The organism is Azospirillum sp. OGB3, from assembly GCF_014192915.1.
In the GTDB taxonomy this organism is placed as follows: Bacteria; Pseudomonadota; Alphaproteobacteria; order Azospirillales; family Azospirillaceae; genus Azospirillum.
Genome location: NZ_JACHYN010000004.1, coordinates 114,433 through 480,248, shown reverse-complemented (window position 1 = coordinate 480,248; position 365,816 = coordinate 114,433). Strand labels below are relative to the sequence as shown.

Annotated in this window: 306 protein-coding genes, 1 tRNA gene, 1 pseudogene and 1 riboswitch (1 of these 309 running past the window's edge); of the genes and pseudogenes, 153 read left to right on the top strand and 155 right to left on the bottom strand. The window is 69.0% G+C overall.

Going from position 1 to position 365,816, the window contains the following annotated elements; all coding sequences use genetic code 11:
• Both FHW79_RS12345 and FHW79_RS12340 read left to right on the top strand, forming a co-directional pair.
• Positions 1–218, top strand: a 218-nt coding sequence (locus tag FHW79_RS12345; protein WP_183179179.1) for a 4Fe-4S dicluster domain-containing protein, incomplete at its 5' end; no start/stop codon positions are given.
• Between the two features lie 62 nt (positions 219–280).
• Positions 281–1,042 carry an SDR family NAD(P)-dependent oxidoreductase gene (locus FHW79_RS12340; RefSeq protein ID WP_183179178.1) on the top strand — a complete coding sequence of 254 codons (762 nt, stop codon included), beginning with the start codon at positions 281–283 and terminating at the stop codon, positions 1,040–1,042.
• Positions 1,043–1,119: 77 nt separating this feature from the next.
• Here FHW79_RS12340 and FHW79_RS12335 read toward each other — a convergent pair whose 3' ends face one another.
• Complete coding sequence (locus tag FHW79_RS12335; protein WP_183179177.1) at positions 1,120–1,515, bottom strand: PRC-barrel domain-containing protein; 396 nt, start codon at positions 1,513–1,515, stop codon at positions 1,120–1,122.
• Between the two features lie 101 nt (positions 1,516–1,616).
• Between FHW79_RS12335 and FHW79_RS12330 the strand changes: the two genes are divergently transcribed.
• The 3 genes from FHW79_RS12330 to FHW79_RS12320 all read left to right on the top strand — a co-directional run bounded on the left by FHW79_RS12330 (position 1,617) and on the right by FHW79_RS12320 (position 4,793).
• A complete protein-coding gene (locus tag FHW79_RS12330) occupies positions 1,617–2,525 on the top strand; it encodes an alpha/beta hydrolase-fold protein (protein WP_183179176.1) in 909 nt (302 codons plus the stop codon).
• A gap of 123 nt (positions 2,526–2,648) precedes the next feature.
• Positions 2,649–3,305 carry a class I SAM-dependent methyltransferase gene (locus tag FHW79_RS12325; protein ID WP_348984129.1) on the top strand — a complete coding sequence of 219 codons (657 nt, stop codon included), beginning with the start codon at positions 2,649–2,651 and terminating at the stop codon, positions 3,303–3,305.
• A 372-nt stretch (positions 3,306–3,677) separates the two neighbouring features.
• Positions 3,678–4,793: a polysaccharide deacetylase family protein gene (locus tag FHW79_RS12320; protein WP_247884319.1), complete on the top strand. Its 1,116-nt coding sequence runs from the start codon at positions 3,678–3,680 to the stop codon at positions 4,791–4,793.
• Positions 4,794–4,874: 81 nt separating this feature from the next.
• Here the strand turns inward: FHW79_RS12320 and FHW79_RS12315 are convergent, their stop codons facing one another.
• Together FHW79_RS12315 and FHW79_RS12310 are read right to left on the bottom strand one after the other, a co-directional pair.
• The gene (locus FHW79_RS12315) at positions 4,875–5,342 is read right to left on the bottom strand and encodes a MucR family transcriptional regulator (RefSeq protein WP_183179173.1); all 468 of its coding nucleotides are present in this window, start codon (positions 5,340–5,342) and stop codon (positions 4,875–4,877) included.
• A 178-nt stretch (positions 5,343–5,520) separates the two neighbouring features.
• Positions 5,521–6,846 carry a GH1 family beta-glucosidase gene (locus FHW79_RS12310; protein WP_183179172.1) on the bottom strand — a complete coding sequence of 442 codons (1,326 nt, stop codon included), beginning with the start codon at positions 6,844–6,846 and terminating at the stop codon, positions 5,521–5,523.
• Positions 6,847–6,980: 134 nt separating this feature from the next.
• Between FHW79_RS12310 and FHW79_RS12305 the strand changes: the two genes are divergently transcribed.
• Both FHW79_RS12305 and FHW79_RS12300 read left to right on the top strand, forming a co-directional pair.
• Positions 6,981–8,327, top strand: coding sequence for a GH1 family beta-glucosidase (locus FHW79_RS12305; RefSeq protein WP_183179171.1), 1,347 nt, complete (start codon positions 6,981–6,983; stop codon positions 8,325–8,327).
• Positions 8,328–8,334: 7 nt separating this feature from the next.
• Positions 8,335–10,407, top strand: a complete 2,073-nt coding sequence (locus tag FHW79_RS12300; RefSeq protein WP_183179170.1) for a tetratricopeptide repeat protein — start codon at positions 8,335–8,337, stop codon at positions 10,405–10,407.
• Between the two features lie 21 nt (positions 10,408–10,428).
• On the opposite strand, the gene FHW79_RS12295 is transcribed toward FHW79_RS12300, so the two are convergent.
• The 5 genes from FHW79_RS12295 to FHW79_RS12275 all read right to left on the bottom strand — a co-directional run bounded on the left by FHW79_RS12295 (position 10,429) and on the right by FHW79_RS12275 (position 17,928).
• On the bottom strand, positions 10,429–12,117 hold the full coding sequence (locus FHW79_RS12295) for an ABC transporter ATP-binding protein/permease (RefSeq protein WP_348984128.1): 1,689 nt from the start codon (positions 12,115–12,117) through the stop codon (positions 10,429–10,431).
• A gap of 231 nt (positions 12,118–12,348) precedes the next feature.
• Complete coding sequence (locus FHW79_RS12290; RefSeq protein ID WP_183179168.1) at positions 12,349–13,887, bottom strand: DUF6212 domain-containing protein; 1,539 nt, start codon at positions 13,885–13,887, stop codon at positions 12,349–12,351.
• 16 nt (positions 13,888–13,903) lie between these two features.
• Positions 13,904–15,961 (bottom strand): glycosyltransferase, encoded by a 2,058-nt coding sequence (locus tag FHW79_RS12285; RefSeq protein ID WP_183179167.1) that lies wholly within the window; start codon positions 15,959–15,961, stop codon positions 13,904–13,906.
• A 227-nt stretch (positions 15,962–16,188) separates the two neighbouring features.
• On the bottom strand, positions 16,189–16,539 hold the full coding sequence (locus FHW79_RS12280) for a hypothetical protein (protein ID WP_183179166.1): 351 nt from the start codon (positions 16,537–16,539) through the stop codon (positions 16,189–16,191).
• A gap of 54 nt (positions 16,540–16,593) precedes the next feature.
• Complete coding sequence (locus FHW79_RS12275; protein WP_183179165.1) at positions 16,594–17,928, bottom strand: GH1 family beta-glucosidase; 1,335 nt, start codon at positions 17,926–17,928, stop codon at positions 16,594–16,596.
• Between the two features lie 197 nt (positions 17,929–18,125).
• Here FHW79_RS12275 and FHW79_RS12270 point away from each other — a divergent pair, with 197 nt between their 5' ends.
• The gene (locus FHW79_RS12270) at positions 18,126–19,421 is read left to right on the top strand and encodes an alpha-glucosidase/alpha-galactosidase (protein WP_183179164.1); all 1,296 of its coding nucleotides are present in this window, start codon (positions 18,126–18,128) and stop codon (positions 19,419–19,421) included.
• 22 nt (positions 19,422–19,443) lie between these two features.
• On the opposite strand, the gene FHW79_RS12265 is transcribed toward FHW79_RS12270, so the two are convergent.
• The gene (locus FHW79_RS12265) at positions 19,444–19,956 is read right to left on the bottom strand and encodes a DUF2934 domain-containing protein (protein ID WP_183179163.1); all 513 of its coding nucleotides are present in this window, start codon (positions 19,954–19,956) and stop codon (positions 19,444–19,446) included.
• A 379-nt stretch (positions 19,957–20,335) separates the two neighbouring features.
• Here FHW79_RS12265 and FHW79_RS12260 point away from each other — a divergent pair, with 379 nt between their 5' ends.
• The 5 genes from FHW79_RS12260 (at position 20,336) to FHW79_RS12240 (ending at position 25,193) form a co-directional block, all read left to right on the top strand.
• Positions 20,336–20,683, top strand: coding sequence for a hypothetical protein (locus tag FHW79_RS12260; RefSeq protein WP_183179162.1), 348 nt, complete (start codon positions 20,336–20,338; stop codon positions 20,681–20,683).
• A 247-nt stretch (positions 20,684–20,930) separates the two neighbouring features.
• Complete coding sequence (gene argE, locus FHW79_RS12255; protein WP_348984125.1) at positions 20,931–22,082, top strand: acetylornithine deacetylase; 1,152 nt, start codon at positions 20,931–20,933, stop codon at positions 22,080–22,082.
• A 240-nt stretch (positions 22,083–22,322) separates the two neighbouring features.
• Entirely contained in the window at positions 22,323–22,964 is a 642-nt protein-coding gene (locus FHW79_RS12250) for a chemotaxis protein CheC (protein WP_014242550.1), read from the top strand.
• Between the two features lie 4 nt (positions 22,965–22,968).
• Complete coding sequence (locus FHW79_RS12245; protein ID WP_247884317.1) at positions 22,969–24,798, top strand: PAS domain S-box protein; 1,830 nt, start codon at positions 22,969–22,971, stop codon at positions 24,796–24,798.
• Positions 24,795–25,193, top strand: coding sequence for a response regulator (locus tag FHW79_RS12240; RefSeq protein WP_183179160.1), 399 nt, complete (start codon positions 24,795–24,797; stop codon positions 25,191–25,193). Before FHW79_RS12245 ends, FHW79_RS12240 begins: the two co-directional genes overlap by 4 nt.
• A gap of 33 nt (positions 25,194–25,226) precedes the next feature.
• On the opposite strand, the gene FHW79_RS12235 is transcribed toward FHW79_RS12240, so the two are convergent.
• The 10 genes from FHW79_RS12235 to FHW79_RS12190 form a co-directional block, all read right to left on the bottom strand.
• Complete coding sequence (locus tag FHW79_RS12235) at positions 25,227–25,466, bottom strand: hypothetical protein (RefSeq protein WP_183179159.1); 240 nt, start codon at positions 25,464–25,466, stop codon at positions 25,227–25,229.
• Positions 25,466–27,664, bottom strand: coding sequence for a chemotaxis protein CheA (locus tag FHW79_RS12230; protein ID WP_183179158.1), 2,199 nt, complete (start codon positions 27,662–27,664; stop codon positions 25,466–25,468). The genes FHW79_RS12235 and FHW79_RS12230 overlap by 1 nt, the downstream gene beginning before the upstream one ends.
• Complete coding sequence (locus FHW79_RS12225; protein ID WP_183179157.1) at positions 27,661–28,059, bottom strand: response regulator; 399 nt, start codon at positions 28,057–28,059, stop codon at positions 27,661–27,663. Before FHW79_RS12225 ends, FHW79_RS12230 begins: the two co-directional genes overlap by 4 nt.
• A 12-nt stretch (positions 28,060–28,071) precedes the next feature.
• A complete protein-coding gene (locus tag FHW79_RS12220) occupies positions 28,072–28,932 on the bottom strand; it encodes a protein-glutamate O-methyltransferase CheR (RefSeq protein WP_183179156.1) in 861 nt (286 codons plus the stop codon).
• Positions 28,933–29,550 (bottom strand): HEAT repeat domain-containing protein, encoded by a 618-nt coding sequence (locus tag FHW79_RS12215; RefSeq protein ID WP_183179155.1) that lies wholly within the window; start codon positions 29,548–29,550, stop codon positions 28,933–28,935.
• Between the two features lie 25 nt (positions 29,551–29,575).
• Positions 29,576–30,661 carry a chemotaxis-specific protein-glutamate methyltransferase CheB gene (gene cheB, locus FHW79_RS12210; RefSeq protein ID WP_183179154.1) on the bottom strand — a complete coding sequence of 362 codons (1,086 nt, stop codon included), beginning with the start codon at positions 30,659–30,661 and terminating at the stop codon, positions 29,576–29,578.
• A gap of 19 nt (positions 30,662–30,680) precedes the next feature.
• Positions 30,681–32,246, bottom strand: a complete 1,566-nt coding sequence (locus tag FHW79_RS12205; protein ID WP_183179153.1) for a chemotaxis protein CheW — start codon at positions 32,244–32,246, stop codon at positions 30,681–30,683.
• 22 nt (positions 32,247–32,268) lie between these two features.
• Positions 32,269–34,242: a methyl-accepting chemotaxis protein gene (locus FHW79_RS12200; protein WP_183179152.1), complete on the bottom strand. Its 1,974-nt coding sequence runs from the start codon at positions 34,240–34,242 to the stop codon at positions 32,269–32,271.
• A gap of 90 nt (positions 34,243–34,332) precedes the next feature.
• Positions 34,333–34,986, bottom strand: coding sequence for a chemotaxis protein CheC (locus FHW79_RS12195; RefSeq protein WP_183179151.1), 654 nt, complete (start codon positions 34,984–34,986; stop codon positions 34,333–34,335).
• 27 nt (positions 34,987–35,013) lie between these two features.
• Entirely contained in the window at positions 35,014–35,421 is a 408-nt protein-coding gene (locus FHW79_RS12190) for a response regulator transcription factor (protein ID WP_183179150.1), read from the bottom strand.
• 195 nt (positions 35,422–35,616) lie between these two features.
• Between FHW79_RS12190 and FHW79_RS12185 the strand changes: the two genes are divergently transcribed.
• Positions 35,617–36,243 (top strand): MarC family protein, encoded by a 627-nt coding sequence (locus FHW79_RS12185; RefSeq protein WP_348984124.1) that lies wholly within the window; start codon positions 35,617–35,619, stop codon positions 36,241–36,243.
• A 22-nt stretch (positions 36,244–36,265) separates the two neighbouring features.
• Positions 36,266–37,129, top strand: a complete 864-nt coding sequence (locus FHW79_RS12180) for an aldose 1-epimerase family protein (RefSeq protein WP_183179148.1) — start codon at positions 36,266–36,268, stop codon at positions 37,127–37,129.
• Positions 37,130–37,144: 15 nt separating this feature from the next.
• Here FHW79_RS12180 and gltA read toward each other — a convergent pair whose 3' ends face one another.
• Positions 37,145–38,485 (bottom strand): citrate synthase, encoded by a 1,341-nt coding sequence (gltA, locus tag FHW79_RS12175; RefSeq protein ID WP_183179147.1) that lies wholly within the window; start codon positions 38,483–38,485, stop codon positions 37,145–37,147.
• Positions 38,486–38,608: 123 nt separating this feature from the next.
• Positions 38,609–39,076 carry a flavodoxin family protein gene (locus FHW79_RS12170; protein ID WP_183179146.1) on the bottom strand — a complete coding sequence of 156 codons (468 nt, stop codon included), beginning with the start codon at positions 39,074–39,076 and terminating at the stop codon, positions 38,609–38,611.
• A 49-nt stretch (positions 39,077–39,125) separates the two neighbouring features.
• On the opposite strand from FHW79_RS12170, the gene FHW79_RS12165 reads away from it, so the two are divergent.
• Positions 39,126–39,692, top strand: coding sequence for an AAA family ATPase (locus tag FHW79_RS12165; protein WP_247884316.1), 567 nt, complete (start codon positions 39,126–39,128; stop codon positions 39,690–39,692).
• Here the strand turns inward: FHW79_RS12165 and FHW79_RS12160 are convergent.
• The 9 genes from FHW79_RS12160 to glpD all read right to left on the bottom strand — a co-directional run bounded on the left by FHW79_RS12160 (position 39,682) and on the right by glpD (position 49,806).
• Complete coding sequence (locus FHW79_RS12160; RefSeq protein ID WP_183179144.1) at positions 39,682–40,455, bottom strand: glucose 1-dehydrogenase; 774 nt, start codon at positions 40,453–40,455, stop codon at positions 39,682–39,684. The genes FHW79_RS12165 and FHW79_RS12160 overlap by 11 nt on opposite strands.
• A 12-nt stretch (positions 40,456–40,467) precedes the next feature.
• The gene (gene glpK, locus FHW79_RS12155; RefSeq protein WP_183179143.1) at positions 40,468–41,973 is read right to left on the bottom strand and encodes a glycerol kinase GlpK; all 1,506 of its coding nucleotides are present in this window, start codon (positions 41,971–41,973) and stop codon (positions 40,468–40,470) included.
• Between the two features lie 179 nt (positions 41,974–42,152).
• Positions 42,153–43,907: an ABC transporter substrate-binding protein gene (locus tag FHW79_RS12150; protein WP_183179142.1), complete on the bottom strand. Its 1,755-nt coding sequence runs from the start codon at positions 43,905–43,907 to the stop codon at positions 42,153–42,155.
• A 58-nt stretch (positions 43,908–43,965) separates the two neighbouring features.
• Positions 43,966–44,259 carry a DUF2160 domain-containing protein gene (locus tag FHW79_RS12145; protein ID WP_014242528.1) on the bottom strand — a complete coding sequence of 98 codons (294 nt, stop codon included), beginning with the start codon at positions 44,257–44,259 and terminating at the stop codon, positions 43,966–43,968.
• Between the two features lie 19 nt (positions 44,260–44,278).
• A complete protein-coding gene (locus FHW79_RS12140) occupies positions 44,279–45,076 on the bottom strand; it encodes a carbohydrate ABC transporter permease (RefSeq protein WP_014242527.1) in 798 nt (265 codons plus the stop codon).
• 15 nt (positions 45,077–45,091) lie between these two features.
• Positions 45,092–45,976 carry a sugar ABC transporter permease gene (locus tag FHW79_RS12135; protein WP_183179141.1) on the bottom strand — a complete coding sequence of 295 codons (885 nt, stop codon included), beginning with the start codon at positions 45,974–45,976 and terminating at the stop codon, positions 45,092–45,094.
• Positions 45,976–47,064, bottom strand: a complete 1,089-nt coding sequence (locus FHW79_RS12130) for an ABC transporter ATP-binding protein (RefSeq protein ID WP_183179140.1) — start codon at positions 47,062–47,064, stop codon at positions 45,976–45,978. Before FHW79_RS12130 ends, FHW79_RS12135 begins: the two co-directional genes overlap by 1 nt.
• 16 nt (positions 47,065–47,080) lie before the next feature.
• Complete coding sequence (locus FHW79_RS12125) at positions 47,081–48,184, bottom strand: ABC transporter ATP-binding protein (protein ID WP_040136345.1); 1,104 nt, start codon at positions 48,182–48,184, stop codon at positions 47,081–47,083.
• Positions 48,185–48,264: 80 nt separating this feature from the next.
• Positions 48,265–49,806: a glycerol-3-phosphate dehydrogenase gene (glpD, locus tag FHW79_RS12120; RefSeq protein ID WP_183179139.1), complete on the bottom strand. Its 1,542-nt coding sequence runs from the start codon at positions 49,804–49,806 to the stop codon at positions 48,265–48,267.
• A gap of 210 nt (positions 49,807–50,016) precedes the next feature.
• On the opposite strand from glpD, the gene FHW79_RS12115 reads away from it, so the two are divergent.
• Positions 50,017–50,622, top strand: coding sequence for a DedA family protein (locus tag FHW79_RS12115; RefSeq protein ID WP_183179138.1), 606 nt, complete (start codon positions 50,017–50,019; stop codon positions 50,620–50,622).
• 31 nt (positions 50,623–50,653) lie between these two features.
• Here the strand turns inward: FHW79_RS12115 and FHW79_RS12110 are convergent, their stop codons facing one another.
• Complete coding sequence (locus FHW79_RS12110) at positions 50,654–50,857, bottom strand: DUF3008 family protein (protein WP_183179137.1); 204 nt, start codon at positions 50,855–50,857, stop codon at positions 50,654–50,656.
• 366 nt (positions 50,858–51,223) lie between these two features.
• On the opposite strand from FHW79_RS12110, the gene FHW79_RS12105 reads away from it, so the two are divergent.
• The 8 genes from FHW79_RS12105 to FHW79_RS12070 all read left to right on the top strand — a co-directional run bounded on the left by FHW79_RS12105 (position 51,224) and on the right by FHW79_RS12070 (position 71,146).
• Positions 51,224–63,823, top strand: coding sequence for a non-ribosomal peptide synthetase (locus FHW79_RS12105; protein ID WP_183179136.1), 12,600 nt, complete (start codon positions 51,224–51,226; stop codon positions 63,821–63,823).
• Positions 63,820–64,836, top strand: a complete 1,017-nt coding sequence (locus tag FHW79_RS12100; RefSeq protein ID WP_183179135.1) for a TauD/TfdA family dioxygenase — start codon at positions 63,820–63,822, stop codon at positions 64,834–64,836. The genes FHW79_RS12105 and FHW79_RS12100 overlap by 4 nt, the downstream gene beginning before the upstream one ends.
• Complete coding sequence (locus FHW79_RS12095; protein WP_183179134.1) at positions 64,833–66,482, top strand: ATP-binding cassette domain-containing protein; 1,650 nt, start codon at positions 64,833–64,835, stop codon at positions 66,480–66,482. Before FHW79_RS12100 ends, FHW79_RS12095 begins: the two co-directional genes overlap by 4 nt.
• Positions 66,479–68,131 carry a cyclic peptide export ABC transporter gene (locus tag FHW79_RS12090; protein WP_183179133.1) on the top strand — a complete coding sequence of 551 codons (1,653 nt, stop codon included), beginning with the start codon at positions 66,479–66,481 and terminating at the stop codon, positions 68,129–68,131. Before FHW79_RS12095 ends, FHW79_RS12090 begins: the two co-directional genes overlap by 4 nt.
• Positions 68,131–68,883 (top strand): alpha/beta fold hydrolase, encoded by a 753-nt coding sequence (locus tag FHW79_RS12085; RefSeq protein ID WP_211108228.1) that lies wholly within the window; start codon positions 68,131–68,133, stop codon positions 68,881–68,883. The genes FHW79_RS12090 and FHW79_RS12085 overlap by 1 nt, the downstream gene beginning before the upstream one ends.
• Positions 68,884–69,084: 201 nt before the next feature.
• Positions 69,085–69,732 (top strand): DUF697 domain-containing protein, encoded by a 648-nt coding sequence (locus tag FHW79_RS12080; protein WP_183179131.1) that lies wholly within the window; start codon positions 69,085–69,087, stop codon positions 69,730–69,732.
• 119 nt (positions 69,733–69,851) lie between these two features.
• The gene (locus tag FHW79_RS12075) at positions 69,852–70,049 is read left to right on the top strand and encodes a hypothetical protein (protein ID WP_040136327.1); all 198 of its coding nucleotides are present in this window, start codon (positions 69,852–69,854) and stop codon (positions 70,047–70,049) included.
• Positions 70,046–71,146 (top strand): prohibitin family protein, encoded by a 1,101-nt coding sequence (locus FHW79_RS12070; RefSeq protein ID WP_183179130.1) that lies wholly within the window; start codon positions 70,046–70,048, stop codon positions 71,144–71,146. The genes FHW79_RS12075 and FHW79_RS12070 overlap by 4 nt, the downstream gene beginning before the upstream one ends.
• Before the next feature lie 33 nt (positions 71,147–71,179).
• Here the strand turns inward: FHW79_RS12070 and FHW79_RS12065 are convergent, their stop codons facing one another.
• On the bottom strand, positions 71,180–73,174 hold the full coding sequence (locus tag FHW79_RS12065; RefSeq protein WP_183179129.1) for a protoglobin domain-containing protein: 1,995 nt from the start codon (positions 73,172–73,174) through the stop codon (positions 71,180–71,182).
• A gap of 348 nt (positions 73,175–73,522) precedes the next feature.
• Between FHW79_RS12065 and FHW79_RS12060 the strand changes: the two genes are divergently transcribed.
• On the top strand, positions 73,523–75,517 hold the full coding sequence (locus FHW79_RS12060) for a cache domain-containing protein (protein WP_183179128.1): 1,995 nt from the start codon (positions 73,523–73,525) through the stop codon (positions 75,515–75,517).
• A gap of 57 nt (positions 75,518–75,574) precedes the next feature.
• On the opposite strand, the gene FHW79_RS12055 is transcribed toward FHW79_RS12060, so the two are convergent.
• From FHW79_RS12055 to FHW79_RS12045, 3 genes are all read right to left on the bottom strand, one after another.
• Positions 75,575–76,168 carry a DUF4142 domain-containing protein gene (locus FHW79_RS12055; RefSeq protein WP_183179127.1) on the bottom strand — a complete coding sequence of 198 codons (594 nt, stop codon included), beginning with the start codon at positions 76,166–76,168 and terminating at the stop codon, positions 75,575–75,577.
• A 253-nt stretch (positions 76,169–76,421) separates the two neighbouring features.
• On the bottom strand, positions 76,422–76,793 hold the full coding sequence (locus tag FHW79_RS12050; RefSeq protein WP_183179126.1) for a cytochrome c family protein: 372 nt from the start codon (positions 76,791–76,793) through the stop codon (positions 76,422–76,424).
• A gap of 294 nt (positions 76,794–77,087) precedes the next feature.
• Positions 77,088–78,374, bottom strand: coding sequence for a pentapeptide repeat-containing protein (locus tag FHW79_RS12045; protein WP_183179125.1), 1,287 nt, complete (start codon positions 78,372–78,374; stop codon positions 77,088–77,090).
• A 427-nt stretch (positions 78,375–78,801) separates the two neighbouring features.
• Here FHW79_RS12045 and FHW79_RS12040 point away from each other — a divergent pair, with 427 nt between their 5' ends.
• The 4 genes from FHW79_RS12040 (at position 78,802) to FHW79_RS12025 (ending at position 87,099) form a co-directional block, all read left to right on the top strand.
• On the top strand, positions 78,802–79,233 hold the full coding sequence (locus FHW79_RS12040) for a response regulator (protein ID WP_183179124.1): 432 nt from the start codon (positions 78,802–78,804) through the stop codon (positions 79,231–79,233).
• A gap of 141 nt (positions 79,234–79,374) precedes the next feature.
• Positions 79,375–84,297 (top strand): HAMP domain-containing protein, encoded by a 4,923-nt coding sequence (locus FHW79_RS12035; RefSeq protein WP_247884315.1) that lies wholly within the window; start codon positions 79,375–79,377, stop codon positions 84,295–84,297.
• A 10-nt stretch (positions 84,298–84,307) separates the two neighbouring features.
• Complete coding sequence (locus tag FHW79_RS12030) at positions 84,308–86,395, top strand: response regulator (RefSeq protein ID WP_247884314.1); 2,088 nt, start codon at positions 84,308–84,310, stop codon at positions 86,393–86,395.
• Positions 86,396–86,499: 104 nt separating this feature from the next.
• Positions 86,500–87,099, top strand: a complete 600-nt coding sequence (locus FHW79_RS12025) for an RT0821/Lpp0805 family surface protein (RefSeq protein ID WP_183179123.1) — start codon at positions 86,500–86,502, stop codon at positions 87,097–87,099.
• A 6-nt stretch (positions 87,100–87,105) separates the two neighbouring features.
• Here the strand turns inward: FHW79_RS12025 and FHW79_RS12020 are convergent, their stop codons facing one another.
• The 5 genes from FHW79_RS12020 to FHW79_RS12000 form a co-directional block, all read right to left on the bottom strand.
• On the bottom strand, positions 87,106–87,900 hold the full coding sequence (locus tag FHW79_RS12020; protein ID WP_183179122.1) for a DUF3108 domain-containing protein: 795 nt from the start codon (positions 87,898–87,900) through the stop codon (positions 87,106–87,108).
• Positions 87,901–87,910: 10 nt separating this feature from the next.
• Positions 87,911–88,207 (bottom strand): GNAT family N-acetyltransferase, encoded by a 297-nt coding sequence (locus FHW79_RS12015; protein WP_035680590.1) that lies wholly within the window; start codon positions 88,205–88,207, stop codon positions 87,911–87,913.
• Positions 88,204–89,832, bottom strand: coding sequence for an alpha-amylase family glycosyl hydrolase (locus FHW79_RS12010; protein ID WP_247884313.1), 1,629 nt, complete (start codon positions 89,830–89,832; stop codon positions 88,204–88,206). The genes FHW79_RS12015 and FHW79_RS12010 overlap by 4 nt, the downstream gene beginning before the upstream one ends.
• 10 nt (positions 89,833–89,842) lie before the next feature.
• On the bottom strand, positions 89,843–90,628 hold the full coding sequence (locus FHW79_RS12005; RefSeq protein WP_183179121.1) for an SDR family NAD(P)-dependent oxidoreductase: 786 nt from the start codon (positions 90,626–90,628) through the stop codon (positions 89,843–89,845).
• Between the two features lie 73 nt (positions 90,629–90,701).
• Complete coding sequence (locus FHW79_RS12000; RefSeq protein WP_348984122.1) at positions 90,702–91,658, bottom strand: DMT family transporter; 957 nt, start codon at positions 91,656–91,658, stop codon at positions 90,702–90,704.
• A gap of 264 nt (positions 91,659–91,922) precedes the next feature.
• On the opposite strand from FHW79_RS12000, the gene FHW79_RS11995 reads away from it, so the two are divergent.
• Positions 91,923–92,105, top strand: a complete 183-nt coding sequence (locus tag FHW79_RS11995; RefSeq protein WP_183179120.1) for a hypothetical protein — start codon at positions 91,923–91,925, stop codon at positions 92,103–92,105.
• 8 nt (positions 92,106–92,113) lie between these two features.
• Here FHW79_RS11995 and FHW79_RS11990 read toward each other — a convergent pair whose 3' ends face one another.
• From FHW79_RS11990 to FHW79_RS11980, 3 genes are read right to left on the bottom strand one after another with little or no spacing between them, the layout of a single operon-like run.
• A complete protein-coding gene (locus FHW79_RS11990; protein WP_247884312.1) occupies positions 92,114–92,500 on the bottom strand; it encodes a DUF1289 domain-containing protein in 387 nt (128 codons plus the stop codon).
• Positions 92,501–92,845, bottom strand: coding sequence for a hypothetical protein (locus FHW79_RS11985; protein WP_183179119.1), 345 nt, complete (start codon positions 92,843–92,845; stop codon positions 92,501–92,503). It abuts the gene before it with no gap.
• Between the two features lie 16 nt (positions 92,846–92,861).
• Entirely contained in the window at positions 92,862–94,550 is a 1,689-nt protein-coding gene (locus tag FHW79_RS11980) for a cache domain-containing protein (protein ID WP_247884311.1), read from the bottom strand.
• A gap of 219 nt (positions 94,551–94,769) precedes the next feature.
• Positions 94,770–94,970, top strand: a riboswitch (yybP-ykoY riboswitch).
• Positions 94,971–94,973: 3 nt separating this feature from the next.
• Between FHW79_RS11980 and FHW79_RS11975 the strand changes: the two genes are divergently transcribed.
• Positions 94,974–95,537 (top strand): manganese efflux pump MntP family protein, encoded by a 564-nt coding sequence (locus FHW79_RS11975; protein WP_183179118.1) that lies wholly within the window; start codon positions 94,974–94,976, stop codon positions 95,535–95,537.
• A gap of 26 nt (positions 95,538–95,563) precedes the next feature.
• On the opposite strand, the gene FHW79_RS11970 is transcribed toward FHW79_RS11975, so the two are convergent.
• A complete protein-coding gene (locus FHW79_RS11970) occupies positions 95,564–96,001 on the bottom strand; it encodes a hypothetical protein (protein ID WP_183179117.1) in 438 nt (145 codons plus the stop codon).
• 52 nt (positions 96,002–96,053) lie between these two features.
• Positions 96,054–96,392: a hypothetical protein gene (locus tag FHW79_RS11965; protein WP_183179116.1), complete on the bottom strand. Its 339-nt coding sequence runs from the start codon at positions 96,390–96,392 to the stop codon at positions 96,054–96,056.
• Positions 96,393–96,670: 278 nt separating this feature from the next.
• Between FHW79_RS11965 and FHW79_RS11960 the strand changes: the two genes are divergently transcribed.
• Positions 96,671–97,360 carry an alpha/beta hydrolase gene (locus FHW79_RS11960; RefSeq protein ID WP_183179115.1) on the top strand — a complete coding sequence of 230 codons (690 nt, stop codon included), beginning with the start codon at positions 96,671–96,673 and terminating at the stop codon, positions 97,358–97,360.
• Between the two features lie 37 nt (positions 97,361–97,397).
• Here the strand turns inward: FHW79_RS11960 and FHW79_RS11955 are convergent, their stop codons facing one another.
• Positions 97,398–97,595 (bottom strand): hypothetical protein, encoded by a 198-nt coding sequence (locus FHW79_RS11955; RefSeq protein WP_183179114.1) that lies wholly within the window; start codon positions 97,593–97,595, stop codon positions 97,398–97,400.
• A gap of 268 nt (positions 97,596–97,863) precedes the next feature.
• On the opposite strand from FHW79_RS11955, the gene FHW79_RS11950 reads away from it, so the two are divergent.
• Both FHW79_RS11950 and FHW79_RS11945 read left to right on the top strand, forming a co-directional pair.
• A complete protein-coding gene (locus FHW79_RS11950) occupies positions 97,864–98,685 on the top strand; it encodes a tellurite resistance TerB family protein (RefSeq protein WP_183179113.1) in 822 nt (273 codons plus the stop codon).
• A gap of 144 nt (positions 98,686–98,829) precedes the next feature.
• Positions 98,830–99,423: a class I SAM-dependent methyltransferase gene (locus FHW79_RS11945; RefSeq protein WP_183179112.1), complete on the top strand. Its 594-nt coding sequence runs from the start codon at positions 98,830–98,832 to the stop codon at positions 99,421–99,423.
• A gap of 12 nt (positions 99,424–99,435) precedes the next feature.
• On the opposite strand, the gene FHW79_RS11940 is transcribed toward FHW79_RS11945, so the two are convergent.
• Complete coding sequence (locus FHW79_RS11940; RefSeq protein WP_183179111.1) at positions 99,436–102,846, bottom strand: acyl-[ACP]--phospholipid O-acyltransferase; 3,411 nt, start codon at positions 102,844–102,846, stop codon at positions 99,436–99,438.
• Between the two features lie 3 nt (positions 102,847–102,849).
• Positions 102,850–103,431, bottom strand: coding sequence for a TetR/AcrR family transcriptional regulator (locus FHW79_RS11935; protein WP_183179110.1), 582 nt, complete (start codon positions 103,429–103,431; stop codon positions 102,850–102,852).
• Between the two features lie 175 nt (positions 103,432–103,606).
• Here FHW79_RS11935 and FHW79_RS11930 point away from each other — a divergent pair, with 175 nt between their 5' ends.
• The 9 genes from FHW79_RS11930 (at position 103,607) to FHW79_RS11890 (ending at position 112,204) form a co-directional block, all read left to right on the top strand.
• Positions 103,607–104,779, top strand: a complete 1,173-nt coding sequence (locus FHW79_RS11930; RefSeq protein ID WP_183179109.1) for a M20 aminoacylase family protein — start codon at positions 103,607–103,609, stop codon at positions 104,777–104,779.
• Between the two features lie 390 nt (positions 104,780–105,169).
• Positions 105,170–106,495, top strand: coding sequence for an FAD-binding oxidoreductase (locus FHW79_RS11925; protein ID WP_183179108.1), 1,326 nt, complete (start codon positions 105,170–105,172; stop codon positions 106,493–106,495).
• Positions 106,496–106,497: 2 nt separating this feature from the next.
• The gene (locus tag FHW79_RS11920; protein ID WP_183179107.1) at positions 106,498–107,010 is read left to right on the top strand and encodes an L-2-amino-thiazoline-4-carboxylic acid hydrolase; all 513 of its coding nucleotides are present in this window, start codon (positions 106,498–106,500) and stop codon (positions 107,008–107,010) included.
• Positions 107,011–107,093: 83 nt separating this feature from the next.
• Positions 107,094–108,206, top strand: a complete 1,113-nt coding sequence (locus tag FHW79_RS11915) for an ABC transporter substrate-binding protein (protein WP_183179106.1) — start codon at positions 107,094–107,096, stop codon at positions 108,204–108,206.
• A gap of 54 nt (positions 108,207–108,260) precedes the next feature.
• The gene (locus FHW79_RS11910; protein WP_040136279.1) at positions 108,261–109,175 is read left to right on the top strand and encodes a branched-chain amino acid ABC transporter permease; all 915 of its coding nucleotides are present in this window, start codon (positions 108,261–108,263) and stop codon (positions 109,173–109,175) included.
• On the top strand, positions 109,162–110,190 hold the full coding sequence (locus FHW79_RS11905; RefSeq protein ID WP_199230184.1) for a branched-chain amino acid ABC transporter permease: 1,029 nt from the start codon (positions 109,162–109,164) through the stop codon (positions 110,188–110,190). The genes FHW79_RS11910 and FHW79_RS11905 overlap by 14 nt, the downstream gene beginning before the upstream one ends.
• Positions 110,187–110,954 carry an ABC transporter ATP-binding protein gene (locus FHW79_RS11900; RefSeq protein ID WP_183179105.1) on the top strand — a complete coding sequence of 256 codons (768 nt, stop codon included), beginning with the start codon at positions 110,187–110,189 and terminating at the stop codon, positions 110,952–110,954. The genes FHW79_RS11905 and FHW79_RS11900 overlap by 4 nt, the downstream gene beginning before the upstream one ends.
• Entirely contained in the window at positions 110,951–111,676 is a 726-nt protein-coding gene (locus tag FHW79_RS11895; RefSeq protein WP_183179104.1) for an ABC transporter ATP-binding protein, read from the top strand. The genes FHW79_RS11900 and FHW79_RS11895 overlap by 4 nt, the downstream gene beginning before the upstream one ends.
• 24 nt (positions 111,677–111,700) lie before the next feature.
• Entirely contained in the window at positions 111,701–112,204 is a 504-nt protein-coding gene (locus FHW79_RS11890; protein WP_183179103.1) for an L-2-amino-thiazoline-4-carboxylic acid hydrolase, read from the top strand.
• Between the two features lie 82 nt (positions 112,205–112,286).
• Here FHW79_RS11890 and FHW79_RS11885 read toward each other — a convergent pair whose 3' ends face one another.
• Positions 112,287–114,242, bottom strand: coding sequence for a methyl-accepting chemotaxis protein (locus FHW79_RS11885; protein WP_183179201.1), 1,956 nt, complete (start codon positions 114,240–114,242; stop codon positions 112,287–112,289).
• Between the two features lie 421 nt (positions 114,243–114,663).
• On the opposite strand from FHW79_RS11885, the gene FHW79_RS11880 reads away from it, so the two are divergent.
• Both FHW79_RS11880 and FHW79_RS11875 read left to right on the top strand, forming a co-directional pair.
• A complete protein-coding gene (locus FHW79_RS11880; RefSeq protein WP_183179102.1) occupies positions 114,664–115,254 on the top strand; it encodes an NADPH-dependent FMN reductase in 591 nt (196 codons plus the stop codon).
• 117 nt (positions 115,255–115,371) lie between these two features.
• Positions 115,372–116,871, top strand: coding sequence for an L-lactate permease (locus FHW79_RS11875; protein WP_183179101.1), 1,500 nt, complete (start codon positions 115,372–115,374; stop codon positions 116,869–116,871).
• A 3-nt stretch (positions 116,872–116,874) separates the two neighbouring features.
• Here FHW79_RS11875 and FHW79_RS11870 read toward each other — a convergent pair whose 3' ends face one another.
• The 6 genes from FHW79_RS11870 to FHW79_RS11845 all read right to left on the bottom strand — a co-directional run bounded on the left by FHW79_RS11870 (position 116,875) and on the right by FHW79_RS11845 (position 122,549).
• The gene (locus FHW79_RS11870; RefSeq protein WP_183179100.1) at positions 116,875–117,672 is read right to left on the bottom strand and encodes a DeoR/GlpR family DNA-binding transcription regulator; all 798 of its coding nucleotides are present in this window, start codon (positions 117,670–117,672) and stop codon (positions 116,875–116,877) included.
• 74 nt (positions 117,673–117,746) lie between these two features.
• On the bottom strand, positions 117,747–118,823 hold the full coding sequence (gene ugpC / locus FHW79_RS11865; protein ID WP_183179099.1) for a sn-glycerol-3-phosphate ABC transporter ATP-binding protein UgpC: 1,077 nt from the start codon (positions 118,821–118,823) through the stop codon (positions 117,747–117,749).
• Between the two features lie 4 nt (positions 118,824–118,827).
• The gene (locus FHW79_RS11860) at positions 118,828–119,649 is read right to left on the bottom strand and encodes a carbohydrate ABC transporter permease (RefSeq protein ID WP_183179098.1); all 822 of its coding nucleotides are present in this window, start codon (positions 119,647–119,649) and stop codon (positions 118,828–118,830) included.
• Between the two features lie 4 nt (positions 119,650–119,653).
• The gene (locus FHW79_RS11855; protein ID WP_211108248.1) at positions 119,654–120,487 is read right to left on the bottom strand and encodes a sugar ABC transporter permease; all 834 of its coding nucleotides are present in this window, start codon (positions 120,485–120,487) and stop codon (positions 119,654–119,656) included.
• 65 nt (positions 120,488–120,552) lie between these two features.
• Positions 120,553–121,824, bottom strand: coding sequence for an ABC transporter substrate-binding protein (locus tag FHW79_RS11850; RefSeq protein WP_183179097.1), 1,272 nt, complete (start codon positions 121,822–121,824; stop codon positions 120,553–120,555).
• A gap of 89 nt (positions 121,825–121,913) precedes the next feature.
• A complete protein-coding gene (locus FHW79_RS11845; RefSeq protein ID WP_183179096.1) occupies positions 121,914–122,549 on the bottom strand; it encodes a methyltransferase domain-containing protein in 636 nt (211 codons plus the stop codon).
• Between the two features lie 227 nt (positions 122,550–122,776).
• On the opposite strand from FHW79_RS11845, the gene FHW79_RS11840 reads away from it, so the two are divergent.
• From FHW79_RS11840 to FHW79_RS11785, 12 genes are all read left to right on the top strand, one after another.
• Positions 122,777–123,805: an AAA family ATPase gene (locus FHW79_RS11840; protein WP_183179095.1), complete on the top strand. Its 1,029-nt coding sequence runs from the start codon at positions 122,777–122,779 to the stop codon at positions 123,803–123,805.
• Positions 123,795–124,652: a ParB/RepB/Spo0J family partition protein gene (locus tag FHW79_RS11835; RefSeq protein WP_183179094.1), complete on the top strand. Its 858-nt coding sequence runs from the start codon at positions 123,795–123,797 to the stop codon at positions 124,650–124,652. The genes FHW79_RS11840 and FHW79_RS11835 overlap by 11 nt, the downstream gene beginning before the upstream one ends.
• 131 nt (positions 124,653–124,783) lie before the next feature.
• Complete coding sequence (locus FHW79_RS11830) at positions 124,784–125,254, top strand: hypothetical protein (protein ID WP_183179093.1); 471 nt, start codon at positions 124,784–124,786, stop codon at positions 125,252–125,254.
• 72 nt (positions 125,255–125,326) lie between these two features.
• Entirely contained in the window at positions 125,327–126,178 is an 852-nt protein-coding gene (locus tag FHW79_RS11825) for a hypothetical protein (RefSeq protein WP_183179092.1), read from the top strand.
• A 70-nt stretch (positions 126,179–126,248) separates the two neighbouring features.
• On the top strand, positions 126,249–126,821 hold the full coding sequence (locus FHW79_RS11820; RefSeq protein WP_183179091.1) for a hypothetical protein: 573 nt from the start codon (positions 126,249–126,251) through the stop codon (positions 126,819–126,821).
• A 291-nt stretch (positions 126,822–127,112) separates the two neighbouring features.
• Positions 127,113–127,853 carry a beta-ketoacyl-ACP reductase gene (locus FHW79_RS11815; protein WP_035669664.1) on the top strand — a complete coding sequence of 247 codons (741 nt, stop codon included), beginning with the start codon at positions 127,113–127,115 and terminating at the stop codon, positions 127,851–127,853.
• Positions 127,854–128,232: 379 nt separating this feature from the next.
• A complete protein-coding gene (locus FHW79_RS11810; protein WP_183179090.1) occupies positions 128,233–129,408 on the top strand; it encodes an acyltransferase in 1,176 nt (391 codons plus the stop codon).
• A gap of 70 nt (positions 129,409–129,478) precedes the next feature.
• Positions 129,479–130,678, top strand: a complete 1,200-nt coding sequence (locus FHW79_RS11805) for a peptidoglycan bridge formation glycyltransferase FemA/FemB family protein (RefSeq protein ID WP_183179089.1) — start codon at positions 129,479–129,481, stop codon at positions 130,676–130,678.
• 49 nt (positions 130,679–130,727) lie between these two features.
• Positions 130,728–131,768 (top strand): SIS domain-containing protein, encoded by a 1,041-nt coding sequence (locus FHW79_RS11800; RefSeq protein ID WP_183179088.1) that lies wholly within the window; start codon positions 130,728–130,730, stop codon positions 131,766–131,768.
• 139 nt (positions 131,769–131,907) lie between these two features.
• A complete protein-coding gene (locus tag FHW79_RS11795; protein WP_183179087.1) occupies positions 131,908–133,119 on the top strand; it encodes a hypothetical protein in 1,212 nt (403 codons plus the stop codon).
• Positions 133,116–133,796, top strand: a complete 681-nt coding sequence (locus tag FHW79_RS11790; protein ID WP_183179086.1) for a GDSL-type esterase/lipase family protein — start codon at positions 133,116–133,118, stop codon at positions 133,794–133,796. The genes FHW79_RS11795 and FHW79_RS11790 overlap by 4 nt, the downstream gene beginning before the upstream one ends.
• A 258-nt stretch (positions 133,797–134,054) precedes the next feature.
• Positions 134,055–134,549 carry a GFA family protein gene (locus tag FHW79_RS11785; RefSeq protein ID WP_183179085.1) on the top strand — a complete coding sequence of 165 codons (495 nt, stop codon included), beginning with the start codon at positions 134,055–134,057 and terminating at the stop codon, positions 134,547–134,549.
• Positions 134,550–134,568: 19 nt separating this feature from the next.
• Here FHW79_RS11785 and FHW79_RS11780 read toward each other — a convergent pair whose 3' ends face one another.
• Together FHW79_RS11780 and FHW79_RS11775 are read right to left on the bottom strand one after the other, a co-directional pair.
• On the bottom strand, positions 134,569–135,342 hold the full coding sequence (locus tag FHW79_RS11780) for an ABC transporter permease (RefSeq protein ID WP_200478491.1): 774 nt from the start codon (positions 135,340–135,342) through the stop codon (positions 134,569–134,571).
• A complete protein-coding gene (locus FHW79_RS11775; RefSeq protein ID WP_035680117.1) occupies positions 135,339–136,265 on the bottom strand; it encodes an ABC transporter ATP-binding protein in 927 nt (308 codons plus the stop codon). Before FHW79_RS11775 ends, FHW79_RS11780 begins: the two co-directional genes overlap by 4 nt.
• Positions 136,266–136,491: 226 nt before the next feature.
• Here FHW79_RS11775 and FHW79_RS11770 point away from each other — a divergent pair, with 226 nt between their 5' ends.
• Together FHW79_RS11770 and FHW79_RS11765 are read left to right on the top strand one after the other, a co-directional pair.
• Positions 136,492–137,175: an HD domain-containing protein gene (locus tag FHW79_RS11770; RefSeq protein ID WP_183179084.1), complete on the top strand. Its 684-nt coding sequence runs from the start codon at positions 136,492–136,494 to the stop codon at positions 137,173–137,175.
• Positions 137,176–137,380: 205 nt separating this feature from the next.
• Positions 137,381–139,303 carry a glycosyltransferase family 41 protein gene (locus tag FHW79_RS11765; protein ID WP_183179083.1) on the top strand — a complete coding sequence of 641 codons (1,923 nt, stop codon included), beginning with the start codon at positions 137,381–137,383 and terminating at the stop codon, positions 139,301–139,303.
• A gap of 105 nt (positions 139,304–139,408) precedes the next feature.
• Here the strand turns inward: FHW79_RS11765 and FHW79_RS11760 are convergent, their stop codons facing one another.
• Positions 139,409–139,603: a hypothetical protein gene (locus FHW79_RS11760; RefSeq protein ID WP_183179082.1), complete on the bottom strand. Its 195-nt coding sequence runs from the start codon at positions 139,601–139,603 to the stop codon at positions 139,409–139,411.
• Between the two features lie 249 nt (positions 139,604–139,852).
• Between FHW79_RS11760 and FHW79_RS11755 the strand changes: the two genes are divergently transcribed.
• A complete protein-coding gene (locus FHW79_RS11755; protein WP_183179081.1) occupies positions 139,853–140,461 on the top strand; it encodes a hypothetical protein in 609 nt (202 codons plus the stop codon).
• A gap of 78 nt (positions 140,462–140,539) precedes the next feature.
• On the top strand, positions 140,540–141,580 hold the full coding sequence (locus FHW79_RS11750) for a DUF808 domain-containing protein (RefSeq protein WP_183179080.1): 1,041 nt from the start codon (positions 140,540–140,542) through the stop codon (positions 141,578–141,580).
• A gap of 210 nt (positions 141,581–141,790) precedes the next feature.
• Here the strand turns inward: FHW79_RS11750 and FHW79_RS11745 are convergent, their stop codons facing one another.
• The 3 genes from FHW79_RS11745 to FHW79_RS11735 all read right to left on the bottom strand — a co-directional run bounded on the left by FHW79_RS11745 (position 141,791) and on the right by FHW79_RS11735 (position 144,741).
• On the bottom strand, positions 141,791–143,068 hold the full coding sequence (locus tag FHW79_RS11745) for a TRAP transporter large permease (RefSeq protein WP_094303633.1): 1,278 nt from the start codon (positions 143,066–143,068) through the stop codon (positions 141,791–141,793).
• Positions 143,065–143,583 (bottom strand): TRAP transporter small permease, encoded by a 519-nt coding sequence (locus FHW79_RS11740; RefSeq protein WP_183179079.1) that lies wholly within the window; start codon positions 143,581–143,583, stop codon positions 143,065–143,067. The genes FHW79_RS11745 and FHW79_RS11740 overlap by 4 nt, the downstream gene beginning before the upstream one ends.
• A 174-nt stretch (positions 143,584–143,757) precedes the next feature.
• Positions 143,758–144,741, bottom strand: coding sequence for a C4-dicarboxylate TRAP transporter substrate-binding protein (locus tag FHW79_RS11735; protein WP_183179078.1), 984 nt, complete (start codon positions 144,739–144,741; stop codon positions 143,758–143,760).
• 184 nt (positions 144,742–144,925) lie between these two features.
• Here FHW79_RS11735 and FHW79_RS11730 point away from each other — a divergent pair, with 184 nt between their 5' ends.
• The gene (locus FHW79_RS11730) at positions 144,926–145,645 is read left to right on the top strand and encodes a GntR family transcriptional regulator (protein ID WP_183179077.1); all 720 of its coding nucleotides are present in this window, start codon (positions 144,926–144,928) and stop codon (positions 145,643–145,645) included.
• A gap of 398 nt (positions 145,646–146,043) precedes the next feature.
• Here FHW79_RS11730 and FHW79_RS11725 read toward each other — a convergent pair whose 3' ends face one another.
• The 3 genes from FHW79_RS11725 to FHW79_RS11715 all read right to left on the bottom strand — a co-directional run bounded on the left by FHW79_RS11725 (position 146,044) and on the right by FHW79_RS11715 (position 149,160).
• A complete protein-coding gene (locus FHW79_RS11725) occupies positions 146,044–147,330 on the bottom strand; it encodes an MFS transporter (RefSeq protein WP_183179076.1) in 1,287 nt (428 codons plus the stop codon).
• A 284-nt stretch (positions 147,331–147,614) separates the two neighbouring features.
• Positions 147,615–148,505, bottom strand: a complete 891-nt coding sequence (locus tag FHW79_RS11720) for a LysR family transcriptional regulator (RefSeq protein ID WP_183179075.1) — start codon at positions 148,503–148,505, stop codon at positions 147,615–147,617.
• Between the two features lie 172 nt (positions 148,506–148,677).
• The gene (locus FHW79_RS11715; protein WP_183179074.1) at positions 148,678–149,160 is read right to left on the bottom strand and encodes an Lrp/AsnC family transcriptional regulator; all 483 of its coding nucleotides are present in this window, start codon (positions 149,158–149,160) and stop codon (positions 148,678–148,680) included.
• A gap of 140 nt (positions 149,161–149,300) precedes the next feature.
• Between FHW79_RS11715 and FHW79_RS11710 the strand changes: the two genes are divergently transcribed.
• From FHW79_RS11710 to FHW79_RS11690, 5 genes are all read left to right on the top strand, one after another.
• Positions 149,301–151,709 carry a transketolase gene (locus tag FHW79_RS11710; protein WP_183179073.1) on the top strand — a complete coding sequence of 803 codons (2,409 nt, stop codon included), beginning with the start codon at positions 149,301–149,303 and terminating at the stop codon, positions 151,707–151,709.
• A 64-nt stretch (positions 151,710–151,773) separates the two neighbouring features.
• A complete protein-coding gene (locus FHW79_RS11705; protein WP_183179072.1) occupies positions 151,774–152,301 on the top strand; it encodes an Rrf2 family transcriptional regulator in 528 nt (175 codons plus the stop codon).
• Positions 152,302–152,471: 170 nt separating this feature from the next.
• Entirely contained in the window at positions 152,472–152,861 is a 390-nt protein-coding gene (locus FHW79_RS11700) for a DUF1360 domain-containing protein (protein WP_183179071.1), read from the top strand.
• Between the two features lie 99 nt (positions 152,862–152,960).
• Complete coding sequence (locus FHW79_RS11695) at positions 152,961–154,046, top strand: site-2 protease family protein (RefSeq protein ID WP_145682077.1); 1,086 nt, start codon at positions 152,961–152,963, stop codon at positions 154,044–154,046.
• A 104-nt stretch (positions 154,047–154,150) separates the two neighbouring features.
• On the top strand, positions 154,151–154,618 hold the full coding sequence (locus FHW79_RS11690; RefSeq protein ID WP_183179070.1) for a hypothetical protein: 468 nt from the start codon (positions 154,151–154,153) through the stop codon (positions 154,616–154,618).
• 10 nt (positions 154,619–154,628) lie between these two features.
• Here the strand turns inward: FHW79_RS11690 and FHW79_RS11685 are convergent, their stop codons facing one another.
• The 4 genes from FHW79_RS11685 to FHW79_RS11670 form a co-directional block, all read right to left on the bottom strand.
• Positions 154,629–155,453 carry an aminotransferase class IV gene (locus FHW79_RS11685; RefSeq protein WP_247884309.1) on the bottom strand — a complete coding sequence of 275 codons (825 nt, stop codon included), beginning with the start codon at positions 155,451–155,453 and terminating at the stop codon, positions 154,629–154,631.
• 2 nt (positions 155,454–155,455) lie between these two features.
• Entirely contained in the window at positions 155,456–156,811 is a 1,356-nt protein-coding gene (gene pabB, locus FHW79_RS11680; protein ID WP_183179069.1) for an aminodeoxychorismate synthase component I, read from the bottom strand.
• Between the two features lie 29 nt (positions 156,812–156,840).
• Positions 156,841–157,626, bottom strand: coding sequence for an SDR family oxidoreductase (locus tag FHW79_RS11675; protein ID WP_183179068.1), 786 nt, complete (start codon positions 157,624–157,626; stop codon positions 156,841–156,843).
• A gap of 162 nt (positions 157,627–157,788) precedes the next feature.
• The gene (locus tag FHW79_RS11670; RefSeq protein ID WP_183179067.1) at positions 157,789–158,379 is read right to left on the bottom strand and encodes a hypothetical protein; all 591 of its coding nucleotides are present in this window, start codon (positions 158,377–158,379) and stop codon (positions 157,789–157,791) included.
• A gap of 265 nt (positions 158,380–158,644) precedes the next feature.
• On the opposite strand from FHW79_RS11670, the gene trxC reads away from it, so the two are divergent.
• Entirely contained in the window at positions 158,645–159,094 is a 450-nt protein-coding gene (gene trxC / locus FHW79_RS11665; RefSeq protein WP_183179066.1) for a thioredoxin TrxC, read from the top strand.
• A gap of 3 nt (positions 159,095–159,097) precedes the next feature.
• Here the strand turns inward: trxC and FHW79_RS11660 are convergent, their stop codons facing one another.
• The 3 genes from FHW79_RS11660 to FHW79_RS11650 form a co-directional block, all read right to left on the bottom strand.
• On the bottom strand, positions 159,098–159,709 hold the full coding sequence (locus tag FHW79_RS11660; protein ID WP_183179065.1) for a response regulator: 612 nt from the start codon (positions 159,707–159,709) through the stop codon (positions 159,098–159,100).
• Positions 159,699–161,540 carry a PhnD/SsuA/transferrin family substrate-binding protein gene (locus FHW79_RS11655; RefSeq protein WP_183179064.1) on the bottom strand — a complete coding sequence of 614 codons (1,842 nt, stop codon included), beginning with the start codon at positions 161,538–161,540 and terminating at the stop codon, positions 159,699–159,701. The genes FHW79_RS11660 and FHW79_RS11655 overlap by 11 nt, the downstream gene beginning before the upstream one ends.
• 104 nt (positions 161,541–161,644) lie before the next feature.
• Positions 161,645–161,848, bottom strand: a complete 204-nt coding sequence (locus tag FHW79_RS11650) for a DUF2892 domain-containing protein (protein ID WP_183179063.1) — start codon at positions 161,846–161,848, stop codon at positions 161,645–161,647.
• 120 nt (positions 161,849–161,968) lie between these two features.
• Between FHW79_RS11650 and FHW79_RS11645 the strand changes: the two genes are divergently transcribed.
• From FHW79_RS11645 to FHW79_RS11635, 3 genes are read left to right on the top strand one after another with little or no spacing between them, the layout of a single operon-like run.
• Entirely contained in the window at positions 161,969–163,021 is a 1,053-nt protein-coding gene (locus FHW79_RS11645) for an efflux RND transporter periplasmic adaptor subunit (RefSeq protein ID WP_183179062.1), read from the top strand.
• Positions 163,022–163,031: 10 nt separating this feature from the next.
• Positions 163,032–166,259 carry an efflux RND transporter permease subunit gene (locus FHW79_RS11640; protein WP_183179061.1) on the top strand — a complete coding sequence of 1,076 codons (3,228 nt, stop codon included), beginning with the start codon at positions 163,032–163,034 and terminating at the stop codon, positions 166,257–166,259.
• A gap of 53 nt (positions 166,260–166,312) precedes the next feature.
• A complete protein-coding gene (locus tag FHW79_RS11635) occupies positions 166,313–166,636 on the top strand; it encodes a rhodanese-like domain-containing protein (RefSeq protein WP_247884308.1) in 324 nt (107 codons plus the stop codon).
• 10 nt (positions 166,637–166,646) lie between these two features.
• Here the strand turns inward: FHW79_RS11635 and FHW79_RS11630 are convergent, their stop codons facing one another.
• The gene (locus FHW79_RS11630; RefSeq protein WP_183179059.1) at positions 166,647–166,997 is read right to left on the bottom strand and encodes a metalloregulator ArsR/SmtB family transcription factor; all 351 of its coding nucleotides are present in this window, start codon (positions 166,995–166,997) and stop codon (positions 166,647–166,649) included.
• Between the two features lie 185 nt (positions 166,998–167,182).
• Here FHW79_RS11630 and FHW79_RS11625 point away from each other — a divergent pair, with 185 nt between their 5' ends.
• The 5 genes from FHW79_RS11625 to FHW79_RS11605 all read left to right on the top strand — a co-directional run bounded on the left by FHW79_RS11625 (position 167,183) and on the right by FHW79_RS11605 (position 170,012).
• Positions 167,183–167,569, top strand: coding sequence for a cytochrome c maturation protein CcmE (locus tag FHW79_RS11625; RefSeq protein ID WP_183179058.1), 387 nt, complete (start codon positions 167,183–167,185; stop codon positions 167,567–167,569).
• 92 nt (positions 167,570–167,661) lie between these two features.
• Positions 167,662–168,225, top strand: a complete 564-nt coding sequence (locus FHW79_RS11620) for a sigma-70 family RNA polymerase sigma factor (protein WP_183179057.1) — start codon at positions 167,662–167,664, stop codon at positions 168,223–168,225.
• A 3-nt stretch (positions 168,226–168,228) separates the two neighbouring features.
• Positions 168,229–169,047, top strand: a complete 819-nt coding sequence (locus tag FHW79_RS11615; protein ID WP_183179056.1) for a hypothetical protein — start codon at positions 168,229–168,231, stop codon at positions 169,045–169,047.
• 58 nt (positions 169,048–169,105) lie between these two features.
• Positions 169,106–169,441, top strand: coding sequence for a hypothetical protein (locus FHW79_RS11610; RefSeq protein ID WP_145704733.1), 336 nt, complete (start codon positions 169,106–169,108; stop codon positions 169,439–169,441).
• A gap of 139 nt (positions 169,442–169,580) precedes the next feature.
• A complete protein-coding gene (locus FHW79_RS11605; protein ID WP_137105800.1) occupies positions 169,581–170,012 on the top strand; it encodes a hypothetical protein in 432 nt (143 codons plus the stop codon).
• A gap of 14 nt (positions 170,013–170,026) precedes the next feature.
• Here FHW79_RS11605 and FHW79_RS11600 read toward each other — a convergent pair whose 3' ends face one another.
• On the bottom strand, positions 170,027–170,335 hold the full coding sequence (locus FHW79_RS11600) for a hypothetical protein (RefSeq protein WP_183179055.1): 309 nt from the start codon (positions 170,333–170,335) through the stop codon (positions 170,027–170,029).
• 217 nt (positions 170,336–170,552) lie between these two features.
• Between FHW79_RS11600 and FHW79_RS11595 the strand changes: the two genes are divergently transcribed.
• On the top strand, positions 170,553–171,257 hold the full coding sequence (locus FHW79_RS11595) for an extensin family protein (RefSeq protein ID WP_183179054.1): 705 nt from the start codon (positions 170,553–170,555) through the stop codon (positions 171,255–171,257).
• Between the two features lie 16 nt (positions 171,258–171,273).
• Here FHW79_RS11595 and FHW79_RS11590 read toward each other — a convergent pair whose 3' ends face one another.
• Positions 171,274–172,314: an MBL fold metallo-hydrolase gene (locus FHW79_RS11590; protein WP_183179053.1), complete on the bottom strand. Its 1,041-nt coding sequence runs from the start codon at positions 172,312–172,314 to the stop codon at positions 171,274–171,276.
• Between the two features lie 211 nt (positions 172,315–172,525).
• Here FHW79_RS11590 and FHW79_RS11585 point away from each other — a divergent pair, with 211 nt between their 5' ends.
• The gene (locus FHW79_RS11585) at positions 172,526–172,714 is read left to right on the top strand and encodes a hypothetical protein (RefSeq protein WP_183179052.1); all 189 of its coding nucleotides are present in this window, start codon (positions 172,526–172,528) and stop codon (positions 172,712–172,714) included.
• Positions 172,715–172,780: 66 nt separating this feature from the next.
• On the opposite strand, the gene putA is transcribed toward FHW79_RS11585, so the two are convergent.
• On the bottom strand, positions 172,781–176,509 hold the full coding sequence (putA, locus tag FHW79_RS11580; protein ID WP_211108225.1) for a trifunctional transcriptional regulator/proline dehydrogenase/L-glutamate gamma-semialdehyde dehydrogenase: 3,729 nt from the start codon (positions 176,507–176,509) through the stop codon (positions 172,781–172,783).
• Between the two features lie 82 nt (positions 176,510–176,591).
• A complete protein-coding gene (gene proC / locus FHW79_RS11575; protein WP_348984116.1) occupies positions 176,592–177,458 on the bottom strand; it encodes a pyrroline-5-carboxylate reductase in 867 nt (288 codons plus the stop codon).
• A 168-nt stretch (positions 177,459–177,626) separates the two neighbouring features.
• Here proC and FHW79_RS11570 point away from each other — a divergent pair, with 168 nt between their 5' ends.
• On the top strand, positions 177,627–178,088 hold the full coding sequence (locus FHW79_RS11570) for an Lrp/AsnC ligand binding domain-containing protein (protein WP_014242014.1): 462 nt from the start codon (positions 177,627–177,629) through the stop codon (positions 178,086–178,088).
• A gap of 23 nt (positions 178,089–178,111) precedes the next feature.
• Here the strand turns inward: FHW79_RS11570 and FHW79_RS11565 are convergent, their stop codons facing one another.
• The gene (locus FHW79_RS11565; RefSeq protein ID WP_014242013.1) at positions 178,112–178,258 is read right to left on the bottom strand and encodes a hypothetical protein; all 147 of its coding nucleotides are present in this window, start codon (positions 178,256–178,258) and stop codon (positions 178,112–178,114) included.
• A 431-nt stretch (positions 178,259–178,689) separates the two neighbouring features.
• Here FHW79_RS11565 and FHW79_RS11560 point away from each other — a divergent pair, with 431 nt between their 5' ends.
• The 12 genes from FHW79_RS11560 to FHW79_RS11505 all read left to right on the top strand — a co-directional run bounded on the left by FHW79_RS11560 (position 178,690) and on the right by FHW79_RS11505 (position 195,630).
• A complete protein-coding gene (locus FHW79_RS11560; RefSeq protein ID WP_183179051.1) occupies positions 178,690–180,855 on the top strand; it encodes a carbohydrate-binding domain-containing protein in 2,166 nt (721 codons plus the stop codon).
• Between the two features lie 847 nt (positions 180,856–181,702).
• Complete coding sequence (locus FHW79_RS11555) at positions 181,703–182,584, top strand: glycosyltransferase (RefSeq protein WP_183179050.1); 882 nt, start codon at positions 181,703–181,705, stop codon at positions 182,582–182,584.
• A gap of 22 nt (positions 182,585–182,606) precedes the next feature.
• Positions 182,607–183,647: a polysaccharide deacetylase family protein gene (locus tag FHW79_RS11550; RefSeq protein WP_183179049.1), complete on the top strand. Its 1,041-nt coding sequence runs from the start codon at positions 182,607–182,609 to the stop codon at positions 183,645–183,647.
• A gap of 276 nt (positions 183,648–183,923) precedes the next feature.
• Positions 183,924–184,127, top strand: a complete 204-nt coding sequence (locus tag FHW79_RS11545; protein ID WP_183179048.1) for a hypothetical protein — start codon at positions 183,924–183,926, stop codon at positions 184,125–184,127.
• Between the two features lie 19 nt (positions 184,128–184,146).
• The gene (locus FHW79_RS11540) at positions 184,147–185,400 is read left to right on the top strand and encodes a right-handed parallel beta-helix repeat-containing protein (RefSeq protein WP_183179047.1); all 1,254 of its coding nucleotides are present in this window, start codon (positions 184,147–184,149) and stop codon (positions 185,398–185,400) included.
• Between the two features lie 72 nt (positions 185,401–185,472).
• Positions 185,473–186,651, top strand: coding sequence for a GNAT family N-acetyltransferase (locus FHW79_RS11535; protein WP_183179046.1), 1,179 nt, complete (start codon positions 185,473–185,475; stop codon positions 186,649–186,651).
• 404 nt (positions 186,652–187,055) lie between these two features.
• On the top strand, positions 187,056–188,450 hold the full coding sequence (locus FHW79_RS11530) for a nucleotide sugar dehydrogenase (protein ID WP_183179045.1): 1,395 nt from the start codon (positions 187,056–187,058) through the stop codon (positions 188,448–188,450).
• Positions 188,451–188,493: 43 nt separating this feature from the next.
• Positions 188,494–190,746: a polysaccharide biosynthesis tyrosine autokinase gene (locus FHW79_RS11525; protein ID WP_183179044.1), complete on the top strand. Its 2,253-nt coding sequence runs from the start codon at positions 188,494–188,496 to the stop codon at positions 190,744–190,746.
• A gap of 96 nt (positions 190,747–190,842) precedes the next feature.
• Positions 190,843–192,273: an O-antigen ligase family protein gene (locus tag FHW79_RS11520; protein WP_183179043.1), complete on the top strand. Its 1,431-nt coding sequence runs from the start codon at positions 190,843–190,845 to the stop codon at positions 192,271–192,273.
• On the top strand, positions 192,270–193,703 hold the full coding sequence (locus FHW79_RS11515; RefSeq protein WP_183179042.1) for an oligosaccharide flippase family protein: 1,434 nt from the start codon (positions 192,270–192,272) through the stop codon (positions 193,701–193,703). Before FHW79_RS11520 ends, FHW79_RS11515 begins: the two co-directional genes overlap by 4 nt.
• 35 nt (positions 193,704–193,738) lie before the next feature.
• A complete protein-coding gene (locus FHW79_RS11510) occupies positions 193,739–194,662 on the top strand; it encodes a glycosyltransferase family 2 protein (protein WP_051140669.1) in 924 nt (307 codons plus the stop codon).
• Positions 194,659–195,630, top strand: a complete 972-nt coding sequence (locus FHW79_RS11505; RefSeq protein WP_183179041.1) for a glycosyltransferase family 2 protein — start codon at positions 194,659–194,661, stop codon at positions 195,628–195,630. The genes FHW79_RS11510 and FHW79_RS11505 overlap by 4 nt, the downstream gene beginning before the upstream one ends.
• A 122-nt stretch (positions 195,631–195,752) precedes the next feature.
• On the opposite strand, the gene FHW79_RS11500 is transcribed toward FHW79_RS11505, so the two are convergent.
• Together FHW79_RS11500 and otnI are read right to left on the bottom strand one after the other, a co-directional pair.
• Positions 195,753–196,643 (bottom strand): AEC family transporter, encoded by an 891-nt coding sequence (locus FHW79_RS11500; RefSeq protein ID WP_183179040.1) that lies wholly within the window; start codon positions 196,641–196,643, stop codon positions 195,753–195,755.
• Between the two features lie 2 nt (positions 196,644–196,645).
• Complete coding sequence (gene otnI / locus FHW79_RS11495) at positions 196,646–197,434, bottom strand: 2-oxo-tetronate isomerase (protein ID WP_183179039.1); 789 nt, start codon at positions 197,432–197,434, stop codon at positions 196,646–196,648.
• A 213-nt stretch (positions 197,435–197,647) separates the two neighbouring features.
• Between otnI and FHW79_RS11490 the strand changes: the two genes are divergently transcribed.
• Positions 197,648–198,676, top strand: coding sequence for an AbrB family transcriptional regulator (locus FHW79_RS11490; protein ID WP_183179038.1), 1,029 nt, complete (start codon positions 197,648–197,650; stop codon positions 198,674–198,676).
• 9 nt (positions 198,677–198,685) lie between these two features.
• On the opposite strand, the gene FHW79_RS11485 is transcribed toward FHW79_RS11490, so the two are convergent.
• Together FHW79_RS11485 and FHW79_RS11480 are read right to left on the bottom strand one after the other, a co-directional pair.
• Positions 198,686–199,393: a sigma factor-like helix-turn-helix DNA-binding protein gene (locus FHW79_RS11485; RefSeq protein WP_183179037.1), complete on the bottom strand. Its 708-nt coding sequence runs from the start codon at positions 199,391–199,393 to the stop codon at positions 198,686–198,688.
• Between the two features lie 178 nt (positions 199,394–199,571).
• Positions 199,572–200,180: a flavodoxin family protein gene (locus tag FHW79_RS11480; RefSeq protein WP_183179036.1), complete on the bottom strand. Its 609-nt coding sequence runs from the start codon at positions 200,178–200,180 to the stop codon at positions 199,572–199,574.
• Positions 200,181–200,368: 188 nt separating this feature from the next.
• On the opposite strand from FHW79_RS11480, the gene FHW79_RS11475 reads away from it, so the two are divergent.
• The 3 genes from FHW79_RS11475 to FHW79_RS11465 all read left to right on the top strand — a co-directional run bounded on the left by FHW79_RS11475 (position 200,369) and on the right by FHW79_RS11465 (position 203,238).
• Positions 200,369–201,133, top strand: coding sequence for a M48 family metallopeptidase (locus tag FHW79_RS11475; protein ID WP_247884307.1), 765 nt, complete (start codon positions 200,369–200,371; stop codon positions 201,131–201,133).
• A gap of 184 nt (positions 201,134–201,317) precedes the next feature.
• Positions 201,318–202,352, top strand: a complete 1,035-nt coding sequence (locus FHW79_RS11470; RefSeq protein ID WP_183179034.1) for an AAA family ATPase — start codon at positions 201,318–201,320, stop codon at positions 202,350–202,352.
• The gene (locus tag FHW79_RS11465; protein ID WP_183179033.1) at positions 202,342–203,238 is read left to right on the top strand and encodes a ParB/RepB/Spo0J family partition protein; all 897 of its coding nucleotides are present in this window, start codon (positions 202,342–202,344) and stop codon (positions 203,236–203,238) included. Before FHW79_RS11470 ends, FHW79_RS11465 begins: the two co-directional genes overlap by 11 nt.
• Before the next feature lie 55 nt (positions 203,239–203,293).
• Here the strand turns inward: FHW79_RS11465 and FHW79_RS11460 are convergent, their stop codons facing one another.
• From FHW79_RS11460 to FHW79_RS11450, 3 genes are all read right to left on the bottom strand, one after another.
• Positions 203,294–204,478: an HPP family protein gene (locus FHW79_RS11460; RefSeq protein WP_211108223.1), complete on the bottom strand. Its 1,185-nt coding sequence runs from the start codon at positions 204,476–204,478 to the stop codon at positions 203,294–203,296.
• Positions 204,479–204,567: 89 nt separating this feature from the next.
• Positions 204,568–205,707 (bottom strand): SbmA/BacA-like family transporter, encoded by a 1,140-nt coding sequence (locus tag FHW79_RS11455; RefSeq protein WP_183179032.1) that lies wholly within the window; start codon positions 205,705–205,707, stop codon positions 204,568–204,570.
• Positions 205,708–205,835: 128 nt separating this feature from the next.
• Complete coding sequence (locus tag FHW79_RS11450; RefSeq protein ID WP_183179031.1) at positions 205,836–207,863, bottom strand: HAMP domain-containing methyl-accepting chemotaxis protein; 2,028 nt, start codon at positions 207,861–207,863, stop codon at positions 205,836–205,838.
• 359 nt (positions 207,864–208,222) lie between these two features.
• Between FHW79_RS11450 and FHW79_RS11445 the strand changes: the two genes are divergently transcribed.
• Positions 208,223–209,209 carry an aldo/keto reductase gene (locus FHW79_RS11445; RefSeq protein ID WP_183179030.1) on the top strand — a complete coding sequence of 329 codons (987 nt, stop codon included), beginning with the start codon at positions 208,223–208,225 and terminating at the stop codon, positions 209,207–209,209.
• A gap of 9 nt (positions 209,210–209,218) precedes the next feature.
• Here the strand turns inward: FHW79_RS11445 and FHW79_RS11440 are convergent, their stop codons facing one another.
• A complete protein-coding gene (locus FHW79_RS11440; RefSeq protein WP_183179029.1) occupies positions 209,219–210,094 on the bottom strand; it encodes a LysR family transcriptional regulator in 876 nt (291 codons plus the stop codon).
• 107 nt (positions 210,095–210,201) lie between these two features.
• On the opposite strand from FHW79_RS11440, the gene bla reads away from it, so the two are divergent.
• The 4 genes from bla (at position 210,202) to FHW79_RS11420 (ending at position 216,265) form a co-directional block, all read left to right on the top strand.
• Complete coding sequence (bla, locus tag FHW79_RS11435) at positions 210,202–211,092, top strand: class A beta-lactamase (protein ID WP_183179028.1); 891 nt, start codon at positions 210,202–210,204, stop codon at positions 211,090–211,092.
• A 168-nt stretch (positions 211,093–211,260) separates the two neighbouring features.
• Complete coding sequence (gene dsrO / locus FHW79_RS11430) at positions 211,261–212,013, top strand: sulfate reduction electron transfer complex DsrMKJOP subunit DsrO (RefSeq protein WP_183179027.1); 753 nt, start codon at positions 211,261–211,263, stop codon at positions 212,011–212,013.
• Positions 212,013–213,146 carry an NrfD/PsrC family molybdoenzyme membrane anchor subunit gene (nrfD, locus tag FHW79_RS11425; protein ID WP_183179026.1) on the top strand — a complete coding sequence of 378 codons (1,134 nt, stop codon included), beginning with the start codon at positions 212,013–212,015 and terminating at the stop codon, positions 213,144–213,146. Before dsrO ends, nrfD begins: the two co-directional genes overlap by 1 nt.
• Before the next feature lie 14 nt (positions 213,147–213,160).
• A complete protein-coding gene (locus FHW79_RS11420) occupies positions 213,161–216,265 on the top strand; it encodes a molybdopterin dinucleotide binding domain-containing protein (protein ID WP_183179025.1) in 3,105 nt (1,034 codons plus the stop codon).
• A 64-nt stretch (positions 216,266–216,329) separates the two neighbouring features.
• On the opposite strand, the gene FHW79_RS11415 is transcribed toward FHW79_RS11420, so the two are convergent.
• From FHW79_RS11415 to FHW79_RS11395, 5 genes are all read right to left on the bottom strand, one after another.
• Complete coding sequence (locus FHW79_RS11415) at positions 216,330–217,526, bottom strand: AAA family ATPase (RefSeq protein WP_183179024.1); 1,197 nt, start codon at positions 217,524–217,526, stop codon at positions 216,330–216,332.
• A 64-nt stretch (positions 217,527–217,590) separates the two neighbouring features.
• Entirely contained in the window at positions 217,591–218,784 is a 1,194-nt protein-coding gene (locus FHW79_RS11410) for an MFS transporter (protein ID WP_183179023.1), read from the bottom strand.
• A gap of 13 nt (positions 218,785–218,797) precedes the next feature.
• A complete protein-coding gene (locus FHW79_RS11405) occupies positions 218,798–219,607 on the bottom strand; it encodes an amino acid ABC transporter ATP-binding protein (RefSeq protein ID WP_183179022.1) in 810 nt (269 codons plus the stop codon).
• A 4-nt stretch (positions 219,608–219,611) separates the two neighbouring features.
• Positions 219,612–220,274, bottom strand: coding sequence for an amino acid ABC transporter permease (locus tag FHW79_RS11400; RefSeq protein ID WP_035679436.1), 663 nt, complete (start codon positions 220,272–220,274; stop codon positions 219,612–219,614).
• A gap of 31 nt (positions 220,275–220,305) precedes the next feature.
• Positions 220,306–221,103: a glutamine ABC transporter substrate-binding protein gene (locus FHW79_RS11395; protein WP_183179021.1), complete on the bottom strand. Its 798-nt coding sequence runs from the start codon at positions 221,101–221,103 to the stop codon at positions 220,306–220,308.
• A 288-nt stretch (positions 221,104–221,391) separates the two neighbouring features.
• Between FHW79_RS11395 and hutG the strand changes: the two genes are divergently transcribed.
• The 4 genes from hutG (at position 221,392) to FHW79_RS11375 (ending at position 225,262) form a co-directional block, all read left to right on the top strand.
• A complete protein-coding gene (hutG, locus tag FHW79_RS11390; RefSeq protein ID WP_183179020.1) occupies positions 221,392–222,204 on the top strand; it encodes an N-formylglutamate deformylase in 813 nt (270 codons plus the stop codon).
• Positions 222,201–223,628, top strand: coding sequence for a formimidoylglutamate deiminase (locus FHW79_RS11385; protein ID WP_348984114.1), 1,428 nt, complete (start codon positions 222,201–222,203; stop codon positions 223,626–223,628). Before hutG ends, FHW79_RS11385 begins: the two co-directional genes overlap by 4 nt.
• Positions 223,625–224,413, top strand: a complete 789-nt coding sequence (locus tag FHW79_RS11380; RefSeq protein ID WP_183179019.1) for an IclR family transcriptional regulator — start codon at positions 223,625–223,627, stop codon at positions 224,411–224,413. The genes FHW79_RS11385 and FHW79_RS11380 overlap by 4 nt, the downstream gene beginning before the upstream one ends.
• 240 nt (positions 224,414–224,653) lie before the next feature.
• Entirely contained in the window at positions 224,654–225,262 is a 609-nt protein-coding gene (locus tag FHW79_RS11375; RefSeq protein WP_211108222.1) for an MliC family protein, read from the top strand.
• A gap of 18 nt (positions 225,263–225,280) precedes the next feature.
• On the opposite strand, the gene FHW79_RS11370 is transcribed toward FHW79_RS11375, so the two are convergent.
• Both FHW79_RS11370 and FHW79_RS11365 read right to left on the bottom strand, forming a co-directional pair.
• Entirely contained in the window at positions 225,281–225,856 is a 576-nt protein-coding gene (locus FHW79_RS11370) for a HutD family protein (protein WP_247884306.1), read from the bottom strand.
• A gap of 89 nt (positions 225,857–225,945) precedes the next feature.
• Positions 225,946–227,985 (bottom strand): M3 family metallopeptidase, encoded by a 2,040-nt coding sequence (locus FHW79_RS11365; protein WP_183179018.1) that lies wholly within the window; start codon positions 227,983–227,985, stop codon positions 225,946–225,948.
• Between the two features lie 754 nt (positions 227,986–228,739).
• Between FHW79_RS11365 and proV the strand changes: the two genes are divergently transcribed.
• The 3 genes from proV to FHW79_RS11350 are packed head-to-tail and all read left to right on the top strand — an operon-like array spanning position 228,740 to position 231,815.
• Positions 228,740–229,936 carry a glycine betaine/L-proline ABC transporter ATP-binding protein ProV gene (gene proV, locus FHW79_RS11360; RefSeq protein WP_183179017.1) on the top strand — a complete coding sequence of 399 codons (1,197 nt, stop codon included), beginning with the start codon at positions 228,740–228,742 and terminating at the stop codon, positions 229,934–229,936.
• 2 nt (positions 229,937–229,938) lie between these two features.
• On the top strand, positions 229,939–230,877 hold the full coding sequence (locus tag FHW79_RS11355) for a proline/glycine betaine ABC transporter permease (protein ID WP_183179016.1): 939 nt from the start codon (positions 229,939–229,941) through the stop codon (positions 230,875–230,877).
• 41 nt (positions 230,878–230,918) lie between these two features.
• Positions 230,919–231,815: a glycine betaine ABC transporter substrate-binding protein gene (locus FHW79_RS11350; RefSeq protein WP_247884305.1), complete on the top strand. Its 897-nt coding sequence runs from the start codon at positions 230,919–230,921 to the stop codon at positions 231,813–231,815.
• A gap of 25 nt (positions 231,816–231,840) precedes the next feature.
• Here FHW79_RS11350 and FHW79_RS11345 read toward each other — a convergent pair whose 3' ends face one another.
• From FHW79_RS11345 to FHW79_RS11330, 4 genes are all read right to left on the bottom strand, one after another.
• The gene (locus FHW79_RS11345; RefSeq protein ID WP_183179015.1) at positions 231,841–235,173 is read right to left on the bottom strand and encodes a PAS domain S-box protein; all 3,333 of its coding nucleotides are present in this window, start codon (positions 235,171–235,173) and stop codon (positions 231,841–231,843) included.
• 13 nt (positions 235,174–235,186) lie between these two features.
• On the bottom strand, positions 235,187–236,254 hold the full coding sequence (locus FHW79_RS11340) for an HD domain-containing phosphohydrolase (RefSeq protein ID WP_183179014.1): 1,068 nt from the start codon (positions 236,252–236,254) through the stop codon (positions 235,187–235,189).
• A 74-nt stretch (positions 236,255–236,328) separates the two neighbouring features.
• Entirely contained in the window at positions 236,329–237,024 is a 696-nt protein-coding gene (locus tag FHW79_RS11335; protein ID WP_247884304.1) for a response regulator, read from the bottom strand.
• Between the two features lie 156 nt (positions 237,025–237,180).
• Positions 237,181–237,351, bottom strand: coding sequence for a hypothetical protein (locus tag FHW79_RS11330; RefSeq protein ID WP_183179013.1), 171 nt, complete (start codon positions 237,349–237,351; stop codon positions 237,181–237,183).
• 458 nt (positions 237,352–237,809) lie between these two features.
• On the opposite strand from FHW79_RS11330, the gene FHW79_RS11325 reads away from it, so the two are divergent.
• From FHW79_RS11325 to FHW79_RS11315, 3 genes are all read left to right on the top strand, one after another.
• Complete coding sequence (locus tag FHW79_RS11325; RefSeq protein WP_183179012.1) at positions 237,810–238,490, top strand: lysozyme inhibitor LprI family protein; 681 nt, start codon at positions 237,810–237,812, stop codon at positions 238,488–238,490.
• Positions 238,491–238,672: 182 nt separating this feature from the next.
• A complete protein-coding gene (locus FHW79_RS11320) occupies positions 238,673–239,092 on the top strand; it encodes an organic hydroperoxide resistance protein (protein WP_183179011.1) in 420 nt (139 codons plus the stop codon).
• 114 nt (positions 239,093–239,206) lie between these two features.
• Positions 239,207–239,662, top strand: coding sequence for a MarR family transcriptional regulator (locus FHW79_RS11315; RefSeq protein ID WP_183179010.1), 456 nt, complete (start codon positions 239,207–239,209; stop codon positions 239,660–239,662).
• Between the two features lie 12 nt (positions 239,663–239,674).
• Here the strand turns inward: FHW79_RS11315 and FHW79_RS11310 are convergent, their stop codons facing one another.
• Positions 239,675–240,907 (bottom strand): plasmid replication protein, encoded by a 1,233-nt coding sequence (locus tag FHW79_RS11310; RefSeq protein WP_183179009.1) that lies wholly within the window; start codon positions 240,905–240,907, stop codon positions 239,675–239,677.
• A 775-nt stretch (positions 240,908–241,682) separates the two neighbouring features.
• Here FHW79_RS11310 and FHW79_RS11305 point away from each other — a divergent pair.
• Both FHW79_RS11305 and FHW79_RS11300 read left to right on the top strand, forming a co-directional pair.
• Complete coding sequence (locus FHW79_RS11305) at positions 241,683–242,543, top strand: helix-turn-helix domain-containing protein (protein WP_247884303.1); 861 nt, start codon at positions 241,683–241,685, stop codon at positions 242,541–242,543.
• 69 nt (positions 242,544–242,612) lie between these two features.
• Entirely contained in the window at positions 242,613–243,236 is a 624-nt protein-coding gene (locus FHW79_RS11300; RefSeq protein WP_348984113.1) for a hypothetical protein, read from the top strand.
• Positions 243,237–243,257: 21 nt separating this feature from the next.
• Here the strand turns inward: FHW79_RS11300 and FHW79_RS11295 are convergent, their stop codons facing one another.
• From FHW79_RS11295 to FHW79_RS11235, 14 genes and pseudogenes are all read right to left on the bottom strand, one after another.
• The gene (locus FHW79_RS11295; protein ID WP_183179006.1) at positions 243,258–244,298 is read right to left on the bottom strand and encodes a DctP family TRAP transporter solute-binding subunit; all 1,041 of its coding nucleotides are present in this window, start codon (positions 244,296–244,298) and stop codon (positions 243,258–243,260) included.
• Between the two features lie 15 nt (positions 244,299–244,313).
• Positions 244,314–246,455, bottom strand: a complete 2,142-nt coding sequence (locus FHW79_RS11290; RefSeq protein WP_183179005.1) for an adenylate/guanylate cyclase domain-containing protein — start codon at positions 246,453–246,455, stop codon at positions 244,314–244,316.
• Positions 246,456–246,499: 44 nt separating this feature from the next.
• Positions 246,500–247,027, bottom strand: coding sequence for a GNAT family N-acetyltransferase (locus FHW79_RS11285; protein ID WP_183179004.1), 528 nt, complete (start codon positions 247,025–247,027; stop codon positions 246,500–246,502).
• Positions 247,024–249,543 (bottom strand): MFS transporter, encoded by a 2,520-nt coding sequence (locus FHW79_RS11280; RefSeq protein WP_183179003.1) that lies wholly within the window; start codon positions 249,541–249,543, stop codon positions 247,024–247,026. The genes FHW79_RS11285 and FHW79_RS11280 overlap by 4 nt, the downstream gene beginning before the upstream one ends.
• A 2-nt stretch (positions 249,544–249,545) precedes the next feature.
• Positions 249,546–250,745, bottom strand: coding sequence for an ABC transporter substrate binding protein (locus FHW79_RS11275; protein ID WP_183179002.1), 1,200 nt, complete (start codon positions 250,743–250,745; stop codon positions 249,546–249,548).
• Entirely contained in the window at positions 250,742–251,923 is a 1,182-nt protein-coding gene (gene alr, locus FHW79_RS11270) for an alanine racemase (protein WP_183179001.1), read from the bottom strand. Before alr ends, FHW79_RS11275 begins: the two co-directional genes overlap by 4 nt.
• On the bottom strand, positions 251,920–252,984 hold the full coding sequence (locus tag FHW79_RS11265; protein ID WP_183179000.1) for a patatin-like phospholipase family protein: 1,065 nt from the start codon (positions 252,982–252,984) through the stop codon (positions 251,920–251,922). Before FHW79_RS11265 ends, alr begins: the two co-directional genes overlap by 4 nt.
• 88 nt (positions 252,985–253,072) lie before the next feature.
• Positions 253,073–253,915 (bottom strand): sigma-70 family RNA polymerase sigma factor, encoded by an 843-nt coding sequence (locus FHW79_RS11260; protein WP_247884302.1) that lies wholly within the window; start codon positions 253,913–253,915, stop codon positions 253,073–253,075.
• A 361-nt stretch (positions 253,916–254,276) separates the two neighbouring features.
• Positions 254,277–254,352, bottom strand: a tRNA-Trp gene (locus FHW79_RS11255).
• 367 nt (positions 254,353–254,719) lie between these two features.
• Positions 254,720–254,887, bottom strand: a pseudogene (locus FHW79_RS32625) (IS110 family transposase); the annotation flags it as partial.
• Between the two features lie 138 nt (positions 254,888–255,025).
• A complete protein-coding gene (locus tag FHW79_RS11250) occupies positions 255,026–255,640 on the bottom strand; it encodes a DAK2 domain-containing protein (RefSeq protein ID WP_183178999.1) in 615 nt (204 codons plus the stop codon).
• A gap of 2 nt (positions 255,641–255,642) precedes the next feature.
• A complete protein-coding gene (locus FHW79_RS11245) occupies positions 255,643–256,641 on the bottom strand; it encodes a dihydroxyacetone kinase subunit DhaK (RefSeq protein ID WP_183178998.1) in 999 nt (332 codons plus the stop codon).
• A 138-nt stretch (positions 256,642–256,779) separates the two neighbouring features.
• Positions 256,780–257,586, bottom strand: a complete 807-nt coding sequence (locus tag FHW79_RS11240) for an IclR family transcriptional regulator (protein WP_183178997.1) — start codon at positions 257,584–257,586, stop codon at positions 256,780–256,782.
• Positions 257,587–257,806: 220 nt separating this feature from the next.
• The gene (locus FHW79_RS11235) at positions 257,807–258,721 is read right to left on the bottom strand and encodes a dihydrodipicolinate synthase family protein (RefSeq protein ID WP_183178996.1); all 915 of its coding nucleotides are present in this window, start codon (positions 258,719–258,721) and stop codon (positions 257,807–257,809) included.
• A 227-nt stretch (positions 258,722–258,948) separates the two neighbouring features.
• Here FHW79_RS11235 and FHW79_RS11230 point away from each other — a divergent pair, with 227 nt between their 5' ends.
• The 11 genes from FHW79_RS11230 to lipA all read left to right on the top strand — a co-directional run bounded on the left by FHW79_RS11230 (position 258,949) and on the right by lipA (position 271,695).
• Positions 258,949–259,902, top strand: a complete 954-nt coding sequence (locus FHW79_RS11230) for a tripartite tricarboxylate transporter substrate binding protein (RefSeq protein WP_247884301.1) — start codon at positions 258,949–258,951, stop codon at positions 259,900–259,902.
• A 50-nt stretch (positions 259,903–259,952) separates the two neighbouring features.
• Positions 259,953–260,915: a tripartite tricarboxylate transporter substrate binding protein gene (locus tag FHW79_RS11225; RefSeq protein WP_183178994.1), complete on the top strand. Its 963-nt coding sequence runs from the start codon at positions 259,953–259,955 to the stop codon at positions 260,913–260,915.
• A 55-nt stretch (positions 260,916–260,970) separates the two neighbouring features.
• Positions 260,971–261,456: a tripartite tricarboxylate transporter TctB family protein gene (locus FHW79_RS11220; protein WP_183178993.1), complete on the top strand. Its 486-nt coding sequence runs from the start codon at positions 260,971–260,973 to the stop codon at positions 261,454–261,456.
• A complete protein-coding gene (locus FHW79_RS11215; RefSeq protein ID WP_183178992.1) occupies positions 261,450–262,952 on the top strand; it encodes a tripartite tricarboxylate transporter permease in 1,503 nt (500 codons plus the stop codon). Before FHW79_RS11220 ends, FHW79_RS11215 begins: the two co-directional genes overlap by 7 nt.
• A gap of 379 nt (positions 262,953–263,331) precedes the next feature.
• Entirely contained in the window at positions 263,332–265,266 is a 1,935-nt protein-coding gene (locus FHW79_RS11210) for a sigma-54-dependent Fis family transcriptional regulator (protein ID WP_183178991.1), read from the top strand.
• A gap of 175 nt (positions 265,267–265,441) precedes the next feature.
• Positions 265,442–266,500, top strand: a complete 1,059-nt coding sequence (locus FHW79_RS11205; protein WP_183178990.1) for an NAD(+)/NADH kinase — start codon at positions 265,442–265,444, stop codon at positions 266,498–266,500.
• 39 nt (positions 266,501–266,539) lie between these two features.
• Positions 266,540–267,523: a thiamine pyrophosphate-dependent dehydrogenase E1 component subunit alpha gene (locus FHW79_RS11200; RefSeq protein ID WP_183178989.1), complete on the top strand. Its 984-nt coding sequence runs from the start codon at positions 266,540–266,542 to the stop codon at positions 267,521–267,523.
• 41 nt (positions 267,524–267,564) lie between these two features.
• On the top strand, positions 267,565–268,596 hold the full coding sequence (locus FHW79_RS11195; RefSeq protein WP_183178988.1) for an alpha-ketoacid dehydrogenase subunit beta: 1,032 nt from the start codon (positions 267,565–267,567) through the stop codon (positions 268,594–268,596).
• 18 nt (positions 268,597–268,614) lie between these two features.
• On the top strand, positions 268,615–269,748 hold the full coding sequence (locus FHW79_RS11190) for an acetoin dehydrogenase dihydrolipoyllysine-residue acetyltransferase subunit (RefSeq protein WP_183178987.1): 1,134 nt from the start codon (positions 268,615–268,617) through the stop codon (positions 269,746–269,748).
• A 62-nt stretch (positions 269,749–269,810) separates the two neighbouring features.
• Positions 269,811–270,596, top strand: a complete 786-nt coding sequence (locus tag FHW79_RS11185) for a glucose 1-dehydrogenase (RefSeq protein WP_183178986.1) — start codon at positions 269,811–269,813, stop codon at positions 270,594–270,596.
• 181 nt (positions 270,597–270,777) lie between these two features.
• Complete coding sequence (gene lipA / locus FHW79_RS11180; RefSeq protein ID WP_183178985.1) at positions 270,778–271,695, top strand: lipoyl synthase; 918 nt, start codon at positions 270,778–270,780, stop codon at positions 271,693–271,695.
• A gap of 79 nt (positions 271,696–271,774) precedes the next feature.
• Here lipA and FHW79_RS11175 read toward each other — a convergent pair whose 3' ends face one another.
• From FHW79_RS11175 to FHW79_RS11145, 7 genes are read right to left on the bottom strand one after another with little or no spacing between them, the layout of a single operon-like run.
• Entirely contained in the window at positions 271,775–272,770 is a 996-nt protein-coding gene (locus tag FHW79_RS11175; protein ID WP_183178984.1) for an MDR family oxidoreductase, read from the bottom strand.
• A gap of 44 nt (positions 272,771–272,814) precedes the next feature.
• A complete protein-coding gene (locus FHW79_RS11170) occupies positions 272,815–273,582 on the bottom strand; it encodes an enoyl-CoA hydratase/isomerase family protein (RefSeq protein ID WP_183178983.1) in 768 nt (255 codons plus the stop codon).
• A gap of 58 nt (positions 273,583–273,640) precedes the next feature.
• Positions 273,641–275,266, bottom strand: a complete 1,626-nt coding sequence (locus FHW79_RS11165) for a class I adenylate-forming enzyme family protein (RefSeq protein ID WP_183178982.1) — start codon at positions 275,264–275,266, stop codon at positions 273,641–273,643.
• A gap of 54 nt (positions 275,267–275,320) precedes the next feature.
• The gene (locus FHW79_RS11160; RefSeq protein WP_014198829.1) at positions 275,321–276,121 is read right to left on the bottom strand and encodes an ABC transporter permease; all 801 of its coding nucleotides are present in this window, start codon (positions 276,119–276,121) and stop codon (positions 275,321–275,323) included.
• Positions 276,118–277,014, bottom strand: a complete 897-nt coding sequence (locus FHW79_RS11155; protein WP_183178981.1) for an ABC transporter permease — start codon at positions 277,012–277,014, stop codon at positions 276,118–276,120. Before FHW79_RS11155 ends, FHW79_RS11160 begins: the two co-directional genes overlap by 4 nt.
• On the bottom strand, positions 277,011–278,075 hold the full coding sequence (locus tag FHW79_RS11150; RefSeq protein ID WP_183178980.1) for an ABC transporter substrate-binding protein: 1,065 nt from the start codon (positions 278,073–278,075) through the stop codon (positions 277,011–277,013). Before FHW79_RS11150 ends, FHW79_RS11155 begins: the two co-directional genes overlap by 4 nt.
• Before the next feature lie 22 nt (positions 278,076–278,097).
• On the bottom strand, positions 278,098–279,240 hold the full coding sequence (locus FHW79_RS11145) for an ABC transporter ATP-binding protein (protein ID WP_247884300.1): 1,143 nt from the start codon (positions 279,238–279,240) through the stop codon (positions 278,098–278,100).
• A gap of 156 nt (positions 279,241–279,396) precedes the next feature.
• Between FHW79_RS11145 and FHW79_RS11140 the strand changes: the two genes are divergently transcribed.
• The 4 genes from FHW79_RS11140 (at position 279,397) to FHW79_RS11125 (ending at position 299,702) form a co-directional block, all read left to right on the top strand.
• The gene (locus tag FHW79_RS11140; protein WP_247884299.1) at positions 279,397–280,122 is read left to right on the top strand and encodes a TetR/AcrR family transcriptional regulator; all 726 of its coding nucleotides are present in this window, start codon (positions 279,397–279,399) and stop codon (positions 280,120–280,122) included.
• Positions 280,123–280,797: 675 nt separating this feature from the next.
• Entirely contained in the window at positions 280,798–282,357 is a 1,560-nt protein-coding gene (locus FHW79_RS11135; RefSeq protein WP_247884298.1) for a ShlB/FhaC/HecB family hemolysin secretion/activation protein, read from the top strand.
• A gap of 21 nt (positions 282,358–282,378) precedes the next feature.
• Complete coding sequence (locus FHW79_RS11130; RefSeq protein ID WP_183178976.1) at positions 282,379–298,929, top strand: filamentous hemagglutinin N-terminal domain-containing protein; 16,551 nt, start codon at positions 282,379–282,381, stop codon at positions 298,927–298,929.
• Between the two features lie 47 nt (positions 298,930–298,976).
• Positions 298,977–299,702 (top strand): SapC family protein, encoded by a 726-nt coding sequence (locus tag FHW79_RS11125; protein ID WP_183178975.1) that lies wholly within the window; start codon positions 298,977–298,979, stop codon positions 299,700–299,702.
• A 109-nt stretch (positions 299,703–299,811) separates the two neighbouring features.
• Here the strand turns inward: FHW79_RS11125 and FHW79_RS11120 are convergent, their stop codons facing one another.
• Both FHW79_RS11120 and FHW79_RS11115 read right to left on the bottom strand, forming a co-directional pair.
• Positions 299,812–300,537 (bottom strand): hypothetical protein, encoded by a 726-nt coding sequence (locus FHW79_RS11120; RefSeq protein WP_183178974.1) that lies wholly within the window; start codon positions 300,535–300,537, stop codon positions 299,812–299,814.
• Between the two features lie 161 nt (positions 300,538–300,698).
• A complete protein-coding gene (locus FHW79_RS11115) occupies positions 300,699–301,070 on the bottom strand; it encodes a hypothetical protein (protein WP_183178973.1) in 372 nt (123 codons plus the stop codon).
• A 332-nt stretch (positions 301,071–301,402) separates the two neighbouring features.
• On the opposite strand from FHW79_RS11115, the gene FHW79_RS11110 reads away from it, so the two are divergent.
• A complete protein-coding gene (locus FHW79_RS11110) occupies positions 301,403–302,857 on the top strand; it encodes a TrkH family potassium uptake protein (protein WP_183178972.1) in 1,455 nt (484 codons plus the stop codon).
• On the opposite strand, the gene FHW79_RS11105 is transcribed toward FHW79_RS11110, so the two are convergent.
• Positions 302,832–304,469 (bottom strand): lysylphosphatidylglycerol synthase domain-containing protein, encoded by a 1,638-nt coding sequence (locus FHW79_RS11105; RefSeq protein ID WP_183178971.1) that lies wholly within the window; start codon positions 304,467–304,469, stop codon positions 302,832–302,834. The two genes, FHW79_RS11110 and FHW79_RS11105, sit on opposite strands and share 26 nt — an antisense overlap.
• A gap of 107 nt (positions 304,470–304,576) precedes the next feature.
• On the opposite strand from FHW79_RS11105, the gene FHW79_RS11100 reads away from it, so the two are divergent.
• The 6 genes from FHW79_RS11100 to FHW79_RS11075 all read left to right on the top strand — a co-directional run bounded on the left by FHW79_RS11100 (position 304,577) and on the right by FHW79_RS11075 (position 311,008).
• A complete protein-coding gene (locus tag FHW79_RS11100; RefSeq protein WP_183178970.1) occupies positions 304,577–304,816 on the top strand; it encodes a hypothetical protein in 240 nt (79 codons plus the stop codon).
• A gap of 130 nt (positions 304,817–304,946) precedes the next feature.
• Complete coding sequence (locus FHW79_RS11095; RefSeq protein WP_183178969.1) at positions 304,947–306,935, top strand: BCCT family transporter; 1,989 nt, start codon at positions 304,947–304,949, stop codon at positions 306,933–306,935.
• Between the two features lie 94 nt (positions 306,936–307,029).
• A complete protein-coding gene (locus FHW79_RS11090; protein ID WP_183178968.1) occupies positions 307,030–308,766 on the top strand; it encodes a sensor domain-containing diguanylate cyclase in 1,737 nt (578 codons plus the stop codon).
• Positions 308,767–308,850: 84 nt separating this feature from the next.
• The gene (locus FHW79_RS11085) at positions 308,851–309,240 is read left to right on the top strand and encodes a hypothetical protein (protein WP_183178967.1); all 390 of its coding nucleotides are present in this window, start codon (positions 308,851–308,853) and stop codon (positions 309,238–309,240) included.
• A gap of 83 nt (positions 309,241–309,323) precedes the next feature.
• Positions 309,324–310,088: a histidine phosphatase family protein gene (locus tag FHW79_RS11080; protein ID WP_183178966.1), complete on the top strand. Its 765-nt coding sequence runs from the start codon at positions 309,324–309,326 to the stop codon at positions 310,086–310,088.
• A 26-nt stretch (positions 310,089–310,114) separates the two neighbouring features.
• The gene (locus tag FHW79_RS11075; protein WP_247884297.1) at positions 310,115–311,008 is read left to right on the top strand and encodes an NAD(P)H-hydrate dehydratase; all 894 of its coding nucleotides are present in this window, start codon (positions 310,115–310,117) and stop codon (positions 311,006–311,008) included.
• 11 nt (positions 311,009–311,019) lie between these two features.
• On the opposite strand, the gene FHW79_RS11070 is transcribed toward FHW79_RS11075, so the two are convergent.
• Entirely contained in the window at positions 311,020–311,193 is a 174-nt protein-coding gene (locus FHW79_RS11070) for a hypothetical protein (RefSeq protein ID WP_167555932.1), read from the bottom strand.
• Positions 311,194–311,434: 241 nt separating this feature from the next.
• On the opposite strand from FHW79_RS11070, the gene FHW79_RS11065 reads away from it, so the two are divergent.
• Both FHW79_RS11065 and FHW79_RS11060 read left to right on the top strand, forming a co-directional pair.
• A complete protein-coding gene (locus FHW79_RS11065; protein ID WP_145673927.1) occupies positions 311,435–311,686 on the top strand; it encodes a type II toxin-antitoxin system ParD family antitoxin in 252 nt (83 codons plus the stop codon).
• A 3-nt stretch (positions 311,687–311,689) separates the two neighbouring features.
• Positions 311,690–312,037, top strand: coding sequence for a type II toxin-antitoxin system RelE/ParE family toxin (locus FHW79_RS11060; RefSeq protein WP_183178964.1), 348 nt, complete (start codon positions 311,690–311,692; stop codon positions 312,035–312,037).
• A gap of 31 nt (positions 312,038–312,068) precedes the next feature.
• On the opposite strand, the gene FHW79_RS11055 is transcribed toward FHW79_RS11060, so the two are convergent.
• Positions 312,069–313,376, bottom strand: coding sequence for an MFS transporter (locus FHW79_RS11055; protein ID WP_014241899.1), 1,308 nt, complete (start codon positions 313,374–313,376; stop codon positions 312,069–312,071).
• Between the two features lie 210 nt (positions 313,377–313,586).
• On the opposite strand from FHW79_RS11055, the gene cyoA reads away from it, so the two are divergent.
• The 9 genes from cyoA (at position 313,587) to FHW79_RS11010 (ending at position 321,530) form a co-directional block, all read left to right on the top strand.
• Positions 313,587–314,774, top strand: coding sequence for a ubiquinol oxidase subunit II (gene cyoA / locus FHW79_RS11050; protein ID WP_183178963.1), 1,188 nt, complete (start codon positions 313,587–313,589; stop codon positions 314,772–314,774).
• 13 nt (positions 314,775–314,787) lie between these two features.
• Complete coding sequence (gene cyoB, locus FHW79_RS11045) at positions 314,788–316,794, top strand: cytochrome o ubiquinol oxidase subunit I (RefSeq protein WP_183178962.1); 2,007 nt, start codon at positions 314,788–314,790, stop codon at positions 316,792–316,794.
• 3 nt (positions 316,795–316,797) lie between these two features.
• Entirely contained in the window at positions 316,798–317,433 is a 636-nt protein-coding gene (gene cyoC, locus FHW79_RS11040) for a cytochrome o ubiquinol oxidase subunit III (protein WP_035679814.1), read from the top strand.
• Complete coding sequence (gene cyoD, locus FHW79_RS11035; RefSeq protein WP_183178961.1) at positions 317,430–317,846, top strand: cytochrome o ubiquinol oxidase subunit IV; 417 nt, start codon at positions 317,430–317,432, stop codon at positions 317,844–317,846. Before cyoC ends, cyoD begins: the two co-directional genes overlap by 4 nt.
• Positions 317,843–318,577 carry an SURF1 family protein gene (locus FHW79_RS11030; protein ID WP_348984111.1) on the top strand — a complete coding sequence of 245 codons (735 nt, stop codon included), beginning with the start codon at positions 317,843–317,845 and terminating at the stop codon, positions 318,575–318,577. Before cyoD ends, FHW79_RS11030 begins: the two co-directional genes overlap by 4 nt.
• 185 nt (positions 318,578–318,762) lie before the next feature.
• Positions 318,763–320,037: an ATP-binding protein gene (locus tag FHW79_RS11025; RefSeq protein WP_348984110.1), complete on the top strand. Its 1,275-nt coding sequence runs from the start codon at positions 318,763–318,765 to the stop codon at positions 320,035–320,037.
• Positions 320,027–320,560, top strand: coding sequence for a response regulator transcription factor (locus FHW79_RS11020; RefSeq protein WP_183178959.1), 534 nt, complete (start codon positions 320,027–320,029; stop codon positions 320,558–320,560). The genes FHW79_RS11025 and FHW79_RS11020 overlap by 11 nt, the downstream gene beginning before the upstream one ends.
• A 126-nt stretch (positions 320,561–320,686) precedes the next feature.
• Positions 320,687–321,040 (top strand): hypothetical protein, encoded by a 354-nt coding sequence (locus tag FHW79_RS11015; RefSeq protein WP_014241891.1) that lies wholly within the window; start codon positions 320,687–320,689, stop codon positions 321,038–321,040.
• 205 nt (positions 321,041–321,245) lie between these two features.
• Positions 321,246–321,530, top strand: a complete 285-nt coding sequence (locus FHW79_RS11010; RefSeq protein WP_014241890.1) for an HU family DNA-binding protein — start codon at positions 321,246–321,248, stop codon at positions 321,528–321,530.
• Positions 321,531–321,736: 206 nt separating this feature from the next.
• On the opposite strand, the gene FHW79_RS11005 is transcribed toward FHW79_RS11010, so the two are convergent.
• The 6 genes from FHW79_RS11005 to napE are packed head-to-tail and all read right to left on the bottom strand — an operon-like array spanning position 321,737 to position 326,518.
• Entirely contained in the window at positions 321,737–322,423 is a 687-nt protein-coding gene (locus FHW79_RS11005) for a cytochrome c3 family protein (RefSeq protein WP_183178958.1), read from the bottom strand.
• Complete coding sequence (locus FHW79_RS11000; protein ID WP_183178957.1) at positions 322,420–322,902, bottom strand: nitrate reductase cytochrome c-type subunit; 483 nt, start codon at positions 322,900–322,902, stop codon at positions 322,420–322,422. Before FHW79_RS11000 ends, FHW79_RS11005 begins: the two co-directional genes overlap by 4 nt.
• Positions 322,903–322,917: 15 nt before the next feature.
• Positions 322,918–325,410, bottom strand: coding sequence for a periplasmic nitrate reductase subunit alpha (napA, locus tag FHW79_RS10995; RefSeq protein ID WP_183178956.1), 2,493 nt, complete (start codon positions 325,408–325,410; stop codon positions 322,918–322,920).
• Between the two features lie 44 nt (positions 325,411–325,454).
• Positions 325,455–325,769, bottom strand: a complete 315-nt coding sequence (locus FHW79_RS10990; protein ID WP_183178955.1) for a chaperone NapD — start codon at positions 325,767–325,769, stop codon at positions 325,455–325,457.
• Positions 325,759–326,271 (bottom strand): ferredoxin-type protein NapF, encoded by a 513-nt coding sequence (gene napF / locus FHW79_RS10985; protein WP_183178954.1) that lies wholly within the window; start codon positions 326,269–326,271, stop codon positions 325,759–325,761. The genes FHW79_RS10990 and napF overlap by 11 nt, the downstream gene beginning before the upstream one ends.
• 13 nt (positions 326,272–326,284) lie before the next feature.
• Positions 326,285–326,518: a periplasmic nitrate reductase, NapE protein gene (napE, locus tag FHW79_RS10980; RefSeq protein ID WP_183178953.1), complete on the bottom strand. Its 234-nt coding sequence runs from the start codon at positions 326,516–326,518 to the stop codon at positions 326,285–326,287.
• A 774-nt stretch (positions 326,519–327,292) separates the two neighbouring features.
• On the opposite strand from napE, the gene oxlT reads away from it, so the two are divergent.
• Both oxlT and FHW79_RS10970 read left to right on the top strand, forming a co-directional pair.
• Complete coding sequence (gene oxlT / locus FHW79_RS10975) at positions 327,293–328,621, top strand: oxalate/formate MFS antiporter (protein WP_183178952.1); 1,329 nt, start codon at positions 327,293–327,295, stop codon at positions 328,619–328,621.
• Positions 328,622–328,792: 171 nt separating this feature from the next.
• On the top strand, positions 328,793–329,281 hold the full coding sequence (locus FHW79_RS10970) for a hypothetical protein (protein ID WP_183178951.1): 489 nt from the start codon (positions 328,793–328,795) through the stop codon (positions 329,279–329,281).
• A gap of 72 nt (positions 329,282–329,353) precedes the next feature.
• On the opposite strand, the gene FHW79_RS10965 is transcribed toward FHW79_RS10970, so the two are convergent.
• The 3 genes from FHW79_RS10965 to FHW79_RS10955 are packed head-to-tail and all read right to left on the bottom strand — an operon-like array spanning position 329,354 to position 331,557.
• Positions 329,354–330,076, bottom strand: a complete 723-nt coding sequence (locus FHW79_RS10965) for a Bax inhibitor-1/YccA family protein (RefSeq protein ID WP_183178950.1) — start codon at positions 330,074–330,076, stop codon at positions 329,354–329,356.
• A 60-nt stretch (positions 330,077–330,136) separates the two neighbouring features.
• Positions 330,137–331,006 (bottom strand): hypothetical protein, encoded by an 870-nt coding sequence (locus FHW79_RS10960; RefSeq protein ID WP_183178949.1) that lies wholly within the window; start codon positions 331,004–331,006, stop codon positions 330,137–330,139.
• A gap of 2 nt (positions 331,007–331,008) precedes the next feature.
• Entirely contained in the window at positions 331,009–331,557 is a 549-nt protein-coding gene (locus FHW79_RS10955; protein ID WP_183178948.1) for a sigma-70 family RNA polymerase sigma factor, read from the bottom strand.
• Positions 331,558–331,734: 177 nt separating this feature from the next.
• On the opposite strand from FHW79_RS10955, the gene FHW79_RS10950 reads away from it, so the two are divergent.
• The gene (locus FHW79_RS10950) at positions 331,735–332,019 is read left to right on the top strand and encodes an HU family DNA-binding protein (RefSeq protein WP_014241890.1); all 285 of its coding nucleotides are present in this window, start codon (positions 331,735–331,737) and stop codon (positions 332,017–332,019) included.
• Between the two features lie 86 nt (positions 332,020–332,105).
• Entirely contained in the window at positions 332,106–332,294 is a 189-nt protein-coding gene (locus FHW79_RS10945) for a hypothetical protein (protein ID WP_183178947.1), read from the top strand.
• A 15-nt stretch (positions 332,295–332,309) separates the two neighbouring features.
• Here the strand turns inward: FHW79_RS10945 and FHW79_RS10940 are convergent, their stop codons facing one another.
• The 7 genes from FHW79_RS10940 to FHW79_RS10910 all read right to left on the bottom strand — a co-directional run bounded on the left by FHW79_RS10940 (position 332,310) and on the right by FHW79_RS10910 (position 339,986).
• The gene (locus FHW79_RS10940) at positions 332,310–332,684 is read right to left on the bottom strand and encodes a response regulator (RefSeq protein ID WP_183178946.1); all 375 of its coding nucleotides are present in this window, start codon (positions 332,682–332,684) and stop codon (positions 332,310–332,312) included.
• Positions 332,685–332,795: 111 nt separating this feature from the next.
• Entirely contained in the window at positions 332,796–333,527 is a 732-nt protein-coding gene (locus FHW79_RS10935) for a helix-turn-helix domain-containing protein (RefSeq protein WP_183178945.1), read from the bottom strand.
• 178 nt (positions 333,528–333,705) lie between these two features.
• Positions 333,706–335,025, bottom strand: a complete 1,320-nt coding sequence (locus tag FHW79_RS10930) for a four-carbon acid sugar kinase family protein (RefSeq protein WP_183178944.1) — start codon at positions 335,023–335,025, stop codon at positions 333,706–333,708.
• On the bottom strand, positions 335,022–336,293 hold the full coding sequence (locus FHW79_RS10925) for a ribulose-bisphosphate carboxylase large subunit family protein (protein ID WP_183178943.1): 1,272 nt from the start codon (positions 336,291–336,293) through the stop codon (positions 335,022–335,024). Before FHW79_RS10925 ends, FHW79_RS10930 begins: the two co-directional genes overlap by 4 nt.
• Before the next feature lie 8 nt (positions 336,294–336,301).
• On the bottom strand, positions 336,302–336,841 hold the full coding sequence (locus FHW79_RS10920; RefSeq protein ID WP_035679790.1) for a VOC family protein: 540 nt from the start codon (positions 336,839–336,841) through the stop codon (positions 336,302–336,304).
• Between the two features lie 160 nt (positions 336,842–337,001).
• Positions 337,002–338,891, bottom strand: coding sequence for a TRAP transporter large permease subunit (locus FHW79_RS10915; RefSeq protein ID WP_247884296.1), 1,890 nt, complete (start codon positions 338,889–338,891; stop codon positions 337,002–337,004).
• 51 nt (positions 338,892–338,942) lie between these two features.
• Positions 338,943–339,986, bottom strand: a complete 1,044-nt coding sequence (locus tag FHW79_RS10910) for a TRAP transporter substrate-binding protein (protein WP_183178942.1) — start codon at positions 339,984–339,986, stop codon at positions 338,943–338,945.
• Positions 339,987–340,120: 134 nt separating this feature from the next.
• Here FHW79_RS10910 and FHW79_RS10905 point away from each other — a divergent pair, with 134 nt between their 5' ends.
• A complete protein-coding gene (locus FHW79_RS10905; RefSeq protein WP_183179188.1) occupies positions 340,121–341,206 on the top strand; it encodes a LacI family DNA-binding transcriptional regulator in 1,086 nt (361 codons plus the stop codon).
• On the opposite strand, the gene FHW79_RS10900 is transcribed toward FHW79_RS10905, so the two are convergent.
• The 11 genes from FHW79_RS10900 to FHW79_RS10850 form a co-directional block, all read right to left on the bottom strand.
• Positions 341,172–342,110 (bottom strand): DMT family transporter, encoded by a 939-nt coding sequence (locus tag FHW79_RS10900; protein WP_183178941.1) that lies wholly within the window; start codon positions 342,108–342,110, stop codon positions 341,172–341,174. The two genes, FHW79_RS10905 and FHW79_RS10900, sit on opposite strands and share 35 nt — an antisense overlap.
• An 85-nt stretch (positions 342,111–342,195) precedes the next feature.
• A complete protein-coding gene (locus FHW79_RS10895) occupies positions 342,196–343,140 on the bottom strand; it encodes a 3-keto-5-aminohexanoate cleavage protein (protein ID WP_183178940.1) in 945 nt (314 codons plus the stop codon).
• A 182-nt stretch (positions 343,141–343,322) separates the two neighbouring features.
• Positions 343,323–344,885: an acetolactate synthase large subunit gene (locus FHW79_RS10890; protein ID WP_211108221.1), complete on the bottom strand. Its 1,563-nt coding sequence runs from the start codon at positions 344,883–344,885 to the stop codon at positions 343,323–343,325.
• Positions 344,882–345,943, bottom strand: coding sequence for a histone deacetylase family protein (locus FHW79_RS10885; protein WP_183178939.1), 1,062 nt, complete (start codon positions 345,941–345,943; stop codon positions 344,882–344,884). Before FHW79_RS10885 ends, FHW79_RS10890 begins: the two co-directional genes overlap by 4 nt.
• Before the next feature lie 60 nt (positions 345,944–346,003).
• Entirely contained in the window at positions 346,004–347,233 is a 1,230-nt protein-coding gene (locus tag FHW79_RS10880) for a Zn-dependent hydrolase (protein ID WP_183178938.1), read from the bottom strand.
• Between the two features lie 27 nt (positions 347,234–347,260).
• A complete protein-coding gene (locus FHW79_RS10875) occupies positions 347,261–348,211 on the bottom strand; it encodes a 2-dehydropantoate 2-reductase N-terminal domain-containing protein (protein ID WP_183178937.1) in 951 nt (316 codons plus the stop codon).
• 10 nt (positions 348,212–348,221) lie between these two features.
• Positions 348,222–349,886: an ABC transporter ATP-binding protein gene (locus FHW79_RS10870; RefSeq protein WP_183178936.1), complete on the bottom strand. Its 1,665-nt coding sequence runs from the start codon at positions 349,884–349,886 to the stop codon at positions 348,222–348,224.
• Positions 349,886–350,758 carry an ABC transporter permease gene (locus tag FHW79_RS10865; protein WP_183178935.1) on the bottom strand — a complete coding sequence of 291 codons (873 nt, stop codon included), beginning with the start codon at positions 350,756–350,758 and terminating at the stop codon, positions 349,886–349,888. The genes FHW79_RS10870 and FHW79_RS10865 overlap by 1 nt, the downstream gene beginning before the upstream one ends.
• Positions 350,755–351,735, bottom strand: a complete 981-nt coding sequence (locus tag FHW79_RS10860; RefSeq protein ID WP_014241864.1) for an ABC transporter permease — start codon at positions 351,733–351,735, stop codon at positions 350,755–350,757. Before FHW79_RS10860 ends, FHW79_RS10865 begins: the two co-directional genes overlap by 4 nt.
• 150 nt (positions 351,736–351,885) lie before the next feature.
• The gene (locus FHW79_RS10855; protein WP_183178934.1) at positions 351,886–353,496 is read right to left on the bottom strand and encodes an ABC transporter substrate-binding protein; all 1,611 of its coding nucleotides are present in this window, start codon (positions 353,494–353,496) and stop codon (positions 351,886–351,888) included.
• Between the two features lie 41 nt (positions 353,497–353,537).
• Positions 353,538–354,851, bottom strand: a complete 1,314-nt coding sequence (locus tag FHW79_RS10850; protein WP_183178933.1) for an ArgE/DapE family deacylase — start codon at positions 354,849–354,851, stop codon at positions 353,538–353,540.
• Between the two features lie 221 nt (positions 354,852–355,072).
• Here FHW79_RS10850 and FHW79_RS10845 point away from each other — a divergent pair, with 221 nt between their 5' ends.
• Positions 355,073–356,086, top strand: a complete 1,014-nt coding sequence (locus FHW79_RS10845) for a LysR family transcriptional regulator (RefSeq protein WP_247884295.1) — start codon at positions 355,073–355,075, stop codon at positions 356,084–356,086.
• 320 nt (positions 356,087–356,406) lie between these two features.
• Complete coding sequence (locus tag FHW79_RS10840) at positions 356,407–359,214, top strand: carbohydrate-binding domain-containing protein (protein WP_183178932.1); 2,808 nt, start codon at positions 356,407–356,409, stop codon at positions 359,212–359,214.
• A 55-nt stretch (positions 359,215–359,269) separates the two neighbouring features.
• Here the strand turns inward: FHW79_RS10840 and FHW79_RS10835 are convergent, their stop codons facing one another.
• The 5 genes in view from FHW79_RS10835 to FHW79_RS10815 are tightly spaced (each overlapping or abutting the next) and all read right to left on the bottom strand, a layout consistent with a single transcriptional unit that may run on beyond the window.
• The gene (locus FHW79_RS10835; protein WP_183178931.1) at positions 359,270–360,535 is read right to left on the bottom strand and encodes a glycosyltransferase; all 1,266 of its coding nucleotides are present in this window, start codon (positions 360,533–360,535) and stop codon (positions 359,270–359,272) included.
• Positions 360,532–361,887: an O-antigen ligase family protein gene (locus tag FHW79_RS10830; RefSeq protein WP_183178930.1), complete on the bottom strand. Its 1,356-nt coding sequence runs from the start codon at positions 361,885–361,887 to the stop codon at positions 360,532–360,534. The genes FHW79_RS10835 and FHW79_RS10830 overlap by 4 nt, the downstream gene beginning before the upstream one ends.
• Positions 361,884–363,110 (bottom strand): glycosyltransferase, encoded by a 1,227-nt coding sequence (locus tag FHW79_RS10825; RefSeq protein WP_183178929.1) that lies wholly within the window; start codon positions 363,108–363,110, stop codon positions 361,884–361,886. The genes FHW79_RS10830 and FHW79_RS10825 overlap by 4 nt, the downstream gene beginning before the upstream one ends.
• Complete coding sequence (locus tag FHW79_RS10820) at positions 363,097–364,362, bottom strand: hypothetical protein (RefSeq protein ID WP_183178928.1); 1,266 nt, start codon at positions 364,360–364,362, stop codon at positions 363,097–363,099. The genes FHW79_RS10825 and FHW79_RS10820 overlap by 14 nt, the downstream gene beginning before the upstream one ends.
• Positions 364,359–365,816, bottom strand: the 3' portion of a protein-coding gene (locus FHW79_RS10815) for an NAD-dependent epimerase/dehydratase family protein (protein WP_183178927.1). Its footprint extends 798 nt past the window's final position; only the last 1,458 of its 2,256 coding nucleotides appear in the window; its start codon lies off the right edge, out of view; it ends in the stop codon at positions 364,359–364,361. The genes FHW79_RS10820 and FHW79_RS10815 overlap by 4 nt, the downstream gene beginning before the upstream one ends.

Below are 365,816 nucleotides of genomic sequence, written 5' to 3'. Positions count from 1 at the left end.
CGGTCAATCTGGCGCTCTACGACGCGCCGGAGACGCGCTACTGTCCGGCGGGCGTGTACGAGATCGTGCGGGCGGAGGACGGCAGCGACCCGCGGCTGCAGATCAACGCGCAGAACTGCGTGCACTGCAAGACTTGCGACATCAAGGACCCCACCCAGAACATCAACTGGGTCGTCCCCGAAGGCGGCGGCGGACCGAACTATCCCGGCGGGATGTGACGCTTCAACCCTCTCCTCTCCGGGGAGAGGAGATTTCAACAACGTCATCAGGGGGAAACACGATGCAGATCAACGGTCAAGCCGCCATCGTCACCGGTGGCGCCTCCGGCATGGGGGCGGAAACCGCGCGCCATCTGGCGAAGCTCGGCGCCAAGGTCACCGTGCTCGACATGAACGAGGCCGCGGTCAAGCAGGTGGCCGCGGAGATCGGCGGCCTCGGCCTGCTCTGCGACGTGTCGAGCGCCGAGTCGGCGGAGAAGGCCGTGGCCGAGGCCCGCGCGGCCCATGGCCCGGCCCGCATCGCGGTGAACTGCGCCGGCGTCGCTCCGGCCAAGCGGATTGTCGGGCGCGACGGCCCGATGGCGCTGGACGACTTCCGCAAGGTGATCGAGGTCAACCTGATCGGCACCTTCAACATGCTGCGCCTCGCCGCCGCGGACATGGGCACGCTCGACCCGCTGGAATCAGGGGAGCGGGGGGTGATCATCAACACCGCCTCAGTCGCCGCCTATGAGGGGCAGATCGGACAGGCCGCCTACGCCTCGTCGAAGGGCGGCATCGTCGCCCTGACCATCTGCGCCGCGCGCGATCTGGCGCGCAGCGGCGTGCGCGTGATGACCATCGCGCCGGGCCTGATCGGCACGCCGATGCTGCTGAACATGCCGCAAGAGGTCCAGGACAGCCTCGCCGCCACGGTTCCCTTCCCGAAGCGTTTCGGCCAGCCCTCCGAATACGCCCGCCTCGTGCAGCACATCCTTGAAAACGAGATGTTGAACGGCGAGGTGATCCGGCTGGACGGCGCCATCCGCATGGCGCCGCAGTAACGGGATTCGACCAGCGAGCGTCATCGCGGAGAAGGGGAGGGCGTTGCTCGGCAACGCCCGTTCCCGTCGGCTCAGCCTCAATCGTCCCAGATCGGCAGGGTGCCGAGCTGCGCGTTCGTCAACGCGGTCGTCAGGGTCCGACCGTCGTCGCGCAAGTGGTCCAGCCCGACGATGACCTCCTTGTCGCCGATCCCCACGCCATGCTCCACATCCACCACCACGGCCACCGGTTGCCCGGAGGCATCCATCAACACGTCCTCGACCTCGCCGATCTTCGTGCCGTCCGGCCCCATGACGTCCATGTCATCCAACTGGCCGACCGTCCGCTTGAGGGACGGCACCATGAGGTTGTCGTCCTTCACCTCCCGATAGGCGTTGGCCGGGTTGGCGATGGCGGCGCTCTGCTGGGCGAGCGAGGACCCGGCCGCAACCATGACGAAGGCGACCGCCGTTGCGGAAAGGAGCTTTCTCATCGCGTTGCTCTCCTGCTGCTGACCGTGCAACAACATGGAGTCGCCGGCACGGTTCCATCCGATCCGCCGGTGCACACCGTTCGATTGCGCAGGAACCGCCAATGCTCCGATTCGCCACGACCGTGCTGCTGATGGTCTTGTCCGGCTTCGGCGTCCAATCCACGCAGGCGGAAACCGTGAAGGAGGCCCGCAAGGTGGAATCTTTCGATCTGCGCGCCGACCGGACGGGCATGGATTACCGGGTCTTTCTCGTCCGCCCTGCGGAACCGCCGCCACCGGGCGGTTATCCGATCATTTACCTGCTGGACGGCAACGCGACCGTGCCGATGATGGAGACGGTCATCGGTCCGAACCCGCCGGAGCCCTACGGTTCCGCGGCGATCGTCGGCATCGGTTATCCGATCGACGGACCGTTCGACATCCTCCGCCGCTACCGCGACCTGACGCCACCGACCCCGCCGGAGTTCATTCCACCATCGCGGGACGGCTCTTCCCGAATCGAAACCGGCGGGCGCGACGATTTCCTGGCCTTCGTTGAGACGCAGGTGATTCCGGCGGTCGAAACACGCCTGCCCATCGACCGGCAGCGCCGAACCCTGTTCGGCCATTCGCTGGGTGGCCTGTTCTCTCTCTACGTCCTCTACACCCAGGGCGATCTGTTCCAGACCTACGTCGCCGCCGATCCGGCGATCTGGTGGAGCGGGCAGGCCATCCTGAAAGAGCAGGCGGCATTCCTTGACCGTTCGAAGGGCGAGGGCGTGGCGCCCGGCACGGCGCTGCTGATCGAGACGTCCGGCAAGCTGGTGGAGCGTCCATTGCCGCCGGCGGACGCCGAGCGGCTGAAGCGCCTCCGTTCCGGACCGACGGGGAGGGAGGTCGCGGCCACCCTTGCCACGGTTCCGGGTTTGCGCCTCGCGTTCCATGACTTCGCCGAGGAAAGCCACGGCTCCATGCTGCCGCTCGCCGTGGCCGACGCCCTGGGCTTCGCATTCGGGCGAAGCCCGGACTGATTTGGAAGTCAACGCGATCGCGGAGACAGCGGGCGACCTTCCGAATTGCCCCGCACTCCCCACATGTATGAGCCGAGGTCCGCACGAGGCGGGCAGCCAGATGAGGGAGCGGACTCCTTGACCGTGCAGTCGATCTTCATGCCCGAGGCCATCTACCGGTACATGCTCGGCGCCTCCCTGCGTGAGACTCCCATCCAGGCGAAACTGCGTGCCGAAACGGCGACCTTGACCGAGGCCCACTATCAGATCGCGCCGGAAGAAGGGCAACTCCTGGCGTTCCTGGTCGAAATGATCGGCGCGCGCCGGACCCTGGACATCGGAACCTTCACCGGATACAGCGCGCTGACGGTGGCGCTGGCCCTACCGGAGGACGGCCGGGTCGTCAGCTTCGACATCAACGAGCAGTGGACGGCCCGGGCCCGCGCGACCTGGTCCGAAGCCGGTGTCGCGGGCAAGATCGACCTGCGCATCGGGCCGGCGTTGGGCAGCTTGGACGAGCTTCTCACCGACGGCGGAGCCGAGTCGTTCGATTTTGCCTTCATCGACGCCGACAAGGAAAATTACGACGCCTATTACGAGCGGTGTCTGCGCCTCGTGGGGCACGGTGGCGTGATCGTCGTGGACAACACCTTGTGGCGCGGGCGAGTCGCGGACCCCGGCGATCGCAAGCACAAGACCGAAGCCATTCGCGCCTTCAACGCCGCTCGTTTGGATGATGAGAGGGTGGCCCTGTGCATGCTGCCGGTGGGCGACGGCGTGACCCTTCTGCGGCGCCGCTGAGCGGTCGGCGGCGACCCGTCCGGGGCGGAAAGCGGAAGCAGGAGGCCAAGGTTTGGCGCGTCGCAACGGGGCCCCTGCCAATCCGAGATAGAAATCCCATAAGGTGCATTATGGAAAATATGGCGGGAAATCCGTGACAACTGATCTTTGGTGTCGATCCTTATGGAGACATGATAAATTTTGCTCTATCTCATGAGAGATATCGCCCACACCTGATCCCACTGCGGCGATTTTGATGGTCGATCGCATATGAAGTCAGGTTTGGACCTCTCCACCGTCCATAAATTCGGCCCCGCGATGCGGCGGGGATCGCAATTCCGGCTCCTGGCCGCAGGCCTCTCGGCAGCGGTTGCTTGCGGCCCATTCGCCGGTTTGGTCCTGGCGGCCGACCAACCGCACCTCGCCACCGTCACCACATTGCGCAAGGACACCGACGGCGGCCACCCGGCCAAGATGCTCCAGTTCGGGGTGTACCGGACGGAGGCGGACGCCTGGGTCGCCTGGAAGGCGGTCGTCCGGCGCCAACCCGACATGGTCGCCGATCTCGTTCCCCGAGTCGCCCTGCAGCGGCCCGAGGCTCCCGATTCCGGTTTCGTCCTGCGGGCGGCCCCCCTGCCCGACCTCGACCCCAACTTTGTCTGCCGCCGGATCGTCGGCGGTGGCGGCAGTTGCCTCGTGGTGGACACCGCCGAGCAACCGGCGACAGCGACCCCGGCCGCCGCCGCCGCCGCCGCCGAGGACAACGACCACAACGGCGTCGTCACCTACAGCCCGGACCAGAGCCGGGAAATGCAGGAGATCGAGCGGCAGGCCGCCCGCCTGTCGCGAATTGCCGCCATCGTGCCCGGCAACGACGCGCGGGTCGACATCGGGGCTCTCAAGGCCAGCCGCTGGAACCTCTGCTCCCTGACCTTCGACGACGGACCGCATCCGGCGGTGACCCCCCGCATCCTCGACATCCTGCGCAGCGAAGGGGTGCGGGCGACCTTCTTCCCGATCGGCAACGTCGCGATCCGCCACCCGCGGATCATCCAGCGAATCGTCCAGGAGGGCCACGAGGTCGGCAACCACAGCCTGACCCACCCGAACATGCGCACCCTGAGCACCGAGGCGCAACGCGCACAGATCGCGGAAACAAACCGTATCCTGTCCCAAGCGGGCGCCGACCCGGTGTTGTTCCGCCCGCCGGCCGGACGTTGGAACAGCGACACGCTGGCGGCCGTCGACCAGGAAAAGATGAGCCCGGCGCTGTGGAACGTCGACACGCGTGATTGGTTCACCCGCGACGCCGGAAAGATCATGGCGCAGCTTGAAGCCACCGGCACCATCGGCAGCGTTGTCCTGATGCACACCACCTACAACGCGACGGCGGAAGCCCTCCCCAGGGCCATCGGCCTGCTGCGCACGCGTGGCTGCCGCTTCGTCACCCTGTCGGAGTGGATCACCAGCCTGAACAGCCTCGCCACGCCGCGCATCGCGCAGCGCTGAGGCCGGGGCAAACAGCGTGAAATGCACCCGCCGCCCCCCTCCCGCATGTCGGGAAAGGGGCGGTTCGGAACGGATGCGCGATCAGGCGACGTTCTTGGCGCGGCCGCGGCGGACCGGCTTGGCCGGAGCGGCGGCCTTCTTGCCGAGACCGATCGACTTGGCGAAGGCGGAACGCTGCTCCGCATAGTTCGGGGCGGTCATCGGATAATCCGCGGGCAGGCCCCACTTGCGACGATATTCGTCCGGAGTCATGCCATAGGCCGTGCGCAGATAGCGCTTCAGCATCTTCAGCTTCTTGCCGTCCTCAAGGCAAACGATGTAGTCCGGCATCACCGACTTCTTCACCGGCACGGCCGGACGCAGTTCCACCGCCTCCGGCTCCACCGGACGGCCCGTGCCCGACAGACTTTGATGGACGATCCGGATGAGGTTCGGAAGATCATTCACCGCGATCTGGTTCGAGCGGACATAAGACGCAACGATCTTGCCCGTCATGGCGACCAGATCGGTGGCCGAATTCTCAGAACCGTCGGTGTCGCTGCTTTGCATGTCAGTTTCCTTCGAGAACGAATGATCCAGGACGGAGGATGGGCAAAGTGATGCGCAAAGCGCAAGCCTGTGCATCAGGTTTAACATGCAAATGTGTAATGTGTTTCATGCAGGACACGCGGGCAGGCGGTCCAGTCGAGTGGAAATAGTAGGCTCCAGCGATGAAATCGCTGCCCGCTCAGGTGGCTGAACGCGTGCGCTTTATCAGATCGGCGTACCAACGGGCGGAAGCTTTCGGCGTGCGTTTCTGCGATTCGAAGTCGACATGGACGATGCCGAAGCGGTTGCCGTAACCGCTTCCCCACTCGAAATTATCCAGGAGCGACCAGACGAAGTAACCGCGCACGTCGGCTCCGCCGCGAATCGCCTCGTGCATTGACGCGTTATAAAGGCGCAGATAGTTGATTCGGTGCTGATCGTCGATGGCGCCCGATTCGTCCGGCGAATCGCTGCCGCCGCAGCCGTTTTCCGTAATGACGATGGGCATGCGGTAGCGGCGGGTGATGTCCAGCAACTCGTCGCGGAAGGCGTCGGGGAAAACCGCCCATCCGACACCGTAGGTGGGCGAATCGGGCGGCGCGTCGCCCCAGCCATAGCCCCAGGTGGTGCCGGGGGTCGCGCGGGCGAAGATCGGGCCGTAATGGTTCAGGCCGAACCAGTCCATGGGCCGGCAGATCCGCGCCATGTCGCCCGCCTTCACGTAAGGCTCGATGGCGCGGGCGACGCGCGGCGGATAGTGGCCGAGAAGCTGCGGGTCACAAAAGGTCAGGTTCCAGTGCTCGTCCAGCAGGGCGGCGGCCTCCGTGTTCTCGGGCCGGCCGCCCTCCGGCAGCACCCGCTGGCGGTTGTGCACCGCCCCGATGGAGGCGCCGGGGACCAGGGCGCGGATCACGTCCACCCCGGCCCCATGGGCAAGGTTCACATGGTGGATGGCCCGCAGATGCTGGTCGCGGTCGGTGATGCCGGGTGCCGCCCAGGGGATGGCGTAGCCGAACAGGGTGAAGACGGAAAACTCATTGAAGGTGATCCAGCGTTTCACCCGGTCGCCGTAGCGCCGCGCCAGCAGGGCCGTGTAGTCGGCGTACCAGCCGGCGCTGTCCCGGTTCGCCCAGCCGCCGAGGTCCTGCAAGGCCTGCGGCAGGTCCCAGTGATAAACGCACGGCCAAGGCTCGATTCCGGCCTCCAGCACCGCGTCGATCAGGCGGTCGTAGAAATCCAGACCAGCCTTGTTGATCGTCCCCCGCCCGCGCGGCAGCACCCTTGGCCACGCCACGGAGAACCGGTAGGCTCCGACGCCGATGTCGCGCATCAGCGCGACGTCCTCGGCGTAGCGGTGGTAATGGTCGCAGGCGACGTCCCCGCTGTCGCCGTTCACCACCCCGCCGGCGGTGCGGCAGCGCGTGTCCCAGATGCTCGGGCCTCGCCCGTCCGCCGCCGCGGCTCCCTCGATCTGATAGGCGGAGGTGGAGACGCCCCAAACAAAGTCTTTCGGCAGGTCCGCCATCGCCGTCTCCATCCGCACCCATCGCTCATACCCATACTACCTTTGGCGGAATGGTCAAGAAACAGGCATAATGAAACGCGAACGGTTGGACGGAGCGGTCTCCCTTGGAACATAAGGCTGTGCAACAGCGTGCGATGCCCCCTCCCCCCACCGACTTTCCCAATAATTTCCTATGGGGAACCTCGACGTCGGCGTTCCAGGTGGAGGGGGCCGCGGCCGAGGATGGGCGGGCGCCCAGCATCTGGGACAGCTTCTGCCGCCTGAAGGGCCGGGTGGACAATGGCGACACCGGGGACGTCGCCTGCGACCACTACCACCGCTACGCCGAGGACGTTGCGCTGATGCGCGACATCGGCGTCGGAGCCTACCGGTTCTCGATCTCCTGGCCGCGCGTCCTGCCGCGCGGACGGGGGGTGGTGAACGAGGCCGGGCTTGACTTCTACGACCGCCTGATCGACCGGCTTCTGGAGGCGGGGATCGAGCCCTGGGCCTGCCTCTACCATTGGGACCTGCCGCAGGCCCTGCAGGATCTCGGCGGCTGGGCGAACCGGGACAGCGCCGGCTGGTACGCCGACTACGCCGTCCTCTGCGCCCGCCGGTTCGGCGACCGGGTGACGCGCTGGGCGACCTTCAACGAGTTCTCCGTCTTCACCCTGTTCGGTTACGCGCTCGGCTGGGGCGCCCCCAGCGTGTCCGACCGCGGGGAGCACCTGAAGGTCATCCACCACACCAACCTCGCCCACGGGGCCGGCGTGGACGTGCTGCGCGCTCTGGTGCCGGGCGCCGCCATCGGGGCCGTGCACAGTTTCCAGCCCTGCCAACCCGCCGACCCGGCGCCCGAACACGTCGAGGCGGCGGCGCTGTTCGACGAGCTGTGGAACCTGTGCTTCCCCGATGCGCAGATTCTGGGTTGCTACCCGCCGCGCATCGCCCGCGCCATCGAACCGTACGTGAAGGCCGGCGACATGGCGCGGATCTGCCGGCCCTTGGACTGGTTCGGCATGAACCATTACGCCCCCCTCTTCGCCCAGGCCGAGCCAGGTTCCGTCTGGGGCTGCGGCTTCGGCGCCCCGCCGGAGGGCATGCCGCGCACCGACATCGGCTGGCCGCTTCAGCCCGGCGCCTTCCACGAGGCGTTGCTGCAGGCCACCGCGCGCTACCGGCTGCCGATCTACGTGACGGAGAACGGCTACGGCACCAAGGCGCCGGAGGCCCCGGACGCGCGGGGGATCGTGATGGACAAGGAACGGCTGGACTATCTGCAGGCCTGCATCGGCGAGATGGCCCGGGCGCTGAAGGGCGGGGCCGACGTGCGCGGCTATTTCGTGTGGTCGCTGCTCGACAACTTTGAATGGGGCGGCGGCTATGGCACGCGGTTCGGCATCGTCCATGTGGACTTCGAAACGCAGAAACGCACGCCGAAGGAGTCCGCCAAATGGTATTCGGCGCTGATCGGCGGCGCGCTGGGGCGAGGCTTCTGACCCGGCCATGACGGACCCGATCGCCCAGCTCCGGCAGGCCGCGGCGCTGCATCAGGCCGGGCGGCTGGCGGAGGCCGAGCCGCTCTACGCCGCGGCGCTGACCGCCCTGCCCGGCCACCCTGATGCACTGCACCTCTACGGTGTTCTCTGCGCGCAGACGGGACGCAACGCCCGCGCCGTTGACCTGATCGGGGCGGCCATCGCCCGCAAGGCCGATTCCGGCGCCTACCACGCCAACCTCGCCCGCGCCCTGCGTGCCGAGGGGCGGCTGGCGGAGGCGGCCGGCAGCCTGCGCCGTGCCATCGCGCTGCAGCCCAGCGCGGACGCCTTCTTCAGCCTCGGCAACCTCCTCAAGCAGACGGGTCACACGCGGGAGGCGCTGGCATGCTTCCGCCGCGCCCTGATCCTCCGCCCCGAGGCGGTGGAGACGCGGATGAACGCCGCGGCGGCCCTGGAGGCGCTGGGCCGCCGGGAGGAGGCCTTGCGCCAGCTTCGCGACGCGCTGGCCTGCGCCCCCGCCGCCCCCGCCCCGCTCTTCAACCTCGCCCGCACAGAGCAGGCGGCGGGCCACGCCGACACAGCCGCCCGTGGCTACCGCCGCGCCCTGCGCAGCGCGGAAGAGGGGGAGGACTCCGCCATCAATCTGGGCACCGCACTGCTGGAGGCCGGCCATCCAACGGAGGCGGCGCACGCGCTGCGCCGCTGCGCCGCTCTGGCGCCCGATCGGCCCGAACGGATGCTGGCCCTGGCGACCGCGCTGCGGCAGGCGGGGGACGTGGACGGCTGCCTGACGGTCTTCCAGCGCCTGAAGGCGCTGACCCCGACCGACCCCACCCCCTGGCAGCGGAGCGCGGAGGTTCAGGAAGCGGCGGGACGGCTGGAGGGCTGCACCTCCACCCTGCTGGAGGTGGCGCGCCTCAGCCGGGAAGGGCGGTTTCACTGGAAGACCGCCTATTACCATCTGGTCCGCATCAGCAATCTCTTGATCGGTCAGGGGCGGCTGGACCGGGTGGCCGCCCTGCTCCCGCCCGCGGTCGCCGCCTTCCGCGGCATCGACGCGGATCTCCACGCCTGGGCGCTGTTCCTTCAAGGGTCCCTGGCCGTCCGGCTGGGCGACGCGGCGGCGGCACGGGACGCCTTCCGGCGCGCCGAACCCCACCTCCCCTTCCTCGCCCACGTCCCGACCGGCGACGGCTTCGCCCGCCGGGTCGAGGCGCTGGCACCCGCCGCGGACACGGAATCGGAAGCCGCCTTCGTGCCGGAGACGTTGGCGCCGCCGGGAAACGGGCCGGTGGTCGTCGCCTCCTGCGACAGCGGCTATCTGGAACGATTCGGTCCGCTGTTCCTCGCCAGCCTGGATCGCTTCTCCGCCCCCGGTCAGGCCGCGCATCTCCACATCCTTGACCCCAGACCGGACACAGACGCGCGCGTCGCGGCGTTGCAGGCGCGGCTGCGCCATGTCCGGCTCGGCTGGAGCTACGAGACTTCCCCCGCCGGGCTGACGCCGCAGGCACGGACCACCTTCTACACCTTCGCCCGTTTCCTGCGCGTGCCGCGGCTGGCGCGGCTGTATCGGGCACCGTTGCTGGTGGCGGACATCGACGCCTGCCTGCTGTCCGACCCGACGGGCTTCCTCACGCCGCTGTCGGCGGCAACCCCGCTGGCGCTCCAGTATTTTCCGGACAATCTGGCGCGGCTGTACGACGGCGTGGGCGGCGGGCTGATGGTGCTTCGGCCGGAGCCCACCGTCATCGCCCTCTTCGAGCGGATCCGCCGCTTCCTGGTTTCCTGGATCGCGGAGCGGCGCCTGCACTATTTCCTCGACCAGATCGCGCTGACGGCGGGAACGGACGACGCGCTCCGGCGCGGCGACGGACCGTCCATCCTGCCCATCCCCGCGGACGGCCGCCTGTTCCGTTGCGGTGGCGGTCTGTTCGTGCAGATCCTGACGGAAAAGGAACAGCCCGGCTTTGCCGCCTCCGTCGCGGCCCTGCTCGACCGGCTGGACCGCACCCCGCCGTCCCCGGATCCGCGGTTGGACCGCGGCCTGATCCTGGACGCCATCGGGGTCACGGTCTGACGCCCCACAGTTCCGCGCCCTCTACTCCGCAACCGCCGCGACCCTCCGGTCCCCGCAAGGCTCCTCGCGCAGGCGGACGGCGCCATCCCGTCGTTCGAGCAGCAGCTTGCGGCGATGGTGCGCCTCCAGGCCCGGATGGCTGCCGATGGTGATGAGCGTGGCGTCGGGGAACTCGGTGTCGATCAGACGCAGCATCGCCTCCTCGCTCCGCGGGTCCAGGCTGTCGGTGGCGTCCTCCAGGAAGATCCAGTCCGGACGGCGGATCAGCAGGCGGGCGAATCCGAGCCGCTGCTGCTCCGGCACCGCCAGCACCTCGTCCCAGCTGTCGGGCTCGTCCAGCCGCGGCCGCAGATGGCCGAGGCCGACCCGCTCCAGCGCCTCCACCGCCGCAGCATCACCCACCGTCTCCGCCCCCAGGGGATAGCTGAGGGCGGCGCGCAGCGTGTCGTGCGGCAAATACGGGCGTTCGGCCATGAAGAACACGCGTGTGAGCGCGGGCAGGACGATGCGTCCCCCGCCCCACGGCCAGACCCGCGCCACCGCCCGGAACAGCCGCACCGACGCCGCCGGATCGCCGACGATCAACACACGCTCCCCGGGACGGATCTCCAGGTCGAAGGGCTCGACCACCCGGCGTCCGTCCGGCTCGGCGATGGACAGCCCGCGGAAGCTCAGGCCGTGCCCGCCGTCGCTGCGTTCCACGGTGATGCGCTCCGTCCCTTCCCCGTCGATCTCCCGGTCCAGGCGTTGGAGCGCCTCGTGCAGGCCAAGCACGCGCTCCACCGACGCCTTCCACTCCGCCGCGCGGGCGAGGTTGTCGATCGGCCAGGACAGGGCGCCCACCGTCTGCTGAAAGGCCTGCGCCGTCTGCATCAGCACGCCGAGCGAGATGGCCCCGGCGATGTAGCTGGGCGAGGCGACGAGGATCGGAAAGACGGCGGACAGCACCGAATAGGCGGCGCTGAAGACCATCATGTTGGACAGCGCGTGCGTCTGGCCGTTCCAGCCGCGCTGCACCCCGCCGAACAGCACGCCCAGGCGCTGACGCTCCCCCGACTCCCCGTGGAGGAGCGCCACATCCTGCGCGTTCTCACGCACGCGGGCGAGGCCGAAGCGGAAGGACGCCTCGTGCCCCTGCCGCTGGTTCACCGCGCGGACCAGCGGCTTGCCCATCAGCAGGGCGATGCTCGTTCCGACGGCCGCATAAACCAGCGCGATGTAGAGCAGATAACCCGGCACATGGACGGTGCTTCCGGCCAGCGTCACCTCCGGTGAACCGGACAGCCGCCACAGGATGTTGGTGAAGCTGATCAGCAGCAGCGCGCAGTAGGACAGCGACAGGACGAGGTCGATCGCCGCCTCGGTCGCGATCCGGATGTCCTCGGCGATGCGCCCGTCCGGGTTGTCGTGGTCGCCGGACAGGTAGGTCACCTGATGCTGCCGGCCGCGCGTCAGCCAGTTGCCCAGCAGCTTCTGCGTCAGCCATGTGCGCCAGCCCAGCTGCAGGCGGCGCTTCACCCGCAGATGCAGGATGGTGTTGGCGATGTTGAACAGGATGATTCCGCCCGCCGCCGCGATCATCAGCAGGAAGCGGTCCATGGAGCGCTGCTCCAGCGCATCGAACAGATGCTGACTCCACAGATTGAGCAGGATAGGAACCACCACCTGCCCGACCGTCAGAAGCCCCAGCGCTCCGGCGAGAAGCCACACCGTCCAGTTCCGTCCGCCCGAGCGGGAGCCCCCGGACCAGAAGCCACCGGCAAGACAAAGGAAACGGCGGGAGAAACCGGACCGGTCCGGCGTCCTGGACGCGATCGACATGGCCCTCCACCCCCTTGGGCTTGAAGCAAGACCTCCTTTACCCTAACGAACAGTTTATTACCAACAGCTTGCCCCGCACCGCACCAAAGGATTGGTGCACCGCCGCAAGGTCATAGCCTGTCATGGCGCGGCCGCGACACCGTCGGCCAGCGGCAGTGCGGGTGGGTGGACCCAGGCGGCGCGGGCATCGATCTCCAGCTCGAAATCGGAAAATATGGTCCGCCCGTAAAGGCCGTGGCCGCGGTCGGGAATGTCGGTGAAGAGGTGAAGCGCCATCGGCCCCGACCAGGGCGCCGCCAAGGCCGCCGACAGGTCGAGCGGGCGGCGCGGCTCGTCAAGCACCATCCAGCCGCTGGAGGCGAGGATGCCTTCCTCCCGCTCCGCCTCGTCCACCGTCAGCGACGGCGGGGCGGCCACCAGCTTGCAGGCGATGGGGGTGCGGCAACGCGGATCGTCAATCACCGCCCGCGCCCGCACCGCCACGGCGCCCGGAACCTCGTCCAGCGGGATGTGGGCTGCGGTGACGACTCCGTGAAGCGGGTGGAGCAGGATGCGCCCGCCGCGCAGCAGGCCGAACCAGGGAAAGGTCGCCTCGAACGCGCGGCCTTTGCGCAGTTGCGCCAGAATCGGCTGGGTCAGCGGCCAGACCATGCGGTCCGGCGCCGGATGCGGGGCCAGATGCGCCGCCGCGCCATATTCCAGCCCTGGCAGCCCGCCCCACAGCCGCAGCGCCAGCATGGCCGGCTGCCCGATGGCGCGGGCCGGCGGCGCGACGGCGTATTCGTCGAGCAGTCCGGCTTGGGCAAGCGACAGGCGCGGCGCCTCCGTCACAACCCCGATGGCGCCGATCCGCAAGTCGAGAAGGCGATCCATACGGGTGCAGGCGGCGGCCAGGCGCAGCGGCAGCCAGCCGGAGCGCAGATCCCCGAAGGACAGCCTCCATTCCGCAAGGGTTTCGCCGGTCTCCACCCCTGCCAGGGCGACGGCGAGCACCCCGCTTCCCTTCGGCGCCTGGTCGAGATGCAGGTCGAGGCCCGCCAGCCCGCGTGCCCCCGCCGGCAGGCGCTGCACGATCTCCCCCGCCCCCGCCGGTGTCCGGCCGTGGCGCAGCGGCACCGCCAGCGCGCCTACCGGGCGCGGCGTGGCGAAGACCAGCCGCGGCGGGCTGAGGCGCAGGGCATCGAGAAGTTCCACCGCCTCCGGCGGCAGGCGGGTGGAGCGGCCCCACTCTTCCCGCAAGGTGGACAGGGTCTGCTGAAGCCCGGCGTTGCGGCGGTGAAGCCCGTCGATTTCTCCGAAAGCCTGCCCCAGCAGGCCACGCAGCAGTGCGGACACATCGCCCGTCATCTGCGGTGGCGCGCTGTCCGGCCCGCCCGCCTCCTCCCACCAGCCGAGCAGCCGCTCGGCGTCCCGCCGCGCCGCCTCGTCGCCCGACCACAGCGCCCGAACGGCGGCGGGCGGGATCGCCAGCGCGCGCAACACCTCGCCCTCCTCCGGCTCGGTGTCCCCGGACAGCAGCAGATAGCCGCCGTCGTGACGGACCAGCCGCAGCAGGCGAAGGGGAACGGTGCCCGCTTCCAGGCCGGTGCCGACGGCAATGATCTTCGGCGTGCCGTCGTAGAGGGAGGCGAACTGGGCCGCAGGGGCGGAGAGCTTCATGACGGTGACACCCTTCTCAGGCGGCCGTGGGGGTTTCGGGAAGGCACGAGGACAGAGGCGCGCAGACGGTCCAGTCGGGATCAGCGTCCGGCTCCGTCGCATCCTCCCAGCGCCGCAGCTTGTCCGGTGGGAACCCCAGCGCCTGGCAGAGCCGAAAGGTCCGGGCGTCGAGGGGCACGACGGTCTGGTAGGCATGCTCGAAGGCGGCGCAGCCGTTGACCGCGTCGGCCAGGGACGGCGCGCCCGGGACGGTGGACGCCCCCAGCAACGCCCAGCCCGTCACGCCGAGCGCGCGCAGCCGGCCCATCAGCGGGTGCGCCGCGCCGCACCGCACGGTCACGACCAGATCGAAGACGGCCAGCGTGCCGACCGCCATATCCTCCTCCACCGCATCCCAAGGACGCAGCGGCGTGCCCAGATAGGCGTCGCGGTGAGCCAGCGGGCGTTCCGGCAGCACCAGCGGCGACGGGTGAGGGACGACCGACGCGAACACCTCGACCAGTTCCGCGGCCAGGGTCAGATCCCCGCCCCCCAGCGCCACCAGATGCGCGTCATAGCCCTTCCCGGCCAGCCAGCAGGCCATGCGGGCGGCGGTTTCCAGCGCCCCCGCGTCGGCGGGATCGGCCACCAGCGCGGCCAAACGCCGGTGTCCCGCGGGGGGAAGCAGCGGCAGCACCGAGGGCAGCCGATGCACCGTCTGGTAGACATCCTCCGGCGTGGCGACCCCGGCGCGGTAGCGGTCGATGGGCGCCGCCGCCCAGCCGCCGTTGGACGGCCGCGACCACGCCACGGCCATCGCCTCGCGCAGCGTGGACAGGGCGGCATCGGCGCCGGCCGGCGGTTGCACCGCACCGGGCAATGCCAGGGTGAGGCTCAGCCGGGCCTCGGCGCAGGGCTTCCGGGGGTCCCGCTCCAGCAAAGGGGTGCCCGCCGGCTGGCGCCGAACAAGGTCGAGCAGGGCCGCCGTGGGCAGCATCGCCATCGCCGCCCCGCCGTCCGGCAAGGGGAACGGCGCGTCCGCCTGGAGCCCCACGGGCGCCCCAGACCAGGACAGCGCCCAGCCGCTTTCCGCCGCCCGCGCCGTCACCGTGGCGCGCACCAGGGTCGCGTGGGCCGCCGCGCGCTCCAGGACCCACAGCGCGCCACGCAGCAGCCGGTGGCGCTTCAGCAATTCGTAAAGGCCCGGGTCCATCACCGCCAGCAGGCCGGGACACTCCCCGTATCCCGGCCGCTCCGGCGCGCGCAGGACGCGGCGCACGAAGTCGGCGAGCGGCACATCCTCCTCGCCCGCCGCGGGGTCGGTGACGCAGCGGACGATGGCACGGTCGGGCAGATACACCGCGTAGCGCCGACCAACCGCCGCCTCCGCCCGCAGCACGGCCCGGACCGCGAACAACGCGGGGTGGCGCTTCTGGATGTGGGTCAGGATGGGGCGGTAATCGCGCTCCGATTCGGTCAGCATGCTTTCGCCGCGGCGGCGGTAGCCGAAGCCGGTGCCCGGCACATGGACGCCGTGGAAGCCGCGCTCCAGCCCTTGCAGCCAGAACTCCCAGTCCTCGCTGCCCTGGCGCATCGCCTCGTCGAAGCGGGCGCCGCTGTCCAGCAGGCGGCGCGACGCCATGCTGCCCGCCTCGCTGACGTTGCGGAACAGATGCTCCAGCGGCGAATAGGCGCCCGACATGTCGCAGAACTCGAAGAAGCCGAACTTGTCGACGTCCGGATAGGCCCAGCCGACCTCTGGGCCCGCCGCCCGCAGCGCGTCCAGCATGCGTTGCAGCAGATGGGGCCGGATGCGGTTGTCGGAGTCGAGGAAGTAGACGGCTTCCAGCGCCGGAAAGGCGTCCAGCGCGAAGTCGATCCCGCTGTTGCGCGCCGCGCTCAGCCCGGCGTTGCGCTTGTGCAGGTGAAAGAGCTGCCCTGGATGGGCCGCCGCGAACTCCCGGCAGACCCGTCCGGTCTCCGGGAAGGGACAGCCGTCGTTGACCACGACCACGGCGTAGGCAAAGTCCGTGTCCTGGGCGAGCGCGGTGGACAACGCCTCGACCAGCAGGCCCGAATGCTTGTAGGTCGGCACGACGATGGCCGCGCGGACGTCTCCGGCGTTACCGGTCTCTGAAGCTGATTCGGTATGAGTTCCAACGGAGTGCATGGGCGAACGCAGTGGTGACACGACACCGTCGATAGCACCGCTTCCGCTTGGCTCCGATGTGACAATTCAAGGACACAGACGATCAGGAGGCCGATCGCTCCATAGGCGCACTTTGTAGAGCTTTGAAAGACCAATCACGAAAACCCAATAATCTACTTGATTGAAGGTCCTATCGTAATTTCCGTCTTGCCTTCTTCAGCCACATATTTTTGGGCAAACCCCTTGGCAAGCGTCGAAAGCACCTTGTCGAAAGAGCCGGATTGGAATCCCAGATCCGCAAGCTTTCGCCCAGCCGCCTGTTCCTTGGACGTCGCAAAGAAGCGCTCGTCGCCTCCTTTCAGCGAGTAGGCGGTCATCGGTTTACCAATCCCCGCCAACTGGTCATACGTGTTCTGCAGTGCCCTCGTCTCTTCGCCCAGTTGAGCCGTCGCAGCCATCCGGTCCTCCATGCTCATGCCCGACGCGAACATGGCCGCGCGCCGGGATTCCGTCTCGGAGAACATGCGCTGCGCGCAGGCTGACGGAGCATCGCTCCGCACAGCCTGCTCTCCTGTTCTTCACGCGAGATCAAGCCGCCCGCTCTTTGCCACCTCGCTCAGAAAGCGGTAGCTATCCTTGGGCGTGCGGACCAGCGTGTCATAGTCGACGCGAACGATGCCGAACCGCTTCGACAGGCCGAAGGCCCATTCGAAATTGTCCAGCAGGCTCCAGCACAGATAGCCCTTCACGTTGCAGCCGTCGGCCAGCGCGCGGCCGACCGACGCCACATGGTCGCGCAGGAAGGCCACGCGCTCGGCGTCGTGCACCTGCCCGTCCGGCGTCACCACGTCGTCATAGGCCGCACCATTCTCCGCGACGAAGACGGCGGGGTTGCCGTAGTCGCGCTTGAACTCCATCAGCAGATCGTAGAGCCCGTCAGGCTGGACCGGCCAAGCCATGGCGGTCCAGCGGTCGCAATGGGCGTCGCCCCACCACACGTCGAACGGATGGCCCGTCTCGTGCTTCATGGTCATGCGCGAGTAGTAGTTGATGCCCAGGAGGTCGATGGGGAAGCGGATCGCCTCTTCGTCGCCGGGCAGCACGAAGCCCTTCATACGCTCGGCCATCAGCTCCGGGATCTTGCCGCGCATCACGCCGTCCAAGGCCACCCGGTTCCACACCGCGTCCCAGCGGGCCGCCGCCGCGACGTCCTCCGGCCGGTCGCTCTCGGCCCGGCAGGGCTGGAGGTTGATGACGGTGCCGAGAGTCAGGCCGGAATGCTCCGCCGATAGAGCGCGGAGCGCCGCCCCTTGCGCCAGATTCTGGTGGTGCAGGGCGCGCAGGATGCCGGTCTCGCCCAGCTTGTGCCCGGGCGCGTGCTCCCCGGTGCCGTAGCCGTGGGTGGCCACCACGTTCGGCTCGTTCAGCATCATCCAGTCCGTCACCCGGTCGGCGAGGCGGGCGGCAACGATGCGGGCGTAGTCGGCGAAGGGGCCGACGATCTCTCGGCCCTGCCAGCCCCCGCGGTCTTCCAGCGGCTGCGGCAGGTCCCAATGGTACAGGCAGGCCATCGGCCGGATGCCGGCGGCCAACAGCCCGTCCACAAGCCGGTCGTAGAAGTCGAGCCCCGCCGCATTCACCGCCCCAGTCCCGCTCGGCAGAATGCGCGGCCAAGCGATGGAAAAGCGGTAGGTGTTGAACCCGGCGTCCTTCAGCAGGACGATGTCCTCCGCCCAGCGGTGGTAATGGTCGCAAGCGACGGCGGCGCTGCTGCCGTCCTGAATGCGCCCGGCCTCGGTGAAGCTGTCCCACACGCAGGGGCCGCGCCCGTCCTCGTGAATCGCCCCCTCGATCTGGTAGGCCGCGGTGGACGCCCCCCACAGGAAGTCCTTGGGAAAGGTTAAGAGTGCCATGACGCGACTCCCTTGAAGTGATCGGGCTGCGGGCGCGCCGCTGCAAGCGCGAAGGCCATGTTGCGGCAGCGAAGAGATGCTCACGCTTATTCTGACCAACAGGTATAGTCTCTTCGCCCTAACAAGGGTATATTTGGCAAAAGGCGCCTGCCCTGACAAATCAGCACAGCGGCATTCCCGCCGACGGGAGGCATCCCATGGCCATTACCACCCCCAAGACCACAAAGATCGTCTTTCTGGGCGCCGGCAGCGCGGCCTTCGGGCTGAGCATGTACCGCGACCTCTTCTCCACGACGGAGCTTGCGGGCAGCACCCTGACGCTGGTCGATACGAATCCGGCGGCGCTCGACCGCATGACGGCGCTCGCCCGCCTGCTGAACGCCAAGGGCGGCGCCGGGCTGATCATCGAACAGACCACCGACCGCCGGGCCGCGCTGCGGGGCGCCGAATTCGTCGTCAACTCCGTCGCCATCGACCGCAACCGCCTGTGGAAGCTCGATTTCGAGGTGCCGAAGAGGCACGGCATCCGCCACACGCTGGGTGAGAACGGCGGCCCCGGCGGCTTGTTCTTCACACTGCGCACCCTGCCCCTGATCTTCGACTTCGCCCGCGACATCGAAGAGCTGTGCCCCGACGCCCAGTTCATCAACCTGTCCAATCCGGAAAGCCGCGTCGTCCTCGGTCTCGGCAAATACACCAGGGTCAAGACGCTGGGGTTATGCCACGGCATCTTCCTGGCGCGCTGGTTCGTTTGCCAGATCCTCGGCATGGCCGAGAAGGATGTGGAGGTCTGGGGCGCCGGACTGAACCATTTCCAATGGCTGATGCACGTCCGCGACAAGGCGACCGGGCGCGACCTCTACCCGCTGCTGCGCGAACGGGAGAAGACCCACGACCCGGCCTTCACACCGCTGACCCGCCGCCTGTTCACCAGCTTCGGCCTGTGGCCGACCTGCAGCGACGACCATATGGGCGAATACCTGCCCTACGGTTGGGAAGGCGGGGAGCATGGATTCGACTTCGCGGAGGACGAGCGCGGGCGCGGCATCCTCAACGCGCTGATGGACGGGGTGATCGCTGGAACCACGCCGGTCCCCGACGACTGGACACAGCCGTCCTGGGGGGAGCGGGCGGTGCAGGTCATCGCCGGGGTGCTGCACAACCAGAAGCGATTCATCGAATCTGGGATCGTTCACAACCAGGGCGCCATCCCCAACCTGCCCTCCGATCTGGCGGTGGAGGTGCCGCTGCTGGCCGACGCGGCGGGCGTTCACCCGGTCTCGCTCGGCCCCCTGCCCGATCCGATCGCCAAACTGCTGCACGCCCAGGCGAGCGTGCAGCAACTCTCCGTCGAGGCCGCGGTCCACGCCTCGAAGGAACTGGCGCTGCAGGCCCTGCTGATCGACCCGGTGGTGAACTCCACCGACGCCGCCGTGAAGATCCTGGACGAGCTGTGGGAGGCGAACCGGCCCTACATCCGCCCCTGTGTCTAGGAACGCGTAGGGCCGGTGCGGGTCAATGGGCCGGTTCGGTGTCCGACGCGGCCGGCTTGCGCCGTCCGCGCGGAGCGACCGGCTTCACCACATCCACCTTCGCGGGTTCCGCCTTCACGGCCTTGGCGCGGGGCGCCTTCGCCACCTTCGGGGCCGCCGAAACCGGAACCGCGACCGGCGTTTCGGCTGACGATTCGTTCGCGGCAACCGGCTCGGCCTTGTCCTTGCGGGCGCGCGGCTTCTTGGGCGCGACGGCCTCTTCGACCACATCGACCACGGCGTTCAGCCCGACGCCCAGCAGTTCGCTTGCCGCCGTCTTAGTCCGGCGGACGGCCTTCTTCACGGCGCCCGCGGCGGCGTCCTTGACGGCCGCGACCATGGCGACCGGCTCCGCCGTGGCGGCCGGCCGGTCCTCGGCTTCGATCTCGGCGCAGGCCTGCGCCCAATGCTGTTCCCCCCGTCCCTCCGGTCGCCCGGCGCGCTCCCAGATCTCATAGGCGCGGTGGCGGATGCGGTCCTCACGATCGCCTTGCATTCTTCCGTCTCCAAGTGGGCTTTGGTCCAAGTGGGCTTGGCCGCAGAAACATCGACGCTCGAGGAAAACGGCGTCCTGCGCCCGTGGGTTCCCGTTTTAGTGCCCGGTTTATGTGACGATAAACGTACACAAAGAAAGCGTGCCTTAGTTCATAGGAAATTCATAGGCCCATTGCTTGTCCAGCCTCGACAGACAGCGGACGGTGATAGACCATGGTTGGTACCGCCCCGACGGCACCGGCGCTGCACCGGCTTGCGGTCCGCATAGAACCCTTCGCCGGGTTGATGCGGGCCGGCCGGCCAAATTAACTTCGGGTGAAACGTCTTGGCAGGGGCCGTTTGCGGCCCAGAGCCGTCACGGAAGGCAAAGAGTTCAGCGCATGTCCCTTGATCCCTTGCTTCAAGCCAACCGTATCCTGACCGAAGCCATCAGCAACTACCTCCAATCCTCCAACGAGCTCGCGGCAGCGGCGGAGCGGGCGACGGCGGCCAGCGCCGGACGTGACGCGACCACCCGGCGGTTGGCCTTCCAGGAATTGTCGGAGCGCGGGAATCAGGCGCGCTTCGCCAAGAAGCACCTGACCGACACGGTGCGCCGCCTGCGAGCCACCCTGCCGCCAACCCAGATCGAGGCGGTTGCGGCGAAGCTGGACGGACGCGAGAGCGCCGAGAGCGCGCTGACGCTGGTGCGCACGATCCTGACCGAAAAGGTCTGGTCGGCGGCCTGACGCCCCACCACTTTCTGCCCGGCTTCTGCCCGGCGGCGGTTTGGTCCGAGCGATCCCGCTTTACGACCGGTTGGATGGCACCCCGAATGCGGGAGGACCGTTCAACCGGTGTTTGCCGTTGGCCGCTATGCCCGCATAACCCGGACGACTCATTTGACATCGTAGGATGCAAGGCCCAGTGTTTAAACGCTAAAGATTATCACAAGCGCTGGGTCGGCCCCGCCGTCCCGCAGAATGGATTGTAAGGGTGCAAGACGTCTCCAAGGCGATGATCGCCCGCCTGGTCGGTTTCGACACGGTTTCACGCCGCTCCAACATGGCGCTGATCGACTGGGTTCGGGACTATCTCGCCGGATACGGCGTGGAGAGCCGGCTGGTGCCCAGCCCCGACGGTGCCAAGGCAAACCTGTTCGCGACCATCGGCCCGATGACCGAAGGCGGCGTGGTGCTGTCGGCCCACACCGACGTCGTCCCGGTGGACGGACAACCCTGGGACACCGATCCCTTCACCCTGGTCGAGCGAGACGGGCGCCTCTATGGGCGCGGCACCGCCGACATGAAGAGCTTCCCCGCGGTGGCGCTGGCCCTGCTGCCGGACATTCTGGAGGCCGGACTCAAACGCCCGTTGCACCTGGCTCTGTCCTACGACGAGGAGGTCGGCTGCATCGGCGCCCCGGCCATGATCGCCCGCATCGCTGCCGAACTGCCGCGCCCCGGCGCCGTCATCGTCGGCGAACCGACCTCGATGGGGGTCGTGCTGGCCCACAAGGGCTGCTACGTGCTGCGCACCACGGTCACCGGGCACGAGGTCCATTCGTCCCAGATCGACCGCGGAGTCAGCGCGGTGATGACCGCGGCGCGGCTCGTCAATCTCGTGGGCGACATGGCGGCGGAGAACGCCGCCGCCGCGGACCCCGCCTGTGGCTTCGACCCGCCTTTCACCACGCTGCAGGTCGGCACCATCGAAGGCGGCACGGCGGCCAACATCACCGCCCGCCACTGCTCCTTCGTCTGGGACATCCGTCCGCTGCCCGGCGATGACTGGACGCGCTACCGCGGCCGGTTCGAGGCGGAATGCGAGCGGCTGCGCGCCGCCATGCGCCGGATCAGCCCGGACTGCGACATCCGCACCGAGCAGCTCGCCGGGGTCCCCGGGCTGGCGCCGGAGCCGGACGGGACGGCGGCCCAGCTCTGCCACGCCCTGACCGGTCGCAACGACACCGGCATGGTCTCCTTCGCGGCGGAGGCCGGGCAGTTTCAGGAGGCCGGCCTGTCCACCGTGCTCTGCGGACCGGGCTCTATCGATCAGGCGCATCAGCCCAACGAATACATCGACATCGCCCAGGTCACCGCCTGCGAGGGGTTCCTGCGGGATCTCGTCCGCCGGCTGGCTGCCTGACCCTCAGGAGGGTGCGGCGGAGAGTCACGCCGGACAACAATACAGACGGCCTCTTTATTCGGGCCGCGTTCAATGGAAGGCACAAATTGTTGGATCGACGGCACCTTGTTGCTGAATTGCCTAGAGCACTCCCAATTTGGCCTATGCCGTCGATGGGGGAGACTTTGACGGCGTTCCTGTCGCACTGTGCCCGGGGGCGCCGGTGCCGAGGCGCGTCCATGGAAACGGGAGCGCCGGTGCATGGTTGATCTGAGCGACCTCGAGCGCGACGCGCTGACCGAGCTGGTGAACATGGGCGTCGGCCGTGCCGCGACCAACCTCAGCCGCATGGTCGCCGATCAGGTCCTGCTGTCGGTTCCCTCCATCGAGATCGTCAGCCGCAACGACGCCGCCGGCCTCCTGGCCGCGCGCGAGAAAATGAGCCTCGTCGCGGTGGAGCAGCGTTTCGACGGGTCCTTTTCCGGCCGCGCCCTGTTGATCTTCCCAGAGACCAACAGCCTGGAGCTGGCCCGCGCCGTGCTGGGCAGCGAGCTGAGCCTGGAGGAGATCGTCGATCTGGAGCAGGACGCGCTTGCGGAGATCGGCAACATCATCCTCAATGGCTGCCTGGTCGTCATGGCCAACACGCTGAAGGACAATCTGGACATCTCGCTGCCCAGCGTGCTGCGCGGCGACAGCGACCGCATTTTCCAGAGCAACGGGCCCAACCCCGATGAGCTGGTGATGTTCCTCTACATCGACTTCCTGATCCGTAGCCGGAGCATTCGCGGCTACATCGCGTTGCTCATGGGACTGTCGTCTCTGGAGTCGCTGAAGGGACTGATCCATGGATTCATCGACCGCATCGCCTCCGGAACGCCCGATGGAACCGACCGAGTTTAAGCGTATGCCCTGGCTGAACGGCCTTCTCGACGCGATGGACGCCGGCATCGTCGTGCTGGATCGCCATGGCCGCGTGCAGTTCTGGAACCGCTGGATGGAAAGGGCGTCGGGCACTCCCGAACCCGACATCCACGGGCGGGAGCTGGTGGAAGCCCTGCCGTCCCTGCGCGACACGCGGCTGCACAACGCGGTGCGCGACGTGCTGGAAACCGGGGCGCCCAGCGTCCTGTCCCACACACTGAACCCGGTGCTGTTCCCGCTGCGCTGCGCCGACGGGCGGCGGATGGTCCACAACGTGCTGATCCGTCCCTTCACCGTCGCCAACGCGTCCTACTGTCTGATCCAGGTGAGCGACGTCACCGCCGTGGTCAACCGGGAGCGGGTTCTGCGCGAACAGCGCGACGCGCGCTACCGCGCCATCGTGGACACCGCCCCCGACGCCATCGTCACCACCGACACGCGCGGCGTCGTGCAATGGGCCAACGGGGCCGCCGCCCGTCAGTTCGGCTTTCAGCCCAACGAGCTGATCGGCCAGCATGTCAGCCTGTTTCTCGCCGAAGGCTCCCCCGACTGGTCCGGCCTGCTGGAGCGCGATCCGGCCGGACGCCCCGCCCCGGTGGAATTGATCGGGCGCAAACGCGACGGCACCCGCATCGACCTGGAGGTCTCGCTGGCCCGTTGGGAATCGGAGGGGCGGAGCTTCATCACCGGCGTGCTGCGCGACATCACCGAGCGCCGCCGCACCCGCGAGGAGCTGAAGGCGAGCGCGCTCGCCATGCGCCAGCTCGCCGAGCAGACCAAGGCCACGCTGGACGCCCTGCCCGCGCACATCGCCGTTCTGGACCATGGCGGGCACATCATCTCGGTCAACAAGGCCTGGGCGGAAAGTGGGCCGCAGGCCGGCTTTCTCGGCGACGGGTCGGCCATTGGCGACGATTATCTGGAAGCCTGCGCCGCCATCCGCAGCGGGGCGGAGCACGCCGACGCGCTGATCGAGGGTCTGCGCGGCCTGCTGCGCGGCGGGTCGCCGGTGTCCATCGAGTACCCGGGTTTGTCCGCCTCCGGGCCGCGCTGGTACCGCTGCCTCGCCGCGCCGATGGCCGCCGGCCCCTTCGGTGGCGCGGTGCTGATGCACATCGATGTCACCGAGATCAAGTCGATGGAAGCGGCTCTGCGCAAGCTGGTTGGGCAGAAGTCCACGCTGCTGCGTGAGGTGAACCACCGGGTGAAGAACAGCCTTCAGCTCGTCTCCAGCCTGCTGACCCTCCAGACCATGAGCCTGCCGGCTGCGGCGGAGCGGGTTCATTTCCAGGACGCCCGCAGCCGCATCGACGCCATCGCGCGGGTCCACAGCCGGCTCTACCAAACCGAACAGTTCCAGACCATCGAGTTCGGCAGCTACCTGAACGAGCTGTGCGCCGACCTGTCCCGCGCATCGGGCGGCGAGACGCTGGGCTCCATCGAGGTGCGCGCGGAGCGCGTCGACCTGCCCATCGATCAGGCGGCACCGCTCGGGCTGATCGCCAACGAACTGATCACCAATGCCATCAAGCATCGCGGTCCCTCCGCCGCCAACGTCCTGGTATCGCTCGACCGGGCCGACGACCAGCTGGCGCTGACCGTGACCGACCAGGGGCCTGGCCTCCCCGCCGGGTTCGACATGCGCCGGTCACGCAGCCTCGGCATGCGGCTGATCACCAGCCTCACCGGCCAGGTCGGGGCGACGGTCACCTTGATGCCGGTGGAACGGGGAACCTCCTTCCGCATCGCGCTGACCATGCCGGAAACGCGCGGCCCCATCCTGGAAGACAGCGCGGCGGAGTGGAACGGATGAAAATCCTTCTTGTCGAGGACGAGGTCCTCATCGCCATGGAGCAGAGCTTCTACCTGGAAACCGCCGGGCACGAGGTGCACGGGCCGGCCTCGACCAGCGAGAAGGCGCTGGTCCTGGCACAGGAGGTCAAGCCGGATCTGGCTCTGGTGGATATCCATCTCGCCCAGGGCTCCAGCGGCATCGACGCGGCCCGCCGGATGACCGCGCTGGGCATCCCCTGCCTGTTCGTCACCTCCTACCGCGAGGAGGTCGAGCCGACGCGCGAATATGGGGTGGGCTGCCTGCCCAAGCCCTTCTCGCAGACCTCCCTGATTTCCGCGGTCGAGGCGGTTTGCGCCATCCTGGCTGGACGGACGCCCACCAAGGTTCCCGACACGATGGAGTTGTTCTCCTAAGCGCCAGACGACACCGGCACGCGATCCGCGGCGCTATCGCTTGCCCAGCACCGGCATCACCCAGCCCTTCAGGAAGGTGTCCTCCGGCGGAACCGCGACCGGCCGGCCGGCCGCCAGCAGAACCTGCAACAGCGCGGTGTGCAGGGCAGTGCAACCGCCGAGGTCCAGGCGGGGTTCCGCGACGGAGCACAGCCATTCGGTCAGCGGAATGGCTTCATCGATGGTGCAGGCCCCCTCGAAGCGGGCGGTTTTCTCCTCGAAACGGATGGGCATCACAGAAGCTCCCGCAGGTTGAGGGCGAGCAGGAGCCGCCCGTCGCCGAGCACCGCCGTGCCGGCATAGCCGCGCAGCCGGGCGAGCAGCCCGGTCATCGGCTTCAGAACCACATCGGCGCGCTCCTGCAAGGCGTCCACCACCAGCGCCACCGGCTGCCCGCCGAGATCCACCAGAAGCACCGCCTCCCCGCTGCGCTCCCGCTCATCCTCCGGCAGGTTGAGGAGGCGGCGCAGACGCAGCAGCGGCACCACCGCGTCCTGCACGACGACGCTCTCCGCGTGCTTCATCCGGCGGATCGCGCCGTGGGGAATCCGCTGCATGCCGGTGACCAGCGTGACCGGAAAGCCGTAGAGCGCGCCCGCCGTCTCAACCGTCACCATCCGCGTGACCATCATGGTCAGCGGCAGGACGAGGCGGAAGCGCGTCCCAACGCCGGGGGTCGAGGAGACCTCCACACGTCCCCCCGCCCGCTCCACCGCGCCACGCACGGCGTCCATCCCCACCCCGCGGCCCGACAGGTCCGACACGCTGTCCGAGGTGCTGAGTCCCGGCAGGAAGATCAGGCGCAGCGCCTCGGCCTCGGTCAGAGCCGCTGCCTGCTCCGCGGTCAGAGCGCCCGTCGCCACCGCCTTGCGGCGCACCGCCGCCGCGTCGATGCCCGCCCCGTCGTCGGAGACCTCCACGACCACGCCGCCGCTGTCCTGGAAGGCTTGGACGCGGAGCGCTGCCACCTCTGGCTTTCCAGCCGCGCGGCGGCGCTCGGGCGGCTCGATGCCATGGTCCAGCCCGTTGCGGACGAGGTGCAGCAGCGGCTCGCCCAGGATGTCGAGAATGTCCTTGTCCGCTTCCGTCTCGCCGCCGGAAAGGTGCAGTTCGACCGGCTTGCCGAGCCGCCGCGCAGTGTCGCGGACCAGCCGGGTCAACGGATCGAAGACGCGCGACAGCGGCAGCAAACGCAGCCGCAGCACAGCGTCCTGCAACTCGCCGACGATGGAGTCGATGCGGCCATGGGCCTCCTTGATGCCCTGGGCCAGCGCGTCGGCGCTGTGCCCCTCCTGCGCCTGGCGGGCGAGGTAGGGCAGGCTTCCCTTGGCGACGACCAGCTCGGCGACCAGCGCCATCAGCCGATCCATGCGCTCCGCGTCCACCCGCAGTGCCCGCCTCGCCTGGCTTGCCGGAACGGCGGGTGCCGACGGCGCCACCACGGCCGGGCCGTCCGCCAGGGTCTCTATGCAACGGATGAGCGCGTCCGTCGGGCCTTCGGCCGCAAGCTCCAGCGCCGCCCCTTCCGCATTCCGTCCCTCGGCGGCGAGGATGTTGCGCACCGCCCGCAGCACCGCCGCGCGGCGGGCCGCTGTCTCGTCGTGGCTGCCGGGAAGTCCTAGGATGCGCGCCTGCTCCCGCAGCATGGCCGTCGCGAGGCTGTCCGGCGCGGCGAGAGGCGCCGGCTCTGCCGCCAGGGCGGGAATCGCGACCGAGGCGAGAAGCACCTGATCGGGAACCCCGCGGAACAGGCGGGTCAGTTCGTCCTTCGGCGCGCCGCTCAGCGCGCGGAAGCGCAGAGTGCAGCGGTAGGGGTCGAGATTGGTCAGCGGCGGCCACGCCCGGGCGGACTCGATGCGCAGCAGCAGCAGATCGGGGATGCGGCGGCACAGGTCGAGCGGATCGTCCCCGGCGAAAAAGCAGTCCTCCGCGGGGTCATAGGCGATGGCGGTGACCGTGCGCCCGGCGGCCTTGGCCCGCTCGGCCTCCGGCAGTTCGCCCACCCAGGCAAAGCCGGTGGGCGTGCCACCGTCCGCGCTCTCCACCGGTCCGCCGAGGGCAGCGCGCAACCCAGCCTCCTGCGCGCGCGCGCGCGCGTCGGCATCGTCAGGAAGGGATTGGCTGAGTTCCAGCCCATCGACCCATGCCGCGCCGGTGTCGAGCAATTCCAGCAGACGGTCGGCCAGTTCGCCGGTCATGGCGACGCGCCCGTCGCGCACGGCCATCAGCGCGTCCTCTCCGGCATGGACCATGCGGGTGAAGGGCGCCATGTCGAACAGGGCGGTGGCGCCCTTCAGCGTGTGCAGCGCGCGAAACAGGTCATTGACCGCGATCGTGTCGCCCGGATCGCGCTCCAGCCGCAGCAGGGCGGCGCCCGCCGCCTCCAGCAGCTCCCGCGATTCCAGGACGAACTGCTCAAACAGCGCGCTCATGACCGCCCCTCGCACCCGGTCAGCAGGCGGGCTGCGGCGGTGAGGTCGGCGGGGCGCACCGGCTTCACGAAGTACCAGTTGGCGCCGGCGAGCAGCGCCTTCTCGCGGTCGCTGGCCTTGGATTCGGTGCTGATCATGATCGCCGGCACGTCGCGCAGGGTCTGCTCCTGCCGCAGGCGGCGCAGCATGGTGTAACCGTCCATCTTCTGCATGTTGATGTCGACGATCAACAGGTCCGGTGTGGACGCCAGGGCATGCTCCAGCCCGTCGATCCCGTTCACCGCCTCGTCGACCCGAAAGCCATCGGCCTCCAGAACCTGCCGGGTGTAGGCCCGTACGGTCACGGCGTCGTCCACCACGAGGACGCGGGGTTTCGGATTTGCTCGATCGGTCACCGGGCGGCCTCCTTAACTCTGGGGCTTCTGATAGAGGATGGCGTCGGGAAACCGGCGCGGCACGAAGAGCGAGGACATCCGGCTCATGCTTTCCGAATGGCCGAGGCAGATGAACCCGTTGGGCGACAGCGCGTCGTAGAACATCGACGCCGCCTGGCGCCGCCCCAGATCGTCGAAATAGATCAGCAGATTGCGGCAGAAGATGACATCCATGCCACGGAAATTCTCCATCTGCCGCGGGTCGGCGATGTTCACCAGCGAGAAATCGATGGAATCCCGCAGTTCCTGCATGATCTGCCAGCTCTGGTCGTCCAGCCGGGTGAAGTACTTGGCCAAGAGATCCCGCGGCATCGCCTGAAGCGATCGCTCCTCGTAAATGCCGTCCTGCGCGCGGGCCAGCACTTGGCTGTCGATGTCGGAAGCGTAGAGTTCGATCTCGAAATCGTCCACCCGGTTCCACCGCTCCAGCAGCGTGATGGCGATGGAATAGGGCTCCTCCCCGGTGGCGCAGCCGGCGGACCAGATCCGCACCCGGCTGCCCGGCGCGCGCCCGCGCACCACCTCGTCCAGCGCGGCGTTGACGAGGCAGTCGAGCTGATACATCTCCCGGAAGAAGTAGGTCTCGTTCACCGTCATGCGATTGACGAGAAGCTGCAACTCCTCCCCCGAGGCCTGGAAGCGCAGCAGGTTCAGGTATTGGCGGACATGCTCGACGCCGACCGCCGCCATCCGCTCCGACACGCGGCGGTCGACGAAGTAGCGCTTGGCCTCGGTGAAGGACAGGCCGGTGCGTTCCCGCAGGAACCGGCAGAAGGCGTCGTAATCCGCGGTGCTCAGGCCGGCGGTGTCCCCCTTGTCCGAAGGCAGGCTCATTCAGGCTCCGGAAAACAGGCGGCGCGCCGCGTCGACGGAAAAGGTGACGAAGGGATTGTCCGGAAAGCGTCCGGACAGCCGCTCGATAACCGGCAGGGCAGCGGGATCGCCGCTCTCCATCAGCGCCTCGACCGCGGAGAGGCAGACGTTCACATGCGGATCACGGTCGATCACCCCGGCCAGCAGGTCCAGCCGGTCCGGATGGGGCAGCTTCCCGACAAGCTGGGCCGCGAAGATGCGCAGGTCCGAATCCGCGGCGGTCAGGATCGGAGCGACCTTTGGCATCACCACGGCGGCGGGCATCTGCTGAAGGCTTTCGATAACACCGTTGCGAAGCCCGACATCCTCGCTCGCCAGATGGGGCACCAACGCCGCCGCGGCCGCCGCGGTGCCAATGCGGACCAGCGCGGTGAGGAGGGTTTCGCAAACGCTCGCGTCCTCCTCGCGCGTCAGTCGCGCGCACAGGGCGGGAACCGCGTCGGGGCGCTCGCCAAGCGCGTGGGCGGCCTGACGCCGCCGGGCCGGATCGGCGTCTTCCAGCCAGACCAGTGGATCGCCGCCCTCGGCTGCGGCCGCAGGCGTCGCTCCGCCGATCTTCCGTGCCTTCACCAGGGCCATGCCGCAGCCTCCACGCCTGTCGCGTTCATCCTCTCACCCACCGCGTCACCTGCTGGGCCACCCGGTCCGACGGCAGCACCATGTCGGCGCCGCCGCGGCGGATCAGCTCCTGCGGCATGCCGAACACGACGGCGCTGACCTCCGCTTCCGCGATGGTGCGCCCACCCCGGCGGCGCAGTTCCACCATCGAGGCCGCGCCATCCGATCCCATGCCCGTCAGGAGAACACCGATCAGCCGCGATGGTGCCACGACACGCAGAGCGCTCTCGACCAGCCGGTCCACGTTGGGGTGCCAGTTCCGCCGTTCGTCCGCCGGCACGGGCTGGGCGGTGAGCCGCCCGCCGCGCCGGACAATCTGAAGATCGGCGCCACCGCGCGCGATGCACGCCATCCCCGGTTCGAGCGTGGTGGCCGTCGCGGCCTCCACCACCGTCAGGGGGGAGATGGTGTCGAGGCGGCGGGCAAGCGGCCCGGTGAAGCTGGCGGGCATGTGCTGGACCACCACCACCGGCCAGGGGAAATCCCCGGGCAGGAGCGGCAGGATGTCCTCCAACGTGCGCGGCCCGCCGGTGGACACGCCGATCAGCACCAGCCCTTCGCCGGCATCATCGACCTGCTCGGCGGCGTCGCACGGTTCGGACAAGGAGGCATCGGCCACGAAATCCGCCCCGGCGATGCGCTCGCGCGCCAAGCGCAGCCGTTCCCGCAACCCAAGCACCCGCCGCGGTCGCGATCCGGCGGCGGCGCGCACGGTGGCGACCAGCTCCTCGGCGATGCCGGCGATGGCACCGACGCCGGTCGGCTTGCGCACCGCCTCCACCGCTCCCAGCCGCAGGGCCTCCAGCGTTACCTCGGCCCCGTCGGCGGTCAGGGCGGACACCATCACCACCGGCTTCGGGTGCTCGACCATGATTCGCTTCAGGCAGGCGAGGCCGTCCATGCCGGGCATCGTAACGTCCAGGGTCACCACATCCGGATCGAAGTCGGGCAGCCGCTCCAATGCCTCCGCCCCGTCCGCGGCGGTCTCCACCTCGAAACCGGCGGACGAGAGAATGTCGCTGATGCGCCGTCGCATCAGCGCCGAGTCATCGACGACCAGGACCTTCAGCATGACAGGGCCAACCTTCCGATCAGACGGTGGCCAGCAAGTCGGCGAGCTGGTCCATATCCAGCAATTCCGCCGGATCCATCAGCAGGATCATCCGCCGCTCCCCGGCGTTCTCCAGAGCACCGATGCGACGGATCAGCCGGTGCTGGGCCTGCGACACGACCGGGGCCGGACCGATGGCGCCGTCCGGAATGCGGACAATGCCGGCCATGCCGTCCACCAGGAGCCCGGCGCGGGCCGCACCCGCGGCGATCACCACCACGCGGCCCCGATCGCCCCCGTTTTCCCGCCCTTCCGGCAGACGCAGCAGGCGGCGCAGCGCGACCAGCGGCAGGACGGCGCCGCGCAACGTGGTTACCCCGCTGACGAAGTCCGGCGCGTTGGGCAGCGGAGTCACAGCGTCGGGCCGGCGCAGCACCTCCTGCACCGCCCCGACCGGCAGGCCGTATTCCGCACTGGCCAGCCGGAACACCACGAAGGCCTCCGCCCGCTCCACATCCGCGTCCGTTGCCACAGTCCCCTCTCCCTCGCGCCCCTGGACGCCACCGCCGAATCCAGCGGCCGCCCCGGCGCCATCGCCCGCGCCATGGCGGAACAGCCGTTCCGCCGACAGGACCGGGATCAGCCGCGCGCCGCCGTTCAGCCGCGCGATGCCGTCCATGTCCTCGAACTCCGCCTCCCGCGCCATCAGCGGCGGCACCGGGTCGATCCGCTCGCGCGGAACGCGGAGGATTTCCCGCACATCCTCCACCGCCACGCCGACCAAGCCCTCCGCCGTGCGCAGGACGGCCACCTTGCCACGGTCCATCCCCTTCCGGGCATCAAGCCCGAACAGCTCACGCAGACCGACCAGAGGAAGCAACGCGTCGCGCAGCGTCATCATGCCCAAAAGATGGGCGCGGGCGCGGGGGACGCGGGTCACCGTTTCCGGAATCGGAACGACTTCCCGCACCGCCGCCACCGGCAGCGCGAACTCCTGCTCCGCAACGGTGAGGACGACGAGTTGTTCCTCGTCCTGGCGGATCGCCTCGGCGGTCTTCGGCTGGGGCGCCCCGCTGAAATCGGCGATTCCCGCCGATCCCCGCCCAAGATCGGCGAATTGGCGTTCGATCAGCGGACCGGGGTCGAGGATCAGGGCGCCCTCCCGACCATCCCCGGTCAGGATCGCGCCGGCCAGAAGACCGGCGTCGATGGAGGGGTCGGGCGCCGTCCCGGCGTCGGCGATGCGATCCTCTCCCACGGCGGCGAGGCCCGCGACACGGTCCACCAGCAAGCCGACCGGCTGGCCGTTGTGACGGAGGATCAGCAGCCGCGCCGCCTTCGTCCCGCCGTCGTCTGCTCCGCCATCGTCCGTTTCGCCCTCCCCGTCCCCGGCGAGCCCCAGGACCCGGCGCAGCCCGATGACCGGCAGGACGGCGCCGCGCCGGCGGGCCAACCCCTCCAGGCTGGGAGGGCCCAGCGGAATGGGCACCAGCACAGGCGGGCGCAGGATCTCCAGCACGCCGTCGAGCGGCAGGGCCAGTTCCATGCCACCGACTGTAAAGAGGACGAAGGAACGCACGCCGTCGCGGCGGATGATCGCGGCCATGGGTCGTCTCCCCGCCGGCCGGTTAGCCGGCCCCTTGCAGTTCTTCGGCCATGGCGGCGATCTCCTCGATGGCGGCCGCCAGTTCCTCGGCACCCTTCGCCTGCTCCCGCGCGGCTTTCGCCGCTTCGTTGGCGGAGCGGTTGGCCTGATTGGCCGCGGCGGCGACCTGCTCCACGCCCTTCTGCGCCTCCACCACGGCGCGCTGCACCTCGTCGGCGTTCTCGACGATCTCGCGGCTGCCGGAGGTCACGGAGCGCAGGTCGGCGATGGCGGCGGCGAGGCTGCTGGCGAACTCCTGGTGGCGGACGGATTGACGCGCCGTCTCGCTCCCGATGTCCTCGATGTCGCGGCGGACGCGCCCGATCTGGTCCTGGATGGCGTGGACGATGTCCTTGACCCGCTCGACATTTTCCGAGCTGTCGCGGGCGAGGTTGCGGATATCGTTGCTGACGACGGTGAAGCCGCGACCGAACTCCCCGGCCCGCGCAGCCTCGATGGAGCCGCTGACCGCCAGCATACCGGTCTGGATGGCGATGATCGAGATGGCGTCAACCACCTTGTCGATGCGCCGCCCGATCTGCTCCATGGCGCCGATCCGCTCGACCGTGCGGCGGCTGGCAGCCACCGCCTCGCCCACCCCGGTGGTCAGGGCGCCCACCATGTCCTGCGTCTCGGTCAGCAGCGCCTCCAGCCCGACGCAACGCTGAAGCGCCTCTTCGGCGCGGCTGTGGCTGAGCCGGGCGCTGGCCTCGATCTCCGCGATGGCGCTGCTCGACTGGTGGGTCGCCGCCCCCTGGGCCTGGGCGCCGCGGGAGATTTGGGTGATCGCCGCCATGATCTGGGCGGCGGCGCGGTTGATTTCCTCGATGGCGGCGGAAAGCTGCTCGGCGGCGGAGGCGAGGTCACTGGCGGCGCGGTGGACATCGGTGCTGCCGGTCAGCTCGTCGGCGAGATCGGACAGCTGGCCGGCGGCCTGCTCACTCTGGGCCAGCGCCTTGGCCTGCTCGCCGACCGTCTTCAGCGCCTCCTCGCTCGCCGCCGCCTGCTCCTCCGCGGCGGAGGCCACGCTTTCGGCGCCGCGTTGCGCCTCACGTCCGGCGGAATCGGCCTCCAACGCGGCCTTGATGGTGTCCTGCGCGCCGCGGGCGATGTCCCCCATGCCGTCACGGACCCGGTCGAGCTGGCCGGCGATCTGGCGGCCCCGCTCCACCTCAGCCTTGGATGCATCGGCGCCGGCCACGATGCTCTCCGCGATGGCGCCGACCGCCTCCTGAATCTGGACGACCATGCGGTTGATTTCGTTGGCGGACCGCTCAGACCGCTCGGCCAGGGCCTGCACCTCGTCGGCCACCACGGCGAAGCCGCGCCCGGCGTCGCCGGCACGGGCGGCCTCGATGGCAGCGTTCAGCGCCAGGAGGTTGGTCTGATCGGCCATGACCGCCACCCCCTCGACGATGGTGCCGATCTCCGCCGCCTGCCGCTCCAGGTCGCGGACCAGGCCGACCGCGGCTTCCTGCCGCGCGGCGGCGCGGACCAGCCCATCGACGGAGCTGAGAATCTGGCCGCTGACGTCCTTCATCAGCGCCTGCAGCGCCTCGATGCGGGACAGCGAGGATTCCGCGTTGCTGCGCGCCCGCCCGATCAGGCTGGCGCTGCGGTCGATCATCCGCTGCGACTGCTGGGTGGCGCTGGCCGCCTCCTCCGCGCCGGCGGCCACCTGTTCCATCGCCTTGCGCAATTCCTCCGCGGCGGCGGCGGCCTGGGTCACGCCGCTGGCCAACTCGTTCGACGCGGCGGCGATGCCCTCCGCCGCCTTGCGCCGCCGGTTCCCGGCGCGGGCGCGCCGCCGCACCTCCGCCGCGCGGCGGGTCGACAGGGCGTTGTCGGCCGGACCGGGCAGAGCGTCGTCGTTGGCAAGCGCGACCGCATCCTCGCCGATGTCCGCGTTGCGGGAGGCGTTCGCCGTGTCGATCCGCTTCTTCTTGACCAAGGCCATGATCCTAAACCCCTTGCCCCGTGAACCCGTGCGTCTTCGTCGGAGGCTCTTGTTGATTGGCTTGCGTTGACTGCTGGAGGCTCCCGGGCCTCAGGCCAGCACCCGGCCGATGTAGCGCCCGATCGCCGCCTTCAGTTCCGCCGCCGATCCGGCGTCGAGCGCCAGGACGACGGTCCCCTCGACGTCGTGGGGCGGAGTCCGGAAGGTGACGTGGAACAGGATCGCCTGCGCCTGCGCCGTCAGGACGACGCCGCAGCGTTCCAGAAGGTCGTCCCCCGCGCCGCGCAGGACCTGCGGCAGGGTGGTGCCGATCGCGACGCCCAGCAGGTTCCCCATGGAGGACAGGCAGCTGTTCAGGACGATGTTCCCCACCTCCGCCAGCGCCTCCTCCACCAGCTCCGCCGCGTCCTCCTTGGGGACGCCGGGCGGCAGGGCGGCGGCGGCGAGCGGGAGGCCGCTGCGTTCCGGCATCAGAAGGATGGCCGAGCCGAGAAAGGCGCCGGACAGACACTCCGTTACGGCGATCAACGCCCCCGGCAGCGTCGACCGAAGCAGGCCCGACACCCGGTCGCCGGGGACGAGGCTGACCATCGGCACGGAGATCTCCACCGGCCCGCCGATCATCCGGCTGAGCGCGGTGGACGCTCGGGCCACGCCGATGTTGCCGAGCTCCGTCAGCGCGTCGCGCTCCAGCTCGTCCAGATCGAAGCCGGCCGGGTCAATGCCCATGGTGGTCGTGTCCATCAGCGGGCGCCGGCCGGACCGTGCCGATCATCCAATGCCCCCGCCGGCACCATCGCTGGACGACGGGCGGCGCGGCAGGCTGGCGGCGGTGAGGAAGCGGGCCATCTGTTCCTCTTCCAGCGGCTTGGGCATGAAGGCGGCGCCCAGCGCGCGGATGCCGGAGACCACCGAATCCTGGGCGTTGGCCGTGATGATGGCGACGCGGATGTCCGGCTTCGCCTGCAGCAGACGGGCGGCGGCCTCCAGGCCGTTGTCGCCCGGCATGTTGAAGTCGATTATGGCGATATGGATATCACTTTCGTCTAGTTTTCCATAAAGCTCGACGCTGTTCGCCGCTTCGATGACCGTCCAATCCGGCTTATTCCGAAGTATTATGCCGCGGACATGCATGCGGGACAGCTTGCTGTCGTCCACGACGATTACGGTCTTGCTCAACGCCTGTGCTCCGGGAGGGGAGAAAATTTGAATTGTGAAGTGATTATAACCACGTCTACGCCGTGCGCCAGCATGGATTGCGGTCCGCAATCAGCGTTTTTCGGCGTCCCTTCCGACGTGGCTCCCCTTGGCCGCCCACAGTGGCTTTGCTAACAAAGGACGACAAACAGGGTCATGCCGTCCGGGGTTCCGTCCGTGGAAGATTTCATCAGCGCGCTCGTGGTGTTTCTCGTCGTGGTCGATCCGATCGGGCTGGTCCCGATCTACCTCGGCCTGACCCGTGGCTTTGACAGCCGGCGCAAGCGCACCATCGCGCTGCGCGGCCCGCTGATCAGCTTCGCCATCATCGTCTTCTTCGCCTATCTGGGCGAGCTGGTGCTGAACGCCCTGTCCATCGGCATGCCCGCCTTCCGCATTGCCGGTGGCGCGCTGCTGTTCTGGATCGCCTTCGAAATGCTGTTCCAGCGCCGGGCCGAGCGCAAGGAGCGCACCGCCGACGACGCCCGGACGGAGGAGGAGGCCCACGACCTCGCCGTCTTCCCGCTGGCGATCCCGCTGATCGCCGGGCCGGGAGCCATCACCTCCACGCTGTTGCTGATGGACCGCTACGGCGCGACGCTGGCCGGCCAGGGCCTGGTGCTGGGCGCCGCCGCGGTGGCCGTGGGCAGCGTCATGGCGCTGCTGGTCGTCGCCGATCTGGTGAACAGGCTGCTCGGCCGCACGGTGATCCACACGGTCAGCCGCGTGCTGGGCATCGTCCTGGCGGCGCTGGCCGCCCAAACGATCATCGAAGGCATCACAGCCATCTACCCGCCCCATTGATCCCCAGGAAGGACCTCGTCTCATGGACCGGCACACGCTCAGCAACGGGCGCCTCGGCGCTGCGATCAAGGCCGATGGGGCGGAGCTGTGCTCCTTGACCCTCGACGGGCGGGAGCTGCTGTGGCAGGCCGGTCCGGAATGGCCGCGCCACGCGCCGGTGCTGTTCCCCATCGTCGGGCGGCTGAAGGACGACACGCTGCGCCACCGTGGCCGGACCTACCGCATGACACAGCATGGCTTCGCCCGCGACCGCCGTTTCGCTTGGGAGGAGCACACCGCCACCCGCTGCCGCCTGTCTCTGTCCGACGACGCGCAGACGCGTGCGATCTATCCCTTCGCCTTCACGCTGGAACTGGTCTTCGAGCTGGACGCGGACGGGCTGACCATCCGCCACCGCATCACCAATCCAGGCGATGAGGCGCTGCCCGCCTCGCTTGGCGTGCATCCGGCCTTCCTCTGGCCGTTGCAGGACGGTGTGCCGAAGGAGGCGCATGACCTTCTTTTCGAAACCGACGAGCCCGCGCCGATCCGCCGCGTCGAGGGCGGCCTGCTGGCACCGCAGCCGGAGCCGACGCCCGTCGAGGGCCGCCGCCTGCTGTTGGACGAGGGGCTGTTCACGCGGGACGCGGTGATCCTCGACCGGCCGGCCAGCCGCTTCGTCCGCTACGGCGCGCCCGGCACGCCGACCATCACCGTCTCGTGGGACGGTTTCCAAGAGCTGGGCATCTGGTCGAAGCCGGCCGGCGCGCCCTTCCTGTGCATCGAGCCCTGGCACGGCCACGCCTCCCCGGCGGACTTCGACGGGGAGTTCGCGGACAAGCCGGGGCTTCTGCATCTCGCCCCCGGAGCGATGCGGGAGCTGAGCTACCGCATCGCCGTGGGGTAAGGGACCGGCCTTCCGTCAGCCGCGCTTGTTCAGCGGAACGAAGGCGCGGCCCGGATTGCCGGTGTAGAGCTGGCGGGGACGCCCGATCTTCTGCTGCGGGTCCTCGATCATCTCCTGCCACTGGGAAATCCAGCCGACGGTGCGGGCCAGCGCGAACAGCACGGTGAACATGCTGGTCGGGAAGCCCATCGCCTTCAGGATGATGCCGGAATAGAAGTCGACGTTGGGATACAGCTTCTTCTCGACGAAGTAGGGGTCCTCCAGCGCAATCTTCTCCAGCTCCATCGCGATGGCGAGGTGCGGCTCATCCTTGATGCCCAGCACGTCCAGAACCTCGTAGCAGGTCTGGCGCATGATCTTGGCGCGGGGGTCGTAGTTCTTGTAGACCCGGTGGCCGAAGCCCATCAGGCGGAAGGGATCGTTCTTGTCCTTGGCCCGCTTGATGAATTCGGGGATGCGCTCGACGGAGCCGATCTCCTCCAGCATCAGCAGCACGGCCTCGTTGGCACCGCCGTGCGCCGGACCCCACAGCGCCGCGATGCCCGAGGCGATGCAGGCGAAGGGGTTGGCGTGCGACGAGCCGGCCAGCCGCACCGTAGAGGTCGAGGCGTTCTGCTCGTGGTCGGCGTGCAGGATGAAGATCTTGTCCATGGCGCGGGCCAGGACCGGATCGACCTTCCAGGTCTCGCAGGGCGTCCCGAAGGTCATGTAGAGGAAGTTTTCCGCGTAGCTGAGGTCGTTGCGCGGGTACATGAAGGGCTGGCCGACCGAATACTTGTAGGCCATGGCGGCCATGGTCGGCATCTTGGCGATCAGCCGGTGCGCGGCGATCATCCGCTGGCGCGGGTCGAGGATGTCCGTCGAGTCGTGGTAGAAGGCCGACAGCGCGCCGGTCACCCCGCACATCACCGCCATGGGGTGGGCGTCGCGGCGGAACCCGCTGTAGAAGCGGCTCAACTGTTCGTGCACCATGGTGTGGTAGGTGATGGTGCGCTCAAAATCCTCCTTCTGCTGCGGATTCGGCAGCTCGCCGCGCAGCAGCAGGTGGCAGACCTCCAGGTAATCGCAGTTCTCCGCCAGATCCTGGATGGCGTAGCCGCGGTGCAGGAGGATGCCTTCGTCACCGTCGATGTAGGTGATCGCCGACTCGCAGCTCGCCGTGGAGGTGAAGCCGGGATCGAAGGTGAAATAGCCGGTTTCCGCGTAGAGCTTGCGCACGTCGATGGCGCGCGGGCCGGTTTCGCCTTCCAGCAGCGGCAGCTTGACGGTTCTTCCGGTCGTGTCGTCGGTGACCGTGATGGTCCCGACCTGCTTGACCTCGCCGCGCCAGACCGGCCGGCCCTTGCTGCTCTCCATCGGCCCCTCCTTATGCACGCGTCATCGGGCGTGACGCTGTTTCGTTGCACGTAGGAGACTGTATGAAAGGGGGGTGTCGTCAATAGCACTCCCGATAGATGCCACTCCGCCGGGCATAGGCCATCAGAAGATCCCCGCCTCCAGCCCGGCGGCCATCAGCAGCCCCAGCTCCTCGCAGGAGGCGGCGAAATCGTCGCGGTACGGGCCGCGGCAGACCAGCGGTTCCTGCACCGGGCGCCAGCGCAGCCCTGTCGCGATGGAGGCGACGGCGCGGCAGGTCCCCGTCCCGTCATGGCCCGCCCGGACGAACAGCGCGTAGGGCAGCCCCTGCGTGCGCTCCAGACAGGGATAATAGCTGCGGTCGAAGAAATCCTTGAGCGCCCCGCTCATATAGCCCAGATTCTCAGTCGTCCCGAGGATCACGCCCTGCGACTCCAGCACGTCCTCCGGCCCGGTCTCCAGCGGCGGTTTCGCCACCACCTCCACCCCCTGCACCTCCGGCGAGCGCGCCCCACGCAGCACGGCGTCCAGCAGCGCCCGCGTGTTGGGCGACGGGCAATGGGCGACGACGAGGAGGCGTTTGGGCGGCATGATTCGTCCTTTCCACGGCGACTGTATCAACAACACGGGAAGACGTCCCATGAGCGAAGACGCGCGCCGCTTCGTCGTCGTCACGGGTGGCCCCGGCTCTGGAAAGAGTACCCTGATCGACGCGCTGGCCCGCGAAGGCTACGCCCACAGCGTGGAGGCGGGCCGCGCCATCATCCAGGACCAGACCGCCATCGGCGGCCCGGCCCGGCCCTGGATCGACCCGCCGGCCTTCGCGGAACTGATGCTGTGCTGGGAACTGCGCTCCCTCCGCCTCGCGCGGGAGCATGCGGGAACCGTCTTCTTCGACCGCGGCATCCCAGACGTCATCGGTTATCTGCGCCTGATGAAGCGCCCGGTGCCCGCGCATCTGGAGACGGCGGCCCGGCGCTTCCGCTACCACTGGACCGTTTTCATCGCTCCGCCTTGGCCCGAAATCTTCACGCAGGATGCCGAGCGCCGGCAAAGCCTGTCCGAAGCCGTGGCGACCCACGACGCGATGGCCGAAACCTATCGCCGGCTTGGCTACGAACTGGTCGAATTGCCGAAGGCGCCGGTGGCGGAGCGGGTGCGCTTCGTCCTGGAGCGGCTGGCGGCGCCGGGTCCGCTCACGCCATGAGTTGGCCGCCGTTCACCTCGATGACTTGCCCGGTGATGTAGCCGCTGAGCGCCTCGGACGCCAGGAACAGATAGGCGCCGACGCAGTCCTCAGCCGTGCCCAGCCGGCCCAGCGGGATGCGCGCCGCCGTCGCCGCCAGCTTCTCCGGCGAGGAGTAGCGCTGGTGGAAATCGGTGTCGATGGTGCCGGGCGAGACGGCGTTGACGCGGATGCGGTCCGGCGCCAGCTCCGCCGCCAGGGAGCGGGTGAAGGTCGACACGAAGGCCTTCGACGCGCTGTAGATCGAGGAGCCGGGGCTGCCCCCGGTCCGGGCGGAGATGGAGACGGTGTTGACGATGGCCCCGCCCCCGGCGGCGCGCAAGGCCGGCAGGGCGCGCCGGCAGGCCACGACGACGGAGCGCAGGTTGAGGTCGATCACCTCGTCCAGAAAATCGTCGCCGATCCGCTCCAGCGGCACCCGCCCGACCATGGTGCCGGCGTTGTTGACGAGGATGTCCAGCCCGCCCAGCGCCTGCACCGCCGCGTCCACCGCCGACTCCACGGCACGCGGGTCGCGGAAGTCGCCGCTGACGGCATAGACCTCCGTCCCGCCCGCCGTGAGGGCGAGCGCCAGCCGGGCCGCCGCATCACCATTGCCTGATCCGTGGAGCGCCACCCGCGCGCCCAGACTGGCGAAGGCGGTGCCCACCGCCGCCCCGATGCCCCGGCTGCTGCCGGTCACCAGCACGCGCTTGCCGCGCAGATCCTCGCCCAACAGAGTCATGGTTCCCGTCCCTCAGCGTTCGCGGCGCACGCGGCGCACGGCGTCCAGCCAGCCGTCGTAAAGGCGGGCGCGCTTGGCCGCGTCCATCCGCGGCTCGAACCGGCGGTCGCGGCGCCAGGCGCCGGCGAGTGCGGCCTGATCACGGTAGACCCCGGCCTTCAGCCCGGCCAGCCCGGCGGCGCCCAGCGCGGTCGTCTCGATCACCGCCGGGCGTTCCACCGGCAGGTCCAGCACGTCGGCCAGGAACTGGCACAGCCAGTCGTTCGCCGCCATGCCACCGTCCACCCGCAGCGCGTCGGAGGTAGCCATGTGCGAGGCCGACCAGTCGGAAACCATGGCGTCGCGCAGGTCGCGCGTCTGGAAGGCCACGGCCTCCAGCGCGGCGCGGGCGATGTGGGCCGGGCCGGCGTCCAGCGTCAGGCCGAAGATGGCGGCGCGGGCCTCCGGGTCCCAGTGGGGGGCGCCCAGGCCCACGAAGGCCGGCACCAGATAGACGCCGTGGCTGTCCGGAACGCGGGTCGCCATGTCGTCGGTCTGGGAAGCGTGGGTGATGATCCCCAGCCCGTCGCGCAGCCACTTGATGGCCGCACCGGCGATGAAAATGGAGCCCTCCAGCGCGTAGGTCGTCCGCCCGTCCAGCCGGTAGGCGACGGTGGTCAGCATGTTGGAGCGCGATTCCACCGGCTCGCCGCCGGTGTTCAGCAGGGCGAAGCAGCCGGTGCCGTAGGTGGACTTGACCATCCCCGGCTCGAAGCAGGCCTGCCCGAAGGTCGCCGCCTGCTGGTCGCCGGCGATGCCGGTGATCGGGATGGCGCGGCCCAGCAGGTCCGGCTCCGTCGCTCCGAACTCGGCGCTGCTGTCCAGCACCTCCGGCATCATGGCGCGGGGGATGCGGAACAGGGCGAGAAGCTCGTCGTCCCAGTCCTGGCGGTGGATGTCGAAGACCATGCTGCGCGAGGCGTTGGTCGCGTCGGTGGCGTGCACCCGCCCGCCGGTCAGCCGGTGCAGCAGAAAGCTGTCGATGGTGCCGAAGCACAGCTCGCCCCGCTCCGCCCGCTCCCGCGCGCCGGGGACATGGTCGAGAATCCAGGCGATCTTGGTGGCGGAGAAATAGGAATCGATCAGCAGCCCGGTCTTGCGCCGGACCAGCGGTCCGCAGCCCTCCTCCACCAGCTTGCGGCAGAGGTCGGACGTGCGGCGGTCCTGCCAGACGATGGCGCGGTGCACCGGCTCGCCGGTGCGGCGGTCCCAGACGACGGTGGTTTCGCGCTGGTTGGTGATGCCGATGGCGGCGATGTCCGGCGCGCCCAGTCCGGCTTCCGCCACGGCTTCCCGCATCACCGCCACGGTGTCGCGCCAGATGTCCTCCGGATCGTGCTCCACCCAGCCGTCGGCGGGATAATGCTGCGCGAATTCGCGCCGGGCCACCCCGGCGGGAACGCCCCGCCGGTCGAAGACGATGGCGCGGGTGGAGGTGGTCCCCTGGTCGATGGCGAGGACGTGGCCGGCTTCAGGCATGGTCTTTCCTATGGTCTTTCTTCTTTCCCCTCTCCCGTCCCGGGAGAGGGAGGGACCCACGCGTTAGCGTGGGAGGGTGAGGGTACTGGCAAGGATCAGCACCTTGATCCTCGAACGACCCTCACCCGGCCCTTCGGGCCACCCTCTCCCGGGACGGGAGAGGGATTCAAGTCATCGCATCACTGCGCCATGGCGGCCTTCTTCGGCGGCGAGGCCGGCCAGGACTTGATGAGCTGGTCGTAGTCCACCGTCTCGCCCTTGGGCTTCTCGTTGGACAGCTTGCGCTGCGGCGCGGTGGTGCCGTCCTTCTCGGCCTTGGCGAACCAGAACTCCGCCGACTCCTTCTTGTTCAGCTTCGGCCCGCATTCGCCCTGCACGCCCGACCGCTCCAGCCGCTCCATCACGGAGTCCTGGGCCGCGGCCAGCGCGTCCATGGCCGCCTGCGGCGTCTTGGCGCCCGAGGAGGCGTCGCCGATGTTCTGCCACCAGAGCTGCGCCAGCTTCGGATAGTCGGGGATGTTCACGCCGGTCGGCGTCCACTGCACGCGGGCGGGCGAGCGGTAGAACTCGATCAGGCCGCCCAGCTTCGGCGCGCGCTCCGTGAAGCTCTTGTCCCAGATGTCGCTTTCGCGGATGAAGGTCAGGCCGACATGGCTCTTCTTCAGGCTGACGGACTTCGACACGGTGAACTGGGCGTAGAGCCACGCGGCCTTGCGGCGGTCCACCGGCGTGGACTTCAGAAGCGTCCAGGACCCGGCGTCCTGATAGCCGAGCTTCATGCCGTCCTTCCAGTAGGCGCCCTTGGGCGAGGGGGCCATGCGCCATTTCGGCGTGCCGTCGGCGTTCACCACCGGCAGGCCGTCCTTCACCATGTCGGCGGTGAAGGCGGTGTACCAGAACATCTGCTGCGCGACGTTGCCCTGCGCCGGCACCGGGCCGGATTCGCTGAAGGTCATGCCGGCGGCCTGCGGCGGCGCGTATTTCTTCAGCCAGTCCACGTACTTGATGATGGAATAGACGGCGGCCGGGCCGTTGGTGTCGCCGCCGCGCTCGACCGAGGAACCGACCGGGCGGCAACCTTCCATGCGCACGCCCCACTCGTCCACCGGCTTGCCGTTCGGAATGCCCTTGTCGCCGTTTCCGGCCATGGAAAGCCACGCGTCGGTGAAGCGCCAGCCCAGCGACGGGTCCTTCTTGCCGTAGTCCATGTGGCCGTAGACCTTGACGCCGTCGATCTCCTTCACGTCGTTGGTGAAGAACTCGGCGATGTCCTCATAGGCGGACCAGTTGACGGGCACGCCCAGTTCGTAGCCGTACTTGGCCTTGAACTTCTCCTTCAGGTCCGGGCGCTGGAACCAGTCGTAGCGGAACCAGTAGAGGTTGGCGAACTGCTGGTCGGGAAGCTGGTAGAGCTTGCCGTCCGGACCGGTGCCGAAGGATTTGCCGATGAAGTCGTTCACGTCCAGCGTGGGGGACGTGACGTCCTTGCCCTCCCCCTCCATCCAGTCGCTGAGCGCCACGGCCTGCTTGTAGCGGAAATGGGTGCCGATCAGGTCGCTGTCGTTGATCCAGGCGTCGTAGATGTTCTTGCCGGACTGCATCTGCGTCTGGATCTTCTCGACCACGTCGCCTTCCTGGATCAGGTCGTGGCGCAGCTTGATGCCGGTGATCTCGCTGAAGGCCTTGGCCAGCGTCCGGGCTTCGTACTCATGGGTGGTGATGGTTTCGGAGACGACGTTGATCTCCATCCCGGCGAAGGGCTTGGCGGCGTCGATGAACCACTGCATTTCCTTCAGCTGATCCTCCTTCGACAGGGTCGAAGGCTGGAATTCGCTGTCGATCCAGCGCTTGGCCGCCTCGATGTCGGCGAAGGCCGGGGCCGATGACAGAAGAAGCGCCGCCGCGGATGCGGAGGCGAGATACAGGGTACGCATCGTTTATTCCTCCCGTTTCCATTGTTATAGGCCCGTTCCGGCCGACACAGGCCGGCCGTCACACCCAGCGGAAGACCGCCGCGGCGTAGAGAAGCGAAAGCGCGGTCGCGTAGTGCACCTCCCCGCCCACCAGCCCCAGCCAGGCGAGGTGGATGAAGGCGCTGCCGAGCAGCGTGATGAACAGCCGGTCGCCGCGCGTCGTGGTGATGCCGAGCACGCCGGGGCGTGCGACCTCCGGCCGGTTGAGCGCCAGGACGGTCAGCAGGGTCAGCAGCCCGGCGATGACGGCGAAGAAGGCGCCGGTCTGCCAGGTCCAGGCCATCCAGGCGAGATGTTCGGTGACGGTGTCCATGGCGGCGTCCTCCCTCCCGTCAGACGCGGCCCAGGGCAAAGCCCTTGGCGATGTAGTTGCGCACGAACCAGATCACCAGCGCGCCGGGCAGGATGGTCAGCACCCCCGCCGCGGCCAGCAGCCCCCAATCCATGCCGGAGGCCGAAACGGTGCGCGTCATCGTCGCCGCGATGGGCTTGGCGTCCACCGAGGTCAGCGTGCGCGCCAGCAGCAGCTCGACCCAGCTGAACATGAAGCAGAAGAAGGCGGTGACGCCGATCCCGCTGGCCACCAGCGGCATGAAGATCTTCACGAAGAAACGCGGAAAGCTGTAGCCGTCGAGATAGGCGGTCTCGTCGATCTCCCGCGGTACCCCGGACATGAAGCCCTCCAGAATCCACACTGCCAGCGGCACGTTGAACAGGCAGTGGGCCAGCGCCACGGCCAGCGGCGTGTCGAACAGCCCGATGGCCGAATAGAGGTTGAAGAAGGGCAGCGCGAAGACCGCCGCCGGGGCCATGCGGTTGGACAGCAGCCAGAAGAACAGGTGCTTGTCGCCGACGAAGCGGTAGCGCGAGAAGGCGTAGGCCGCCGGCAGGGCCAGCGCGATCGACAGCACCGTGTTCAGCGCCACATACTGCAGCGAGTTCAGGTAGCCCGAATACCAGGACGAATCGGTGAAGATGCGCCGGTAATTCTCGAAGGTCAGGGTGTGGGGCCACAGCGTCAGGCCGCTGACGATCTCGGTGTTCGTCTTCAGGCTCATGTTCACGAGCCAGTAGATCGGCAGCATCAGGAACAGGATGTAGAGCGTGAGGACGATCCGTGCGCGCAGCATGGCCCGTTTCCTTTGCTAATTCCGTTGCGCGTCCATGCGGGTCATGACCGTGTAGAAGACCCAGCAGACCGCCAGGATGATCAGGTTGTAGACGATGGACAGGGCCGCGGCCTTGCCCAGGTCGAACTGTCCCAGCGCCAGCTTGACGAGGTCGATCGACACGAAGGTGGTCGAGTTGCCGGGGCCGCCGCCGGTCACTACGAAGGGCTCGGTGTAGATCATGAAGCTGTCCATGAAGCGCAGCAGAACGGCGATCAGCAGGACCCGGTGCATCTTCGGCAACTGGATGTTGCGGAACACCGCCCAGCGCGACGCACCGTCGATCCGGGCCGCCTGATAGAAGGCGTCGGGGATGGAGCGCAGCCCGGCGTAGCAGAGCAGCGCCACCAGCGAGGTCCAGTGCCAGACGTCCATCGTCACGATGGTCACCCAGGCCGACAGCGGGTCCGCCGTGTAGTTGTAGGGGATGCCCAGCCGGTTGACCGCCCAGCCCAGCAGGCCGATGTCCTCGCGGGCGAAAATCTGCCAGATGGTGCCCACGACGTTCCACGGAATCAGCAGCGGCAGCGCCAGCACCACCAGAGTCGCCGCCACCCGCCAGCCATGGCGCGGCATGCTCAGCGCCACGGCGACGCCCAGCGGCACTTCGATCAGCAGGATCAGCAGCGAGAACAGCAGGTTGCGCCACAGCGCGTCGAAGAAGCGCCCGCCGAGGTCGGTGGAGGGGTCGAGAAGCTCCTGGTACCAGCCGATGCCGTTCCAGAAGAACTGGTTGTTCCCGAAGGTGTCCTGCACCGAGTAGTTGACCACCGTCATCAGCGGCAGGATGGCCGAGAAGGCGACGATCAGCAGAACCGGCAGGACCAGCAGCCATGCCCCCTGGTTGACGGGCTTGTCCATCACGCCGCCTCCCCTTCCACGAGCGTTCCGTCCGCGTAGACATGCACCATGGCAGGGTCGAGCAGCAGCGACGCCTCGTCCCCCGCCAGCGTCAGATCCTCCGGCACCGTCGCCGCCATCGGCAGGCCGGACAGTTCCACCCGCGCGATGCGCGTGCGCCCCAGATCGTCCAGCCGGCGCACCCTCACCGGCACGCCGCCGGCCCCGGCGGGGGCCAGCGTGGCGAACTCCGGCCGCACGCCGATCTCGATCTTTGCGCCGCCGTTCAGAGCGGGATAGCCGCGACGCAGCGCGATGACGTGCCCGCCGACCCGCGCCGCGCGGCCCGACACCTCCGCCGGCAGGACGTTCATGCCCGGCGATCCGATGAAATGGCCGACGAAGACGTGGGCGGGCCGTTCGAACAGCTCCTGCGGGCGGCCGACCTGGACGACGCGCCCGTCATGCATCACCACCACCTTGTCGGCGAAGGTCAGCGCCTCCGTCTGGTCGTGGGTCACGTAGATCATCGTCAGATCGAGCGCCCGGTGCAGCGCCTTCAGCTTAGACCGCAGCTCCCATTTCAGATGCGGGTCGATGACGGTCAGGGGCTCGTCGAACAGGATGGCCGCCACGTCCGGACGGACCAGCCCGCGCCCCAGCGAGATCTTCTGCTTGGCGTCGGCGGTCAGGTTCCGCCCGCGCCGGTTCAGGTCCGCCGTCAGGTCGAGCAGCCCGGCGATCTCGCGCACCCGCGCGTCGAGCGGCGCCCCGCGCAGGCCGCGGTTGCGCAGCGGAAAGGCGAGGTTCTCGTAGACCGTCATGGTGTCGTAGACGACCGGGAACTGGAAGACCTGGGCGATGTTGCGCGCCTCGGTCGGCAGGCCCGTCACGTCCTTGCCGTCGAACAGCACCCGCCCCTCGCTGGGGGTTAGCAGGCCGGAGATGATGTTCAGCAGCGTGGTCTTGCCGCAGCCCGACGGCCCGAGCAGCGCGTAGGCCCCGCCCTGCTCCCACACATGGGTCATCGGCTTCAGCGCGTAGTCGTCGTCGCCTTTGGGATTGGATAGGTAGCTGTGGCCGAGGGATTGAAGGTCGATGCGCGCCATGCCGTCCGCCCTCCCGTCACGCCGCCATGACCAGCGGCGGGGCCGCGGCCAGCCGCCCGTCATGGCCGAACACGAACAGCCGCCGCGGGTCGATGAAGCACTCGATCCGCTCGCCCGGCTCGACCTCCAGCACGCCCCGCGTAACGGCGACCCAGCGGTCGGTTCCGCCATCCGTGCGCGGCAGGTCGATGTGGACGAAGCTCTCCGAACCGGTGATCTCGCTGACCGCAACGGCCCCGCTCAAGGACATCGCGTCGGCGTGGGGCCGCGTCAGATGCAGGTGGTCGGCGCGGAAGCCGATGGTGTAGTCGTCGTCCGGCAGCTCCGCCAGGACGCCGCGCGCCGGACCGTGCTCGCCCGTCGCCAGCACGATCTGCAGGCCGCGCTTGTGCACCCGCATGGTGTTGAGCGGCGGGTCGGAGAAGACCCGCGCGCTGGTCAGGTTGGCCGGGCGGCGGTAGACGTCCGGGGTGCGCCCGAACTGCGCCAGCCGCCCCTCCCACAGCGTCGCCGTGTTGCCGCGCAGCAGAAGCGCCTCCGCCGGCTCCGTCGTCGCGTAGACGAAGACGGCACCGGTTGCGGCGAAGATCTTCGGCAGTTCCTCCCGCAACTCCTCGCGCAGCTTGTAGTCCAGGTTGGCCAGCGGCTCGTCGAGCAGGACGAGCTGCGCCTCCTTGACCAGCGCGCGGGCGATGGCGGTGCGCTGCTGCTGGCCGCCGGAGAGCTGCTGCGGCGTGCGCTGCAGGTAAGGCTCCAGCTTCAGCAGACGGGCGGCCTCCCGCACCTTGCGGTCGATCTCGTCCTTCGGCCGACGGGCCACCCGCAGGGGCGAGGCGATGTTCTCGTAGACGGTCAGGGAGGGGTAGTTGATGAACTGCTGGTAGACCATGGCGACGGAGCGTTCGCGGACATGCCGCCCCGTCACGTCCACCCCGTCCACCAGCACGCGCCCGGCGCTGGGCACGTCCAGGCCGGCCATCAGCCGCATCAGCGACGTCTTGCCCGACAGGGTCGGACCCAGCAGAACGTTCAGCGACCCGCGCTCCAGGCTCAGCGACACGTTCTCCAGATGAACGTGGCCGCCGACATGCCTGCTGACCTTGTCCAGAACCAAGCCCACCGGCCTTCCTCCCCAATATTCATTTTTTCTTTATTGAGATGGTTCTTGTCACCGTGTTTCCAGCCTGTTTTCCACGCCCGCTATTCGGCAGCGTCGGATGCCCTCTCCCTCCGGCTGCGCTCCTCGGTCATGAAGGTATCGAGCGCCTGAGCCTGGACAGCGTCCAGCCGCAGCCCCAGCTTGGTCCGGCGCCACAGCACGTCCTCGGCGGTCTCCGCCCATTCCTCCGTCATCAGATAGCGGACCTCGGCCTCGGTCAGGGTTCCGCCGAAATCGCGGCCCAGATCCTCCGGCCGCGCGGCGCTGTCAAGAATCCGGCGGGCGCGGGTGCCGTAGGTGCGCACCAGCCGCTCCAGATGGGGCTGCGTCAGGAAGGGCGCCCGCCCGCGCAGTTCGGCCACCAGTGCCGCAACGCCGTCCACCGGGAAATCGCCGCCCGGCAGGGTGCCGGCGCTGCTCCAGTCCGACGCTCCGGGTGCGAGCTTCGGCAGGAAAGGCGCGAGCTTGGCGATGGCCGCGTCGGCCAGGCGGCGGTAGGTGGTGATCTTGCCGCCGAAGATGTTGAGCAGCGCCGCCTTGCCGTCGCCCGGCGCGTCGAGCGCCAGCACATAGTCGCGGGTCGCCGCCTGCGCCGTCGAGGCGCCGTCGTCGTAGAGCGGGCGGACGCCGGAGTAGGTCCACACCACGTCGGCGGGCGTCACCGGCTTGGCGAAGTACTCTCCGGCGGCGGCGCAGAGATAGGCGATCTCCGCCTCCGACGCGCGGACATCCGCCGGATCGCCCTGGTAGTCGTTGTCGGTGGTGCCGATCAGGGTGAAGTCGCGCTCGTAGGGGATGGCGAAGACGATGCGCTTGTCGGCGTTCTGGAAGATGTAGCAGCGGTCGTGATCGAACAGCTTCGGCACCACGATGTGCGAGCCCTGGACCAGACGGATGCGCGCGTCCACCGTCGACCGCGCGCCCTGCCGCATCACCTCCGACACCCAGGGGCCGGCGGCGTTGACCAGCGCGCGGGCGCGGATGCTGCTGCGCCGGCCGCTACGCGTGTCCTCCACCGTCACGGTCCACAGCCCGTCCTCGCGGACGGCGCTCAGGAAACGGGTGCGGGTGCGGATCGCAGCACCCATGCGGGCGGCGTCCTGCGCGTTCAGCACCACCAGACGCGCGTCGTCGACCCAGCAATCCGAATATTCGAAGGCGCGACCGAAACCGGGCTTCAGCGGCTTTCCCGCCGGATCGCTGCCCAGATCGAGCCCGCGCGTGCCCGGCAGCTTCTCCCGCCCGCCGAGATGGTCATAGAGGAACAGGCCCAGCCGCAGGAACCAGGAGGGCCGCAGGCCGGGCAGATGGGGCAGGACGAAGCGCAGCGGCCAGATGATGTGCGGCGCAATGCGCCACAGCACCTCGCGCTCGCGCAGCGCCTCGCGGACCAGCCGGAACTCGTAATATTCCAGGTAGCGCAGGCCGCCGTGGATCAGCTTCGTCGAGGCCGAGGACGTGCCCGACGCCAGATCCTTCTGTTCGCACAGATAGACGGAGCAGCCCCGCCCCGCGGCATCGCGCGCGATGCCACAGCCGTTGATGCCGCCGCCGACGATGGCAAGGTCGTAGACCCCGGCCATCCATCCCTCCTCTCCGCTGTGCGCCCGCCCCTTGCGGTCTGCGCTTTTGTTTTCGCTTTAAACGGTAGCCGAGGGTTCGACGGGCCGCAATACGAAAAAAGTGAAAGCGATACGAAAGACGATGGTGCCCTCCCCCCTCCCTCGTTGGGAGAGGCGGTGAACTCCGGCAGCGCTGGCGGGTTATCCAGGCAACCGGAACCGGAGGACCGCGTGTTCGAGTGGATCACTGACTTGGTCGAAAGCGGCGGCTACGCCGGCATCGCGCTTCTGATGCTGCTGGAGAACGTCTTTCCGCCCATCCCATCGGAACTCATCATGCCGCTGGCCGGCTTCGTCGCGGCCCGCGGCGACCTCAGCCTGCCGCTGGTGGTGCTGGCGGGCACCGCGGGTTCGGTGGCGGGGGCGCTGTTCTGGTACTACGCCGGGCGGTGGCTGGGCAGTGAGCGGCTGAAGCGGCTGGCCGCCCGCCATGGCCGCTGGCTGACCGTGGCGCCCGCGCAGGTCGACGAGGCGACGGGCTGGTTCCGTCGGCACAGCGCGGCGTCGGTGCTGATCGGGCGGCTGATCCCGGCGGTGCGGACGCTGATCTCCGTTCCCGCCGGAATCGCCGGGATGGGTCTGACCCGCTTCCTGGTCTATTCGACCATCGGAACGGCGCTGTGGTCGCTGGTCCTGGCCGGCGCCGGCTACCTGCTGGAGGGCCAGTACGACAAGGTGGCCGGCTGGATGGACCCGGTGGCCAAGCTGGTCATCGCCGCCATCGCCGCCTGGTACGCCTACCGTGTCGCCACCTTCCGCCCGCAGGAGCAGAGCTGACGGGGGGCAGCCCCGTCAGTTGCCACGAACCTCAATCCTTCGCTTCGTCTTTCGAACTGCGGGTGGGCAAGTCCTTCCGCTTTGCGGATGCCATCTCCTGCAGTTCCTTTTCGCTCATCGATTTCGCCATCTCCTTCGAGGCGCCGCGCAGGCCGGATTCCGGCTGCTCCCCGCGCTTGGCGGCCAGCGCCGCGCCCGCGGCCATCTGCTGCTTCTTCGACTCCGCCTTGCTCATCCGATCCCTCCACCGGTGATGTGAACGCTCGTTCCATCAACAGCACGGGCGCGAAATCCGTTCAGCCGGACAACACTGCAACCTTTGATGACTCGTCGCGCTTCATCCGTGCCACGACGATGGACGCGAGATCCCTTGCGACGGGATATCCGCATACGGGTGCATTCGATTTCGTTCCATAAACGAAATGCGTCTTTCTCAAACGTCAAAATTTCTTTTAGTTGTATCATCCGTTGACAATCCCCTCTTTGGACGTATTTTTGTCGGAATAATCCCTATTTGGGATGCATATGACGTTTCCGTAAAAATTCGCCGCGAATTTTCCCGTCGGATCATTGCAACGCCGAAGGAATTGTGGGGATTTCGATGCCCGACACCACGCCGCACCTCCCCAACGACCGCCTTCGTCTATCCGGCGGTTTCGGACCGGTCCGGCTCTGGCCCGACCTTCGTCTGCACGAGGGATTCGAACGCCTAGCGGACCGGCAGCCCACCGCCCCGGCGGTGGTGACGGAGGGCGGCGTCCTCGACCGCGCCGGGCTGGACGCGGCGGCCAACGCGCTGGCCCACGCGCTGCTGGCGTTCGGGCTGGACAGGGAGGAGCCGGTCGGCGTGCTGGCGGAGCGGTCGGGCTGTCTACCGCAGGCCTTCCTCGGCATTCTGAAGGCGGGCGGCGTCTATGTGCCGATGGTCGCCGACCTGCCCCCGGAGCGGTTGGCGAACATGGCGCGGCAGGCGGGGATGCGGCTGCTGATCGCGCTCGACGGGCTGGCCCCGCCGGAGGCGCTGGCCGATGCCCTGTCCACCAATGGCAAAGCGGAACGGCCGCAAGCCGTCCTGCGCCCCGAATCCCTGGACGGGGACAGCCTCGCCAAGTCCGCGGAGCGCCCGAACCGGCCCGGCCCGGTCAACGGGCTGGCGGTCATCCTCTTCACCTCCGGCTCCACCGGCCAGCCGAAGGGCGTGCTGATCCAGCACGACGCCTGCGTGAATCTGGCGCTCGGCCACACCGAGGCGCAGGGCGTCGGGCCGGGCGACCGGGTGCTGCTCTCCACCTCCCCCGGCTTCATCCTGGGCTTCCGCGAGTTGTGCCTGCCGCTGCTCTCGGGGGCCGCTTATGTCCCAGCCTCGCGCGCGCTGATCGACGATCCAGCCCGGTTGCTCGACCACATGGCCGGGCTGGGCGTGACCATCGCCCTGTTCACGCCGTCCTACCTGCGGCTTCTGCGCGGCGCGGTTCCGGCGGGGCTGCGCATGATCCTGACCGCTGGGGAGCGCCCCAACCCCGACGACGCGCGGCATTATGCCCGCCACCTCGACTATTGGAACATGCATGGCGCCACCGAGGTCTGCGGCACCATCTGCATGCACAAGGTGAATCCGGACGGCAACGGCCCGCTGCCCAGCGGGCGGCCCTTCACCAACAACGCCGTCCATCTGCTGGACCGCCACGGCAACGAGGTTCCCGATGGCGAGGTCGGCGAGATCCATGTCGTCGGGCGGGGCGTCTCGCGCGGCTACCTGAACCAGCCCGAGCTGTCGGCGGAGAATTTCGTCGAGACGCGCTTCGGGCGCGCCTACCGCACGCACGATCTTGGGCGTTGGAACGAAAGCGGCGACCTGGAGACGCTGGGCCGGGCCGACGACATGGTGAAGGTGTCCGGACAGTCGGTTTCGCTGGGCGAGATTGAGCGGACGCTTCTGCGCCACCCGCTGGTCAGCCGCGCCGCCGCCCTCCAGCACCAGGGCCGCCTTGCCGCCATCGTCGAGAGCGCCGATCCGGAGGCCGCGCAAGCGGAGGACTGGCGTGCCTTCCTCGGCCGCAGCCTGCCCGCCTACATGGTGCCGGCGCGGGTGAAGGCGGTGGCGCGGATGCCGATCAGCTCCGCCGGCAAGACCGACCGCCGCGCCCTGCTGGCGCTCGCCGAAGAGGCATTGACCGCCGCGCGCCGCACCGGCGGAACGCCGCCGCGAGGCGAACTGGAACAGGCCATCGCCGCGGTGTGGGAGGAGGTTCTGGACACCCGCCCGGTGATGCGGGATGTCCCGTTCTTCGCCATCGGCGGCACCAGCCTGCTCGCCATCGCGGTCGGCCAGCGCCTCCACGCGCTCGGCCATCCGGTGGCGGTGCCGGTGATCCTGGCCTCCCAGACGGTGGAGGCCCTGGCCCGCCGCATCGCGGACCAGACGGGCGAGGACACCGCCCCGCCGGACCTGAGCGAAGGTCCCGCCACCGCCGGGCAGGAGGATTTCTGGGTCGCCGCCAAGCTCGGCCTCGCCGCCGCCGGATCGCACGTCGTGCGCGTCCTGTCGGTGCGTGGCCCGGTTCCGGACGCGGAGCGCTGGCGCACCGCCTGGGCCGCCCTGCTGGAGCGCCACCCGGCCCTGCGCACCGCCTTCCACGCCGACGCCGACGGGCGGTTGGGTTGGCGCACGGTTCCCGCCGCCGACCTGACGCCCGCCGCCGGCTTCTCCGTCGACCGCTGCCACGTCCCGGAGGAGGCGCGGGAACTGATCGCCGGCTACGCCGAGACGCCCTTCACCCTGACCGAGGCACCGCTGGCCCGCGCCGGCCTGATGGTCGTCGAATCCGGCAACGAGACGCTGTTCTGGTTCGTGCTGCATCATGCCGTGGTGGACGGCCAGTCCGCCCGCACGGTTCAGGAGGATGTCCTGGCCCTGCTGCTGGGCCACCCCCTGCCGCCGGCGCCGCACGGCATCGCGCTGGCCGCGTGGGACGAGGCGCGCCATCTCCGCTCCAGCCGGGCGGAGCGGGACCGCGCCTTCTGGCAAGCCACGCTGGACGCCCTGCCGCCCGAGGCGTTCGAGGAGCTTCCGCTCGACCAGCCCCGTCCCACCACGCCCGGCGGCCGCTCCGCCCCACCTCTGGCGGAGCGGCTGGACGCCGCGACCACCACGGCCCTCACCGCCATCGCGTCGGCGCAGGGCGTCGGCCTGCACGGGCTGCTGCTGGCGATCCTGGCGGCGGAGGCGCGGAGGCGCGGCGGGCGGGCCGACCTGATCCTGGGCACCGGCGTCTCGCTGCGCCCGGCGGGGGCCGAGGACGCGGTCGGGCATTTCGTCAATCTCGTGCCGGTTGCCCTGCCCGGCGCCCCGACGGCGCTGTCCGAGCAGGTCCGCGTCGCCCAGGACGCGCTGACCGAGGCGGTCGGACACGCCGGCCTGCCCGCCAACCTGATCCAGCGTGAATTCCGCCAGCGCCACCCCGACGCGCTGCCGCCCGCCCGCCCCAACCTCTTCGCGGTGGCGCTGACCGCCAACCCGCCGCGCAGCAGCGGCGATCCGGCCAGCGGCCTGTCGCTGGCCCCGCGCCGCCTGCCCGGCGCGCGCGCGCATCCCGCCGCCGGCCTCGACCTCGCCTTCAGCCACGAGCCGGTAACGGATGGCGACGGCGAGGGGCTGGAACTCGCCCTGCTGTGGAACCCGGACGTCCACACGGAGGCCACCGCGCGCTCCTGGCTGGCCGGCTTCGCCGCCTGGGCGCGCTGGCTCGCCGCCGACCCGGCGCGGCTGGAATCGTCTCCGCCCGCCCTGTTGTCGGAGGAGGCGGCCCTTCTGGAGCGTTGGGAACAGGGCGAGGAGCGTCCCCGCCCGCCACGCCGCGTCCATGAGCTGTTCGAAGAGATCGCTGCTCGCCAGCCGGACCAGCCTGCCGTCGTCACCCGCGGCGGCGTGCAGACCTATGGCAACCTGAACCGGGACGCCGACCGCATCGCCGCCGCCCTGCTGCGCTGCTGCGTGTCACGGCAGGAGGCCGTGGCGGTGCTGACCGGCTGCTCCCAGGACCTGCCCGCGGCGGTGATCGGCGTCTGGAAAGCCGGGGCGGCTTATCTGCCGCTGGCCCACGACCTGCCGCCGGAGCGCATGGCCTACATGGTCCGCGACGCCGGCGTCCGGCTGCTGATCGCGCTGGACGGGCAGCCCGTCCCGTCCGCCCTGGCCGAGGCCGTGCCGGTGCTGATCCGCCCGGAAAACCTCGAAGGTTCCGCCGCACCGACCGTCGTGGCCGGGGCGCCGGACGACCTCGCCTACATCATCTACACTTCCGGCACCACCGGGCATCCGAAGGGGGTGGCGGTCCGTCACAACGGCTTCATCAACGCCGCGCTGGGAACCGGGGAAACCGTTGGGCTGCGCGCCGACGACCGTATGGCGCTGGCGGCGACTCCGGGATTCGACGCCTCGCTGTGGGAACTCGGGCTGGCGCTGCTTCATGGGATGGCGCTGGTGCCGGTGCCGCCGGACCTGCGGGACGATCCCTGGGCGCTGAAGGACGTCTACGCGGAGCTGGGCGTCACCGTGGCCTTCCACGCCCCCTCCTACCTGCGGGTCAGCCAAGAGAAGCCGTTCCGCGGCCTGCGCATCCTGCTGACCGGCGGAGAGGCGCCGAACGCCGACGACGCCCGCCACCACGCAGCCGATCTGGCCTTCTGGAACGCCTACGGCCCCTCCGAGGCGAGCATCCTCGTATCCATGGGCCGCATCCTGCCCGACAGCGGGCGCGGCGGGCCGGTCCCCGCCGGACGCCCGATGCCCAACAGCCGGGTCACGCTGCGCCGCCCGGACGGCACGCCGGTTCCACCGGGCCTGCCGGGGGAGGTGTGGCTGGGCGGGGTGGGGCTGGCCCGCGGCTACCTCAACAACGCCGACCTGACCGCGCGCGCCTTCGTCGAGACGGCGGAGGGCCGCTTCTATCGCACCGGCGATCTGGGCCGCTGGACGGCGGATGGGCAACTGGTCCTATGTGGCCGCATCGATCATCAGGTGAAGTTGCACGGCCAGCGCGTCGAACTTGCCGAGATCGAGCAGGACCTGCTGGCCCACCCCTCTGCCGCGCAGGCCATCGTCTTGGTGGACGCCGCGGCGGAGGGCACCAAGGCCCTGCGCGCCTTCGTGCGTGCCAAGGACGGCGCCGCCCTGCCCGACGAGGGGGGGTGGCGCGCCTTCCTCGCCGACCGCCTGCCCACCTTCATGGTACCGGCCAGCGTGACGGCGGTGGAGAGTGTCCCGCTGACACCGGCGGGCAAGATCGACCGCGGCGCCCTGCTCCGCCTTGCCCACTCCGATGGCCACGCCGCCACGGTGGAGCGGCAGGCGCCGCGAGACGGACTGGAACACCGCGTCGCCGCCCTGTGGAGCGATCTGCTGGGGGAGAAGGTCGCGCGCAACGACAACTTCTTCGCGCTCGGCGGCAACAGCCTGCTGGCGGTGACCATCGCCCACCGGCTGTCGCAGGAGCTGGGCGTGGCCGTTCCGGCGCGCGCGCTGTTCGCCGCACCGACCCTGGCCGGCTTCGCCCGCAAGGTGGCGGAATTGCGCGACGCGCAAGCGCCTCTGGCCGAGGCGGACGAGTCCGACCTTGCCACCGAAGGGGAGCGGGAGTTCTGGGTGGCCGAGGCGGCGGGGCTGGACACCCGGCCCTTCATCATCCCGGTGATCCGCGCCGTGGCGGGCGAGTTGCCGGACGCAGACCGCTGGTCGGACGCCTGGACGGCGCTCGCAGAAAGGCATGAGGCGCTGCGCACGACCTTCGCGGAAGATGCGGAAGGGCGTTTGCGCCGCTGCGTCGCCATGACCGTCGATGGTGCGCTGGAGCCGTCGACGCAGGCCGACCGCGCCACCGCCCTCGCCCACATCCGCGCCCGTCAGGGGGAGCCCTTCGCCATGGCAGCCGCGCCGCTGTGGCGGGCCGGGCTGGTGACCTTGGCGGACGGCGGCGCGCCGCTGTTCTGGATGGCGCTGCATCACTCCATCGGCGACGGGCGCTCCGTCGGCGTCCTGCTGGAGGAACTGACCGCGCTGCTGGCGGGGAAGGGCCTGCCGCCCCTTCCCGCCCGCTACGCCACCCTGGCCAGCCGCGAGCGGCACTATCTGGACGGCCCGGACCGCGCCGCGGACGAGGCCCATTGGCGGACTCTGCTGTCCACCCTGCCCGCCGAGTCCTTCGAGGACTGGCCGCTCGACACCCCGCGCGCCGCCGGGGCCACACCCGGCAGCCACCGCTTCGAGCTGCGGCTGGACCCGGCCACCGCGGCCGGGCTGAAGGCCGTCGCCCGCCGATACGAGGCCAGCCTGCACGCCGTCCTGCTGACCCTGCTGGCGCGCGAGGTGCGGCGGCGCACCGGGCGCGGCGCCGTCACCATCGGCACCACCGGCGACATCCGGGAAACCGCCGAGGACGCGCGCGTCGTCGGCTACGGCGTGAACATGCTGCCGCTGGCCCTCCAGTCCGCGGCCGGAGCCCCCTTCGGAGCGGAGTTGCGCGCCACCCAGGCGGCCCTGGCCGAAGCGCTCCAGCACGCCCGCCTGCCCTTCGCGCGGATCTGCCACGGCTTCTGGACCGATCGTCCGCAGCACCGCGACCCGGCGCGCTACCCGCTGTTCGACATCGCGGTGACGGAAAACCCGCAAGCCGGCCCCGCCGCCGGCGCGCTGCGTTTCGTCCGTCCCGATGGTGAAGGGCTGGCCTATGAACGCACCGGCCATTCGCCGGGCCAGGACATGGTGCTGATCCATGAAGGGCTGGCCGACGGCGGGCTGCTGCTGCAATGGCACGTCAACGCCGCACTCTACGCCAAGGACACGGCGGAGCGCTGGTTCGACGCTCTGGCCGGCTGGGCGCGCTGGCTGGGGGACGACGACGCCCGCGCCGAGGCGACGCCCCCCGCCCTGCTGCCGGAGGAGGAAGCCACCCTAGCCGCGTGGGAGTACGGCACGGCGGCGGAGCGCCCGGCGCTGCCCTTCCACGCGCTGGTCGAGCGGCTGATCGACCGTCCCGGCACCGGCCAGGGCGGGCGCGCGGCGGTCATCGCCGCCGAACGGGTTCTGACCTACCGCGCGGTGGAAGCGGAGGCCAACGCCATCGCCCACGCCTTACGGGAGCACGGGGCGGAACGCGGCACCGTGGTCGGCGTCCTGACCGGCCGCTCCCCCAACCTGCCCGCCGCCCTGCTGGGCGTGTGGAAGGCGGGCGCGGTGTATCTGCCGCTGGCCGCTGACCTGCCGGCGGACCGGCTGGCCTTCATCGCCGGAGACGCTGGAGCGGCCTTGCTGCTGGCGCTGGACGGCGTTGCGGTACCGCCGGCGCTGTCCGCCCTGCCCCTTTTGCGCCCGGATGATCTCTCCGCCGATTTCCGCACCGCCCACGCCCACCGGCCGCAGGCCTCGACGGGACCGGAGGACACCGCCTACATCCTCTACACCTCCGGCTCCACCGGCCGGCCCAAGGGCACGCCGGTCAGCCACGGCGCCTATGTGAACATGGTGCTGGGAACCGTCGAGACCTTCGGCCTGACCGCCGAGGACCGGACGCTGATGTTCGCCTCGCCCTCCTTCGACGTGTCGCTGTCGGACATCGGCGTGCCTCTGGCCGCCGGGGCGGCGCTCTGCGCCGTTCCCTACGACGTGCTGAGCGCGCCGGCCCGCCTGCTGTCCTTCCTGGAGGAGCAGCGGGTGACCGTCGCCGACCTCACCCCGACCTATCTGCGCCTGTTCGACGGTGCGGAGCTGCCGTCGCTGCGCATCCTGGTGACCGGGGGCGAGGCGCCGCTGGCGGCGGATGTGCGGGCCTACGCCGGACGGCTGCGCTACTACAACGCCTACGGCCCAACCGAGAACACCATCACCAGCGCCATGGGGCTGCTGGGCACGGAGGATCGGGGCTTCCTGCCCGTCGGGCGTCCGCTGCCCAACACGTCGGTCCATATCCGCGACGCGGCGGGCCGCCCGGTGCCGCCGGGGGCGGTGGGGGAAATCTGGCTGGGCGGCGCCAACCTCGCCAACGGCTATCTGAACCGTCCGGAGCAGGAGTCGGCGGCCTTCGTCGGGACGGGACACGGGCGGCTCTACCGCTCCGGCGACCTCGGGCGCTGGCGCGCCGACGGCGAACTGGAGGTGCTGGGCCGCATCGATGATCAGGTGAAGCTGAACGGCATCCGCATCGAACTCGGCGAGATCGAACAGGCGCTGGGCGCCCACCCCGACATCGCGCAAGCCGTGGCCCTGGTGCAGGGCAAGGCCGGCGCCGCGCAGAGCCTGTGGGCCTTCGTCTGCCCCATCCCCGGCAAGCCGGTCCCGGCCGAGGAGTCCTGGCGCGGCTGGCTGGCCGAACGACTGCCTACCGTGATGATCCCGGCCGGGGTGATCGCGGTGGAGAGCGTGCCCGTGACGGCATCGGGCAAGGTGGACCGCGCGGCCCTGCAAGGGCTGATCGCCGGCCACGCCCCGCAGGGTGAGCGGATGGCGCCGCAGGGCCGGCTTGAGGAGGCCGTCGCCCGCGTCTGGGCGGAGCGGCTGGGCCGCGGCCCGGTCTGGCGCGACGACAATTTCTTCGCCCTCGGCGGCCACAGCCTGCTCGCCATCGCCGTCGCCCACGCGCTGGAGACGGAGTTGGGGCGCCCGGTTTCCGCCCGCGACCTGTTCACCGAACCGACCCTGCGCGGCTTCGCCGCCCGCCTCGCCACCGCCGTTCCGGCGGACACCCTGCCGGACGCCGACTCCGACCGCGCGACCGAAGGCCAGCGGGAGTTCTGGGTGGCCGAGCAGGCCGGGCTGGACGTCCGTGGCTTCAACATCCCCCTGACATTGGTGGTGGAGGGCGCCCCCCCGGCCGATGACCGCTGGCGGGACGCCTGGGCCGCCCTGGGCGAGCGGCACGAGGCTTTGCGCACCAGCTTCCAGGAGGACGGGAGTGGCGCGCTGCGCCGGATCGTCCACGCCACGACCTCCGGTCTTGAGATTAGCACGACCCCCGACCGCGCCGCCGCGCTGGACCTCATCCGGGCGCGCCAGACGGAACCCTTTGCCATGGCCGCCCCGCCGCTGTGGCGGGCCGGGCTGGTGCGGGTGGCGGACGGCAGCGGCGCCCTGTTCTGGCTGGCCCTGCACCATTCCATCGGCGACGGCTTGTCGCTTGGCCTGCTGGCGAACGACCTCGCAGCATTGCTGCGCGGGATGCCGCTGCCCGGCCGCGCCCCCGGCTTCGGCCGCTCCGCCGCGCGGGAAGAGTCCTATATGGCCGGCGAGGCCGCCCGGACGGACGCGGAGCATTGGCGGCGCCTGCTCGCCGGAATCGACCCCGCCGCCTTCGAGGAATGGCCGCACGACAAACCCCGTCCGCCGGCGCGCAACGCGGAGTCGGCCAAGGGAAGCCATTGCCACCGCGTCCGCCTCGCCCCCGACGTGGCGGAGGCGTTGCGCGCCCTCGCCCGGCGCAACGGCGCCAGCCTGCACGCGCTCATGATGACCCTGATGGCGCGCGAGGTGCGGCGCCGCACCAGCCGGACGGCGTTCCTGATGGGCACCGCCGCGTCCACCCGCGAAACGGCGGAGGAGGCGAGCGTCGTCGGCTACTTCATCAACATGCTGCCGGTGCCCTTCAGCGTGGACCGGAGCGAACCGCTGGAACAGGCGGTCAAGGCCACGCAAAGCCGTCTGGCGGAAGCGCTGCGCCATGGTCGCCATCCCTTCGCCCGCATCCACCAGGAGTTCCGCCGCAGCCAACCGCAGGCGCATCACCCGGCCCGCTACCCGCTGTTCGATCTGGCGGTGACGGAAAATCCGGCGATGGCCGCCCCGAGCGGCGACGGGCTTCGCTTCGCGGCTATCGACACCTTCGATGGAAATGGCATCCAGTACGAGCTGCGCCACAGCGCCCCCGCCCAGGACCTCGTGCTGGTCCATGAGGGGCAGGCGGATGGTGGTTTGGTCCTCCAGCTTTACGCCAACGCCGCCCTCTACGAGCGAGAAACCGCCCAGGCCTGGACGGCGGCCCTGGCCGGCTGGGCGCGGCGGCTGGCCGATCAACAGCGTACACCAGACGCCCCGCTGCCCGCTCTGCTGCCGGCCCTGCTGCCGGAGGAGGAAACGCTGCTCGCGGCGTGGGAGCATGGTCCGGCGATGCCGCATCCGGTTCCCTGCTTCCACCACCGGTTCGCCGCGCTGGCGCGCTCGCAGCCGGATCGCCCCGCCCTCATCACCGATGACGGCGCGGTCAGCTACGCCGCGATGAACGTCCGCGCCAACGCGCTGGCCCACGCACTGCTGGCGCAAGGGCTGCGGAGCGGCGATGCGGTCGGAGTCCTGACGGAGCGCTCGCCCGCCCTGCCCGAAGCGGTACTGGCGATCTGGAAGGCCGGGGCCGCCTATCTGCCGCTGACCCGCGACCTGCCGGCGGACCGGCTGGCCTTCATCGCCCACGACGCGGCCATCCGCATCGTCGTGGCGCTGGATGGCCACCCCCTGCCCGACACGCTGGCGCAGGCCGGATACGCCGTCCTCCGCCCGGAAGCCCTGACCGGGGACTTCCGCGCCGCCCATGCCCATGAGCCGGAGGCCGGGGAACGCAGCGGTCCCGGCGATCCGGCCTACATCATCCACACCTCGGGGTCCACCGGGGTGCCGAAGGGGGTGGTGCTGCATCATGGCGGGCTGCTGAACCTCGGCCTGTCGATGGCGCGGATGATGGGGGTTCAGCCGGACGAACGGACGCTCCTCAGCTCCTCCCCCTCCTTCGACGCCTGGATCTCCGATTCCGTGATGACCTGGGCGACGGGCGGCGCCCTCGTGCCGATCCGCCGCGCCGAGATGGACGACACCGCCGGGCTGCGCGCCAAGATGGAGCGGCTGGGCGTCACCTCCGCCACCCTGCCGCCCTCCTACCTGCGGCTGTTCGAGCAGGCGGAACTGCCGACCCTGCGCATCCTGATGACGGTGGGCGAGCCGCCCAACGCCGCCGACGCCCTGCACTACGCGGCCCGGCTGCGCTACATCAACGGCTACGGCCCGACCGAGAACACCGCCGCGGCCAGCGTCGGCATCCTGTCCCCGGACTCGCCGTGGATGAGCGCCGGGCGTCCGCTGCCCAACACCGCCATCCACATCCTGGACGAGGACGGCGAGCCGGTGCCCCCCGGCGCCATCGGCCATGTCTGGCTGAGCGGCATGGGGCTGGCCATCGGCTATCTGAACCGGCCCGACCTGACCGCCGCCGCCTTCGTCGAGACGGCGAAGGGCCGCCGCTACCGCACCGGCGACCTCGGCCGCTGGCTGCCCAACGGTGAGCTTCTGGTCCTCGGGCGGTCGGACAGCCAGGTGAAGCTGCGCGGCCAGCGCGTGGAGCTGGGCGAGGTCGAGCACCGGCTGGAATCCTACCCCGGCGTCCAGCAGGCGGTGGCCCTGGTGGACACGCCGCCGGGCGGTACCCAGACGCTGTGGGCCTTCGTCAGCCTCGCGCCCGATGCCGCGGAGCCGACGCAGGCCGCCTGGGCCGCTCATGCGGCGGCGGCGCTGCCCACCTACATGGTGCCGGCGGCGGTGATCCGGGTGCCGGCGATCCCGGTGACGGTGGCCGGCAAGGTGGACCGCAAGGCTCTGCTGCAAGCGTTGGCCGACCACGCGCCCTCCGAAGGCACGGCCTCCGGCGCCTACACCCCGCCGCGCAACGCGGTGGAGCAGCGGGTGGCGGAGCTGTGGGCGGAGCAGCTTCAACGGCCCGTTCCGGGGCGGGAGGCCGGCTTCTTCGAGCTGGGCGGCGACAGCCTGCGGGCGATCGCCGTGGTCAACCGCCTGCGCCGCGAATTTGCCTGCAAGATCAACGACCTCTACGAGGCGCCGGTGCTGGCGGATTTCGCGCTGCGCCTGCGGCCCCAGCCGGACCATCTGCACCGCGTCATCGCCGCCGTCCGCTCCCATTGGCGGGACTATCAGGCGACCCTGCCCGCCTTCGACGCCGCCCGCGACCGGGCGCTGGCCGAGCAGCAGCAAGCCTACGAGGCGCGCAACGCCGCCTACGCCGCCTTCGACGGGACGGAGCGGCGCGACTATGGCGAGGCGCTGCTGACCGGCGCCACCGGCTATCTCGGCGCCTATCTGCTGCGGGAGCTTCTGTCCGATCCGGCGCGGAAGGTGACCGCCCTGGTGCGCGGGGGCGACGACGGCGCCGCCCGCGCCCGGCTGGGCCGCGTGCTGGCCGGCTATTTCGGGGCGGCGGGCGGCGCCGCGCTGATCGCCGATCCACGCCTGACCGTGCGGGCTGGCGACCTGCGCCGCGACGGGCTCGGTCTCGCCCCCACGGTGCGCGGCGCGCTGGCGGAGGGGGTGCGGGCGGTCTTCCACTGCGCGGCCAACGTCAACCATTTCGGCCATTACGCGGAGTTCCACGCCGACAATGTGGAGGCGACGCGCCGGCTCCTCGACCTCGCCGCAGCACGGAGCGGCGACCCGGCGGACTTCCACCTGATCTCCACCCTGTCGGTCACCGGCAAGGCGCCGGAGGACGGCTTCAAACTGGTCACCGAGTACGATGCGGTGCCGGAGACGCTCGACGAAAACTACTACGTCCGCAGCAAGCAGGAGGCGGAACGGCTGGTCACGGCGGCGCGCGGCGATCTGCGCAACGCCAGCATCCACCGCGTCGGCAACGTCGTCTTCGCGGCGGAGGGCGGGCCCTTGCAGTTGAACCTGAGGGACAACGCCTTCTTCCGGCAACTGGCCGCCTTCGTGCGGCTGGGGGTGGTGCCCGACGATTCGCACGTCTGGCTGTGCCATGTCGATCTTGTGGCCCGCGCGGTGGCGCTGCTGGCCAATGCCGCCGGCCTCGCCAACGAGACGCACCATGTGGAGAACCACCGCCGCGACACGCTGGCCGACTTCGTCACCTCGGCGGCGGGCATGGCGGGTGCCGTGCGGGCGGTCGGCTTCGACGCTTTGCTCGACCGGCTAGAACGCGCCATCGCGGAACCGGAAATGGACGGCGCCCTGGCCCAGACGCTGGAGGGTTTCGGCCTCTACAGCGGGCGCTCCCCCCAGGCGCGCGGGCGGCGGCAGGAGCTGACCTCCGAACGCACGCAGGGGCTGCTCGGCCGCATGGGCTTCGCCTGGCCGCCGGTTCCCCGCGCCGGGCAGGCCGACATGCTGCGCGCCGCCGCGGACCTCTTCACCCGATGAACGCCTCCGGAGCCACCATGCTGACCCATGTCCACGACCTTGGCTTCCGCACCGGGGAGTTCACCGTCGAGCCGCTGCCCGACACCGAGACGGCGCGCGTGCTGACCGTCCTGGCCGCCCGCCACTCGGCGGGGAGCGACGCCGCCGCCCTCGTCCCGGACGGGCGGGAGACGGGCTTGCGCGGCGAACTGGCGGAGGCCGCGCCCGGCCTGTCCGCGCTGGCGACGGCGATCCGCGACCGGTTGGAAAGCAGCCACAGCGGCGTGCTGATCCGCCACGCCCATCTCCGCCGCCATGATCTCGACACCCGGCGGCGCCTGCTCTACGCGCTGGCGGTCTGCATGGGCGCGCCGACCGCGACCGACCGGATCGACCGCAAGGTGGTGTGGGATATCAAGCTCCGCCCCGAACTGGTCCGCAGCGGCAGCGCCTCCACCTTCTCCGAGCACGCCGACGAGGCCGACTTCCACACCGACACCCAGTATTTCCCGACCCCCGAACGCTACATGCTGCTCTATTTCGCCCGGGCGGCGGCCTGTGGCGGCGGGCGGTCCAGCCTGCGCGACGCCCGCTGCGTCCGCGAGGCCCTGGCCGGCAGCGACGAGGGGCGCTGGGCGCTGGACCTGCTGTCGCGGACGGCGCTGCCCTTCCGCATCCCCGCCACCTTCACCCGCACCGGATCGCGGGACGCGGTGGAAGTGACCTTCGCCACCGTCTTCGGCGACCGGCCGCTCATCCGTTTCCGCACCGACACGCTGCGCCGCGGACTGGCCGCCTGTCCGGAGCACGACACGCCGGAGGTCCGCCGCGCGCTCGCCATCCTCCAGGCGGAGCTGGACAACCCGGCGCGGCGGCTGGAGACCTTCATGGAGTCCGACAGCCTGCTGGCGATGAACAACCACGAGGCGCTCCATGGCCGCGGCGCCTTCGCCGACCCGGAGCGCCACGCCCTGCGCATCCGCATCGACGACGGCGCTCCGCAGGATATCGGCCCGCAGGATCACGCGCGATGAACCTCCTCCGCCTGCTGGGACGGCTGGGACCGGCGCCGCTGCGCCGGCTGGTTCTCTACGCGCTGGGGTCGGCCCTTTTCTCCACTCTGGTGCTCGCCCTGGTCAACCGCGGGGCGGAGGAGATCGCCGCGGAGAAGGCCGACTTCGTCAACGTGCCGCTGGCCGCCGCCTTCGTCGTCAGCGTCCTCCTCTACATGCTCCTGGAAGGCCGCATGGTCGCCCACCTGTCGGCGGACGCGGAGGAGGTGGTGGACAGCCTGCGCATGCGGCTGCTCGACCAGATCCGCCGCGCCGACCTGTGGAAACTGGAACGCTTCGGCCAGACCCCGCTGTTCGAAAGCGTGACGCAGAGCAGCCAGCTCATCTCGCAGAACTCGCAGTTCCTGGCGCTGACGGTGCGCTCGGTCCTGCTGACCGGGACGATCCTGCTCTACATCGCCACCATCTCGCCGGTCGCCTTCCTGCTGATCGGCGGGCTTCTGGGTGCCGGGGCATGGTTCTACATCCGGCTGGGGCGCGCGCTGGAGGAGCGCCAGCGCGCCATGATGGCGGAGGAGGCCGCCCTGTTCGAAGGCGTGTCGGACCTGTTCGACGGCTTCAAGGAACAGCGGTTGAACAGCGCCCGCAGCCACGACCTGAACGCCGCCTTCGGCACCGTGTCCGACCGCACCACCACGGCCCGCGGCGTGGTTCATCTGCACACCTGGCAGCAGTTCGTGTTCGGCGAATGCGCCTTCAACCTGATGCTGGGCGTGGTCGTCTTCGTCGTGCCGTCCTACTCCAGCGCCATTTCGGCGGAACTGGTGAAGATCACCGCCGCCATCTTCTTCATGTCGGCCCCGGTCTTCGGGCTGATGCAGTCTCTGGCGGTGATGAGCGCCGCAGAGGCCGCCGCCGGGCGAATGATGGCCCTGGAAGGCCAGCTTTCGGAACTGGCCGAGGCCGGAAGCGACGGCCCCGCCCTGCCGGTGCCGGTCAACTTCACCGAATTGCGGATGGAAGGGGTGGAGTTCGCTTTCCCCGCCCCGCCGGGCGAGCCGCCCTTCGCGGTCGGCCCCTTCGACCTGACCATCCGGCGCGGTGAGGTGATCTTCATCACCGGCGGCAACGGGTCGGGCAAATCGACCTTCATCAAGCTGCTGACCGGCCTCTACCACCCTCTGCGCGGGCGAATCACGGTGGACGGCGTGACGGTCGGGCCGCAGCGCATCGCCGCCTACCGCGAGCTGATGGCGACCGTCTTCGCTGACTTCCATCTGTTCGCCCGGCTCTACGGCCAGGACGCCCTCAACCCTGTGGAGGCCGCCGAGTTGATGCGCTGGATGGAGATGGAGCGGGTCACCGCGCTGGAAGGCGACCGCTTCGGGCGGCGCGACCTGTCCGCCGGGCAGCGCAAGCGGCTGGGCCTCGTCGCCGCGATCCTGGAGAAGGCGCCGATCCTGATCCTCGACGAATGGGCCGCCGACCAGGACCCGCATTTCCGCTTCAAGTTCTACCGGGAGGTCGTGCCGGAATTGAAGCGGCGCGGCCTGACCATCGTGGCGGTGACCCACGACGACCATTACTTCGACGTCGCCGACCGCCGCCTGCACATGGAGGAAGGCCGCCTGACCGAACTCGCCCATAGGACGGAGGGCGTGGCATGAGGCTGGCCGCCATCGTCCTGCGCGAGCTTCCGGAGAATCTGCGCACGCTCGCCCTGATGAACGTCCTGTCGGCGATCGCGACCGCGGCGCTGCTGTGGCTGGTCGACGCCGCCGCCAAGGACGCCGCCAAGGGCATCGTCAGCCCGCGGCTTCTGGTGATGTACGCGGTCACGGTGACGCTGTTCGGGGTGACCCACAATTACGCGCTGGTCACCGCGTCCCAGGACGCCGAACGGCTGATCCACAAGATCCGCCTGCGCCTGTTCGATCTGGTGCGCCGCGCCGACTTGGTGACCGTGGACCGCATCGGGCGGGCGTCGCTGCACGGCGTGCTGACCCAGGACACCCAGACGCTGGCCCAGACCCTGCCGCTTCTGGCGATCGGCGGGCAGCAGGCGGTGATGCTGGTCTTCCTGGCGGTCTATCTGGCCTGGCTGTCGCCGCTGGCCTGCGTGATGGCCTTCGCCTTCGCCGGGATCGCCGTGGCGGTGAAGGTCGCGCGGGTGCAGCGCCTGCGCCGCAGCATGGTGGAGGCGGCGGCGGCGGAATCGCGCGTCTTCGACGGGCTGACCGACCTGCTGCGCGGCTTCAAGGAGGTGCGGATGAACCGCCGCCGCGGCGACGGGCTGATCCGCGACCTCGCCGACGCCTCGTCCCGGGCGCGGGCGGTGAATGTGGACATGAAGGAGCAGTGGGGCCGCAACTTCGCGCTGGTCGAGGCGATGTTCTACACGCTGATCGGCATGATGGTCTTCGTCGTGCCGCTGTTCACCACCGGCTATCACGCGGTGGTGGTGGCGGCAACCACAGCGGCGCTGTTCATCGTCGGGCCGGTCAGCACCGTCTCCTTCGTCACACCGCTGGTCGCCCAGACCGAGATGGCCCTGTCCAACATCGAGGCGATGGAGGAGCGGCTGCGCGCCGCCGCCGGCGGCGTCCCGGACGAGGGGGCCGATTGCCTGCCCGGCCCGCCAAGCAGCGTCGCGCTGAAGGATGCCAGCTTCGCCTATCACGACGGCGAGGGCGCGCCGGTCTTCGCGGTCGGGCCGCTGTCGGCGGAATTCCGGGCGGGCGAAATCACCTTCGTCACCGGCGGCAACGGCTCCGGCAAATCCACCATGCTGCGCCTGCTGACCGGGCTGATGCCGTTGAGCGGCGGTCAACTCCTCGCCGACGGGGAGCCGGTGCCGGCGGAGCGGATGCAGAGCCACCGCGATACGATCTCGGCCATCTTCTCCGACTACCACCTGTCGCGCCGCCTCTACGGCGTCACCAACCCGGACCCGGCGCGCATCCACGCCCTGCTGGAGCGGCTGGAGATGCAGGACAAGGTGGCGGTCGCGGACGGCGGCTTCAGCACCGTCGCCCTGTCCACCGGCCAGCGCAAGCGGCTCGCCCTGGTGGTCGCGCAGTTGGAGGACAAGCCGGTCATCGTGCTGGACGAATGGGCCGCCGACCAGGACCCGCATTTCCGCCGCGTCTTCTACGAGGAGCTGCTGCCCGAACTGAAGGCGTTGGGCAAGATCGTCATCTGCGTGACCCACGACGAGCGCTGGTTCGGCCTCGCCGACCGCGTCTACCACATGAACGAGGGCCGCATCGAGAAAGGGCACGGCCACCATCACCTGTTCGCGCTGGAGACGGCGTGATGGCCCTGTCCCTGTCCCCCTGGCTGCACGGCGTCCGGCCGGTGTCGGCGCCGCGCCGTACCCTGGTCTGCTTCCCTTACGCCGGGGCCGGCGCCGCCGTCTTCCGCGACTGGGCGTTGGACGTCGGGCCGGACACCGAACTGCTGGCGGTGCGCCTGCCTGGGCGGGAGAGCCGCATCGGCGAGCCGCCGCTGCATCGGGTCGAGGACGCCCTGCCGGCCCTCCTGGCCGCGCTGGAGCCGCTGAGGGGCCGACCGCTGCTCCTGTTCGGCCATTCGCTGGGCGCGGCGCTGGCCTACGCCACGGCCCACGCACTGGTGGCGCGGGGTCGCTCGCCCGCCCTGCTTGTCGTGTCGGGGCGCCGGGCGCCGCACCTCCCGTCGCGGCGTCCACCCGTCCACGGCCTGGACGACGCGGCCTTCCGCGCCCGCCTTGCCACGCTGGGCGGCACGCCGCCCGAGGTGCTGGCTTGCGACGACCTGATGGAGCTGATGCTTCCCATGCTGCGGGCCGACTTCGCCATGTCCGACGCCTTCCTCGAACCTGATCCACCGCCGCTTCCCGTGCCGATTCTGGCCTTCGCCGGGGCGGAGGACACCGAGGCCACGGTGGAGGAGGTCGCCGGGTGGGAACGGCTGGCCGGGGCGGGCTTCACATTGCGCACGCTTGCCGGCGGCCATTTTTTCCTGCACAGGCAGCGCGCCAGGATTGTCCAATCTCTGATTGAGACGAATTTGCGAAACACCCATTGATCGTTGGCAGTCTTTTTGATGGCAAATCCTTTGACGACAACAACCGTATTCGTTAGCCCATATGACGGTGCCGCCGGCAACCCCGGCGGCGTTTTCGGAGCGGGCCGTCCCTTCGGGGCCGACTGTCGCCGCGGGCCATCCGGTGCGCGGCGTTCATTGGTGATTTTCTCTCGACAACGTCCCTTTTTGGAGCACCACAGCATGGTCAGTGAGAAGGAAACCCCGGGCGGCAAGGCGAAGCCGGAAACGGCCGCACCGGCCCCCACCCCGGCTCCGGAGGCCGTGACGCCCGCCCCCGAAACCGCCCCCAACAGCACCAGCGCGTCCGAAGCCGCCCATGACGCCACCCCGGCCGCTCCGGTCGCCACCGAGGCGCAGGCGGCGGAGATCATCCGCAAGCATGTGCTGCTGTCCGCCGCGGCGGGCGTCATCCCGCTGAACTTCGTGGACACCGCGGCGCTCGCCGTCGTCCAGTTCCGCCTGCTCAAGGAGTTGTCGGAACTGCACGGCGTCGACTTCCGCGGCGACATCGGCCGCTCCGCGGTCGGCACGCTGTTCGCCACGGTCGCCCCGACCGCCCTGGGCGGCAGCCTGCTCGGCTCCATGGCGTTCAACATGGCTCTGCGCTCGGTGCCGGTGATCGGCACGGTGACGCGGCTGGCCACCCAGCCGGCCTTCAACAGCGCCTTCACCTACGCGCTGGGCAAGGTCTTCCAGCAGCACTTCGCCTCGGGCGGCACCTTCCTGACCTTCCAGCCGGAAAAGGTGAAGACCTATTTCCGCGAGAAGTTCGAGGAGGCCCGCCGCCGCAAGGGTGCGACGCCAGAGGCGGCCCCGGCCGCGGCCTGACCGCCGCACCCGGACGCCGCCGCGGACCGGGAGGACGGGCGGGGACGCTTCCGCGCATCCCCGCCCCCTCCGGCCGCCGTCACCCCTCCGCCCTGCTCCCATTCCAAAGCCGGACGCGCATGCCCCTCGTTCTCGTCATGCTCTATCTTCTCGCCTGTCTGGTGTGCGCCGTCATGGGCCGCAACACCACGATCGGCTTCATCGGCCATTTCCTGCTGGCCCTCTTCCTGACTCCGCCGGTGAATTTCGTGATCCAGGCGGTGGGGCGACCCAGCACGCGGGAACGCGAGAAGATGCTGACGACGAGACCGCGATGACCACCCTGGACCCGTCCGCCGGCGAGGGCGTCGCCCGCGCGCCGTTGCCGCAGCGCGCCGGCCTTTGGCTGAAGCGGCGCAGCGTGTCGATTTATGCGGTGACGCTCACCCTCATCCTCGGTTTCCTCGCCATCGCCCCCGCCGTCTTCGTCGAGGTGCCCTCCGGCCATGTCGGCGTGCTGTGGTTGCGCTTCTTCGGCGGCACGGTCACCGACCGGGTCTACAGCGAGGGCACCCACCTGATCTTCCCGTGGGACCGGGTGACGATGTACGACGTGCGCCTGCGCACCGACACCCGCACCTACGAGGCGGTGGCGGCCAACGGCATGTCGATGACGGTGACCGTGGCTCTGCGCTACCGCGTCAACCCGCCCGCCGCGGGCTTGCTTCACAAGTTGGCCGGGGACGATTACGCGGAAAAGCTGGTGCATCCGGAGATCGCCAGCCTCGTCTACGAATTCGTGTCGAAGCACAATCCGGAGAATTTCTACTCGATCAACCGGGCGGACATCCAAGGCTTCCTGCTGACCGAGGCACGCCACCAGTTCCCGGCGCCGCCGACCGATCTCCAGGCGCTGAAGCTGCCCCCCGGCGCGATCGCCGACGATTATGCCTCCGTGATGATCCGGGTGGAGGATGTGCTGGTGGCCGGGGTCAGTTTCCCGCCGCTGGTCCGCCAGGCCATCGACCGCAAGATCGAGCAGCAGCAGATCATGGAGGAATACGACTTCCGCATCGCCCGCGAGGCCAAGGAACGCGACCGCAAGCGGATCGAGGCGGAGGGCGTGCGCGATTTCCAGGATATCGTCGCCCGCAACATCACGCCGGAGTATCTGCGCCTGCGCGGCATCGAGGCGACGCGGGCCTTCGCCACCTCGTCGAACGCCAAGACCATCATCATCGGCGGACGGGACGGTCTGCCGGTCATCCTGAACACCGGGGACGACGCCAAAACGGGCACGGCGTCCGGGACCGCGGCCCCTAATGAGACCGCCGGCAAGGAGCCGGACGGACTCGCCGCCCGCCTGTCCACCCTGGACGAGTCGCCGCCGGAAAACAGCGCGCCGGAAGCCCCACCGGACACCGCCGGGCGCTGATGACCGGCGGGACCGCCCTGTCCAAGGGATCGGCTAGTCGGCGGCCTCGGCGAGTGTCCGGGTGAAATCGCGCTCCATCTCGTCGAGCAGACGGACCACTTCCGCCGACGCCCGCTTCATCTCGGCGGCGTAGCGCTCGGCCTCCATGCGGTTGCCGGCCTGGAGGGCGAGCAGAGTCTCGCGGCCCGCCTCGTGGACGGTCCGGTGCGGGGTGGCCATGCCCTTGTAGGTGGACAGGCGCATCGTCCGGGGGTCGTTCACGCTGTCGTACCAGCGGCCAAGCCGGCAGGAGTGATGGGTGGACAGATCCGCCGGCAGAAGCGTGCGCTGGCCGCCCACCGCCTCCATGATCTTCTCGACGAAGGCGAGATGGTCCTGCTTGGCCAGCCGGACCAGTTCGCCTACCCCGTCGCGGCTCATGCGGTCCACCTCCTCGCGGCCGATCTTGCGCTCGTCGAAGCGGATGTGCAGGCGGTTGTCGTGCCGTGCCACCACCGATCCGCGCAGGGACAGCTTGTAGCCGGGAAGCGACACGGTGACCTGCCCCCCGGTGGGCGCCGCACCCTTCGTCTCGGCGTAGCAGCCGCATTCGGAGATGTCGCGGACCAGCGCCGGCGTCTGGTCCACGCTGCCGTCGAGCAGCACCGGGCGGCGGCGCGTGTGGCGCCGGTTCGCCAGATCGGAGGAGGTGCGAATGGCCCGCGCCAGCAGGGACGGCAGGGTGTCCAGCGCCTCCTGCATGCGGTTGGCGCTCTCGCCGACCGTGTAGGCCACGGTGGTGGCGCGCTCGGTCTCGCCGCCGACCTCGGTCATCCGGCTGGCGATGCCGCGGAAGATGCCGGCGACCTCGCCGATGTTGCGAGCGATCGCGCGCGAGGCGGAGGACTGCTCCTCCACCGCCGCGGCGATCGACGAATTGATCTCCTGCATGGTGGTGATGGTGGTGGCCACCCCGTCCATGCCGGTGATGGCCTGCTCCGCCACCGCCTGGATGGCGCCGACCTTGGCGGCGATCTCGTCCGCCGCCTTGGCCGACTGCCCGGCGAGGTTCTTCACCTCCGTCGCCACCACGGCGAAGCCCTTGCCGGCTTCCCCGGCGCGCGCCGCCTCGATGGTCGCGTTCAGCGCCAGCAGGTTGGTCTGCCCGGCGATGGCGCGGATGATGTTCAGGATTCCGCCGATCTCCTGCGCCGCGGTGCTGAGCTGCGCCATGATCTGGCGGGCCTCGCCGCTCTTCTCCACAGCCTCGTCGGCGATCCGGGACGCGCCGCTGACCTGCACCGATATCTTGCCGACCGCGGCCTGGAGCTGCTCCGCACCGGCGGCGACGGTCTGGGCCGCGTCCAGCGCCTCCGCCGTGTCGGCGGAGGTGCCGGCGATGCTGTCCTTCACCGCCGCGCAGACACTGTCCAGGTCACCCACCGTGCGGCGCAGGTCGGCGGTGTAGCTGGCGACGCTGTCCACCACGTCGTTGGCCTCGTGGTCGATGGAATCGACCATCGCGTCCACCGCCTGGAGCCGCTCGTCGATCAGGCGGTCCCAGTAGACGGACAGGGCGGCGTCCAGGTCCATCAGCACCGCCGACACCACGGCGCGCTGCATGGTCACGATGGAGCCGAGACGGCCGCCGGTCAGCAGCGTTCCGCCCATGCTCTGCGCCAGCGCGGCCATGATCTCGCCCAGGATGAAGGCGTAGCCGCCAACATACCAGCTCGGGCTCAGCCCGATGCGATGATGGGCGATGCCGACCGCGCGCACCGATTCCTTGTAGCTGTCGTCGAACCGGCCCTCGAACAGCCGGGTCCAGTGGGCGATCTGGGCGCGCTTGGCCCCTTCGACCTGCGCCGGGCTGGTGAACAGGGCGGCCAGCTCGGGCTGCGACAACATGCGGGCGTAGAAGCGGTCCAGAATCCCCGGAAGGGCCCTGGCGATGATCGGCGATGCCTGCCGCAGGCTGCCGACCGCCTCCGGTCCCAAATCGAAGTAGGCGGTCTTGGTGACGTCCAGGGCGCGCAGGGAGTCCGGCATTGGGAATGTTTATATTCTGTAATGAACGAGCACCAATCGATAGCATTTCCGCCAAACCAAAGGTATCGCGAAAAGGAATTCGCATGCGACATGCTGTCCCATCTCATGATTAACAGATGGTTTAGTTTGTGCACTGCCAAAAGGGGTCGCAGTGAATAAGCCTGATAATACAATCGCTTTGCCAAAATGGGCATCCGGTGCCGCAACAACACCTTCACATTGCATGGTTCCGGTGCGTCCCGAGGTTGATAAAACTATTTGTTACAAATGCGCGGCAAAGGTTACCAATGCCCCGCCCTCCCGGTGCCTCCGGGGCAATTCGATGGTTTTTCAAGGAGTTTTCGGCCGATGAATCCTTTCCGGACATTCAGCCTTGCGACCAAGCTGACCATTCTGTGCACGCTCGGCCTGGTTGCCCTGTCCGGGGCGCTGACCTACGCGACGATCGTCAAGGTCACCGCCAGCATCGGCAAGGACGCGGCGGAGCGGCGGGAGCAGGCCATCACCAACTTCCGGATGCTGCTCGACCAGAAGGGGTCCGAATACCGGCTGAAGGACGGGGCGCTCTACATCGACGATGTCAAGCTGGAGGGCGCGAACGACATCGTCGACACCGTCCGCAGCGTGACCGGCGGCGTGGCCACCATCTTCCGCGACGACATCCGCGTGGCGACCAACATCCACAACCCGGACGGCAGCCGGGCGGTCGGGACCAAGCTGGCCCGCGGCCCGGTCTACAGCACCGTCATCGACGCGAAGGAGCCCTTCCGCGGCGAGGCCGATATCCTTGGCGACGCCTATTTCACCGCCTACGACCCGATCATCGACCGCAACGGCGAGGTCATCGGCGTCCTGTTCGTCGGCCTGAAGAAGAGCGTCGCCTTGGGCGTGCTGGAGGAGGTGGTCCCCAACATCGTCCAGGTGGCGGCGGTCATTACCGTCGGCATGGCCCTGGTGATGCTGCTGGTGGTCCGGCGCCAGTTCCGCACGCTGGACCAGATTCGCGGCACCATGTTCCAACTCGCCGACGAGCATTACGACGTGACGGTGCCCGGCCTGGACCGCCAGGACGAGATCGGCGCCATGGCCAAGACCGTCGAAATCTTCCGGCAGAAGGGCATCGACAACCAGCGCCTGCGCGAGGCGCAGGAGCGCGAGCGTCGCGAGGCCGAGGCCGCCAAGATCGCCGCCCTGGAATCCATGGCCCGCACGGTGGAGCAGGAAACCCGCACCGCCGTGGACCGCGTCGCCGAACGCTCCGTCTCGATGGACAGCAACGCCCAGGCGATGGCCAGTTCGGCCGAGACCGTCTCCGCCAATTCGCAGAGCGTGGCGGCCGCGGCGGAACAGGCGCTGGGCAACGCCCAGGCCGTGGCGGCGGCCACCGACCAGCTCACCGCCTCCATTGCGGAGATCACCGGGCAAGTCACCTTCGCCAGCCAGATTTCCCGCCGCGCCGTGGAAAGCGGCCGCAAGACCGAGGACGTGGTGCTCTCCCTGTCCGAGGCCATCGGCCACATCGGGGAGGTCGCCACCTTCATCCAGGACATCGCCAGCCAGACCAACCTGCTGGCGCTGAACGCGACCATCGAGGCGGCCCGCGCCGGGGAAGCCGGCAAGGGCTTCGCCGTGGTGGCCCAGGAGGTGAAGAATCTCGCCACCCAGACCTCCAAGTCGGCCGAGGAGATTTCCCGCCAGATCACCGACCTGCAGAGCATGACCGCCGGGGCCGTCGACGCGGTGCAGGACATCGGGCGGACCATCACCGAGATCGACGGGGTCGCCAGCAGCATCGCCAGCGCCATGGACGAGCAGGGTGCCGCGACCAGCGAGATTTCGCGCAACGTCGGCCAGACCGCCGCCGCCGCGCAGGAGGTGTCGTCCCGCATCGCCCATGTGTCGGAGGAGGCGGCGGTGACCGGCAGCCGCGCCGACGAGGTGCGCCGGGTCGCGTCCGACGTGGCGGGAAGCATCGACCATCTGCGCCAGATGCTGGTCCGCGCCGTCCGCACCGCCACGCCGGAGGTCGACCGCCGCCGCGCGCCGCGGTTCGAGGTCAACCTGCCCTGCACCATCGCCGGAGCGGTGGGATCACTGACGGGGCAGCTCACCAACCTGTCGGAAGGCGGTGCCACCATCCGCGGCCTGGACCGGACGCAACTGGGCAGCCGTGGCGTGCTGACCATTCCCGGCTGCGCCGTCTCCATCCCCTTCGCGGTTCTGGGGGGCAAGGAGCAGGATCTGCATGTCCGGTTCGAGCTGACGCCGGACATCGCCGATCGCTTCGCGGCGGACGTCCAACGCCTCACCGCGGGTCTGCACCCTCTTCCGGCGGTCGCCTGAGGCGGATCGGGTCAAGCCCGCAGCCGCTTCCGCGGGCTTGACCGCAGAAACCCGCCGCTACGGCAGTTGCGCCAGCGGGTTGCCGAGCGCGCGCAGCTCGCGCGCGTGCATTTGCAGGCCGGGCAACCATTTGGCGGCAAAGGCCCGGACGTCCGGGTCGGTGCCGCCCTGGGCCTGCGTGTTGAACAAGGCGATCGATACCTCGTGCTCGGCGATCTGCTGTTGCAGATACTGCCGGTCGAACGCGGTGCCCTGAAGCGAGGCCAACGCGTCGGCGACCGCCTGCCGGCCGGGGTCCGGGGCGGTGGGCGGTGTGACGCCCTTGGCCTGGGCAAGCCGCGCAAGTTCCTGGTTGGCCTGAGTGTGGTCGGCGGCGATGCGCCGGCCGAGGTCGCGCACGGTGGCGCTTGACGCCTGCCGCTGGGCCAGCGTGCCCATCGCCACCTCGCCGAAGCCGCCATAGGCTGCCTGGGTCAGGAAGGACTGGTCCGCCACCGTCAGCGTCGAGGAGGCGCCCGACCCGCTGCTTCCCATCTGGGACGCGGAAGCGCCGGAACTGCCCATCGGTGGCACGAGGCCCGGCTCGCTCGAACAGGCGGCGAGCGTGAGGATGGACACGGCGGCAAGGGCCGCGGTTCTCAACATGGGCATTCCGACCTCCCGATCTACAATCTTGCGTTGGGACACATCGGTCCCCCAACAGCCTCCTGTTCTCCTTGTGCCTGGCGATGAGCGTTTTTACGGGCCCCCTACCCACAAGGGCAGGTTGATTGGCACCATCCTCGTAGGTTGGACCGCAAGGAGGCGGGCGGCCCTGTCCGGACGGGGGTGGCCTTGCGGCCGGGGCCGGTCGCGGGAGGGACCGATGCCCCTCCCGGTCACGCAGCGCCGTCCTGCGGACGTGTCAGCTGTTCTTCTTGAGGAAGGCGATCAGGTCCTTGCGGGCCTGCTCGTTCTTCACGCCGGCGAAGGCCATCTTGTTGCCGGGAACGGTGCCCTTCGGATCGGTCAGGTACTTGTCGAGGTTGGCCTCGTCCCAGGTCAGGCCGGTGCCCTTCATCGCGTCGGAATACTTGAAGCTCTCGATGGAGCCCAACGGCCGACCGACGACGCCGTGCAGGTTCGGGCCGACGCGGTTGGGACCGCCAGCCTCGATGGTGTGGCAGGCCTTGCACTGGTTGAACACCTTCTCGCCCGCATCGGCGTCCTGCGCCGAGGCGATTCCGGGAAGGGCGGCGAACAGGCCGAAGGCCAGAACGGCAACACTACGCTTCATTGCACTATCCTCGATTTCCAATGCCCGAAAGACAGGCACGGCCACCCAAGGCCCGCAGGATGTCCTGCGTTCTTCGCTTCGCCACAATCAATATTCGTCGCATCGGCGCGCGGCGGTTGCCGCTCCGTTACTTGGCCTCGATCATGACAAGCGGCTTGGGAAACCAGCCGCCACGTCGGCCGGCGTTTTAATCCCGCGATGCTGACATGCACAATGCCGGGAGTGGGCGGAGAGGACGCCCTGCGACAAAATGCCCGACTCTTTGCGAAAATTTTTCGGGATTAAAATCTACGGTCACTTCAACCGGCAATGGACCAGCGTCGTTCCGGTGGTGTTGGCCTTCTCGATGTCGGTGTCGCGCAGGTCGGCGCCCGACAGATTGCAGTTGGTCAGGTCCGCCCCGGTCAGCCGCGCCCCCCGCAGGTCGGCGCCCCGGATGTCGCTGTCGGCAAGCTGGGCGTTGCGCAGATTGGTTGGCCACATGCGTCCGGTGGATTGGCCGTCCGCCGCCAGAAGCTCGATGGCGCGCATCACCGCGTTGCGCATCATGGCGCGGGTCAGGTCGCAGCCTTCGAAGCTGGCGCCGGACAGTTCCGAATTCTCGAAACAGGCCTCGCGCATGCGGCAACCGGGAAACTGGACGATCTGCAGCTTGCTGTCGCGGAAGCTCGCCCGCGTGAAATCGCAGTTGCGGAAGATCGCCCCGCTCAAGTCGCAGCCGTCGAAATCCGTTCCGACGAAAGCCCCGTCCGACACGTCAAACCGCTTGCCCTGCTTGCCGTTGCTGTTGATCCAGCGGACATGGCCGTCCAGCCCCTCCCGGATTTCCGGCGGGAAGTCGGACTGGTTGCGGTGGTAGATGGCGCCCATCATCCGCGCCTCCGCCCAGTCGGCGGTGGCCATGGCGACGTTGCGCAGTTCGGCGTCGCGCAGGTCCGCGCCCTGGAAGGTGGCCCCGGCGACCGAGGCGTTGTTCAGGATCGCGCCCTTCAGCTTCGCCATGCTGAAATCGGCACCGCGCAGATCGGCACCGCTGAGATTGGCGCCGAACAGGGTGGCGTTGCTGAAATCCGCGCCTTCCAGGTTGGCCCGGGTCAGGTTGGCGCCGGTCAGATCGGAGTCGGTGAAGTTCGCGTTGACCAGCACAGCTTCGCGCAGCGCCGCCTCCTGCCGAGCCTTGCGCCGGTCCTTCCACAGCACGAGTTGGCCAGGGCGGAGGTCCGCCCGCTCGAACAGTGTGTTGCGCAGGCACGCCTTGGTGAAGTTCGCCCCGCGCATGTCCGCCCCGACCAGCGAGGCCTCCCGCAGGTCGGCGGACACGAAGCTGGCGCCGAACAGGTCCGCCCCGTCGAAGTTGCAGCGCTGGAGAACGCTGCGCCGGAAATTCGCTCCGGTCAGGATGGCGTCCGACAGGACAAGCCCCGACAGGTCGAAGCCGGTCAGGTCCGCCGCTTTCAATTGGAGACGCAGGCCATTCGGACGCGCCGCCAGATAAAGCCGGTGGGCTCTGATGGCCTGCGCGAGATCCTCCAGGCTCAGGTCTGTCCCATCGCCCGGCCCGCCTGTCGGGGTACCGCTCATCCCGCTTCCCAGCACCCCTAAGGTCGACTCCACGCCCGCCTCGTGGATATTGGCAAGCTTACACGTAAAATTACTTGCAAAATTGTTAAGAAACCTGCACACCGCTGCACGACAGCCACGCGTTCGCGCCATACAATCCAATCAGCGCAAAGCAAAAGCGGCCCAATCGCACCAGATTCGCGCTATTCCATATTGAATTTAAGGAATACGCTTGCTCTCTTTTGGAGTGCAGTCACCCCACTGGGTATAACCTGTTGGGGGTATTTGACCTTTTCTCCCTTAATTGCCTCACCCCTCCGTGCTACTCGTCCCGGTCAGCTTCGCCGGTATCCGACGCCTCCGCTCGGGTTCCGGCGGCGGACGGGAGGCGCGCTTCGTCGACGCCGTTCCGGCACCGCAGCCGGCAGAACGACAAGAGGGATAAGGGATGACCAACCCGATCAACAGGTCACCACGGGCCGGGGCGGACGGGACCGCACCCGCCGCAGCCACCCCCGTCCGGGTCCTGGTCGTCGAGGATGAGACGATCGTCGCCATGTACTTGACCGATATGCTGGAGGAGTTGTCCTACGAGGTCTGCGGCGTCGCCGCCAACGCCGCCGACGCGCTGAAGATCGCGGAGCGGGAGCGCCCCGCCCTGGCCCTGGTGGACATCGGCCTCGCCGGCCCGCAGGATGGCATCGAGACCGCGCAGGCTCTGCGCGAGCGCTTCGCCGTGGGCAGCATCTTCATGTCCGGGGCCAGCGACCCCGTCCTGCTGGAGCGCGCCCGCGCCGCCGGCCCGCACGGCTTCATCCAGAAGCCTTACGACGAGCGCCAGTTGAAGACCCTCCTGAACAACGCCGCCCCCCGGCATTAGCCCCCACCGCCGTCCGCTTGCCGTCCCATGGCTGCGCCGCTCCGGCGCGCGGCCATTCCGGCGTTCCACCGGGCGCGCCGCCGACCCGGCGCGAGGGGACTTCCAAGACACAGGCCTGGACTTCTTAGGGACCATCGCGTCATGACGATGACGGACGCTCACGACCGGCTTTCCCCTCAGCTTCTCCTGCGCGCGCTGCGCCAGTTCCGCAAGGGCGACTTCTCCGTACGCCTGCCGCTCGACCTGGACGGGCTGGACGGCGAGATCGCCGCCGCCTTCAACGACGTGGTGGAGATGAACGAAGCCCTGGTGGAGGACGTCGGCCGGGTCAGCGTCGCCATCGGCAAGGAGGGGCGCATCGGCCAGCGCGTCCGCCTGCCCACCGCCTCGGGCGGCTGGGGCGTCTGCGTGGACAGCGTCAACGCCATGGTTGCCGACCTGACCCAGCCGACCCGCGAGATGGCCCGCGTCATCGGCGCCGTCGCCAAGGGCGACCTGTCGCAGTCGATGCCGCTGGAGGTCGACGGGCGTCCGCTCCAGGGCGACTTCCTCCAGACCGCCCGGACGGTCAACCGGATGGTCGAGCAGCTCGTCACCGTGACGGCGGAGCTGACGCGGGTGGCGCGCGAGGTTGGCATCGAGGGCAAGCTGGGCGAGCAGGCCCAGGTGAAGGACGTCGCCGGCACCTGGAAGGATCTCACCGACAACGTCAACCTGATGGCCGCCAATCTGACGGCCCAGGTCCGCAACATCGCCGACGTCACCACGGCGGTGGCGAAGGGCGACCTGTCGCGCAAGATCACCGTGGACGTGAAGGGCGAGATCCGCGAGCTCAAGGACACCATCAACACGATGGTCGACCAGCTCAACAGCTTCGCCTCGGAAGTCACCCGCGTCGCCCGCGAGGTCGGCAGCGAGGGCAAGCTCGGCGGTCAGGCCCAGGTGAAGGGTGTTGCCGGCACCTGGAAGGACCTCACCGACAACGTCAACCTGCTGACCGGCAACCTGACCAATCAGGTCCGCAACATCGCCGACGTGACCACGGCGGTGGCCAACGGCGACCTGTCGCGCAAGATCACCGTGGACGTGAAGGGCGAAATCCGTGAGCTGAAGGACACCATCAACACGATGGTCGACCAGCTCAACAGCTTCGCCTCGGAAGTCACCCGCGTGGCGCGCGAGGTCGGCACCGAAGGCAAGCTGGGCGGTCAGGCCCAGGTGAAGGGTGTGGCCGGCACCTGGAAGGATCTCACCGACAACGTCAATGCGATGGCGACCAACCTGACCAGCCAGGTCCGCAACATCGCGGAGGTCACCACGGCGGTGGCGAAGGGCGACCTGTCGCGCAAGATCACGGTGGACGTGAAGGGCGAAATCCGCGAGCTGAAGGACACCATCAACACGATGGTCGACCAGCTCAACAGCTTCGCTTCGGAAGTCACCCGCGTCGCCCGCGAGGTCGGCAGCGAGGGCAAGCTCGGCGGTCAGGCCCAGGTGAAGGGTGTTGCCGGCACCTGGAAGGACCTCACCGACAACGTCAACCTGCTGACCGGCAACCTGACCAATCAGGTCCGCAACATCGCCGACGTGACCACGGCGGTGGCCAACGGCGACCTGTCGCGCAAGATCACCGTCGACGTGAAGGGCGAAATCCTGGAGCTGAAGGACACCATCAACACGATGGTCGACCAGCTCAACAGCTTCGCCTCGGAAGTCACCCGCGTCGCCCGCGAGGTCGGCACCGAGGGCAAGCTGGGCGGTCAGGCCCAGGTGAAGGGTGTCGCCGGCACCTGGAAGGACCTTACCGACAACGTCAACATGATGGCCGCCAACCTGACTGGTCAGGTGCGCGGCATCGCCGAGGTCGTGACGGCGGTCGCCGAGGGCAACCTGAAGCGCAAGCTGACCGTGGCGGCGCGCGGCGAGATCGCGGCGCTGGCCGACACCATCAACGGCGTGATCGAGACGCTGGCCATCTTCGCCGATCAGGTCACCAACGTGGCGCGCGAGGTCGGCATCGAGGGCAAGCTGGGCGGTCAGGCCAAGGTGCCCGGCGCCACCGGCGTCTGGGGCGACCTGACCGACAACGTGAACCAGCTCGCCGCCAACCTGACCACCCAGGTGCGCGCCATCGCCGAAGTGGCGACCGCGGTGACCAAGGGCGACCTCACCCGCTCCATCGCCGTCGAGGCGTCGGGCGAGGTGGCGTCGCTGAAGGACAACATCAACGAGATGATCCGCAACCTGCGCGACACGACGCAGAAGAACGCGGAACAGGACTGGCTGAAGACCAACATCGCCAAATTCACCCGCATGCTCCAGGGTGAGCGCGATCTGGTCACCGTCACCAACATGATCCTGTCGGAGATCGCGCCGCTGGTGAACGCCCAGCACGGCGTCTTCTACGTCACCAGCCGCGAGGGCGACGAGCCGGTCCTCGATCTGGTCGCCAGCTACGCCCTGAAGGAACGCGACGGGCTGGGCACCCGCTTCACGCTGAAGCAGGGTCTCGTCGGCCAGTGCGCCCACGAGAAGAAGCCGATCCTGCTGACCAACGTGCCGAAGGACTATGTGCGCATCAGCTCCGGCCTCGGCGAGGCGGCGCCGCTGAACATCATCGTCCTGCCCGTGCTGTTCGAGAACGAGGTGAACGCCGTGCTGGAGCTGGCCTCCTTCGGCCATTTCAGCGAGACGCACCGCACCTTCCTGGAGCAGCTGACGGAAAGCATCGGGATCGTCCTCAACACCATCGCCACCAACATGCGGACCGAAGGGCTGCTCAAGCAGTCGCAGCGCCTGACCGCCGAGCTGCAGAGCCAGCAGGAGGAGTTGAAGACCACCAACGAGCGGCTGGAGCATCAGGCCGCCTCGCTCCGCCAGTCGGAGGAGCTGCTGATGGCCCAGCAGGAAAAGCTGCGCCAGACCAACGAGGCGCTGGAGGAGAAGGCGGAGCAGCTTTCCCTCACCTCCAAATACAAGTCCCAGTTCCTGGCGAACATGAGCCACGAGCTGCGCACCCCGCTGAACAGCCTGCTGATCCTGTCCAAGCTGCTGTCGGACAACGGCGACCACAACCTGACTCCCCGGCAGGTGGAGTTCGCCCGCACGATCAACGCGGCGGGGTCCGACCTGCTGAACCTCATCAACGACATCCTGGACCTGTCGAAGATCGAGTCCGGCACGGTGACGCTGGAGATCGGCGCGGTGGTGCTCGACGACCTGCGCGGCCATGTCGAGCGCACCTTCGCCCAGCTCGCCGAGGAGAAGGGTCTGCGCTTCGACATTGACATGACCCAGCCGCTGCCCGCGGCTATCCAGACCGACCAGAAGCGGCTGGAGCAGGTGCTGAACAACCTGCTGTCCAACGCCTTCAAGTTCACCGAGACCGGCGGCGTCACCTTCCGCGTCGGGCTGGCCGGCGATGGCTGGAGTGCGGCCCACCCCGTGCTGAACGCGGCGGAGGGGGTGCTGGCCTTTACCGTCGTCGACACCGGCATCGGCATCCCCGAGAACAAGCAGCGCATCATCTTCGAGGCGTTCCAGCAGGCCGACGGCACAACCAGCCGCAAATACGGCGGCACCGGCCTCGGCCTATCGATCAGCCGCGAGATCGCCCGCCTGCTGGGCGGCGAGATCCGCGTGCAGAGCGAGTCCGGGGCGGGCAGCGCCTTCACGCTCTACGTGCCGATGGAGTTCGACGTCGCCCGCTACGGCGACCCGGCACCGAAGCTGGCCCCCTTCCCGACGCCGACACGGCCCATCGTGGTGCCGGGGCCGGAGGAGCGGCTGGCGCTGCCGCAGCATCCCCCCGTCGCCGACGACCGCGAGCGCATCCGCCCCGGCGATCCGGTGGTTCTGATCGTCGAGGACGACGTGAAGTTCGCCTCGATCCTGGTCGATCTGGCGCGGGAAAAGGGCTTCAAGGCGATCCTCTCCCACGCCGGAAGCCCGGCCATGCCGATGGCGCGCAAATACCGTCCGGACGCGGTGATGCTGGACATCGGCCTGCCGGACATCGACGGCTGGGCGCTGCTCGACCTGCTGAAGCGCGACCCGCACACCCGCCACATCCCGGTCCACGTCATCTCCGCCAAGGAGGAGCGGCGCCGCGGCCTCGCCATGGGCGCTTTCGACTACACCGAGAAGCCGGCCGACCGCGAGGCGATTTTCGCCGCCCTCGCCAAGGTCAAGGGCTTCGTGGAACGCCATCAGCGCCGGCTGCTGATCGTCGAAAAGGTTCCAAACCCGGAGACCGGCGGCATCGCCGGCTTGATCGACCACGACAAGGGCGAGGACGACATCGCCATCAGCACCGTGACCTCCGCCGAGGCCGCCCGCGCCCTGCTGGCGCAGGAGCGGTTCGACTGCATGGTGCTCGACCTGACGATCCCGCAGCCCAGCGATTTCGAGCTGATCGACAGCCTGCGCACCCGCGATTCCACCGCCTGGATGCCAGTCGTCGCCTATGTCAGCGACGCGATCGCGCCGGAAGACGAGGCGCGTCTGCGCCGGCTGGCCGAGACGGTGGTGCTGCGCAGCGTCCATTCCGCGGACTCGCTGCTGGACGAGACGGCGCTGTTCCTGCACCGCGCGGTGGACCGGCTGCCCGACGACAAGCGCACCGCGCTCGACCAGATCCGCCAGCGCGACCCGGTGCTGGCGGGGCGCAAGGCGCTGATCGTGGACGACGATTTCCGCAACATCTTCTCGCTCGCCAGTGTCCTGGAGGCTCACGACATGACGGTGCTGCACGCCGAGAGCGGGCCGGAGGGGCTGGAGCTGCTGAAGGCGCACCCCGATCTCGACGTGGCGCTGGTGGACATCATGATGCCGCTGATGGACGGCTACCAGACCATCCGGGAAATCCGCGCAACGGCAGCCGGGCGCGGCCTTCCGGTGATCGCCGTCACCGCCAAGGCGATGAAGGGCGACCGCGAGAAGTGCATCGAGGCGGGGGCGACCGACTATCTCGCCAAGCCGGTGGACATCGATCACCTGCTGTCGCTGCTGCGGGTCTGGGCCGGACGCCGGCAGGACGACGGCCGCAACCCCGGACGGGAGTGAGGAGAAGCCGATGCCCCACACCCAGATGCCCGCCAGTTTCGCCGAGATCGATGACGCCGGCCTGCCGCCGCCGGAGGTCCGCGTGCTCGTCGTGGACGACGATGCGAGAAACCTGCTGGCGATGCGGGAGACCCTGGCCGACCTCGACGCCACGGTGGTCCTCGCCCGCTCCGGCGAGGAGGCGCTGAAGCGTATTCTCGACCAGGATTTCGCGGCGATCCTGATGGACGTCCACATGCCCGGCATGGACGGCTACGAGACGGCGGAGCTGATCCGCAACCGCCGCAAATCACGTCACATCCCCATCCTGTTCCTGACCGCCATCAACAAGGACGAGATGCACATCTTCCGCGGCTATTCCGCGGGGGCGGTCGACTACATGTTCAAGCCGGTGGACCCGGTCATCCTGCGCAGCAAGGTCACCGTCTTCGTCGAGCTGTACCGCAAGACCGAGGAGGTCAAGCGCCAAGCCGCCCTGCGCGAGCGGCTGATGGCCGAGAACTACCGCGTGCGCGCCGAGAAGCTGGAGGCCGAGCAGGCGCTGCGCCGGTCGGAGGAGCGGCAGGCGATGATCGCCCGCTCCCTGCCGATCCTCCTCTACACCGCCGGGCCGGAGCGCGGCACGCCCTTCCGCTACGTCACCGAGAATGTCGAGGCGCTGTTCGGCTTTCCCGCCGAGCGTTTCCTGACGGATGGAGGCTTCTGGGAATCGCGCCTGCACCCGGACGACCGCGAGCGCGCCGCCATCCAGTTCGAGGCGATGCGGCAGGGCGGCGTGTCCACGGTCGAGTACCGCTGGCGCGCCGCCGACGGGCAGTACCGGACGCTCTTGGAGAAGGCCATGCTGCTGCCGGGCGAGGAGGGCCGGCCGCCGGAACTCTGCGGCACGGTGCTCGACGTCACCGACACGCGGGAGCTTCAACTCCAGCTCGCCCACGTCCAGAAGATGGAGACCATCGGCCAGTTGACCGGGGGCATCGCCCACGACTTCAACAACATGCTGACCGTGGTCATCGGCAGCCTGGAGCGGCTGGGCCGCATGGCCTTCGACGACCCCAAAGCGGCGCGGCGGGTGGACATGGCTCTGCAGGCGTCGTTGCGCTGCTCCGACCTGACGCGCCGCCTGCTTGCCTTCGCGCGGCGCCAGCAGCTCCACCCCGAGAGTGTGGACATGGAGGCGCTGGTCCGCAACATGGGCGAGCTGATGGAGCGGACGCTCGGCTCGGCGATCACTGTCGAGATCGACAGCGCGCCGTCCCTGTGCCCGGCGCTGGTCGACCGCACGCAGGCGGAATCGGCCCTGCTGAACCTTGTCATCAACGCGCGCGACGCCATGCCGTCGGGTGGCACGCTGACCATCGCCACCGCGATGGTGGAAGCCGGGGAGGGCGACGCGGAACTGCGCCCCGGACGCTACGTGCGGATGACCGTGACCGACACCGGCTGCGGCATGCCGCCGGAAGTGCTGGCCCGAGCCTTCGAACCCTTCTTCACCACCAAGGAGATCGGCAAGGGTACCGGCCTGGGGCTGAGCATGATCCACGGCTTCGTGAAACAGTCGGGCGGGCTGATCCGGGTGGAGAGCGAGCCGGGTCGCGGCACCTCCTTCCACCTCCATCTGCCCTGCGCTCCCGTGGCCGCCCGTCAGGCGAAGGCGTGCGAGGACGCCGAGGACAATGGCCCCCTGCCCGGCCGGGGCGAGGTGATCCTGGTGGTGGACGATGACCGCGACGTGCGTCAGGTCGCCGTGCTGACCCTTCAGGATCTCGGCTACAGCGTGGTCGAGGCTGAGAACGGGCCGGAGGCGCTGGCTGTGCTGGCCGGGGAGCCGCGGGTGGACCTGCTCTTCACCGACGTGGTAATGCCCGGCGGCATGAACGGGCTGGAGCTGGCCCAGGAGGCGCAGCGTCGCCATCCCGCCCTGAAGACGCTCTATGCCTCCGGCTACGCCCATGGTGTGGCCGGAGGGCTGACGGGGGATGGGCCGGGCGCCGAGTTCCTGATCAAGCCCTACCGCGACCGCGACCTTGCCCGCGCCGTCCGCAAGGCGCTCGACGCCACCGCAGCGAACAGCTGTCCGGCGTTGAAGAGCGCCTGACGGTTGCCAATTTCCTTAAAGGCCGTTGTCGCCCATTTGCCCCAACCGTGAGCGGGGCCGTGGTGTTCAGATGACGGTCGCGTTGCAATAAAGGAGTAGCCGACGTGCCTGTTGTCCGTCAGTCCGGGATTCGCTTCGCCTCGGTCCTTTGCCTCGGTCTGTCCGTCGCCCTGCCCCTGACCGCCGCACCCGCCGCAGCGCAGGTGTTCACCCAGGGCGGCTACGGCGCGCCGACCCAGACCAACCCGCAGGGCGGCCCGCTGGGCAACGGCGGTAACAACACCACCTTCGGCATCGACAACGACCTGCTGGGCAAGCTGGGCGGCGCCGCCGTCGGGGCGCTCGCCGGGTCGCAGATCGGCAAGGGCTCGGGCAACCTGCTGGCCATCGGCGCCGGCGGCCTGCTCGGCTACTTCGCCGGCGGCTATCTGATGGAACAGCTGAGCCCTGGCAGCCGCGACGCGGCGCAGAGCGCGGAGACCCGCGCGCTCGACGCGCCGGTCGGTCAGACCATCCGCTGGAACAGCCCGGACAGCGCCAACACCGGCGGCACCATCACCCCGATCCGCGCCGGGCGCGATTCCGCCGGGCGGGAGTGCAAGGAATTCCAGCACAAGGTGACCATCGACGGCCGTCAGGAGTCCGCCACCGGCACCGCCTGCCGCGGCGACGACGGCCAGTGGCGCCTCGCCGCCAATCCGTAACCCGGATTAAGACCCGGCCTTCACGCCGACGGTGTGGACCAGCACCGTCATGGAGTCGGTCGGCACCTCCACCGTCACGGGGACGACGCGCCCGCTCTCCGGCGCGCGGGCGAACCATACGGTCGCCTTGCGCTCGACCCCCTCGGCGAAGAAGCGGTCCCGGTCGCGGTCGCCCTGGAAGCCGGCCACCGGGCGGACCGTGACCGCGCAGACCTCCGCCGTTCCCGTGGCGATGCGGTAGCGCGACGACGGCAGGTCGCCTTTGCCCTGCGGCGTCATGATGATGTCGTAGCGGCGACGCCCGTCATAGACGGGGTAGCGTCCGCCGCAGCCGCCAGCCCGGCTGGCGGTCAGGATCACCGCCGCCCCGGCGCTCAACGGATCGATGCTGCCGCGGCGGCTGTCCGGCGGCACGCGCGCCGCCTTGTCCGGGCTGAGCGGCGGGTCGGCCGTCACATCGACCCCGTCGGGGCCGAAGGTCAGCGTCATGATGTCCTGCTTGCGGCGCAGACGGCGCTCGCCACGGAAGTGGTCCGGCTGGGCGGCGCCGGCCTCCAGCCGTCCGGCGGATTCGGCGTGGTAGCGGAAATTGGTGAAGAGGCCGAGCCAAGGCACCGCCTCCGCCTCCAGGGCCGCCCGGTAGCGGCTGGCACCGTCCTCCGCCTCCTCGGTCAGCACAACGCTGCCGCGCGCCAGGGAGACGCCGCCGCCATAGGCGGCGAAGTCCAGTTCCAGCGTGGCGGCCGATCCCACCGCCGGCAGAAGGGTCAGCAGCCCGGCGGCCAGGAAAATCCGCGTCACGGCAATCGCCTCACGTCGATGGTCCGCCCTCCGCGACGACCAGATCCTGGTATTCGGGGTGGCGCTGGATGTATTTGGCCACGAAGGGGCAGACCGGCACAACCTTCTGCCCGCTGGAGCGCGCGTCCTCCAGCGCGCCGCGCGCCAGCGCGGAGCCAACGCCCTGCCCGGCCATGCTTTCCGGAACCTCCGTATGGGTGAAGACGATGGCCCCGTCGCGCTTTTCGTACTCCACCACCGCGGTGGCGTCGCCCACGGTCAGCTCATACCGGTTCCTGGCCGCGTTGTTCTTCACGTCCCCGCTCATTCCCCACCCTTTCCCTTGTCGTCGAAACCGATCACCACCCCCTCGTCGGGCCGCAGGCGCAGGACGCCGGACACCGGCTCCCCACCACGGTCGAGATGGGTGGACAGCCGGATATGGGCAGCCTCGGGCAACGCGTCCACCATTCGCTCCGCCCCCGACAGGTTCAGCAGGATGCGGAAGCGGTCGCTTCCATGGTGGCGCTCATACATCAGGACGTCGTTCTCCGCCGACACCGGCTCGTAGCGCCCGACCGACAAGGCGGGTTCCGCCCGCCGCAGGGCCAGAAGGGCGCGGTGCAGCGCCAGCATGGAGGACGGGTCGGCCGCCTGCGCCGCGACGTTCACCCGGTCATGGTCAGGGCCAAGCGGCAGCCAGGGCTCACCCGTCGTGAAGCCGCCTTGCGGACCGCCGTCCCAGGGGATCGGCGTGCGCACCGGATCACGGCCCAGCCCCAGGCCGGGAATGTTCTTCTCCCAGGGGTCCTGCACGCGGTCCGGCGGGATGTTCACGTCGGTCATCCCGATCTCGTCGCCTTGGTAGAGCGTCGGCGTGCCACGCAGGGTCAGCAGCAGCATGGCCGCCACCCGCGCTTGGCCCCGCCCCAGCCGGCTCGCCACGCGGGAGCGGTCGTGGTTGCCGAGCACCCAGTTCGGCCAGCCGCCGGGCGGCAGGGCGGCCTCGTAGGTGCGGATCAGCGCGGCCAGCGCCTTGGCCTCCCACGGGGTGGACAGCAGATGGAAATTGAAGGGAAGCTGGAAGCCCGTCAGGTCGGCGCCGTAATAGGCCATGAGCTGGTCGATGGGCAGATAGGCCTCGCCGATTAGCAGCCGGTCGGGGCCGTATTCATCCGCCACGCGGCGCATGGCGGCGATGGCGTCGTGCACCTCCGGCTGGTCGACGGTGTGGAGGCGGATTAGCCGGCGGACCGGCGACATGCCCTCCCGCCAGCCGGGATTGGGCGGGTTGTCGCGGAATTGCGCGTCCTTGATCAGATGGTGGATGGCGTCCACCCGGAAGCCGTCCACCCCGCGGTCGAGCCAGACGCGCAGCGCGTCCAGCATGGCCTCGCGCAGCGCCGGGTTGCGCCAGTTGAGGTCCGGCTGCTCCTTCAGATAGGCGTGGTAATAGTACTGGCCGGTCGCCGCGTCCCATTCCCAGGCGCCGCCGCCGAACTCCGACAACCAGTTGTTGGGGGGGCCGCCGTCCGGAGCCGGGTCGCGCCAGATGTACCAATCGCGCTTCGGGTCGTCGCGCGACGAGCGGCTGGCCTGGAACCACGGGTGCCGGTCGGAGCTGTGGTTGGGCACGAAATCCAGGATCAGCCTCATGCCCCGGCGGTGCAACTCCGCCAGCAGCCGGTCGAAATCCTCCATCGTCCCGAACAGCGGGTGGACGCCCGTGTAGTCCGACACGTCGTAACCGAAATCGGCCATCGGCGACGGGTAGATCGGGGACACCCACAGCGCGTCCACCCCGAGCGCCTGGAGATGATCGAGCCGGGCGAGGATGCCCGGCAGGTCTCCCACCCCGTCGCCGTTCGAATCCTGGAAGGAGCGCGGGTAGACCTGATAGATCACCCCGCTCTGCCACCACGCGAAGCCGTCCGCCATAAAGCCGTCCGCCATGAGCGGGTCCTCAGCCGATCAGCAGGGACTCGGCGCCGTCGATCCAGACGGGCGTGCCGGTGATGTGCTTCGAGCGGTCCGACGCCAGGAACAGCGCCAGTTCCGCCACGTCGGCGCTGCTGCCCGGCTTGCCGCGGGTCAGCGGGATCTCGCCGTCGGGATATTCGGCGGCCTCCTCGGCTTCTTCGGTGTTGCGCGCCTGGGTGTTGTCCTGGATCGCGGTGTCGATCATGCCCGGACAGATGGCGTTGACGCGGATGCGGTGCTTGGCCAGCTCCAGCGCCAGCATCTGGACCATGGCGACCTGCGCCGCCTTGGTGCAGGAATAGGCGGTCGCGCCGGCGTTGCTGAACACCCGCGTGCCGTTGATCGAGGCGGTCACCAGCACCGACCCGCCGCCCGCCTTCTTCAGATGCGGCACCGCGTGGTGCAGCGTCAGGTAGGTGCCGCGCAGGTTGATGTTGATCGTGCGATCCCACTCCTCCGGCGTCAGTTCGTCGATGGGCGCCCAGACGCCGTTGATGCCGGCGTTGGCAAAGACGATGTCCAGCCGTCCGTACTCCTGGACCAGCCGGTCCACCGCCCGCTTCACCGCCTCGCTGTCGGCGACGTCGGCGATCAGGGGAATCGCCTTGCCGCCCGCCGCGGTGATCTCCTCCGCCGTCTTGCGGATCTCGTCCTCGGTGCGGCTGAGCACGCCGACGCTCGCCCCGGCGCTGGCGAACAGGGTGGCGGACGCCTTGCCGATGCCTGACCCGGCCCCGGTGATGAGGGCGACTTTTCCGTTCAAATCCATGATGAAACCGGCTCCGCTGCTTGTGCTGGGACAGCAGAGCCAACCGATGGCGGCCGGGCCGGTTCCCGTCTTTCTAAGCGCTCGCGGCGGGGGTGCGGCGGTTCACCAGCCAGATGCCGGCGCAAACCAGCAGCATCGCCGCGGCGAGACTCACGCTGACCCGCTCGCCCAGCAGCAGGGCGCCGGACAGCACGCCGAACAGCGGTGTCAGAAAGGTGAAGGCCGACAGGCGGGCCGCCGGGTAGCGGGCGACCAGCCAGAACCAGGCCAGATACGAGGCGAAGGCCACCACGACGATCTGGAAGGCGAGGCAGGCGAGCGCCAGCGGGCCGGGCGCCGTCACCCCCGCCTCTCCCATCAGAAGCGAGGCCACCGGCATCACCGCCCCGGAGACGGCGAGCTGGTAGAACAGCACCTTGGTCGAGCTGGCGCGGACCAGCTTGCTGCCCTTGATCACCAACGTGGTGGCCGCCCACAGCACCGCCGCCGCCAGCACCATCAGGTCGCCGATCATCTCGCGGTTCGTCGGCAGGCGCAGCCCGTCGGCGAAGGCCACCGCCACCCCGACGAAGGCGCAGGCCAGCCCGGCCGCCTGGACGCCGCGCATCCGTTCACCCGGCAGCAGCAGATGCGCGCCGACCGACACCAGGAAGGGGGCGGTGTAGAGGAACAGGATGCTGCGCGACACCGTGGTGTAGGACAGCCCGGCATAGACCAGCAGGAACTCCCCGGCGAACAGCAGCCCGGCCAACAGGCCCAGCCCCAGCGTGCCGTCCCGCTCGAACAGCCGCATGCCGCGCAGCGCCGCCCAGGCCCACAGCAGCACCAGCGCCCCCAGCGAGCGCAACCCACCCTGGAGCACCGGCGAGAATCCGGTCATGGCGACCTTGATGGCGACCTGCTGCAGGCCCCAGAGCAGGCAGAGCAGAACCAGCGTGGCGGAAGCGGCGCCGTCCAGCTCCGCACGGCGTTCGGTCATGGCGATGGCGGTCATGATGATGGCTGCGGCGGCGCGGCGGTCCGCCGCCACCCCTCACCGCACGTCCTCCCGTTCTCTTGCTTCGGCACGCAGAATGGGGCGGCGCCAGGAAGCCGGTCAACGAACGCCTGCGAAGGGCTGACCCGCGCCGGGGACCGATGGCGCGAACATACTTTTGTGCAGTGCGGTACGCAGGCATGTCCATAATGCGCAGCTCACCGCCGCCCCGAGGTTCATATTGAACGGGCAATCGATGGCGCCCCTACTGCGGCGCCATCCCCTCCACCGCAAAACAACACCGGAAAAGGAACGGACGTGATCCACAAGATCATGGACAAGATCGACCGTGTTATCGCCCAGAAGCGCGAGAGCGGCGAGCTTGATGCTTGGCTTTCCAACGGCATGGCCCGCCGTTACTGCCAGGAGCTGACGGTTTCACAAAGGCACTATTATCCCGCCCTGCTGCTGTACGTGGAACGGCATGCCGGGATCGGGTGAGGCGGCGTTCACTCCGCCGCTTTGACCACCGTCTCCTCAAGGTCCGACCGGCGGGCGCGCAGGGTGGCGAGCTTAGCCTCAAGCTTGCGGATTTTCTTGTCGAGCTTCTTCGCGCGCTTGCCATCCTTCTTGGAGACGGTGCCGCCGCGAGCGGCGATGCGGGCGTTGATCGCCGCCTTCGTCTCGTCCGGCAGGCGTTTCCAGTGCCTCACCTCTGCGCGCGTGCGGAAGCAGCCCATGCAGCGGTCCGCCGCGTCGTAGCGGCACAGTTTCGTGCAGGGATTGCGGGTGTCGTGCGTGCTCATAGCGCCATAGGATGGGTGCGGCAGGGCCGAAGGAAAAGCCCCGGCCGCACCGTCCTGCGGACGATTCTCAAAAATGCAGGCCTTGGCCAATCAGGGCGTCACGCGCCCGGACAGGCAGGAGGCCCGCGCCCGCTCGTCCACCGCCGCCGCCGCGCCGCCGGCCGCACCCTCTCCGCCATAGAGCGCGGCGGGAAGCGGCCGGCCGGTGGCCTCGCCCTCCTTGCGGTGCCAGGACAGGATGCAGGAACACACCCGCACCGCCGCCTCGGTGGAGCCGGTGTTCTGCGCGGCGAAAGGGCTGGCCTCGCAGGCCGCCAGGAACTCCCGGTTCGCGTCGGTCCGCCCGCCGTCCGGCGGGTCGCCGCTGAAAACCAGCAACGCCGCCAGCGACGCGAAGAAGAAGATGAACAGCAGCGAACGCGGGTTGCGGAACACGGGCAGGCCCCTTCCTTCAGGCCGAACGGATCTGATCGAGGAACGCGCCGGCCTGCGCGCGCAGGGCCAGCGCCTGCCGGCCGAGATCGGCGGCGGCGCAGCGCACCTCCGACGCCATGGTGCCGGTCTCGTGGGCGGAGGCCGACACGTCGCGGACTTTGTGGGTCACCTCCGACGTGCGGTCGGCGGCGCGCTGGACGCTGCGGGCGATCTCGCCGGTGGTGGCGTTCTGGCGATCGGCGGACTCGGCGATGTGGCCGATTAGATCGTTGACCGCGATCACCGTGCGTCCGATGCCGCCGATGGCCGTCACCGCGCTGCCCGTCACCGCCTGGATCTCCGCGACTTGCTGGGCGATCTCCTCGGTGGCGCGGGCGGTCTGGTTGGCGAGCCCCTTCACCTCGTTGGCGACGACGGCGAAGCCCTTGCCGGCCTCCCCCGCCCGCGCCGCCTCGATGGTGGCGTTCAAGGCCAGCAGGTTGGTCTGCGCGGCGATGCTCTGGATCAGGGTCACCACCTCCCCGATCTTGCCGGCAGCGGCGGCGAGTCCTTCGACCGTGTGGTTGGTGCGCTCCACCTCCTCCACCGCGTTGCGGACCATGCGGGAGGACTCGTCGATCTGGCGCGACACCTCGACGATGGAGGCCGTCAGTTCCTCGGTGGCGCCGGCCACGGTCCGCACGTCGTCGCTGGCCTCGCCCGCAGCACCGCTGACCGCGGCGGCCCGCCCGCTGCTGCTTTCGGCGATGCCATGAAGGCGCTGGGCGTTGGATTCGAGCTGGGCCGTGGTGGCGCTCAGCGTCTCGACGACGCTCAGCATCGTCTCGTCGAAGTTGCGGGCGACCGCGTCCAGCGCGTCGCGGCGGTCACGCTCGGCGCGGGCGCGCTCCTCCGCCTGTGCGGCGTCGAGCCGGGCAACCCGTTGCGCGTTCTCCTTGAAGACGCTGAGCGCCCGGGCCATGCCGCCGATCTCGTCCTTGCGGCCCAGCGCCGGGACCTCGACCGACAGGGTCCCCGTCGCCAGCCGCTCCATGGCGCCGCGCATCTCGGTCAGCGGGCGGAAGATGCGCCGCGACAGCAGCAGGACACCGCCGGCCACCAAAAGCGTCACCACGGCGCCCAGCCCGCCGATCATCGTCTGGGTGTCGCGGATCGGGGCGAAGAACTCCGCTCTCGGCACGCCGACATAGAGCACCCCGACCACCTTGCCCGAGCGGTCCTTGATCGGATCGTAGGCGGTGTAGAAGGGAACGCCCAGGATGTCGGCCTGCCCGCGGTACGGCTCGCCCCGGACCAGCACGGCGTCATAGACCGGCCCCTTGGCCAGCTTGGTGCCGACGGCGCGCCCGCCGTCCGGCTTCTGGACGTTGGTGGCGACACGCGTGTCGCCCATGAACAGGGTGGCGGTGCCGCCGACCAGCGTCTTCACCCGGTCCACCGGCTCGAAGAAGCCGTTCAGCGCCCGATCGCCGGCGTACAACGCGCCATCGCGGACGCTGATGTCGCGGCCGTACTGGTTCAGCACGTCCCAGGCGACGCGCATGTTCGTTTCCTGCCGCTCGACGGCCATGCGCTCCGCATAGCGGCTCAACAACGTTTCGTTGACAGCGAAGGTGGCGCTCGTCAACACTGCCAGCCCACCGACACACAGCGACACCGTCTTGCCCGAAAGCGACAGCGAGCCGACCCCCGTCAGCAACCCCATGGCGAACCCCCGCCCCCAATGATGACCTTTGATTCCGAGCGGCTCGTACCCCAACGAACCACAGCGGCATAAAAGCGTCAGAGGCTCTTAACAAATCGTTCCGCACCGCACCATGGCCCGCCGACGGCGGGGCGCGGCGCATGCCTTTTTAGAGCGATTCAAATATATATGAACAGCTGTTCATATAGATTGACACCCAGACTCTCCGGCGTTAGGGTCCGCCTCGTCATTGGGGAGTAGCCACCCTCCAGCGAGAGGGGCGCGCGCCAACAGACTCGGGACATCCTGCCTCAGGCGGTCCCGTGGCGCGCGCGGCAGCCGGACAGCGTCCGGCCGGTTCGGCAAGACCGATGGTGCGGACGCTCCCGAAGGCCAACCGGGGGTAGCCGTGCTGTCGTGTCCGTTTGGCCGGAGCCTGTTGCCATGTTCGGTGCCACCTCCCTCGTCCTCGCCGTCAGCCTTTCCATGGACAGCTTCGCCGCGGCGCTGGGCCGTGGCGCCGTTCAGAAGCGCCCGGGCCTGTCCGAGGCGTTGCGGGTCGGCTTCGCCTTCGGCCTCTGCCAGCTGTCGATGGCCTCCATCGGCTGGGCGGTGGGTTCGGCCTTCGCCGGATTCGTCCAGGCGATCGACCACTGGATCGCCTTCGGCCTGCTGCTGCTGATCGGCGGCTCGATGATCCGCAACGCGCTGGCCGGGGAAGAGGACGACGAGGCGGCGGCCACCCGCTCCGGCTGGCTGGCCCTGCTGACCGTGGCGGTGGCGACCAGCATCGACGCCAGCGCGGTGGGGGTCGGCCTCGCCATGGCGGACGTGAACATCGCGGTGACCGCCAGCCTGATCGGCGTGGTCACCTTCCTGATGGGCTTCGGCGGCGTCCTGTTGGGCCGGGCCGCCGGCCCGCTGCTCGGCCGCCGCGCCGAGCTGATCGGCGGCCTCGGTCTGCTCGCCATCGGCACCAAGATCCTGGTCGAACACACCCTGCTGTAACGCCCGCTCCTCAGCCGCCACAGCCCTCAGGCGGCGACGGCGTGGACGACGTGGCCGGCCGCAGCGGCGGCCACCGTCTGGGCGAGCAGGCCCGGACGCTCCTGAACCCGGTCGTATACGGCGCTGAAGTCGATGGACAGCGCCCGCTCGCCGCGGTCGCGCAGGTCACTGCAGCGCCGTTCGGCGTGCTCCAGCGTTGCCACGGCGGCCCGGATGACCCCGGCCGCGATCTTCAGCCGGCTGGCCCGCGCGGCCTCGGCGATGCGCTGGTCGTTCTGCGCCAACCAGTGGGACAGTTCCTGCGCCGCCGCCATGAATTCCCGCTCCAGTGCCGCAGGGTCGCAGAGAAAAGCGCCGCTGGGCAAATGGAGCCGCCCGTTGGCCGACGGAAGCGACAGCGCCGCCGCAATGATTGCGGAGGCCAGTTCCTGCCCGGAAAAGGGCGTCTTCACACACTCGTTCATCGGTTCGCTCTCCAGCAGCAGGACCCGGCGCCCGGCAAGGGCACGGACGATGTCAGGGCACGGACAGTTGCGCGCGGGCCATGCCACCGTGCAGCGTGTCGAAGCAGACCACGCACTCCGGCGAGTCGGCGATGTAGGCCAGAACGTCCGCGTAAGGACCGTCGATGTGGATGAGTTCCGCCCCGCGATCCTCCGCCGCGCCGCGGCTGTGGGTGATCGTCAGCATGTCCATGCGCGGGCCGCGCCCGCCGGTGGTCGCCGCCAGCACCGCGGCGCGCTGCCGATGATCGGGGCGCAGGGCGACCACGACGCCGGCGGGAGCGGCATCGTCGGCGCCGCGGAGGGCGTTCGGGCGGCTTCCGGGACGGACGGCGGAAAGGGTCTTGACCATGGCTCACCTCAAGGGCTCGGGCTGGCGATACGGACGGACTGGCTTGGCGGAAGGAGCGGACAATCGCCCCGCCTCACTGTTGGTATACCGTATCCCAGAATAATCTTAGCTTCAAGGGCCATTTCGCGAAATTTTCATCCCGCTCCGCAGCAAGACATCCTTCGCCCCAAAGCCCGGGCGGCTTTTCCGCAGGGAGGAAAAGCGCAGCCTCCGCACTGGACAGGCGGGCGCGCCCGTGCTCAGAGGATAGGGTCGGTCACTGTCACGGGAATCGGTCCATGGACCCGGTCGCCACTTCCGTCATCCTCGTCCACGGCGCCTTCGCGGACGGCTCCGCCTGGAGCCGCGTGATTCCCCTGCTCCAGGCCCAGGGGCTGGAGGCGATCGCGGTGCAGAATCCACTGACCTCGCTGGATGAGGACGTCGCCCATGTCCAGCGCGCCATCGACCGCGCCAAGGGACCGGTGGTGCTGGTCGGCCACTCGTGGGGCGGGGCGGTGATCACCCAGATCGGGAATCAGGACAAGGTGAAGGCGCTGGTCTATGTGGCGGCCTTCGCGCCAGGGATCGGCCAGTCGCCGAACGACACGCTGAAGCCCTTCCCGCCCTCGCCCGGCCTGTCCAGCGTGTCGATGGACCGCGCCGGCTATCTGCATTTGTCGGCGGAGAGCCTGGCGGCGAACTTCGCCCAGGACGTGCCGGCGGCGGAGGCGGCGCTGCTGGCCGCGACGCAGGGGCCGGTCCATGCCGGCTGCTTCCGCACGCGGGTGACCGCCGCGGCGTGGGAGCACAAGCCGTCCTGGTACATCGTCGCCGGCGAGGACCGGATGCTTCCCCCGGCCTTCCTGCGGGCGACCGCCGAGCGCATCGGCGCGCGGACGGTCGAGGTCGGGACCAGCCACATCCCGCACGCCTCCCGGCCCGACGCGGTGGCGGCGGTGATCATCGAGGCGGCGGGCGCCCGCTGACGGGCACCCGACCGCTCCCGATCACGGCGTCACGGCATCATCCGGCGGCGCAGCAGCAGGCGGGCTCCGGATCGGATTCGTCGTCGTTCGCGGCGACGCAGCCGTGCGCGGTGCCCAGCAGGCGGTGAAGATAGTCGTTCCACAGCGACCCGTAGGCCGGGGCCGGCAACGGCGGAGCGAACGGCGTCGGTGACAAGTCCGGCGGGGGCGGTTCCGCGGTCCGGTCGAAGGTCATGGGCGTCTCCTCCAAAATGCCACCCGCCGACCGGCGGGCGTCGGCGCTTGCTGCGCTCTGATGCGCGCCACGATAGCGGAAGTCGGTGTCCTACACAGCCTGTTCGAAAGCCACTCTACCTCCGGCATAGAGTCCGTCATAGGAGATGGATCGGCGGGTATGGCCCATCATCGGCACCGATAGCTGTGCCGTGACGCCAAGCCCTTCCGCCTGTTGATGAGGCGCGAAGCTGCATCGACACGGACACCGATTAGGAGAGAGGCGCGTCATGGCGAATCTTCAGAACATCCTCGGCACCCTTCTGGCGACCGGCATGGGAGGGCACAGCCGCAGGAGCCCGCAGGATCTGGGGTCGATCCTGAACCGGTCAGGGATGGGCTCAGGATCGGCGATGCACGCCCGCAGCGGCATGGGCGTCGGCCCCATGGCCGGGCTGGGCGCGCTGGCTTACCTCGCCTACCGCGCCTATCAGGAGCGGCAGCAGAATATGCCTCCGTCGGGGCAGCCTTCCTCCGGTCAGGCGCCGGCCAGTTCCGGGCAGCCGGGTACCAGCCCGTGGGGGGCGCCGCCGTCCGGTTCGGGCAACACGCCGGGGGGCATCCTCAGCGGCATCCTCGGCGGGGCCGGCGCTTCCGGCGGCGGGTCGCTGGGCGAGCGGCTGTCCCAGGTCTTCCAGCAGCGCACCGCTCCCCCGCCCGACACCGCCCCGGAGGGGGCCGGCGAGGGCGCCTTTCCCGAACTCGCGATGGAGGACCAGCACGCCCTGCTGCTGATCCGCGCCATGATCGCCGCCGCCAACGCCGACGGTGAGATTTCCCCGGCCGAGCGCCAGCGCGTCATGTCCGCCCTGGACGAGGCCGGCGGCGGGCCGGAGGAACGGCGGGTCGTGGAGCAGGAGCTGTCCCAGCCGCAGTCGCTCGATTCGCTGGTCCGCTCCGTCACCGACCCGGACATGGCGGAGCAGGTCTATCTGGCCTCGCTGATGGCGGTGGACCGCGAGCATGAGGCGGAACGCGCCTATCTCACCTACCTCGCCACCCGCCTGAAGATCGCCCCGCAACGCGCCGAGCAGCTCAACCAAGCGGCCTGACCGCTCCGACCGCGAAGCCCCTTCCCGCCGCCGTGCGGGAGGGGGCTTCCCATTGACCGCCGCTTGTTGACCGCACGCTCTTGACCCCACGGCCACAATCGGCGCAGGGTCTTTTCCCTGACCTCCGCCACCGGGACCAACGCCATGCTGCTGGATGACGCCGTCGACCGCGTGCTCCGCGATCTTGAGAATTATGGCCGCGACAACGACGCGCGCGAGGACGACCGTGCCCGCAAGATGCTGAATCTGGAACGCGAGACGGCGGAGCTTCTTCACATCCTGGTCCGCAGCGGGCGCCGCCGCCGGGTGCTGGAAATCGGCACCTCCAACGGCGTCAGCACCCTGTGGCTCGCCGCGGCGTTGCAGGCCATCGGCGCCACCGAGCCGCTGACCAGCATCGAGCGCGATCCGGGCAAGAGCGCGCAGGCCGCCACCAACCTGGAGCGCGCCGGGCTGGCCAGCCGCGTCAACCTGCTGGTCGGCGACGCGACGGAGACGGTGGCCGGGCTGGACGGCCCCTTCGACTGTGTGTTCTTCGATGCCGACCGCTGGAGCGCCCCGGAGCAGCTTCGCCTTCTGCTGCCGAAGCTGGAGCCGGATTGCCTGCTGCTGGCCGACAACGCCCTGTCCCATCCGCAGGAGATCGCCGGCTACATCGCGGCGGTGGACGCCCTGCCCGGCTTCGGCTCCACCATCGTCCCGGTGGGCAAGGGGCTGCACGTCGCCTGCCGCCCCTGACCGTAGCGTTCGTCAGGCCGTCTCGCTCGCCAGCATTTCCGCGGCCAGCCGGCTAACGGCCGGGTAGTCGGTCTTGCCGGTGCCGAGCAGGGGGATCGTCTCTACCCGCAGCACGTCGCGGGGAATGGCGATCTCCGGCGCCCCCTTGGCCTTGGCCGCCGCCGCCAGCGCGTCGCGCGTCAGGCCGATGCCGGCGGTGACCAGGACGATCCGCTCGCCGCGCCGGGCGTCCGGCAGGGCGACGGCGGCGTGGACGGCCTCCGGTTCGGCCTGGAGCGCCAGTTCCTCGACCAGTCCCAGCGGGACCATCTCGCCGGCCACCTTAGCGAAGCGCTTGACGCGCCCAACGATGCGGATGAAGCCGTCGGCGTCGATGTCCACGATGTCGCCTGTGTCGTGCCAGCCGTCTTCCGGCGGCTCCACCACGCCGGGGTTGTCGGCGCGCATGTAGCCCTTCATCACGTTCGGCCCGCGCACCCGCAGCCGCCCACCCACCGGCACGCCGGGGACCGGAAGCAGCTCCGTCTCGATGCCGGGCAAAGCCTGCCCGACCGTGCCGGGGCGGAAACGGGCCGGCGTGTTGACCGCGATCACCGGCGAGGTTTCGGTGGTGCCGTAGCCCTCCAGCAGATGCACGCGCAGCCGTTCCGTGTAGGTGCGGCGCGTCTCTTCCTGCAACCGTTCGGCCCCGGCGAAGACCAGCCGCAGCGAGCGGAAGTCGTAGGGGTCCGCCGCCCGCGCCCAGGCGTTCAGGAAGAAGTCCGTGCCAAACAGCACCGTGGCGTTGGTCTGGTAGACCAGCTCCGGGATCAGCCGGACGTGGCGCGGGTTGGGGTAGAGCACCGTCTTCACCCCGTTCAGGATCGGCAGCAGCATCCCGCCGAGCAGCCCGAAGGAGTGGAAGACCGGCAGGCAGTTGAACACCACGTCCTGCCGCGTGAAGTCGACGACGGAGGCCACCTGCGCCATGTTGGCGAGCAGGTTGTCGTGGGTCAGCGCCACGCCCTTGGGCGGCCCCTCCGACCCCGAGGTGAAGAGGATCGCCGCCACGTCGTCCGGCTGGCCCTGCGGGGGCAGGAAACGCTCCGGCGCCACCGACGCGGCCAGTGCCCGCAGCTTGTCGACGATGCCCAGCCCGCGCTTCACGTCCTCCAGATAGACGATGCTGTGGTCGGCGGCGAGCGCCTCGACCAGCGGGCCGAGCCGCCCCATCTCCACGAAGCGGGCCGAGGTGACGATCCGGCGCAGCCCGGCGGCGCGGCAGGCCGCCTTCACGGCATCCACTCCGGCAGTGAAGTTCAGCATCGCCGCCGGCCGCCCATAGGCCGCCAGCCCGAAGAACACCGCCGCGGTCGGCGAGGCGGTCGGCAGCAGCACGCCCACCGCCTCCCCCGGTTCGGTGCCGCAGGCCAGGATGCGGCCGAGCACCAGGGAACGCGCGGTCAGGGCGCGGTAGGACAGCGTGGTGAAGTCGCCGTCCTGCACCGCCGCCTTGGCCCAGCCGGTCTTCCGCCCAGCCTCCAGCAGGGCGAGCGCCAGCGTGTCGGGCCGCTGCCCGGCGGCAAAGACGGTTTCCGTCATGACGCGCGACAGCCAGGACTTCAGCGCCGCCCGTCGCTTCTTGCCGGCCAGCCCAGTCACGTCCGGGGTGGCGACCGGCGGCATGACCGTGATGGTAATGCGCGGGAACAGGCCCAGCCGCAGCCGCCCGTGCATCCGCGACAGGAAGGAGCGCTGGGCGCCCTCGATGCAGATCGGCACGATGGGGCAGCCCGCCTTGTCGGCCAGCATGCCGGGGCCGCCGTTGATCTTCATCAGCGAGCCGGTGACGGTGATCCGCCCCTCCGGGAAGATGCAGATCTTGTGGCCCTCGGCCAGGGTGCGGGCGAGCAGGCGCGTGCCCATCGGCTTGGTCGGGTCGATGGTCACATGGTCGGCCAGCGCCAGGAAGGGCTTGGCCCAGGCCTGCTGCGCGATGAAGCTGTCCACGGCGAAGCGCATGCCCGGCAGGAAGGCGGCGAGCAGCGCGCCGTCGAGGAAGGACTGGTGGTTCGGCGTGACGACGGCCGCACCTTCCAGCCGCTCCAGATGCTCGGCGCCGCGCAGTTCGACCCGGAAGGCCAGCCGGAAGAAGGCGCGGGCCAGCGCCCGCCCCAGGCCCACCGCATCGATGGCGAGCGCCAGGACGACGGCGGCCAGCATGCTCGCCCCGCCCCAGGCGGCGACGGTCAGCGGCGTGATGCCCAGCGCCAGCATGGCCGCCGCGATGCCCGAGCCGACCACCATGAACAGCGCGTTGACCACATTGGCCGCCGCGATCACCCGGGCGCGGGCCGAGACCGCCGCACGGTGCTGGATCAGCGCGTAGAGCGGCACGGCGAAGGCACCGCCCGCCGCGGCGATCAGGAACAGGTCGGCCAGCAGCGGCATCGCCCAGGGCTGGGCCAGCAGGGCCAGCGCCGACAGCGGCTCCGCCGACGGCGCGTCGGGCGTCAGGAAGGGCAGCGCCGCCCCGGCCACGGCCGCGACGAGGCCTGCCAGGGCGGCGCGGCGCGCGTCGGCGCGCGACGGCACCCGGTGCCCCAGCCCGGCGTAGACGGAGCCGACCGCCACGCCCACGGCGAAGACTGCCAGCAGCAGGGTCGCCCCCTCGCTGTCGGTGCCCAGCGTCTCCCGCGCGATGGCCGGGAACTGCGCCATGACGACCGCGCCGACGCCCCAAAAGACGGAAATGCCGTAGATCGCCAGCATCGACACGCGGTCCTGCGCGGTGGCGCGCAGCACGCGCAGGGTGACCGACACCGGGTTCAGCCCGACGCGCACCGTCCGGTCGGCGTTGCCCGCCCGCGGGATCAGCAGCGACGCCGCCAGCCCGCCCAGCGCCGTCGCCCCGAGCAGCCCCGGAAGCGCCAGCGGATGGGCCAGGGCGAGCGAGCCGCCGGCGATGGTGCCCAGCAGGATCGCCACGAAGGTCCCGGCCTCCACCAGACCGTTGCCGGCGGTCAGCTCCTCCGGCTTCAGCAGGTCGGGGAGCAGACCGTACTTGACCGGCCCGAAGACGGTGGAATGGGCGCCCATGCCGACCAGCGCGACGATCAGCACGCCGAGGTCGGCGCGCATGATGCCCCAGGCGGCGATCGCCATCAGGCCGATCTCCGCCACCTTCACGGCGCGGGCGATCAGCGTGCGGTCGAAGCGGTCGGCCAATTGCCCGGCGGTCGCCGAGAACAGCAGGAAGGGCACGGTGAAGGCCGCCGCGGCGAGCGTCGAGATCAGCGCGCCGTCGCCCGCCGTCCCCGCCATGCCGTAAACCGCCAGCACCGCGATGGCACCGCGCAGCACATTGTCGCCGAAGGCGCCGAGGAACTGCGTCACGAACAGCGGCAGGAAGCGCCGCGTGGCGAGAAGGCCGAGTTCGCCCATGGCTCAGGTTTCCTTTCCAGTGGACAGGCCGCGCAGCAGCGCGTCGGCGACCGTGTCGGCCAGCGCGCCGAGCGGGGCCGTCTGCCGTCCGTAAACGTGCGACTGGATGTTGAGGACGATGGCACCGATCACGGTGTGGGCCAGCGCCTCGCGGTCGGCGTCGACGATGCTCCCCTCCGCGATGCCGTCGCCGACGATGGCGCAGACCACGTCCACCGGCGTTTCCAAACCGCCTGGAACCAGCGGCAGCGCGTCGTGCTGCGACAGCAGGAGGAAGCGCGCGCGGTCCGGCGCAGCTTCGACCAGCCCGAAGGCCCAGGCGATGACCCGGCGCAGCCGCTGTGGCGCCGGACCGCTCCCCGCCGCCTCGCGCAGGCTATGCGACAGGGCGGTGTATTCGGCGGCGAACAGGGCGGCGGCAAGCTCCTCCTTGCTCGCCCAATGGCGGTACAGCGCCCCCTCCGACACCCCGGCGGCGCGGGCGATGTCCTTGATGGTGGTCGCTTTCACCCCCTTCTGGGCGAACAGCGCGATGGCGGCGTCCCGGACCTTGTTGCGTGCGTCGCTGCGGGCATCTTTGGACATGGCGCTTCCGTTCGTGGCGTTAGCTATGAGTGAACGTTCACTCACATCCTGCACGGGATTGGTCCGCCCTGCAAGGGTGATGTGACGGCACCGCATCGCCGTGCGCTTTGCACGGCGGGTGCTTTTTTGGGCAAGATCATTCGCACACACTCATGAAACACAGGGAACCAGGGACATGGTGAGGACGATCGACGGGACGGAGGCGCTGACGGCCGACATGACCGCGTGGCGGCGCGACCTGCACGCCCACCCGGAAACGGCCTTCGAGGAGGAGCGGACCAGCGATTTCGTGGCGGAGAAGCTGGCCTCCTTCGGGCTGGAGGTCCACCGCGGCCTCGCCAAGACCGGCGTGGTCGGCCTGCTGCGCAACGGCGAGGGGCCGGCGGTCGCCTTCCGCGCCGACATGGACGCCCTGCACATCCACGAGCAGACCAACCTGCCCCACGCCTCGCGCAATCCCGGGCGCATGCACGCCTGCGGGCATGATGGGCACACGGCGATGCTGCTGGGCGCGGCGCGCCACCTGTCGGCGCATCCGAACTTCCAGGGCACCATCGCCTTCGTCTTCCAGCCCGCGGAGGAGAACGAGGGCGGCGGGCGCGTGATGGTCGAGGACGGGCTGTTCGAGAAATTCCCCGTCGAGCAGGTCTACGGCATGCACAACTGGCCGGGGCTGGACGTCGGCAAGATCGCGCTGCGCCCCGGCCCGATCATGGCCGCCTACGACATCTTCGAACTGACCCTGACCGGCAAGGGCACCCACGCCGCCATGCCCCATCTGGGCACCGACACGATCCTGGCCGGCACGCAGATCGTCAACGCCTGGCAGACCATCGCCAGCCGCAGCGTGCATCCCGTCGATTCCGCAGTGGTCAGCGTCACGCAGTTCCACGCTGGCGATACGTGGAATGTCCTTCCGGCCACCGCCGTCCTGCGTGGAACCACCCGCACCTTCCGCAAGGAGGTGCAGGACATGGTGGAGCGGCGCATGGGCGAATTGGCCAAGGCCATCGCCGGCGGCTTCGGGGTCGAGGCGGAGATGCGCTACGAGCGCCGCTACCCCTCCACGGTGAACGAGGCCGGGGCGACCGAACTGGCCCGTCGCGCCGCCGCCGGAGTCGTCGGCGAATCGGGGCTGGACCTCGACCCGATGCCCAGTATGGGTGCGGAGGATTTCGCCTTCATGCTGCAGCAGCGGCCGGGCTGCTACGTCTGGGTCGGCGCCGGCCCATCGGACGGCGGGCGCAACCTGCACAGCCCGCATTACGACTTCAACGACGCGGTCCTGCCCATCGGCCTCAGCTATTGGGTGCGGCTGGCCGAAACGGTGCTGCCGCGCGCGGCGTGAAGGTTATTGCACCCGCCATCCCCTCTCCCGCCCCGGGAGAGGGAGGGGCCCGCCGCAGCGCGGCGGGAGGGTGAGGGTGCCGCCGAGAATCAGAGCCTTGATCCTCGAACGACCCTCACCCGGCGCCTGCGGCGCCACCCTCTCCCGGGGCTCTCGGCGGCCATAGACCGCCTGACGCCGTCAGCGCCCGCAAGCGGGCGTAAGAGGTGGGAGAGGGATTCGGGGCCGAGTGCCGTCGCCGCAAGCAGCCTTGTACAAACCATTCCTATCTCCCTATGGTTTGTGTATGAAACAGGAAAATTACCGCGTCCTCGCTATGGTAATTGCCCGGGTATGCAATTTGTCCCATGATCGGGCCGATTTCACCCGACAGACGTGGGACAAGGCACGGTGAAGGCGATAGAGAACAAGACCGGTGTTCCTGGAACCGGCGGCATCTGGCAGCGGCCCGACTCCCTGTGGGAGGCCACGGCCCCGCCACCGCCGGCCCTTCCGGTGCTCAAGGACGCGGTGGAGACCGACCTGCTGGTGATCGGCGGCGGCTTTACCGGCCTGTCGGCGGCCCTGCACGCCGCCGAATCGGGCAAGCGCGCCGTCGTCCTGGAGGCGTCGGAGATCGGGCGCGGCGCGTCCGGGCGCAACAACGGGCAGGTCATCCCAACTCTGACCCGCCCCGACCCCGAGGACCTCGTCGCCAAGTTCGGGCCGGAACGGGGCGAGCGCTTCGTCGCGCTGATCCGCGACAGCGCCGACACCCTGTTCGCGCTGATCCGCCGCCTGGGCATCGACTGCGCGGCCGAACAGACCGGCTGGGTGCAGCCGGTCCATTCGCCGGGCCGCATCGCCATCGCCGAGCGGCGGGCGAAGCAGTGGGGCAGTCGGGGCGCTCCGGTGGAGCTTCTCGACCGCACCGGCATTTCGGACCTGCTGGGCACCGATGCCTATTACGGCGGCTGGATGAACCGCAGCGGCGGCCACATCAACCCGCTGGCGCTGGCCCGAGGGCTGGCCGGCAAGGCGGTCGAGGCCGGCGCGTCGGTCTTCATCAATTCGCCGGTCCTGTCGGTGGAGCGGCGCGGCGACCGCTGGGTCGCCCGCACGCCGGACGGCACGGTGACCGCCCATGCCTTGGTGCTCGGCACCAACGGCTACGCCGCCGCGGTCTTCCCGGAGATCCGCACGGAGGTCGTGCCGGTCCTGTCCTGGCAGATGGCCACCCAGCCGCTGGACGAGGCGCAGCGGCGCAGCATCCTGCCCGGCCGTCAGGCCATGTCGGACACCCACGGCGACCTGCGTTTCATGCGCTACACCGCCGACCACCGGTTGGTCAGCGGCGGCGCGTTGCTCGTCCCCGTCGACGGGGCCGACCGGCTGCGCCGCATCGTCGGCCTGCGGCTGGCCTCCATGTTCCCCACCCTGCGCGGGCTGCGGTTCGACCATGTGTGGAACGGCCGGATCGCCATGACCACCGACTACACCCCGCGGGTCCACCAGCTCGGCCCCAACGCCTTCACCTGGGCGGGCTGCAACGGGCGTGGAGTCGCCCTGTCCGTCTCGCTGGGGCGGGAACTGGCCTCCGCCGCTCTGGGCCGCGATCCGGCGGAGTTGGCGCTGCCGCTGACCGAGCCGCGCCCCCTGCCCTTCAACGAGCTGCTGCAACGCATCGGCCCGTTCAAACTCCTGCAATACCGCTGGAACGACATCCGGGAAATCTGACGATGACTGAAGACACCATTCCGCCCGCCGCCCCGGACCACGCCACGCAGCTGCGCAACGCCTACGCGATGCGGGCGGCGTCCTACGCCCACATGTTCGACGTGCTGCGCGAGCGCTACGGCACCGAGACGGCGCTGGACATCGGGCGCGAGGCGACCCGCCGCCTGGGCGAGGCGATGGGCGTGAAATACGCGGCGCACGGCCCGGACGACCTCGCCGGCCTGTGCCACGCCTTCCTCGACGGCATTCCCAACCGCGATTCCATGTTCGCGCCGGAGATCAAGCGCTGCGACGGCGACGCGCTGGAGATTCATTTCCACCGCTGCCCCCTGAAGGAGGCGTGGCAGGCCCAGGGCAAGTCCGACGAGGATCTGGAGCTGCTCTGCAACATGGCCGGCGCCATCGACGGCGGCCTGTTCGAGGCGGCCGGCTTCGTCTTCCGCGGCGAGACCTGGAAGCCCGGCGACGAGGGCTGTTGCCGCCTGAAGGTCCTGCCCGGCCCGAAGGCCGCCTGAGCCACCCTGCTGCCAAGCCCAACCGCAAGACGCTGCCCAACACCGGCCTCGAAGCCGGCCTTCACAAGAAAGGTTCACACGCGATGACCGCCCTGAAGACCGCCTCCCTCGCCGCCCTGATGACCGGTGCGCTTGCCGGCACCGCCCTGGCCGCCGACACCGTGAAGATCGGCTACCAGCTGCCGCTGACCGGCGAGACCGCCCAGTACGGCCAGGACTTCCGCAAGGCCGCCGAGATCGCGCTGACCGAGTTCAACGCGTCCGGCAAGCCCTTCAAGGCGGAGATCGTCTTCGAGGACAGCCGTTCCGACGCCAAGGAGGGCACCAACATCGCCCGCAAGTTCGTGGACGACAAGGCGATCGTCGGCGTGCTGGGCGACTTCACCTCGGGCGTGTCGATGGCCTCGGCGCAGGTCTACAAGGACGCCGGGATGCCGCAGCTTTCACAGACCGCCTCGCACCCCGACTACACCAAGATCTCCAAGTACCAGTTCCGCAACATCGCCACCCAGGCGCAGGAAGGCCCCTACAACGCCAAGTGGATGCTGTCCAAGGGCTACAAGAACATCGCCGTCATCGCCGAGCAGACCGACTGGGGCCAGTCCGTCGTCTCCGGTTTCACCGACGGCGTGAAGGCCAACGGCGGCACGGTGGTCTTCTCTGAGTTCTTCAACCGCGGCCTGAAGGACTACCGTTCGCTGATCAGCAAGCTGGAGCGCGCGAAGCCGGACGCCATCTACACCGGCTTCTTCTACGAGGACGGCGCGCAGTTCCTGCGTCAGGTGCAGCAGCTCGGCATCAAGACCCCGGTCTACTCGACCTCGGCCGCCTACAGCCCGAAGCTGATCGAGCTGGCCGGCGAAGCCGCGGAGGGCGTCCATCTGACCTCCAACTTCCTGCCGACCGACCCGGCCCCGCACATCCAGCATTTCGTGACGGAGTGGAAGGCCGCCTCCAACGGCGCGGTTCCGGGCCAGTTCCCGGCCCAGGCCTATGACGCCGTGCGCATCATGCTGGCCGCAGTCGAGAAGGCCTACCCGAACCCGACCCGCGAGAAGGTGCGCGACGCCCTGGCCCAGACCAAGGACTTCGCCGGCGTAACCGGCAAGACCAGCTTCAGCGCCGACCGCGAGGCCGAGAAGGAGCTGGTGAAGGTCGAGGTCAAGGGCGGTGCCTTCGTGCCGGTCGCCGACTGACCAGCGCGCCCCCTTCCGACCCGATAGCCTAACGATCTCCAGCGAACGGCCCGCATGATCGACCCATATTACCTCCAGCAGCTCGCCATCGGGCTGTCGCTGGGGATGACCTACGCGCTGATGGCGATCGGCTTCACGCTGATCTTCGGCGTGCTGAACGTCGTCAACTTCGCCCATGGCGAGGTCTACACACTGGGCGCCTTCGCCGGACTGGTGCTGATTTCCGCGACGGCCCCGCCGATCTTCGCGGTGATCTTCATCGCCCTGGCGATCGGCGCCATGGCCGGATTCTCGCTGGAACGGATCGCCTTCAAACCCTTCCGCCGCTTCACCGACGAGGCGTCGCTGAAGTCGCGGGCGATGCGTGAATCCACCCTGCTCTCCTCGCTCGCCGTGTCCATCGTGGTGCGCGAGGCGCTGGAGATCGTGTTCGGGTCGCAGATGCGCTCCGTCCCGTTCGAGTATCTCATCAACACGCCGGTGCGCATCGGGCCGGTGATCCTGGTGACCGGCGACTTCATCATCTTCGGCGTGGCCGCCGCGATGCTGATCGGTCTCCAGTATCTGCTGACCCGCACCCGCATCGGCCTGTCGATCCGGGCGGTGTCGAACAACCCGCTGGGCGCCAAATATGTCGGCATCGACACCGACCGCACCATCATCATGACCTTCGTCGTCGGCTCGATGATGGGGGCGGCGGCGGGCATCCTGACCGGGCTCTATTACGGGGCGATCTTCCCCGCCATGGGCTTCGTCCCCGGCATCAAGGCCTTCGTCGCCATGGTAATGGGCGGCCTGTCCTCGATCCCGGGGGCTGTGATCTGCGCCCTGATCCTGGGCATCTCGGAGAGCATGGCGACGACCTTCGTGTCGTCGGGCTGGTCGGACATGGTGGCCTACGGCTTCCTGATCCTGACCCTGATCTTCTTCCCCAACGGACTGTTCGGAGCGCGCCGTGAACGTGTCTGACCTGTCGGCGCCGCGGCGCGGGCAAGGCGCGCTGATTCCGCTCCTGCTCGCCCTGCTGGTCTTCGTGGGGCTGCCCGCCCTGCTGGCCGGCTTCGACCGCGGCTATTTCTACCAGATCGCCAATCTGGCGCTGATCTTCATCCTGCTGTCCGCCTCCATGCATCTGGTTACCGGGGTGGCCGGGCTGCTGCATCTCGGGCACGCCGCCTTCTACGGGGTCGGCGCCTACACCGCCGCCCTGCTCTCGACCAAGTTCGGGCTGGGCTTCACGGTGACGCTGCCGCTGTCCGGTCTGGTGGCGGCGCTGATCGCCTTCCTGGTGGCGCTGCCGACCATGCGGCTGGTCAGCATTTATTTCGCTGTGGCGACGCTGGCCATCGGGCAGATGCTCTATCTGGTCATGCTGAACTGGGTGGAGTTCACCAAGGGCCCCAACGGCATCATCGTCACCAAGGGTCTGGAGCTGTTCGGCTTCAGCCTGTCGGGCCGGCTCGCCACCTACTACACGGTGGCGACGGTGGTGGCGCTGTGCGTGCTGGCGATCGGGCGGCTCAGCCACTCCTATTACGGCAACGCGCTGCGCTCGATCCGCGAGGACGACCAGTGCGCCGACGCCATGGGCGTCAGCACGGCGCGGCTGAAGATGGAAGCCTTCACCCTGTCGGCCTTCTTCGCCGGAGTGGCGGGCAGCCTGTGGGCGCACATGACCGGCTACATCTCGCCGGGCGACTTCAAGTTCTCCGAATCCATCCTGATCCTGGCGATGGTGGTGGTGGGCGGCCTGGGCAGCCTGCCCGGCGCGGTGATCGGCGCGCTTCTGCTGATCCTGCTGCCGGAGGGACTGCGCGCCTTCGGCGACTTCCGCAACATCATGGTCGGTCTGGTGATGTTCCTGTCGATCCTCCTGCTGCCGAAGGGCCTGCTGGGCGAGGTCTCCGCGCTCCAGCTCGCGCGGCGCCAACTGGGCGCGGCGTGGCGCAACACCGTGAAGGGCGAAGGGATCGGCTGGCGATGACGCATCTTCTCGACATCCGCAACGTCAGCCGCCGCTTCGGCGGCGTGCTGGCGGTGAACGACGTGACCGGCCATGTGGACGAGGGCGAACTGGTCGGGCTGATCGGCCCGAACGGCGCCGGCAAGACCACCCTGTTCAACCTGATCTCCGGCTTCACCCCGCTGTCGTCGGGCAGCGTCTCCTTCGACGGCCGGACCATCAGCGGGCTGAAGACAAACCAGGTGGCCCGGCTGGGCATCAGCCGCACCTTCCAGAACCTGCGCGTCTTCCCGAACATGTCGGTGTTCGACAACGTGTCGGTGGGCGCGGTCGGCGCGCTGCCGCAGGGGGCGCTGGGCGCGCTGTTCGGCTCCCTCGCCGGTGGCGGCGCCCGTTCCGCTGAGATCAGCCGCCGCACCTGGGAGGCGCTGGAGGCGGTCGGCCTGACCCATGTGGCGGGCGAACTGGCGGCCAACCTGCCCTACGGCCAGCGCAAGTATCTGGAGATCGCCCGCGCGCTGGCGATGCAGCCGCGCTTCCTGATCCTCGACGAGCCCGCCGCCGGCCTGAACGACACCGAGACCCGCGCGCTGGCCGACTTCATCAAGCGCCTGCACGGCACCGGGCTGACCATCATGCTGGTGGAGCACGACATGACCCTGGTCATGAGCATCTGCCAGCGCATCCTGGTGCTCGCCTCCGGCCGCAAGATCGCCGATGGCCCGCCCGACGCCATCCGCCGCGACCAAGCGGTCCTGGAAGCCTATCTGGGGGTGGACGCATGAGCCAGCCGCACGCCGACGCGCCGATTCTCGCGATCGAGAACCTGCACGTCACCATGGGGCCGCAGGAGATCCTGCACGGAATCGACCTGACCGTGGCGCAGGGCGCCATCGTCGCCGTTCTGGGCTCCAACGGCGTCGGCAAGACGACGCTGATGCGGGCGATCTCGGGCGTCTACCGGGCGAGCCGGGGCGGCATCGCCTTCCGCGGCGAGCCCATCGCCAACCTGCCGGCCCACCGCATCGTCAAGCTCGGCCTGTCCCAGGCGCCGGAGGGCCGCCAGATCTTCTCCAACATGAGCGTGCGGGAGAATCTGGTGCTCGGCGGCGGCGACATCGGGCTGGGCGAACTCGACCGGATGCTCGACATGTTCCCGGTCCTGCGGGAGCGCCTGCGCCAGAACGCCGGGTCGCTGTCGGGCGGCGAGCAGCAGATGCTGTGCATCGCCCGCGCCCTGATGCGCCGCCCCGCCCTGCTCCTGCTCGACGAGCCGTCGCTGGGGCTGGCCCCGATGGTGGTCGCGCAAATCTTCGATCTGGTGCAGCGCATCCGGGCGGAGGGCGTGTCGATCCTGCTGGTCGAGCAGAACGCCCGCGCCGCCCTGCGGGTCGCCGACCACGCGGCGGTGATGGAGGACGGGCGCATCGTGCTGGCCGGCCCGGCCGCCCAGCTCCGCGACGATCCCCGCATCGCCGAAGCCTATCTCGGCGGGCACGCCCATTGACGGCTTCTTGAGACGGAGACACCGATGACCGAACCGACCGACACGCCCGCGGCCAAGCCGGTGATGGGCATGCTGGAGCGCCGCGGGATCGAGGCGGCGATCCTGAAGCCGGTCTATGAGGAGATGGCCGCCCGGCTGGGCGAGGCGGTGGCGCAGGAGATCCTGGGCGCCGCCATCACCCGCGCCGCCGTCGAATCCGCCGCGGCCTTCGCCGCGACCGAGCCGAACGGCACCAGCCTGACGAGCTTCGCCGACCTGCAGCCGCTGTGGACCAAGGACGACGCGCTGCGGCTGGAGGTGTTGCACCAGGACGAGACTCGGTTCGACTACAACGTCACCCGCTGCCGCTACGCCGAGATGTACCGGGAGATGGGGCTGGGCCATATCGGCCACCTGCTGTCCTGCAACCGCGACGCCGCCTTCTGCACGGGCTACGACCCGTCGATCAAGATGGAGCGGACGCAGACCATCATGCAGGGCGCCAGCCATTGCGACTTTCGCTACAGCGTGGACAAGCCGGAAGGCTGACGAAGGAAGAGCCCAAAACGACAACGGCCCGGCGTGCGGAACGCCGGGCCGTTGTCGTTTTTTCAGGGCGGGTTGCGATTCGTCAGGCGGCCGCCGTCGCCACCGGCTGAAGACCGCGGGTCAACTGGGCGAAGGCGTCACGGAAGCGCGGCAGGGCCACGTCGCTTTCGGAGAAGCGGACATGGATCGCCGTCTTGTCGATGGCCCGCACCTCGAAGGCGACGGTCAGGCCGAAGCGGTCGAGCCGCAGGGTGCCACGGTCGCCCACGCCAAGACCGCCGATCCCGCTCAGCATGGCGCCACCGTTCGACAGGTCGGTCAGTGTGCCGGACTGATCGCGCCCCTGCACCACGACGCCGCAGGCCTCGTTCACCCGGTAGCGCGGGCTGCGGCGGCGGTCGGCGTCGCTGGTGGAGGTGCGGACGACACGCACCAGCACGCGGCGCAGCTCGTCGATGCTCGTCGCCACCTCGTCCGAGCCGGCCCGCACGCCCGAGGCCTGCGAACCGGTCTGGTCGGCGTCGCTGGAGACGGCGGCGATGCGCACCGACACCTCCTGCGCGGCGTTGGAGGTCTCCACCACGTTGCGGCTGATTTCCTGGGTGGCGGCGGCCTGCTCCTCCATCGCGGCGGCGATGGCGCTGGAGATCTGGTCGATCTCGCCGATGGTGTCGCCGATCTCCGCCACCGCGCCCACGGCGGTGCCGGTCACACCCTGGATTTCCGCGATCAGGCGGGTGATCTCCTCGGTCGAGCGGGCGGTCTGGTTGGCGAGGTTCTTCACCTCCTGCGCCACCACCGCGAAACCCTTCCCGGCCTCACCGGCGCGCGCCGCCTCGATGGTCGCGTTGAGCGCCAGCAGGTTGGTCTGGCTGGCGATGTCGGTGATCAGCTTGACCACCTCGTCGATGCGGCCGACCGCCTCCGACAGGGACTGGATGGTGCCCTGGGTGCGCTGGCCGTTCTCCACGGCGCGACGGGTGACCGCGCTGGAATGGGCGATCTGCGCGGAGATTTCGCGGATCGAGGCCGCCAGCTCCTCCGTCGCCGCCGCCACCGTCTGGGCGTTGGCCAGCGCCTCCTCCGCCGCCGCGGCGACGTTCTGGGCGTTGATGCTGACCCGCTCGGCCGAGGTCGCCATGGCGTCGGCGTCCTGGGCCATGCCGCCGGTGCGCAGGGCCACCTGCTCCACCGCGTGGCTGGCCTCGCGCTCCACCGTCTCGGCCATGGCCTGGAGGGCGGTGATGCGCTCCTCCTCCGCTTGGCGCTGGCGCTCCATGCGCTCCTGGGTGGAATAGTTCAGCTTCGCCTTCACGGCGCGGATCTGCGACCGGATGCGGGCGAACTCCGCAACGCCGGAGCTGGGAACGTTGGTCATCAGGTCGCCGCGGGCGATAGCGTCGAGGTGTGTTTCCACCAGCCCGAGCGGCCGGCGCACCGTGCCCATCACGCTGAGCGTGCCGATGCCGGCCACCAGCAGGCCGAACAACATCAGACCGGCGAATATCCCGACGCTGTCGCCGCCCGTCAGGCTCACCCCGCCGAGGGCGATCACGGTCAGCAACAGGAGGCCGTTGGTCGCCAGGATGCGCCCGCCGATGCTGGATACCAGGCTGCTCAGCCAGACGCCGAAGCCGCGGCGGACGATCTGCCCGTCCAGAAGCCCGTACTGCTGACCACGCCCGCCGCGGATCTCGGCGTAGATGCGCTCCGCCTCCGCCACCGCGTCGCGGCTCGGCTTGGACCGGATGGAAATATACTCCGTCACCACCCCCTTTTCGGTGATCGGGGTGACGTTCGCCTTGACCCAATAATGGTCGCCGTTCTTGGACCGGTTCTTGACCAGCCCCTCCCACGGCCTGCCGTCCTTGATGGTTTCCCACAGGTTGGCAAAGGCCGCCGGCGGCATGTCCGGATGGCGCACAAGATTGTGCGGCGCGCCGAATAATTCTGTTTCCGAAAAACCGCTAATATCAACAAATGCTTTATTGACGAACGTAATCTTGCCGCGGGTGTCGGTCCGCGACACCAGAAGCATGTCGTCGGCCATTTCGATTTCGCGGTTCGTAACCGGTCCATTATCGCGCATAAGCCAGCACCCCGTCACGGAGAACATGCATAAAACACTACTTAAGTGCTATTTCTACTGTATTAATGGCCGAAAATCATCACCATATTGTCGCACCGCCTCCGACCATCGTCGGGGACTTCCGCAGGGCATCCCGCCTGCTAGGCCGCTGCAAGTATTGAAAAAACCGCCGATTTATTCTGTATTTTAGACGTTTTCGCAGCGCTGCTGCCGTATTGTGGATTCTACGGAGTCCGCTCCGATCCGCGGCGGAAGGCAAGGGCAATGCCCCCCGATCCTCCGGGTTGCGCCCCGATGAGAGGGGCGGCACCATCCGCCACGCGCGCCGTTGGAACGGACAGCCCTCTCAAACCGCAACAGGACAGCCACGATGACCGACACCGCCAAGCCCGTCCGCCTTCTCGGGATTTCCGGCAGCATCCGCCGCCTCTCCCACTGCACCGCGGTGCTGAACACGCTCGCCGGCTCGCTGGGCAACAAGGCGGACAGCAAGGCGGAAATGGCGCTGTTCCCCCTGAATGACATCCCGCCCTACGACCCCGACCTGGACGCGGAGAACACCCCCGCCCCGGCCACCGCGCTGCGCGACTCCATCGCCGCGGCCGACGGGCTGGTCATCATCTCCCCGGAATACAATTACGGCATGTCGGGTGTGCTGAAGAACGCCCTGGACTGGGCATCGCGCCCGGCCATGAAATCGCCGGTGCGGGGCAAGCCGATCCTCATCATGACCGCCTCCCCCGCCTTCACCGGCGGCGTGCGCGCCCAGCACGAGATGCGCGAGACGCTGTCCGGCATGATGGGCCGGGTCATCGCCCGTCCGCAGGTGGTCATCGGCATGGTGCACGAGAAGATCAAGGATGGCCGGCTGACCGATCAGGCCGCCCTGGACTTCGCTCTGGCCGCCATCGACGACCTTCTGTCGGAAATCGCCCTGCTGCGCGGCGCCAAGGGCGCCTGAGCCTGCGGGGGGAAGGGCCGGACGCGCGGGGCTGCCGCGCAAAGACCGATGGGGCTGGCCGAAGCGTGCCGATATTAGTATATCAGCACGCTTCAATCACGGTCCCCAGTGTCGATCATGCCCCTGACCCTCCATCTCCTGCCGCTCGCCGCCACCGTCGCCCTGCTCGTATCGCGGCGTGTCAGCATGCTGACCGCCGGGACTGCAGGCATGGCGCTGGCCGCCGGGGTGCTCTTGGCAGCCCTGATGGTGGCGCAGCCGGGCGGCGGCGGCGCTGCGGATTGGCTGACCCAACTGCCGGACCTGCTCCCGGCCGTGGCGCGGAAGGCCGGCGAGGGAGCGTGGCTGGCGTGGCACGCCATGTCGATCATCGCGGCGGGCCTGCTGTTCCACCGCGCCTTCGAAGCGCGCGCCGTCAAGGCCGAAGCGCGGAGCGAGGCGAAGACCCCGGCCGAGCGCCGCCGCGCCGTCTTCGTCGCCTGCCTGCTCGCCGGCCCCTTCGCCGAATCGGTGACCGGGTTCGGCGTCGGGCTGGTCGTGGCGCTCGCCATGCTGCGCCCGCTGAACCTGCCGCCGGCCCACGCCGCGGCGCTGGGCCTGTTCAGCCAGATGCTCGCCCCCTGGGGGGCGCTGGGCGTCGGCACGCGGGTCGGGGCGGAGCTGATCGGCGTGTCCTTCACCGAGCTGGGGACGGCCAGCGCCGCTCTGATGGTGGTCGTGCTGCCCAGCCTGCTGCTGGTGTTCTGGCGGCTGATCCACGGCGCCGGGCTGACCTCCAGCCCGATCGACCGCGCCAGGGACTTCGCCCTGATGCTGGCGCTGGCCGGGCTGCTCTGGCTGACCAACCGCTTCGTGGCGCCGGAACTGGGCGGCGGGCTGGCGACGGCCGTGCTGCTCGTCGCGGTTGAGGCGCGGCGGCTGCCGCGCGACGCCGCCGGCCTCTCGCGGCTGCTCGCCCTGCTGTGGCCTTACGTGGTTTTGGTCGGCGGGCTGATGGCGACCCGGCTGGTCCCGCCGCTGTCCGACTGGACGGCCGACTGGCTGGTGCTCGACCCCTTCGGCGGGCTGGCGCCGATGCCCCTGCTGCGCCACCCCTCGACCTGGCTGGTCGCCATCGCCCTGGTCATGCTGGCGGGCCTGCCGCGCGGGCGCGCTCTGCCGGTGGCGGTCCCCGCCCTGCGCGCGGCGCTGGTGCCGATGGCGGCGACGCTGGTCTTCGTGGAGCTGGCCGCCTTCATGGCCGCCTCCGGCGGGGCCACGGCCTTCGGGCAGGCGTGGCAGGCGCTGGCGGGCTCCGCCGCCGTGCTGGCCGTGCCGGTGCTGGGGGCGGCGACGGGCATGCTGACCGGCTCCAACACGGCGTCGAACGCTCTGATGATGCACATCCAGGTCAACCTTGCGTCGGGCAGCGGCCTGCCGCTGATCGCCGCCGCCGCCATCCAGGTGGTGGCCGGCAGCGTCTGCACGCTGCTGACGCCGGGCCGGATCGTGCTCGCCTCCAGCCTCCTCGGGCTGACCAAGGCGGAATCCGCGATCTACCGGCTGGCCCTGCCCATCGGCGTCGCCTCCACGGCGTCGCTGCTCCTCGTCGTCACCGCCTGGGTCTGGCTGGTGTAAGGGTCAGTCCTGGGGTTCCGGCTCCGTCGCGCGGTCGGGGAACAGCTCCTCCACCCGCACACCGGATTCTCGGCAGATGCGGGCCAGCCGGTCGGAGGGCAGGACGTCTGTGACGAAGGTGTGGACCTGGGAGATGTGGCCGATGCGCACCGGGGCCGTGCGCTCCAGCTTGCCACGGTCGGCGACCAGGATGACGTGGCGGGCGTTCGCCATGATCGCCTGCGACACCCGCACCTCACGGTAGTCGAAGTCGAGCAGCGCCCCGCTCTCGTCGATGGCCGAGGCGCCGATCACCGCGAAGTCGGCCATGAACTGGTTGAAGAAGTCGATGGCGGCCTCGCCGACGATGCCGCCGTCCGACCGCCGCACCACGCCGCCGGCCACGATCACCTCGATGTGCGGCTCGGGGCGCAGCAGGTTGGCGACGTTGATGTTGTTGGTGATGACCACCAGCCCGCTGCGCCCCTGGAGCGCGCGGGCCACCTCCTCCGTCGTCGTGCCGATGTTGATGAAGAGGGAGGAGCTGTCGGGAACCAGTTCCGCCGCGCGACGGCCGATGGCGCGCTTCTCGTCCTGGGCGATCAGCCGCCGCGCCTCGTAGCCGAGATTCTCGACCCCCGACCCGGCGACGGCGCCGCCGTGGACGCGCTGGAGCAGGCGGCGGTCGCACAGCTCGTTCAGGTCCTTGCGGATGGTCTGCGGCGTGACGTTGAAGCGGGTGGCCAGATCGTCGACCAGCACGCGCCCCTGCGTGCGGGCCAGCGCCAGGATGTCGGTCTGCCGGGGAGTCATGATGTCCATGGCGGCATTCAAGCTGACCGCCGCTTCGCCCGCAAGTTCATTCGAAAGCGGTGCAGCTCACCCCGCCTCGGCGCTCAGAGCCTCTGCCCGTCCGCACCGAAGAGATGCGCGGTTTCGCCCCGCAGGTTCAAGCGCAAGCGCTCGCCCGCCGCCACCGGCCGGTCGCCGTCCAGGCGGACCAGGAGCCGCTGCCCGTCCTCCAGCGCGGCGTGGCAATGAGTCTCGCCGCCCAGCCGCTCCACGGCCAGGATGGTGGCGAGCAGTCCGGCCCCGCCATCGGCCAAACCGACATGCTCCGGCCGCACGCCGAGCGTCAGGGGTGTGCCCGCCGGCGGCGCGGCGCCGTCCACGGCGACATCCAGCGGCACACCACCGGGCAACCACACCCGCACCGACCCGTCCGCCCGCCCCTCCGAGACCACATCCAGGAAGTTCATGGCCGGGGAGCCGATGAAGCCGGCGACGAAGCGGTTGCGTGGGCGGTGGTACAGCTCCAGCGGCGTGCCGGCCTGCTCGACCCGCCCGGCGTTCAGCACGACGATGCGGTCGGCCAGGGTCATCGCCTCCACCTGATCGTGGGTCACGTAGATCATGGTGGCGCGCAGGTCGGCCTTCAGCTTGGCGATCTCCAGGCGCATCTGCACGCGCAGGCCGGCGTCAAGGTTGGACAGCGGCTCGTCGAACAGGAAGACCTGCGGCTCGCGCACGATGGCCCGCCCGATGGCGACCCGCTGGCGCTGCCCGCCGGACAGGTCGCGCGGCTTGCGGTCGAGCAGATCCTCGATCTGCAAGAGCCGGGCGGCGGCGCGCACCCGCTCCGCAATGGTCCCCTTGTCGGTCCGCGACAGGGTCAGGCCGAAAGCCATGTTGTCGTAGGCCGTCATGTGCGGGTAAAGCGCGTAGGACTGGAAGACCATGGCGATGCCGCGCGCCGCCGGCGGCCGGTCGTTGACCCGCTGCCCGCCGATGGACAGGTCTCCGGCGCTCGGCTCCTCCAGCCCGGCGATCAGCCGCAGCAGCGTGGACTTGCCGCAGCCGGACGGCCCGACGAAGGCGACGAACTCGCCGTCCGCGACCTCCAGGTCGACGCCGTGGATGACCTCGATCCGCCCGAAGCTCTTGCGCACCCCGCGCAGCGTGACGCCCGCCATCGCCCTACCCCTTCACAGCGCCGGCGGTCAGGCCGGAGACGATCCGCCGCTGGAACAGCAGCACCAGCCCGATCAGCGGCACCGTCACCACCACCGACGCCGCCATGATCTGGCCCCAGGGCAGTTCGTACTGGCTGGCCCCCGACATCAGCGCGATCGCCACCGGCACGGTGCGCGCGTCGTCGGTCAGGGTGAAGGTCAGGGCGAACAGGAACTCGTTCCAGGCGGCGATGAAGGCGAGCAGCCCGGTCGCCGCCAGCGCCGGCCCCATCAGCGGCAGGAACACCCGCGTCACGATCACGAAGGGACCGGCGCCGTCCACCATGGCGGCCTCCTCCAGCTCCTTGGGCAGCTCGCGCATGAAGGTGGTCAGCACCCAGACGGTGAAGGGCAGCGTGAAGATCAGGTAGGACAGCACCAGCGAGCCGATCCGGTTGTAGAGGCCGAGCCAGCGCACCAGCTCGAACAGGCCCGACAGCACGGCGACCTGCGGGAACATCGACACGCCTAACACCACGAACAGCAGCAGCCCCCGCCCGCGGAAGCGCACCCGCCCCAGCGCGTAGGCGGCCAGCACCGCCAGCCCGAGCGACAGCGCCACCACCGCCGAAGCGGCCATCAGCGAATTCAGGATGTTCCGCCCGAAGGGCTGCTCCTTGAAGATCGCCGCGTAATTCGCCAGCGAGGGCTGCGACGGCCAAGCCTCCACCGTGAACAGCGCGCTGCCCGCCTTCAGCGAAGTGACGATGGCCCAGGCGAAGGGAAACACCGCCCAGACGACGATCCCCAGAACCACAAGAGCAAAGGCGATGCGTCTCAGGCCCATCCCCTCACCTCCCCGCATCGACGCGGACGCGGCCGAGCGTCACCGCCAGCACCGTCGCCGCCGCCAGCACCAGGACCAGCAGGGTCGCCGCGGCGGAGCCGTAGCCCACATCCTGGAAGTCGATCAGATATTGCCGGGCATAGACCGACATCGACATGGTGGAGCGGCTGTTGCCGGTCAGCACATACATCAGGTCGAACACGCGCAGCGCGTCCAGCGTGCGGAACAGCACCGCCACCATCAGCGCCGGACGGATCAGCGGCAGCGTGATGCGGACGAACACCTTCACCGGATGCACCCCGTCCACCCGCGCCGCCTCGTAGAGGTCGCGGGGCAGCATCTGAAGGGCGGCCAGGATCAGCAACGCCATGAAGGGCGTGGACTTCCAGACGTCGACCGCGATCACCACCGGCAGCGCCAGATCGGGATCGGCGGTCCAGGCCCTCGGCTCGGCGATCAGCCCAAGCCCCATCAGGATCGCGTTCACCACGCCGTAGAGATCATGGAACATCCACCCCCACATCTGGGCCGACACCACGGTGGGGATCGCCCAGGGGATCAGCACGGCGGCGCGCAGCAACCCGCGCCCCGGCAGATGCGCGTTCAGGATCAACGCGATGCCCAGCCCCAGCGCCGTCTCGATTCCCACCGAGACGACGGTGAAAACCAGCGTGTTCCACACCGCCCGCCACCAGACGGGGTCGCGCACCAGCCACAGGTAATTGTCCAGCCCCACCCCCTGGAAGCCGTCCAGCGTGGCGAGCGTCGCGTCGGTGAAGGAGAAGAAGACGGTGCGGAACAACGGCCAGCCGGCCACCCCCGCCAGTACCACCAGCATCGGCAGCAGGAACAGCCACGCCGCCCGGCGCCTCTGCCGCTCCAGGCTGGAATGCGGAAGACCGCTCACCAGCGCCCTCCCCGGCTGATGCGGACCAGAGCCTCCTTGAGCTCGGGCAGCATCGCCTTGGCGTCCTGCCGTCCGGACAGCACCTCGTGGACGTTGGCGTAGAACTCCGCCGACACTTGGTTGTAGCGCATGCCCGTCGCCTGGGCCGGGCGGTTGACCGCGTTGGCGATGGAGTCGGCCAGCGCCGCGAAGAAGGGGTTGGCGGCCAGCACCTCCGCATCCTCGTAGAGCGCCGGAATGGTCGGGTTGGAGGCGCCGTGAATCGCCCGCCGCTTCTGCTCGGCCAAGCCGGTCAGATACAGCGCCAAGTCCGCGGCCTCGTCCGCATGGGCGGAGAATTTGCTGACCGCCAGCAACTGCCCGCCGAGCGTGGAGGTGTGGCGCCCTTCCGGCCCGCCCTTAGGCAGTGGCACCACGGCGACCTTGCCACCGACCGCGCTGTCCGCCGCGTTGACCAGCGTCCAGGCGTAGGGCCAGTTGCGCATGAAGACGGCGTTGCCGGACTGGAAGACGCCGCGCGCCTCCTCTTCCATATAGTTGAGGACCCCGGGTGGACTGATCGAGCCGACCCAGCCGCGGGCCATGGCCAGCGCCTCGGCGGCCTGCGGGTTGTCGATGGTGATGGCGCCGTCGGGGGCGACGATGGTGCCGCCGTTGCGGCTGGCGATCCATTCCAGCGCGTTGACGGTCAGCCCTTCATAGGCTCGGCCCTGCCAGACATAGCCCCACATGCGGTCGCGCCCGGCGGCGCGCTCCGCCCGCTGGATCAGGGCGGCGGTGTCCTGAAGCTCCTCCCAGCTCTGCGGCACCGGGCGCCCGTGGGCCTCCAGCAGGTCCTTGCGAACATAGAGGACACCGGCGTCGGCGAACCAGGGCATCGCGACCAGCCGCCCCTTGACTGTCGCGGCCTCGATCATCGCCGGAAGATGCTGGCGCACAACCTCCGGCCCGGCGCGGTCCTTCAGATCAATGAAATAGTTTCCAAGGATGCCCGGCCAGACCACATCGATCTGGAACACGTCGATGTCCGGCGACCCGGCGGCGAGAAGCTGCTGGTAGAGCGCCAGCTGCTCGCTCGCCCCTTTGGGCGGGGAGACGAAGCGCACCTCGTTGCCGCTGCGCCGCGCCCACTCCTGGGCGCCGTCGCGGCACAGGTCGAAGCTGATGCCAAGCCCGCTGCAGGCAAGCGTCACCGTCGCACCGGCGGCGGGCAGCCCCGGGACGGCCGTCAGCACTCCAGCCAGGAGCAACGCGCACCACCGCGCCATGGGGCTCCTTCCATTCCCGGTCGATCCAGGTCCGGAAGGGAAACTCCAATGGCCGCGGTCGAGTTCCCTGACGCTTATGCCCCGGCCCGTCAGGCGGGGGTGGCGGCCTCGCGGCGGCAGTGCAGCAGGCTGAACAGGCCGAAGGGCGGAACGGTCTGCAACTCCTCCACCGTCAGGCGGGAGCCGGACATAAGCGTGTCCAGGGTGAAGTCGGGCCGCCAGCCCAGCTTCTTGGAGAAGGGCGCCATCCAGTTCTCCACAGAGCGGCGGATGCCCGGCTTGTCGGCGGCGAAGTGGTTGACGATCAGGATGTCGCCGCCGGGACGGCAGACGCGCTCCAGCTCGTTCATCGTGCCCTGCGGGTCGGGAACCACCGTCATCACATACATGGCGACCACGAGGTCGAAGCTGCCGTCGGCGAAGGCGAGCTTGCCGGCGTCCATCTCCAGCAGCCCCTCCACATTCTCCAGCCGCTCGCGGTCCACCCGGTCCTGGGCGACGCGCAGCATCTCCGACGACAGGTCGATGCCGACCACGCGGTTGTCCTTGCGGTAGTCGGACAAGGAGATGCCCGTGCCCACGCCCACCTCCAGAACGCGCAGGCCGCCCCGGCGGTTGATCCACTTCACGGCGGCGTGCCGGCCGGACGCCAGCAGGTTTCCGAAGACGGGGTCATAGAAACGCGCGTAGCGCCGGTAGGCGGCGCGGATGGAGTCGGCGTCCATTGGGTCTCCCTCACGATTCCTGGCGCAGGATTTTCGGCCGCGACCATAGCGGCCTTTCGCACCACAGGAAAGCCGCAGCGCGCCCCCTTGTTCCATGCGGAGTTCCACGCCGGGGCGCACATCCCCGTCCGTTGCGAAGCGTCATCACATGTGCAGCACGGCGGTTGACACCACCGTCAACATGACTCATGGTGCCCGCGCGACCACCCCAAACGAGGGATGCCCCCGTGGCCCACGAGATGAGCGGCGAAGAGTTGCGCCGCTACCGCGAACAGCGCGGCATGAACCAGCAGGCTCTGGTCGGCTGGCTGAACGAGCGGCTGAACCGGCGTTACGACCGCGCCAAGATCTCCCGTTGGGAAACCGGGGCGGAGCGGATTCCGCAGATCGTCGCGGGTGCCCTGAAGACCGCGACGGAGCCGGTGGGCATCCCCGCGGCGGCGGCGGTGCGGGCGGCCCCGGTGGTGTTCTGCGCCGCCAACCAGAAGGGCGGAGTCGCCAAGACGACCACCTGCGTCAACGTCGCGTGGCTGCTCGCCCAGTCGGGACGGCGCGTGTTGCTGATCGACTGCGACCCGCAGGCCAACGCCACCGTGCATCTGGGCGTCGACCCGCACGAGCGGGAGCTGGCCAAGGCAACCCTGACCCACGCGCTGAAGGCCAGCCGGCCGATGCGGGAATTCATGACCCCGGTCTGCGACGGCGCCTTCGACCTGCTGCCCTCCTCCATCTCGCTGGCGGCGACCGACCGGGAGCTGCTGCGCCAGCCCAACGGCACGCTGATCCTGCGCGCCAAGATCGCGCAGCTCGCCGGCCAGCACGATTTCGTGGTGCTCGACTGCCCGCCGCATCTGGGCGAGCTGACCGTCTCGGTGCTGAACGCCGCCGACCAACTCCTGATTCCGACCCAGACGGAGATGCTGTCGATGATGGGCATCCCGCAGCTGTTCGAGACCATCGCCGGCGTGCGCGAGCTGGTGAATCCGCGCCTGCAGATCCTCGGTGTCCTGCCGACCATGTACAGCCCGCGCCGCCTCCAGGACGAGACGGTGATGAAGGAGCTGCGCGAGCTTGCCGCAGCGGAGCAACTCCACCTCTTCTCCCCGGTCAAGCGGGCCGCCGACTATTCCAAGAGCGTCATGGCCGGACGCCCCGGCCTCGCCTACAACCCGAACTCCGCCGGCGCGGAGAGCTACCGCGAGATCGCGGACGCCCTGCTGGCGCTCGCCGGGGAGGAGATGCGCCATGGCGCGTAAGCTCGACACCTCCAACGCCGGCCTGTTCAAGCGGGCGCTCAGCCGCACCGGCAGCGGCGGGGGCAGCAACGCCGCCCTGTTCGGCCTGTCCGGCAAGATGCGCCACCGCGAGATCCCGCTGGAGCAGGTGGAGCCGAACCCCGACCAGCCGCGGCGCAACGCCCGCGGGGCCGACATCGCCGCGCTGGCCGCCTCCATCGGCGAGCGGGGGCTGCTGCAACCGATCAACGTGCGGGAGGTCGCTCCCGACCGCTTCCAGATCGTGGCGGGGGAGCGGCGCTACTGGGCCTTCCGCGCCCTGGAGCGGGAGACCATCCCGGCGCTGGTCATCGACACCGACGACGTCCAGGCGCTGGCCCTGATCGAGAACGCCCAGCGCGTCGACCTGCACCCCATCGACCTTGCCTTGACGCTCGCCAAGCTGATCGGCGACAAGGGGCTGACGCAGGAGCAGGCTGCCGTCCTGATCGGCAAGTCGCAGGAATATGTGGCCCGCCTGCTGGGCATCCTGCGCCTGCCCGCCCGCATTCTGGAGGAGGCTCCCGACCGGCCTGCCGTCTCCGTCTCCCTTCTCATGGAACTGGCGGAACTGCCCGACGAGGCGATCCAGCTCGCGCTCTGGGCACGGGCCGGCGACGGCCTGACCGTCAAGGACGTCCGCAACGCCAAGCAGGAGCGCAAGGCCGCACGCTTGGCTGCCCCCTCCGCCGCACCCGCATTGCGTGCGTTGCGCAGCAATGTGGACAAGATCCACAGCCTTCGCGCGTTGGGCCATGCGCTGGCCGAGGACCAGCGGCAGGAGTTGCGTGATCTGCGCGATGCCATCGACGCGCTTCTTCACGACTGACCACCCCGCGGATTTCCGTGAAATAGAAAATTCCCGTCACACTTTCGCACCGATAGCGGTCATTGGACAGAACTCGTCTTTTGCGCGATGCTTGACAGACCTGCGTCATCCGTCCCCAGAAGGGTACAGACATGTCCGATACCGCCGTCGCCACCCCGACCGCTTCCACCACCCAATTTCCGGTTGCACAAACGCCTGCGGCACCGACCGCGGCGCCGCCGAGCGGCGCCGCGGTCATCCAGAACGAACAGGGCAAGGCGAATTCCCTGCTCAACACCATCGCGGACAAGTTGGACCGGCTGGTCACGCTGACGGTGGTGACCGCGATCGCCGACATCGAGGTGGTCCAGGATGATCCCGATCAGGTCGGCTTCACCTGCCGCCCGAGGTCCGGATCGACGATTGAGGCGTTCCAGACGCAGGTCAACCTGGTGACCGGCGACATCGAGAACCTGATCAGCCGTGATTTCGCGACCAACACCGCCTATCACAGCCTGACCGAGTTCCACCTCGCCCAGGTGACCAAGAGCAGCGACATCGTCATCACCAACCTGAAGGCGATCCGCGATCTGGCCGTCCAGATCTCCGGCCGCCCGAGCTGACCCGTCTCCCGGACCTGCGGGGGACCGTTCCCGCAGTCGCAGTCGCCCTCCCCTCACCCAGCAAGGTGGCCGATGTCCCAGTTCGTCGATCTGGCGCGCAACCTTCTCGCGCTTGAAATCAACACCGTGCTGAAAACCGGCATCTCGGCGGAGAAGATGCCGATGGCGGGCGACGCGCTGATCGATCTGGCACAGGAATATTATGTCTTCCTGTGCGAGCAGCTGGAAGTCTTCGGCAGCCGCGAGACGGCGATCCTCGCCCCCTGGGCCGGCCAGATTTCGGAATCCTTCCATTGGGGGCTGGCGCCGTTCGTCCCGCCGTCCGACGCCGCCCGGCCCGACCGCTACGACCCGTTCTTCCTCAGCCGCGACCTGCCGGGCAACGACCCGGCGCGCGGCACCACGCTGAAGGTCTTCGACGACCTGCGCGAGGTGGCGAGCTGGCTGCGCGAGATGACCGACCGCACCCTGGACACCGCCCGGCAGCCGGGCGCCACCGCCGAAGTGGTGTCCGCCGCGGCTCTGATCGACCCGGACACGCCGCCGATCCTGATGCGCATCCAGCGCAACTCCGACCAGATCAACGATGTGCTGCGGCGGCGCGGGCTGGACACCGTGAGCTATCTGCGCGGCATGGACGAGGAGGTCCGCCGCATGCCCGTGCTGAAAACCGCGGATGTGGTGACCATCCGCAAGGCCTGGGACGTGGGGACCGAGCTGGTGGTCATGCAGTCGACGATCCAGATCGACGGCGACGTGGTCACGCGCCTTCTCAAGGGCCGGGACAACGCCGGCAGCAGCGTCATGATCGGCGTCCACAAGGACGCGGTGGACGTCTCCTTCCGTTATTGGAGCTTCCTGATCGACGCACTGGGCCGGTTCGCCGGAAAAGCGGTGAACACCCTGGTGGGAGACACGGGGTAGCCCGCTGCGCCGCCGCATCCTGAGCGACCTCCCGCACGGGTTCACTTGGCGGCGCGACGCCCTGGCCGAGATGGTCGGGAGGCTGCGACACGGCAAGACGGGACTGATTCCGCGGCGCGGCCATGGCATTGCCCTGGCATTGCAGTTCTTCGCCCAGGGCGGCCGGACGATCGGCCTGCGCGTGCCGGTGGCCGTGCCAGCGCCCGGCGACGGGACCGGCGGCGGTCTGCGCACCGTCTCCGTCCGCGTGTCGATCCAGCCCGACGGCGACGTCCTGGTCGCCCTGCCCCGCCCCGCGGTCGAGGACGGGCGGTTCGACGCCGCCGCCGCGGCGCGTCTGAGCGCGCAGTTGCGCCGGCTGGTGGGGCGTGTCACCACGGCGAACCCATTGTGGGGTATCGACGCGCTCCAGGCGCTGGGAGAAGCCGTCACCGCCACTGCCGGTCTGTGCAGCGGTGCCGTCCTGCTGTGGAACGGCTTCGAACAAATGACCACCGGGCGGTGGGCGCACAGCGGCGCGACGCTCGCCCTTCTCGCCGCGCCGGCCGCCTTGGCGAAGCTGCGGCCCTGGCTTCTGGGGGCGGTGGCGCCCAGGCTGTTCCCGCTCGCGCTCAAGGCGGGCGAGAAAATCCTGCGGATTTGAGCCGAATCCGACTGGTCACACCACTTGGTGCGGTGCAGTAAGGCCATGAAAAGACATTTCTTATTGACATTCCTGTGAAAAATCGCCCCCGCTCGCATCTGCGATGTTGCAGCGCATTGGCCCGGAGGCGGACTTGTTCTATGTTATGCCTGCCGCCGCGGTTGATGGCCCCCCCATAAGGACCATTGGCACGACAGCATCCGTAACAAGAAGCAACCCCTTTGCTTCTGCGGTTCACCAGCGGGCTTGCCTCACCAGGAGCTGGCCGTTTCTATTACTGGAGCGATTGTAATGTCTCAGAAGATCGCGCTCGTCACCGGTGCCATGGGCGGTCTCGGCACCGCCATCTGCCAGGCCCTGGCCAAGGACGGTTGCATCGTGGCGGCGAACTGCCTGCCGAACTTCGAGCCGGCCGCCGCCTGGCTGGGCCAGCAGGAAGCCCTCGGCTTCAAGTTCTACGTGGCGGAAGGCGACGTCTCCGACTTCGAAAGCTGCAAGGCGATGGTCGCCAAGATCGAGGCCGACCTGGGTCCGGTGGACATCCTGGTGAACAACGCCGGCATCACCCGCGACAAGTTCTTCGCGAAGATGGACAAGGCCCAGTGGGATGCGGTCATCGCCACCAACCTGAGCAGCCTGTTCAACGTCACCCAGCAGGTGTCGCCGAAGATGGCCGAGCGCGGCTGGGGCCGCATCATCAACATCTCCTCGGTGAACGGCGTGAAGGGCCAGGCCGGCCAGACCAACTATTCCGCCGCCAAGGCCGGCGTGATCGGCTTCACCAAGGCGCTGGCCGCCGAGTTGGCGACCAAGGGCGTCACCGTCAACGCCATCGCGCCGGGCTACATCGGCACCGACATGGTCATGGCCATCCGTGAGGACATCCGCCAGGCGATCACCGACAGCGTTCCGATGAAGCGCCTGGGCCGTCCGGACGAGATCGGCGGCGCGGTGTCCTACCTCGCGTCGGAGATCGCCGGCTACGTCACCGGCTCGACCCTGAACATCAACGGCGGCCTGAACTACCAGTAAACCACTGGGCGGAAGGGCGCCGGCAGGAAGCCATCCAGCCGGCAAGCACACGGCCCGTTCCCGGCCCGACCGGGGACGGGCCGTGTGCCATTCGCTCTCCGTCATATCCCTTCACGGTAGGGCGCCCGGGATCGGGCGGACCGTTCGCGCCAAGCGCATCCCTTTGCGTCATGGCTTCGGTAACGGTCGATCATCTGAACAGTATACTCCCGCAGATTTCCTGTTGAATCCGTTCGGGCCCCTGTATCCGCGCCCACCAGCGGGTATGCTCCCCGGCAGCACGCAAGTTGCGTCCTGAGGCCGCACCGCGCTCGTCTTCCGGAATCAACAGACGTCGAGAACCCGCACATGGGAATCCCCATGCGGGAAGGGAGGAATCGTGCCTGAAACGCCGATCAAGCAAACTCTGCCAGGAGACGGGTCTGCCCGTCACAGGACCGGGGCCGATTACGTCTATGGGATCGACATGGTCCGCTTCGCCGCGGCCCTGCTGGTCACCGGCTTCCACCTGACCTGGCGCGACCCCGCGGTCGCCGACGTCATGTGGTCCGGCTGGGCCGGGGTGCAGGTCTTCTTCGTGGTGTCGGGCTTCGTCATCGCGAATTCGGCCAACAACGCCACCCCGGTCGCCTTCATCCGGTCGCGTCTGCTGCGCCTCTATCCGGCGGCCTGGGTCTGCTCCATCCTGTGCCTCGTCGCTCTTGTGCTCATGCCCGGCCCCGACCCGGATCTGGCGCGACGCTTCATCGCCTCCTTCACGCTGGCGCCCGCCGGGCCCTACATCGCGTCGGCCTACTGGACGCTGCCGGTCGAGATCGCCTTCTACGGAGCGGTGTTCCTGCTGCTGTTCAGCGGGAACTTCCACCGGCTGCCGCAGTTCGCCATGGCGCTCACCGCCGCCAGTTCGGCCTATCTCGGCGTCTACAGCCTGCATGTCTTCGGCGTCGTCCAAATGCCGTTCCTGGAGTTCGAGTACGGCATGCTGAACATGACGCTGCTGCGCCACGGCGTGTTCTTCGCGCTGGGCATCTTCCTGTGGCTGTGGTCGCGCGGCAAGCTGACCCGGACGGGCATGGCCGCCGCCCTGCTGGCCCTGATCGCCGCGCCGCTGGAGATCACCGCCCGGTCGGTGGAGTTCGTGGAGCGCTCGCCCGTCCCGCTGAACCTCGCCGATCTGTGGATGAATCCGCTGCTGATCTGGGGTGCGTCGCTCCTCGCCATCGTCGCCTCGGCGCGCTGGCGGGCGGAGATCGCCACGCTGCCGCCATCCATCCTGTCGCTGCTGCGCGTGGTCGGGCTGGCCACCTACCCGCTCTACCTGCTGCACGAGGTGATCGGCGGCTCGGCCAAGGCGCTGGCGATGCAGGCCGGTGCCTCCTCCATGGCCGGGGCGGTGACCGGCGGCGCCCTGTCCATCGCCGTGGCCCTGCTGGTCGCCGCGGTCCTGGAGCCGGCGGTGCGCGACCGGCTGCGCCGTCTGCTCGACATCCCGCAGGCCGCCTTCTCGGCCCGCCCCGCCTTCAGCACCTTCTACCGCTCCGGCGGAACCGTGTGACCAAACGTCCAACCGTTACCAAACGCTTCCACAAGAAACGATCGCCGTGAATTCCAGGGGAGAAACCTGAATGTACACCGACGCGCTTGGTGGCGATGTCCTGTGCCCCGCGTCCTCCATCGAGATCGACCGGGTCGACCGCAGCGGCTGGTACGCCATCCTCGATGGCTTCGACGACGCCAACATCTTCCAGACCTGGGATTATGGCCGCATCGCCCATGCCGGGCGCGAGTTGAGCCACCTCGTCGTTCGGCGCGACGGGCGGCCGGTGGCCGCGGTGCAGGTGCTGCTGCGCCGCGTGCCGGGCATCGGCGGCCTGGCGCTGGTCATGTGGGGGCCGATGTGGCACCCGCGCGGCCAGGAACCGGACCACGCCGCCCTGACGACCGCGCTGCACGCGCTGAAGGCGGAATACGCGGACCGGCGCGGCCTGATGCTGCGCCTGCTGCCCCATGTCTCGCAGGCGGACGGAGAAGCGGTGACGGCGGCTCTCGCCTCGCTGGGGATGCGGTTCCGGGAGGAGAAGGCCCCCTACCGCACCTTCATCACCGACCTGACGCCGGACGAGCCGGGATTGCGCTCCAACCTGTCCCACCACTGGCGGCGCGGGCTGAACAAGGCCGAGCGGATGGGGATCGAGGTCGTCGAAGGCTCCCACACCGAACTGCTGGAGACCATCGACGACATCTTCGTCGAGACCCAGCGCCGCAAGGGTTTCAAAGCCTACGACAGCCGCACCTTCACCCGCATCAACGAGGCGCTGCCGCCGCGGCGGAAGATGCGCGCCTTCCTCGCCATGCATGAGGGGCGGCCGGTGGCCGGGGTCGTCGTGTCGCTGTTCGGCACCACCGGACAGATGCAGAACTCCGCCACGCTGGAAGCCGGGCTGCGGGTCAACGCCGCCTACCTGCTGCAATGGCGGGCGCTGCTGTGGATCAAGGCGAACGGCGGGCTGCGTTACGACCTGCACGGGGTGAACGCCCAGACCAACCCCGGCGTCTATCAGTTCAAGCGCGGCCTCGCCGGCAAGCACCCGGTCGAGACGCTTCACATCGGCACCTTCGAGACGCCCGGCCCGCTGCCCAGCCGCCTGCTCGTCCAGGGCGGCGAATCGATGCGCGCCCAGGCCGACCGCTGGAAGACCCAGGCCGGCGCGATGGTGAACCGGCTGCGCAACTGGAAACCGTCCCAGCCCGAGCCCGCCCCGGCGGAGGAGATGGACGCCTCCGACGCCGCCGTCCTGGCGAAGGCCCCGACCGGGCCGGCGTGAGACAAGCAGCACCGCCGTGTTATGATCGGCCTGGAACGGAGGCCGATCCATGACCAGCGCTTCCCTGATGATGCAGGAGTCCGCCACCGCCCCCGCAGCGGTGCGGCGCCTGCTCGACTCCGACGCCGCGGCGGTGGCGGCCCTGGTCGACCGGCTGCGGGCCGTCCCACCGCCCTTCGCGATGACCATCGCGCGGGGCAGCAGCGACCACGCCGCAAGCTACGCCCGCTACCTGTTCGAGACGGCGCTGGGGCTGGTCACCGCCTCGGCGGCGCCGTCGGTGGTCACGGCCTATGGGGCGGAGTTGCGTGTGAGGGACGCCTTCGTCCTGGCCATCTCCCAATCGGGACAGAGCCCCGACCTGCTGCGCGTCGCGGACGCGGCGCGGGCCGGCGGCGCTCTGACGGCGGCGCTGGTCAACACGGAGGGCTCGCCGCTGGCGGAGCGGGTCGCCCATCCCTTGCCCCTGCACGCCGGGCCGGAACGCAGCGTCGCCGCGACCAAGAGCTTCGTCGCCAGCCTTGCCGCCATCGCGCGGCTGACCGCCGTCTGGACGGATGATCAGACGCTTCTCGACGCCCTTCCCCGGTTGCCCCGAGAGCTGGAGCGGGCTGGTGCTGCGGACTGGTCGACGGCGCTGCCGGTGCTGGAATCCGTGTCCAGCCTGCTGATCGTCGCGCGGGGACGCAGCTATCCCATCGCCCAGGAAATGGCGCTGAAGTTCAAGGAGACCGCCGCCACCCACGCCGAACCTTTCAGCGCGGCGGAGGTGATGCACGGCCCGATGGCGCTGGTCGAGCCGGGCTTCCCCGTGCTGGTCGTGGCGGTCCGGGACGAGACGCTGGACGGCGTGCTGGACACCGCCCGCGCGCTGAAGGAGGCCGGTGCCCATCTGCTGGTCGCTTCCGCCGAGGAGCGGGCGCTCGCTCTGGCCGACACGCCGTTGCCCCTGCCGCCTCCGCTGCACCCGGTGCTGGATCCCATCGCGGCGATCCAGGCCTTCTACCCCTTCATGGCCCGGCTGGCGGTGGCGCGCGGCTTCGACCCCGACCGTCCCCGCCATCTGCGCAAGGTCACCCGGACAGTCTGAACGGCCGGATAGTCCGAACGTATTGCCTCGAATTCGCGGTGATCTTTTCGGCGCCGCCGCCACCACCCGTTGACGCGGCCCGACCGGCTCGCGCTAGGCTTGCCGAAACCACGGCTTGGCAGCGAAACGGGACAGCAGCATGACCATCGGCATCGGCGCGGACGACCTTCTGCGGTTCGAGAGTCTGGGCGACAATTGCGAATTCGGCTTCGTCCTGCGCCGGCTGTCCTGCGAGGCGGGGAGCCTGTTCCGCTGGGCCTCCATGAAGCCTGACCAGCTTCTGGCCAAGCTGCGCGCCAATTTCGAAGGCATGTACCGGTTCGAGAATCTGTCGCCGTTGCGCACCGGCATGGTGCTGGATTCCACCTACGGCATCGGCTGGCACAGCGACATGAAGTCGGACATGACCGGCGGGCGCTTGGTCTTCCGCGACGACGAAGCGACGCGGCGCGCCCTGCACCGCCGGGAGACGCGCAAGATCCAGTATCTCCAGGGCAAGTTCACCGCGCGCGCGGCGATGGGCGGCGTCATTTTCGTCGTGAAGTCGAACCCGGGCATCGCCCCCACGACCATCGACGGGCTGTACGAGGCGCTGGCCGCCCTGGCGGGCCACGACGACTTCGCCCTGCTGGAGGTCCAGGCGACCGACGATCCCGCCCGCACCGGCCGCGTGGATTGGCAGCGGCCCGGCCTGATGCGCGGCTACGTCACCCGCTTCGCTCCCTATCATCAGGCGGACGACATCGACGCCGCGTCCTGGTTCTCCATCGTCCAGGGCGCGCTGCGCCTGTTCCCCTGCCACGACTGGACGCAACGCCACGCCGCCCTGCGCATCGGCACGCCGGACGCGCTGGTGCAGCTCCGCTTCCCCCTCGGTCCCGATCAGGACATGAGCAAGCCCGTCGCGGGCGACCTGCGCGCTGGGACCGCCCGTCTGCTGAACGGCAACAGCTGGTGCCGCCCCTACGAGGGCCTGTTCCGCCTGCACGGCCCCGATCCGGAGCGGCCCGGCACCACGCTGCGCTGGACAGGGGTCCATGCGCCCGGCGCCTTCCATCTCGGTGCCACCCTGCGCTGCCCCCTGCGGGACTCCGTTCCGCTCCGCGTGGCCGTTTCCATCGCCATGGAGGACGGTGTGACGCTGGCCGAGGAGAGGTTCGAGGTGCATCCCGGCCGGGCGACCGACCTCGTGCTGGACGCCCCCGCTACGAAGGGACCGCTGACCGTCTCGCTGACCGTGAACGCCGTGCGCCCGCTGGCCGCGGGGGAGCGCGCCGTGCTGGACCTCTCGCCGCCCGCGCTGCACCCTGAGCAGGTCCCGGCCGTCGCCCTTCCGGCGAAGGCGGCGTGAGTCGGATCATCCGAGCGGGATGGGCCGGGGTCGCCGCCATTGTGGCGTTCCTTGCCGTCCCGGCACCGGGCGAGACGCCTGTCGGGCCGCGCACGCAGCCGCCCTACCCGGACTGGCTGACCAAGCGCATGGAGACGCTGCGGCGGCAGGACCCGAAGGCGATGCTGCTCGGGGATTCCCTGATCGCCGGCTGGCCGCCCGACCTCGCCCGTCGGCTGTTCGACGCGGAACCGATGAATTTCGGGGCCGGGGGCGATACGACGGGAAACCTGCTGTGGCGGGTGCGGCAGGCCTTCGGGCCGGGCATGGGGCTGGAGTCCGCTCTGGTCCTGGTCGGGACGAACGACCTGCCCAACCGCTCCGCCGCGGAGATCGCCGGCACCATCGGCACCATCGCGGCGGAGGTGGGGCGGTCCGCCCCCGGCGCCTGCGTCACGCTGCTCACCCTGCTGCCACGGCGCGACGGCAACGCCGCCTTCGCCGAGCGCATCATCGAGGTGAACCGGCGTTTGGACGCCCTTGCCGGTCCTGGCCTGCGCGTGGTGGACGCTTACACCCCGCTGCACGACGCCTGCCCGGCGGAGGGGGCCTGCCCGCTCTACAAGGACCCGGTGCACCTGACGCGCGCCGGCTACGAACGTCTGACCGTCGCCATCGGCAAGGCCGGTTGCGGATAGGACGGGAGCTTGGCGGTGTTTCCCGGGCGGTTATTGCCACCCGTTGTAAACTTCTCCCCCCTTGGGGCTGGTGGCTACACACAATGTGCGGCCTGGTGAGGCAAGCCACGCGGCGCTTTGCCGCCTGGAAATCGAGCCGGCCCTGCTGCCATCCGTGACTTGAAACGACGCCGCGTCTTCCGGAAACTTTCCCGGACCGGGAGGGTTGGACGGGTGCGGCGCCGCAGCCGGGCGCCTGAGGATCGGAGGAGAGGACGGATGAAGCTCGACGGGTCCTGCCACTGCGGCGCGGTGCGTTTCTCGGTGGACGCCTACGCGCCGGCCCCCTACCTGCGCTGCTACTGCTCGATCTGCCGCAAGACGGCGGGCGGGGGCGGCTACGCCATCAATCTGGGGGCCAAGGCCGACACGCTGGCGGTGACGGGGGCGGAGCACGTCACCGTCTTCCACGCCCGCATCGACGGGGAGGAAAGCCCCGGCGAGCGGCGCTTCTGCTCGCGCTGCGGCTCCGCCCTGTGGGTGAGCGACCCGCGGTGGCCGGAACTGGTCCACCCCTTCGCCAGCGCCATCGACACGCCTTTGCCGGAGGCACCGGCCCACGTCCACATGATGCTGGGATCGAAGGCCAACTGGGTTCCGGTCCAGGCCGGGTCGGGGGACGAGCGAAGCGACAACTACCCGCCTGAATCGCTGGAGGAGTGGCACCGCGCCCACGGGATGCTGGAAGGTGGGAAACCGGACGGCGGGGCGTGATCCCCGCCGTCCGGGCCGGTCAGTTCTTCAGCTTGTAGCCGGTGCGGAAGATCCACCAGACCGCCGTCAGGCAGAGCGCCAGGAACAACGCGGTCATGGCGAGGCTGATTCCCACCGGCACGTCGGCCTGACCGTAGAAGCTCCAGCGGAAACCGCTGACCAGATAGACGACCGGGTTGAACAGGGTGATCTTCTGCCACAGCGGCGGCAGCATGCTGATCGAGTAGAAGCTGCCGCCGAGGAAGGCCAGCGGCGTGATCACCAGGATCGGCACGATCTGCAGCTTTTCCCAGCCGTCCGCCCAGACCCCCAGGATGAAGCCGAACAGGCTGAAGGTGACCGAGGTCAGCACCAGGAAGGCGACCATCCAGACCGGGTGCTGGATCGAGTAGTCGACGAACAGCCGGGCGGTCAGCAGGATCAGCACGCCGAGGATCATCGACTTGGTCGCCGCCGCCCCGACATAGCCGAGCACAGTCTCGAAGGCCGAGATCGGGGCCGACAGCACCTCGTAGATCGTGCCGGAGTAGCGCGGCATGTAGATGCCGAAGGAGGCGTTGGACACGCTTTCCGTCAGCACCGACATCATGACGAGGCCCGGCACCAGGAAGGCGCCGTAGCTCACCCCGTCCACCGCCGTGAAGCGCCCGCCGATGGCCGCCCCGAAGACGATGAAATAGAGCGAGGTCGAGATGACCGGCGCCGCGATGCTCTGGAACAGCGTGCGCCAGGTGCGGGCCAACTCGAACAGGTAGATGGCCTTGACCGCATGAAGGTTGATGGGGGAGGTCATGCCCGCTCCTTCACAAGGCTGACGAAGATCTCCTCGAGGGAGCTTTCCTCGGTGTGCAGGTTCGTGAAATCGATGCCGTGGTCGCCGAGCTTGCGGAGAAGCCGGGCGATGCCCGTCTGGTCGTCCTGCGTGTCGAAGCTGTAGACCAGTTCCCGCCCGTCGCCGGACAAGGTCAGGGGGTAGCCGGCCAGTTCCGCCGGGATCGACTCCAGCGGGTTCTGAAGTTGCAGGGTCAGCAGCCGCTTGCCGAGCTTGCGCATCAGCGCGGCCTTGTCCTCGACCAGCACGATGCGGCCGTTGGAGATGACGCCGATGCTGTCGGCCATCTCCTCCGCCTCCTCGATGTAGTGGGTGGTCAGGATGATGGTCACGCCGCTGTCGCGCAGCCGCCCGATCATCTCCCACATGCCGCGGCGAAGCTCCACGTCCACTCCGGCGGTCGGCTCGTCGAGGAAGAGGATGCGCGGCTCGTGCGACAGGGCCTTGGCGATCATCACGCGGCGCTTCATGCCGCCGGACAGCGCCATGACCTTGCTGTCCTTCTTGTTCCAGAGGGACAGGTCCTTCAGCACCTTCTCGATGTGGGCGGGATCGGGCGGCTTGCCGAACAGCCCGCGGCTGAAGCTGACGGTGGCCCAGACGCTCTCGAACGCCTCGGTCGTCAGCTCCTGCGGGACGAGGCCGATCAGCGAGCGCGCGGCGCGCCAGTCGCGCACGATGTCGTGCCCGTCGACCGTCACGGTGCCCGCGGTGGCGTTCACGATGCCGCAGACGGTGCTGATGAGCGTCGTCTTGCCGGCCCCGTTCGGTCCCAGCAGGGCGAAGATCTCGCCGCGGCGGATGTCGAGATCGACCCCTTTCAGCGCCTGGAAGCCGGTGGCGTAGGTCTTTTCCAGCCCACGCACCTGAATGATCGGCTGCATGTCTCCCCTCTGCCTGTCGGTCGGCCCGGTCCGGGCGGGCGTCACCTTAACGGTGGGACGGCGCGCGGTCATCGGGCATTCGGCGCGATGCAACCATTCCGGAGAGGGGGGAACTGATTTCGGAGTCCCGATTCGGGGTGGGGGATGCCCGCCCACAAATGATTTCGGGACAACAGCCCTGCCCCTCCCCATATTATGTAAAAAGCACGAAAGAGGACGAGCGCTCATGCCAAAAGATGTTGTGCTCAGCGATGTCGATGTTTGGGAAAGCTCCATCACCACGTGGCTGCGCGCCAACGTGGCCGAGGACCCGGCCCACGATGTCGACCATCTTCTTCGCGTCTGGCGCACCGCCAAGGCCCTGGCCGCGGCGGAGGCCGAACGGGACGGCGGACCGCCGCCCGACATGCTCGTCGTGCTGGCCGCGGCCCTGCTCCACGACATCGTGAACGTGCCGAAGGACCATCCGGACCGCAGCCGCGCCTCCCGCCTGTCGGCGGACCGGGCGGAGGAGGTTCTGCGCGGCATGGGCTTCCCGGACGCCCTGATCCCCGCCACCCGCCATGCCATTGAGGCGCACAGCTACTCCGCCGGCATTCCCCCGCTGACCGTCGAGGCGAAGCTGGTCCAGGACGCCGACCGGCTGGAAAGCCTGGGGGCCATCGGCATCGCCCGCTGCTTCGCCACCTCCGGCCTGATGAAGCGGGCGCTGTTCCACGGCGAGGACCCGATGGCCGAGACCCGCCCGCTGGACGATCTGCAATACGCGCTGGACCATTTCAAGGCGAAGCTGCTGCTGCTGCCCAACACCATGCAGACCCCGGCCGGCCGGGCGCGGGCGCGGGAACGGGCGGCCTTCCTGCTGTCCTTCCAGGTCCAGCTTCTGGCGGAGATCGCCGGGGACGCCTGACGGGCTCCGCCAGCACGGCCTGCCGGCACGACCTGCGTATGGAAGCAGGTCCGACGACAACGCTCTCCTCCCCGGGGTGGCGCCGCGATAGCATAACCTTTAGAGCGCGTCGCGACGGCGGTGCGGCTCGCACGAACCGGACTGCGGTGAACGCAGCCCGGTTCGGTGTGTTGCGTAAACCGAAGCAATCCGGGTTGTATCGACCATGAACAAGAACAGGCAGTCCGGCGGTTCCTCCGCGCCGGACATGCGCAAACTGTCGGACGCACTGGCCTTGGCCCAAAAAGGCGATCTGGGGCGCGCCGTCGCGCTGTTCGACCAAGCCACCAGGGGCGCCGCCCTGACTCCGCAGATCGCGGGGTTCGGGCGGGACCTCCATGCGGCGGTCGGCAACGCGGCCTTCGCGAACCAGCGCTACGACGATGCCTTAAGCGCGTTCGAGCTGGCACGCCGCCACGATCCGAACCATCCCGGAATCCTGCTCAACATCGGCAACACCCTGTTCAGGATGGGCGCCTACGACCGTGCTGCCGGCGTGCTCGAACAGGCGCGGTCGCTGCAACCGGCGAGTCCGGACACGCTGCTCAGCCTTTCGGCGGCTCTGTTCCAACTGGGTCGGCTCGAAGAGGCGGAGCGCCGGGCCTGTCAGGCGGCGGCGGCGGCGCCGAACGCCCCGGCGGTGTGGTTCAATCTAGGGACCGCCCTCAAGGGTCGGGACAGGTTGGCCGCCGCCACGGACGCCTACCGCCGCGCGCTGAGGATCGCCCCGCAGAATCCGACGGCTACGGTCGGGCTGATCCAGACGAAGCAGCGATCCTGCGACTGGTCCAGCTTCGACGACGACGCGGTGGCGCTGGAAAGCATCGCGTCGCAGGGCGTCGCGGTCCAGGCCTCCATGATGCTGTCCCACCGCGTTTCCGCCGGGTCGCTGCTGGAGGCGGCGCGGGCGCACGCGCGGACGATCCGGACGAAGCCGATGCGGCTGAAGGCAAAACCGGCCAGAACGGGCGTCGCGACCATCGCCTACCTGTCGAACGACTTCCGCCAGCACCCGGTCGCGCAGCTGCTGGCCGAGGTGCTGGCGCTGCACGATCGGTCGCGTTTCCAGGTGCTCGCCTACAGCTACGGACCGGAAGACGACGGTGTCGAGCGCCGCCGCATCCGCGAAGGCGTTGATCGCTTCATCGACATCGACTCCCTGACCGCGGAGGCGGCCGCCGAGACGATCCGGCGGGACGGCGTCGACCTGCTGATCGACCTCAAGGGCTACACCGGCCATCCGCGGCCTCACATCCTCGCCGCGAAGCCCGCACCGGTGCAGGTCCAGTTCCTCGGCTATCCCGGCACCCTGGGCGCGCCCTGGATCGACTACATCATCGCCGATCCCATCGCCCTGCCGCCGGAGTTGGAGAGCGGTTTCACCGAGGCAGTGGCGCGGATGCCGCGCTGCTTCCTGCCACGGGATCGCCGGTATGCCCCGCCGCCGGCCCCGCCGCGGGCGGCCTGCGGTCTCCCGGCGGACGGTTTCGTGCTGGCCTGCTTCAACAATGCCTACAAGATCACACCCGAGATCTGGTCGGTCTGGATGGCCCTGCTGCGCAACATTCCAGACGCCGTGCTGTGGCTCGCCCGGACAACCGCCGAAGCGGAAGGGAATCTGCTCCGGTCGGCCTCGGCAGCGGGCGTTGCGGCGGACCGGATCGTCTTCGCGCCTTGGGCACCGACGCTGGAGGACCACCTGTCCCGCCTCCAGAACGCCGACCTGATGCTGGACACCCTGTATTACGGCGCCCACACGACGGCGAGCGACGCGCTGTGGGTCGGGCTTCCGGTGGTGACGTGCCCGGGACGGGCGCTGCAATCGCGCGTCGCCGCCAGCCTGCTCCACACCGCGGGCCTGCCCGACTTCGCGACGGAGTCGCTGGAGCGGTACGGAAGCGCGGTTTTTCATTGGGCGAACAACCGCGCCGAACTGGAAGCCGTTCGGAACCGGCTGCGCGCCGAACGCGACAGCGGGCCGCTGTTCGACATGAACGCCTACACGCGCCTGCTGGACCAGGCGTTTCTGACGATGCTGGACCGCCAGCGCCAAGGCAAGCCGCCGGCGGCCTTCACCCTCGCCGGATGAAAGCAACGGGCGAAACGAAAAAGGACCGCTCCAGAGGAGTCGGTCCTTTTTCCGGCCCGGATGGGCGGGCCGCCGCGTCGTGGGGCTGGAAAGCCCTGGCGCCGGTCATTCGCGCATCAGCGTCGGCAGGTCAAGCGTGGAGGTGCGGGCCGTCGGGGCGTAAGTGGCGGACGACACGGCTTGGTATACGATATGCAGCGGAGTGGCCGAGAACCAGGCGCTGACGAACTCCGTAACACCCTTGGCGAGGCTCGACAGAAGGCCGTCGTGATGGCTGTGATGGGCGGAAGCGTAAGCCATGATGTGTCTCCTCTTTGCTGGTGGGGGTATTGTGCCGTGGTATACCCAATACCAGAAGCGCTATGCCCGCAGGGCAGCAAGTCCGAAAAATTACAGCTTCCTCAAGCGTTTAGGATCAAAACAGTCGGTTCCGCGAACCAAAAAATGCTATACTCCGGTATGACTATTCCCGCATGATTGCGTATGTGTTTGCGGGTGAATCGCGTATCCTCTCATCATTGCCCTTGGAGATAATCTGGAGAGCCGTCTGTGCCCGTGCATGAGTGGCCGCAGATCGTGCGCGCGTTGCGAAGGCTGCATGGCCTGACCACCGCGCAGTTCGCCGTCATGCTGGCCACCACCGAGCAAACCGTCGCTCGCTGGGAATCCGGCGCCGCCTTGCCCGACCCGCGGGAGCAAGCGCTGTTGCGCGACGTGCTGACCGGCCATTTCCGGCATCACCCCACCTTCCTCGGCCTGAAGGCGATGGTGCGGAGCATGGGCGAGAAATGCACCCTCTACACGCCCGGCCTGATCGCCCAGGCCGTGTCCCCGCCGCTGGCCCGCTGGATCGAGCGGCACCACTTCGACATCGTCGGTTCCTCCCTGTTGCCACGCATCGACGGGCTGACCGCGGAAATGATGGAGCGCTACGCCCTGCCCATGCTGGAAGGGACGAACGACGTCCTGTCGGTCACTTACAACGACCGGGCCGTGGCCTTCCGCAACGCCGTCATCAGCCGGCGGCTGAGCGTCGTCCCGGTGGACGGCGTGCGAGTCCTGGTGCTGGTGGACCGGGTGCTCTATCTGGACGACGGCCGGGACACACCCGACCCGGATGTCCACATGCTCACCGCCGACGAATTGGCCAGCGACTGACCAAGCCCCCGAAGGTCCGGCTTGCCCCCGGCGGCGTTGTCTGCTCCATAAACGCCGGTACGGAGGGGAGCCAAAGCCTTGAGCACGGGACTGATCGCATTGCTGGACGATGTGGCCGGGTTGGCGAAGGTCGCCGCCGCCTCGTTGGACGACGCCGCGGGACAGGCGGCGCGGGCGGGGGCCAAGGCCGCCGGGGTGGTGGTCGACGACGCGGCGGTGACGCCGCGTTATGTCGTCGGTTTCACCGCCGACCGCGAACTGCCGATCATCGGCAAGATCGCGCTGGGCTCGCTGAAGAACAAGCTGATTTTCCTGCTGCCCCTTGCGCTGGCTCTCAGCCTCGTGGCGCCCTGGGCGATCACCCCGCTGCTGATGCTGGGCGGCGGATTCCTCTGCTACGAGGGGGCGGAGAAGGTCTGGGAGGCGTTGCGCCCCCACGCGGCGCACCAGGATGCCGAAGGAGCGGGCACCGCGGGGCAGGACGCCGCGCAGTTCGAGCGGGAGAAGGTCAACAGCGCCATCAAGACCGACCTGATCCTGTCGGCGGAGATCATGGCCATCGTCCTGTCCACGGTCGCCGCCGAAACCTCGTCCTTCTGGACGCAGGCGGCCGTTCTGGCAATCGTCGGGGCGGGCATCACCGGCCTCGTCTACGGCGCGGTGGCGCTGATCGTGAAGGCGGACGACGTCGGCCTGTCGCTGGCCCAGAACGGACGCCCGGCGGCGAGCCTCCTGGGGCTGCGCACCCCCTCCCCCGGCGCGCCGGGCGGCGCCGACCGCGCGCTCGCCCCGGTGACGCAGGCGGTCGGGCGCGGGCTGGTCAAGGGGATGCCGGTCTTCCTGAAGCTTCTGGCGCTGGTCGGCACCGCCGCCATGCTGTGGGTCGGCGGCGGCATCGTCATCCATGGGCTGGAAGGCTTCGGCCTGACCGCGGTGGGGCACGCGATCCACGGCGCCGCCGTGGCGGCGGGCGAGGCCGTGCCGGCGGCGAAGGCCGCGGTGGAATGGCTGGTCGGGGCGGCGGGGGCCGGGGTGTTCGGGCTGCTGCTGGGCGCCCTGCTGATCCCCCTGGTGCACAGGGTGATCGAGCCGCTCTGGGGCATGGTCACGGGAAAGTAGCGCGCCTCACGCACAAGCGCCAAGGGGCGGCCCTGCCCGGACCGCCCCTTGGCGTTTGCCCTTCACACGCGGCCCTGCCCCGTTTCCACAATGACAAGGACGCTCCATGGACGGGGCTTGGTGTGCCCGGACCGGCCGTGGGTCCGCCGAGAGATCGGAGCGCCATATACTAGTATATCAGCGCCCCGCTTCCTGGCAAGCCCCCTTCCCTCACATCAGCATGTTCGGCAGGAACAGCACCAGCCCCGGCCACAGCGTCAGCACGGCGACCAGCAGGACGATGGTGCCGACAAAGGGCAGCGATTCGACGACATACTCCTCGACCGGGCAGTCGAGCAGGCTGCACACCGTGTACATGGCCACGCCCACCGGCGGCGTCATCGAGCCCAGCGTGACGATGGTCATCATCAGGATGCCGAAATGCACCGGATCAACGCCCAGCGGCGTCACGATCGGCAGGAAGATCGGCGTCAGCAGCAGGACCAGCACCGTGCTTTCGACGAACAGCCCGGCGATGAACAGGAAGATCAGGATCAGCGCGACCACCAGCAGCGGGTTGGTGGTGAGCTGGGTCATCGCCTCGGCGATGGTCTGGGGCGCCTGCTCGAAGATAATGGCGTAGCCGACCATGCCCGAGAACAGGATGATCAGCATGATCAGGCCGGTGTCCACCACCGCCTCCTGAAGCGCCTCGGCCACCGCGGCCCAGGTCAGCTCCCGGTGCAGCAGGAAGCCGACCACCGCGGCGTAGACGACGGCGAAGGCGCCGACCTCCGACGGGGTGAACAGGCCGCCGCGGATGGCGAACAGCAGGGCGACCGGGAACAGCAGCGCCCATTTGGCGTCGGCCACCGCCCGCCACACGGCGCGCAGGGTCGGACGTTCAGCCATTTCGGGACGGTAGCCGCGGCGGCGGGCGATCAGCCAGACGGTCAGCATCAGCCCGGCCATCATCATAAAGCCGGGGATGACGCCGGCCAGGAACAGCCGCCCGATCGACACGTTGCCGACGAAACCGTAGAGGATCAGCCCCAGGCTGGGCGGGATCGTCGCGGTGATCAGCGAGCCGACCGCGATGGCGGCGGCGGTGAAGCCCTTCGAATAGCCGCGGGCGATCAGGCTGGGGCCGAGGATGCGGGCCTCCATCGCGGCGTCGGCCACCGCCGAGCCGGAAACGCCGCCCATCAGCGTGGACAGCACGATGCAGACCTGCGCCAACCCGCCGGACATCCAGGAGACCAGCACGTTGGAGCAGTTGATCAGGCGGCTGGTGATGCCCGTCCGGTTCATCATGTGCCCGGCGAGCACGAAGAAGGGCACGGCCAGCAGCGGAAAGCTCTGCGAGGCGGAGGCGACCTGCTGCACCCCGATGGACATCGGGATGATGTCGTTGGTGGCGAAGAAGGAGAAGCCGGCGATGCCGATGGCGAAGGCGATCGGAAGCCCGAAGGCCATCAGCGCGAAGAAGGTGACGGCAAGAAGGGTCACGGCACGACCTCCTCGATCTCGCCAGCCTTGGGGGCCGGCGCGAAGACCGGTTTGGGGTGGCTGCGCAGCCCGCGCAGGGTGTCCAGGATCTGTCCGGTCAGCGTGATCGCGAGCAGCAGGCAGCCCACGGGCACCGCCGATGTCACGAAGGCGTAGCTGATGCCGCTGTCGCCGAACTGGCGTTCCAGGTTCAGCATGGTCAGCCGGTAGCCCATCACCGTCATGGTGAGGAGGAAGGCGAGGACCAGCACGCCCAGCACGAGGTCGAGCACGGCCCGGCTGGAGTTCGGCAGGCGCTTGACCAGATAGTCGATGCCGATGTGGGCGCGCTTGCGCAGCGCCATGTCGGCGCCGAGGAAGGCGACCCAGACGAACAGGAGCTGCGCCACGTCCACCGACCAGACCAGGGGATGGCCAAACCAGCGCATGACGCCGGCGGCGAAGACGAGCAGCACGATGGCGGCGAGGAGAAGCATCGCCAGGACGGCTTCCCCCTTTTGAAACAAGGACGACATGATGGCGGTCCCTTGATGGCGGAAGGTGACGGCGGACGGCGTTGAATTTGGAGGGCACTGGCCCCCACCCCGCCCCTCCCCCGCTGACGCAAGGGAGGGAGAATTTGTCCCCTCCCCTGCGAAGCGGGGGAGGGTCAGGGAGGGGGCAAGGTCAACACGAACCGAAATTCCGCGTCAGTTCTGCAGCAGCTTCTCCACCTCGTTGTGGAGTTCGGCGTAGCCCAGCTTCTCGTAGACCGGCGCGGTGGCCTTGCGGAACGGGGTCACGTCGATCTCCTCGATCGTCATCCCCTTGTCCTTCATCTGCTTCTCGAAGTCGGCGAGCGACGCCTGGGTGGCGCGCGACGCGCTGTCGCCGGCCTTCAGCGCCTCTTCCTTGAGGATCGTCTGCTGCTCCGGCGGCAGCTTGTCGAACCAGGCGGCGCTGGTGACGATGCCGGTGATCAGGTTGATGTGGCCGGTCTTGGTGATGCGGTTGGTCACCTCGTACAGGCGGGCGCCGAAGCTGGCCGGGTGCTGCGCCTCGACGCCGTCGATCACCTTCTGCTGAAGGCCGGTGTAGACCTCCGACCAGCCCATCGGGGTCGGGGTGGCCCCCATGGCGCGGATCGTCTCCATCCACACCGGGGCGCCCGGCGTGCGCATGCGGATGCCGGCGAGGTCTTCCGGACCCTTCACCGGCTTGTTGGTCAGCAGGTGCCGCTCGCCCTGCCACCAGTTGAAGGACAGCACCTGATGGCCGGACGCCTTGCGCAGCTTGTCCGACCATTGGTCGAACATCGGCGAGGTGACGACCTTGCGGATGCCGTCGTAGCCCTGGGCGAGGTACGGGCCGCCCAGAACGCCGAATTCCTTCACGAAGACGGCGAGACGCCCGCCGTCCACGACCACCGCGACGCCGGCCCCGGCGCGGGCCTGCTCCAGCACGTCCTCGTCCTTGCCAAGCTGCGAGCCGGGGAACAGGCGAACGGCCATCTTGCCGCCGGACCGCGACTCGACGTTCTTCTTGAACTCTTCCAGACCCTTGTAGAGCGGGTCCTGCTGGGCCAGCGCCGTGTTGACGCTGAGCGTGTAGTCGGCGGCCAGCGCGCCGCCGGCGACGGTGGCCAGCGCAAAGCCGAGGGCGGCCACGCGCCAAGTGCGGGTGATGATGCTCATGCTTCCTCCCTTTGAGGACAACGCCTCTTGCACGGAGGCGATTGTTCGGTACGCGACTGGTATGGTAGTATACAAGAATGGTGTTGTCCATGGGCTTGCAAACGGTGCAGGATGAATCCGCCGCACAGGATCGTCCGGGCGGGCACCGGCGGGGCGACCTGAAAAAAGAAGGGATGGGGAGAGCATGTTGAGGAGGATCGAGCCGGATTCGTCGGAACCCGTGGCGCGCCGCGTCTTCCGGGAACTGCGCCACGCCATCGTGACGATGCAGTTCCAGCCCGGCCAGCCGCTGTCCGAGCAGGAGGTCGCGGGGCAGTTGGGCGTCAGCCGCCAGCCGGTGCGCGAGGCCTTCATCAAGCTGAGCGAATCCGGGCTGGTGGTCATCCGCCCGCAGCGCGGCACCTTCGTCGTCAAGATCTCGGCCAAGCAGGTGATGGACGCCCGCTTCGTCCGCGAGGCGGTGGAACTGGCCGTGGCCCGCAAGGCCGGCGAGGGGCTGCCGGCCCGCGCCGTCGCGGAGCTGGACGCCAACCTGAAGGCGCAGCGGGACGCCGCCCAGAGCACCAACCCGGCAGCCTTCCTGGAACTGGACGAAGCCTTCCACCGCACCATCGCGCTGGGCGTCGACTGCGAATACGCGTGGCGGGTGGTGGAGGAGACCAAGGCCCAGATGGACCGCGTGCGCTATCTCAGCCTGCCGCAGGCGACCCCGCTGGACCGGCTGATCGCCCAGCACGAGCAGATCGTCGAGGGCATCCGCGCCCGCTGCCCCGACGCCGCCGAGGCCGCCATGCGCCTGCACCTGCGCGAAATCCTGCACTCCCTGCCCGAACTGGCCCAGCGCTTCCCCGACCTGTTCGACAGCGAGCCCACACCCGCCGAACCGATCGCCAAATCCGCATGATTCCTGAGATCGCAGCGCTACAGAAAGCCAAATGCAGCGCTGTGAAGAGCGCTACGAATACTTCCGATCAACAGCGATCGACTTATAACAGCGCTATGTTGCGCTGCAATATCGATATGGAAGGCATGCGAATTGCGCGGTTTGTCTTTGACACGCGCAATGCGAACATTGGCTCAACACGACAACGGGGCCTGCCCCGCCGCCCGCAAAAGCCAATCGGAGCCTTGCCATGAAGACCCACATCATCGCCCGCCTCGTCATCGTCAGCGGCTTCGCCCTCGCCTCCCTGCTCACCGCCGCCATCCAGTAAGCCCCTCGCTTGCATGAAAAAAGGGCCGCGCGGCCCGAGATTTCCCGGATCGCGCGGCCCCACGGTGCGAAACGCGAGGACGGCGTGGTCAGTCGGCGTGGGCGCCGCTCGGCATCGCCGGGGGCGTGACCTTGTTCCGGCCCCACTGACCGAGAACCACCAGCACCACGATGAAGGCCGTGATGTCGAAGACCGACAGGCAGACGAACAGCGGCTCGTAACCGATGGTGCTGGCGAGTTGGCCGATGATCAGCGAGAAGATCATGCCGCCCATGTAGCCGGCCATGCCGCCGAAGCCGGTCGCCGTGGCGACGTCCTGCTTCTCGAAGGTGTCGGTGACCAGGGCGTAGAGCAGGCTCGACAGCATCTGGTGCGCGAAGGCGCCGACCGAGAACAGGAAGATGGCGGTGATCGGGCTGCTGGTCAGGCCGATCAGGGCCGGGCCGATCATGCACACCGCGCCGATGCCGATGCCGGCGATGCGCGAGTTGACCAGCGACATGCGGAAACGCTTGGCGAAGAAGGGCGACAGGTAGCCGCTGAGGACGCAGCCGATGTCGGCGAACAGGAAGGGCAGCCAGGCGAACAGCGCGAACTGCTTGATGTCCATGCCGCGCGTGCTGACCATGTAGAGCGGGATCCAGAAGCTGAAGGTCTGCCACGCCGGCTCGGTCAGGAAGCGGGCGGCGGCGATGCCCCAGAACTTGCGCATGGTGACGACGCGCTTCATCGAAGGCTTGGGAAGCTCGACATGTTCCTGGCCGTCCAGGATGTAGGCGTGCTCCTCCTTGGTCAGGCGCGGGTGGTTCTCCGGGTTGCGGTACAGCGCCAGCCACAGCATCGACAGGCCGACGCCCAGCAGACCGGTGACGACGAAGGCGATCTGCCAGCTCCAGGTCACGGACAGCCAGATCACCAGCGGCGGGGCGATCATGGCGCCGACGGAGCTGCCGGTGTTGAACCAGCCCGTGGCGATGGAGCGTTCCTTGGCCGGGAACCACAGGGTGGCGGTCTTGGCGCCCGATGGCATGGCCGCCGCCTCGCTGATGCCAAGCAGGCCGCGGAAGAAGGCCATGGACTGCCAGCCGCCCGAGAAAGCGTGCAGGGCCGCGGCGCTGCCCCAGACAAAGGCGAACATCGCGTAACCGAACTTCAGGCCGATGAGGTCGGTCAGGTAGCCGGCAATCGGCTGCATCAGGCTGTAGCAGAGCTGGAACACGCTGACGATGTAGGAATACTGCTCCGTCGTGAAATGCAGTTCTTCCTTGAGCATCGGCGCCAGGATGCCCAGCGTGTTGCGGTCGATGTAGTTGATGATCGTCCCCAGCATGATGAGCGCCAGGACTTTCCATCTCAGGCCACGCACTATCTTCATGACTTCCTCACTTGCCTGTTCATCGGCAGGCATGGGCGCACGCCTTTCCCTTCCGGGAATTTCCTGGCGATTGCAATTTTTCAGATGGGGCCCAGGGCTTGAACACGGACACGCGGTGGGCTCCGCATATGCGGCATATATTAATATATCAGTTCAGCGCGCAAGCGCTAACTCGGGGGGCCCGCCATGCCCGACAATATGTCGCATACCAAATGGCAGAAAAAGAAAAAGGGCGCGGCCCTTTCCGGCGCCGCGCCCGTATCCCCCAACCCGTTGACCGGGAACTAGAATTGGCTTTCCGCCACTTTCCTGACCAGGAAGTCGCGGAAGACCGCGATGCGCTTGGAATGCCGCAGTTCCTCCGGATAGACGAAGAAGGCGTCCACCTTCGATCCGGACTGGTCCGGCAGCACCCGCACAATATCGCCAAGCCCGGCCACCAGATAATCGGGCAGCGCGCCGACGCCCAGCCCACTCTCCACCGCGCGGAAAATCGCGTAAAGGTTGTTGACCTGAAGGACGGTCCGGTCGCGGGCCACCGGATCGGTCACCAGATCGCGAAGCCAGTGCGTGTTGGCGAAGGGTGCGCGCAACTCCTGCGGATAGGTCACCAGATCGTGGGAGGCGAGATCGGCCACCGTCTGCGGTTCCCCCTTGCGGTCCAGATACCGGCGGTGCGCGTAGAGGTGCGAGCGGAAGGTCATCAGATGCCGCTGGATCAGGTCCGGCTGGCGCGGCGGGCTGACGCGGATCGCCACGTCGGCCTCGCGCATGCCCAGATCCAACTCCGTATCGGTGATCAGCAGGGTGAGTTGGATGTCCGGGTAGAGTGCCAGGAATTCCCCGATGCGCGGGGTCAGCCAGGTCGAGCCGAAGGCGGCCGTGGCCGTCACCTTCAGCGGCCCCTTGGCGGCGTCCTTGCTCTCGCTCAGCATCGCCTGGGTCATCGACAGCTTCGCGAAGATGTCGCGCGCCGCGTGGTTCAGCAACTCGCCCTGCTCGGTCAGAATCAGGCCGCGGGCATGCCGGTGGAACAGCGGAACGCCGAGGCTGTCCTCCAGCGCGCTGATCTGCCGGCTGACCGCCGATTGGCTGAGGTTGAGGGCCTCGCCGGCGTGGGTGAAGCTGCCGGCCTCGGCCACAGCGTGGAACACCCGCAACTTGTCCCAGTCCATCATCCCGTCCTGCTTCCCCTTGCCTTCGCCTGTTGGTCGGGGCCTGTCAGCGGGAGAATGTGCCGCGCGCCCCTGTTCCAACACTCTTTATGGCAAAACGCGGCCCAGGTCTTCCATCGCGAATGTCAGAGACCGAGGCGATGGACATTAGACGTCTAATTTTTGGCTCCGCTCATCCCGCCAAATGGCCCAGCGGCAGGGCCGTGCGGTAGCGCACCTGCTTCAGGGCGAAGCTGGACCGGATGTTGGCGACCCCGGAAATCCGCGTCAGGTGTTCTTTCAGAAAGCGCTCGTAGCTGGCGAGGTCGGGGACCACCACGCGCAACAGGTAATCGGCGTCGCCGGTCATCAGATAGCATTCCATCACCTCCGGCAGGGCCATCACGGCGGCCTCGAAGGCGTCGATCCGCTCCTCCACCTGTCGCTCCAGGCTGACGCTGACGAAGACGTTCACCGGCAGATCGACCGCGGCGGGATCGACCAGCGCGACGTGCCGGGTGATGACCCCCGCCTCCTCCAGCGCCTTGACCCGGCGCAGGCAGGGGGACGGCGACAGGCCGACGCGCTCCGCCAGGTCGTTGTTGGGCATCCGCCCGTCCTGCTGGAGCAGAGACAGGATCTTCCGGTCGATGCGGTCGAGTTTGATTTTTGGCATTTTATGCCGTCCATGCCGCCATTAAGCAATCTAATGCTAATCGTGCTGCGTTTCCGGCGCCACTTTGCAAATTCCTGCCGCGGCACAAATGATAGGCTTCACCGATCATCGACCGCCGTTCCGTCAAGAGGGAAACAGACATGGACGCGACCATTCCGAACCACGCCGACCTCGCCCGCCTGCGCGAGCTGGAGCGCAAGGTTCTCTGGCTCGCGTCCTGGACGATCCACAACGCCAACCACGTCCGCCCCAACCAGGACGGGCTGAAGATCGGCGGGCATCAGGCGTCCTCGGCCTCGCTGGCGACGATCATGACGGCGCTCTATTTCCAGGCCCTGCGCCCGGAGGACCGGGTGGCGGTGAAGCCGCACGCCAGCCCGATCTTCCACGCGATCCAGTATCTGCTGGGCAACCAGACCCGCGCGAATCTGGAGAATTTCCGCGGCTTCAAGGGCGCCCAGTCCTACCCGTCGCGGACCAAGGACGTGGACGACGTGGACTTCTCCACCGGCTCGGTCGGGCTGGGGGTGGCGCAGACGCTCTTCGCCTCGCTGGTGCAGGATTATGTGAAGGCCAAGGGCTGGGCGAAGGACCTCCCCGAGGGGCGCATGGTGTCGCTGGTCGGCGACGCCGAGATGGACGAGGGCAACATCTTCGAGGCGCTTCAGGAGGGCTGGAAGCACGGGCTGCGCAACACCTGGTGGATCGTCGACTACAACCGCCAGAGCCTGGACGCGGTGATCCGCGAAGGTCTGTGGGAGCGGTTGGAGAACATCTTCCGCGCCTTCGGCTGGGACGTGGTGATCCTGAAATACGGCGCCCTGATGCAGGCGGCCTTCCAGGAGGAGGGCGGCCAGCGGCTGCGCGATTGGATCGACCGCTGCCCGAACCAGCTCTATTCCGCGCTGACCTACCAGGGCGGCGCGGCGTGGCGGAAGCGGCTGCTCGACGACCTCGGCGACCAGGGGCCGGTGACCCGGCTGATCGAGCGCCGCAGCGACGAGGAGCTTGCCCTTCTGATGGGCAACCTGGGCGGCCATGACCTGCCCTCGCTGCTCGACGCCTTCGCCCAGGCGCGCACCCATGACCGGCCGGTCTGCTTCATCGCCTACACCATCAAGGGCGCCGGTCTGCCGCTGGCCGGGCACAAGGACAACCATTCCGGCCTGATGACCCCGGCGCAGATGGAGGCGTTCCGCGCCGCCAACGCCGTCCGTCCGGGCCACGAGTGGGACCGTTTCGAGGGGCTGAGCCTGCCGGAGGCGGAATTGGACGCCTTCCTGAAACGGGTGCCCTTCGCGGCCAAGGGACGGCGGCGCCATGGCGCCGCGGCGGTGCCGGTGCCGGCGGCCCTGGCGGCCCCGTCGCAGAAGGCGCTGTCCACCCAGGCCGCCTTCGGCCTGATCCTGAACGAGCTGGGACGGGAGAAGACGGAACTGGCGGAACGCATCGTGACGACCGCGCCGGACGTGACGGTGTCCACCAACCTCGGCGCTTGGGTGAACCGCCGCGGCCTGTTCGCCAAGAGCGCGCTGGCCGACCTGTTCAAGAAGGAGCGCATCCCCTCCACCTACAGCTGGGACTTCTCGCCCGACGGCCAGCATTTCGAGCTGGGCATCGCCGAGTCCAACCTGTTCATCCTCTTGTCGGCGCTGGGCCTGTCCCATTCGCTGTTCGGGGAGCGGTTGCTGCCCATCGGCACCGTCTACGACCCCTTCGTCATGCGGGCGGCGGACCAGATGAACTACGCCTGCTATCAGGACGCGCGGTTCCTGCTGGTGGCCACGCCGTCCGGCGTGACGTTGGCCCCGGAGGGCGGGGCGCACCAATCCATCGCCACGCCGCTGGTCGGCATGGCCCAGGACGGGCTCGCCTGCTTCGAGCCGGCCTTCGCCGACGAACTGGCCGTCACCATGCGCTGGGCCTTCGACTACATGCAGCGGGAGGGCGAGGGAGAGCCGGACGAGCGGAACTGGCTGCGCGACGAGACCGGCGGTTCGGTCTATCTGCGCCTGTCCTCGCGTGTGCTCGAACAGCCGGTCCGGACGATGGATGCGGAGCTGGAGAGCGGCATCGTCCAGGGCGCCTACTGGCTGCGCCGCCCCGGTCCGAACGCCCAGGTGGTCGTCGCCTACAGCGGCGTGGTGGCGCCGGAGGCCATCGAGGCGGTGGGCATGCTCGGCGAGGACCGCCGCGACGTTGGCCTGCTGGCCGTCACCTCCGCCGACCGGCTGCACGCCGGCTGGAGCGCGGCGCAACGGGCGCGCGAACGCGGCAAGCCCCACGCGCGCTCCCACGTTGAACGCCTGCTGGAGGGCGTGCCGCCCCATTGCGCGTTGGTGACCGTGCAGGACGGGCACCCGGCGGGGCTGGGCTGGCTGGGCTCGGTTCAGGGGCACCGCACGCGGGCGCTGGGGGTGGAGCATTTCGGCCAGACCGGCACCATCGCGGACCTCTACCGCCATCACGGCCTCGACGCCCAGGCCATCGTCCGCGCCGCGGAAGCCCTCTCCCCCGGCCGCCCGGTCCGTTACTTGAAGGCGGTGTAAACCGGGTGAACCGGCGGCATTGAGGGGCTCTGGCGCCGTTCCGGGGCGAAGGGTACAGTCGGACATGGTCGGTCCCGTCCCAACAGGGCCGACACCCCCTCCCCCTGCAACGAGTTTCGCCACCGTGAGGATCGACAGCCGGTTATCCCGCATGCTCCATGTCCTGCTGCACATGGCAGAGGAAAGCCAGCCCATCACGTCGGAGCGCGTGGCCGCCATGCTGGGAACCAACGCGGCGGTTGTCCGCCGAACGATGGCCGGACTGAGAAGCGCCGGCTACGTCCATTCGGTGAAAGGCCACGGCGGCGGGTGGACGCTCGCACGCGATCTAAACCAAATCACGCTGTTTGACATACATCGCGCCGTCGGGACCGAGCGGCTGTTCGCGATCGGCTTCGACAACGACAATCCGGACTGCCTCGTGGAGCAGGTCGTGAACGGCTCAATGAGGGAGGCGTTGCGGCAGGCCGAGGCCATACTCATCGAACGTCTCCAATCGGTCACGCTCGCCGAATTGTCCTGCGAATTCCACCAACGGCTTCCCGCTGCCGCGTCGGCGCACGGACCGACGGAGCGCGGAACGAGTTCCTGACCTTAGGATTCGACCGACGGGCACGATCGGTGGAGCGGCTTGACTCGACCTTTCATGTATCATTATAAGTTACGTGATTGAGCGGCCGGGGCCTCTCGCTTCCAGCATGTCGCGCCGCGGCGCCACGCTCCCCCTCAAGGCCAATCCCCCTTCCTCCCGACGGAGTTTCCATGACGGACACTGTCAACCCGCAGGCTTGGGCCGCCTTCTGGACCTGCCTTGTGATCGCGCTGGCCTCGTCCAGCATTTCCATCACGATCACCCAGACCGAACTGTTCGCCCCGCTGCGGGCTTGGGCGACCAAAGTCCACCCCATGGTGGGACATCTTCTGCACTGCTTCTACTGCACCAGCCATTGGGCCGTCATGGCCGGCATCCTGATTTACCAGCCGGTGTTGGTGTCGAGCGGCCATCACGCGGCCGACCTGATCGTGTCAGCCTTCTTCACGATCACGGTCGCCACCCTGACAAGCGGGCTGGTCTTCAGTGTCTTCCTGGCGGCGATGGCCAAGGCGATGAAGGAACGTGTGCTGAAGAGGATTCTGAGCGAAGACGCTTGAGGTGCCCCAGGCATTCCCGACACGCCTATGCCGTTGTGCGCTGCGCGACACCACATAAGGATCACACCCACATCGGTCACAGCGCGAGGCGAGGTCGGGATGAGCTGGTCGATCCCCATCGGCACCGTGAAGGGCACGGTGATCCGCATCCACATCACCTTCTTCCTGTTCCTGCTGTGGATCGGCGCCGCCTACCACGCGCAGGGCGGCTGGCCGGCGGCGCTGGAGGGGGTGGTCTTCCTCTCGCTGCTGTTCCTCTGCGTGCTGCTGCACGAGTTCGGCCACGTCTTCGCCGCCCGGCGCTATGGTGTGCGCACACCGGACATCACCCTGCTGCCCATCGGCGGGGTGGCGCGGTTGGAACGTCTGCCGGAAAAGCCGTCGCAGGAGTTGGTGGTGGCTCTGGCCGGGCCGGCGGTCAATCTGGTGATCGCGGCCCTGCTCTATGCCGCGCTCGGCGGCTTCGTGCCGGCGGGGGCGGCGGAGGTGCAGAACGCCGGCATCGACGTGCTGTCCCGGCTCGCCGTGGTCAACCTGTTCCTCGCGCTGTTCAACCTGATCCCCGCCTTCCCCATGGACGGCGGGCGCGTGCTGCGGGCGGTGCTGGCGAGCCGCATGGGCTATGTCCGCGGCACCCAGGTGGCGGCCTCGGTCGGGCAGGCGGTGGCCATCGGGCTGGGGCTGCTCGGGCTGTTCGGCAACCCGATGCTGCTGTTCATCGCGCTGTTCGTCTATCTGGGCGCCTCGTCGGAGGCGCACGCGGTGCAGATGCGTGAGATCACCCATGGCGTGGTCGTGTCGGACGCCATGGTCACCCGCTTCGAGACGTTGCCGCCGTCCGGCGTGCTGGAGGACGCGGTGCAGTGCCTGATCCGGACGACCCAGCACGAGTTTCCCGTGGTGGACGGGGCCGGCACGCTGCGCGGCGTGCTGACCCGCGACGACCTGATCCGCGCCCTGCGCGACCGCGGCCCGGACACGCCGGTGCTGGAGGTGATGCGCCCCGACATCCCCGTGATCCACCGGCACGGCAAGCTGGAGGAGGCGCTGCGCCTGATGCAGGAGAAGAGCCTGCCCGCGGTCGGCGTCGATGACGGGAACGGGCGGCTGGTCGGTCTCGTCACCCCGGAGAATGTGGGGGAGATGATGATGGTCCAGGCCGCCCGGCACGCGCTTCGCCGCTGACCACCTCCCCCTTCCGTTGCGCGGCCTCTCCCTTCGGGAACAAGCGGCGGACGGGGTCATTGTGCTAGGACAGCGGATGCCCCCACATCGGAAGGGAGGATGAGATGGCGATGCGTTCCACGCGCCGGGCGGCGTTGGCCCTGGCCGGATTTGCCGGGATGACCGCCGCCATGGCGGGACGGAAGGCCGCGGCGGATCAGCCCGGCGTCCACCGCGTCGCCATCCAGGTCAGCAGCAACGACCCGGCGCTGATGAACATGGCGCTGAACAACGTCAAGAACATCATCGAATACTACAAGAACATCGGCGAACCGGTGGAGGTCGAGCTGGTCACCTTCGGCCCCGGCCTGCACATGCTGCGCGCCGACCGTTCGCCGGTGAAGGACCGGCTGGCGTCGCTCAAGGGCAGCCTGCCGACCCTGACCTACTCCGCCTGCGAGAACACCCGCAACGGCATGATCCGCGTCGAACAGGGCGAGATCCCCATGGTGCCGGAAGCCAAGCTGGTGCCCTCCGGCGTCGTCCGGCTGATGCAGCTTCAGGAGGAGGGCTGGTCCTACCTCCGACCGTGACGGGGCCGTTCTACTCCGCCGCGATGTCCTTCAGCAGGGCCGCCGTCACCGGCCCCACGGTCCCGGCGCCGATGGCCTGCCCGTCGACGCGCAGCAGCGGGCGTACGCCGAGGCTGTTGGTCAGGAAGGCTTCCCCGGCCCCCAGCAGGTCGGCGACGGAAAGCGGCGCCTCCCCGGCATCGCCCCGTTCCAGGATCAGCGCGCGGCGGATGCCCGGCAGGGCGCCCTCGGCGACCGGCGGAGTCAGCGGACGCCCGTCCCGGACGATGAACAGGTTCGCCACGCTGGACTCGGCCAGACGGCCCGCGCCGTTGAGCAGGAGAGCCTCTCCAGCGCCGCGCGTCGCCGCCTCCTGGCGGGCGAGGATGGAGTCCAGGTAATTCAGCGACTTCACCCGCGACAGCGGCGAATGCTCGTTGCGCCGGGTGCTCCGGGCGATGACCGCCTCCACCGGGCCGGCGGGCGGCGGAGCGGGGGCCAGCGTCATCAGCAGAGTCGGCACGGCGTCCGCTGGCGGCAACACGCCGCGCGCGCCGGTGCCCCGCGTCAAGGTGATCCGCAGCACGCCCTCCGCCCGGCCCTCCGCTGCGATCAGCGCTTCAGCGGCGGCGGTCAGCGCCGCCGCGCCGTGGGGGAGCGGCAGGCCGAGCAGCGCCGCGCTGTCCGCCAACCGTGTGAGATGCCGGTCGAGATGGCGGGCCGTGCCGCCGGCCACCCGGATCGTCTCGAACAGCCCGTCGCCCAGCGTGAAGCCGCGGTCCGCCGGGTCGATCCGCGCCTCCGCCGCCGGCAGCAGGCGCCCGTTCAGCCAGACGACGTTCATGGCCGGGCTCATGGTCAGGTCTCCCCCAGCGCGCGGAGCTGGGCACGGATCTTGACCATCATCTCCTCATGCTCGTCCGCCGGGTCGGAATCGGCGACGATGCCGCCGCCGGCCTGGGCGAACACCGTGTCCGGCGTGATCGACAGGGTGCGGATGACGATGCTGCTGTCCATCGCGCCGTCGAAGCCGAGCCAGGCGACGGAGCCGCAATAGGCGCCGCGCCGCGCCACCTCCAGCTCGTCGATGATCTGCATGGCGCGGATCTTGGGCGCCCCGGTGATCGAGCCGCCGGGCAGCGCCGCCCGCAGCAGGTCGACCGCCCCCAGGCCGGGCCGCAGCCGCGCCGTGACCACCGAGACGAGGTGATGGACGCTGGCGAAGCTCTCCAGCCCGTAGAGCGTCGGCACCCGGACGCTGCCCACCCGCGACACCCGGCCGAGGTCGTTGCGCAGCAGGTCGGTGATCATCAGGTTTTCCGCCCGGTCCTTGACGCTGGCCGTCAGTTCCGCGGCGGCGGCGGCGTCCGCGGCGGGATCGGCGTAGCGCGGGCGGGTGCCCTTGATCGGGCGCGTCTCGAGCTCCCCGGCGGCGCTGAGACGGATGAAGCGCTCCGGTGAGGCGCTGGCGATGCGCAGGCGCGGGCCGCAGTCGAGATAGGCGGCGAAGGGCGCCGGGCTGATCGCGCGCAGCCGCCGGTACAGCGCGTAGGGGTCCAGTCCATCGCGCCGCTCGGCCAGGAAGCGCTGCGTGAAGTTGGCCTGATAGATGTCGCCGGCCCGGATGTACTCCAGCACCCGCTCCACCCGCGCCAGATAGTCGTCCCGCTCCAGTTCGCTGCGCCAGGGGGCGGCCGGGACGGGGCCGAGGGGGGACACTCCGCCGCCCTCCAGCCGGGCCGCCAGGGCGCGGGCGCGGGCCTCCGCCTCCGGGCGGGCAGCGATCACCCAGGCGCGGCGCTCGGCATGGTCGAAGGCGGCCACCGCGTCGTAGAAGCCGAAGGCCATCTCCGGCTGGCCGCCGGGGTTGGCGTGGCGCGAGCGGATGCGCTCCAGCCGCAGCCCCGCCTCGTATCCGATGAAGCCGACCGCCCCGCCGCAGAAGGGCGCCGGTCCCGGCGGCCCTTCTGGACGGGCGTGGCGCGCCAGTTCCTCCGCCAGCACGGCGAAGGGGTCGCCGTCCACCGGCCGGCCGTCGAGATAGGCCCGCCCGTCCAGCGACTCCAAGGTGCGGACGGGCTCCGCCGCGATGTAGCTGTAGCGGCCATGGGTGGGGTGCGGGGCGGCGCTGTCGAGCAGCATCGACCAGGGCTGTCCGGACAGGGCGCGGAAAGCCTCCGCCGGATCGGCGCATGACAAGGGGATCGCCAGCATGGCGGCGCAACTTCCTCTAAGACCGGCCTTCACATGAGAATGGTGGCGCCGCCGTCCACCACCAACACATGCCCATTGACGTAGGACGCGGCGGGCGAGGCCAGGAAGACCGCGGCCCCGGCGATTTCCTCCGGGCGGCCCCAGCGGCCGATCGGGGTGCGTCCCTCGAAATAGGCGGACAGGGCCGGGTTGCCGGTGATGCCGGCGTTGGTCTCCGTCGCGAAGAAGCCCGGCGCGATGGCGTTGCTGGTCAGGCCCTTGCCGCCGTACTCGGCGGCGAGCGCCCGCACCATGCCGGCCAGTCCGGCCTTGGCAGCGGCGTAGACCGCGTCGTTGGCGCGGGCGATTTGCCCGGAGATGGAAGTCACCGTGATCAGCCGTCCGAAGCCCTGGGGCAGCATCAGCCGCGCCGCTTCCCGCGCCAGGATCAGGCCGGCGGCCAGATCGACGTTGAGCAGCTCGCTGATTTCCTCGTCCGCGAAGTCGGTCAGCGGCTTGCGGTTGCGCTGCCCGACATTCTGGACCAGCACGTCCAGCCGCCCATGGTCCCGGGCGATCCGCGCGAAGGCGTCCCGCACCGCGCCCCGGTCGGCCACGTCGAAGGCCAGGACGGAGGCCCGCCCGCCGGCCGCGGCGATGGCCTCGGCCACCGGCTCCAGCCGCGCGGCGTCGCGCCCGTTCAGCAGCACATGGGCGCCGGACCCGGCCATGGCGCGGGCGATTTCCAGACCCAGCCCGCGCCCGGACCCGGTGACCAGCGCCACCCGGCCTTCCAGCGAAAACTGCGACAGATAGGGAAGATGCGGGGCGGTCATGGTCACCGATGCGAAGGGCGTGAGCGGTTTTTCAGGTTTAGCAGATGCTCCGCCGGATGGCACTCCGTTCGGCGTCAGACACCGGGGTGACTGGATATGAAGTTCCCTCTCCCCAGAGGGGAGGGGTCTATAAAGGCAAATGCGATAGCCCTGCATCAGACTTCAGGCGCGGGGAAGCAGTTCCACCGTTTCCGCGATGGTCCAGCCGTCCGCCCGCACCAGCCGCCCGATACGCCCGTACAGCGTGGCTCCGGACGGCACACGCCCCTCCGCGGTCCAGGCCTCGACGGCCGGCGCGGTCAGCAGGCCCATCACCTCCACCGAGAAGACGACGCCGTTGCGCGCCAGCAGGCGCCCGAAGGGCTCCGTCCCCTCGCGAAGCTGTTCGGCGAAGGCCGCGGGAAAGCCGTCGAGCGCAATGCGGATGCTCGCCAATTCCACCGGCAGCGTGTCCGGCCCCACGGTCAGAACGATGTCGCGCAGCAGCGCCGTCCCGTCCGGCTCCATCCGCTGGCGCAGCACCCGCACGCCCACCGGCTCGCCCCACCGCTCCGACAGGACGGCGGTCATGCCGCGGTCGTGGTCGAGCAGCGTTCGGAAGGGCGCCGGAACCGCGGCAGCGGGCAATGTGCACAGCGCCCGCGCTCCGGCCCCCCATCCCACCGTCAGAGCCCGCGCGCGCGCCAGGACGGAACCGGACTCGTCCACGGAGGAACAGCCGGCGGCGGAGGCGGACGAAAAGGAAGGCTTCATTCGAAATCGCGGTTCTGCGGAAGGGCGTGGGCGGAACGACGCGGCCATTCCCGACGGGGGACGGCCACGGGGCGGCATTCTAGGAACAGCGCCCGCCCAACCGCAATGCCGAAGGCGCACATCCCTGCGTCGTGCCCACGTATGCCCCCAAACGAAAAAAGGTTGTCGCCCGCAGCCCTGCCCCGCGCCGCCGGCCTCTTGCGCTTGCCGCGCACTGCATTAGATCACGCTCATAAAGACGCCCGTCTTGGAGGGAAGCCGCGCCATGTCCGACCTTCTGCACGTCGCCTGCCCGAGCTGCGACACCCTGAACCGCATGCCGCGCGCCCGCCTGGACCAGCCCGGCGCCGGGAAATGTGGCCGCTGCGGGCAGCCGCTGTTTCAGGGCACGCCCATCGCGCTGACCGCCGCACGCTTCACAGCCCAGGCGGAGCGCAGCGACCTGCCGCTGCTCATCGACTTCTGGGCGGAGTGGTGCGGGCCGTGCCGGATGATGGCGCCAGTCTTCGAGCAAGCCGCCGGCCGGCTGGAGCCGCACGTCCGCCTCGCCAAGGTCGACACCGAGGCCGCACCCGATCTGGCCGCCCGCTTCGGCGTGCGCAGCATCCCGACCCTCGTGCTGGTCCATCACGGGCGCGAAGTGGCCCGCACCGCCGGGGCGATGCCGCTGCCCGCCCTGCTCGGCTGGGTGCGGCAGGCGATGGCGGCCGTCTGAGCGCTACTCCGCTTCCAAGAGAAGGCGGGTCAGGTCGGAGACGGAGGCGACCTCCAGCTTGTCCATGACGTTGTGGCGGTGCACCTCCACCGTCTTCAGGCTGAGGTTGATCTCCGCCGCGACAACCTTGTTGGGCTTGCCCTGCACCACCAGATCAGCGACCTGCCGCTCCCGCGGGGTCAGGCGGGCCAGCAGGGCGCGGACATGGGCCTTGCGCGCCTGCGCCTCCCACGCCCGCCGGGACGTCTCCAGCGCCTCGTGCACCCGGTCGAGGAGGAGCTGGTCGTTGAAGGGCTTCTCGATGAAGTCCACCGCCCCGGCGCGAAAGGCGCGGGCGGCCATCGGCACGTCGCCGTGGCCGGTGATGACCACGACGGCCAGCACGGAGCCGGCGCGGGCCAGCGTGTCCTGCAGTTCCAGCCCGCTCATGCCCGGCATCCGCACGTCGGTGACGAGGCAGCCGGGCCGGTCGGCGCGGACGGCGCGCAGGAACTCCTCGCCGGAGCCGAACGACTCCACCGCCACGCCCAGCGAGCCGATCAGCCAGCCCAGCGAATGGCGCATCGCCGGATCGTCGTCCACCACGTAAACGGTGCGGGCCGCGTCAGCCTGCATCTACCTTCTCCTCCGCTGCGGGCAGGACGAAGCGCACCACGGTGCCCCCGCCCGGATGATCGGTGGCCCAGAGATGGCCGCCATGGCTTTCCACGATGGTCCGGCAGATCGACAGGCCGAGGCCCATGCCGCCGGGCTTGGTGGTGAAGAAGGGATCGAACAGCCGCGCTCGCGCGTCCTCCGACAGGCCGTGCCCGCGATCGGCCACCGCGATCTCCACCCGCCCCTCCCCGTCCAGCCCGGTGCGCACGGTGACGCCCCTGCCCTCCCCCGCCCCATCATCCATGGCGTCCAGCGCGTTCTTGACCAAGTTGAGCACGACCTGCTCGATCTGCACCCGGTCGGCCAGCACCGGCGGCAGGCCGGGGGTCAGGTCGCGGGTGACCGGGATGTTGCCGCTGCGCGCCCGCCCCTCGCAGAGCTGCAACGCCGCTTCCACCGCGCCGTTGACGTCGGCCGGCTCCAGCTGGACGGCGCGCTTGCGCACGAAGTCGCGGATGCGCGCGATGATCTGCCCGGCGCGGTCGGCCTGGGCGGCGATGGCGCGGGAGGCCTCCGCGAACTCCGCGGCGCTGCCCACCCCGGCCTCCAGCCGCCGCGTGCAGCCGCGCGCGTAGTTGGCGATGGCGCCGAGCGGCTGGTTCAGCTCATGCGCGATGTTGCTGGCCATCTCGCCGAGGATGGAGAGGCGGGCCACATGGTCCATCTCCTTCTGCCGTTCCCGCGCGGTGTCCTCGGCGCGGCGGCGTTCGGCCATCTCGTGGCGCAGCTCGCGGTTGGCCGCGCGCAGTTCCGCCGTGCGCACCTTGATGAGATGCTCCACCCGCAGCGAATGGACCGCCCACCACAGCAGGGCCAGCGCCGCCAGCGCCAGCCAGTGCCAATGCTCCCGTGCGAGGTCGAGCAGGGTGACGTCGCGCAGATGCTCGTAGGGGCCGATGCGGAGGCTGCGAAACAGGCCGTGGACCGGCTGGTAGTCCATCGGCACCGTCCAGCCCTCGTAGCCGCCGACCAGCGCCGCCGGATGGCCGTCCGGCATCTGGAACAGAGCGACCACCACTGCCTTCGCCAAGTCCTCCGGCGTTTTGGCCAGCCGGGCGAGCGGCCAGTCGGGGTAGAGCCCGGTGGACAGGGCGCAGCCGAATCCCGGCTCCGTCCGGGTGCCGACGATTTGGAAAGCCGCGCGGTCGAGGTGGCCTTCCGCGGCCAGCTCCTCCAGCACGCAGGCGCGCAGCACGCCGGCGTCCACCGCGCCGTCGCGGACGGCGAAGGCGACGCGGTCCACAGGAAAACCGGAGAAGCGCAGCTCCTTCAAATCGGTGTAGGGATCGACCCCAGCCGTCAGCATCGCCCCCCAGGCGATCTGGAAGCCGCCAAAGGCGTCGGGGTCCACCGCCATCACGGACTTGCCCTTCAGGTCGGCGAGGCTGCGGATGTCGTCGCGCCCGGCCCGGACGATCAGGGCCGAGCCCACCGCAGCCCCCGACGCGCCGGAGCGGGAGGAATGGAGCGTGGCGATGCGGGTGACGCCGTGGCGGGCCTCCAGCTCCACGTAATTGCCGGTGTTCGTCAGCACGAAATCGACGCTGCCGGCGGCCACCGCCGCGTCCATGCCCGGCAGGTCGAGCGGCACCATTTCCGCCCCGCGCCGCAGAAAGCGGTCGGCCAGATAGCGGACGGTCGGCTCCCACACCGCGTTCGCATGGTCGCCGCCACGGTAGGCCAGCACGCCGACGCGAATCGGCGGCTCCGCCGCCTGGGCGGGAAGCCCGGCGGAGAGCGCCCCCAACAGCGCCAGCATCAGGCAACCCGGGCGGACCGTGAACCGCATGGCATCCTTCGGACGGGTGAAGACGCGGGGAACCGCGGGAACGGCCCCCGACGCGCCGCATACACCCTTACGCCGACGCTTTCAATCCGCGCGGGCGCATGCGCTCAGGGGAAGGCGACGCCGGGGCGCAGGCCGATCCGCTTCAGCACGATCGCCAGCGGGCAGAAGCCGGTGAAGGCCGCCTGGAGCAGGTTGGCCCCGACGAAGACCGTCAGCCACAGCCAGTTCGGACCGTGCATTTGGGACAGGGCGAGGCTCAGCAGAATCATGGCTCCGGCGAAAGCCATGACGACGCGGTCGATGCTCATAATGCGGTCCCCCCGTACCGGTTGGCGGGGTCATTTCATTCGTTGCCACTAATTTAGTAATATCTAAATTATGGAGTCAAGACACCACGCGTTCCGCTCCCCCGTCTGAAGTGGCCCACCATGCCCCGCTCGCTCGTCCCATACACGCCAGCCCGCAAGGTGCTGCTCGCCGTTGCCCTGCTGGCGCTCCTCCTGCCCGCATCCGCAATGGCGGCCGAGTCCGGCACCCTGACCGTCCAGCCGCGCCCGGTGGAGGACCTGAAGGCCGTCTTCGCCACGGTGGAAAGCGTGCGCGAGACGATGGCCCGCACCCGCATCGGCGGGACCGTCGCCGATCTGACGGTGAGGGAGGGCGACAAGGTGACCGTCGGGCAGGTCATCGCGACCGTGCGCGACCCCAAGCTGCCGCTCCAGCTCACAGCACTCGACGCGCGCATCCAGGCGCTGACCGCGCAGCAGCATCAGGCGGAGCTGGAGCTGGGCCGCGCCCGCCAGCTCCGCGCCAGCGGCACCGGCACGCAGCAGCGGCTGGACGACGCCCAGGCGGCGCTGGACGTCGCCCGCGCCCAGATCGCCGCCATGGAGGCCGAACGCTCCGTCGTCGCCCAGCAGTTGCAGGAGGGGGAGGTGCTGGCCCCGGCCGCCGGGCGCGTTCTCCAGGTCAGGGTGATCGCCGGCGCTGTGGTCATGCCGGGCGAGCCGGTCGCCGGCATCGCCACCGACACCTACATTCTGCGGCTGCGCTTGCCGGAGCGGCACGCCCGCTTCCTGAAGGAGGGCGACCCGGTGCTGGTCGGCCAGCGCGGGCTGGCCCCGGTGGCCTCCGCCGATCCCGGAGCCACGGCGCTGGCGCGCGGCGCCGTGCGGCAGGTCTATCCGGAGATGGCCGGCGGTCGGGTGGTTGCCGACGCCACGGTCAGCGGTCTCGGCGACTTCTTCGTCGGCGAGCGGGCGCGGGTCTATGTCGCCACCGGCACGCGCGACGCGGTGGTGATCCCGCCGGACTGGCTGCTGCGCCGCTTCGGCACCGATTTCGTCCGGCTGGCCGACGGGACGGAGGTTCCGGTCCAGGCGGGCGGTGAGATTCCCACGGTCGGCGATCGGCCCGGTGGGCTGGAGATCCTGTCCGGCCTGAAGCCCGGCGACGTCATCGTCCGCCCGGCGGGCTCGTGAGGGGGACCCCATGAGGCTCGGCCTGTCCGGGGTGCTGACGCGGACCTTCATCCGCTCCCCCCTGACCCCGCTGCTGCTGCTCGCCTCGCTGGCGGTCGGCGCCATCGCCCTGATGTCCCTCCCGCGCGAGGAGGAGCCGCAGATCAGCGTCCCCATGGTCGACATCCTCGTCCAGGCCGACGGGCTGAAGGCCGGCGACGCGGTGGAGCTGGTCACCCGGCCGCTGGAGGAGATCGTCAAGGGCATCGACGGGGTGGAGCACACCTACAGCCAGACCATGGACGACCGTGTGGTGGTCACCGCGCGCTTCCTCGTCGGCACCCCGTCCGACGACGCCATCCTGCGCGTGCACGAGCGGGTGCGGGCCAGCATGGACCGCATCCCGCTGGGCATCCCGGAACCGCTGATCGTTGGGCGCGGCATCAACGACGTCGCCATCCTGACGCTCACCCTGTCGCCCCGGGCGGAGGCCGCCGGGCGCTGGACCGTCAACGCCCTGCACGGCGTGGCCGACGACCTGCTGGGCCAGCTCACCCAGGTCGAGGATGTCGGGCGCAGTTTCATCGTCGGGGGGAGCCCCGACCAGATCCGCGTGGAGCCCGACCCGGAGCGGTTGGCGCTCTACGGAGTCACGCTGAACCAGCTCGTCGACAAGGTGAGGAACGCCAACCGCTCCTTCATCTCCGGGTCGCTGCGCAGCACGGGCGGCAGCCTGCCGGTGGTCGCCGGCCAGACCCTTCAGGGGACGACGGACATCGGGCTGCTTCTGGTCACCACACGCGACGGGCGGCCCGTCTATGTGAAGGACGTCGCCGACGTGGTGGCGGGGGCGCGCCCCGACGAGAGCAGCGCTTGGCATCTGGTGCCGGACGGCAAGGGCGGGCTGGTCCGTACCCCCGCCGTCACCATCGCCATCGCCAAGCGCGCCGGGGCCAACGCCGTCACCATCGCCGACCGCGTGCTGGAGCGCGTTCAGGCCATCCAGGCGGAGGGGCTGCCCAGGGACCTGACGCTGACCGTCACCCGCAACTACGGCGAGACGGCCGACGAGAAGGTGAACGAGCTGCTGTTTCATCTGGCGCTCGCCACCGTCACCATCGTCGGGCTGATCATCCTAGCCATCGGCTGGCGCGAAGGGCTGGTGACCCTGGTCGTCATCCCGACGACGATCCTGCTGACCCTGTTCGCGTCCTGGCTGATGGGCTACACCATCAACCGGGTCAGCCTGTTCGCCCTGATCTTCTCCATAGGCATCCTGGTCGACGACGCCATCGTGGTGGTGGAGAACATCGACCGCCATTGGTCGATGCGCGACGGGCGGAGCAAGGTCCAGGCCGCCGTCGAGGCGGTGGCGGAGGTCGGCAACCCGACCATCGTCGCCACCCTGACGGTCATCGCCGCGCTTCTGCCGATGATGTTCGTCTCCGGCCTGATGGGCCCCTACATGAGCCCGATCCCGGCCAACGCCTCCGCCGCCATGGTCTTCAGCTTCTTCGTCGCCATGGTGCTGACGCCCTGGCTGATGGTGACGCTGCGTCCGGGGGAGCTGCCGGCGCACGGGAACGGGCATGGCGAGGACGGCGGTGGGCGGCTGGGCCGCCTCTACCGCGCCGCCGCGCGCCCGCTGGTGCGCAGCAAGCGCCGCGCCTGGATCTTCCTGCTGGCGGTCGGGGTGGCCACCCTCGCCTCGACGGGTCTGTTCTACAGCAAGGACGTGGCGGTGAAGCTGCTGCCCTTCGACAACAAGTCGGAGCTTCAGGTGGTGCTCGACCTGCCGCGCGGCGCGGCGCCGGAGGACGCGGAGCGCGCCCTGCTCGCCGCAGCACAAAAGATCGCCGATCTGCCGGAACTGGCCAGCGTCCAGGCCTATGCCGGGACCGCCTCTCCCTTCAATTTCAACGGTCTGGTCCGGCACTACTACCTGCGCGACCAGCCGGAGCAGGGCGACCTCCAGGTCAACCTCGCCCCCAAGGGCGAGCGGAGCCGCAGCAGCCACGCGGTCGCGCTCGACATCCGGGCGCGGCTCTCCACCCTCTCCCTGCCCGCCGGGGCCGTGCTGAAGGTGGTCGAGGTGCCGCCCGGCCCGCCCGTGCTGTCCACCCTGCTGATGGAGGTCTACGGCCCCGACGCCGAGACGCGGCGCAAGGCGGCGCTGGCGGTGGAGGACGCCTTCCGCGGCGTGGACTTCATCGTCGACGTGGAGAACAGCATCCGCCCGACCGGCGACCGGCTGCGTTTCGCGCTGGACCGCGAAAGCCTGGAGTTCCACGGCGTGGAGGAGCAGGCGGTATACGACACGCTGCGCGCGCTGACCGGCGGCGTTCCGGTCGGCTACTCGCACCGCGGCGCGGGGCGCACCCCCATCGAGATCGCCGTGCGGATGCCGCGCTCCGGCCTGTTCCTGTCCGAGCGCCTGCTCGCCACCCCGGTTCCGGGGGCGCGCGGCACGGTGGAGCTCGGCGATCTGGTGACGATGACCCGCGAACCGGCTTCCCACACGCTGTTCCGCCACAACGGGCGCTTCGCGGAGATGGTCATGGCCGATCTGGCCGGGCGGTTCGAGGCGCCGATCTACGGCATGCTGGCGGTGCAGGAGCGGCTGGAAACCGTCGATTGGGCCGCCGCCGGGCTCGCCGCCGCGCCGGAGGTCCGGCTGCACGGCCAGCCCGACGACCAGAGCCGGCCGGTGCTGCTGTGGGATGGCGAGTGGGAAATCACTTATGTCACCTTCCGCGACATGGGGGCGGCCTTCGGGGTGGCGATCCTGGGCATCTATCTGCTGGTCGTCGCGCAGTTCGGCAGCTTCAAGCTGCCGCTGGTCATCCTGGTGCCGGTGCCGCTGACGCTGATCGGCATCGTGCTGGGCCACTGGCTGTTCGGCGCGGCCTTCACCGCCACCTCGATGATCGGCTTCATCGCGCTGGCCGGGATCATCGTGCGCAACTCCATCCTGCTGGTGGATTTCATCCGCCATCTGCGGGAGCGCGGGATGCCGCTGCGCGCGGCGGTGCTGGAGGCCGGGGCGATCCGCTTCAAGCCGATCCTGCTGACCGCCGTCGCCGCGATGATCGGCGCCGCCTTCATCCTGACCGACCCGATCTTCCAGGGGCTGGCGATCTCGCTGCTGTTCGGGCTGTTCAGCTCGACCCTCCTGACGGTGCTGGTGATCCCGGCGATCTACATCGTCCTGCGCGGGGAAGCCACTGACCATCGTGAACCTTCCAACGTCCAGGGATGACCATGCTCAAGACCCTACTCTCCTTCCTCGGCCTCAACCGGAGCGCAAACCCCATGAGCGACCAGATCAAGACCGTCGACGCCGCCACCGTCATGGGCTGGCTGAAGGACGGCTCGGCGGTGATCGTCGATGTCCGCGAGCCGCAAGAGCACCGCGCCGGTCACATCCCCGGCGCCACGCTGGTGCCGCTGTCGCAGTTCGACCCGGCCCGCGTGCCGGACGCGACGGGCAAGCATCTGGTCTTCCATTGCCAAAGCGGGCGGCGCTGCGGCCCGGCGTCGGCCAGGATGGCGGCTGCCGGGTTTTCCAGAGACATTCATCGGCTGAGCGGCGGCATGGCCGCCTGGATGGCCGCGTCCGGCCCGATCGAGCGCTGAAGGGAGTGTTTCAGGGGCTGGGGTCCGCATCAGCCACGCAGCGCGCGCCGACGCAGAACTGGCGGTACAGTTCCAGCAGGATCGGCCGCACCCGGTCCGACCCGATGTGGTAGTGGATCGAGGTGCCGTCGCGCCGGGTGGCGACCAGCCCCTCGTCCCGCAGCTTGGCGAGATGCTGCGACAGGTTCGACTGCGACAGGCCGAGCCGCCGCGCGAGGTCGCCCACCGGCATTTCCCCGTCCAGCAGGCTGCACAGGATCATCAGCCGGTGACGGCTGGCGATGGAGCGCAGGAAGGCTTCCGCCTCGGCAGCCCGCTCTTCCAGCTCGGCGGGGTCGAGCGGCGGCTCGATGGATGGCATGAGCCACGTCCACCCTAAAAATGAGTCATTTCTAATTTATAAGCTGCCCCCCGCCGATCAAGCGGTTTGTGACCGGCCTCCCTGAACCGCGGTTGAACGCCCCGTTCAGGCGAGGCTCAGCCGCACCCTGCCATGATCCTTCCTGTTCGGGCGGACCTCCCGCCCCTTGCGATGGAGACAGGATCATGCGCCCTTCCACCACCCTCCCCGCCCTGGCCGCCCCCGTCCTGGCGGCGGCCTTCGTCGCCCTTCTGCTGTCCGGTTCCGCCGATGCCGGCGAGCGGCACCGCAGGGTTCAGGCCGCCTCGCCGCAGCCGGTCGCCGAGGTGCTGCGGACCGGGGGCGGCACCGTCTCCGGGTCGGTCGCCGCGGTGGGCGTCAACTGGATGACCGTTCAGGACGACAGCGGCCGGACGGATGTCAGGATGCGCGGCGCCCTACCGGAAGGCATTGCGCAAGGCGCACCCATCACCGTCACCGGACGTGCCAGCAAGGGCGGGCTGATGGCCAGCGAGATCATCCTCGCCGACGGCTCCCTGCACCGGCCGTCCCGCGACCACGACGACGATTGACCGCGGAAAGCGTCCCGCCCCGGGATTAAAAGGCCCTCCCGAAACGAAAACAGAGCAGGAAATCGGGAAAATCCAGTCCACGGGGTGGAGACGTGACGTTCAGCCTGCGCGATCAACTGTCGAATCAACTGCGCTCCCTGCGCCGCTACGCCCTCGCGCTGGCGCGCAACCGCGACGATGCGGAGGATCTCGTGCAGGAGACGCTGGTGCGCGCCATTTCCGGTTCCCGAACCTTCCGGCCGAACGGCGACCTGCGGTCTTGGCTGTTCGGCATCCTGCACAACGTCCACGTCAACGGGGTGCGGCGGGAGCAGGTGCGGGCGCGCGGCGCCTCGGCCATCGAGGCCATGGCCTACGGGCAGATGCCGCCCAACCAGCCCGACCATGTCGAATTGATGCGGACCATCGAAGCCTTCTCCACCCTTCCCGACGAGCAGCGCCGTGTCCTCACCCTCGTCGCCGTGGAGGGCATGAGCTACCAGGAGGCCGCCCGCCAGTTGGACATCCCGCTCGGCACGCTGATGTCGCGCCTGGCCCGCGGGCGGGAGGCGTTGCGCGTCGAGATGGGCCATCGGGAAATGGGCCGCCGGGAGATCGGCCGCCGGGAGATCGGCCAAGGCGACCGCGCCCAGACCGCCCTGCGGGCGGTGAGGTGAGCCATGGGCGGCGATCCCATCAGCCTCAACCAGGACGTCGACCTGCATCTCTACATGGACGGGGAGATGGAGCCGGCCCGCCGCGCCGCCTTCGAAGCGCAGCTCGCCGTCAACCCGGCCCTGGCCGCCAAGCTGGACGAGTATCGGCACCAGCAGGAAATGCTGAAGCTTGGCCTCGACATGATGGCCGCCGTTTCGGTGCGGGAAACCGAAACGCTGGCGGGACGCCTGCGCTGGCGCCTGGACATGGACCGCTTCTCCCGGCGGGTCGCCCCGCTGGCCGCCGCCATGCTGCTGGTCATGGGGGGGTGGAGCCTGACCGTGTGGGTGCAGTCGGGCGGGACCGCCGGGCCGCAACTGGCCGGCGCGGTCGATGATGTCCCCGCCTTCGCGGACGAGGCGGCGGAGGCCCATTCCAAGGCGGTCGCGCTCAACACGCTGCAGCCGGCCCCGCCCCAGATGGACGCAACGCCGGTCCCGGCGCAGACCGCCCAGGTGCCGCTGCCAGAGGGCCGCGGCATGACGGTGGCGCTTCCCGCCATCGGTCCGGAACTGACCCTGATCCGGGCCAGCATCGTTCCATGGAACCATGGCACCGCTCTCCAGTTTCTCTACAGGGAACCGGACGGCGAACTGCTGACCCTGTTCGTCGCGTCGGGAGGTCCGGCGCAGGATGGCACGCTGCACACCGTCGTGCAGGACAGCCTGCGGCTCGTCTACTGGCGGGCCGGGCTGGTCGCCTACACCGTCACCGGCAACAAGGCCGACGGCGATCTGCTGACCGTCGCCAAGAAGATGGCGGACAGCATCCGCCGATCCTGACACCGCACCGCCCTGAGACCCTGTCGGGCGGAGCCCACCAAGCCTGTGGAGCCCAGCCATGAGCCTGTACACCGATCCGGACGAGCGGAACGGCCACCCGCTGGACATGGTCGAAACCTTCGTCGCCCGCGAGCATTGGGAACCCATCCTGCGGCAGGCCGCCTTCAACGGCATGGTGCTGGGCGCGGTCACCCTGCTGCTGGGGCTGGACGCGCTGCCCGGCCTCGCGATCATCCACATCATCACCTTCGCGTCGGGCATGGCCCAGGGCTTCCTGGCGCTGCGCCTGGAGGAGAGCGGGCAGGACGAGGCCGCCGTCGCCGTGGGACGCCGCTCCATGGCCGCCTTCACGCTGGCCTCGGTCACGCTGCTGCTGATGCCCTTCGCGGCCTGACCCGCGCAGAAGTCACGCGCGGAACCGGCCGTTCCGTGTCATGGTCCCCGTCCCGCCGGGGACCTCCCCCGCGCGGGGACTCCGATCCAAGGGAATGGAACAGCCGATGCGGGGCAGGCAGACACGCTCCGGGAGCCGGATGCAGATCCGTGCGCCCTATCTTGACCCGGTGCGTGTGGGGGAGACCTCGGGGAATCTGCGCTGCCGCTGCTGCGGGCGGCCCGACGGGGTCGTCGTGCGCTGCCTGCCCGACGGGCGCTGGTACGACGGGGCGGACGAGACGTGGCGCGACGGCCGCGGGCGCCGCGTGCCCTGGCCGGAGGCTGCCGAATACGCCGCCACCACCGACATCCTGGTCAGCGTCGAGGCGCTGCGCATCACCCGCTCGGCGGTCGAGCGGGTCCGCCTGCTGTGCAACCGCTGCCGCCGGCTGGAGGGCGCCGTTCATGGCCGCGCCCGCGCCCGGATCAGCATCCTGCTGCGCCGGGCCATCGGCGACCTGTTCCTCGGCCGCTACGACGACCCCGCCGTCCTCACGGCGCTGGTCGCCCTGTACCGCAAGGACGGCTGAGCGACGATCGCGCCTCAGCCGGCGGTGTCCTCGGCCATCCCGCCGTCGAGCCGTGCCGCCAACTCCCGCCGCGCCAGCAGTTCCGGCGCCACCGAAGCCGCCGGAACGGCGGTGGGCAGGCGGCCGTAGGCGCCGATGCCGAAGGCCCCGGCGTCGCCGACGATCCACTCCTCGGCGGGCGGAGACGGAGGCGGAGGCGTTTCGATCTTCCGAAACAGCGCGGCGGCGGAGGCCAGCGCGGAGGAAGCGGTGAGCGGGATCGTGGAATTCGCGCGTTCGGTCCGGCCCTGCATGGCCAGGACTTCATCGTGTGCATCGGACATCGGACTCTCCCTCACCGCGTGACGAAGGGCAACGCTGGAACTGTGGCATGGAAGTCACGCTCCGTCCAATTGCACGAACGGATGAACCGCCGCTTGGACAACAGTCCGCCCCCACCGCCGGTTCATAAGCAATTAGGGGGAATACGATCCGGGGGAGCCATGCGGGCGTTCCCGCTGTTCAGCCTGAGGTGCCGCAACGGGAAATTTGGGCAGACGCATGGGACGGTTCTTGCGCTGGACGGCGCTCCTGCTCTTTCTGGCCGCCGGCGGGGCGGCGCTGGTGGGAACGGGCGCGGTGACGGTTCCATCCCGCTACGACCCCTGGGCGCCGCTGGACATCACGGAGGCCCCGAACCTGCTGACGCGCCTCAAGCTGTCCCGGCTGGACGGCGCCCCCCGGCAGTGTCACGCCGTCCTGGGCGCCACAGGCCTGCGCTTCAGTCCGGTGACCGACCGGCAGACCGGTCCAGACTGCGGCCTGACCGATGCGGTGCAGGTCAGCCGCTCCGCCGTGGCCTTCAACAGCGGCTTCACCGTCACCTGCCCGCTTGCCGCCGCCTGGATGCTGTTCGAGACGCACACGCTCCAGCCCGCGGCGCAGCGGCATTTCGGCCAGCCGGTGACACGGGTCCGGCATCTGGGAAGCTACGCCTGCCGCAACGTCTACGGCCGGGCGGAGGGGCGCCGCAGCGAACACGCCACCGCCAACGCCGTCGATATCGCCGGCTTCACGCTGGCCGACGGCACCACCATCGCCCTGCCCGGCGACTGGACGCCGGCGGACGGCCGCAAGGCCGCCTTCCTGCGCGAGGTGCGCGACGGCGCCTGCGAGGTCTTCCGCGCGGTGCTGGGCCCCGACTACAACGAGGCCCACCGCGACCACTTCCACCTCGACATGGGGCCGTACCGCGTCTGCCGATGAGGCAACGCCCGCCGGATCAAGCGCTGTGATAGGCCAGCACCCCGTCGGCCCGCGTCTCGGTGCGCAGTTCGCCGAGCCCGACCATGTGGTTGATGTGAGCCAGCGCCTCGCCGAAGGCGAAGCTGAGCTGGTGGGAATCCAGCGCGCGGCGGAACAGCACCGGCACCAGCTCCTTGCAGCTCAGCGGCTTGGCGCGGCAGGCCTCGGCGATCTGCGCGCAACGGTCGACGTGGTGGGCCTCCAGCGCGCGGGTGCGGTGGTCCAGCCCGTAGAAGGGCAGCCTGTGACCGGACAGGACCAGCGAGTCCGCCGCCACCTCCTCGCGGATCGCGGCCAGCGACGACAGGTAGAGCCCCAACGGGTCGGCCTTGGGCTGCATCGCCGAGACGCTGACGTTGGGGGAGATGCGCGCGATGACCTGATCGGCAGCCAGGAACAGCCGGTCCGCGGGGCAATAGAGCATCGCCTGCTCCGGCGAATGGCCGCCGCCGGTCAGGATGCGCCAGTCGCGCCCGCCCAGCCGCATGGTCTGGCCGGGGATCATCCGCTCGAAGCTGGGGGCCAGCCCGGTCGTGCGGTTCAGGTAGCTGAGGCCGCGGCCGAGCATCTGCTGGATCTCGTCGGGCGACAGGCCGCCGGTCTGGTAGAAGGTCTCCTGCGCCTCCAGCGTCTGGGGATCGCGGCCCTGCTGCAGCAGCTTGGCGTAGAAATACTCGCTCTGCGTCATGTGCAGCGGCGGGGCGAAACGCTCGTGCAGCCAGCCGGCCAGACCGACATGGTCGGGGTGGAAATGGCTGACCACCAGCCGGACGATCGGCTTGCCGCCCAGCGGACCGCGCAGCAGCCGGTCCCAGCACTCGCGGCTGACATCGTCGCCCAGCCCGGTGTCGAACAGCGCCCAGCCATCCCCTTCCTCGAACAGGTAGAGGTTGACGTGGTCCAGCGCGTAGGGCAGCGGCAGGCGCAGCCATAGCACACCCGGCGCCACCTCCCGGACCGTCCCATTGTCCGGTGCTTCGGAAAACGGATGGCGGATGAGTTCGGCGTCGTCTTTCACCCTGATGATCCTCCTGCGCTGCGGAGCTTCCGCTCCTCTTGGCTACCCGTTGGTTCGCGTTCGGTCAACTATCCGCAGATAGAACATTCCGGTCATTGACACACCCGGCGTCCCGTCCGATGGCCGCGGCACCGCGCGAGAATCGATGCCGGCGCGACGAATGCGCCGCGCGCCGGTTATCGAAAGGGCATTGCCAAAGGAGAATACCCGGATGGCCACCGCAACGTTCCGGATCATCCGCCACGCCGACGGGTCGGTTTTCTTCGAAGACCGGACGATCACACTCGCGGAGGCGCAGATCATCATCAACGACGCCATCGCACGTGGCGATCTGGAGGTCGGGTCCTTCCTGCGGATCGACGGCGAGGAGCTGGTGGTCGAACGGGAGATTGCGGGATAGGCGGCGCACCGCCCGACCCGCAACCCGTCCGTTCCCTGGTCAGCGCCCCGGTCAGCAGCGCCCCGGTCAGCTCATCGCGACGAGGCTGGCGTTGCCGCCGGCCGCCGCGGTGTTGACGCTGACCGACCGCTCGTTGAGCAGCAGATCGAGGTCGTAGCCCTCGCCCCGTCCCGCCGCCAGCGCCTCGGCCGTCGCCGCCTGCACCAGCAGGATCGGGCCGGGCAACTCCGCGACGCGCCGGTTGACGGCGGTCACGCGCTCGCGCTCGCCCTCGACCAGAACCGCGGCGAGCGGCCCGACGTCCCGCCAATCCGCCGTGGTCCGCACCTTGGCGGCCAGCGCCGGGGGCAGGCCACGCAGCAGTTCGGCCAGCTCCGGCGGGGCGTCCACCGCGGCGCTGTTGCCCGTCGCCAGGACCGCGCCGAGCTGGAGCAGCAGGCCCGTCCGCGTCTGCGGCAACAGCAGGACGCGGCCCCGTCCGTGCAGCTCATAGAGGTTGCGCTCGCCCACCGGGCCGTTCAGCTCCGCGCCGCCGCCGATGGCGCTGCGCGCCACATAGCCGGCGCAGCGCGACGCCTCGGCCGTGAAGCCCTTGGCGCGCAGCCACTCGCCGTAAGCCAGCCCCGCCGCGCGCGCCGCGTCCGGCCCGCGGAACTCCAGCCAGCCCTTGGGCCGGCGGCTGAGCAGGCGGGAGAGGTAGAGCGGACCGCCCGCCTTGGGACCGGTGCCCGACAGGCCGTGGCCGCCGAAAGGCTGCACCCCCACCACCGCGCCGATGGTGTTGCGGTTGACGTAGACGTTGCCCGCCCCGATCCGCCCGGTCACCCGCTCGATGGTCGCGTCGATGCGGGTGTGCAGGCCGAAGGTCAGGCCGTAGCCGGTGGCGTTGATGGAGTCGACCAGCGCGTCGAGGTCGTCGCGGTGGAAGCGGACGACGTGCAGGACCGGGCCGAAGACCTCCCGCTCAAGCTCATGGATGCCGCCGATCTCGATCACGGTCGGGGCGACGAAGGTGCCTTCCGCCGTCTCGGCGGGCAGCGGCAGGAACTCCACGTTGCGGCCCTTGGCGCGCATCGCCTCGATGTGGGCGGCGATGGTGGCGCGGGCCTCCTCGCTGATGACCGGGCCGACATCGACCGCCAGCCGGTCGGGGTTGCCGATGCGCAGCTCCCGCATGGCGCCCTTCAGCATGGCGAGCGTGCGGTCGGCCACGTCCTCCTGCAGGCAAAGGATGCGCAGGGCGGAGCAGCGCTGCCCGGCGCTGTCGAAGGCAGACGCGATCACGTCGCCGACCACCTGCTCGGCCAGGGCGGAGCTGTCCACGATCATGGCGTTCTGGCCGCCGGTCTCGGCGATCAGCGGGATCGGCGCGCCGTCGGGCAGCAGGCGCCCGGCGAGCTGGCGCTGGATCAGCCGCGCCACCTCGGTGGAGCCGGTGAACATCACGCCGCGCACCGCCTCATTCCCGACCAGGGCGGCGCCGACCTCGCCCGCGCCGGGGAGAAGCTGGAGCGCCCCGGCGGGAATGCCCGCGGCGTGCAGGATGCGCACGGCCTCGGCGGCGATCAGCGGGGTTTCCTCGGCCGGCTTCGCCAGCACCGGGTTGCCGGCGGCCAGCGCCGCGGCGATCTGGCCGGAGAAGATGGCCAGCGGGAAGTTCCACGGGCTGATGCAGACCACCGGCCCCAGCGGGCGGTGGGTGGCGTTGTCGAAACGGTCGCGCGCCTGCGCCCCGTAATAGCGCAGGAAGTCGATGGCCTCCCGCACCTCGGCGATGGCGTTGGGCAGCGACTTCCCGGCCTCGCGGACGATCAGGCCGAGCAGGGTCGGCATCCGCTCCTGCATGGCATCGGCGGCGCGGAACAGGCTGGCGGCGCGCTCCTCCGGCGGGGTGGCGGCCCAGGCGGGCGCCGCCGCGACGGCGTGGCCGAAGGCCTCCGCCACCAGGGCCTCGCTCGCCTCGGTCACCGAGCCGACCACGTCGCGGCGGTCGGCGGGGTTGCGCACCGGCTGGGGCTGCCCCGCCCGCTCGCCGTCGGCCAGCAGCGGTGCTGCGGTCCAGGTCATTTCGGCGCTCGCCGACAGGGCGGCGGACAGGCGGGCCAGCTCCGTCTCGTCGGACAGGTCGAGGCCGGCGGAGTTCGCCCGCTCCGGCGCGTAGAGGTTCCGCGGCAGGGCGATCAGCGCGTGCGGCGCGCCCAGCGGGGCGATGGCCCTGGCGACCGCCACCGGATCGGCGACCAGTTCGTCGACCGGGACCGCCGGGTCGGCGATGCGGTTGACGAAGGAGCTGTTGGCCCCGTTCTCCAGCAGGCGGCGGACCAGATAGGCCAGCAGCGTCTCGTGCGTGCCGACCGGAGCGTAGATGCGGCAGGGCCGCTTCAGCGGGCCGACGACCTCCTTGTAGAGCGGCTCGCCCATGCCGTGCAGGCACTGGAACTCGTACTTGCCGACCTGGAAGTCGCTGCCGGCCATCTCATAGATGGTGGCGAGCGTCTGGGCGTTGTGGGTGGCGAACTGCGGGAACACCGCATCGGGGGCGGCCAGCAGCTTGCGGGCGCAGGCAACGTAGGAGACGTCGGTGTAGACCTTGCGCGTGTAGACCGGGAAGTCGGGCAGGCCATCGAGCTGGGCGCGCTTGATCTCGCTGTCCCAATAGGCGCCCTTGACCAGCCGGATCATCAGCCGGTGGCCGCTGCGCCGCGCCAGATCGACCAGGAAGTCGATGACGTAGGGGCAGCGCTTGCCGTAGGCCTGGACGACGAAGCCGATGCCGTTCCAGCCCACCAGATCCGGATCGAAGCACAGCGATTCCATCAGGTCGAGCGACAGCTCCAGCCGGTCGGCCTCCTCGGCATCGATGTTCAGGCCGATGTCGTAGCCCTTGGCGAGCAGCGCCAGCGCCTTCACGCGCGGCAGCAGCTCGTCCATCACCCGGTCGGCCTGGGCGCGGGAATAGCGCGGGTGGATCGCCGACAGCTTGATGGAGATGCCCGGCCCCTCATAGACGCCACGCCCCGCCGACGCCTTGCCGATGGCGTGGATGGCGTTCTCATAGTCGGCGTAGTAGCGCGCGGCGTCCTCCGCCGTCAGGGCGGCCTCTCCCAGCATGTCGTAGGAGTAGCGGAAGCCCTCGGCCTCCATCGGGCGGGCGTTGGTCAGCGCCTCCTGGATGGTCTGGCCGGTGACGAACTGCTCGCCCATCATGCGCATGGCGAAATCGACGCCACGGCGGATCAGCGGCTCGCCGCCGCGCGCGATCAGGCGCGTCAGGGCGGAGGACAGCGCCTGCTCGCCGCCCGCCGAGGTCAGCTTGCCGGTGATCAGCAGGCCCCAGGTGGCGGCGTTGACGAACATCGAGCCGCCCTTGCCGAGATGCGCCTGCCAGTCGCCCCCGGCGATCTTGTCGCGGATCAGCGCGTCGCGCGTGGCGTGGTCGGGGATGCGCAGCAGCGCCTCCGCCAGGCACATCAGCGCCATGCCCTCCTGGCTGGACAGGCTGTATTCGTGGATCAGCCCCTCCACGCCGCGGCCCCGCGGCTTGGCGCGGAGCGCGGTGATCAGCTTGCGGGCGGTGGCCGCCGCCGCGGTGACGATGCCGGGCGGCAGCGACGCCTGCTCGAACAGGAAGGGCAGGCACTCCGGCTCGGGCCGGCGGTAGGCGGCGGTGATTGCGGCGCGCAGATCGGTCGCCGGGCGGATCGGCGGGGCGAAGTCCGCGAACGGCGCCGCGCTGCCGGAGGCGGCGGACGGGGTGGCGGTCCGGGTGGCGGTTGGGTTGATCATGCTGTTCATCGGTGTCGTCCGCTCGAATCCGCAGGCCGGGGGCGAGCCGGTCCCTGATGGTGAAAAGGGGTGTGCTTCTCAGGCTTTCGGGTCAGGCCTTCGGGCCGGTTCCGCCCAGTTCGGCGGCGCGTTGGGCCGCCGCGCGCAGGGTCGCGTTCAACAGACTCTGGAGGTGGTCATCGGCCATCAGCTTGGAAAGGCCGGCCGCCGTGGTCCCGCCGGGGGAGGTCACGCCGGCCCGCAGCTCGGCCGCCGGCTGGCCGGTGGCGCCCATCAGCGCCCCCGCCCCCTCGACCGTGGCGCGGGCCAGCCGTTCCGAGACGTCGGCGGGCAGCCCCACCTCCACCCCGGCGCGGGTCAGGCACTCCACGAGATAGAAGACATAGGCGGGGCCGGAACCGGACAGAGCCGTGGCGGCGTCGACCAGAGCCTCATCGGCCAGCCACTCCAGGCTCCCGACGGCGGTCAGCAGTGAGGCGGCGCGCTCCCTGCGGTCGGCCGGGCAGCCCGGTTCGGCGACCGCAACGGTGGCGCCGCGGCCGACCGCCGCCGGCAGGTTGGGCATGGCCCGCACGACGCTGCCCGCCGCCGGGAACAGGCGGCGCAGGTCGGCCAGCGTCTTGCCCGCCATGATCGACAGCACCAGCGTGTGCGGCGCCAGCGTCGCCTGCACGCCCGCCGCGGCGCTCTCGACCATCTGCGGCTTGACCGCGACCACGAGGGTATCGACTGGGGCGGTATCGACCGCGGCGCCGTCCGTCGGGTTCAAGCGGACGCCGGTCCGGGCGGCCAGTTCGACCAGATCCGGCGCGGGGCTGGGGTCGGCGACCGAAATCGCGGCGGCCGGCACGCCCTGCGCCAGCCAGCCGCGCAGCATGGCGCCGCCCATGCGTCCGGCGCCCAGCAGCAGGATCGTGCCGGCGCCATCCGCGGCGTTGGGGCCAATATCGAAGGTCACGGTGTCTCTCACCCGATCCAATTCGTCTTTTCAAAGCCACAGCGTCCGCTTTGTTTTGCTTGTTCCACTGCGGCATCCGCAGACTATCGCGGAGGTCGCCGTGCCTCCACGGTTGTTTTTGCCCATTAGCCGCGATATCAACGGCTAAGGACGGCACGGAGCGTGGAAATGACGGAGCTTGACCGAACCGACCGGCGCATCCTGGCGATTTTGCAGATGGACGGGCGGATTTCCGCCGTGGATCTGGCGGAGCGGGTCGGCCTGTCGCCCACGACCGCCGGCGAGCGGATGCGGCGGCTGCTGAAGGACGGCTATGTCACGGGGTTCACGGCGCGGCTCGATCCGCACCGGCTGGGCTTCGGGCTGATGGTGTTCGTCGAGGTGCTGCTCGACAAGACGACGCCCGACGTGTTCGACCGCTTCGCCCAGGCCATCCGACACGCGCCGGAGGTTCTGGAATGCCACATGGTGGCCGGCGGGTTCGACTATCTGGTGAAGACGCGGGTGGCCGACATGGCGGCCTACCGGCGGTTCCTCGGGGATGTGCTGCTGTCACTGCCCGGCGTCCGGGAGACGCGCACCTACGCGGTGATGGAGGAGGTCAAGAACGACGGCCCCCTCCCCCTCTGATTCCTATCGTATAAGGCACCCGGTCAGGACACCCGGACGGGAGCCACCGGGCGGCGGGCCGGAAGAATGACCCGCACCGTGGCGTGCAGCGTGGCCATGCCCAGCACCGACAGCGCCGTCAGGAAGCCGGTCAGCAGAAGCGCCAGCACCAGAAAGACCATCGTCTCCATGTCACCTTCTCCTTAGCGATGCATGGAGGAAGGCTACGCCCGGACCGGCTCCGGCGGATTGACGCGAGTCAATGGATGGCCTGATTCCGGAACCATCCTCCTTTTTGTCCGCAGCCCCGCCATCCTTGGCTGCGCATCGCTCCGCTCAGTCCCGTCGCCGCGGCGGGTGACGGCGACGCTTTTCCCACCGGTTGCAGCACCGAGCCACCCCGCCACCAGTGCGGATCGGCCTCACTGTGACCCAAATATCACGCATTTGAGATTTATTATCCTAAAATCGTCCCATTTAAGGCCACAGCGAAGCGGCTAGTCTTAAGGGGTAAGCCAAAAGGCGATGACGCTAACCGAAAGGAAGGGGACGCACCGACCGCGTGCCGGCCCCGCTGGCCACCCAACGCGGTGGCGTCCCCACAAGCAAGAGAGTGCAGACCATGGACGATCTGGGTATCGACCTTCACCATCAGGATCTGGCCGACCACACCAACTACGCCGGTGATCTCGGCGCCGACACGGCGCATCTGAGCATCAGCGAGACCTCCGTGTCCACCGCCGATTCCTTCGCGACGCCGGCCTCCCTCCTCCAGGCGCAGGCCCTGCAGACCGCGCAGCCGCTGGCGCTGGCCGACGCCGTCGCGACCGCCGACAACGCGACGAAGATCGTCATCAACGCCGCCGGCAATCTGGCGGGCGGCGTCGCCCCGCACTTCAAGGTGATGGTGGACGGCAAGGTCATCGGCGAAGGCTCCGCCGGCACCGACGCCAAGGACTTCACCTTCAACGCCAACGTCACAGCGGATCAGGCCCACAAGATCCAGATCCAGTACGACAACGACGCCACGGTGAACGGTCAGGACCGCAACCTGATCGTCAACAAGATCACCATCAACGGCCACGCGCTCGACGCGACCGACCCGTCGGTGACCTACGACAAGGGCGCGCTCGACGGCAAGGACGTCATCAAGGGCCAGTCGGGCATGTGGTGGGACGGCACGCTGGTCGTCGCCGCCCCCAAGGAATACTTCCCCGCCGCGACCGCCGAAGCGGTGACGGGCGCCACGAAGATCGTCGTCAACGCCGCCGGCAATCTGGCGGGCGGCGTCGCCCCGCACTTCAAGGTGATGGTGGACGGCAAGGTCATCGGCGAGGGCTCCGCCGGCACCGCCGCCAAGGACTACAGCTTCACCGCCGACATCGCTCCCGGTCAGGCCCACAAGGTCCAGATCCAGTACGACAACGACGCCACGGTGAACGGCCAGGACCGCAACCTGATCGTCAACAAGATCACCATCAACGGCAACGCGGTCAACCCGACCGATGCCTCGGTGACCTATGACAAGGGCGCGCTCGACGGCAAGGACGTGGTCAAGGGCCAGTCCGGCATGTGGTGGAACGGTACGCTGGTCGTCGCCGCCCCCAAGGACTTCTTCCCCTCCTCGACCACGACGCCGACCACGCCCACCACCCCCACGACTCCGACCACTCCGACCACTCCGACGGCCCCGCCCGCCCCGTCGAACCCGGGCGGCGGCACGTCGGACTACCCGGCGACCCCGGCCTCGCAGGTCTTCTACATCGACGCGACGCACGGCAACGACAGCAACTCGGGCAACAACCCGAACCAAGCCTGGAAGTCGCTGGCCAAGGTGAACTCGACCAACTTCGCCGCCGGTTCGCTGGTCCTGTTCGAGCGCGGCGAGACCTGGACCGACAGCCTGCTGGTCTCCACCTCCGGCACCTCCGACAAGCCGATCATCTACGGCGCCTACGGCACCGGCGCAGACCCGATCATCAAGGCGAAGAGCGGCGCCAGCTACGCCGTCAGCCTGAACAACAAGGACAACATCACGTTCGACAACCTGACGATGACGGGCTCGAACGACACCGGTCTGCTGCTCAACGGCGGCGCCACCAACGTGAAGGTCACCAACTCCCAGATCCTGGACAACCGGGGCTCGGGCATCGTGGTGAGCGGCACGTCGAACAACCTGCGCATCGATCACTCGACGGTCGACGGCAACGGCGGCTACGGCATCGTCCACTACTCCTACGACAACGCCAACCAGTACATCACCAACAGCGTCATCAGCGACAACGGCTGGCGGACCGACGCGGTGTATTCGGGCTGGAACGGCCGCATCCTGAGCGGCGAGATCGCCGGCAACACGATCGTCAACAACGGCAGCGGCGGCGGCGACGGCCGGTCGCACGGGCTGTACCACGACCACAGCCAGGCCAACAGCACGCTGAAGATCCACGACAACGTGATCTCCTCGAACCCGCGCGGCGCCGGCATCCTCGCCAAGTCGAGCACCGAGATCTACAACAACACGATCTTCGGCAACTCGAACGTCGGCATCTCGATCGGCCAGAACCAGGGCACCAATGTCACCTACAAGATCTACGGCAACGAGATCTTCAACAACAACGGCGGCATCATGGAGCACCTGAAGGGCGCCGGGTCGATCACGCTGAGCCTGTACGACAACACCTTCTACAACAACAACGGCCGTGCGGCGATCAACATCGCCGACAGCATCAAGCAGACGGTGACCAACAACACCATCTCCTCGGCCTCCAAGGCCAACCCGATCGTCTGACGATCGGCGCTACCGCCCCTTCGGCAACGTCCGCGCCCGGCCAGTCTCTGGTCGGGCGTTGGCGTGTCCGGGGGAAGCGTTTCCGGCTTCCGCCCGCGACACAAAACGGCAATAATTGAAAGCACAACCCCGCCGACGGCACCGTCTTCATCTCTATTTCTTGTGCACCGCACAATAGCTTGGGCGTTCTCGGAGTGATGAAGACCGAGCGTTACGCCTGTTCGCCGGTTTTTCATGTCGATTAGCCGTTATTTCTTCACAGTACGCACGGTATCCCCCACTTTCCCCAAATCGACCAAAGTGGCAGACGGCTTTCCCTTTGGGACGCTGCGAAGGGGATATTTATCTTGCACTTTATGTAGGTTTACCCGCCATCCGCCCTTTGATAGCGTCCACAGACCTATTCCGTGCCTATGCGTGCACCGGCACCGGCCGGCACGACGGCCAGGGGTGTCCTGATCCGGGATGCGGACCGGAGGGAGGTCCCTGCAGAACCGACAAGGAAAGGGACGAGACAGGGCAAGAACGGCACTGAAAACGACGACAAGGACGGGACGGCCGGCGCCGCACGGGCGTCGGACCGACGGCCACCGGGGAAGGAACGCCGAAACCGGTTCCGCGCGCGTGCCGCGGAACCGGGGCTTTGGGCGGCACGCACACGCCTCCATTCCCAGGGCCGCGGTGTCCGTGGTCATGGCCATCGTGCGTCGCTCCTTACGGGACGACTCTCCGATGGCCGGACCGCCGGGCGCCGTCCGCGTCGCCACGACATGAGGGGTGGAGACCAAGTATGAATCACGTGAGCGGACCGAGGGACGGTCGGGACACTCAATCGATCAGCGTGCTTATGGCCACCTATGCCGGCGAGAAGGCGGACAACCTTCAGGCCGCGCTGGAGAGCGTCTATACGCAGACGCTCCTTCCGCGCGAATGCGTGCTGGTGGTCGATGGACGGATCGGGGAGGAACAGGAGAAGGTCATCGCCCGCTATCAGGCGTCCAACGCCTGCCGGCTCGTGGTGGTGCGGCGGCGCAACCAGGGGGGCTTGGCCCGCGCGCTGAACGACGGCCTGCAATATTGCACGGGCTATCTGGTGGCCCGCATGGACAGTGACGACATCTGCCTGCCCCACCGCTTCGAGACGCAGGCGCGCGCCTTTGCCGAGCAGGGGTCTCTGGACGCCTCCTTCTCCTGGCACGCCGAGTTCGAACAGGACCCCGGCGCCGTCACCTGCGTGAAGCGCAGCCCGGAGACCCATGAGGAGATCAGCCAGGGCATGAAGTGGCACTGCGTCCTGTCGCACCCCACCATGATGGTGCGGCGGCGGGCGCTGACCGCCATCGGCGGCTACCGCTCCTGCTTCGGCAATCTGGAGGACTACGACCTGTATGTCCGCCTGCTCCAGGCCGGGGCACGGATGGAAACGGTGCAGGAGGCGCTTCTCCTCTTCCGCACCAGCATGGCCCAGCGCGTCCGCCGCGGCGGGTTGCGGTACGCCGTGAATGAATGGGCCTTCCGGGTCTGGTGCTGGCGGTCGGGCTTCCTGACCAACTCGGAGTTCCTGGCGACGGCCTCGCTTCAGATCGGCTTCCGGCTGACGCCGCCGGGCCTGAAGAAGATGCTGTACCGCATGGTCCGCACACCGACCGAGGCGCAGGCCATGGCCCAGATCCATACCGCCATGATTCAACCCAAGCGCCTCGCCCCCGATGGCGCGGACGCCCTCTGACCCCTTCCGCGGGAGGATTTGAATGAGCGTTGCCGACGTGATTTCCGGTGGCGGGTTGGGCCGGCGGCTCCGGTGGACGGACGCGTTGCGCAACCCGCTGGGGACCGCCTGCCATCACGCCTACGGCAGCCCGGTGCTGGCCGTCGTCTACCACGCCGTCTGCGACACGGTGCCGGACCATATCAAGCACATCTACCGGCCCCGCACGCCGAAGGAATTCACGGAAGATCTCGACTTCCTCCTGAAGCACTTCGAGCCGACGGACCTGCCCACGGTCACCGGGTCGGCCATGGGCGGGCCGGAGATCCGCCGCCCGTCGCTGCTGGTCACCTTCGACGACGGCATGCGCGAGGTGGCGGAGGTGGCGATGCCCATCCTGCGCCGCAAGGGCATCCGTCCGGCGCTGTACCTGAACCTGAACTTCCTCGACAACAAGACGCTCTTCTACCGGCACAAGGCGAGCCTTCTGGCGGAGCGGCTGAGCCGGCTGGCGGAGGCCGATCCCCGCCGCGCCGTCTGCGCCGCCACCCTGGCGCGGGCGGGCGCCGTCGCCGCCGATCCCGCCGCGGGCGTCATGACGGTGAGCTGGCAGCAGCGCGCCGTATTGGACGAGATCGCCACCGTGCTGGAGTTCGACACGGCCGGCTTCCTGGCGACGCAGAAGCCCTATCTGACCAGCGACGAGATCGCGGATCTGATGGCGGAGGGGGTGTCGATCGGTGCCCACGGCTTCGACCACCCCAACCACCGCCTGCTGACGCCGGAGCAGCGGAAGGAGGAAGTGACGGGCAGCGTCACCGGCATCCGGGGTCTGTTCGGCCCCGGCTGCGGTTCCTTCGCCTTTCCCTATTCGGACGAAGGCCTGCCCGAGGCGCTGTTCGGGGAGCTGTATGGTGACGGGGTCGATGTCACCTTCGGCACCTCCTGGCCGCGCCGCGGCGGTCCGCAGCGGCGGATCCAGCGGATCTGCTTCGAGAACGGTCCTGCCCCGGCGAAGCAGCAGCTGGTCAAGCGACTGCTGCGTGGCGGCGCCGGCAACATCAAGCGCGCGCTCGCCGGATAAGCGGTTCGGCTTACGGAAGGCTCCCTTCCCCACCGCAGGGAAGGGAGTCCTTGCTGTTTTCATATGCGTTACGGGCGATAACGACTTGGCGATTCCAAAGAGAAGACCTACTTCTCCCTTTGGAATGCCCCCTTATCGTACGCTGATCGCTTAAGCGTGATCCCTTTTCATTTCTCTTTATTTGTCCACGACGTAACACAAAATACCGCAATGTGGACACGCTGCGGTTTTGGTCGCCGGGTCCTCCGTTTATCGGCCCCACGCGAGGAGATCGCCATGATCGAGCAAGCCACGCCGGCCAGCACGAACCTGCTTGTTGGGGTTGCGGACGTCCTTCCGACGGATGCCGCCCCGAAGGCGACGGACCGCGCCGCTCTCCCGATGCTCGATCTCCAGCGGGCGGGATGGGCCTTGCTGTGCACCGGCTGCGCGCTGGCGGCCTGGGGCCTCGCCTACGCGCTGATCCGCGTCGCCCTGTAAGGCCGCGCGAGACGGACCCATGGACGCCCTGCCCCCGCCTCCCCCCGCCATCGAGCGTCCCGCCCAGCCGTCGCTGCTCGTCAGCGCGCGCCGGAACGCCGCCCCGAACGACGCTGCCCAGAACGACGCTGTCCAGAACGACAGGGATGCGCCGGTCTTCTACGTCGATGCCACGAACGGCGACGACCGCCGGTCGGGCCACGGCCCGAAGGAGGCGTGGAAATCGCTGGACAAGGTGAACGCCACGGCCTTCCCGCCGGGAAGCCGCGTTCTGTTCGAGCGCGGGGAGAGCTGGCGGGGCAGCCTGCTGGCCTCCTCCTCCGGCACGACCGACCGGCCGGTCACCTACGGCGCCTATGGCAAGGGCGACGCTCCGGTGATCGACGCGCGGGGCGCCTCCGTCGCGGTCAGCCTGAACGGGCGGACGAACGTCGCCTTCGACGGGCTGACCATCACCGGCGCGGCCGACACCGGCCTGCTGCTCGGTCCGCGGGCGCGCAACGTCTCGGTGACGAACGTGACCGTCGCTGGCAACGGCGGCTCCGGCATCGTCATCGCCGGCACGTCGGATGGGCTGCGGATCGACGGGTCGGCGATCACCGGCAACGGCGCCTATGGGATCGTGCATTACGCCGCGGACAACACCGACCAGGTCATCACGCGCAACACCATCGCCGACAACGGCTGGCGCAAGGACGGCGGCGTCTATTCCGGCTGGAACGGGCGCATCCTGACCGGCGAGATCGCCCACAACCGGGTCTTCAACAACGGCGTCAACGGCGGCGAGGGCCGCTCCCACGGCCTCTACCACGACCAGGGGCAGGCCGGCAGCGCGCTGAAGATCCACGACAACCTGATCCACGACAACCCGCGCGGCGCCGGCATCCTGGCCAAGTCCAGCACCGAGATCTACCGCAACGTCATCTTCCGCAACGCCGACGCGGGCCTCTCACTCGGCCAGAACCGCGGGATCGACGTGACCTACCGGGTCTACGACAACGAATTCTACGACAACAACGGCGGCGTCCTGCAGCACCAGAAGGGCAACGGCTCGATCACGCTGGAGCTGCGCGACAACCTCTTCCACCGCAACGGCAAGCGGGCCGCCATCATCATCGCCGACAGCATCGGAAAGTCCGTCACCGGCAACCGGGTCAGCAACGACGCCAAGGCCGAAAACAGGGCCGAAACCCGAACCGGAACGACCGCCATTCAACAGCAAGGAGGAACCGTGCAGGAAGCATCCGGACTGCGGCCGGAATCCGTGCGCTGACCTTCATTCCGACGTCCGCGGGCGAGCCGCGGGCCGGACGAGGGGACGGCGCGTTCGAACAAGGGGGGGCATGTGAGCACCAGCAGCAGCACCGTCGGTCAGTCGATCACCGACCGGCTGAAGAAAACCGTTTTCCGTTTCGACGCTTCCGACACGGGGGAGTTGCGCGGCTTCCAGCGCAAGATGTTCGGGGAACGGGTCTGGCAGGTGGACGAGTCCTACAACCGCTGGCTCTTCGACGAGGTGCCCGACCGGGACGCGGACGGGCCGCAGGTCTGGGTGTGCAAGCGGCAGGGACAGATCGTCGGCCAGCAATGCGGGATTCCCTTCCGCCTGAAGGCGCGGGACCGGGAAATCCCGGCCTCCTGGGCCAACAGCCTGATGGTCCTGCCGGAATGGCGGATGCGCGGCGCCTTCACGCCCCTGGCGGAGGCGCAGCTCGACAGCCGTCCGCTGTCCATGGCCATCCACATTTCCGATTCCGCCTACAAGGCCTACAGCAAGGCCGGCTGGATCGACATCGGCGCCCTGCCCGCCTACGTCTTCCCGCTGGACACGCGGCGCTGCCTGGCGGCGTCGTCGCTCCAGGGCCGCATGCGGACCATCGGGACGATCGCCGGGCCGGCCCTGCATGGGGCGCGGATCGGCGGCCATCTGCTGAGCCGGGCGACCGGCGCGCGGTTCGAGGAGATCGGGCGGTTCGACGGGCGGGCCGACGCCATCTGGCGGCGCGCCTCCCCGCATTACCCGCTGATCGCCTTGCGCGACCTGACGCATCTGCGCTGGCGCTATGACGCGATTCCCTGCGCCTCGGCCTACCGCCGTTTCATCCTGACGCGTGGGGGCGAGCCGCTGGGCTACGTCGTCCTGCGCCGCGAGACCTGGCGCAAGGAGCCCTGCCTCGCCATCGTCGATTACCTGTGCGAGCCGAAATGGCTGTGGGTCCTGCTGAGCCACACGCTGCGCATCGCCGCGACGGAACGGGCGACCGCGCTGATCTGCCGGACGCTGAACACGCGGGCGGAGCGGACCTTCCTCGCCATGGGCATGATGAAGGTGCCCGACCGCGTGGGCTTCCCGGTGCGGGTGATGGCGCACGCCGGGCCGGACGCCGGGATTGACCGCGATGCGTTCGCCGACCGGCGCAACTGGCTGCTGACCATGGGGGACGGCGACGCCAGCTTCCTGATGCACAACACGCTGCCCGAGACGGCCGGGCTGCAACCGGAGGGAGTCACCGCCCAGGGATGACCGCGGTGCGAAGGAGCCGTCCGGCCGCTGACGCGCCGGTCCGGCTCCTTTCGTCTATTCTGCCCGTGGTTACTCAAAAGGGGTTAATAGAGCACCTTTCGGGATGGTCATCCCGAAAGTCTCACAAGAAAGATAACCCGGTCAACTGACGGTAGTTCGGCCTTTTACGACGTTTACGGCTGCCACTTTTTCTATCACGATTGCTGGGTGCTTAGACAAAGCAGCCTAATGTATTCGGTGAGAGGAAACGCCGATCGATCAGTCTTATGAACAGCAAAAGCCAAGGCCCGATGTCAGAACCGGACCTTGGCTTCGGTTTTGTGTCGGTAAAATTGATCTGAGAAATACAGCGCGAATAACGGTGAAACCTCTACGAACAAGAGAGTCGGAAAAGGAGACGTCTTATGTCGAGCAATGAGTTTGCCGACCTGTTGGTGAGCGGGGGTTCGGTCGGCACGTCCGGCATTCCGGAAGCTCTGGCGACGCTGGAGTCGAAGATCGCGGCGGGCACCGCCAGCGTCGGCGTCATCGGCCTGGGTTACGTCGGCCTGCCTCTGGCGCGGCTGTTCGCGCGGGCCGGCTTCTCGGTGACGGGCTTCGACATCGATCCGGAAAAGGTTGCCAGCCTGAACGGCGGCACCTCCTACATCGGCACCGTGTCGACCGACGAGGTCCGCGGGATGATCGAGGAGGGCCGCTTCACGGCGACGGCGAACTTCCAGTCGCTGGCCGACATGGACGCCATCGTCATCTGCGTGCCGACGCCGCTCACTCGCAACCGCGAGCCGGACATGAGCTGCATCGAGGTCACCACCCGGCAGATCGCCCAGGTGCTGCGCCCCGGCCAGCTGATCGTCCTCGAATCGACCACCTACCCCGGCACGACGCGCGAGGTGGTGCGCCCGATCCTGGAGAAGACCGGCCTCGTCAGCGGTACGGACTTCCTGCTGGCCTTCTCGCCGGAGCGCGAGGACCCGGGCAACGAGACCTTCACCACCGCCCGCATCCCGAAGATCGTCGGCGGCGAGGACCCCAACGCCCTGCGCATCGCCTGCTCGATGTACGGCCGCGCACTGGAGCGCGTGATCCCGGTTTCGTCGCTGGAAGCGGCCGAGGCGGTGAAGCTGACCGAGAACATCTTCCGCTGCGTCAACATCGCGCTCGTCAACGAGCTGAAGGTCGTCTACGACGCGATGGGCATCGACGTGTGGGAAGTGATCGAGGGCGCCAAGACCAAGCCCTTCGGCTACATGCCCTTCTACCCCGGCCCCGGCCTGGGCGGTCACTGCATCCCGATCGACCCTTTCTACCTGACCTGGAAGGCCCGTGAGTTCGATGTCGCCACCCGCTTCATCGAGCTGGCCGGCGAGATCAACACCCGCATGCCGCATTACGTGGTGGAGCGGCTGTCCCAGGCCATGGACTCCAAGCTGGGCCGCGCGCTGCGCGGGTCGCGCATCCTCGTCCTGGGTGTCGCCTACAAGAAGAACATCGAGGACATGCGCGAAAGCCCGGCCCTGAAGATCATCGATCTTCTCCAGGACCGCGGTTGCGAGGTCTTCTACTACGACCCGCATGTGCCGGAGCTGCCGGAGACGCGCCGTCTCGCCCGCATGGCCGGCACGCCGTCGGTCGCGCTGGAGGAGATCCGGGACGGCGCCTTCGACGCCGCGATCCTGTGCACCGACCACGACTCCTTCGACCTGAAGGCCTTCCTGGACGGGCTGCCGCTGATCGTCGACACCCGCAACGCCTTCGGCAAGGCGGGCATCGTCGACGAGAAGATCGTGAAGGGCTGACCGCCGGCCTGGACCCTAACCGACCGATCCTCAGGAGAATGGGATGGCCGCGTACACTCATGTAGACGGAGCCCTGGGGTCCGAAGCCAGCACCCGGGAGGTCGCGCTCCGCGACCTCCTCCAGGTGCTGCGCCGGCGCCGGAGCACGATCATCGCCAGCGTCCTGTGCTGCACCGCGCTGGCCACCACCGGTGCCCTGCTCTATGAGCCGCGGTTCACCAGCCAGGCCGTGCTCATCATCGACCCGCGCACGACGGAGGTCACGGACATCAACGCCGTGATCTCCAACCTCCCGCGCGAGGCGGCGGCGATCCGGACCGAAATCGACATGATCACCTCCACCGCCACCGCCGCCAAGGTGGTGGACCGGCTGGGGCTGGTCCATGACCCGGAGTTCAACGGCGCCATCGAGCGGCCTTCGGCCATCGACCGGGCCATCGCCGGGATCAACGACACCGTCGGCTACGACCTGTCGCCGCTGCGCCAGCAGATCACCGGCTACCTGAATTCCGCCGGCATCGGCGTCAAGGAGCCGACGTCGCCGGAGAAGGAGCGCGCCGCGGTCATCGCCGACGTCCGCCGCGGCCTGTCGGCGACCAGCGACGCGCAGTCCTACACCATCGTCGTCTCCTTCAAGGCGAAGGAAGCGGAGAAGGCGGCGCGCATCGCCAACGCTTTCGTGGACGAGTATCTGCTCGACCAGCTCCAGACCAAGCAGGAGGTCACCCAGCAGGCCAACAAGTGGCTGGAGGACCGCATCAACGAACTGCGCGCCCAGGTCGAGGTTTCGGACAAGGCGGTGCAGGACTACCGCGCGCAGCAGGGCCTCGTGCTCGGCAGCGCCGGCGGCGAGACCTTCCTGTCGCAGCAGCTGGCCGAGCTGAACCGCGCCCTGGTCGTCGCCCAGACGGAGCGTGGCCGGGCGGAGGCGCGGGCGCAGAACGCCCGGATCGTCGCGCGCAGCCCGACCGAGGGCAACGCGGCGGAGGTGCTCGGCTCGCCGCTGATCCAGCGGCTGGGCGAGGAGGAATCGGGCATCGCGCGGCGGCTGGCCGAATACCGCACGCGCTACGGCGACCAGCATCCGGCGGTGCAGGCCTACGTCAACCAATTGACGAACCTGCGCCAGAAGATGCGCGAGGAAGCCACCAAGATCATGGCGGTGATCAACAACGAGGTCGAGATCGCCCGCGCCCGCGAGCGCGAGCTTGAGGCCGCGTTGAAGAAGCTGACCGCCGAGACCGCCGGCGAGTTGGGCGCCAACGTCCGCCTGGCCCAGCTTCAGCGCGAGGCCGACGCCAACCGCCGCGTCTATGAAGGGCTGCTCCAGCGTCTCGTCGAAACGCGCGAGCAGGACGACCTTCAGCAGCGCGACGCCCGCGTCGTCTCCAAGGCGGAGCCGCCGCTGGAGCCGTCCACTCCGGGCAAGAAGCTGTTCGTCGGCGGCGGTCTGGCCGTGGGGCTGCTGATCGGCATGTTCCTGGCCTTCCTGCGCGACCATCTGAACAAGACCTTCCGCAACACCCAGCATGTGGAAGAGACGATCGGCGTGCCGGCCATCGGGCTGGTGCCGTCCCTGCCGCATCACAAGAACGCCAAGCCGGAAGACTATGTCCTCGACCGTCCACGGTCGGAGTACAGCGAGGCGGTGCGCGCCATCGGCGTGTCGCTCTACGCCCGCGGCGCCCTGAACACCGGCTCCGTGGTGATGGTCACCTCCGCCGTTCCCGGCGAGGGCAAGACCACCGTCTGCCTGACCCTGGCGCGCATGCTGGCGGCGTCCGGACGGCGGGTCCTGCTGCTGGAGTGCGATCTGCGCTGCCCGCGCATCGGGAACGTGCTGGGCGACAACGCCCCGGGCGACCTGAGCGACCTGATCGTCGGCAAGGCGGAATGGCAGGACGTGGTCCAGGTGGATGGCCGCAGCGGGCTGCACTACGTCGTCGGCCGCCCGCATTGCGACCACCCGCAGGAGCTTCTGGGGTCGGAGAAGCTGGCGAGCATCATCAAGTTCGCCTCGCTCGAATACGACTGCGTCATCCTCGACACCCCGCCGATGGCGGTCGTGGCGGACGCGGGCGTGCTGACCCGGTCGGCGACGGAATGCCTGTTCGTGGTGCGCTGGGAGCAGACGCCGCGCGCCGTCGTCCAGCGGGCCATCGACCGGCTGACCGAGTTGGGCCGCGACGTGACCAGCGTCGTGCTGAGCCGGGTGGACCTGAAGAAGCTGGCCCGCACCGACGCGTCGGAAGAGGCCTACGGCATGAACGAGGCGCGCCGCTACTACACGCGCTGACCATGACGTGACGGCGGAAACGCCCGGCGCCCCGGCGGCCGGGCGTTTCCGTACCCCAAGGGAAGAGTCGTCCAAGGGGTTCATCGGGGGAACAGGATGAGTGCAACGCCATTTCCGCGAAACCGAGCCGCTCTGGCGGCGGCGCCCACTGCGGACGCGCCGCTCGCCCGGCCACGGACGCCGCTCCTGCGCAGCGCGGCCGACCTGACGCCCAGCCTGTTCGATCAGGTTGTGTGCGCCATCGGCCTGATCCTGCTGTGGGACGCGCTGCTGTCGGTGCTGATGTCCGCGCCCTCGCAGCGCTTCATCCTGCGCGCGGGCGGCGCGCCGGAATCCTCCGGCGACACCATCAAGCAGCTCATCTTCGCCGGCCTCTACGCCACGGCCCTGCTGCGGATCGTCATGCTCCACGGCGTGCGGGCCTTCCGCTATCTCAGCATTCCCATGGCCCTCATGGTGGTGCTGGCGATTGCGTCCAGCCAATGGTCGCATGACCCGTCGCTGACCATCCGTCGCAGCGTGGCCCTGGTCGGCACGACGATCTTCGGCCTCTATGTCGGCCTGTCCTACGGCGAGGTCGCCCTGGCCCGGCTGATCCACCGCGCGGTCTTCGTGCTGGCGGTGCTGAGCGCGCTTCTGGCGATCGGCCTGCCGAGCTACGGCCTGATGCCGGCGGAGCAGGGGTCGCAGTGGCGCGGCGTCTTCTCCCACAAGAACGGCCTGGGCGACGCCATGGCCTTCGGCCTGACCGCCGGGCTGTTCGTCCTGCGCTCCCGCCCGGTGACCGACACCATGGCGCTGGTCTGGCGGCTGGGCACCTTCGCCATCATGGCCGGTTGTCTGGCCATGTCCGGCTCCGCCACGGCGCTGATCGTCGCCACGGCCGGCATGACGCTGGTCATGCTGGTCACCCACCGGCAGGACGCCGGGTCGCTGGCGCTGGAGCTGTATGGCGGCACCATGGTCATCATGCTGGCCGCCATCTTCGCGCTGCTGAACCTGGAAAGCATCGTCGCGCTGCTCGGCCGCGACATCACGCTGACGGGGCGCACGCTGATCTGGGACTTCGCCTTCCGGATGATCGAGCAGCAGCCGGTGCTGGGCTACGGCTTCAGCGCCTTCTGGTCGGGGCTGGACGCGCCGGGCGCGCTGTTCTGGCGCACCTCGGGCCGCTTCGATATCCACGCCCACAACGGCTTCATCCAGACGACGCTGGACGTCGGCCTGCTCGGCCTCGGCCTCTTCCTGGTGGCCTATGCGATCTACCTGTCGCGGATCGCCCGGATCGTCCCGGTCGACCGCAGCGGCGCGGCGCGCTGGCACATCGTCTTCGCCATGATGCTCTTGCTGGGCAACGTCGCGGAAAGCAGCCTGCTGATCCAGAACGGCCTGCTGTGGTTCCTCTTCACCGCCTTCCAGACGCGGCTGGCCAAGACGGTCCACGCCCACGCCCTGACGCCACGTCCGGCGGCGGGACGGCGGCCCAAGCTGCAGAACGGCATCCCGGTTGCGGAGTCGCGGTCATGATGTCGAGCGGCTTTGCCTTCTTCGCGACCCGGATCGCCGTCGGCGTCCTGGGCTTCGCGGCGGTCGCGGTCTTCTCGCGCATCGTCACGCCGGAGGCCTACGGCCATTACGCGCTGGTGATGGCGGCGGCGGCGGCGATCAACGCCTGCGGCTTCTCCTGGATGGGCCTGTTCGTCCTGCGCAAGTGCGGCGGCGACGCGGCGGAGCGGGACGCCTGGCTTTCCACCGTGGTCACCGCCTTCCTGGTGGTGGCCTGCGGGGTGCTCGCCATCCTCGGCGCGGTGGTGGCCTTCTACCCCGGCATGAACGGCATCGACTATGTGCTGTATCTGCCGGTGATCGCCATCCTGATCTCCTGGTTCGACCTGTCGATCCAAATGTCGCGGGCGCGGCTGAAGGGCTCGGTCTTCGCGGCCAAGTCCTTCGCCAAGGCGCTGTTCGGGCTGGCGCTCGGCTCCGCCTTCGTGCTGATCGGCTGGAAGGAGGAGGGGCTGCTGCTCGGCACCAGCATCGGCTTCCTGCTGGTCACCGCGATCTGGCTGCGCTCCGACCTCAAGGGCATCGCGCTGCGCTGGCCTGCGCGGGAGCGGGTCGGCCTTCTGCTGACCTTCGGCGGCCCGCTGATGCTGAGCCTGATGGTCGGCTGGGCGCTCGACTTCGCCGACCGCTTCCTGATCTACTGGTTCATCGGCGAGGCGGCGGCCGGTGCCTACGCCATGGCCTTCGACCTCGCCAAGCAGCCGATCATGCTGGTGGCGTCGGCGGCCTCGCTGGTCACGCTGCCGATGGCGTCGCGCGCCTTCGACAGCGCCGGCCCGCGCGCCGCGCGCCCGATCATGGCGCAGAACCTGACGATCCTGCTGCTGGTCTGCCTGCCGCTGGTGCTGATGGAGGTGATCTCCGCCCAGGGCATCGTCGGGCTGCTGCTCGGCGAGGCGTACCGCGAGACCGGTGCGGCGATCATGCCGCTCGTCGCCCTGTCGGTCTTCATCAGCATCCTGCGCATCTATCACTTCGACCTGTCGCTGCACCTGACCAAGAAGACCGGCTACATCCTGAAGCTGACCATGCTGACGGCGGTGCTGAACATCGGCGCCAACCTGTTCCTGATCCCGCGCTTCGGGGTGATCGGGGCGGCCTACGGCTCGCTGGCGGCACAGCTCGGCTGGGTGGTGGCCGCAACCATCCTGATGCCGCGCGCCGGCGTCCTGGCGGTGCCGGTGAAGGATCTTCTGAAGGTGACCACCGCCGCCCTGCTCTTCGCCGCCGGGCTGAAGATCGCGGCAATGGAAAGCGACCTGCTGCTCGTCCAGCTCGCCCCGGCGGGCAGCCTCTATCTGCTGGCCCTGGCCGTGCTCAACCCCGCCAACCTGATGGGTCAGGTGCGGATCGCGCTGGCCCGGCTGAAACGCACCCGATCCCCGGCATGAACACCATGAACAGGCGTGAGGAAGGAACAGGCATCATGTCGAAAAAGCTGGTGGTTTGCGTGTGCACCTACCGCAGGCCGAAGGATCTCCACCGCACGCTGCTGTCGCTGGAGGGGCTGACCTTCAACCCCGACGCCCCGCTGGACGTCGAGGTTCTGGTGGTGGACAACGACCCGGCGCGCTCCGCCGAACCGCTGTGCCGCGAGATGGCGCAGGACTGGCGCTTCCCCATCCGCTACGCGGCGGAGCCGGTGCCGGGCATTCCCGCCGCCCGCAACCGCTGCCTGGACGAGACCACGGACGCCGACCTGATCGCCTTCATCGACGACGACGAGGTGGCGAGCCCCGGCTGGCTGGACTGGCTGGTGACAGCCATGGAGCGCACCGGCGCCGCCGTGGTCGCCGGCCCCGTCCTGCCGATCTACGAGAAGCGCCCGCCCGATTGGCTGACCAAGGGCCGCTTCCACGACCTGCAACGCATGCCCACGGGCAGCGAGCCGGCCTATTGCGCCACCGGCAACGTGCTGTTCCGCCGCTCCATCCTGAAGGGTGGCGTGCGTTTCGACCCGGAGCTGAGCCTGTCCGGCGGCAGCGACGTTCTGTTCTTCGAGCAGATCCGCCGCCAGGGCCACCGCATCGTCTGGTGCGACGAGGCCACCATCGAGGAGCATGTGCCGGCCAGCCGCATGACCGCGCGCTGGATCCTGCGCCGCGCCTTCCGGCTCGGCACCTGCGTGTCGCTGACCGAGGCCAAGCTGAACGGCCAGCGCCGCACGCTGGTGAAGCGCTCCACGCTGGGGCTGGCGCACATCGCGCTGAACCTCGCTGCCCTGCCGTTGGTGCCGATGGTGATGGCCTTCGACACGAGCTGGCCGATCCGCCGTCTCCAGAAGATCTGCGTCGGCAGCGGCTATCTCTACGGCCTGATGGGCTTCCAATATCTGGAGTACAAGCGATGAAGGACGCGAAGATGACAGGTGGTGCGGCGGAAGCCCCGCCCGTCACCGTCAGCGCGGTCATCCCGACGCGCAACCGCCCGCATCTCGTGCTGAACGCTGTGGAGAGCGTGCGCGCCCAGACGCTCAAGGACGTCGAGATCGTCGTCGTCGTCGACGGGCCGGACCCCGCCACCGTCGCGGCGCTGGAGGCGGTGGAGGACCGCCGCCTGCGCATCGTGCAGAACCCGGCGTCGCTCGGTCCCGCGGGGGCGCGCAACGCCGGTGTGCAGGCGGCGCTGGGCGAGTGGATCGCCTTCCTGGACGACGATGATTCCTGGGCACCGGAGAAGCTGGAACGGCAGCTCGCCGCCGCCAAGGCGTCGGGCGCCAAGCTGCCGGTGGTGTCCTGCAGCACCAGCGTCAGCATCGGCGAGCGCCGCTACGTCTGGCCGCAGCGCCGGCCGGAGCCGGGCGAGCCGATCAGCGATTACCTGATCGACCGCCGCAGCCCGCTGTCCCGCCCCGGCTATCTCGCCACCCCGACCATCATGGTGCCGCGCTCGCTCGCGCTCGCCGTGCCGATGCCGGACTACCGGCATTTCGAGGATTGGGGCTGGCTGTTCCGCGCGCTCGACCAGCCGGGGGCGGAACTGGTTTTCGTCGACGAGCCGCTGTGCTTCGTGGAGATCGACGAGGGGCGCGCCTCGCTGCATTCGGTGGACGACTGGCGCCAGGCTTTCGAATGGGCGCGCACGCATCGGCCGCTGATGACCGGCAACGCCTACGCCGCTTTCCTGATGACCAAGGTCGTCGGCATGGCCCGCCGCGAGGGCGACTGGAACGCCGTCCGCCGCCTTCTGGCCGAGGCGACGCGGGCGGGCGATCCGAAGATGCGGCATTACCTGATGTTCTTCGGGACCTGCGTGGTGCCGCCGTCCTTCCACCGCCGGGTGCGCGCAGCGACCCATTCGGACGCCGCGACGGCGTGAGGCGCGGGGTGCGATTGCCCCCTCCCTAACCCTCCCCTGCGTCAGCGGGGGAGGGGACTTTTCTCCCTCCCCTGCGAAGCGGGGGAGGGCCGGGGTGGGGGCAATCAGCTCCCCTTCCCTCTTTACATCACCACGGCCAGCAGCAGCGGCAGCGTCAGGAACGACAGCGCCGTGGAGCCCAGCACCATCCCGGCGACCTCCTGCGGCGCGTTGTTGTAGCGCAGCGCCCAGAGGTAGTTGAACACCGCCACCGGCATGGTGCTTTCCAGCAGCACGACGCCACGCATCGTGCCCTCCAGGCCCAGCACCTCCACCACCGCCAGCCCGGCGGCGAAGCCGAGCAGCAGGCGCAGCGCCGACATGGCCAGCGACCGCATCATCCCCTGCATCCGCAGCCCCGCCAGGGCCACCCCCAGCGAGAACAGCATCAGCGGCACCGCGCAGTTGCCCAGCAGCGTCGTCGTGTTGGTCACCCATTGCGGCGGCTGGAATCCGGTCATTAGGACGAGCACGGCCAACGCGACCGCGTAGATCACCGGGGTGCGCAGCACCTGCTTGGCGTCCGTGCGCCCCGCCGCCAGGGCCGGGCCGATGGTGAACTGGAGGACGGCGAGCGTCGCGAAGAACAGCACCGCCAGCCCCATCCCGGTCTCCCCGAAGGCGAACAGGCACACGGGAATGCCCATGTTGCCGCCGTTGGGAAAGCTGAGCGCCGGCAGATAGACGCGCAGCGGCAGGCGGCTGGCGAGCAGGATCGGCGTCGCCATCAGCCCGGCCAGCGCCATGCTGCCGACCGAGGCCGCCGCCATGGTCAGCAGGTCGTCGCCTCCCAGGGTCAGGCGGGCCAGCGAGGAGAAGACCAGACAGGGGGTGGAGACGTTGATCGCGAAGGTGGTGATGAAGGCGCTGTCGTAGGGCAGCTTGGCGCGGCTCCAGCCGAAGCCGAGAGCGGCGATGAGGAACACCGGCACGACGACGGCGGCGATGCTGGACAGGGGGGCGAGCAGGTCCATGGTCAGCGCGCGGCCTGTGTGGTGGTGGCGTGGAACCAGCCCAGCCCATCCTCCGTCCGGGCGCGGGGCCGGTACTCGCAGCCGATGAAGCCGCGGTAGCCGGTTTCGGCCAGAACCTCGAACAGATAGGGATAGTTGACCTCGCCACGGTCGGGCTCCTGCCGGTCGGGCACGCCGGCGATCTGCACATGGGCGGTGAGGTCGGCGTTGGCCCGGATGCGGGTGGCGAGGTCGCCCTCGCTGATCTGGCAATGGTAGAGATCGAGTTGCAGCTTCAGGTTCGGCGCCCCCACCTCCCCGATCACCCGGCGGGCCAGCACGGTTCCGTTCATCAGGTAGCCGGGCATGTCGCGGTTGTTGATCGGCTCCACCAGCAGCGTCAACCCGGCCTCCGCGCAGGCCGCCGCGGCGTGGCGCAGATTGCCGGTGTAAACCGCCAGCGCTTCCTCCCGATCCTTTCCTTGCGGCGGGATGCCGGCCATACAGTGCAGCCGCCGGTTACCCAGCACCCTGGCGTAGGCGATGGCCATCGCCACCCCCTCCCGGAACTCCGCCTCGCGACCCGGCAGGCTGGCGACGCCGCGCTCCCCCGCCGCCCAGTCGCCGGGAGGCAGGTTGAACAGCGCCTGGGTCAGCCCATGGGCGTCCAGCGCCGCCCTGATCCGCTCCGCCGGGGTATCGTAGGGGAACAGGAACTCCACCGCGTCGAAACCGGCCGCCGCCGCCGCGCCGAACCGCTCCAGGAAGGGCCGCTCGGTGAACATCATGGACAGGTTGGCGGCGAACCTCATGGCGTCCGTCCCCCGGTTCTTATCGGCATGGTCCCCTCCCGCGTCGTCTGGGCCGCCGTGGCGGCCGGTTGTTCCGACAATGCAGCAGGCGGACGGTCCGGACAATCGCCGGCCTATGCCGCACACGCTTGTCAGGTGACCGCCCATACCGGTTGCGCGAGATTGCGGGTGACACGCACAGTGCACGCCCCTTGCCGCAGCCGGACCCGACGGATGATGAAGCGACTCGCCGCTACCGCCCTGACCCTCCTTCTGGCCGCCCTGGGTGGCGCGCTGTTCGCTTTGGCGGGGCTGCCCGCGGCGTGGCTGATGGGGGCGATGACCGCGGTGGCCGGCGGGGCGCTCGGCGGGTTGAAGCTCCGCCTGCCCTCCCCGCTCGGCACCGCCGCCTTCGTCCTGCTGGGCATCTCCATGGGCGCCGGTGTGACGCCCGACACGCTGCACCAGATGGCCTCCTGGCCGCTCAGCATGGCGCTGCTCGCCGGATCGGTGATGGCCTGCCTCTACGCCTGCTCGGCGTGGCTGGAGCGGGTGCACCGCTGGGACCCGGCGACCGCGCGCTACGCCGCCGTCCCCGGCGCGCTGGGCGCAGTGCTGGTGCTGGCGGCGGAGAGCCGGGCCGACCTGCCGCGGGTGGCGCTGGCGCAGAGCCTGCGGCTGTTCGTCCTGGTCGCCGCCATGCCCTGGCTGTTGGACCTGGTGTCGTCCACGCCGGGTCTGCCGCCCCACCCTGCCCCGTCCGATCCGGTGGGCGCCCTGCCCGAGCTGGCTCTTCTGGTCGGGGCCAGCGCCCTGGCCGGGCTGCTGTTCCAGAAGCTGCGCGTGCCCGGCGGCGTGCTGCTCGGCGCCATGCTGGGAAGTGCTGTGCTGCACGGCAGCGGCCTTGTGGATCACCGCTTGCCGAACGGGCTGCTGAACGCGGGCTTCGTGGTGACGGGGGCGCTGATCGGGTCGCGTTTCGCCGGGGTCACGCTGGCGTCACTGCGGGCGGCGCTGCGCCCGTCGCTGGAAAGCGTGGCGCTGGCGCTCGCCCTGTCCTCGATCTTCGCCTGGGCGGGGGGCTGGATGCTCGGCCTTCCCTTCGGCCAGCTCTGGCTCGCCTACGCGCCGGGCGGGGTGGAGGCGATGACCATCGTGGCCTTCGTGCTCGGCCTCGACACCGCCTTCGTCGGCACGCACCACGTGGTGCGCTTCGCCGGGCTGGGCTTTCTGGCCCGCTGGTGGCAGCCCCGCCGCGGCTGAGCGGACAGCTTACAGCCCGTCGAAGAGAAGCTGTGCCGGCGGTTCGGCCTTGCGCTTTTTCTTCTTCTCCTTGATGGCCTTCTCCGCGGCCGGCTTGTCCTCGGCCGGTTGATCCGCGGCCACCGTATCCTGGGCATCCGGGTTCAAAGCCATCTCCACCCGCTCCAAAGGAGCCGGTTCGGGCGGGGGCGCGGGCGGAGCCGCCTCGACCGGCTCAGGGGTGCGTGCCGGTTCTTCCACAGCCGGAGGTTCCGCAACCGGCGCCGCGGCGGGCGGCGCGTCCTCCGCCGCGGCCTCCTGGACCGGCTCGACCGCCGGTTCCTCGGCCGGCTTGGCCGCCTTTTTCTTCTTCGGGCGGGCCGGGCGCGGGTCGATGCCCACCCCGTCCTTGGCGCGGGCCTTGGCCTTGTCGCGGGCGACGGCCTCCGGAGCGTTGGGGTCGTCGTTCAGCCACTTGCCGCGCTTGATGACCTCGTTCACGCGCCCCTGATTGACGCCGAGCTGGAAAGCGATCTCCTGCTGGGTCATGTCTGTGGTCCGGTGAAGCTCCAGGATCTGCGCGGCGAGTTCCGGGGTCATCTTCTTGCCGACGACACGCCGTGCCGGGCGGATCGACCGCTGGGCCTTGTCGCGCTCGCGCAGCTTGCCCAGGATCTCCAGGGCCTCCGTGTTGCCCGCCGTCTTCAAGGCTTCTTCGAATTCCTTGAGCGTCGTCACCCGTTCCTCCTGCCACCATCCACCCGCGGCGACGCCATCGCATCGCCGGCCTACAAGACCGACTATACATGGAATCGCGCGGGCGGTTGAGAAGCCTCTTTCCCGGATATCCACAGAATGGCACGGGCGGAAGGAGACGGCCATGCGACGCTATTAGACGTCTAATCGCCGGAGGCCGTCATTCCCCGGGATACTGTTTCTCCTTGAGGAAGCGCGCCAAGTGGGCGGCGTTGCGCGCGGCCATGGCGGAGGTGGAGACCACCTTGTCCGGCACCTTGCCCAGGTCCTGAAAGTCGGTCTTCTGCATCGCCTCCCCCACCCAGTAGCAGACAGCGTTGGCGGCGAGCGTAAAGCCGACGTCGTTCAAGGCCTGGAACAGCTCCGCCGAGACATGGTGGGCGCCATCCTCATTGCCGACGACGGCCACCAGCGCGACCTTGCCGTAGGAGACCATGCGCCCCTGGTCGTCCGTCTCGCCCAGGAAGGCGTCCATGCGTTCCAGCACCCGCTTGCAGACGCTGGACGGCTGGCCCATCCAGATCGGCGTGCCGAGAATGAGGATGTCCGCCTCCAGCACGCGGCGGCGCAGCTCCGGCCAAGCGTCGCCCGGCCCTTCGTCGGAGGTGACGCCGGGCTTCACGTCATGGTCGGCGACGCGGACCGGCATCCCCACCTCGACGTTGTGAGCCGCGAGGTCCTTCTGGAGCAGGCCGATCATCGCGTCGGTCGAGGAGGACTTTCCCGAGGGCTTCAGGGTGCAGTTGAGCGCAAAGGCTTTGATCAGCATGTTGTGCTCCCGGTCCGTTCCAATCCGCATCGGCCCGCTCCATATCGGCGGGGATCGGAGGCAACATCCCGCCCCGCAAAACGTTGCGGCTCTCACAGCGTCGCCACCGAATTGCCCCGGCACAGCCCATCCGCCATCGGATAGGATGCAACGGACAGAACCACAACGGAGGAACAGACATGCCAACCATGACCGTCCGACCCCTGTGCCTTGCCGCGGCTTTGGCCGGGTCCCTGGCGCTGGCCGGATGCGCCGGAAACTCGACGGGGCTCGGGCTGAACCTCGTCTCGCAGGAACAACTCGTCGAACTCGGTCAGCAGGACTGGCAACGCCTGATCCAGTCGACCCCGGCCACCGCCAACGCCAGCTACCAGCGCCGCGCCGAGCAGATCTCAGCCCGTCTGCTGCGCGCCGCCTCGCTCGACCCTGCGGGTTGGGAAGTCCGCGTGTTCCAGGGCAAGGAAGCCAACGCCTTCGCGCTGCCCGGCCAGAAGATTGGCGTCTATGAGGGGCTGTTCCAATACGCCAAGACCGACGCGCAGCTCGCCGCGGTCATCGGTCACGAGATCGCCCACAATCTGGAGGGCCACGCCGCCGAGCGGGTGAGCACCCAGATGGCCACCGACGCCGGCACCAGCATCCTGGGGGCCGTGGCCGGGGCGAGCGGGGTCGGCGGCAGCGAGATGATCGCCGCGGCGCTGGGCACCGGCGCGCAGTACGGCCTGCTGCTGCCCTACTCCCGCAACCAGGAGCTGGCGGCTGACCGCGCCGGCCTGCTGATGATGGCCCGCGCCGGCTACGACCCGCAGGCGGCGATCGAGCTGTGGCAGAACATGAAGCAGGCGGGGGCCGAGCAGCCAACCTTCATGTCCACCCACCCCGGCACGGCGGACCGCATCGCTGCGCTGCAAAAGCTGATGCCTGAGGCGAAGGCGGCCTACAAGCCGGGCTGACCGGAGCGGCGGGCGGTGCCGCGGTCGCGCCGCCCGTCGGGCCTTGCCCGGCGAGAAAGTTCCGCGAGAAAATTTTCTCGCCGAATGTTGACTCCCCTGCCCTGCCCCGGAGTCAACATTCCGGCTTGACCGGGGCTCCGGCGCCGCGCAAAAGTGGCCTTGGGGCAAGGCAGGGGAATGAACCATGCGCGGCGAGGACATCAAGGCGTTCCGGGAAGGCCGGACGCTGAACCAGCCGGATTTCGCGGCTTGGCTGAACGAGAAACTCGGCCGGAAATACGACAAGGCGAAGATCTCGCGCTGGGAGAACGGCAGCGAGAAGATCCCGGCCCCGGTCATCTCCCTGCTGTTGCGGGAGAAGATCGGAACGGTGACGCGGCATGGCCCGGCGCTGATTTGTGCCGCGGCCAACCGCAAGGGCGGCGTGGGCAAGACCGCCTTCACCGTCAACACGGCCACCCTGCTCGCCCAACACTTCAAGGTGTTGCTGATCGACGCGGACCCGCAGGCCAACGCCACCATCCATCTCGGCATCAACTCCATCGAGCGCGAGCGCGAGGAGAAGACGCTCTATTACGCGCTGAAGGCCTCCGTGGAGGCGCTGAAATCGCGGGGAAAAGGTTTCGACCTCAGCGACTACATCGTCACCACCGACAGCGGGCTCGACGTGATCCCCAGCGGCATGAGGCTGGGCGACGCGGAGGCGGAGTTGCAGAGCCAGTCGTCCGGCGACTGCGCGCTTCGGGAATGCCTGGATGGCGGGGCGCGGCAGAGCTACGATTTCATCTTCGTCGACACCCCGCCGCATTTCGGCATGCTGGCGCGCAACGCATTGACCGCCGCCAACACCGTCGCCATTCCCTGCCAGACGGAAATGCTGAGCGTCGCCGGTGTGGAATTTCTGCTGGAGAACCTGGACATGATCCGCCGCCGGGCCAACCCCGGGGTCAGCGTTCTCGGCATCCTGCCGACGATGTTCAACGCGCGGCTGACCCAGGACCAAGCGTCGCTTGACGACATCCGCAACCTGTTCGGCGCGAAGCTGCGCGTCTTTGGCCCGATCCCGCGGGCGACCGTCTACGCCCAGGCGGTGGCCGCCGGGCGCGCCGCGCTGGAGGCGGTGCCGGACGCGCCGGGCTACGAGGTCTATCAGGCCGTCGCCGACGCACTGATCCAGGAACGTTCCCGCATGCCGGAGGTGATGGCCCATGTCGCGTAAACTGGCCCGGACGAACACCGGCGTGCTGGCCACCGCGGCGGCGGAACGGCAGGCCCGCGAGGACGGGCAGGGCTTCAACCGCCGCGGCCCGGTCGTCGTGGAGATCGACGTCGGCCGCATCGTCACCAACCCCGACCAGCCCCGCCGCCATTTCGACGAGGCGGACATGGAGGCGCTGAAATCCTCCATTGCGCAGCATGGGCTGGCCCAGCCGGTCGGCGTACAGCAGTTGGGTGATGGCCGCTTCCAGCTCGTCTTCGGGGAGCGGCGCTTCCGCGCCGTTCGCTCGCTCGGTCACCCGACCATCTACGCCGTGACCGTCACCGGCGCGTCGGACGAGCTGGCGCTGATCGAGAACGTCGTGCGCGCCGATCTGTCGCCTTTTGAAGAGGGCGACGCCTACGCCCGGCTCATGGAGCGCCACGGCTACCGGCAGGAGGATGTCGGGCGGATCGTCGGCAAGGACCGGGTGGATATTTCCCGCGCATTGCTCATCAGCCGCCTGCCGCAACGCATCCGTGACGAGTATCCGCTGCACCGCCCGGCGCGTTACCGGCTGGTGGAGATCGCCCGGCTGAAAGGGGAGGGCGAACAGCTGCGCGGCTGGGACGCGCTGGTCACCGAGATGACCCGGCGCTCCGCCGACGAGGACGATCCGGCGCCCGCGGCGGCCAAGCCCCGTCCCAACGCCGCTCCCACCGGAAGCGCCCTGCCGAAGCCGCTGGCCAAGGCGGTGTTCGGGGCGCGCCAGACCGTCGCCAGCGTCCGTGAACGGGGCTTGGCCCTGGCCGACATCGACCGGGAGACGCTCCGCGCGATCCGCGACGACATCGACGCGATCCTGAACGCCGGTCCGAATGCCGGGAAGGGCAGGGGAGGGGAGTGAGAGAAGCCGGCTCCGTGAGAAAATTTTCTCGCGGAGCCCTGGCTTCCGGTTCGGTTCAGCGGCTTGCCAAGGCCACGGGCTCGGCAGAGCTCCGGGCGCTTTCCAGCGATTGCAGCAGGTTCGTGCGGGCCATCACCAACAGCAGGTCGGTCTGCGTCACCACCCCCAGCAGACCGCCGGTCCCATCCACGATGGCCACCTCGTGCGTGCGCCCGTCCGACAGCGGTCCGAGCAGGCGGAAGGCCGGTGTTTCCGGACCGGCGATCACCGGTGGGGCCATGACCGCGGCCACCGTCGCGGCGTTCCCGACCAGATGCTGGTGGCCGACCAGACCGACCACCGCATTGCGCCGGTCCACCACGGGCAGGGTGCGGAAGGCATGCTCGATCAGGCGGGCACGGGCCACCTCCGGATGGGCCTCCGCGCTCACCGTCACCACGTCGCGGGCCATGATGTCGCCGCAGGTGACTCCGCTGTGCATCCGCTCCATGGCGTGAAGCTCAGCCTTCTCCAGAAGGGCGCTCAGGTCGTCGCGGTTGACGTCCAGCGCCTCTCCCAGCTCACGGATCGCCTCGTCCAGGTCGTCGGCGGTCAGGCCGCCGCGCGTCCGGGCGGGCGGGTCGGCGGTGCCATGGCTGTTGGCCGGCTTGGGCGGCGCCCGGTGCGGGTAGGAATGGCCGGAGAAGCGGTGGAACGTCCAGCCCGCCAGCACCAGAAGGATGGAATTGACGGCCACCGGATAGAACACGAACTGCATCCCCGACGCCGCGACCGCCGGCCCGCCGATCACCGCGGTCAGCGCGGCGGCGCCGCCCGGCGGGTGCAGGCAGCGCGTCATCGACATGGTCGCGATGGCCAGCGCCACCGCCACGCCGCCGGCCAGCATCGGGTCGGGGATCAGCGCCGCCACCATCACCCCGACCAGTGCCGACAGGGTGTTGCCGCCGATGATCGACCAGGGCTGGGCGAGCGGGCTGGCCGGCACCGCGAACAGCAGCACCGCCGACGCTCCCATCGGCGCCACCAGGGCCGGCGCGCTGGTGATGTGGGTCAGCAGGTTGTGGCAGAGCAGGCCCGTCGCGGCGAGGCCGAGCATGGCGCCGCAGCAGGCGATCAGCCGGTCCTTCAGGTTCGCACCGGGCAGGATGGGCCTGAACAGGGCAAGGCGGCGGCGGTTTTCGCGTTTCTTCAGCACAGTGATTTTCCAGCGGCGCAGCAGGAGCCGTATCTCGCGGTGCATTCGGCCCGGTCCCTCCCAAGGTTTAGGCGTGCGGCGGCAGGATAGAACCTCAAGCTAAGTTGAGGTCAAACGGAAAGTGCCGGGCCGAGTCACCGTTTCCGCACGGTGTTGCCGCCATCGGACAGAAAATCGGGCGTGTTCGCCTTGACCGGGGGCAAGGGGGTGATCCCGTCGAGCGCGTCCTTCAGACCCAACACACGCTCCACCGATGCCTTCCACTGGGCGACGGTCGCCAGATTGTCGATGGGCCAGGAGAGCGCCGCGACGGCCTGCTGGAAGGCCTGGGCGGTCTGCATCATCATCCCCAGCGTGATGGCCCCCGCGACGTAGCGGGGCGCCACCACCAGGATGGGAAAGACCGCGGACAGCACCGAGTAGGACGCACCGAAGGCCATCACACGCATCAGCGCGCCGGTCTGCCGATCCCAGCCGCGGCGCACCCCGCCGAACAGCAGGGCGATGCGGCCGCGCTCCACCGCCTCGCCCTGCTGCCGGGCAATGATCGACGCGTTCTCGCGAACCCGCGCCAGCCCGAAACGGAAATCGGCCTCCAACCCCTGCCTGCGCTCCGCCGCGCGGACCAGCGGCCGGGCGACGGCGATGGCCGCGGTGGTCCCGGTGGCCGCAAAGGCCAGGGCGAGGATAAGCAGATGACCGGGCACCGGAAGGCTCACGTCACCGAACGCGACCTGCACGACGCCGGAAAGCTGCCACAGGATTCCGGCGAAACTGACCAACAGCAGCAGGCAGTAGGTCAATGAATGCCCGAGATCGATGGCAAGTTCGGTGACGACACGGACATCCTCGGCGATGCGCCCATCAGGGTTGTCGTGGTCGCCGGGACGGGAGGGGAGGGCGATTTCCCGCCCATCCGACACCCACGCGCCGACCAGCCGCCGGGTCAACCACGCCCGCCAGCCGAACTGGAGACGCCGCTTCACCCACAGATGCGTCACGGTGATGGCCATGTTGAACAGCAGGATGCCGCCGGCCGCCGCGGCCATCACCGGCAGGCGGTCCATCGCCCGCTGCTCCAGCGCGTCGAACAGGCGCTGGCTCCACAGGTTCATCATCACCGGGACGGACACCTGAGCCACCGTCAAAGCCAGCAAAGCCGCCGCCAGCAGCCGCACCGTCCAGCGGTCCCGTCCCATCCAGTAGCCCCCGGCCAGCCCGGCGAAGCGCCGGACGAAACCGGAGGCGGTTCCTGGGAAAAGCCGTTTCACCATGACCGACCATCCCGGCCGCTCAATCAAAGCGTCCAACCGAGACGCCCGACGTTCAGGCGCCTCGGCTCAGCCTACCACCTTTCCGGCGGACGAAAACCGGAACAAGCGGCGATCCCTCCCCCGCCGGATCAGGCGGCCCGGACGGTGGCGATGAAGCCGCGCACCTCGCTGCGCAGCCGCTCCGCCTCGACGGCCAGCTCCTCCGATGTGCCGTGGACATGGCTGGCGGCACTGCCAGTCTCCGACACCGCCGTGCTGACGCCGGCGATGTTGCGCGACACCTCCTCGGTTCCCTGGGCGGCCTGGGACACGCTGCTGGCGATCTCGCGCGTCGCGGCGGCCTGCTCCTCGATGGCGGCGGCGATGGTGGTGGCGATCTCGCTCATCCGGCCGATGGTCTGGCCGATGCTCCCGATGGCCTTCTGCGCACCGCCGGTGGTCTGCTGGATCTCCTGGACCTTCGACTGGATCTCGTCGGTCGCCCTGGCGGTCTGGTTCGCCAGCGCCTTGACCTCGCCCGCCACCACCGCGAAGCCCTTGCCGGCCTCTCCGGCGCGGGCGGCCTCGATGGTGGCGTTCAGCGCCAGCAGGTTGGTCTGGGCGGCGATGCCGCTGATGATCTCCACCACCTGCCCGATCTGCTCGGCGGCGGTCACGAGGGCGCGCATGGTGCGGTCGGCGCCCTCGGCGTCGGTCACCGCCTGACTGGCGATGCGGGTGGAAATCTCCACCTGCTGGCCGATCTCGGCAATCGAGGCCGACAGTTCCTCCGTCGCGCTGGCGACGGTCTGCACGTTGGCCGACGCCTCCTCGGAGGCGGAGGCGACAAGGAGCGAGCGCTCGCTGGCGTCCGCCGCGGTGCCGGACAGGGTGCTGGCGGCGCTGTGCATGCCGCCCGCGGCGCTTGCCACGGCCTCGACGATCCCCTGGACCGTCTCCTCGAAGGTGTCGGCCATACGGATCATGGTGGCGCGACGCTGCTCGGCGGCCTGGCGTTCGGCCTCCTCCTGTGCCTTGCGCATGCGCTCCATCTCCTCGGCGTTCGACTTGAAGACCTGGAGGGCGCGGGCCAGGGCGCCGATCTCGTCCTTTCGCCAGCCCTCGTCCACCTGCACCGTGCGGTCGCCTTCGGCCAGCCGGCCCATCGCCCCGGTGATGGCGCCGAGCGGACGGGTGATCGCCCGCGAAATCATCCAGGCCAGCAGCAGGCCCAGCGCCACCGCGGCGGCGGTCACCGCGGCCCCCTGCCGCTCGGCGGCGGTCACCGCGGTGGCGGCGCTGCGCTCCAATCCCTTCAGGACCTCGGTGGAATGCTGGCGGATCGCCCCGATCTTCCCGTTGATCTGGGCACCGGCGCGGGTCAGCGTGTCGGAATTGACGTGCGCCATCTCCTCGGCGATGGCGGCGATGCGCTCGATGCCGGCGGTGTAATGCGGCAGCTTGGCGAGCACCTCGGTGCGTTTGGCGGCGCCCGGGGAGTCGGCCCAGTCCTTGGCCTCGTCTGCCAGCTCGGCGGCCACCGCCGCCAGATCATGACGGATGCGGGCCAGATCCTCGGGCTTCGTCTCGGTCACGAAGCGGGCGACCAGCACGCGCACCAGCAGGTACTGCTCGCTGACGCCCGAGGCCCCCAGGGTGTGGTCAAGATTGCCGGTTTGCCGTTCGGCGGTCACCAGATCGCTCAGCGTCCGGCGGATGTCGGCACCGAGTTTGTTCACGACCTCGGCGACGATGCCGTCACGCTCGGTGCGCAGGGTGACCAGACGGTCGAATCCGGTCAGGAAATCCCGTTCGAGCCCGCGAATCTCCTCCACCGCCTTACGGTCGCCAGGGTCGCTGATGCCGGGCGCCGCCTTGTCCAGATGCCGGCGGAAATCCCCGGCTGTCACGCGGAAGCGGTTGGCCGCGCCATTGGTGCCGGCGACGAGAAATTCCGCCGCAGCCCCCAGCGCGTCGGACAGCGCGGTGTCGGCCTCACCCAACGTCACCGTAACGTCGGACTGCGCCGCGTAGCTGCGCAACGCGGTATCGTTGGACCGAAGGCCACTCCAGGAAACCGCCCCCAACGTGACCAGCAGGGCCAGCGTGACCCCGAAGCCGGTGTAGACCTTGGTGGCGGTGCGCAAGTTGGCGAAAGCACGAAGGGAGGTGGTCATGATGGGATGTCCTGCCTGGAGGTTTCTTCCTTGGGGGTACTTTTTTGTTCGGCGTCGGTCGCCCGCACCGGATCAAATCAATCTCAAATTCCGTACCAACTCCCAATCCCCGCGCAATTGCTGTTCCACCCAGCAAAATTCCCGAGTGGGCTGCGCGGTTGTTCCTTCCCAACCGTTGCAATTTGCCAACGCGCTCCCATCCGCGTCGCAAATCGCCATGCCCGCGTCGTCAAGTTGCGAATGGGAACGCCGGAACCGTCCCGATGTTGAGGGCCGATGTTGAGGCCCCATGTTGAGGGAAGCGCCGCCAGAGCGCAGACTGGAATCCCGCACACGCACGGAACAACGAGAGGTCGGTCATGCCGGACAGCAAGCATTTCGCTCCGCCCGGACCCATCGGGTTTGGTGGCGCTCCGCTCGGCAACATGTTCGAGGAGGTGCCGGACGACGTGGCGGAGGCCACGCTGGCCGCCGCCTGGGACGCCGGCATCCGCTATTTCGACACGGCGCCGGAATACGGTCCCGGCATCTCGGAGCACCGGTTCGGCCATGTTCTGCGCAACCGTCCGCGCGACGAGTTCGTCCTGTCCACCAAGGTCGGGCGGCTTCTGCGCGCCGACTCCAGCAAGGGCGGCAAGCACGGCCCCTTCGTGAAGGGGCTGCCCTTCCGGGTGGACTACGACTACACCGCCGACGGGGTGCGCCGCTCCATCGAGGACAGCCTGCAACGGCTGGGCATGGCGCGCATCGACATCGCCTACATCCACGACTGCGCCGAGGACGCCCACGGCGACCGCTGGCTGGAGGTGTTCGACACCGCCATGAAGGGCGCCGCCGTGGCGCTGACCAAGCTTCGCGAGGAAGGCGTGATCCGCGGCTGGGGCCTGGGCGTCAATCGGGTGGAGCCCTGCGTGATGGCGCTGGAGCGGGCCGACCCGGACGTCTTCCTGCTGGCTGGGCGCTACAGCCTGCTGAACCAGCCGGCGCTGGACACGCTGTTCCCGCACTGCCAGGAGCGAGGCGTCCATGTCGTGGTCGGCGGCCCCTACAACTCCGGCCTGATCGCCGGAGGCAAGAATTTCGAGTACCAGGAGGCACCACCGGACAAGGTGGCGGCGCGCGACCGTCTGGCCGAGATCGCCAAACGGCACGGCGTCGACCTGCGGGCGGCGGCGCTGCAATTCTGCGCGGCGCACCCGGTCGTCGCCTCGGTCATTCCGGGCACCAAGAACCCACCGCGCGTGCAAGAGAACATGGCCCTGATGAAGCAGCCGATCCCGGCGGACTTCTGGCGGGAGCTGAAGCAGTCCGGCGTCCTGCCGGAGCAGGCGCCGACACCGGCCTGAACCTCCGGCCTAATCGTCCGCCCGGACGGCGGCGGCGATCCAGTGGCGAAAGCTCTGCATCGCCGCCGTCTCGGGACGGGAATGCAGGCGGGTCAGCCAGTAGCGACCCGCCGGCACCTCGATGGTGAAGGGACGGGCCAACCGGTCGGTGGCCAGATCATGGCCGAACAGCCGCGCCGGCAGCAGCGCCACCCCCGCGCCCATCGCGGCGGCGGCGGCGATGGTGGGGGAGGAGTCGAAGACCGGGCCGCGGATGGCGGGGCAGGGCACCCCGGCCAGCGCGAACCAGCGCTGCCATTCCTCGACCCGGTAGGAGCGCAGCAGCACCTCGCGCGCGAGGTCGGCCGGCGCGGACAGCCGTTGCGCCAGCGCCGGAGCGCAGAGCGGGGTCAGCGGGGCGTCGAGCAGCGGCACCGCCTCCACCCCGTGCCAGGAGCCGTCGCCGAAGCGGATTGCAAAGTCCAGCCCTTCGCCGGCCAGATCGACCCGGTTGTTGTTGGTCAGGATGCGCAGGTCGACCGCCGGGTTCGCCGCGGTGAAGGCCGGCAGGCGCGGCAGCAGCCAGCCCGTGGCGAAGGTCCCCACCACCCCGACCGTCAGCACCTCGTGGTAGCGCCCGTCGGCGAAGCGGTCGAGCGTCGCGCCGATCCGCTCGAAGGCGTCCATCAGCACCGGCACTAGCGCCGCCCCCTCGTCGGTCAGGGCGAGGCCGCGCGGCAGGCGGCGGAACAGGGTGACGCCGAGCCGCGCCTCCAGCGTGCGGATCTGCTGGCTGACCGCCGCCTGGCTGACGCACAGCTCCAGCCCGGCGCGGGTGAAGCTGAGATGGCGGGCCGACGCTTCGAAGGCGCGCAGCGCGTTGAGCGGAAGCTGGGGGCGGGCCATGAGAAGCCATTAGTTTTTCTTGTGGCTTGTGAAAACTATCATCGTTTGTTCGGAGGCCGGCAGCTTTTTATCGTCCGCCCATCGACACGGCATGAGACGAGGACACGATGATCGGACGGCGGGCTTTCCTGGCCGCGGCGGGCGGCGTGACGCTGCTGGCGGCAACCGGCGTGAAGGCGGAGAAACCCAGGAATTCCGGGGACAAGAGGCTGGCGGACGCGATCGCCGCGCTGGAAAAGCGCAGCGGCGGGCGACTCGGCGTGGCGGTGCTCGACACCGGCACCGGACAGCGCTTCGGGCACCACGCGGACGAGCGGTTCCCGATGTGCAGCACCTTCAAATTTCTTTTGGCTGGCGCCGTCCTGAAACAGGTGGACGAAGGGCGGGAGCGGCTGGACCGGCGCATTCGGGTCACCAAGGCGGACATGGTCCCCCACGCCCCCTTCACCGAAACCCGCCTCGACGGCCCGCCCCCCACGGTGGCCGAGCTGTGCGAGGCGACGATGACGCTCAGCGACAACGTGGCGGCGAACCTGCTTCTGCCGGCGGTGGGCGATCCCGCCGGGCTGACCGCCTTCCTGCGCACGCTGGGTGACCAAAAAACCCGGCTGGACCGCAACGAGCCGTCCCTGAACAGCGCCATTCCCGGCGACCCGCGCGACACCACCACGCCCGCGGCGATGGTCCACAGCATGGAGCGGCTGATGCTGGGCGACGCGCTGACCCCGGCGTCGCGCGAGCGGCTCATCGCCTGGATGGTCGCCAACCGGACCGGCGACAAGCGGCTGCGCGCCGGGCTGCCGAAGGGCTGGCGCGTCGGCGACAAGACCGGCACGGGCGTGCGCGGGACGGCCAACGACATCGGCATCGTCTGGCCGGAGGGGCGGGCGCCCCTGCTGATCGCCAGCTACCTGACCGAGACGCCCGACGCCTTCAAGGAGCGGGACGCCGTCCACGCCGGCGTGGCCCGCGCGGTCGCCGACGCGCTCAAGGGCTGAGCGCCATCCGAAACTGTGGCCCGGCCCCTGCGGCATGTCGTCACTGGGGTTTACCCTAAGAAGTGTAGGGATGCCCCCAATGGGAGTGGGGGCAGGGCGCCGGTACCCTTCGCACCGTAGGGCCGCGGTTCGTCGCGGCCGAAGGAATCAGGTGCGAAGAGGCCAGCCATGGACCGATCAAGGCGCAACTTCTGCCTCGGCGCCGGCGCCGCGACCATCGGTGCGGCGGCGGGTACGGCGATGCCCGCCTCCGCCGCCCCCGGCGGTGCGGCGCTCCGCCGGGACGGCGATCCGGCGCACCGCTGGGCGATGGTGGTTGACGTGGGCAAATGCGTGGGCTGCCAAGCCTGTACGGTCGCCTGCATCATGGAAAACGATGTCCCGGAAAACAGCTTCCGCACCATCGTCTCCACCTACGAGGTGACGGAGCAGGGCAAGGCCGGCAGCTACATGCTGCCGCGCCTGTGCAACCATTGCGAGGACCCGCCCTGCATCCCCGTCTGTCCGACCGGCGCGACCTTCCAGCGCCGGGACGGCATCGTGGTCGTGGACAACACCGTCTGCGTCGGCTGCGCCTATTGCGTCCAGGCCTGCCCCTACGACGCGCGCTTCATCAACCACGAGACCCAGACCGCCGACAAATGCACCTTCTGCGTCCACCGCGTGGAGGCCGGGCTGCTGCCCGCCTGCGTGGAGACCTGCGTCGGCGGCGCCCGCATCTTCGGTGACCTGAACGATCCGGACAGCGCCGTCGCCACCCTGGTCCGCGACGAGAACCCCAAGGTGCTGAAGCCGGAGCAGGGGACCCAGCCGCGCGTCTTCTACCTCGGCCTCGATCCCCGCTTCCAAGGGAAAGTCGACGGCACGCCAACGCTCTGGCGGCCCAGCAATCAAGCCCACGCCGAGAAGGAGCACGCGTGATGGACAACCACATCGTCGAGGTCATCAACGTGACCCGCGAGGTCGCGTGGCTTCCCTGGGCCGTCCAGTATTTCTTCCTGATCGGCCTGTCGGTCGGCGGCCTGCTGCTGAGCCTGCCCGGCTACGCCTTCGCCCGCGAGGACTGGCGCGCGCTCGGGCGCACCGCCCTGCTGGTGGCGCTGACCTGCGGGCTGGCCGCCCCGGTGGCGCTGCTGTCGGACCTGCATCAGCCGGGCCGCTTCTGGCACTTCTACGTCGTGCTGCGCCCGACGTCGTGGATGTGGTGGGGGTCGATCTTCATCCCTCTCTACATCACCGGCCTGCTGGTCTACGGCTGGGCCTGCTTCCGCGAGGAGTTGCAGGCGCATGGCCGGGTGGACAGCCGCCTCGCCGCGCTCTACCGGCTGGCGTCGCTGGGCGGCGGGCGCAACGACGCGCTCATCCGCGCCGCCGGCCTGTTCGCCCTGGCCGGCGCGCTCCTCGTCGCCCTCTACACCGGGGCGGAGGTCGCGGTGGTCAAGGCGCGCCCGCTGTGGCACACGCTCTTCCTGCCCGTGCAGTTCCTGATGACCGCGCTGGCCGGCGCCGCCGGGCTGGTGCTGGTGCTGAACCGCTTCGCCGCCGGCAACGACCGCGCGGTGGAGGTGCGGGCGAACCGGCTGCTCGCCGGCTTCCTGGGCGGCGTCATGCTGGTCGGCGGGCTGTGGCTGGCGCTCGGCCTGTTCGGGCTGGACGCCACCCACGCCGAGGCGCTGGGCAGCGTCGCCGGGTCTGAGGCGTGGCGCGTCACCGCCGTCTGGGCCGTCGCCGCCACCGCGCTGCCCTTCGCCATCGCCGTCGCCAAGCCCGCCGGGACGGGGCTGCTGACCGGGCTGATCGCCCTGCACGGCGCCTGGATGTTCCGCTGGACCGTGTTCATCGGCGGCCAGACCGTGCCGAAGACCGGCGCCGGCTTCTACGACTACGCGCTGCCCGCCGGTCCTGAGGGGCTGCTGGGGATCGTCGGAACGGCGGGACTCTGGCTGTTCCTGTTGATCGCCCTCACCGCCATCCTGCCTTCCCCGCGCCGCCCGGCGCCCGCTCCGGCCCGCGCCGCCCAGGCGCCCGCCGGAACCGTGGCCGCCGCCGAGTGAACGGAGCACCCATCATGTCGATTTCCCGTCGCCTTCTCCTGAAGACCAGCGCCGCGGGCGGCGCGCTCGCCGCCTTCGCGGGCGGCTTCTCCGACACCGGGCGCAAGCTCGTGAAGGGCGCGTGGGCCGGGGACAAGCCCGACCACGCCATCTCCGGCAACGCCCCGGCCCCGGAATTCCGCGTCGATCCGGCGACCGGCGACCTCACCCCGACGTCGGGCCAGATCGTCGCCAACGTCGCCTGCCTCGGCTGCACCACGCTGTGCGGCGTCCGCGTCCGGGTGGATGTGGAGAAGAACACGGTGCTGCGCGTCGCCGGCAACCCCTACAGCCCGCTGTCCACCGATCCCTTCCTGCCCTACGGCACACCGATCAAGGAAAGCTTCAAATCGCTGTCGCGGCTGGACGAGAAGGGGCTGAAGGGCCGCTCGACCGCCTGCGGCCGGGGCAACGCGGCGCTGGAGATGCTGACCTCGCCCTTCCGCGTCGCCACCCCGATGAAGCGCGTCGGCCCGCGCGGCTCCGGCCGCTGGGAACCCATCGCCTTCGACCGGCTGGTCGAGGAGATCGCGGAGGGCGGCGACCTGTTCGGCGAAGGCCCGGTGCCCGGCCTGCGCGCCCTGCGCGACCTGAAGACGCCCATCGACCCCGCCGCCCCCGAGCTGGGGCCGAAGGTCAATCAGGTGGCCCTGCTGTCCTCGGTCAACGACGGGCGGGAGCCCTTCGTGCGGCGCTTCTTCAACCAGGCGCTGGGGACGATCAACTTCGTCGGCCACGGCTCCTACTGCGGCGGCGCCTACCGGTCCGGGTCGGGGGCGGTGTTCGGCGACGCCAAGAAGATGCCGCACGCCAAGCCGGACCTGCAGAACGCCGAGTTCGTGCTGTTCATCGGCACCGCCCCGTCGAACGCCGGCAACCCGTTCAAGCGGCAGGCCATGCTGCTCGCCAAGGGGCGGACGGACGGCGTCCTGAACTACGTCGTCGTCGATCCCGTGCTGACCAACGCCGACAACCGCGCGGCGGCGGAGCGGTCCAACTGGATTCCCATCCGGCCCGGCACCGACGGCGCCCTGGTCATGGGCATGATGCGCTGGATGTTCGAGAATGGCCGCATCGACGCCAACTACCTGTCCCAGCCCAACGGCAAGGCGGCGGAGGCGGCGGGGGAGGCCGGCTGGTGCAACGCCACCCATCTTGTGATCCAGCAGGCGGGCCACCCGCGCGACGGGCGGATGCTGCGCGCCTCCGACCTCGGCTGGGTGACGCTGGACGAGACGGAGCGCTACGGCGCCAAGGACGCCTTCGTCGTGCTCGACCCCGCCGGCACGCCGGTCGCCCACGACGCCCTGACGGGACCGGCCATGCTGTTCCACGGCGGGACGGTGGCGACCCCGGCGGGCGAGGTGGCAGCGAAGACTAGCCTGACCCTGCTGCGCGAGCAGGCGATGAAGCTCGACCTCGCCGGCTACGCCGACGCCTGCGGCATCCCCGCCGACGTGATCGCCGGTCTGGCGCGCGAGTTTACAAGCCACGGCAAGAAGGCCGCCGCCAACACCCACGGCGGCATGATGGCCGGCAACGGCTTCTACAACGCCTTCGGCGTGGTCACGCTGAACACGCTGATCGGGAACCTCAACTGGAAGGGCGGCACCATCTTCGGCGGCGGGCGCTTCCCGGACGAGCAGGACGGCCCGCGCTACAAGCTGGCGAGCTTCCCCGGACAGGTGAAGCCCTCCGGCACGGCCATCAGCCGCCCTGTCCCCTATGAGAAATCCAGCGAGTTCAAGGCAAAGAAGGAGGCGGGCAAACCCTATCCGGCCAAGGCGCCCTGGTACCCCAACGCCCCGCAGCTCACCACCGAGTATCTGACCAGCGGCGTGGTGGACGGCTACCCCTACCCGCTGAAGGCCCTGTTCCTGTGGAACAGCAACCCGGTCTACGGCATCCCCGGCGTCCGCGCCCAGGTGGAGGCGAAGCTGCGCGACCCGAAGGCGCTGCCGCTGATCGTCGCCATCGACCCCTTCATCAACGAATCCACGGCCTTCGCCGACTACATCATCCCGGACACCGTGCTCTACGAGACCTGGGGCTGGGCGTCCCCCTGGGCAGGGGTGCCAACCAAGACCTCGACGGCGCGCTGGCCGGTGGTGACTCCGCGCACCGAACCGCTGCCGGACGGCCGGCACGTCCAGATGGAGACCTTCCTGATCGCCCTCGCGAAGCGGCTGGGCCTGCCCGGCTTCGGCCCGGACGCCATCGCCGACATGGACGGGAACACCCACCCGCTGGAACGGCCGGAGGACTGGTACCTGCGCGGCGGCGCCAACATCGCGTGGCTGGGCAAGCAGCCGGTGCCCGACGCCACGGACGAGGACATCGCCCTGTCCGGCGTCGCCCGCGTCCTGCCGGCGCTCCAGTCGGTGCTGAAGGAGGAGGAGTGGCGCAAGGTCGCCTTCATCCTGGCGCGCGGCGGGCGCTACCAGAACCAGGCGGAGGGGTTCGAGGGCGACAGGGCCACCCACCGCTTCAAGGACGGGCTGCTGGTCTACAACGAGGCCGTCGGCGCGGCCAAGAGCAGCGTCACCGGCAAGCGCTGGACCGGCACCGCCGCCTGGACGCCGCCGGCCTTCGCCGACGGCACGCCGATGCGGCAGGTCCACAGGGCGGAGGACTGGCCCTTCCAGCTCATCAGCTCGAAATCGGTGCTGGTCAGCGCCTACACCATCGCGGCCGGCCGGCTGCGCCACCTGCACCCGGAGAACCCGGTGGGCATCAACGCGGAGGACGCGCGGCGGCTGGGCATCGCCACCGGCGACCGCATCCGCATCGCCACGCCGGGCGGGTCGGAGCTGGCGACCGCCATCGTCCGGCACGGCGTGATGCCCGGCGTGCTCGCCGTCGAGCACGGCTTCGGCCACAAGGAGTTCGGCGCCCGCCCGCACGTCATCGGCGGCCACAGCCAGCCGGTGGTGCCGGAGATCGGGGCGGGGGTGAACATCAACGACCTGGGCCTGCACGACCCGACCCGTCCGGGCGCCTCGGTCTGGGTCGATCCCATCGCCGGAACGGCGGTGCGCCAGGGCCTTCCCGCCAAGATTGAGCGGGTGGCCGCGGCGTGAGCCGGAGGGCTCCAGCGCCTCCAGAATCCCCTCTCCCCTCCGGGGAGAGGGTTATTTTACACCATCACGCGTCGAGTTCCGGCATCCGCCAGTTCCCGCCCAGATCGGCGTTGCGCAGCAGCAGGAACAGCTCGTCCTGCGAGCGGGTGACGGCGGTGTAGAGCCAGCGCCACTTGTGCTCGCGGAAGGCGGCGGAGTCGTCGAGCACGGTGACCGAAGGAAACTCCGACCCCTGGGCAGAATGGCAGGTGATCATCCAGGCCCAATCGAACTGCTGCACGTCACGCTCCACCCGCGGGGCCTTGGTCTCGCCGCTGTAGTGGGCCTGGAACATCCAGGGATGGACCATCAGCTTGCTGCGGGGCTTCACCTCGTCCTCCATATGGACACCGAGCGACCACAGCCCGTCCTGGCGGCCCCGCCCCTCGGCCGCCGGGCGGGTCAGCGTGCCGATCATGCCGTTGAACAGACCCTCCTCGCGGTCGTTGCGGCGGCAGATCACCCGCTCGCCCGCCTGCGGCATCACCGTGTCGAAGCCGTGGCGGGTGCGGATGCGCCGGGTGAAGTCGGTGCGCACGCGGTGGGTGCCGCAGATGGTCTGGGTGTCCACCCGCAGGGCCAGCGGCTCGGTCACCCGGTTCAGCGGCAGGACATGGGCGTTCCCGGCGGTGCCGAAGCGGCGTGGCAGCTCTTGCCGGCGCAGCAGGTGGGCGAGCCGGATCACCGGGCTCTCCCGCGCCGTGCGGTGCGGCTCGACCAGCCGGAAATCCGGCTCGCCCTTGGTCAGCGTGCCCTGGCCGGTCACCGGGGGGAGCTGATAGTCGTCGGCGATCATCAGGATCTTCTTGCCGGAGCGCAGCAGGTCGCCCGCCACGTCGTCCCCGACCATCGAGCCCTCGTCGCAGACGATCAGGTCGGCCTCGGCGAACTTGCCCTCCGACTTGCGGGCGAAGAACAGCTCGCCGGTGTCGTCGTCCTGCCGCGGCGCGTAGATCAACGAATGCAGCGTCGCCGCCCGGTCGATGCCCTTGCGGCGCAGCACCTGTGCTGCCTTGCCGGTGGGCGCGCCGACCACGAAATTTTCCAGGCTGCGGCGGTCCTGGAGATGGTCCAGCGCGAAGACGGTGGTCTTGGTCTTGCCGGTCCCGGCCTCGCCGGCCAGCCAGAACATCTGGGGGGCCGCGGGGTCGGCGTACCAGGCGTCGATGGCCTGGATCGCCCGGAACTGCTCGTCGGTCGGGGTGTCGGTGGTGCTGGGCATGGAGCGCGTGGAGGGGGCTGCTGGGCGGGACACAGTAGCCCGCCCGGCCGCCCGCGGCCAAGCCTTACGGCTCCGAACGAAAAGGCCCGCTGATGAGGCGCCGCAGCCCGGCGAACAGGGTCAGCAGGCCCGATACCACCCCGACATAGACGAACAGCGCGTCATGCCCGAACCACTCCATGGCGGCCGTCGCCAGCAATGGTCCGAGGGCCGCGCCCAACGCCCAGGCGAGCAGCAGCGCGCTCGCCAGAGGCACCGTCTCCTCCACCGTCACATGGTCGTTGGCGTGGGCCACGCAGATCGCGTAGAGCGACAGGGCGGCGCTGCCCCACAGGGTGAACAGGCCGAGCAGGACGGTCTGCGGCGCCGCCCCGCCCGGCGGGTTGGCAAAGGCGGCGATCAGGAAAGCGGCGATCGTCGCCACGGCGGACACCGCGAAGATCACCAGACGCCGGTCGTGCCGGTCGGAGAAGCGGCCGATCGGCCATTGCAGCACAACGCTGCCGACCTGGATGCCCGACATGATCAGCGCGATCCCAGCGGCGGGCAGGGCCAGCCCGGCCAGCCAGGCCGGACCGATGCCGGTGACCGCAGTGTTGCACAGCCCCACCATCAGGCAGCCGGCGAAGGCCACCGGCGCCCGCCGCACATACTGCCAGGGCGATGGTGCCGGTCCCTTCGGCGCGGCGTTGGCCGGCGGGCGGACCGCCGCCACCGGTACCAGCGACAGGCCGTAGCAGCCCGCCGCCAGCACAGTCAGCCACAGGGCCGACAGGTCCGGACTGGCGAGCAGCATCTGGCCGCCGATCACCGCCACCTTGCAGGCGATCATGTAGAGGGAGAAGACGCTCCCCCGCGATCCCGGCGGGGACAGGGCGGCCAAGCCGCTTTCCGCGACGGTGAGCATCCCGACATAGGATACTCCCATCAGCAGCCGCAGCCCCACCCAGGCCTGCGCGTCGGGCAGCAGGTTCAGCAGCAGCGTGGCGGCGGCGGCGAGCAGCCCGAAGGCGGCGAAGGACCACACCCCGCCCACCCGGCGGATCATCCAGGGGGCCGCCCAGCAGCCCAGCACGAAGCCGACCGAATAGGCCGACGCCACCGCCCCGACGACCAGCGGCGGGGCCGCCGCCTCGGCGAGGCGGAGCGGCAGCAGGATTTGCAGGATGCCATTGGCGACCTGGATGACGCAGACGCCGAGGATCAGCGCGGCCAGCACCATGAGCGGCGAGGCGGGCGCCCGATGGGTGTGGGGCAAGATGGGCGGGGCGTCAGTGGTTGCCGGGCAGGGCGTCCAGCGGGTCGTCGGCCGCCGGCTGCGGGCGGGCGCCGGCGAGATGGCCGTCCACCAGCGCGCGCAGGAAGCCGCGGGTGCGCTCCTGGGTCGGGTTGGTGAAGATCTGCTCAGGCGAGCCAGACTCGACGATGCGCCCGTCGGCCATGACGACCACGGTGTCGGCGACCTCGCGGGCGAAACCCATTTCGTGGGTCACCACCATCATGGTCATGCCCTCCTCGGCCAGCGTCTTCATGACCTGGAGCACCTCGCCGACCAGTTCGGGGTCGAGGGCGGAGGTCGGCTCGTCGAACAGCATCACCTTGGGCTTCATGGCGAGCGCGCGGGCGATGGCCGCGCGCTGCTTCTGCCCGCCCGACAGGGTGGACGGATACATGTCGGCCTTGTCGTCCAGCCCCACCTTGCGCAGCAGCCCCATGGCCAGCTCCCGCGCCTCGGCCTTGGCCATGCCGCGCACCACGACGGGGGCGCGCATGACGTTCTCCACCGTGGTCATGTGCGGGAACAGGTTGAAGGACTGGAAGACCATGCCGGTCTCGGCGCGCAGCGCGTTCAGCTCCTTGTCGGGGAGCGGCTTGCCGTCGGCGATGATGGTGCGGTGGTTGATGCGGATCTCGCCGCGGTCGGCGGTCTCCAGGCAGTTGCAGCAGCGCAGCAGCGTGCTCTTGCCCGAACCGGACGGGCCGATGACCACGGTGGTGCGCGACGGCTGAACGGTCAGGCTGACGTCCTTCAGCACCTCGGTGCTGCCGAAGCTCTTGTAGACGTTGCGGATCTCGATCACCGGCTTACCCTCTTTCCACGGTCATGCGCTTTTCGATCTGGCGCAGAATCCAGGTGGCCGCGTTGGTCAGCACGAAATAGATCAGCGCCACCGCGATGTAGACCTCCAGCGCGCGGAAGCTGGTGGAGATGATGCGCTGCCCCTCGCGCATCACGTCGTCGATGGTCAGCAGCGACACCAGCGCCGAGTTCTTGATCAGCGCGATCGTCTCGTTGCCCAGCGGCGGCAGCATGCGGCGGAAAGCCTGCGGCAGCACCACCTCCCACATCGCCTCGCGGTAGGACATGCCGAGCGAGCGGGCGGCCTCCATCTGGCCGCGGTCGATCGACTGGATGGCGCCGCGCACCACCTCCGACACGTAGGAGCCGCTGTAGATGCCGAGCCCGATCACGCCGCACAGCCACGCCGGCAGCAGGATGCCGAATTGCGGCAGGCCGAAGAACAGCAGGAAGAGCTGCACCAGCAGCGGCGTGCCGCGGATGAAGGCGACATAGGCCGACGCGATGCCGTACAGCACGCGCCGCGCCGGGTTGAGCCGGATGATGCCGACGAGCAGGCCAAGCACGGCGCTGAGCAGGAAGGCTGCCGCGGTCACCTCGATGGTGACCACGGTGCCCTTCAGCAGCTCCGGCAACCCTCCCCAGACGGGGGCGAAGTCGAGCGTCACGGGAGGGGTCCTCCGTTCACAAAAGAATCGATCACTTCTTGGCTTCGAACCACTTGTCGATGAGCTTCTGGTAGGTGCCGTCGGCCTTCAGCTTGGTGATGGCGGCGTTCACCTTGGTCACCAGCTCGGTGTTCTCCTTGCGCATGGCGAAGCCGTAATCCTCGGTGGTGAGCTGGTCGTCCAGCACCTTCACGGTCGGGTGCGTCTGGGCGTAGAGCTTGGCGGCGGGCTTGCCGGTCACCGCCACGTCGGTGCGGCCGGTCTCGACCTGACCGAACATCTCGGCGTTGGTCTCGACCTCGACGATCTTCGTCTTCGGGAAATGCTCCTTCAGATGGACGACCGACTTGGTGCCGATCTGCACGGCGGCAGTCTTGCCCTCGAGGTCGGCCGGACCCTTCACGGCGGTGTTGTTCGCCTTGACCATGATGACGAGGCCGCCCGGATAGTAGGTGTCGGAGAAGGCGACGACCTTGCGGCGCTCCTCGGTGATGTACATGGCCGAGGCGATCATGTCGAAGCGGTTGGCCATCAGGCCGGGGATCAGGCCCTTGAAGTCGATGTCCACCCACTCGACGCCCTTGGTGGCGCCCAGCTCCTTTGCGATGGCCTCGACCAGCTCGATGTCGAAGCCGGTCTTCTTGCCGTCCTGCGAGAATTCGAAGGGCGCGAAGGTGGCGTCCACGCCGACGCGGAAGGTGCCGTTCTGCTTGATCGAGGCGATCACCGCGTCCTGGGCGCGCGCCGGGGCGGACCCGGCGCCGACCACCGTGACGACCGCGGCGGCGGCGAAGGAGGCGGCGGCGAGAAACTTACCGAAGGACTTCATGGCTTGGAATTTCCCTGTTCGTTGCGCCGGCGTCGCCGGGTCCGAAGGCCGGGGAAAGCCCCCTTGCGCAGCGACCGGCTTGGCAGCGCCGTGTTTTGCCTATAAAACATATGTTGCCCAGGGAAAACAGCCGCGTCAACGCCGTTTGTCATACTGGAGCATGACGGACGCCTTATGGCAACGCCGGTGTTGCGGTTGTGTACCGCGATCGCCGCGGCGGCCATGGGCGCCACAACAGGGATGCCGAAAGTTTTGCTGACAAAACAGATGTCGCAGGGGAGAGAAGGTATGGAGGTCTTCGGGTTTCGCGCCGCGCGCCGTCCGGTGCTGGTCAGCCTGCCCCATGTCGGCACGGCGCTGCCGGACGGATTCATCGGCCGGCTGGTGCCGGAGGCGCAGGGCTTGCCCGACACGGACTGGCACCTGCCGCGTCTCTACGACTTCCTGGAGGATCTCGGAGTCGGGGTGATCCAGGCGCGCTTCTCGCGCTACGTCGTCGATCTGAACCGCCCCAGCAACGACACGCCGCTCTACAGCGGCGCCACCACGGGCCTGTGCCCGACCACCCTGTTCGACGGGGCGCCGCTGTACCGGCCGGACGCAGAGCCGGACGCGGCGGAGGTGGCGGAGCGGGTCACCCGCTACTGGGCGCCCTACCACGACGCCATCACCGCGGAGATGACCCGGCTGCGCGACCAGTTCGGGCGGGCGGTGCTGTTCGACGCCCACTCCATCCGCTCCGTCGTGCCGCGGCTGTTCGAGGGGCGGCTGCCCGACCTGAACATCGGCACCAACGACGGGCGCAGCGCCGACCCCACGCTGAGCGACCGGCTGGTCGCGGTCGGCGCGGACGCCGGGGCCGACGGCTTCACCCATGTCCTCAACGGGCGCTTCAAGGGCGGCCACATCACCCGCCATTTCGGGCGCCCGGCCGAGGGCTGGCACGCCGTGCAGCTCGAGATGGCCCAGGTGACCTACATGGAGGAGGAGGCGCCCTTCGCCTTCGACGAGGCGCGCGCCGCGCGGATTCGTCCGCATCTGCGGCGCTTCATCGGAGCGATGGCCGACTGGGCGGCCGATTGGGCGGAGGACCGGGCGTGACGGAGGCGGCGATGGACGGCATGAGCGGACTGTTCTGCGGGCGGGCGCTGCTGCCCGAGGGCTGGGCCTCGAACGTGGCGCTGCGCTTCGACGCGCGGGGCACGCTGACGACGGTCGAGCGGGACGCGTCCGCCCAGGGCCTGCCCCAGGCAGCCGGGCCGGTGATCCCTGGCATGCCCAACCTGCACAGCCACGCCTTCCAGCGCGCCATGGCCGGTCTGACCGAGCATGCCGGCCCGTCGGAGGACAGCTTCTGGACGTGGCGCGAGGCCATGTACGGCTTCGTCCGCCGTATGACGCCCGAGGCGGCGGAGGCGGTCGCGGCGCTGCTCTACATGGAGATGGCGAAGCAGGGCTACACGGCGGTGGCGGAGTTCCACTACCTGCACCACGACGCCGACGGGCGCCCCTACGCCGACCGGGCGGAGATGTCGCGCCGCATCCTGGCCGCAGCGGACACGGCGGGGATCGGGCTGACCCATCTGCCGGTGCTCTACGCCCACAGCGGCTTCGGCGGCAAGCCGCCGTCCGATGGGCAGAAGCGCTTCATCAACGACGTGGACGGGCTGCTGTCCATCGTCTCCGCCATGCAAAAGGCGATGGGGCAAAAGGCGCTGGGCGCGGAGCGGGCGGGCCGCCGCGTGGGCCTCGCCCTGCATTCGCTGCGCGCGGTGACGCCGGAGGAAATGCGCGACGCGCTGGCCGGACTCGACGCGCTCGACCCCGGTGCGCCCATCCACATCCACATCGCCGAGCAGACGGCGGAGGTGGACGACTGCGTCGCCTGGAGCGGCAAGCGCCCGGTGGAATGGCTGCTGGAGAACGCTCCGGTCGGGCCGCGCTGGTGCCTCGTCCACGCCACGCACCTGACCCCGGCGGAGGTGGACGGGCTGGCGGCGAGCGGCGCGGTGGCCGGCCTCTGCCCGACAACCGAGGCCAATCTGGGCGACGGGCTGTTCCCGGCCATCCCCTTCCTGGCGCAGGGCGGGCGGTTCGGCGTCGGTTCGGACAGCCACATCAGCGTCTCCGCGGCGGAGGAGCTGCGTGTCCTGGAATACGGCCAGCGGCTGGTGCAGCGGCGGCGCAACGTGCTGCGCATCGGAGACGGCCCATCCATCGGCGGCGGCCTCTACCGGGCGGCGGTGGCCGGCGGCGCGCAGGCGCTGGGCCAGCCGGTGGCCGGCGGCGGGATTCAGGTGGGCCAGCCCGCCGACCTCGTCGTGCTTGACGCCGACAACCCGAAACTGCTTTCTCGGACCGACGACAGCCTCCTGGACGCCTATGTCTTCGCCAGCGACGGGCACGCCGTGCGCGACGTGGTCGCGGCGGGGCGGACCGTGGTGCGCGAGGGCCGCCATGTCCGGGAGGATGCCATCCGGGCCGCCTACCGGCGCGCCATCGAGGGGTTGCGCCGGGACACATGAGCGAGACCGATCCGAACACCTACATCGCCCCGGCGCTGCAGCGCGGGCTGGCCATTCTGGAGCTGTTCACGCCGCAGCGCCGGACCCTGTCCCTGACCGACATCGCCAAGGCGCTGGGGATCGGGCGGGCCTCGGCCTACCGGCTGGTCTTCACGCTGGAGCATCTCGGCTACATCGGGCGGGTGGGGGACGGCAAGTCCTACCGCCTGGCGCCGCGGTCGATGCAGCTCGGCTACCATTACCTGTCGGGGCTGGACGGGATCGAGGTGGCGATCCCCTACATCGACGGGCTGCGCGACAGCACGCAGATCTCCGCCCACATGGCGGTGCGCGACGGGACGGAGATCGTCTACGTCTACCGCGCGCACTCGCACATGACGCTGTCGAGCAACATCGCGGTCGGCTACCGCCTGCCGGCCCACGCCACCGCGATGGGGCGGATGCTGCTGAGCGGCCTCAGTGACGAGGCCATCGCGCAGCTCTACACCGGCGTGCGGCTGGACCGCTACAGCGACACCACGGCGGTCACCCTGACCTCGCTGATCCAGGAGGTGGCGGAGGACCGCAAGCGCGGGTGGACGATGAACCGCTCCTCCTTCGTGTCGGGGATCGTCGCCATCGCGGCGGCCATTCGCGACCACCGAAGGGAGGTCATCGCCGCCATCAACCTCTCCGGCCCCAGCGCCGTGATGGACCAGCCCGCCACGCTCGACCATCTGCGGACCAAGGTGGTGGAGACGGCGGACGCGATCTCGCACCAGCTCGGCTATCTGCCGCGCGATTGAGCAGTGGGCACGGCGAAGCGGTCGCCCCCAAATCCCTCTCCCGCCCCGGGAGAGGGTGGCCCGGAGGGCCGGGTGAGGGTTGCGCGAGGATCAGGGCGCCTGCCCGTTGCTGAACCCTCACCCTTCCCACGCTTCGCGTGGGCCCCTTCCCTCTCCCGGGGCGGGAGAGGGGATGTCTTTTCCCGGGACCCGGAACACGGCATGCTGACCATGCCCTGAGAAACGGACGGGAGAGGCCCCATGCGTGCATGTCGCGACGCCCTGTTGATCGTCTTTATGGCGGTGGCATGGGGCAGCACCGCCCTCGCCGCAGAAACCGCCGGCCCCTCCTTCTCCTGCGCCACGGTGGAGGCGGGCAGCATCGAGCAGATGGTCTGCACCGACGCCGCTCTGTCGGCGCTCGACCGCAAGCTGGCTGAGGTCTACGGCGAAGCCACGGGCAAGGCGGCGAACGAGCGTCCGTCGGTGCTGAAGGCGGAACAGCGCGGCTGGATCAAGGGCCGGAACGACTGCTGGAAGGCCGGCGACCGCCGCGCCTGCGTCGAGGAGCACTACCGCCTGCGCATCGCCGAGCTTCAGGCCAAGTACCGGCTGGTGCCCTCGATCGGCCCGGTCCGCTTCGCCTGCGACGGCCAAGCGGCCAACGAGCTGACCACCACCTTCTTCGAAACCGACCCGCCGACGATGATCGCCGAGCGCGGCGACGAGGTGTCGTTGATGGTCGGACAGCCGGCGGCGTCCGGCGCCCGCTACCAGGGCCGCAACGAGAGCTTCTGGGAGCATCAGGGCGAAGCGCGGGTGACCTGGGGCTACGGCGTTCCGGAGATGACCTGCCGGAAGGCGCCGTAACCCCTCGTCCGGACAGATTTACCCGCGCGCCGCGACGCGGGCGAGGACGGCGCAGGCCCCCGGCCCGGTTTCCAGCGTGGCGGCGGTGTCGTCCAGACGGGCGGTCCAGCCCGGCGACACCCGCGCCACGCTGTCCCCGGTGCGCAGGATCACCTCGCCGGCCAGCGCGTGGACCAACGCCACGCCGCCGGCCGGAATGTCCGCGGCCTTGTCGGCCGGCAGGATGTCGAGCCGCGCGTCGGCCCGCTCGCGGTCGAAGATCAGGTTGAAGTCGCGGATCGGCCCGTCCAGCAGGGCGCAATCCACCACGGCGTCGCCGGAGAAGCGGAAGGGGTCGGCGCGGCTGGTCACGGTCGCCGGGACGCCGTCCACGGTCAGCCGCATGCCGGCACCCTCGACCACGGCGATCAGCCGCTCGCAGCCGGTAAAAGCGGAGAAGGGGCCAGCCTGCGCCACGTCGGCGATGCTGACCCGCCAGAGGAAGCGGCCGGCGGTGCCGGGCAGTTCCTGGAGGGCGATCTCGGTGGTGGTCCCGCCGCCGTTCTTCCAGGGCATGCGGCGGTAGCGGGCGGGGTCGAGAAGAGAAACAGCCATCAGAATCCTCACGGGGCGGGGGAGGGCGTCCGGCCCATCCCCCGTCCCTTGTCCTCGTGATCGTTTGTACGGCGCCGATGGACGGCGCGTCAGGCGTCCCCGAGCGATTGGGTCAGGCCCCGGTGCTTGAGAAGCGCCTCGATGCGCGGCTCGCGTCCGCGGAAGGCGGTGTAGAGCTCCATCGGGTCGCGGGTGTCGCCCGACGAATAGATCGTCTTCAGCTTCGCCGCAAGGTCGGGATCGAAGGGGTTTCCCGCCTCAAGGAACGCCTCGAAGCCGTCGGCGTCGAGCACCTCGGCCCACAGATAGGCGTAATAGCTTGCGGCGTAGCCGCTGCCGGCGAACAGGTGCTGGAAATGGGTCGGGCGGTGGCGCACGGCGATTTCCGCCGGCATGCCGATCTTGTCCAGCACCGACCGCTCGAAGGCGGCGACATCCGTGTCGGCGGCGTCGCTGCGGGTGTGGAACTCCAGATCGAGCAGCGCCGCCGCGGTGTACTCCACCGTGCCGAAACCCTGGTTGAAGTTGCGGGCGGCGAGCAGGCGGCGCAGCAGGTCCTGCGGGATCGGCTCCCCGGTCTGGTGGTGCCGGGCGTAGGTCGACAGCGTTTCCGGAACCGCCAGCCAGTGCTCGTAGATCTGCGAGGGCAGCTCCACGAAGTCACGGCGCACCGAGGTGCCGGACTGGCTCGGGTAGCGGACGTCGCTGAGGCAGCCGTGCAGGAAATGGCCGAATTCGTGGAACAGCGTCTCGGCGTCGTCGAAGCTGAGGAGCGTCGGCTCGCCCTTCGAGAAGTTGTTGTTGTTGACGATGATCGGCGACACCGCCCCGTCGAAATTCTCCTGGTCGCGGTAGCTGCTCATCCAGGCGCCGGAGCGCTTGGACGACCGGGCGAAGTTGTCGTGCAGGAAGATGCCGACATGCCGCCCGTCCTTTTCCGTCACCTCGTAGACGCGGACGTCCGGGTGGTAGACCGGCAGGTCGGGGCGCTCGGTGAAGGTCAGCCCGAACAGGCGCCCCGCGGTGTCGAAGGCCGCGCGCACCATGTTCTCCAGCACGAAGTAGGGCTTCACCTCCGCTTCGTCGATATCGTACTTGGCCTGCCGCACTTTCTCCGCGTAGTAGCGCCAGTCCCAGGGGGCGATCGGCTCGTTCATGCCCTCCGCCCGGGCGCAGTCCTGAAGCTCCGCGCGCTCGGCGGCGGCCTTCTCCTTGGCCGGACCCCAGACCTGCAGCAGCAGCCGTTCGACGGCGGAGGTGTCCTTCGCCATGCTGTCGTCCAGCTTGAAATCGGCGTAGCTGGCGTAGCCCATCAGCTTGGCCTGCTCGGTGCGCAGCGCGACGATCTCCCGGATCAGCGGGCGGTTGTCGTGCTCGCCCTCATGCTCGCCGCGGCGGATCCAGGCTTCGTAGGCCACCTGACGCAGGTCGCGGCGGGCCGAGAAGGTCAGGAACGGCTCCACCGAGGAGCGGGCCAGCGTGATGACGTACTTGCCCTCCTGCCCGCGCTCCTTGGCGGCCTGGGCGGCGGCGTTGTGCGCGAAGTCGGGCAGGCCGGCGAGGTCGCTCTCCTCCAGGACGAGCTGCCAGTCCTTCTCGTCGTGCAGCACGTTCTGGCCGAACAGCGTGTGCAGGGTCGCCAGCCGCTCGGTGATCGCGGTCATCCGCGCCTTGGCGTCCGGCGGCAGCAGCGCGCCGCTGCGCACGAAACCCAGATGCTGGCGCTCCAGCAGGCGCAACTGGTCGGGGGCGAGGTCCAGCGTGCCGCGCCGCTCGTAGAGGTCGGCGACGCGGGCGAACAGCGCCGGGTCCAGCGCGATGCGCATGGAATGTTGGGCGAATTTCGGCGCGTAGTCGCGGGCGATGGTCTCCAGCGCGTCGGTGGTGTTGCTGGAGTTCAAATTCCAGAACACGCCGCCGACCCGGTTCAGGAAGCGCCCGCTGCGCTCCATCGCTTCGATGGTGTTGGCGAAGGTCGGGGCGTCGGGGTTTCCGGTGATCGCCGCGATCTCCGCGATGTTCTCCGCCATGCCATGGTCGAAGGCGGGCGGAAAATGCTCGGCCTGGATGCGGTCGAAGGGCGGCAGGCCGAAGGGCGTGGTCCAGGTTTCGAAGAACGGGTTGCTCATCAAGGCCCCTTGCTGACCGGAAACGGAAGACATGCCGAACATGGTGCCGCAACCGGCCCTCCGCCACAACACGCCGGTCGCTGCGGGGCGCTTTTGGAAATCCCTCTCCCGCCCCGGGAGAGGGAAGGGGCCCGCGCGAAGCGTGGGAAGGGTGAGGGTGCCGCCAACGATCGGCGCTTGATCCTCGGACAACCCTCACCCGCCCGCTTGCGCGGGCACCCTCTCCCGGGGCGGGAGAGGGACAAAGCCAAAAAATTAGGATAATAAGCCTTTAAATTCACGCTTGAACGACATTGATCCGGTGCCACATCCAACCGAGACACAAAAAGGCTTCAAATCTCCCCTAAAGTTTGTTAGCCTCTTGTTAGTGGCGACCAGGAATTGCTCTCTTGAACGCGCTTCAGGAGCGCCATTCCCTGTGCGCATTTCCCTATAACCCCAGTCTGTTTCAGAGGTGACATCGGTATGCATGCATAGATAAATCTGTTTTCTTGTTCATATGGCCTTCGATTTCATGAGTCTTCGCTGTTTTTGCGTTTTCTCATGTAACTTTACTTTCCCTGTGGTTGGCGGGAGGCAGTCGCAACGCGGCTGTCAAAATTGCTGGCGTGCGGACGAAAGTCCTTGCCTTGCGTGCCTCTCCACCCCGGCGCGCCCCTGCTTCCCCCTGCTTCCAATGAAGGCTGCAAGACGGACCGGTCCCGTTCGGGCTCCGGAACCACACGCATTTTGCCAAGAGCGGAGGCATCAGCGGATGACCGCGAAAATCGCCGTAAACGGCGTCACCCGGATTTTCGGGCGCCACCCACGTCAGGCGCTCGACCTGCTGAAGGCGGGTCTTTCCAAAGAAGAGATCTTCAAACGCACCGGCCAGACCGTCGGCGTCCTCGACGCCAGTTTCGAGGTCGAGGCTGGTGAAATCTTCGTCATCATGGGCCTGTCGGGCTCCGGCAAATCGACGCTGGTCCGGATGCTCAACCGGCTGATCGACCCGACCGCGGGCGAGATCCGGATCGACGGCCGGGACATCACCAAGCTGTCGCGCGCCGAGCTGACCGAGCTGCGGCGGCGCGACCTGGGCATGGTGTTCCAGTCCTTCGCCCTGCTTCCGCACCTACGGGTGTGGGAGAACGCCGCCTTCGGGCTGGAGATCGCCGGGGAAAGCCTGAAGGCGCGTCGCGACAAGGCACAGCAGGCGCTGGACGCGGTCGGCCTCGGCGCTTACGCGGAGAGCTTCCCGCGGGAGCTGTCGGGCGGCATGCAGCAGCGCGTCGGGCTGGCCCGCGCGCTCGCCAACGAGCCTTCCGTCCTGCTGATGGACGAGGCCTTCTCGGCCCTCGACCCGCTGATCCGGACGGAGATGCAGGACGAACTGCTGCGCCTTCAGGCCGAACGGCAGCGCACCATCGTCTTCATCAGCCACGACCTGGACGAGGCGATCCGCATCGGCGACCGGCTGGCGATCATGGAAGGCGGCCGGATCATCCAGGTCGGGCGCCCGGACGAGATCCTGAAGCAGCCGGCCAACGACTACGTCCGCTCCTTCTTCCGCAACATCGACGTCACCAAGATCCTGACGGCGGGCGACATCGCCCGGCGCGATCAGGTGACGCTGATCCGCCACACCGGCGAAGGCCCGCGCGCCGCCGTCCGCCAGCTGCGCGAGCGCGACCGCGAGTTCGGTTATGTCCAGGACGGCCGCCGCCGTTTCCACGGCGTGGTGTCGGTGGAGACGCTGGTCACCGCCATCGAGCGGCATAACGGCTCCGCCACGCTGGACGAGGCGCTGCTGCCGGGCATCGAGCCGGTGCCCGTCGACCTGCCGATGGACGAGGTGCTGCCGCGCATCGCGTCGGCCCCGTGCCCGCTGCCGGTGGTGGATGGGCAGGGCGCCTATGTCGGGGCGATCTCCAAGACCGCCTATCTGGAAACCCTTGGACGGACGCGCTGACCATGGAGTTCAAGCTTCCCATCGGCGATTGGGCCGACGCCGCCGTGATGTTCCTCCTGGACCACGCGCAATGGCTGTTCGACGGCATCGACCTCGTGGTCGGCGCGGTCGCCGACGGCGTCCAGTCCGCCCTGACCGCGCTGCCCGGCGTGGCGCTGGCCGCCATCGTGGTGCTGATCGGGCTGTGGCGGAACGGCTGGCGCTTCGCGCTGTTCGCCGCGGCCGCGCTGTTCGTCGTCGCCGGGCTGGGCATGTGGCATCAGACGGTGGACACGCTGGCGCTCGTGCTGACGGCGACCGCCATCGCCCTGACCATCGGCGTTCCGCTGGGCATCGTCGCCGCGCGCAACGACCGGGTGGAAACGGTGGTGCGCCCCGCGCTCGACCTGATGCAGACCATGCCGGCCTTCGTCTACCTGATCCCGGCGGCCATGCTGTTCGGGCTGGGCCGCGTGCCGGGGATCATCGCGACGATCATCTTCGCCATGCCGCCGGTCGTCCGCCTGACCAGCCTGGGCATCCGGCAGGTCCCGCACGAGCTGGTCGAGGCCGGTCTCGCCTTCGGCTGCACGCCGCGCCAGCTCCTCTTCAAGGTGCAGATGCCGACCGCGCTGCCGTCGATCATGGCGGGCATCAACCAGACCATCATGCTGTCGCTGTCGATGGTCGTCATCGCCTCGATGATCGGGGCGGGCGGCGTCGGCAACGAGGTGCTGCGCGGCATCCAGCGGCTGGACATCGGCCTCGGCGTCGAGGGCGGGCTGGCCGTGGTGATCCTGGCGATCCTGCTCGACCGCATCACCCAGAGTTTCGGAACCCCGGACGCGGGGGGACGCTCCCCCCGGTCCGCCTTGCGCTCCCTGCTGAGCCGCCGCCGCGCGGCGCAGCCGAAGGACGACGCGCACCTGTCTCCCACGCACGGAGTCACGGAAGCGGGATGAACCGCCATCCCCAAAACCATACAAAACAAAGGATTTTCTGCATGAGACGCACGTTTCTGAAGATGATGGCCCTCGGCGTCGCCGCCGTGATCGGCAGCACCGCCCTGTCCTCCGCCGGTTTTGCCGCGGAGGACAAAAAGCCGGTCCGCATCGGCTGGACCGCCTGGTCCGACGCCGAGGCGGTGACCAAGCTCGCCCAGCGCCTCATCCAGGAACGGCTGGATCAGCCGGTCGAGCTGGTGCTTGCCGACATCGGCCTGCAGTATCAGGGGCTCGCCAAGGGCGACCTCGACTTCATGATGATGTCCTGGCTGCCGACCACCCACGCCTCCTACCTGGACAAGGTGGGCAAGGACATCGTGCCGCTGGGCATGCTCTACACCCGCGCCCGCCTGGGCTGGGCCGTGCCGGACTATGTGCCGGAGGATCAGGTGAAGACCATCGCCGACCTCGCCAAGCCGGAGATCCGCGAGAAGCTGAAGGGCAAGATCCAGGGCATCGACCCCGGTTCGGGCCTGATGCAGGCGTCGGAGAAGGCGCTGAAGGACTACGGCCTCAACGACTACGAGCTGGTCTCGGCCAGCGGTGCGGCGATGACCGCCGCGCTCGGCCGCGCCGAGCGGCGCGAGGACTGGATCGCCGTCACCGCCTGGAGCCCGCACTGGATGTTCGCCAAGTGGAAGCTGCGCTACCTGGAGGACCCGAAGGGCTCTCTGGGCGGACTGGAGCGCGTCCACGTTATGGCCCGCAAGAACTTCTACCAGGAACACCCCAAGGTCGCCGAGTTCCTGACGCGGATGTACCTGCCGCTGGAGGATCTGGAGAAGATCATGCTGGAGGCCGACGCCAGCTCCTATGACAAGGCGATCGACAATTACATCGCCAGCAACAAGCAGCGGGTGGACTATTGGGTGACCGGCGAGATGCCGGCCTCCTAACAGGCCCAGGTCCCTCGTCCGAGCCTCACAACGGCTCGGACGAGGGTTCGAACAAGGGCTCGGACAGGGCGTTGACGCTGTCCTTCAGCACGCCCTCCAAGCTGCCGGCCAGGGCCAGGGCCTCGTTCGGCGGGGCCTTCTCCAGCGCCAGCGCGAGGTCGCCCAGCCGCTTCGCCCCCACGTTCCAGGACAGCCCCTTCAGCGTGTGGGCGGCGCGGCGGTGCTCCTCGCCGCTGGTCAGGGCGGCGCTGATCCGCGCCACCTGCTCCCGTGCGGTGTGCGCGAAGCCCTGCACGGCCTCGGACCAGTTCTCAGGTCCGAGGGCCTCGGCCACGCTGTCCACCTGTTCGGGGTCCAGCAACTCCGCCAGCGGAGCGGTTTCTGGAAACGTTTCGGCAACCGCCCTGGAAACGGCGCCGCCGACGACCCCGCGGATCGCCGCGTCGAGCGCCGCCGGGCGCAGCGGCTTCGGCACGAACCCGTTCATGCCCGCCACCATGCATTCCGGAAGAGAACTGCCCGAGGCGTGGGCGGTCAGCGCGATCACCGGCACTCCGTTGCGCGGCACCGGCAAGGCGCGGATCAGGCGGGTGGCGGTCAGCCCGTCCATGCCGGGCATCTGGATGTCCATCAGCACCACGTCGAAGGGCTCCTCCGCCCGCTCCACGGTCCGCACCGCCTCGTCCCCGTCCACGGCGGTGACCACGCTGTGCCCGCCGCGCACCAGCAGGCCGCGCACGATGTCCCGGTTCACCGCATTGTCGTCCACCGCCAATATCCGCAAGGGGGGCAGGGGGGCAGCCGGCGGGGTTTCCACGGCGTGGTGCAGCGCCGCCGGATCGCCCGGCGCGCAGGCGACCGAGAACCGGAACAGGCTTCCCTTGCCCGGCGCGCTGGTGACGGAAATCGTTCCGCCGAGCAACCCGCACAATTCCTTGCAGATCGCCAGCCCCAGACCGGTGCCGCCATAGCGGCGGGTGATCGAGCTGTCGGCCTGGGTGAAGCGGTCGAACAGCGACGGGATGGACTCCGCGGCGATGCCGATCCCGCTGTCCTCCACCTCGAACTCCAGGAGGAAACGCCCGTCCGGCAGGTCGGCGCCGCGCCGCGCGCGCACCGCCACATGGCCCGTGCCGGTGAACTTCACCGCGTTGCCGACCAGATTGAACAGGATCTGCCGCAGGCGTGCCGGGTCGGTGACCACCGCCTCCGGCACGGTGGGCAGCATGCGGCAGGACAGGGACAGCCCCTTGTCCGCCGCCGAGGGCTGGAACACCGCCATCACCGCCTCCGCAAGGTCGGCGGGGGCGCAGGTCTCCTCCTCGATGGCGATGCGCCCGGCTTCCAGCTTGGAGAAGTCCAGGATGTCGTCCAGAAGCCGCAGCAGGCTTTCCGCCGAGCGGCGGGCGACGCCGGCCAGACGCCGCTCCTCGGCATCCAGCCCCTCGCCGTCCAGCAGGGTCAGCGTGCCCAGAACGCCGTTCATCGGCGTGCGTATCTCGTGGCTGATGGTCGCCAGGAACTCGCTCTTCATCCGGTTGGCGTGCTCGGCGCTGTCCCGGGCACGGCGCAGGTCGGCCTCGATCTGCTTGGCCTTGGACAGGTCGTGGAAGACGCCGATGAAATGTTCCCGCTCCCCAGCCCGCCAGCTGGACAGGGCGATCTCGGTGGGCACCTGCGTGCCGTCGGCGCGCCGGACCGGCACCTCGCGGACCATGCCGCTCGGGCTGCCGCGGCCGCTCGACAGGTAATCGCGGAACAGGCGGTCATGGGCGCCGGCGTGCGCCTCCGGCATGAGGGCGCTGACGTTCCGCCCGATCATCTCCGCCTCGCGATAACCGAACAGGGCCTCAGCCGCCGGGTTGAAGCCGGTGATCACGGCGTTCTGGTCGGTGACGACGATGGGCTGGCCGACCGCGGCGAACATGGCGCGGTAGCGCCGCTCGCTGTCGGCCAGCGACCGCTCCGCCCGGCGCCGCTCCGTCACGTCGGAGCCGGAGCCCCGGTAACCGGCGAAGGCGCCCTGATCGTCGAAGACCGGCTTGCCGCTGAGCGACCAGATGCGGGTGTCGCCGTCCGGTCCACGGACCGCGAACTCGAAATCACGGAAGGGTTGCCGGTCCTCCAGGATGCGGCGCTGCTCCTCCCAATAGGCGCCGTCGCCGGCCTCGTGCAGGACGATGTCCTCGCAGCGCCGGCCCCTGTACAGATCCGGATCGCTGATCGATCCGGCATAGGCTCCGGATACGCCGGCGAAACAGAGGTCGGCGTCCATTTCCCAGAACCAGTCGGACGCCGTTTCCGCGATGTCGCGCAGCTTCGTCTTGCTGGCGCGCAGATGCCGCGCCGCCTCGTCCAGCGTGGCGTGCGCGCGTTCCTGGGCACGGCTCTGCAACGTCACCAGCGTGGCCAGGACGAACAGCAGGGCGGTGGTCAGGCCCGCTCCAACGGAGTAGGCCCGCTGTCGCGCCCAGGTTTCGGCCATGAACTCCGCCTCGCCGAAGCCCGCGCTGACGATCAGCGGGTAATTCTGGAGGCTCCGGAAGCTGGTCAGGCGGACCACCCCGTCGATTGGACTGACCGAGCGCAGGAAGCCTTGTGTTTTTTCCTGCGCCTCCTGCAGGATCGGCGATTTGCCGAGGTCCAGTCCGATGATGCGGTCGTCCATGACGCTGCGCGCGCGCAGGATGCCGTCGCGGCCGATGATGGATATGACGCCGTCATGGCCGACATCCAGATTGTCGAAGGTCCGCCCGAAGTAGAAGGGGTCGAGCGAGGCGACGATCATCCCGCCGAATCCGCCGTCCGGGGCGGTGACCTTGCGGCTGAGCTGGATCGACCATTTGCCCGACGCCCGCCCGAAGACCGGACGGCTGATGAACAGCCCTTGGACCGTGCCCTCCTTGTGCACGCGGAAATGTTCGCGGTCGGCCAGATTCACCCGGGCCGGGGCGTTGTCCACGCTGGTCTGGATCAGGTCGCCCTTGCCGTCCGCGTAGGCGAGCTGGAGCAGCAGATCCGAATCCAGCGTCGCGTTCCGCATGACGTCGCGCAGCAGCGGGCTCTGGCTGCCCAGCCGGTACAGGTCATAGCCGATGAAGGACAGGATGCGGTCGGCCCCGGCGATGGCCCGGGTGGTCTGTTCCGCGATGATGTGCGCGAGGTTGCCGGTGTCGCGCTCGGCCCGCTGGAGCGCGTCGCGCTGGTCGCGCTCCGTCAGGTAGAAAGCCGCGGTCCAGGCCGCCGCGGTCAGCAGCAGCGTGGCCATCCACACCCCGGAGACCAGCGCCCGGGACCGGAACGCGTAGGCCCGGTGGCCGTGCTCGGGCAGGGAAAGGGAAGCGGGGGTGTCCGGCATCGCGTCCTCCCGTCTAGCGGAATGCGGCGCCGTCCGCCCCGGTGAAGTCCGGGTCGGGATGGGCATTGTAAATGGCGAGGATCGACGTCCAGGCGCGCAGGAAGGCGTCGACGCAGGCCGGGTCGAAATGGCTGCCGCTGCGCTCGACGACGTAGGCCTTCGCCGTGTCGAGCGGCCAGGGCCTCTTGTAGGGGCGGGCGGTGGTCAGCGCGTCGAAGACGTCGGCGATGGCGACGATGCGGCAAGCCAGCGGAATTTCCTCGCCCCGCAGGCCCTTGGGATAGCCAGTGCCGTCGTACTTCTCATGATGGCCGAGCGCGATCTCCGCGGCCTCGCAGATGAGCGGATGCTCGCTGCCCTGCAGCACGGCGTAGCCGATCGCCGGATGCTCGCGCATCACCCGCATCTCGCTGTCGGTCAGCCGGCCGGGCTTCAGCAGGATGGCGTCGGGAATGCCGATCTTGCCGATGTCGTGCATCGGCGCGGCCTCGGCCAGCCGGGCGCAGTCGTCCGGGTCGAGGCCGAGGCTTTCGGCAATGACGCGCGAGTAGCACGCCATCCGCTCGATGTGCAGGCCGGTTTCCGGGTCACGATACTCCGCGGCGCGGGCGAGGCGGGCCACCAGCTCCTGCGCCTGCTGGCGGAGCTGGGCGGTCGCCTCCTCCACCCGGCTGCGCAGCACGGCGGCCTGGTCGCGCATCATCCGCTGGCCCAGCCGCAGGCGCAGCAGATTCTGCGCCCGGGCGAGCAGTTCCGGAACGATGATGGGCTTGGTCAGGAAGTCGGTGCAGCCGCTTTCAAGGGCGGCCACCCGCAGCTTCACCGACGTATCGGCGGTGATCATCACCACCGGAACGTCCGCGAGATGCCGCTGGGCGCGGATGCGCTCAAGCACGTCCATGCCGTCAAGGTCCGGCATCACATGGTCGATCAGGATCAGGTCGGGCGTGTTGCCGGCCAACCAGTCCAGTGCGTCCAGCGGACTGCCCATGCCGATGGGCTCCGCGTCGTCGATCCGCCGGATGACCGCGCTGGTGATGAACAGCGTGGAGGGATCGTCATCGACGATTACAACCTGCATTTTTGCGCCCGCCCCAGACCACCATTTCGGGTATCATTAGGAAATGATACACGGCAAAATCTTAACGAATCTTGCTAAAATTGGTCATCCCGCATCTCGCTGTCGGTCAGCCGGCCGGGCTTCAGCAGGATGGCGTCGGGAATGCCGATCTTGCCGATGTCGTGCATCGGCGCGGCCTCGGCCAGCCGGGCGCAGTCGTCCGGGTCGAGGCCGAGGCTTTCGGCAATGACGCGCGAGTAGCACGCCATCCGCTCGATGTGCAGGCCGGTTTCCGGGTCACGATACTCCGCGGCGCGGGCGAGGCGGGCCACCAGCTCCTGCGCCTGCTGGCGGAGCTGGGCGGTCGCCTCCTCCACCCGGCTGCGCAGCACGGCGGCCTGGTCGCGCATCATCCGCTGGCCCAGCCGCAGGCGCAGCAGATTCTGCGCCCGGGCGAGCAGTTCCGGAACGATGATGGGCTTGGTCAGGAAGTCGGTGCAGCCGCTTTCAAGGGCGGCCACCCGCAGCTTCACCGACGTATCGGCGGTGATCATCACCACCGGAACGTCCGCGAGATGCCGCTGGGCGCGGATGCGCTCAAGCACGTCCATGCCGTCAAGGTCCGGCATCACATGGTCGATCAGGATCAGGTCGGGCGTGTTGCCGGCCAACCAGTCCAGTGCGTCCAGCGGACTGCCCATGCCGATGGGCTCCGCGTCGTCGATCCGCCGGATGACCGCGCTGGTGATGAACAGCGTGGAGGGATCGTCATCGACGATTACAACCTGCATTTTTGCGCCCGCCCCAGACCACCATTTCGGGTATCATTAGGAAATGATACACGGCAAAATCTTAACGAATCTTGCTAAAATTGGTCATATGCGGGTGAAAAAGCCGCGGCCGGACGGTCCGGCCGCGTGCAGGGGGATTTCCCGGCGGGAGGTGCCTCAGCGGGCAGCGGTCAGGCCGCCGTTGGCCGGGGCGCCCGGACGGCTGAAGGCCGCGACCAGACGACGGAACAGGCTGCGCAGATAGGCGGCCCGCAGGGCTTCCGCCTGGCGGCGGATGTTGCGCAGTTCCGTGGACGACAGGGGGGTAGCGAAGCGATCGGCGTTCATGGCTGTCCTCATGGCGGCATCAAGGGCCGCGGTTCGATGGGAATGTCTCTGGCGGTGTCGCTCGGGCGCCGGGCTCGGCGGCTGACCACGGAAGTGGCCTGCGCGATGCCAGGCGAAAGGGCGGTGCTGCCTGCCTGGATATATTGACACCACCATCCCGGAAGACGACGCGCCGATAACGCATGGCTTCCATTACTTTGATGCAGCGCACAAACAAGAATAAAGTGGCGCATCATCTTTCAAGGACACAAGTTTTCGCAGCGCTGTTAAAAGTGTTCATCGCAGCGCTGTGACGGTGGAGACTTATGCAGCGCTGCGAAGCGCGGATTTCCTGCCTTCCCGGCGCGACAGGAACACAGCGGATCGATGATCCCCGGAGGACGGGTTGACCGCACTCCGCCGCCGCGGCAAAGTCGGGGGCCACCCCTCGAAGGGGTGTCCGTCGAAGGGGAATTCTCATGCTCCGCCCAGCGCTGCTCGCCCTTGGCCTCCTGGCGCTGCCGACCGCCGCAACGGCGGCGGGCTTTCCCTGCGCCAAGGCAACCACCCCGACGGAAAAAGCGATCTGCGCCGATCCGGCGCTCTCCGCTCTGGATGGGCGGCTGGCCGCGACCTATCGCACCGCCCTGGAGCGCCTGTCGGGCGCCAGCCCGGAGGAGGGCGCCGCCGGGGCCGCCGTAAAGGCCGACCAGCGGGCGTGGCTGCGCGAGCGCGATTCCTGCGGCACCGACCCTGCCTGCCTGCGCCGCGCTTATGACGGGCGCGTGGCGGTCCTCTCCTTCGGCACCGACCCGGCCACACCGCCGTCACCCATCGCACGCTATGTCGGCCGCTTCGACCACAAGGGGTTCATCGGCATCACCGCCCTTGCCCTGCGCGACGGGACGGTCGCCGTCAGCGTCAGCGGCGCGGAGCCCACGGCGGGACGCTGGGTGTGCGACTTTTCCGGCGTCGGGCGGCTGGACGACCGGGGGCGGCTGTTCGTCGGCCCCCCCGACGCGGAGGGCGGCGGCCTGATCCTGGTCGCGGAGGAAGGCGGAGAAATCATCATTCCCGACCTGGAGCCCAACCGCGCCGCCAGCGGCTACTGGTGCGGCCACAACGGCAGCTTCATCTGGAACTACCGACGCGCCCGCTGATCCGCACGACCTTGCGAAGCGCGTGCCTCGGCGCCATTCCGACGATGCATTGCGCGCAATCCAATGACGCATAACCTGAAACATTGCGCGCAATTCAATTTTGCGCGATAGTCCTCTTCGACAACAAGCGGCAACCCGCTTCCCCGATCGAAACGATCCATCTGTTCGAAGGAGTGCATGCAATGAAGATCCTCTACACGACCAAGGCGACGGCCACCGGCGGGCGTGACGGCAAGGCGGAGACCGACGACGGCCTGCTGTCGGTGGCGCTGGCCGCCCCGAAGGAGCTGGGCGGCAAGGGCGGGGCCACCAACCCCGAGCAGCTGTTCGCCGCCGGCTATTCGGCCTGCTTCCTCGGCGCCATGAAGTTCGTGGGCAACCGCGACAAGATCACCGTTCCGGCGGACGTGACGGTGACCGCCCAGGTCGGTATCGGCCCGCGCGACGACGGCGAGGGCTTCGGCATCGCGGTGGACCTCACCGTGTCGCTGCCTGGGCTGGACAAGGCGGTGGCCGAGGATCTGGTGGCCCGCGCCCACAAGGTCTGCCCCTACAGCCATGCGACCAAGGGCAACATCGCGGTGAACACGGCCATCGCGTAACGGGCGCATAACAGGGTTTCATGCTTGCGGGCCTGTTGCGTGCCATATCCCCATGCGCTATGGGGTCGCGCGCAACAGGCCCGCGATGCGTCCCTGGCTGGGAACCCCCGAACGATGAGCACCGAGAACGACAACCCGCTTCTTCTGGCCAATCAGGCCTGCTTCGCCCTGTATTCGGCGAATCTGGCGATGACGCGTGTCTACCGTCCGCTGCTGGAGGCGCTGGAGCTGACCTACCCGCAGTATCTGGTCATGCTCCTCCTCTGGGAGCAGGACGGCCAGACCATGAAGGCGCTGGGGGAAAGGCTGTTGCTCGACAGCGGCACGCTGACCCCGCTGTTGAAGCGGATGGAAGGGCAGGGGCTGGTCACCCGCGGGCGCGACCCGGCGGACGAGCGGCTGGTGCGCATCCACCTGACGCCGCAGGGTGCGGCGCTGCGCGAGCGGGCGGTGGCGTTGCCGGAGCACATCGCGGCGGCAGCGAACTGCCCGCTGCCCGACCTCGCCGGTCTGCGCGACGCGCTCCTAAGCTTGCGCGACGCGCTGAACGCCGCCGCCGACCGGGACTGATCCGGTTGCCCGTCAGCCGGCCTCGGCCATCGGCAAGCGGGGCGGTTCCTCGGTCAGCCGCTTGGCGCGGCGGGCGCGGGTTTCCACCGTCGCAGCGGGGGTGACCGGCACGAAATCGGTGGGCCGGCGGTCGTCGCCGGTGATCGCCCGCATGGCCGCCACGTTGGCGCTCTCCACGGCCTGCGCCTTGCGCACCTGGGCCAGGAACTTGGCGCTGGGCAGCATCACGTAGGTGATCCCCTCGATGCGGGCGCCCACCTTGTCGTAGAGCTTCTCCGCGCTGGTCAGGATGCCCTCCTCGACCAGGGCGTCCACCGCGGAGGTCACCGCGCGCAGCGTGTCGCGGCGGCGGCTCCACACATTCATGCCGCTGTTCTTGATGATCTCGTCCGCCGACAGGGTCATCGCCTTGGCGCCCAGGTCACCCGGCGCCTCCGCCCCCGAATAGTCGTACTCGGCGCTGAGACGGTTGTAGAGCCAGCGCGACACCGGGCTTTTCAGCCGCATCAGCCATTGGTAGCTGACCGGCTTGAACTCCAGGTTCCGGATGGCCGAGGAAACCAGCGGGTTGAACTGCAGGTGGGTCTCCTCGTCGCCCCCCTCGTCGCCGATCAGATCCGGGCGGGAACGGATGGCCAGCACCGGAAAGGCCGTTGATTCCAGCAGGTTGGCCCCGCGGCCCTTCTTCACGCCCTCCGCCGGCTTGCCGATGATGATGCGCGAGCGCGCCAAGATGGTCAGCGATTCGCGGATGTCGCGGATCGACAGGGTGTGGCCGACCGCCTTCAGTTCGCGCTGAATCTCGTAGAGGGTGAAGCGCATCTGGACCTTGTCGCGGTTCTCGCCGCCCAGCGACAGGCGCGAGCGGTCCATGGCGAGACGGCGCACCACATGCTCCACCACCTGCTCGCGCTCGGCGGGGAAGACCTCGTATTCGATCTCGGTCTGACCGTCGGCCTGGGCGGCCCCGTCGTCGCGGCTGACCTGGTCGCGGTTGACCATCTTGGTCAGACGGGCGGGCTGGATGGTCAGGTGGAAGGTGCTGCCGTGATAGGTGAACTCGCGCTTGATCGACGCGACGAAGTTGCCCTTCGCCGGCGCGGTCTCCGCGGACCGTCCGCCGTCGCGCGAGGCGAAGACGTAGCGCGGCGCCAGATCGTACAGCGCGATCAGGTGCGACTGGGAGCGGTCCTCCAGCTCGAACAGAACCAGTTGCAGAGCGCCGGGTGTCGCGATCTTGCTCATCCAATCCCTCCTTGCCCGGCTATGACCATGCGGCGGCGGACGCGCCCTGACAACCGCTTCGTGACGGGCGACCTCCTTCGGTATGGAGCCTTTGCCCGCGCCTATGGAGCGATAGCCCGCGGGTATGGAGCAACAGCCCGCGCTTTCCCGGCATGGCGTTGACATCTTTCGACTCTGTCCGCGACTCCGTCCCCCGATGCGAATCGCTCCGTGCCAACGAAGATCCAGGCGAGGAGCAAAGCGCGGGCTATCGCTCCATGGCCGCGAGTCTCCCCGCGAGTCGGAACTCCAGGGGGTGGAGCGGGGAAGCGCGAGCAAAAGCTCCATCCCTTGCTCGCCACCGGCTTACCACCAGGGGCGGGTGAAGAGGGCCGAGTGCGGGCATTCGCTCCATACCCGCGGGCTATCGCTCCATGGCAGGCGGCGGATCGTCCGCCGAACCGCGGGCTGTTGCTCCATGTTCGGGCCCGCCAACCGCGGCCTGTGGCTCCATGCGCCAGATTCCGGAGGCGCGGGCTATCGCTCCAGGGGCGCGGGTTTCCGCTCCAGGATTCCGATTCGGCGATGAAGCGCGGGCCATCGCTCCATATCAGCGGGCAAAGGCTCCAGGAGCGCGGGCCGGGGCTTCAACGGCGCGGGTTAACGCTCCATGCCCGGCTATGGAGCGATTGCCCGCGGTTTGAAGAGCCGCGCGCTGCTGGGAATCCTGATCCGCAAAGCCACCGGCCCGCCGTCCGTGCGGAGCCGGTCCCGATTGCCTTGCGGAGACCGCATCATGACACCCCGCGACGACACAGCATTGGACGACACACCGGACTCCGGTCCGCCCTCCGACAGCGGCCGGTGGGGCCGGATTCCGGCTTGGTGGCTCGGCCACCCCGCCATCGACGCCGACGGTCTGGCCGTGCTGGCGGCGCTGGCGACCTACGCCAACGCCCGCGGCGAATGCTGGCCGTCCCAGGCGACCCTCGCCGCCGCGCTGAAGCGCAGCCGCAGCACGGTCAACCGCATCCTCGGCCATCTCGCCGAGGCCGGGGTGATCGCGAGGGAGGCCCGCCGCTCCGCCTCGGGCGGTCGCCTGTCCTGCCTATACCGGTTGCGGCTGGCCCCCGGCGACGGAGCGATTCCGGCGGCCGGCGCCGAAGACGGCCAGACCAACCACCCCCCTGTGCAGCCGCCGGGCAAGGATGTCGCCCCCGCCGACTCCCCTTGTGCGCCGGTGCGACAGAAACAGCCGGAATCCGAACAGACTCCGGACTCGCACGCTTCGCGCGGACCCGCCCAGGCGGTGCCGGACGGTTGGACCCCCGATACCGAGGACCGCGCCTGGGCCGAAAGCCGCTTCACCGGGGTGGATCTCGACCGTCACGCCGAAGGGTTCCGCTTGCGCTGCCAAGCCCACGGCTATCGCTACCGCGATGCCGGAGCCGCCTGGAAAGCCTGGCTGACCCAGGACGCCGCCGCCGGCAAGGCGCCGATGCTCCGGTCTGCGGGCCGCACCGCCACGGCAAGGCCGACAACCACCATGCCCGTGCCCGAACAGAAGCTCGGCGCCTGGATGGCCGCCGCGGCGAAGCTCACCGCAAGCCACGGCACCAACGACGGTGCGCAAACCCATCCGAAAATCTGGAGCTGAGGACAAGCCATGGCCGCGCAGCCGCGATCCACTCCCCCCGGGGCTCCAACCCCATCGGTCGTAACGCATTTGCCGTCCCGTCCGCCGCTTCCCTTCGATCCCGCCGCTCCGGTCCACGAGCGCGGGCTGGCTCTGGCCTCGGCGCTTCCGGTTCCGCTCAGAAACCTTCTCGCCGCTGGGCGAGTGGAGCGCCGGCCGCGCTTCGGCGACCGCGGTTTCGATGGGCTGACCGAGGAGTGGAGCCCGCCCGACGGGGTGACCGGCCAGCACGCCCTGATGGCGCGGCGCGCGTTCGACGAGCTGACCGGCTCCATCCTGGCCCCGGCATCGCCGGACCATCTGCTGGCCCGCGTCCTGGCCCTGCTCAGCCATTACCCGGCCAAGGGAACCGCTCCGGAGGTGGAGCATCTGGTCGCGCTCGACTGGGCGGAGGATCTCGGGGAATTCCCGGCCTGGGCGGTCGACGCGGCGGCGCGGACCTGGCGCCGCACGCAGAAATGGCGCCCGTCCATCGCGGAGATGCGGGCGCTGTGCGAGGAGGCCTGCGCGCCGGAATGGGCGCTGGCGCGGCGGCTGTCGGTCATCGCGGCGGCGGGAAGCGCGCCCGGAGACGAGGCTGGCGGGGGAATCGGCCACGGCCGCGCCGGACGGCTGCGCGCGCTGGCCGGGGGAGCGGTCCGGCGCATGGGATGAACGGACCCCAGGCTGGGCCGCCTACGGCATCCGCTCCTCGCGGATCGCCCGTTCGAAGGCGGCCAGCATCTCCACCCCCTCGGCACCGAACCGCCGCTCGATGGCCTGCCGCACCGCGGGCTGGGTCATCTTGCGAAACGCCTCCGCCTCGCGCGGGGTCAGCGTGTGGACCTCCATGCGCTGCGCCAGCGGCGGCAGGCCGCGGTCCGAGGATTCGATCAGGCGGCTGAGGCCGCGGCTGGCGACGACGCCCAGCCGGGCGCCGTTCATCACGGCCGCGCGGTCGCTGGGGGCGAGGTCGTCCAGGAACTTGGCGTTCATCACCCAGACATAGGGGAGGAACAGGTGGTTGCTCAGCGTCAGGTGGCGCTGCACCTCGTCGAAGCGGGCAAAGCGGACGATCGGCACCGGATTCATCTGGCCGTCCACCGCGCCGGTGCCCAGCGCGTTGTAGAGGTCCGACCAGGCGACGTTGACCGGTGTGCCGCCCAGGCTGCCGATCATGGTGCGGTGCGTCTCCAGGTCCATGGTGCGGATCTTCAGCCCCTTCATGTCCTCGGGCTGGCGGATCGGGCGCTTGGAGTTGGTGATGGTGAACAGCCCGCCCGGATCGCCGAAGCCCAGCACGGCGACGCCCGCCTTGCGCCGGATCTCCTCGGCCAGCCGGTGGCCGAAGGGGCCGTCGAAGACGTCGTAGGCGTTGGCGACCGAGGAATAGGCGAAGGGCAGGTCGATGACCGCCAGCATCGGGTAGAGCGGCGCCACCCCGCCGACCGAGGAGATGGCCGACTGGATGGTCCCCTGGCGGACCAGCTTCACCGCGTCGCCGTCGCGGCCCATCTGGCCTTCGGGAAAGATCTCCACGCGCACGCGCCTCTCGGTCGCCACCTCCACATGGTTCTTGAAGACGATCGCCATGGCTCCGGCGGTGTTGTCGAAGGCGTCGTTGCGGTTGGGGTGGGCCAGCTTGATGACCGTCTCGGCGGACACCCCGGCGGCGGCGAGCGCCAGCGCCAGTACCGTGCAGGCGGCCATCAGCCGCGCCGTCCATCTGCGTTTCATCGCGTCCTCTTCTGGCTACTTGGTCTTGAAATGCTCGGCGGGGTCCCAGCCGCCGCCGGGCGGGTCGGCGATCAGCCGCTCGCAGCGCGCGATGTAGAGGCGGGCCAGCGCCGCCACCTCCGGCTCGCCGGCCAGCGGCCGCAGCAGGTCCAGCGCGGCCGACCAGCGCCGGCCGCGGTAGAGCGAGACGGCGACGTGCCACTGGCGGCACAGGTCGTGGATCTCCGGGGGGCGGGCGAAGGCCGAATGCGGGTCGAGCGCGCCGACCAGCTCGAACAGCTCGATCGGCGCCGACAGGCCCGAGGGCACGGCGAGATCGACGGGCCGGAACAGGAAGCGCCCGCGCACCGCGTGCTCGACCGCCCCGGTCACCAGGATGCTGGTGCCGTAGACCTTGTTCAGCCCCTCGATGCGGGAGGCGAGGTTCACGTGGGAACCGAGCGCGGTGTACTGCATGCGGTCGGAGGAGCCGACGTTGCCCACAACCACCTCCCCCAGATGCAGGCCGAAGCGGGTCGGCATCGGCGGCAGGCCGGCGGCGAGGCAGGCGTCGTTGATGGCGCGGTTGACCGACAGGCAGCCGAGAGCGGCGAGGCAGGCGTGCTCCGCATGGTCGGGGTCGGGGCGCGGCGCGTTCCAGAAAGCCATGATGGCGTCGCCGATGAACTTGTCCACGGTGCCGCCATGGCCGTGGATGCAGGCGGTCATCCGCTCGAAATAGGTGGTCAGCCGGTCCAGCACCTGCTGCGGCGGCATGGCTTCGCTGGTCGCGGTGAAACCGGCGATGTCGCTGAACAGGATGCTGAGGGGGCGCGTCTCGCCGCCCAGCTCGCCGCCGTCGCCGGTCACGATGATGTCGCGCACCAGCGCCTTGGGCACATAGGCGCCGAAGCGGCGCAGCCCGCCCTTCATGGCCTCCACGGCGCCGGCCAGCTCCGCCACCTCCTGCACGCGGGTGCGGACGGCGAAGCGGCCGGTCAGGTCGAAATGGCGGATGCGCTTGGTCTCCGACACGATGTCCTGCATTGGGCGGGTCAGCCGGTGCGACAGCCAGAGCAGCAGCAGAACCGAGACCGCCAGCAGCCCGGCGCCGATCACGACGATGCGGTAGGTGGCGCGGCGCAGCGAACCGACGAACTCGTCCACCTCCACCGCCACGCCGACGGTCCAGCCGCCGCCGATCCCGTCGGCCAGGGTCGCGAACTCGACGATGTAGTCGCGGCCCTGCGGCCCCAGCGGAGCGATGAAGCGGTCGCCGGCCCCGCTGTTGCGACGCTCCACCGCCTCGGCCAGCACCGGGTCGGGGAAGGTCGCGGCGGTGTGGAGCGCCGCCGCCGCGCCGCCGCCGCCGACCAGCAGGTCGGCCCGGTTGTGGCAGATCACCCGCCCGGTGCCGTCGATCACGAACACCGCTCCGGACGGCCCGATGCGCAGGGCGTCGAGCCGGGCCGCCAGCCGGTCCAGCGAGACGTCGGCCCCGATGGTGCCGATGGGCACTCCGTCGTCGGTGGCCATCCGGTAGGAGACGGTGACCACCGGGCGCCGGGTCGCCGGCAGGACGAAGGCGTCGGACATCACCGCCGCCCCGGTCTTCTGCGCCGCCGCGTACCAGGGGGCGGTGCGCGGGTCCTCCGTCGCCTCCGCCCGCTCCACGCCGGTGACCTGCCCCCAGGAGCGCAGGTAGAAATAGGAGTCGGCGAACCGGCCCGAACTGGAATCCTGCATGCGCAGGGCGAGCGCGCTGCCCGGCGGCGGTGCTGCGGGGCCGAAGCGCCCGCCGTCGGGGGCCAGCCGCGCCATCTGGAAGAAGGCGCCGTCCCCGGCGAAACCGACATAGAGGGAGGCGAGCTGCGGCAGGGTGGCCAGGGCGTCGGAGAAGTAGCGCAGCGATTCGATGCGGCGCAGCCCGTTCCGGTCGATCCGCCCGAACCCGGCCATCGCCTCGGCGACGCGGGCCACCGGACTGACCAACCCGTTCAGGTCGTTGGTGACCGTCTGGGTGGTGCGCGCGATGGACTGCGACGCCACCTCCAGCGCGGTGCGGGAGTTCTCGTGATAGAGGTAGCTGAGCATCACCGCGATCAGCGGCACCGTCGTCAGCAGGAAGACCAGCGCGATTCCCACGCGCAGGCGTATCCGGTACGGCGTTTGGGACATCGTGCGATCTCCGGAAGGCCAAAGGAGCGGTGACAAGGGAAGCCTCAGCCGCCGGGTTGGGCGGACAGGTCGCGGACGAAAAGGAGGCGGTCGTGCCCGTCGTGCTTGGGCTTGCGCGCGAAGACGCGCATGCCGACCGACAGCATCCCGCGCACGCTGGCCGTGTTCTCGGGCCGCACGGTTGCGAACCAGTAGCGGTGCCGGTCCGCCGGCAGGACCCCTTGGGCGGCGGTTTCGATCAGGCGCCGGTGCAGCCCCTGCCCGCGCCGGTCGGGATGAACCAGGATGCCGGTGAAGTGCAGCGCCCGGTCGAGGTCCACGTCCGGAAGGCCGTAGTCGCGGCCCAGATTGTGGGCGGCCTGGACGGGAAACTGCACGGCGAGGAAGGCGGCGAGCGTACCGTCGGTCAGGGCGCCGAGCACCACCCCGCGGCCGCTTTGCGGTCCGGCCAGCATCTCCGACAGCTCCGCCTCGGTGAGCGGGTGCATCAGGGGGCCGCAGGCCTCCCGCTGCAACTCCAGGACGGCGCCCAGCGCGTCCGAAGGCAGAAGGGCGAAGCGCAGGCCGGTCATCGCCCGCCCTCCGCCCGCGTCCGCCCGGTGCGGTGCGGGACGGTCCGCCGCCACGTCAGAAGGGCGAACAGCAGAAGGCTGCCGGCGAGAAGCCCGCCGATCATTCCCACCCCCTCCGGGCCGGCGCCCGGCGGGACGGCGGCGGCCAGCGTGCCGAACAGCAGCGGCCCGGCGGCCTGCCCGAGCTTGCGGGTGTTGACGTGCAGGGCCAGCACGGAATCGCGCCGCCGCGCCTCGCGCGCCGCCAGAAGCTCGGCATGGCGGATCTGGGCGGACAGCCCGAAGCTCTCCGCGAGGCCGATCAGGAACACCGTCGCGAAGGCCGTCCACAGCGACGCCTGGAGACCGAACAGGGCCAGCGCCCCGGCGATCATCGCCGCGGACAGCAGCGTCACCCCGGGAATCGGCAGGCGCCGCGCCGCCATGCGGGTCAGCAGCGGACCGGCCAGCACGACGCACAGGCCGTGCAGCAGGTAGGCGCGGCCCACCGTCGCCGACGACAGGCCGAGGTCCGCGATGAACAGCGGCAGATAGAAGGGCAGGAACATCGCCGCCACCGCGGTGGGCAGGGAGATCAGCGCCAGGAACAGAGGCACCTTGATGCGCCGCCGCCGCGGGTGAACCGTTCCGCACGGCGTGGGAACCGCCGCCGGCGCGCAATGCGTGCCCGGCGGGACGGCTCCGGGCAGGCGGGGAACGCCGAAAGCGGTGTAGAGCAGCGCGGCAACCGGAATCACGGCACCCCCGGCGAACACCGTCACCGGCCCGTAGGTGGTGGAGAGCAGGGCGCCCGACACGGCCCCGCAGTTCACCCCGGCATACATGCCGGCGAACAGGCCGGATTGCAGAGCGGAGGCATCGCAAACGCCGCGCAGCCGCCCGATCAGGGCGTTCGCGGCGATCAGCCCGGCCATGCCGCCCGCACCGCTCAGCCCGCGGGCCAGCACGAACAGCAGCGGGTCGGCGGCCACCGCCGCCACGGCGGCCAGCGCCATTCCCGCCGCCGCCGCCGCGAAGCCGGCCAGCGAGACCGCCCGCCAACCGAAGCGCCCGGTCAGCCGCCCGGCGGCCAGCGCCGCGGCGACCCCGCACAGCATCTCCGCCGTCAGCGGGGCCGCGGCCATCTGGGACGGCGACAGCAGCGGAAAAGGGGCTCCGCCGAAGCTGGTCATCAGCAGCGGGACGAAGGACACCGGTAGAAAGGCGCCGAAATACATCAGGAAGGCCGAAAAGCGGATGGAGCCGGCGAAATCGCCGATCACGCCCAGGGCGGGCCCGGCCGGTTCGGCCCTTCCGTCGCCCGAGCGGCGGGCCATCCGGGTCCGCCCGCCGAGCACGCGGTCCATCTCGAACATGAACAGCAGCGAGGTGACGAGGATGGTCGCCATGTCCAGACCGAACTCGGTCAGCTGCGCGGCCACCCGGTCGCCGTCGACCACGGCCACCAGCTCGCGCGCCTCGCCGCTGCGGTCCTGAGCGAGCGGCCAGCGCAGCGTCACGTCCGGCATGTCCGACAGGAAGGGAACGCCGGTCATCATGTGGCGGGCGTCGTGGCTCGGCGGGGTGACGCCGGGGAGGGCCAGCTCGATGGTCCGCAGGGTCGGCATGCTGGCGCGGATGCGCTCGAAATAGCCGTCGACCCCGGCCAGCGCCCCGTAGTCGAGCCCCCGGCGGACCACCGACTCGACGTCGTTGCGGATCATCCGGGCGACGATCTGGGTCGCCTGTTCGGCGGCCTCCAGATGCGCGGTGGAGATCAGCGTGTAGCATTCCGCCGCCGCCGCGGTCTGGGCGGCCAGCATCGCGCCGAGCGCCAGCAGCCGGCGCAGGCGCTCCAGCCGGACCCGGCGGCCTTCCGACGCGCGGCGCAGGCCGAAGGCCATCACCAGACCGGTCAAGCCGAGGAAGCCGACCGTTCCCAGCCCCGTCCACAGAAGCTGCGGCAGGGTGCGGTCGCGGAACTCCTCGACCCGGTCGTCGACCCGGGCGCTGTCGGACTGGATGATCAGGAAGCCGGCGGGAGCCTCCGCTTTCCGCTCGTCCTGGTCCGCCTCGCCGGGGTTGCGGATCGGCAGATAGAGGGTGTAGGTGCCATTGTCGGCATCGTGCCGGAACCAGTGGGGGCGCCGCTCCAGCTCGGCGCGGGCGCGGCGCAGGGTGGCCTCCGGCATCGGCTCCACGGGCCGACCCCTGGCGATGGCGACGACGCGCCCGTCCGCCACCGCCACCCCGATTCCCCGCGCCCAGGGCAGGTTGGCGGCGAGCTGGTCGAGGATCGCCTCGAGCCCGTAGAAATCGTCCAGCGGCTTGCCGTAGCCCAGCGCGTCCTGGACGTTCTCGACGGTCTTGCCGCCGACCACCGCGAAGGCGGCCATCAGCGTGCCCGCGTGGTTCTGGCGGAAGGAGCCGAGATTGATGCTCAGGCTGAAGGCGAGGGTCACCCCGACCAGAAGCACCGACACCAGGAAGGCGCGAAGGGGGCCAGAGCGGCCTTGCGCGGCGCCGGACGAGGCCATGGCTAGAGCACTCCGTGCAGTGAGTCCGCCGCCAGCAGCGCCGGAAAGGGAATGCGGTAGCCGATGGCCGCCGCGGTCGCCGCATTCCAGGCGATGGAGGGCGTGTCGAAATAGACCTGCGGCAGGTGGCGCAACGGCTCGCCGGCCATGACGCGGGCGATGGTGGCGGCACCGAAATGGCCGATGCCCGCCATGTCGGCGCGGGCGATGCTCATCAGCGCGCCGCGCTCCACCTCCTCCGGGCCGAGCTGCGAAAAGGTCGGGATGCGCCGTTTCAGGAAGGGCCGGACCAGCGAGGAGAAACGGTCCAGCGGCCAGCGCCCGTAGGTGATGTAGACGGCATCCGCCTCGCGCGACAGCCCGTCCCAGGCGGCGGTCAGATCGACCTCGTAGCGGTATTGGTCGAGGTGGTCGATCGGCGCGCGGACGTGCCGCCGCACCAGCGCGAAGCCGAGCCGCTCGGCCGACGCCTCGATGTCGGGCAGGGAGGCGATGGCCCGCCCCGTCGGGCTGTCGTCGTAGGCGATGCCCAGACGTTGGAACCGGAAGGTCCTGTGGAAAATGGCCAGCTGGCGCTGGAACCGCCGCGGGTCGAGATGCGCCCACACATGGTCGCGCCCGGTGTCGGCTTCCGACGCGACGATCCCGGCGGCGACCGGGTTGGTGCAGGAGAAGGTGAGGACCGGCACCCGGTGGGCGTCGGTCGCCAGGGCGACGCCGGCGACCGTTCCCATGACGATCATCAGGTCGATGTCGCCCGGGTCCCGCAGACGGCTCACCAGCGCGGCGGTGCCGTCGGGGGTCAGGTTGGTGGCGTGGGCGTCGGCGACGAAGTCGAGAACCGGGCTGCCGGCGTGCGTCGCCAGCCAGGACCACAGGGCGGCGGTGTCGGTCTGCCCCGGACGGTAGGGCATGCCCGTCAGCGCGCCGGTCCAGCCCATCCGCTCCAGCTCGCCGAGGATGGCGGCGAGCGTCGCGGCGTAGTTGCCGTAGGGCATGGATTCGGCGTAGCCGACACGCCAGCGCCGCGGCACGTCCCGGGCCGATGGCAAGGGGCGGGGGGCGGCCAGGAGCGCGGGCGACGAGCAGAGGGCGCCAAGGCCGGCGGCGGCCCCGGCCATCCAGCCGCGGCGGGTGATCGCCGCGGTTCTCGGTTGGTCCGGAAGGGTTCGACGTCCGGGCGGCGGGAAGGCTGGGCTCATTCCGTCTGCTCCTCCCCCGTGGCGCTGGTCCGGTAGCGGCGGACGACCCGCGGTCCGAGAAGCGGGACCGCGCTGGGGCGCAGCCCGGACCGCGCGGCGATGTCCTCCGTGGTGATCCGGTGATCGCCCTGCCGCCCGATCAGCACGGCCTCGTCGCCCGGCTGGACGCCGGGAATGTCCGTCACGTCGGCCAGCAAGCCGCTCATGAAGGGGCGCCCCAGGACCGGCGCCGGGCGGCCCCGGATCAGCAGGACCCCGCCGGCCAGCCGGTGCAGATGGTGGCCGTCGGCGAAGCCGAAGGGCAGAACCGCCACCGGCGTGCGCCGAGATGCGGCGCTGGCGGCGGCGTAATCGGCGACGTCGCCCGGCTCCAGCGCCGTCACGCGGGTGACGCGGGCCTTGACGCTCATCACCGGGGCGAGGGGGAGGGGCGGGTCGCCATCCGCCATGCGGATGCCGAACAGGGCGGCGCCGCAGCGCACCGCCGTGCAGCCGATGCGCGCCGCGGCCGCGGTCAGCAGGGGCCGGCCGAAGGCCGGGCTGCTCAGCGCATGGACCAATGGCGGCAGCAACCCGGCGGCCCGCGCCGCGCCGACCGCCGCGCCGAAGCGGTCCAGCTCCGCCAGGCCGCCGTCCTCGTAAGGGCCGTAGGCGCCGGACAGGTGCGTGTAGAGACCCTCCAGCCGCAGCGCCGGTGCGGCGGCGACCGCGGCCAGCACGTCGGTCAGGCCCGCCTGCGGCGCCCCGAAGCCGGCGAAGCCGGTGTCCACCCGGACATGCACGTCGACCGTCCGGCCGGCGCGGTTGGCGGCGGTGGCGAGCGCCCGCGCCTCGGCCGTGCTGGTCACGGTGGCGCCCAGCCGGTGCAGGGCGGGCAACCGGAGCTGGCTGGGCAGCGGCGGGTCGATCACCAGGACGGGGGCGGTGACGCCGGCCCGCCGCAGGGTGATGCCCTCGCCCATGTCGGCGACCACCAGCCCGTCGATCCCGAACCGCTGGAGCGCCCGCCCGACCGGCCCGGCACCATGACCGTAGGCGTCCGCCTTCACCACCCCGAAGACGGCCTGCCCGGGGGGAAGGCCGAGGCGCAGCCGTTCCAGGTTCCGGCCGAGGGCGTGCAGATCGATGTCCGCCCAGGCGGTGGTGCTGCCCCGCCGGCCCGTCCGTGTTCCCGTCATGCAAGGAACTTCGCGCTGATGTCGGTCGAGGACTCCTTGCCGATCCGGTCGAAATGCTGATCCAGAAACTCCTCGGCCTTGTGGCGGCCCGTTTCGAACATGTACATCAGGAAGTCCCAATCAGCGTTCAACTTGCTGGTGACGCCCAGCTTCTCCACCACCTCCTCGGCGTCGACGGTGTGGATGTGCATCTTCTTGTGCTTTTCCGGGCTCAGCTCGCCGGAGTCGATCAGCTTGGAGACGAAGTCGACGACGCGCAGCTCGCGCATCATGCTGGAGTTGAAGCTGAGCGTGTTGACGCGGTCCATGATCTCGCGGGCGGTGCGCGGCGGCACCGGCACGCGAACCGGGTTGATCTGGACGATCAGGATGTCGCGGCTGTCGCACTGGTCGATCAGCGGGAACAGCGGCGGGTTGCCGGAATAGCCGCCGTCCCAGTAGAAGGCGTTGCCGACCTGCACCGCCTGGAACAGGAAGGGCAGGCACGCCGAGGCGAGCACCGCCTCCACCGAGATCTCCTTCGGGCCGAACACCTTCAGCCGGCCGGCGCAGACGTCGGTCGCCGCGATGAAGGTTTTGCAGGCCGGCGCCTTGCGCAGCCGCTTGAAGTCCACCACGTCCGACAGCACGTCGCGCAGCGGGTTCATGTTCATCGGGTTCAGCTCGTACGGCGACATCATGCGCGACAGCGCGTCGAACATCTGCCAGAGCGGGGAGAAATCCATGTTCCCCTTGCTGAACATCTTGTCGAGCGGGGTGGGCTGGAGCGGTCCCTTCTTCGCCTCGTCGGAGATGCGGCGCCAGAACTCGCGCAGCTTGCTCCGCCCCCCCTCAGGACCGCCGATGGTAAGGCCATAGGCGGTGACGGCGCAGTTCATGGCGCCGGCGCTGGTTCCGACGATGCCGTCGATGGTCAGGCGTCCGTCCTCCAGGATGCGGTCGATCACGCCCCAGGTGAAGGAACCGTGGGCGCCGCCACCCTGGAGCGCGAGGTTGATCGGCTTGGCGCCCTTCCGGTTGGCGGGCTGGAGGGCGGGGGCGGGCATGGTCTGGTCGGGCATGGATGGCTCCGGTCGTTGGCGTTCTGGTGGAGGTCGCCAGGGTTGGGAATGCTTGTGGGATCGGTCGCGCCCGGGCTTGCGATGCCCGTCAGAGCGCCGGTTTCATCGCTTTGGGTGGACGCGTTCTGGTCAGCACGCCGTGTTTGGTCGCGCGCCGCGACTGCGGCGTGTCGGGGGGCGGCTTCGCCAGCAGGTCGCGATGGTCGGGAACCGCGCTGCGCAGGTAGCTGCGGATCTGCTGAATCCATTTGCGCGCCAGCTCTTCGGAAATGGACAGTTCCGCGGCGATGTCCGCGTAGGGTTGCTCATCGATGAAGCGCATGCGGGCGGCTTGGCGCATCCGCTCGTCCCTGATGCCGTCGAGCGACTCCAGAACCTTGACGAGCAGAGCGCGGTCGGCGTTGGTGCGTTCCGGGTCCATGGCGTCCCGGCCGCTGGTGCCATCGGCGATGGAGGCGATCTCGACGAGGGAACCGACAAGGACAGGATGGCGCTGGTGAGCGCGGTGCCGGTCGATGAAGTGGTTGATGGCGGTGCGCCGCAACCAGGTGCGCGTCTTGATGATGGAACGCGCGTACAGGGGAAGGGATTCGGACAGGTTGATGCAGAGCCCGCTCAGGCAGTCGTGGATCTCCTGCCTGTTCCCTTTGCACAATCTATGGTATGTCCAGAACAGGTCGGTGTAATGGCGGCACCAGAAGACCCAGAAGGCGCTCTGATCCCTGGTCGCGATGCGTTCCAAAAGGCCGGAATCGTCCAGTTCGCAGAGGTTTTCCCCAATGCGGGCATGAAGCCGGGGCGATCCAGCCATGGACAGGGAAGGCCAGGAGCGTTTCGGTTCCCGCTGCCGGTCCAACGCTGTTCCGGCGGGGGTGCCCCCCAGAGGTTGCATTCTTTGCTGCATATGACGTCCCTTGCGCGTTTTGCTCAAGGGACGCTCGCCAAGTTCTGCACGTGAACGAAATGGATATACTTTTTTTCTAAATACCTATGTATTTCGTACAGGGTTATCTAAAAAATGGCCTATTAAATGGCAGCCGTACTATGTCTTGATAATCAAGCCATGGCTATACGCACGCATGTCGGCGCATCGGGTCTATCGCTTGGCGTCGAGGGATGGAAAGGCGGCCAGTAACGCCGTGCGGCACCGCGCCGTTTGGAAGAATAAGGATGAAGATTTATTAACCAAGAAAATGGATTTCTCGGACCAGATGCCGAGAGGTGTTTCCAAATTTCTACAATTCAGGAGGTCTGCGCGGTGGTGCGCGATGCCATTCGAATCCTGCGCCGAATGGCAGGAGTGGAGGGGCTCGAACCCCCAACCCCCGGTTTTGGAGACCGGTGCTCTACCAATTGAGCTACACTCCTGTCGCCGCCTTGCAGCGGGAAGCCGCTTGTAGGCGATTTCAGGGCTGTGCACCAGAAGAAAATTACGATGGTCGCCTGTGCACGGTGCTGTCACGGCAGCGACAGCGGGATGGCGGTGGAACGACCGCAGCCGCATGTCGTTCGACCCTGTTCAGAAGAAACGGTCAGAAAAAATTCACCAAAAAACGTTGCAAACTGACGAATTAACAATAGAAGCCGCCACCTTTCGTGTCTGTGTTGCATATTTTAAAATATAGGTTTCATTTTTAAAATAACAAGGCGACAATCCGGCCTTCTTGAGAGAGGAAGGCTTCAGTGACGGGCGCGGTGTCATGGAATGGTGGAGCCGTGACGCTTCAGGATCGCTTGGCATCAGCTTCATCGTACGCCCCAACGCCGCGATCTCCCGCGCCCAGTGATGCGCCGTACCGCAGGCTTCCAATCCTACCAAACACGGCGACACGCTCTGGAAAAACGTCAGACCCTCGCCCCGGCGTGGCTGTCGGCGGACCACGACCGTTCCATCCGCAGCAATCCCATGGACGGCCCCTCCGAGCTGGTTTCTCCCACGGCATCAGCCTGTCAGCGATTTAAGAAGGTGGAAGGGCCGTCCGCCACATCATCTCATCTCATTAGCGCCTCATTAGCGCCGTCGTGATCGCGGAACCCAACCTCACGTGCCACGCCGACAGACGCTCTCGGTGAGGCGCGCGAAGGCGAGCATGCCGGGATCGTCCATGCCGATGCTCTTGTCGGCATACATGCGGGCACGTCCCATGCGGCAAGGTTCATTCCGGAAGCGGACAAGCGCCTCGTCACAGGCCGCGACCGCCCTTGCGCGGACCCCAGCCTGATCCCCGGCACCGGCCAGGGCCGAGGAAACCGCATCGAGCGCATCGACCACGGTCTTGTCCCCAAGCTTCGCGCCGCCTCGCGCCATAACGGCATCGCGCGCCTGTTCGAGAAGGGGAGCCAGTTCGCTCCAGGGGATTTCGGTCCGTCCCTTCGTCCTCTTCGACATCGTCAGGAGACCGGTCGCGAGCAAGGTGCCAAGGCTCGATCCCGTGGCGGCGGCCGCGGCCTTGGCAAGGATGCCCAAGCTCACCCCGACATCGTCAATCCCATCCATCCGCTGCTCGGCCATGAGATCCAGCACCCGGCGCAACATGCCGCCGGTGTCCCCATCACCGAGCCGGGAGTCGGCCACATTGAGTTCCTGTTCAAGAGTTTTCATGCGCGCGTGTGCGAGGGCGACACCGGCGGCAATGTGCGTGACGGTCAGGTTCATGGTCAACCAACCCTCCAGAAGGGGCAGGACGCCGGGGCGGCGAGAAGCCGTTCCATCTTATCATCGAGGAAGCAAAGGCTGAGCGACACGCCGGCCATTTCCATCGAGGTCACAAAAGGCCCGACCAGGGGCTGGACGACCGCAAGCCCGGCCTTGTCCAGCCGTTCCGCGATGCGCCGGTACAGGATGAAAAGCTCTTCCAGGGGGGTGGCGCCGAGGCTGTTGACCAGAACCGACACGCGATGCCCGCTTCCCTCGGGACGTTCCGCCAGGAGGCGGTCGACCATCTCGTCCGCGACGGCATCCGCCGGCTTGAGCGTGTCGCGCCAGATGCCGGGCTCGCCATGGATGCCGATGCCCATTTCCATTTCGCTTGGGGCGATGCGGAACGACGGCTCCGCCGCACCGGGGATCTGGCAGGGCGCAAGGGCGCAGCCGATGGTCCGCGTCCGCTCCACGGCCTTCGCCGCCGCCGCGGTCACCTCGGCCAGCGAGGCGCCCTCGTCGGCCCGGGCGCCGGCGATCTTGTAGGCGTAGACGATGCCGGCGACGCCGCGCCTCTTGCTGCGTTCTTCGGGGGCGGCGCTGGCGATGTCGTCGGTGCCGAGCACCGTGCTCAGTTCCAGGCCATCGTCCTCCAGGAACTCCCCCGCCATGTCGAAGTTCATGCGGTCGCCACCGTAGTTCCCGTACAGGCGCAGGACACCGCGTCCGCCGTCCGCCGCCTTGATCGCGGCCATGCAGGAATCCACGGTGGGACCCTCGAAGACGTTGCCGATCGAGCAGGCGTCGACGAGACCCGGACCGACATAACCGGTGAACAGGGGCAGGTGCCCGGATCCGCCGCCGGTCACGATGCCGACCTTGCCCGCCCGGGCGCCTTCGGTGCGGCGGATCACCCGCCCCGCCGGTCCATCCCGCGTGAGTGACGGATGGGCCGCGCACAGCCCGTCGAGCATCTCGTCCACATAGTGCGCAGGATCGTTGATCAGCTTCTTCACGATGGATTCCTCCCGTTGCGCCGCGTCCGCGCGCCATGGCAGCCCTCCGCCCGCCGCGCTCCGGCGGCTGGAAGGGTTCGATGGTCGGATGCAGGCTTGTGGGGCTTGGGGCCGGACGCCGGGGCCCGGTCCCGCCCGTTACGTGATGGGTGTGGTGGGCACGGGCGCCATGGCGCTGTCACCGTTGCTGTAGCCCAGCTGGAGCGAAATCGACTCCGCGTGGCTCATGACGACCGGGGCGAGACTCTGCACCCGTTCGTGCGTCATGCGCGTGGCGGGGCCGCTCACGCTCACCGCGGCGAAGACATGCCCGCTGGTGTTGCGGATCGGCGCGGCGACGCAGCGCACGCCGATGTCGATCTCACCGTCGTCGATGGCGTATCCGCGCTGGCGGATCGATGCCAGATCCTCCCTCAGCCGGTCGGGGTCGGTGAGGGTGTTGCGTGTGTAGGCCGGAAGCCCCATCCCAAGGACGCGGTCGATGACCAGGTCCGATTGGAAGGCCAGGGCCGCCTTGCCGACACCGGTGCAATGGCAGGGCGACGCCTCCATCGTGGTCGTCGCGTTGTTCGGGCCGGACCGGCCCCCTGCGCCCCGCTCGATGAAGACCATCTTCATGCCGTCGAAGACGCACAGGTGGACGGTTTCCCGCGACAGGGTGCTGAGCGCGTCCACGTACGGCTTCGCCACGCGGTGCACGTCCATGTTGGCCAGAACGATCGATCCCAGCTCGAAGAGCTTGATGCCGAGCCGGTACTCGTCGCGGCTGTGGTCCTGTTCCAGGAACCCGATTTCCTTGAGCGTGAGAATAAGGCGGTGCGCCGTGCTGCGCGGAAGCTTGGTCCGGCGCGCCACATCGGCAAGCGACAGCCGGCGGTCGACGGTGGAAAAACATTCAAGGACGCTGAGCATCTTTCCAGCTGACTTGATGTTGTTCGTCTTCAAGAATGCCTGTTCCTTCTGCTCCCCTGCCGGACAGGCGTATCGGGCTCGGTCGTTGAGCCCGGTTCCGCCTGCTTCAGGCGCAAGGCGGAGCAAAGATCGGCCAACCGGTCCTCCCGGGTCAAGTCGTGTCGACGCGCTCATCGTCCCTCCCTGGGGATGCCACCCTCGGAAACGCGCTTCCGAGGGTGGCCGGCATTCCGTGGCTTCGGGGCTGGCGCCGCTATTCCGTCGCGGCCGTTGTCGGCGAGGCCTCGTAACGAAGCACCTCGCGCAGGGCGGCATCGATGCGCGCCTTCTGCGCCTCGGTGGCGGCGGGCATCGGCTGGCGCGGGACGCCGACCTCGCAGCCCTGCCGGCTGAGCGAATGCTTGACGCACCCCGGCAGGTTGTCGCCGTTGATCGTGTTCCAGAAGGTCAGCAGGCTCCGGTGGATGTCCAGCGCGCGCGGATGGTCGCCGGCCTGCACGGCGTTCCACAGCGCGACGGTCACGCCGGGCACCGCGGCCGGGTTCGCCGCGATGGTGCCGTGGGCGCCCAGCGCGAAGGACGGGTAAAGAAGCGCGTCGACCGCCGTGAAGACGAGCTTGCCCGGCACCTGCTCGTTCAGCAGATCGGCCATCAGCTTGAGGTCGCCCGCGCTCTGCTTGACGCCGATGACGCTGTCGATCTCCTTCATGATGCGGACCAGCAGCGACGGCGACAGGTAGTTCCAGGGCACCACGTTGTAGATGATGATCGGCACCTGTGTCTCGCCCGCGAGCGTGCGGAAATGCGCCAGCGTCGCGTCCTCGTCGGGTTTGAAGACGTAGTGGACGGGCGTCACCTGCAGGGCCGCCACCGGCAGGTGCGCCATGGCCCTGGCCTTGGCGATGGCGTCGCGGGTGCTGTTGACGATGATGCCCGCAACGACGGGGACGGCGCCGTCGACCTCCTCGCAGGAAATGGCGACGAGACGCGTCAGCTCCTCGGTCGAGAGGGTGTGCCCCTCGCCGGTGCTTCCTCCGACGCAGACGCCGTGGACGCCCTTTTGCAGCATGAACCGCACCTGGGCGCGGAACGCCGCCTCATCGATCTCCCCGTCGGCCGTGAACGGTGTGACCAGAGGGGGGATGATGCCGCTCAGCGAAGTTGACATTTGGACGTTTCCTCTTTGTTTGTCCCACAATGCGGTATTTACGTTCAGCACCCATAACCTGTCAACGCTGATTATCATTGTCAATGCTGGTTATGAAAGTATGTTGGCTTGACGAACATCCCGTATCGTGGGATACGACAGAAAAGGCAGGGCGGCGAACCGCCCTGCGGCATGTCTTGGAGGAGACGCTCATGATGGGACTGCCCACAGGCAGGCTCGGCCGTGGAATGGCGGCCACCGTTGCCATGCTGACGTGTCTTGCGGGGGCCGCTCCGGCTCTTGCCGAATGGCCCGAGCGGCCGGTGACGCTGATCGTCATTGCCGGGGCCGGGGGCGGCAGCGACTACACGATGCGTCTGCTCGCCCGGGAACTCGAAGCCAAGCTCGGCCGCCCCTTCAACGTCGTGAACCAGCCACAGGCGTCGGGCGTCGTCGGGATGACGACCTACACGACGGCCAAGCCCGACGGCTACACGCTGGGCCAGATCGCCCCGTTCGCCCAGTACAGGCTGCTGGGACAGGCCGATTTCACGTCGGCGAGCTACACCCCGATCGCCCAGTTCAACGCCGATCCCGCGGCGGTGCACGTTGCGCAGAACTCCCCGCTGAAGAGCGTGGCGGACATCGTGGCCAAGCTGAAGGCGGACCCCGGCTCGCTCCGCATCTCGTGCGGCGGCACGTGCAACGCCAGTTGGGACATTCCCTTCATCTCCCTGCTTCTCGACCAGGGCGTCGATGCCAAACGGCTCAATCTGATTCCCGCCGCCGGGTCGGCGGCCGGACTGCAGGAACTGGCCTCCGGCGGCGTCGATGTCGTCCTGTGCTCGCTTCCCGAGGTTGACGCGCTGCGCGACGCGGGCCGGGTCCGCAGCATCGCGGTGATGAGCGAGACGCGGGTCGAGGGCTACCCGGACGTCGCCACCGTCGGCGAACAGGTCGGGAAGCCGTACAGTGGCGGCACTTGGCGCGGTCTGGCCGGCCCCCCCGGCATGGACCCTGCGCTCGTGGCACGGATCGAATCCGCGGTGAAGGACGCGTTCGAGAGCGACCGCTTCCAGCACGAGATGAAGGCGCGCCGGTTCGGGGCGGCCTGGCTTGGACGGAGCGAGCTGAAGGCCTTCATGGAGCAGCACGAGCAGGAGACCGCACGCGCGATCAACGCCGTCGGGTACAACAAGTAGATATCGATCCGATGGCGCACGCGCCTCGGACGGCAACGGGAGGAAAATCCATGCGTTTCAGCGTTCTTGCATCCGTCCTGATGGCTTTCGCCGGGCTGGCCGGCACGGCGCAGGCCGAATACCCCGAGCGCCCGGTCACCATCATCGTTCCGGCGGCGGCCGGCGGCGGCGGCGACACGACGACCCGCATCCTGGCACGGGAACTGAAAGAGATCCTTGGGCAGCCCATCACCATCGTCAACCAGGGCCAGGGGGGCGGCGTGGTCGGCCTGACGGCGATCAAGAACGCCACGCCCGACGGCTACACTGTCGGGTTGCTCTTCCCGTACGCCGGGTACAAGGCGACGGGACAAGCCGACTTTTCGGCCAGGGACTTCACGCCGATCGCCAACTTCAACGGTGATTCCTCCTCCCTTCTGGTCGGTTCCGGGTCCCGCTTCAAGGACCTGAAGACGGCCCTGGAGGCGATCAAGGCCGCCCCGGGCACCTTCAAGATTCATTGCAGCGGCGGCTGCGGCAGCGTGTGGGACATCCCGGTGGCCGGCATGATGCTCGACTATGGGATCGACGTTGCCGCGATCAAATGGGTGCCGGGCCAGGGCGCCGCACCCGGCCTCATAGAACTCGCGGCGGGCGGCGTGGATTTCCAGACCGCCTCCCTTCCCGAGGCGTCCGCCCTGATGTCGGCCGGCCGCGTGCGTCCCCTGGCCGTTCTGAGCCCCGAGCCGGTGCCCGGATTCCCCGACGCCCCCACCACCACGCAGTCCATCGGCACCGCCGTCGACGGGGGAACGTGGCGGGCCCTCGGCGGTCCGGCCGGAATGCCGGGCGATGTGGTCGCGAAATTGGACGCCGCGGTCGCCAAGGCGACGCAGAGCACGGCGTACAAGGACGCCATGGCGAAGGCGAATTTCGGGGTCAAGTACCTGAACGGCAAGCAGCTTGAGGAGCTGATGCTGCGGCACGAGAAGGACACCGCCCGCGTCATGGACGCCCTCGGTTACGGCAAGTGATCGGCGGGGAGCCGGGCAAACCATGCATTCCTTCTGACGGTGGAGGCTATCCGCCATGAAAGTTCAAGACGTCCTCGTCGGTCTGTTCTTCATCGTGATCGGCATCCTGATGATCGACCACGCAGCCGACCTGAAGCCGCCGCGCCACCTCAAGTTCGGCCCCGGATTCTTCCCGCTGATCATCGGCTCGGGGCTGATCCTCGTCGGAGGGGCCATCGCTCTGCTCGGCCTCCGCACCTTGCGCACCGAACCCCTCTGGCACCGGCCGGAGTGGTCGCGGACCCGGCAGGGATGGGTGCGGTTCTGCTCCATCCCCGCCGCGATCGCCCTCTACGTGCTGATCGTCGACGCAGCCGGCTTCCTGCTCACCGCCGTCCTGGTGATGGTCCTCGTGCTGACCGTATCCGGTGAGCCCCTGCGCCGCAGCCTGCCGGCGGGAGCCGTCACCGCGGTCGTGCTGACGGCGATCTTCGCCTCCGTGCTCCACGTACCCCTGCCGTGGGGACCGCTTCAGACCATTTCGGGGTGGCTGCTATGGTGATCCTAACGGACGTCCTCGGCGTCCTGCTCGACGTCCACCTGCTGCTGGTGATCGTCGCTTCGGCCATCTACGGGCTGGTGCTGGGGGCGATCCCCGGCCTCACCGCGCTGATGGCCACGGCCCTGCTGGTGCCGGTCGTCATGTTCATGGAACCCGTTCCGGCGATCGCGGCCATCATCACGTCCTCCGCCATGGCCATCTTTGCCGGCGACATCCCGGGTGCGCTCATGCGCATGCCGGGCACGCCGGCGTCGGCGGCCTACACCGACGACGCGTACAGCCTGACCCGTGAGGGCAAGGCCGGATTGTCCCTCGGAGCCGGCCTGTTCTCCTCGGTTCTGGGGGGCCTGCTGAGCGCCCTGGTTCTGACCTTGGCGGCCCCGAACCTCGCCGAACTGGCGCTTCAGTTCAGCAGCGTGGAGTATTTCTGGCTCGCGGTTCTGGGCCTCAGCTGCGCGACCTTCGTCGGCGGCTCGTCGCTTCTCAAGGGGGTGGCATCCCTGCTGTTCGGGCTGGGGCTGTCGACCATTGGCATGGACCCGGTCTCCGGAACCCCCCGCTTCACCTTCGGCGTCACCAACCTGCTCGGCGGCCTCGGCCTGATTCCGCTGCTCATCGGCGTGTTCGCGATCTCCGAGCTGCTGCGCACCGTGACGCTTCCGCCAACCGACGAACGGCGGGCGCAGCCGGCGGTCGGCTCGGTCAGCGCCGGGATGGGGCGCCTGATGTGGCGACACCGCCGCGAGGTCCTGCGCGGAAGCACGCTGGGAACGCTCGTCGGCGCCCTGCCGGGGGCCGGTGCGGACATCGCCGCATGGATCTCCTACGCGGTCACCCGCCGGTCGCAAAAGGGCAAGGATCCGAACGCCCTCGACCAGAAAGTCGAACGCCTCGTCTCCGCCGGCGCGGCGAACAACGCCGCCCTGGGGGGAGCCTACATCCCGGCGACCGTGTTCGGAATCCCGGGCGACGCGATCACCGCCATCGTGATCAGCGTCATGTTCCTCAAGGGCCTCAACCCCGGCCCGACCATCTTTCTCAACAACCCGACGGCGATCTACTCGATCTTCGCGATCTTCTTCGTCGCGAACGTCCTGATGATCCCGTTGGGCATCCTGTGCATCCGCACCTTCGGCCTGATCCTGAAGGTGCCGAGGACCTATCTGACACCGATCATCCTGCTCTTCTGCATCGTCGGGGCCTTCTCGGTCGAGAACACGCTGTTCGCAGTCGGAATCATCGCCATTGTCGGTTTGCTCGGCTATTTCATGGAAGCCAACGACATCCCCATGGCTCCGGCGGTGCTCGGTCTGATCCTCGGGCCTGTGATCGAGCAGACTTTCATGACGTCCATGCTGAAGAGCGGCGGAGAGGTGTCCGTGTTCTTCGACCGCCCGCTCGCCATCGCCCTCGCGGTGGTGACCCTCGGCTCCTGGGCGCTGGCGGGCGCCTTGAAGCTCGTGGACGCAGCCAAGGCGCGCCCCGTCCTGACGTGACGCATCGCGGCCGCTCTTCATCATGACCACGCGCGGAGGGCCCCCAGGAGTCCTCCGCGCTGCGGTTCCATCACCCCCTGACAGGACCGTGCCATGACGATTACGGGCGAGACACTGATCGGCGGCGGCGAGGATGGGGTGGGGCGCGTCTGGGCGTTGGCCTGGGAGGCGTTCGACACCGTTCGTGAAGCAGGCCCGGGACGGGAGTGTCCGGAATCGCGTGCCCGGCGGGGCGGGGCGGGTGTCGGACGTTGATCGGGGCGCGGCACAGGCGCCTGCAATACCATTGCACAAATTGCCTGTCCGACGATGCGCTTGATATATTGCTCCGATTTGACCGACCAGATCAGAGCGCTTGCGCTCCAGGGAGGATACGCTGATGGAGAACGCCAAAGCGGCGCACATCAACGAATTGGTCCGCGTCTCGGAAGGGATCGCGTCGAAGCGCGACGCCATCATCACCGCATCCTGGCGCCGCTGCGTGGCCGATCACAAGCTGGACCCGACCGTCCGGCGCGAGGCCTACATCCTGCCGCACGAGCGTCTGTGCCTGCACCGCGACGCGATGGACGAGTTCCTGCGCATGGCCCGCTTCGGTCTGGAGGCGCTGTATCACCAAGTGGCCGGCATGGGCTACGCCCTGCTGCTGACCGACAGCAACGGCGTCACCGTCGACTTCATCGGCGACCGGGCGTCGGACGACGACCTGCGCCGGACCGGCCTCTATCTCGGCGCGGACTGGAACGAGGGCCGGGCCGGCACCTGCGCGGTCGGCACCTGCATCGCCACGGGCGAGGCGTTGACCGTCCACCAGACCGACCATTTCGACGCGACCCACATTCCCCTCACCTGCACGGCGGCCCCGGTGTTCCACAGCGGCGGCGGGCTTGCAGCGGTGCTGGACATCTCCGCGCTCCGTTCGCCGGAGCCCAAGATCAGCCAGTATCTGGCCCTTCAACTGGTCAAGGCCTACGCGCACAAGATCGAGAACGCCAACCTCTACAACAATTTCCGCCGGGAGTGGGTGGTCAAGCTCTCCGCCTCCCAGGAGTTCGCGGAAGTCGATCCGGACTTCGTGATCGCGCTGGACGGCGCGGGGCGGATCATCGGCTTCAACCACCGCGCGTGGCAACTGCTGGCCGGCGAGGGGGAGGGCCGGGAGCATCTGATCGGACGATCCTTCTCCGACCTGTTCGACTGCCAGGTGGACGACCTGGTGCGGTTCGTGCGCTCTCTGCCGACCGACCAGCGCACCCTCCGCCTGCGGCGCAGTGGGATGCCCCTGTTCGCGCAGGCGATGCCGCCGCCGGCCATCGCCGTCCCGCGCCCACGCAAAGGAGACGAGGGAAGCCTGCCCAAGCCGCTCCAGGCGATGTGCGGCGGTGATCCGGCGCTGGAGGCGGTGCTGACGCGCGCGGCGAAGCTGGTGAACACGCGGATGAGCCTGCTGATCCACGGCGAGACCGGCACCGGCAAGGAACACCTCGCCAAGGCCCTGCACCAGTCGAGCGTGCGCGCCGCCAAGCCCTTCGTCGCCGTGAACTGCGCCGCGCTGCCGGAAGCGCTGATCGAGAGCGAGTTGTTCGGCCATGAACCCGGCTCCTTCACCGGGGCCACGTCGCGGGGCAAGAAGGGGCTGATCCTGGAGGCGGACGGCGGGACGCTGTTCCTGGACGAGATCGGCGACATGCCGCTGTCCTCGCAGACACGCCTGCTGCGCGTCCTGGCGGAGCGGGAGGTCACCCCCATCGGCCGCACCAAGGCGGTGTCGGTGGATGTGCGCGTCATCGCTGCAACCCACCGCGATCTGGTCGAACTGATCAAGGCCGGGACGTTCCGCGACGACTTGTATTTCCGGCTCAACGGCGCGGTGTTCACCGTGCCGCCGCTGCGCCAGCGCGGTGACCTCGACTGGCTGATCGACCGGCTGCTGGCCGAACGGACGGAGCGGGACGGCATCGCCTACACCATCGCCGCTCCGGCACTGGCGGCCCTGCGCGCCCACGGCTGGCCCGGCAACGTGCGCGAACTGGTGAACGCGCTCGACTACGCCTGCGCCGTCTGCACCGACGGGCTGATCGAACTGATGGACATCCCCGACCCCATGCAGCGCAGCGGCGTGTTCGAGGCGTGGTCGGCCGGCGCTCCGACGCCTGCCCCGGACCGCGACGCCGCCGCCGTCCGCCTGCGCGAGGTGCTGCGCCGCCTGCACTGGAACGTGTCGGCGGCGGCACGGGACATGGGCGTGGACCGCTCGACCGTCCACCGCCAGATGCGCCGTTTCGGCATCGTCCCGCCGCACCGGCTGGATTGAGGCATGCAACACCTGTTGCAACGCCCCTGCAACAGGTCATGCAACAGGTGAGGTGATCGCAACACCGCAACTCGTCGCGCAAACCGTTGCGGAACCACGATAGTCAGCCGCACGCACATTTGGCACGGCTCTTGCCACAGACCCCTTCAAAACATCGAAGCGAAGGGGAGGACGCGTGGCACCGGTCATCGGCATCATCGCCAATCCAGTTTCCGCGCGCGACATCCGCCGGGTCGTCGCGAACGCGGCGAACCTCCAGATCGCGGACCGCGCCAACATCGTCCTGCGGGTGCTGGCCGCGCTGCGCGCTTGCGGGGTCACCGACGTCCTGATGATGCCGGAGCATGGCGGCATCGGACGTCACGTGGCGCGCGGGCTGTCACGGGCGGCGGCGCACGGCGAGGCGCCCTATCCCGCCATCCACCCGCTGCCCATGCCGGTCACCGGCACCGTCGCCGACACCCATCGGGCGGCGGACTCGATGCGCCGGGCGGGCGTCGCCGCCATCGTCGTGCTGGGCGGCGACGGCACGCACCGCGCCGTGGTGGCGCACTGCGGGGCGGTGCCCATGGCCGGCATCTCCACCGGCACCAACAACGCCTTTCCCGAACATCGCGAGCCGACCATCACCGGGCTGGCGACCGGCTTGGCCGTGACCGGGCGAGTGCCCGAGCACATCGCCTTCGCGGCGAACAAGCGCATCGACGTGTCGCTCGACGGCCGGGTGGCGGAGATCGCGCTGGTCGACGTCGCTCTGGTGACCGAGCGCTACGTCGGGGCCCGCGCCCTGTGGAAGCCGGACAGCTTCCGCGAGCTGTTCGTCACCTTCGCCGACCCGGAGGTCATCGGCATGTCGGCCATCGCCGGCCTGCTGGAGCCGGTGACGCGGGAGGAGAGCGGCGGGCTGATGGTGCGTCTCGGCGCACCGGCGTCCGGTACGGCGGCGTCCGGCGTGACGGTGCTGCGCGCCCCCATCGCGCCCGGGCTGATGGCCTCGGTCGGCGTCGCTGATTGGCGCCGCATGCCGGCCGGCGTGCCCTTCGTGCCGGAGGTGAAGGCCGGCTCCATCGCGCTCGATGGCGAGCGGGAAATCGCGTTCTCGGCGCAAGACCGCGTGTCCCTGACGCTCCGGGACGATGCCTTCCGCACCGTGAACGTGGGCGGCTGCATGCAGTACGCCGCCCAATACAGGCTGCTGACCGGCGCCCCGGCTCCGGTCACGGCCGAGCTTTGAAAAAACGCCTTTGAAAAACCTGACAAGGGAGAAACGTCCGTGACCGACAATCCTTATCCACTCGACAAAGCGGACCTGCTGCAAGCCTACCGGACCATGCGGACCATCCGCGAGTTCGAGGAGCGTCTGCACATCGACTTCGCCAAGGGCGACATTCCGGGCTTCGTGCACCTTTACGCCGGCGAGGAGGCCTGCGCCACCGGCATCATGATGCACCTGAACGACAACGACCGCATCGCCTCGACCCATCGCGGCCACGGTCATTGCATCGCCAAGGGGGTCGACGTCCACGAGATGATGGCGGAGATCTACGGCCGGTCCACCGGCGCCTGCCGGGGCAAGGGCGGGTCGATGCACATCGCCGACCTGTCGAAGGGCATGATGGGCGCCAACGGCATCCTGGGCGCCGGCGCGCCGCTGATCTGCGGGGCGGCGCTGGCCGCCAAGTTCCGGGGCGACGGCGGGGTCGGCATCACCTTCGTCGGCGACGGCGCGTCGAACCAGGGGACTTTCCTGGAGAGCATGAACCTCGCGGCGGTGTGGAACCTGCCGGTCGTCTTCGTGGTGGAGAACAACGGCTACGCCGAATCCACCGCCATGGAATGGGCGGTCTCCTGCGACAGCTACATCGACCGCGCCACCGGCTTCGGCCTGCCCGGCGTGACGGTAGACGGCACCGATTTCTTTGCGGTGCACGAAGCGGCCGGCGAGATCATCCGGCGCGCCCGCGAAGGCGGTGGCCCGGCGCTGCTGGAATGCAACATGGTCCGCTTCTACGGCCATTTCGAAGGCGACGCCCAGACCTACCGCGCCAAGGGCGAGGTGGAGAGCCTGCGCGCCAACCGCGACTGCATCAAGCTGCTCGCCCAGCGCCTGACCGAAACCGGCATCGTCGCTCCCGCCGAGCTGGAAACCATCGACCGCGAGGTGAACGCGCTGATCGAGGACGCCGTGCGCTGCGCCAAGGCGGCTCCGCTGCCCGTCGCCGCTGACCTGCTGAAAGACGTCTACGTCGCCTACTGAGCGGCCCACGCCAAAAAACGGCATTCACCGGAGGAAACACCATGTCCCGCAAAATCAGCATGAAGACGGCGATCAACGAGGCGTTGGACCTCGAAATGCGCCGCGACCCGACCGTCATCCTCATGGGCGAGGACATCGTCGGCGGCACCGGCGCGCCCGGCGAGGACGATGCCTGGGGCGGCGTGCTGGGCGTCACCAAGGGCCTGTTCGCCAAGCACGGCGACCGCCTGCTGGACACGCCCCTGTCGGAATCCGCCTACATCGGTGCCGCCATCGGCGCCGCCGCCTGCGGCATGCGCCCGGTCGCGGAGCTGATGTTCATGGACTTCATGGGCGTCTGTTTCGACCAGATCTTCAATCAGGCGGCCAAGTTCCGCTACATGTTCGGGGGCAAGGCGGAGACGCCGGTGGTGATCCGCGGCATGGTCGGCGCGGGTTTCCGCGCGGCCGCCCAGCATTCGCAGATGCTCACCCCGCTGTTCACCCACATTCCGGGGCTGAAGGTGGTCTGCCCGTCGAACGCCTATGACGCCAAGGGCCTGCTGATCCAGTCGATCCGCGACAACGACCCGGTCATCTTCTGCGAGCACAAGAACCTCTACGGTCATGAGACCGAGGTGCCGGCCGAGTCCTACGCCATCCCCTTCGGCGAGGCGAATGTGCTCCGCGACGGCGATCACGTCACCATCGTCAGCTACGGCCTGACCGTCCACCGTGCCATGGAGGCCGCGGACGCGCTCGCCAGGGACAAGGTGGAGGCGGAGGTCATCGACCTGCGCACCCTGTCGCCCATCGACTGGGACACCATCATCGACAGCGTGGAGCGCACCGGCCGGCTGGTCGTGGTGGACGAGGCGCACCCGCGCTGCAACCTCGCCACCGACATCTCGGCCTTCGTGGCGCAGAACGCCTTCGGCGCGCTGAAGGCCGGCATCCAGATGGTGACGCCGCCGCACACGCCGGTGCCCTTCTCGCCCTCGCTGGAAGACCTCTACATCCCCAGCGCCGAGGCTGTCGCCGCCGCCGTCCGCCGCACGATGGCCCCCTCGCCCCGCAGCACCCTCGCCGCCTGATCCCGGAGCCGCCTTTTCATGACCACTCTCAACGAGCGCATCAAGCCCATCGTCATGCCCAAGTGGGGCCTGTCCATGTCGGAGGGCAAGGTCACCGGCTGGCTGAAGCAGCCGGGGGCCACCGTCAACCTGGGCGACGACCTACTGGAGGTCGAGACCGACAAGATCACCAACGTGGTCGAGGCCGGGGAGGCCGGCGTCCTGCGCCGGGTGCTGGGCGAGCCCGGCACCGTCTACCCGGTGAAGGCGCTGATCGCCGTGCTGGCCGAACCCGACGTGCCGGACAGCGACATCGACGCCTTCATCGCCGGCTACGCCGTCCCTGCCGCTGACGGCGGGGAGGACGGGGCGGACGCCGGCCCGCGCTACGCGTTCGCCGAGACGGCTGCGGGCACCATCCGCTACGCCCGGCGCGGCGACGGGGCGACGACCGTGCTGCTGGTCCACGGCTTCGGCGGCGACCTCGACAACTGGCTGTTCACCATCGACGCCCTGGCGGAGGGCGCCACGGTCTACGCGCTGGATCTGCCGGGGCACGGCCAGTCCGCCAAGGCGCTGCCAGATCCGACGCTGACCGGCCTGTCGAAGGCGGTGCGGGACTTCATGGACGTGGTGGGCATCGGGACCGCGCATCTGGTCGGCCATTCCATGGGCGGTGCGGTGTCCATGCGCACGGCGCTCGACGCGCCGGAGCGGGTGGCGTCGCTGTCGCTGATCTGCTCGGCCGGTTTGGGGCGGGAGATCAACCAGGGCTACATCGCAGGCTTCATCGACGCGACCTCGCGCCGCGACCTGAAGCCGGTGCTGGAGACTCTGTTCGCCGACACCGGACTCGTCAGCCGCCAGATGGCCGACGACCTGCTGAAGTACAAGCGGCTGGACGGCGTGGACAGTGCGCTTCGGGCCATTGCATCCTCGATGTTCGGGAACGGGGAGCAGACCGTCATTCTCGGTGAGGCGGTCGGGGCCGCGACGGTGCCGACGCTGGTCGTGTGGGGCGCGGAGGATCGCGTCATCCCCGCCGCCCACGCCACGGCGCTGGGCTCCGCCGCGCGGGTCGAGGTGGTCCCGAACGCCGGTCACATGGTGCAGATGGAGGCGGCCGGAACGGTCAACGCCCTCCTCAAGGACCACGTCACGAAAAACGCCTGACCTTTCCACCCGTCCGGCCGGCTTGCGGCTTTCTCTCTCAAGCCGGCCCTTGGAGACGCACCATGCCCACCCTCAAGGACAAGAGCATCATCGTCACCGGTGCCGGCCGCGGGATCGGCGCCACCATAGCCTGCGCGCTCGCGGCCGACGGCGCGCGGCTGATCATCGCCGATCGCACGGAGGACGATGCGAGTGCTGTGGCGGAGTGCATCCGCGCGAAGGGTGGCGACGCCGTCGCGGTCACGGTGGACGTCCGCGACCGCGCCGCGGTCCGCCGCATGATCGATACGGCCGTCGCCTCCTTCGGACGCCTCGACGTCCTCTTCAACAACGCGGGCGTCGCCCAGACCAAGCCCTTCCTCGACATCACCGAGGAGGACTGGCGTTTCGTCACCGACGTCAACGCGTTGGGCGTGCTGATCGGCATGCAGGAGGCGATCAAGACCTTCCGCGCGCAGGGCGGGGGTGGAAAGATCATCAACACCGCCTCCATCGCCGGCAAGCAAGGGTACGAACCGCTCGCCCACTACTCGGCCAGCAAGTTCGCGGTGGTCGCCCTGACCCAGGCGGCGGCGCGTGCTTTCGGCAAGGAGAAGATCACCGCCAACGCGATCTGCCCCGGCGTCGTCGCGACGGAGATGTGGAAGATCATCGACAAGGGCTTCCGCGACACCGGCCTGACGACGGCCGAGGACGAGGCGTTCAACCAGTTCGCGGCCGGGGCCTTGCTGGGCCGTCCTTCGACGGCGGAGGATCTGGTGGGGGTGGCGCGCTTTCTCGCCTCGTCCGATTCCGACTTCATGACCGGCCAATCCCTGCTGGTCGACGGCGGGATGGTCTTCGCCTGACCGCAACCCGGCGATATCGGGGCGACGCGAACCGTTCAACGGCAAAATTGGCAACGACATAATTGGAGGAAACGAACATGGTCGTCTCGCGCGGGTTCGAGGAGCTGCTACACAACAGGGACCGGTACGTGAAGATCATCGTGCCGCCGGCGGCCCCGGCCGTCGCGGCGGAGTGACAGCCATGCCCGCGTCACACACCGCGCTTGTTCATCAGGCCGAGAAGCCGGCTTGGCTTCGGGCCCGCGCGCCGTCCATCGGTGCCCATGAGGACACCCGCGCCCTCGTCCGCCGGCATGCCCTGCACACGGTCTGCGAGGAGGCCGCCTGTCCCAACATCGGCGAATGCTGGGGCAAGCGGCACGCGACGGTGATGATCCTGGGCAGCGTGTGCACGCGGGCCTGCGCCTTCTGCAATGTGGCGACCGGACGGCCCGACGCGCTCGATCCGCAGGAACCGGACCGCTTGGCCGAAGCGGTTCTGGAACTCGGCCTGCGCCACGTGGTCATCACCTCGGTGGACCGGGACGACCTGCCGGACGGCGGCGCCCGGCAGTTCGTGCGTTGCATCGAACGGGTCCGCGCCGTCTCGCCCGCGACGACGGTCGAGATCCTGACCCCCGATTTCCGCAACAAGACGGGAGCCATTGAAACCGTCGCCGATGCCCGGCCGGACGTCTTCAACCACAACCTGGAAACCGTGCCCCGCCTGTACGCGACGGTGCGGCCGGGTGCGCGCTACTATCACTCGTTGCGCCTTCTTGACCGGGTGAAGAACCGGCACCCGCAGATCTTCACCAAGTCCGGCATCATGCTGGGCCTTGGCGAGGAGCGCGCCGAGGTGCTTCAGGTCATGGACGACCTGCGGGCGGCGGGCGTCGATTTCCTGACCATCGGCCAGTATCTGCGGCCCACGCCGCGCCACCACCCGGTGGCGCGCTACGCCCCGCCGGAGGAGTTCGCCGAATACGAACGCGTGGCACGGGTCAAGGGTTTCCGGATGGTTTCGGCAAGCCCGTTGACCCGCTCGTCCTACCACGCCGAACAGGACTTCGCGGCTTTGGTGCGAAGCGCAGGGGCGCCGTTCCCCACAGGGCGGTAATGCCCGTTCGGCCCGACCTGGGGGCCGCGGTGAAGGCGCGAAGTCTGTCCGCGGCGCGTTCTACGCAACAACGCCTTCCTCAACGGGTTACGTCGACGACGATGCGGCCGCGGATTTTTCCGGCGAGAATCCTGGTCGCCAACTCCGGCAGCGCGCCGAAAGGCTGCACCTCGTACATCGTCTTCAGCGCGCTCCGGTCCAGGTCGCGCGCCAGCCGTGTCCAGGCGGCGTCGCGGCGGTCCGGCGGTGCCATGACGGAGTCGACGCCCAGCAGCGCGACGCCGCGCAGGATGTGCGGCAGGACGGTTCCCGGCAGATCGGAGGAGCCGGCCAAGCCGCAAGCGGCGATGGCACCGCCCCACGCGGTCTGCGACAGCGCGTTGACCAGCGTCTGCCCGCCCACCGAATCGACACCGCCGGCCCAACGCTCCTTCTGCAAGGGCGCTCCCTTTTCCAGCAGGGCGGCGCGGTCGATGAAGCCGGCGGCGCCGAGGCCACGCAGATAATCGTGCGTTTCGGGCCGGCCGGTCGAGGCGACCACCGGATAGCCGCGCTTGGCGAGCAGCGCCACCGCGACGGAGCCGACACCGCCGGCCGCTCCGGTGACCAGCACCTCCTTGCCGCCGGGGCGCATGGCGCCCCACCGTTCCAGCGCGTCCACGCACAGCGCGGCGGTGTAGCCGGCGGTGCCGATGCCCATGGCCTCTTCGAACGAGAAGGCCTCCGGCAGACGGGTCAGCCACTCCGCCTTCAAACGCTGAAAACGGGTGTAGCCGCCCCACTGCGTTTCCGACAGGCCCCAGCCGTTGGCGACGACCTTGTCGCCGGGCTTCCAGGCGGGAGAACGGGACTCGACGACGGTGCCGGCGAGGTCGATGCCGGCGACCATCGGCAGCTTGCGGGCGATCCGGCCCTTGCCGGAAACGGCGAGTCCGTCCTTGTAGTTGAGCGTGGAGCAGGCGACCTCGACCAGCACGTCATTGTCCGGCAGGTCGGCCAGCGTCAGCGACGTGAAGCCACCCTTCGGCTTGCCGTCGACGTCCTCGATGACAAAGGCTGTGAAGTTCTCGGCCACGGTGGTTCTTTCCCTTTGATGAAGGCGATGTTGGATGGGTACCGTCACTCGCCGCCACGGAACACGGGGGGGCGCTTTTCCAGGAAGGCGCTGACGCCTTCGCGGGCGTCCGCCGCTTTTTCCAGCCGGCGGGCGACCGTCGCTTCATAGGCGCCGGCGGCGTCGATCCCCTCGCGTTCGCCCAGGATCACCCCGGCCTTGATCGCGGCCACCACCGAGGGCGCGTTCTTGGCGATGGCACGCGCCAGGACGAGCGCTTCCTGCAACGCCTCGCCCTTTTCTGCCAGACGGTTGACGAAGCCGGTTCGGTAGGCCTCGTCCGCGGGCAGGGGATTGGCCGTCAGCATCAGTTCCAAGGCGCGGGCGGACGACATCAGCCGTGGCAACCGGCCGATCTGCCCACCCTCCGGAAGCATGCCCAGGCGGGCGCCCGGCGACCCGAACGTCGCGTTGACGCTCGCGACGCGCAGGTCGCAGGAAAGGGCGAGGATCAGCGCCGCGGCGTAGCAGTGCCCGTTGACGGCCGCGATGACCGGCTTCCTCATGTCCCGTGGGCGCAGGAACGGAGCCTCTCCCAGATTCGTCGCCGCGTGGGCGCCGGAGGCGATTTCATTCAGATCGTGTCCGCTTGAGAAGGCGATGGTGCCGGCGCCCGTCACCACGACCACCCGTACGGCGGCGTCGCCGTCCGCGTCGTTCAGGTGGCCTAGGAAATCCGCGGCCATCGTGCCTTCGAACGCGTTGCGCTTGGGTTCGTTGGAGATGGTCAGGATGCGGATCGCGCCCTCGGTCTGGGCGGTAATCTCGGGCATGTCAGAAGTCCTCTTCGAGGCCGGTTGGCTTTTTTCACAGGAAGACGGGGTGCAGGCGTCAGCGCCAGATCTTGTCCTGCCAGTCGTAGGCACCGACGCGGAGGTCGGGCTTTTCCGCCAGCAGATGCTTCTTCTGCACACGCTGCGAATCCGTGAGGGGGAAGGAGTCGCGATACTCGTAGTAGCGGGGCACCTTGAAGGCCGCGAGATGCCGCCCGCAGTGATCGGCGATGCGCTCCGGCGTGCAGGTCGAGGGATCGACCCCCGGCGCCAGCTGGATGTAGGCCTTGATCTCCTCGCCGCGATAATCGTCGGGAACCGGAACGATCGCGGCGTCCTGGATTCCGTCGAGCGTGCGCAGCACCACCTCGACTTCGCGGGACGAAATGTTCTCGCCGCTGCGGCGGACCATGTCCTTGGTCCGGCCCAGGATGTAGTGGTACCCGGAGGAGTCGACGCGGGCCAGATCGCCGGTGCGGAACCAGCCCTTGCGGAACGCCTGCGCCGTCGCCTCCTCGTTCCCGAAATAGCCCTTCAGCAGGCCGCGGCCACGCACGCAAAGCTCCCCGGTCGCGCCCGTCGGTACGGGGTTGCCGTCCTCGTCCGCGATCATCGCGTCCCGGAAGGGGGCGACCACTCCGCAACTGGCCGAGCCGGTCATTTCGGCGATCCGGTGCGCCGGCATGTAGGTGCCGCCGCCGATCTCGGTCATGCCGTAGAACTCCTGCCCGTAGACGTCGAAGCGGCGCTGGAAGTCGGCGTGGCTTTCGGGGCCGAACGCGAAGATGGTGGCCAGCTTGAGCGCGTTGTGCGCATCCGACGGCCGGGCCGGCTGCTTGTAGACCATTTCGAAGAGCGCGCAGTAGTCGCACTCCAGCTGCGCGACATCGAGCATGAAGCGCTTGGCGCCGGGCTTGCGCGGGAAGAAGGCGCAGCCGCCGCTCACCATCGCGTTCAGCAGGATCCTCTGCCCGACCATGTAGAAGAAGCTCGATCCCACATAGAAGCGCCGCAGGTCCGTGGCGAAGAACTCGGTGGAGCTGCAGCCAAGGCAAAGCCAGTAGTCGTTGGTCAGCATGCAGGCTTTCGAAAAGCCGGTGGTGCCCGACGTGTACTGGAGATTGAGGACCGCGTCGGCGGAGCGGGGTGTGGACGGTGCGCGGCGGCCCTGCGCCTCGTCCATCAGCACCTGCCAGCGGCGATGCCCGCCCAGCGCCGCATCGCCGATGACGATGACGCTGGACGGGGGGAGCGACACCGTCTCAAGCGCGTCGAGATGCGGCAGGAACTCCGCCTCCAGGATGAGGAAGGCGGCGAGCGAGGTCTTCAGCACATACTCGACCTCGCGGGAAGTGTAGGTGGCGTTCACCGGCACCATCACCGCCTGCAGGCGGGACAACGCCAGCCACGCGATGGGAAACTCCTCCCGGTTCCAGGCCATGACCGCGACATGCACGCCGGGGCCGATGCCGAGCGCGGCGAAGGCCGCGGCGGCGGTTTCGACCTTGGCCAGCACCTCGCCCCAGCTCCGCTCGACACCGTCGTCGATGAAGCGCCACGCCGGGGCGTCCGGATACCGGGCGGCGGTCTGCGCCAGGAGGTCGAACACCGAATCCGGAAGCGTTGCCGTTTCCAGACGGCGGGCGAGAGCATCGGGTTCTTCCGTGCGAAAATCTGCGAACATCACTCTTCCCGTAGATGAGGGTCCGGTAGATGAGGGGTGGCTCGTCGCGACCGGTTATCCCGCGCGCCGTGCGGCGCGGCGCTGGATGCGGTCGCTCAGGAAAACCGCCGCAAAGGTGGCCAGGATGAGCAGCGACGCGACCGCCGCGACAACCGGTGTCAGGTCGTGGCGCATGTCGGCCCAGATCCGCATTGGCAGGGTTTCGTTGCGGCCCATGACGAACAGGGCGATGACCAGCTCGTCGAAGGAGATGAAGAAGGCGAAGACGCCCGCGGAGATGACCGCCGGCCGGATGGTCGGCAGCGTGACGTGCCAGAACGCCTCGTGCGGCCGGGCGCCCAGGACCCGGGCGGCCCGGGCGAGCGTGTCGCCGGTCTGGCGCAGCGCTCCCGACACGGTCGTCGTGACGAAGGGCAGCGCGAGGACCGCGTGCACAAGCACGATGCCGCCCATGGAGCCGTACAGGCCGAAGCGGCTGAAGACGAGGAGCGTGCCGAGGGCGAGAATGATGACCGGTACGACCTGCGGACCCAGGAAGATCGGCCCCGCGATCCGCACCGCGCGGCCATCGCGGCTCAGGACGAGCGCCGCCGCCGTGCCGACGACGGTTGCGAGCAGCGCGCTGGCGGCTGCGATGACCAAGCTGCGCCAGGTCGCCTCGATCCAGCCGGGCGTGGCGAAGAAGTCCTCGTACCAGTGCAGCGTGAAGCCGGTCGGCGGGAATTTGAGGTAGCGCGTCTCGCTGACCGACATCGGCACCACCAGCAGCAGCGGCAGCAGCAGATAGAGGAGGACGCCGACGAAATAGACGGGCAGGAGGTAGCGGCCGGACTGTTCCCACAGCGTTCGTTTCATCGCGTCCCTCCATGGCCGCTCAGCCGGGTGACGCGCCGGAAGAGCAGGGCGACGGCGCCCACCATCAGGAAGCCGGCGACCAGCAGAACCACCCCGAGAGCCGAACCCAGCCCCCAGTCGAGGGTCACCGTGATCTGCGTCGCGATGATGTTCGCGATCATGTTTTCCTTCGGCCCGCCGACCAGGGCCGGGGTGATGAAGAAGCCCAGGGCCAGGACGAAGGTGAGCATCCACGCGTTGACCGCGCCGCCGGCGCTCAGCGGCAGGAAGACGTGGAGGAAGCCACGCCACGGGGTGGCGCCGAGGATGCGCGACGCCAGCAGCAGGGAGCGGTTGATGGTCGTCATGCTGGAGAACATGACCAGGATGGCGACCGGCAGGAGCACCTGCACCATCGCGATGTACACGGCCCCTCGGCTGTAAAGCATCTGGAGCGGCGCATCGATGAGTCCCGCACCGATCAGCATGGAGTTCACCAATCCCTCGCGGCCCAGGACGACGATCCAGCCGAAGGTCCGCACCAGAACGCTGACCCAAAGCGGCGTCAGAATGAGGAGGAGCAGCATCGTGCGGCGCCTCGGCGGGCAGGACGCCAGACAATAGGCGGCGGGGTAGCCGGCCAGGATGCAGGCGAAGGCCACGCCGGCGGCGAGCTGCACCGTTCCAAACAGGATGGTGCGGTAGGGACCCTCGCCAAGCGCTTCCCGGTAATGCTCCGCCGTCAGTCCGGCGTCGCCCTGCAGGCTCCACAGCGCGACCTCGCCCACCGGGACGAGGAAGGCCAGGAGGAACAGCAGGGCCGCCGGGGCGAGCAGCCAGAGGGACGAGAGGGGCGTGCGCCGTCGGCGCGACGCCACCATCCCATCACGCGGCATGGAAACGCCGTCGCTCATTGCAGACGCCACGTTTCCCACCGCTTCTGAATGCGCGGCAGGTTTTCGGCCCAGAACTCGGCGTTCAGCGCGAACTGTACCTCCATGTTTTCCGGGCTGGTCGGAAGTTGCCTGGCCTCCTCCGCCGACAGGATCTTGTAGAGGTCGGGGTTGAAGCTGGAGTAGGGCATGGCGCGGGCGATCTCGGCCAGACGCTGCGGCTCGTTCCAGCAGTATTTCATGAACTGCATGGCCGCGGCGGCGTTGCTGGCCCCCTTGACGATCGAATAGTAGCTGACGTCGAGCGAGCCGCCGTTCCAGATCAGCGCGACCGGGAGCTTGTCCTTCTGCAACTGCTGGATACGGCCGTTGAAGGCGGTCGCGTAGAACACTTCGCCGCTGGCCAACAGCTGGACCGGCTGCTGGCCGCTCGTCCACCATACGGTGATCGCCGGCTTGATCTCGTCGAGCTTCTTGAAGGCGCGATCCACGCCTTCCGGCGAACGGAGCACGTCATAGACCTCGGACGGCTTCACGCCATCGGCGATCAGCGCGAATTCCAGGTTCTCCGCCGGGGAGTTGCGCAGCGTGCGGGGGCCGGGGAACTGCTTGACGTCCCAGAAGTCCTTCCAGCCGGTGAAGGTCTTGCCTTCCGGCAGCTTGTCCGTGCGCACGCCGATGGTGGTGGAGTAGGCCACCGATCCGATCGCGTGGGTCTTGCGGGCGATCGGCGGCAGCTTGTTTTCAGGGTCGACCACCGACCAGTCGATGGGCTCCAGCCAACCGTTCTTCTGCGACACCGGCAGTCCGGAACGCTCGGTGGGCGCGATGTCCCACAGAATGTTCCTGGTGGTCTGCTGGGCGCGGATCTGGGCGAGGGAGTCCTCCGTCGCGGCCTGCGTGACGGTGATCCCCGTCTCCTTGGTGAAGGGCTGGATGCAGATGCGGTTGAGCGTCTCCGCCCAGGCGCCGCCGTAATTCGCGATCACGACCGTCTTGTCCCGGGATTGAGCCAGCGCCGCACCACCAGCGGCGCCGACGAGCGCCGCTCCGAGAGAGAGGCTCCACAGCAGCTTGTTCATAGAACGCTCCTCTTTCAGCTTTTCATCGACTGGTTCTGGGGAGGTCCGGAACGAGGACGACGTCGGACGGGCGGAGAACGAGGTTCGCCGCTTCGCCGCGTTCCGGGATCCGATCCCTGTCGCGTCTCTGTTCCCGGAAGTGGATGAGCGCACCGTGGTCGGTGCGGGCGCTGTACTCGATCACGTCGCCGAGGAACACGGCCTCCTGGATGGTGACCGACACGGCGATGTCCGGCCCTTCGGCCGGGCGGCGCTGCAGCTTTTCGGGGCGAATGCTCGCGTACCAGGAGCCTGGACGGGCCGTGAATGCGTTTTCCCGATAGGTGACGCCGAGTTCGGGTATGGCCACCGATCCGGGCTGCGCCACGTCGGCGGCAAGCAGGTTGGTCTGCCCGATGAAATCGGCGACGAAGCGGCTTTGCGGCGCGTCGTACATTTCGGACGGCGTGCCGACCTGCTCGATCCGCCCATCGCGCAACACGACGATGCGCGACGACATGGCCAGGGCCTCGCGCTGATCGTGGGTCACATAGACCACGGTGCAGCCGAGCTGGTGCTGGATCTCCTTGATCTCGAACTGCAGCGCCTCGCGCAGTTTGAGGTCGAGGGCGCCCAGCGGTTCGTCCATGAGCAGGACGGGAGGCTCGAACACAATGGCCCGGGCGAAGGCGACGCGCTGCTGTTGTCCGCCGGACAGATCGCGGGGCATGCGATCGGACAACGGGCCGAGCCGCACGATCTCCAGCACCCGCTCCACCCGCTCCCTGATGTCCCGGCGCGGCACACGGCGCATGCGCAGCGGGAAGGCGACGTTGTCGAACACCGACATGTGGGGGAACAGGGAGTAGTTCTGGAACACCATCCCCAGGTTTCGCCGCTCCGGGGGCTCGTCGATCACCGAACGCCCGTCGATGCGGATATCGCCCGAGTCGGCCGTGGAGAAGCCCGCAAGTGCATTGAGCGCGGTGGTTTTGCCGGACCCGCTCGATCCAAGGATCGTCAGAAACTCACCCGGACGAATCGTCAAGGAGAAGTCATGAAGGGCCTTTACCGATCCATAGGCCTTTCTGACGGATTCGAACTCGATTGTCGCGCCGGTGGGCCTCGTTTTCAGGTTCGCTTCCCTGGTCAAGGTGCCACTTGAAGGTTTATTCACGTCCACCATCGTAGGTACCATCGGCCTGTCCAGTGATGACGCATTGTCTAAAAATGACATTATGTATAAAAATATACTGCGTCAAGAGGGCACAGTGCGGTTGACCAACATTCATGGCTAGGACCGATGCGGTCGAAGGGTGAGGGCGCAAGGATGCGGGAAGGTATGGGTGAACCGGGAAGCGAGCCCGCGTGCGGCGAAGGCTCCGCTCCGCTGTTCTTCGAAGAGGTGCTCGCGATGTGGAGCCGGGAACGGACGCGCCCGAAACGGGAGCGGACGCGCTACATGCTGCTCTCGATCGTCGCTCGCCACCTTCGTGCGTTTCCGGGAAAACTGATGACCGTCGAGGCGCTGCTTGACGAGGCCGGGCTGTCCCGGGGGACTTTTTATAATCATTTCAAGGATATGGACGAGTGCGCCGCCGTCCTGGTCACCCTGTTCTTCGAGCATGTGACGTATCGGCGGTCGGCAACCAAGGGGCCGAGGAGCAGTTACGACGCGATCCTGGACGCCAACATGGTCTATTGCCGCGCTTACGAGGCGAACGCCGGCGTCTACAGCCTGTTCTCCGAGCTCGCCACGCGTGACCCGGAGGTGCTGCGCATGCGCGAACGCATGAATTCCGAGTGGGTCGATCGCATCATAGCGGTCGTCGCCCGCCGTCGTGGCCATCCCTTCACCGAGGGTGAGCGCGGTAAGTTCGAAGGCGTGCTGAGATTGATGATCGCCATGACGATCGAAAGCCTTCGCGAGCGATTTGTTCATGGCGACGCGCTGCTGTGTCGGTCGTTTCCGACCGCCGACAGCTTGGCAAAAGCTCTGTCGGACCAGTGGTACAAGGCGATGACGGAGTTCGATTGTCCAGCCCAGCAGACGACGGACGCCACCTGAGCACTTGTTCAAGCCGGCGGTGGGCTATCGGCCATTGCCCAGCATCGTGTGCCGAATTTTGTCCGTCGAACATGGTTGCCGCACCAGGCAAAGGGACGTGGCCTCGTTCGACTGGGCGGCGAGCGCCTCAACGAAACATTGTTCGCCCCGCTCGTCCATGCCCGTGCCGTCCTGGCGCCGCCACGCCGATCGAGGACGCCGCACGGATGTCGCCGCAAGCGGGGCCGGGGCTTGCCCCGGTTGCCTGGGGAGCAGGTCGCGCCGCCTTGCGCGCGGCGTCGTCCGTCCAAGTGATGCTGGAAGCGGTTCGTCGTCTCTGCATCATTCGTGACGAGGATGTGAATGTTACAAATTCCGACAAACTAGGACTAACACTCACTCCGAAATCGTATGATAGAAATGGCTACCTCAGATGGAGATCCGACGGGGTCTTCGTTAATCAGAGGTTAGCAACGACCATCGTACGAAGGTATCGGTCCCATGAACTCGTCCACCAAAGCCGCCTTTTCCACCTCTGTCCTTAAGGAAAATGTGGGAAAGAAGACAGCGCTCTGGTGGACTTGCTTCGCGGCAAGCGCTATTTTGGCGGGCGTTTCCGCTCCCGCATTCGCTCAACAGCTGCCGGCTCAGCTTCCCTCGGGCGCGGAGCCGCGTCCGGAGGCGCCGCGCCCGGTGATGCCCCTGCCATCGGTGCCGGGCGGCGCGGTGACCGTGCCGAAGGCGCCCGCGGCGGAGGCACCGGCGGGAGCTGAGAGCTACCGCCTGACGTTGCGGGACGTCGCCATTGAGGGCGCCACCGCCTACAGCCAGGACAGCCTGAAGGCCGCCTACCAGGACCTGCTGGGCCGCGAGGTGTCGGTGGCGGACCTGTTCAAGATCGCCAACGACATCGAGTTCCGCTACCGCAACGACGGCTTCATCACCAGCCGCGTCATCGTCCCGGCCCAGACGATCGAGGATGGCACCTTCCGCCTCCAGGTGGTCGAGGGCTTCGTGTCCGACATCACCTACCCCGACGACATCGGTCCGGCGCTGGCCGCGGTGAAGCGGTTGGTGGAGCCGCTGCGCGGCGTCAAACCGATCAACGTCGCGGAGGTCGAGCGCCGCCTTCTTCTGGCGAACGATCTCGCCGGCCTGACCGTGCGCGCCAGCCTGGAGCCGGCGCCGGACACGCTCGGCGCCTCTGTGGTGGTGGTGAAGACGGACCGCAAGGCGGTGGACGCCCTGGTGTCGGTCAACAACCGCAACACGCCCTATCTGGGCACCGCCCAGACGGTCGCGACGGCGGCGCTGAACTCCTTCGGGCCGAACGCCGACACGGTGAATCTCAGCGGGCGCGTGTCCTCCCCGGCGTCGCGAGCCTGGTCGATCGGCGCCGGCTACCAAGCGCTGGTGACCGGCGACGGGCTGACCTTCTCCGCCACCGGCTCCTATTCCAAGTCGCGCCCCGGCCTGACGCTGGACCCGCTGGACGTGGAAAGCTGGGTGGCCGCGGGCGTGGGGACGCTCAGCTACCCGGTGATCCGCTCGCGCCTGGAAAACCTCCGCGCCGTGGGCGAGTTCGAATACCGCGACGTGAACACCGATATTTCCGGCGACCGTTTCAACCGCGACCGCCTGCGCATCCTGCGCGGCGGCTTCAGCTACGACCGGACCGACAACTGGGACGGCATCACCGCGGTGCGCGGCCTCGTGCATCAGGGGCTGGACATCCTCGACGCGACGAAGCTCGGCTCGGCCTACGCGTCGCGCGAGCGCGGGCGCAGCGACTTCACCAAGCTGACCGCCGACATCACCCGCGTGCAGCAGCTTCCCGCCAACTTCAGCATCCTGGCGACGGCCACCATGCAGGCCGCGGGCACGCCGCTGCTGGCCAGCGAGCAGATCGCGCTGGGCGGCCCGAGCTACGGCCGTGCCTTCGACGAGGGCGAGATCTCCGGCGACAGCGGCTGGGCCGGGTCGCTGGAGCTGCGCTACACGCCGGTGGTGCCGGAGAACGCCTTCGCGCAGGCCGTCCAGATCTACGGCTTCGTCGACGGCGGCGAGGTGTGGAACCGCTCCAGCCTGGAGCAGAACAGCCGGAATTCGCTGGTCTCCGTAGGCGGCGGCGTGCGCGCCAGCCTCGTGGAACGGCTTTTCGCGACGCTTGAGATCGACAAGCCGCTGACCCGTCGCGTCGCGACCGAGGGCGACAAGGACATGCGGGTCTTCTTCAACATCACGGCGCAATACTGATAGGGCCGGGGGAAACAGGACATGGGCAAGAGCAACCTCACCACCACCTCCGGCATCACCGAGATTCCCGGCGCGCGCCGCAACCGCCAGACGCTGCGCCAGCGGCTGCTGCTGTCCTCCGCCACGGAGGCGCCCCAGCGCGGCGGCGGCACCCGGCGCCAGCGCCGCGCGGCGAAGGCCAAGGGCGGCATCGACGTCGCGCGGCTGGCGCTGCGCAGCGTGATCGGTCTAGCGCTGTCCACGCTGTTCGCGGGCGCGGCCTACGCCAACCCGCTGGAAGGCACCGTCACCGCGGGCGCGGCGACCATCCAGTCGGCGACCCCGAAGTCGATGGAGATCCTGCAGTCCACCGACAAGGCCATCATCAACTGGAAGTCCTTCAGCATCGACGCCGGTGAGAAGGTCACCTTCCAGCAGCCGTCGGCCTCCAGCGTCACGCTGAACCGGGTCACCGGCAACGACCCGTCCAAGATCATGGGCAGCCTGTCGGCCAACGGCACGGTCATGCTGGTCAACCCCAACGGCGTGGTGATCGGCGCCGGGGCGAAGGTGGACGTCGGCGGGCTGGTGGCGACCACCGCCAACATCTCCGACGCCAACTTCATGGCGGGCAAGTACCAGTTCGACCAGGCCTCCACCAAGCCGAACGCCATGGTGGTCAACGAGGGCGACATCACCGTCAAGGAGAGCGGCCTGGCCGCCCTGGTGGCCCCGCACGTCCGCAACTCCGGCGTCATCCGCGCGAAGCTGGGCAAGGTGGCGCTGGGCGGTGCCGAGACCTTCACGCTCGACTTCCACGGCGACGGGCTGATCAGCTTCGACGCCAGCTCCGCCGTGAAGACGGTGGCGAAGGACGCGGACGGCAAGCCGGTCGCGGCGCTGGTCGTCAATTCCGGCGAGATCGCCGCCGAGGGCGGCAGCGTCACCCTGTCGGCGCGCGCCGTGAAGGGCGTGATCGACAACGTCATCAACACCGACGGCGTCATCAAGGCCACCTCGGTCGGCAGCGCCAACGGCAAGATCGTCCTGTCGGGCGGCGACACCGGCAAGGTCACCATCGGCGGCACCGTCGACGCCAGCGGGCGCGGGGAGGGGCAGACCGGCGGCACCGTCGTCGCCACCGGCGCCGAGATCGCCGTGAAGAAGAACGCCCGCGTCGACGCCTCCGGCAGCAAGGGCGGCGGCGAAGTCGCCATCGGCAGCAAGACGGGCCGCTCCGGCACCTGGTCGGACAAGGTGACGGTCGAGGCCGGCGCCACCCTGTCCGCCGACGCCGTGAAGTCGGGCAAGGGCGGCAGCGTGACGGTGCTGTCGCAGAAAAGCACGAAGCACGCCGGTAAGATCTCCGCCCGCGGCGGCGCCGAGGGCGGCGACGGCGGCTTCGCCGAGGTGTCCAGCCACAAGGACATCACGCTGACCGGCAGCGTCGACCTGACCGCGCCCAAGGGCGCGGCCGGCACCTTCCTGCTCGACCCGGAAAGCCTGCGCATCGTCAGCTCCGCCAGTGGCAGCCAGGACGGCGCCGCGGCGGACGGCACGATCGGCGTCAACGATCCCAACCTGGGCAGCGGCGACGCCGTCAACACGGTGTCCAAGCAGGTGCTGGAAAGCATCGCCGGCAACGCGAACATCGTGCTCGAGGCCTCGGGCCTCATCACGGTGGAGACCAGCCTCGACCTTCAGACCATCGCCGGCCACAGCTTCACCCTGCGGTCGCTGACCAGCAGCGGCATCGCCTTCACCGACGCCAGCTACGAGATCCGCACCAACGGCGGCGACATCGTGCTGGAAGCCAACGGCATGGCCAGCAGCCTGACCAACATCGGGAAGCTGACGACCCGCGGCGGCGCGGTGCGGCTGACGGCCACCAACAATGTCCAACTCGCCAACCTGATCGACACCACGCCGGTTTCGGGAAGCGCCGGGGCGGTCTCCGTGAGCGCCCAGAGCGGGTCGCTGAGCGCGCTGGACGCCGGCCGGATCGTCGGCGGCCCGGTCACCCTGACCGCCGGCGGCGACATCGGCGCGACCGGTGCTGCGGTTTCGACCAGCAGCAGCCAGCTCTCCCTGGTCACCGGCGGCAACCTGTTCGTCACCAACGACCGGACGCTGACCGACCTCTCGATCACCAGCACCCACCGGACGGTCGGGGCCGACAGCCAGTTCTTCCTGGCCTCCACGGGCCTGACCTTCACCGTCACCGATTCGGCCGGCGGCACCGCGCTCGACACGGTCGGGCAGGCCGGCGGCCTGAACAGCTTCGCCTTCCGCAGCGACCGGAACATCCTGGTCGGCACGGTCAGCGCCGGACCGGGGGCCGTCGCGCTGACCAGCACCGCCGGCAACATCACCGGCACGGGCGCAAGCCTGCTGACCGGCGGCGTGCTGACGCTGACGGCCAAAGGCTCGTCGGGCAGCAACGGTGCCATCGGCACGTCGTCGCAGGCTCTGAACACCGCCGGCGGCAGCCTGACCGCCACGGCCGGCAGCGGCGGCATCAACCTGTCGAGCACCGGCGCGCTGTCCCTGGCCAATCTGACCAGCGGCGGCTTTACCACCATCACGGCCACCGGCAACCTGACGGTCGGCGCGGTGGCCAGCGGCAGCAACACGCTGACCCTGACCAGCAGCGGCGGCAGCATCCTGAACGACGCCGACGCCTCGACCACCATCAGTTCCTACAGCTTGGTCCTGAACGCTGCCGGCAGCATCGGCACCAGCGGCACGGCCCTGACCGCCGGCTCCTACAACATCGACGCCACCTCCGGCGCGGGCGGGGTGTTCCTGACGACGTCGGGCTCGGCTGTGCTGGGTTCCATCGTCTCGACCAACGGCGACGTCGCGATCACCACCGGCGGCACGACCACCATCGGGACGATCACCAGCGCCAACGGGACCAGCAGCATCGCCGTCACGGCGAACGGCACGGTGTCCGACATCACCACGACCACGGTCAATGCCGGGGCCAACGGCAACGTCACCCTGACGACCGCCAACGGCAGCATCTCCGGCTTGTCCGGCACGATCACCGGCGACAACGTCACCCTCGCCGCCGGGGGCAACACCTCCACCGTGATGGTGAACACCGCGGCGAAGCGGCTGACGGTCACCAACAACGCAGGCAACGTCACGGTCATGCAGACCGGTGCCGTAACGGTGGACAACATCACCTCCGCCGGCACGTCGGTCTCGCTCACCGTCACCGGCGGTGCCGCCACGCTGGGAACGATCAAGGCGTCGAACTCCGGCGGGATCGCCGTGACGGCGACCGGCGGCGCCATCCTGGGCAAGGACTCCAGCAACCGGCTGTCCGCCGGCATCATCAGCCTGAGCACGGACGGCGCCATCGGGAGCTCCGGCACCCATCTGCGCACCTCGACGGGGTCGCTGACGCTGAGCAACGTCGGGGATCTGTATCTCGACAACAGCGGCGTGATCCTGACCGGCCTGTCGATCACCAACCGCCACGTCGGCGGGGCCGCCAACGCGCTGGAACTGACCTCCGAATACTTCAACTTCGTGGTCGGCGACAACGGCACCGCGACCATTCTGGAAGCGATCGGCAGCCCGAAGCTGTCCACCCTCAGCTTCAACAGCGACATCGACCTGATCGTCGGCGATCTGGCCACGGTGGGGGTGGGCGGCAAGGTCACGCTGACCTCCACCACCGGCGGCATCCGCGACGACGGCAGCATGAACACGCGGATCAACGCCGACACCGTGACGCTGAGCGCCGCGTCGGGCAGCCTGGGCGACGTCTCCGCTCCGCTAGGGCTCAACGCCACGAAGTTGACGCTGACCACCGGCGGCAATCTGCACGTCACCAACCTGTCCGACATGGCGGAGCTGACCGTCACCAGCACGCATGCCGACACGACGGTGGTGAACAGCTACTCGATCACCGCGCCGAACCTCACCTTCGACCTGACCGACGACGCCACCAACGGCTATCTGCTGCGCACGCTGGTCGACACCACCGGCCAGATCTTCTCCTTCAAGGGCGACCGCGACATCCGGTTGGGCCGGGTGGATCTGACCTACAAGAACGGCGTCCTTTCCGACAACGGGACGCCCTCGCCCAGCGAAACCTACAGCATCTTCAATGCCGAGACGACGAACGGCTCGATCCTGGACGATGGATCGAAGACCACGGTGGTGCTGGCCGGCTCGGTCAATCTGGTCGCCAGCAAGGGCATCGGCAGCGGCACGGGCACCGAGTATCTGGACGTCGTCACCCCCGTCCTGAACGCCCGAGCGTCGGACGGCGGAATCTACATCACCCTGCCGACCTCCACGGGCGTCAACAACCAGAAGAACCTCATCACGCTGGGCGACAAATTCTTCAGCGCCGCCGACAACCCCATCGTGGTGACGGCGACCTGGGGCGACATCGCCTTCGGCTCCAGTTTCACCTCCAGCAGCAGCAGCGACATCACGGTCACGGCGACCAACGGGTCGATCCTGAACCCGAACAACGCCACGTTGCGCGCGAGCTCCACCGGCACGGTGACCCTGACCGCCGGGAAGAGCATCGGCTCGTCGGACAAGGCGGTGAGCGTGAACGCCGGCACGGTCGCGGCCACCGCCGGCGGTTCGATGTGGCTCGGCCTGGGCACCGGCCCGACCGAGCTGAACAGCCTGACGGCCGGCGGCGACATCACCGTCACGAAGTCCAACGGCGTCATGACCGTCGGGTCGGTCAACGCCAACAACGGCACCGGAACGGTCACGCTGACGAACACCAGCGGCAGCATCCAGGATGATTCGGACAATACGACGCTCATCGCCGCCGATAAGGTGGTCCTGAGCGCCAATGGAAGCGTCGGCGGCACCAACGCGCTGAATCTGGCGACGGCGAACCTGTCGATCACGACGGGCGGCTCCATCGGCATCACCAACACGATGGCGCTGACCGACCTCGCCCTGACGCGCGGCTCCTACTCCGGCGGCACCATCGGGATCAGCACGGTCAACGGGCAGGTCTTCACCCTGTCGGACAGCTCGTCGCAGTCCACGATCCAGACCGTCACCAGCAACACGGCGCTGAACTTCGCCTTCAATTCGTCGCGTGCGATCAAGGTCGGCACCGTCAACGTCGGAACGGGCGGCAGCGTCGCAATCGTCTCGTCCAGCGGCGTCACCAACACCGGCAACGGCAGCAAGATCACCGCCGGCAAGGTGTCGCTGGAGGCGGGGACCTCCTCCTCCATCGGTGATTCGACCCTCTACGGGGCTATCAGCCTCGACACCGGCGACCTGTCGGTGACTTCGGGACGCGACATCTACGTCGACAACAACGGGCGTGCCTTCAACAGCTTGGCGATCACCAGCACGAACGCCACCACGACCTCCGCAACCAAGAGCACCTTCTCCATCGGCAGCACCGGTGCGCAGATCTACACGCTGACCGACAGCGGCACGACGCACACGATCGACATCACGGGTGCGGGCAACAGCAACTTCAGCTTCACCGGCAAGAAGCACATCGTGGTTTCCGAGATCGTCGCCGGCGGCGGCTCGGTCAGCCTGACGACCAGCGGCGGCGGGGAGAACTCGACGATCACCATGGCGGGCGGGGGGACCATCGCGGCGTCCTCCGTCACCCTGTCGGCCAACGGCACCGGCACCAACGGCGGTTCCATCGGCACCAGCACGCGGGCGGTGAAGACCTCTGCCGCGTCGCTGACCCTGGTGAGCAACGGCGACCTCTACATCAACAACAGCAACGCCGCGCTGACCGCGCTGGACGTCACCGTCACGCACAAGACGTCGACCACCGCGGGCACCTATCAGTTCAACGCCCTCGGCTCCAACCGCAGCTTCACGGTGACGGAAGCCAACGGCATCCAGACGCTGGGCCTGTCCACGCCGAGTAACGGCAGCATGAATCTGCGCTACAGCGTGGATCGCGGCATCGTGGCCGGCACCATCGACGCCGGCACCAGTTCCACCGGTTCGGTGACGCTGATTTCCACCGGGTCGGCTTCGGGCGCGTCCGGCGGTCCGTCGATCAACGGGTCGGGCACGATCACGGCGGGCTCGGTCTCCCTGACCGCGACCGGCGGCAACGGCAACGTCGGCGGCACCAACCAGGTGCTGACCAGCACACAGAAGCTGTCCATCACGTCGGGCGGCAACGTGACGGTCAGCAACAACACGACCCTGACCGATCTGACTCTGGACTTCCGGCACAACAAGTCCGGCGGGGGCAGCAACACCTATTCCATCAGCTCGACCGGCCTGACCGCGTCCTTCAGCGATGCGACGACGCAGGACGGTCTGACGGTGACGAACGTCACCCAGAGCGGGCTGAAGCTGAACATCAGCAACGACAAGGCCCTGCGGATCGCCAAGATCGATGTCGGGAACAGCGGCACCGTCGACCTGACGGCCAATTCCGGCACGTCCGCCATCAACGCCTCGAACAGCAGCGGCTCCGCGATCACCGCGGGCAGCCTCACCCTGACGGCGACGAGCGTCGGCCACACCAACGGCAGCAGCTCGTACTTCACCACCCAGGTCGGCACGCTGTCGGCCAATCTGACGGGATCGCTGACGCTCAGCAACACCGGCACCCTGACGCTGAAGGATGTGAAGGCCGGTTCCTCGGCGGACATCAAGGTGACCAGCAACGGGTCGCTGCTGCAGTCCGGAACCAAGCCGCTGAGCGCGGACAGGGTGACGCTGACGGTCGAAGGGGGCTCCATCGGGGCGTCCGGCACGCCGCTGCTGACCGAGACGCGGACCCTGCAGGTAACCGCCGGGCGCAATGTCTATCTGACGAACAGCGTTGACCTGCACGCCCTCAGCCTGGATGTCAGGCACGCCTCGACCGGCGCGCAGAACGTCTACGACATCCGGTCGGAAGGCCTGACCTTCGCGCTGGCCGACAGCAACACCGGCAGCCAGTACACCCTCGGCAGCGTCGTGGACGCGAGCGGCCTCGACTTCTCGTTCAAGAGCGACAACAGCGTCGCGCTGGGAACGATCAACGGCGGCCTCGCCCGCAATGTGACCATCGAGACCACCGGCACTGGCAAGGACATCCTCAGCAACGGCAGCTCGCTGGTGACCGCCGGCACGGTCACCCTCACCGCGACCGGCGGCATCGGTCAGGCGGGATCGTCGTCCAACCACATCGCGACGATGGCCGACACGCTGGCGCTGACCACAGCGACCGACGCCTTCGTGGACAACGGCCGGGATCTGACCGCGCTGTCCCTGACCAGCTCGCGGACGACCGGTGCCGGCACCTATCAGATCACCGCGCCGCAGCTCGTCTTCACCATGACGGACGACGGCACTACCACCACGCTGAGCAACCTGACCGACACCACCGGTCTTGCGTTCAAGCTGGACACCAAGCACGCGCTGTCCATCGGCACGCTGAACGTGCAGAACTGGGGCACCGTCGACCTGACCAGCGCCGGAAACATCCTGGGCGCCGCCTCGGCGAACGTGGGCAACCCGGCCAACCGCATCACCGCGGGCACCGCGACCCTGAGCAGCGGCGGCGGCGCCATCGGCTCCTCCAGCAACAAGATCCACCTGTCGGCGTCGTCCGCGACCTTCAACGTGAAGGGCGATCTCTACGTCGAATCCGACACCCGCATCGGCGCGCTGAAGATCAAGAGCACCTCGTCCAGCATCGACAACCGCACCTACAACCTGACCTCGGTCAGCACGACGGGCACGGCCATCGCGCTGATCGGCGCCGAGAGCAGCACCCAGACGGCGCTGGCCTCGCTGACCGACGCCAGCGGGGTGCGCTTCACCTTCGACAGCCACCGCAAGTTGGTCGTCGGCGGCCTGGACGTCGGCAAGACCGGCACGATCGCCCTGATCGCGGACCCTGGCATCGTCGGGAACGGCCATTCCGTCGTCAAGATCAACGCCGGCGTCGCGAGCTTGACGTCCTCCTCCAACGTGGTCGGTGCGCAGGGAGGTGAGTTCATCAGCATCACCACCGGCAACCTGACGGTGAACGCCAACAATGGCGCCGTGATCAACCTGCACGGCTCGACGGTCATCGACTCCATGAGCTTGGCCGGCGCGCTGACCTTGAACAACTCGACCGGCGACATCGCGCTCGGCTCGATCTCCATGGGCGGCGCCAACGCGGTCATCAACAATCAGGGCGGCTCGATCCTCAGCGGCACGATCAGCGGCAGCAATCTGGTCAATCTGACGGCGGCCGGGTCCATCGGCAACGTCACCGCCATCTCGACGCAGGCCAATTCCACCAGCACCACGCTGACTGCGAGCGCCGCCGGCAGCATTGCGGTGTCGGAGAGCAAGAGCCTGATCGCCCAGTCGGTGGTGAGCACCGGTGGCGGTGCGATCACGCTGTCCACCGGCTCCTCGGGGGCCGGCCTCCTGACCGCCGGCACCATCACCACGACTGGGTCGGTGACGCTGACCAGCAACGATGGCAATATCCGCGCCAACAGCGGCAATCTGGTGTCCGGCGGCAGCGTCGAGCTGTCCGCGATCAAGGGCGGCATAGCCGACACGGGCTCCACGCTCAACGTCGCGACGACCGATCTGACGATCAAGACGCCCGGCACGTTCAACATTGCCGACACGCTCGACCTCGCCAAGCTGACCATCGACCGCACGCCGTCCACCGGCACTACCACGTCCGGCACGATGAGCCTGACGGCGACCAACCTGAACTGGAACGTCACGGACAGCGGCGGCACCACCACCTTCACCACGCTGACGGACAGCACCGGCCTGGACTTCACCTTCAAGGCGCCGGGGGCGATCGCCATCGGCACGGTCGATACGGGCGCTTCCAGCACGGTCAGCCTGACGGCAACGGGCAACAGCGCGACCGCCGGCAGCATCACGGCGGTGAACAGCAGCTCCTCCATCACCGCCGGTTCGCTGAAGCTGGACGCCCAGAAGAAGACCAACGAGCAGGGCAACAGCAGCTCCATCGGCACCAGCGCCACGGCGCTGGGCATGAACGTGTCCAGCCTGACCGCCAGCAGCGGCTCCGGCGGCCTGTTCGTGAAGAACGCGGCGGGACTGAATCTCAGCTCCATCACCACGGGCGGCGCCCTGACGGTGATCGCGGCGACCGGCGACCTGACCGTCTCCAACCTCTCCTACGACACCACCAAGGCGCTGACCCTGACGGCGACGACCGGCCGGATCCTCAGCGGCGGCTCCAGCCTGAGCCTCGGCACCGGCAGCGCCACGCTGACGGCGGGGGCCGGCGTCGGAACGGTGGACTCGGCGTTCAAGGTCACGACGTCCAGCAGCGGGGCGCTGACCACCAACGTCACGGGCGCGGGCGGCGTCTATCTGAACATCGCCGGGTCTCTGTCGGGCGGGCTGAGCGCCGCCGTCCAGAACGGTCCGGTGGTGGTGTCGGGCAGCGGCAACATCACGCTGACCGACGTCGCCATCGCCACCGACGCGGCGGGCAACAGCATCACCGTGACCTCGACCGGCGGCTCCATCACCGCCGGGACGGTGACGGCTGGCGCCAACAACGGCTCGGTCACGCTGAGCGCCACCGGCAACGGCGGCAAGATCCTGGCCGCCACCGGCGGCTCCGCGGTCACGGGCAAGACGGTGGCGCTGAACGGCGCCGGCGGCATCGGCACCTCCTCCGCCCGCGTGGGCGTGGGCGGTGCCCAGGTGCAGGCGAACGGCGGGTCGGGCGACATCTATCTCAGCACGACCGGCGCCACCGCGCTCGCCTATGCCGCGACGACCGGCGGCAAGATCGACGTGCAGGCCGGCGACCGCCTCCAGGTGGTCAACGCCAGCACCGGCGGCGGGGCGATCACGATCTCCTCCACCGCGGCGGACGCCGACATCATCGTCGGCGGCATCAACGCCGGCAGCGGGGCGGTTACCCTCAACTCCAGCGGCGGCGGCGTCTATGACGACGGCCTTGCCGAGACGCGGATCGTCGGCGGTTCGGTTTCGCTGACCGGCAACAAGGGCGTCGGCACCTCCAGCCGGTCGGTCCAGACCACCACCGGCAGCCTGACCCTGGCGAGCGCCACCGGCAGCATCTATCTCACCGACGCCACCAGCAGCGGAGTCACCGTCGCCTCGGCCACCGCCTCCGGCGGCTCGGTCATCATCGAGGCCGCCGGCACGATGACCGTTCAGTCGGTGTCGGCCAACACCACCAACGGAGCGGTCGCGCTGACCGCCGCCGGCTCCATCCTGGGCAGCGGCAACGGCACCCATGTGACCGGCCATTCGGCCAGCCTGACCGCCAACGGCGGCAGCATCGGCACCGTCACCGACGCCGCCACCGGCGCCGGCACGCCGGTCAAGCTGAACGTGTCCAGCCTGACCGGCCTGACCGCCACCGGTACCACGCCGGTCATCTCGGTCGACAACATCAACGGCGCCGCGCTGACGCTGGGGAACAACCTCGTCACCCTGGGGGCGGGTGGGTCCGCCTACATCCGCACCGCCGGCAACCTGGACGCCAGCGCCGGCCTGTCGATGACCAGCGGCAACCTGCTGCTGCAGTCCGGCGGGGTGCTGACCCTGCCGACCGCGGCAATCAACCTCGGCACGGGCGCGCTGACGCTGAAGGGCACCACCGATGTGGTGGCCGCGGGCGCCTCGCCGCGGTCGCTGTCGATCACCGCGGGCTCGCTGACCTTCGCCAGCGGTTCCAACGGCGGCGACACCACCCTCAACACCACCGTCGGCACCATCGACGCCAGCCTGACCGGCTCCGGCAAGAACCTGACCGTCAACAACACCGGCACGCTGACGGCGGCGACCCTCGGCGCCAATGGCACCGTCACCGCCACCAGCAGCACCGGCATGACCGCGACCTCGGTGACCGGAGTCGGCACGGTCAGCCTGACCGCGACCTCGGGCGATCTGACGGTCGGCACGGTGAACGCGGGACCGACCGGGACCATCACCCTGTCGGCGGCGGGCGGCAGCCTGCTGACCGGCAACGGCACCAGCCTGACCGGCGGCACGCTGGACCTGACCTCCAACACCGGAATCGGGACCAGCTCCGCCGCCTTCACCAGCACCATCGCCAACATCTCGGCGACGGTGACCGGGACGGGCGGAATCTATCTGGCCGGCACCAGCTTCACCCTGGGCAATCTCTCCACCACCAACGGCGACATCGCCGTCACCGCCAGCGGCGCCATCAGCGACGGCAACGCCACCACCGGCATCTCCGCCGGGGGCAGCGGCACCATCTCCCTGGTCTCCACGGGCGGTGGGGTCACCCTGGCCAAGGCGGTGAGCAGCACGGGGCCGGACGACACCCGAGCGAGCGTGACGGTGCAGGGCACCACCATCGCCCTGGGCAACGTCACCACCACCGGCACGCAGACCTACACCGGCAACACCACAGTGAGCGGCGCGCTGTCCGGCAAGTCGGTGACCGTCACCGGGAACCTGACCCTGTCGGGCGCCAACCGCACGGTGACCGCGACCGGCGGCGACCTGTCGGTGAGCGGCACGCTGAACGGCGGCGGGTACGGGGCGACCTTGAACGCCGCACAGGGCGGCGTGACGCTGGGCGGGGCGGCCAGCAACCTCGCTTATCTGTCGGCCACCGCCGGGACCATCAGCCTGCGCGCCGTGACGACGGCGGGGGCGCAGACCTACACCGGCGCGACCAGCCTTCAGGGCGCCTACGCCACCGGAAACGGCGCCTTCACGGTGACCGGCGCGACGACGCTGGCGGGCGGCACCACGGTGAACTCCGGCAGCGGAAACGTGCTGTTCAGCGGCACGGTGAACGGGGCCAACTCGCTCGTGATCACCAGCAGCGGCGCGACCCAGTTCACCGGCACGGTGGGCGGCACGACGGCGCTGACGACTCTGACCATCGACGCCGGCGGGACGGCCAGCGTGAAATCGGTGACGACCACCGGCGCCCAGACCTACAGCGGCACGGTGACGCTTGACGGCACCTACACCACCGGTGCGGTCTTTGCGGCCATCGGCGCGGTGACCCTGGCCGGCGACACGACGGTGAACGGCACGTCGAGCGTCGTGTTCATGAACACGGTGGACGGCGCCTATGCCCTGGCGGTCAACAACCAGGGCATGGCGCAGTTCAACGGCGTGGTGGGCGGCACGACGGCGCTCGCCAGCCTGACCACCAACGCGGGCGGCACCAGCAGCGTGAAATCGGTGACGACCACCGGCGCCCAGACCTACAACGACGCGGTGACGCTCGACGGCACCTACAACACCGGAAGCGGTGCCTTCACCGCCAACAGCGCAGCGACGCTGGCTGGTGACACGACGGTCATCGGCGGGGCGGTGTTGTTCGCCGGCACGGTGGACGGCGCCCAGGCGCTGGCCGTCAACAGCAAGGGCGCGACTCAGTTCGCTGGCGCGGTGGGCGGCACGACGGCCCTGGCGAGTCTGATCACCGACGCCGGCGGCACCAGCAGCCTGCGCAACGTCACCACCACGGGCGCGCAGACCTACAACGACGCGGTCACCCTCCACGGCACCTACACCACCGGCGCCGCCGCCTTCACCGCCAACGGCACGACGACGCTGGCCGGCGACACGACGGTGAACGGCGGGTCGAGCGTCCTGTTCCTGGGCACCGTGGACGGCACCCACGCCCTGGCGGTCAACAACAAGGGCACGACGCAGTTCGCCGGCGCGGTGGGCGGCACGACGGCGCTCGCCAGCCTGATCACCGACGCCACCGGCACCAGCAGCCTGCGCGACGTCACCACCACGGGCGCGCAGACCTACAACGACGCGGTCACCCTCCACGGCACCTACACGGGCGGTACGGTCACGACCAACGCGGCGGCCACGCTGGCCGGGGCGACAACGGTGAACGCCGGGACGGCCACCTTCAACGGCACGGTGAATGGCGCCCAGGCGTTGACCATCGCCGGGACGGGGACGACGCAGTTCAACGCGGCGGTGGGCGGCACGACGGCGCTCGCCAGCCTGACCACCGCCGCGGGCGCAACGGTCAGCTTCCTGGACGTCACCACCACGGGCGCCCAGACCCATAGCGCCGCCACGACGCTGAACGGCACCTACCGCTCGACCAACAGCCCGATCACCGTCAACGGTGCGACGACGCTGGCCGGGACCACGGTTGTGGAGGCGGGCTACGGCACGATCACCTTCAACGGGACGGTCAACGGCGCCCAGGCGCTGACGGCGACCTCGACCGGCGCGATGGTGTTCAACGCGGCGGTGGGCGGCACGACCGCGCTCGCCAGCCTGACGACCGGCACGGGCTACACCAGCCTCGTCGACGTGACCACCACGGGTGTCCAGAGCTACGGCGGGGAAACCAGCCTGATGGGCACCTACGCCACCGGCAACGGCGCCTTCACCGTCGCCGGCCCGGTGACGCTGGCGGGGGCCGCCACGGTCAACGCCGGCAGCGGCGCGGTGACCTTCTTCGGGACGGTGAACGGCGCCCAGGCGCTGGCCGTCAACAGCAGCGGCACCACCCTGTTCAAAGACGCGGTGGGCAACACGACGGCGCTCGCCAGCCTGACCACCGACGCCGACGGCACCACCAGCCTCTCGTCGGTGACGACCAGCGGCGCCCAGACCTACAACGACGCGGTGACCCTGGACGGCGCCTACCGCTCGACCAACAGCCCGATCACCGTCAACGGTGCGACGACGCTGGCCGGGGCCACGGTTGTGGAGGCGGGCTACGGCACGATCACCTTCAACGGGACGGTCAACGGCGCCCAGGCGCTGACGGCGACCTCGACCGGCGCGATGGTGTTCAACGCGGCGGTGGGCGGCACGACCGCGCTCGCCAGCCTGACGACCGGCACGGGCTACACCAGCCTCGTCGACGTGACCACCACGGGTGTCCAGAGCTACGGCGGGGAAACCAGCCTGATGGGCACCTACGCCACCGGCAACGGCGCCTTCACCGTCGCCGGCCCGGTGACGCTGGCGGGGGCCGCCACGGTCAACGCCGGCAGCGGCGCGGTGACCTTCTTCGGGACGGTGAACGGCGCCCAGGCGCTGGCCGTCAACAGCAGCGGCACCACCCTGTTCAAAGACGCGGTGGGCAACACGACGGCGCTCGCCAGCCTGACCACCGACGCCGACGGCACCACCAGCCTCACCTCGGTGACGACCAGCGGCGCCCAGACCTACAACGACGCGGTGACCCTGAACGGCGCCTATCAGGCCGGCACGGTCTTCACAGCGGCGAAGGCGGTGACGCTGGGCGGCGACAGCCGGATCACCGGCACCGGCGGGATCGTCCTCGCCTCCACCCTCGACGGCGGCGGGGCGCTGACGCTGACCAGCGGCAGCGGCGACATCCTGCTCGGCGGTGCGGTCGGCGGCAGCAGCCGTCTGGGGGCGCTGACGGTCAACGGCGGCGGCACCACCACCATCACCGGCGCGGTCAAGGCGGCCTCGCTGGCCACCGACGCCACCGGGATCACCATCCTGAACGGCGGCAGCGTCGACACCACCGGGGCGCAGAGCTACGCCGACGCGGTGACGCTGGGGACCGACACCGTCCTCACCGGCACCCAGGTGTCGCTGTCCGGCAGCGTTGACGCGGCGACGGCGGGCCGTCAGAGCCTGACCATCGCCGGCAACGCGGCGCTCGCCGGCACCCTCGGCGCCCGGCAGGCGCTGGCCGCGCTGACGGTCGGCGGCGAGACGCGGCTGACCGGCGCCACCGCGGTGACCAGCGGGGCGCAGACTTACAACGGCGCGGTCCGTCTGGCCGGCACCGCGTCCACCCTGAGCGGCACCGGCGTCACCTTCGCCGGAACGCTGGACGGCGGGCAGGCCCTGACCGTCAACACCGGGCTCGCCGACGCCGTCTTTGCCGGCGTGGTCGGCGGGACGGAGCGGCTGGGCGCCCTGGCGGTGAACAGCGCCGGCCAGACCCGCTTCGCCCAGTCGGTCCGCGCGGCCTCGGTCGTCACCGACGAGGCGGGGACGCTGGCCCTCAACGGCGGCTTCGTCGACACCACCGGCACCCAGACCTACGGCGAACGCGCCGTGCTGGGGACCGATACCCGCCTGACCGCCAGCACCGTCGTGCTGGCCGGCGGACTGGACGCCGCCACCCGCGGCGGCCAGGGGCTGACCATCGCCGGCAACGCCGTCGTCAACGGCGCCATCGGTGGCACCCAGGCGCTGAGCCGCCTGTCTGTGACCGGCACCGCCGCCCTCAACGGTGGCGCGGTGACCACCCTGGCCGAGCAGAGCTACGACGGCGCAGTGACGCTGGGGACCGACACCGTCCTGACGGGCGGGAGCGTGTCCCTGCTGAACGGCGGCAACGCTGCCAACGCCGGGGTGCAGGGGCTGACCATCGACGGCGACGCCGTTCTGGCCGGGGTCTTCGGCGAAACCGGCGCCCTGCGGCAGATCGTCGTCAACGGCGGCACCCGCCTGGACGGCGCCACCGTCACCACCACCGGGACCCAGCGCTTCGGCGGCGCCCTGACGGTGGCCGGCGCCAGCGCGCTGACCAGCACCGGCGGCGAGCTGGTGTTCGGCGGGGCCGTCGACAGCGCCAACCGTTCGGCGCTGGCGCTGACCGGCGCGTCCATCCGGGCGGCGGGAGACATCGGCGCGTCGGGCCTGATGGGCGACGTCACGGTCCGCAGCTCGGGCGGCGTCTTCTACGACGGCGCGGTGACCGTGCGCTCGCTGACCCAGACGACGGGCGGCGAGATCCGCTTCGCCAAGGCGCTGACCGCGACCGGGACGGACGGCCTGCGCCTGACCGGCGCCGGCTTCACCTTCGGCGCGGCGGTGAACAGCGCGGGGTCCCTGGCCATCGTCACGACCGATGGGAACGGCACGGTGACCTTCGGGCGTGATGCCACGGTTGTCACGGAGGGGGCCTTTACCCAATCCGGTGGATCGGGCATTGTTCTGCCGGCCAGCATCACGGCCAAGACCGGCCCGATCACGCTGGGCGCCGTGGCGTCCCTGCCGGACGGCGAGGCGTCCATCGCGGCGGGCGGCCCCATCACCATGGCGGGGCTCCAGGGCAAGGCCACCATGCTGACCATGGCGTCCGACGGCGGGGCGCTGCTCATCGGACAGGAGACCGGGACCGCCTTGCAGAAGATCGACGTGCTGAGCCTGACCGTCCCCAAGGCCGGGTCTGCCCGGATGTTCGGCACCATCGCCGGCAAGACGGACGCGTTGGCCGCCAGTGCGATCGACAGCCCGCTGCGCGCGGCGCCGTACTTCATCAACAACACCCCCTGGGGTCCGACGCAGCAGATCAGCCGGGTCGCCGCCACCGTCGTGGTCGTCGTTCCGGTCCCCAGCACCCCGGGCGTCACCAGCCTGTTCACCGGCACGGTGACCCGCGGCGGCCTCACGCCGAACGCCCTGGCCGCCTACGCCGCGCCGCAGGTTCTGACCCTGGCCGGCGCTGGGTTCCAGCCGGAGGTTCTGTCTACCGGTTCGGGAGTGGGCGGTTCGGGAGTGGGCGGTTCGACCGGCGCCGGGACTGCTCCGGACACCACCCGCGCCGGCGCGCAGCCGGAAGTCCTGACCACCGGCCCTGCGCCGTCGGCCACCGGCAACCAGCAAACGGAGAAGGAAGAGGCGCGCTGAGGCGCGTCTTCTCCACCAGCAGACCTTTACCCCTTGGATAGCGCACGATGACCGAACCGACCCTGCCCCTGTTCTACAAGAGCCCCCGTCCGCTGGTGGCCGCCCGTGACGCCGACCTGTCGCTGCGGAGCGAGCCGAACTTCGCCTTCGCGGCCGGCACCAACTCGGTGCCGCTGATGGCGGCGGAGTTTCCCGCGGCCTGCAAGCAGTTCCCGATCCTGTTCTCGGAAGGCCCGGTGGTTCAGCCGGTGGCGCTGCTCGGCCTCCGTTCGGGTGAAAACCTGTTCGTCGACGCGAACGGCGCGTGGGAGGAGGGGGCCTACATCCCTGCCTATGTCCGCCGCTATCCGTTCATCTTCCTGGAGAGCGAGGACAAGTCCCAGCTCACCCTGTGCATCGACGAGGCGGCGGACGCCGTCGTCCCCGGCCGGGACAACCCCTTCTTCGTTGACGGGCAGCCGTCCGCCCTGACCAACAACGCCCTGGAGTTTGTCAAGGAAGTCCAGGCCCAGAACGCCTTCACCGCGCAGTTCGTCGAGGCGGTGACCAACGCCGGCCTGATGTCGGAGAAGCGCGCCGACATCACCCTGAACAACGGCGAGCGGCTGAGCCTCGCCGGCTTCAACGTGATTGACGAGGCGGCTTTCAACCAGCTTCCCGCCGAGACGCTGGTGGAATGGCGTGACCGCGGCTGGCTGGGGCTGGTCTACGCCCACCTGATTTCGGTCAGCAGTTGGTCGGGCCTGGTCGACCGCCTCGCCCGCCGGGGCTGATACCGAAGGCGTCTGATGGCTTCCATCAAACGCCTTCGGCTCAAACGGAAAGGGCGGCGCCACGACGGCGCCGCCCTTTTTTCCTTTCCGGACCGGCGAAGGCCGGCGATCAGAACCCCTTTTCGATCCTGAAGACGTCCGGCTCGTTCGGCTTCTCGATGTAGGAGAGCTGCATCGACGGCGGCAGGGCGGGGGTGTCGTCCGAAGGCTTCGGCGGCACCGCGAGGGTCAGCAGGCTCATGCGCCCCTGGCTGTCGGTGCCGCGGAAGACCACAACCTGCGATCCGTCGCCGACCGGCGCGTTGAGCAGCATCCCCTCCTGCCGGTAGCCCTGTCCCACGAAATAGTTGCGCAGCGCGTTGGCCGCGCCGACCAGGGCATTGGGATCGACCTTCGGATTCACCGCGCCGCCCCACAGGATGTTCACCTGGAAGAGTTTCTGCGTCGAGTGGCCGAGGATGTAGGCGACGACCGCCGGGCCGGCGCCGGTCTGCAGATCGTCGACCTTGACGATCAGGCTGGTGGTCCGCTCCGTCGCGTTGGTCTCGCGGCGGATGTCCTTGCCCTCGATCTTGAAATCCTTGGCGATGGCCTTTGCGACCTCGTCGCCGGACATGCCGAAGCGCGCCGAGCGGAAACCCGTCACCTTCGCGGCGGGGGCAGCCTCGGCCGCGCCGGCCGGAGCGGTGGTGGCCGGAGCGGCTTGAGCGGCGGGAGCAGGGGCGGCGGGAGCAGGGCCGCGATCAGTGGTTGCGGCCTGGGCGGCGCCCGCCAGGGTTCCGGCCAGGGCGAGGGCGGCAAGGGTCAGCCCCAGGGCCGGTCGGTGAAACGGCATAATGGAAACTCCACAGGACATCGAAGCCATTCGGTCGGCGGATCAAGCCAATCACCGCCGCCCGCCTCTCTTCCGGATGAAGCGGCGCGGCAATTGTCGTTACTTCGAACGAGAGTTTAGCAAAATCCGACTTGGCTCCGGGGTGAATTGTGATCGATCCCTCACGTCCTTTTTCCGACGCGGAACGCGTTGGCGAAATTCTGGACCTTGTCCGACGACACGGAGAGCAGCGCCTTCGTGACCGCCGCCGGGCGCCGTGCCTGTGCGGAGGCGATTTCCCCCACAAGGCGCTCCAGGGCCGGAGTCGCGCTGTGGTAGCGGATGCGATGGTCCCCGTCCGTATCGATCAATCGAGCCTGATGAAGATTCGCCAAGACTTCCTGGAGAATGAGCGTGCTGCCGCGTGATTCGCGAATGAGTTCCTCTGGATTCCACGCCCGATCCGGATCACGCCGTAAAATCAGCAGGATCTCCAGAGTCCACACCGTCTTGATTGAATGCTGAAGAAAGATCAGGGCATCGTCCGAAAGCACGCCGCCAGTCCATTGTCTGTTCCAGTTCCCCGCGGGTCCCGATCATCCGGGAAGGCTCGACGATTTGAGCCGTACGTCGGGGCGGAGTGTGCACAGGATGTCCCCCGCCGTCCAGTCCCGCGCCCCTCTTTGCGGGGGCGCATCCGGCCCGATTCCAGACATCTTTCGGAGTATGGTGGTGCTCAGTGGGTGAATTGACAGCGCTTGGCCGGCCCGAATACGCCCTTTGGGGTAATCCGATGGAAAAATCGCCGTGCGTCGCGCTTCGGCAATGCCGAGCGGGCGCAATCGTGACAGTTTAGGCCGCAATTCCGATCGGCTATGGCCCGTGCATGACTGGTTTCGACACCCGCCCCGTCTTCTTCATCATCGGCGCGCTTCTCAGCGTCCTGGCCGTTGCGATGCTGCTTCCCATGACCGTCGATCTGGCGGCCGGCAATCCGGACTGGATGGTCTTCGCCATCGCCTTCGCCCTGACGTTGTTCTTCGGCGTCCAGTTCATGCTGGCCAACCGTATGGACAGGATCGCGCTGAACCTCCGGCAGGCCTTCCTGCTGACGGCCCTGTCCTGGGTGGTCATCTGCGCCTTCGCCGCCGTGCCCTTCATGGTGTCGCAGATCGACCTGTCGGCGGCCGACGCCTATTTCGAGGCGATGTCGTCGCTCACCGCCACCGGGGCCACGGTGATCTCCGGGCTCGACGGGTTGGCGCCGGGGCTGCTGCTGTGGCGGTCGCTGCTGCAATGGTTGGGCGGCATCGGCATCATCGGCATGGCCATCGCCATCCTGCCCTTCCTCCAGGTCGGCGGCATGCAGCTCTTCCGCTCGGAATCCTCAGACCGGTCGGACAAGGTGACGCCGCGGGCCAGCGACCTCGCCATCGCGGTGGGCTGGATCTACCTGTGCCTGACCGCGGTCTGCACGGCGATGCTCGCCTATGCCGGGATGTCCTGGTTCGACGCCGTCAACCACGCGATGACCGCGGTGTCCACCGGCGGCTTCTCCACCCGCGACGCGTCCATCGCCAGCTGGAACAGCCCGGCGATCGAATGGGTGCTGGTGATCTTCATGGTGCTGGGCGGCATGCCCTTCGTCCGCTTCATCAGCCTCGCGCAGGGGCGGGCGGCCAGCTTCTGGGCGGACACGCAGATCCGCTGGTACCTCGGTTTCCTCGCCGTGGTGTCCTTCGGCATGTCGGTCTGGCTGACGCTGACGCGGGGCGTGCCGTGGGACGACGCCATCCGCGTGACCACCTTCAGCGTCGTCTCGGTGGTCACCACCACCGGCTACGCCTCCATCGACTATGAACGGTGGGGGCCGTTGGCGTCGGTGGTCTTCTTCATCCTGACCTTCGTCGGCGGCTGTACCGGATCGACCTCGGGCGGGCTGAAGATCTTCCGGTTCGAGATCCTGTTCATCGTGCTGCGCGCGCTCCAGCGCCGCCTCTACAGCCCCAATCTGGTGATCCCGCTCAACTACAACGGCAAGCCGGTCAGCGCCGACGTGATGATCTCGGTGATGAGCTTCGGCTTCGTCTATCTGATGTCGGTGTTCGTGCTGGCCTTCGTGCTCGCTTTCCTCGGGGTGGATGTGGTGTCCGCGCTGTCGGGGGCGGCGACGGCGGTCAGCAACGTCGGCCCCGGCCTCGGCCCGACCATCGGACCGGTCGGCAACTACGCCACCATGCCGGACGGGGCGAAATGGGCGTTGGCCGCCGGCATGCTGCTGGGGCGTCTGGAGTTCTTCACCATTCTGGTCGTGCTCAGTCCGTCCTTCTGGCGGCGGTGAGGGGGCCGGGGGGCTTCTCCTCCCGCTCGCGCTCCCGCGGGTCGCGGCTGGCCGCCGATACCAGATGGACCAGGGCGGCGCCGAGCGCGATCACACCCACCGCCACCGACGCCCGCAGGAAGCGGGAGGCGTCGCCGTGCAGGGTGAAATGCCACCACAGCTCGTCGCTGAAGGCGATGTGCTTGTAGGAGAACAGGCCGAGCCAGAAGGCGCTGGCCAGCGCCACGCCGGTCGCGATGAACCAGCTCGGCGTCAGGGGATTGCGCAGGATGTTGCCGCGGCGGTGGAACTCCTTGCGGGCCGGCAGCAGGGCCAGAAAGATCAGTCCCGGCACGATGGCCTCCGGCCAGTCGCCGCCCTTCAGCAGGGCCGAGGCGCAGCCGGTCGCCAGCAGCACCAGCGACAGCACCCAGGCGGCGTGCAGCCGCCGCTGCACCGCGTGGGCCAGCAGGATCAGCAGCACCCCGGCGACGCTGCCGGTGAAGTGCGACATCTCCACCAGCGGCAGCGCCGTGGCGTCGAAGGGCGCGGGCAGCGTCTCCTCCGGCGTGGCGCGGGAGAACAGCAGGAAGGCGCCGGTGATGAAGATGCAGGCGGCCAGCACCAGCGGCACCGCCGGGCTGACGGCGGCGGAGATTTCCCGCGACAGGCCGCCGATGCGGCGCCGGGCCTGGAAGGCCTCCACCCCGCCGAACATCAGCCCGGCGATCACCAACGGCGCCAGATAGTAGATCAGCCGGAAGACCAGCAGACCCGCCATCACGTCGTTGCCGGGCATCGCCGGGGTCAGGCTGACCAGGACGATGGCGTCGAACACCCCCAGCCCCCCCGGCACGTGGCTGATGATGCCGGCGACCAGCGCCAGCCCGAAGGCGACCAGAACGTCGGCGTAGCTCACCGCGTCGCTCGGCGGCAGGCAGAGATAGAGCACCAGCGCGGCCAGCGACAGGTCGCACAGCCCGAGCAGGAGTTGCCGAACCGCGATGGACGGGCGGGGGAAGGCGATGGCGTGCCCGAACACCCGCAGCGGCCGGCGCAGCCAGAAGCCGCCCACCGCGTAGGCGATCAGGACCACCAACGCCGCCAGCCCCAGCAGAAACGCGCTTCCCGGCGGGACATGCAGCGCCTTCAGCGCCGTGGGGTCGATCAGCATGACCACCGGCATCACCGTCGCCAGCCCCAGCATGAAGGTGGTGACGACGAACAGCGTCACCTGCGCCACCTCCACCCCGCCCAGCCCATGCGGCGCGTAGAGGCGGTAGCGGACCGTCGCCCCGATGATGCTGGCGAAGCCCAGGCTGTGGCTGAAGGCGTAGCTGGTGAAGGCGGTGAAGGCCACCCAGCGGTAGGGCAGGGGCCGCCGCAAATGGCGAAGGGCCAGAAGATCGTAGAGCGTCAGCAGCCAGTAGCTGACCGCCGCCGCCGCCGAGGCAGCGAGAAGCTGCACGCCGGTGATGCGGTTCAGCGCCTGCCGGATGTCGGCGACGCTGTACTGCTCCAGCCAGCGGTTCAGGATGACCAGCGCCCCGGCCAGCAGGGCCAGGATGAGCACCCCCGTGCCGTAGCGCAGGAGCCGCTGGGTCCAGGTCGGGGGGCTTTCGGTGTTGGCCATGGCTGACAGGATCGCTCCGGGCGCCTAGGATGACGGGGCTTCGGACAAGAACAACACCGCGCAACGAAAAAGCGCATGGCCGGGCGGGGCTCTTCGGGAGGCAACGGATGCATCTTGTGCTTTATCTCGCCACCGGCCTATCGGGGACCAACACGCTGATCCTGCTGCTCGCCTATCTGTGGGACAGCTCGGTGACGCTGTTCGGCGGCGCCACGGGCTATGGGCTGCGGCCGGACGGCGTGTCCTTCACCCTGTCGCTCTTCACCACGGTGCTGCTGGCTTGGTACGCGCTGGTCCTGCGGCGGCGCCTCCGCGCGGACCGCAAAGGCGGCGCCCGTCCGGAATAGACCGCTGGCGCCGGTCGTCGGAAGCATGAGCGCGGCGATTTTTTGGAAACTCCGGCCGGATTGATCCGTTGTGTGGGCCAAGACGCCGCGCCTCGGATTCGGGTGCGCTGCCCGAACCCGGAGAAGAACCATGAACGGGATCAACAAAACCGTCTCCTTCACCGCAGGGGGGCTGATTCTCCTGTTCGTCCTTCTCGCCAGCGTCTTCACCGAACCGTTCGGGGAGCAAATCTCCGCTCTCCAGTCCGCCATTGTCGGCAACTTCGGCTGGTTCTACATTCTCTCCGTCGCCGGCTTCCTCTTGTTCGCCTTTTGGTTGTTCTTCAGTCCCTACGGCTCGATCAAGCTCGGCAAGGACGACGACGAGCCGGAATTCAGCTACCTGACCTGGTTCGCCATGCTGTTCAGCGCGGGCATGGGCATCGGCCTGCTGTTCTACGGCGTGGCGGAGCCGGTGCTGCATCTCGCCAACCCGCGGGTCGGGGAGGCGGGAACCCCCGACGCGGCGCGCGAGGCGATGAATCTGGCCTTCCTGCATTGGGGACTGCACGCCTGGGGCATCTACATCGTCGTCGGCCTGTCGCTCGGTTACTTCGCCTACCGGCACGACCTGCCCCTGACCATCCGGTCGGCGCTCTACCCGCTGCTGGGCGACCGGCTGAGCGGTTGGCCCGGCCATCTGGTGGACATCGTGGCGATCGTTGGCACGCTGTTCGGCATCGCCACCTCGCTGGGGCTGGGGGTCATGCAGATCAACGCCGGGCTCGATTACCTCGGGCTGGTCGGCGTGGGCACGGTGCAGCAGATGGTGCTGATCGCCGTCATCACGGCGATCGCCACCGCCTCGGCGGTCAGCGGCGTCGGGCGCGGCATCCGCCGGCTCAGCGAACTGAACATGCTGGCGGGGCTCCTGCTCCTGCTGTTCGTCTTCCTGCTCGGCCCGTCGGTGTTCCTGCTGTCCACGTTGGTGGAGAGCATCGGACGCTATCTGTGGACGCTGCCCTACACCAGCTTCCGCACGCTGCCCTACACCGGGGCGGAGTGGCAGGCGAGCTGGACGATGTTCTACTGGGGCTGGTGGATTTCCTGGGCACCCTTCGTCGGCATGTTCATCGCGCGGGTGTCGCGCGGACGCACGATCCGCGAATTCATCGGCGGCGTGCTGTTCGCCCCGGTGGCGCTGACCTTCGTCTGGTTCACCGTGTTCGGCGAGACGGCGATCCATATGGAGATGTTCGAGGGCGGCGGGATGGCGGCGGCGGTGCAGGAGAACGTACCGACGGCCCTGTTCGTCATGCTGGACCGCCTGCCGCTCAGCGTGATCACCTCGGCGCTGGCGACGTTGATCGTCGTCACCTTCTTCGTCACATCCGCCGATTCCGGCGCCCTGGTGATCGACATCATCGGGTCCGGCGGCAACCAGGACCCGCCCATCGCGACGCGCATCTTCTGGGCGGTGCTGTGCGGCGTGGTGGCGGCGGTGCTGCTTCTGGTCGGCGGGTTGCAGGCGCTTCAGACGGCGGCGGTGACGACGGCGCTGCCTTTCGCGGTGGTCATGGTGCTGATGTGCGTCGGGCTGGTGACCAGCCTGCGGGCGGAGCGCCGGGCGGGGCCGGACCGGCGGGTCGCGCGGGTCGCCACCGCGTCGGAGGGCGGCGCCCCGGTGCAGCCGGTGGGCGATGGCGACTGGCGCCAGCAGCTGGCCGCCGTGATCGGGCGCAAGGGGGCCATCGCGGCGGCGGCCCCGCCCGGCGCCGCCGGGGCGCGGCGCGAGGTCGCCCGCTTCATCGCCGACACGGTCGAGCCGGCCTTCCGCGACATCGCGGCGGAGCTGGAACGGCTCGGCCGCCAAGCGGTCATCGAGGTCGGCCCCTTCAACGCCGGGCTGGCCGTCCTGCGCGACGGAGAGGAGGAGTTCAGCTACGACATCCGCGCGCGGGCCTATCACCCGCTGACCTTCGCCTTCACCGATCTGAAGGAGGCCGATGAACGGTGGCAGATGCGCGTTGAGGTGATCCTGCGCGGCGGCCTGCACAAACAATTGTTGCCGGCGCTCGCCGGACGGGAAGCAATCGTCCGCGACTTCGTGCAGGAGTATGGAAAGTGGCGGGGGTGGTGAAAGAGCGTGGCCTCTTGCGGTAGCAGGAGAAGATTGCCTCGAATTATGCTAGAAAGCCGTCCGGTGCATTCTTCGTGCCGAGGCGGCCACCACCATGCGTCATCAGGCAGATCAGGACCAGCCCGGGGACAGCGTCCCCGGCGTCGAGTCGCGTGCGTTGGCCGCCCGCCCGGCGACGGCCGCAATGACGGTTGCCGATCTGCCTCTGCTCGACGGTCTGTGGGCGCCGGTCTGGCTGCATGATGGCGGCCGCGGGCGGATGGTCTGGGGCAACCGCGCCGCCCTGGAGCTGTGGAACGCCGCATCGCTCGCCGACTTCCAGGCCCGCGATTTCGGCAACCAGCCGGAAGGGGCGCCACAGGCCCAAGGGGAATCGGCGACGGGACGCTGGACTTTCCACCCCCGGGGCCGTCCGGTCTCCGCCTGGGTGCGGCGCAGCGGCATGGCGCTGCCGGACGGGCGCCTGGGCATCCTGCACGAGGCGCAGCTCGCCGCTCCCTTGGCCGATCCGGACTATGGCGGCACCGACACCGAGGCGCTCGACCGCGAGCGCGCCATGCTGCAAAGCCTGATCGACTCGATGCCGGACATCGTCTTCTTCAAGGACGTGAACGGCACCTACCTCAAGGTCAACCGGGCGATGCTCGACTATGCGGGGCGTCCGCCGCTGGGGCTGACCGACCACCGTCTGTTCGACGCGGAGACGGCGGCGCGGCGGCGGCGGACCGACCAGATCGCCATGCAGAAGGGCTTTTCCCGCAGCGAGGAGTGGTTCGTCCATCCGGACGGGCGCCGCGTGCTGATGGAAACCGCGAAGGCCGTCTGCCTCGACCGCAGCGGCAAGATGCTGGGCGTCGTCGGCATCGCCCGCGACATCACCGAGCGGCGGCAGACGGAGAAGCAGCTTCTGCGGCAGCACGCGCTGTTGCAGGGAATCATCGACACCATCCCCGACGCCGTCTTCTTCAAGGACCGGGACGGTGTGCTTCGCAAGGCGAACCGCGCCTTCGCCTCTTGGACGGGGCGGCCGCTGGAGCAGTTGATCGGGCTGGGCAGCCAGGAGATCTGGCCCCCCGAAATGTCCGACGGCATCCGTGCGGGCGACGCCTCGGTCTACGCCGAGGACCAGCCGCGGCGCAACGAGGAGAGCATTCCGCTGCCCGACGGCGGGCGGATCTGGGTCGAGATCCTGAAGGCGCCGATTCGCGACGCCGGCAACGAGCTTCTCGGGCTGGTCGGCGTCGGGCGGGACATCACGCTGCGCAAGGCCGCCGAGGAAGATCTGCGGCGGAGCGAGGCGGAGAAGGACCATCTCGCCAACCACGACGCTCTCACCGGCCTGCCCAACCGCCGCCTCCTCTTCGACCGGCTGGACGTGGCGCTGGCCCGGTCGCGGCGGTCCGGGCGCCCGTTGGCCCTGCTGTTCATCGACCTCGACGGGTTCAAGGCGGTCAACGACCGGATGGGCCACGATTGCGGGGACGAGGTGCTGCGCATCGCCGCGGCGCGAATCGCCGGCTGCCTGCGCCGCAGCGACACGGTGGCCCGCGTCGGCGGCGACGAGTTCACCGTCGTGCTGGAGGATGTGACCTCCGCCGCGGACGCCGGGGGCGTGGCCGCCAAGATCGTGGAGGCGGTGGCGCAGCCCATCCCGGTGCAGGGGATGACCGCCGTGATCGGCGCCAGCGTCGGCATTGCCTTGTACCCCGCCGACGGGGCGGACGCCCGCAGTCTGCTGGTGGCCGCGGACGGCGCGATGTACCGGGCCAAGCAGGCGGGCCGTGGCACCCATATCTTTTACAAGGACATTCCCCGCAGGAATCCGGACTGACCGGGTGCGGAATCCACTTGCGGAGTCGGAACAAAAGAAGAACAATGCCCACCTGACCGGTTCTTGACGGGAGAGGATGGGATCATGTTCGTATGCGTCGATGGTGACCGCACCACCCGCCTGCGCCAGTGGGCCTGGCTCGACATCGGTGCTGGTATGGGCGGTGCCGGGGCGGGTTCCGGCGAACGCCGCCTCGTCGGCTGGAGCGTCACGGACGAGGCGTGGCTCGTTTCCGAGCCCATTGGCGTGGTCGCCACCAGCCCGCTGGGCCGTCCGCCGGGGTGGGCGGTGACCGACAACCACCGCCGGTATCTGCTCGAACAGCCCGGCCTGCCCCATGGGGACGAGCCGCTGGCCGCCATCGACTGTCTGCGGGCGAACGGCAGCCTCGACCCGACGGCGCCCATCAGCATCGTGCCTTGGCGCCCCGGCAAGTCCACCGCCGAACGCATCTTCGAGCGCCGGACGGCTTGATCGCGGAAAGACAGGCTGCTGCGTGACGGAACGGCCTTTTTCCCGTTGAAAGCCTTGGTTGAGGCGGGAAGGGGTCGTTCACCATGCAGCAGCGCTGGCCGCAGAGGCTCTGGGTCGTCCGTCACGGTGAGAGCGCCGGCAACGTCGCGCGCGACGCCGCCTACGCCGCCGGGCTGGGGCGGATCGACATCGCCGAGCGCGACGTCGACGTGCCGCTCAGCCGCCAGGGGGAGCAGCAGTCTGAAGCGCTGGCGCGCTGGTTCGCCGCGCTGCCGCCGGGCGAGCGGCCCGACGTGGTTCTGACCTCCCCCTATCGGCGCGCCCGGCGCACGGCGGAGATCATCCACGCCGGGGGTGGCCTGCCGGTCGAACCCACGGAGTTCGTGGTGGACGAACGGCTGCGCGAGAAGGAATTCGGCATCCTCGACCGGCTGACCGCGCTGGGCATCGCGCAGGAACACCCCGATCAGGCGGAGTTCCGCCGTCTCCTCGGCAAATTCTACTTCCGCCCGCCGGCCGGGGAGAGCTGGTGCGACGTCATCCTGCGGCTGCGCAGCGCGCTCGACACCATCAGCCTGCACCATGGCGGGCAGCGCGTGCTGGTGGTCAGCCATCAGGTCGTCGTGCTGTGCCTGCGCTACCTGCTGGAAGGCATGACGGAGGAGCAAATCCTCGCCATCGACCGCGAGGGCGACGTGGCGAATTGCGGGGTCACCGAATACGCCTTCGATCCCGCCCAGGGGCACAGCGGGCGGATGCAGCTTCGCCGTTACAACTTCGTCGCCCCGCTGGAGGTGGCCGGGGCGCCGCTGACCGCCGAGCCCGACGCCAATGCGGCCGTCCGATGAGTGCTTTCCCGATGAACAATGTTCCGATGAACGAGTCGATTACGGTCACGCGCGACTTGCTGCGGTCCATGCCGCTGCCCCACCCCGGCGACAGCGCCGACAAGGATGGGCGGGGGCGGGTGCTGGTCATCGGCGGCAGCGTGGAGGTGCCGGGCGCCGTTCTGCTGGCCGGGACGGCGGCGCTGCGCGCCGGGGCGGGCAAGCTCCAGATGGCGACCTGCCGCAGCGTGGCCCCGCATCTCGGGCTCGCCGTGCCGGAGGCGCTGGTGCTCGGCCTGGGCGAGACGGCGGAGGGCGGCATCGCTCCAGACTGCGTGGACATGTTGTGTGAGCGGGCAGCCCGCTGCACCGCGGTGCTGATCGGTCCCGGCATGATGGACAAGCTTGCGGTCGCCGACCTGACCGGCGCGCTGATCGCCGGGCTGGACGGGGAGGGTGGTCCCGTTCTGGTCATCGACGCCGAAGCGCTGATGGGACTGGACAACGCCAACGAAGCGCTGTGCCGCCGCGGCGGGCGGACGATCATCACGCCGCACGCCGGCGAGATGGCCGGCCTGTCCGGAGTAAGCCGGGAGGAGGTGGAGGCCGACCCACCCGCGGCCGCCCGCCGCGTTGCGGACCTTCACAAGGTGATCGTCGTGCTGAAAGGGGCCTGCACCCACATCGCCACGCCGGACGGGCGCATGTGGGCCTATGACGGCGGCAATGTCGGGCTTGCCACCTCGGGGTCGGGCGACACGCTGGCGGGCGTCATCGCCGGGCTGGCCGCGCGGGGCGCCGACCCGGCCCAGGCGGCGATCTGGGGTGTCCTTCTGCATGGCGAGGCCGGCAACCGTCTGGCCCGCCGCGGCCCGCTGGGCTTCCTGGCCCGCGAGCTGCTGGCCCAGGTGCCGGAGATCATGGCCGAACTGTCGGCCTAGGATCGCCGGTCTCAGAACACCAGCTTGGCGGCCTGGTAGAGGACGACCCAGGGAGCGGCGATCAGCCCGCCCCACAGCGCGACCAGCGGCAGGCCGCGCAGCTTCTTCGCCGGGGCCGGCGCGGTGAGGGGGAGCGGGAAGGAAACGGTCTCGGTGGTGCCGACAGCGGGATTGTACTGGGACATGATGACCTGCCGATCTGTGTGTAAGGGCAGGATGCGCGCCGAACTCTTAACGACGATTAAAGTCGGGGGTAGCCGCCGCGCGGGATTTCGGCGTACCGCGGCCGGGTAGAAAAGCGCGTTCGAGTGAGCAATTTCGGAGGGCGCGCCGGTGGTTCGCCTGCAGGCCCGCTTGAAGAGCCCAGGCAGCTTGACAAAGATTGCCAATCGTCCCGAAATGTCCTTCAGAAGAAGGAGGTGGTCCATGCCGACCATGAACATCAGCCTGCCCGAAGCGCTGGCCACATTCGTCGAGAAGGAGGTGGCAAGCGGCGGCTACGCGTCGCAGAGCGAAGTCGTGCGCGAGGCGCTTCGCTTGCTCCATCGGGAAAAGGCCGTCGAGCTTGAGAAGCAGGAGATGCTCCGGCGCGCCATTCTGGTGGGCATTGACGATTGGAAGGCTGGCCGCCTGGACGACCGCCCCATTGCCGACATCCTGAATGACATCGAGGATTGACCGGTGGTCGCCTACCGCGTCACTGATGCGGCGAAGCGGGACTTTGGAATGGTCTTGCGGGAAACCAGGGAACGGTTCGGCGCGCAGCAGAGGGATATTTACAAGGCCTTGATCGCCAGGGCGGTCGAGATGGTTGCCGCAGACCCTGTCAGGGGCGGTTCCTGGGACCGTGGGCGCATTGTGCCGGGCCTGCGCGCCTTCCATCTGGACCATGCCGCCGGCCGGCGCGGTGCTGCGGCCCACACGCTTTATTACGCCATGGACCAGCAGGCCGGCGAGCCGCCGGTGGTTGTGGTTCTTCGCCTTCTGCATGAAAAGATGGAACCGGACCGCCGCATCCCGCAAGGATGAGGCCGGTCCGGTTTCCAACCGCTCGCTCAGGTCACTTGGCCAGCGTCTTGTTGAGCCACAGGGCCAGCAATGTGCAGACCGCGCCCGACAGCAGATAGGCGCCGGCCGAGAACAGGCCGTAGTTGGCGGACAGCACCAGCGCCACCAGCGGCGCGAAGCCCGCCCCGAACAGCCAGGCGAGGTCCGAGGTGATGGCGGCACCGGTGTAGCGGTAGCGCTGGGTGAAGCCCGACGTGACCACGCCCGACGACTGGCCGAAGGACAGGCCCAGGATCACGAAGCCGACGATCATGAAGACCAGTTCGCCCAGCGGCCCGCCGTTCAGCAGCAGGGGCGCAACGCCGCTGAACACCGCGATGGCTGCGGCGCAGCTTCCCAGCAGGGTGCGGCGGCCGATCCGGTCGGCGATCCAGCCGGAGGCGATGATGGCCCCCAGGCCGAAGAAGGCCCCGACCACCTCGATCAGCAGGAAGTCCGCCGGCGTGTCCTGCGTGTAGAGGAAGATCCAGGACAGCGGGAAGACGGTGACCATGTGGAACAGCGCGAAGCTGGCCAGCGGGGCGAAGGCGCCCAGGACCACGCGCATGCCCTCGTTGCGCAGCATCTCGGTCACCGGCACCGGCTGAAGCTCGCGGCTTTCGAACAGGTGGGTGTATTCCGGCGTCACCACGATGCGCAGCCGCGCGAACAGCGCCACCACGTTGATGGCAAAGGCCACGAAGAACGGGTAGCGCCAGCCCCAGCTGAAGAAATCCTCCGCCGACAGGTTGCCGGCGAAATAGGCGAAGAGGGCGCTCGCCACGATCAGCCCGATGGGGGCGCCGAGCTGCGGAATCATCGCGTACCAGCCGCGGCGGCTCTCCGGCGCGTTCAGCGCCAGCAGCGAGGCGAGGCCGTCCCAGGCGCCGCCCAGCGCCAGACCCTGGCCGATGCGGGCCGCCGCCAGCAGCCAGATCGCCGCCGCGCCGATCTGCTCGTAGCTCGGCAGGAAGGCGATGGCGACCGTCGAGGTGCCCAGCAGGAACAGGGAGAGGGTGAGCTTTGCGCCGCGTCCATGGGCGCGGTCGATGGCCATGAACAGCATGCTGCCCACCGGGCGGGCGACGAAGGCCAGCGCGAAAATCGCGAAGGACCACAACGTTCCGGTGAGCGGGTCAAGATAGGGAAAGACCAGCTTCGGGAAGACGATCACCGAAGCGATGGCATAAACGAAAAAATCGAAGAATTCGGACGTCCGTCCGATGATGACGCCAATCGCGATTTCACCGGGATTCACCCGGTGGTCGCGGGCATTGACCAGCCTTGCGTCCCGTTCGGTCGCCGTGGTCGATGATCCCATGGTCCCCCCACCGTCTGGCAATTGCGTCAGAGGGAATTAAATAGGCACCGCAACGGCATTCTGCCACGCCCATGGACGCATTGCCTTGATGTGCGTCAATGGCGGCGCGGAATTGCGGCGCATTGGACAAATTGTCCAATGTCCGACCCGGCCCGTGGGGGTTAGCTCTTCGCCCAAATCCAAAGCGAACCCCTGCTGACAGGTCCTGCCTTGACCCGTTTCCGCGCCTTGGCCCTCCTGCCGCTGATGGCGGTTTTGAGTGGCTGCAACCTTGTGGTGATGAGCCCGTCCGGCGACGTGGCGAGCCAACAGGCCAACCTCATCACCATTTCCACCCTCCTGATGCTTCTCATCATCATTCCGGTGATGGTGCTGACGGTGCTGTTCGCATGGCGCTACCGCCAGTCGAATAACACGGCCCAGTACGACCCGGATTGGGATCATTCGACGCAGCTCGAGCTGGTGATCTGGGCGGCCCCGCTGCTCATCATCATCTGCCTGGGCGCCCTCACCTGGATGGCGACCCACCTGCTCGACCCCTACCGCCCGCTCGACCGCATCGCCGCCGGGCGCCCGGTCCCGGCCGACACCAAGATGCTCGACGTCAACGTCGTGGCGCTCGACTGGAAGTGGCTGTTCATCTACCCGGAATACGGCATCGCCACGGTGAACGAGGTGGCCGCCCCGGTGGACCGGCCGATCCGCTTCAACATCACCTCCTCGACGGTGATGAACTCCTTCTACATCCCCGCGCTGGCCGGGCAGATCTACGCCATGGCCGGCATGGAGACGAAGCTGCACGCCGTCATCAACGAACCGGGCAGCTACAAGGGCTTCTCCGCCAACTACAGCGGCGCCGGCTTCTCGCACATGCGCTTCACCTTCCACGGTCTGGCCGCCGACGGCTTCGACAAGTGGGTGGCGGACATCAAGGCGGGCGGCGGCAAGCTCGACCGCGACGGCTACCTCCAGCTCGAGCGTCCCAGCGAGAACGAGCCGGTGCGCCGCTACGGCGCCGTCGACTCGGGCCTGTTCAAGGCCATCGTCGGGATGTGCGTCGAGCCGGGCAAGATGTGCATGCACGACATGATGGCCATCGACGCCAAGGGCGGCCTCGGGCTGGCCGGCATCGACAACGTGATGCCGCTGATGCACGACAAGCTGTCCCGCCGCGGCACCGCCGTTCTCGGCCCGGTTCCGGTCTATGTGGCGGGCATCTGCTCGACCGAGGAGCTGACCGGCCGCGCCGTCGAGTCGTCGCTGGGCGTGCTGAACGCTCCCGCCGACGAGTCCCCGATGTCCGGCCCCATTTCTGGCGCGGGTCTGCCGCGCTCGTCCATCACGCCGATCTCCGCGTCCGCCCCTGCGTTCGGGCCGCGGCTGACGGCCAATCCTTGAGCGGCCCACCGCCATGATCGACACATCGACCGTCGCCACCCACCCGCTCTTCGGGCGTCTGACCCTGGAGTCCTTCCCCTATCACGAGCCCATCGTGGTCGCGACCTTCGTCGCGGTCGTGCTGGGCGGCATCGCGCTCGTCGCGGCGCTGAGCTATTTCCGGCTGTGGGGCTATCTCTGGAAGGAGTGGTTCACCACCGTCGACCACAAGCGCATCGGCATCATGTACATGGTGCTGGGCCTGATCATGCTGCTGCGCGGCTTCGCCGACGCCATCATGATGCGCCTCCAGCAGGCCATGGCTTTCGGCGGCAGCGAGGGCTACCTCAACGCGCACCATTACGACCAGATCTTCACCGCCCACGGCGTCATCATGATCTTCTTCGTGGCGATGCCCTTCGTCACGGGCCTGATGAACTACGTGGTGCCGCTGCAGATCGGCGCCCGCGACGTGTCCTTCCCGTTCCTGAACAATTTCAGCTTCTGGATGACGGTGGGCGGCGCGGTGCTGATCATGGTCTCGCTGTTCGTCGGCGAGTTCGCGCGCACCGGCTGGCTGGCCTATCCGCCGCTGTCCAACATCGCCTACAGCCCTGAAACGGGTGTTGACTATTACATCTGGGCGTTGCAGATCGCCGGTGTCGGAACAACATTGTCCGGCATCAACCTGATCTGCACGATCGTCAAGATGCGTGCCCCCGGCATGACCATGATGAAGATGCCGGTCTTCACCTGGACGTCGCTCTGCACCAACGTGCTGATCGTCGCCTCCTTCCCGATCCTGACCGCCACGCTGGTCCTGCTGTCGCTGGACCGCTACGTCGGCACGAACTTCTTCACGAACGATCTCGGCGGCAGCCCGATGATGTACGTGAACCTGATCTGGATCTGGGGCCACCCGGAAGTCTACATCCTGATCCTGCCGGTCTTCGGCATCTTCTCCGAAGTCACCTCGACCTTCTCGGGCAAGAAGCTGTTCGGCTACACCTCCATGGTTTACGCGACGGTGGTCATCACGATCCTGTCCTACCTGGTGTGGCTGCACCACTTCTTCACCATGGGGTCGGGCGCCAGCGTGAACTCGTTCTTCGGCATCACGACGATGATCATCTCGATCCCGACGGGTGCGAAGATCTTCAACTGGCTGTTCACCATGTACCGCGGCCGCATCCGCTTCGAACTGCCGATGATGTGGACCGTCGCCTTCATGCTGACCTTCGTGGTCGGCGGCATGACGGGCGTTCTGCTGGCCGTTCCGCCGGCGGACTTCGTCCTGCACAATAGCCTGTTCCTGATCGCCCACTTCCACAACGTCATCATCGGCGGCGTGCTGTTCGGCCTGTTCGCCGGCATCTACTACTGGTGGCCCAAGGCCTTCGGCTTCCGCCTCGACCCCTTCTGGGGCAAGGTGTCCTTCTGGTGCTGGGTGATCGGCTTCTGGGTCGCCTTCATGCCGCTCTACGTCCTGGGCCTGATGGGCGTCACCCGCCGCCTGCGCGTGTTCGAGGACCCGTCGCTGCAGATCTGGTTCCAGATCGCCGCCGTCGGCGCCGTTCTGATCGCCGCGGGCATCGGCGCCTTCCTCCTCCAGATCGCCGTCAGCGTCTGGAAGCGCCGTGAGCTGGTCGACCGCACGGGCGACCCGTGGGACGGCCGCACCCTGGAATGGGCGACCTCCTCGCCGCCGCCGGACTACAACTTCGCCTTCACCCCGATGATCCACGACAACGACGCGTGGTGGGACATGAAGAAGCGCGGCTATAAGCGTCCGCTGGGCGGCTACAAGGCGATCCACATGCCCAGCAACAGCGGCACCGGCGTGATCCTGGCCGGGATCAGCGTGGTCCTCGGCTTCGCCCTGGTCTGGTACATCTGGTGGCTGGCGGCGGTGAGCTTCGTCGCCCTGCTGGCGGCGGCCATCCACCACACCTTCAACTATCACCGCGACTTCCACATCCCCGCGGACGTGGTGGTGCGGACCGAGAACGAGCGGACCCGACTCCTCTCCGGGCAGGTGTAAAGCATGAGCACGACCCTGACAGCCGAGCGGCCCCGCAGCCAAGCTCCGGTGTTCCACGTGGTGGACGAGCACGCGCACCCCGAAGGCTCCAGCACCATGCTGGGCTTCTGGATCTACCTGATGAGCGACTGCCTCATCTTCGCGGTGCTGTTCGCGACCTACGGCGTTCTCGGCGCCAACTACGCCGCCGGGCCCGCGCCCAAGGATCTGTTCGACCTGCCGCTGGTGGCGCTGAACACCGCCATGCTGCTCTTCTCCTCCATCACCTATGGCTTCGCCATGCTGGCGATGGAGAAGGGGCGGGTGTCGCAGACCCAGCTTTGGCTGGCGGTGACCGGCCTGTTCGGCGCCGCCTTCCTGGCGATCGAGCTGTACGAGTTCGCCCACCTGATCCACATCGGGGCGACCCCGCAGCGCAGCGCCTTCCTGTCGTCCTTCTTCACGCTGGTCGGCACCCACGGCCTGCACGTCACCTTCGGCCTCGTCTGGCTGGTGACGCTGATGGTGCAGGTCAACAAGCGCGGCCTGATCCCGGCCAACCGCCGGCGCCTGATGTGCCTCAGCCTGTTCTGGCACTTCCTGGACGTCATCTGGATCGGCGTCTTCACCTTCGTCTATCTGATGGGAATGCTGCGATGAGTTCTCACGCCGAACATCATTCTGGTCATCACGGGGCCGTCCATCACGGGGCGGGCCATCACGACCACGGCCATGGGGACGACGGGCACGCCCACGGGACGCTCGGCAGCTACGTGATCGGCTTCGTCCTGTCGGTGATCCTGACGGTCATTCCCTTCTGGCTGGTCATGGACGGGACGATCCTGGACAAGAACATGACCGCGATGGCGATCATGGCTCTGGCCGCCGTCCAGGTCGTCGTCCACATGATCTTCTTCCTGCACATGAACGGACGTGCGGAAGGCGGGTGGACCATGCTGTCGCTGATCTTCACGCTGATCGTCGTGGTCATCATGCTGGCCGGTTCGCTGTGGGTGATGTACCACCTGAACACCAACATGATGCCGATCCACGACCCGAGCCAGTTGCCGTGACCGGCACGGCGACCCACCGCCCGCGCCGGGGGCTGATCCTTCTCGGCGTTCTGGCGCTGGCGGGAGTCGCCGTCTTCACGTCGCTCGGCGTCTGGCAGGTCGAGCGGCTCTTCTGGAAGCTGGACCTGATCCAGCGGGTGGAGGAGCGGGCGCGGGCCGCGCCCGTTCCCGCCCCCGGTCCGGAGGACTGGCCCGCCGTCACGGCGGCCAGCCAGGAATACCGGCGGGTCAGCGTCACCGGGCGTTTCCTGAACGACAAGGAAACCCTGGTCCAGGCGGTGACCGAGCGGGGCGGCGGCTTCTGGGTGCTCACCCCGTTCCACACCGACCGCAGCTTCACCGTCCTGGTCAACCGGGGCTTCGTTCCGCCCGAGCGGCGCAGCCCCGACAGCCGCGCCGAGGGGCTGACCGACGCGGACACCACCGTCACCGGCCTGCTGCGGGTGACGGAGCCGGGGGGCGGTTTCCTGCGCTCCAACGATCCGGCGCAGGACCGCTGGTACTCCCGCGACGTGGCGGCCATCGCCGCCGCCCGCGGCGTGACGGAGGCGGCCCCTTATTTCATCGATGCCGAGGCCAGCCCGCCGGGCGGTTCTCCGGTCGGCGGGCTGACCGTCCTGAAGTTCCCGAACAACCACCTCGTCTATGCGCTGACGTGGTTCGCTCTGGATCTCATGCTGATCGCCGCCGCCATCTATGTCGCGCGCAGTGAATGGCGCCGCCGCGGTTGAAGAAATAAGCTCTTTTTCTTCATGGTCTTTTCGCCGCCTGGAAAGGGGTTCCTCGCGGACTCTTTCGCCCGGCTTTTTTTGTGCTATCGAAGCCACCCGAAGTTCGGGGCAAGGCTGCCAAGCCGAGGCATCGTGCCCATATGAATGGGGACCGAAGGAAGCCGGCGAAGGGCCAGACGTTTTCCGTGCGCGACACCACCGACAAGAAGAACCTGTTCCTGCTGGTGCAACTGCGCTGGCTCGCCGTCGCCGGACAGGTGATCACGATCCTGATCGTGCACTACCGGATGGGCATCACCCTGCCGCTCGACCAGATGGGCGCGGTGATCCTGTTCCTGGTCGCGCTGAACATCGCCAGCGTCCTGCATCTGCGCCGCCAGACCTCGGTGTCGAACACGCAGCTCTTCCTGGAGTTGCTGATCGACGTGTCGGCGCTGACGGTGCAGCTCTACCTCAGCGGCGGCGCGTCCAACCCCTTCATCTCGCTCTACCTGCTCCAGATCACGCTGGGGGCTGTGCTGCTGGAGGCGTGGTCGGCCTGGGCGTTGGTCCTGGTCGCCACGGCCTGCTTCACGTTCCTGATCGGCGCCTACCGCCCGCTGGCCCTGCCGCCGGGGCTGGAGGGGCTGCTGCTCGGCCTGCACATCCAGGGCATGTTCCTGTGCTTCGTGCTGACGGCCAGCCTGATCGTCCCCTTCATCACCCAGATCACCCGCAACCTGCGCGCCCGCGACGCCCATCTGGCCGACCTGCGCCAGCGCTCCATGGAGGAGGACCACATCGTGCGCCTCGGCCTGCTCGCCTCCGGCGCCGCGCATGAGCTGGGGACGCCGCTCGCCACCCTGTCGGTGATCGTGAACGACTGGCGGCGGATGCCGGTGGTCAAGGGCGACCCCGACATGGCCGAGGACATCGCCGAGATGCAGAACCAGATCGACCGCTGCAAGGCCATCGTGTCGGGCATCCTGCTGTCCTCCGGCGAGGCGCGGGGGGAGGGGACGCTGCGCACCACCGTGACCGCCTTCCTGGACGATCTGGTGGAGGAGTGGAAGGCCAGCCGGTCCCCCGCCTGCGTCGATTACGACAACAGCGTCCGCTCGCGGGAGGGGATCATCTCCGACCTCGCGCTGAAGCAGGTGATCTTCAACGTTCTGGACAACGCGCTTGAAGTGTCGCCCGGCTGGGTCGGCATCGCCGCCGGGCGGCAGGGGGACAGCCTCGTCCTCACCGTCAACGACGCCGGCCCCGGCTTCGAGGAGCGGATGCTTGCCGAATTCGGCAAACCCTACCGGTCGAGCAAGGGACGGCCCGGCGGCGGGCTTGGCCTCTTCCTGGTGGTCAACGTGGTGCGCAAGCTCGGTGGCTCGGTCGCCGCGCGCAACCGCCCAGGCGGCGGCGCCTGCGTCACCATGACCCTGCCGCTCGCCGCCCTGTCCGCGGGAGAGAACCATGGAGACTGACCGTTCCCTCGTCCTGGTGGAGGACGACGCCGCCTTCGCCAAGGTCCTGCGCCGCTCCTTCGAGCGTCGGGGCTATCAGGTCTACTGGTGCGACAGCCTGGACGGGCTGCGGGCTCTGCTGGACACCGTGCCCTTCGCCTACGCGGTGGTGGACCTGAAGCTGGGCAACGGCTCCGGCCTTGAATGCGTGCGGGAACTGCACGCCAGCGACCCGGAAACGCGGATCGTCGTCCTGACCGGCTTCGCCAGCATCGCCACGGCGGTCGAGGCGATCAAGCTGGGCGCGTGCCATTACCTCGCCAAGCCCTCCAACACCGACGACATCGAGGCGGCCTTCGAGCGGACGGAGGGCGACCCCTCCATCGCGCTGGGCGCACGGGCGACCTCGCTAAAGACGCTGGAGTGGGAGCGCATCCACGAAACCCTCGCGGAAACCGGCTTCAACATCTCCGAAACCGCCCGCCGCCTGGGCATGCACCGGCGCACCCTGGCCCGCAAGCTGGAGAAGAAGCAGGTCCCCTGAAGCGGCTTTCCCCTGTCCAGTCGGTCAAAGGATGCGCAAGGCCGCTGGACAATGGCGGTCACTCCGCCCATTTTTCACGGCCTGTTACAGTCGTGTGTCATACGCAGCAGCAAGGAGCAGTGTGAAGTGTCTCTTTCCACGTCGAGCAGCAGCCCCTCCGATCCGCGGACCGAGGCCCGCCGTCTTCTGACGGACGCCATCTCCACGTACCTCCAGTCGTGCAAGGATCTGGCTGCTGCGACCGAACGCGCGACCGAGACGAGCGGCAGCATCGACACCCAGGCCCGCCGCAAGGCTTACCAGACGCTGACCGAACTGGGCGACCAGGTCCGTCTCGCGCAGCGCCGCCTCGTCACCGCCGCCAAGCAGGCCCGCCGGGTCATGCCGGTGGCCGAGATCGAGGAGGTCGCCAAGAAGCTGGACAAGCGCGACACCACGGAAAGCGCCGCTGTGCTGGTCAAGGCTGCCCTGGTCAACTGACCTCGGTCGGGGAAGGACTCGCCTGTTCGGCATAGACGAATCCGCCGGAATGGCGGGAATCGCCGACTTTTTGCGGGTCACAGCGTCGCGCCCGGTCGATTCCGGGCGGGAGCATCTTGCGCGCCGCCGTCCGTCAGGGTAGGTCAGAGGCGCCTGGAGCCCTGGAACATGCTGGGGTTCCGCCACGAACAAGGGGAATTTGGGAATGACGAAGGCCGATCTCATCGACGCGATCGCCGGCAAGCTGGGCGGCACGAAGGCCGACGCCGGCAAGGCGCTGGACGCGGTTCTGGAGAGCCTGCAGGACGCGCTGGTCAAGGGGGAGACGGTCAAGCTGCCGGGCTTCGGCCAGTTCGAGATCGCCGAGCGCGGCGAGCGCACGGGCCGCAACCCGCAGACCGGCGCGGAGATCAAGATCGCCGCTTCCAAGGCGCCGAAGTTCTCCGCCGGCAAGGCCCTCAAGGACGCCGTCAACGGCAAGGCCGAGTAAGTTGCCTGCCCTCTCCCCTCCGCTCACGCGCAAACAGCAAGTTTGTGGTGACGTGACAGGTGGACCTTTGGCCCGCTGAAAGCGGGGAGAGGGTTACCCGTGAAGCGGGCGGGTGGGGAGGATGCGCTTGTGCCGGACGCACTGCCACGCGCAACCCCCTCACCCTAACCCTCTCCCCAGAGGGGAGAGGGAATTTTATTACCCCGTCAATGCGGGTTCGCCGGCCCCGGCGTCGCGTCGGCCAGCCAGCGGCCGAGCGGGTCGTCCGTGTCGCTGCCCGCACCCGTGGACGCCTCGCTCCAGCCCGGCGGCACGCCGTCCATGTTCGGCAGGCGGTGGGCAATGCCCTTGTGGCAGTCGATGCAGGTCCGCTGTCCGCTGAACAAGTATTGCTGATGGATGCGGGCCGCCCGCGCGCCCTGCTTGGTGATGTCCATCGACTCCGCGCTGTGGCAGTTGCGGCATTCCAGGGAGTTGTTGGCCTTCAGCCGCGCCCATTCGTGCTCGGCCAGTTCGCGCCGCTTCTCCACGAACTTGTCGCGGGTGTCGATGGTGCCGAAGATCTTCCCCCAGACCTCCTTCGAAGCCTGCATCTTGCGGGCGATCTTGTCGGTCCAGTTGTGCGGGACATGGCAGTCCGGGCAGGTCGCCCGCACGCCGGAGCGGTTGGTGAAGTGGATGGTGGTCTTCAGCTCCTCGAACACGTTGTCCCGCATCTCGTGGCAGCTCGTGCAGAACTTCTCGGTGTTGGTGACCTCCAGGGCGGTGTTGAAGCCGCCCCAGAACATCACGCCGGCCAGGAAGCCGCCCAGCGTCAGGAAGCCGAGGCTGAGGTAGCGGCTGGGCCCGGCGATGATCCGCCAGGGCCGCAGCAGGAATTCGGGCAGCTTCATCGCCGGTCACCCCCGTCCGACGGGCGGCTGATGAGGCTGTCCATGTCCCTGAAGGTGTTCGGGACGATGGGCTGGGCCATGGTCTGGGGGACGTGGCACTGCGTGCAGAAATAGCGGCGCGGTGCCACGGCGCCCAGTGTCTGGCCCTCGCGGTCGACGTAATGGGTGATGCTGATCATCGGCGCTTGGGTGGCGCCGGTGAACTGGCGGCTGTGGCAGGTCAGGCACTGGTTGTTGTTCAGGCTGATCTGATAATCGCGGATGTTGTGCGGGATGACCGGCGGCTGTTCCGGGTAGTTGCGGGCGACCCGCCGGTCGTCCGTGACGTCGGCGGGGATCGGCGGGGCCGGGTCCTCGTCGGTGAACTGGATCGGCGGGCGGAAGGGCTCCCGGACCTGTCCGGTTCCCTGGGCGGCGAGCAGGGCGGGCACGAGGCAGGGCAGGGCCGCGGCCAGCGCGAGCATGAGATGGCGGCGCATGGTTGCGGTCCTCCCTCAGACGGCCACGATCTTGACGGCGCACTTCTTGAAGTCCGTCTGCTTGCTGATCGGGTCGGTGGCGTCGAGCGTGCATTTGTTGATGAGGCGCGCCGAATCGAACCAGGGCACGAAGACCACCCCGCGCGGCGGCCGGTTGCGCCCGCGCGTCTCCACCCGCGTGCGCATCTCGCCGCGCCGCGACATCACCTTGACCTCCGAGCCGCGGCGCAGCCCCCGCGCCTGCGCGTCGTCCGGGTGCATGTAGACCAGCGCCATCGGCATGGCCTTGTAGAGTTCGGGCACCCGCATGGTCATCGAGCCGGAGTGCCAGTGCTCCAGCACGCGCCCCGTGACCAGCCAGAGGTCGAAGTCCTTGTCCGGCGATTCCGCCGGGGGTTCGTAGGGGAAGGCGAACAGGTTGGCCTTGCCGTCCGGGTTTCCGTAGAAGCGCACCCCCTCGCCCTTGGGGACATAGGGGTCAAGCCCCTCCCGGTAGCGCCACTTCGTCTCCTTGCCCTCGACCACCGGCCAGCGCAGCCCGCGCACCTCGTGATAGGTGTCAAAGGGCGCCAGATCGTGGCCGTGGCCGCGCCCGAAGGCGGCGTATTCCTCGAACAGCCCCTTCTGCACGTAGAAACCGAACGCCTTCGACTCCCGGTTCTCGTAGGCGGGGTTCACCTCCGACAGCGGGAAGCGGTCGACGTTGCCGTTGCGGAACAGCACGTCGAACAGGGTCTTGCCCCGGAAGTCCGGATTGGCATCCAGGATTTCCTTAGGCCACACCTCGTCGGTGGTGAAGCGCTTGGAGAACTCCATGAGCTGCCAGAGGTCGGAGCGCGCCTCGCCCGGCGCGTTGACGAGCTGGTGCCAGAAATGGGTCCGCCGCTCCGCGTTGCCGTAGGCGCCCTCCTTCTCCACCCACATGGCGGCGGGCAGGATCAGGTCGGCGGCGGCGGCGGTCACCGTCGGGTAGGCGTCCGAGACGACGATGAAATTCTCCGGATTGCGGTAGCCGGGATAGGTCTCGTTGTCGCTGTTGGGTGCGGCCTGGAGGTTGTTGTTGACCATGATCCAGTAGGCGTTGAGCTTACCGTCCTTCAGCATCCGGTCCTGCAGAACGGCGTGATAGCCGATCTTGCCGGGCAGCAGGCCCTTGGGGATCTTCCAGCCTTCCTCGACGTGGGAGCGGTGGGTGGGGTTGGTCACCTGCATGTCGGCGGGCAGCCGGTGGGCGAAGGTGCCGACCTCGCGCGCCGTGCCGCAGGCCGAGGGCTGGCCGGTCAGCGAGAAGGGGCTGTTTCCCGGTTCCGAGATTTTTCCGGTCAGCAGGTGGATGTTGTAGACCATATGGTTCACCCACACGCCGCGGACGTGCTGGTTGAAGCCCATGGTCCACAGCGACATGACCTTGGTCTTCGGGTCGGCGTACATCTCGGCGAGCGCCAGCAGCCGTTCCTTCGGCACCTTGCTCAGCTCCGCCACCTTGTCCAGCGTGTAGTCGCTGACGAAGGTGGCGAACTCGTCGAAGCTCATGGGCTTGGAATCGGTCGGGTCCTTGGCGTTCGCCGCGCGCACCTCCAGCACGCTTTCGGGGCGCAGGCCGTAGCCGATGTCCTTCTGTCCCAGGCGGAAGCTGCAATGCTTCTCGATGAACGCCTTGTTCACCCGCCCGCTCTGGATGATGTGGTTGGCGATGTAGTTCAGGATGGCCAGATCGGTCCCCGGCTCGAAGATCATCGGGATGTCGGCCAGTTCGAAGCTGCGATGCTCGAAGGTCGAGAGGACGGCCACCTTCACATGATTGTGGGCCAGCCGCCGGTCGGTGATGCGGGTCCACAGGATGGGGTGCATCTCCGCCATGTTGGAGCCCCAGAGGACAAAGGCGTCGGCGTGTTCGAAATCGTCGTAGCACCCCATCGGCTCGTCCATGCCGAAGGTCCGGATGAAGGCCACGGCGGCCGACGCCATGCAGTGGCGGGCGTTGGGGTCCAGGTTGTTGGTGCGGAAGCCGGCGCGCATCAGCTTAGACGCGGCGTAGCCCTCCCAGATCGTCCATTGGCCGGACCCGAACATGCCGACGGCGTCCGGCCCCTTCTCCTTCAACACTCGTTTCCACTGGCGGGCCATCTCGTCGAAGGCCTCGTCCCAGGACACCGGGCGGAATTCGCCATCCTTGTGGTACTTGCCGTCGCGCATACGGAGCAGCGGCTGGGTCAGCCGGTCCTGCCCGTACATGATCTTGGACAGGAAATAGCCCTTCACGCAGTTCAGGCCGCGGTTGACCTCCGCCTGCATATCGCCGTGGGTGGCGACGACGCGGTTGTCCTTGGTGGCGACCATGACGCTGCATCCGGTGCCGCAGAAGCGGCAAGGCGCCTTGGACCAGGTGAGCTGGGCGTCCTCGCCCGCCACCATGGATGGTTGGGCCATGGCGGGCAGGCTGATGCCCCCCGCCGTCGCGGCGGCCGCAACCGCCTGCGCCTTGATGAAATCCCGCCGGTCAAGCATGGGTTTCCTCCCCCCTTTTCTTGACGAATGTAAAATCTGGCGCGTCAACGCCGCGCCGTACCGACCTCGTCCGCGCTGCGGGCCGCCATCGGCTCGGCGTGGTGGAAGACCATGACCGCCGACATCACGCCGGGCATCAAGTGGATCGCGGTCATGCGGTCGGCGATCCGGCCCTCGTGGGGACCTTCCACGGTCACCACCATCCGGCCCCGCTCCTCGGCATGGACCTCCACGTCGCCCAGCGCGGCGACGGCGGCACGCACATCGGGGCTGCGCTCGGGCCGCAGATGGACGAGGATCGAGGCGATGTGCCATTCCGCCAGCGCGTCGGCCGGCCGGTCGGGGGCATCAGAGTGCATGGGTGGTCTCCGGTCCGGGGTGCAGGGTGACGGCGTCGGCGGGACAGGCGGCCAAGCAGGCGCCGCAGCCGGTGCAGGCGCCGTCCTCCACCGTGGGAACCGCTACGCCACCCGGCGCCAGGGCGAAACGGATGGCCGATTCCGGGCAGGCGTCGCGGCAGCTCCGGCAGACGACGCGGTTTATGGCGAGGCAGGACGGGCCGATCCGCGCCGCCAGCGTCCAGGGGCGGGCGGCGGTGCGGTCGAAGACCGGTTCGGGGCAGGAATCGGCACAGGCGCCGCAGAAGCTGCATTCCCCCTGCCGGAAGTCGATCTCGGGAAAGCCGCCGTCCCCCCGGCGGACGATGCCCTCCGGGCAGGAGTCGGCGCAGGCGCCGCAGCGGGTGCACAGGTCGGTGAAGCGGTCCATCCGGGACCAGGGCGGGCGCAACGGCGCCGGCTCAGCGCGCCGCCGTCCGCGAAGAAATCCCCGCCGCCCCAAATCGACCGATTCATCGACCATGGCACAGCCCCCCTCAGACCGGGGGCGGACCGGGCGGACCCATGATGAGTTGCGACATCCAGACCAGGAAGCCGTAGCCGCCCACGACGGCGACCGACAGGATCGGCCAGATCACCACCGCTAGAATCAGGAACATGGCGATCTCCCGCCGCTTCGCGCCGGGATCGGGTAGGGGCGGGCTGGCAGCGGCGCGGGACGGGAAGCGGACGGGGTCCGGTAACGGACCCTGCGATTGGCGGCGGTTCATGGCGGCTCCCGTTTTTGGCGGGCGGTAGCGATGCCGACGGCCGGAAAGGCCGCCGGATGTTCCAACAACAGGTTGAGCGTTCCTTCTGTTCCATCCGGCCGGGCGTGCGATCGACGCCACACCGGTACGCCGCAGCCTTGGCCTCGCGATGGCGGCTTGGACGGATAATTCGATGAGCGAACTTTTTTTTGAGGGCCCCCGGGATTAAGCGGGCCGCGGGATCGTAAACTGAGTGAAGAGGGGATAAGGAGGTCGGATGGCCTTGGTGTGATTTGGGCCTCCGGATTGTTTATTTCCGACTCATACAGGGCATGCAGATTAGATCGACTATGAGGTTGCTGATGATCTGAAGTCCTGTAAGATTGGAACAGCCGTTCTTGGTGTAACGGCTTCTCCACTGTTGTGATCGTAAGTGAAGCGAACTCAATCAGAGGCCGCGCCTGCTTTGGCGCGGCCTTTTTTTTGTTACTTCAAAGTCATAGTACGAAAGTTTGGCATCGCCAATGCTGATTTTGCGCAAGGCATACCTGCAACGATAGTTGCGACAAGGGGGACTATTTGTGCTGTGATTCCTGAAACGGATGTTGTGTTCCGCTGATTGTGTGGTATACCAAGTACGAAATGCGGAACACCAAGCCTCTCCCAACGGTGGCGGTGGTGCTCCCGCCAAGACGTGAAGGGCACGCAAGCCCCGAAGAAAGGCAATGCGACAACAACCATCGGCCCCGCCCGGCTGAGTTGAGTGTTCGATCACCGCATTGGGGAGGAAGAGTAATGAGTCAGTCCATCGCTGCACCGCCTGGCGGCAAGCAGGCGCCCATTTCCGAAGGCGCGCGTTGGATGCAGATCGTCGTCGGCATCGTCTGCATGGTGGCCGCGGCCAACATCCAGTATGCCTGGACGCTCTTCGTGCCGGAAATCCAGGCCACCCACGGCTGGACCCGCGCTTCGATCCAGACCGCCTTTACCGTCTTCGTCGTCGTCCAGACCTGGCTGACCCCCATCGAAGGCTACTTCATCGACCGCTACGGCCCCCGCGTCATCGTCGCCTTCGGCGGCGTGATGACCGGCCTCTCCTGGATCATCGACAGCTACGCCGGCTCGCTCGGCATGCTCTATTTCGGCTCGGCCATCGGCGGCGTCGGCGTCGGCTGCGTCTACGCCACCTGCGTCAACAGCGCCATCAAGTGGTTCCCGGACAAGCGCGGCCTCGCCGTCGGCCTGACTGCGGGCGGCTACGGCGCCGGCTCGGCCCTGACCATCCTGCCGATCGCCAACATGATCCACTCCTCGGGCTACCAGGCGGCCTTCTTCTGGTTTGGCCTGCTGCAGGGCACGATCATCATCGCCGCCGCCTTCTTCCTGCGCGCCCCGCAGAAGGATCAGGTGAAGTCCTCGACCAAGGTCCTGCAGTCCCGCCGCGACTACACGCTGAAGGAAGCGCTGCAGACGCCGGTGTTCTGGGTCATGATGGTCATGTTCATCTGCACCGTCTCGGGCGGTCTGATGGCGGTGGCCCAGCTCGGCGTGATCGCCCACGATCTGGGCGTGAAGGAAGCTCCGATCAGTCTGTTCGGCATCACCATGGCGGCACTGCCCTTCGCGCTGATGCTCGACCGCGTGATGAACGGCATCTCCCGTCCGCTGTTCGGCTTCATCTCCGACCACATCGGCCGTGAAGCGACCATGTTCATCGCCTTCACCTTCGAAGGCATCGGCATCCTGATGCTCAGCCGCTTCGGCCACGACCCGATCATGTTCCTGATCCTGTCGGGCATGGTGTTCCTGGCCTGGGGCGAAGTGTACAGCCTGTTCAGCGCGACCTCGGCGGACACCTTCGGCACCAAGCACGCGGCGAAGATCTACGGCGTGCTGTACTGCGCCAAGGGCATCGCGGCTCTCCTGGTCCCGCTGGGCAACCTGCTGATGGAAGCCACCGGCACCTGGGCGACCGTGCTCTACATCTGCGCCACCATGGATCTGTTCGCGGCGGTCTGCGCCATCACCGTCCTGCGGCCCATGTTGCGCAAGCACCATGCCCGCAACGCCGAACTCGCCGCCCAGCAGGGTACGGGTCCGGTCACGGCGGCGGCCAGCCCATAACCTCCGCTTCAGCGGATCGACCGAAGGGGACCACGCGCGTGGTCCCCTTTTCGGCGTTCCGGGCCGGCCTTGCGGAGCGGGACAAGGGCGGAGCGGGACAGGGCGGAGCGGTGCAGGGGTGTGGTCGTGTCGGCGGAGGGGGGCATGGACAATCGATGGCGGAGTCACGGAATGGCAAAGGACGACGGCAGTTTCCGGCTGGTGGTCGCCTGCTCTCTGGGCGGGGTGGCGGTCAGCGTGGCCCTCGGCTCGCTGCTGCTGTCGCGATGGACGCCCCGGACGGAGAACACGGTGGTCGAACGGGCGATCCACAACATGGACCGGGAGACCTGCGAGCGGGTGCTGCACTCCTTCACGCAGCCGCAGCCGGTGGGCACCCGCGTGCTGTGGCTGTGGGCGGAAGAGTCCACGCCGGGCGTCTTCACCGGGGCACCCTGGACGTCGCGGGTGACCGGGCCGGGCGTGCAGACGGCGGCGGCCGGGGCGGCTGAAGGGAGGAACGGGGCGATGGCCGGCCGTTCCCCCCGTCCCTACGCCTTCGATCCGGCATCCCAGATGGCGCCGGAAGCGGCCTGCTCCTTCCCGAACAACTCCCTGCACATCGTGTCCGTGGAGTATCCGCCCAGACCGGACGCCGCTCCGGCAACCGGCAAGCCATAAAAAGGAAAAGGGCCGGCCGCGGGAAGCGGCCGGCCCTTTCTGGCAGGCGGTGCGCCGGATGGAAGCGCCGCCTTACTCCTCGCGGTTGCCCATGAGCTGGAGGAGCATCTGGAAGAGGTTGATGAAGTTGAGGTAGAGCGAGAGGGCGCCCATGACGGCGAGCTTGGTGTTGCCCTCGTGGCCGTAACCCTCGGCGTACTCTTCCTTGATGCGCTGGGTGTCGTAGGCGGTCAGGCCGGTGAAGATGACCACGCCGATGACCGAGATGGCGAACTGCAGCGCGCTGGAGCCAACGAAGATGTTGACCAGGCTGGCGATGACGATGCCGATCAGGCCCATCATCAGGAACGAGCCCATCTTCGACAGGTCGGCCTTGGTGGTGTAGCCCCACAGGCTCATCGCCGCGAACATCGCCGCGGTGATGAAGAACACCCGCGCCACGCTGGCCCCGGTGAAGACCAGGAAGATCGACGCCATCGACACGCCCATCACCGCGCAGAAGGCCCAGAACAGCCCCTGCAGCGCGGTCGCCGACATCGCGTGGAAGCGGAAGGACAGCACCATGATGAAGGCCAGCGGCGCCAGCATCACCACCCACTTCAGCGGGGTCGTGAAGATCGGAACGTACAGCGCCGGCGTGCTCGCCACGAACAGCGCCACCAGCCCCGTCACGCCAAGGCCGAGCATCATGAAGTTGTAGACCCGCAGCATGTGCTTGCGCAGGCCCTCGTCGAACGCCGCGCCGTAGGCCGGCGCCGCGCTGCCGAATTGGTTTCCGTAGAAGGGTCCGCTCATCGTCTCACCATGTCCTTCGGATGCTTGTCGTTCAGAGGCTTGTCGTTCAATGCGTATGCTTTAGAACCACGCCATGCGGGCGTCGCGGGCGTGGGCCAGGATTTCCTTCTCCGGCTGTTCGCCGCACAGCGCGTAGACCGTCGTCCCGACCTGCCAGTAGGCGACCGAGACATTGCCGATCCGTTCCGCCTGGGGTTCGGTGACGGCGAAGCGGTCGACCTCGCTGGCGAACAGCGTGATCAGTTCCGATCCGCCGTGGCGGTAGGCCGCCTGCACCGCGACCCCACCATCCCAGGCCACCGTGCGCAGCCCGTCCGGCGCCTGCCCGATGTCGAGCTGCGGGATCGGCACCGCGACCTCCGGGTTGGCGGAGGCGAGTCGGTTCACCAGGGATTGGGCGGCGTCGGCGAAGGGCTTGAAGTCGATCCCGCTGTGCAGCGCCTGCTGGTGGGTCTGGGCCGCGATGGTGATGTAGTGGGTGGCCGCGTGGGCCGTGGCGACGGGGTTGACCGAGAGGGAGGACACCGCGCTGTGCGCCGTCCAGCCGAGCCCGACGAGGCAGAGTGCCGCCACGGCGCGCCGCCCACGGCCCGAGCCGGTGGCGGCCCGCGCCCGTGCCCGATTCATCAGTTCGGCCGCCGGCCGCCGCCACAGGGCGCCCCACTGCTTGCGGCGCGGCAGTGGCGCGCCGGCGCCGACCGCCGGCTGGGCCGGGGCGGCAGGCGGTTCGGGCGGGGCCGGCTCGGCCTTCTCCAGGGTGGGGCCGGCCATGAACAGGCTGATCTCGTCGCGCACCCGCATGTCGTGCATGACGCGGGCCGCCTCCTCCGGGTTGGCTTCCAGATAGGCCTCAACCTCGATGCGGCGCTGCGCGTCGAGTTCGCCGTCCACATAGGCGTTCAGGTCGATGTCGCTGATCGGTTCGTTCATCGTCATTTCACCACGCGCAACGGGGGGCGCTGGACCCGGTCTGATGGGGATCGGTCGGACTGGTCTGACGCCGGCTGGCGCCCGCCGCCCGTTTTGGCCCGCAGCGCGTCGCGCGCACGGCCCAGACGGGACATCAGGGTGCCCACGGGGATGCCCAGGCATTCGGCGGCGTCCCGGTAGGACATGCCGTCGAGCGCCACGAGCACCAGGGCCTCCCGCTGTTCGACCGGCAGGGTCATCAGGGCCGCGATGGTCTGGCCCAGATGGACGTGGCTCAACTGCGCGGGCGGGGAGCCTTCCTCCGCCATCGAGATCAGCTCGCCGGTCGCCTGGCGTTCGGCCTGCTGGCGCCGCCAGCGGTCCACGAAGGTGTTGTGGACGATGGCGAGCAGCCACTTGCGCAGATCGCGCCCGTCCGTAAAGGACGACGCGCCCTCGATGGCCTTGACGAGCGCCTCCTGGACAAGGTCCTCCGCCTGGTCGGGGTCGCGCATCAGGACCAGGGCGTAGCGCCTCAGAACGTCCAGATGCTGTCCCAGCTCGTCTTTCATCACCGTCCCGGATTGGTTCCTCACACTCGGCATACGGATCATGCCGTGGCTTAATCCGCTCCGGGGGAAAAAATCGCCACGGGATTGGCTTGCGCGCGGACGCGGGGCGGAGTAGGTCAGAAGCGCCTGGAGCCCTGGAGAATGCTGGGGTTCCTCCATGAACAAGGGGAGTAGGGAATGACGAAGGCCGATCTCATCGACGCGATCGCCGGCAAGCTGGGCGGCACGAAGGCCGACGCCGGCAAGGCGCTGGACGCGGTTCTGGAGAGCCTGCAGGACGCGCTGGTCAAGGGGGAGACGGTCAAGCTGCCGGGCTTCGGCCAGTTCGAGATCGCCGAGCGCGGCGAGCGCACGGGCCGCAACCCGCAGACCGGCGCGGAGATCAAGATCGCCGCTTCCAAGGCGCCGAAGTTCTCCGCCGGCAAGGCCCTTAAGGACGCCGTCAACGGCAAGGCCGAGTAAGCCTTCCGCAAGGACGATCCTTGTATTTGATGAAGGGGCGGCGGCAACGCCGCCCCTTTCGTCTTTCCTAACTTCGTGGTGACGACATGAGCAGCAACAACGTTTACCGCTGGATCAAGGTCGAGGGGCGGTGGGAGCCGGCGCAGCAACTGGCCGATGGCTCCTACATGCCGATCGGCGACATCGTTCCGCTGTCCGCCCGCAGTGTGAAGGTCGGCCCGGTGATCGAACCGCCGGCCCGCCCCGCCGCCCAAAAGGACGACGTCGGCGAATAGGGCTGACGCCCGGCTTTATCCGGTCGTCCCGACCCGGTCGAGCATGGCGCGGACCGCGCCGATCGCCGCCTGGAAGCTGAAGGGTTTGTGCAGGACGCGCAGCCGCTCCGACTCCGGGTGCCAGAGGGCGCCGCTGTCGGCGGTCATGACGATCACCGGCAGGGCGGGCCGCCGCGCCCGGGTCCGGCGAATCAGCTCGTTGCCATCCATCACCGGCATCCGCAGGTCGGTCATCAGCAGCGACGCCGGGCCGCTTTCCAGGGCGGTGATGGCTTCCAACCCGTTGTGGGTCAGCGTGACGCGAAGCCCCTGGCCTTCCAGCGTGTCGGCAAGGGCCAGGGCTTCGAGGCGCTCATCCTCGGCGACGAGGATGTGGGGAACAGACTCCATGGTTCGGCCTGACTGCAACGCAAACGGAGTAAGGGGTACGTTGCGGCCGGCCGGATGGATTTCCCCAGAGTTCGGGGGGTGATCGGAACGCTGGGGATGAGACGCAGTGGTTCAAGCGCAATCGGCCAGATCGGCCAGGGCCTCGGCGTCCAGCAGCTCGACCCGGCCGCCGTCCAGGATGCGGATCAGGCGCGAGGTCTTCAGCTTGGTGAAGCCGCGCGACACCGTCTCCGTGGTCAGGCCGAGATGGTCGGCGATGTCGCAGCGGCTCATCGGCAGGGCGATGGCCCGGCCGGCACCGGCGCGGCGGCTCAGGGCCAGCAGGAAGCTGGCCAGCTTCTCCAGCGCCGACTTGCGGCCCAGCAGCAGCATCTGGTCCTGCGCCGCCACCAGCTCGGAGGTGGTGACCGACAGCAGGCGGCGGGCCAGGGCGGGCTGGGCGTCGAGCAGGGCATCGAGCTGGCAGCGCGGGATGCGCTGGACGGTGGAGGCGGTGATCGCCTCGGCCGAGTAGAGGTAGCGGTCGGCGAAGGCCAGCCCGACCATGTCGCCGGCCTGGAGGAAGCCGATGATCTGGCGGCGCCCGTCCGGCAGCAGCTTGTAGAGGCGGATCATGCCGTCCACCACCCGGAAAACGGCGTCGGCGGCCTCGCCCTCGGCGAAGATGGACTGCTCGCGGTCGAACACCCGGAACTGGGCGATGGCGGCCAGGGGATCGGCGTCGTTGGCGGCGAAGCCGGCGGCGGGGCGGGAGGGGGCGACACGCGGCATCGCCATCACGGCGGCCTGATGGCCGTGCGGAACGCGCGTCGGCTGGGCGGCGATGGCGGTGTGAGCGTGCATGTCGGGCCCCTCGGCGTTCGTGGAAGCGGCCCGTCCCCGTGGGGCAACCGCTCGATGAGCCGAAGTTATGCGCTGCGGGGTACCCTGTGCAGTTCGGTCTTGTACCTAAGGGGCTTTGCGTACGTAAGACTACCTAGGGGCCATGGGTGACGTGTGAGGTGGAGGGGGGCGAGAACGCTCACCCTCCGTGCACCAGCCGTTCGAACAAATCCTCCGATCCCATCTGTCCGCCCTTGAGCATCAGCTCGACGCCGTCGGTGGGCGGGTGCGCGCTGTGGGTCAGGCTGACCGTCACACCGGGGCTGAGCGCCGTCCGGTAGGACAGGCCCCACAGGCCCAGCGCCTTCACCGCCTTGCTGGAGGTGTCGCCCCCGGCGATGCCCAGGCGGCGCAGCGGCACCGCGTGGGCGACCGAGGCGACGAAGTCCGCGGTCGCGTCGGCGATGGCGGCGGACTGGGCGGTGTCGGGCGCCTCGCCCTCCGCCGGGGCGGTCCACACCAGCACGCTCCGGCCCTGGCCCAGATGGCCGGCGATCTCGCTCCGCAGCCGTTCGCGGTAGGCGGGGTCACGGCACAGCGCGCCGGCGTCCGCCGGCATCCGGTGGAAGGAGTTTGCCGCGGCGATCTGCTTGCGCGTGACCGGCGACAGGCTGCCGGCCAGCACGAAGACCGGCCCCTCCGCCGGGTCCAGGGGGGCGTCGCCGACCGCTTCGTCGCGCTCCCATTGGGTGGCCAGCGCCTGGACCACGCCGCTTGGGCCAACCGCCAGAAGGGGCGAGCGCCGCGCGCGCTCCCAGATCAGCCGCCCGACGGGCGCCAGATCCGCCGGCTGGGCGATGTCCAGCAGGACGGCGGGCGCACCGCCCGCCACCATCCGGTCCAGCTTTTCGTCGAGCGCTCCACGGGCCAGCCCGTAATCCGGGTAGTGCAGGGCGCCCATCCCCTCCAGCCCCTGCGCGCTGAGGTGGAGGCGCAGGTCGGCCTCCGTCATCGGGGTCACCGGATGGGCCTTCATCGTCGGGTGGCGGTCGATGCGGTGGACCGTCCCCCCGGTGCCCGCCGCGGCGAACAGCGTGCTGAACAGGCAGTAGCGCCCGATGTTCGGCTGGCCGCCGACCACCGGCAGGAAGCGGTTGGGAAAGAAGGGTCGCAGGGCGGCCACCGCCGCCCCGATGCTGCCGACCTGTGGCGCGCTGTCGAAGGTCGAGCAGCACTTGTAGTGCATCACCGGCACGCCGAGCCCGGCGAAGAAGCGCCCCACCGGCTCCAGCTCCGTCCGCAGGGCCTCCGGGTCCATGGTGCGCGACGCCCCGGCGATCCCCAGCGCGTCCAGCGGGCCGAGGCCGGCCAGCCGCTCCGCGTCGGGAATCTCCAGCAGCAGCAGCGCCCGCTGCCCGGCCTTCGCCAGCGTGGCCAGCGTGTCGGTGGCCCCGGTGAAGTCGTCCCCGTACCAGCCCAGACGGGGGCCGGGGCGGGGCGGTGGGGGCGCCGCCGTCACTTGCCCGCTCCGAAGAACTCCAGGGCGCGCTTCAGCTCCGGCCGGGTCGCGGCGGCGTCCGGCAGGGTGACTCCCTCGCGCACTGCGGCCCAGGCCTGGCGGATGCTCGTCACGCCGGCGGCGGGGCCATCCGGATGGGCCATGATGCCGCCGCCGGACATGAACAGCAGGTCGTCCGTCCCCACCGCGTCCCAGGTGACGGGCACGGTCCCCGCCCACTGGCCGGAGGAGAAGGCCGGCATCACGGCGTCGTCGCAGCCCTCGGCCAGCGGGGTGAGGCAGGATTTGGCGCCGTCGATCACCTCCCCGTCCGGCTGGGCGAACTTGCCCTGGAGGCCGTGGACGTGCATGTGGTCCACCCCGGCGAGCCGCCACAGCGTCTGGTAGGCGTCGAAGCCGATGCCCAGGCTGGGGTGGCGCGACAGGGCGCCGAAGCCGTTGCGGTGCCCGTGCAGCACCAGCCCGCTGTGGCGGCGCAGGGTCTGCACGGCGGAGAAGCCGCACCAGTTCAGGCTGACCATCACGCAGCTTCCGCCCTCGCGCTCCACCAGATCGGCGTGGCGGCGCATGGCGTCCGTCTCGTCGCTGATGTTGAAGGCGACCATGACGTGCTTGCCGGTGCGGTCCTGGTGGCGGCGCACCCGGTCCATCACCGCCGGCACGCGCTGGGCCAGCGGGGCGTGGACCGGATCGGCGCAGATCTCGTCGTCCTTGATGAAGTCCAGCCCGGTGGCGCAGAGCGTGCCGACCAGCTCGCCGGTCTCCTCCGCCGACAGGCCGAGGTTCGGCTTGATGATGGAGCCGACCAGCGCCCCGCGCTCCACCCCGGTCAGCCGCCGCGTGCCGGCCACGCCGTGACGCGGCGCGTCGAACTGCTTGCGGTAGGCGGCGGGCAGGCGGACGGAGTCGAGCCGCAGGCCGGTCACCTCGCCCAGGTCGAACAGGTTGCCGGCCACCGTCGCGGCCAGCGTCGGCAGGTTGGCGCCGACGTTGCCGGTGGGGAAGCTGATGGCGACGCGGGCGCGCCGCCACGGTCCGGGCCGCTTCTGCCGCTCCAGCCACGTGTTCGGCAGGCTGGGGGAGGCCGCGGGTTCCAGCTCCTCCACCCGCTCCACCACGGCGCGGGCGCGGGCGCGCAGGTCGTCCGTCTCGCCGTGGACGCGGGTGAAGGTGCCGCAGGACTGCTCCCCCGCCATGACCTCCGCCACCTTGGCGGGGTCCAGCGGGGTCTCGATCAGATAGGTCGCCTCGAAGCGGTCGGAGCGCATGGCGAGACTCACAGGCGGCTGAGGTCGGGGAAGGGCCGGACCGGATCGCGGCCGTCCCAGTCGAGGGAGGCGTTGCGGATCAGGTCGAACATCTTGCCCTTTGGCCCGGCGACCTCCGACAGCTCGATCACCGTGCCGGGGTGGTACTCGGTGTCGAAATAGACGAAGCGGCCCTTCTCGCCGACCTCGCCGCTCATCACCGGCTTGAAGCCCTGGCCAGTCAGACGCTCCAAGTCGGCGTCGTAGTTCTCGGTCCAGTAGGCGACGTGCTGGAGGCCGGTGCGGCCCGCCTTCAGGAAGTCGCGGTACATCGACGGCGCGTCGTTGCGGGTCTGGATCAGTTCCATCTGGAGCGGGCCGGAGTTGGCGAGCGCCACAGAGTTGTGAACCTCGTACCGCTCCCCGCGGTAGGTGTAGTTCTTGATCGGAACCCGCTCGTTGTAGAACCACGGGCCGATGCCCAGGGTGCGGCTCCAGTAGTCCATGGCGGCTTCGATGTCGTCGACGACGTAGCCAGCCTGCCGGATCTGGCCGAAGAATCGGCTCATGAAGGAACTCCTGATTTTATCGTTATGAGGGGACCGGCGAGGCTTCATGCCGTCGGCACCTGAAGGCGCCGTCGGCATGACCCTCTCGATCAATGCCTTGGCATTGATCTGCCGGGTTTCACGGTTGGAAAATGATGGAAGAGATCATTTTCTAACCGCTTCAGTAGGGAAGGAAGCCGGTGGAAATCCACGGAATGGCGGCGACCACGATCAGGCCCACGAGGAGGGCGGCGACGTAGCCCCAGATGTGCTTCAGGCCTTCGTCCGGGCTGACCTTGCTGATGGCGCAGGCGCCGTAGTAGCCGACGCCGAAGGGCGGGGCGAACAGGCCGATGCCCATGGCGAAGATCACCACCATCGCGTAATGCACCTCGTGCACCCCGGCGTCGCGGGCGATGGGGAACAGCAGCGGGCCGAACAGGACGATGGCGGGGATGCCCTCCAGCACGCTGCCCAGGATGATGAAGGCGACGATGGAGATGGCGAGGAAGCCGTAGCCGCCGCCGGGGATGTCGGCCATCCACAGGGCCAGCGCGCGGGAGAAGCCGGACTGTGTCAGGCCCCAGGCCATGGCGGTGGCGCAGCCGACGATGAAGATGATCGCCCCGGTCAGCGACGCCGTCTCGATCAGCATCGGCTTCAGCCGCGCCCAGTCGAACTGGCGGTAGACCAGCAGGCCCATGAGGGTGGAGTAGGCGATGCCGATGGTCGACACCTCGGTCGCTGTCGCCACACCTTCCACCACCGCGGCGCGGATGACGAAGGGCAGCAGGATGGCGGGCAGGGCGGCCACGGCCAGACGGGCGATCTCCGACGCCGGCGGGCGGCGGATGTGGCTCAGATCCTCATGGCGGTAGCGCCACCAGACGACGGCGCAGAGGGCGGCACCCAGAACCACCGCCGGCAGCAGGCCGCCCGCGAACAGCGCCGCGATCGACACGCCGGTGACCGAACCGATGGTGATGAGGACGATGGAGGGCGGGATGGTCTCGGTCTGCGCGCCGGTCGCCGACAGCAGGGCGACGAGGTCGCCGGGAGGGGCGCCGCGCTTCTTCATCTCCGGGAACAGCACCGGCGCGATGGCGGCCATGTCGGCGATCTTCGAGCCGGAAATGCCCGACACCAGATACATCGCCCCGATCAGCACGTAGGACAGGCCGCCGCGCACATGGCCGAGCAGGCTGGCGAGGAACTGGATCATGGCGCGGGCCATGCCGGTCATCTCGATCAGCAGGCCGAGGAAGACGAACAGCGGCACCGCCAGCAGGATCAGGTGCGACATGCCCTCGTCCAGCCGCCCGACCATGACGAGCAGCGGGGTCGAGGTGGTCAGCGCCAGATAGCCGAAGGTGGCCAGCGCGAAGGAGAAGGCGATGGGGACGCCGCCGAACACGCAGGCGGCGACCACGCCGACGAAGAAGATGACGAGGTTGGCCTGCCCCAGCGGCTTCAGCAGCGGGCCGGCCAGCCAGAAGGCCACGGTCACCGCCGCGGTCAGCGCGACCGCCGCGAGCGTGATCCGGAGGTTGCGCATCCGCATCAGCCGGATCAGCGCCACCACCGCCATCAGCCCCAGCCCGGTCGGCAGGGCCGCCGCGCGCCAGGCGTTGCTGATCTCCAGCGCCGGGGTGACGATGAACTGCTCCTCCATGGCGTAGTCCAGGGCGGGGTGCAGGATCATCGCCAGGAAGGCGATGGGAGCCGTGATCGCCAGGGTCTCCAGCAGGGCGCGCGGCGTCGGGCCGACGCGGCTGACCAGACCGGTCATCCGCATGTGCTCGCCGCGGCGCAGCGCCACCACGGCGCCCAGCATGGACAGCCACAGGAAGAGGATCGAGGCCAGCTCGTCCGACCACACCAGCGGCGCGTGGAAGACGTAGCGCGCCGTCACCCCGGCCAGCAGGATGGCGATCTCGGCCAGAACGATGAGGGCGGCGACGCCCTCCACCGTCGCGGCGAGGCCGCGGTCGAGCCGATCGGTCCAGGAACCGCCGGACGCGGCCCCTGGCATGGCGCCGCCCTCGTCGAGCGCCGTCGCGTGGTGAGACAAAGCCGCACCCTCCCTTCCCGTGTTGTCCACAGCCGTTCTACAGGCCGTTCTTTAGGCGAGCTTGCCGACGGCGCTTTCCAGCAGCGCCCAGGCCTCGTCGCCGAAGCGGCCCTTCCATTCGCCGTAGAAGCCGCTGTCGCGGAGCTTGGCGCGGAAGCTGTCGGGGGAGGGCTGGTTGAAGGCCAGGCCCTTGGACTGCAGGTCGGCCTGCACCGACTGGTTCAGCGCCTTGATGTCCTCGCGCTGCTGCACGCCGGCGTCGTTGATCGCGGTGGAGACGATCTTCTGCAGGTCGGGCGGCAGGCCGCGCCACGCGCGTCCGTTGGCGATGAACCAGAAGCCGTCCCAGATGTGGTTGGACAGGGCGCAGTACTTCTGCACCTCGTACAGCTTGGCGACCTGGATGATCGGCAGCGGGTTCTCCTGCGCGTCGACGATGCGCGTCTGCAGCGAGGAATAAACCTCCGAGAACTGCAGGCTGGCCGGGGCGGCGGACAGCGACTTGAACATGGCGATGCTGAGCGGGCTGACCGGCACGCGGATCTTCAGCCCGTCCATGTCGGCGGCGGATTGGATCGGCTTGGCCCCGCTGGTCATCTGGCGGAAGCCGTTGTCCCACATCTTCTCGAAGGCGTGCAGGCCGACCTTGGAGATGGCGCCGCGCACATGCTCGCCCAGCTTGCCGTCCATGGCGGACCAGACCTGCCCGTAATCGGCGAAGGCGAAGCCGACGGCGTTGATGGCGGCCACCGGGACCAGCGTGGCGATGACCAGCGCCGATGGCGTGAAGAAGGTGATGCCGCCGCTGCGCACCTGCGACAGCATGTCGGTGTCGCCGCCGAGCTGGTTGTTCGGAAAGATCTGGATGTCGACCCGGCCGTTGGTCTCGCGGCGGATGCGCTCCGCCGCCTCGTGCGAGCGGACGTTCAGCGGGTGGGTCAGCGGCAGGTTGTTGCCGTACTTGAAGTCGAACTCGGCGGCGCGGGCGATGCGCGGCGCGCCGATCAGCGTGGCGGTGCCGGCCCCCGCGGCCAATCCAACCGCCGGAGTGGCGGCCAACCCCTTGAGCATAGTGCGGCGCGAGAGCGGGTTCATGCTTTCCTCCCAGGAAACGTTGATGTAGTTTGATGTTCGACGGTGATTGTTGGTTGGACGGTATGTGCGCGAATGGCCTGTGTCAAACGCGAATGATGATGTGATTTGATGGGATTGGAGGGTTTTGAGCCGTGATGCAGGATGATGCGGACGCCGTCGCCGCACCCCCCGAAAACGCCCGTGGACTGCCGCGGATCGCCGACATCGCGCGGTTGTCCGGCGTGTCCACCGCCACCGTGGACCGCGTGCTGAACCACCGCCCCGGCGTGCGCCCGGCGACCGTGCAGCGCGTGATGAAGGCGGCGGCGGAGCTGGACTACATCCCGGAATCGGACCTTGGCGCGGCGCTCGGGCCGAAGCCGGTGCGGCTGGCCTTCCTGCTGCCCGACGGGACGAACCGCTACCTGACGCGGCTCGGCCAGCTCATCCGCCAGTCGGAATCGGCGCTGGCCCCGCTGGGCATCCGCGCGCAGGTGGAGTTCATCAAGAGCTTCAACCCCGACCTGCTGGCGCGCAGCCTGCTCCAGCACTGGCGCAAGGTCGACGGGGTGGCCTTCATGGCGCTGGAGCATCCGGCGGTGCGCGAGGCGGTGAACGAGCTGGCGGCGCGCAACGTGCCGACGGTGACGCTGATCTCCGACGTGCAGAACTGCCGGCGGGCCGCCTATGTCGGGCTCGACAACCGGGCGGCGGGGCGGACGGCGGGCTACCTGTTCGCTCGCTTCCTCGGCGGGCGGGCGGGCAAGGTCGCGATGATCGCCGGCAGCCTCAGCTACCGCGCGCATGAGGACCGCGAGCTGGGATTCCTGAACGTTCTGAAGGAGATGGCCCCGGCCATCGAGGTTGTGGGGCTGCGCGAGGCCCACGACGACGAGGCCAAGAGCTACCGGCAGACGCGGACGCTGCTCAGCCACCACCCCGACCTCGCCGGCATCTACACCATCGGCGGTGGGGCGGAGGGCGTGGCCCGCGCGCTGAAGGAGGCGCGGCGGGAGCGCGAGGTCGTCTTCATCGGCCACGGCTTCACGCCGGAAACGCGCTCGCTTCTGATCGACGGCACGATGGAGGCGGTCATCACCCAGGACCCGCGCAGCGCCCTGATGAGCTGCGCCGCCGTCTTCGCCAACCTGCGCGCGGGCCGCGAGGCGATGCACGGCGTGGAGCCGCCGCGCATCGAGGTCATCTTCAGGGAGAACCTGCCCCCCGCGGCTCCGCCGTGACTGGCGCCGGGGCGGGTGCGGGCCGCTTGTCGCGGACCATCACGACCAGCAGGACGGCGCAGAGGATCAGCGCCAGCGCGGCGTAGGTGCGCAGCGGCGGCGTCTCGCCCAGCACGACGATGGCACCGGTCACGCCGATCACCGGCACGATCAGCGAGCTGACCGAGGCCTGCGCGACGCTCAGCCGCCGCACGATGGCGAACCACAGCAGATAGCCGCCGACCATCGCCACCAGGATGTGGAAGACCAGCGCCACCAGCACCTGCGGCTCCAGGGCCAGCGTCGGGGCGGGGTCCAGCGCCAGGGCGAAGGGCAGCACCACCGGCAGGGAGATGGCGAACTGCCAGCCGGTGATGGCGTTCGGCCCCATGGTCCAGGCCGTCCGCTTGATCAGGACATTGCCCAGCGCCCAGCTCAGCGCGCCGGTCAGCATGAAGGCGGGGCCGAGCGGCAGGGCGCCCAGCCGCAGCAGATCGGGGCCGAGCAGAACGGCCAGACCCGTCAGCCCGCAGGCCAGCCCCATCCACTGGCGCGGGCCGGGCCGTTCGCCCAGGATCGGGATCGCCAGCAGCGTCGCCCAGGCCGGCATGGTGTAGGCGATGATCGCCGCGCCCGAGGTTGCCATGTTCATCTGCCCGAAGGCGGAGCAGATGTTGAAGCCCGCCATGTTCAGCAGCGCGACGGCGGCCAGCGGCCAGCGCTGCCCGCGCGGCACGGCCAGCGATTCCCCGCGCGACCGCGCGTAGGCGAACAGCACCGCCGCCCCGATGGCGAAGCCCAGGCTGCGCAGCGTCCAGGGCTGGATCTGGGTGAGGATGATCTTGACGGCGGGCCAGTTCAGGCCCCAGCAGACGCTGATGAGGCCCACCAGCGACAGATCCAGCGCCCGAGCGCGGCTTATCATGGCATGGGATTCCGGGTGTGGGGTGGATGCACGGCTTTCACAACTGAAATTCCCTCTCCCCAGAGGGGAGAGGGTTTATTCTTGGTCAGAACCTCACCGCGTCGCCACCCTTCAGCGACAACATGGCGCGGGCCTCGTCCGGGGTGGCGACCTCAAGCGCCAGCCCCTCGATCAGCGTGCGGACCATGGCGACCTGCTCGGCGTTGGAGGTGGCGAGGCGGCCCGGACCGGCCCACAGATTGTCCTCCAGCCCGACGCGCACGTTGCCGCCCAGGGCCAGCGACTGGGTGGCGATGGGCATCTGGTTGCGCCCGGCGCCCAGCACCGACCACACATACTGGTCGCCGAACAGCCGGTCGGCGGTGCGCTTCATGTGCATCACGTCCTCCGGATGCGGGCCGATGCCGCCCAGGATGCCGAACACCGACTGCACGAACAGCGGCGGCGTCACCAGCTTGCGGTCGAGGAAATGGGCCAGCGTGTAGAGGTGGGAAATGTCGTAGCACTCGAACTCGAAGCGCGTCCCGTTGCCGGAGCAGGTCTTCAGGATGTGCTCGATGTCCTGGAAGGTGTTCTTGAAGACGAGGTCGCGGCTGTTCTCCAGATAGGTGCGCTCCCAGTCGTGCTGGAACGCGGTGAAGCGGTTCAGCATGGGAAACAGGCCGAAATTCATCGACCCCATGTTGAGCGACGCGACCTCCGGCTGGAACTGCGCGGCGGGGCGCAGCCGGTCTTCCACCGTCATGGCGGCGCTGCCGCCGGTGGTGATGTTCACCACGGCCTTCGTCGCCTGCTTGATGCGCGGCAGGAAGCGCTGGAACAGCTCCGGGTCCTGGGTGGGGCGGCCGGTCTCCGGGTCGCGGGCGTGCAGATGGACGATGGCCGCCCCGGCCTCCACCGCGGCGATGGCCTCCGCCGCGATCTGGTCCGGCGTCACCGGCAGGTGCGGCGACATGCTGGGCGTGTGGATGGAACCGGTGACCGCGCAGGTGATGATGACTTTGCGCGCGCTCTTCCTGGGCGTCGTCATGCTGTCCTCCCTGTTGTTTCTTCTTCTCCCCGATCCCCTCTCCCGTCCCGGGAGAGGGTGCCCGCGTCAGCGGGCGGGTGAGGGTCAATCCAAGAATCAGTGCCGTCTTCGTGCCGGACCTCACCCTCCCCATGGCTGCGCCATGGGCCCCCTCCCTCTCCCGGGACGGGAGAGGGCCTGTTTCAGATCACCGCTTCGATCAGGAAGGGACCCTTGCGGGAGAAGGCGGTCGTCAGCAGGCGGTTGAAGCTCTCCGCGTCGGTGGCCTGTCCGCCCTCCACCCCCATGCCGCGGGCGAGCGCCACCCAGTCGAGGTCGGGGCGGCCCAGCTCCGTGCAGTTGCGGGCGTTCGGACCGATGTCCCGGAAGCCAAGGTTGCCCAACTCCCATTGCAGGATGCCGTAGCGGCGGTTGGCGAAGATGATGGTCACCACGTCGGCCTGCTCGCGCGCTTGGCTCCACAGGGCCTGGAGCGTGTACATGCCGCTGCCGTCCGCCTGGACGGTCACCACCTTGCGGTCGGGGCAGGCGATGGCCGCACCCAGCGCCAGCGGCATGCCGATGCCGATGGCCCCGCCGGTGATGGTCAGCCAGTCGTGCGGGCGCGCCCCGGCGCAGGCCGTGTAGGCCATCGGGCTGGAGGAAATCCCCTCGTCCACCACGATGGCGCCCTCTGGCAGCAGGGCCGCCAGGGATTGCCCGACACTGTCGGCGGTGAGAGCACCGGTCGCCGGTTCGGGCAGGGCGAGCGGCTGCACCGGAACCGGCGTGCCGGCGGCGCCCACCGCCTCGACCAGCCAGCGCAGGGCGGCGAGAGCGTCGGCACCCGGCGGGGCGACGGTGTGGATGCGGCAATCCTCCGGAGCCAGACGGCTGGGCTTGTCGGGGTAGCCGAAGAAGCCGACCGGCTCCCCCGAACCGATCAGGACGATATGCTTCGCCCCGGCCAGCGCCGCGATGCCGAGGTCGATGGGGTAGGGGAAGCGCTCCACCGTCACGCGGCCCGCCCCGCGCTCGATGCGGGTGGCGCCGGTGTGGGCGTAGAGTGTGGCGCCGGTCGCGGCGGCGATTTGCCCGGCCAGGGCCAGCCCCTCCGTCCGCGTGGCGCGGCCGTTCAGCAGGACCACCACACGCTCGCCGCTCCGCAGGGCGTCGGCGGCGGCACGCAGGGCCTCGGCTTCCGGGGCGGCGGGGGCCGGCAGCACGACGATGGTCGGCTCCACTGCCGCCGTGTCGTCCCAGGAGGAGTCCGACGGCAGGATCAGGGTGGACACGCCGCAGGGCGGGGTCAGAGCGGCGCGGATGGCCTCCGCCGTGTCGGCGGCGACCGAGGCCGCGTCCGGCACCGTGCGCACCCAGGCCGACATGGGCTTCGCCAAGCCTTCCACGTCGGAGGTCAGCGGCGCATCGACGCCGCGGTGCCACGTCGCGTGGTCGCCGACAATGTTGACCATCGGCACGCAGGCGCGCCGGGCGTTGTGCAGGTTGGCGAGGCCATTCGCCAGCCCCGGCCCGAGATGCAGCAGCGTGGCCGCCGGGCGGCCGGACATGCGGGCGTAGCCGTCCGCCGCGCCCGTCGCCACCCCTTCGAACAGCGTCGGGACGCAGCGCGCGCCAGGCATGCTGTCGAAAGCGGCGAGCGCGTGAAGCTCCGACGTGCCGGGGTTGGCAAAGCAGGTGTCGACGCCGTTCGCCACCAGCGTCCGGACCAGAATTTCCGCGCCCGGGATTTCTCCGCTGGTCATCGTGCCGCCTCCGTGAGTCCGCCCTCGAAACCGTCCAGGAAGCTGGCGAGATTCACCGCCAACGCGTCGCAGTCGTAGCCGCCCTCCTGCACCACGACGGTCGGCAGGCCGGCGCCGGCGATCTTGCGGCCGAGCGTGGCGAAGCCCGGCGTCGTCACCTTGAAGAAGGCCAGCGGGTCGCCGACGTAGGTGTCGAAGCCCAGCGACAGCACCAGCGCCTCCGGCCCGAAGGCGGCGATGTGGGTCAGCGCTCCGTCCACCGCGTCGAGGAAGGTGGACTCCTCGGTGCCCATGGGCAGGGGGATGTTCAGGTTGCTGCCCAGGCCGCGGCCCTTGCCGCGCTCGTGCGCGTAGCCGGCGAACCAGGGGTAGAAATTGTTGGGGTCGCCGTGGATCGACACGACCAGCACGTCGTCGCGCTCGTAGAAGATGGCCTGGGTGCCGTTGCCGTGATGGACGTCCACGTCGAAGACGGCGACGCGCGGCGCGCGGCCCTGCTGGGCCAGCACCGGCAGCATCGCCTGGGCGGCGACGGCGGCGTTGTTGATGTAGCAGAAGCCCCCGGCCATGTCGCGGGACGCGTGGTGCCCCGGCGGGCGGCACAGGGCGTAGGCCGCGCGCTCCCGACCGCTCGCCACCATCAGCGCCGCGTGGACCGCCGTGTCGGCGCCGCCGCAGACCGCTTCCCAGGTGCCGGCGCCGATCGGGCAGGCGGTGTCCGCCATGTGCCAGCCGGCCTGACCGACGATGCCCGTCGGATACTCGGCCATGTCGGTGTTGCGGTGGACGTTGGGGACGATGACCTCCGACGCGTCGGGCAGGACCGACCAGCGGGCGTGGGCGGTTTCCAGGAAGCGCAGGTAATCGGCGGAGTGCACCGCCGCGCGCGGGCCGGCGCCGTAGGACGGCGGCTCCTCCACCGTCGCGCCGCGTGCCCGCAGGGAGCCGACGAGCGCCTCCGCCCGTTCCGCCTTCTCCGGCGAGGGCTTCGGCTGGCCGCGCACCAGGAAGGTCGGCGGACGATGGCGCAACTGGGCCTCGGCAAAGACGTAGCGCATGGACAGGCTCCCGGAGTGAATTGATCCCCTCTCCCCTCTGGGGAGAGGGGGAATTATGCTTTATCCAGCCGTGGCCAGAACCGCGTCGGCCAGCACCGCGCAGCCGGACGCAGCGTGCTCGGGCTTAATGTTCTCCGCCTCGTTGTGGCTGAGGCCGTTTTCGCAGGGAATGAAGATCATCGCCGTCGGCACCTTGCGCGCGACATAGACCGCGTCATGGCCGGCCCCGGACACGATGTCGCGGTGGCTGAGGCCGCGCCGCTCCACCGAGCGGCGGACATGGCCGACCAGCTCCGGCGCGAAGGGCGTGGTCGGGAAGGCCCAGAAGTCGGTCAGCTCCAGCGTCAGGCCGCGCTTGTCCGCGATGGCGGCCAGCCGCTCGCGCAGCAGGGCGTCCATGCGGGCCAGCGCGTCGGGGTCCGGGTTGCGCAGGTCGATGGTGAACCAGACGCGGCCCGGAATGACGTTGCGGGAGTCCGGGTGCACCTGGACGCGCCCGATGGTCGAGCAGGCGTCGCCGCCGACCTCCAGCGCGATGGTCTCCACCGCCTCCATCATCACGGCCGCACCCGCCAGCGCGTCGCGGCGCAGGCGCATCGGCGTCGGCCCGGCGTGGGATTCACGGCCCGTCACCGTCGCCTCGTACCAGCGCTGGCCCTGCGCGCCGGTGACTACGCCGATCTCGACGTCCTCGGCCTCCAGCACCGGGCCCTGCTCGATGTGCGCCTCGAAATAGGCGCCCATGGCGTGGCCGGTGACCGGGACCTCGCCCTTGTAGCCGATGCGCGCCAGCTCGTCGCCCAGCCGGACTCCGTCGGTGTCGCGGATGTCCAGCACATGGTCGAGCGTGAAGACGCCCATCGCCACGCCGGAGCCCAGCATCGGCGGGGAGAAGCGCGCGCCCTCCTCGTTGGTCCAGACGATCAGGTCGATGGGGGCGTCCGTCTCGATGCCCTGGTCGTTGAAGCTGCGGATGACCTCCAGCCCGGCCAGCACGCCGTAGATGCCGTCGAAGCGGCCGCCGGTCGGCTGGGTGTCCAGGTGGCTGCCCATGCAGACGGCGGGGCGGTCGGGGTTGCGGCCCGGACGGCGGGCGAAGATGTTGCCCACCTCGTCCACGGTCACGGTGCAGCCGGCCTCCTCGCACCAGCGCACGAAGAGGTCGCGGCCTTCCCGGTCGAGGTCGGTCAGCGCCAGCCGGCACAGGCCGCCCTTCGGCGTCGCGCCGATCGTCGCGAGGTCCATCAGGGTCCGCCACAGGCGGTCGCCGTCGATGCGCAGGTCAGACATGGTCCCTATCCCGATCCCAATTCCAGATCATTGTTGAGGTCCGGTGCGGACCGCCGTCAGCAGCCCGGTCACCGTGGGCAGGCCCAGGCCCGCCCGTTCCGCCAGTTCCAGCGGCGCGTCCAGCACCGCCTCGATCTCCGCCCGCCGGCCCGCCGCCATGTCGGCGCGCAGCGCCGGCCGGATGCGGCCCGGATGCTGGGCCATGGTCCACACATCCTCAACCTTCGCCGCCGCCGGGTGGCCGAGCGCCGCCGACAGGCCCAGGAGTTCCTCCACCACCGCCGCGAAGGTCGGCTGCAGAGCGTCGTCGTGGGCGATCTCCTGCGCCGGCTTGCCAGTGGCGAGGCCGAGCAGGCCGAAGGCGAAGGGCGCCAGCAGCGCCGTCCACACCTCCGCCCGGATGTCCGGCACGGCCAGCGCGTTGAAGCCGCCCGCCCCGAACAGGGCCGCCAGATCCTTGACGTCCTGCTGGCCCGCCACCGGGCCGAGGGCGAGCCGCAGCCCGCCCAGATGCCGCAGGTAGCCGGGGGTCCGCCGCTCCACCGCCACGCGGGCGACGGCGCCGACGATGCGGTCCGCCGGGATGGCGTCCGCCAGCAGCCCCTTGGGGTCGACCGCCTTCAGGGGGCCTCCGAGAGACCCGTCCGCCGGGTACCACCAGGGGACGCCGCCGACCACCGGCACCAGCCGCGTCTTCGGCCCCAGCAGGGGAAGAAGCAGGTCCAGCACATCGGTCAGCAGGGGGGAGGGCACCGCCAGCACCACCACGTCCTGCGGGCCGAGCGCCAGCGTGTCGTCGGTCACCTCGGGCCGCACCGTCACCGGACGGCCCGAGGGGCCTTCGACGGTCAGCCCGTCGCGCCGCAGCGTGTCGAGCGTCCGCCGCCGGGCGACCAGCGCTGCCGGCAGGCCGGCGGCGGTCAGCCGTGCGGCGATCAGACCGCCGACCGCCCCGGCCCCAATGACGGCGACCTTCATGCCCGCCCCGTCAGGCGCTGTTGCGCAAGGCGGCCGACCGCCGCGTCACCGGGATCACGTCCTCCGGGATGGTCCAGCCCTTGCCGGGGATGGCGTCCAGCAGGGTGCGGGTGTAGGCGTGCTGCGGGTTGCCGAACACCTCCTTCGCCGGGCCGATCTCGACGATGCGGCCCTTCTGCATGACCGCGATGGTGTCGCAGATCTGGGCGGCGATGCGCAGGTCGTGGGTGATGAACAGCATCGACAGGTTCAGCCGGTGCCGCAGATCCTCCAGCAGGTCGAGCACCTGGGCCTGCACCGACACGTCGAGCGCCGACACCGGCTCGTCGGCGATCAGCAGCTTCGGCTCCAGCGCCAGGGCGCGGGCGATGGAGATGCGCTGGCGCTGCCCGCCGGAGAACTCATGCGGGAAGCGCTCCGCCGCCGAGGCGTCGAGCCCGACGAGCTTGAGCAGCGCCTTCGCCTTGTCGAGCGCCTTGTGGCGGTCCTCGCCGAAGGCCACCGGCCCCTGGGTGATGATGTCGCCCACGGTGTGGCGCGGGTTCAGCGAGGCGTAGGGGTCCTGGAAGACCATCTGCACGTGCCGCCGGTAGGGCCGGAAGGCCGGGCGCGACAGCGACAGCAGATCGACGCCCTCGAACAGGATCCTGCCCGAATCCGGCTTGATCAGCCCGACGATGGATCGGCCCAGCGTCGACTTGCCGGAGCCGGATTCGCCGACCAGACCGACCGTCTCGCCCTGGTGGATGGTCAGCGACAGGTCGTCGCCCGCCACCACCTTGCGCCCCGGCGTGAAGAAGCCGCCGCCGAGGTGGAAGGTCTTGCACACCTTCTCCGCCGTCAGCACCGGCTGGCGCGCGCGGGTGAAGTCCTCGCGGTGCTCGATCAGGTGCGGGACGGCGGCGATGAGCTGGCGGGTGTAGGGATGCTTCGGATGGTTCAGCACCTCCTCGGCGCTGCCGATCTCGACGATCCGGCCGCGCTGCATCACCGCCACGCGGTGGGCGATCTCCGCCACCACGCCGAAGTCGTGGGTGATGAACATCACGCCCATGCGGCGCTTGGCCTGGATGTCCTGGATCAGCTCCAGGATCTGCTTCTGGGTGGTGACGTCGAGCGCGGTCGTCGGCTCGTCGGCGATCAGGATGTCCGGCTCGACCGCCAGCGCCATGGCGATCATCACGCGCTGGCGCTGGCCGCCCGACAGGCGGAACGGGTAGCTGCGGCGCAGATGGTCCGGCTCCGGCAGGCCGACCGAGGCGAGAAGTTCCACCACGCGCGCCCGGCGGGCGGCGCGGTCGAGCGTTGTGTGGTAGCGCAGAACCTCGTCGATCTGGTCGCCGACCCGCATCAGCGGATTCAGCGCCGTCATCGGCTCCTGGAAGATCATGGCGATGCGGCCGCCGCGGAGCGCGCGCTGGTCGCGCTCCGGCAGGCTGAACACGTTGGTGCCCTGGTGGCGGATCTCGCCGGCGGACACCGTCACCGCCTTGGGCAGCAGGCCCATCACGGCGTGCGCGGTCATCGACTTGCCCGACCCGGACTCGCCCACCACGCAGAGGATTTCCCCGGGCTCCAGCGTGAAGGTCAGGTCCTCGACCGCGTGCGGGCGGTCGGCGCCGCGCGGCAGGGCGATGGTCAGGTTGCGGACGTCGAGGAGAGGCGTCTCGGTCATCAGGAACGGCCCTTTCGCGCCAGCTTGGGATTCAGCGCGTCGTTCAGCCCCTCACCCACGAGGTTGAGGGCGAGCACGGTCAGAAGGATCGCGATGCCGGGGAAGAAGCTCATCCACCAGGCCTGACGGATCACCGTGCGGGCGGCCCCCACCATGTAGCCCCAGCTCATCAGGTTCGGATCGCCGAGCCCGAGGAAGGAGAGGGAGCTTTCCAGCAGGATCGCCGTCGCCACCATCAGCGAGGCCGACACGATGATCGGGGACAGGCTGTTGGGCAGGATCTGGCGCCAGATGATGGTCATGTTGGACTGGCCGGTGGTCACCGCGGCGTGCACGAACTCGCGGCTCCGCAGGCTCATGAACTCGCCGCGGGCCAGCCGGGCCAGCGGCGGCCAGGAGACGATGGCGATGGCCAGCACGATGGAGGTCAGCGACGGCGTGAAGATCGCCACCAGCACGACGGCCAGCACGAAGTTCGGGATGGTCTGGAACAGCTCGGTGAAGCGCATCACCAGATCGTCCACCCGCCCGCCGTAGAAGCCGGAGACGGCCCCCAGGAACACGCCGATCAGCACGGCGACGGCGGTCGAGGTCAGCCCGATCAGCAGCGACACCCGCGCCCCGTGGGCGATGCCCGCCGCGATGTCGCGGCCCAGCGTGTCGGAGCCGAGCAGCGCGTCCTCCGACAGCGGCGGCTGGAAGGGCATCGCGGTCATGTCCCACGGGCTGTCCGGGTACAGCACGTCGGCGAAGGCCGCCATCAGGATGATCAGGGTCAGGAAGGCCAGCCCGATCACCGCGCCCTTGTTGCGGGCGAAGGCGCTCCAGAAGCCGGACCCCTTGCGGGCCGGGGTGATGGCCGCGGCGGTCATGGCGCCACCTCGATGCGCGGATCGACGAGGGAATAGATCAGGTCGGTCAGCAGGTTGAACACCACCACCACCACCGAGGTCAGGAGGAAGATGCCGAGCAGGACCTGATAGTCGCGCTGCAACACGGCCTCGAAGGCGAGGCGCCCGATGCCGGGGAGCGCAAAGACGGTCTCGATCAGGATGGAGCCGCCGATCAGGTGGCCCGCCTGGAACCCCGCCACCGTGATGACGGGCAGGATGGCGTTGCGCAGGATGTGCACCGACACGATGCGCCATTCCGGCAGGCCCTTGGCCCGCGCCGTCTTGACGAAGTCCATGTCGCGCACCTCCAGGATCGAGGCGCGGGTCAGCCGGGTGTAGACGGCCATGTAGAAGAGGCCGAGCGTGGTCACCGGCAGCACGAGGTGCTTCGCCCGGTCGAGGAAGGCGTCCCAGCCGGTGTAGCCGGCGCCGATGCTCTCCGTGCCGAAGGCGGGCAGCCAGCCGAGATTGACCGAGAAGAGAAGGATCAGCATCAGGCCGATCCAGAAGATCGGTGTCGCGTAGGCGGTAAGGCCGACCACGGTGATGGCGGTGTCCGACCAGGTGCCGGCGCGCATCGCCGCCAGCGTGCCCAGCGCCACGCCGCCCAGCAGGGCCAGCACGAAGGCGGTCAGCGTCAGCGACAGGGTGACGGGCAGGCGGTCCATCAGCAGGTCGAAGACCGGACGCTGCTGGCGGTAGGAGTAGCCGAGGTCGGCCTGCACCACCTTGGACATGTAGGTGCCGAGCTGCTCGTACAGGGGGCGGTCGAGGCCGAACTGCTGGCGGAGCTGTTCGACGAACTTGGCATCGGCGGCCCCGGCCTCGCCCGCCATCACCGCGGCGGGATCGCCGGGCGCTGCGTGGACCAGGAAGAAGTTGAACACGGCGATCGCCAGAATGACGAAGACCGCCTTCACCAGCCTCTGTGAGATGAATAGGGCGATGCGGGGCATGTTGTCACTCCCGGGTGCGTGGTGCCCCCTCCCTGACCCTCCCCCGCTGTCGCAGGGGAGGGGATTGACTCCCTCCCTTGCCGAAGGCGGGGGAGGGAAGGGGCCCGCGGCGTGAGCCGCGGGAAGGGTGGGGGCAGCCGCTCCCTTTTCTTACTTCTTGACCATATAGACGCTGTCGTAGCTCTCGTTCACGCCGATGGCGGTCGTGACGGCGTTCTTGAAGCGCTTGTCCACGAAGGTCGGGAACTCCATCTCCAGCAGCCAGGCGACCGGCACGTCCTCGACCAGGATCTTCTGGGCGGCCGAGTAGAGCTGCTGGCGCTCCTCGTCCTTGTTGGTCTGGGCGGCCTGGGCGAACAGCTGGTCCACCTCGGGGTTGGAGTAGCCCATGGTGTTGGAGAACATCACGCCCTTGCGGATGTTGTCCGAGACGTAGGTGCGCGTCACGCCGAGCGCCGGGTCGCCGTACTGGTAGACGAAGTTGAAGCTCAGGTCGTAGTCCCAGTTGGACACGCGGTTGACCCAGCCGGCGGCGTCGGTGGTCTCCAGCGTCACGTCGACGCCGACGCGCTTCATCGCCTGCTTCACATACTCGCCCAGCCGGGTCCAGGTCTCGCCATAGGGCATGACGAGCAGGCGGACCTTGGCGCGGGTGCCGTCGGCGCCCTTCTTGTAGCCGGCCTCCTCAAGCAACGCCTCGGCCTTCTTCGGGTCGAAGTCGTACTTGCGGACGTTCGGCTCGAAGAAGCGGGTGACCGAGTTCACCGGGCCGGTGGCCGGGCGGCCGAGGCCGAACCAGATCTTGTCGCGGATGAACTTGCGGTCGATGGCGTGCATCATCGCCTGCCGGAAGCGCTTGTCGTCCAGCGGCTTGTTGCGCGTGTTGATCTCGATCCAGGACAGCGGCGCGAAGAACTCGTAGCCCTTGGTCGTCATCTCGACGTTGGGCAGGCCCTTCAGGCGCGGGACGTCGAAGGTCTCGATGTCGTTGAACTGGGTCTGCTGGACCGTGCCCTGCTCCACGGCGACGGCGCGCGAGGCGGCGTCGGGGATCACGCGGAAATAGATATCGTCCAGATAGGGCTTGCCGGCCTTCCAATATTCGTCGTTGCGGACGAGGTGGATGTAGGAGCCCTTGTTCCACTCCTTGAACTTGAAGGGGCCGGTGCCGATCGGGGTGGCGTTGGCCGGGTTGGCCTTGAAGTCGGTGCCTTCATAGATGTGCTTCGGCATCATCGGTGCCGACGACACCTCGAAGGCCTGAAGGAACGGGCCGAACGGCTCCTTCAGCGTGAACTGGACGGTGTAGTCGTCCAGCGCCTCGATCTTCTCGCACTTGGAGAAGGTGGCGCGGGCGCGCGGGTGGGTCTCCATCAGCAGCTTGGAGGTGGAGAACACCACGTCGTGGGCGGTGAAGGGCTTGCCGTCGTGCCACTTGGCGTTCTTCACCAGCTTAAAGGTGTAGACCTTGCCGTCGGGCGAGACCTCCCAGCTTTCCGCCAGTTCCGGCTGCGGCTTCAGGTCGAAGCCGAAGGTCAGCAGGCCCTGGTAGATCTTGCCGGCGACCGTCTGCGTCGGACCCTGCTGGTTGAGGCCCAGCACCAGGATCGGCGGCTCCGGCTGGACGATGATGTTCATCGTGCCGCCGCGCTCCTGCGCCGCGGCGACGCCGGGCACGGTCAGCGCCAGCGGCGCCGCCAGGGCGGCGGCCAGCGCCGCGGCGGTCAGGGTTTGACGAAAGTGACGCAAACGATTGCTCATGTCTGAAGCCCCCTTATTGTTTGGTTCTCTTCACGCGACCGTTATGGATCGATGGATTCCAGGCCGCACCAGTCGGCCATGAACAGGGCCAGCACGGCGGTCACCTTCGCCATGCTGTCGAGCGAGACGGACTCGTCGATGCCGTGGATGCGCTCCGCCTCCGGGCCGTAGCAGGTGGCCGGCGTGTCGCCGTAGAGCAGGAAGTTGCGGACGTCGGTGGTGCAGGTCTGGGCCAGCTTGGGCGCCGGAGTCCCAAAGATCGACCGGTGCGCGGCGTCCAGCGCCTCCAGCATCGGGTGATCGGGGTCCAGCGTGCAGCCTTCCGCCTGGAAGCCGCGGAAAATGACGCGGGCGTCGATTCCCTTGAGGTCGGAGTCGCCGCGGCAGGCTTCGGCCACCGCGCGCTCGATCTCGGCGCTGACCTCGGCGGCGGCGCGGCCCGGCGGGAAGCCGAAGCGCAGCTCCATCCGGCAGCGGGTGGGGACGGAGGACGCCCATTCGCCGCCGTCGATGTGCCCGACGTTCAGGTTGTAGGGGTGGTGGTGGTGCGCGTAGGCCGGATGCCGCCCGTCGGGGTGGTTCCAGGCCGACTCCAGCGCCTTCAGATGCTTCAGCACGCGGAAGGCCGCCTCGATGGCGTTCAGCCCGGCGCCGGTGTCCAGCACATGGGCGGGGCGGCCGGTCACCTCCAGCTCGCAGCGGATCACGCCGACCTGGGCGATCTGGAGCGTGTGGTTGAAGGGTTCCGGGATCACCGCGGCGTCGGCCTTGTAGCCGCGGGCGACGCAGGCGAGCGCGCCGTTGCCGGTGCATTCCTCCTCGACCACCGACTGGAGATAGACCGGGGCGGCGGGCTGGACGCCCAGGCTCCGCAGCGCCTTGAAGGCCATGACGTAGGCGGCGATGCCCGCCTTCATGTCGCCGGCGCCGCGCCCGTAGAGGCGGCCGTCGCGGACCACCGGCTCGAAGGGCGGGGCGGACCACAGCTCCTCCGGCCCGGTCGGCACCACGTCGATGTGGCCGTTCAGAATCAGCGACTTGCCGGTCGCCCGCCGGGGCGTGTGGACGCCGACGACGTTCTCGCGCCCTTCATAGGAGATCAGGGAGGGGGACCAGCCGGGCTGGGCCTTCAGCGCCTCCTCGTCGATGGCGAAGCGGTCCACCTCCAGGCCCATGTCCCGGAAGATCCGTTCCATCAGATCCTGCGCCGGGCCTTCCTGCCCCAGCAGGCTGGGGCTCCGGACCAGATCGGACAGCAGGCGCACTCCATCCTCGCGCAGCGTCGCGACCGCGCCCAGGATCGCATCCCGGTCTACGGCTGCAATGCTCCGCCCACCCTCGTGGGATGCGGGCATGACGACTCCGTTCTTACCACTCCGCCGCGCAGTCGTCCGTGTGGGTCAGCAAATCACCGGGAAGAAACCGGGGTGATTTCGACTTTCGGACTATGACCCTGGTTTTGCCCGGTTGGGCGCCGCCGGGGGTCGACCGCTGACGACCGGCGTATTACAATTCAGCTTCTCATCCTCCGCCAAATCGATAATCCTCATTGCCGACATAAGCAGGATTTATGGCGATGGGTTTTCCCCCGATGACGGCGCGCGACCTGGAGCGGCTCGGCCACCAGCTGGACTGGAACCTGCTGCGCACCTTCATGGTGATCGTGCAGGAGCAGGGGCTGACCCGCGCGGCGCAGCGTCTCGGGCTGACCCAACCGGCGGTGTCCCAGGCCCTGAAGCGGCTGGAGGACCAGATGGGCCGCAGCCTGATCGAGCGCGGGCAGGGCCGCTTCCGGGTAACCGAGGCGGGCGAGATCATCTACGCCGAGGTGCTGGAGATCTACGGCAACATCTCCCGCTTCGCCGTTCTGATGCGCGACATCCGCGAGGAGATTTCCGGCCACATCCGAATCCTGCTGGCCAGCCGGATCCAGTCGCTGCTGTTCGACGCCCTGCTGGAGCGCTTCCACGCCACCCACCCGCAGGTGACCTTTCGGCTGGACGTGATGGCGAGCGCCGACGTCCACATGGCGATCCAGCAGAAGACCGGCTCGCTCGGCCTCTGCCTGATGCGGGAGCCGCCGCCGCTGGTCGAGCACGCGCTGTTCGCCCGCCAGATCTACCGCCTCTACTGCGGGCCGCAGCACCATCTGTTCGGCCGCACCGGCCTGACGCTGGGCGATCTGCGCAGCGAGGGGTTCGTCTCCTTCACCTCCGACCAGATCGGCGGGGTGCTGTCACCGCTGGCCGTTTTCCGCGCGCAGGAGGGGATCGAGAGCCGGATCGTCGGCGCCTCGGTCAATCTGGACGAGGTGCGGCGGATGATCTCCGTCGGGCTGGGCATCGGGCCGCTGCCCCGCCATGTGGCGGAGCGCGACGTGCGCGACGGCCTGCTCTGGCCGCTGCCGCCGGAGGAGGGGGTGGCGCCGGTGGACATCCACCTGCTGTGGAACCCCGCCTCGAAGATGAACCGGGCGGAGCGCGCCTTCATCGAGCATTGCCGCGCCGCCATCGCCGGCATCCCGCTCGACCTCCGCTTCGATCCGGCGGCGGTGAGCGAGTGGATCGACCGCCAGTTCGGCGGCGACTGATCCTTCCGCGTTTTCGAAGCCCCATTCCTGATGTCCCTAAGGGGCTCGTGCCGTCATCCGGTGGATGACACGGCGCAACGCCTGCGCGCCTGCAAGAGGCGGCAAGCAAAAATTCCCATTCTCTTCCCCGGTCTTTGATAGACGAAAGATTCCTTTTTGAAAAACAAAGACTTCCCAGAGTCTTTGCAAAAGATTCCGGGAATCTCACAAAAATGCCCCGCCAGGAACATTCCTCGAATTGGTAGTAGGGGCATATGCCAAAGGGCGAAAACGCCGACGAACTCATACCAGAATACAACATCTTAAGAGAGCATTGACAAATGGCTAACCTGTACGGACCGAAGACGCTGACAGCCCCCGCTGGTGCGATCGTCATAGCACCCGGCGCCAACATCCAGTCCATCGTCAATAACGCTCCCGCTGGCGCGACCTTCTGGTTGCAGCCGGGCGAGTACCGTCTCCAGTCGATCACGCCCAAGGACAACCAGACCTTCATCGGGGCCGAGGGCGCCGTGCTGAACGGGTCGAAGCTGCTGACCGGCTTCACCCAGGACAGCGCCGGGCGCTGGGTGGTCGGTGGGCAGACCCAGCAGGGCGAGCGCCGCGCGACGGACGAGGCGACGCCCGGCGCGATGCGCGCCGGCTATCCGGAAACCGTCTATGTCGACGACAAGCCGCTGACGCCGGTGGACGCTCTGTCGAAGCTGAAGGCGGGAACCTTCTACTTCGACTACAACGCCGACAAGATCTACCTGGGCGACAACCCGGCGGGGCACAAGGTGGAGGCCGGGACGACCGCCCACGCCTTCGGCGGCTCCGCGAAGGGCGTGACGGTCAAGAACCTCGTCATCGAGAAATACGCCCCGCCGGCGCAGGAAGGCGCCATCCAGGGCGACGTCAACTGGACCATCCAGGACAACGAGCTGCGGCTGAACTACGCGGTCGGCGCCACGGCGCAGGACGGCAGCAAGTTCATCGGCAACTACGTCCACGACAACGGCGAGATGGGCTTGGGCGGCGCCGGCGCCAAGATCCTGGTCGAAGGCAACGAGATCGCGCGCAACGGCGCCTGGTCGGGCATCGACGTGTTCTGGGAAGGCGGCGGCACCAAGTTCGCCTACACCACCGATCTGGTGGTCCGCGGCAACTACTCCCACGACAACACCGGTTTCGGCCTGTGGACCGACATCGACAATGTCGGGACGCTGTACGAGAACAACGTGCTCGTGAACAACAGCGGCGGCGGCATCACCCACGAGATCAGCTACGACGCCATCATCCGCAACAACGTGATGGTTGGCAACGGCGCCAAGCCGCAGGCCGAGGGCTGGCTGTGGGGCGGGTCGATCCAGATCCAGAACTCGCAGAACGTCGAGGCCTACGGCAACAAGATCGACATCACCGGGGTCAAGGGCGCCAACGGCATCGTGATGATCCAGCAGGACCGCGGTGAAGGCGAGTTCGGGACCTGGAAAACGACCAACAACAAAGTCCACGACAACATCATCGTTTCCAAGGACGGCAACGGCCAGTCGGGCGGCGTCGCCGACCACAACGAGGCCGGCATGCTGAACGGCGGCAACGTGTGGGACAACAACACCTACTACATGCCGGACGGCGACCGCTGGCGCTGGGGCGACTTCCCGGAAGGCGACAGCTGGTCCGCCTACATGAACGCGACCACGCAGGACGAGCATTCGACCCTGTCCCAGGCCTATCCCTCGACCGCCGGCTGGACGACGGTCACCCCCACCGCCCCGCCGGCCCCCACCCCGACCGACACCACGCCGCCCACGGTCAAGGTGAGCATCGCCGACACCAACGTGACCAAGGGCGAGGCGCCGCTCGTCACCTTCGCCTTCAGCGAGGCGGTGAAGGACTTCGCGCTGGCCGACACCACGGTGAAGGGCGGCACGCTGAGCGGCTTCAAGACAGTGGACGCCTCCACCTACACCGCCGTCTTCACGCCCTCGACCAACACGAAGATCACCGACGCCAACGTGGCGGTGAAGGCCGGAAGCTACGCCGACCTCGCCGGCAACGCGGGCAAGGCGGGGGCCTCCACCGGCTTCGCGGTGGACACCACGACCACCGTTCCGACGACCCCCACGGCCAGCGTCACGACGATCAAGGTCAACGCCTCCGGCGCCGCCGCGGGCGGGGTGAACGCGCATTTCAAGGTGCTGGTGGACGGCAAGGCCATCGGCGACGCCACGGTGGGCACGGCGGCGAAGGACTACAACTTCACCACCACGCTGACCGCCGGGCAGCCGCACAAGGTGCAGATCCAGTATGACAACGACGGCTTCGTGAACGGGCAGGACCGCAACCTGTTCGTCAACAAGGTCACCATCAACGGCACCGCCCACAACCCGACCGACGGCATCGTCAGCTACGACAAGGGCGCGCTCGACGGAAAGGACGTGGTCAAGGGCCAGTCGTCGATGTGGTGGGGCGGCACGCTGGTGGTCGACGCTCCCGCCAAGGAGTTCCCCGCGGGCGGCTCGCTGCCGCAGAGCGGTCCCAGCACGACGACGATCACCGTCAACGCCTCCGGCGCGGCGGCCGGCGGGGTGAACGCCCACTTCAACCTGCTGGTGGACGGCCAGAAGGTCGGGGAGGGCGTGGCCGGGACCTCGGCCAAGGACTACAGCTTCACCACCAGCCTGAGCGCCGACCAGGCGCACAAGGTGCAGATCCAGTACGACAACGACGCCGTAGTGAACGGGCAGGACCGCAGCCTGTTCGTCAACAAGGTCACGATCAACGGCAAGTCCGTCCTGCCCACCGACGGCAGCGTCACCTACGACAAGGGCGCGCTCGACGGCAAGGACGTGGTGAAGGGGCAGTCCGGCCTGTGGTGGAACGGCACGCTGGTGGTCGACGCCGACAAGAGCTTCTTCCCCTCGGCCACCCCGGTCGGCGAGGCCACGGCGCTGGCGCTCGACGCCGGGACGGACAGCGTGTGGAGCCACGTCGCGGCCCAGCAGGCGGCCGCCGCCGCTCCGGCGGCCGTGGCCGACGTGGTGGTGGCGGCAAACAGCCTGTACGGGGCCATGCCCGTTGATGCCGGCTATGACCCGCTGTTCGACCACGTCGACCCGTCGCTGCTGAGCCACGCGGCCTAACGCGGCTTCGGCTGACGCAGGGGGTGAGGGCGGGTGCCGCGCGCCCGCCCTTTTCTCATGCCGGCGCCGGCGTGTAGAGGTCCGGCGTGATGCGGCAGCTCGCGAAATCCTGGGCCCGCGCGTGGGCGGCGCGGCTCATGGCGCGCAGGCGGGGGCGGTCGCGGTCCAGCGTCACGATGGCGTCGGCCAGCCCGTCGATCACCTCCGCCGCGGCGCGCCCGCGGCAGGGAACGGCGAAGCCGCAGGAGGAATCGATCATGATCCCCGACCCGCCGAGATCGAGGCAGATCACCGGCTGCGCGTTGGCCAGCGCCTCCATGATGACGTTGGCGGCGGAATCGTGCAGGCTGGGAAACAGCAGCGCGTCGGAGCTTCGCAGCACCTCCATATAGTCGGGATGGGACAGCCACTCGATGAAGTCGACATGTTCGGCGATGCCCAGCCGGTCGGCGAGAGTCTTCCATTCCTCCGACTGCGGACCGCTGCCGATCATCTGGAGGCGTGCCCGCGCCCCCTTCTCCAGCGCCTTGGCCAGCGCGGTCAGCGCGTAGTGGCCCCCCTTCCAATACAGGAAGCGGCCCGAGAAGCGCAGCTTCAGCGGCGCGCCGGCATCGCCGCCGGTTTCGGTCTTCATCGGCACGAAACGCTCGGGCGGGAGGGAGCAGCCGAAATGCTGGCGCGCCTTGTGGCGGTCCCCGGCGGGCAGGACATGGCGGCTTTCATGTGTCTTCACATAGATCAGGTTGTAGCGCCGGTAGGTCAGGCGCAGGAAGGGATCGATGCGCGTCATGGCGATGGCGGCGTCGCGGACCAGCTCCGTCGCGATGGCCTTCCAGCCCAGCGGGCGGATCAGCGGCCAGGGCGCCCGCTCCCCGCCGCCGACCGGGCCGATCACCGACAGGGGCGCCAGCCCGCCGCAGAATGCGGGAAAACGGATGCCGCCGATGGTCACGTTGTGGATGATGTCGAAGGGCTGCCGGCGCACCAGCTCCTTCACCACCGCCCGGCAGCGCCATTGCCACGCGATGTAGGACAGCTGGAACCGCGTCTTGCTGTCGTGGTGCGCCATGGTGTCGGGGCGGTCGATGTACACGAAGTCGTCCGGTTCGAAGGCGGTCTCGCCGCGTTCGATCTTGCCCAGGATCTTCGGGCGCAGGCGCCCCTGCGTCACCACCGTCACGCGGCAGCCCGAGCGCTTCAGCCCCTCGCCCCAGTTCCAGCCGTTGGCGGATTCCGACCCGCTGTCCGGCTCGCAGGCGAAGGCCACCAGAAGAACCGATTTTCCGGCGTTGGCGGACCCGTCGGCGAAGGGTTTGCTCATCGTCCATCCTCCCTCAATCGATGCGGCAGCGGGGACCGGTTTTCGAGTTCGTTGCGGTAGATCAGCCCGGCGGCGATGCCGACGCCGAACAGCACCCAGAACCAGATGCCCAGCATCGGCCCCTCCAGCGTCACGTCGAAGGAGGCGTTGATGACGATGGACAGCCAGTAGCAGAAGAGGAAGACGAACAGCCGGGCCCAGGCGCGGTCGCCGTTGCGGCGGGCCAGCAGGAAGGCGCGCATCATGAAGACCGACCAGCTTCCCAGCAGCGCCGCCCACAGAACGAAGCCGGGCACCCCGGCGCGGGCGAGGATCGTCATGTGGGCGTTGTGCGGGCTGCGCAGCACTTGCCCGTCCTCCGCATCGACCACCTGGAACCCGTCGTCGTCGGCCAGATTGATGCCGAAGCCCTTGCCGTCCCAGAAATGGTCGCCCTGCACGGTGTAGCCGATGATCTTGTCCCACCACATGATGCGCCACTGCTTGGTGCCGTCGAGCGTGGCGGTGTCGGTGGTTCCCAGGATGCTCATCACGTTGGTGACGAGCTGGTCGACCGACAGTTTGCGCGAAGAGACCTCGATCTCCAGGTTCAGTACCAGCGCCACGATGACGGTGACCGCGGCGATGCCGAGCAGCGGGGCGAGCTGCCGGCTGCGCGGCACCAGCGCCAGCGCGATGGCCAGCGGCACGACGATGGCGAGCATGCCGCCGCGGCTGTGCGCGGCGACCAGCGCCATGCCGAACACCAGCATCGCCAGATGCAGCGGGTTCAGCCGGCGGAAGCCCAGCAGCACGAACAGGGCGACGCCCGCGAAATGCACGCCGACCTCGCCGGGGCGCAGGCTGATGAAGGGGACGCCATAGCGCGGCCAGGTGGGGATCTGCGCGTTCAGAAGCTGGAACAGCGGGTAGACGACCGGCATGACCGTGACGAAGAACACCGCGAAGCCGCCATAGGCCAGCACGAGGCGGCGCAGCCGATCCGGCTCGTCGTAGAGAAGGGCGATGACGACGAAGGCGAGCAGCCCGTACATCACGATCACGCTGTCGCGCAGCGCGTCGAAGCTGTAGGTGCCCAGGAAGGGCAGCGTGCGCGCCAGCACCCAGACGATCAGGATCGCCAGCAGCGTTCCAGGCAAGCTGGACACCGTGGCGAAGATCCCGCCGGTGCGCAGCATGACCAGCAGGCCGGAGAGCAGCAGCACCTCCCCGATGAACAGCGGCGGCGCCCCGATGTAGGCGAAGCCGCGCCCGGCCAGCGAGTAGCCCAGCAGGACGATCATCAGGAAGGTCAGGTAATGGTCCGCCGCGCGGGTCCGGCTGCGTTTCGGCGTGGCGAGGACGGCGCTCATGACGGGCGCCCGTAGGCGGCGGCGCGCAGCCGGGCGGCGATCCAACCCCAATCGCCGATCGCCACCACCATGCGGTGGGCGTTGGCCGCCATGGTCTGCCAGACGCCGGGGCCGGTCCGCTCGGCGCGCGCCAGCGCGTCGGCCACCGCCTCCACCGTCAGGGCCGACACGCCGAAGCCGGCGCCGTGGCCCTCCACATAGGGGACGAGGCCGGTCTCCCGCGTCACGATCAGCGGCAGGCCGGACAGGGCGGCTTCCAGGCAGCCGGTCGGCATCACGTCGTAGCGCGAGGTCAGGGCGAAATAGTGCCAGCCGGCCATCATCGCCGCCTTCTCCGCCCCGAAGACCGGGCCGTGGATGCGGATGAGGGTGCCGAGGCCGTGCGCATTGGCCCGCCGCTCCAGCTCGGCGCGGGCGGGGCCGGACCCCACCAGTTCCAGCACCCCGCGCCCGCCGGCGCGGCGGTAGGCGGCGAAGCCGTCGATCAGCAGGTCCACGCCCTTGTGGTCGATCTCGTAGCGCGCGCAATAGCCGAAGGTCAGCCGGTTGCCGTCCGGCGCGGCGCGCGAAACGGCTGCGGGAAGCCCGCCGCGCCGCGCCGACCAGGTGGTGTTGGGCAGCAGGCGGACGGCGGCGGTGGGGGCCACCCGCCGGACGATGGCGGCCTCCTCCTCGGTGATGGCGTGGACGAAGCGGGCGCGGGCGAAGGCCGGGCCATCGAACACGCGCAGCCACGCGGCGGGCAGGTGGCGGCGCACCCGGCCCGCGATGTCGTAGATGTGGGAGCACTGGCCGTGCAGCGTCACGCCATAGGCGATGCCGCGCCGGTGCAGCCCGCGGGCGAGAGCCGCGAACAGCGGCTTCACCGCGCCATGGATGTGCACCACCGTGTCTGGTCCCGCGCCGTCGAGCAGGCGGTCGAGAGTCGCCTCCGCGATGGTCAGCGACCGTCCGGACAGCCGCGGCCCGCCAAGGGGGAAGCGCTGCGCCGGGCAGTCCGCCGGGATGCCGGTCAGGGCGTCCGGGTCGTCGGAGAACAGGCACAGGCGCGCCTCGTCCCCCATGGCGCGCTGCTCGGCGATCAGGCTGCGCACCACATTGTGCAGCCCGTTCGCCGAGGAGGGATGGGCGATGGCCGGCTGGATCACGACGTGCCGGAGGTCGAGCGGGTGCAGCCGGGACTCTTCCATGGGGAATGAGGCGCTGCCGTCAGCGGGCGACATGGGCGGTCCTCGTCTTGGAGAGATAGTAATGGGCGGCGCCGACGCGCAGCAGGCTGGAGAACAGCAGGGCCATGCACACCCCGGCGACGCCATACAGCGCCGCCAGCGGGCCGACCACCGCGAACACCGCCAGCGTCCCGGTGACGTTCACCACCAGCGCGAACTGGCTGCGCTGCACGCCGTAAAAGTATGAGCAGACCATCTCCGCCAGATAGCCGCTGAGCGCCCCGATGGAGAGCAGGCGCAGCGGCCATTCCTGGTCGGCGTAGGGCGACATGGCGCCGTAGACGATGTGCAGCATCTGGTCGGGGATCAGCAGGCCGAGGCTGTAATAGACCAGCAAGGGTGCGGCCCCGATGACGACGTAGCCGCGGATCGCGAGCCACGCCTGCTCGTCCGGATGGAGCCCGCCGGTGTCGGACGACAGGGCGCTGCGCCCGCGCGCGGCGATCTGCGGGACGAGGTTGCCCATGCCGATGATGATCGGGTTGGCGATGTTCACCAGATTGACCACCGCCTGAAACGCCGCGGTCGACGCCATGCCGTCCATCGCCGCCATCAGCCAGACGAGGCTCTGCACCCGCAGCATCAGGAACAGGTTGTTGGCGAGCGCCCAATGCCCGATCGACCAGAAGCGGCGGACCACCGCCGGCAAATCCGACAGGCCGTCGAAGCGCGGGCGCAGGATCGCGAAATGGACCACCGCCCCGGCCAGCGCCGGACCGGTCATGGCGATGAACACCCGCTCCAGCGTCAGGTGGCCGCCCAGCGCCATCAGGTTCAGCACGGCGATCTGCCCCAGATAGGTGACGCTGTCGCCCCACAGCGCCTTGTCGTGCTTCAGTCCGGACATCAGCCCGCGCCGCCCGATCTCCTGCACCTGCCAGACGACGAAGTAGAGCACGGCGGGGCCGACCAGCTCCGGCATGCCCAGCCCATAGCCGACCAGCGCCACGATGCCGGACAGCGGCAGGATCGAGCCGGCGGTCATCAGGATGGCGCGGCCCGCCAGGGTCCGGCGTTCGGCGCGGTCCAGCACCGCGCCTTCCACCGACAGCGGGTACTGGATCAGGCTGACATTGACGACCTGGAGCGCCAGCAGCACCGACAGGAAGAAAACGAAGGTTCCGTATTCCTCCGACGGGAAGGTCCGGGCGAGCTGGATGTTGATGGCGAACATGCCCAGGCTGACCACGCCTTGGTCGGCGAGGGTCCAGAAGCTGCGGACGAGTGACGCCGGGATCATCCTCATGCGCTGCCGACCCGCGTCGTCTCGGTGGGGAGGGAGGCAGGTTGCCGGTCATCGTTGACGGGCCGCGCGGCAACGGGGGCGGTGCGCGGCACGTCGCGGTAGGCCCAGCGCAGATAGTCCGCGGTCAGCGCCATGCCGTCTTCGAAGGGGAAGCGCGGCTCGTAGCCGAGCAGGCGCCGCGCCTTGGTCAGGTCGATGAGCGCCCTGGCCTGATAGAGCGCCAGCTTCTGCGCGTCGGGCAGCCAGAGCTGGTTGCGGCTGGCCTTCTTCTTCAGGAAATAATGGACCATCACGAGATGGCGCAGCCGCGGCGGCAGGCTGTCGAACCCGCCCTGGAGCAGCCGGCGGGCGGGGCGCCAGCGCACGATGATCTGGATGATCTTCTTGGGGTCCTGAAGCACCATGGCGATGTCGCGCCGCAGGCTCTTCATCTCCTTGCGGATGGCCTCGGCGGGTTGGAAGCGCAGGCTGTCCACGCCCAGCGCCTCCTGGAAGCGGCCGAAGACGGCGGCCCAGGGCGGGGCGTCGGGGCCGGAGATCACGAAGCGCTCCCCGATGGCCTGGGGGCTGCGCGTCGCCGCGATCATCGCGTCCACCAGATCGTCGATGTAGACGGCGTTGCACAGCCCGCCTTCCTGCGGCAGCACCACGGTGCCGCTCAGCAGCATCTCGGCGGGGGCGTTCGTCCAGGGCTTGCAGAAGGGGCCGTAGACGATGGAGGGCTGAAGCACCACCCCCGGCAGGCCGCGCGTGCGCGCCGCGTCGAGCACCATTTTTTCCAGATCGAGCTTGTTCTGGACATAGCTCCAGGCCCGGTCGCCGTCGCGCGTCTCCTCCGACAGCGGGCCGTCGGGCAGCGGTTCGTAGACCGAGAAGGTGCTGAGATGGACGAAGCTCTTCACCCCGTTGGCGAGGCTGGCGTCGATCAGCGCGTTCATCCCGTCGATGTTCTGGCGGCGCGACCGCACGTCGTAGGCGCAGTGGAAGACCCAGTCGGCGCCGGCCACCGCCTTGCCGATGGCCTCGCGGTCCAGCAGGTCGGCGCGGATGATCTCCACCGGGAAACGGGCCAGACGCACCGCCTGCGCGATGTCGCGGACGATGCAGCGGACCTTGGCGCCATGCTCCAGGCACAGCCGCTCGACCAGCCGCCCGCCGATGAAGCCGGCGGCGCCCGTCACCACCACGGTCGGGCCATCCGCGAGAGGGCCATCGGTGCGAGGTGCGGCGGCCGGCGCCGGCCCATCCACCCAGGGCAGGGCCAGCGGCTTGCGGCTGGCGTAACAGCGCTCGATCAATGCGGTGGAGGGCAGGGCGTCGCGCCCGCCCACGGCGGCCGGGCGTCCCTCGCGGATGGCGTCGGCGAAGTCTTTCAGCTCCGCCTGGAACAGGTCGCCGAAGATCTGCGGCGGGATGTGGTTTGCCGAGAAACCGTCATGGACGAAATCGAGGAT

Excerpts from the sequence above, each read along its gene's own strand:
- FHW79_RS12340 (WP_183179178.1), top strand. The coding sequence starts at position 281 with ATGCAGATCAACGGTCAAGCCGCCATCGTCACCGGTGGCGCCTCCGGC.
- FHW79_RS12335 (WP_183179177.1), bottom strand. The coding sequence starts at position 1,515 with ATGAGAAAGCTCCTTTCCGCAACGGCGGTCGCCTTCGTCATGGTTGCG.
- FHW79_RS12330 (WP_183179176.1), top strand. The coding sequence starts at position 1,617 with ATGCTCCGATTCGCCACGACCGTGCTGCTGATGGTCTTGTCCGGCTTC.
- FHW79_RS12315 (WP_183179173.1), bottom strand. The coding sequence starts at position 5,342 with ATGCAAAGCAGCGACACCGACGGTTCTGAGAATTCGGCCACCGATCTG.
- FHW79_RS12310 (WP_183179172.1), bottom strand. The coding sequence starts at position 6,846 with ATGGCGGACCTGCCGAAAGACTTTGTTTGGGGCGTCTCCACCTCCGCC.
- FHW79_RS12305 (WP_183179171.1), top strand. The coding sequence starts at position 6,981 with ATGCCCCCTCCCCCCACCGACTTTCCCAATAATTTCCTATGGGGAACC.
- FHW79_RS12300 (WP_183179170.1), top strand. The coding sequence starts at position 8,335 with ATGACGGACCCGATCGCCCAGCTCCGGCAGGCCGCGGCGCTGCATCAG.
- FHW79_RS12290 (WP_183179168.1), bottom strand. The coding sequence starts at position 13,887 with ATGAAGCTCTCCGCCCCTGCGGCCCAGTTCGCCTCCCTCTACGACGGC.
- FHW79_RS12280 (WP_183179166.1), bottom strand. The coding sequence starts at position 16,539 with ATGTTCTCCGAGACGGAATCCCGGCGCGCGGCCATGTTCGCGTCGGGC.
- FHW79_RS12275 (WP_183179165.1), bottom strand. The coding sequence starts at position 17,928 with ATGGCACTCTTAACCTTTCCCAAGGACTTCCTGTGGGGGGCGTCCACC.
- FHW79_RS12270 (WP_183179164.1), top strand. The coding sequence starts at position 18,126 with ATGGCCATTACCACCCCCAAGACCACAAAGATCGTCTTTCTGGGCGCC.
- FHW79_RS12265 (WP_183179163.1), bottom strand. The coding sequence starts at position 19,956 with ATGCAAGGCGATCGTGAGGACCGCATCCGCCACCGCGCCTATGAGATC.
- FHW79_RS12260 (WP_183179162.1), top strand. The coding sequence starts at position 20,336 with ATGTCCCTTGATCCCTTGCTTCAAGCCAACCGTATCCTGACCGAAGCC.
- FHW79_RS12250 (WP_014242550.1), top strand. The coding sequence starts at position 22,323 with ATGGTTGATCTGAGCGACCTCGAGCGCGACGCGCTGACCGAGCTGGTG.
- FHW79_RS12245 (WP_247884317.1), top strand. The coding sequence starts at position 22,969 with ATGCCCTGGCTGAACGGCCTTCTCGACGCGATGGACGCCGGCATCGTC.
- FHW79_RS12240 (WP_183179160.1), top strand. The coding sequence starts at position 24,795 with ATGAAAATCCTTCTTGTCGAGGACGAGGTCCTCATCGCCATGGAGCAG.
- FHW79_RS12235 (WP_183179159.1), bottom strand. The coding sequence starts at position 25,466 with ATGCCCATCCGTTTCGAGGAGAAAACCGCCCGCTTCGAGGGGGCCTGC.
- FHW79_RS12230 (WP_183179158.1), bottom strand. The coding sequence starts at position 27,664 with ATGAGCGCGCTGTTTGAGCAGTTCGTCCTGGAATCGCGGGAGCTGCTG.
- FHW79_RS12220 (WP_183179156.1), bottom strand. The coding sequence starts at position 28,932 with ATGAGCCTGCCTTCGGACAAGGGGGACACCGCCGGCCTGAGCACCGCG.
- FHW79_RS12215 (WP_183179155.1), bottom strand. The coding sequence starts at position 29,550 with ATGGCCCTGGTGAAGGCACGGAAGATCGGCGGAGCGACGCCTGCGGCC.
- cheB (WP_183179154.1), bottom strand. The coding sequence starts at position 30,661 with ATGCTGAAGGTCCTGGTCGTCGATGACTCGGCGCTGATGCGACGGCGC.
- FHW79_RS12205 (WP_183179153.1), bottom strand. The coding sequence starts at position 32,246 with ATGGCCGCGATCATCCGCCGCGACGGCGTGCGTTCCTTCGTCCTCTTT.
- FHW79_RS12200 (WP_183179152.1), bottom strand. The coding sequence starts at position 34,242 with ATGGCCTTGGTCAAGAAGAAGCGGATCGACACGGCGAACGCCTCCCGC.
- FHW79_RS12195 (WP_183179151.1), bottom strand. The coding sequence starts at position 34,986 with ATGGACACGACCACCATGGGCATTGACCCGGCCGGCTTCGATCTGGAC.
- FHW79_RS12180 (WP_183179148.1), top strand. The coding sequence starts at position 36,266 with ATGGACCGGCACACGCTCAGCAACGGGCGCCTCGGCGCTGCGATCAAG.
- gltA (WP_183179147.1), bottom strand. The coding sequence starts at position 38,485 with ATGGAGAGCAGCAAGGGCCGGCCGGTCTGGCGCGGCGAGGTCAAGCAG.
- FHW79_RS12170 (WP_183179146.1), bottom strand. The coding sequence starts at position 39,076 with ATGCCGCCCAAACGCCTCCTCGTCGTCGCCCATTGCCCGTCGCCCAAC.
- FHW79_RS12165 (WP_247884316.1), top strand. The coding sequence starts at position 39,126 with ATGAGCGAAGACGCGCGCCGCTTCGTCGTCGTCACGGGTGGCCCCGGC.
- FHW79_RS12160 (WP_183179144.1), bottom strand. The coding sequence starts at position 40,455 with ATGACTCTGTTGGGCGAGGATCTGCGCGGCAAGCGCGTGCTGGTGACC.
- glpK (WP_183179143.1), bottom strand. The coding sequence starts at position 41,973 with ATGCCTGAAGCCGGCCACGTCCTCGCCATCGACCAGGGGACCACCTCC.
- FHW79_RS12150 (WP_183179142.1), bottom strand. The coding sequence starts at position 43,907 with ATGCGTACCCTGTATCTCGCCTCCGCATCCGCGGCGGCGCTTCTTCTG.
- FHW79_RS12145 (WP_014242528.1), bottom strand. The coding sequence starts at position 44,259 with ATGGACACCGTCACCGAACATCTCGCCTGGATGGCCTGGACCTGGCAG.
- FHW79_RS12140 (WP_014242527.1), bottom strand. The coding sequence starts at position 45,076 with ATGCTGCGCGCACGGATCGTCCTCACGCTCTACATCCTGTTCCTGATG.
- FHW79_RS12135 (WP_183179141.1), bottom strand. The coding sequence starts at position 45,976 with ATGGACAAGCCCGTCAACCAGGGGGCATGGCTGCTGGTCCTGCCGGTT.
- FHW79_RS12130 (WP_183179140.1), bottom strand. The coding sequence starts at position 47,064 with ATGGCGCGCATCGACCTTCAATCCCTCGGCCACAGCTACCTATCCAAT.
- glpD (WP_183179139.1), bottom strand. The coding sequence starts at position 49,806 with ATGGCCGGGGTCTACGACCTTGCCATCGTCGGCGGCGGCATCAACGGC.
- FHW79_RS12110 (WP_183179137.1), bottom strand. The coding sequence starts at position 50,857 with ATGAGCAAGGCGGAGTCGAAGAAGCAGCAGATGGCCGCGGGCGCGGCG.
- FHW79_RS12105 (WP_183179136.1), top strand. The coding sequence starts at position 51,224 with ATGCCCGACACCACGCCGCACCTCCCCAACGACCGCCTTCGTCTATCC.
- FHW79_RS12100 (WP_183179135.1), top strand. The coding sequence starts at position 63,820 with ATGAACGCCTCCGGAGCCACCATGCTGACCCATGTCCACGACCTTGGC.
- FHW79_RS12095 (WP_183179134.1), top strand. The coding sequence starts at position 64,833 with ATGAACCTCCTCCGCCTGCTGGGACGGCTGGGACCGGCGCCGCTGCGC.
- FHW79_RS12090 (WP_183179133.1), top strand. The coding sequence starts at position 66,479 with ATGAGGCTGGCCGCCATCGTCCTGCGCGAGCTTCCGGAGAATCTGCGC.
- FHW79_RS12085 (WP_211108228.1), top strand. The coding sequence starts at position 68,131 with ATGGCCCTGTCCCTGTCCCCCTGGCTGCACGGCGTCCGGCCGGTGTCG.
- FHW79_RS12080 (WP_183179131.1), top strand. The coding sequence starts at position 69,085 with ATGGTCAGTGAGAAGGAAACCCCGGGCGGCAAGGCGAAGCCGGAAACG.
- FHW79_RS12075 (WP_040136327.1), top strand. The coding sequence starts at position 69,852 with ATGCCCCTCGTTCTCGTCATGCTCTATCTTCTCGCCTGTCTGGTGTGC.
- FHW79_RS12070 (WP_183179130.1), top strand. The coding sequence starts at position 70,046 with ATGACCACCCTGGACCCGTCCGCCGGCGAGGGCGTCGCCCGCGCGCCG.
- FHW79_RS12065 (WP_183179129.1), bottom strand. The coding sequence starts at position 73,174 with ATGCCGGACTCCCTGCGCGCCCTGGACGTCACCAAGACCGCCTACTTC.
- FHW79_RS12060 (WP_183179128.1), top strand. The coding sequence starts at position 73,523 with ATGAATCCTTTCCGGACATTCAGCCTTGCGACCAAGCTGACCATTCTG.
- FHW79_RS12055 (WP_183179127.1), bottom strand. The coding sequence starts at position 76,168 with ATGCCCATGTTGAGAACCGCGGCCCTTGCCGCCGTGTCCATCCTCACG.
- FHW79_RS12050 (WP_183179126.1), bottom strand. The coding sequence starts at position 76,793 with ATGAAGCGTAGTGTTGCCGTTCTGGCCTTCGGCCTGTTCGCCGCCCTT.
- FHW79_RS12045 (WP_183179125.1), bottom strand. The coding sequence starts at position 78,374 with ATGAGCGGTACCCCGACAGGCGGGCCGGGCGATGGGACAGACCTGAGC.
- FHW79_RS12040 (WP_183179124.1), top strand. The coding sequence starts at position 78,802 with ATGACCAACCCGATCAACAGGTCACCACGGGCCGGGGCGGACGGGACC.
- FHW79_RS12035 (WP_247884315.1), top strand. The coding sequence starts at position 79,375 with ATGACGATGACGGACGCTCACGACCGGCTTTCCCCTCAGCTTCTCCTG.
- FHW79_RS12030 (WP_247884314.1), top strand. The coding sequence starts at position 84,308 with ATGCCCCACACCCAGATGCCCGCCAGTTTCGCCGAGATCGATGACGCC.
- FHW79_RS12015 (WP_035680590.1), bottom strand. The coding sequence starts at position 88,207 with ATGAGCGGGGACGTGAAGAACAACGCGGCCAGGAACCGGTATGAGCTG.
- FHW79_RS12010 (WP_247884313.1), bottom strand. The coding sequence starts at position 89,832 with ATGGCGGACGGCTTTATGGCGGACGGCTTCGCGTGGTGGCAGAGCGGG.
- FHW79_RS12005 (WP_183179121.1), bottom strand. The coding sequence starts at position 90,628 with ATGGATTTGAACGGAAAAGTCGCCCTCATCACCGGGGCCGGGTCAGGC.
- FHW79_RS11980 (WP_247884311.1), bottom strand. The coding sequence starts at position 94,550 with ATGGGGTTGCTGACGGGGGTCGGCTCGCTGTCGCTTTCGGGCAAGACG.
- FHW79_RS11975 (WP_183179118.1), top strand. The coding sequence starts at position 94,974 with ATGTTCGGTGCCACCTCCCTCGTCCTCGCCGTCAGCCTTTCCATGGAC.
- FHW79_RS11970 (WP_183179117.1), bottom strand. The coding sequence starts at position 96,001 with ATGAACGAGTGTGTGAAGACGCCCTTTTCCGGGCAGGAACTGGCCTCC.
- FHW79_RS11965 (WP_183179116.1), bottom strand. The coding sequence starts at position 96,392 with ATGGTCAAGACCCTTTCCGCCGTCCGTCCCGGAAGCCGCCCGAACGCC.
- FHW79_RS11960 (WP_183179115.1), top strand. The coding sequence starts at position 96,671 with ATGGACCCGGTCGCCACTTCCGTCATCCTCGTCCACGGCGCCTTCGCG.
- FHW79_RS11955 (WP_183179114.1), bottom strand. The coding sequence starts at position 97,595 with ATGACCTTCGACCGGACCGCGGAACCGCCCCCGCCGGACTTGTCACCG.
- FHW79_RS11950 (WP_183179113.1), top strand. The coding sequence starts at position 97,864 with ATGGCGAATCTTCAGAACATCCTCGGCACCCTTCTGGCGACCGGCATG.
- FHW79_RS11945 (WP_183179112.1), top strand. The coding sequence starts at position 98,830 with ATGCTGCTGGATGACGCCGTCGACCGCGTGCTCCGCGATCTTGAGAAT.
- FHW79_RS11940 (WP_183179111.1), bottom strand. The coding sequence starts at position 102,846 with ATGGGCGAACTCGGCCTTCTCGCCACGCGGCGCTTCCTGCCGCTGTTC.
- FHW79_RS11935 (WP_183179110.1), bottom strand. The coding sequence starts at position 103,431 with ATGTCCAAAGATGCCCGCAGCGACGCACGCAACAAGGTCCGGGACGCC.
- FHW79_RS11930 (WP_183179109.1), top strand. The coding sequence starts at position 103,607 with ATGGTGAGGACGATCGACGGGACGGAGGCGCTGACGGCCGACATGACC.
- FHW79_RS11920 (WP_183179107.1), top strand. The coding sequence starts at position 106,498 with ATGACTGAAGACACCATTCCGCCCGCCGCCCCGGACCACGCCACGCAG.
- FHW79_RS11915 (WP_183179106.1), top strand. The coding sequence starts at position 107,094 with ATGACCGCCCTGAAGACCGCCTCCCTCGCCGCCCTGATGACCGGTGCG.
- FHW79_RS11910 (WP_040136279.1), top strand. The coding sequence starts at position 108,261 with ATGATCGACCCATATTACCTCCAGCAGCTCGCCATCGGGCTGTCGCTG.
- FHW79_RS11900 (WP_183179105.1), top strand. The coding sequence starts at position 110,187 with ATGACGCATCTTCTCGACATCCGCAACGTCAGCCGCCGCTTCGGCGGC.
- FHW79_RS11895 (WP_183179104.1), top strand. The coding sequence starts at position 110,951 with ATGAGCCAGCCGCACGCCGACGCGCCGATTCTCGCGATCGAGAACCTG.
- FHW79_RS11890 (WP_183179103.1), top strand. The coding sequence starts at position 111,701 with ATGACCGAACCGACCGACACGCCCGCGGCCAAGCCGGTGATGGGCATG.
- FHW79_RS11885 (WP_183179201.1), bottom strand. The coding sequence starts at position 114,242 with ATGCTTCTGGTGTCGCGGACCGACACCCGCGGCAAGATTACGTTCGTC.
- FHW79_RS11880 (WP_183179102.1), top strand. The coding sequence starts at position 114,664 with ATGACCGACACCGCCAAGCCCGTCCGCCTTCTCGGGATTTCCGGCAGC.
- FHW79_RS11875 (WP_183179101.1), top strand. The coding sequence starts at position 115,372 with ATGCCCCTGACCCTCCATCTCCTGCCGCTCGCCGCCACCGTCGCCCTG.
- FHW79_RS11870 (WP_183179100.1), bottom strand. The coding sequence starts at position 117,672 with ATGGACATCATGACTCCCCGGCAGACCGACATCCTGGCGCTGGCCCGC.
- ugpC (WP_183179099.1), bottom strand. The coding sequence starts at position 118,823 with ATGGCGGGCGTCACGCTGCGCGGGGTGCGCAAGAGCTTCGGGCGGATC.
- FHW79_RS11860 (WP_183179098.1), bottom strand. The coding sequence starts at position 119,649 with ATGGGCCTGAGACGCATCGCCTTTGCTCTTGTGGTTCTGGGGATCGTC.
- FHW79_RS11855 (WP_211108248.1), bottom strand. The coding sequence starts at position 120,487 with ATGCTGGTGGTACTGGCGGGGGTGGCCGGCTGGCCGTTGTTCCGCACC.
- FHW79_RS11850 (WP_183179097.1), bottom strand. The coding sequence starts at position 121,824 with ATGGCGCGGTGGTGCGCGTTGCTCCTGGCTGGAGTGCTGACGGCCGTC.
- FHW79_RS11845 (WP_183179096.1), bottom strand. The coding sequence starts at position 122,549 with ATGGACGCCGACTCCATCCGCGCCGCCTACCGGCGCTACGCGCGTTTC.
- FHW79_RS11835 (WP_183179094.1), top strand. The coding sequence starts at position 123,795 with ATGGCGCGTAAGCTCGACACCTCCAACGCCGGCCTGTTCAAGCGGGCG.
- FHW79_RS11830 (WP_183179093.1), top strand. The coding sequence starts at position 124,784 with ATGTCCGATACCGCCGTCGCCACCCCGACCGCTTCCACCACCCAATTT.
- FHW79_RS11825 (WP_183179092.1), top strand. The coding sequence starts at position 125,327 with ATGTCCCAGTTCGTCGATCTGGCGCGCAACCTTCTCGCGCTTGAAATC.
- FHW79_RS11820 (WP_183179091.1), top strand. The coding sequence starts at position 126,249 with ATGGTCGGGAGGCTGCGACACGGCAAGACGGGACTGATTCCGCGGCGC.
- FHW79_RS11815 (WP_035669664.1), top strand. The coding sequence starts at position 127,113 with ATGTCTCAGAAGATCGCGCTCGTCACCGGTGCCATGGGCGGTCTCGGC.
- FHW79_RS11805 (WP_183179089.1), top strand. The coding sequence starts at position 129,479 with ATGTACACCGACGCGCTTGGTGGCGATGTCCTGTGCCCCGCGTCCTCC.
- FHW79_RS11800 (WP_183179088.1), top strand. The coding sequence starts at position 130,728 with ATGACCAGCGCTTCCCTGATGATGCAGGAGTCCGCCACCGCCCCCGCA.
- FHW79_RS11795 (WP_183179087.1), top strand. The coding sequence starts at position 131,908 with ATGACCATCGGCATCGGCGCGGACGACCTTCTGCGGTTCGAGAGTCTG.
- FHW79_RS11785 (WP_183179085.1), top strand. The coding sequence starts at position 134,055 with ATGAAGCTCGACGGGTCCTGCCACTGCGGCGCGGTGCGTTTCTCGGTG.
- FHW79_RS11780 (WP_200478491.1), bottom strand. The coding sequence starts at position 135,342 with ATGACCTCCCCCATCAACCTTCATGCGGTCAAGGCCATCTACCTGTTC.
- FHW79_RS11775 (WP_035680117.1), bottom strand. The coding sequence starts at position 136,265 with ATGCAGCCGATCATTCAGGTGCGTGGGCTGGAAAAGACCTACGCCACC.
- FHW79_RS11770 (WP_183179084.1), top strand. The coding sequence starts at position 136,492 with ATGCCAAAAGATGTTGTGCTCAGCGATGTCGATGTTTGGGAAAGCTCC.
- FHW79_RS11765 (WP_183179083.1), top strand. The coding sequence starts at position 137,381 with ATGAACAAGAACAGGCAGTCCGGCGGTTCCTCCGCGCCGGACATGCGC.
- FHW79_RS11760 (WP_183179082.1), bottom strand. The coding sequence starts at position 139,603 with ATGGCTTACGCTTCCGCCCATCACAGCCATCACGACGGCCTTCTGTCG.
- FHW79_RS11740 (WP_183179079.1), bottom strand. The coding sequence starts at position 143,583 with ATGTCGTCCTTGTTTCAAAAGGGGGAAGCCGTCCTGGCGATGCTTCTC.
- FHW79_RS11735 (WP_183179078.1), bottom strand. The coding sequence starts at position 144,741 with ATGAGCATCATCACCCGCACTTGGCGCGTGGCCGCCCTCGGCTTTGCG.
- FHW79_RS11730 (WP_183179077.1), top strand. The coding sequence starts at position 144,926 with ATGTTGAGGAGGATCGAGCCGGATTCGTCGGAACCCGTGGCGCGCCGC.
- FHW79_RS11725 (WP_183179076.1), bottom strand. The coding sequence starts at position 147,330 with ATGAAGATAGTGCGTGGCCTGAGATGGAAAGTCCTGGCGCTCATCATG.
- FHW79_RS11720 (WP_183179075.1), bottom strand. The coding sequence starts at position 148,505 with ATGGACTGGGACAAGTTGCGGGTGTTCCACGCTGTGGCCGAGGCCGGC.
- FHW79_RS11715 (WP_183179074.1), bottom strand. The coding sequence starts at position 149,160 with ATGCCAAAAATCAAACTCGACCGCATCGACCGGAAGATCCTGTCTCTG.
- FHW79_RS11710 (WP_183179073.1), top strand. The coding sequence starts at position 149,301 with ATGGACGCGACCATTCCGAACCACGCCGACCTCGCCCGCCTGCGCGAG.
- FHW79_RS11705 (WP_183179072.1), top strand. The coding sequence starts at position 151,774 with ATGGTCGGTCCCGTCCCAACAGGGCCGACACCCCCTCCCCCTGCAACG.
- FHW79_RS11700 (WP_183179071.1), top strand. The coding sequence starts at position 152,472 with ATGACGGACACTGTCAACCCGCAGGCTTGGGCCGCCTTCTGGACCTGC.
- FHW79_RS11695 (WP_145682077.1), top strand. The coding sequence starts at position 152,961 with ATGAGCTGGTCGATCCCCATCGGCACCGTGAAGGGCACGGTGATCCGC.
- FHW79_RS11690 (WP_183179070.1), top strand. The coding sequence starts at position 154,151 with ATGGCGATGCGTTCCACGCGCCGGGCGGCGTTGGCCCTGGCCGGATTT.
- FHW79_RS11685 (WP_247884309.1), bottom strand. The coding sequence starts at position 155,453 with ATGAGCCCGGCCATGAACGTCGTCTGGCTGAACGGGCGCCTGCTGCCG.
- pabB (WP_183179069.1), bottom strand. The coding sequence starts at position 156,811 with ATGCTGGCGATCCCCTTGTCATGCGCCGATCCGGCGGAGGCTTTCCGC.
- FHW79_RS11675 (WP_183179068.1), bottom strand. The coding sequence starts at position 157,626 with ATGACCGCCCCGCATCTTCCCTATCTGTCGCAGTTTTCGCTGGAAGGC.
- FHW79_RS11670 (WP_183179067.1), bottom strand. The coding sequence starts at position 158,379 with ATGAAGCCTTCCTTTTCGTCCGCCTCCGCCGCCGGCTGTTCCTCCGTG.
- trxC (WP_183179066.1), top strand. The coding sequence starts at position 158,645 with ATGTCCGACCTTCTGCACGTCGCCTGCCCGAGCTGCGACACCCTGAAC.
- FHW79_RS11660 (WP_183179065.1), bottom strand. The coding sequence starts at position 159,709 with ATGCAGGCTGACGCGGCCCGCACCGTTTACGTGGTGGACGACGATCCG.
- FHW79_RS11655 (WP_183179064.1), bottom strand. The coding sequence starts at position 161,540 with ATGCGGTTCACGGTCCGCCCGGGTTGCCTGATGCTGGCGCTGTTGGGG.
- FHW79_RS11650 (WP_183179063.1), bottom strand. The coding sequence starts at position 161,848 with ATGAGCATCGACCGCGTCGTCATGGCTTTCGCCGGAGCCATGATTCTG.
- FHW79_RS11645 (WP_183179062.1), top strand. The coding sequence starts at position 161,969 with ATGCCCCGCTCGCTCGTCCCATACACGCCAGCCCGCAAGGTGCTGCTC.
- FHW79_RS11640 (WP_183179061.1), top strand. The coding sequence starts at position 163,032 with ATGAGGCTCGGCCTGTCCGGGGTGCTGACGCGGACCTTCATCCGCTCC.
- FHW79_RS11635 (WP_247884308.1), top strand. The coding sequence starts at position 166,313 with ATGAGCGACCAGATCAAGACCGTCGACGCCGCCACCGTCATGGGCTGG.
- FHW79_RS11630 (WP_183179059.1), bottom strand. The coding sequence starts at position 166,997 with ATGCCATCCATCGAGCCGCCGCTCGACCCCGCCGAGCTGGAAGAGCGG.
- FHW79_RS11625 (WP_183179058.1), top strand. The coding sequence starts at position 167,183 with ATGCGCCCTTCCACCACCCTCCCCGCCCTGGCCGCCCCCGTCCTGGCG.
- FHW79_RS11615 (WP_183179056.1), top strand. The coding sequence starts at position 168,229 with ATGGGCGGCGATCCCATCAGCCTCAACCAGGACGTCGACCTGCATCTC.
- FHW79_RS11610 (WP_145704733.1), top strand. The coding sequence starts at position 169,106 with ATGAGCCTGTACACCGATCCGGACGAGCGGAACGGCCACCCGCTGGAC.
- FHW79_RS11605 (WP_137105800.1), top strand. The coding sequence starts at position 169,581 with ATGCAGATCCGTGCGCCCTATCTTGACCCGGTGCGTGTGGGGGAGACC.
- FHW79_RS11600 (WP_183179055.1), bottom strand. The coding sequence starts at position 170,335 with ATGTCCGATGCACACGATGAAGTCCTGGCCATGCAGGGCCGGACCGAA.
- FHW79_RS11595 (WP_183179054.1), top strand. The coding sequence starts at position 170,553 with ATGGGACGGTTCTTGCGCTGGACGGCGCTCCTGCTCTTTCTGGCCGCC.
- FHW79_RS11585 (WP_183179052.1), top strand. The coding sequence starts at position 172,526 with ATGGCCACCGCAACGTTCCGGATCATCCGCCACGCCGACGGGTCGGTT.
- putA (WP_211108225.1), bottom strand. The coding sequence starts at position 176,509 with ATGAACAGCATGATCAACCCAACCGCCACCCGGACCGCCACCCCGTCC.
- FHW79_RS11570 (WP_014242014.1), top strand. The coding sequence starts at position 177,627 with ATGACGGAGCTTGACCGAACCGACCGGCGCATCCTGGCGATTTTGCAG.
- FHW79_RS11565 (WP_014242013.1), bottom strand. The coding sequence starts at position 178,258 with ATGGAGACGATGGTCTTTCTGGTGCTGGCGCTTCTGCTGACCGGCTTC.
- FHW79_RS11560 (WP_183179051.1), top strand. The coding sequence starts at position 178,690 with ATGGACGATCTGGGTATCGACCTTCACCATCAGGATCTGGCCGACCAC.
- FHW79_RS11555 (WP_183179050.1), top strand. The coding sequence starts at position 181,703 with ATGGCCACCTATGCCGGCGAGAAGGCGGACAACCTTCAGGCCGCGCTG.
- FHW79_RS11550 (WP_183179049.1), top strand. The coding sequence starts at position 182,607 with ATGAGCGTTGCCGACGTGATTTCCGGTGGCGGGTTGGGCCGGCGGCTC.
- FHW79_RS11545 (WP_183179048.1), top strand. The coding sequence starts at position 183,924 with ATGATCGAGCAAGCCACGCCGGCCAGCACGAACCTGCTTGTTGGGGTT.
- FHW79_RS11540 (WP_183179047.1), top strand. The coding sequence starts at position 184,147 with ATGGACGCCCTGCCCCCGCCTCCCCCCGCCATCGAGCGTCCCGCCCAG.
- FHW79_RS11530 (WP_183179045.1), top strand. The coding sequence starts at position 187,056 with ATGTCGAGCAATGAGTTTGCCGACCTGTTGGTGAGCGGGGGTTCGGTC.
- FHW79_RS11525 (WP_183179044.1), top strand. The coding sequence starts at position 188,494 with ATGGCCGCGTACACTCATGTAGACGGAGCCCTGGGGTCCGAAGCCAGC.
- FHW79_RS11520 (WP_183179043.1), top strand. The coding sequence starts at position 190,843 with ATGAGTGCAACGCCATTTCCGCGAAACCGAGCCGCTCTGGCGGCGGCG.
- FHW79_RS11515 (WP_183179042.1), top strand. The coding sequence starts at position 192,270 with ATGATGTCGAGCGGCTTTGCCTTCTTCGCGACCCGGATCGCCGTCGGC.
- FHW79_RS11510 (WP_051140669.1), top strand. The coding sequence starts at position 193,739 with ATGTCGAAAAAGCTGGTGGTTTGCGTGTGCACCTACCGCAGGCCGAAG.
- FHW79_RS11505 (WP_183179041.1), top strand. The coding sequence starts at position 194,659 with ATGAAGGACGCGAAGATGACAGGTGGTGCGGCGGAAGCCCCGCCCGTC.
- FHW79_RS11500 (WP_183179040.1), bottom strand. The coding sequence starts at position 196,643 with ATGGACCTGCTCGCCCCCCTGTCCAGCATCGCCGCCGTCGTCGTGCCG.
- otnI (WP_183179039.1), bottom strand. The coding sequence starts at position 197,434 with ATGAGGTTCGCCGCCAACCTGTCCATGATGTTCACCGAGCGGCCCTTC.
- FHW79_RS11490 (WP_183179038.1), top strand. The coding sequence starts at position 197,648 with ATGATGAAGCGACTCGCCGCTACCGCCCTGACCCTCCTTCTGGCCGCC.
- FHW79_RS11480 (WP_183179036.1), bottom strand. The coding sequence starts at position 200,180 with ATGCTGATCAAAGCCTTTGCGCTCAACTGCACCCTGAAGCCCTCGGGA.
- FHW79_RS11475 (WP_247884307.1), top strand. The coding sequence starts at position 200,369 with ATGACCGTCCGACCCCTGTGCCTTGCCGCGGCTTTGGCCGGGTCCCTG.
- FHW79_RS11470 (WP_183179034.1), top strand. The coding sequence starts at position 201,318 with ATGCGCGGCGAGGACATCAAGGCGTTCCGGGAAGGCCGGACGCTGAAC.
- FHW79_RS11465 (WP_183179033.1), top strand. The coding sequence starts at position 202,342 with ATGTCGCGTAAACTGGCCCGGACGAACACCGGCGTGCTGGCCACCGCG.
- FHW79_RS11460 (WP_211108223.1), bottom strand. The coding sequence starts at position 204,478 with ATGCACCGCGAGATACGGCTCCTGCTGCGCCGCTGGAAAATCACTGTG.
- FHW79_RS11455 (WP_183179032.1), bottom strand. The coding sequence starts at position 205,707 with ATGGTGAAACGGCTTTTCCCAGGAACCGCCTCCGGTTTCGTCCGGCGC.
- FHW79_RS11450 (WP_183179031.1), bottom strand. The coding sequence starts at position 207,863 with ATGACCACCTCCCTTCGTGCTTTCGCCAACTTGCGCACCGCCACCAAG.
- FHW79_RS11445 (WP_183179030.1), top strand. The coding sequence starts at position 208,223 with ATGCCGGACAGCAAGCATTTCGCTCCGCCCGGACCCATCGGGTTTGGT.
- FHW79_RS11440 (WP_183179029.1), bottom strand. The coding sequence starts at position 210,094 with ATGGCCCGCCCCCAGCTTCCGCTCAACGCGCTGCGCGCCTTCGAAGCG.
- bla (WP_183179028.1), top strand. The coding sequence starts at position 210,202 with ATGATCGGACGGCGGGCTTTCCTGGCCGCGGCGGGCGGCGTGACGCTG.
- dsrO (WP_183179027.1), top strand. The coding sequence starts at position 211,261 with ATGGACCGATCAAGGCGCAACTTCTGCCTCGGCGCCGGCGCCGCGACC.
- nrfD (WP_183179026.1), top strand. The coding sequence starts at position 212,013 with ATGGACAACCACATCGTCGAGGTCATCAACGTGACCCGCGAGGTCGCG.
- FHW79_RS11420 (WP_183179025.1), top strand. The coding sequence starts at position 213,161 with ATGTCGATTTCCCGTCGCCTTCTCCTGAAGACCAGCGCCGCGGGCGGC.
- FHW79_RS11415 (WP_183179024.1), bottom strand. The coding sequence starts at position 217,526 with ATGCCCAGCACCACCGACACCCCGACCGACGAGCAGTTCCGGGCGATC.
- FHW79_RS11395 (WP_183179021.1), bottom strand. The coding sequence starts at position 221,103 with ATGAAGTCCTTCGGTAAGTTTCTCGCCGCCGCCTCCTTCGCCGCCGCC.
- hutG (WP_183179020.1), top strand. The coding sequence starts at position 221,392 with ATGGAGGTCTTCGGGTTTCGCGCCGCGCGCCGTCCGGTGCTGGTCAGC.
- FHW79_RS11380 (WP_183179019.1), top strand. The coding sequence starts at position 223,625 with ATGAGCGAGACCGATCCGAACACCTACATCGCCCCGGCGCTGCAGCGC.
- FHW79_RS11375 (WP_211108222.1), top strand. The coding sequence starts at position 224,654 with ATGCGTGCATGTCGCGACGCCCTGTTGATCGTCTTTATGGCGGTGGCA.
- FHW79_RS11370 (WP_247884306.1), bottom strand. The coding sequence starts at position 225,856 with ATGGCTGTTTCTCTTCTCGACCCCGCCCGCTACCGCCGCATGCCCTGG.
- FHW79_RS11365 (WP_183179018.1), bottom strand. The coding sequence starts at position 227,985 with ATGAGCAACCCGTTCTTCGAAACCTGGACCACGCCCTTCGGCCTGCCG.
- proV (WP_183179017.1), top strand. The coding sequence starts at position 228,740 with ATGACCGCGAAAATCGCCGTAAACGGCGTCACCCGGATTTTCGGGCGC.
- FHW79_RS11355 (WP_183179016.1), top strand. The coding sequence starts at position 229,939 with ATGGAGTTCAAGCTTCCCATCGGCGATTGGGCCGACGCCGCCGTGATG.
- FHW79_RS11350 (WP_247884305.1), top strand. The coding sequence starts at position 230,919 with ATGAGACGCACGTTTCTGAAGATGATGGCCCTCGGCGTCGCCGCCGTG.
- FHW79_RS11345 (WP_183179015.1), bottom strand. The coding sequence starts at position 235,173 with ATGCCGGACACCCCCGCTTCCCTTTCCCTGCCCGAGCACGGCCACCGG.
- FHW79_RS11340 (WP_183179014.1), bottom strand. The coding sequence starts at position 236,254 with ATGCAGGTTGTAATCGTCGATGACGATCCCTCCACGCTGTTCATCACC.
- FHW79_RS11335 (WP_247884304.1), bottom strand. The coding sequence starts at position 237,024 with ATGCAGGTTGTAATCGTCGATGACGATCCCTCCACGCTGTTCATCACC.
- FHW79_RS11330 (WP_183179013.1), bottom strand. The coding sequence starts at position 237,351 with ATGAACGCCGATCGCTTCGCTACCCCCCTGTCGTCCACGGAACTGCGC.
- FHW79_RS11325 (WP_183179012.1), top strand. The coding sequence starts at position 237,810 with ATGCTCCGCCCAGCGCTGCTCGCCCTTGGCCTCCTGGCGCTGCCGACC.
- FHW79_RS11320 (WP_183179011.1), top strand. The coding sequence starts at position 238,673 with ATGAAGATCCTCTACACGACCAAGGCGACGGCCACCGGCGGGCGTGAC.
- FHW79_RS11315 (WP_183179010.1), top strand. The coding sequence starts at position 239,207 with ATGAGCACCGAGAACGACAACCCGCTTCTTCTGGCCAATCAGGCCTGC.
- FHW79_RS11310 (WP_183179009.1), bottom strand. The coding sequence starts at position 240,907 with ATGAGCAAGATCGCGACACCCGGCGCTCTGCAACTGGTTCTGTTCGAG.
- FHW79_RS11305 (WP_247884303.1), top strand. The coding sequence starts at position 241,683 with ATGACACCCCGCGACGACACAGCATTGGACGACACACCGGACTCCGGT.
- FHW79_RS11295 (WP_183179006.1), bottom strand. The coding sequence starts at position 244,298 with ATGAAACGCAGATGGACGGCGCGGCTGATGGCCGCCTGCACGGTACTG.
- FHW79_RS11290 (WP_183179005.1), bottom strand. The coding sequence starts at position 246,455 with ATGTCCCAAACGCCGTACCGGATACGCCTGCGCGTGGGAATCGCGCTG.
- FHW79_RS11285 (WP_183179004.1), bottom strand. The coding sequence starts at position 247,027 with ATGACCGGCCTGCGCTTCGCCCTTCTGCCTTCGGACGCGCTGGGCGCC.
- FHW79_RS11280 (WP_183179003.1), bottom strand. The coding sequence starts at position 249,543 with ATGGCCTCGTCCGGCGCCGCGCAAGGCCGCTCTGGCCCCCTTCGCGCC.
- FHW79_RS11275 (WP_183179002.1), bottom strand. The coding sequence starts at position 250,745 with ATGAGCCCAGCCTTCCCGCCGCCCGGACGTCGAACCCTTCCGGACCAA.
- alr (WP_183179001.1), bottom strand. The coding sequence starts at position 251,923 with ATGACGGGAACACGGACGGGCCGGCGGGGCAGCACCACCGCCTGGGCG.
- FHW79_RS11265 (WP_183179000.1), bottom strand. The coding sequence starts at position 252,984 with ATGCCCGACCAGACCATGCCCGCCCCCGCCCTCCAGCCCGCCAACCGG.
- FHW79_RS11250 (WP_183178999.1), bottom strand. The coding sequence starts at position 255,640 with ATGAACCTGACCGTCACGCACATTGCCGCCGGTGTCGCCCTCGCACAC.
- FHW79_RS11235 (WP_183178996.1), bottom strand. The coding sequence starts at position 258,721 with ATGTCAACTTCGCTGAGCGGCATCATCCCCCCTCTGGTCACACCGTTC.
- FHW79_RS11230 (WP_247884301.1), top strand. The coding sequence starts at position 258,949 with ATGGCGGCCACCGTTGCCATGCTGACGTGTCTTGCGGGGGCCGCTCCG.
- FHW79_RS11225 (WP_183178994.1), top strand. The coding sequence starts at position 259,953 with ATGCGTTTCAGCGTTCTTGCATCCGTCCTGATGGCTTTCGCCGGGCTG.
- FHW79_RS11220 (WP_183178993.1), top strand. The coding sequence starts at position 260,971 with ATGAAAGTTCAAGACGTCCTCGTCGGTCTGTTCTTCATCGTGATCGGC.
- FHW79_RS11215 (WP_183178992.1), top strand. The coding sequence starts at position 261,450 with ATGGTGATCCTAACGGACGTCCTCGGCGTCCTGCTCGACGTCCACCTG.
- FHW79_RS11210 (WP_183178991.1), top strand. The coding sequence starts at position 263,332 with ATGGAGAACGCCAAAGCGGCGCACATCAACGAATTGGTCCGCGTCTCG.
- FHW79_RS11195 (WP_183178988.1), top strand. The coding sequence starts at position 267,565 with ATGTCCCGCAAAATCAGCATGAAGACGGCGATCAACGAGGCGTTGGAC.
- FHW79_RS11190 (WP_183178987.1), top strand. The coding sequence starts at position 268,615 with ATGACCACTCTCAACGAGCGCATCAAGCCCATCGTCATGCCCAAGTGG.
- FHW79_RS11185 (WP_183178986.1), top strand. The coding sequence starts at position 269,811 with ATGCCCACCCTCAAGGACAAGAGCATCATCGTCACCGGTGCCGGCCGC.
- lipA (WP_183178985.1), top strand. The coding sequence starts at position 270,778 with ATGCCCGCGTCACACACCGCGCTTGTTCATCAGGCCGAGAAGCCGGCT.
- FHW79_RS11170 (WP_183178983.1), bottom strand. The coding sequence starts at position 273,582 with ATGCCCGAGATTACCGCCCAGACCGAGGGCGCGATCCGCATCCTGACC.
- FHW79_RS11165 (WP_183178982.1), bottom strand. The coding sequence starts at position 275,266 with ATGTTCGCAGATTTTCGCACGGAAGAACCCGATGCTCTCGCCCGCCGT.
- FHW79_RS11160 (WP_014198829.1), bottom strand. The coding sequence starts at position 276,121 with ATGAAACGAACGCTGTGGGAACAGTCCGGCCGCTACCTCCTGCCCGTC.
- FHW79_RS11155 (WP_183178981.1), bottom strand. The coding sequence starts at position 277,014 with ATGAGCGACGGCGTTTCCATGCCGCGTGATGGGATGGTGGCGTCGCGC.
- FHW79_RS11150 (WP_183178980.1), bottom strand. The coding sequence starts at position 278,075 with ATGAACAAGCTGCTGTGGAGCCTCTCTCTCGGAGCGGCGCTCGTCGGC.
- FHW79_RS11145 (WP_247884300.1), bottom strand. The coding sequence starts at position 279,240 with ATGGTGGACGTGAATAAACCTTCAAGTGGCACCTTGACCAGGGAAGCG.
- FHW79_RS11140 (WP_247884299.1), top strand. The coding sequence starts at position 279,397 with ATGGGTGAACCGGGAAGCGAGCCCGCGTGCGGCGAAGGCTCCGCTCCG.
- FHW79_RS11135 (WP_247884298.1), top strand. The coding sequence starts at position 280,798 with ATGCCCCTGCCATCGGTGCCGGGCGGCGCGGTGACCGTGCCGAAGGCG.
- FHW79_RS11130 (WP_183178976.1), top strand. The coding sequence starts at position 282,379 with ATGGGCAAGAGCAACCTCACCACCACCTCCGGCATCACCGAGATTCCC.
- FHW79_RS11125 (WP_183178975.1), top strand. The coding sequence starts at position 298,977 with ATGACCGAACCGACCCTGCCCCTGTTCTACAAGAGCCCCCGTCCGCTG.
- FHW79_RS11120 (WP_183178974.1), bottom strand. The coding sequence starts at position 300,537 with ATGCCGTTTCACCGACCGGCCCTGGGGCTGACCCTTGCCGCCCTCGCC.
- FHW79_RS11110 (WP_183178972.1), top strand. The coding sequence starts at position 301,403 with ATGACTGGTTTCGACACCCGCCCCGTCTTCTTCATCATCGGCGCGCTT.
- FHW79_RS11105 (WP_183178971.1), bottom strand. The coding sequence starts at position 304,469 with ATGGCCAACACCGAAAGCCCCCCGACCTGGACCCAGCGGCTCCTGCGC.
- FHW79_RS11100 (WP_183178970.1), top strand. The coding sequence starts at position 304,577 with ATGCATCTTGTGCTTTATCTCGCCACCGGCCTATCGGGGACCAACACG.
- FHW79_RS11095 (WP_183178969.1), top strand. The coding sequence starts at position 304,947 with ATGAACGGGATCAACAAAACCGTCTCCTTCACCGCAGGGGGGCTGATT.
- FHW79_RS11090 (WP_183178968.1), top strand. The coding sequence starts at position 307,030 with ATGCGTCATCAGGCAGATCAGGACCAGCCCGGGGACAGCGTCCCCGGC.
- FHW79_RS11085 (WP_183178967.1), top strand. The coding sequence starts at position 308,851 with ATGTTCGTATGCGTCGATGGTGACCGCACCACCCGCCTGCGCCAGTGG.
- FHW79_RS11080 (WP_183178966.1), top strand. The coding sequence starts at position 309,324 with ATGCAGCAGCGCTGGCCGCAGAGGCTCTGGGTCGTCCGTCACGGTGAG.
- FHW79_RS11075 (WP_247884297.1), top strand. The coding sequence starts at position 310,115 with ATGAACGAGTCGATTACGGTCACGCGCGACTTGCTGCGGTCCATGCCG.
- FHW79_RS11070 (WP_167555932.1), bottom strand. The coding sequence starts at position 311,193 with ATGTCCCAGTACAATCCCGCTGTCGGCACCACCGAGACCGTTTCCTTC.
- FHW79_RS11065 (WP_145673927.1), top strand. The coding sequence starts at position 311,435 with ATGCCGACCATGAACATCAGCCTGCCCGAAGCGCTGGCCACATTCGTC.
- FHW79_RS11055 (WP_014241899.1), bottom strand. The coding sequence starts at position 313,376 with ATGGGATCATCGACCACGGCGACCGAACGGGACGCAAGGCTGGTCAAT.
- cyoB (WP_183178962.1), top strand. The coding sequence starts at position 314,788 with ATGATCGACACATCGACCGTCGCCACCCACCCGCTCTTCGGGCGTCTG.
- cyoC (WP_035679814.1), top strand. The coding sequence starts at position 316,798 with ATGAGCACGACCCTGACAGCCGAGCGGCCCCGCAGCCAAGCTCCGGTG.
- cyoD (WP_183178961.1), top strand. The coding sequence starts at position 317,430 with ATGAGTTCTCACGCCGAACATCATTCTGGTCATCACGGGGCCGTCCAT.
- FHW79_RS11020 (WP_183178959.1), top strand. The coding sequence starts at position 320,027 with ATGGAGACTGACCGTTCCCTCGTCCTGGTGGAGGACGACGCCGCCTTC.
- FHW79_RS11010 (WP_014241890.1), top strand. The coding sequence starts at position 321,246 with ATGACGAAGGCCGATCTCATCGACGCGATCGCCGGCAAGCTGGGCGGC.
- FHW79_RS11005 (WP_183178958.1), bottom strand. The coding sequence starts at position 322,423 with ATGAAGCTGCCCGAATTCCTGCTGCGGCCCTGGCGGATCATCGCCGGG.
- FHW79_RS11000 (WP_183178957.1), bottom strand. The coding sequence starts at position 322,902 with ATGCGCCGCCATCTCATGCTCGCGCTGGCCGCGGCCCTGCCCTGCCTC.
- napA (WP_183178956.1), bottom strand. The coding sequence starts at position 325,410 with ATGCTTGACCGGCGGGATTTCATCAAGGCGCAGGCGGTTGCGGCCGCC.
- FHW79_RS10990 (WP_183178955.1), bottom strand. The coding sequence starts at position 325,769 with ATGCACTCTGATGCCCCCGACCGGCCGGCCGACGCGCTGGCGGAATGG.
- napF (WP_183178954.1), bottom strand. The coding sequence starts at position 326,271 with ATGGTCGATGAATCGGTCGATTTGGGGCGGCGGGGATTTCTTCGCGGA.
- napE (WP_183178953.1), bottom strand. The coding sequence starts at position 326,518 with ATGAACCGCCGCCAATCGCAGGGTCCGTTACCGGACCCCGTCCGCTTC.
- oxlT (WP_183178952.1), top strand. The coding sequence starts at position 327,293 with ATGAGTCAGTCCATCGCTGCACCGCCTGGCGGCAAGCAGGCGCCCATT.
- FHW79_RS10970 (WP_183178951.1), top strand. The coding sequence starts at position 328,793 with ATGGCAAAGGACGACGGCAGTTTCCGGCTGGTGGTCGCCTGCTCTCTG.
- FHW79_RS10965 (WP_183178950.1), bottom strand. The coding sequence starts at position 330,076 with ATGAGCGGACCCTTCTACGGAAACCAATTCGGCAGCGCGGCGCCGGCC.
- FHW79_RS10960 (WP_183178949.1), bottom strand. The coding sequence starts at position 331,006 with ATGAACGAACCGATCAGCGACATCGACCTGAACGCCTATGTGGACGGC.
- FHW79_RS10955 (WP_183178948.1), bottom strand. The coding sequence starts at position 331,557 with ATGAAAGACGAGCTGGGACAGCATCTGGACGTTCTGAGGCGCTACGCC.
- FHW79_RS10950 (WP_014241890.1), top strand. The coding sequence starts at position 331,735 with ATGACGAAGGCCGATCTCATCGACGCGATCGCCGGCAAGCTGGGCGGC.
- FHW79_RS10945 (WP_183178947.1), top strand. The coding sequence starts at position 332,106 with ATGAGCAGCAACAACGTTTACCGCTGGATCAAGGTCGAGGGGCGGTGG.
- FHW79_RS10940 (WP_183178946.1), bottom strand. The coding sequence starts at position 332,684 with ATGGAGTCTGTTCCCCACATCCTCGTCGCCGAGGATGAGCGCCTCGAA.
- FHW79_RS10935 (WP_183178945.1), bottom strand. The coding sequence starts at position 333,527 with ATGCACGCTCACACCGCCATCGCCGCCCAGCCGACGCGCGTTCCGCAC.
- FHW79_RS10925 (WP_183178943.1), bottom strand. The coding sequence starts at position 336,293 with ATGCGCTCCGACCGCTTCGAGGCGACCTATCTGATCGAGACCCCGCTG.
- FHW79_RS10920 (WP_035679790.1), bottom strand. The coding sequence starts at position 336,841 with ATGAGCCGATTCTTCGGCCAGATCCGGCAGGCTGGCTACGTCGTCGAC.
- FHW79_RS10910 (WP_183178942.1), bottom strand. The coding sequence starts at position 339,986 with ATGAACCCGCTCTCGCGCCGCACTATGCTCAAGGGGTTGGCCGCCACT.
- FHW79_RS10905 (WP_183179188.1), top strand. The coding sequence starts at position 340,121 with ATGCAGGATGATGCGGACGCCGTCGCCGCACCCCCCGAAAACGCCCGT.
- FHW79_RS10900 (WP_183178941.1), bottom strand. The coding sequence starts at position 342,110 with ATGATAAGCCGCGCTCGGGCGCTGGATCTGTCGCTGGTGGGCCTCATC.
- FHW79_RS10895 (WP_183178940.1), bottom strand. The coding sequence starts at position 343,140 with ATGACGACGCCCAGGAAGAGCGCGCGCAAAGTCATCATCACCTGCGCG.
- FHW79_RS10890 (WP_211108221.1), bottom strand. The coding sequence starts at position 344,885 with ATGACCAGCGGAGAAATCCCGGGCGCGGAAATTCTGGTCCGGACGCTG.
- FHW79_RS10885 (WP_183178939.1), bottom strand. The coding sequence starts at position 345,943 with ATGCGCTACGTCTTTGCCGAGGCCCAGTTGCGCCATCGTCCGCCGACC.
- FHW79_RS10880 (WP_183178938.1), bottom strand. The coding sequence starts at position 347,233 with ATGTCTGACCTGCGCATCGACGGCGACCGCCTGTGGCGGACCCTGATG.
- FHW79_RS10875 (WP_183178937.1), bottom strand. The coding sequence starts at position 348,211 with ATGAAGGTCGCCGTCATTGGGGCCGGGGCGGTCGGCGGTCTGATCGCC.
- FHW79_RS10870 (WP_183178936.1), bottom strand. The coding sequence starts at position 349,886 with ATGACCGAGACGCCTCTCCTCGACGTCCGCAACCTGACCATCGCCCTG.
- FHW79_RS10865 (WP_183178935.1), bottom strand. The coding sequence starts at position 350,758 with ATGACCGCCGCGGCCATCACCCCGGCCCGCAAGGGGTCCGGCTTCTGG.
- FHW79_RS10860 (WP_014241864.1), bottom strand. The coding sequence starts at position 351,735 with ATGCCCCGCATCGCCCTATTCATCTCACAGAGGCTGGTGAAGGCGGTC.
- FHW79_RS10855 (WP_183178934.1), bottom strand. The coding sequence starts at position 353,496 with ATGAGCAATCGTTTGCGTCACTTTCGTCAAACCCTGACCGCCGCGGCG.
- FHW79_RS10850 (WP_183178933.1), bottom strand. The coding sequence starts at position 354,851 with ATGCCCGCATCCCACGAGGGTGGGCGGAGCATTGCAGCCGTAGACCGG.
- FHW79_RS10845 (WP_247884295.1), top strand. The coding sequence starts at position 355,073 with ATGGGTTTTCCCCCGATGACGGCGCGCGACCTGGAGCGGCTCGGCCAC.
- FHW79_RS10840 (WP_183178932.1), top strand. The coding sequence starts at position 356,407 with ATGGCTAACCTGTACGGACCGAAGACGCTGACAGCCCCCGCTGGTGCG.
- FHW79_RS10835 (WP_183178931.1), bottom strand. The coding sequence starts at position 360,535 with ATGAGCAAACCCTTCGCCGACGGGTCCGCCAACGCCGGAAAATCGGTT.
- FHW79_RS10830 (WP_183178930.1), bottom strand. The coding sequence starts at position 361,887 with ATGAGCGCCGTCCTCGCCACGCCGAAACGCAGCCGGACCCGCGCGGCG.
- FHW79_RS10825 (WP_183178929.1), bottom strand. The coding sequence starts at position 363,110 with ATGTCGCCCGCTGACGGCAGCGCCTCATTCCCCATGGAAGAGTCCCGG.
- FHW79_RS10820 (WP_183178928.1), bottom strand. The coding sequence starts at position 364,362 with ATGAGGATGATCCCGGCGTCACTCGTCCGCAGCTTCTGGACCCTCGCC.